Here is a 461,373-nt window from a genome sequence, read left to right as displayed (position 1 = left end):
GTGGACTGCACGCCGAGCACCGGGTTGGCCAGGACCGAATGAACCTGGTCCAGTACGGATTTGGCCGGAACCTGCGCGGGCTGCGGTGGGGCGGCGCCGAATCCGGCGGCGGTGAACAGCGGCTGCTGTGCCGGGGCGCGCAGATAGTCGGCGAACATTCCGGCGACCACCTGCTGAGTCTGATCCACCCACGAACCGGTCAGGAGTGCGGCCGGAAAGTCGGCGACCGGTGCGGCCCCGGCGGGACGGTATTCGGCAAGGCCCCCATTGGCTTTGAGTTGCTGCTCGGTAACCGCAACGGCGTGGATGGGCGCGGCGGAGACGTTGCCGGCGGAGGTCGCGATGGTGTTCATCGCGCTGGCCGCATCGGCGGACTGCGGTGCGTCCTGGGCCAGGCGGGAGATCGCCGAGATCACCTGCCCGGAATGCGCGGAATCGTCGGTGAGCGGATCCGAGCCCGATACCGCGGCGCCGACGGAGGTGGCCGCGGCGAGAGCGCCGTCTCCGCTCGGCAGGGCCATCCGCAGCCCGCCCCAGCTGCCGAGCCCGAGTTTGCTCATCGGGCCCTGCTGCAGTGTGGGCAGATCGGACCACGCGGTCTTGGCGGTGGTGAGCGCCTGGCGCAGCTGCTCCGGTACGGCCAGCACGATCGGGCTGACCGCGACGGGTTCGGGAGTGCCCTCGATCACACCCGGAATGCGCATGGATTGCACCGAGCGCGAGGAGTCCGGAATCCACAGGGCGGGGGGTGCGCCGAGTTTGGTGTCCCAGGACTTGGCGGTGAAGCCCGTGACCATGGCCGCGGAGGATTGGGTGTTCACCGCGATGGTGACGCAGTGGTCGCGCACGTGGGGTTTGGTGGCGTTGAATCGGTCCGCAGCGGCCCGGACCGGCCCGGATACGGCCGGATCGACGGTGACTGCCAGGGTTGCGGGGCCTTCGACGCATTCGGCGGCGGCGTTGCGATTCTGGTCGGCGGAGTGCCGGCCGAGCCAGAACCAGCCGATGACGGCCACTACGAGTAACAACACGGCTACCACGGAAATAACCAAACCTTTGCTGATGCCACGCGATCCGCCGATGCTGCGATGTGTACCCACGACGCTCAGTGTATGGTCACGCGATATCCGCCGCTCCGCGCGCCCGAGCATGCTCCGACGGGCAGTGGCGCAGGCCACAACCCCGGCATCGGGTGATGCCGGGGCGGGGCCCTCACTCCCGGATCATGCGGCCGCGGTCGTACTCGTGACCACCCCAGACACCGGACTGGCCGGTACGGGTGGCGAAGTCGCCGCAGGTGCGCCGGATCGGGCATCCGGCGCAGATTCCGCGTGCGTATGCGAAGTCCTGCGACGGGTACGGGAACCAGGCGTCGTGGTTCGGATCACCTCGGCAGGCGGCGGCCCGCCAGTCCTTGGCATCCGAGAGCGGGAACAGGTCGATCAGGGTCGGCTCCTGCACTGCGTTGGTCATGGCGTAACTCCTCGTGTCGCTATGTGGTGGTGGTCGTCAGGTGGGTCGTGGTGAGGTTCTTCCAGACCCGGCGCTGTGCGCGGGCCAGGTCGCTGGGCGCCTTGGGCTCCCACAGCAGTCGCATGCCCGCTTCGGCGGGCGTGCGATCGGCCTTGCGGGTGTTGCAGTCCGAGCACGCGGCGATCAGGTTGGACCAGGTGTTCGGGCCGCCCCGGCTGCGCGGGAGGACGTGGTCGACGGTCCGGGCCCATCCGGCGCAGTACCCGCACCGGTGCTCGTCGCGCCGCAGCACGCCCGCGAGCGTGGCACGGCTCTCGTCGTGCACCAGCACCCGATGCTCGAGGTAGACGTAGCGCCGCAGCCGAATCGTTTCCGGCAGTGCGATTTCCATGCGCTGCGAGCGGATCGGGAACCGGGGTGCACGTTCGACGACGATCTCCGCGGCGTCGCTGATCAGCAGCACCACGGCGCGGTCGGCGCCGATCTCGGTGAGCGCCTCGTAGGAGGCGTTGAGCACCAGCACTTCGGTGTGTATCCAGTTGTCCGAGTCGAGGGCCGCGGCAGCGGCACGGCGGGATGGCATGGGCGTCACCATGTTTCGTGAAAATGCGGATTTCGGATCGGGATCGGGGAGTGGGGCGGTCAGGCCGCGATGGGGAGGCGGCCGAGCGCGATCCCCTTGTGCGCATCACGCGACGGGGTATTCGACAACCGCGCCGGGTACACGCAGAACATCTGCGGGACAACGGTATTCATCGAAGACATCGGCCACCTCCTTTCCGTATTCGCCGAAAGTCGCGCCCCGGTCGTGGACGGCCGAGGCGGTTGTTACATCGTCCTCATGGTGACACAGCGTTACCGCCGCTGTCGGGTCATTTTTTCGCGTGCGACGGGCATGTGCCGCCGTCTTCAACGAGTTCCGCGGCGGAACTATTCCCGCATACGTTTCCGGATCCGATCCGGTCACGGTGTCGAAAACCCCCCGGCTTCTCCGGTATGGGGAGCGATACGATCAACTGCATAATTCGCGGCGGTGGCACGGGGTTGGAGCTGGTGCCACCGCCGTCGTTTCGGTACGCGTCGTGGATTGCGGGGTGGCTCGTGTGGGCTCGGTGTGTCGTCGTTCTGGCTGTCGTCGTCTCCTGCGGCGGTATCGCCGCTGTCGCGCGGGCGCAGCCGCCCGCGCCGAATCCTCCTGCGTTACCGTCGATTCCGGTGCCGCACGGGCTGAGCATTCCTGATCTGCAGCAGTGGATCGACGCGGTGGTGCCCCGTCCGGACATCGCGCAGCCCGCGACGACGGTTCCGAAAGCGTCTGCGCAAACCCGGTCTCCGGCCCCTGCAACGGATCCGGCGAGTCTGCGGGCCGCGGTACTGCCGTCGGACATCGGCGACCCGATGTTCGATGCGCGTCCGGCGGGACTGGCGAGTCTGGCGCCCGGCGACGTCGTGGAGACGCGCGATGTCACCGCGACGGCCGCACCGCTGCTGACGGCGCCGGTGCGCCAGGTGCTGCAGCTGAAATTCCGCACCACCGGTGCGCACGGTGAGCCCTCCTTCGCGACGGCCTCGCTGGTGCTGCCCGCCCGAGCGTGGACCGGACCCGGGGATCGCCCGATGCTGGTGAACAATCTGGCGATCGACGGTCTCGGTCGGCAGTGCACGCCGAGTTACACGCTGGCGCACGGGTATTCGGCCAACACCAACAGTGCGGACTTCTTCCCGCCGCTGACCCAGCTGGCCGTACTGCGCGGCTACGCGGTGCTGATCCCCGACCACGAGGGCCCGGATATGGCCTACGCGGAGCCGTATGTGGCCGGTCATGCGGTACTGGACGCCATTCGCGGTGCGCGCAAACTGCTTCCGGCCGAATTCGGCTCGAGCCGGTTCGCGATGACGGGGTACTCCGGCGGCGCGATCGCGACGCGGGCCGCGGCGGTGCTGTTGTCCGAGTACGCACCGGAATTGGCGTCCTCGGCGGTCGGTGCGGCGGTCGGCGGCGTGCCCGCGGACTATCGCATGCTCTCGACCACGATGAACGCCAATCTCGCGACCGGCGTCTTCATGGCTGCGGTATTCGGTATCGGGCGCGAACATCCCGAGGTGCTCACCTCGATGAACAACCTGGCACAGCAGGTGACCACCTCACCGCTGAAGAACGTGTGCATGAACCTGATCGAGGTGCCGGGGGTGATCACGCCACCGATCGATATCGCCGCCAACATCGCCGATCCGCTGCACAGTGCGGTGGCGCAGAAGGTGTTCGAGGCCACCGACATCTCCGCGCGCAGATCGACCATGCCGCTGCTGGTGTACAACGGCGCCCAGGATTTCTGGATCCCCGCCGCGGGAGCCCGGGAGCTGTACCGCCAGCAGTGCGCCCTGGGCGTGACCGCGATCTATCGCGACGTCCCCGGCGAGCACTTCCTGGCGGGGGACACCGGCTGGCCCGGACTGATCACCTGGCTGGATCAACGTCTGCAAGGAGTGCCCGCACCGGACGAATGCTGAACGCGGCGTGCGATTCCCGGGACTCGAGCAACGGACCGGCGTCGTGATCGCGGCGCGAATGGAGTATCGAAGATGTCTCCGGGGATGACGCGAATCGCCTGTAGATGAACGACGTAAGTCACCTTGACGCGTCACGTGACCGATGGGACTCCGCCGTATCACCAGTAGTGAATGTTCAGCTGAACGTCAGATGAACAGCTTCCCGTGTGGTGGTGGGTGGGACTAGCCAGGATGAAACTGTTCAAGTGAGCGCAGAACTCATTGTCCTTCTGATAGTTATAGTTACGGCGTTGGCGTTCGATTTCACGAACGGCTTCCACGACACCGCGAATGCGATGGCGACGTCCATCGCCACGGGTGCGTTGGGTCCACGTACGGCCGTAGCGATGTCCGGTGCGCTGAATTTGGTCGGCGCGTTCCTCTCGGTGGAGGTGGCCAAGACAGTCTCGTCCGGATTGCTACGGATCGACCATGTCCATGGCATGGCGTTGTTACAGATCGTGTTCGCCGGCCTGGTCGGTGGCATCCTGTGGAATCTGATCACGTGGCTGTTCGGTATCCCGTCCAGTTCCACGCACGCGCTGTTCGGCGGGTTGATCGGTTCCGCGATGGCCGCTCTCGGCGTGTCCGGGGTGATCTGGACCGGCAACGAGAAGACCGGCCTGATCAACAAGGTCGTCGTCCCGGCCTTGCTGGCCCCCGTCGTCGCGGCGATCGTCGCCGGTATCGGCACCTACATCGTCTACCGGCTGACCAAGAGCTCGGACGAGGTCAAGGTGCGCAAGAGCTTCCGGATCGGCCAGATCGGCTCGGCCGCACTGGTTTCGCTGGCACACGGCACCAACGACGCGCAGAAGACCATGGGCGTGATCTTCATGGCTCTGGTCGCGTACGGCTCCGCCAACAACAGCCAGGAGATCCCGCTGTGGGTCAAGATCTGCTGTGCGCTGGCCATCGCGCTGGGTACCTACCTGGGCGGCTGGCGAATCATCCGCACCCTGGGCAAGGGCTTGGTGGAGATCGACGCACCGCAGGGATTCGCGGCCGAGGCGTCCTCGGCGGCGATCATCCTGACCTCGGCACAGTTCGGTCTGCCGCTGTCCACCACGCACGCCGCGACCGGTTCCATCCTGGGCACCGGCCTGGGTAAGCCGGGTGCGGAAGTGCGCTGGGGCGTGCTCGGCCGGATGGCCGTGGCCTGGGTGATCACCCTGCCGCTGGCCGCCATCGTCGGCGCGGTGTGCTGGGGTATCACCGACCTGGTCCCCGGACTGGGTGGTGTGGTGATCGACGCGGTGATCCTGGTCGCCGCATCGGGTTACATCTACCTGCGTTCGCGGAAGAACAAGGTCGACACCAGCAATGTCAACGAGGACTGGGAGGGCGGGCTCACCCCGCCGTCCGACGTCGCCACCGCCGACAAGGCCACCACGGCCGCCTGAGGAGGGTTCTGATGCATACGGTAAGTGCCATTGCCACCTCGCTCGGCGAGGTGATGTTGATCGCGCTGATCCTCGGTGTGGGAATTCCGCTGATCTTCGCGGTCGGGGTGCGGTTCTGGTCGGTGGAGACCGCCACCGCGAACGGTGCGCCCAGCGGCCGCAACACCGTCTTCCAGGCGGTCGCGTACCTGTGCTTCGCGGTCGTCACGATCGCGGTGCTCCTCGGAATCCTCTACGTCGCAAAGGATTTCATCAGTCACACCTTCGACGTCCAACTGTTCGGCGCGAAGCCCCCGAAGAAGGGATGAGCGCTCGCCGAGCGGGTTCGACCTCGCTCGGCGTTCGATGAGTCTGTCGTTCCGGACGGCCGGGGCACATCATTTGCGGTGTGCCCCGGCCCAACTCGTCTGTTCGGGCGGCGCACGACATGGAGCACGGCAACCGCCCGGCTTGCGCTCACGTGGCCGGGGCACGACGATGACAGCGGAGTTGCCCGTCCCTGCCGTGCCGCGGGCGGCCGGGCGCGGACAAGGTGAAGCGATATCCGCCCCCGGCCCCACAGAACTGGTAGAACATGGCCTTGTCCGAGGTACTGAGCAAAATCGTCGAGTGGTTGCGGGAGGGTTACCCGCACGGCGTTCCCGAACACGACTACATTCCGTTGCTGGGCTCTGCTGGCCCGGCGTCTGACGAAGGAAGAGATCCGTCAGGTGACCGACGCCCTCATCGAGGCCGGAGCCCTGCCCGCCGATCGGGTCGACGCGGGAGTCGCGATCAGCGAGATCACCGACGAACTGCCCCGCGAGTCGGACCTGGACCGCGTCCGTTCGCACCTGGTCGCCAACGGCTGGCCGGTCGACGACGACTGGTCCGAGAAGTAACGCTCACTGTCGGCGGCCGGCTCCGGTGAGCGCGGCCCACGCTTTCCCCCGGAAACCAATGATCCCCCGGCCGAACGAGATTCGGCCGGGGGATCGGCGGGGTCCTGCCCCTGCTGTGGCTGGATCGATGCCCGTTTCGAGACTCAGCCCTTGGCGGCCAGCGCCTTGGCCTCGCGACGACGACGGTGCAGGATCGGCTCGGTGTACCCGTTGGGCTGGTCACAGCCCTCGAGGATGAGCTCCTTCGCGGCCTGGAAGGCGACGCTGCCGGCGAAGTCCGGAGCCATCGGCCGGTAGCTCGCGTCTCCGGCGTTCTGCCGGTCCACCACCGGAGCCATCCGCTCCAGGCTGGCCACGACCTGCTCGGCGGTGACGATGCCGTGCCGCAGCCAGTTCGCCATCAGCTGGCTCGAAATACGCAGGGTCGCACGGTCTTCCATCAGCGCGACATCGTTGATGTCAGGCACCTTGGAGCAGCCGACGCCCTGATCGATCCAGCGGACCACGTAACCGAGGATGGACTGCGAGTTGTTGTCCAGCTCGTTGGCGATCTCGTCGGCGGACCACGTCGGGTCCGCGGACAGCGGGATCTCCAGGATCTGATCGACGGTGGCACGCGCTCCGCCGCGGGCGATCTCGGCCTGGCGCGCGAACACGTCCACCTGGTGGTAGTGCGTGGCGTGCAGGGTGGCCGCGGTCGGCGAGGGCACCCACGCGGTGGTCGCGCCCGAACGCGGGTGGCCGATCTTCTGCTCGAGCATGTCGTGCATCAGATCCGGCATGGCCCACATGCCCTTGCCGATCTGCGCCTTGTGCGGCAGTGCGGCGCTCAGGCCGGTGTCGACGTTCCAGTCCTCGTAGGAGGCGATCCACTGCTGCTTCTTCATATCGGCCTTGCGGACCATCGGCCCGGCCACCATGGAGGTGTGGATCTCGTCGCCCGTGCGGTCCAGGAAGCCGGTGTTGATGAACACCACCCGATCGCGCGCGGCATCGATACACGCCTTCAGGTTGACCGTGGTGCGGCGCTCCTCGTCCATGATGCCGACCTTGAGGGTGTTGGCGGGCAGGCCCAGCACACCCTCGACGCGGCCGAACAGCTCGTTGGCGAAGGCCACCTCGTCCGGGCCGTGCATCTTCGGCTTGACGATGTAGACCGAACCGGTGCGCGAGTTGGAGACCTTGGCCTCGCCGCGCAGGCTGTGCATCGCGGTCAGGGAGGTGAACAGCGCGTCCAGGATGCCCTCGGGCACCTCGTCGCCGTTCGCGTCCAGGATCGCGTCGCTGGTCATCAGGTGTCCGACGTTGCGCACGAACAGCAGCGAACGGCCGTGCAGCACAACGTCCTTGCCGTCCAGGCCGGTGTAGACGCGGTCCGGGTTCATGGTGCGGGTGAAGGTCTTGCCGCCCTTGCTGACCTCTTCGGCCAGATCGCCCTTCATCAGGCCCAGCCAGTTGGTGTAGCCGAGCACCTTGTCCTCGGCGTCGACCGCGGCGACCGAATCCTCGAAGTCCATGATCGTGGTGACCGCGGACTCGAGCACCACGTCCTTGACCCCCGCGGTGTCGGTGCTGCCGATCGGGGAGGACGGGTCGATCTGGATGTCGATGTGCAAGCCGTTGTGGCGCAACAGGATCGAGGTCGGCGATTCGGGGGTGCCCAGGTAGCCGACCAGGGCCGAGGCGTCGGCCAGCCCGATGTCGGTGCCGTCCTCGAGGGTCACCTCGAGTTCGCCGTCGACGATCTTGTACGCCTGCGAGCCGATGTGCGAGCCGGTGATCAGCGGCACCGCGTCGTCGAGGAAGTTGCGCGCCCACTCGATGACCTTGTCGCCGCGGACCTTGTTGTAGCCGGAGCCCTTCTCCGCGCCGCCGGTCTCGGGGATGGCGTCGGTGCCGTACAGCGCGTCGTAGAGCGAACCCCAGCGCGCGTTGGCGGCGTTGATCGCGAAACGCGCGTTCATCACCGGCACCACCAGCTGCGGGCCCGCGGTGGTGGCGATCTCGTCGTCCACGTTCTGCGTGCCGATGGCGAAATCGGCGGGCTCGGGACGCAGATATCCGATCTCGGTCAGGAACTGCTTGTAGGCCGTCTTGTCGTACCCGGCGCCGGGGTTCTCGGCGTGCCAGGCGTCGAGCTTGCCCTGGATCTCGTCGCGTTCGGCCAGCAGGGCACGGTTGCGCGGGGCGAGGTCGTTGATGACCTGCTCGGCACCGGTCCAGAACGCGGCGGAATCCACACCGGTGCCGGGGAGCGCCTCGTTCTGCACGAAGTCGTGCAGAACACTTGCCACCTGAAGCCCGCCGACCTGAATCCGCTCTGTCATCTACTGCCTCATTTCGAGAAAGCCGGATGGAAAAAGTACGACCGTCATGTTACTCGGCGGTAATGGCTCGTCGGTACCTACCCCATTCGGGTCCGCTCCGCAGCTGTCGTCCTTGCCGCTGCTGAGAGGGGCGGTTGTGACCTTTCCGTTACCATGGGCATCGCAAACCGACGACCCGATGTTAGGAAGTTTGATGGGCAGTACCGCCATCGATATGGCGAGTGTGCTTCTGGCACATGCGTCCGCGTTCTGGAATTGGTTCTCCACGGGGTCTTCCGGCTTTCCGCCGGTTTAACCCGTCACGACTCTGCCCGCCGGAAATCCGGCGGGCAGAGTCGTTTTCGGGGTCGGACGTACTCCGGTCAGGGCAGTGGTTCGGCGCCGAGTTGTTGCAGCATGAGCGCGATGATTCCGGCCTCCTGGCTCTGGGCGGTGATCATCGCTCGGGCCTGCTCCTTGACCGCGCCGGAGTTCAGGGCCCGGTCGGCCGCCCGCGCCATGGTGATGCCGCCCAGATGATGGCGATACATCAACTGCAGGAACAGGACCGCGGCGTCGTGGCCGCGGGCGGCGGCCAGGGCGTCGAGTTGGGCCTGGGAGGCCATACCGGGCATGGTGGTCGCGGCGGGAGTGCTCGCGGTGGTCATCGACATACCGGAATGCCCTGGTGCGGCAGTGGTTTCGGTATGCATCCAGGCCATCGGGCGGTCGGACATGGGGGAGGCGCCGGCCAGCCGCAGCCAGCCCAGCATGGTGCCGATCTCCACGCGCTGGGACTGGTCGATCTGCTGCGCGAGCCGCAACACCGTCGGGTCCACACCGGGATCCAGGCGCTGCACCAGGAACAGCGCCTGCTCGTGGTGCGCGGTCATATCCTGGGCGAAGCCGATCTCCGCAGCATTGAGAATCGGTGTGGGACGGGGATGTTCGGGCAGGATCACCGGCCGCAGCGCGGCGCCGATGACCAGCAGGATCAGCGCCGTCGCGGCATAGGCGGCGATACGGTAGGCCCGACCGCCCATCAGGACCCCACGATCGAATGCTGGTTCGCGGGCGGCGAATACACGCTGTTGTCCAGTTGCAGGACCATGAAACCGTTGTCGTTACACGTGGTCCACAGCTGACTGCCGTGCCATTCCGGCGGGGCGAAACACCAGTCCGTGGACAGATCGCCGAAGGCCAGCATCCCCGATCGCGGCGAAAGTGCCTTGGCCGGATCGAATTTCCCGTCCAGCACCGCGCGGGCCATCGAGAAGCCTTCCAGCGCAGGCGGCCCGATGAGCGAGGCGAGCGCATGCGGGGAGTTCCACAGATCCAGGTTCTGGCCGGTGCGCGCGGGCGGGTTGTAGTAGGCGATCTCGCGGGCGTGGAACGGATCCCGCACGTCGAACACCCGGATCCCCGAGGACTCCCAGCCGCAGGCCAGCGCGGTCGGATTGTCCGGCCGGTCGGCCGCGCAGTAGTGCGGATCATAGGAGAACACCGAACCGCCCATCGAGGAGGCCAGCTGGCTGTCCAGATGGTCGGGCAGGTTGATCTCCAGCTTGATCTTGTCGACCACGCGCGGATTCCGCTCGTCGGAGATGTCCACGAGTTTCACCCCGCCTGCACCCGCCTCGTCGACGGTGAACAGATACGGTTTGCCGCCGTAGGTGACCGGAATGCTGTGCTGGGTGGCCCAGCCGTCCGTCCAGAACACCCGGCCGATGTGGTTCACCTGCGGGTTCGGATCGCGTCGCTGGACCGCGCTGATATCGAGCACGGTGAATCCGGCCAGTGCCGACAGATACATCCGGTTGCCGTCCGGGCTGATGCCGAACCCGTGCGCCTCGATACCGGCCATGCCCTGCCAGATCACATGCGGATCGGCCGGGTCGGTGAGATCGACGGCGCTGATGAAGCCGGGCGCGATACCCGAGGCCCAGTAGGTGCGGCCGTCGGGGGAGAAACCGCCCTCGTGCGTCGTGATGGGGAGCGGCATGGCGAGATTGCTGCCCGGACCGGGATTGAGCAGGCGCGGATGCGCGCAGTCGGAGATGTCGTACACCGACAGCAGCCCCGCGCCCTCCAGGAACGGAACGCCGGTGCCCACCAGCAGCTTTCGCGCGACGTTGACCTTCAGGCTCTCCCAGGTGCCCGCCAGCATCGCCGGTTCGGTGAGCGTCGCGGTCAGCACCGGATGCGCCGGATCCGCCACGTCCAGCACCTGCACGCCCTGCGCCGGGCCCAGGATGTTGCCGGGGAAGAACGAGCCGGTGTAGGAGCAGTGCTCGAAGGTGGTGGAGGTGATCCCCGCGCCGCGTCCGGTGTAGCCGCCGACCATCGAGATGTTGCAGCGATAGCCCTGTTTGCTGCGGCCGCTGTTGCGGTCCGCGGCCGAAACGTCGCCCTGCATACCGGTTTCCGGCAGCGAGCCCGGTCCGCAGTTCGCGCGCGGGACCGATGTCGTGCCGACGTCGAGGAATTGTTGAACCTGCGAGGCGATATCGGATTGCAGATCGGCCGACGCCCCGCCCAGCGGCAATGTCGCCGCCGCGAGCAGTGCCGCCAGCACCACCAGAACCGGTTTGGACCGCCGAATTCCCGTGAACCGCCTCATCGCGGAACCCCCAACCTCTCAACCGGTGTCACACCGTTGTGCGGGCGCAGAATCGGCACTCACATCGGTAATCCGGAACGGTAACTCACATAACTGGCCAGTAGGTTCGTTTTCCGGAATGCGACGTCACGTTCCAGCTCCGCGGGGTGCTGCCGGGTCGGGGCGGGTTCGGTCGGTAGGCTCGGCTGTGACCTGCGAAAGGAGCGTTCATGAGCACCACTGATGCCGTCGATCGGTCCACGGAGATCGCATTTCCACTGCCGCCTTGTGCGGATGAGAGCCGGGCATTTCACACGGAGTGGCCGGTACGGCTGGGGGACACCGATGGCGAGGCGCGATTGCGGCTCGATGCGGTGGCGCGGTACCTGCAGGATGTCGGATACGACCATCTGCAAGCAGTGGACGAGGGGAATCTGCATCAGGGGTGGATCGTGCGACGCACCGTGATCGATATGCTCGCGCCGATCGGATTCGGTGATCGGGTGTATCTGCGGCGGTGGCCGTCCGCACTGTCGAACCGGTGGTGCAATATGCGCATCCAGGTGCGCAGCCAGAACGGCGGGCTGATCGAGGCCGAGATGTTCCTCATCCACGTCGACCTCGAGGGCGGGCGTCCCGCCCGGATGAGCGACCGTTTCATGGCGCCGATGCTCGCGGCGACCACGGAACATCGACTGCGCTGGCGGGCCGCGCTCACCGAACGCACCGGCGGCGACGGTCAACGCTGGCAGTTCCCGCTGCGGGTGACCGATGTGGACCGCTACGGACATGTCAACAATGCGGTGCACTGGGAGGCGATCGAGGAGGCGTTGGCGCGGTTCCCGCGGACCTCGCCGTTTCGAGTCGTCCTCGAACACGCCGGTCCCGTCATGGCGGATGACGACGTGCTGATCCGTACCTGGCAGGGCAACGGCGCCCTGCACGTGCAACTCGAGGTCGACGGCAGTGCGCGGACGTTGGCGCGGATCGAATCCGTTCGATCGTCCTGAGCGCTGCGGCGCGTCGATCCGGCGGGTCCGACCGTATCGGTGAAATCAGTTGGTGCGGAACATCTTCGGCGCGTCGCAGTTCGTCGGGGTCCGTCGGGGCCTCGGCATCGGACAGCACCTGCGCACGGGCCTGGACGGCGACGTTCACCATCGGGCCGAATCGCCGGAAGATCTGGATCTCGCCGTCGTATCCGGCGAGGTAGGCGTGATCGGTGCCGTAGGCGTTCGCGGTATCCAGGCGCGCGGCCTGTAGCGCCCAGGCGCGGGCCTGGTCGGGTGTGTCGGGGGTCAGGACGAGCAGTCCGGCGCGGCGGGTGACGTCGCCGCTGTCCGGCCGGTGCCGGTGCCGATCCCACCAGGTGTCCCACCAGAGATCCAGTGCCGGGGGTTCGAGCGTCCGGTCCAGGCCGAAGGACCGCCAGCGCACGGTTCCCTCCGGATTCGCCAGGGGCAGGCGGCTTTTCAGGGTTCGGGCCGACTGCTCGTCGAACGTGGTGCACCAACCGGGAACCAGCACGATCGGATCGGCGGGATCGGCGTCGAACGGGGTCGGCTGCAGGAACGGGCGATCGATCAGCACGACCGTGCCCTGCCTGGCCTGATAGGACAGACCCCACAGCAGCCGGGCCAGCAGGCGTGCGCCGCGATCGTCCGAGAGCACATGCCAGGTGTCGTGAAAACGATTGGTGCTGAACCGGACCCGCGTCCCGGGACGCAACGTGATCACGGTGCGGACGCGATCGTGCGCCCGCATCGGATGCCGATGCAGTTTGAGCCCGTCGGCGACGGATCGCGCGGTATCAGGTCGTTGCTGCTTCATCGCCATCCATAACGCCACAGCGAACTCTCGAGGACAAGCGATTTTCCGGATCGTGGCGAATCGCCGATCCGGTCACCTCGCGGCGAGCACGGGTGTAGAACCAGGGTATGGGAAGGCAGGCGACCATCGTGGTCTACGTGCTGGCGATGATCGTGGTCATCGTCGGAGTGGACATCCTGTTGTTCCGGAACCACTTCTGGGCGCGCCTCATGGTCAACATCGGGATCGTTCTCATCTTCGGCGCGTTCTATCTGCGGTTCGTGAAGGGCGCCTGAGCACGGTCGCCGCAGTCCGCTCGCGGAACGAACCGACGGCTGCGCTGCGAGCGGCCCTATCATCGCCGGGTGGGAAATACGGACGCCGGCGTCGGCGGAATCGATTGGCAGGCAGCGGCGAACGCCGATCGGCCGGTACCCGACGGGATTGTGCTGGACGACGCGTTCGCCGGGGCGGAGCCGGGCCCGTGCCCGGCTTGGGCGTCCAATACCTTCGCTACTCTGCAATCCCTGCATCTGACCCGCGGATTGCGGGACGGCGGCGTTCCGCCCCACGCCGAAGTCGTCGCCGACCGGACCGCCGAAATTCTCCGGATGCCGTATCCCTGGTTGAACTGATCGGGCCTCAGCCGAGTTCGAGACTGTCGGCGGCCTGCGCCGGGGGCGGTGCGGGCGGGGAGATCTCGTCGGCGGGAGCGGGCAGTTCCGGGTCGACGGCCAGGCCCTTCGCGGCGGCGGCGGTGCGGATCGCGTCCACGACCAGCAGCAGGGCGGCTCGGCGCGCGGTGTTGGTGCGGTAGGCCAGCGAGACGGTTCGGCTGGGCGCGTCGCCGAGGGGGAGGATGTCCACTCCCGGCGGGCGCAACGCCAGACCGAGGTCGGACACCAGAGTCACGCCGAGTCCGGACGCGACCATCGCCATCGCGGTCGCCTGCTCCTCCACCTCGTGGTCGATCCGGGGCGCGAGTCCGGCGGACTGGAACGCCAGCCGGACCGCGTGCCCGAAGTGCGAGCGTGCGGGCGCGAGAATCCACGGATGTTCGGCCAGATCGGCCAGCGTCACCCCGGCCATCGCCACCGCATCGGCCGGAACCGCGGCGTGCAGCCGCTCGACCGCGATGACCGTGCGCTTGAGATCCCGGTCCCAGGTCATCGGGTAATTCGAGTACTCGAGTACGAAGGACAGATCCAGCGCGCCGTCGCGGACCGCCGCGGCCGTCGCTTCCGGAGCCAGTTCCTTGGTCCGCACCAGAATGCCCGGATGGGTGCGCGCGAGGGTGTTGAGCGCGTCGGGCAGCAGGCCGGAGGCCACCGACGCCCACACCCCGGCGGTGAGTTTGGCCGTCACCGACTCACCGGCCTCCTCCAGCGCCTGCGTCGCGCGCTCGACCGCGGCCAGGATCTCCTCGGCGTGCTCGGCGAGCAGAACCCCGAGGTCGGTGAACTGCAATCGGCGGCCGCGGCGCTCGAACAGGCGGGTGCCGACATCACGTTCGAGCTGCGCGAGCTGCTGGGACACCGCCGAAACCGTGTAGTGCAGTGCGTTCGCGGTCGCCGTGATCGTCCCGCGCCGGTGCAACTCACGCAACATCCGCAGACGGGCCAGCGACAGTTCCATGACATCGAGCCTAGAGGCGGGCGTCCTCGTGCGGGCGTGACCGGGAGCTCTGAAGCAACGCTGAACACCGCCGTCAATAAACCGTAAATAGACGCGCAAACTGGTTTAGCCGCAGGCTGGAGGCGCTGAACACGACAGTTCGGCAGGGGACGACGACGTCCGAAACGGGAGATTACGCGACCCGCCGCCGCCCTCCGGGTGGCAGTGCGGGGCACGAGGACGAAGGAGGCGATTCGCTGTGACGACGCTACAGGAACCCATCGAGGGAACCCCGCACGTGACTGCGCAGACCGTTCCGGCCCTACCGAACGAAACGGTCGTCACTCCTGTCATTCGCCGCCCCGAGCCGTATATGCGTCTGCAGTGGACGGATCCGGTCACCGGCGCGGTCGGCTACCTCGTGGTGCACACCCTGCGATCGAGCCTGGCCACCGGCGGCACCCGGATGCGGGCGGGTTGCACGTTGACCGAGGTGGAGGATCTGGCGCGCGGGATGGCGAACAAGACCGCCACCTTCGATCTGCCCGTCGGCGGCGCCAAGGGCGGAATCGACTTCGACCCCAAGGACCCGCGCGCGATCGAGGTGCTGGAGCGGTTCTGCGAGGCCATGCGCCCGTGGATCGACGCGCACTGGGTGACCGCCGAGGACCTGGGCGTCCCGCAGCACCTGATCGATGAGGTCTTCGAGAAGCTCGGGCTGGGCCAGAGCTACCACGCCGCGATTCGTCGCGCCGACGACCCGGCCGCCACGCTGGAACGGGTCCGCAACGGGCTGAACGCCGCGGTCGAGGGCGGATTTCTGCTCGGCGACGTGATCGGCGGATACGGCGTCGCGCACGCCTGCCTCGCCGCCGCGGTCTCCTGGGGGCAGTCGCCCGCGGCGACGACCGTCGCGATCCAGGGCATCGGCACCATGGGCGGGGCAGCGGCCTACTACCTGCACGAGGCCGGGATGACGGTCACCGCGCTGGCCGACGCCGCGGGCACCCTGTACTGCGCCGACGGACTGGACGTTCCGGCACTGCTGGATCTGCGCGACGGTTTCGGCGAGATCGATCGTGCGCGCCTACCGGAGGGCATCGAGCAGCGGCCGCGCGCCGCGATCCTGTCGGTGGACGCCGATATCCTTGTCCCGGCGGCGATCTCGTACGCGATCACGCCGGACAACTCGTACGACATCACCGCGCGCATCATCGTCGAGGCCGCGAACGCCGCCACCACACCGGAGGCGGAGGCCATGCTCGCCGCGCGCGGCGTCCCCGTGCTGCCCGATTTCGTCGCCAACGCCGGCGCGGTCGCCTGGGCCTGGTGGCTGCTGCTCGGCGAGGTCGACGACAACCCGGAGAATTCCTTCGACCGGTTGCGCACGATCATGCACAGCAAGGTCGCGGAACTGCTGTCCGAGTGGACCGAGCACGGCCGCACCCCGCGCGAGACCGGCCACCGCTGGGCCGACGAGCCGGCGCCGCTCGCCGGTCCGGTCGTCATCCCCTGAGCGACAGCGGGATTCGGCTCGGTGTTCAGGCGGCGCTCGCCGGTTTGGTCGCCATCCTCTGAGTGACAGCGGGATTCGGCTCGGTGTTCAGGTGCCGCTCGCCGGTTTGGTCGCCATCCTCTGAGTGGCAGTGAGATTCGGCCCGCTGCTCAGGCGGCGCTGCGCTCGCTCAGCGGGCGACGGCGCAGGTGCGGTCGCTGCAGGGCCGGTGGCAGGTAGGCCTGGTCGAGGGTGCCGACGTCGGTGCCGGGCGGGACGATCTCGTCGATGCGGTCGAGGATGTCGTCGCTCAGGGTGACCTCGATTCCGGCCAGCAGGCCCTCGAACTGTTCCATGGTGCGCGCGCCGAGCAGGGCGCTGGTCACGCCGGGGTGGGCGATGGTGAACGCCATGGCCAGATGGGTCAGCGGCAGGCCCGCCTCGGCGGCGAGCGGGATGAGCTGCTCGACCACCTCGATGCGGTGTTCGTCGTTGAGCGCCCCCAGCATTCGGGCGCGGCGCACATCGGTCTCCTGCCCCTTGCGGATGCGGCCGGTGAGCAGTCCCTGCCCGAGCGGGCCCCAGGTCACCACGCCCATTCCGTAGCGTTGCGCGATCGGCAGGACCTCGCTCTCGATGGCGCGGTTCAGGATCGAATAGGGCGGCTGTTCGGTGCGGAACCGTTCGTATCCGCGCCGTTCGGCGACCCACTGGGCCTCGACGATGTCCGAGGGCGGAGTGTTGGAGGATCCGATCGCGCGGACCTTCCCGCTGCGGATCAGATCGGACAGCGCGGAGAGGGTCTCCTCGATATCGGTCTCCGGATCCAGCCGGTGGATCTGGTAGAGGTCGATGTGATCGGTCTGCAAGCGGCGCAACGAGTTCTCGACCTCGGTCATGATCCAGCGCCGCGAGGTGCCCTGGCCCATCGGACGGCTCACCTTGGTCGCCAGGAGGACATCGTCCCGGCGTCCCCGAAGTGCTTTGCCCACAACCTCTTCCGAGTCGCCGTAGGCATCGGCGGTGTCGATGAAGTTGATTCCGGCGTCCAGTGCCCGGTGGATGATCCGCGCCGAGTCGTCGGGGTCGGGATTGCCGACGGAGGTGGCGAACATCAGGGCGCCGAGCGCGTACGGGCTCACCCTGATGCCGGTGCGGCCGAGCGTGCGGTACTGCATGGATTGCTCCTGGGGTAGTGGACGGGGTGTGGTCGTCGAAGGCGGGATGTCGTACCCTCGAGATAAGTGGAAAGCTATTCCGGAACTATACGGAAAAATTTTCCGGTTACGCAACCGAAGGATCGAATTGACCGATACAACGCCGTCCACCAGTGCAGATCCCGGCGCCACCGAGGGTGTGCCCGCGCCCCGCCGACGGCGGGCCGACGCCCAGCGCAACGTCGATGCGCTCCTCGAAGCAGCCAAGGGCGTCTTCGCGCTCTCGGGCGTGGACGCGCCCGCGAAGGAGATCACCGATCGCGCGGGCCTGGGTGTCGGCACGCTGTACCGGCACTTTCCGCAACGGTCCGACCTGGTCGCGGCCGTGCTGGAACGCGAGATCGACGTCTGCGTGGCGGCCGGTCCGACCTTGTCCGCGGCCCACGAACCGGTCGAGGCGTTGACGAAGTGGTTGTACCGCCTCACCGAATTCGTCGGAACCAAACGAGGACTCGCCACGGCCATCCATTCGGGCGACCCGAAATTCGACGACCTGGCCGGACATCTGCTGAAACGACTCGAACCGGTACTCGGCGAGCTCATCGATGCGGCGGTCGCGACCGGCGAGATCCGCGACGACATCGGCCCGCGCGAGTTGGTGCACGCGGTGGCCCTGCTCTGCCAGCCCGTCCCCGGCGAGGATCTGGCCTACAACCAGCACATGGTGAGCGTCCTGCTGGACGGGTTGCGTCGCGGATGAGACCGAGGAATCCGGCCGCGCCGCCGAATACTGTGCCGCCCATCGAACGCAAAACCGGTCCGGTCGTCTGACCGGACCGGCAATCGCTTGTGGGCCAACCGGATTCGCGTGAGCGAATTCGCTCGTTACTTCGGGTCGAGCACGAAGACCGGAATCAGACGGTCGGTCTTGGTCTGGTATTCGGCGTAGGGCGGGTAGGCGGCGACGGCGCGCTCCCACCACTCGGCGCGCTCGGCGCCTTCGACCTCGCGGGCGACGTAGTCCTTGGTCACGGTGCCGTCCTGCAGCGGGAACTCCGGATGCGCCTTGATGTTGTAGTACCAGACGGGATGCTCGGGTGCGCCGCCCTTGGACGCGACGACCGCGTAGCTCCCCTCGTGCTCCACCCGCATCACCGGGGTGTACCGCAGCTTGCCGGACTTCGCGCCACGCAACGTCAGCAGCACGATCGGCGACCCGACGATCTCGATGCCCGCGGTGGTTCCCGTCTCGAGGATCGTCTTCGTCTGATCCTGTACCCAGTCCGTGGGGCTCAGCTCTACCTTCTCATTCGTCATATCCAGGCCCAACGGTGTGCGGATCGTTCGCATTCCCGGCGGGCGAGCGGCCGCAGCAAACCCCCGGTCATCCGGTCGGCCGCCGGGCGCGTGCGGTTCGGTGTCGTGGCGACTCGGCTCATCCTGCGTGCCGCATCGACCGTCGCCGACATGCGGTGAGCGCCGCGATGCCGGATCATCGCGGATATGCCCGCACCCTACTTCTCCCCGGACCAACTGGACGAAACCGGTTGTCCCACTTGGCTCAGCGCGCTCGCCGGCCAGGAACACGATCCGAACCACCTGGTGCACCTCGTGCGTGATCTGGAACCCGCCGATGCGCTGGCAGTGCTGGGCGTCGATCGCGAGGACATCCGGCCGTGTGTGCTGCCCACCCGCAGTCCCGATGATCAGGCATCACTGGCCAGGGCCGCGATCGATCCGCTGAATCCCACCGTGGTGCTCATCGCCGGACGCGTCGGCGATTGGACGTTCATCTACGACGACCTGGGCGAGACCGGTTATCTGTGGCAGCTCGAGCAGCGTCCGCCGGTCGAGACGGTTTCGGCCCTGTCCACCGCGGGCGCCGTGGCCGCCACCAGCAGTGTCGCGATGACCGGGCACATCAACTTCAGCTATGCGGTCGACGGAGAGACCCTGTTCTATCACTCCGGGGACGAATCCGACCTCGACGATCCCGACGAGGTGCCCGCGGAGATGCGTGCGGTTGCCGAGGCGGCCGGTACCGTCGACGCCGAGTTCGACGACGGGATCACCATGCGGATGATCTGCGCGCTCGGCGGACTGCCGCGCACACTGGACGAACTGCGGGAAATCCCGCTGGTGATCGCGCCGTACGACTCGCGGCCGGAGCTGTTCCGGAAACCCTCGCTGACGCTCACGCCGCAGCCGTATCCGTTCCGATGACATCACGAGGTGTGCGGCCGATCCCACGATTGTGAGCGTGCAGCGGTCGGGAAGCTCGTCTAGAACGCTCGAGGCCGAGTGTCCTCGGGCAGGCAGGTGAGCAGTTCCCGGCACGCCGTGAGCAGCCGGGTGCGCAGGCCGTCGGCCTGGTCTGCGACATCGGACTGCTGCCGGACGTAATCGGCTCGCCCGGACGGGGTTTCGATGGCGATCGGCTCGTACCCGTACTCGGACAGGTCGTACGGGCTCGCGCGCATATCGAGTTCGCGTGCGGTACAAGCGAGTTCGAAGCAGTCCAGCAGGAGGGCCGAGTCGACCAGGGGGACGAGTTTGAACGCCCACTTGTACAGGTCCATGTTGGCGTGCAGGCAGCCGGGTTGTTCGCGCAGGACCTGGGTGTCGCGGGTCAGAGGGTCGGTGTTGCGGGGGACCGCGTCGGGGGTGAAGAAGCGGAACGCGTCGAAGTGGGTGCAGCGCAACGACATCGACTCCACCACCGCATCGGTGCCCGCGCTGCCCAGGCGCAGCGGCACCTGCTGGTGACGCACCTCCTGTGAGCGGTACACCATCGCCCACTCGTGCAGGCCGAAACAGGACAGCCGGGCGGGGCGGGAGGCGGTGGCGTGCAACAGGTTCGCCACGAATTCGATGGTGTCGCGGCGGCGCAGGAGGTACGCGGGATCCGCGGTCCAGGCGGGCGGGCCCGAGTCGTCCTCCCGGCCCCGGTAACCCCGCGCGCCGTCGTACTCTCGCGCATTCTCCAGTGCCACACCGTAACCCGGATGCCAGCGGCGCAACTGTGCCGGTTTGTGCCCGTAGTAGGTGAACAGGAAATCGATGACCGGATGTTTCGACCCGGCGGCCCGGCGTTGCAGATACGGGCCGACCAGAGTCTCCACCCGGTCGCGATGCTCCTGTGCGCGGGCACGCCACTGCGGCTCGGGCACGAGCTGGGTTTCCACTGTGCCGCAATACTTCTCGGCGCGGGCAGCGGGCTGCGCGGTGGTGTCGCGGACCGGATCGTGTATCGCGGTCCTCATTCCGCGATCCGGTGGGTGCCGTCGCGGACCGTGCCCACGAACTCCTCCACCAGATCCTCGAGCGCGACGATGCCCACGGTGTTGCCGCGGCTGTCGACCGCGCGCCCGAGATGACTGCTGGTCCGTCGCAGCCGCGCGAGCGCCTCGTACAGGGTGGTGCCCATACTCACCGTCGGCAGCGGGCGGATATCGGTGCGGGGGATCGGCGTGGCCGGGCCCGCATCGTCGTCGGCCACCTTGTCCAGCACGTCCTTGACATGCAGATAGCCGACCAGCGAACCATCGTCCGTGCGCACCGGATACCGCGAGAAACCCGTCTCGGCGACCGCGGATTCGATATCGCCGAGTGTGGTTCCGTCCCCGCGCAGCGGTACGCACCGCGTCTTGGCCAGCGGCACCATCACATCGGCGACGATGCGGTCGGTGGTACCGAGCGCCTGGGTGAGACGGCGATGCTCGTCCTCGTCGATCAAACCCTCCGAACGGGATTCACCGAGCATCTCCGCCAGCTCCACCGACGAGACGGTGGTGTCCAGCTCGTCCTTGGGCTCGATCCGCAGCGCCCGCAGCGACAGATTCGCGGCCAGGTTGTAGAGCATGATCACCGGACGGGCCAGCCGCAGCCAGATCAACATCACCGGAACCAGCAGCAGCGCAACACGTTCCGGCCCGGCCAGGGCGATGTTCTTCGGGATCATCTCGCCCAGCAGCATATGCAGCATCACCACCAGGCACAGCGACAGCGCGAACGAGATCGGATGCAGCAACTGCTCGGGCACGTGCGCCAGATCGAAGGGGTATGTCAGCAGATGCGCGATGGCGGGTTCGCCGATCCGGCCCAGCAGCAGGGAGGCGATGGTGATGCCCAGCTGCGCGGCGGCCAGCATCATCGACAGGTGCTCACCGGCCCGGATGACCGTCACCGCACCGCGCTTGCCCTGTGCCTCCAGCGCCTCGAGCCGGTCGCGGCGCGCGGAGATGAGCGCGAACTCCGCGCCGACGAAGAAGGCGTTGCACCCCAGCAGCACCAGGGTCAGCAGCACACCGAACAGATCACCCATGGCTGAGCTCCCATTCCGCCACCGTATCGGCGTCCACCGGCTGCAACAGCACCCGATCGATGCGACGGCCGTCCATGCGCTCCACGCGGGCCAGCCAGCCGCTGCCGCCATGCGATCCGGTCGAATTCTGTTGTCCGGTACCGGGATCGGGCAGCAGCACCTCGTCACCGGTCTCGGGGATCCGGCCCAGCCGGGTCAGCACCAGACCGCCGAGGGTTTCGTATTCACCCTCGGGCGCGTCGTATCCGGTGGTGCGGGCGACCTCATCGATCCGCAGCAGACCCGAGCAGTTCCAGCCCGAGGAGGTGCGACGCACGTCGAGTTCCTCCTCGTCGTGCTCGTCGCGCACATCGCCGAGGATCTCCTCGATGATGTCCTCCATCGTCACCAGACCCGCGGTGCCGCCGTACTCGTCCACCACCAGGGCCACCTGCATACCGTCCGCGCGCACCCGTTCGAGCACCGCGTCACCGTCCAGGCTGGCCGGAACGATCGGCACCGGATGCGCGATCGCGCGCAGCACGATGTGGCGGCGATCCCGGACCGGATGCAGGAATGCCTGTTTGACGTGCACCACGCCGAGGGTGTTGTCCAGATCGCCGTCGATCACCGGGAACCGGGAGAATCCGGTGCGGCTCGCGGCGGCGAGCAGATCGGCGATGGTCCCGTCCTGATCCAGGGACTCGATCTTCACCCGGGGCGTCATCAACTCCTCGGCGCTGCGCTCGCCGAATTCCAGCGACCGGCCCACCACCTGCGCGGTGCGCAGATCCAGCGCGCCACGCAGGGCGGAGGTGCGCACCAGCGAGCCCAGTTCCTCGGGGGAACGCGCCGAACGCAGTTCTTCGGCGGGCTCGATGCCCAGCTGCCGGACCACCCAGTTGGCGGTGCCGTTGAGCAGTTTGATCAGCCAGGCGAAGAACGTGGAGAAGGTGATCATCGGGATGGCGGTCAGGCGCGCGGTGGCCAGCGGTGCGGTGATCGCGATGTTCTTGGGCACCAGCTCGCCGTAGACCATGGACAGCGAGGTGGCCAGCACAAGCGAAACGACCAGCGAGATGCCTTGTGCGGCACCGGCACTCGCGCCGAGTGCGGTGCACAGCGGTTCGATCAGCCGGGCCAGGACGGGTTCGGCGATATAACCGGTCACCAGGGTGGTGAGGGTGATGCCCAGCTGTGCGCCGGACAGCTGGAACGACAGGCTCCGATGCGCGTGGCGCACCTGGCGGGCGCGGCGATCACCGTCGCGGGCATGCGCCTCGACAGTGCTGCGTTCCAGCGCGGTGAGCGAGAATTCGGCGGCGACGAACAGGGCGGTGCCGGCGGTGAGCGCGACGAAGCCCAGCAGACTCAGAACTGTGAGCAGGACGGACACGTCTCAACACCGTCCCCGATGTTTCGAATGTCCGGGAATTGCTGCGATGACGGGGGCGCCGGGTATGTCACCCGGCTCGGTAGAGGAGCCCTCCTGAGTGGCGCCCTCGGACGCGGGTGACAACTGGTTCCTTTCGCAAGCGGAAGCTGTTCATGGATACGGATCCGGTCGCGGGCCTTCCTCGTGCCCGGACCGGCAACCTTCATGTTACCGGCAGCCGCCGCCGAGGTCGCCACCGCGGCACGCGGTGGCGACCGAACCCATCGTGCGGTCGGGGACTCTCACCACCCCGACGGGAGCGGACGGCCCTCGGCGAATCCGGCCGCGGACTGCACGCCGAGCACCGCCTTGTCGTGCAGTTCGCCCAGCGTGCGGGCCCCGGCATAGGTGCAGGCGCTACGCACGCCCGAGCAGATGTGGTCGATCAGATCCTCCACGCCGGGCCGTTCGGGATCCAGTCGCATCCGCGAGGAGGAGATGCCCTCCTCGAACAGCGCCTTGCGAGCCCGGTCGAAGGCGTTGTCGGTGACGGTGCGCGCGGCGACCGCACGCTTGGACGCCATGCCGAAACTCTCCTTGTAGGCGTTGCCGTCGCGGTCGACGCGCAGGTCGCCGGGGGATTCGTAGGTACCCGCGAACCAGGAGCCGATCATCACGTTCGACGCGCCCGCGGCGATGGCCAGAGCGACGTCGCGCGGATGCCGCACACCGCCGTCGGCCCAGATGTGCACGCCGAGATCCTTTGCCGCCGAAGCGCACTCGGCCACGGCGGAGAACTGCGGGCGGCCCACGCCGGTCATCATGCGGGTGGTGCACATGGCGCCGGGTCCGACGCCGACCTTGATGATGTCGGCCCCGGCCGCGGCCAGATCGCGGGTGCCCTCGGCGGAGACCACATTGCCCGCCACCAGCGGGACGCCCAGACGCAGATCGGCGACCGAACGCAGCGCCTCGAGCATCTTGATCTGGTGGCCGTGCGCGGTATCCATCACCAGCACGTCGGCGCCGGCGTCGACCAGCGCCTTCGCCTTGGCCGGGACGTCCCCGTTGATGCCGACCGCCGCCGCGATGCGCAGCTTGCCGGACGCGTCGATCGCCGGGTCGTAGATGCCGGTGCGGACCGCGCCGGTGCGGGTGAGCACGCCGGCGAGTGTGCCGTCCGCGGCCACCAGCACCGCGAGGTGCGCGTGCTGGGATTCGAGGGTTTCGAAGATCTCGCGGGGTGAGGTGTCGGCCGCGACGGTGACGAATCCGGTCTCGGCGACGGCGCCCAGGCGCGCGAAGCGGTCGACGTCGGCGCAGGAGGCTTCGGTGACCACACCGATCGGGCGGTCGTTCTCCACGACCACCACCGCGCCGTGCGCGCGCTTGTGGATCAGCGCCAGCGCCTCGGACACCGAATGATCCGGGCCCAGCACCACCGGGGTGTCGGCGACCAGGGAGCGGGCCTTGACGAAGGAGATCGTGTCCGCGGCCGCGCCGAGCGGAAGATCCTGCGGCAGTACCACGATGCCGCCGCGGCGGGCGACCGTCTCGGCCATCCGGCGTCCGGCGACCGCGGTCATGTTGGCCACCACGATCGGGATCGTCGTGCCCGTCCCGTCGCTGGTCGACAGGTCGACGTCGAATCGGGACGTGACTTCCGTCCGATTCGGGACGAGGAAGATGTCGTCGTAGGTCAGGTCGTAGGGCGGCTGATGGCCCGGTAGAAACTGCACTCCGGCAATTGTAGGGGAATTCCCGGGTTGCGCGGACGACCTCGGCGAACGTGGCGCGGGCCGGTCACCGGACGGTTGTGCGATCGGTCATCGTTGCCCCTCCGCGATCGACTGGTGCCGGCCTGATCGATCCAGCTGTCCGAATTGTCGGATTACTCGGCTGTGCGGTCAGCGTGTGTGGCGGTTTCGGCGGGTGGAATACGAACGGCCGGTTCGGGATCGGCGGTGGTGATCGCCGGGGTCGGTGCGGGGACTCGGCGGGGGAGCCGGTGCGGTCGGGTCCGGGACGGGGGTGCCCGACGGGCGGCGGGCTCCGGTGAGGTCGGTGAGGTGGCGGTCGCCGGGGCGGATCTTCGTGTGGGTGGGGCGGATTCCGGCTTCGCGGACCAGTTGTTCGGCCGTCTCGCGCTCGTCCTCGGTGATGAGGGTGACCACGGTGCCGGTCGCGCCCGCGCGGGCGGTGCGGCCCGCGCGATGCAGGTAGTCCTTGGGATCGGCGGGCGGGTCGACGTGCACGACCAGGGAGATGTCGTCGACGTGGATGCCGCGGGCGGCGACGTCGGTCGCGACCAGGACCGGCGCCGAGCCGCCGGCGAAGGCGGCCAGGGTACGGGTGCGCTGGTTCTGCGCCTTGCCGCCGTGCAGGACCGCCGCGGCGATTCCGGATTCGCGCAGGCGGCGAGCCAGTTTGTCCGCGCCGTACTGGGTGCGCACGAACAGCAGGGTGCGGCCCTCGCGGGCAGCGATCTCGGCGACCACCGCGCGTTTGTCGGCCTTGCGCAGATACAGCAGATGATGGGTGATGGCCGGGGTCGAACCGACCTCGCCCGGCGGGGCGGATGCGTTCGTCCCGGTACCGGCACGTTCGGATGATTCCGTATTGTCGTGGTGCGCAACGAGATCCGAGAACTCACCCGTGGCATCCGAAGGCGTCGCGTCGACCGCGTGCAGTACCGGCTCACGCAGGTACCGCCGCACCAGAACGTCCACCGCATCGTCGAGAGTGGCCGAGAACAGCAGATGCTGGCTGTCCGCCGGCAGCAGATCCAACAGGGCGGTGATCTGGTCGAGGAAACCGAGCTGGGCCATGTGATCGGCCTCGTCCACCGCGACCACCCGGATCGCGTCGAGTCCGGCCGCGCCCTGCGCGATCAGATCGGCGAGCCGTCCGGGAGTGGCGATCAGCAGGTCCACGCCGCGATCCAGCCGCTGCGCCTGGCGGGCGATCGGCACGCCGCCGACCGCGGTACCCAGTCGCAGCCCGAGCGCGAGGGCGGACTCGTCCAATGCCGTCTCGATCTGCAGTGCGAGTTCCCGGGTCGGTGCGAGGACCAGGCCCCGGGGTCGACGGGGAGCCGAGGCAGCGCGGATGAGTCGCACCAACATGGGCAGGCCGAAGGCCAGGGTCTTCCCCGATCCCGTTGCGGCCCGGCCCAATACGTCGCGTCCGGCGAGAATGTCGGGGACGGCCGCGGCCTGGATCGGGAAGGCGGTCTCCAGTCCGGCCCGGCGCAGCGCCTGAACCAGCGGGACCGGCAGGCCCAGATCGGCGAACCGCGGCGCGCGAACCACGCCCGGTTCAGGCACGGAACAGGCGCTTCAGCTCGACGAGCCAGGGAATCGCCACCGCGAGGGTCGGCACCACCAGGATGGCCGCGGCCGCGAGATAGGCCGCGACAGCGATACGCAGATCGCCGAGCGGACCGGCCAGGCGCTGGATGCGGATGAGGGTGGTCGGCCCACCCACGGCCATCGCGCCCTGCGGCGCGGTCGAATTCGAGCAGGCCACCAGCGCGCGGGCCAGCGGCGTCGCGCCGGTGACCTTGACCGCGGAATCGTCGGCGAGCAGTTCGATCAGCAGTTTCACCGAGTCGAGCGCGGATTTGCTGCGTACGAACCGGGGGAACGCCTCGTGTGCGGCGGTGAACGCCTCGAGCACCAGATCGTGCCGGGCGCGCAGATGCGAACGCTCGTGGCTGACGATCGCGGTCAGCTCCGATTCGGTCAGGCTGGTGAAGGTGCCTTGGCTCAGCACGACGCGGCGGCGCAGACCGGGCAGGCAGTAGGCGATCGGTTCGGCCGCGGCCAGCACGCGGATGTCCGCGGCGCGGTGACCGCTGATGTCGCCGCCCTGATCGAGCAGGTCGACCAGGATGCGATGGCGGGTCCGGCGGCGTCGGGTGTGAATGCCGACGCGGATCACCATGTAGATCAGGCGTGCGCCGACCAGCAGAGTCAGCGCGAGGACGATCACATAGGCCGACCACAGCGGCAGGCCGAGTGCGTGGATCTCCCGGGTGGGTGAGGTGGTCGGCCGCCCGTCGGGGCCCGGGACCAGCAGCAGGCTGGCGATGGCCAGGCCGGAGCCGAAGGCGCTGAGCACCGCGGCGAGGGCGACGGCCTGCCACAGCACCAGGGCTGCCCGTGGCGTCCGGTACGGCCACGAGGCTCGGCTGAGCAGGGCTGGGACCGGTCCCGCCAGAAGCAAAGCGAGACCGGCGAATACCGGCGCGGTTGCGTTCATGCTCAGCTCACTGCGTTGTGGGGCCAGGGCCCGAGATCGCGGCGTCGGGAGCGCCGCAGTTCTCTACTGCGGCGGGGCGACTCCCTTGTCGTCGGACGCGTTGCGCGTGGTGTCGGACTTGGTGCGTGCGGCCTCGGTGGCTTCGAGCTTAGCGAGTGCCTCGCGCAGAGCGGCAGCCCCGTCGTTTCCGACCTGCTCGACGAAGTGCACCAGGGCCGCGCGACGGCTGCCGACCTCGTCCGCCTGCTGGAGTGCATCGACCATGAGGCTGGCGACCAGCTCGTCACGGGTGTGCACGGGGGCGTACCGGTGGGCGCGGTCGTCGCGCTGCTGAACGACGAGATCCTTCTTCGCCAGCCGCTGCAGAACCGTCATCACCGTGGTGTACGCGAGTTCGCGATGCGCTGCGAGGGCCTCGTGAACCTGCCTGACCGTCTGCGGTTGATCGGCCGACCACAACTGGTCCATGACCGCTTTCTCGAGTTCACCAAGACCTGCCATCCCACAAGCTTACGGAGACAACGACGCAAATGCGTACTACATATCGTCGTAACCAGCCGGTAACTCTGTGGGATTTTTCATACGGCCGGTCGGTGCGACGAATAACTCCTGATTGATTCCATCCATTGCCCAAGGAAGCCTGGTAAGCCTAACCTATCTTTTGTTCAGGTCCGCACTGTTACCCGAAGGAGGTTCGAATGTTCGAGCCGATCACCGCCTGTCCGCCGCGCCACTGCGAGCCGGTATTCGGGCATGCCTGTCAGCGGTTGCGGGCCCTGCAGCCGGAACATCCGCGTGTCTACGCCGTCGCCGCGATGGTCGACCACGGCCGACGCCGCTGGTGGCGGCTGTCCGACGGTCTCGACGAGGGGCGCATCGCCCTGATGTACCGCCGCCACGCGGCCGAGATGAGCAATGCCGACATCGCCGCTGAAGTGGTGGCGACGGCGCTGATCCACGCGGTGGTCGGCCGCGTGGTCGCACTGCTGGTGGTCGAGGGGCGTGCCTGGGATCCGGGCCTCGAGAACCTGTGGATGCATTCGGACAACGACGGCGGCATCGACTGGGCGGGCTTGTCCGACACCACGATTCGCGTCGTCGAGGGTGATCGGCTGGCGGGGGAGCCGGGCGTGGTGGTGCTGCCGTGCGAGCGGGCGCTGCAGGTGTGGCTCGCGCATCGCTGTTCGACCGCGCTGACGCTCGTGCAGGTCGCCCTGTGGCGCTGCTCGGGGCTGACCCCGCGCCGGTTCTGGTCGCTGGTGGCCGAGAGCGTGGTCGGTGCGGCGACGTATGTGCCGGATCTGGCGGGTACCTCCTCGACGCTGGGCGCCGAACGCGGCCAGGGTCTGCTGGCGGCGATGCAGGAACGCGGCCTTCCGGTGCGGCGGGCTTGCCTAGTTAGGTAAGCCTGTCCTACACTGAAACCGGCGTCAGGATCGAGCGAGAGTCCCGAGGGCTGCGGTTGACTCCCCGATCTGTTGCCGCGGCGGGTCCGGCCATCGTGCCGGGCCCGCCGCTCTCGTCTCCGGCATGGGAATACCGCCGATTCCCGTTCGTCCGACCCGCGAGCCGGGCGTTAGCTGGGGTATGCAACTGTTTTTCGCATGACAGAGAACGACCGGTCCGAGATCCGCTCGCTGGCGGATCTGACTCCCGAGCAGATGACCCGTTTCAGTGAAGGGAGCTTCTCCGACCTGATCGGTCTGAAGTACACCGAGGTCTCGGCCGAGCGAGTGGTCGGGGAGTGGGTCGTGTCCCCACAGCTGCATCAGCCCGCGGGCATCGTCAACGGCGGCGTGTACTGCACCGTCATCGAGACGCTCGCGAGCGTGGGCGGCGGAGTCTGGTACGGCGATCGCGGATCTGTCGTCGGAGTGAACAACAACACCGATTTCCTGCGCGCGGTCCGCGAGGGTGTGCTGCGCGGCACCGCGACGCCGATCCACCGCGGTCGCCTGCAGCAGCTGTGGCAGGTGGCGATCACCGATGAACAGGATCGGGTGATCGCTCGGGGGCAGGTCCGGCTGCAGAATCTGCCCGTCGCGGACTGACCTGCGCGTACGGGGCGCGCTGCTCCGGCGCGCGATTGTGGGGCCGCCGTGCCAGAATGTCCGACACCGACAGATCCGCCGAGGAGTCCGCATGCGATTGTCGCCGCACGAGCAGGAACGACTGATGCTCAGCTATGCGGCCGAGTTGGCCCGGCGTCGTCGGGCGCGGGGGCTGCGGCTCAATCACCCCGAGGCGATCGCGGTCATCAGCGACCACGTGCTCGAGGGCGCGCGTGACGGGCGCACCGTCGCCGAGCTGATGGCCTCGGGACGCACGGTGCTCACCCGCGAGGACGTCATGGAGGGCATTCCCGAGATGATCGCCGACGTACAGGTGGAGGCCACGTTCCCGGACGGCACCAAACTCGTCACCGTCCACCACCCGATCGGCTGAGCCCATGACGCACGACGAATCCGCGCGGGAGAGCGCCACCACGGGCCTGGTACCCGGCGAATTCCTGTACGGCACAACGCCCGTCGAGATCAACGCCGGTGCGGACCGGGTCGAACTCGAGGTGGTCAACACCGGCGATCGGCCGGTGCAGGTCGGCTCGCACGTGCACTTCCCGCAGGCCAACTCCGCGCTGCGGTTCGATCGGACGGCCGCGCACGGTCGTCGCCTGGATATTCCCGCGGGCACCGCGGTGCGCTTCGAACCCGGTTTGGGACAGCAGGTTTCGCTGGTTCCCCTCGGCGGTTCGCGCGAGGTGCACGGTATCGGTCTCGACGCACCCGGAAAGCTGGACGCCTGATGGTCGAATTGTCCCGTGCCCGTTATGCGGAGCTGTTCGGGCCCACCGTGGGCGACCGGATTCGCCTGGCCGACACCGATCTGCTGATCGAGATCACCGAGGACCGTTGCGGCGGACCGGGTCTCGCCGGTGACGAGGCCGTCTTCGGCGGCGGCAAGGTGCTGCGCGAATCCATGGGCCAGGCCCGCGCCACCCGCGCCGAGGGGACCCCGGACACCGTGATCACCGGTGCGGTGATCGTCGACCACTGGGGAATCATCAAGGCCGACGTCGGTATTCGGGACGGACGCATCTGCGCCATCGGCAAGGCGGGCAATCCCGACACCATGGACGGCGTCCACCCGGATCTGGTGGTCGGCGCCGGTACCGAGATCATTGCCGGTAACGGGCGCATCCTCACCGCGGGTGCGATCGACTGCCACGTGCACTTCATCTGCCCGCAGCTGCTCGAGGAGGCGCTCGGCGGCGGCATCACCACGATGGTCGGCGGCGGCACCGGCCCGGCCGAGGGCAGCAAGGCGACCACGGTCAGTCCAGGCGCGTGGCATCTGGGCCGGATGCTCGAGGCCACCGACGGGTGGCCGGTGAACATCCTGCTGCTCGGCAAGGGCAATACCGTGCGCCACGAGGCGATGTGGGAGCAATTGCGCGGCGGCGCAGGCGGATTCAAGCTGCACGAGGACTGGGGCACCACGCCCGCGGCGATCGATGCCTGTCTCACCGTCGCCGATGCGGCCGGCGTCCAGGTCGCCCTGCACTCGGATACGTTGAACGAGGCCGGATTCGTCGAGGACACGCTGGCCGCGATCGCGGGCCGGGCCATCCACTCGTATCACACCGAGGGCGCGGGCGGCGGGCACGCGCCCGACATCATCACCGTCGCAGCGCATCCCAACGTGATGCCCAGTTCGACCAACCCGACCCGGCCGCATACGGTCAACACCCTGGACGAGCATCTGGACATGCTCATGGTGTGCCATCACCTGAATCCGTCCGTGCCGGAGGATCTGGCCTTCGCCGAGAGCCGGATCCGGCCCTCCACCATCGCCGCGGAGGATCTGCTGCACGATCTGGGCGCGATCTCCATGATCGGCAGCGATTCCCAGGCCATGGGCCGCATCGGTGAGGTCGTCATGCGCACCTGGCAGACCGCGCACATGATGAAGCGCCGGCGCGGCGCGCTGCCCGGCGACGGCGCCGCGGACAACAACCGGGTGCGCCGGTATATCGCGAAATACACCATCTGCCCGGCGATCACGCATGGCCTGGATCACGAGATCGGTTCGGTCGAGGTCGGCAAACTGGCCGATCTGGTGCTGTGGGAACCGGCCTTCTTCGGAGTCCGGCCGCATGCGGTGCTCAAGGGCGGCGCGATCGCGTGGGCGGCCATGGGCGATGCGAACGCCTCCATCCCGACCCCGCAGCCGGTGCTGCCGCGGCCCATGTTCGGCGCGGCTCCCGCGGTAACCGCCGGTACCGCACTGCATTTCGTCTCCGAACAGGCGATCGAGGCGGGCCTGGCCGACCGGTTGCGGGTGAACCGCAAACTGGTCCCGGTGGCGAACGTCCGGCGGCGCACCAAGGCGGATCTGCCGCACAACGATGCCATGCCCCGCATCGAGGTCGATCCGGACACCTTCACCGTGCGCGTCGACGGCGAGGTCTGGGCCGAACAGCCCGCCACCGAATTGCCCATGGCACAGCGGTACTTCCTGTTCTGACCGCCCAGGTCCGGCGTTCCGGGGCCTGGTGGTGGCAGACTGCGATCATGACGAATGCCGAATGGGACGACGTGGATCGCTATCTGGTGCAGACCCTGGTCGGAGACGGGGATGCCGGTGTGCTGCAGGCGAATTCGGCGGCCGGACTGCCGCCGATCGACGTATCGCCCGCGCAGGGCAAGTTCCTGCATCTGATCGCGCGTTCGATCGGGGCGCGGCGGGTGCTCGAGATCGGCACGCTCGGCGGATACAGCACGATCTGGCTGGCTCGGGCCGTCGGCGAGGACGGGCAGGTGCTGAGTCTGGAATTCGAACCGCGTCATGCCGAGGTCGCTCGCGAGAATCTGGACCGGGCCGGGGTCGGCAAGCGGGTGGAGATCCGGGTCGGTGCGGCCCTGGACAGCCTGCCGGTGCTGGCGAAGCAGGATCCCGCGCCATTCGATCTGGTCTTCATCGATGCCGACAAGGTCAACAACTCCAACTACGTGCGGTGGGCGTTGCGCCTGACGCGTCCCGGCTCGGTGATCATCGTCGACAACGTCGTGCGCAACGGCGGTATCGCCGACGCGGATTCGACCGATGCCGCGGTGCGCGCCAGCCGCGAGGTGATCGAGCTGCTCGGCGCCGAACCGCGGCTCGAGGCGTCGGTCCTGCAGACCGTCGGCAGCAAGGGGTGGGACGGATTCGCCTACGCCGTCGTTACCGAGTAGGCCGCCCGGCTCACCGGTCCGCGGCGAATCCGTCGCACAGTGCGGTCAGGCCGGTGCGCAGCAGTTGCACCGGATCCAGCAGATCGCCGCGGCCGGTTCCCTCGAGCGGGGCCAGGCCGGGCGGGGTCGGCCAGCGCGGTGTGCCCTCCAGCAGCGCGTCCAGGGCCGAGGTGTCCTCGTGGTCGTTCTCGCGTTTGGCCAGCATCGCGGCGCTGACCTGCTGTAGGGCGATGCCGGAGATATAACTCCACACTGCCAGGGACATCCGGGTGGCCTCGTGCGGATCGTCGGTCAGCTCCGCGAAACCCTCCACCAGCCAGGCCAGGCAGACCAGACTGTGCGGGCCGAAGTTGTAGCGCGGCACCGCGAAGGTGAACAGCACCCAGGGATGTTGCTGGTAGAGCCGCCAATCGATATCGGCGGCGATGCGTACCCGGTCGCGCCAGGTCCAGTCCGGCTCCGGCGCGGGATAGGGGTTGCGGCGGGCCACCTCGTCGGTCATCTCGGCCAGTAGGGCGTCCTTGTTCGGGACGTGCCGGTACAGCGACATCGCGCCCACGCCCATCCGGTCGGCGATGCGCCGCATCGATAACGCGTCCACCCCGGCCTCGTCGGCCAGTGCGATCGCCGCGTCGACTATGGCCGCGCGGGTGAGTTTCGGATCGGGACCGCCCGCCGCTCGGTTCACTGACGTCACTCGCTTTCGTTTACCCAGCCGGGTGCGTACGCTGTACCCAGACTATCGCGTACGTCGTACGCGCGATTCGAAGGATAGGTGATGAGCGAGACAGGCACCGGTGTGCCCGCGACGGCGCGGCGTGCCTGGTTGGGATTGGCTGTTCTGATCCTGCCGGTGTTGCTGGTGTCGATGGATATGTCGGTGCTGTACCTGGCCATGCCGACGGTGACCGCGCACCTGGATCCGGATGCCACCCAGCAGCTGTGGATCCTGGACATCTACGGATTCCTGATCGCCGGACTGCTCATCACCATGGGCAATCTGGGCGACCGGATCGGGCGGCGGAACATCCTGCTCGCCGGGGCGTGCGTCTTCGGACTCGCCTCGATACTCGCGGCCTTCGCGCCGAGTGCGGGTGTGCTGATCGCGGCGCGCGCGTTGATGGGCGTCGGCGGGGCCACGCTGCTGCCGTCGAGTCTGTCGCTGATCTCGAGCCTGTTCCCCGATCCGCGTCGGCGGGCCGCCGCGATCGGCGTGTGGACGGCCTTCTTCGCGGGCGGGTCGGCGGTCGGGCCGCTGATCGGCGGTATGCTGCTGCACCAATTCTGGTGGGGCGCGGTCTTTTTGATCAACATCCCGGTGCTGCTGGTGCTGCTGGTGCTGGGACCGTTCGTCCTGCCCGAACATCGGGCGGCGGGTCGCGGGCCGCTGGATCTGTTGAGTGTGGCGACGTCGATCGGCGGCATTCTGCCGGTCGTCTACGCGGTCAAACAGGCTGCGGCAGAAGGGGGCGACCCGATCACGGTGCTGATCGGGCTGGTGGGTGTGGTCGTGCTGGTGGCCTTCGTGCGGCGGCAGCGTCATCTGGCCGAGCCGCTGCTGGACCTGAGTCTGTTCCGGCGGGGGCTGTTCTCCGTCGCGATCGGGTCGTCCACGGCCGGGATGATGTCGCTGGCCGCGATGAGCTATCTGACCAGCACCTACCTGCAATCGGTCGCCGGACGCGACGTGTTGTCCGCCGCGCTGCTGGGCATTCCGGCGGCCGCGGTGGTGTTCGTCTGCTCGATGGGCGGCGCCCGGGTGGCCCGCCGACTCGGCACGCGCACGGCCTTCGCTTGCGCGCTGGGTCTGGCGGCGTTGGGCAACCTGATGTTGTCCGGTCTGGGTGTGGACGGCGGGATCGCCTGGTACATAGCGGGTTCCACGGTGGCGGGCCTGGGCTACGGCACGATGTTCACGCTGGTGTCCGAGGTGTCGGTGTCCTCCGTGCCGCCCGAACGCGCCGGTTCCGCGGTCGGCATCTCCGAGACCAGTTTCGAATTGGGTAACGGCCTGGGGCTGTCGCTGCTGGGATCGCTTGCGGCACTGGTGTTCCGGTCCGGCGGTGACTACGCGCCGACGCTGGGGGAGACGATCGCTCGGGCGGGTGCGGATGCCGGACTCGTGCGGGCCGCGCGGGGTTCGTTCGTCGACGGAATGCATGTCGCGACGACGGTCGGCGCCGCGCTGCTCGCAATGATGGCGGTGATCGCGATATTCGCCGGTCGGGGACGTGCGGCGCGTGCGCAGCGAGAGCCGGCGGTCGAGGCGGCCGCGGGTTGACCGCGTGCGTGTTTCACACGCGAGGATCAGGACCGCGTTTTAGAGTCGAGTCGTGAACGACACCTCGTCCGCGAACGGCCGCCCGCTCGCCGAACGGCTGGCGACGCGTCTGCTGTATCCGACCTCTCGTCCGCGAAACGACGCGCTGCGTCAGGCGGTATCCGGCCGAGTCGTCCTGGTGACCGGCGCCTCGCACGGCATCGGCAAGGAGGCCGCGCTCAAACTCGCCGCCGCGGGCGCGACGGTGCTGCTGGTGGCGCGGTCGCTCGAGGAGATGGAGGCGGTGGCCGCGGAGATCACCGCGAGCGGCGGCATCGCGCACGTCCACCGCGTCGACCTGACCGATATGGACGCCACCGACCGGCTCGGTCGCGAACTGCTCGACGAATACGGGCACGTGGATGTGGTGATCAACAATGCGGGCCGGTCGATTCGACGTTCGATCGACCAGTCCTACGACCGCTTCCACGATTTCACCCGGACCATCGATATCAACTATCTGGGCCCGGTCCGGCTGCTGCTGGCCCTGCTGCCGAGTATGCGCGAGCGTCGTGAGGGGCATATCGTCAACATCTCCACCTGGGGGCTGCGGATGCCACCGGCCCCGCGCTGGGCGGCGTACGGCGCCTCGAAGGCGGCCTTCGACACGTGGTTGCGCACGGTGGCCACCGAGATCGCGGCCGACAACGTCACCACGACCTCGGTGTACATGCCGCTCGTGCACACCAGAATGAGCGCGCCCACCGATTTCGGCAGTATGCCCGGCCTGACCGCGGAGGAAGCCGCCGACGTCGTCTGCCACGCCGTCGTCGCCAGACCCGTCGAGATCTCGCCGTGGTGGTCCGGACCGCTGCAGGCCTGGTCCGACCTCACCCGCGGCCCGGCCCAGCGCCTGATGTCCCGCACGTTCCGTCGCTGAACGGCTTTGCGCGGTTGATGAGTGCCGCGATCGTGCGGGCGCTCGGCCGTCGCGAGCGGTGCGACCGACCGCTTTCGGGGACGCCCCGTCGTGTGCGCCTCCGGCGTCGAGCGGATCGGGGGCGCGTTCGTGGAGGCGGCGTGGTCGGTGTCACTCGGCTGTCCGCGCAGGTGTGGGGGTGGTGCGCATAGGATCGGGGGATGTTCGCCCCGGGGTCGCGCCGATGAGTCTGGCGACGTTGTTCACACTGGCCGACTCGCGGTTGCCGGTGGGTGGGCATGTGCATTCGGGCGGGGTGGAAGAAGCGGTGGCCTCGGGGCTGGTCCGCGATGTCGTGACGCTGGAGTTGTATCTGCGACGGCGTATTCGCACGTCCGGGCTGGTGGCCGCATCGCTGGCCGCCGCGGTGTGTGCGGGGGAGTGGGATGCGCGGCGTGCCGAGGGCGAAGCCGATGCGCGCACGCCCGCACCGGCGGCTCGGGCAGCCTCGCGGGCTCAGGGGCGGGGTTTGCTGCGTTTGGCGAAACAGGTCTGGCCGCAACAGGATTGGCGGGAATTGGGGACGCGGCCGCATCTGTCGACGGTCTTCGGCGTGGTCGGCATCGCGGCGCAGGTGAGTGCGCGGGAGATCGCCGAGGTGGTCGTCTACACCACCATGACCGGCGCCGCGACGGCCGCGCAGCGGCTGCTGGCGTTGGATCCGGCCGCAGTGGCCGCCGGAACGATCCGGCTCGCCGAGCTGTGTGATCGCACGGCGGCCGAGGCGGCGCGGGGTCCGGCCGCGGTGTCCGATCCGCTGCAGGATGTGCTCGCGCAGCGGCATCCGGACCGTCCGATGCCGCTGTTCGCCTCCTGAGGACGTATTGATACGACCGGTTCGGTCGCGAAAGGAGTCAACCTCATGCCCCCACATCTGATCGACGGTGAACCGCACGATCACGCGCACGACCGCCCCAAGCGGGTGCGTTCGTCGGGTGAGCCGGTGCGGATCGGCATCGGCGGTCCGGTCGGGTCCGGGAAGACCGCGCTCACCGCGGCGTTGTGCCGCCAGCTGCGCGAGGAGCTGTCGCTGGCGGTGCTGACCAACGACATCTACACCACCGAGGACGCCGATTTCCTGCGGCGGCACGCCGTCCTGCCCGACGAACGGATCACCGCCGTGCAGACCGGTGGCTGCCCGCACACCGCGATCCGCGACGACATCACCGCCAACCTCGACGCCATCGACGATCTGATCGAGGCCAATCCACCGCTGGATCTGATCCTGGTCGAATCCGGCGGGGACAATCTGACCGCCACGTTCTCCTCCGGTCTGATCGACGTGCAGATCTTCGTGGTGGACGTGGCCGGTGGTGACAAGGTGCCCCGTAAGGGCGGCCCCGGCGTGACCTATTCGGATCTTCTGGTCATCAACAAGACCGATCTGGCCCCGCTGGTCGGCGCGGATCTGGCTGTGATGGATCGTGATTCGGCCGCGGTGCGCGAGGGACGCCCCTTCGTGTTCACCTCCCTGACCCAGGATCCGGCCGCCACCCCCGTCCTGAACTGGGTGCGCGAACAACTGCGCACGATCGCGGAACGCGATGCCGCCGAGGGTGCCGCTATTGCGCACTGAGGTACGGATCGTGGCGAGTCCCGGTGTGCTGCCCCGAATTCACGCCACCGGGGGACTTGCTGCGCGGCACACCGGTCCGGACGTCGTCCATCTGATCGGCACTGCCGCAACACCATTGGGCGGTGATGAACTCGACATCGCCGTCGTGGTCGAGCCGGGCGCCCGGCTGCGGGTGCGCTCGGTGGCCGCGACCATCGCCCTCCCGGGCCGTGCGACGCCGCTGTCGCACGCGCACTGGTCGTTGGAGGTCGGTGCGGGCGGTGAACTGGAATTCGACCCCGAACCGACCATCATCGCGGGCGGGGCCGTACACGAAACCGTCAGCACCGTCCACCTCGCCGACGACGCCCGCCTGCACCTGCGCGAACGCATCCAGATCGGCCGCACGGGCGAGTCGAGCGGCCACTGGCGCGCCGACCTCATCGCCGATCTGGACCGCATTCCGCTGTTACGCCACCGCCTCGAACTCGGCGAGAACTCACCCACGGACGACGCGCTCTCCGCCCCTCGCGCGATCACCAGCGTGCTCCGCTATCCGGATGAAAGCCCCTCCCGCACAACGGGTCTGGACGCCGCACTCCTCCCGCTCGCGGCGGGCGGCTCACTGTACACGTGGACGGGTCCACGGTTGTCCGCCGAACCCGCCACGTCCGACGTCGCGGCCCTGCGGGTCTGATCCCATCTGCCGCGACGGTTTCGTTCGTCTCTATTTGCATAGTATTACTAAGCAGATGCTAAGGTGTACTACGCATTGGAGGTGTGGAGTGAGCGAGGACATCGACGAGGTCAGCGCGGAGCTACGGCGCGCGGTCGTACGCCTGTACAGCCGATTCCGTTCCGAACGCGTCGATGGCGAGGTCCCCGATGCGGCGCTGCTCGTGCTCATCGTGCTCGACAAGCAGGACCGGATGAGCCTGAGCGATCTCGCCGATGCCGCGCACGTCACGCTCGGCTCGATGAGTCAGACGGTTCGGCGGCTGGAGCAACTCGCCTACGTGACGAAAGTCCGTGGGACGCAGGACCGCCGCAAGGTCCTGTTCTCCCTCACCGATGCGGGCACAGCGGCGGTTACCGCGTCGCGTCGCCACCGCCGGGACTGGCTGAAGGGCCGGCTCGACGAACTCACCGCCGCCGAACGCGACGACATCGCCCGAGTCGCCCCACTCCTCCTTCGCATCGCAGACTCGTGAACAGGAGCACCATGCACCCAGTAGAAGCTCTCTTGTTTCCCATCGGCCGGTTGCTGCGCAACCGGCGCCCGGACGAAGCCGTCAGCATCGCCAACGCTCCCGAACTCGCGACCGAGAACCACATCGCCCTCACCTCGCCGAATTTCGGTGACGGACAGGTGATTCCGGCCAAGCACTGCGGGCAGTTCATCGGCGAGGAGATCTCACCCGCGCTCACCTGGGACGCTCTCCCCGCGGAGACGAAGGATCTGGTCCTGGTCATCGAGGACCTCGACGTCCCGACCACCACGCCCGGCATCCACACCATCGCCGCCTTCGAGCCGCCCGACGCCGGTCTGCCGGCAGGCGCTGTGACCCCGGCGGATCCGAACATCCGATTCATCCCCAACCGCCGCCGCCAAGCCAGGTACGTCGGCCCTCGACCGCTGCCCGGCCACGGGCCACATCGCTATCGCTTCCACCTCTACGCCCTCGACACCGTCGTCGACTTCACGAAGCTCGATATCGACCATCTGCCATCGGCTCTCGCCGGACACGTCCTGGCATCAGGAACACTCACCGGCACGCGGACGACCTGACGGGCGAGGGATCAGATCGCTCGTCGGTAGGGGAGGGTCGGCTGGCCCGTGACGCCGGGGGAGGCGCGGAACACGGCTCCCGCGGCGGGCTGGGTGGCGGGATCGATGCCCTGGCGGGAGGTGGTGATGTACAGGTCGGTGTGGGTGGGGCCGCCGAATGTGCATGCGGTGACCTGGGATACGGGCAGGTGCACGATGTCCAGGAGGTTGCCGTCGGGGGAGTAGCGGTGGACCGCGCTGCCGCCCCACAGCGCTACCCAGACGGTGCCTTCGGCATCGACGGTGAGGCCGTCGGGGGAGCCGTGTTCAGCGGGGATGCGGATCGCGGTTCTGCGATGGGACAGGCCGGATTCCGGGCTGTAGTCGAAGGCGTCCACGCGGTGGGTGGGGGTGTCGGCGTAGTAGGCGGTAGTGCCGTCGGGGCTCCAGGCCAAGCCGTTGGAGATGGTGACGTCGGTGAGTTCGACATCCACGCTTGCGTCGAGGTTCAGGCGGTACAGCGCGCCCGCGCCGGGAGTCTCGGCGTACGCCATCGAGCCACAGTGGAAGCGGCCCTGGGGATCACAGCCGCCGTCGTTCATCCGGATGCCGGGATCGGACCACAGCTCGGGCAGGGGAGTGATCTGCTCGAACTCGTCGTCGGCCAGCGCGAATCTACGTTCCAGGGCCAGGACCACGCCGGTCTCGGCGTGCGGGCGCAGGGCCGCAGCGACCGTACCGACCGGGAAACGGCGGACTTCGCCTGTACCGGAATCGAGTTCGAGGACATCTCCGGCGAGCATGTCGACCCAGCGCAGACCGGGCCAGCGGTCGCACCAGACCGGCCCTTCGCCGTGCTCGGCGACGGATGCGGTGAGCTGTTCGACGGAAATCACGGCCGCAGCAGCACTTTCACCGCGCTGCCCTCGCGCAGCACCCGCAGTGCGGAATCGACCTGCTCGAGCGGGAATTCGTGCGACACCAGCGGCGCGGGATCCAGGGCACCCGCGGCGAATGCGCGCACCGCGTGGGTCCAGGCCCGTCCCGGCGCGCCGAAGACGGTGTGCAGGGTGATCTGGTCGAGCACCAGAGCGGCCGGGGAGATCGGATCCGGTTCCGCGGCAGGGATTCCGGTGAGCACCACACGCCCACCGCGACGTACCAGGGAGGTGGCCAGGCGCGCGGTCCCGACCCCGCCCGCGGCCTCCAGCGCGACATCGTAACGCTGAGATCCTTCGACCTCGGTGCTGAAATGCGTTGCCCCGCAACGCCTCGCCAGCGGTTCACCTTCGGCCCGTCGATCGATGACGGTCAATTCACCCGGCCGGACCGCTGCCACCAGTTGGGTGATGAGCAGTCCGAGCGTCCCCGCGCCGACCACCGCGACACGTTCACCGGTCCGCACCTCCGCGCGCAGACATGCCGCGGCGGCACAGGCGCCCGGTTCGAGCGCCGCCGCGGCGCGCAGATCGGCGTCGGCGGGCAGCGTGTGCAGCAGCCGCGCGGGCAGCGTCAGGTAGTCCGCCCAGGCTCCGGGATGGGTGAATCCGGTCTCCGCGTATCCGTTCGCACACAGATTGGTATCGCCACGTCGGCACGCATCGCAGTGCAGACAGGATCGAAAGCCCTCTCCCACAACGGGTTTGCCGATCAACTCCGGATCGACATCGGCACCGACCTCGGCCACGGTCCCCGACCATTCGTGCCCGGGAACGACCGGATACCGCACATAGGGCGCCGGTCGCGTCCCGGCGACGACCTCGAGGTCGGACCCGCAGATACCCGTCCACGCCACCCGCACCATCGCCTCACCGGGCCCCGGTGTGTGCGGCGACATCGGCACGACCTGTACCTGCCCCGGTGCCTCCACGCGAACTGCACGCGGCGACATCAGTGTGCTCCTGTCGTGAGGTACGCCCGCCTCCGGAGGTCCGCGGTCGAGTCGGATCGTCCTGCGCGCATGATCATTTCGCGACCGCGCCGACGGGCGACGGCACGGCCAGCCCGGCCGCGCCGAGTTCGGAGGTGATCGCATCGGGAGCGAATCTGCGCAGCAGATCCAGCCCGATGCGCGCCCGGCGCACGCGTTCGCGCCCCAACGCCACGGCCGTCCCCTCGAGATGTGTCCCGCTGGGGTAGATGTTCGGTGCGTTGCGCAGACCGAATTTCAGGTACACCGGTGCGGCGACCCGGACGAGTTCGGCTATCTCGTAGTGCCGGACGAAGCCGCCCTGATCGTCGGGAGCCTCCACGTAGATGTCCAATGGGATGTCGACCGCGCGCCGGATCTCGGCGAGCTGGGCCAGGCTCAGATCGGTCGGGACGTTGTAGGTGTTCGCACCCAGATCCTGCGCGATCCGGATCGCGGCCGGGTTGGCCAGACCCATCTGCACACTGATCTTGAACTGCATATCCGCAGGCAGATAGTCCTGTTCGCGCATCCGTGCGGCAGATGCGAGCACTCCGATATCGGTGATCAGCACGCTGCGCAGGCCGAAGTTCGCGGCCCGCTCGATATCCAGCAGACACTGCGCGAGCTGCTCGGCCCCGCGCGCCTGCGCACCGACCGCACCCGCGCCCGAAGCCGCTGCGGCAGCGCCGGTGCCCCATCCAGCCAGCGGGCGGGCGAACAGACTCACCTCGACCGGTTCCGCGGCGCCCCGCGCGGCCATGTCCGACAGTTCGTCATCGGTGAGCAACAGTACGCCGCTGCCCTGCGAAATGCGGTGCACCCGCACGTCCCGGGCGCGAGCCTCGTCCAGTACGGCGGCCAGCACAGCGGGCCCCTCCACGCTGGGGATCTCGACCCGGTACTGCGCACCGTCGGGAAACCGCTTCTCGCTCGTGGCCGGTGCGGGGCCGTCGGTCTCCGACATACCGCTCGCCCGGAGGAATTCTCGTACGGACATCAGGACTCCGTTCGGGCCGCCATCGCATCGGCCGTTGTTTCGATGAGCTTTCGACACGCGCGCGCGGCCGCGTCGGGACGACCGCGCCGGACCGCGTCGAGCACCGCGCGATGCATGGGCAGGGTGCGCTCCACTCCGCCCGGCAGTTCACTGGTCGCCTCGAGGCCGTGTTGCAGCCCGGATTCCAGCAGCCGCCCCAGTTGCTCGACGAGCTGATTTCCACTGGCCCGCAACAACGTCAGGTGGAAGGCGAGGTCGGCGGCGACGAACTCTTCGCTGTCCTGCGGCAGCCGCGCGGCATGCTCGGCCATCGCCTCGTAGGCGGCGTTCATCGCCTCGACCTGTTCGGAATCCACCCGCTCGGCGGCCAGCCGGGCCGCGCCGGGCTCCACGATGAGGCGCAGTTCGAGCAGATCGCGCACGAACGCCGGATCGGTGTTGTGCCAGCCGATCACCTGCCGGTCCATCAGATTCCACGACGAGCGGGGCAGCACCCGCGTGCCGATCCGCGGGCGCGGATCGACCAATCCCTTGGCGGCCAATGCCTTCACCGCCTCGCGCACCCCGCCGCGGCTGACGCCCAGCTGGGCGGCGAGATCGGACTCGTTGGGCAGCTGGGAATTCTCGGCGTAGACACCTGAGACCACCCGCTCGCCCAGCCAGTCCACCACCCGGCCGTGCATCGTGCGATGCCTGCCCAGCGGACCGGCGGAGAAAGTGTTCATGACTAAATCATCGAATGATTGGATGGTAAAAGTCAAAGCGTTGTATCTTCGAACCGACTGCACGACAGGACATCTGATGAAGATCACCAAGCTCAGCACGCACGTTCTCGGTACGGCGTGGCGAAATCTCACCATCGTCGAGGTCCATACGGACGAGGGCGTGACCGGACTCGGCGAGGTCCGCATGCTCAATCACACCGACGCCCTGCTGGGCTTTCTGGCCGAGGCGACCGACAACCACATCCGCGGCAGCGACCCGTTCGAGGTGGAATCGCTGGTGCACCGGATGATGCGCCTGGACTACGCGCGGGCCGGGGAGATCGCGATGTCGGCGCTGGCGGCGGTAGAGATCGCCTGCTGGGACATCCAGGGCAAGGCCCTGGGCGTGCCGGTGTACCGGCTGCTCGGCGGTGCTGTGCGCGATCGGATCAAGGCGTACGCCAACGGCTGGTACCAGGTCGAGCGGACCCCGGAGCAGTTCGCCGCGGCCGCGCGACGCGTCACCGCGCGGGGATACCGGGCGATGAAGGTGGATCCGTTCGGGGCCGGGATGTTCGAACTGGATCACACCGAGACCACGCGCTCCCTCGAGCTCGTGGCGGCCGTGCGCGAGGCGGTCGGGCCCGAGGCCGAGATCATGATCGAGATGCACGGCCGGTTCAATCCGGCCACCGCGATCCGCCTGGCCGGACTGCTCGAACCGTACGATCCGGCCTGGCTCGAGGAGCCGGTGCCGCCGGAGAATCTCGCCGCACTGGCGAAAGTGGCCGCGCACACCTCGATTCCGATCGCGACCGGTGAGCGCATGCACACCCGATACGACTACCGCGAACTGTTCGCACTACAGGCCGCGGACATCCTGCAGACCGACATCACGCACTCCGGCGGGCTGTGGGAGGCCAAGAAGCTCGCCGCCACCGCCGAATCGCACTATCTGCTGATGGCCCCGCACAACGTCGGCGGGCCCATCTCCACCGCCGCGAATCTGCACCTGGCCGCCACGACGGTGAATTTCAAGGTGCAGGAACATTTCAACGACTTCGCCGACGTCTTCGTCAAGGACTGCGCACCTGGGTTGCCCGAGGTGGTCGACGGATATTTCCCGCTGCCGCAGGGCCCGGGGCTGGGCATCTCGCTGGACTACGAGGCGCTCGCCCGGCATCCGCGAAAGTCGGTGAACTTCAACCTGTTCAGCTCGGGCTGGGAACGTCGCCAGGCGGCCGAGGGCTGATCACAAGACGCCCCGGCCGCGGGCCGGGCGACCCGCAACAGAGTTGGTAGATGAGGAACCCGCAATGTCAGAACATCTTTCCGATGCCGTAGAGATCTCCCGTACCGCGAGCCGGCGCGGTGCGCTGAAACTACTCGGGGGCGCGGGCGGCGCGGCGGCGTTGGGCACGCTGCTGTCGGCCTGCGCCAGTGCCACGCGCTCCGGATCCGGTGGGGTGGGGAACTTTCCGTCGACCCCGGCGTGGAAATTCGTGTTCGTCAATCACGTCACGACGAACTCGTTCTTCATTCCCACGCGCACGGCCCTGGAAGACGCCGCCAAACTGCTCAATCTGCCCACGCCGCAGTGGACCGGCTCGGAGAACGGCACCGTCTCGGAGATGGTCAGCGCCTTCGAGAACGCGATCAACTCCGGCGCGGCGGGCATCGCCATCCCGCTGACCGACAACAACGCCTTCGTCGAGCCCACGAAACAGGCGCTGGCCAAAGGGATTCCGGTCGTTGCCTACAACGCCACCGCACCGGGCAACTATCCGCTGACCTATGTCGGCCAGGATCTGTACAAGTCGGGCACGCTGATGGGGCAGCGGATCGCGCAGACCGTCACCTCGGGCACCATCCTGGTGGGCATCGCTCAGCCGGGCGCCAACAATCTGCAGCCGCGTCTGGACGGGCTGACCGCGGCACTGGCCAAGGCCGCGCCCGGTGTGGTGGTCAAATCGATCAATACCGGTGCGGCACAGGCCGGTGAGCTCAATGCGATGACCGCCGCCTACGCGGGCCAGCCCGACGCGGTGGGGCTGTACGCGGTGGATGCGGGCAGCACCGCCTCGATCGCGCAGCTGATCTCGAGCAAGAACATCGTCGGCAAGGTGCACGCGGGCGGATTCGACACGCTCGCGGACACCATCAAGGGAGTCTCCTCGGGCGCACTGGAATTCACCATCGACCAGTCGGCGTACATGCAGGGATTCCTGTCGGTGCTGTATTTGTACCTGTACCGCGTCTCGGGCACGTTGCTCGCGCCGCCGGAGACCGACACCGGGCTGACCTTCGTGACGAAAGAAAATGTCGCGGCGTACAACTCGGGCAGTGCGTACGAGGGGCAGCAGGGCCACAACCTGGGCACCATGCCCGCCTCGATCCCGCTGCCGCAGCCCTCGACGGTGACGCTGTGACAGAACGGTCCTTCGGCCGCACCGTCGCGCAAGCGCTGGTGCGGCAGAAGGAACTGAGCATTCTGGCCGCCACCGTCGCGGTGGCGATCTATTTCAGTATCACCACAACGGGTTTCAACATCTCGGACAACTACATCACGATCATCCACTATCTCGCGCCGTGGGCCATCGTCGGCGCGGGCGAGGTGATGTTGCTGATCTGCGGTGAGATCGATCTGTCCGCGGGATTCATGTTCACGCTGTCGCCGTTCGTGCTGATGTCGTTCTACAACGGCGGAACGCCACTGATCCTGGCGCTGATTCTGGCGCTGGTCGTGTGCGCGGCCATCGGCGCGGCCAACGGGTTCATCTCGACCCGGTTCGGCATCGCCTCGTTCATCGTCACCCTGGGCAGTTCCTTTCTGCTGGAAGGTATCTCGCTGCTCATGTCGAACGGCGCACCGGTCGCCGCACCGGCCTCGGGCTGGGTGGTCTCCGCGTTCGGCAAGGCGCACTGGTCCGAGTTGCTGTGGGTGCTGGGCGTCGTGGCGGTGATGCAGATCCTGTTGTCCGCCACCCGATTCGGCATCAGTACGCAGGCCACCGGCGGGAATCCGGTGGGTGCGGCCGAGGCGGGCATCCGGGTGAATCTCGTGAAGGTGGTGAACTTCTCGCTCGTCAGCACGCTGGCGGGCCTGGGCGGCATCATCGACGGGCTGCGGCTGGGCTCGTTCGATCCGACCAACGGCGGCCCGAACACGATGTTCCTCGCGGTGGCCTCCGCGGTGATCGGCGGCACCGCCCTGCTCGGCGGTCGCGGCACGGTGGTCGGGGCGCTGCTGGGCGCATTGCTGCTGGGCATCGTGTTCGACGGATTCTCCCTGGCCGGAGTCAGCGCGAACACCTTCGACGTCGTGCTGGGCGTCGCGATCGTGATCGCGATGCTGCTGAACGTGTATCTCGGACATCTACGCAAACGAGTGAGCAGCGCATGACGCAGACAACCGAAAATCCGAATGATGTGATCCGTGCCGAGCACATCAGCAAGCGGTTCGGGCCGGTGCAGGCGCTCCGGGACATCAACCTGCGGGTCGCCCGCGGGGAGATCCTGGGCCTGATCGGCGACAATGGCGCGGGCAAATCGACGCTGATCAAGATCCTGACCGGATACCATCAGCCCGACGGCGGAAGACTGTTGTTCGGGGGCAACGAGACTCGGCTGAAATCGGTGGTGCACGCCCGGTCGCTGGGGATCGAGACGGTCTTCCAGGATCTGGCGCTGATCCCCGATCTGCCGGTGTATCTGAACCTGCACCTGAACAAGGAGCTCGTGCACCGCCCGCTGCCGTTCCTGCGACGGGCGGAGATGAAGCGCCGAGCGCGAGAGTCGTTGGACCGCATCGGAATCAACATCCCATCGGTCACCGCGGAGGTGGGATCGCTGTCCGGCGGACAACGTCAGGCCATCGCGGTGGCGCGCTCGGTGCACTCCGACGCCAAACTCCTGCTGCTCGACGAGCCGCTCGCGGCCATGGGAGCCAAGGAGGGCGGTCAGATCCTGCGCCTGCTCGATCGCCTCAAGCAACAGGGCGACCTGGCGATCATCCTCATCGCGCACAACTACAGCCAGGTCGTGGACGTCTGCGACCGCGTCAACCTGCTCCAACACGGCGAAATCACTTTCGACCGTCCTTCCAAGGACACCTCCGTCGAGGAACTCCTGTCCCTGGTACACGCCGAGTACCGCCTACCACCGGCATCGGGTGACTGACGTCGCCATCGAATGAGGGGGTGCGGGCCGTCGTTTCGCGACGGCCCGCACCGATGTCGGAACAGGACAACCGATTTCGTGCTTTGACGGGAGTTGCGAACAACACCGCATGACCGCCGAGGGCCGGGCGGCACGGGATCGCGCGCTCGCCGCGCTGGCGACCGAGTTCGATCGCAGGCTTGCCAGGATCGCCCCGCGTGACCGCACCGAACTGCAGCGCATCCTGCTGGAGATGCTCGACTCCGACAGGCCATAGTCCGACGTCGTGGTCCGCCGCAACTGTCCGATCGGGGCTTCGAGGGTGAATCCTGCCCCTTCGGAAACGGCGACGGGCGGGAAGCGGACCCGATGGTCGCTTCCCGCCCGTGCTGATACCGGGAATTCAGCGGGCGACGGTGTGCGGAGGTGCGGTGAATCCCTCGGCCGCGCCGACTGCCGCACCGGCCACCGCACCCATGGTGGCCGCGGAAACCGTGGTGACGCCCGCACCGATGGCGGCGCCCAGGGCAGGTCCGGCGACCAGCCCGATCGGCAGGAACGGAACTCCCGCCACCAGACCTGTCACGCCGCCGACGAGACCGGAGGTGACCGCGAGCGGTGCGGCGGCCGTCGCCCCCGCGACAGCGCCGATGGCGGCGGTACCGATGGTCGCCCCGGCTATCCGGTCCGACCGGCTGCGTTCCATACCGACCGAGTCCAGGAAGGTGGCCAGGCCCGCCTCGGCTTGCGCGGACCGGTCGTTGACCGCGACCTCCTGGTCACGATTGATCCAGGTCGGCGCGTCCAATTGGACGTCACCGAAACGGAATTTGCCAGGTGGCGGCGCGATCGGCGCCACCGGTGCGACCGCCTTCGGCGCGTGCAATTGACCGACCGGAGCGAGATAACGTTGATCGGGCAGCGGCCGCGCGGACGGCAGTGAGGTGAGCACATCACCGGAAATGCGCGGCTGTGCCTTCGGGATATTGCTCGCAGGCGAATGCGGGTGTGCCACGTGGTGCTGTGTCGCCGTATTCGATTGCGCGGGCGCCGCAGTGGCCGTACCGCTTCCGACGACGGCCAGGACCAGCGGAACCGCGCTCGCCGCAACGACACCGCCGACGCGGGTGCGATTCGGATTGGACGCTCTGTGTTTGCCTCCGGCCATTGCGACCTTTCTTCGTTACATGGATATCGACATCCGGCATTCGGATCAGTCCAGGCCCTGGATGGGTCGAGACCCGGTTATGCGCGGAAAGCCGTATTCAACGAAGAGGTCGATGTTCATCGAGCGCCGAATACCGGGAAATTCGGCGGCTCAGCCTGCCTTGGGGTCCGCCGCCGCTTTCGCCGTGGGGACGGCGGCGCCGTTCCCGGTTTCGGTGCGCACTTCCTTCGCGTCGTCCTCGTTGCCGTTGAGCGCCTCGAGTGCCAACCGCGCGAACACCCACTGCTCGGTGGCGGCCATCTGCCCGCGGTGGCGACCGAGGAAGGCGACGAACCACTGGAAGACCGTGACGAACCGGCTGCGGAATCCGATCAGGTAGTACAGGTGCAGCACCAGCCACATCAGCCAGGCGAAGAAACCACTGAACTCCAGCTTGCCGACCTGGCACACCGCGTCGAACCGCGAGATGGTGGCCATACTGCCCTTGTCGAAATATTTGAACGGCGCCCGGTCCGCGGGCTTCTGCTTCCCTGCCACCTCGGCGGTGATCTGCTTGGCCGCGTAGGTCGCGCCCTGAATCGCGCCCTGGGCCTGACCGGGCACTCCGGGCACCGACATCAGGTCGCCGACCACGAAGACGTTCGGATGACCCTTGATGGTCAGATCAGGCTCGACGATGACGCGCCCGGCGCGATCGGTCTGCGTCCCGTCGGAGCGTTCGGCGAGCTGTTTGCCCAGGCCGCTGGCCTGCACACCGGCCGACCAGACCTTGCAGGCGGCCTCGATGCGACGCTCGCCCTCTTTGTCCTTGATCGTCACCCCGCGCGCGTCGACATCGGTGACCATGGCGTTGAGCTGGATCTCCACGCCCATCTTCTCCAGCCGCTGCTGGGCCTTCGGGCCGAGCTTGGGGCCCATCGGCTTGAGCACCGCGTCCGCGCCCTCCACCAGGATGACGCGGGCGTCGCGCGGATCGATGTTGCGGAACGTGCCGACCAGGGTGCGATCGGCGAGTTCGGCGATCTGACCGGCCAACTCGACACCGGTCGGGCCCGCGCCGACCACGACGAAGGTCAGGAACCGGTCACGCATCTCCTGTGTGGTGGCCAGCTCGGCCTCCTCGAACGAGCCGAGGATGCGGGCGCGCAGTTCGAGGGCGTCGTCGATGGTCTTCATACCGGGGGCGTAGGTGGCGAAGTGGTCGTTGCCGAAGTACGACTGCTGTGCGCCGGTGGCGACGATCAGGCTGTCGAACGGGGTGACGGTGTCCTGGTTCAGCAGTTCCGAGGTGACGGTGCGGTTGACCAGGTCGATGTCGTGCACATCGCCCATGATCACCTGCACGTTCTGCTGTTTGCGCAGCACGATGCGGGTCGCGGGGGCGATCTCGCCGGTGGACAGGATGCCGGTGGCGACTTGGTACAGCAGCGGCTGGAACAGGTGCGTGGAGGTCTTGGAGATCAGGACGATGTCGACGTCCGCCTTCTTCAGATGCCTGCAGGCGAACAGACCGCCGAATCCGGAACCGATCACCACCACCCGATGGCGCTGCTTACCGCCGGTCTGGATGCTCATGTCCCGCTCCTCGCGCGATTGCGTTGGGTCTTCCGACACGCCATACCGTAGTCGGCGACCAGCGGACAGTCACGGCGAGTGTGGGAACTCGGCGCGTCCGGGTCACGCCTTCGGACGGCGTGTCGGGTGGTCGGGGACCGGCCCGGAACCGTGCTCCTCGGGCAGGTCGAGCGGCCCGACGAAGCGGTCGCCGCCGATACTCTCCACCGACGGCCACAGGAACGCGGTGAGCCGGTCGACGAATTCGGCGCGGTCGCGCACCGGATCGCGACCCCAGTCCTCGGCCGACATCAGAATCGCGCCGATGGTCGCGCTGGCCCAGATGCGAGCCAGCGCCGGATCCGCATCGACGGTGCGCAGGATGGATTCGAAGACCTCGGTGGCCCATTCGGACAGCCGGGCGAACAGCGGCCGGTGGTGGCCGACGATGCTCGCGCCGGATTCGTCGGACTGCAAGCGCTGCATGAGCAGGTGGTGCAGGTTGGGATCCGCGTCGACGAAATCACAGACCAGCGCCACGATGGCGCGCAACATCTCGCGAACGGGCATAGGCTTCGCCAGAATCGCGTCGGCGGCGGCGAGCAGACCTTCCATGTGCCGTTCGGCGAGCGCGTCGACCAGGGCAGGCATATCCGGGAAGACCGCGTAGACCGCGGTGCGGGCGTATCCGGCTTCGGCGGCGACCTGGGCGATGGTGATCGGGGTGCCGGACGCTGCGACGACACGTTCGGCGGCGTCCAGGATTTCGCCGCGGCGGACGGCGGGATCACGCGACGGACCGGGCGGCCGCCCCCGAGGGCGGCGCGGTTCGCGCGGTGTATCCCTTGTCACACTGCCATCGTACCGGTAATGTACGGGGTGTACTTTTAATTGAAAGGTTCGTTCATGGTCAGCGTCGACAGTGCGGAACGGGAAAACCTCGGACTTCTGCAGATACCCGACCAGCATCCGATCGACCGGATGCTACGTCTGCTCCCATCCCGCGAACTGTCACTTGCCACCCCACCCGAGGGAAGTGGACAGCTCCCCGTCCGGGGTGATGTCGGGCTGCCGTATCTGGGTCGCGCGTTGCAGTACCTGCGCTGGGGTACCGCGGAGATGATGGATCGATACCACCGCTACGGCCCGGTGAGCTACAACAAGGCGCTGGGCGTGGAGCGGGTGCTGGTCGCCGGGCCCGAGGCCGTGGACGAGGTGATCGGCAAGCGCCGCAACGATTTCGGACAGGGTTGGGACTATTTCATCGGTCCGTTCTTCCATCGCGGACTGCTGCTCCTCGAGTTCGACGAGCACATGTACCACCGCCGGATCATGCAGCAGGCGTTCACCCGCGACCGGCTGGTCGCCTATCTGGCGCAGCTGGGTCCGGCCGTCGAGAAGGCCATCGCCGGGTGGGTGCCCGCAGGTGCGGACAGTGCGCGGGTGCAGCTGTATCCGACGGTGAAGGATCTGGCGCTGGAGACCGCCAGCGAGGTCTTCATGGACGCGGATCCCGGGCCCGAACGCCAGCGGTTGGGCGCGGCGTTCATCGATTGCACCCATGCCGCGCTGTCGGTCGTGCGGCAGCCGCTGCCGGGTACGGCCTGGCGAGCCGGGGTGCAGGGACGCAAGGTGCTCGAGTCGTATTTCCAGCGGATGCTGCCGGAGAAGCGTCGTTCGGACACCCCGGACTTCTTCTCGGCGCTGTGCCACGCCCGCACCGAGGACGGCGAGCAGTTCAGCGATGCCGACGTGGTCAATCACATGATCTTCCTGATCATGGCCGCACACGACACCACGACCACGACGGCCACCGCGGTCGCCTACTACCTGGGACACCACCCGGAGTGGCAGGAGCGAGTGCGGTCCGAAGCGCTGGCGTTGCACGCGAAGACCAACGGTGCCCCGCCGACCATCGCCGACCTGGACGAACTGCACGATCTGGAGCTGGTGATCAAGGAGAGCCTGCGTCTGGTGCCGCCGGTGCCGGGCCTGGTGCGTCGCTCGGTGCGCCACACCGAGATCGCGGGCCACTACATTCCGGCGGGCACGCATATCGACCTGGCCTACGGAATCAACCACCTGCTGCCCGAATACTGGTCCAACCCAGCGGTTTTCGATCCGGAACGGTTTGCCGAACACCGCCGCGAGGACAAATCCCACCGCCTGGCCTGGATGCCGTTCGGCGCGGGTGCGCACAAGTGCATCGGCATGCACTTCGGCATGTTGGAGGTCAAGGTCGCCATCGCCGCCATGGTCCGCGAATACGAGTGGCTGATCCCCGAAAGCTACCTGATGCCTTGGGGATTCAACACCATCCCGTTCCCCCGCGACGGCGCGCCCATGCACCTGCGCAGGCGCTGAGCGTCAAGCCCGGCAATCACGAGAAGGCCGACCGTCACCTGAGTTCCGCCCACCCCCGACAACGCCAACTCCGAAGGCCGTGGCTCGGCCCCTCGGGGCCACGGCCCCGCCGGAGCGCAGCGGAGGCCGAAGATTCAGCTTCTTCCGCTCAGCAGGATTTTTGCTACCTGGGTGGTGGTCTGCTCGCCGTCGTCGTAGCCGCCCTTGTTGCCCAGGTCGTTCATGACGGCCAGGGTGTAGCGCTCGTTGGGACCGGCGAAGCCGACCGAGTTGACCACCCAGCCGCTGCGCTCCTGGGACCAGCCGTTCTTCAGGCCCGGGTTCATCGACGCGCCCGCGCCCCAGACGCCCCAGTGCTGGTTGGTGTCGACCTTGCGCATGCGGTCGACCAGGTAGTTGCGGTCGGCGGGGTTCATGTGGTCCAGGACGTTGGACATCAGCCGGTCCAGGTCCGCGGCGGTGCACTTCTGGAAACCCCAGTCCGGGAACACCTTCCCGGCGGGAGTGGGCTGCGGGGCCAGACCGGTCATGCCGTTGGCGCGGAACGCGTTGTTGAAGGCCCGGTGGTCGGGTCCGGCGAATTTGGTCCAGAGGATGTCGGCGGCGTTGTCGTTGGAGGTGGCCAGCATCGACTCGAGCAGTGTGCGATCCTGCGGCGTGATCACGATCGCGCCGACGCGCTGCCGGTTGATCAGATCCTCGGCGATGGCGAGTTTGATCGTGGAGGCCGTCCAGATCGGCGTGTTGGCATTGCCGTTGCTGTAGACCGCGCCGGTTTTCCGGTCGCGCACAACGTAACCCGTGACGCCGGGCCGTCCGGACAGGTAGGAGTTGACCTGCGCGATGCGCTGGCTCATATCGCAGTCGAAGCCGTTGACACAGCCCTGGACGCGAATCGGGAACGCCGTGGCAGGGGCCGGGTGTACGGCCGGTGCGGTGGCCATCAGGCCGGCGGCGAGGACGCAGGCGCCGAGGGCCATACGTGAGGGGCGACTGGCGCGCGAGGCGGAACGGGGATAACGCACGGTGCAACACCTTAGACAGACATCTGCATCGGACGCACGTCTTGAGGTCTGCCGCACATTATGCTAGTTCGCTGTAAATATTGTTGCGCAGTGCATTTCGGCGGTGCTGCGGTCCCATATGGGACAGCGGTGCGCCTCACCGGAATGCGGCGAGCAGGTCCTCGACGCTGCGGCCGTTGAGCCGGTAGCAGTGCGAGAAGGCTTCGGTGTGGCGGTCGCGTGGCCAGGAGTTCAGCACGATCGCGCGGCCGTAGTGGCGTGAATTGACCAGTTCCCAGCGGTCACCCATGCGGCGAACCGTGAACCCTGATCTGGGTACGAGGGGAATCACCGACGCAGACATCTACCGAACCAGCCTTTCGAAACCGCTTCTCCCGTTGCCTCCCCGCAGAGCACTGTGGCACATCACGCACCGTCCGCCGGGGTGACACGCGGTGGTGAGTCCCGGTCGATGCGGGGATTCGCGGTTGCGCGTGGATCCGCTTGTGTTGCTACGAATTTGGTATATATCGAGAATTACGGACAATGTGGTGTTCAGCACTATTCGCTGTAGAGTAGCCATGGGTCGGGGGTTGTCTCGGGGTCGGATTCGAGGTCGATGTGATCGTCGGCGTGTCCGGATCGTCACGGTGTGTCGGGCGTGGGGTCGGCCTGGCGCGGGTGCACGATTGTCGGGCCCGGTTAGCGGTTCGAGTCGTCACGTGCGGTTCGCCGGGGCGGGGACGAACGGTCTCGGGTGCGGGGCCGCGTGGGCGGCACGATCGCAGGCGGTAATGTCGCGTGGTCGATCGGCAGGCGACCGGGTCGGGGGCGCAGTTCACCGGTCGCGGTGTCGCAAGCCGCGCGGAAGAGACGGAGAGGCGGTCCATGGCGCTGCACATCCACCGGGCCGAACGGGCGGACACCCTCGCCGGTGAGCTCGCGTCGGTGCTGGCCCGGCCGCTCGAGGACCCGTTCGCGGCCGAGGTCGTCGCGGTCGGAGCCAAGGGGGTGGAGCGCTGGCTCACACAGCGGCTGGCCGGGGTGCTGGGCGGTGACGCCGGTGACGGGGTCTGTGCGAATGTGCGTTTCACGTCCGTGGCCGGGCTGATCGCCGATGTGCTGGGCGCGGCGAGCGGTATCGCCGCCGACGCGGATCCGTGGGCGCCCGAGCGCATGGTGTGGTCGCTGCTGCGGGTGCTCGACGCCTCGGTCGGTGAGACGTGGTGTGCGGTTCCGGCGCGGCATCTCGGTGCGGACGATCCGTCCGGACGGTCGTATCGCGCGGGTCGGCGGTTCGCCACGGCCGCGGGCGTCGCGGCGCTGTTCGACGGTTATGCCACCCAGCGGCCGAGTGTGATCGCCGACTGGGCCGCAGGGGCGGATACCGACGGATTCGGTGCGGAGCTTCCGGCGGATCTGCGGTGGCAGCCCCAGCTGTGGCGGCGGCTGCGCGCGGGGATCGGCACGCCGAGTCCCGCGGAACGACTGTCGGAGGCGTGTGCGCGATTGCGCGCGGAACCCGAGATCATCGAACTGCCGCAACGGATTTCGCTGTTCGGCCCGTCCCGGTTGAGCGTCGATCAGGTGAACGTGCTGTCCGTGCTGGCCGAACATCGCGACGTGCACGTGTGGCTGGTGCATCCGAGTCCGGCGATGTGGGCCACCCTGAACGCGGTCGATCCGGCGCCCGATGCCGCGCGCCGGTCGGCCGATTCGAGTGCGCTGGCTGTTGCGCATCCGCTGCTGGCCGCCCTGGGACGTGATGTGCGCGAGTTGCAGCAGCGGGTGCGCAGGATGGGCCCGGCGATCGATGTTCATCATCCGGGCGGTGATGAAACAATTTCGAGCACAGTGCTTTCCAGGTTGCAGGCGGGGATCCGGTCGGACGTGTGGCCGCCGCTGCCGGATCCGATGCCCGGTGACGACACCGTGCGGCTGCACTCGTGTCACGGGCCCGCCCGGCAGGTGGAGGTGCTGCGGGACGTCCTGCTGGGCCTGTTCGCCGAGGATCCGACCCTCGAGGCGCGCGATGTGATCGTGCTGTGCCCGGACGTGGAAAGTTTCGCGCCGCTGGTGCGAGCGGCGTTCGGGCAACCGCATGCCGATCCTCGGTCGGGCGAGACTGCCACGGCCGCAAGCAATCCCGCGCACGACCTGCGCGTGCGGCTCGCCGACCGGACGGCCGGCACCGCCAATCCCGTGCTCGCGGTGCTGCTGGCGCTGTTCGACCTGGCCGATGGCCGGGTGACCGTCACCCAGGTACTGGATCTGGCTGCGGCAGAACCGGTCCGGATGCGGTGCGGATTCGACGACGACGATATCGAGCGGCTGCGGGAGTGGGCGGCCGAGACCGGTGCGCGATGGGGGATCGGGCAGCGCCAGCGGCAGGCGTTCGGGCTCGGCGACTTCGCGCAGAACACGCTCAACGCCGCGGTGGACCGGATCCTGTTGGGCGTCGCGGCGGGCGAATCATCCGAGGACTGGCTCGATCTCGCACTGCCACTCGAGGACGTGGACTCCGGCGATGTGGATCTTGCCGGGCGGTTCGCCGAGTTCACCGACCGTCTCGCGGTCTGTGTGCGTGATCTGCGCGGGCCGACGCCGGTCGATCCGGCCGGAGGCGTGCGCCCGGCGCACGAGTGGGCGCAGGTGCTCGGCCGGGCATTGGATCTGCTGACCGAGGTGTCGTATGCGAACACCTGGCAGGCCGTGCAGGCGCGGCGTGAATTGAGCGCGGCCCTCGAACACGGCGGCGATCTCGCATTGCGGCTGCCCGATATTGCCGCGCTGCTGCATTCGCGGCTGGCCGGGCGGTCCGTGCGGACCAATTTCCGCACCGGTGAGCTGACCGTGTGCACGCTGGCGCCGATGCGCTCGGTGCCGCATCGCGTGGTGGTTCTGCTGGGCCTGGACGACGAGGTCTTTCCCCGGGCGGGCGGTATCGACGGAGACGACGTGCTGGCACGCGATCCACATGTGGGAGAACGCGATTCGCGCAGCGAGGATCGTCAGTTGCTGCTGGAAGCGATCATGGCGGCCGGGGAGCGGCTGGTGGTACTGCACACCGGGGCCGATCCGGTCACCGGCGCGCATCGCCCGCCCGCGATCCCGCTGGCCGAGCTGCTCGACGTGCTGGCCGCGCAACCGGGGGCTGGTCTCGATTCGGTGGTGACACGACATCCCTTGCAGGCCTTCGACAGTCGAAATTTCGATCCGGTGCGCCCGTTCAGCTTCGATGCGATCGCCCTGGCCGGTGCGCAGGCCGCGGCCGGTGCGGTAAATCCGCCGACGAGCTTCCTGCCCGCACCGCTGCCCGCCGCCGCACGGTCGGATGTGGAACTCGCGGAACTGATCTCGTTCGTCGAACATCCGGTCCGGGCATTTCTGTGGCAGCGCCTGGGGATCCGGGTGCCCGAGGAGGAAGAGGAGATCGACGAGCGGCTGCCGATCGAATTGGACGGCCTCACCAAATGGAATATGGGCGAGCGCATGTTGACCGCGCGTCTGCACGGCGCCGAGCCCGAGACGTTGCGCGCGGCCGAATGGCGGCGCGGGACGCTGCCGCCGTTCGGGCTCGGCGGGGCGGTGCTGGACGAGATCGAGAGCACCGTCGACCGGTTGGTTCGGGTGGCCCGGCCGATCCATGAAATACCTTCTCGCAGTATCGATATCGCGGTCGATCTGGGCGAGGGGAGACTGCTGCGCGGCACGGTCGCCGATGTGCACGACGATGCGGTGGTGCGGACCACGTTCTCCCGCCTGGCCCCCAAACACCGGATCGCGGCCTGGGTGCGGGTACTGGCTCTGGCCGCTACCGAACGGCATCAGAGTTGGCAGGCGCTGACCATCGGCCGCGGCCGATTCGGCCGTCCCGCATGGCGTTCGGTGCTGGCCGCCCCCAATGGCGCTGTGGCACAGGATATTCTGCGCGAGCTGGTGGGGTTGCGTGATCTGGGCCTGAGTGAACCGCTGCCGATCGCCACGGCCGCCTCGTCGGTCTACGCGGAGCGCCGCTGTCAGGGTGCGAGTGTGGACGAGGCCCGGACGGCCGCCGATCAGGAATTCCTCGGCGGCCCACACGGTCCCAAGCCCTTCGGTGAGCACACCGACCGCTATCTGCGCTACATCTGGGGCCCGGCCCCGCGCCTGGAACTACTGGAAACCGAACTGGCCGAACCGGATCCGGCGGGTGAATCCACCCGTTTCGGATCCCTCGCCCGCAGCCTGTGGGCCCCGCTGCTCGCCGCCGAAACCCAGGGACAGCCATGAGTGAGGAACTTTTCCCCGTCGAGGCCCCGGCCCATCGTCCCCGGCGCCGCCCATCGAAGTCCCCGGCGTCCCGCCGCCCGGCCACCCCGGCCACCGCCGACCTGTTCGACATGCCCGAGGCGGCCGAGTCCGCCGACCTCGTACTGCCTGACGCCGAGCCTTCGACCGGCGAACGCGAATCATCAACGGCGGAAACCGAACCGACATCGAGTAGCGTCGCCGAGTCGCGCGCCACGGATCCGGCCCCGGCTGGGAGTCCGCTCACCACGACACCGGCATCGACGGGGAACTCCGGGCGCGGGTTCGAATTGTGCGGGGAGTTGCCGACGGGGACGACCGTGCTCGAGGCCAGCGCGGGGACCGGTAAGACGTATGCGATCGTCGGGCTGGCGGTGCGGTACGTGGCCGAGTGCGGGGTGGATATCTCCGAACTGCTGCTGGTGACGTTCAGCCGGGCGGCGACGCAGGAATTGCGGGAGCGCACGCGGGACCGGTTCGTCGCGGCAGCGGCGGCGCTGGCCGATCCGGAGGCCGCGGTGCACAGTGACGATGAGCTGATTCGTCATCTGGCACAGGCCGATTCGGCCGAGGTTCGGTTGCGGCGGTCCCGGTTGCTGGCCGCGTTGTCCGAGTTCGACGCGGGGACCATCGCGACCACGCACAGTTTCTGCCAGCGGATGCTGGACGAGTTGGGGTTGGCCGGTGAGCACGATCCGGAGGTGCGGCTGGTCGAGAACGTCGACGATCTGGTCGCCACTGTCACCGAGGATCTGTTCCTGGCGCGGTATGCGCGGGCGGTGCCGCCCTTCTCGTTGAAGGATGCGCACGCGCTGGCCGTCGCTGCGGTCCGGGATCGGCAGGCTCGGCTGGTACCCGAGGAGGAATGCGGCGATGCGACGGCCACGGAGCGGGTCGCATTCGGTGCAGCGGTGCGCGCGGAAACCGAACGGCGCAAACGACTCTCCGGTATTCGCGACTTCGACGATCTGCTGGTGCTGTTGCACGACGTCCTCGCCGATCCGGTGCACGGCGCGCGGGCGCGTGACCGCATCCGCGAACGGTTCCGCGTCGCGCTGGTGGACGAGTTCCAGGACACCGACCCGCTGCAGTGGGAGATTCTGCGCCGGTGTTTCCACGAGCACGGCACCCTTGTGCTGGTCGGTGATCCGAAACAGGCCATCTACGCGTTCCGCGGTGCGGAGGTGCTCAGCTATCTGGACGCGGTCGCGGTGGCGGATCGGCGTCGCGAATTGAGCGTCAACCGACGCAGTGATGCCGGTCTGCTGGCCGCGCTGGATCATCTGATGGGCGGTGCGGCGCTGGGGCACAAGGAGATCGGGGTGCATCCGGTGGCCGCGGTGCGGCCGCACACCCGCCTGTCCGGCGACGGCGACCGGACTCCCTTGCGGCTGAGGTGGTTTCGGCGCACCGGCGCGGGACCGCTGAACAAGTCCGGATTTCCCGCGGTCGGCCGTCAGCGCTCGCGGGTCGCCGAGGATCTGGCCGCCGATATCGTGCAGCAGCTGGACTCCGGCCTGCGGATCGGCGAGCGCCCCTTGGGCCCAGGCGATATCGCGGTCCTGGTACGGACCCGCTCACAGATCGATGTCGTGCGGGCCGCGCTGGACGAGGTGGGCGTGGCCTCGGTGCTGGCCGGTGGCGCGAGCGTATTCGCCACCCGCAGCGCCACCGAATGGCTGTGGCTGCTGCGCGCGCTCGAACAACCGCACCGCGCGGACCGGGTGCGCTTGGCCGCGGGGACGCCGCTGCTGGGGTATTCGGCCGCGGAGATCGATTCGGGCGGTGCGGATCTCGTCGGCCGCGTCGGTCAGCAACTGCGGGAGTGCGCGCGACTGTTCGGCCGGGCCGGATTCGCGGCCGTCTTCGAGCGCTTGGCTGCCGAGACCCGTTTGGCCCCGCGGCTTCTCGCCGTCGCCGGTGGTGAACGCGAGCTGACCGATCTGCGTCATATCGCGCAGTTGATCGACCATGTGGCGCTGCGCGAATCGCTGGGCCTGAGCGCATTGACCCGCTGGCTGGGCGATCGGGTGCGCGATCCGGCCTCCGGTGCGGTCGCCGATCGCAGCCGCCGACTGGACCGCGACGCCGCGGCCGTGCAGATCGCCACCGTGCACGCCAGCAAGGGGCTGGAGTTTCCGCTGGTATATCTGCCGTTCGCCTGGGACAACGCGCGCAATCCGTATCCGGCGACGCTGATGTTCCACGACGAGCGGGGCAATCGGGTGCTCGATGTGGGCGGCCAGGAGGCCGTGGGTTACAACGACCGCAAGCGCCGCAGCGAAACCGAGGAGGCAGGCGAGGAACTGCGCCTGCTGTACGTGGCGCTGACTCGCGCCCAGTGTCAGGTGGTGGCCTGGTGGGCGCCGACCTACGGCACTGCCGCCGCGCCGCTGCACCGGATGATGCTGGGGCGGATGCCGGGCAGTGCGGATGTTCCGGGCCGTGGCGAGGTTCCCGCGGACAACGTTGTGGGGGAACATCTTTCGCACTGGGCACAGGGAGCGCCGGGCGGTGTCATCGCGGTGCGGCCGGTCGAGCACGCCGCAGCGGTGCGGCCACGCTGGGAACGTGACGAATCGACCACCGCGGAGCTGGTCGCGGCGCGGTTCGATCGCGTCGTCGACCAGGACTGGCGGCGTACGTCCTATTCCGCGCTCACCGCAGGTGCGCACGATATGCATGCCGCGGAGTCCGAGGCTGATACGAGCGTCTCGGACGAGCCGTCGGAACCCTCCGCCGAACTGTCGGAGGAAGACGAATTCGACTCCGCCGCACCGTCACTCATGAACGATCTGCCCTACGGCGCCGATTTCGGCACGCTGGTCCACGGTGTGCTCGAATACGTCGACACCGACGCCCCCGACCTGGCCGCGGAGGTCCGCACCCGTTGCGCGGACGCCATCGGCGAGCTGCTCGCCGACATCGATCCGGATGCCCTGGCCACGGCTCTGCTCGCGGTGCTGCACACGCCGATGGAAACCGGCAGCCTGGCCGAGGTCTCCGGTCGGGATCGGCTCAGCGAGCTGGATTTCGAACTGCCGTTGGCGGGCGGGGACACCCCGTGCCCGGAGCGGGTGACGCTGCGCCGAATCGCCGATCTGCTGCGCGCTCACCTCCCCGCCGACGACCCGTTCGCCGGATACGCCGACCAGCTCGACACGCTCCCGGACACCCCGTTGCGCGGTTTCCTGACCGGCAGTATCGACGCCGTCCTGCGCACGCCCGGACCACGTTTCGTGGTGGTGGACTACAAGACCAACCGGCTGGGCACGGGCGATCTGACCGTCGCGCACTACACCCGCGAGCGGATGATCGCGGAGATGATGCGTTCGCACTATCCGCTGCAGGCGATCCTGTATTCGGCTGCCCTGCACCGTTATCTGCGCTGGCGTCTGCCGGATTACGATCCGGCGCGGCATCTCGGCGGTATCCGATATCTGTTCGTACGCGGCATGATCGGTCCCGAAACACCGCCCGGCTGTGGGGTTTTCGACTGGGATCCGCCGCCCGCACTGGCCGGGGAACTGTCCGATCTGCTGGCAGGACAGTGGCGATGACCGCGATCCAGCTCGCGCAGCGGGCCACCGGATTGTTGCGCACCTTCAACGCCGCCGGTGTCCTCGCGGCCGCGGATGTGCACGTGGCGCTTCGGCTCGGGCGGCTCGGCGGCGAGGACGACGAGTCGGTCCTGCTGGCGACGGCGCTGGCAGTGCGCGCGGTGCGATCGGGCTCGGTCTGCCTCGAACTGGCCAGGATGCACGAAATCGGCGTGGACGGTGAGGGTTTCGACACCGACATGGACTCCGCCGCCGAACCGATCGATCCGGCGACACTGCCCTGGCCCGAGCAGACGCGGGTGCTCGCGGCCCTGCGGAACAGTCCGCTGGTCCAAGGCAGCGCGGCCGGGCCGCTGCGTCCGCTGCGCCTGGTGGAGTCCGCCGGTGCGGGCCCGCTGCTGTATCTGGACCGGTACTACCGGCAGGAACAGACCATCCGCGAGGTGCTCACCGAACGCGCCGAGACCCATCCCATGATCGATCCGGAAACCATCCGACGGCAGCTGGACCGCCTGTTTCCCGACAGCAGCGCCCCCGGGGATCCGCCGGACCGCCAGCGGGTGGCCGCCGCGCTGGCCGCGACCCAGTGGACGACCGTCGTGGCGGGCGGCCCGGGAACCGGCAAGACGCACACCATCGCCCGGATCCTGGCCCTGCTGGTGGCCCATCAGCGATCGATGCCGGATGCACCCGAACTGCGCATCGCCTTGGCCGCGCCGACCGGGAAAGCGGCTGCGCGCCTGCAGGAATCGGTGCGCGAGCAGGCGAGTGAACTGGATCTGCCCGAGCTCACCGCCGCGACCCTGCACCGTCTGCTCGGCTGGCAGCGCGGCGGCGCGACCCGCTTCCGGCACAACGAATTCAACCGGCTCCCGTACGACGTCATCGTGGTCGACGAAACCTCGATGGTGTCACTGACCATGACCAGCCGCCTGTTGCCCGCAGTGCGCCGGGACGCTCGCCTGGTGCTGGTGGGCGATCCGGATCAGCTGGCCTCGGTGGACGCGGGCGCGGTACTCGCGGACCTGGTGGCCGGACCCGTTGCGGGCCCGCCGAATCCGGTGCTGGAACAGGTGCTGGACGACCTCGGAGAGTCGGGTGCGGCGGACCGCCCTGAGGCGTTGAGTCCCCGGGAGCGGGATCGACTGCGCGGCGGCATCATTCGCCTTACTCGTGGTCGTCGGTTCGGCGGCCGGATCGCCGAACTCGCCGTCGCGGTGCGCGCGGGCGATGCCGATACCGCCCTGGACCTACTCGCCGACGGCGGCACGGAGCTTTCACTGTGCGAACCCGAGGAGTTCGCCGCCGTCCGCGACGACGTGATCCTGGCCGCCCGCGAGTGCACCGCCGCAGCCGAGAACGGCGATGCCGCAGCCGAGAACGGCGATGCCGCAGCCGCACTGGCCGCCATGGAATCGCATCGCCTGCTGTGCGCGCACCGACAGGGCCGATACGGCGTGGAGCGCTGGGACCGCATGGCCGCGGGCTGGGTCGCCGCGTCCGGAATCGGCGCGGAACCCGGTGCCGGACACTGGTATCCGGGCCAGCCGCTACTGGTCACCGCCAATGATCACGAGGCCCGCATCTACAACGGCGACACCGGCGTGATCGTGCGCGGCCCCGACGGCGGACTGCGTGCGGCGCTACAGCGCGGCAGCGAACCCTATCTGGTGCACCCGACCCAATTCCCCGGCGTCACAACAGTTTACGCGATGACCATCCATCGCAGCCAGGGCAGCCAGTACGGCACGGTGTCCATCGTGCTCCCCGGCCCCGAATCCACGCTGCTCACCCGCGAACTGCTCTACACCGCGATCACCCGCGCCCGCCACCACGTCCGCATCATCGGCACCGAGGACGCCATCCGCGCCGGAATCGGCCGACGTGTATTGCGCGCCAGCGGATTACGCGGCTGAATCTGCTTCGCGGCCGCCACTTCGACATCTCGGTCTCAACTCGCCCGCCACAGTTTCAAGCGCCTGCTCGCCTGTGTGCGTCTGCGCTGTTCGATCGTCGGCGGAGCTCGGATCGCGCGGTGTGCGGCTCGTTGTTCGCGATCGAGCTGCGCTGACTCAGACGGGCTCGTCGAAGATTCCTGGAATCGCAAGTGCCCGTTCGACATCGGCGCGGCTACCCAGGGCGACCAGCACACTGCGGATCATGGTCAGCCGAGCGGCGGTGACCTGCGCGGGATCGGGTTCACTGCCCGGGTTCGCGGCCGAGGACACGCGGTAGACCACGTATTCGCAGGTCTGTAGCGCGGTGTCCAGGTCGAGCGGGCTGGGCAGGGGGCGGCCGAGTTCGGTGAATTTGGTGCGGACCAGGGCGCGGATATCGTCGAATGCCTCTTCTCGGTAGGCCGAAACCGGTGAGGCCGGGTCGTGCAGTTCGGCGAAGACCGGGCGCAGCATCGGGCCGTGCCCGCGCGCCCATTCCAGATAGGCGTCGATGATCGCGATGCCCAACTGCACCGGTTCGGACGAACGCTCCAGGGCCGTCCGGATCCCGCCGACCAGGCCCTCGTTGGACAGCGTCAGCAGCGAGTGCAGCGGCTGCTCGGCATTGCCGAAGTAGCGGTAGAACGTCGGCCGGGAGATGCCGGCCTGCTCGATGATGCGGGCGACGTTGAGTCCGCGCGAGCCGTGCTCGGTGAAGACCGCGGCGGTGGCCAGCTCGATCCGGGCGCGCACCTCGTCGGCCTGCTCGGGGGTCTGCGGCGGCCGACCGCGCCTGGCGCCGTTGTGAGGCGGGACCACCACACCGCTGGACATCTGGTGAAACCTCCTCGATCGATGGCGTTCGCTTGACAGCATACGGTCCGCTCCTATTAATCTAACACAAGTGTTCATGTAACATGAGTGTTCAATTAATAGTCCTACCTGGTGACCGAGAGGGCCGACGATGACGACCGCCCCGCAGACCGCGCCCGCGGATGCGCTCCCGTCCGAGCTGGTGCAGCGCCTGCTGGCGCTGGCCACGGCCGGTGCGGCCCCCTCGGTCGAGGTGTTCGCGCCCGCGACCGGCGCCAAGATCGCCGACCTGCCGCAGTCCGACACCGCCGATATCGAGCACGCCTTCGTCACCGCCCGCCGCGCCCAGCGCGAATGGGCGAAGGTGCCGGTGCGGGAGCGGGTCGCGGTGCTGCGGCGATTCCACGATCTGGTGCTCGCCGAACAGGACGTCATCCTCGACATCGTGCAGACCGAGACCGGTAAATCGCGCGTGCACGCATTCGACGAGGTGGGCGACGTCGCGGTCAACGCCCGCTACTACGCGGCGCAGGCGCAGCGACTGCTGGCCCCGCGCAGCCCGCGCGGTGTGCTGCCGGTGCTCACCCGGGTCGAGGTGCGGCATCGACCCAAGGGCGTGGTCGCGGTGATCTCGCCGTGGAATTATCCACTGGCCCTTGCGGTTTCCGATGCGTTGCCCGCACTGGCGGCCGGTAATGCGGTCCTCGCGCGCCCGGACAATCAGACCGCGCTCACCGCACTGTGGGCGATCGACGCCGCCGAACGCGCGGGCCTGCCCAAGGGCCTGTGGCAGGCGGTGCTGGGCCGCGGCTCGGTGATCGGCGGCGAGATCATCGCCCGCGCAGACTATGTCGACTACACCGGATCCAGCCGGACCGGCCGCACCATCGCGCGGCAGGCCGGCGAGCGGCTGATCGGGTGCTCACTCGAATTGGGCGGTAAGAACCCGATGCTGGTGCTGGCGGACGCCGACGTGTCCGCGGCGGCGAAGATCGCCGTGCGGGCCTGCTTCGCCTCGGCCGGGCAGCTGTGTGAATCGATCGAGCGAATCTACGTGCACGACAGCGTGTATGAGCGCTTCGTCACCGAATTCGCCCAGCACACCCGGGAACTGGCGCTCGGCTCGGCGCGCGACTACTCGTACGAGATCGGATCGCTCACCTTCCAGCGTCAGATCGACACCGTCACAGCGCATGTCGAGGACGCCGTGGCCAAGGGCGCGACGGTGCTCGCGGGCGGGCGCGCGCGCCCGGATCTGGGCCCCTATTTCTACGAGCCGACGATCCTGGCCGACGTGCGCGACGGGATGACCGTGTACCGGGAAGAGACCTTCGGTCCGGTGGTCTCGGTCTACCGGGTCGCCAGTGACGAGGAAGCCGTCGAGCAGGCCAACGACTCCGCCTACGGCCTCAATGCCAGTGTGTGGAGCCGTGATACGGGCCGGGCGCGGCAGATCGCGGCCCGGGTCGAGGCCGGATCGGTCAACGTCAACGAGGGATTCATCGCCGCGTGGGGGAGTGTCGCCGCGCCCTCGGGCGGACTGGGCATTTCCGGCGGCGGTCGCCGGCACGGACCCGAGGGCCTGCGCAAATACATCGACACCCAGACCATCGCGGTGCAGCGCGCACTGCCGATCGCGCCCCTGCCCGGGATGTCCGAGGCGATGTGGGCCAAGACCATGACGCTGTACTTCGGCGTCATGAAGGCCTTGCGGCAGCAGTGATCTCGCATTCGACCGCAGACGTGCGGACTACAGGAGTGGATATGGATTCGGTAGCGGGTAAGAAGGTGCTGATCACCGGCGCGGCCATGGGGCTTGGCAAATCCTTCGCCGAGCAGGCGATGCGCGAGAAGGCCGCGGACGTGATGCTCTGGGACGTCGACGAGGCCGCGCTGAAGGAGACGGCCGTCGAACTGGCGACGCTGGGTCCGGGCACGGTCCATCATCGGGTCGTCGACGTCTCGGACCGCGAGGCCATCGCCGAGGCGGGCGCGGCGGTCCGCGACGAGGTCGGCGATATCGACGTGCTGATCAACAACGCGGGCATCGTGCGCGGCAACGGGTACTTCTGGGAGACCTCGAACCGCGCGGACATCGCGCAGACCGTGGCGATCAATTCCCTTGCGCCGATGTACATCACGCTGGAATTCCTGCCCGCCATGGTGTCCCGCCGCACCCCGGCGCGGGTGCTGAACATCGCGTCCTCCGCGGCGCTGGTGGCCAATCCCCGCATGAGCGTGTACGCCGGTTCCAAATGGGCGGCGCTGGGCTGGTCGGATTCGGTGCGGCTCGAGCTCGAACAGTCCGGGAACGACCACGTCAAGGTCACCACCTTCTGTCCGACCTACATCAACACCGGAATGTTCGCGGGCGCGAAGGGCTTCATGTTCACCCCGATCATCGAGCAGGACCATGCGGTGCACACCGCATGGACGCAGATGAAGAAGGGCGCCGCGCTGGTCGTCATGCCGTGGACCTCGCGGTTCAACCGGGCAATCTCCGGTCTGCTGCCGTTGAAGGTGCGGGATCAGTATCTGGACTTCGTCGGCGTCTATCACTCGATGGAGGAATTCACCGGCCGCAAGAGCTGAATCGCGAAGCGGAACCGGCGACCATCCGAACAGTAGCCGAAGCGTTGCGGCGGACCGAGATATGGGGAGGCCCGGTCCGTCCCACCTGTGACATACTCGGGCCGGGCGGGTGCTGAGCTGCCCGAGGGAGGACGGAGGCGACGCATGGGCCTGATGGACAAGATCCGCAACGAGTTCATCGACATCATCGAGTGGCTCGATGATACGAATACGACGCTGGCGTGGCGTTTTCCGCGCTACGACAACGAGATCAAGAACGGCGCGCAGCTGATCGTTCGCGAGGGACAGCACGCGCTGTTCGTGTACCGCGGTCAGCTCGCCGATCAGTATCAGCCCGGTCACTACCAGCTGACCAGCGAGAACATGCCGATCATGTCCACGCTGCAGGGCTGGAAGTACGGGTTCAACAGCCCGTTCCGCTCCGAGGTGTACTACATCAACACCCGGCCGGTGACCGATCTTCGTTGGGGCACACCGCAACCGGTGACCGTGCGCGACCCGGACTTCAAGATGGTGCAGGTGCGGGCCAACGGCGCCACCATCGTCCGGGTCACCGATCCCGCGGCGTTCCTGCGCCAGGTGATCGGCACCGAGAGCGTCGTGGACATGGAGCAGATCACCGAGATGATCCGGCGCAATATCGCGCTGGCGTTCTCGGACATGGTGATGGCCAGTGGCCTGGGCGCCATCGATCTGCAGGGCCGTCAGGTCGAATTGTCCGACAAGTTGCGCGAATTCGTCGCCCAGCGGGTGCAGTCCTTCGGCCTCGGCGTGGACCAGGTCACCCTGTCGATCTCGCTGCCGGAGGAGATCCAGCAGGCCATGACGCGCGGTGTCGCGCGCGGTGTGGAGGCGAGCGGATTCCTCAGCAACGTCGGCGATCTGAACCGCTATCAGCAGGCCCAGACCGCCGATGCGATGTTGGCCGCGGCGCAGAACGAGGGCGGCGGTCCGATGGGTGCGGCGATCCAGGCCGGACTCGGCGTCGCGCTCGGTGGCCAGATCGCCGGGAACCAAGGCGGTTACCCGCAGCAGGGCTATCAGCAGCAGGGCGGTTACCCGCAGCAGGGTGGCTACTCGCAGCCCGGTTATCCGCCGCAGCCCGGTGGGGGTCAGCCCACCCCGCCGCCTCCGCCGCTGCCCTCGCAGCAGCAGTTCCACATCGATCTCAACGGCCAGGCCGCCGGTCCCTATCCGGCCGAGCAGCTGCGTCAGTTCGTCGCCAGCGGCCAGCTCACGCCGAAGACGAACGTGTGGTCCAACGGCATGTCGGGTTGGGCCGCGGCCGAGACGGTGCCCGCATTGCAGGGCCTGTTCAACACTCCGCCGCCGCTGCCGAGCACCCCGCCGCCTCCGCCGCCCGCGCAGTAGTCCGGACCGGTCGTTGCCTGTCAGTACGGTCCCGGGGGAACCATGAACAACCCACAGCAACCAGATCGTGCCCCGCAGACCCCGCCGCAGCAGGGTCCGTCGGGTGCGCCCGGCGAGGTGTACCCGGCGTCCGCGCCGACGCGCAATTACGGTGGCGGACAACCGGTTCGACCGGGGGATAACCCGCCTCCGCCGCCGGGCCTCCAGCCCTCCGGCGGTCCGCGACCGGGTGGCCCGCAGCCGCCGGGAACCGAGCCGCCGCCGTTGCCCGGTTCGGCCGGGTCGGTGCCGCCGTTGCCGGGACGACCGAATGCTCCTGTGCCGCCACGTGACGCCGGCGGTGCTACGCCGTGGGGTTCGCAGCCTCCGGCGAATTTCGGATCGAATCCTGGTGTGCGGCAGTCGCCTGATGGGCCACGTTCGCAACCCGGCGCTTCGAACTCTGGTGGTTCGCAGTCGCCGGGCGGTCCGCCGCCGTTGCCAGGTGGCGTGAATTCTGGTGTGCCGCAGTCGCCGAGCGGGCCGCCGCCGTTGCCGGGCGGTCCGAATCCTGGTGTGCCGCAATTCCCCGGTGGTCCACAGCCCGGTGGAGGGTATGGTGGGCCTCCGCCGATGGGGCCGCCGCCGCAACGGCGGATGGGGCCGCCGCCGGTGGCCGCGGCCGTGGCGGTCGATTTCGTTCCGGCGGGCGGCGTCGAAGGGCAGCAGTCCGGTGCGCCTGCGAAACAGCCTCCACCGCAACCGGATCGGGCGATGCTGCACGTCACAGAGCACACCCGGACCTATCCCTGTTCGGCCTGTGGCGGTCAGCTGCAGTTCGATATCGCCAGCCAGAAGTTGCGGTGCCCGAACTGTGGCAACTACTCCGAGATCGAGGCGCCGCGGGCGCCCGTCGCGGCGCGCGACCTGCGTGAGGCGATGGGGGAGCTGCGGGCGTTGCAGGCCACTACCGCGGGGCCGGAGGTCACCGGGAATCACGAGATCAAATGCCAGAACTGCGGCGGCACAACGTCGTTCGTCGGCAGCCTGACCGCGACCAGATGCCCCTACTGTGCCACGCCGATCCAGCGCGACGATGTGCACAATGCGCCCGCGCGGCTTCCGGTCGACGGCGTGGTGCCCTTCCGCATCGATGAGAAGAACGCGCGCGTCCTGGTCGAGAAGTGGGTCTCCGGACGGTGGTTCGCGCCCAGTGAGTTCAAGAAATACAAGCGGATGGGCTCGTTCGCGAGCGTCTATCACGCGTACTTCACCTACAACGCCGACACCTACACCTGGTATCAGGGCGAGCAGGGCATCGAGTACACCGAGACCTACCGGGACGGCGACGGCGATCTGCAGACGGTGACCCGGGTGCGGTGGTATCCGGTGCAGGGCGAGGTCGCCAACCAGTTCGTGGATGTTCCGGTGCTGGCCAACGAGCACGCCGACCGCGGCCGGATCAAGACGCTCGAACCGTGGCCGATCGAGGACGCGACCACCTACTCGCCCGAATACGTGGCCGGTCATCTCGCCCGCACCTACGACCGCGACGCCGAGGAGTCCCTGCCCGAGGCGCGTTCGGAGATGGAAAGCGAGATCGAGCACACGGTTCGCCGCGATATCGGCGGCGACCAGCAGCGCATCCATTCGTTGAACTCGACCTGGAACTCACTGGCGTACAAGCACGTCCTGCTGCCGATCTGGTTGTTGACGGTGATCTACATGGATCGGCCGTTCAATGTCTACATCAACGGACTGACCGGTGAGGTGTCCGGGGAGCGGCCGTGGAGCAAGATCAAGATCGCGATAGCGGCCACGCTGGCGATAATCGTGGTCATCGCGATCGTCGTGCTGTACATGAAGTTCGGGCACCATTCGACCGGGCACGGGCACACGACCACCGTGCACCATTCGATCCATCGGAGGTGAGCGGTGGTACTTCTGCTGATCCTGCTGGCGCTGTTGGTGCTGGTGGGCGGTGTGGTCGCGATCGTGACGGTGATCGCCCGCCACCAGAAGCAGTCGATCGCGTACGACAACCAGATCGTGCCGGGCATGCCCTCGAACGCGCCGTCGTCGTGGGCGGGCTCGCACGATCCCGAGGCACGCCTGCACCGCCGACTGCGGGACGCGATCCGCGCCCTGCACGGCGTCAACGCCTACGACACTGCCTCGAGCGTGAATCTGCGTGCGGGACTGGAACAGTCGGCCTTGGCGGTGGACAACCACCTGATCGCCATCGCCACACTGCCGCAGACCCATCGTGACCAGGCGCTGCCGGACGCCACCGCAGCGGTGGAGGCCGTCGAAGCCGGTGTGGCCCAATATGTCTCGGCCACGACCAAACCCGACCCGGTGGCCTTCGAAGCCGGTCTGCAGGGCGTGCAGACCAGTATCGACGCGATCACGCAGAATCTCGCTGCGTTGGGGCCGGGCGGATCCACCGGTGGATACCCGGTCCAATTCGGCATCCAGTCACCCCAGCCGATGCCCCAGCAGCAGCCGGGCGGGACATCCCCCACACCTCCCACGAGCGGCCCATACCCGCAACCGCAGACCGGCGGCGGATACCCTCACGGCACCCCGTCGCCGGGCGGATACCCACCTCAGCCGGGCACGCAGCCACCGGCCGGATATGCACCTCAGCCGGGTGCCGAGCCGCCGAGTGGATACTCGCCCCAGGCGGGCACCGAGTTGCCGGGCGGATACCCGCAGCCGCCGGGCGGAACGCATCCGCAAGCCTCGTCGCCCCAGCAACAGCCGGGCGGAGCAACCCCGCAAGCCCCGTCGCCTCAACAACAATCGGGCACATCGAACCCGCCTGACACGGGGACGGGCCCCGCGTATCCCACGGTCATCCGACCTCAACCCTGAACCGTCCGCTCCGGTTGCCACCCCGATGACGTGGTTTCGTCGGAGAGTTCGGGCTATTCGGTGATCGGGCGGGTCCCGATGACGACGGTCGCGTAGAGCTCCTCGGATTCGGCGATCGCCGGTGTGAGGCCGTGGTACGCAAGGATTTCCGTCGCCAGGGCGGATTGTTCGCTGCTCGTCTCGATCAGGAGACGCCCGCCGGGTGCGAGCCAGTGCGGTGCCGCGGCGGCGACACGGCGGAAGACGGTGAGTCCGTCCGGACCGCCGTCGAGTGCGGTGCGCGGTTCGTGATCGCGCGCCTCGGGCGGCATGTCGGCGATAGCGGCGGTCGGGACGTACGGGGTGTTGGCGAGCAGCAGGTGTACGCGTCCGGCCAGGTCCGGGGGCAGGGGTGTGAACAGGTCGCCCTGGTACACCGATGCGTTCAGCGGCGCGAGGTTGCGTCGGGCGCAGGTCACGGCGGCGGGTTCCAGATCGCTCGCGGTGAGTTCGACACGGACTCCGGTGGCGGACAACTCGGTCGCCACCGCGAGACCGAGCGCACCGCAACCGCAGCACATGTCCAGGATGACGCACGGGTCGTGCGGATCGGCGGCGGCGAGCTCGACCAGGAATCCGGTGCGCTGCCGCGGTACGAACACTCCGGGCGCCACCGCGACCCGCAGTCCGCGAAATTCCGTCCAGCCCAACAGATGTTCCAGCGGTACACCGGAAACTCGTTGTACAACAAGATCTTTCAGATCCGACTCGGAGGCCGCCGCCTCGGCCAGCAGTGCGGCCTCCTCCTCGGCGAACACACACCCCGCCGTGCGCAGCGTGGTGATCAGCGAATCGATGTCGGACACGATCATCGATTCATTGTGGCCGAGAACCGTGGGTTAACCCGAATTCGGTAGGAAGGTGTGGGTGGCGTCGAGGTAGATGCCCCGCTGGGCGGTCTTGGACGGGGGCACCAGCTGGGAGATGATCTCGTTGGGTGAGGTCATCGCGCCCACCACCCGGGTTCCGGCGACGATGAAATCCGTCACCGCGCGGCGGATGTGATTCGGCGAGGTGATCACGACCGCGCTGCCGATGCCGCGATCCCGCATGATCCGCGTGCTGAACAGCGCGTTCTGCACCGTGGAACCCGATCGGTCCTCGACCAGGACGCGGGAGGCCGGAATGCCGTGCCCGATCAGCCAGCCCGCCATGGCGGCGGCCTCGGGCACCCCGTTCTGCGGTGCGCCGCCGGTGACGACGATCGGCGAATTGGGTGCGGCGACCGCCTGCAGCCAGGCCGCTTGCAGCCGGTTGACGAGTTCCGGGCGCATCGCGCCGTTCGGCAGCAGACCGTAGCCGAGCACGACCAGCGCGGTCTGCGGACCGATCAGGGAGGGGAGCGGATTGGGCAGGGTGCCCACGCCCGCGCCGATCGCCCCGAGCACACCGCGTGCGCCCGCGGCCATGCCGGGATCGACCGTGTCGAGCTTGTTGAAGGCCGTCTCCCGGGTGATCAGATCACCCGCGTAATCGGCCCAGATGGCCTGTAAGGCGAGTGTTTGCGGGTTGGCGGGCGCGGCGGCGACCATCCGCTCGAGGTCCCGCATTCCGGCCGCGTTGTGGCCGCTGACGAAGGCGGCCTGTGCCGAACGGTAGAGGGGAGTGGGTGGGGTGTCGGCGGCCGCGACGCCGGAGAGGGATCCGGTCGTGACGAAGAAGGCCGAGGCGGCTGCGAGGAGGTAGGTGACACGGCGTGCGATCTTCACTGCTATCGATACCTTTCCGACCGAACGGATCTGCTGTGTTGCTGGCAATTGGCTCGGGGACAGCGGCCACCACGATACGGATCGAAAAGGGGTCGGACGAGGATTTGGATGTTGTGAATTTACCAGAATCTGTTCGGTAGCGAAGGAGTAGCGGATAGTGCGCGCCGCGCGTCGGGGCCGGTGGCGGGCCGATTAAGGTGTCAGGGGTGGACACCATTTCGCTGATCGGCAAGGAACTCGCCGCCGCCCTCAACTCCGATACCGCCGAGCGCGCGGCCGCACTCACCGAACGGGGCGCCGCGCCGCGGCTGGTGCTGGTGGTGGCCAATGACGATCCGGCCAGCGGCTGGTATGTGAAGTCGCTCCAGCGCGCCGCCGGACGTCTCGGAATCGATTGTGACACAGTCGATCTGGGAGCCACCGCGACCGCCGATGCGATCCGCTCGCAATTGCGGGGCCTGTGCGCGGACATCGCGGTCGACGCGGTCATGCTGCAGACGCCGCTACCCGACGGGGTCGCCTTGCAGGACGTCAGCTCGGCGATTGCCGCGGCGAAGGATGTCGACGGGGTCAGCCCGCATTCACTGGGCCTGCTGGCGACCGGCCTGCCGGGCTTCCCGCCCGCCACCTCCGAGGCCGTCGTCGAATTGGCCAAGCATCACGACATTCCGCTGGCCGGAAAGCATGTCGCGGTCGTGGGTCGCTCGAACGTGGTCGGCAAGCCGCTCGCACAGTTGCTGCTCGCCGAGGACGCCACCGTGACGGTGTGCCACTCCCGCACCACCGATCTGCCCGCGGTCACCGCGGCCGCCGACATCGTGGTCGCCGCCGCCGGCCGCGCGGGCCTGATCACCGGTGACCATGTGCGCGAGGGCGCGGTGGTCATCGACGTCGGCACCAACGAGGGACCGGACGGCAAGATCGTCGGCGATGTGGACGCGGCGTCGGTGCAGGGTAAGGCGGGTGCGTTGAGCCCGGTTCCGGGCGGTGTCGGCCCGGTCACCACCGCTCTGCTGATGCGTCACGTCGTGCGGGCGGCCGAAGCGAGCCGGGCCTAGGGTGTGGCGGCGAGCCGCGCCCGAAACGCGCGGCTCGCCACCGGCTCGTCACGACTCACCAGTGCGTGGTCACCGGATCGCCGACGCTGACCTGGTTGTAATACCATTGTGCATCCGCGGGCGCGAGATTGATGCATCCGTGACTGACATTCGAATTACCCTGCTGCCCGACCGACCACGGCGCGGAATGGACGAAAACTCCGCCCGAAGTGAGCCTTTCGGCGAATTCACCTTTCAGGTAGTACCCCTCGGGCGAGTTGAGCGGAATGCCGATGGTGCGCGAATCGAAGATGATGGTGCGGTCCTTCTCCATCACCGGGAAGGTGCCGACCGGCGTCGGTCGGGTCGGTTTACCCATCGATGCGGGCATCACCCGCGGCGCCTGGCCGGGGATGAATACGGTGAAAGTGTGCGTGGACATATTGGCATCGGCGCGCGTGCCGCCATTGCTGGCGAATCGCGACTGCGCATGTCCGGCCTGCACTGTGAATCGGGCGTTGACCGGCAGCAACTGGTCCGGCGTCCAGACCAGTTCCCGGTCGCCGTTCCAGGCGAATGTGCCCGGTAACCGCTGATCGGTGCTGATCGTGACGGATCGTTCGGCCAGTACACGATCGGTGACCGGCTGCGCGAAATCGACCGTGACCGGATGTGCGATACCCACCAGTGCACCGTTGGCAGGTGAAATCGACGTGACGGCAGGAATCTGTTGTGGTGTGAGCAATGCCGCGGCGGCGGTACCGGAGGTAATCGCCGCGAGGGCTGCGATGACGATCGCGAAGAACAAATGACGAATCATGTTCCGCATGACCCCACCCCTTCGCTGGTGTGGTTATGAGACGTTCATTTTAGAACTTCATGATCACGCCGACCCGTCGAAAGCGCGCGCTTCGTAACCAGATTGTCGCATGTCGTAACATCGCTCATCGCCGCTCATGTGCTGTTCGGCGGGATTTTCACTCAGCGGTGGACGGCGGCCATCACATCGGTGTAGACCGCGTCGGCGCGCGCGGTGAGCTCCTCGATGCGGGTGAGCACCGGGGCGAACTCCGCACCCTCGCCCTTGCCCAGGGAGGCCACGTTGATGGCGATGTTGAGCCGGGAACTGGTGGCCGCGGCGCGGGCCGCGTCGGCCGCGGCGCCGATATCGGTGACCACGTTCGGATTGCCGATCGGCAGCAGATCGGCTGCGAGCGAAAGGATCTCGTCGGCCTCCGCGACCACGGCGGCGGGCACCCGGGCGGCCGTGAGCAACGCGGCGGTGATCGCCTCGCCGCGGGCGGCGCGCTCGGCGTCGGATTCCTTGGGCAGCTTGTAGGCCGCGCCGACCGCGGTGAAGGCCTCGGCGTCGGCGTCGGCCAGCGCCAGCGAGCGCTCGCGCGCCGCGTCGGCCGCGGCGATGATGCGGTCGATGGCGGGCCGGTTGTCGGCATCCTTGGCGCGGGTGGTGTAGCGGGCCACCATGGCCACCAGCGCGGCGGCCTGGGCCGTGTGCAGCGCCGCGACCGCCCCGCCGCCGGGAGCGGGGATCTTGGCGGCCAGATCGTCCAGGTACCGCCCGATGGCCGAGGCACCGAAGGTCGTGGTGCCGGTGGACGATGCGGTGTCCTGAGACATGTTGCGGGGCCTCCCGTTTCGGTGCGCGACTGTTCGAATGATCGGCGCGGGCCGATCGGTGCGAGGGATGCGCAATACCGTACCGGGTCCGCCGCCGGGTGCGTGGTCCGGTCCCCGGGTCGGCACGGTGGCCGGATCTTCGAGTGTGGGGGGTCACGCGGTCCGATAGCCGATGCGCAGTAGGTTGAGCTTCATGCGTATCGGATTGGGCATCAACTATGCGGGCGGATTCAAGGAGGTCGCGGCCGAGGTCGCGGATCTCGAGCGTGCGGGCCTGGACATCGTGTTCGTACCGGAGGCTTACTCTTTCGACGCGGTGAGCGCACTGGGCTATCTGGCCGCCAAGACCGAGCGCGTGCAGCTGGCCTCGGGCATCCTGCAGCTGTACACCCGCACTCCCACCCTGACCGCGATGACCGCGGCCGGGCTGGACTACGTCTCGGACGGCCGCTACATCCTGGGCCTGGGCGCGTCGGGCCCGCAGGTGATCGAGGGCTTCCACGGTGTGCCCTACGACGCCCCGATCGGCCGCACCCGCGAGGTCGTGGAGATCTGCCGCCGGGTGTGGCGGCGCGAGCGACTGTCGTTCGAGGGCAAGCACTACACGATCCCGCTGCCCGCCGAGCAGGGCACCGGCCTGGGCAAATCGCTCAAGCTGATCAATCATCCGGTGCGCGAACGCATTCCGGTGCTGCTGGCCGCGCTGGGGCCGAAGAACGTGCAGCTGGCCGCGGAGATCGCCGAGGGCTGGCAGCCGATCTTCTTCCTGCCCGAGAAGGCCGACGACATCTGGGGTGAGAGCCTGGCCGCGGGTAAGGCGAAGCGGGATCCGGCCCTGGGCGAGCTCGAGGTGTTCGCCGGGCCCGCGCTGGCGATCGGCGACAACGTCGAGGGGCTGCGCGAATTCATCAAACCGCACCTGGCGCTGTACATCGGCGGGATGGGCGCCAAGGGCAAGAACTTCTACCACACCCTGGCCACCAAATACGGCTACGGCGAGGCCGCGGACCGCATCCAGGAGCTGTACCTCGCCGGTGAGAAGGACGCGGCCGCCAAGGCCGTGCCCGACGAGCTGGTGCGCGACGTCTCGCTCATCGGGTCGGCCGGGTTCGTGAAGGATCGGGTCGCCGCATTCGCCGAGGCCGGGGTGACCGTGCTGAACGTGGTGCCGATGGCCGAGACCGCCGCGGACCGGGTCAAGCTCATCGAGCAGTTGCGCGGCCTGGTCTGAAGCGACCGAAATCCCGTCGTCCCAGCGCACATGCCGGGACGACGGGCACTTCGAGGTACTAGTTCTGGCGCAGCGCGGCCAGCGCGCCGTCCAGGGTCGTATGCATCGAGAAGACCTTGTCCAGGCCCGTCACCTTGAGCTGGCGGCCGGTGGCCGGGCCGTCGGCGACGACCATGATGCGGGTGGTTTCCCCGGCCCGCTTGTGCGCGCCGACGAGGGCCGCCATACCGGCCGATGCCAGGAAGCTCACCTGGGTCAGATCGATGATGACGACCCCGGGCTTACCACCCAGTGTTGCTTCGATCGCATTCTCCAGCGCCGGGGCGGTCGCCAGATCGACCTCACCCGCGACCGTGAGCACGGTCGCTTCGTCGTGCACCGAGACCGATGTGGTCATCGCGTCGGCGAGGGGATGCGCGTCTCCGGAAGTGTTGGTCACCTAGACAATCTGCCACGAACCCGCGCCGGATGCCGCATCGTCCCGTGGATTGTCGGTGTTTCGTAGTATTCCTGAACGCGAAAAGCCCAGGTACGCCGAGTATTCCGAATTTTCGGGACATTTGCCGACGAGGTGTGCTCCCCGGGGGCGCGCGGGCGCTGTGTGTGCGAGCAGGGCTCGGTGGCTAGACCCGGCTGGCCGCCGAGAACGACACCGCCGGAAGTTTGGCGATCATCCGCACATGGGTGCCCACCCCGACGTGATCGATCGTCAGCTCGTCGGTCAGCGCGTGCATCATGGCGATCCCGCGGCCGCGGTAACCCGGATCCTCCGGGAGCGGTCGCCAGCTGCCGTCGTCGGAGACCTCGATGGTGACCCGGTCCAGCGCGCAGTCCGCGGACAGCACCACCCGGCCGGGCGAGCCGCCGAGATACGCGTGCTCGATGCAGTTGCTGCACGCCTCGTTGGCGGCGGCGACCAGATCGGTGGCCAGATCGGCGGGCACCGCCGCCGCGCCCAGCCACGCGGTCAGACGGCGGCGCATCCCGGACAGGCGGCTCGCCTCGGCGGCCTCGTCCAGGTGCAACGCGCGCGGTGGCTGCCGGTAGACGACCATGGCGACGTCGTCGTCGTATCCGCCCGCCGGTCGCAGCCGGGACAGCACGGCGTCCGCGACCTCCCGCGGCGGCATGTCGGCCGCATCCGATAACTCGTCGGCCAGTTCGTCGAAGCGGATGTCGATATCGACGCCGCGTTGTTCGACGAGCCCGTCGGTGAACAACACCAGCGTCGAACCCGGTTCGAGCGTCGTGGTCGCCTCGGGACGCTGCGGAGTGTCGAAGGTCGCCAGCGGTACCGCCCGCCCACCTTCGAGCAGATGGCCCTTCGTTCCGGGGGCGGCCAGCACCGGCGGCATGTGCCCGGCGTTGGAGTACCGGAACGTCCCGCGCTCGGGATCCAGGATCGCCGCGCAGACGGTCGTGCACATCGCACCCGGGATGCGCGCGGCGACGGTGTCCAGCTCGGCCAGCAGCTGTGCCGGTCCGGCCCCGCGCAGCAGCAGCGCGCGTGCCGCGGTGCGCAGCTGGCCCATCACCACCGCCGCGGACAGACCACGACCGACGCAGTCGCCGACCACCAGGCCGATCGTGCCGTCGGCGAGCTGCACCACGTCGTACCAGTCGCCGCCGATCTCGAGCGGAGGCAGCGCGGGTTCGTAGTGCACCGAGAACCGCGGCGGCAGTTCGATCGGCCCGAGCATCGCGCGCTGCAGCGTCAGCGAGGTGGAGCGGGCCGCGTCGAAGTTGCGTGCGCGCTGTACGGCCAGGCTGAGCTGACCGACCAGCAGCGAGAACAGCGCCCAGTCGCCCGGACTGATCGCGCGGGGTGCGGCGAAACGCAGCCACAGCGCGGCGTCGCCGGTCTCGCCCAGCGGCGCCACGATGCCCTCGGAACTGGCCGCGCCCTCGGGAATCGCGAACATCGTCCGGCCCGGCCGGACCCAGGCGCGATCCAGCAGCGCGCGCGCTCGCGCGTCGAGCACCTGCCGCGACTGCACCGCGTCCTCACCGGAGACGTACATTTCCGGCCCGGTCTGGCGGTTCGGCCACATCGACACCACGGCGGTCTCCGCGCCGATCGCCAGACGCAGCTCGTCCAGGCCGACGGTGAGCACCTCCACGACGCTGGTGCAGGCCGCGACCGCGGTCGCCAACCGGGAGACGGCCTGATCGCGAGCCTGCGCGTCGTGTTCGGCGGTGACATCGCGGATCGTGCCGACGAAGATCCGCTCGTCGTCTTCGGGGCGGATCAGCGAGGACGTACTGACCGCGAGCCACAGCCGCCGCCCGTCCCGATGCCGCACCGGCATGACGAACCGCGCCGCCTCGGTGCCCAGATCCGGGTAGTGCGTCTCCTCGGTGATCGCCCACGGATGCGGCAGCGCGTAGGGCACGGTCTCCGGCCCGTATCCGGTCAGTGCGCCGAAGGCGGAGTTGACCTCGGTGAGGGTGCCGTGCGAATCGGCGACGAAGAATCCGTCCTGCAGCGATTCGACCAGCGCGGTGCGGAAGGTGTCGCGTCCCTCCAGATCCTCGGCGCGCAGCCGCTGCAATTCGTAGGACCGGGTACTGTCCAGGAATCCGCGCGTGGCCACATCGAGGGCGGCCAGGGTCTGCAACAGGAATTCCAGTGCGGTGTCCCCGGCGTCGGGACCGCCGGGATGTTCCCCGCCCGCCTGCTCCGGGGCCGCGGCCGCGGGCGGCGGGGCGAGCAGATTCCACCGGCCCAGCAGCCGGAAGTGGTGTTCGGTCAGGTCCAGGATGCTCACGCCCTCGACGAGCGCGCGGCGGCCGAGTTCGTACCCTTCGGCGAGGGTGTACTGGGTCGGCGAATCCAGGTGCAGGCGTAACGCATTCGTGTACGCCTCGCGGAACGCTGCCAGCACCGTGGTCATGTCGCGGCCTCGCTGCCTCGCCCGGAGATCGCATCCGGTACGACGTGCAGGCGGGGGGTGCGCCGGTTCATTGCACCGGACCCGTATGCCCACGATTACGCGCGGCCAGCACCAGCGCGTCGTCGGTGTCCTTGGAATGGCCGGCGAGGATGTCGGCGGTGATCTCGGAGGTCGGCCGGGACAGGTCCACGGTGTCGGCGAAATCGCTGACGATGCCGTCGGTGGCCATCAGCAGCAGATCCCCGGCGCGCACCGGAACCGTCTGCGTCTGCAGATTCGGCGGCAGCCGGTAGCCGACGATGCCCGCGGCGAGCAGCGCGGTCGCGCGGACCGCGAGGGTGCCGGGGGCTGCGGCGACGATCCGGGATTCGACATTGCCGACGCCGAGCCAGTGCACCCGGTCACCGGAGTCGAACAACGCGAGAGTCAGTGCGGCGCCGCGGGTTTCGGCCAAGGCGCGATGGCACAGCAGGGCCAGTACGTCGAGCGGTTCGGCCCGGTTGTCCGAAAGCACCTGGGCCGCGCGATCGGCGGCGTCGGCGGCGGCGGCCCCGTGGCCGAGTCCGTCGAGCACCGCGAAGAGCACCGAATCCCCGCCCGCGTCCAGGACCACCGCACGGTCCCCGGACACGCGTTGACCAGGAAGCGCACGCCCGGCCGCGGCCCATTCGATGGTGCCGATCAACCCGTCGTCACGCACGGGGAGGCACCCACTTCCACATCTCGACCAGCGTTCCCTGGCCGGGGCCCGAGTCGATGATCAGCTGATCCATCAGCCGGCGCGCACCCGGAAGCCCCAGGCCCAGGCCACGTCCGGTGGAGTAGCCGTCCTCGAGCGCGCGCGGGATGTCCAGGATGCCCGGACCCTGGTCCTGTGCCTGGACAACCAGGGCCGCACGTCCGTCTCGATCCTCCACAGCCACGCGGACCTCACCGGTACCGGCGTAGCTGGTGATATTGCGTGCGATCTCCGAGATTGCCGTGGAGATCATGGTGATGTCGGTCAGGGAGAAGCCCAGCTTCGCTGCCAGTTCCCGCCCGGCCTGACGTGCGGTGACGATGTCGCTCGACATCTTGACCGCGATCACCACACTGTCACCGACCACGATCACGACCATCTCGTTGGTTGCGGGTGTGCAGCTGTCTGTTCAACCAGGACAAGCCCTCTTCGAGGTCCAGCGCGGTGTGCATGTCCTCGAAGGTGAGACCCAGCTGGACCATCGCGAACGCGACCTCGGGCTGCAATCCGACGATGACCGTCTCCGCACCCCGCAGCTTGGTCATATGGGCGATCGTACGCAGCGAGCGCGCTGCGAAGGAATCCATCACATCGATCGCGGTGACGTCGACGATGATGCCCTGGGCACGATATCTGCTGACGTAGGTCATCAGATCGTCCTGCAGGCGCTCCGTGTCGGCGTCCGTGAGGGCAGATTGCACGGACGCGATCAAGTAGGTGCCCTGTTTCAGAATGGGTACCGGCATCTTCCCGCCTCGGGTTACCGTCCGTCGCGATCGGTCAGGCGGGAGATCTCGTATCCGAGCAACCGCTCGGCCGTCTCGATCCCACCCTGCAGATCGCCGACCGCGTTCATCTTGGTCAGGTCCAGGCCGATGGTGACCAGGGCCAGCGCGATCTCCGAGGACAAACCGGTGAGGATGACGTTCGCGCCCATCAGCCCGGAGGCGTCGACCGTCTGCACCAGGTGGTTGGCGACCGTGGAATCGATCATCGGCACACCGGTGATGTCGATGACGACCACCTTGGCGCGGTTGGCGCGGATGGCGCGTAGCAGCTGCTCGGTGAGCTGGCGGGCACGCTGGCTGTCCAGCACGCCGATGATCGGCAGAATCAGCAGTTGTTCGCGGACCTGCAGAACCGGCGTGGACAGCTCGCGGATGGCCTCCTGCTGCTGGCGGATGACGCGCTCGCGCTCCTGCACGAAGGAGATGGCCACGGTGCTGGCGATGCGGTTGGCGGCCGGTTCGTAGGCGTCCAGTACCCGCTTGAGCAGATCGAAGTCCGATTGGTACTTCTCGAACAAGCTGCGCGAGAGCACATCTCGCAGCAGCAGCACGATGCCGATGACCTCTTCGGTGTCGACGCCCCGGGGGATGATGCGTTCGGACAGGTCCCGCGCGTATGCCTGCAGCGCTTCGACGCTACCGGTCTGCAGCGCTTCGACGTAGTTGTCGTAGATCGAGGTGGCCTCGGAGAAGACCTCCTCGGGCGTCATGGCTGTGAGCAGTGCGGCGACGCCGATGCGACGGGCCCATTCCTCTCGCAGGTCGGTGCGATTCTGCCGCAGGTGCTCGACCAGTTGGGGGAGCAGATCGTTGGCCGGACCAGTCGGCAGCGAATCCGGCGACAGGCCGATGGACACGTCGGACATGAATACTCCTGCCCCTTTCGTTAAGGGTAGGTCGGTTGCTTCGTCTGGCTCGCGCACACGGCTGCTCTCGCATGCCCTGTCGAGCCTAGTCTTACCCGATACCCGCTGCTTGCCAAAACAAACATCGAGGACGTGCGAGAACCTCATCCGGCGCGGTCGTCGCGGTCGAGCAGACGCGACTCATCCCGGCGCTCGGACAGCTGGTCGGAGTGCTTGTCGAGGGTGGCTGTCGCGGTCTGGGCGGGGCGGCGGTGATGGGTCAGCAGTGTGTCGTAGATATCGGCGAGCGCGGTGAGCTGATCACGGTCCAATACGTCGATCATGTGCCGGCGGACGCTGTCGACGTAGGCGGGTTCGGCGGTGGTGAGCACATCCGAACCTTTGCCGGTCAGCACGGCGGCGGTGCGCCGAGCATCGTCCGGAATCGATTCGCGCGCAACGAGTCCACGCTTCTCCATTCGCGTGATCTGGTGCGAGAGGCGACTCTGCGACCATTCCAGGACCGCGGCGAGTTCGGCGAAACTGCGCCGATGGTCGGGGGCGTCGGCCAGTCGGGCCAGCACCGTGTACTCCACGTAGGTCAGGTTCGAGGCCCGCAGCGAATCGCGACCGACGGCCGCTGCGATGAGGTCGCGGGTGAACACGAAGCCGAGCCAGGCCCGGGACTCGAGATCGTCGAGCCAACGGCGTTCGGTCACGATTTCGTGCCGCGTCCGTGACGGGTCGAGCTTGGACTGGTCATGTGTTGCCTTCCACCTTGGTCGTCCCCACTTCAATGACAGGTACACCGAGCGTGTTGAAGGTGCAACCTGTGTTCCGTACCGGGCAAGATTAGGCTTGCCTGACATCGAATGGGCGGGCGGTGTCTGGATACAGTGCCAAGTGCTCGATTCCAGCCACAAGGAGTGCGATTCGTGACCACGCCTGACTTCCTCTACTCGGACCTGTTGCCGACCGGCGCCGACGAGACCCCCTACCGGCTGCTCACCACTGAGGGAGTCAGCACATTCGAGGCGGGTGGACGGACGTTCCTGCAGGTCGAGCCGGATGTCCTACGGATGCTGACCGCCGAGGCGATGCACGACATCAGCCACTACCTGCGCCCGGCGCACCTGTCTCAGCTGCGCAAGATCATCGATGACCCGGAGTCCTCCGGCAACGACCGGTTCGTCGCGCTGGACCTGCTCAAGAACGTCAACATCTCCGCGGGCGGCATTCTGCCGATGTGCCAGGACACCGGCACCGCGATCGTGATGGGCAAGAAGTCCGAGGGCGTGCTGACCGGTGCGGACGACGCGGAGTGGATCTCGCGCGGCGTATTCGACGCGTACACCAAGCTGAACCTGCGGTACTCGCAGCTCGCCCCGATCACCATGTGGGACGAGAAGAACACCGGTTCCAACCTGCCCGCGCAGGTCGAGTTGTATTCCACCGCAGCCGATCCCGCTCATCCGGCGTACAAGTTCCTGTTCATGGCCAAGGGCGGCGGCTCGGCGAACAAGTCGTTCCTGTTCCAGGAGACCAAGGCCATCCTGAATCCGACCCGGATGCTGGAATTCCTGGACGAGAAGATCCGCTCGCTGGGCACCGCGGCCTGCCCGCCGTATCACCTGGCGGTCGTGATCGGCGGCACCAGTGCGGAATTCGCGCTCAAGACCGCGAAATACGCCTCGGCACACTATCTGGACGCCCTGCCCACCACGGGATCCATGGCCGCGCACGGCTTCCGGGACGTGGAGCTCGAGCAGGAGGTGTTCAAACTCACGCAGTCCTTCGGCATCGGCGCGCAGTTCGGCGGTAAGTACTTCTGCCACGACGTGCGCGTCATCCGGCTGCCGCGGCACGGCGCGAGCTGCCCGGTGGCGATCGCGGTGTCATGTTCGGCGGACCGCCAGGCGCTGGCCAAGATCACCCCCGAGGGCGTCTTCCTCGAACAGCTCGAACGGGAACCGGCGCAGTACCTTCCGGAGCAGACCGACGCCATCCTCGGCGGCGATGTGGTGCAGGTCGATCTGAACCGGCCGATGTCGGAGATCCGCGAGGAACTGTCGAAATACCCGGTGAAGACCCGCCTGTCGCTGACCGGTCCGCTGGTGGTCGCGCGGGACATCGCGCACGCCAAGATCAAGGAGCGGTTGGACGCGGGCGAGGAGATGCCGCAGTACCTGCGCGAAATGGCCGTCTACTACGCGGGTCCGGCCAAGACGCCCGACGGGTACGCCTCGGGTTCGTTCGGCCCGACCACGGCCGGCCGGATGGACTCGTATGTCGATCAGTTCCAGGCCGCGGGCGGCTCGTTCGTCATGCTGGCCAAGGGAAATCGTTCGGCGCAGGTCACCAAGGCGTGCAAGGAGCACGGCGGGTTCTACCTCGGTTCCATCGGCGGTCCGGCCGCGCGGCTGGCCCTGGACTGCATCAAGTCCGTCGAGGTGCTGGAGTATCCGGAACTCGGCATGGAAGCGGTCTGGAAGATCGAGGTGGAGAACTTCCCGGCCTTCATCGTCGTGGACGACAAGGGCAACGACTTCTTCGCCGAGACCCAGAAGCCCATCGCCCTGCGCGTGCGCACCCGCTCGGCCGAGCGGGTCTGATTCGGCTCCCGGCGCGGCGGATTCCGCGCCGGGCACTCGTCTCAGAGCGTGATTCCGGTGCGCAGCAGGCGATTCGGGTCGACGGATCGGGCCAGGGTGCGCAGGCGGGACAGGTTGCCCGCGTAGTAGCGATCCGCCGTGACACCGGGTTCGGCGTAGTTGGCGTACGCGCCGACCGAGGCGGAGCCCAACGCGCGGTGCGCGGCGGTGATCCACGCGCGTGCGTCGTCGGGTGAGTCGGGTTCGTCCACGATCCACTGCAGCGTCGCGGCGTGTGCGCGCCAGGGGAATGCGGTGGCATCCGCCCGGGTGTCGCGCACCGCGCCATCGAGTGGGTCGACGAGTACGTAACCGGCTGCGCCGCTGCGAGATCGGGCGGTGACGATATCGACGATGGTGCCCGCCACCGCCGCGTTCAGCTCGCGCAGCACGTCCGATCCGGCGACCTTGGTCGAGCGCGGGATGGTCGATCCGCCCGCGATGGAGTCGGCGGCCGCCAGATGGTCGAGAGTTCGGCGGGTCGTGGACGTCGGCGTCCTGGCGACCGCGGCGGTCACTCCCGCGGCCGCGGCCGCGCCCTGTCCGGCGGGCGTGACCATCATCATGGAACATTCGACAGTGCCTGCGGTAGCGCCGATCTCGACGTTCGACCACACCGAGCGGTCGGCGGTGGGCAGCCAGCGGGCCCAGCCGGTCAGGGCCTGCACCGCCGCGTCGGCGGGGAAGCCGATCCGCACGATGTCGCGGGCTTGCGACGGGACGGTGCGGAAGGTGAGCGAGGTGAGGATTCCGGCGCTGCCGACGCCGCCGCGCAACGCCCAGAACAGTCCGGGCCAGCTCTCCGCCGAGGTGTGCGCGGTGCCTCCGCCGGGCAGCACGACATCGGCGGATTCCAGTGCATCGCAGGTCAATCCGTAACGTCGGGAGTCGACGCCGAGTCCGCCGCCGAGGGTGAGTCCGGCCAGTCCGACGGTGGGGCAGGAGCCGATCGGCAGCGACCTGCCGGACTTGTTCAGCTCGGCCAGTACCGTGCGGATGCGCACGCCCGCGCCGACCGTCACCAGGTCGCCGGTCAGTGTGATGTCGTCGAGCCCGCGCACATCCACCACCAGCGCGCCCGTGGTGGCCGAGGCGCCCACGTACGAGTGCCCGCCCGCGCGGGCCGCCAGCGGCACGCGGTGCTCGCGCGCGAAGGCCACGGCCGCGGTCACATCGCTCGACGCCGTGGCCTCCACGACGGCGACCGGTGCGCCGGAGTCGAACTTCGGGTCGAAAAGCTGTTTGGCGGATCGGTATTCGCCGTCGCTGGGAAGTAACAGCTTTCCTCGCAAGGGTTTTCGCAGGCCCGCCCATTCGAGGGTGTCGGCGGTGGCCGTAGCCGGATGTGTGAGTGCGGCGGCGGCGGTGAGGGCGCCGACGCCGCGCAGCAGGGTGCGGCGTGGCAGCGGGCCGCGGTCAGTGGAAGTCACCCGATGTTCTCCCGGCGAGGTAGGGATCGCGACCTGTGGGTACCGAACTCGATCGGGCCCGGTACGCCCGACCATACCCGGCGTCGGCGCGGGCGGGGGACAGCGCGGTGAGGGTGACCAGGGCTGCCGCGCCGAATGCGGCGGCGGCGACGAAGATCATTTCAGGGGTGGATGACATGGCGGCTCTCGATTTTCTGCGCAAGGTTCTCCGTCGTTCGGACTCGGCCGCGGGCGAATGCGAGTACTCGCACGCCCGTGTTCAGCGCGGTGGGCGCGGCCGTGCCGAGGGCGGGAACCAGGAGGGAATCGAGCCGCAGGGTCGGAGTGTGACGCCGGCCGCGGCCACAGCTGGTGTGAGAACCAGTGCGGCGCAGGGTATCCGGGGGGCATGCAGCATCGAACCGTACCTCCTGAGCATGAGTTCGTGAAGCCGATCACCGGGAGCGGTGGCGCACCGGTGAATCGGTCTTGCCGCCGCGACGTGATCACAGCGTAGCGAGTGATCAGTTACCGGAAGGAACGACGGTGCGCCGCACCGGACGGTCTGGGGGTTGGTGCACCGAGCCGGAAAATCCGACATCGGAGCGAAATAAGGGCAAAATATATAGGCACGCCGAATTCCCAGACCATTACTGGTGTGGCGGTGTGTGTGAGCGGGCACTCTGAGTATTCGGCGACGTTCGGGCATCATTCCCGGACCGGTCGACATGATGGAGGTTTCGGAGCGTGCAACGGCGAGTTGCGGGTGAGTGGTCGGTGCCGATGGGTGAGCCGCAGATGCGGCAGGCTCGCGGTGTGACGGGGCGTGCTGCGGCGCGGACCCTGCCGTGGTGTCCGCAGGGATGGCTGCTGCTGGAATTACCGACCGCAGTGTTGCTGGCCGTCTTCGTCGGCACCGGTTGGCTGGGCTACGCCCAGAACGGACGTCCCACCACCGGCCCCATCCCCGCGGTCGTCGTTCCGGCCCCCGATCCCGCCGTGCCGGGCCCGCGCTGAGCAACGGCGACACGGGAGTTCACGCGTCCAGGATCTTGCCCGGATTCAGCAGTCCGTGCGGGTCCAGGGCGTGTTTGAGCCCGGTCATGACCTCCACGGCGGCGCCGTGCTCGTCGCGGAGGTATTTCTTCTTGGCCAGGCCGATGCCGTGCTCGCCCGATGCGGTGCCGCCGACGGCGAGTGCATGGCGCACCACGGCGTCCGAGAACCGCAGGGCGGCAGGGAGGTTCGCTTCGGTGTAGGGCACAACGACGTGCACGTTGCCGTCGCCGATGTGCCCGGCCACGCTGATGTCCAGACCCAGCTCGTCGCCGAGCCGGGTCGCGGTGCCCACCGCATCGGCGATGCGGGAACAGGGCACGGCGGTATCGGTCACCAGGAACCGGTGCCCGGGGCTGCGGGCCTTGAGTGCGAAGAACAGTGTGTGCCGGTCCTCCCAGAGTGCGTGTCGTTCGGTGTGCGTCCGGGCCACGGTGACCGCAGTTGCGCCGTGCGCCCGGACGATGCGATGGATCTCGCGTTCGTTCGCGTTCGCCGCTGCGGCCGAGGCCGTTTCGAGATCGACGAACAGTGCCGGCATCTCGGTATAGCGGGTGCCGCGGAAGTCGTTGACAGCGGCCATACTCGCGGCATCGACGAATTCGAGTCTGCTGACGGGCAGCGCGAGTCCCAGCATCTCGACCGCGGCGTCCACCGCGGCGGCCACGTTCGGAAACGAGATCCGCACCGATGCAAGACATTCGGGAATCGGGTGCAGTCGCACGGTCAGTTCGGTGATGATCGCCAGCGTCCCCGCCGATCCGATCAGCAGACTCTTCAGGTCGTAACCACTGGAGGACTTCCGCACCGCCCGACCCAGCCGCATGACCCGGCCGTCGGCGAAAACCGCCTGCAGTGCAACGACATTGGCCCGCATGCCACCGTACCGCACACTGGTGGTGCCGCTGGCATTGGTGGCGGCCATCCCGCCGAGGGTGGCATCCGCGCCCGGGTCCACAGTGAACTGCAGGCCGAATTCGGCTGCCGCCGCGTTGAGCCGGGTGCGGGTCACCCCCGGCTGCACGGTGGCGGTGAAGTCCGCGGGCGAGATGTCCAGGATCGAATCCGCTCGAGACAGATCCAGGACCAGCTCGTCCCCGCGGGCGAGCAGATGCCCTTCCAGGCTGGTGCCCGCGCCGCGGGCGATGAGCGGGGTGCGCGAGTCGCGCGCCCAGGCCACCACGGCGAGCACGTCGTCGAGACCGGTCGCGTAGGCGACCCCGCGCGGGCGGCTGCCGCTGCGGCCGGTCTCGTCGGCGACGAACTGATCGAGCACCGCCGCGCGGGTGTCGATCGGAATCGGCGGCCCGTCGAACGAGGTTGTCATCCGCGTTCGAGGACGGTGGTGACCAGCATGGTGTGGTCCTCCATGCGCCGGGTCACCGACCAGCCGAGTTCGGCGAACGCGGCCTCGTACTCCTGTTGCGTCCACAGTCGCACCCCGGTGATCGTGTGGTAGATCTCGTAGGTGGGCGAGAACCAGGGTTGCTGGGTCCACTGTTCGGCCTCGAGGAGATAACCGTCGCCGATGACCAAGCGGCGCACGTTCGGGAACCATTCCATCCAACCGCGCAGCACCGCCGCGATGCCCTCGCCGTCGCTGGCGAGCTGATGCAGCAGGAAGAACGACATGGCGGTGGTGACGCTGTCGCGGTCGACGTGTGCGAGCCAGGCCGGAGGTTCGGCCTCGGGCTGTACCGAACCGGCCAGCAGGGTGACTCGATCGGTGAGATCGAGTCCGGCCAGGACCGCGGTGGCCTCGTCGATCACCTCGGCCTCGATGTCCACGCCCAGGAATCGCTCGCGCGGTGCGATCGCGGCCAGGGCTTGTACGCGTCCGGCGTCGGCGCAGCCGAGATCGATGGTGCAGCCCGGGGTTTCGTCGGCGGCGATGGCCGCGCCGATGCCGGCGAAGATCTCCGGGCGTCGGCGGGCGATATCGGTGCAGGCGCGCGCGACCTCGCCGGGTTCGGTTGCGGCGGGGATGAATTCGTCGAGCGCGGCATCGGACAGTCTGCGGAACGTGGGTTCCCAACCGCGTACCGCGCACCGGACGAAACCGCGATTCTTGCCGACGTCGTGACCGGTGTGGGTGAGGTGGTAGCGGTGGTTGCGCCGCATCAGGAATCCGGCGCGCACCAGCCCGACGGCCACCGCCTGCTGGATGCCGGTGGTGGGTGCGATGGTGTTGCCGCCCAGGAGCGTTACCCACCAGCCCCAGTCGTCGGCGGCCACGATGAGCTGCCCGGCCGTCTGGCCCTCGATGACGTCGCGGATGGTGAAATCGCCTACGGCGGAACGGGTATGCACGAGTGGAGTTGCGGCGGTCATGATGGATCTCCCTCAGGATTCGGCGACCGCGATCGCCTGGATTTCGATGAACAGCCCCTCGATGGGCAGGGTGGTGACGGTAGTGGTCCGCGCCGGTGCGGCTGACTCGAAATACTTGGCGAAGGCCGCGTTCCAGGACGCGAACCATCGCCGGTCGGACAGATAGCAGTCCAGTTTCAGGACCTGCGCGCGGCTGCTGCCCGCCGCGTCGAGTGCGGCGTCGAGCTGGTCGAGCACGTTGGTCGCCTGCCCGTCGAAGGTGTCGGCGGACGGCGTCATCGTGGCGGTGTCGATCGCGGCCAGACCCGAGGTGAAGATCAGGCCACCGCCGATGCGGGCCGCGGGAAAGGGGGCGTTCACGAGACTGTTCTCCTTCCACGGACCGGTGGTGTGCGCAGGTCGGTGCGGCCCCGGCCCCTCATGCCGGGGCCCGCACGATCCGGGTGCGATCGATATCGCCGAGAGTGGCTGCGCCGGACAGGATCATGAGCGTGCGCAGTTCCTCGTTCAGCAGCGCGAGCACTCGATCGACCCCGGCCTCCCCGGCGGCGGCCAGCCCGTAGATGGCGGCCCGGCCGATGATGACGGCGTCGGCCCCGAGCGCGAGGGCCAGATAGATGTCGCTGCCGGTGCGCACGCCGCTGTCCAGCAGAATCGGCAGATCCGGCCCGACCGCCGCACGGATGCCCGGCAGCATCTCGAGACTGGCCGGAGCCGGATCGAGTTGGCGGCCACCGTGATTGGAGACCACCAGCGCCGAGGCACCGACGGTGAGGGCACGTTCGGCCGCGGCCGGCGTCAGAATGCCCTTCGCGATCCACGGCAGCCCGAAACCCGCCGCCGCCTCCGCGAGCTGATCCCAATTCCACACCGCGCCGCCCTGTTTGAGCAGCTGCCCGAACACCTCCGCGACGCCGGGCGCGCCGTTCTCCCCGGTGAGGTTGCCCGCGAACAGGCGCTGATCCGGATCGAAGCGATTGCCCATGTTCCGGGTGCGGAATCCGCCGACCGGGCAGTCCACGGTGATGCACAGGGCCTCGAATCCGGCGTGCGCCAGGCGATCCGCCTCGGCGGGGGCGTGACCGAACGGGTGCAGCTGGGCGATGCGCGCGGCACGCGGTGCGGCCGCATGTACCTGCTGGTAGGAGAAGCTGCCCGCCTCGGGCACGATCGACAGTGCGCCGTGCTGCTGTGCGGCTCGGGCGACCGCTAGGTGGCCGTCGGGATGGAAGAGGGCGTCGCCGCCGAACGGCGCGGTCAGGATCGGTGTGTCGAGTTCGATGCCGAGCAGTTCGGTGCGGGTCGAGGGTGTGCCGACGCCGCTCATCGGTTCGGGCAGGATGCGCCAGCGGTCGAAGGCGGCCACGTTGGCGCGCAACGTGATCTCCTTGCCCGCACCGCCTTCGACGAAATCGAACACGTCCGGGGGCAGGGCCGCGGCTGCGGCGCGGTGGATCTCCGCCAGGGTGCCGAAGTCGACGCGGGTGGGGTAGAAGCTGTCGAGTTGGGCGGTCATGCGGCACCTCCGGTCACGGTGGCTTCGTCGGTGGCGGACTCGGGTGCGCGGCCACCGCCGACGACCGAATGTCTGCGCCCGTAGGTCAGGTAGAGCACAACGCCGACGGCGCTCCAGATCACGAATCGCAGCCAGGTCAGCGGTGCGAACGTGGTTGCCAGCCAGGCACATCCGGCGATGGCGAGCAGCGGCACGATCGGCATCAGCGGCGTCCGGAAGGGGCGGGCGCGGCCAGGATCGGTGCGGCGCAGGATCAGCACGCCCAGGGCCACGATGACGAACGCGAACAGGGCGCCGATATTGACCAGTTCGGCCACGGTGTCGATCGGCAGCAGCCCGGCCACCACCGCGATCACCGCACCCAGCACCAGGCTCAACCGCACCGGCACGCCGCGAGAACCGGTGCGGCACAGTGCCTTGGGCACCAGACCGTCGCGGGCCATGGCGAATACCAGCCGGGTCTGACCGTAGAACACCATCAGCAGGCCCTTGGTGAGCGCTATCACCGACGCCACCAGAATGACCTTGCCGATCCATCCCGCGCCGATCGCGGCCAGCGCCGTCGCCACCGGGGCGGCGTTGTTCAGGGTGGAATACGGTGCGACACCGGTCAATATGGCACTCACCGCGACGTACAGGATGGTGGCGATCACGACCGACCCGATGATTCCCCAGGGCAGATCCCGGCGCGGATTGCGGGTTTCCTCCGCCGAGGTGGCCACGACATCGAATCCCAGATAGGCGAAGAATGCCAGCGCGGCCCCGGCGGCGATACCGTTCACGCCGAACGGCACGAACGGTTCCCAATTACCCGGATGCACATGCGGCGCACCGATCGCGACGACGAGTGCGAGCACGGCGATGGTGAGTGCGACGAGGGCTTTCACCACGGCCGCCGCGATTTTCACCTCGAATACGAGTACGGCGACGATGACGCCGACGATTATCACGGCCGGAAGATTGACCACGCCGCCGTCGCTGGGCCCGCTCGATATCGCCTTGGGAAGCGTTATGCCGAACAATGATTGGAGCGTCGCGCTGAAAAGCCCCGACCATCCGATCGCGACCGCGGCTGCGGCCACGGCGTATTCGAGCAGTAGATTCCAGCCCACCAGGAATGCCGGGACCTCACCCATCGTCGAATAGGTGTAGGTGTACGCGCTGCCGGACACCGGCGTCATCGAGGCAAGTTCGCTGTAGCACAGCGCGACCAGTACGCAGATCGCTCCGGCCAGCACGAACGACAGGATGATCGAGGGGCCCGCCTTGGTGGCCGCCGCGATGCCCGTGGTGACGAAGATGCCCGCGCCGATGATGGTGCCGACCCCCATCGCGATCAGATCCGTGCGGCCGAGGCTGCGTTTGAGTGTGCCGCCGGTGTTTTCGGTGGTGGCGATCGATGCCTCTGTGGTGCGGACGCGGAATGCGTTCGTCCGGCGGGCGATCGACGGGGTCCGGGTGGGTGCTGCCATGATCGGAATCCATTCGCTGGGAATGTATTTGGCTTTCGTGTATTCCAGTGAAGCAATCGAATTTTGTGTCCCGGTGAACGCAGGTAACGAACCCGTTTCGGGTGTTTCGGCAAATGTGTTGCAGTGCAAGGTATCAGGGCATGCAGAATGCGCACGGTGGCAATTCCGTGCGTCGTGCCGCAGTGATATTTCCGGTAAATTTCGCGAGAGCAGTCGGTGCTCGGGGAAGAAGACGGAGAATGCGGTGCGGGTTGGTTATGCGGTTGTCGAGGTCTGTGTAACGGGAGTGGGCCGCACGGTGCGCAGCACTGCGCGGCGGCGGATCATGTAGGTGGCCAAGGCAATTGCGGCGAGTACGACCGCCGCGGCCAGAACCGCGTCGCCCATCGACCAGACGGTGGCCACGACGCCCAGGGCGACGGTGCCGACCGCCGCGCACAGGTAGGCCACGGCGGCGAAGCGTGAGGCGATCCGGGCGTGCCGATCCGGCGTCGCGGCGGCGCTGACGATGCGCAGCCCGGTGCGATAGGCGATGCCCTGACCGCATCCGGCGATCGCGCCTCCGCACAGCAGCAGGGGCAGGCTCGGAGCCCAGGAGACCGCCGCGGCGATCGCGACCCCGGCGATGATGATCAGTTGCGCGGCAACGGGTTCGGCGGGCAGAACGCGAGGCGGCAGCGCGCGCTGGGCGAGCCAGGCACAGATCAGATACAGCGTGACCGGGAGTGCGAGCAGGGTCAGGTTCCGGGTGCCCAGCAGCTCCGCGCCGTAGCTGGGCAGCAGGGCGACGACCAGACCGGCGGAGACCCACGCGGCGATTCCGGTGAGGTATCCGGCGATCGGCGGTTCATCCGCGCCGGGCACGGGTGCGGCGCCACGTGCGGCGGCCGTGACGCGCACGCCGCGGTCCGACAGCACGATCAGCGCCACCAACCCGAGCGTGACCGCGTGCACCAGATAGACGGTGACTCCCGGTGCGGGCAGATACTGCGCCAGCGCGGCGGCGGCGAATGTGCCCAGCGCGGAACCGAATACGGTGGCGGTAGCCATGGCCGTGCGCCCGCGCTCGCCCCGGCGTTCGAGGATCAGTCCGGCCAGCGAGCCGGTCACCAGGCCCACCGACAGGCCCGCGCAGATCCGCGCCAGACAGGCGGGCCAGGCCGAATGTGCCAGCGCCATGGCCACATCCGCGCCGATGCCGAAGGCGCTGCCGAGCCCGATCCGCCACCACCACCCCGTGCGTGCGGGCGGCGTTCCGAGCACTGCCAGCGTCGGGGTGAGCGCGAACAGATACGCGGCGAAGATCACCGTGATGAGCAGCGGGGCCAGTGCCCAGGCGTGCCGGTAGTACGGCATCATGCCGGTCGCCATGTTCGGCTGCGCCATGATCAGCACCAACAGCGCGCCCGGTGCCGCTACCCGCATCTCGCCCCCTAAATGAGCAGATCTTCTCGATTGAGATGATAGATAACTGAGAAGAACTTCTCTACTCGAACGAGGAATCGAGCAGCGCCCCGATGTCGCACCCACCGTTTTCGACCCACCCGGCACGCCGGCAGACGCGCTTGTGCAGGATGGAATCGTGCCCGTGAACACCCGCAGCGATGCCCAGCGCAGCCGAGTGCTGCTGGTCGACGGCGTCCACACTTTGCTGCGGGCCGGTCGAGTCGGGTTCTCGATCCCCGAACTCGCCGCCGTGGCGGGAGTCGGTGTGGCCACGGCGTACCGGCACTTCCCCACGCCACAGGACGCCATGGCCGCGTTCCACCGCCGAGCGATCACGCAACTGCTGGAGGCGTTCTCGCTGATCGACGCCGCGGTTTCGGAGCCCCGGACACAGCACGATTCGCTCGACCGGTTCCACCGATTCTGCGGTACCTGGGTGGAGCAGTCGATGCAGTGGGGTTCGGCGGTGCGTTACATTCGCAGCAGCAGCGGATTCATCGAGCGGCTCGCCGGCGGCGACGAGGCGATCACCGGCCTGCACGACATTCTCGCCGAAGTGCTCGAGGCGCTGGTCCGCGACGGCCTGGCGCCCGATCTCGACATCACCTACGCGGTCCTGCTGTGGATCACCATCTTCGACGAACGCGTCGTCTACGACCTGGCCGAGCACCGGCGCTGGAGCGGCGCCGAGATCGTCGACCACCTCACCCGAGCCGTCGCGGGCGCACTCGGCGTCGACGAGGGAGCCGCGCCGCAGTCACCCGCTGCGATGCGGTCGCAGCAGTGCGGACCGTGATCCGGCGCGCAGTCCGTGGGAGTGGTTGCGTCCGGACCGGCTTGTGGGGCTCGAGCCGATGACGCATGCTTGATCGGTAGATCTGCACACTGGGGGATGAACACCATTGTCCAGCACGGAATTTCGTGACACAGCAGCATCCGAGGACAGGGCAGGCCCGACGGTGCCGGTCCGCATCGGGCGATTCGCGGTGGTCGGCGCTGTGGTCGCCGCGAACATCGCGCTCGGGTTCGCACTCCATCTCGGCACGGACGCATACCTGCTGCTGGGCATTCCGTTCACGCTGCTGTTTCCACTGGTGCTGCAGCGCAGACCGATTCGCGAGCTGTGGGTCCGCGACGAGCACCCGCCGCGGATCGACGCGAGGGTCCTGGCGATCTTCGTGGTGCTGCTGATCTATCCGACGGTCGAACTGGTGCGGGCCGTTGCGGACCTGATCACCCACATCGAACACGGCGGCCCACTCGACTGGGCGGTCTGCGGATACTTCCTGGTGACGATTCCCGGCGCTCTGGCCGCGGCGTGGTCGCTACGCGCCCTGGGACGGGACGGCTGGCGTCGCGCGCTGTACGGCGGTCGCCGGTGGCACCGGTGTGCTGCTCACGCTCTACAACACAGTGGGTTTCGGCATGCCGTTCCCGTCGCTGTGGCCCGGACTACTCACGTTCGCGGAGTCGATGCTGCTGTACGTGCCCGTGGTTTTCGTCATGGAGGAGGTGTTCTTCCGCGGCGCACTCGATTCCTATCTGCACCGGCCCGGCGAGCCGGTGGACGGGTGCTCCGCGGTCGGCCTGTCGATCCTGTGGGCCCTGTGGCACCTTCCGGTAATGAGCACGCACACGGGCATCGTCCGCACGATCATCCTGGCACTGCCGCTGCAGGTCCTGATCGGTGTCCCGCTGTCGCTGTGGTGGCGGCGCAGTGGCAACCTGGCGGTGCCGGGCCTCGCGCACGCCTTCAACGACGCGGTCCGGCAGACGTTGCTGTACGGGCACTGACCCGTCAGGAGGTGAGTTCCATTGCCTCGTCGAGGGTTATCGCTCCCTCGACGGTGTGCGGCACTCGACGGCGGCCCGGCGAACCCAGCGCCGCGGTGAGGTCGGAGCCGTCGTGTTCGGCCAGCAGATCGCGCGAGTCCCACACCAGAAGGGTTGCGCTGACGGTGTTCTCCGCGGCCGAGTGAGCCAGATCGTAGTGTGCGCAGGCCGGGACGTGGTCGTAGGTGATCCACAGGTCGTAGCCCGTCATGAACAGGTCCAGGTCGAAATCGACGGACAGGCCCAGCAATTCGCTGCGGCCGTTGTCGTCCACACCGGCGAACGCCTCGTCCAGGGCGAGCAGGCGCGGGGCCTGGGGATCGGCCGAATCGAGCATGACGTGCGCGGCGGCGAACAGTGGAAGATGCAGGGACACCGACTGTTCGCCACCGGAGAGGGCGCTGTGCCGGGCCACGGTGAGCCGGTCCTCACTGCCGTCGGCGGTGATCAGGGTGAACGAGAACACTCGCCAGGTCCGGTAATCCAGTGTGGTGGCCAGGATTTCAGGGTACGAGCGTTCCGGGTGCGCGGCGCGGGCGGTCCGGATCTCCGCGGCGAAGTGCGCGCGTACGGCGGCCAGATCCTCCGGGCTCAGCTCCGAGGCGTCGCGGTCCAGCAGTTTGCACACCGCGCGGGCGGATTCGGACAGATTGTCCGCCAGCACCCAGTGCACGCCGATGGTGTTGCCCGAGGACATCCGGCGCTGCTTCATCTCGCTGCCCATGCGGGTGATGAGATCTCGTGCGTCACTGGTGCGTTCGTGGATCTGCTGGGCCAGACCGGTCAGCAGCGCGTCCTCGAGGATGCGGCGCTCGGCGTCGGTGAGCAGCAATTCCTGATCCGAGCGGGCCCCGGCGATGCGGTCGGCGAAATCGGCCAGCGCGGCCGCACCCTGATCGTCGTGCACCTGTACGACGGTGAGCCCGTCGGCGGCGTCCCACTGCAGCCGGTAGTCCTGTCGGGCAGCGGCCAGGGCGGCGTCGAATTCCTGCAGCGCCGCGGTCACCGCGCTGCGGGTGGACTTGCGGGCGGCCTCACCGGCGCGCACCGACGCCGTGGCCGCGCACAGACCGTCGAACAGCTCCTGCACCTCTTCGGGAAGGACCCGCGGGGTGGCCTCCGGTCCGCCGGTCTCGATCCGGTACAGCAGTTGCTCCGGGGTCGACCAGGCCGCCTCGGTACTGGGCCAGCGGCAGTGCTCGGGCGCGCCGAGCAGGCTCAGCAGATCCGGACGGGCATAGGGCGCAAGGTGTTTCACGTCGGCGAGCAGTTCGGTCAGGGCGGTGCCGAGCGAGTCGTGCGCGGCCCGGTAGGCGCCCTCGGCCGAGCCGACCGCCTCGATCGCATCCGAGGCCGCCTTGCGGGCGGCCTTCTGCTCGGCTCGCGCGGCCTCGATCCGCATCCGCGCCTGTTCGAGTTCGTGATCGATATCGGCCGCACCCGCACCCAACGCCTCGCGCAGCGTCTCGAGTTTGCGCAACTGCTCCTCGTACCCGGCGCGCGCCGACTCGGCCTCCTCGGCGAAAGCCTCGGCCAGATCCCGGGATTCGGCCAGGCGGTCGTCGCTCTCGCGGGCCCGTTCGTGATCGCGCTGATGGTCCCCGCGCAGGCGCAACAGGGCCGTACCGGTGTTCTCGAAATGCCGGATCGCCGCGGCCAGGGCATCGAGCTCGGCCGGACCGCGCGGCGCGCGATGGGCGGCCGCGACGCCGCGAACCTTCTTGTCGGCGGTGGTGAATTCGGCGACCGCCTGATCCAGATCGCCCTCGGACTGTGCCGCGGCCTCGGCTCGCGAACGCAGCATGCCCGCGGCCTCGGAAACCGCCCGCAGTGCGGCGGTGACCGCGTGGGTCCGGGGTAATGCCTTGGCGGCAGCGGTGATTCGGGAAAGCTGCGCGGTCGCCTCCTGCTGCTGGTCGGTGGCTTCCTGCTCGGCGGCCTGCGCGGTCTCGACGGCGGTCGCGAGTTCGGCCAGACGCAGTTCCCGGCGGGCGGCACGCGCGGTCGCGCCGATGAATTCGGCATGCGGTTTGGTGTGGCGGCCCAGCTGTACGCCTTGGCGGTATCGGCCGTCGGCGTCGATCGTCACCGGAGGAGTCGGGCCGTCGGACTCCTGCCCGAAACTCGCGGCGTCATCGTGGATGACCTTCTCGGACAAGGCGATCGAGGACAGCACGCCCGAGACGACATCGCGGGGCACGGTCAGGGCATCCGAATCATCCTCCACGACCAGTACATCGGCCAGCGTGCGACCGGTCGGGCGGTGCTGCGGCGGCAGCGGAATGAGGAACTGGTCCGAATCATGCAGCGGCAGCGCATCTTCCGGACACACCCAGCCGTCGAGCAGATCGGCGGCCTGCAATGCTGCCTCGATGCCCGCGGCCTGTTCGGGCGAGACGTCGTCGGCGAAGCGCGCCAGGCGCCATAGTGGCGCACCCGGGTGACTCCCACGCGCGTCGGTGCGGGCGGCGAAAGACGGTGGAGCGTCCTCCTTCTCGGCCGCGACCCGGTCCCGTTCGGTCAGCAGTTCGGCGATCCGGGCCCCGGCCTGTTCGGCGGCGGTGCGACACTGCTGCCGCTGGGTGCGGATCTGCTCGGTGAGCGGTTCGGTGTGCTCGGCGAGTATTTCGGTGAGGGTGGCCGCGTCATCGGAACCGGCGGCGGCCAGGGCGGCATCGAGCGCCTCGAACAGTCCCGCGCGCACCGGCTCATGTACCTCGCGATGTTCCTCCCACCAGTCACGCAGTGCCGCAGCGGTATTCGACCGCGCGAGGGTCACGGTGGCCTCGGCCTCCGCGAGTGCGGCCGCGGCGGCGTCGCGCTGCTCGATCGCGCGCTGCGCGGCACGTTCGGCGCGTGATCGTCCCGCGGCGGCGGTGTCGACCAACGTCAGTGCCTGGCGTACCGCGCGCACGTCGGCGTCGCGCTCCTCGGCGTGACTGCGCACGGTCGTGGTGAGCTGTTCGGCGCGGGCCTGCTCGGGCAGTGCGGACCAGGCGATACCGGCCTCCTCCGCGGCCGTGCGCAATTCGTCCTCGCCCCGGGACAACGCCGCGGTCGCGGATTCGACTGCGGCACGGGAACGTTCGGCCTCCTCGGCGCGCTGATCGACTGCCTGCTGCGCCTTGGTCGCCTTGTCTCGGTGCACCGCAGCGGAGGTCTCCAGCCTGCGCACCGCATCGGCCAGATCGTCGAGTTGCTGTTTGCCCTCGTACGCGCTGGAACGCTGTAGCGTCTCCCGATCGGTCAGCGCCTGCTCGTAGGCGCGATCGGCGGCCTCGGCGCGCTCCTCGGCGGCGGTGCGCTCACCCTCGCGACGCTCCCGCAGCGCCGTCGCGGCGAACAGTGCCGTACTGCCGTGCGTCACCGTGTCGATGCGTCCGCGAACCTGATCGGCATCGCTCTTGGCCTGCACCGCAAGATATTTCCGATAGACCCCGACGAAGGCGCGGGTGGCGGTGTCGGCCTGGACCAGGCCCTCGAGTGTCCGGCCGACCTCCTCCATATCGCTGAACGAGCGGGCCGCGTCCAGGATTAGCTGCTCGTCCAGGGGGCGCAGGCCGTCGGTGAGCGCCTGCGACAGTCCGCGCGGGTCGAGGTTCTTGGCCAACTGTGGGCGGCGCAGGGTCAGGATGAGGTTGATCAGCTGGTCGTAGCGCTGCACCCCGAGCCCGAACATGCGCGCGTCGATGGCGGCGCGATAGTCCACCGGACGATCGGTGAGGGCGTCGGTGCCGATCTGCTCGGCCAGCTGTTTGCGGGTCAGCGGCCGGTCGTCCGGTCCGATCAGGGAGAAGTCGACCCCCACCCGGCCGTCGGCGACGAAATACCAGCGCGTCACCTTGTCCGAGGAACGCGTCGCGCGCATCCCGATGCCGACGGTGACGACCTCCGGATCCGCCCGCCGCCCGCGGGCGAACTCCATCCACACGTACGAGTACGCCGATTCCTGCTTGCGGTACAGCAGATTCGACTTCATCGTGCGTTCCTCGCCCGCGAACGGATTGAGCCGGCGCGGCTCGATCCGACCGTCGAGCACGAAGGGGAACAGCACCTCGAGGCCCTTGGTCTTACCGGACCCGTTGGGCCCGCGCAGCACCAGACGCCCGTCGGCGAAACAGAATTCCTGATCGCGATAGTCCCAGAGGTTGATGATGCCCGCCCGTGTGGGTACGAATCGGACGCCGCCGTGGATGAGCTCCATCAACTCCCCTTCTGTGCCGGATAGGCGTGGTCGCCGAGAGCGGTCGCGGAGGCGAACAGTTCGCTCTTGGCGCGCGTGCGGACCGTGACCACCGCGCCGCGGTAGCGGGCCAGTGCGGGCAGGATCAACAGGCCGGGATCGGAAACCGTTCCGCCGGAACCCGTCTCGTCCTCGGCGGCGAGTGGCTCGACCAGGTGTAGCCGCTCGAGCAGCGCGAGGACTTCCCGGGTCAGCCCGGGGACGTCGGCCTGCCACTGCGCGGCGAAGGTGGATCCGTAGCGATCGGTGAGCGCCTGCACGGTTTCGCGGATCCAGGATATCGGCACGACCGGATACCCCGGCTCCTGCTCGACCTCGCCGGACTCCTCCGAGGCTGCCTGGTCCGAATCATCCTGTGCAGCAGTAGGATCGGCGGAAATGACCAGCGGCGTGAACACGGTCGACTCCGGAATCGCCTCGTCCAGCGCGCCGATCAGGGTGCTCGCCGGTGCGGGCCGGTGGCGGCGCTCGACCGGGTTGTCGATGTCCAGCACCAGATCCGCGATCTCGCCGACCAGCAGCAGCGCGACCTGGGCGAGAGTGCCCGTACTGGGAAAGCGGACATCGGAGAGACGCCCCGAGGTGTCGATCAGCGCGACTCCCTCCGCACGGCGCTCGGCCCGCAGCCCGGTGAGCAGCTCCACCTCGGCGACGACCTTCTCCGTCCCTAGTTGCACCCGCTCGGACTCGGACAGCTCCTGGGCGTACACCACCGGCCGCTCGACCAGTGCACGCCGCACCCGGCGGGCATCCGCGGCCCGCGCCTGCGGTGTGGAAACACCGGGGCCGCTGTCGGATTCGTCCTCGAACAGCCCGCGCACACTCCGCAGATGCTGCAGTACGCGCGGCGGCCGGAAGATCGCGAAGACCACGGCCCGATCGATGTCGTACAGCGCTTCACCGGCCTCCGGATCCGCCGCCCAACCTCCGGCGTCACCATCGGCGAGGGTGAGCGCTCCGCGCGCGCCCAGCCAGGCCACGGCGTCGACGAACGCATCGCGATCGGCGGCACGGTCGGTGGACAATTCGAGCCCGTCGACCCGCGTCGCGTACGAAGCAACCTGATCGGCGAGTTCGGACAGGGTGATCTGATCGCCCGCCCGGCCCAGTGCGGCCAGCGCCAGCGACAGATACGCATAGCGCCGCCGGTCGAAGAGCCGATCACCCGGCGTGCGCGCCGGACGGCCGGAATCGAGCCGATCCAGCACCGGGAACAACCGGGCGGTGGTCTCGGTGACCTCGAGCCGGTAACCGAACAGTTCGGCCAGATCCTCGCGCAGTTCGGTGGCCCAGCGACGCAGTAGCGGCAGGGCGATCCGATCCGGATAACTGCGCGTCACGAGATGATTGGCCAGAATCACCCGGGCAGCGCGCTGATAGTTGTCCAGGGTGAGCGAATCTATTGTGCGGGCGTGGATCACGAGCGCGCCCCCGGGGAAGGCGTTCGGGCACGGCCGTTCTCACGGATCTCCAGTCGCCGGTTGTTCAGGTGCAGCAGCCCGCGCGAGGTGCGCACGACGGTGGAGCCGGGATGTTCGGAGACCGTCAGGGTGACCCCGCTGTCGGATCCGGAGGTGCCGGTCCGGCCGCTCACCGGAACCCATGCGGTCGAGGCCGCGTCGAGCAGGCGCAGCAGCACCTCGGTCTCGCCGTCGTCCAGTACGCGTTCGTGCAGATCGGCGGCGGCCAGCGATTGCGCGGCGGCCGCGCGGGCGCGCTGGGCGTCCAACTGGGCCTGACGCAGCCGCCGGATACCCGCGTCGTTGCGCGCGATGCGCGACGGCGCGCCCGGCGACGGTGGCCGCCCGGTCTCGGCGAGGGTGCGCGCAATCTCCAAGGGTGGTGCGTCCCACCAGGATCGGATCGCGGGGATGATATCGGCGTCGGGATGTTCCATCGACAGATGCCGCGGCCGGCCCAGACCGAAGACCGCGTCGAACAGTGCGTGCGCGCTCTCGGCGGTCGGTGTCGCGGTGAACCACCCGGCCAGATGACGCAGCGCGGATTCCCGGCTGACCCCGCCCTTGCGGGTCTCGGTGACCCGGCGCAACAGCGACAGCACCGCGGCGATGGCGCTCATCGTCGCATCGCGCAGCCGCTCGGCCTCGGTCTGGCTCGCACCGGACCTGGTCTGTGTCTCCGAATTGCCTTCGCCCGCAGCGATATCGGCGGCGGTGGCGACGAACCAGCCGCGCAGCCCACGCCAGCGATCGCGCCAATCCTCCTCGCGATCGGCCACACTGAGCAGCACCCGCTCGTCACAGGCCCCGGCTCGCGCGATCATCTCCTCGACGGCGGTCTCCTCGACCTCGGTGATCGCCGCCGCCAGCCGCGGGGCGAAGCGCGCCAGGTCCATACTGAATTCGCGCATATGCGCCAACAGCGCATCCTTGTGTGCCAGAAAGGATTCCGGCGTCGCCTCGGTGGTGCGCACCAGATCCCCGAGGGTCAGATAGAAGTGCGCGGCGCGTTCGGCCAGTTCGGACAGGGTGGTATCGAGACGATTCAGGATCCGGTAGACGCGTTCGGCGTCACCGGCGCGGTTGGCCTGGGCCAGGGCCTGCAGATCGGTCAGCAACTCCGGCAGGACCAGCCGCGACAGAGCAGCCTCGTCCAGGCGTGCGCCGAGAACCTCCGACACCGCGCGATAAGCGTGATATCCGCTCTGCGAGAACTGATAGACGAAGTGCCGGTTGCGATATTCGGCCAGGGTCGCCGCGCGGGTGCCGTCGTAGCTGCGCTCGAGTACACCCCACTGATGCAGCTGTTCCAGCAGCGGACCCACCTCGGCCGCGGACAGTCGCGGCGCGTCCGGGAATCGGGTCAGCGTATCGGCGACATCGTTGGCGTGCAGCAGCACCACGTAGGCGGCGCGGGCCTGATCGAACGCCCGCAACACCCACAGATACTCACCGCGCTTCTCGGCCGTGGCGAAGGTGAACAGCCGCAACCGATCCTCGGCCGCCGCGGCGTCGATCCCGGCCGGGGCGAACACCACGCGACCGCGCGGAAGCGCCGCACCGTCGAACAGTGCCTCCGCAGTCGCGGCCGGGCCCGAATCCTGCGCTGATCGGTCCGTGCCCGAGGCCGGCGCGACCGTCCCGGAGGTGCGCGTCACCGCGGACTCACCCCGGGACGTCGCGGGCGCGGCGTCGGGCAGCAATCCTTCAGCGGACTCGGTCACCGGGTCGAGGGTAATACCGATGCCCGCGGGCGCCGACGCGTCCCCGGCATCGGCGCGCCGAGCCCGCGACGCGTCGGGCGTCATCGATCAGTACGCGGGCAGCGCGACGGCCGACCGCTCCACCGTGAGCAGGCTCGCCTCGTTGTGTTCGGCGTGGTACGCGCGCCCGCCGCCGTTGATTCCGAACAGTCGCTTGGACCACAGCAGCCACAGCACCGCAGCGATATTGATCAGCAGCGCACCCGCGCGCAACACGGTGACTTTCTCGGTCAGCTCGTAGATCTCCAGCGGCAGGAAGATCGCGGTCGCGATGACCGCGAAGTATTCGCCCCAGCGCTGAGCCAGCCACAGCCCGACCGCCTCGATGAATTCGATGGCCGCGTAGGCCAGCAGTCCGACCGCGATCAGGGTGAGCACCGTCGGCGAGAGCTTCCATCCCTGTTCGATGAAGTGCACGATCTTCGAATTGTCCGGATTCCAGCCGATCTGATCGGCCAGCGGCTGGATCAGCGGCATCTCCTTGTCGAATGCCGCGCGCAGCTGATGCTGCGAATTGCGCACCTTGAACACCCCCGCGCCGAGCGCGACGAAGACCAGACCGCGCAGAATGCGCTCGATCGCCAGGAACCGCATGATGAACCGGTCCCGCAGCAGCCGCCCGCGCGGCACCTCCGGCGCCTCGTCGGCCGGACCGCTGCCCACGGGATCGCCGACGACGAAGTCGCCGCAGCGCAGACACCGCCACGCGATTCCGGCCGGTGTCGAAACATGCAGGCGTGCAGCGAGTTCGGTCTCGTCGGGCGCGTAGGTGGCATGCCCCCGCCACGAGCAGGACCGCAGACTGAAATCCATTGGGGGAGCGTAACAAGGCCCGGCTACGGTGTTGCCACCTCACGCAACTGATCGAGGTAGGCGTGGGTGCGAGCGTCCTCGGGATAGTGCGCGATCATCTCCCGTGCGGTTTCGCCCGCGATCCACATCAGCGACGGCAGCGAGCGCCGGGTTCCGGTGAACGCGCGCAGGCCCTCGTCCACGGCCCGGTCGAGTTCGCCCTCGCGCACGGCCACCACGGCCAGGGTCAGCCGGGCCTCGGAGACCCGCATGGGTTTGAGGATGGTGTCGCCGGGGCCCGTGGAGGCCCGGAGCACCTGGTGCGCATAGTTTCGCGCCAACTGGTCCTCACCGATGACGCGGCAGCAGTCCATGGCGTAGAAGTCGAGCTTCTGCGGATCCACGACGAAGTGGTTGTCCAAGTTGACCGGATGGTCGAGGCGCTCCAGGATCGCGCGCCCCCGCCGCAGCGCCGCCTCCATCGCCGTGCGGTCACCCAGCCGTGCCCAGCCCTTGGCCTGCTGCGCGGCGAGCTGGACACCGACGGCGAGTTGCTGAGTGCTTGCCAAAGCGGCGCCCGCGGCGTCGATCGCGCCGCGGTAGTTGCCCTGGGTGAGGGCGAACCAGGCGGCCATCTCCGCACCCCAGCCGACGATCTCGACGTGGTCGGCCTCCTGGCCCAGGGACAGCGCCGCACGGCGGGTGGCCTCGGCCTCGGTGCGTCGGCCCAGGTCGTAGTCCAGACAACCCACCAGCAGTGCGACCCATCCGGCCAGGACCAGCACCTCGCGATGCTGCGCCAAGGTCAACCGGCCGTCCAGCAGGGAGGTGATGCGCCGCAGCCACGCGGTGCCTTCGCCATGCAGGGTGCGCGGATCGCTGCACGGATATTCGCAGCACAGCCGTTCGGCGGTGATCCGGATGGCGTCCAGGGTGGCCGCCGAGACGTCGGACATGCGCAGCCGGCCGAGGAACTCGAGCGTGTCCATCCCGGTGGAGGACAGCAACTCGTCGTCCCGGCTCGGGCGGGCCTTGGGGAAGAACGCCGCTGTGACGGTGTCGAAGGCGGCGGCGATGATCGGCGCGTAGAACTCGTCCGGACGCGATTCGCCCGACTCCCAGCGCCGCCAGTTGCGTAGCAACGTGCTGTCGGTCGGCAGATTGTGCGAGGACTTGGCGCGCATCGCGCGAACCGCTTCGGTTTGTGACCACCCCCTGGCATCTCGTTCCGAACGCATCCTGACTGCCCAGACGGGTCGATCGTCACCAGCGGCCACGCGGTCAGTATCCCACCAGTTAACTCCAGATGGCCCGGATAGGGCATCCGAATGTCAGCGCATTGACATCTGCAATTACATTTGTCGATGGCGCATGCTCGAAGCGGGTCGATTTCCGGCCCGCGCGGTACCGCCGAAGCAGTGGTATCGGATCGAACGAGCAGCGATATCTCGTCGAGCAGTGCCCCGCCGCGTGCGGGGGTCCGACAACAGAACAGCGAATCCCTATCCAGATCCCAACGGAGGTTCGGGTGGAAGCGTTGATCTACGGGTATGTGCGTGACGAACTGGCCGGAGGCGACTCCGAGGAGCTCGAGGACGCCATGTGCAGCCTCGCCAGTTCTGCGGGGATGTGCTTCGCCGCGACGTTCCATGAATCGACAACCGGTGACGGCACCGCCTTCGCGGAGCTGACCGCCGAGCTCAAGCGCGCAGACGCACACCACGTCATGGTCCCGTCCCTGGAGCACCTGGCAGGACAGACCATCCCGCGCGAGATCCTGCTGGCCAAGTTGGCCGACGAGGCAGAAGCGAGAGTCTGGACCGTGTCCAACTTGCCTCCGCTTCGCTCCGGCGAGTTTTCGGCGCCCTAGGGCTCGCCGTTCCGGGGGCGCCGCTTGCTCCTTCGTCGCCTACGCGGCACCCCCGGAACGGCGAGCCGCGCCGAAAACCTTGGAGCGCTGTTGTTTTGCCTATCGCTTCGCGGGCGAGTTCCGGCGCACGGAGACGCTTCGCCGTTGGGTGCGTCGCCCCGCCGGAGCGAAGCGGAGGCAAAAATTACAGCCCGAATCCCCCTGGGCCGCCGCGGCGGCGTAGGTACTTCTCGAACTCGGCGGCTATCGCGTCGCCGTCGATCTTGGCCATGGCCTCGTTCAGGTCGACCGCCGCGTCACCGCGTTCCTCGAGCGAGCGCACGTACTCGCTGACCTCGTCGTCACCCTCGGTCATCTCGTCCACCGCGGACTCCCAGTCCTCGGACTGGGCGGGTAGCTCACCCAGCGGGACCTCGATGTCCAGGACCTCCTCGACCCGGTGCAGCAGTGCGATCGTGGCCTTGGGGTTGGGCGGCTGCGAGACGTAGTGCGGCACGGCCGCCCAGAACGACACCGCCGGGACGCCCGCGCGAACGCAGGCGTCCTGTAGGACGCCGGTGATCCCGGTCGGCCCCTCGTAGCGGGTCTGCTCGAGGCTGAACTGCTCGGCCGCCTCCTTGTTGTAGGCGGTTCCGGTGACCGGGACGGGGCGGGTGTGCGGGGTATCGGCGAGCAGCGCGCCGAGGATGACCACGGTGGTCACCCGCAGTTGCTCCACGAGTTCGAGAATGTCGTCACAGAAACTGCGCCATCGCATATTCGGTTCGATCCCGTGTAACAGCACCACATCGCGCTCACTGCCCGGCGGCGAGCACACCGACAGCGTCGTGGCGGGCCACTGGATCTCACGGGTCACGCCGTCGACCTGGCGGACCGTCGGCCGGTTCACCTGGTAGTCGTAGTAGTCCTCGGAGTCGAGTTCGGCGAGAGGTTCGGCGTCCCAGATCAGTTCCAGATGCTCGATGGCGCCGCTGGCGGCGTCGGCGGCGTCGTTCCAGCCCTCGAAGGCGGCGACGAGCACCGGATCGCGCAACGTCGGCAGGTCCGGATCGGGTGATGCACTGGCGTTCACCCGGTCAGCCTACGGTGTACAGGCCCTGCTGTTCATGGCATATTGCCGACAGCGTGTCCGTGTTGGGCGGGGCGGGTTGCGAATTTCGGGCATACCGTGTGGCGGGCCGACCGGGTGCCCGGATCGAGTGTGGCGCGGACCACTTCCGGCGCCTGAGGCCCGGCGCTGTCGTCGGACTTGTCCGTGCTTCCCATTACCCTCTAGTACATGCCTGTGTCCCCTCGCGCCGAGTTCGATACCACCTTGCTCGACACGCTCGCCCGGCGTGTCGTGATCGGAGACGGTGCGATGGGCACCATGCTGCAGGCTGCGGATCTGTCGCTGGACGACTTCCGCGGCCTCGAGGGCTGCAACGAGATCCTGAACGACACCCGTCCGGACGTGCTGCGGCACATCCATCGCGCCTACTTCGAGGCCGGTGCGGATGCGGTGGAGACCAACACATTCGGCTGCAATCTGCCCAATCTGGCCGATTACGACATCGCGGACCGAATCCGGGATCTGTCCGAGCGCGGCACCCGGCTGGCCCGCGAGGTCGCCGACGAGATGGGTCCGGGCGCTGACGGCACTCCGCGATACGTGCTGGGCTCCATGGGACCGGGCACCAAACTGCCGACGCTGGGTCATGCGCCGTTCGCCGCCCTGCGCGATGCGTACGCCGAGGCCGCGCTGGGCATGCTCGACGGCGGAGCCGATGCGATCCTGATCGAGACCTGCCAGGACCTGTTGCAGGTCAAGGCCGCGGTGACCGGTTCGCGGCGGGCGATGGTCCAGGCGGGCCGCCGGATTCCGATCATCACCCACGTCACCGTGGAGACCACCGGAACGATGCTGGTGGGCAGTGAGATCGGCGCGGCGCTGACCGCGATCGAGCCGCTCGGGGTCGACATGATCGGCCTGAACTGTGCCACCGGCCCGACCGAGATGAGCGAACATCTGCGGCACCTGTCCAAGCACGCGAAGCTGCCGGTGTCGGTGATGCCGAACGCGGGCCTGCCGGTGCTGGGTCCCAATGGCGCCGAATACCCATTGACGCCAGAGGAATTGGCGGCCGCGCTGAGCGGTTTCGTGACCGAGTTCGGCTTGGCGCTGGTCGGCGGTTGCTGCGGCACCACACCCGAGCACATCCGTCAGGTCGCCGAGGCGGTGCGCGGCGCGACCCGGGGCGATCGTCAGCCGGTGCACGAGCCGAGTGTGTCGAGTATGTACACCGCGGTCCCGTTCGAGCAGGACGCGTCGGTGCTGATGATCGGCGAGCGTACGAATGCCAACGGCTCCAAGGCATTCCGCGAGGCGATGCTGGCCGAGGACTGGCAGAGATGCCTGGACATCGCCAAGGACCAGACCCGCGACGGCGCGCACATGCTGGACCTGTGCGTCGACTACGTCGGCCGCGACGGCACCAAGGATATGGAGGCCCTGGCGAGCCGTCTGGCCACCGCCTCGACCCTGCCGATCATGCTCGACTCCACCGAAACCCCGGTGCTGCGAGCGGGTTTGGAACATCTGGGCGGCCGCTGCGCGGTCAACTCGGTGAACTACGAGGACGGCGCGGGTCCGGAGTCGCGCTTCCAGAAGACCATGGCGCTGGTCGCCGAGCACGGCGCGGCGGTGGTCGCGCTGACCATCGACGAGCAGGGGCAGGCGCGCACGGCGCAGCACAAGGTCGAGATCGCCGAGCGCCTGATCGCCGACATCACCGGCAACTGGGGCATGGCCGAGAGCGACATCATCATCGATACGCTGACCTTCACCCTGGGCACCGGCCAGGAGGAGTCCCGGCGCGACGGTCTGGAGACCATCGAGGCGATCCGCGAACTCAAGCGCAGGCATCCGGATGTGCAGACCACCCTGGGTCTGTCGAACATCTCCTTCGGCCTGAATCCGGCCGCGCGCCAGGTGCTCAACTCGGTCTTCATGCACGAATGCGTCGAAGCCGGACTGGATTCGGCCATCGTGCACGCCTCGAAGATCCTGCCGATCAGCCGGATTCCCGAGGAGCAGCGCGAGACGGCATTGGATCTGGTGTACGACCGGCGCAGCGACGGCTACGACCCGCTGCAGAAGCTGATGACGATGTTCGAGGGCGTCTCCACGGCTTCCTCCAGGGCCTCGCGCGCGGAGGAACTCGCCGCACTGCCGCTGTTCGACCGGCTCGAGCGGCGCATCGTCGACGGTGAGCGCAACGATATCGAGGCCGATCTGGATACGGCCATGACCGAGGTGCCGCCGCTGCGGATCATCAACGAGACGTTGCTGTCCGGGATGAAGACCGTCGGCGAGCTGTTCGGCTCGGGCCAGATGCAGCTGCCGTTCGTGCTGCAGTCCGCGGAGGTGATGAAGGCCGCGGTCGCCTACCTGGAACCGCACATGGAGGCCACCGACGATTCGGGCAAGGGCCGCATCGTGCTGGCCACGGTCAAGGGCGACGTGCACGACATCGGCAAGAACCTGGTCGACATCATCCTGTCCAACAACGGCTACGAGGTCGTCAACCTGGGCATCAAGCAGCCGATCGCGACGATCCTGGACGCCGCGGTGGACAAGAAGGCCGACGTGATCGGCATGTCCGGCCTGCTGGTCAAGTCGACCGTGGTGATGAAGGAGAACCTCGAGGAGCTCAACACCCGCGGGATGGCCGATCAGTTCCCGGTGCTGCTGGGCGGAGCCGCACTGACCCGCTCGTACGTCGAGAACGATCTGACCGACGTCTACCAGGGCGATGTGCACTACGCGCGCGATGCGTTCGAGGGCCTGCGCCTGATGGACGAGATCATGACGATCAAACGCGGCGGCGGTCTCGATGTCGACAGTCCGGAGGTGATCGCCGCACGGGAGAAGGCCGCCGAGCGCAAGGCCCGGCACGAACGCTCCAAGCGCATTGCGGCCGAACGCAAGTCGGTCGAGGTGCCGGTGGAGGTGCCCGCCCGCTCCGATGTGGCCGCCGATCTGCCCGTCCCGGTGCCGCCGTTCTGGGGCAGCCGGGTGGTGAAGGGTCTTTCGCTGCAGGAATATTCGGGTCTGCTCGACGAGCGTGCGCTGTTCCTGGGACAGTGGGGTCTGCGTGGGCAACGCGGCGGCGAGGGCCCCAGCTACGAGGAATTGGTCGAATCCGAGGGGCGTCCGCGACTGCGGTACTGGCTCGATCGGCTCACCGCCGAGGGCGTGCTCGCCCATGCCGCGGTCGTGTACGGATATTTCCCCGCGGTCTCCGAGGGCGATGAGGTGATCGTGCTCACCGAAGCGGATCCCGGTGCGCCGGAGCGTTATCGGTTCACATTCCCGCGCCAGCAACGCGACCGTTTCCTGTGTATCGCCGATTTCATCCGTTCGCGCGAACTCGCGGCACAGACCGGACAGGTGGACGTGCTGCCGTTCCAGCTGGTCACGATGGGCCAGCCGATCGCCGATTTCGCCAACGAGTTGTTCGCACAGGACAATTACCGCGATTACCTCGAGGTGCACGGCATCGGCGTGCAGCTGACCGAGGCGCTGGCCGAATACTGGCATCGCCGGATTCGCGAGGAACTCGTGCTGGACGGGCATGCGGTGTCCGACGACGATCCCGCTGATGTGCAGGAGTACTTCAAGCTCGGATATCGTGGTGCGCGTTACTCATTCGGCTACGGCGCCTGTCCGGAACTCGAGGATCGGGCGAAACTGGTGTCGATTCTCGAATCCGAGCGGATCGGTGTCACACTGTCCGAGGAGTTGCAACTGCATCCGGAGCAGTCGACGGATGCGTTCGTCCTACTGCATCCGGAAGCGAAATACTTTAACGCGTAAGATATTCGAGTTTCCGGGCTTCACGCAGAGTGGCAGGGTGGCTCGGCGTGCAAGCGTAGGAGGGGCACGAGAACATGACATCGGACCGGCTGATCGCGGGACGTTACCGGCTGGGCGATCCCATCGGCTCGGGGGCAATGGGGGTCGTCTGGCGGGCAAGTGATGTCCGGTTGCGGCGAACGGTCGCGGTGAAGCAACTTCTGCTAGCACCCGGCCTGACGCGGTCGCAGGCGCTGGAGGCGAAGATGCGCGCGATGCGGGAGGGGCGCATCGCGGCGCGACTGCATCATCAGAACGCGGTCACGGTATTCGATGTCGCGGAGGAGGACGGCCAGCCGTGGTTGGTCATGGAATTCGTCGACGCACCGAGCCTGGCGACACTGATGCGGGAGAAGGGACATCTCGATCCCCAGGAGGTGGCCCGGATCGGTGCGCGCGTGGCCGCCGCGCTGGCTGCCGCGCACGATGCCGGAATCGTGCACCGCGATGTGAAACCGGCCAACATTCTGGTCGCGGACAACGGCGCGGTGAAGATCACCGATTTCGGCATTTCCCGCGCGGTCGGCGATGTCACGGTCACCTCCACCGGATTTCTCGCGGGCACGCCCGCCTATCTGGCGCCCGAGGTGGCGCGCGGGGAGAATCCGGAATCCCCGTCGGACGTGTTCGCGCTGGGCTCGACGTTGTACGCGGCGGTGGAGGGGCAGCCGCCGTTCGGTGAGGGCGACAATCCGCTGGCCGTCCTGCACTCGGTGGTGCGCGCGGAGGTACCCGCGCCGCAGCGCGCCGGCACACTGGCTCCGGTGCTGATGCGATTGCTGGCCGCGGAGCCGGGCGACCGGCCGACCATGACCGAGGCGCAGAAGGAACTCGAGGCGGTCGCCGAGGGACGAGCGCCCGTGCTGCCGCCTTCGGCCACCAAGATCCTGCCGAAATCATCCGCGGTCGATGGTGCGGCCGCGACGACGGTCATGGCGGGCGGTGCGGCGGCGGGTAATGCGGCCGATTCGACCTTGCACATCGGTGCCGGAGGTCCGGGCGGGACGAGTCCGGTCGCTGCACCGGTCGACAAGCCGAAGCCGACCGCTCTGACGGCCAACCGTCGCGTGCTCGTTCTCGCGGCGGCCGGTGTCGTCGTGGTGTTGGTGATCGTCGGGCTGGTCGCGATGGTGCGGAGCGGTGGAGACGACCACACCGTCGCCGCGGCATCGTCGACCCAGGCCGCGTCCGCCGCGGCCGTGCCGCCTGCCGCCCATGCGCAGAGCACCGGCAGCGCCGAACCGACCACCGCGAACAGCACCACGACGTCCTCGGCGGCGTCGAGTACCACCACCACGGCGTCCGCGACCACCACAGCGGCCGCGCCCGCCGACCCCGCCGGATTCATGAGCAGCTACTACGGCATGCTGCCGGGCAATGCGGCAGCCGCGTGGCCGCTGCTGTCCTCCGGATATCAGTCCTCGTCCGGCGGATACGACAACTACCTGCAATTCTGGGGTGAATTCAGTTCGGTGGCGGTGAGCGGGGTATCCGAGAACGGCGATACGGCTACCGGCACGGTCACGTACCACTACAAGAACGGACAGGTCACCTCGGAGCAGCGGTGGTGCCGGGTCGGTTCGGTCAACGGTCAGACGGTGATCCTCGACTCCCAGGTGGGATGAGCGCTGATCCGGCCGAGTTACCCGTGCTGGGCCGGATCCAGGTCACAGGTGCCGGGCCGATAGTGTGGCGACAGCGTGATCACCTCGGAAGGCAGCCATTTCGGGGGGCGGTGCACGCACCCGGAAGCCGATCACCGGCTCCGGAAGGACAGATCCGAGGAAAAGGAGTCGCCGGGTGTCCGTACCCGCCGCGAAGGCCGTGCTGTGGGATATGGACGGCACTCTGCTGGATTCGGAGAAACTCTGGGATATCGCGGTGCGCGAACTGTCGGTGGAACTCGGCGGTGAGATGACCGATGCGACCAGACACGCGCTGATCGGCTCCGCTGCGGCGAATGCGCTGCGGATCATCTTCACCGGTCTGGGACTCGAGCCGGATCCGGTGCGGATGGCCGAGGCGGGGGAGTGGCTGCAGCGGCGGGTCACCGAGTTGATGGCCGGTCCGATTCCCTGGCGGCCCGGCGCGCAGGAGGCACTGCGGATGGTCCGTGCGGCGGGATTGCGGAGCGCGCTGGTGACCAACACGCAGCGGGAGGTCGCCGAGGTGTGCCTGAACACGCTCGGCCGCGAGCACTTCGACATCTCGGTGTGCGGTGACGAGGTGGCGCACGGCAAACCCGCGCCCGACCCGTATCGCCGTGCCACCGAACTGCTCGGCATCGCTCCCGAACACTGTGTGGCGGTGGAGGATTCGCCGACCGGTTCGGCGTCCGCGGCGGCTGCGGGCTGCGCGGTGCTGGTGATCCCGTGTGAGATTCCGGTGCCGCCCGCACCCGGCTACACCTTCCGCGATTCCCTGATCGGTCTGACGATCGCCGATCTGGACGCGCTCGTCTGAGCCTGCCGCACGGCCACGCGCATCTGTTCCGTCGTCGCTGCCGACTGCCGATATCAATACATACGGGACGGTCGGTCCGATCGGTTGTGATCATGAATGGCGCTGTTGCGCACGGCTACTCGCCGGTTTGTGATTTATGCCAACGATCTGTCCGAATTGCCGTGGGCGCGCCGTCCCCGGGTCACAATGGTCGCCATGACGGCGACAGGGGGCGCAGGTGCATGAATCGGAAAACGGTTCGGGACAGGACGACTCGGGCACCCTGGAAGCGATCATCGATACCGTCCGGTATCCGTTGCGGGAGCCGCGATCCGCGGCATGGGACGAGGTAGTCGGCACGGCACGCGCCGACCTGGGTGCGGACGGCTGTTGTGTGCTCCGGGGTTTCATTCGTCCGGAGCTGCTCGAGGCGCTGCGCACCGAAGGCGTCGCGCTCGCCCCGCAGGCCTACTATCGCGTCGAACGGGTGAACGCGTACAACATCCCGCTGGATGCGGATCTGCCGCCGGATCATCCTGGCCGGATCGTGCTCGAGCGCGGAAACGCCTTCGTGGCACGCGATCTCATCCCGCCCGAGGCGCTGATCCAGATCCTGTACAGCAGTCCGCTGTTCCGGCGATTCCTCGCCGACTGCTTCGAACTGCCCGCTCTGCACGAGTTCGCCGACCCGCTGGCCGGGCTGTGCCTGAACGTCGTGTCGCCGGGCATGTCGCATCCGTGGCATTTCGACACCAACGAGTTCACCGTGTCGATGCTGACCCAGTTGCCGGACGAGGGCGGAACCTTCGAGTACTGCCCGGGGATTCGGTCGCCGGAGGCGGAGAATCTCGACGATGTGCGCTCGGTGCTGACCGGCGTGGGGGACGAACTCGTACGACGGCTCGAGCTGAGGCCAGGAGATCTGCAGCTGTTCCAGGGCCGGTTCTCGCTGCACCGGGTGTCGCCGGTCGCGGGAGATCGACAGCGGCACACCGCAATTTTCGCCTACAACGAGCGTCCCGGGGTGATCGGCACAGCCGAGCGCACCAGGCAGCTGTTCGGGCGGGTCCTGCCGGACCATCTGGCCGCGGCGGGCCGCTCCGTGCGCGGTGACCGATTACTCGATTGAGAGGAGTGCCCGTGCCGGTTTCCTTGCACAGCACTGGAAAAGCCTCGTTCGACGACATCTACGACCGTACCGATCCTCGTGACTACTACCTCCGCATGTCCGAATTGGACTATCGGATACCGGAATTGGCCAAACCGCACTTCGAGAGTTTCATCGCCGACTACCGAGCGGCCGTCGGCACCGCGCCGACCGTCCTGGACATCGGGTGCTCCTACGGGGTGAGCGCCGCGCTCATGCGGTTCGACACCACCGTCGCCCAGCTGGCCGAGCACTACCGCGGCGGCGACACCACCGCACGGATCGAGCGGGACCGCGCCCGTCTGGCGGCCCGCGACCGGCATCCGGAGGTACGCTTCGTGGGTATGGACGCCTCCGAGCCGGCGCTGGCCTACGCCACCGCGGCCGGACTGCTGCACGACGTGGTCCACGCCGACCTGGAATCGGGTCCGCCGACCGCGGCGCAGCGCACGGTGCTCGCGTCCACGGACGTGGTGATCTCCACCGGATGCATCGGCTACGTCACCGATCGCACGCTGCTGCAAGTGGTGCACGCGCACGGCGAGCGTCTGCCCTGGATGGCGCATTTCGTGTTGCGGATGTACGACTACGAGCCGATCGCCCGGCGGCTGTCCCGGCTGGGTTACCACACCCGCAAGATGCCCGGCACCTTCCACCAACGCCGTTTCGCCTCCGAGGCCGAGCGCACGCAGGTGCTGAACACCTTGTCCGCCAAGGGAATCGATCCTTCGGGGGTGGAGGAGGACGGCTGGATGCACGCCGAGTTGTACTATTCGACACCCGAACCGTACGAACCTGATTCGCCCGCTCGCGGGCGATCCGAGTCCGTCTGATCGGCCCGCGTCCGGTCGCTCGGCGACCGGGCGCGATGATCGATACGCACATGTCTCACCAACCGGCCCCGTACCCATCGACCCCGAGGACCGCCAGTGACCGACCGCACCTTCGCCTTCGACGACCAGCTGCCGCGTGTGCCGCTGCCGACACTCGAAGACAGTTGCGCCCGCTTTCTGCAGTGGAGCGCTCCGCTGCTCACCGACGAGGAATCCGAGCAGACCCGCCTCGCGGTGCAGGATCTGCTGCGCGAGGACGGCCCGGCCCGCGCCCTGCATGCGGATCTGGTCCGGTTCGATGCGGAGCCGGGGGTGAGCAGCTGGCTGGACGAGTTCTGGCCGTCGCGGTATCTGGGACGACGCGATCGAATCGCGTTGAACGCCAACTTCTTCTTCCTCTTCCGCGACGACACCCCGCTGGCCCGCTCGGCCGCGTCGGTGTCCCAGGCGACCTCGGATGACGCCGCCGGCGCACGGCAGGTCGATCGGGCCGCGGCGATCATCACCGCGGCGGTGGACTACAAACTGCTGCTCGATCAGGAGCTGATTCCGCCGATCCTGCAACGCGGACAGCATCTTTCGATGGCGCAGAACAAGTCGCTGTTCTCCGAGACCAGGATTCCCGGCGATCCGCAGGACACCGTGCGCGTGCCGTACAGCGCACAGTGGCCGGGCCCCTCGCAGGCCCGGCACATCCTGGTGTTGTTCCGCGGCAACATGTTCCGGATGGACGTGCTCGATTCGTCCGGAACGCCCTACGCCCCCGAGGATCTCGCGGGCGGCCTGCGTGCGGTGATGAAGTCCGGCGCGGGCCGGGCGGCGGACGGCACGGCGGTCGGACATCTCACCACGCTGTCCCGGGTGGAATGGGCGGGTGTGTATCCGACGCTGCGCGCCGAACCGGTGAACGCCGCGGCGCTGGAGGTCATCGAGACCGCGCTGTTCTGCGTCTGTCTGGAGGATTTCGCCCCGCACGACACCCAGCACGCCTGTGACCAGCTCTTGCACGGCGACAGCGGGAACCGGTGGTTCGACAAGGCGGTGTCGTTCCTGGTATTCGCCGACGGCACCGCCGGAATCAACGTCGAGCACTGCGGGCTGGACGGCACCACGATCCTGTCCTTCGTGGACGCGTTGCTGGAGAAAACCGTCGCCGAACACGCCGAGCGTTCCGGAGCTCGGGCGCAGGGCGTCCCGCCGATCGAGGCCGTCGAGTTCTCGCTGGACGAGGCGTTGCGTGGTGAAATTCACCGGGCCGCAGCATCGTTCGCGGCCTTCGCCGCCGACAACGCGACCCTCACGGTCTCCTTCCCCGATTTCGGCACCCAGCAGGCCAAATCGCTGGGCATCTCGCCGGATGCCTTCGCGCAGTTGAGTTATCAGCTCGCGCACCGGCGCAGCAAGGGGCTCACCGGGGCCACCTACGAATCGATCGCCACTCGCCAGTACCGCAACGGGCGGACCGAGGCGATGCGCGTGGTGACTCCGGAGATCCTGGAATTCGTTGCGGCCATGGATGATCCGGCATTGTCGGCGCAGCAGCGACAGGAGATCGCGCGCACCGCCGCGCAGGCGCACGTGGCTCGGGCGAAGGAGTGCCAGAGCGGCAAGGCGCCCGAACAGCATCTGTGGGAGCTGCAGATGATCCAGCGGCGTCGCGGCGCCGAACTCGGCATCACCGAGCCGATGCCGTTCTACGACAGCCCCGGCTGGCTGATCACCCGTGACGACTATCTGAGCACCAGCTCGGCGCCGTCGGCGAATATCGAGTACTTCGGTTTCGGCTGCACCAGCGCCAAGTGCATCGGCGTCGCGTACGTCCTGCTGCCGGACCGCTGGAACCTGTACCTGGCCACGCCGACCTCGGTGGCGAACGAGATGCACGCGTTCGCCGAACAGCTGCGCATCGCCGTGGCCGAACTTCAGGTACTGCTCGCCGGATAGCCACTCCCCCGCGGATTCCGGTGACCTGTCGCCGGAATCCGCGGGGGGTTGTGCCGCCGCGAAAAATCGGGTGAAAACGGACCACCTGCACTGTTAGCGTCGGCTTCATGACCGGCGCATCCCTGCCCGAGTTCACCTGGCGGCGGCTGAGCGCCGCGGACTTCCCGCTGCTGTGCGGGTGGCTGGCACAGCCTCATGTGCATCGCTGGTGGAACCACGAATTCACCCCGGAGGCGGTCGAACGCGACTTCGGCCCGTGCATGCGCGGCGAGGAACCGGGGGAGGATCTGCTGATCTTCGCCGACGCCGAACCGATCGGACTGATGCAGCGGTGCCGGCTGACCGACTTTCCGGAGTACCTCGAGGATCTGGTGAAGTTGATCACGGTGCCGACCGAGGCGGCCTCGCTCGACTACTTCATCGGCGATCCGCAACGGGTCGGGCGCGGTCTCGGACCGGCGATGATTCGCGCGATGATCGCGGCGACCTGGTTCGAGTACCCGCTCGCGGACTGCGTCATCATCCCGGTCGCCGCGAAGAATCGGCCGTCGTGGCGCGCGCTGGAGAAGGCCGGGATGCACCGGATCGCCGAGGGCCCGATGACGCCGGACAGTCCCGCCGACGACGGCCATCACTACGTCTACGCCATCGATCGGCCCGGCCGAGTGAACGCTTGACTCCGAGAGTTGCTCACTGGAGGCCGAAAAAACACCCTGTCCCCGGATCTGAAAGAATCACGACCCGTGAAGAACTTCGAAACCCTGTTCGCCGAGCTCCAGGATCGTGCGGTCAACCGCCCCGAGGGGTCCGGAACCGTGGCGGCATTGGACGCCGGTGTGCATTCGCAGGGCAAGAAGGTGCTGGAGGAGGCCGGTGAGGTCTGGCTGGCGGCCGAGCACGAGAGCGACGACGCGCTGTCCGAGGAGATCTCGCAGCTGCTGTATTGGGTGCAGGTGCTGATGGTGGGCCGGGGACTGCGTCTGGAGGACGTGTACCGACATCTGTGACGGATAGCTCGCGCGATGCCCGCGCGGCCGTCCACACACAATTCCCTCCGTCACGAGTCCGGAAAGGACAACATCCCCATGCTCCGCGTCGCAGTACCCAACAAGGGCGCCCTGTCCGAGGCCGCCGTCGCCATCCTCACCGAAGCCGGTTACCGCAAGCGCACCGATGGGCGCGATCTGTCGGTGATCGACAACGCCAATCAGGTCGAATTCTTCTTCCTGCGTCCCAAGGACATCGCGATCTACGTCGGGTCGGGTGAACTCGATCTGGGCATCACCGGCCGCGACCTCGCGCTGGATTCCGGTGCCCCGGTCCAGGAGCGGCTGAGCCTGGGGTTCGGCGGCTCCCGATTCCGCTATGCCGCGCCCGCCGGTCGCGAATGGAAGGTCGAGGACCTCTACGACAAGCGCATCGCCACCTCGTATCCGAATCTGGTGCTGGCCGACCTGCAGCGTCGCGGCATCCAGGCCGAGGTGATCCGCCTCGACGGCGCGGTGGAGATCTCCATCCAGCTCGGCGTCGCCGATGCCATCGCCGATGTGGTGGGCTCGGGTCGCACGCTGCGTCAGCACAATCTGGTGGCGTTCGGCGAGTCGCTGTGCGATTCGGAAGCGGTGCTGATCGAGGGCGCCGGATCCGAACGCAGCGACAAGGGCCGCAACCAGCTCGTCGCGCGCATCCAGGGCGTGGTGTTCGCCCAGCAGTACCTGATGCTCGACTACGACTGCCCCAAGGATCTGCTCGACGCCGTCGTGAAGATCACCCCGGGCCTGGAATCGCCCACCGTCTCCCCGCTCGCCGATCCGGGCTGGGTCGCCGTGCGCGCGATGGTCCCCCGCAAGCAGAGCAACGAGGTCATGGACCAGCTCGCCGATCTGGGCGCCAAGGCCGTCCTCGCGACGGATATCCGCTCCTGCCGGTTCTAGGACGTGCCTAGCGCGGGTCCGCCACGGTGTGGGGCGGGCCCGGGTAGGGCGGCGGGGTGCCGCCGAAGGCCGGGCACAGCGCCTGGTAATCGCAGTATCGGCAGAGCCGGCTGCGGTTGGGTGGGAAATCACCGGTGCGCAGAGCTGTGCTGATGGCCGTCCAGAGGGCAGAAAGGATGCGCTCGAAGCGTAGTAGCTCCTCCTCGTCGGGGTGGTAGGTGAGGATCTGGCCGTCGGACAGGTAGATCAGGCGCAGCCGGGTGGGTGCGACACCGCGGGTGCGCAGCATGATCAGGGCGTAGAACTTGAGCTGGAACAGGGCGCGGTTCTCGCTGCCGGGTGCGGGGGAGCGGCCGGTCTTGTAGTCCACCACCGTCAGGCGGCCACCGGGTGCGACGTCGATGCGGTCGACGAAACCGCGCAGCGGGGAGCCGTCCGGCAGGCTCACCTCGATGAGTGATTCGCAGGACTCCGGGTCGAAGGCGGTGGGATCCTCCAGGCGGTAATAGGTCTGGACAAGCCGGTGCACCTCGTCCAGGAAACCGTCCAGACCACCCTCTTCGACCACCTCGGCGAGCTCCGGGCGTTCGGCCAGCAAACGTTGCCAGGCGGGGGCGACGAGGGTGGCTGCACGGTCGGGAATTCGTTCGCCGCTGGGTAACCCGTACAGTGACTCCAGGACCGCGTGCACCACCGTGCCGCGCACCGCGGGCCGCGCCGGAGGCTCGGGTATCCGATCCACCGCGCGCAGGCGGTATTTCAGCGGACATTGTTTGAAATCCATTGCCCGTGAAGGAGACAGCGCCGGAGTGTACGCATGCGCAGGCTCCGGCGGCGGGCTGATCGTCGGCGGCGCTGACATACCTGGCAGGCTAGCCGGGGGCACCGACAAGATAGAGAACGGAGATCCATGACGGCCAGACGGACCGGTCCATTCACCGAGGGTGACCGGGTGCAGCTGACCGACGCCAAGGGCCGCCAGCACACGGTCGTGCTGGAGCCGGGCAAGGAATTCCACACCCACAAGGGCCAGATCCGCCACGACGACCTGATCGGCGCCGACGAGGGCACCGTGGTCCAATCCGCCAACGGCACACCGTATCTCGCGCTGCGCCCGCTGCTGGTCGACTACGTGCTGTCGATGCCGCGCGGTGCGGCGGTGATCTATCCGAAGGATGCCGCGCAGATCGTGCACGAGGGTGATGTCTTCCCCGGCGCGCGCGTACTCGAGGCGGGTGCGGGGTCCGGCGCGCTGACGTGCTCACTGCTGCGCGCGGTGGGCCCGGAGGGCCAGGTGCTCTCGTACGAGATCCGCGACGATCACGCCGAACATGCGGTCCGCAACGTCGAACGGTTCTTCGGCGAACGTCCAGCTAACTGGTCGCTGACGCTCGGTGACGTCGCCGACTACGACGGCGAGAAGGTCGATCGTGCCGTGCTGGACATGCTCAAACCCTGGGACGCGCTGCCCGCGGTGGCCAAGGCGCTGATCCCTGGCGGCGTGCTCATCGTCTACGTGGCGACCGTGACGCAGCTCTCGGAGACGGTGGAGGCGCTTCGGCAGCAACAATGCTGGACCGAACCGCGGGCCTGGGAGTCGCTGGTGCGGCCCTGGCATGTGGTGGGCCTGGCGGTTCGCCCGGAACATCGCATGCAGGGCCACACCGCCTTCCTGATCAGCGCGCGGCGGCTGGCCGACGGCGTGGTAGCGCCCAAGCCGCAACGCCGCCCCTCCAAGGGCTGAGCGGAACCGGCGAGCAGCTCAGCAGGGCGCCTTGCCCATGGCCAGGATCACGCACGCGGTGCTGTCGGAGATCTGCCAGCCCGCGGCGGTGTGCTGCCAGGTCATCGGCACGCCGGGCACGGTTCCGTGCGGCGAGATGACCGCGACCTGGGCGTTGGCGGTATCGCCCTTGGTCTGCACGTTGCTCACGCCGAATCCGACCTTGCCGTAGTTGGCCAGGCCCTTGTTCATGGTCTCGATATTGGCCTGGCGCCGCTCGCCGCCGACGACCAGCTTGGTCTTGGCCGCGGCCGGAATGCCCGGATCGACGAACTGATCCAGGCTGCTCTGCAGTTCCTGAGGTGCGGGCGCGGGGGCGTCGGCGGCGGCGAGCGCGGTGCCTCCGGCGATTGCAGCAACGGCGAAGACGCTGGTCACAGCGGTGCGAAGGGTTCTGGTGGCGATCCGGCCGCGGGTGTTGGCAAGCATATGAAGCGAATGCCTTTCAATCTGTTTCCGAACAAGGAAACTAAGGGTAGCCTAATTGCGAGCAGCGGTGATCGATGGGTGCTGATTCGGATCTGCCGGAGCGATTCTGCGGAATCTGTCGGTGGTCGGTGCTGTGATGGTCGGTAACGCTCCGGGCCGCGAATGCGGTAGCCACGGAAACAGATACGGTCCGCGCGGCGTTACTGCTACAACAGTACGACCGGTGAAAGGAGCATCGGTCCGCATCACTCGGCTCGGATCCGGCGAACAACGCGCCGGAGGCGGAGGGTCAAGGACGGCGCAAGCGCTGGACCAGCCGCAGTACGCAGCCCAGATGTGATCACGACGAAACAATGTCGGAAAGCGAGAACGGTTCGGGCCCGGTAGCGTTGATAGACCGGGACTGGGAGGAGCGGCATCATGAGCCCCATCGAGAATTCGGATTCGGCGGCCTGGAGAGAGCTCGAGGCGGTACGCGCCGAGGCGGCTGCACTCCGGAGGCAACTCGCCGACTCGCCGGATCGCACAAGAGAATTGGAAGCGCGCGTCGATTCGCTGACGATTCGCAACACCAAGCTGATGGACACGCTCAAAGAGGCGCGTCAGCAGTTGGTGGCCTTGCGCGAGGAAGTCGATCGGCTGGGTCAGCCACCGAGTGGCTACGGCATCCTGATCAGCGTCTACGAGGATCAGACGGTCGACGTCTACACCTCCGGGCGCAAGATGCGGCTGACCTGTTCGCCCAATATCGACACCTCCGAGTTGCACTACGGGCAGAGCGTGCGGTTGAACGAGGCGCTGACCGTCGTGGAGGCGGGCAACTTCGACCAGATCGGTGAACTGGGCACCCTGCGCGAGATCCTCGACGACGGTCGCCGGGCGCTGGTGGTCGGACATGCCGACGAGGAGCGCGTGGTGTGGCTGTCGGGCCCGCTCACCGCCCTCGTGGACGTCGACGACGTGGAGGATCCCGATCGTCCGGTGCGCCGCCTGCGCGCGGGCGATTCCCTGCTGGTCGACACCAAGGCCGGTTTCGCCTTCGAGCGTATCCCCAAGGCCGAGGTCGAGGATCTCGTGCTCGAGGAGGTGCCCGACGTCGGCTACGAGGACATCGGTGGTCTGGGCCGTCAGATCGAGCAGATCCGCGATGCGGTGGAGCTGCCCTTCCTGCACAAGGATCTGTTCCGCGAGTACGCGCTGCGTCCGCCCAAGGGTGTGCTGCTGTACGGCCCGCCCGGATGCGGTAAGACGCTGATCGCCAAGGCGGTCGCCAACTCGCTGGCGAAGAAGATCGCCGAGGCTCGCGGTGAGGACGCCAAGGAGGCCAAGTCCTTCTTCCTCAACATCAAGGGCCCGGAACTGCTGAACAAGTTCGTCGGCGAGACCGAGCGGCACATTCGGATCATCTTCCAGCGCGCGCGGGAGAAGGCCTCCGAGGGCACCCCGGTGATCGTGTTCTTCGACGAGATGGACTCGATCTTCCGCACCCGCGGTTCGGGTGTCTCCTCGGACGTGGAGACCACCGTCGTGCCCCAGCTGCTGTCGGAGATCGACGGTGTGGAGGGGTTGGAGAACGTCATCGTGATCGGCGCGTCCAACCGCGAGGACATGATCGACCCGGCCATCCTGCGGCCCGGACGCCTGGATGTGAAGATCAAGATCGAGCGGCCGGACGCCGAGGCGGCGCAGGACATCTTCTCGAAGTACCTCACCGATACGCTGCCGCTGCACGCCGACGACATCGCCGAGTTCGGCGGCGATCGGGTCAAGTGCGTGCAGACGATGATCGAACGGGTCGTCGACCGCATGTACGCCGAGAGCGAGGACAACCGGTTCCTGGAGGTCACCTACGCCAACGGTGACAAGGAGGTCCTGTACTTCAAGGACTTCAACTCCGGCGCCATGATCCAGAACATCGTGGACCGCTCGAAGAAGTACGCGATCAAGTCCGTGCTCGACACCGGCAACCCGGGTCTGCGCATCCAGCACCTGTTCGATTCGATCGTGGACGAGTTCTCCGAGAACGAGGACCTGCCCAACACCACGAATCCCGATGACTGGGCACGCATCTCGGGTAAGAAGGGCGAGCGGATCGTCTACATCCGCACGCTGGTCACCGGCAAGAACGCCTCCGCCAGCCGCGCCATCGACACCGAGTCGAATACGGGTCAGTACCTGTAGATCCGCCACACCGAGGGCCGCAATCCGATCGGATTGCGGCCCTCGGTCGTGTCAGGGGCCCGGGCCCGCAATATTCGGGGCAGCGCGGTTCTGGCCGTATGGGATAAAATTTGGCCATGCGGACAGAAAATGGTTCGGACGGCCAGAAGCGGTCGTTCATCGAGGAGGCGCGACGTCGTCAGATCATCGCGGCCGCGGTCGAGGTGATCTCCGAGGTCGGGTACGGGAATGCCTCGTTGGCGCGGATCGCCGAGCGGGCGGGGATCTCGAAGGGGGTCATCTCGTACCACTTCGACGGTAAGGACGACCTGATGACGCAGTTGGTGATCCAGCTGTACGTCTCGGGTGCGGAGTTCATGACTCCAGCGATCCAGGCCGCCGACGGCCCGCGTGCCCGGGTGCTGGCCTATCTCGACTCGAATCTGCGGTTCATCGATGCGAATCGGGCCTATGTGGCGGCCTTGACCGAGGTCGTGCTGAACCTGCGCGGTCCGGACGGGACTCCGAAATTCGCCTCGGCGGCGGACGGTGAGGACGAGATCATCCGGCCGCTGATCGATATGTTGCGGGACGGGCAGCGGGTGGGCGATTTCGGCGAGTTCGATCCGGTGGTGATGGCCAAGGTCATGCGCGACACGATCGACGGCGCGGCGGGGCGTGCCATCCGCGAAGCGGAATGGGATGTGGAGCAGTATTCGGCGGACGTGTGCCGGTTGTTCGATCTGGCCACGCGGAAGGGGAGGAATTGATGTCTGCAGTACTGAATATCGATGTGGTGCAAGGGGATTCGGCTTCGGACCGGCCGCGGTTCGCGGTCGCGGGGGTCGCGGCGGTGGTCGTGCTCGCGGCGATCGCGCTCGGGCTGTCGATCGGGCGTTACGGCTTCTTCGGGGACGAACTGTATTTCATCTCCGCGGGCCGTCGGCTCGCGGAGAGTTATGCGGACCAGGGGCCGGCGGTGCCCGCGATCGCGCGGTCGATGGACCTGATCGCCCCGGGATCGCTGGTGGCAGTGCGCATTCCGGCGGTGCTCGTCACCCTCGCGGCGATCGTGGTGACCGCGCAGATCGCCCGTGAGTTCGGCGGGTCGCGATCGGCGCAGGTGCTGGCCGCGACGGCCTACGCGGTCTCGCCGTTCCTGCTGCCGCAGGGCGGTCAGCTGTCCACCAATGTCGTCGACACGGCACTGTGGGTGGTGATCTGCTGGCTGGTGGTCCGATGGGTGCGCACCCGCCGAGACTCGCTGCTGCTGTGGGCGGGACTGGTGACGGCGCTGGATATGCAGGTCAAGTGGCTGGTCCCGTTCCTGTGGCTGGCGCTGGTCCTCGGCGTGCTGGCCTTCGGGCCCCGGGAGATGTTGCGCCGCCCGGCCTTGTGGTGCGGTGCGGCCGTCGTCGCGGTGACGATGGCGCCGAGCCTGATCTGGCAGGCCCGTCACGGCTGGCCGCAGCTCGGGATGGGCGCTGAGGTTGCCGCGGAACAGGATTCGATCGGCGGCCGGTTCACCTTCGTCCCGTTGGCGGTGGGGTCGGCCGGTGTACTGGGCGTGCTGTTACTGATCTGCGGGCTCTGGGCGTTGTTTCGCGCGGAGGTGTTGCGCCCCTACCGGTTTCTCGGGGTGGTCCCGCCGGTTCTGATCGTGGCGTTCGTCCTGACCGACGGTCGGCCCTACTATATCGTCGGCTGTTATGCCGCAGTGCTGGCCGCCGGTGCGGTCTGGTGGACGCAGCGGTCGAAGTCGTTGTTGCGCAATGGTATTGCCGTGGTGCTCGCGGCGGTTTCCGCAGTCATGGTGATCCTCGTTCTGCCGCTGCAACCGGAGCGGGAGCTACCCCCGGCGCCCGCGGATGACGGGATATCCTCCTTGCTCTACGCGAAATTCGGCTGGCCGGAACTCGCCGCCGCAACCGCTGCGACGTATCGCTCACTCCCGGCGGGCGAGCGCGAGGAGACCGTGGTGATCACCGATTCGTATTGGCAGGCAAGCGCTCTGGATGTCTACCGGCACACCTACGGCCTGCCCGCGGTGTACAGCCCGAGTCGCGGTTTCGGATATTTCGGCGTTCCACCGGATTCCGCGCGCACGGTGCTGTGGGTCGGCGGTGACGAGGCCGATCTGCGATCGCGATTCGGCGCCGTCACCGCGGCCGGACGGGCGGAAACCCGACTGGGCCTGCCGGGCGTGACCCGCGACGTCACCATCTGGCGCTGTGCCGATCCGCGGGAGCCGTGGTCGCGGGCGTGGCCGGGAATGCTGAAACTGTGAAGTACGAAGGTGCTGCCGGACCCGATCACGCCGGGTCCGGCAGCAGCCGGATCAGGAGTGCGTGGTGACGGACTGCAGGATGATATCGGTGGCAGGCGCGCCGTCGCCGGACCCGTCCTTGGTCCCGCCCGACGCGATGTTCTGCAGGACATCCGTACCGCCGGTGATGTGGCCGAACGGGGTGTAATTGGGCGGGAGCTGGGAGTTCTTGTAGACCAGGAAGAACTGGCTGCCGTTGGTGTTCGGCCCGGCGTTGGCCATCGCGAGGGTGCCCGCGGGGTAGGTCGCGCCGGCGAGATTCTCATCGGGGAACTTGTAGCCGGGGCCGCCGCGCCCGGTGCCGGTCGGATCGCCGCACTGGAGCACGAAGATGCCCTCGGTGGTCAGGCGGTGGCAGCGGGTGTGGTCGAAGAACTGCTGTCCGGCCAGGAAGACGAAGGAGTTGACCGTCCGGGGAGCCTTGGCGGCGTCGAGCTTGGCGGTGATGGTGCCGCAGTTGGTTTCCAGGCTCGCGGTGTACGACGCCTTCTGGTTGATCGTCATGCCCGGTGCGGCGGGCCACTGCTTGCCGTTGGGTTTGGCCGGTCCCGCGTTCATGCACCCGGGCGCTCCGGTGTGCACGGGCGTGGGCGCAGCGAGCGCCTGACCGGTGCCGAACAGCGCCAGCGACAGACCCGCGGCGACGAGGCCGATCCGCCGTATCATGGTGCGCCGTAGGTGAATTCGGCGCGACGGCCGATCGTCGTCGAGCTGCTGGTGCTGTGGAACGCTGTTCACCGGGGGGTGACTCCTTCGTAACATCGGATGCGGCAGGTTGCCGCGCATCTTGCCACGGCGGCCGACGAATGTCCGTGTGAGTCGACAGACCGTCCGTTGCGCTAGCTGGTACCCGTTGTCCCGGTGATCAAACCGAAAACGACCGGATTACGGGTGATCGCGACGAACCCGGGACGGGGCGCCCGATGATCTGGTTTGATCGCGAACAGGAGTGTGCCGTGCGTGCGGTGGACGCGGCTCGCGCGGTGGCCCGAGTGAGGGAGGTTGCCGGTGGATCACGTCTTCTATCCGTGGAGTGCGCAGGCGAAAGTGAATCCCGTTCCGATCACGGGCGCTTCGGGGTCCTGGTTCTGGGATGCCGACGGCAGACGCTATCTGGACTTCTCCTCTCAGTTGGTGAACGTCAACATCGGCCATCAGCATCCGGATGTGGTGGCTGCGATCGTGGCGCAGGCGCAGAAGTTGACGACCATCTCGCCGACTGTCGGTAACGAGGTGCGCAGCGAACTGGCCCGATTGATCGTCGAACGCGCGCCGGGGCAGCTGAACCGGGTGCTGTTCACCACCGGCGGCGCCGAGGCGGTCGAACATGCGGTGCGGTTGGCTCGCAGCTACACCGGGCGCACGAAGATGCTCTCGGCCTACCGCTCCTATCACGGCGGTACGGGCGTGGCGATCGGCCTGACCGGTGAGCCGCGCCGCTGGGGCGCCGAGCCGACCAATGTGGACGTGGTCCGGTTCTTCGGTCCGTACCCGTACCGCTCGGCCTGGCAGACCTCGACCCCGGAGCAGGAGTCCGCCGCGGCGCTGCGACATCTGCGTCAGGTGATCGAACTCGAAGGGCCGCAACATATTGCGGGACTGATCCTGGAGTCGGTGGTCGGTACGAACGGCGTGCTGGTGCCGCCGCCGGGATATCTGGCCGGTGTGCGCGAACTGTGTGACGAGTTCGGGATCGTGTACATCGCCGATGAGGTGATGGCCGGTTTCGGTCGCGTGGGTGAGTGGTTCGCGGTGCAGGCATTCGACGTCGCGCCGGATCTGATCACCTTCGCCAAGGGGGTGAACTCCGGTTATGTGCCGCTCGGCGGGGTCCTGATCGCCGAGTCGATCGCCGCACGGTACGACGACGCCGTCTATCCCGGCGGGCTCACCTATGCGGGGCATCCGCTGGCGTGCGCGGCCGGGGTGGCCTCCATCGAGGTCTTCGAACGGGAGGGCATTCTGGACCACGTTCGGTCGGCCGGGTCGGATGTGCTCGGAAAGGGGTTGCACGAGCTGGCTTCTCGGCACCCATCGGTGGGTGAGGCGCGTGGCATGGGATTCTTCTGGGCCCTCGAGCTGGTGCGGGATCCGGGGACTCGGGAGCCGCTGGTGTCCTTCGCCGCGAGTGGTGCTGCGCAGGAACCGATGAATCGGGTCACCGCCGCGGCCAAGGAGCGCGGGTTGTGGCCCTTCGTCGCCGCGAATCGGCTGCAGATCGCGCCGCCACTGACCACCTCGGTCGACGAATTGCGTACGGGGATGGAGATTCTCGACGAGGTTCTGGCGGTGGCCGACTCGTACGTCGGGTGATCTACCGCGCTGCCGGGCGCAGCAGGTCCTCGACCAGCAGCCGAGTGTCGGGGACGAACGGCCAGGCCGGATCGTCCAGGTGGGCGCGCAGCTGTGCGTCGGTCCACCACCAGCCGTCGGCGATCTCCTCGGGCTGATGCCGGATCGTGCCGTCGTACCGGATCTCGTAGGCGAACAGGTGGCAGCGCATCGGCGTGCCGAGCCATTCGCCGTCCCAGCTGACGCGGGCCCGGGAGACCGGACGAGAATCGTTGTCACCCAGGATGATTCCGAGTTCCTCGCCGAGCTCGCGAACCGCCGCGTCGGCCGGATCCTCGTTCGGGCCCAGGACGCCCCCGGCCAGGCAGTCGTGCATCCCGGCGAAGACGGCCTTGGTCTCGGTGCGGCGGTGCACATAGATGCGTTCGCCATCGCCGGACCGGACCAGAACGCCCGCGCTGGCATGCCACAGCCCGCGCGCGTAGACCGTGGAACGGTCGGCGCTGCCGATCTGCCGTCCGTCGCGGTCGTAGACCGCGATCACCTCACCCATCGGTTCGTCCTCGTCGGAAAGTCGTATCGATCCCGGCCGATCCGCCGAGATCCGCGCCTGCGTCTCGTTCAGGTGCCCGACCAGCATATCGGCGGCCACTGCGGGCTCGCCGTCCGTGAGTACGTCATACCGTCATGATCGCCCCGCAGAAAGGGGCATACTGGGCAGAGCTGTTCGCGAGTGCAGTTCCCGGCGCAGGACAGGGTGGTCACCGACGGGGCCGGTCAGGTGTCGGCGGGGTGTTCCGCTGCTGTGGATGCCGGGTCGTCGCGATGGTGGAGCCGCCGGGTGCGGTGCGCTCGGTCCGCGGTGTCGGCGTTGTTCGGTCCGACCGAGATCCATTGCCGGGAGCTGTTGGGCGGCAGTGGTATTCGACGAAGGAGGCGACGATGACGATCGATCTGAACAGTGATCTGGGGGAGGGGTTCGGCGCCTGGGCGATGGGGGACGACGACGCTCTGCTGGACATCGTGACCAGTGCCAACATCGCCTGCGGATTCCATGCCGGGGATCCGTCGATCATGCGTCGCACCTGCGCGATGGCCGTCGAACGCGGCGTGCGGATCGGTGCGCACATCTCCTACCGCGATCTGGCCGGATTCGGGCGGCGGGCGATATCGATGCCGGCCGGGCAGTTGACCGATGAATGCCTGTATCAGATCGGCGCGCTGGACGGCATCGCGCGCGCCGCCGGTGATCGCGTTCGATATGTGAAACCACATGGTGCGCTGTACAACTCGGCGGCGGAGGATGCCGACATCGCGCAGGCGATCGCGGCGGCAGTGGCCACGTACGGCGGGCTGAGCCTGCTGGGGCTGCCCGGATCTCAGCACGAGGCCGCGGCCGTCGCGGCCGGAATCGACTTCCACGCCGAGGGATTCGCCGATCGGGCCTACACGCCGGCGGGCACCCTGGTGTCGCGAAGTCGGCCCGGTAGCGTCCTGGATTCGGAATCTGCTGTGGCACAGGCTGTTTCAATCGCATCAGACGGCAAGGCCCGGGATGTGGACGGCGCCGCCGTCGCGGTACCGGCGCGGAGTCTGTGCGTGCACGGTGATTCACCGGGCGCGGTCGCGATGGCGCGGGCGATCCGCAGCGCGCTGACCGAGCGGGGCGTCGAGTTACGGGCATTCGCATGAGCAGCGGTGTGATGAGCGAGGCCGGGCTGATGATCCGGCAGGCCGGGGATCGAGCGTTGCTGGTCGAACCGTCGGATCGGGCCGAGTTGATGGGCTTCATCGATCGTCTGCGGGACGATCCCGTCGGGGGCGTGTGCGACGTCCTACCGGCGGCGCGCACGGTACTGATCACGCTTCAGCCCGGTGTCGATGTGGCGGTGATGATCCGGCGGCTGCGCGCGGCATTCGACACGGTATCGGAACGCGCTGCTCACGATGTGAAAGATAGTGCGGGCGTGGAGATTCCGGTGCGCTACGACGGTGTCGACCTGACGGAGACCGCGGCCCTGCTCGGTATCTCCGAGGCCGAGCTGATCGCCAGGCACACCGGCGCGCGGTGGCGGTGCGCATTCATCGGCTTCGCGCCCGGATTCGGATATCTCGAAGCGCCCGGCGCACAGCTGTCGGTGCCGCGCCACGAGCAGCCGCGAACGGCGGTGCCGGCCGGTTCCGTCGCCTTGGCGGCCGGGTACAGCGCCGTCTATCCGCGCAGCTCACCCGGCGGCTGGCGGATCATCGGCCGGACGACCACGGCGTTGTGGGATCTCGACCGGCCCGAGCCCGCGCTGTTGCGTCCCGGGACTCGGGTGCGCTTCACCGCGGTGGAGATCGCCGCATGACCCGGCGGAGCTCACTGCTGTATCCCACCGATCCGGACGGTTCGGCGACGGCCGTACTGCAAGTGGTCGCGCCCGGAATGCTCAGCACCATTCAGGATTCGGGTCGTCCGGGATGGTTCCATGCCGGTGTCGGTGTTTCCGGAGCGGCCGATCGGCGCTCGTTCACCCTGGCCAACCGGTTGGTTGGCAATGACGAATCCGCCGCGGCGATCGAATGTCTGCTGGGCGGGCTGATCGTGGAGTTCGGTGCGCCCGCCGTCGTCGCGGTCACCGGCGCACCCGCACCGATCACGCTGGACGGTCGTCCGGCCGCGCATTCCTCTGTGCTGCGTCCGGGGGTCGGTCAGCGTCTGGCGCTGGGCATATCCTCGACCGGATTGCGCAGTTACGTCGCCGTGCGCGGTGGTATCGCGGTGCCGTCGGTACTGGGCTCCCGCTGCCGTGACACTCTCGCGGGCATCGGACCCGAACCGCTGCGGGCAACGGACGTGCTGCCGGTGGGCCCGCCGCCGCGGCGTTGGCCGGAGGTCGACCTCGCCCCGGTCGCGCCCCTGACCGCCGATACGCTCACCGTGCGGGCGATACTGGGCCCGCGCGAGGACTGGTACGACCGTCCCGAGAATCTCTTCGCCGGATCCTGGCGGGTGAGTGCCGACACCGATCGAGTGGGCATCCGGCTCGAGGGCGATCCGGACCGCCCGCCGCTGACCCGAATCGACGACGCCGAACTCCCCACCGAGGGCATGCCCCTGGGCGCGATCCAGGTGCCGCCCTCCGGCCAGCCGGTGGTATTCCTCGCCGACCATCCGATTACCGGTGGCTACCCGGTGATCGCCACGGTCCTGGACGCCGATGTCGACGCCCTGGCTCAGGCTCGCCCCGGCCGCACGATCAGATTCGTGCGCGGATGATCCCAGGCGCAGAGCGCAATTCGCCGCGACCGCCGACGATCGTGCGTGCGGCGATCGGTGTCAGGGGGCGTTTTCGATCATGGCGCGCGGTTGTGCGGGTTCGCGCGTAGCCTGTGGGCGCAGGAATTTCGGGAAGGGGACGAACAATGCCGTTGCCGCGGGCTTTGGCCAGGTTCAACCGGCGGGTTACCAATCCGGTCGCGGGCCTGGTTGCCGGGCGGATGCCCGGACTCGGGGTGCTCGTGCATCGGGGTCGCAAATCGGGCCGCGAATATCACACGCCGGTGACGGTGTTCAGCCGTGACGGCGGATATCGCATCGCCCTGAGCTACGGCCGGGATGTCGACTGGCTCAAGAACATTCTCGCCGCCGGTGAATTCGAACTCGAGCTCGACGGACGCACCATCGCGCTCACCGATCCGGTCGTGCGGCACGACGCGGAGGTCGGCTGGGCACCGATCGGCGTGCGGCAGATGCTGCACACGCTGTCCGCGGACTGTTACGTCGAGGCGCATCCCGCGCCGTAGCGAACGGCGTGGTGGCCGCCCGGACTCGTGCAGGAGTGTTCGCGATGACCGATGTGGTGGAGCGCGTGATCGAGGACGGTGTCGCGACTCCGCCGCGGGCGAAGGGCTCGATCGCCGTCATCGCGGTGTTGGCCGCGGCGGTGCTGCTCTTCGCTGCCTCGCGGTACGGGTATTTCGGGGACGAGCTGTACTTCCTGGCCGCCGGACGACGGCCGGGGTGGGGTTATGCGGACCAGGGGCCGGTACTTCCGCTGATCGCGCGGACGATGGACACCCTCGCCCCCGGGTCCTATCTGGTGTTACGTCTGCCCGCGGTGGCGCTGACGGTGCTTGCGACCGTGCTGTGCGCGGAACTCGCGCGGATGTTCGGGGGCGGGCGCAGCGCCCAGGTGCTGGCCGCAGCGGGATACGCGAGTTCGCCCTTCCTGCTGCTGCAGGGTGCGATGCTGACCACGAATACGGTGGACACCGCGCTGTGGGTGATCATCACCTGGTTGCTGGTGTGCTGGGTGCGCAGCCGCCGCGATGCGTTGCTGTTGATCGCGGCGCTGATCACCGCGATCGATCTGCAGGTGAAATGGCTGATCCCGTTCTTCTGGGCCGCGGTCGCTGTCGGTGCGCTGATCGCCGGTCCGCGCGAGGTGGTGCGGCGGCCGCTGCTGTGGGTCGGTGCGCTGATCGTCGTGATTTCCGCTGTGCCGGAACTGCTCTGGCAGTCCGGACACGGCTGGCCGCAATTGGCCATGGGCGGTGAGATCGCCGGTGAGCAGGCGATTCTGGGCGGACGACTGCTGTTCATCCCGATGTCGGTGATCCTGTGCGGATTCCTGGGGACGCCGCTGCTGCTGATCGGGATCTGGGTTCTGCTGCGGCGCAACATATTCCGTTCATACCGCTTTCTCGGCGTAGCGCTGCTTCTGCTGTACCTGGCGTTCATGATCACCGGCGGTCGGGTCTACTACCCGGCTGGCATGTACGCGGTGGTGATCGCGGCCGGTGCGGTGGGTGCGGTGACCGTTCTCGGGCGGATTCCTTCGGTGTGGCGGTGGTCGCTGGCCACTGTCCTTGTGGCGCTGGGGATTGCGGCCACGATGCTGATTCTGGAGGCGACGCCGTGGCGGTCGGCGGATCGGATCACGCCGCCGCACAACGATGCCCAGGCCGCGGTCCAGATCGGGGTCTACGGCCAATTCGGCTGGCCCGAACTCGATGACGCCGTCACCCGCGCCTACGACGGCCTGACCCCGGCCGGGCGATCCCACCCGATCCTCATCAGCGATACCCACTGGCAGGCAAGCGCATTGGATCAACTCGGCCGGGCCCACCTGCCGCCGATCTACAGCCCGAGTCGTGGTTTCGGCTACTTCGCCACACCACCCGACGGTGCTACCGCGGTCCTCGCGGTCGGCGGCTCCGAGGCGGCATTGCAGAGTCAGTTCGAGCATGTCGAGCCGATCGGCAGAGTCGATACCCGGCTCGGATTCCCGGGTAATACACAGAACGTGACCATCTGGAGATGCACCGGTCAGCGCAAGCCGTGGTCACAGGTATGGCCGCGCTGGATGCATCTGTGAACGCATCGGATTATCGGTCCTGGAGCGCCTACCCGGTGCTCCACACCGGTAATCCGGTTGGTGCAGAGACGTTCAGACGTCGGCGACCAAGTGCCGGGAGGCATCGCCGGTGACGATACCTCCCGGGTAGCTCAGTCCGTCACCTCGGCCAGCGCGCGGGCGGGCCCGAACCAGCGGGTCAGCGCCCGGTGCAGGCCGTCGATATCGGAATCGTCTGTGGCCCAAGCGACATACCCGTCCGGCCGGATCAACAGCGCGGCGGCGGGCGCATCGTCCGCGGTGGCGGTCACGATATCGACCCGATCGGCCCATTCGCGTGCGTGCGCTGCCGCACCACCGGACAGGTCGAGCAGAATCGGCCGCGCCGTGCGCAGCAGTTCGGCGACCCGCAGCGGACCGGCATCGGTCGTCACGGTGAGATCGGGCACCAGACGGCCGGACAGCGGATGGTCGTCGCCGATCGCGTACCGAACATCGGATCCAGCAAGCAGATTCGCGAGATGGTTCGCGACCTCGGGCAGCTGCATGAGTTCGCTGAAGAGTTCGCGCAGTGCGGTCACCTCGGGGCCGGGTGCGATCAGGGCGGTCTGCGACAGGCTGTGCATCATGACCCGCTCGGCGACCGGATGACGTTCGCTCTCATAGGTATCCAGCAGATCCTCCGGCGCGTCACCGCGCACCACGGCGGCGAGCTTCCAGCCCAGATTGATCGCATCCTGCAGACCCAGGTTCAGACCGGGCCCGCCCATCGCCGAATGGACGTGTGCCGAATCGCCCAACAGCAGGACACCGTCTCGCCGATAGTGTTCGGCGAGCAGGGTGTTCTGACCGACCGTGCGGCGCAACGCATGTGGGCCCGGACCCTCGGGCGGTGTGATCGGCACCGGAACGCCCAGGACCCGTTCGACCGCCTGATGCACCTCGTCGAACGTCACCGGCTCGTCGTCCGGGACGGGATCGCAGCCGTGCTCGGCCGCGCCGATCATCGGACGTCCCGGAAGTATCTCGGCGTAAACGAACATGCCGCGCTCGACTCGGTTGTGGCCGAAGCTGAATCGGCCCGCCCCCGGGATCTCGATCCCGCCGTCCCCGGTCCGCAACTCCTCCGGAACGTGGGCATGCGCGAATCGAGTGATTCGATCGTCGGAGCTGGTGCCCTGGAAGGCGATCCCGAGTTGCTTGCGCACCAGGCTCTTTCCGCCGTCCGCGCCGACCAGGTATCGGGCGGCGATGCGGTACGGGCCCTCAGGGCCCGCTACCGCAGCGACGATCTGCTCCCCGTCGGTCCGGAAGTCGGTGAGCTTGTTTCCCCATCGGATCCGTACGCCGAGTTCCTCGGCGCGCGCGGCCAGCAACGCGATCAGGCGCGGTTGCGGGATCGACCAGCCGTACATCGGATTGTTCTGCAGCGCAGACAATTCCAGCGGAAGACCACTGAACATGTAGTGCGGAATGGGTTCGGGATGTTCGGCTCGGGAGGCGTCGAAGATCTCGAATTCGTTGGGGGAGAACAACCCCCGGATATCCATCATCCGGACCACCTGGCCGATCAGGCCGTTCGCCTTGGGCTCGGGACTCGGCCCCTCCAGCGGGTCCAGCACGATCGGCTGGACGCCCGCCAGGGCGAGTTCGCAGGCGAGCATGAGGCCGTTCGGCCCGGCGCCGGAAATGATGACGTCGGTTGTTGTTTCGGACATGACTGATCAACCCCTGTCGATAGGTGCGCTTTCTCAGTGGAGAAGGGTGCGGCGAATCACGGAAGCACCGAATGCGCTACCGCTGTGTGGTTTTCGGTGACCGGTGGGTCAGACGCTCGGGTCCGGCAGCCCCCGGGCCAGTTCGGTCAGGGCCCGGCGCAGGATCGTGGTGATGACCTCGGGCGGGTCGGCATGGACGTAGACGTCGACCGCGGCGGTGCAGGCGGCGTTGACCGCCGCCGCGACGAGTTTCGGATACAGGTCGGCAGGTGTGGTGCCGGTGCGTGCGGCCACCGCGGTGGCCAGTTCGTCGCCCGTGCCGTGCACGAAGGCGGCGAACATCTCCGGTGAGGCGAGCAATTTGCGGTTCTCGGCCAGGATCGCGGGTGTCGGCGGGCCCCACCCGGCGCCATCGGCCTCGAGTGGAGCGATCACCGACTCGGTGATCGCGGTCCAGAGCGGCTCGTCGGCGGGGCGGTTGCTCAGGAGCTCCGCGGCGCGCCGCCCGCGTTCGATCTGGCGATACGCCAGAGCCTCGAACTTACTGGAGAAATAGTTGTTGAAGGTGCGGACCGAAACTCCGGCCCGCGCGGCGATGTCCTCTCGGACAACGTTTTCCAGGCCGCGTTCGAACATCAGCTCGAGTGCCGCATCGCTCAATGCCTTGCGGGTGTCGAGCTTCTTGCGTTCCCGAAGTCCGAGGGGTTGTTCGTCGGCCATGCATCCAGTCTGACCGAAAAGTGCCCACCGGGCAAGAGTGCTCGACGGGAAAAATTGCCCGTCGGGCAGAAATATTCGTGACGGTCGCAACACCGAATCGTTCGGGCGCTACGGATGGGCTACGATGATCATCGGATGCGGTTCGCCCGTATCCGGCGTCGTAGATTGCTCTCACCGCGTATCAGCGCTGTGGCACCGGCTCTCCTTGCGGCGATCGATATGGCCCATCGGCCATCTCGCCACCGTGTGCCCCGCGCGAACAGATTTCGTCGTGTCGGCGGCACCCTGCTCGAAAGACATCAGAATCTCCGTGAATTCCACCGAACCCGCGTCCGGCGCTGCCGCGACCGCGTCCTTCGCCGTGCTCGGCGTACCGGCACCGCTGGTGCGCGCTCTGCGAGACGCCGGTATCGCCACGCCGTTCCCCATTCAGGCGGACACCCTGCCGGACACTCTCGCCGGTCGTGACGTGCTGGGCCGAGGCAGAACCGGCAGCGGCAAAACACTGGCATTCGCCATTCCCGTCGTGGCGCGCCTCTCGAACGATCTGGCCGGGACCGCCCGTCCGCACCGTCCCGCCGGACTGATCCTCGCTCCCACCAGGGAACTCGCCACCCAGATCGCGACCGCGCTCGAGCCGCTGGTTGCGGCGCACTCGATGACGGTCACCACCGTATTCGGCGGCGTCTCGCAGCACCGCCAGGTCAAGGCGCTGGCAGCGGGCGCGGACATCGTCGTGGCCTGCCCGGGGCGGCTCGAGGATCTGATGCGGCAGGGGCTGGTCGACCTGCGCAGCGTCGGGATCACCGTGATCGATGAGGCGGATCACATGGCCGATCTGGGCTTCCTGCCCGGGGTCACCCGGATTCTCGCCGCGACGCCGGCCGACGGACAGCGGCTGCTGTTCTCGGCGACCCTGGACAACGGCGTGGACAAGCTGGTCAAGCGCTTCCTGCCCGATGCGGTGCTGCACTCGGTGGACGAGGCGCATTCGCCGGTGGCCGCGATGACGCACCACGTCTTCGAGGTCGCGAGTGCGGCGGTGAAGAAGGACGTCGTCCGCGCGCTGGCCTCGGGCAGCGGGCGGCGGATCCTGTTCATGCGCACCAAGCATCAGGCCCGCAAGCTCGCGAAAACGCTTACCGCGGAAGGGATTCCGGCGGTCGATCTGCACGGCAACCTGGCGCAGAACGCCCGCGATCGTAACCTGGCGGCCTTCGCCGAGGGATCCGCGCGGGTGCTGGTGGCCACCGACGTCGCCGCACGCGGTGTGCACGTGGACGGGGTCGAACTCGTGGTGCATGTGGATCCGCCCGCCGAACACAAGGCGTACCTGCACCGGTCCGGCCGCACTGCTCGCGCGGGAAGTGCGGGCGATGTGGTCACCCTGGTCCTGCCCGATCAGCGCAAGGACACCGCGATGTTGCTGCGTAAGGCCGCGATCACCGTGCGCCCGCAGTCCGTCACCGCGGACTCGCGCGCGGTCGGCGACCTGATCGGCGTCATCGCTCCGATCGTCATGCCGTCCGCTCCTGTCCAGAAGTCGCCGAGTAGCGCCGGAACCTCTGCTCGGACAAGGCGTTCCGGTGCGCGATCGGACTCGCCGGTTCGAAATGGTCGCAATGTGGAAGAGATCGGCACACCTACCCGGAACGGCCGCGGTGCGAAGTCCGGTGCTCGGTCGGCCGAGGCGCGCCCCGTCGGCGAGCGTCGGCGCGGCCCGAAGGGGGAGTCCGTTACGCTGCAGGATCGTCGTGAGTCGAGCCGCGATGTGTCGCAGGGAAGTTCGGCCGGTGGCGCGTTCGAGTCGCGTGGCTCCGGTAGCGGCTCGCGTGGCGCGAAGTCCGATCCGGTTGCCCGGCGGAAACGTCGTGAAACATCGAATAGTGATGGGCCGCAGTCGGTCAGCGGTACCGAGCGCCGGTCGCGCGCCTCGGGTGACGGTGCGGGCGGCGAGAAGGCTCGATTCGACCGGGGTTCCTGGCGTGGTCGCGACAATGTCGTGGATTCGGGTGCCAGGGGAGATGCGCCGCGCGGCGGACGACCCGATCGGGGTGCGACGGCAGGGAAGCGGTCCTCGAATCGTGATGCCATGGAATCCGGTGCGCGGCGGGACGTTTCGGATGGTAAGCGGGTCGAGTCGGGGCGAGGCTCGCGGGATGCGGGTGCTCGTGGAGCGGGAGATAGGTCCGGGCATGCCGTGAAATCCGGTGTGCGGCACACGCATTCGACCTCGTCCGAGGGCAGGCGGAACGGGCACGAGCGGTCGGATTCGCAGCATGGGCCCTCGGGCGGGGCGGATCGTTCCGGTGCGGGTGCGCCGGGGCGACGGCATCGTCAGGGTGCGCGAAACGGTGGTCGTGACGCGTCGGGCGGATTCCTGCCCAGCGGCGGCGGTCGTCGCGGCTGAGGCGCGGGCAGCCGGGGCCGGTATGCGGGACTGCCGGACCGGCGCCGGGCCGGGCTAGGGTGCGCATATGACATCCGAGCAGATGGAGATCTGGCACAACCCGCGTTGCTCGAAGAGCCGTGCGGCCAAGCAGGCGCTGGACGAGGCCGGGGTCTCCTATACCGAGCGGCGTTATCTCGAGGATGCGCCCGGTGCGGCGGAGATCCGGGCGATGCTGGACCGGCTCGGTCTCGAACCGTGGGATATCACGCGCACCGGCGAGGATGTGGCGAAGGAACTCGGTATCGCGGGGTGGTCGCGTACGCCCGAGGATCGCGAGCACTGGATCGAGACCCTCGCCCATCACCCGAAGCTGATCCAGCGCCCGATCGTGGCGAGCAGTCGCGGCGCGGTGGTCGCCCGGGACGACGAGTCGCTGCGGTCGCTGCTCTGAGTCGCCTGCGTGGCGTATCGGCCATGTCGCGGGCCGGTATCGTGGCCGTGTGAGCGAGACCGGTGGCAGGTCCGCGTCCCGGCGGACCGCATCGGGGGCGCGGTCCGGGGTAGACGGACGCAGTACGCGCTGGAACGGGCACAAGGAACGTCGGCGCGCTGCGGTGCTCGATGCCGCGGTCGAGGTGATCGAGGAGTGCGGCGCCGATGTCTCCGTGCAGCAGATCGCGGATCGGCTGCGCCTGCCCCGCCCGGTGGTGTACCGGCATTTCGACGGCCGCGCCGATCTGGACGAGCAGATACGTCGGCGGATCCTGGAAGCACTGCTGGACGAGCTGCTGCCCGCGCTGCGTGCCGACGGCACGGTGCGGGATGCGGTGCGCGGTGCGGTCGGCACCTACGTCGAATGGGTCGACCGGCATCCCGGCCTGCACAGATTCCTGGACGGCATTGCGCCGCAGGGAGATTCGTCACAGGCGATCGCGGGAGCCCGGGACCGGATCGGCGGGCGCCTGGCCGATCTGTTCACCTCCTCGCTGGCACGGTTCGGTATCGATCCGGCGAGTGCGCGGCCGATGGCCTTCGGGGTGGTCGGTTTCGTGGACGGCGTCGTCAACAGCTGGCGCGCGGATTCGGCGACGGCACTGACCTGCGAGCAGATCGAAGCCATCCTCACCGAATCGGTCCTGGCGCTGTTCGAGGGCAATGCGCGCAGTCTCGGGGTTCCGCTGGCTCGGGACACGCCCGTCGCGGTACTGCTGGCCAGTCCCGAGAGTTCGGCATCCTGAGCCTGGTTCGCAGGCTCAGCCGTAGACCCGGGCGGGCGTGGGAATCGTCCGCATCTGCGTCACGGTCACCGTCGGTGTCATGTTGTCCTGCGGGGTCGCGCTGTTCGGCACGACCCGCCCCTGCACCGAGACCCAGGTGTCGTCCGGTAGCGGGGTGACCGCGCCGTCGAGATGGATGCGCAGGGTCTGTGCATCGGCGGCGCAGCAGGTGATCACGACGCGAGCCAGATCGAATCCGGTACGGGTGCCGTCGGTGCGCGCACTACCGTCCTCCTCGGTGCGGATGACGAATCCCTGGACGGTGATCTGCCGTCGGTCGAGTTCGCCACTGGAGTCGTACGCGGCGCGGTCGATCAGGTCGTACATCCGGATGGTCGGCGCCGGGCCTGCGGGCAGCGGTGCGAACCGGACCTTCCCGCCGCCGGATGCGGGTGGGGTGATCCCGGCCGCCGCGGTCGCGCCGGACTGGACCGAGGACGCGCCCAGTGCGGGCGGAACGACGATCAGCAGCGTCGCGATCGGCGCGAGTAGCAGCCACTGCGGTCGCCCGGGATGGTGATCCGCATGGTCTCGCGGCTCGTCGTGGCCGCGGATGTCGCGCACGATCGCCACCGCGGCGAGCAGCAGCAGAGCGATTCCGCTGGGCACCAGATACGGCTGCAGGCCCGGCCGCACGTACCGCAGGAAGGTGCCGTCCAGGGAGATCTTCAGTACCGCCGCGCCGATCAGCAGCAGGGCGAAATTCTGTGCGGCCCGGCTCATCGCGTACCCAGGAACAGATATCCGGCCGCCGATCCGCACAGCGTCGCGACCACGAATGTGGCCGGTGCGAACCGGAGTGCGAAACGCCGCCCGAAGGTGCCCGCCTGCATGGCGAACAATTTCACGTCCACGGCGGGGCCGACCACCAGGAACACCAGTCGGGGCAGAAGCGGGAGTCCGGACATGCTGGAGGCCACGAAGGCATCGGCCTCCGAGCACAATGCCAGCACCACCGCCAGTAGCGCGAGCACCCCGATCGAGATCAGCATCTGCCCGGACAGTTGGCGGTACCACGTCGGCGGAACCAGGACGTGCAGTGCCGCCGCGGCCATCGCGCCGATCACCAGAAAGGCCGCGGCCTGCAGGAAATCGTGCCGCGCCGCCTCGGCGAACACGGCCCACCGCGACCGCCCGGCCGCACAGTGACCGCGTCCGCGCGGGCGGACGGTGAGCCATTCCGGGCGGCCGAACCGGGCCCACAGATACCCCATGACGAAGGCCGTGGCGAGCGATCCGGTGAACCGCGCGGCCACCATTGCAGGATGGCCCGGAAAGGCCACGGCGGTGGCGATCAGCACCACCGGGTTCACCGCGGGCGCCGAGAGCAGGAATGCGAAGGCCGCCGCGCCGGGTGCGCCCTGATCCATCAGCCGCCGGGCGACCGGCACCACACCGCATTCGCAGCCGGGCAGCGCGATACCCGCCAGCCCGGCCGTGCCGATGGCGGCGGTGCTGTTGCGCGGCAGCAACTTTCGCAGCAACTCGGGTGAGACGAACGCCGCGATCGAACCGCTGATCAGCACGCCGAGCACCAGGAAGGGCACAGCCTGCACGAAGACGCCGGTGAAAACCGTTGTGGCGGTTTGCAGTTTCGGGCTCGAACCGATCCAGCCGGCGAGCCGCCCCTGGAAGATCAGTCCGAGTACCAGCAACCCGGCCAGCACATAGGTCGACGACCCGCGCAATCGGCCGCGCCGCGGCGCCTGCCCGGCATCGTCGGCGACGCGGGCGGTCCGCGGTATCGACATTCATCTACCCCCGTTGCTGACGACATCGAGATCCGGGCGAACAACCGAGCACAATGTCCGTCGCACGCCGCGGCGGTGATATTCGCTGTCGCGGTGTGGACATGGGCATGATGGCACAGACCACCGACACCGGGGAATCCTCCCGGGCCTGCACGGACGTGTCGTTCACCGGGCCGGGAACACGCCAGGTGCACACCGTTCACCGGCCGGTCGCGGCCCGTTCCGTGCACCGCCCGCCCGGGTGACGCCGCGCGACGCGGTTACGATTCAACTCATGCAGCGCATCATCGGAATCGAGGTCGAGTACGGGATCTCCACGCCCACCGAGCCCTCGGCCAACCCGATTCTCACCTCCACCCAGGCGGTGCTCGCCTACGCCGCGGCCGAAGGCGTGCCACGGGCCAAGCGCACCCGATGGGACTACGAGGTGGAATCGCCGCTGCGCGACGCTCGTGGTTTCGATCTGGGCCGCCTCAACGGGCCCGCCCCCGTGATCGACGCCGACGAAGTCGGCGCGGCGAACATGATCCTCACCAACGGGGCCCGGCTCTACGTCGACCACGCGCACCCGGAATACTCCGCGCCCGAGGTCACCGACCCGCTGGACGCGGTGATCTGGGACAAGGCCGGTGAACGGGTGATGGAGGCCGCGGCGCGCTACGCCTCGAGCGTGCCGGGCGCGGCCCCGATGCAGCTGTACAAGAACAACGTGGACGGCAAGGGCGCGTCCTACGGCACCCACGAGAACTACCTGATGAGCCGGGACACGCCCTTCAACCAGATCATCGTCGGACTCACTCCGTTCTTCGCCTCGCGTCAGGTGATCTGCGGGTCGGGCCGCGTCGGCATCGGCCAGTCCGGTGACACGGCCGGATTCCAGCTGTCCCAGCGCGCGGACTACATCGAGGTCGAGGTCGGTCTCGAGACGACGCTCAAGCGCGGCATCATCAACACCCGTGACGAGCCGCACGCGGACGCGGACAAGTACCGCCGCCTGCACGTCATCATCGGCGACGCCAATCTCGCCGAATGGTCCACCTACCTCAAGGTCGGCACCACGGCCCTGGTGCTGGACCTGGTCGAGGCGGGAGAGGATCTGAGCGATCTGCAACTGGCGCGTCCGGTGACCGCGGTGCACGCCATCAGCCATGACCCGACCCTGCGCGCGACGGTCGCGCTGTCGGACGGTCGCGAGCTGACCGGCCTTGCGCTGCAACGGATCTACCTCGATCGCGTGGGCAAGTACCACAGCCGCGAGGGCACCGACGACGCCCGCGTCACCGATCTGCTGGAGAAGTGGGCGCACGTGCTGGACCTGCTCGAGCGCGATCCGATGGAATGCGCCGACCTGCTCGACTGGCCCGCCAAACTGCGCCTGCTCGAGGGTATGCGCAACCGCGAGGGCCTGGGCTGGGCCGCACCGAAACTGCATCTGGTCGATCTGCAGTACTCCGATGTCCGCCTGGACAAGGGGCTGTACAACCGTCTGGTGGCGCGTGGCTCGATGCAGCGGTTGGTCACCGAGCAGCAGGTGCTCGATGCGATGACCAACCCGCCGACCGACACGCGCGCCTACTTCCGCGGCGAATGTCTGCGGCGGTTCGGTGGCGATATCGCGGCCGCCAGCTGGGATTCGGTCATCTTCGATCTGGGCGGGGACTCGCTGGTGCGCATCCCCACGCTCGAGCCCCGGCGCGGCACCAAATCGCATGTAGGCAAGCTGCTGGACGGTGTGCACACCGCGGCGGAGCTGGTGGAACAGCTGACCACCTAGCCGTCGCCGCAGCAGTCGAATCGGCATCGCACCGGGTGCGATGTCCGGCCGCTGTCACGTTGCGGCGGGGGCACATTGCGAGGTAATCCGGCATGTTGTCCGCGCTGCTGGGTAGTGTTGAGGGACGAGTATCGGAGGTATCCGGTACTCGCCGATGATCAGTACAGAGGAGGTCGGCTGCTATGGCACAAGAGCAGACCAGGCGCGCCGGTGGCGGCGACGAGGACGACGACGCTGCCGGCGTCGATGCCGCGGGGCAGGAGCGCCGCGAGAAACTGGCGGAGGACACCGACGACCTGCTCGACGAGATCGATGACGTGCTCGAGGAGAACGCGGAAGACTTCGTGCGCGCATACGTTCAGAAGGGCGGCCAGTGACATCAGGTGACCCCATGCGGCTCCACACGGGGCACGCGCTGTCGTCGTTCACCGAACATCTGCGTCAGTCAGCACCGGAACTGTTGCCCGCCAACAGATTCGGTAACACCGGCGACGCCGCCCCCAGCGGGGCGGCGTCGCAGGATCTGGCCCCGCACGGCACGACCGTGGTCGCGATCACCTACCGCGGTGGTGCGCTGATCGCGGGCGATCGCCGCGCGACCCAGGGTAATCTGCTGGCCAGCCGCGACATGGAGAAGGTGTACATCACCGACACCTATTCCGCGGCCGGGATCGCGGGCACGGTGGGCGTGGCAGTCGAGATGATCCGGCTGTTCGCGGTGGAGTTGGAGCATTACGAGAAGATCGAGGGCGTCTCGCTGACCTTCGACGGTAAGGCCAACAAGTTGTCCAGGATGGTGCGCGACAATCTGCCCGCCGCCCTGCAGGGGATGGCCGCGGTGCCGATCCTGGCCGGATACGACCAGGAGGCCAGCGATCCGGACCACGCCGGTCGCATCGTGTCCTACGACGTGGTCGGTGGCCGGACCGAGGAGCGGTTCGGCTACGCGGCGACCGGTTCGGGCTCGATGTTCGCGAAATCCTCGCTGAAGAAGACCTACAGCCGTGGTATCGACGCCGATCAGGCCCTGCGGATCGCGGTGCAGTCGCTGGTCGACGCCTCCGACGACGACACCGCCACCGGCGGTCCGGACCTGATGCGCGGTATCTACCCCACGGCGGTCCTGATCGACGCCGAGGGCGCGGTGGAGGTCTCCGAGGAGCGGCTGGCGGAGATCGCGCGTTCGCTCGCGGATGAGCGCGAGGCGGAAGAAGGGAGCGCCTCCGCATGAACGGTCAGTGGCCGGAGGCGGCAGCGGAGCATAACCACGTAGGCCGCCCGGGCATGCGGAAAGGAATTGCAGCATGACACTGCCGTACTACGCGTCGGCCGAACAGATCATGCGCGACAAGACCGAACTTGCGCGCAAGGGGATCGCACGGGGACGCAGTGTCGTGGCGTTGGTGTACGACAAGGGTGTGTTGTTCGTCGCGGAGAATCCGTCGGCGACGTTGAACAAGATCAGTGAGCTGTACGACCGCCTCGGTTTCGCGGCGGTCGGCAAGTACAACGAGTTCGAGAGCCTGCGGCGGGGCGGCATCCTGCAGGCCGACCTGCGCGGTTACCAGTACGACCGCCGGGACGTCACCGGCCGGGCCCTGGCCAATGTGTACGCCTCGGCGCTGGGCACCATCTTCACCGATCAGCTCAAGCCGTACGAGGTGGAGATCTGCATCGGCGAGGTCGGCTATCCCGAGCAGACACCGGACTCGGTGCTCTACCGGATCAACTTCGACGGCTCCATCGTCGACGAGCGGGAATACGTGGTGATGGGTGGCAACACCGATCCCATCGCGACCGCGCTGAAGGAGACCTACCAGCCCGGACTGGATCTGACCAGCGCTCTGGAGACCGCCGTGCAGGCCCTGCAGAAGGCCGTTCCCGAGGGCGCGGACAAGGAGAAGCGGACGTTGGGCGTCGGTTCGCTCGAGGTCGCCACGCTCGAGCAGTCGCGGCCGCGTCGGGCGTTCCGGCGCATCGCGCCCACCGCGCTGCGCACCTTGCTGGGTACGACCGACTCCGATTCGGCCGGGAAGTCCGAAGGTTCGGACGAGCCGCAGACACCGTCGGCAGGAGATCCGTCGAACTCGTAGCAGCCGCGTAATCGCCTGCAGGCCGGGCCCCTTACACTCGTGGTCCACGAGTGTAAGGGGCCTTGTCCCGGTGCGGGCCGGGATCGTGAATCCGGCCCCTCACGGGGGAAATCGTTGCGAAGACGTATGCAACCACTTGCTCGCACAGCCACTTTCGGGGATGGGTTGGTTGTAATGTCGATAGTGTGCAGCGACGAATCATGGGGATCGAGACCGAGTTCGGGGTGACGTGTACGTTCCACGGTCACCGTCGGTTGAGCCCTGACGAGGTGGCCCGGTATCTGTTCCGCCGGGTGGTTTCCTGGGGCCGTAGCTCGAACGTATTCCTCCGCAACGGTGCCCGGCTCTACCTCGATGTCGGATCCCACCCGGAGTATGCGACGGCCGAATGCGACAGCCTGGTGCAGTTGGTCACCCACGATCGTGCGGGTGAGCGGGTGCTCGAGGAGTTGCTGATCGATGCCGAGCAGCGCTTGGCGGAGGAGGGTATCGGCGGCGATATCTACCTGTTCAAGAACAACACCGATTCCGCGGGCAACTCCTACGGCTGCCACGAGAACTTCCTGGTCGTGCGCGCCGGCGAGTTCTCCCGGATCTCCGACGTGCTGCTGCCGTTCCTGGTGACGCGCCAGCTCATCTGCGGCGCGGGCAAGATTCTGCAGACGCCCAAGGCGGCGACGTTCTGCCTGTCCCAGCGTGCCGAGCACATCTGGGAGGGCGTGTCCTCGGCGACCACGCGCTCGCGGCCGATCATCAACACCCGCGACGAGCCGCACGCCGACGCCGAGAAGTACCGGCGTCTGCACGTCATCGTCGGCGACTCGAACATGTCCGAGACCACCACGATGCTCAAGGTGGGCACCGCCTCGCTCGTGCTGGAGATGATCGAGGCGGGCGTCTCGTTCCGGGACTTCGCACTCGACAACCCGATCCGGGCGATCCGCGAGGTGTCGCACGATCTGACCGGTCGGCGTCAGGTGCGCCTGGCGGGCGGACGGCAGGCCAGCGCCCTGGACATCCAGCGCGAGTACTACGCCCGCGCGGTGGAGCATCTGCGCAACCGCGAGCGGGATCCGCAGGTCGACGCGGTGGTGGATCTGTGGGGCCGCACCCTCGACGCGGTCGAGGCGCAGGATTTCGCGAAGGTCGACACCGAGATCGACTGGGTGATCAAGCGCAAGTTGTTCCAGCGCTATCAGGACCGGTACAACATGGACCTGTCCGATCCCAAGATCGCCCAGCTGGACCTGGCGTATCACGACATCAAGCGTGGTCGCGGCGTCTTCGATCTGCTGCAGCGCAAGGGTCTGGCCAAGCGGGTCACCGAGGACGACGCGGTCGACGCGGCCGTCACGACCCCGCCGCAGACCACTCGCGCCAAACTGCGTGGTGATTTCATCACCGCCGCGCAGGAGGCAGGCCGCGACTTCACCGTCGACTGGGTGCACCTGAAGCTCAACGACCAGGCCCAGCGCACCGTGCTGTGCAAGGACCCGTTCCGTTCGGTCGACGAGCGAGTGGATCGCCTGATCGCCTCGATGTGACGCCCGGCCGTGCGCGGTAGTGCGCACGGCCGCGGGTGTGAGGTCACCGGGAGTTCGCTGCCGGCGAAAGGGTGCGTGTCGCGAAAATTGCGATACCAGCGCACAACAACGCGGTCGATCGCATTACTCTTGTCCGAGTGGCGATATCCAAGGTCGAGCGGTTGATGAATCTGGTTATCGCGCTGCTCTCGACCCGGCAGTTTCTGAGTGCCGAACGTATTCGTGACAGCGTCGCCGGATATGAGGACTCGGCCAGCGACGAGGCGTTCAGCCGGATGTTCGAGCGCGACAAGAACGAGTTGCGCGATCTGGGCATTCCGCTGGAGGTCGGCCCGGTCGGCCGGTACACCAGTCAGGAGGGGTATCGGATCAACCGGGACGCCTACGAGCTCCCCGATATCGATCTGACCAGCCAGGAGGCCGCGGCCGTCGCGGTGGCCGTGCAGCTGTGGGAATCTCCAGAACTGGCCGCCGCCGCGGAAGGGGCCGTGCTGAAACTGCGGGCCGCGGGGGTCCATGTCGAGCCCGAGGCGGCGCTGGCCTCGGTTCCGGCCGTACCCGCGCGCACGCGCGGGTCGGAGGCGGCACTGGGCAAGTTGCTGGCCGCCATCGACGCCGGACGCGCGGTCCGGTTCGAGCACCGCAATTCGCACAGTGCGCCGTATCTGATGCGCGATGTGGAGCCGTGGGGTGTGGTCACCCATCACGGACGGTGGTATCTGGTCGGGCACGATCGCGTTCGCGACGCGGTGCGCACGTTCCGGTTGTCCCGGATCGGTGAGGATGTCACCGCGTACGGTCCGGAGAACGCGGTCCGTAAACCCGAGGGTGCGGATCTGCGTGCGATGGTCGCCCGGGTGACCGGAGCCGCGCCCGTGACGGGAACCGCGACGGTGTGGGTGGCGGACGGACGCGGCCAGGAGATCCGCCGTCTCGGCGCGGTCGTGGAGGATCGCGAGGTCGCCGGGCGGACGGGAGCGGTTGTGGAGGTGCCGGTACGTTCGCGCGATTGGCTGGCTCGGCTGATCACCGGACTCGGTCCGGACGCGTTGGTGCTGGCTCCGGCGCAGCTGCGCGCGGATGTCGTGGCGCGGTTGCGATCGGTGCTCGAACGCACAGAGGTTCCGGCATGACGCCCAGGAGCCCCCGCATGAGCAGCAGCCGGCTGTCGACGCGGTTGTCCCGCCTGCTGAACATGGTCCCGTACTTCCTGGCCAATCCGGGGATCAGCGCCGCCGAGGCCGCCGAGGATCTCGGCGTGACGACCAAGCAGCTGATGAACGACCTCAACCAGCTGTGGATGTGCGGCCTGCCCGGCTACGGGCCGGGCGATCTGATCGACCTGTCCTTCTCCGAGGAGAGCGTCGAGGTCACCTTCTCCGCGGGAATCGACCGGCCGTTGCGGTTGACCTCGACCGAGGCGACCGCGCTGCTGGTGGCGTTGCGGTCGATCGCGGATCTGCCGGGCATGGTGGATCCGACGGCCGCGCACGCGGCGCTGGCGAAGATCGAGGCGGCCATCGCGGGGACCGGCACGTCGGCGGGGACGGAATCGGTTGCGCCACTGGAGGCTCCGGCGGTGACGACGGTGCGGTCGGCGCTGGCGGCGAATCGTGCGCTGCGGCTGGTGTACTACTCCGCGAGCCGCGATGTGGTTTCCGAGCGCGTGGTCGATCCGATCCGAATCGTCTTGGTGGACAACAACTCCTATCTGCAGGCCTGGTCCCGCCGGGCCGAGGGCGTGCGGCTGTTCCGATTCGACCGGATCGAGGAGGCCGCCGAACTCGACGAACCCGCGCGCCCGCCCAGCCACGCCACCGACGAGGCCGCCGCACTGGACCTGTTCTCCGACGATCCGGCGGTCCCGTTGGCGCACTTGCGGATTCGCGCCGACTACGGCTGGGTACTCGATCAGTATTCGATGCAGCGCACAGCGCTGCTGCCCGACGGCGATGTCGAGGCCACCATGCGGTTCGCGACGATGGACTGGATGGCGCGATTGTTGCTGGGCTTCGGTTCCGGCGTGACGGTACTGGGTCCGGCCGAGCTGGTCACGGCGGTGCGAGAGCGGTCGAGCGCCGCCCTGGACGCCTATGCGGCACTGGCCGAGGACCCGGGCTACGGAGACACAGTGATCGAGGAGGTAGGGCCCACGTGACATTTCGAGTGACGGTGCTCGGCGCCGGCAGCATCGGAATATTCGTGGGAGGGAAGTTGGCGGCGGCCGGTGCCGATGTCACCTTCGTGGGGCGTCCGCGTCTGCTGGACGAGATCTCCGGGAACGGCCTGCGGCTCACCGACCTGGACGGCGGGTCCGACCGGGTGGCGCCGGGCGCGTTCGCCGTGGCGACCGAGCCCACCTCGGCCGCGACCGCGGATCTGATTCTGATCACGGTGAAGTCGGCGCAGACGGCGGTGTCGGCCGAACAGCTCGTGGGCCGGGTGCGTCCGGACACAGTGGTGCTGAGTCTGCAGAACGGTATCGGCAACGACACCGTGATCAAGGAGATCCTGCCGGCGTGCGTGGTGCTGGCCGGGATGGTGATGTTCAACGTCGTGCACCGCGACGGCGGGATCTTCCATCGCGGCACGGCCGGTGGCCTGGCGGTCGCCGACGATCCGGCGCTGGATCGTTTCGCGCCGTTGTTCGCTCGTGCGGGGCTGCCGCTGGAACGGCATGCGGATCTGTTGCCGGTGCAGTGGGCCAAACTGCTGTTGAACCTGAACAACCCGATCAACGCCCTGTCCGGTCTGCCGTTGCGCACCGAACTCGGCGAGCGCGACTATCGGCGTTGCCTGGCGCTCGCGCAGGCCGAGGCACTGGCGGTGATGCATCGGGCGCAGATCCGCCCGGCCCGGCTGACGCTGTTGTCACCGGAGTTGATGGTGCGCTTGCTCACGGTGCCCGACCTGCTGTTCAGCAGGTTCGCCGGACGGGTGGTCGCGGTGGATCCCCAGGCCCGCTCCTCGATGGCGGACGATCTGGCGCTGGGACGCAAGACCGAGATCGCCTGGCTGTCGGGGGAGATCGTGAGCCTGGGGCGGATGGTCGGCATGCCGACGCCGGTCAACGCCGCTCTGGTGGAGTTGATCGGTGTGGCCGAACGGGGTGACTCGCGCCGGTGGACCGGTCCCGATCTGCTGGCGCGGTTGCGTTCGGCGAAATGCGATGGGGCCGAGGACCCCGCCCATCCATCGCACCGCGCCTGACGGGCGTTATCGTTCTTCCCGGTCCGGTAACATCGGACTTACCACAGTTTTGGAGGTTATCGATGGGTACATTCGGCCCGACGCACTGGATCATCATCGCGGTCCTGGTGCTGGTGCTGTTCGGCGCCAGGCGGCTGCCGGACGCGGCTCGTGGCCTCGGACGTTCACTGCGCATCTTCAAGAGCGAGATGAGCGAGATGCAGTCCGAGGGTGGGCAGCCCGCACAGCAACAGCAGCCCGCCCCCGCGCCGGCTCCGCAGGAGTTGCCCACCTCGCAACCGGCCCAGCCCGCCCCGCAGGTCCAGCCGAACCCGGAAGTGCACAAGGCCTAGCCGACACGTCGGCTCAGCCCGCGCCGAACCGGCGACGTACCGGTCACGGCGACGGGTGAGTCGTTCAGGTCCGGCGTCCGGCGAGCAGCGAGGCATTGAGATCCCATGCGCATTCCGTTCGACCCCCGGCGCAGCCGACGTAGAACGAATCCCGACGGCACCATGTCGTTGGTCGAACATCTCGAGGAGTTGCGCTCGCGGCTGCTCAAGGCGCTGCTGGCCGTCGGCCTCACCACCGTGCTGGGATTTCTGTGGTACCAGTACGGATTCCTCGGCGTGCACAGCCTGGGCGACATTCTGCGCGGACCCTACTGTTCGCTGCCCGCCTCCTCGCGGGCGAATCTGAGCGCCGACGGCGCCTGCCGACTGCTGGCGACCGCACCGTTCGAGCAGTTCATGCTCCGGTTCAAGGTCGGCCTGACCGCGGGAATCGTGCTGGCCAGCCCGGTCTGGCTGTATCAGATTTGGGGTTTCGTCACACCGGGCCTGTACGCCAAGGAACGCAAGTACGCCGTCGGGTTCGTGACCTCCGGAGCGCTGCTGTTCCTGGTCGGCGCGCTGCTGGCGTACTGGGTGGTCGCCCACGCGCTGCGATTCCTGATGTCGATCGGCAACAACGTCCAGATCACCGCGTTGAGCGGTACCCAGTACTTCGGGTTCATCATCAAGTTGCTGATCATCTTCGGCGTCAGTTTCGAGACGCCGCTGCTGATCATCGGGCTCAACGCCATCGGCGTGCTCACCTACGAGCGGCTCAAGAAGTGGCGGCGCGGAATGATCTTCGGATTGTTCGTCTTCGCCGCGATCGTCACCCCGCAGGATCCGTTCTCGATGCTGGCCTTGGCGTGCGCGCTGACCTTGCTGTTCGAGGTGGCGGTGCAGGTGTCCCGGATCAACGACAGGCGGCGTGCGCGGCTGCGCGAGGACTGGGACGGGCTGTCCGACGACCAGGCGTCCCCGCTGACCGGAACCGATGGGGTCGGGCAGGTGGAGCCGGTGGCTGCGGCCCAGCCGATCGATCCGGCGGCGGCGATTCTGTCCGACGGCCCGGAGAAAACACCGCGACCGGTGTCGGACTACTCCGATACGCTCTGACGAGTGGGACAACGGTCGCCGATCGGCGAACTCGCGGTATTCGCCGCAGAACTGACATTCACGCTCGACCCGTTCCAGCAGCAGTCGTGCGAGGCGCTGCAGAACGGGCACAGCGTGCTCGTGTGCGCGCCCACCGGGGCCGGTAAGACTGTCGTCGGTGAGTTCGCGGTCCACCTGGCTCGCGCCGCGGGCGGCAAGTGTTTCTACACCACCCCGATCAAGGCGCTGTCGAATCAGAAGTACGCGGATCTGGTCGAGCGTTACGGCCGCGGTCAGGTGGGTCTGCTGACCGGGGACCAGTCGCTGCATCCGGATGCGCCGGTGGTGGTGATGACCACCGAGGTGCTGCGGAACATGCTGTACGCGAGTTCGGATGCGCTGCAAGGGTTGTCGTACGTCGTCATGGACGAGGTGCACTATCTGGCGGACCGCTTCCGCGGCGCGGTGTGGGAGGAGGTGATCCTGCATCTGCCGCCGGACGTGCGGCTGGTGAGCCTGTCTGCGACGGTCAGCAATGCCGAGGAGTTCGGCTCCTGGATGGAGACCGTGCGCGGGGATACCGCCGTCATCGTGGACGAGACGCGTCCGGTGCCGTTGTGGCAGCACGTGCTGGTGGGGCGGCGGATGTTCGATCTGTTCGACCAGAAGTCCAGTGATCAGAAGATCCTCGTCGACGAGGATCTGGTGCGGTACATCAAGCACCGCGAGGAAGCCGACCGGATGAACAGCTGGAACGGTCCGCGCCATCGCGGCGGCCCGCGCCGCGACTTCCGTCCGGTACACCGTCCGGAGATGCTGGCGCGGCTGGACGAGGAGGGCCTGCTCCCGGCGATCACGTTCATCTTCTCCCGCGCGGGCTGCGACGGGGCGCTGGCGCAGTGCCTGCGGTCCCGGCTGGATCTGAGCCGCGAGGACGACCACGAGCGCGTCGCGGAGATCATCGATGCGCATACGGGCGATCTGCCGCGCGCCGACCTCGACGTGCTCGGGTACTGGGAGTGGCGCGAGGGGCTGTTCCGCGGCCTGGCCGCGCATCACGCCGGTATGCTGCCCGCCTTCCGGCACACCGTGGAGGAGTTGTTCGTGAACGGTCTGGTTCGGGCCGTATTCGCCACGGAGACACTGGCTCTGGGTATCAACATGCCCGCGCGCACGGTGGTGCTGGAGCGGCTGGTCAAATTCAACGGCGAATCGCACGCCGAACTGACGCCGGGGGAGTACACCCAGCTCACGGGCCGGGCGGGGCGGCGCGGGATCGACGTCGAGGGACATGCCGTGGTGGTGTGGAATCCCGACGTGGACACCAGCTCCGTCGCCGGTCTGGCCTCGACCCGCACCTATCCGCTGCGCAGCTCGTTCCGTCCCGGGTACAACATGTCGATCAACCTGATCGACCGGATGGGTTCGAAGGAGTCGCGGGCGCTGCTGGAACGTTCGTTCGCGCAGTTCCAGGCGGACCGATCGGTCGTCGGGCTGGTCCGGGGCATCGAGCGCAACGAGGGCCAACTGCGCAAACTGCGTTCGCAGATCGATCACGACGGATTCCTCGAGTACATGTCGCTGCGGGAGCGAATCTCCCAGCGCGAGCGCGATATCGAACGGCAGGGGCGCGCCGATCGTCGCGGCGCGGCGGTGGCGGCGCTGACCTCGCTGCGGCGCGGTGACGTGGTGGCCATCCCGAGTGGGCGGCGCCAGGGATTGGCGGTGATCCTGGAACCCGATCAGTCGCCGGGTGATCCGCGTCCGCTGGTCCTCACCGAGGACAAGTGGGCCGGGCGCATCTCCGCCGCCGACTTTCCGACGCCCGCGCAACCGCTGGGGCGGATGCGGCTGCCTCGGCACGTCGACCACCGGACCGCCCGCACCCGTCGCGACCTCGCCTCGGCCCTGCGCAGCACCGGAATCACCCCGCCCGGACGGCAGCGTCGCGGTACCAAGGCCAAAGGCGGCGAGGACCGTGAGCTGGCCACCCTGCGGCGCGCGTTGCGTTCGCATCCGGCGCATTCGCGACCGGACCGGGAACAGCTGGCGCGGGTCGGCGAGCGTTACAACCGCGTGCAGCGCGAGACCGAGGCCATGCGCCAGAAGGTGTCCGCCGCGACGAATTCCCTGGCCCGCACCTTCGATCGCATCGTGGAATTGCTCACCGAGCGCGGCTATGTGGACGATGCCGGCGAGGTGACCGCCGACGGCCGTCGGCTCGCGCGCATCTATACCGAGGCCGATCTGGTCGTCGCCGAATGTCTGCGCCAAGGCGTCTGGCGCGGGCTCGGCCCGGCCGAACTGGCCGCGGTGGTGTCGATGCTGGTCTACGAATCACGCCAGGAGACAGGGTATCTGGGCCCCGCGGGGCCGACCGCCCCGATCCGGCGCGCGGTCGCGGCGACCATGACCGTCTGGAGTGAGCTGCGCACCGACGAGGCCCAGCACAAACTCACCCCGACCCGGGAACCGGACCTGGGCTTCGTGACGGGACTGCACAAGTGGGCCCGCGGCGACGGCCTGGCCGAATCTCTGCTGGCCAGCGGTGATCAGGGCAATGCGCTCTCGGCCGGTGATTTCGTGCGCTGGTGCCGTCAGGTGATCGATCTGCTCGACCAGATCCACAACACCGCCGACGATGTCGAGGTGGCGGGAACGGCCTCCAAGGCGGTCCGCGCGATCCGCCGCGGCGTGGTCGCGGTCGACTCGGCGTGAGCGCATGTCACAGCTCGTGTTCACACGCGGATCGGTGCGCTGTCAGGGCGCCGCGAACCCGCCGGAGCACAGCGTAGGCCAATGGGCACAGACAGTGCCGAACTGTGATTTGATGCTTGCGAGTACCGACCGTGGTGAGCGACTGACGACCTCACGCGGGGGGCAAGCGTGTGTACGACGACGAGTGGAGGCAGGCAGATGAGCGGCCCGTACGGACCGAACGATACCCCTGGTCCAGGGGAGGGACACAGTAGCGATCCGACTCAGCAGTGGACCGGTCAGCAGCCCGCCGACCCGACGCAGCAGTGGGGTGGTCAGCAACCGGCCGGTCAGCAGCAGTGGAGTCAGCCGGGACAGACGTCCTGGCCGCCGCAGGCCACCGGCAATGCCGATCCGACGCAGCAGTGGAGCGGTCAGCAGCCCGCCGGTCAGCAGCAGTGGGGGCAGGGCAGCGGGACGTCGTGGCCGCAGCAGCAGCCCGCGCAATCGCAGCCGTGGGAGGCAACCCAGCAGCAATGGGGTCAGCCGCCGCAGCAACAACAGCAGTGGAACCAGTCCGGCCAGTGGAATCAGGAACAGCCGCAGCAGCCCTCCCTGCAGCCCACCGGCAAGAAGTCGCGTCGCGGTCTGCTCATCGGCGGCGGCATCGGCGCGGTCGTCGTCATCGTCGTTGTCGTCGTGCTGGCCGTGGTCTTTCTGGGCAGCGACAAGCTGGACAACAGCGCCGTGCAATCCGGTGTGCAGAAAGTGCTCAAGGACTCGTACGGCATCGATGACGTACAGAACGTCAACTGCCCGTCCGGGCAGAAGGTGGAGGTCGGCAAGACGTTCACCTGCTCACTCAAGGTCGGCGGCGAGCAGAAGAACGTCACGATCAAGGTCACCAAGTCCGACGGCACCTACGAGGTCGGCCGCCCCAACTAGCTGTATTTTCGGCCTCCGCTTCGCTGCTGTATTTTCGGCCTCCGCTTCGCTGCTGTATTTCGGCCTCCGCTTCGCTCCGGCGGGTTTTCGGCGCCCGGAGGCTCGTCGTTGCGCGCTCGAGACTCGGCCTTCGGCCATGCGCTTCGAGCGCGCAACGACGAGCCGCGCCGAAAACCTTTGGGGTTGGCGGTTTTTGCCTGACTGTTCCGGCGGACGGAGACGCTTCGCCGGTGGGCGTTGGAGCTCGGAGACTGCTTGGAATCGGCTGGCTTGCTGCGTGATTCGGCCGGGACGGGCGAAGTGTCGGGCGTCGGGATGTGGCTAGCGTGCGGCGTTGGCTTCGAGGGCGGTGATGAGGCGCTTGATGGGGCTTTCCGCGTTGTAGGTGGTCGCGAGGGTGTGTAGGCGGTCGGGGGCGACGGGGGTGTCGGGGAGGGGGTCGGGGCGCGAGAGGGATACCTCGGCGTCGCGGACTACGCGGACGACGGGGGCGGCGGCTTTCAGGTAGTCCTGGGCCGCGGTGAGTTTGTTGCGGATGCCTTGGGCCAGTTCGGCATTCGGGTCGGAGACGGCGGCGACGAGGGCTTCCAGGGTGCCGAAGCGGGTGATCAGGGTGGCGGCGGATTTGTCGCCGATGCCTGCCACGCCGGGCAGGCCGTCGGAGGCGTCGCCGCGGAGGGTGGCCATATCGGCGTAGGCGGGGCCGGCATTGGATTGCGGCACACCGTATTTCGCGGATACTTCGGCGGGGCCGAACAACTCGGCCTTGGCCAGGCCGCGACCCACGTAGAAGACCCGCACGGGGGGTTGCGGGTCGTCGCGAACCAGTTGGAGTAGATCACGGTCGCCGCTGACGACGATCACCTCGTCGGTGGACTCCCGGGTGGCCAGGGTGCCGATCACATCGTCCGCCTCGAGGCCCTGCGCGCCCGCGGTGGCGATACCGGCCGCCTCCAGCACCTCGAGGATCATGTCGACCTGGGGGGTGAGATTGTCCGGCACCTCTTCCGCGCCGGGATCCGCGCCCGCGGAATCATCGAGGCGGTGGGCCTTGTACGACGGGACCAGCTCGACCCGGAACTGCGGGCGCCAGTTCAGATCCAGGCAGACCACCAACCGGGAGGGGGAGTGCCGGGTGATGAGCGCCGCCACCATATCGGTGAATCCGCGCAGCGCGTTGACCGGCTGTCCGCTGGGCGCGGTGATCTTCTCCGGGATCGCGTAGAAGGCGCGGAACCACAGGCTGGCGCCGTCGAGCAGCAGCAGCGGACCGGGGGCGGGTGAACTCATGGCTGCAGACGCTACCCGGTCGGTCCGACAACGCGGTGTGAGTCGGCTCGTCCGGTACCCCGCGTCGCGACGCGCCCGAACGCGTACCGTTGACGATCATGAGCGCGCAAACGGAATCACGGTTCGAGGCCGAGGTGTACGGAGGCCGGTTGGAGCGGGCGGCGGAACTTCTGCGCGCCGCACATCTGGACGCGCTGCTGATCACGCCGGGCCCGGATCTGGAGTATCTGATCGGGTCCCGGGCGCAGTCGTTCGAGCGGCTGACCTGCCTGTTGGTGCCCGCCAGCGGTGCGACGCCGTCGGTGGTCGTGCCGAAGCTGGAACTGGCCGGTCTGACGGATTCCGCGGCCGCCGATCTCGGCCTGGAGATCGTCGACTGGGTCGACGGGGTGAATCCGTACCAGACCGTCAAGTCGACGCTCAACGTCGGCGCGCGCGTCGCGGTCGCCGACGCCATGCCCGCGCTGCATCTGCTGCCGATCGCGGATGTGCTCAACGCGCTGCCGGTCTCGGCGACGCCCGTCCTGCGGCAGTTGCGAATGCGTAAGGACGCCAGCGAGATCGAGGCGTTGCGGCGCGCGGGCGCGGCGATCGATCGGGTGCATGGGCGCGTCGGTGAATGGCTGCGCGCGGGACGTACCGAAGCCGAGGTGGCCGCCGATATCGCGGCTGCGATCGTCGAGGAGGGGCACACCGCGGCTGCCTTCGTCATCGTCGGCAGCGGGCCCAACGGCGCGAGCCCGCACCACGAGCATTCCGAGCGCCCGATCGAATCCGGTGACGTGGTGGTCGTGGACATCGGCGGACCGGTCGAGCCCGGCTACTACTCCGACTCCACCCGCACCTACGTCGTCGGTGAGCCGGATCCGGAGATCGCCGAACGCATCGCGATCCTCGAACAGGCCCAGGCGGCGGCCATGGCGGCCGTGCGCCCCGGTGCCAGCGCCGAATCGGTCGATGCCGCCGCGCGAAATGTGTTGGCGCAGGCCGGATTGGGCGAAGCCTTCATCCACCGCACCGGACACGGCATCGGCCTGTCGGTGCACGAGGAGCCCTACATCGTCAGCGGCAACGACATCGTGCTCGAGCCCGGTATGGCCTTCAGCATCGAACCCGGCATCTACTTCCCGGGCGAATGGGGCGCTCGCATCGAGGACATCGTCATCGTCACCGGGGACGGCTGCGAATCGGTGAACCACCGTCCGCACGGGCTCACCGCGGTCTGAGCGACAGAGGGTGCGCGTTCGTCAGTCGCGCAGGGCCGCCCCGGTGAGCAGGCGGGTGGGGCGGATGGCGATGACGACACGGGCGGGGTTGATCCGCGGCGGGCGATAACGCTCGGTGTAGCGACGTTCGCCCTCGGTGACCGCGTCGGGGTCGGTGAGGATTTCCGCGGGGCCCTCGAGGGTGAGCCAGCGGGCGCCGTCGACCTGGCTGACCGCGGCGTAGCCGGTGCGTCGGACGTTGCGGGCCTTCACCGTGTCGCCGGAGGTGATGATCCGGGCGATGCCGCTGTCCTGATCCCAGGTGAAGCCGATCGGGACCATGTGCGGGGTGCCGTTCGCGCGGAGCGTGGTCAGGGTGGCCACATGCCGCTCGGCGACGAATTCGAGGGCAGCTGCGGACAGTGCGATACGTGCGCCGGTGCTGGTCATGAATGTGACGCTAACAATCCCCGCCGCCGCGCCCGCACCCGAGTGACCCGAGCGTACCCACATGTCCGGTTCGGTGCGGTCACGGTGGCAGACTGTCCGCCATGGGTATGCGGGCACATGATGTCGACGAGGGGGCGATCGTCCTGCTGGGCGGCCGCAGCGAGATCGGTCTCGAGATCGTGCAGCGGATGGCGCGCGGCCGAGTGGTGATTCTGGCCGCGCGGCGCAGCGCTGATCTGGCCGACGAACGGGCCGCACTCGACCGCGCGGGCGCGACGGCGGTGCACAGCGTGGAATTCGACGCCGACGATCTGCCCTCGCATCAGCCGCTGCTGGACAAGATCGCCGCCGAGCACGGCCGGATCGGCGTGGCTGTGCTGGCTTTCGGCGTCCTCGGCGATCAGGAACTCGCCGAACGGGACCCCGCCGCCGCGGTCGCGGTGCTGCAGACCGATTTCATCGCCCAGGTCAGCATTCTGACGACTCTCGCGGCCATCCTGCGCGCACAGGGCAGCGGACAGTTGGTGGTCTTCAGCTCGGTGGCCGGATTCCGGGTCCGGCGCGCCAACTACGTGTACGGATCGGGTAAGGCGGGCCTGGACGGTTTCGCCACCGGATTGGCGGATGCGTTGCACGGCAGTGGAGTTCACCTGTTGCTGGTGCGCTCCGGGTTCGTCATCGGGCGGATGACCGAGGGGATGGATCCGGCGCCCTTCTCGGTGCGGCCCGGTCAGGTCGCCGATGTGGTCGTCGCGAGTCTGCGGTCCCGGCGCGCGATCGCCTGGGCCCCGGCCATGATGCGCCCGCTCTACTTCGCCGTGCGATTCCTGCCGCGATCGGTCTGGCGACGGTTGCCGCGATGAACGACACGCCGGGTACGGGCATGGAGCCGTGGCCCGTTAGGACCCCGATCGCGGTGGTGGGGATCGGCGCGGACGGCTGGGACGGGCTCGGCGCGGCGGCGCGCGAGGCCGTGGAGCGCTCCGAGGTGGTGTTCGGTTCGAGCCGGCAGCTGGCGATGCTCCCCTCGGGTGGGCCCGAGCGGCTGCCCTGGCCCTCCCCACTGCTGCCCGCGCTCGCGGATCTACTTGCCGCACACCGCAACAGACGTGTCTGCGTGCTCGCGAGCGGTGATCCGATGTTCTACGGAATCGGGGTGTCGCTGGCGAAACTCCTGGGGCCGCAGGCGCTTCGGGTGTTGCCGCAGCCCTCCTCGGCCAGCCTGGCGTGCGCCAGGCTCGGGTGGGGTCTCGCGGAGATCGCGGTGGCCACCGCCGTCGGGCGCCCGATCGAGACGGTACTGCCCGAATTGGCCCATCGCCGCCGGATCCTGGTGCTGAGCGAACATGAGCGCACCCCGTCCGAACTCGCGAAACTGCTGTCGGGCAACGGTTTCGGGCAATCTCGGATGACGGTGCTCGAACAGCTCGGCGGAGTGGCCGAGCGCATGGTCCAGGGTGTCGCGGCCGACTGGGCCGAACCGCCGGGCGACCGGCTCAATATCGTCGCCGTGGACTGCCTCGCCGATCGGGCCGCCCCGCGACTGACCCGGCTGCCGGGACTACCGGACGAGATCTACCGTGGCGACGGCCAGCTCACCAAGCGTGAGGTCCGCACCCTGTCGCTCGCGGCGCTCGCGCCGTCCCCGGGCGAGCTGTTGTGGGATGTCGGCGGCGGATCGGGCACGATCGCCATCGAATGGTGCCGCACCCATCCGACCTGCCGCGCCATCACTTTCGAGCGGTCCGGTGCGCGACGGGGCCAGATCGCCGCCAACGCGCTGGCCCTCGGGGTGCCGGGGATCACGGTGCTCGGTGAGGTGCTCGAGGAGTTGGCGGACGACGAATTCCCCACGCCGGACGCGATATTCCTCGGCGGCGGACTGACCCAGCGGGGCCTGTTCGAGAACTGCTGGGTCAAACTGCGATCTGGTGGACGCCTGGTCGTCAACGCGGTCACCGCGGAGGCGGAGACGCTGCTGGGCGCGTGGTCGGCCGAATTCGGCGGTGCGTTGACCCGATTCCAGGTCTACCGCGCCGAACCACTCGGCGGATTCACCACCTGGCGGCCGCATCTGCCGATCACCCAGTGGGCAGTGGTGAAGGATGGGTGACCGGTCCCGCCGGGTCCTGATCCTCGGCGGCACCCGGGAGGCGCGGAACCTCGCCGAAATGATGAGCAGCGACAGTGGATTCACTGCAGTGTCCTCGCTGGCCGGTCGGGTTAGCGAGCCCGTTCTGCCGGTGGGAGAGGTCCGGATCGGTGGATTCGGTGGCGTGGACGGCCTGCGGAACTGGCTGGGCGACAACGATATCGACGTGGTGATCGACGCCACCCATCCGTTCGCGGGCGTCATCTCCGCTCATGCGGCCGCCGCGGCCGCGGCGCTGGATCTGCCTGTGCTGCACGTACGTCGGCCGGGATGGCGGAAACATCGGGAAGATCGGTGGATCCGGGTGCCCGATATCGCGGCGGCGGTCGATACCGCCGCCGGGCTGGGATCCCGGATATTCCTGACGATCGGCCGTCAGGAGGTCGGCGCGTTCGCGGACCTGACCGGCAGCTGGTTTCTGATCCGCGCGATCGATCCGCCGAGCGCGAAACTGCCACCGAATCATGAATTGTTGCTGGCGCGTGGACCTTTCGCCATCGAGGACGAGATCCGCCTGCTGACCGAACGTCGGATCGATGTCCTGGTCACCAAGGACAGCGGGGGAGAGCTGACCGTGGCCAAACTGTTCGCGGCGCGCGCCTGTGGTATTCCCGTCGTCATGATCGATCGCCCATCCCTGCCCGCTGGCGCGCGGACTGCGGAATCGGTTGCCGCCGCGTGGGATTGGCTGCGCAGACTGCCGTGACCACGAACGCCTCGGGCCGTTGCGGCCGGAATGCGCTGTAGCCGTGAAAGAGTGACTATCCGGCAGGGCTGTCGTCTGCGGACCGTGCGAGCAACCTGGGCAGCCGATCGAACCAGTCCAGCACCGCGCGTTCGTAACCGATCCCGAAATCCAGTGTGGCCCTTTCGCACCGGGATCGCGTGTCGTCGATCCCCGCGAGATAACGCTCGAGTCGTTCCTCGTGGATCGTGCGATTGGCGGCGATGATCCGATTCAGCCGCTCGGGTTCGACGAATTCGCCGAACGCCAGCGTCAGCAGCAGCGGCACCCGGATGGTTTCCGCGCCCGGATCGCGGGCGATCCACTGCGCGAAGGCTTCCCGCCCGGCCTCGGTGATCCGGTACGGCGTGCGCTCGCGCACCCCCGTCTGTCCCTTCTCCACCAGGCCGATCCGGTCCATTGCGGCCAATTCGCGGTACACCTGGCTCTGCGTGATCGTCCAGAAGTCCCCGATCCGCTCCTGAGCCAGATTCACCAGATCCCACCCGGCCATCGACCCCTCGTGCAGAAAACCCAGCAGCGAGGCCGCGGTCGAGTTCAGACCCCGCTTCGATTCACCCTCGGCCATATCCACCCTTCCACATCAACGTTCCACATTGGAATATTAACGCTCGGATCGGAAGCCGTGCTCAGGGGGTCGCGTACCGCCGGGAGGTGAACACCCGGCGACCGGCCGGAGTGTCGAATGCGGTTGTGGTGGAGGCTCCGATGATCAGCAGTGTGCGCATGTCCACCTCGGCGGGATCGAGTTCGGACAGGGTGAGCACGCGAACCGATTCGGCCGGACCGCCGACGTCGCGGCCCAGAACCACCGGCGTATCCGGCTTGCGGTGTTCCAGGATCAGGTCGCGCAGTGCCGCCACCTGCCAGGTGCGCTGCGAGGACGCCGGATTGTACACCGCGATGGCCATATCGGCGGACGCCACCGCCGATATGCGCTGTGCCACCGTCTCCCACGGCTTGAGCCGGTCCGACAGCGAGATCATCGCGAAATCGTGTCCCAGCGGCGCTCCCACCCGGCTCGCGACCGCACTCGCGGCGGTCATTCCGGGCAGCACCCGGACCGGGACCTCGCGCCACTGCGGATCGGCCGATTCCTCGACCACCGCCGCGGCCATGGCGAATACGCCCGGATCTCCGGAGGAGACAACCGCGACCCGCGCGCCGTGTCTGGCCAGATCCAGTGCCATGGCGGCGCGTTCGGATTCGACCCGATTGTCGCTGGCGTGGCGGCGTTGACCCGGCCGGACCGGCACCCGGTCGATATAGGTGGTGTAGCCGACCAGATCCGTCGCCTCGGACAGTGCGCGGGCGACCTCGGGGCTGGTCCAGTCCGGTGATCCCGGACCGAGACCGACCACTACGACCTCCCCGATTGCCGGGCGATCATCCTGCGGCGCTACGGTTTCCGAGATTCGGGTGCGGTGCGTGGCATCCGCCGCGGTGAGCGGAATCTCGGTCGTCGGAGTCGGTCCCGGTACGACGGTGATCGCGAAGTACGGCACCTCGGCCGCATCCACCTCGCCCGCGCGCAGCACTCGCTGACGTCCGGTGCTGGCCCGCTCGACGTAGTACGCGTCGTCCAGTCGCCCCGCATCCGAAAGTGCTTGCCGCACACTCGGATATGTGCGCCCCAACTTCATCACCACGGCCGCGTCGGCTTCGGTCAGGCGGCGGGTCAGCTCCTCGGCGGGCAGGGTGCCGGGCAGGACGGTCAGCACCTGATCGCCTTCCACCAGGGGTGTGCCCAGTGCGGCCGAGGCGGCGCTGACCGAGGTGATGCCCGGGATGATCTCGGCCTCGAACCGATCGGCCAAGCGGCGGTGCATATGCATGTACGAGCTGTAGAACAGCGGATCTCCGGCAGCCAGCAGCGCCACCGAGCGCCCGGCCGCGAGATGGGCGGCGAGGGTGGCCGCGGCCTGTTCGTAGAACTCGTCGATGGCGCCCTGATAGCCGCCCGGATGGTCGGTGGTCTCGGTCGTCACCGGGTAGACGAGGTGTTCCTCGAGTTGTCCCGGGCGCATGTAGGCCGCGGCGATGCCGCGGGAGATGCTGCGGCCGTGCCGAGCGCTGTGAAAGGCGATGACATCGGCCTCGCCGATGATCCGGGCGGCCTTGACCGTCACCAGTTCCGGATCGCCGGGGCCCAGACCGATACCCCACAGTTTGCCCGCGCGCGGCTGCGCGGAACGAGGGGGCGGTGTCGACGCGGCGGGCTGTTGCGTGCGGTCCTGTTCGCTCATTCCTGTTCGCTCGCAATCGCATTCAGTGCCGCCGCGGTGATCGCGCTGCCGCCGCGCCGCCCTCGGACGGTCAGATACTCCACGTCGCCGAATTCGGTCAGCGCCTGCTTGGATTCCGCGGCGCCGATGAAGCCGACCGGGATGCCCAGCACCGCGGCGGGCCGGGGCGCACCCGCGTCGAGCATGTCCAGCAGGTGGAACAGCGCGGTCGGCGCATTGCCCACCGCGACCACCGCGCCGTCCAGGCGGTCACGCAGAAGTTCCAGTGCCGCAACCGATCTGGTATTGCCCATGGTCTGTGCCAGTGCCGGAACCCGGGGATCGCCGAGCAGGCACATCACCTCGTTGTCCGCGGGCAGGCGTTTGCGCGTCACCCCGGCGGCGACCATGTTGGCATCACACAGGATCGGCGCACCCGCTCGCAGCGCGGTCCGCGCACTCGCGACGACGTGCTCGCTGTGGTCCACGTCGGCGGCCAGATCGACCTGCCCGCAGGCGTGGATCATGCGGACCACCACCTGCGCGACGTCGGCCGGGAACCGGGCCAGATCCGCCTCGGCCCGGATGGTCGCGAACGAGCGCCGATAGATCTCGGCCCCGTCGGTGAGGTAGCTGGTACGCACGTCGGACATGGCGTACACCATAGTTCCCGGTCCCGGGGCTTCCCGGACCGAGTGTGTCAGCGGGGGACGGGCGGGCTGATGCGGTAGCCGTCCGATTCGGCCACCACGTCGGTGACCACGCCGCGTGGGCGGCCGCAGCGGCGCTCGCATCCGGACCAGTGCTGACGTCCCGGAACCGCGATTTCCTCGACGGTCAGGCCCACCCCGGCAGGCGGTGTGCCGCTCGGCGACACCCGCCCTTCGGTGACCGCGTCGGCGGCGTCCGCGCGCACATCGGTGCGGGATTTGGCACAGCCGGGTTGTCCGGCGCACGCCGTCACCAGCAGCCACGGCGAGGCGGCGTCGAAGATCAGGCCCATCGGGGCCAGGACGCGCACCACCTGTTCGGCGGTCCACTCGTCCAGGTCGGACAGGATCAGGCTGCGCCACGGCGTGAGAACGACCGGACGGTCCACCGCGGCGAGGAATTCGGCCGTCCGGGCGGGCAGCGCACCCAGTCGCACACCCGCACCGAGGCTCACCAGACCGTCGTCCTGGGCGAACCAGCCGATCGGAATATCCTGTGGCGCTGGTGGTTCCAGTGGATCGGCGGTCGGTTCCAGGCCGAGTGCCGCGACGATTCGCGCGGGTCCGTCGGCGATCTCGCGCAGCCGCCACTGTTCGCCGCGCAGCGCCTGGAACTCATGTGCGGCAGCGAGTAGCACCTCGACCGCCTGTGTGCCCGGTACCCGGATGCCGCTGTCCCGCTCGCCCAGCAGTAGCGCGTAGTCGTCCGCGCCCACGGCGTGGATGCCGAAATCGCCGCCGAGGCCGCTGACGTCGCCGCGCCCGTCGTCGAGGGTGAACAGCACGCGGCCGGGGAGATCGGCCAGGGCCGGTGCCGCGCGCAGGGCGTCGTCCAGCCGGGGGATCAGATCTCGGATGTCGGCCAGGCCGCCGAGCCGTCCGGACAGCGGTGAGGCCACGATGTTGCGCACGCGCTCGTGGGTGCGGCTGGGCAACAGGTCCGCGCTCCCGAGCCGGGCGGCCAGTGCCTCGGCATCGCCGATTCGGCGGAGCTGGACGTTGCCGCGCGAAGTCAACTCGATGCCGCCGTCGCCGAGATCGCGGGCGGCCTCGGCCAGGGCCAGCAGCTGATCCGGGCGCAACCGGCCGCCGGGCAGGCGGATACGCGCCAGCGATCCGTCGGCGGCCTCGTGCAGGCGCAGCACGCCGGGGCAGGAGTCAGGGGCGGAGCGAGTCATGATCCACCCAGCGTACGGCTCGTCCGGGCATAGTCCGCCGCGGGTGAGTTTCGGCTCCGCACCATGGTCGGGGCGGTTCGATCACGCGATCAGGGCCGAGGTTGCACCTGGTGTGAGCGAACCGGTGTCAGCATGGCGCGGCGGCGCAGTGCGCGCGGGGTCTGATCCCACTTGTCCGCCAGCAGATTCGGTGTCGCGTGATGGTCGGCGTGATCGCGGCGCACCGTGGTGGTGATCAGGGTCAGTGCGTAGACCAGCGTCAGCGCGAACAGAACGCCTGCGATCATCGCGTACCCGGTGTGTCCGGTACCCGCCGCGGTCAGCGTCATGGCCAGCGTCGCGAAGCCGAGCAGCGCGCAGAAATAGCCGGACCAGGCGGTGAAATGATTGCGTCGAACCCAGTTCGGAGTCATGGACATACGCTCAGGGTCCTCTCCTGCCGGTGCGCCTCAGCGCACGGGCGCGACGCGCCCACGGCGGATCAGGAACATAGCTGTCGGACAACAGATGTGGCGTTTCGTGATGGCGAATCCGATCGGAATGTGCCGTGGATTCGAAGATGAGCAGACCCGCTATCGCGATCACCGCGCACGCTCCGGCCGCGACGATCGTCAGCGAGTTGTTCTGGGCGGCAGACGCCAGTGTCATCGCCAGCAAGGCGACAGCAACCATCATGCAAACAATTCCTGACCAGGCGGCGAACCGATTTCGCCTGGCCCACCCTGGTGAGTTCGGCATAGATCGAGCGTACGCCGCCGACATCTGTTCCGGGAGGGTGTGTGCCAGGTCGTTATGGGCGCTCGGCGGAGGTGTCGGTGCGGCGCGGTAGCATCCCGGTGCCTGCCTGTCCCGAGGAAACCGGTGCAATTCCGGTGCGGTCGCGCCACTGTGACAGTCAGACCCTCCCGGCAGGCACGAATCCCTGATGGGCGCGAAACCCGAGGAAAGGCCGATCGTGATCCTGCTGCTGTCCACCTCCGACACCGACCTGCTGTCCGCGCGGGCCAGCGGTGCCGACTACCGCCTCGGCAATCCGGCGCGACTGTTGCCGGACGATCTGCCCGCCCTGCTCGACGGCGCGGATCTGGTCGTGGTGCGCATCCTGGGCGGTCGCCGGGCCTGGGAGCAGGGGCTCGACACGGTGCGCGCGAGCGGCGTCCCGGTGGTCGCGCTGGGCGGGGAGATGGCCCCCGATGCCGAGCTGATGGAGTGCTCGACCGTGCCGGGCGGCGTCGCCGCGGACGCGCACAATTATCTGGCCGCGGGTGGTGCGGAGAATCTGCGGCAGCTGCACAATTTCCTGTCCGACACCGTGCTGCTCACCGGATACGGCTTCGAGCCGCCGGTCCACCTGCCGAACTGGGGCGAACTCGAGCGGGCCTCGCGTGCGGACGTCACGGGTCCCACGGTCGCGGTGCTGTACTACCGCGCCCAACATCTGGCCGGGAACACCGCCTATATCGAGGCGCTGTGCGCGGCGATCGAAGAGGCCGGGGCGCGCCCGCTGCCGCTGTACTGCGCGTCGCTGCGCACCGCGGAACCGGAGCTGATCGCCACGTTGCGCGGTGCCGATGCCCTGGTGGTGACGGTGCTGGCCGCGGGCGGCACCAAACCCGCCACCGCATCCGCCGGAGGCGACGACGAGGCATGGGACATCGGCGCGCTCGCCGATCTGGACGTGCCGATTCTGCAGGGTCTGTGCCTGACCACCGGCCGCGAGCAGTGGGCCGACAGCGACGAAGGACTGTCCCCGCTGGACGTGGCCACCCAGGTGGCCGTGCCCGAATTCGACGGCCGCATCATCACGGTTCCGTTCTCGTTCAAGGAGTTCGACGAGGAGGGGCTGTCCGCCTACGTGCCCGATCCCGAGCGTGCGGCGCGGGTGGCCGGGATCGCGGTGCGGTACGCGCGACTGCGGCATATTCCGGCCTCGGACAAGCGGATCGCGATCGTGTTGTCGGCCTATCCGACCAAGCACGCCCGGATCGGCAACGCCGTCGGCCTGGACACGCCGGCCAGCGCCATCGCGCTGCTGAGTGAGATGCGTTCGGCCGGTTACGATCTGGGTGAGCAGGGGGAGATCCCAGGGCTCGAGCAGGCCGATGGTGACGCTCTGATCCACGCCCTCATCGCGGCAGGTGGTCAGGATCCGGACTGGCTGACCGCCGAACAGTTGGAGGGCAACCCGATTCGCATCGGCGCGGCTGCCTACACCGCCTGGTTCGACACCTTGCCCGCGGAGTTGCGTGCCGCGGTCGTGCAGGCGTGGGGTGAGCCGCCGGGACAGATGTACGTCGACCGGTCGGCCGATCCGCGCGGTGAGATCGTCATCGCCGCACTGCGATTCGGCAACGTGGTGCTGATCGTGCAGCCGCCGCGCGGCTTCGGGGAGAATCCGGTCGCGATCTACCACGATCCGGATCTGCCGCCGAGTCACCACTATCTGGCCGCCTACCGCTGGCTGGCCGCGCCGGACGGTTTCGCCGCCGACGCCATGGTCCACCTGGGCAAGCACGGCAACCTGGAATGGTTGCCCGGCAAGACGCTCGGCATGTCCTCGACCTGCGGAACCGATGCCGCACTGGGCGATCTGCCGCTGATCTATCCGTTCCTGGTGAACGATCCCGGCGAGGGCACCCAGGCCAAGCGTCGCGCCCACGCCACCCTGGTCGATCACCTGATTCCGCCGATGGCGCGGGCGGAGACCTACGGCGACATCTCCCGGCTCGAGCAGTTGCTGGACGAGCACGCCAACATCTCCGCGCTGGATCCGGCCAAACTGCCCGCCATCCGTCAGCAGATCTGGACGCTCATGCGCGCGGCCGAGATGGACCACGATCTGGGGCTGACCGAGCGCCCGGACGAGGAGTCCTTCGACGACATGCTGCTGCACGTCGACGGCTGGCTGTGCGAGATCAAGGATGTGCAGATCCGCGACGGCCTGCACATCCTCGGTCAGGCGCCCAGCGGTGCGGCCGAGGTGGATCTGGTGCTGGCCATGCTGCGCGCCCGGCAGCTCTGGAGCGGTGAGGATCACGTGCCGGGTCTGCGAGAGGCGTTGGGGCTCAGCGAATCCGGGGACGAATCGCGCGAACGTGTCGACGCCTTCGAGAAGCGGGCACGCGAGCTCGTCTCGGCAATGCAGGAGACGGGCTGGGCGGCCTCGGAGATCGATGCGCTCACCGAGCGCCTGGTCGCGGATTCCGATGTGGATCCCGAACGTCTGGATGCGGTGCGCCGGGTACTCGGCTTCGCCGCGACCGAGGTGGTGCCGCGGCTGCGGCAGACCGGCGTGGAGATCACGCGCATCCTGCACGCGCTCGACGGCGGGTTCATCCCGGCCGGACCCAGCGGATCGCCGTTGCGCGGGTTGATCAACGTGCTGCCCACGGGCCGCAACTTCTACTCGGTGGACCCCAAGGCGGTGCCCTCGCGACTGGCCTGGGAGACCGGTCAGGCGATGGCCGATTCGCTGCTCGAGCGGTACCGGGCCGATCACGGCGACTACCCGCGTTCGGTCGGGCTGTCGGTGTGGGGCACCTCCGCCATGCGCACCTCCGGCGACGATATCGCCGAGGTCCTGGCGCTGCTGGGGGTGCGGCCGATCTGGGACGAGGCGAGCCGGCGCGTCACCACGCTGGAGGTGATTCCGCAGGCCGAGCTGGGCCGCCCGCGTATCGACGTGACGGTCCGCATCAGCGGGTTCTTCCGCGATGCCTTCCCGCACGTGCTGGCCATGCTCGACGACGCCGTCCAGCTGGTCGCGAACCTCGACGAGCCGGACCGGTTGAACTACGTGCGAGCACACAGCCGGGCCGATCTGGCCGAGCACGGTGACGAACGTCGTTCCACCACACGCATTTTCGGCTCCAAGCCGGGGACCTACGGCGCGGGTCTGCTGCAGCTGATCGATTCGGGCAGCTGGCGCACCGACGACGATCTGGCGCAGGTCTACACCGCGTGGGGTGGTTTCGCGTACGGGCGCGATCTGGACGGCGCACCCGCGTCCGACGACATGCGCGCCGCATATCGCCGGATCGCGGTCGCCGCCAAGAACACCGACACCCGCGAGCACGATATCGCCGACTCGGACGACTACTTCCAGTACCACGGCGGCATGGTGGCCGCCGTGCGCGCGCTCACCGGCACGAATCCCGAGGCGTACATCGGTGACAGCACTCGTCCCGACGCGGTGCGCACCCGCACCCTGTCCGAGGAGACCGCCCGCGTGTTCCGGGCGCGCGTGGTGAATCCGCGCTGGCTCGAGGCCATGCGGCGGCACGGGTACAAGGGGGCGTTCGAGATGGCCGCCACCGTGGACTATCTGTTCGGCTACGACGCGACGACCAATGTGGTGGCCGACTGGATGTACGAGAAGCTCTCGGAGAGTTACGTATTCGACGAGACCAACCGCAAGTTCATGGAGCAGTCGAATCCGTGGGCGCTGCACGGTATCGCCGAGCGGCTGCTCGAGGCGGCCGAGCGCAAACTGTGGGAGCAGCCCGAACAGGAGACTCTGGACAAGCTGCGGCAGGTGTACCTGGAGACCGAGGGCGAGCTCGAGTAGCGCGGTACGCCCGGGGGCGTATGGCGGGGTCCGACCGCGGACGGATGCACGCGCTCCGGGCACGGCCTAGCGTTGTGGCATGACCTGGGACGAACTGGCGAACAGTAAGTACGCGCTGCTCACGAGCTACAAGAAGGACGGCACCGCGGTCGGTGCGCCCGTGTGGGTGGCGCCGGACGGGGATCGAATCGTGGTGTGGACCTACGCCTCGTCGTGGAAGGTGAAGCGGATTCGGCGCAATCCGCAGGTGCGGCTGCAATCGTGCGACAACCGGGGCCGCACCACCTCGGCGGAAGTGCTGAACGGAACGGCCGAGGTGCTCGACTCGTCGGGGACCGAGCGGGTTCGCGGGATCGTCGGCCACAAGTACGGTGTGATCGGCACGATCCTGATCCGCGCGCACAAACTGGTGAAGGGGAGCGACGGCTCGGTTGGGCTGTCGGTCACCCCGCGGGACGGGGCTCAGTAGCGGCGGCCCCGTCGCGAGGCGGGCGGCTCAGGCGTCGGCGGTGATCTCGATGCCGATGGTGCCCTTCCGCCCGCGTCGCAACTGGCTGCCGACCACGACCAGCCAGCCCTGAATCGAGTACTTGCGCTTGATCAGTCGCCGCACTCGATCGCTGCCGGTGTCGTCGAGGATCCGCGCGGTGCCGTTGACGACCGTTCCGCGCGGGGTGCCGCTGACAGTGCAGGGCTGCATGGTCACCGCGGGATTGCGGCGGATCCGCTTGACCTTCCAGCTGTCGGTGACGGTCCAGACGTACAGTTTGCCGTCGTCCAGCGCCGCCCACAGCGGCGTACCGACCGGGGTGCCGTTCTTGCGAAAGCTGGTCAGCAGCACATAATTCGCGGTGCCGACCGCGCCGAAGGGATTGTCCACGCACGCAGCCTAGCGCCGAGCCGTGCTGTGCACACTTCCGGCGCATGTGTTTCGCGGTGCAGACGAACGATGGGGCAGCCGGAGGTGCCGATGGCCGTCGCACGGTCGTCCGCACTGCTGCCGTGCCGGGGAGATAATGGTGAAATATCTACCCGGACAACCAGATCCGGAACCTCAGGCGGCGAGGGTGAGGATGCGCGGCCCCTCGTCGGTGACGGCGATGGTGTGCTCGCTGTGCGCGGTGCGCGAACCGTCGGCCGAGCGCAACGTCCAGCCGTCGGGGTCGACGAAGATGCGATCGGTGGTCGCGGCGAACCACGGTTCGATGGCGATGGTGAGCCCGCGGCGCAGCTTGAATCCGCGCCCCGCGCGGCCGTCGTTGGGGATGTGCAGATCCTCGTGCATGGTGCGGCCGATGCCGTGACCGCCGAATTCGGTGTTGATCGGATACCCGTGCGCGCGGGCGACGGCGGCGATCGCGGCCGAGATGTCACCGACCCGATTGCCCGGCACGGCCACCTCGATGGCTGCCGCGAGCGCCTCCTCGGTGGCGGCGACGAGCCGTTGATCGGCCTCGGCGGGGGTGCCGACGATCACCGTGACGGCCGAGTCGGCCGCCCAACCGTCGACCTCGACGGCCAGGTCCATGGTCAGCACGTCGCCGTCGCGCAGTACATAGTCGAACGGAAGTCCGTGCAGCACAGCGTCGTTCACCGACAGGCAGACGGTGTTGCGGAACGGGCCGCGACCGAAGGACGGCGAATAGTCCCAGTAGCACGACTTCGCGCCACGCTCCTGGATGCGTCGCCGCACATGCAGCTCGAGGTCGAGCAGGTTCACGCCCACCTGGGCGCGCTCGCGCAGTTCGGCCAGGATCTGGCCGACGAACTGCCCGGTCACGCGCATTTTGTCGATCTCGTCGGGCGTCTTCAGCTCGACCACGGGTACCTCCTTGATGGTATTTAAATACCAACGTAGCGCATCCGGTATTTGTATACCAAGCCGCTTGCGGTATTTGAATACCACTCGTAGTCTGTCGGCATGGTCCGTCTCCCGCTCACTCCCGCGCAGGTGGAAGCGGGTCGTCGCCTGGGCGCCTTCCTGCGCTCGGCCCGCGCGGGCCGGGATCTCGGCGATATCGCACAGTCCGCCGGCATTTCACCGGAAACCCTCCGCAAGATCGAGTCCGGCCGGCTCCCCAGTCCCGCCTTCGGCACCGTCGTCGGCCTGAGTCGGGCCCTGGACATTCCGCTGCAGGACCTCGCCGACGTCTGGCAATCCGCCGCCCTCGCCGAATCGGCCTGAGTGACATCGGGTCGAGTTCTGTCCGTGGCCGCCTGGTCGCACCGTGTTCGAATCTATTGGCGCACAGGGGTTCCCGTGCTCGATTCGGTGTCGTGACGGCGGGCGCGGAGTGCGGCGGCCACGAACGCCATGACCGACGGGCGCTGGTCGTGTTCGTTCCGGGCCAGGACGAGGTGGCTCGGCGGGGCGTCGGAGACGGGGATGCAGACCAGGTCCGGTGGGGTGTTCTCGACCAGTGAGCGGGGGAGTATCGCGATCATGCGGCCCACCGAGATCATGTGCATCATCTGGACCACATCGGAGACCTCGGGGCCGGTGCCCTCGTCGCCGGGCAGGCCCTTCCAGCACGGAAGCGTCTCGCCTTCGAGGTCGGACATCCGTACCGATGCGCGGTCGGCGAGGCGGTGCCGATGCGGGACGATGACCACGCGGTCCTCGGTGTGCAATATCTCGTGGGCGAGGCCGTCGAGGTCGTCGAAGGGTGCGTAGAGCAAACCGACGTCGGCGCGGTCCTCGCGCAGGAAGTCGGTGCGGTCGACGGGGCCGCTGAACAGGATATCCACCCGACGGGCGTCCGGCTGGTGGGAGTATTCGGCCAGAATTCCGGACAGCAGCCCGGCATCGCCGCCGGGTTTGAGCACGAGCCGCAGGTGGGTCTGGGCGTCACCGGCGTGCCGGGCGTTGCGGACCGCGGCGCTGACCGCATTGAGCGCGTGCCGTCCGTGTTCACGCAGGGATTCCCCGGCCGGGGTGAGTTCGACATGTCGGCTCGAGCGCACGAACAGCGGAACGCCGAGCCTGCTCTCGATTCGCCGGATCGCCTTGGACAGCGCCGGTTGCGCGATCGACAGCTGGACCGCAGCCCGGCCGAAATGCAGTTCGTCGGCGACCGCGATGAAGTACTCGAGCTCCCGGGTTTCCAGTTCGACCATGCCTCCAGGTTATCGCCGGATAACGAACAGGTCTTGGACGGATGCGATGTGATCGACCGAGAATTACCTCATGATCAACCACACGATGATTGTTTCCTTCGATCGGCCACTGCCCGACGACGAGCTCGACCGATACCTCGCGGATATCGAACAAGCCATGCTCGCCACCGGGCTCACACAGTCGATCGTGACGCGGCGGCATATCCCGATTCCCGGTGAGGAAGCCATTCCGGCGCTGATCGCGACCGCGATCGTGCAGATCGGCCTGCCCGATGTCGAGACGCTGGGGAAGGCATTCGCCGCGCCCGGCGTGCACGAGGTCATCGATCGCTGGCAGTCGCGGCACCCGTACAAGGTGGCCTGGGCGAACCACGAGTCACTGGTATGAGCGCCGAAGGTAGGAAGATCGGCCTGGTCACCGGCGCGGGCAGTGGGATCGGCCGGGCGGCGGCGGTGGCCTTCGCCCGCGAGGGCGCCGCGGTCGCCGTGCTCGACATCGACCCGAGTGCGGCGGCCGAGACCGTCGACGCGATTCGGGCGGACGGCGGTGAGGCGCTGGCTGTCACCGTCGACATCGCGGCGGAATCCTCGGTGCGAGCTGCGGTCGAGCGCGTGGTCCAGGCATACGGCGGCCTGAATTTCGCCGTGAACAACGCGGGGCTGGCCTCGCATCATCGGCGGCTCGACGAGATGACTCTGGACGAATTCGACCGGGTGATCCGCGTCAACCTGGCCGGGACCTTTCTGTGCATGAAATACGAGCTGCCGCTGCTCGCGGGTGGCGGCGCGATCGTGAACGTCGCCTCGAACGGCGGTCTGTACGCGATCCCGACCGCTCCGGCGTATGTGGCCGCCAAACACGGCATCGTCGGGCTCACCAAGGTCGCCGCGGTCGACTACGCCGACCGGAACATCCGGGTCAACGCCGTCTGTCCGGGGCCGACCCTGACTCCCGGATTCGAGCAGGTGGCCGCGGGTACCGACATGGTCGCGCGGCAGTCCGCGAACACTCCGCTCGGCCGGTTGGCGACACCGGGGGAGGCGGCTGCGGCGGCGGTCTGGCTGTGCTCGGACGCGGCGTCCTACGTCACCGGAATCGCACTGTCGGTCGACGGCGGTCGGCGGGCATGAGCGGGCGGCTGGGCTCCGGACAGGAGGAGTCGATGGGTAGGTCGAGCGAAGAGTTTGTGGCACAAGGTGATCGGGCAGCCGCACCCGTCGGGCACGACCTGCGCGTCATCGCGGTGGAGGAGCATATGTCCACCGAGGAATTCCTCGGTGTCGCACACGGTGTGGATGTCGCGCCGGGTGACGAGGTCGAAGTGGATCTGCTCCGGGCAATAGAGCGTGATCCGGATCTTCGGACTAGGCTCACCGATATCGACGCCCGGCTGCGCGAGATGGACGCACTCGGCCAGGACATGGCGGTACTGAGTCTGAATCCTCCTGGCGTGCAGGCATTTCCGGCGGCCGATGCGGTGCCGCTGGCGAGGCTGTTCAACGATGCGCTGGCCGAGATCGTGCGGCGTCGTCCGGACCGGTTCGGTGGACTGGGCACGGTGACGCCGCAGGATCCGGTGGCCGCGGCCGAGGAGATCGAACGAGGAATGGGTCCGCTCGGGCTCAACGGCGTCATGATCAATTCGCACACCGGCGGGCGGTACCTGGACGAACCGGAATTCGGTCCGCTGCTGGCGGCGGCCGAGGCCAACCGCGCGCCGATCTACCTGCATCCGCGCGCGCCGAGCATGCCGGTCTACCGCGACTACGGGATGCCGGGGGCGATCTGGGGTTATCAGGCCGAGGCCGGGCTGCACGCCATGCGGCTCATCCTCAGCGGAACGCTGGATCGCTACCCGGATCTGACCATCGTCCTCGGGCATCTCGGCGAGGGAATTCCCTACTGGCTCAGGCGAATCGACAATCGGCACGGATTCGCGACGCGGACGATCGGGGCAGCAACACCGATGCCGAAACTGTCGTTGACTCCCAGTGAGTACTTCCGCCGCAATATGGTGATCACCACCAGCGGAATCGACGATCCGGACGTGCTCGAACTGGCTCTGCGCGCGGTCGGGCAGGACGCGATCATGTTCGCGATCGACTACCCGTACGAGGATCCCGCAGCTGCGGTGACCTTCCTGCGCGACGCCCCGTTGAGCGACGATCAGCGAACCGCGATCGCCCACCGCACGGCCGAGCGGGTGTTCGGCATCACCGGGACCCGGTCGGGATAGTTCGCTGTATTCGCTCGAATAGGTGGCATCGGCCGCAGACGTCGCGCGATCGACTACGAACCGCGTAGCGCTGAATCGAACACGGGCAGTAGGGTATCCGCGATGTCCGCACGGGTCGGCAGCGAGGCCAGGGCGTCGGGTGGGCTCAGATGGCGTTGCAGGGCGCGCTGATGCGCCGCGCCCGCCAGCAGGAGAGCCGCGGGACGCAGGTCGGCGGTCGCGGCGCGGGGGGACAGGTGGGCGAGAATCGCATCGACCGCGCGGTGCGGGCCCAGATCCATGTCGCGACTGCGCTTTTCGTAGGATTCGCGCAGTTCGGCATCGGACTGGACGGCGGCGATGGCCGGAATGGCGGCGAGGTAGAACTCCTCGAGCGCGCCGAGCAGATCGAGCACGTCCTCGCGCAGGCTGTGCTCGGTTCCGGGCCGGTCCGCCAGGAGTTCCTTCAACGGCCGCAACTGATGCTGGATCACCGCGTGCAGCAGGCCCATCCGGTCGCCGAAGTGGTAGAAGATGCTCGATTCGGCGACGCCCGCCCGACGCGCGATCTCCTTGGTGGACGTGCGGGCCAGGCCGGATTCCGCGAGCGTCTGCTGTGCGCTGGCGATCACAGCCTCGCGCACGCCGGTGCGGGGACGGCCGCGGGCCGCGCGCTCGGGTGCCACATCGCCTCCTGAAAACTCGATTCGCTCTTGCAGTATGCCGCATCTCGTCGTATTTTCTGAGTATACACTCAGTAAATGCGCGATCCGGAGGTACTCGCCATGTCCAGTCCCGCCCCCACGACGCCGGCGCCCACACAGTCCCGGCTGCAGCGTTCCTGGGACGCCACCGTCCGCTACCTGCTGCGCTCCCGATTGCATCGCATCTTCAGCGGCAAACTGCTGATCATCACCGTCGTCGGTCGCAAGACCGGCCGCGAATACGCCAACCCGGTCGGGTATGCCTCCTACGAGGGGGATCTGCTGGTCGGCACCGCGGCCCGCTGGCGGCGTAATCTGCGCGACGGCGAATCCGTGCGGGTTACGTTGCGCGGGAGAGAGATCCGCGCCGACTGGGAGGTGATCACCGAAGAGGAACCGATCGTCGAGCTGTACCGGATCATCCTGGAACAGAATCCGGTCCACGGTCGCTTCGCCGGAATCAGCCTCGATGCCGACGTCAGCGTGAACCGTGCCCAGCTACGCGCCGCGTTGGCGGGCGGTACCGCTGTGGTCCGCTTGCGTCCGCGCGACGCATCCCGCTAGATCCATCGAATTTCCTTGTAGGCGAACGAAATTTGGATCTATCGGTGGGCGTACTCGCCGATGTCGTCCACGTAGTCGCGATATTCGGACAGCGCGTTGTCGAGTAACCGGGCGACCGCGGCCTGGATCGCGGAGGTGTCCGCGGGCTGGACGGTGACGGTGCGATTGCCGGTTTCCATGTAGCGGCCGTCCTCATGGATGTCGTACCAGCGCACCGCGCCCACCTTGTGGGGCTGCTCACCGCCTCGATTGCGCGGCCCCCGGAACACTGTCACCACTCCGGCCCCGCCCGCCGGACGCCGGACCAAGTGTCGATACCGTTGCAGCGGAGTCGATTCCCCGGTGTAATGCAACGCCGACTGACGTTCGGGATACAGATCGGCCGCCGCGAAGGCCTGCGCGGGCCGCATCCCGGGCGAACACTGCGGCAGCACACCGGCGAGTACCGCAGAGAGCCGGTCGGAACTCACGATACTCAGCTCGATACGCGGGCGACGGGTGAATTGTATTGCGAGAGCGGCATGCCGGTCGTGGCGGGCCGCGGCGACCCGGATCGGCCCGGCCTGATCCGAGACGCCATGGATCTCGGCCCACACCTCCGGATCGGTCAATACGGTGAACGCCCGCCGCAGCAGGTCGGCCTGATTCCAACTCAGCCGACCCTGTTCGGAGTACTTGTGCTGGACCTGCTCCCAGAAGGTGTCGCGCTCGTTGACATGGCCGAATCGGGACAGATAATGCAGCGGATAGAGCATTCGGTCGTTCGCGGGCCCGAACCACAATGCCGCGAATTCCTCGTCCTCGAACGACCAAGTGGCCATTATTCACCTATCGTCGGCTGGACGTGCTCATCTCTTCCGGTCATTTCCGCGGTGTGCGACTCGTGCCGTAGGTCGACCTTCTTGCCCGTCCGATCCCGATCGCCTTCGTATCTGACCCGTAGTCGAGGTGGCCGATGGTCCGCGCCGGAGTGGTGGTGGCCCGGATCCGACATCACCTCCGCGGTGGCCGCCCCGGTGACCGCGGCCGCCGCGGGCTCGGCCAGGACATCGGGCGGTAGCGGATCCAACGTCGGGCGGGCGGGTGCGGCTTGCGCCGCCGGTGCCTGTGCGCCGGGCACGGGTGTGCTCGGCACCGGCTTGGGCACCGCAGGCGCCGGGGTCGAGGTGCCGGGCGCCGGGGCCTGTACGGTCGGCGCCGGAACCGGTGTGCTGGATCCCGGTGCGGGCTGGTTCGGCGCGTGTGCCGCGAAACTCGGTGCGGGCGTGGGGGTTACCGGTGCCGGTGTCGGTGCGCTGGGCGCCGGTGTGCTCGGTGTCGGCGCGCTGGGTACCGGTGCGGGCGTACTGGGTACCGGCGATGGAATCGCCGGGATGGACCCCGCCGAACCTGCCGAACCGAGTGCGGGTCCGGCGAGATTCGGCGTCGAGTTGCCCGGGACCGGCCCGGACGAACCGGTGGACGGCGCACTGGGCGCAGGCGTCGAGTTCGGAGCGGGAGCGGAGTTGGGCGAGGACCCGCCGGCGGGCGGATTCGCCATACTGTCGTGTCCGGGCCGAACCGCATCGGTGGAGGTGCCGGTGGACTGCGTCTGGGTCTGCTCCGGAGCCGCCGGGTGATCCGAGCCGGGTTGCTGATGGTCCGAGTTCGGTTGCTGCGGAGTGGAATTCGGCCGCTGTGCTGTCGAGTCTCGTTGGTCGCCATCCGGGGTGATTCCCGGTGAGTCGGTGTGCACCGAGGAGGGCGTGGTCGGGGCGGACTCGGCGGGAGTTGCGGTCGTCGGCCGCGTGGCCTTGGGGGCCGAGGTGTTCTCGTCCCGATCGGCTCGGGACGGTCGACTCGTCGTCGGCTGCTGGAACAGTACATCGCTCGTGCTGGGCGTCGCCGACGACGGATCGTGCAGGAACCGCCCGATGGTCGCGTCGACCGACGCCGGGAACGGCAGGTCGCGCAGCAGCGAGGTGACACTCGCCGGGGAGGTGGCATCCGGATCGGTGCCGTTGCGCCAAGCGGTCGGTTTCGTCGACGCCGCCGGGGCGTCGGAGTCGCTCGTGCTCGCCGGGTCGGTGCCGTCACCGTTCGCGAGGGGCGCCGCGGCGGGGAAGGTGGGAATCCGCTTGTCCTGATCGGTGAACGGCAGGACGTACCGCTGCTGCATCACCTGCCGCGCGTCGTCCTGGGCCTTGCTCGCATCGCGGGTCTGCCGGTCGAACCCGGACGGATCCTTGGTCTGATCGGCGCTCACCGGAACAGGTTCGGGAATGTACGCCTTGGTCGTGAGCGCGGCCTGAGCGGTACTGGAGACGGCCTGTCCGGCCGCGTCGAACAGATCCGCCAGCTCCCCGGCCTGTTTGCCGTAATCGACCAGGGCGGACACCGCGGCCTGCGCGGATGCGCCGCTCCACTGTCCGTCCACCGCCGAGCGCACGGCCTTGACCAGACCGGTGGTGGAGGTGCGCCACTGACTTCCGGCCTGCTGCCAGGCCGTGACGACGTCACCGGCGCTCTGCGCGACGGTCTGGAACGCGTCGTAGATCTGCTGATGCGTGAGCGCGTCGACGTTCTCCGGATCGGTGATGCCGGGCGGATCGTAGGTCGTCACAGCATCCCCTCACCCGGTGCCGCCGCAGAGCGCACGCTCATACCGCCTCCTCCGTAGCCGCCTGTGCCGCACGGAGTTTCGCGGCGAACTCGCTGTCCGTCTGTTGTAGTCGATCACAGATCGTGCGGAACAGGGTCTGCATCTCGTCGGCGGTCTTCCAGTGGTCCTGCAGGGTGTCGTAGGCGTTGTTGGCCCCGCCGCCGCCCTTGTCCCGGAAACGCTGCGCGATCGTGCGGGCCGAGGTGAGGATGTCGGTCTTCTCGCCCAGGCCCCACGCCTCGTGCGTCTGCACCTGCTGGACGAGTTTCTGGATCGCCTGGATCTCGGTCTTGCGTTGTTGCAGAGCCCGATCCAGCGCCAGGAACGCCTGCGGCTCCACATCGAGTGACACCGAGCCGGACTTGGCCTGTTCGATCAACGGACCGAATACCCGGCCCCCGCTGTCGTCTGTCATGCTGCCCCCGCTTCGACTGTGTGGCGGCGATTCTGCCATACGGGTCGACCGGTTGTGCGGCCATCGTGATTGTCCGTGGACCGGTCACGTCCGGTCCGGACGCGCCGTGCGTCAGGTCGCCCGGCTCACCGAGGACATGTGGAAGTCGGGAATTCGCAAGGTGGGCATGGCCGTTCGGGTGAACCAGTCCTTCCATTCGCGCGGCAGCGTGATCTCCGTAGCCCCGGCCTCGGTGGTGCGGCGCAGCAGGTCCAGCGGACTCTCGTTGAAACGGAAGTTGTTCACCGCGCCGGTGATCTCGCCGTCCTCGATCAGGTACACCCCGTCCCGGGTCAGGCCGGTCAGCAGCAGAGTGGCGGGATCGACCTCGCGGATGTACCACAGGCAGGTCAGCAGCAGGCCGCGGCCGGTGGCGGCGATCATCTCCGGCAGGGTGGCAGCAGAACCGCCGGTCATCAGCAGATTGTCGCCCGGAACCGTCACCGGCGCATCGAATTCCGCGGCGATCGCCCGGGGATACACCAGATTGTCGATGACGCCCTCGCGCACCCAGTCCACGCGTTGCGCCGGGAGGCCGTTGTCGAATACCGACACCGAGTCCGAGGAGGACGCGGTCGCCACGAAGGGCAGATATTCGAGTCCCGTCGCGCTGGGGTCGGAGTAGAGGGTGAGCGGAATGTCGGTGAGCCGCTCGCCGATTCGGGTGCCGCCGGCGCGCGAGAAGGCGGTGTGTCCCTCGTTCGCGCCGCGGCCCTGCATCTCCCAGGCCATGTTGATCAGCAGATCCGCGACCGCCGAGGGCGGCAGCAGCGTTTCGTAACGTCCGGCGGGCAGCTCCACCCGGCGCGCGTTCCAGTCCAGCCGCCGCGCGAGTTCGGCGAGCAGGCCCGGGGTGTCGACATCGGTGAAATCCAGGGTGCCCGCACCGACCCACGCGCTCGCGACATCCGATGCCGGGCCGCGCTTTCCGTTGATCTCCACCGATCCGGTCGGCTGGGTCCAGCGGCGGCGGATACCGGTGGAGGTGCCCAGCCACGTGGTGTGCAGCTGATGGTGCGCGAAGCCGTACAGCCGGTCCGCGCCGTCGAATCCGGTGGCCAGATCGCGGGCCAGGCCGGTGAACACCTCGATACCGGTGGCCGCGGGGTCCGCGGCCCAGTCCGGATCCAGATGCAGCCCGACCGCGTCGGGCTCGAGCAGCGGCACCGCGTCGCGGGCCGGTGCGGCCGAGCGCGCGGCCTCTTCGCTCGCGCGCACCACCGCCTCGATATCGGCCGCGTCGACGCTGGTGGAACTCACGCTGCCGACCCGGGCCGAGGTGGGCCCCTCGCGCAGGATCGACACCACCGACCACTCCCGCGAGATCGTGGATCCGTTGGTGGTCATGGAATTTCCGGCCCAGCGCAGCGACGCCTCGGCGGCGTCGGTGACCAGCACGATCGCCTCGTCCGCTCGCGACGCGGCCAGCGCCCGCTCGACGACCTCCCCACCGTGAAGCACGCTCACCGCCCGGCCTCCGATCGGGTGTTGAGAATATTGACCCCGCGCACCAGCACCGACGGACAGCCGTGGCCGACCGCCGCGACCTGGCCGGGCTGGGCCTTACCGCAGTTGAACGCGCCGCCGAGCACCCAGGTCGACGGGCCGCCCACCGCCTCCATCGAACCCCAGAAATCGGTGGTGGTGGCCTGGTAGGCGACATCGCGCAGCTGACCGGCCAAGCGCCCGTTGCGGATCCGGAAGAATCGCTGTCCGGTGAACTGGAAGTTGTAGCGCTGCATATCGATCGACCACGACTTGTCGCCGACGACGTAGATGCCGTTCTCCACTCGGGAGATGAGTTCGTCGGTGCTGGTGTCGTGTTCGGGATCCGGTTGCAGTGAGACGTTGGCCATCCGCTGGATCGGGACGTGGTGCGCGGAGTCGGCGTACGAGCAACCGTTCGAGCGGTCCAGGCCCAGGCGCGGCGCGAACGCTCGATCCAGTTGATAGCCGACCAGAACGCCGTCGCGGATCAGATCCCAGCGCTGCCCGGCCACGCCCTCGTCGTCGTAGCCGACCGTGGCCAGGCCGTACGGTTCGGTGCGGTCGCCGGTGACGTGCATGATCGGCGTGCCGTAGCGCAGCGTGCCCAGCTTGTCCGGGGTGGCGAAGGAGGTTCCGGCGTAGGCGGATTCGTAGCCGATGGCGCGATCGTATTCGGTGGCGTGGCCGATGGATTCGTGGATGGTGAGCCACAGATTCGTCGGATCGATGACCAGATCGGCCGGGCCCGGGTCCACGGTGGGCGCTTTGACCTTCTCGGCCAGCCACTCCGGAATCCGCGCCAGCTCGCCGGTCCAGTCCCACACGCCGTCCTCGCCGGTCAGGTACTCCCAGCCGCGTGCGGCGGGTGCGGCCAGGGTGCGCATCGTCTCGAACGCGCCGGCCGTCGGATCGACCGTGATGGCCTCCAGCAGCGGATACACCCGCACCCGCTGCTGCGTGATCGAGGAGCCCGCGGTGTCCGCGAAATAGGTCTGCTCCTTGACCTGCAGCACATGCGCGGTGACGTGGTCGACGCCATCGGCGGCGGAGAGGCGTTCCGAATAGTCCAGCAGCAGTGCCGTTTTCTCCGGAGTCGGCACCTCGAACGGATCGATTCCGTAGTCCGAGACCCAGTGCACGTCGCGGTGCACGGGCTCATCGGCCAGGAGCACCTCTTCGCGATTGAGCGCCCGCAGCGTCGTCGCGACGGTCACCGCACGCCGGGCGACCTCGGCGGCGGCGTCGGCGGACAGGTCGGCGTGCGAGGCGAAACCCCAGGTGCCGTCGACGATCACGCGGACCGCGAAGCCCAGATCGGTCGAATCGGTGATCGCCTCGACGCGGCCGTCGCGCAACCGGATGGTCTGCTGGACGAGCCGGTGCACGCGCAGGTCGGCATAGTCGGCGCCGGCGGCACGCGCGGCCGCGAGCGCCGCATCGGCCAGGGCGGCCAGCGGCAGTGCGCGGAACTGTTCGTCCACGGCGCGAGGTGTGATGCTCACCTCGCACACGCTAATTGCTCGCGAAGCGGTCGTTCAACCGTATGCTCGGGAACGTTCCGGAATCCGGTGCGGCACAATACGACACGCCGCGCCATGCTGCATCGAGTGCAAGATTGCATGTTGTGCGATGTGGCGCGAGACGCAACGCGCGGACACGCTGCCTGCCCGGAATTCGCTGGCATATGCCGTACTGTCTGCCCGCGTGCCGCCATCAGCCCTCCGTGACCGCAAGCGGGAACGCACCCGCCGCGCCCTCCTCGAGGCCGCCGTCGACATGTTCGAGGCCCGTGGCTACGAGGCGACGACCGTCGCCGACATCGCCGCGGCAGCCGAGGTGGGCACCCGCACCTTCTTCAATTATTTCGAGAGCAAAGAGGAACTGCTGTTCCCGCAGCCGGACGACCGGGTGCACGCGGCCGTGCACGCGATCGCCACCCGCCGCCCGGACGAACGTCCCGTCGAAGTGCTGCTGCGCGCGCTACGGGCCGCCGGTGACAATCCCGGCGACCATCTCGGGGACACCCTGCCCGCCCGCATCGCGGTACTGCGAGCGCAGGTCTCGCGCACGGTTCCCGCGGTGAGCGGTCGCGGCGCGCACGCGCAACTGCTCGCCCAACAGGAGATCGCCCGTCATCTGCGCGTCGCGTTTCCCGAAGAACTCGACGAGGTCGGCGCGGCCGCGCTGGTCGGCGCCGTGGTCGGCGCCGTCTCGGGTGCGCTGACCGTGCTGTTCTCCGGGCGTCACGCCATCGAGGACGGGGAACGTCTGCAACGCAAGATTCGTGAGACGACCTCGCGGGTCCTCGCGCCGTGGCTGGCAGGGCCCCCGACCCGCGAAACCCGCCCGCTCCCCGTGGAGGCTCGAAATTGAATTGTGGCCTCGCGTAGGTAGCGGCGCGGCGGCCTGCACAGGTTCCGGCGGGAGTGGCTCTGTATTCGTGGCAGCCGCGCCGAAGAACTTCGGAGAGGTGACGCCCACATAGGCTGGGGTGGTGCGTCGATTCAGCTTGTGGCTTCGGGGGAAACCGCTCGTCGCCGATTCCATGTTGGCGGTCGCGCTGGTGCTGGTCGATCTGGCGACCATCGGGCACAAGCGGAATCTGTTGGTGTATCTCGTCTTCGCGGTGATCGTGCCGGTGCCGGTGATCTTCCGGCGCAAATATCCGCGTACGAGTGCGGCGGTGCTGCTCGCGCTGGCGATCGTGTCGACTGTGGTCAGTCGGTTGATCGGGGAGGATTTGCAGGTCACGGCGTTGGTGGCGGTCGGTATCGCGCTGTACACGCTGGTTGCGTACGTGGGTCGGCGGGAGGGGCTGATCTATCTGGTCGGTCTGGTGGTGGACGCCGCGCTCACGGATCTGCTGCTGCGCGAGTCGGTCCTGATGACGGTGGCGTTCCTGACGCTGTTCTACGCGCTGTGCTGGACGCTCGCCGAATTCCTCGGCGCCCGGCACGCGTACGACACGGAGGTGGCCGCGCGGCTGGCGGTGGCCGACTACGACCGCGAACGCGGTGCGCACGAGGCGGTTTCCGCCGAACGCACCCGGATCGCGCGGGAGTTGCACGATATCGTCGCGCATGCGGTGAGCGTCATCGTCGTGCAGGCCGACGGTGCGAAGTTCGCGCTGCGCAGCGACCCCGACGCCGCCGAACAGGCCCTGGGCACGATCGCGGCCACCGGGCGCGACGCCCTGCGTGAACTGCGTCGCACGGTCGTGCTGCTGCGCACCGAGCATGCACCCGAACAACTGCCCCAGCACGGCACCGCCGGATTGGCGAAGGTGGTGCAGATGATGCGCAGCGCCGGGCTCGCGGTCGAGTTGGAGATGACCGGTGAGCTCGACGACGTGGCTCCCGAGGTCAGCCTCGGGGTCCACCGCATCGTGCAGGAGTCGCTGACCAACACCTTCCGGCATGCGGGACCGGCCCCGAAGGCGTGGGTACGGGTGCACCGCCGGGACGCCGACATCCTGGTCGAGGTCAGCGACCTCGGTCACGGTGCGGGTCCGCTGGTCGACGCGGCGCCCGAACCGGACCTCGCGGTGCGCAACGGCATCGCGGGCAGCGGCCTCGGTCTGGTCGGTATGCGCGAGCGGGTGGCGGTGCTGGGGGGTGCGCTCGAGGCCGGGCGGCGTCCCGAAGGCGGCTGGCGGGTGCGGGCGGCGATACCGCTCGTGCGTGAGGTCGCCGAGTGACCTCGGCGATCGGATGTGCCGGGGCCCGACGGCGACCGGATCGGTTGGGGCGAGGTGGGAACGCGGTCCCAGTATGTTGGTCACGTGCCGATCACCGTGCTAGTCGTCGACGACCAGGAACTGATGCGAGCCGGGCTGCGGATGGTGCTGGGGGCGCATCCCGATCTGACGGTCGTCGGGGAGGCCGACAACGGTGCCGCGGCAGTGCAGCGGACCCGCGAACTCGTCCCGGACGTGGTGCTGATGGATGTGCGGATGCCGGTCGTGGACGGTGTCACCGCCACCGGGCAGATCCTCGAATCCGGTTGTGGCAGCAAGGTTCTCGTCATGACCACCTTCGACCTGGACGAACACGCCCTGGGCGCGTTGCGCGCGGGCGCGAGCGGCTTCCTGCTCAAGGACACCCCGCCCGAGGATCTGATCTCGGCGATCCGCAGCGTCGCCGCCGGTGACGCGGTGGTCTCCCCGAAGGTGACCAAACGTCTGCTGGATCGGCTCATCGCGGACGATCCGGGCAGCACCCGCGACGCGGCCGTACTCGATGTGCTCACCGCCCGCGAGCGCGAGGTGCTCGAGCAGATCGCCGCCGGACGCTCCAACGCCGAGATCGCCGCGGAACTGTTCCTGTCCGAGGCCACGGTGAAAACCCATGTCGGCCGGGTGCTCACCAAACTCGGTCTGCGCGATCGGGTGCAGGCGGTGGTGCTGGCCTACGAGACCGGGCTGGTGCGGCCGGGCGCCTGAGATTCTCAGCGACTGCTCAGGCGGGATCGGGAGAAAAACGGACGATCCGGTCGTTGCATGGGGTAGATGGTTTTCGAAAGGATCGCCATGCCCGCGCTGCTGTTCGCTCTCTACCTCGTCGTCGAGATCGCCGCCCTCGTCGTGGTCGGCCACTTCATCGGTGTCGTCGCAACCATTCTGCTGCTCATCGCCTGTTCAGGGCTGGGGCTGATCCTGGTGCGCTCGCAGGGCCGCCGGGTGTTCGACCAGTTCCGGCGCGCGAGTCGCGGGGAGATCGCTCCCGGCACCGCGGTCGCCGACGGTGCGCTGGTCACCCTGGGTGCGGTCGCCATGTTCGTCCCCGGCCTGGTCACCTCGGTGCTCGGCCTGCTTCTGCTGCTGCCCACCCGTCGCCTGCTGCGCCCGGTCGTCTCGGCCTTCGCCACCCGCCGGATCGACCGGCTGAGCATGGCCGCCGGTTACCGCGGCGTGGTCGTCGACCCGTCCGGTGACGTGGTCGACGGCGTCGTCGTGCAGGAGTACTACGACGACGGTCAGGGCCCTGCCCGCCCGATGCTCGACGGCCGGTAACCGACCTCGTGCACACCGGATCCGGATGGTGGTGACACCATCCGGATCTCGCTGTCGTGCAGGACGCCGTGACGCCGGGGCCGGTGCGCAAAACGCCGTGCGGCAGACTGATGAGCCGTGAGTACCCAGTTGCTGGTCGGCGGTCGCATCCACAGCCCGAGTTCGCCCGATGCCACATCGATGGCGGTCGAGGACGGCATGGTGGTGTGGTTGGGCGCCGAGCGGCCGGGGCGGGCGCTGTATCCCGGTGCGGAGGTCATCGATCTGGACGGTGCGTTCGTCGCGCCCGGCTTCGTCGATCCGCACGTGCACGTGACCGCGCTGGGTTTGCAGATCACCGGACTGGATCTGTCCGGGGCGACGTCGCTGGAGCAGTGCCTGGCCCTGGTGGGCGAGTACGCGCGCACGCATCCCGACGCGGTGATCATCGGCGAGGGCTGGGACGAGACCGCGTGGCCGCAGGCCCGCCCGCCCGCGTCGGCGGAGATCGATGCCGCGGCCGGACCCGGCCGGATCGTGTATCTCGTTCGCGTGGACGCACATTCGGCGGTCGTCTCGACCGCCCTGCTGGAATCGGTGCCGCAGATCGCCACCGCGGCGGGATACACCCGCGGTGAGCCGCTGTGCGCGCAGGCGCATCATCTCGCCCGCAGCGCCGTACTCGATCGGCTCGATCGCTCTCAGCGTGACCGCGCCCGTCGCGCGGCGCTCGACCATGCCGCCGCCAACGGCGTTGTGGCCGTGCACGAATGCGCCGGACCGCAGATCTCCGGCCCGGACGATGTGACCGAATTGCTGGCGTTCGAGCACGGCGTCGAGGTCCGTGCCTACTGGGGTGCGGCGGTGCGCACCGCCGACGAGGCCCGCACCCTGGTCAAGGAACTCGGCGTACACGGGCTGGCCGGAGACCTGTTCGTCGACGGCTCACTCGGCTCGCACACCGCCTGGCTGCACGCGCCCTATGCCGATCGGGACACCCTCGGTCTCGGATATCTCGACGTCGATGCCATCGCCGCCCATCTGAGCGCGTGCACCGAGGCCGGGATCCAGGCCGGATTCCACGCCATCGGCGATGCGGCCGTCACGGCCGTGGCCGATGCGGTGGCCCGAGTCGCCGCCGAGATGGGCGGTCCCGCGCTCGCCGCTCGCGGCCACCGGGTGGAGCATGCCGAGGCGATCGGTCTCGAGCAGATCTCGATCTTCGCCGAATTCGGCGTACTCGCCAGTGTGCAACCGGGATTCGACGCGGCCTGGGGTGGGCCGGACGGTATGTACGCCGCGCGTCTGGGCGCCGAGCGCGCCGCCGAGCTGAATCCCTTCGCGGCCATGGCGGCCGCGGGGATCGGCCTGGCGATCGGCTCGGATGCCCCGGTCACCGAGTTGAATCCGTGGGCCGCGGTGCGTGCGGCCGCCCATCACCGCACTCCCGGACAGCAGATCTCCCCGCGCGCCGCGTTCGCCGCGGCCACCCGCGGTGCGTGGCGGGCCGGTGGCGTGCGGGACGGCGTGGCCGGCACCCTGACGCCCGGTGCGCCCGCCTCCTACGCGATCTGGGACGCGGCCGATCTGGTGGTGGCCGCGGCCTCGGATACGGTGCAGCGCTGGTCCACCGATCCGCGGTCCCGGGTTCCGGGTCTGCCCCCGCTCGACCCGGGCGCGCCGCTGCCGCGCTGCCTGCGTACCGTGCACCGGGGAAACACCATTTATGCGGCGTGAGAGGGACGAGCTCGTGGACGTGCGACAGGACCACGAGAACCCCCGCGCCGCAACGGGTCCGCTCCCGCGACTGACCGCCGCCGCAACGCGGCATCCGGCGCTCGTGCGCCTGATCGGCGCGATCGTGGCGGGCCTGCTGATCTACGCGAGTTTCCCGCCGCGCACCTGCTGGTATCTGGCCCCGCTCGGCATCGCGCTGCTGACCCTGGTGGTGCGGTCGACCCGCACGCTGCGCGGCGGATTCGGTTACGGGCTGCTCGCGGGCCTGGCCTTCTTCGTGCCGCTGCTACCCTGGACGGGCATCTACGTCGGTCCGATGCCGTGGCTGGGCCTGTCGCTGGCGTGCGCGATCTACGTCGGGCTGTTCGGCCTGCTGGCTCGGCTGGTGAGCGTGTTGCCGGGCTGGCCGCTGTGGGTGGCGACGACGTGGACCCTCACCGAATGGGGTCGCTCGAATTTCCCGTTCGGCGGATTCCCCTGGGGCCGACTGGCATTCGGTCAGGGCGACGGTTGGTACCTGCCACTGGCCTGGCTCGGCGGCGCGCCCGGGGTGAGTTTCGCGGTGGCGCTGACCGGAACGGCGTTGGCGGCCTTCATCATCGGCCTGCGCGAGCGGCGCGGGGTCCGGTGGCGAATCGGAATCGCCACCGCCGCAGCGGTTGTGGTTCTCGTTCCGGTCGCCGGGCTGATCTTCCGCACCGCCCTGCCCGCGCCGACCGACGGCGACCGGACGATCACGGTCGCCGCCATCCAGGGCAGCGTGCCGCGCCTGGGCCTGGACTTCAATGCGCAGCGACGCGCGGTGCTGGACAACCACGTCCGGGAGACCGCGGCGCTGGCCGACGCCGTCGCCGCGGGCCGTGCGGCGCAGCCTGATGTGGTGATCTGGCCGGAGAACTCATCCGATATCGATCCGTTACGCAACAGTGACGCGTACGCGGAGATCACCGCCGTATCCGAGCGGATCCACGCGCCGATCCTGGTCGGCGCGGTGCTGGTGAACGACGACGAGACGACCACCAATTCGGTCATCGTCTGGAACGGGGCCGACGGTCCGGGCGAGCGGCACGACAAGAAGATCATCCAGCCGTTCGGCGAATACCTGCCGTACCGGGACTTCTTCCGGCACTTCTCGAAATACGCCGATCGAGCCGGATATTTCGTGCCCGGCCACGGTGACGGCGTGGTGCACGCCCAGCTCCTGCGTGGCGGTGCGCCGGTAGCAATCGGTGTGGCAACTTGTTACGAGGTCGCCTTCGACCGCGCGTTCGAGGATTCGATGCACGCGGGCGCGCAGCTGCTGACCGTGCCCACCAACAACGCCACCTTCGGCGACAGCGAGATGACCTACCAGCAACTGGCCATGTCCCGGGTGCGCGCGGTGGAACACGGTCGCGCGCTGGTCGTGGCGGCTACTTCCGGGGTCAGCGCGATCATCACCGCCGACGGTACGGTGCAGCAGGAGACGTCGAAATTCGTGCCCGCACGGCTCGAGGCGGCGCTGCCGCTGCGGCACAACACGACACCCGCGACCGCGCTGGCTTCGTGGCCCGAGTGGGTGTTGTGTATCGTGGCCGGGATTGCTGTTGTGGCTTCGGCTATTCGGCGGCGAACCATGCCGTCCCCGGAACCGGCGGATGATGAGGCTGTCGGCGACCGGGTCGGTCGCCAGCCGCGGATGTAAGCGTTTCCGGATCAGGCTCCCGGTGTCACCCGTTCTCTCTGCGTGATCGAATGTAATCGCGAGGTTTGCGAAGAGGTAGCTGACTAAAGGTCCTATCCGCCAACGCTGTTCGAATCAGAACATTACGAAATCGCTACCGATCCGCACGTCCCGACGCTCCGAATAGTAGGGCGTGGATCAGGTCCCACGGTCGGCGCATGCATGCCCACCGTGGCGATGCTCGGGGAGTTGCGTCAACAGCGGCAGAACGGAGTGATTGATGAGGTCATTGGCCACCGATCGTGTAGACCAATGCTCTTCTGGCGAACTATCAGCACAACCCTTCGCACTCTCGCCCGCGCAGACCGCCCTCTGGTACGCCCAACGGATCCGCCCCGACGTTCCCCTGACCATCGCCCAGTACGTCGAGATCCACGGCGAACTGGACGTGGGCCGTCTGCTGTACGCGATCGAGCGGTTCGGCGCCGAGGCCCAGGTCGGTCAGGTCCGGCTGGTCGAGATCGATGGCATCCCGCATCAGGTGATCGATCCCGCGCAGCGGCCCGAATGCGCCCGGGTGGATCTGCGGCACGAGGCCGACCCCCGCGCGGCGGCCCTGCGCTGGATGAACGATCACGCCAGCAGACAGATCGATCTGGTGCGCGACCCGCTGATGACCAATGTCGTACTGCGCACCGGCGAGCTCGACTACATCTGGTACTCCCGGGGGCACCACATCGTTACCGACGGCTACGGTGCGATGAACGGGGTCACCCGGATCGCCGAGATCTACACGGCCCTGGAGAACCGCACCGAACCGGTGGCCTCCCGCGCGACACCGCTGGCCGATATCTATGCGAGTGAGTCGAGTTATCGCGACACCTCACGGTTCCGCTCGGACCGTGAGTACTGGCTCGAACAGCTCGCCGGTGTGGGGGCACCCATGAGCCTGTCCGCGTCGGCGGCTGTGGCACCGGGCTCCGATTCCGGTCGGCATCGCGCGACACATAAGCTCGGTCCCGAGGTTCAGGCGGAATTGGCAACCGCCACCAGGGTTCTCGATGCCCAGAACTCCACGATGTTCGTTGCCGCACTGGCCTGCTACGTGCGCGCGGTGACCGGTAATCAGGATGTGGTGCTGAGTCTGCCGGTGTCCGCGCGCACCACCGTGGCGCTGCGCCGCTCGGCGGGCGTGGTGTCCAATGTGGTGCCGATTCGGGTGCGTTTCGACGCCACCACGACCCTGCGCGATGTGGTCAAGGCCGCCGAACTGCAGATCACCGGCGCATTGCGGCATCAGCGCTACCGCTCCGACGATATTCGCCGCGACTGCGGATATTCGCCGGATTCGCGCGGATTCTTCGGGCCGATGGTCAACATCATGCTGTTCCACAGCGAGTTGCGCTTCGGCAGCCTGGTCGGCTCGCTGAACGTGCTGTCCACCGGTCCGGTCGAGGATCTATCGATCAACCTCTACAACGGTACCGGCGACCGCATTCATGTGGATTTCGAGGCCAATCCGCACCTGTACGACGTCGAGGAGCTGGCGGTCCACCACGGCCGCTTCGTGGATTTCCTGGCCAGGCTGTTGACCGCCGATCCGGGCGACCTCGTGGCCGAGGTGCCGGTGGTCACCGATGGGGAGCGCGATCTGGTTCTGCGCCAATGGAATGCCACCGAGGCGCCGCAGTGGCCGAGCACGCTGTCCGAGTTGTTCGGCGAGCGGGCCGCGACCTGCCCGGACGCGGTGGCGCTGGAATTCGGCGACGAGACGATGACCTACGCGCAGTTGCGTCAGCAGGCCGACCGGCTGGCCCGGGTGCTGATCTCGCGCGGTGCGGGCCCGGATACGGTGATCGGCCTGGCCGTGCGGCGCAGCCTGGATCTGGTGATCGGCATGTACGCGATCGTGCGGGCCGGTGCGGCGTATCTGCCGATCGATCCGGACCACCCCGCCGAGCGCAACGCGGACATCCTCGAGCAGGCGCGCCCGCTGTGCGTGTTGACCGCCGGCGCCGAGAGCGTCGAGCTGCCGGAAGACCTTGCCCGGTTCGACATTCGTGCGATCGACCTGTCCCGGATCTCCAGCGCGCCGATCACCGACATCGACCGCCACACCCGGCTCCGCCCGGACCACCTGGCCTACGTGATCTTCACCTCCGGATCCACCGGCCGCCCGAAGGGTGTGGGCATCTCGCACGCCGCGATCGTCAACCGGTTGCGCTGGATGCAGCACCAATACCGGCTCGACCGCACCGATGTGGTGCTGCAGAAGACACCCGCCACGTTCGACGTGTCGGTGTGGGAGTTCTTCTGGCCCTTGCAGATCGGTGCGCGCCTGGTGGTCGCGGCCCCCGACGGGCATCGCGATCCGGTGTACTTGGCCCGGGTGATCAGCGAGAAGTCGGTCACCACAGCGCATTTCGTGCCGTCGATGCTGTCGGTGTTCGTCACCGACACCGAGGTCGGCGGATGCACGGCGCTGCGGCGGGTGTTCTGCAGCGGCGAGGCGCTGCCCGCGGCGACCGTGCACGATTTCCATGCGGCACTGGGACATTCGGCTCCGGGCACACCGACCGGGGACCCGTGGCTGCACAATCTGTACGGCCCCACCGAGGCGGCGGTCGACGTCACGGCCTGGAGCTGCGAGGTGGGACAGGACAGCGTGCCGATCGGCGCGCCGATCTGGAACACCCAGGTCTACGTGCTGGACGAACGGTTGCGGCCGGTCCCGCCCGGCGTGGTGGGCGAGCTGTATCTGGCCGGGACGCAGCTGGCGCGCGGCTATCTGGGGCGCGCCGGGCTGAGTGCGGGCCGGTTCGTGGCCAACCCGTTCACCCCGGGCGTGCGGATGTACCGCACAGGCGATCTGGTCCGGTGGCGAGCGACCGGCGGCGTGCTGGAATACCTGGGCCGCAGCGACTTCCAGGTGAAGATCCGCGGATTGCGCATCGAACTCGGTGAGATCGAAGCGGCGCTGCTGGCCGCATCGGGCGTGGCGCGGGCGATCTGCGTGGCGCACCACACCCACGGTGGTGACGAACTCGTCGGATATGTGGTTGCCGCACCGGATTCCGACCTGGATGTCGCCGAGCTGACTCGTGCGCTACAGCGCACGCTGCCCAGCTACATGGTGCCCGCCCATCTGATCGTGCTGGACGAAATGCCGTTGAGCGCCAACGGCAAGGTGGATCGCCGCGCCCTGCCCGAACCGGAGTCCGGTGCGCAGCGCTCGAACTCGGCCATCGTGCCGCGCACGGAGGTCGAGCGACGGCTCGCCGCGATCTTCGAGGAGATCCTGGGCGTCGAAGAGATCGGCGTGGAGGACAGCTTCTTCGAATTGGGCGGTAACTCGCTCTCGGCGGCCCGTGCGATCGCCCGGATCAACACCGCATTGGGCGCGGAGCTGACCATCCGGGATCTTTTCGAATCCGCCAGGGTGGCCACACTCGCCACTGCGCTGGATGATCGTTACCCGCTGTCCGCGCAACCCAAACTCGTCACCGCCGAACGGCCGGAACATATTCCGCTGTCGCTGGCTCAGCAGCGGCTGTGGATTCTGAACCGGTTCGCCGAGCACGCCTCGGCGTACAACATGCCACTGGCCGTGGAATTGACCGGCAGGGTGGATCCCGACGCGTTGCGCGCGGGTGTCCTGGACGTCCTGGAACGGCACGAGAGCCTGCGCACCACCTTCCCGGATTCGCCGCAGGGGCCGCGTCAGCTCGTCCACTCGGCCGCGCAGATCCCGCTGGCTCTGGACGCGATCGACGCAGAAGGCGCGGACGTGCTGGCCCTGGCCGCCGAATACGCCGGGTACGGCTTCGATCTGCGCACCCAGGCGCCGTTCCGCATCGCGCTGTACCGCACCGGGCCCGATCGGTACGTCTTCCTGGTGATACTGCATCACATCTGCGGTGACGGCTGGTCGGTCGCGCCGCTGGCCCGTGACCTGATGACGGCCATTGCGGCGCGCACCGCCGGGCACGCACCGCAATGGACTCCGCTGCCGGTGCAGTACGCCGATTTCGCGCTGTGGCAGCGCGAACTGCTCGGCGACGAGGAGGATCCGGCCAGTGCGCTGGGGCGGCAGCTGAGCTATTGGCGTACCGCCCTGGCCGATCTGCCCGATCAGCTGGATCTGCCACTGGACCGGCCGCGTCCGCAGCAGCGCACCACCGAGGGCGCCCGGGTGGGCGTCACGATTCCGGCCGAGGTGCGCACCGCGGTGGCGGCTCTGGCCGCGGACCGCGGGGTGAGCACGTTCATGGTGTTGCACGCCTGCCTGGCCGTGCTGCTCTCGCGACTGTGCAACACCCGCGATATCGCGATCGGAACCCCGATCGCCGGACGTTCGGATCCGGCGCTGGACGATCTGGTCGGCATGTTCGTCAACACGCTGGTGTTGCGCACCGAGGTCGATCCGGCCGCGGGTTTCGACCGCATGCTCGATCGCGTGCGGGAAACCGATCTGGATGCCTTCGCCAACGCCGATGTGCCCTTCGAACGGCTGGTGGAGGTGGTCAACCCGGCGCGTGATGCCGGACGTCACCCGCTGTTCCAGGTGATGCTCTCCTACGAGAACGATCCGGATCTGCGAATCAGCCTGCCGGGCATGGACGCTCGCGTGCTGCCGATGGAATCCGGCGTCGCCAAATTCGATCTGCAACTGACCGTCCAGGAGAGCAGCGATACGCCGGACGGTCCGTTGCATGCCGAATTCGGTTATGCCACCGACGTATTCGACGAGGCGACGGTGCGCACCATCGCACAGCGGTTCGTCCGCCTGGTCACCGCGACGGTGACCGCGCCCAGCGTGCCCGTCGGGGATCTGGACATCCTCGACGCACGTGAGACGGCCCGGCTGGTGCCGATCACGGGTGCACCGGCCGAACCGCCGATCACCCTGGCCCGCCTGCTCACCGAGACCGCCCAGCACGTTCCCGACGCTGTCGCGGTGCGCTATCTGGGCCGCGACACCAGCTATCGGGAACTGGACGAGGCCTCGAACCGGTTGGCGCGCGTGCTGATCGGATGCGGCGCCGGACCCGAGGTGGTGGTGGCGGTCGCGCTGCCGCGCGGGCTGGACGCGATCACCGCGATCTGGGCGGTCGCCAAGACCGGTGCGGCGTACGTGCCGATCGATCCGGGGTATCCGGCCGAGCGGATCGCGCACATGCTCGTCGATTCCGGCACGATGCTGGGTCTGACCGATGCGAAATCGCATGCGGCCATGCCGGAGTTGCCGGCGCGCCGGGGGCGGCATCGCAAGCGCGACATGGATTGGCTGCTGGCCGGATCACCGGAGCTGGCCGCGGAGATGATGCGCCAGTCCGGCGCCCCGGTCACCGACGCGGATCGGCCGCATCCGCTGCGGGTGTCGCATCCGGCGTACCTGATCTACACCTCCGGATCCACCGGAATGCCCAAGGCCGTCGTGGTCACCCACGCCGGGCTGGCCTGCCTCGCGCACGAGCAGCGACATCTGTTCGGCGTCACGGATTCGGCACGCACACTGCACTTCTCGTCGCCGTCCTTCGACGCGTCGGTGCTGGAACTGTTGCTCGGATTCGCCGCGGGCGCGGCCATCGTGGTCGCCCCGGCCGGGCTCTACGGCGGATCCGAACTCGCCGAGCTGCTGCGCGCCGAGCGGGTGACCCACGCCTTCATCACCCCGGCCGCGCTGGCGACCGTGTCCAGCGAGGGACTCGACGATCTCGAGGCGGTGATCGTCGGCGGAGACGCCTGCTCCGAGGAATTGGTGAGCACCTGGTCCGCCGGGCATCGCATCCACAACATGTACGGCCCGTCCGAGGCGACCGTCGCCGCGACCGCCACCGGGCCGATGGTCGCGGGGCGTCCGGTGCCGATCGGTCTGCCCGTGCGCGGTATGCGGTTGTTCGTCCTGGACAACCGGTTGCACCCGGTGCCGCCGGGCGTCCCGGGTGAGCTGTATCTGTCCGGCCCCGGTCTGGCTCGCGGGTATCTGGGTCGTCATGCCATGACCGCGCAGCGGTTCCCGGCCAATCCGCACGGCCGACGCGGCGAACGCATGTACCGCACAGGCGATCTCGTGGTCGCCGACGCGAACGGTCAGTTGCGGTTCCTGGGCCGGGCGGACGATCAGGTCAAGATCCGCGGCTTCCGCATCGAACTGCGCGAGATCGACCACGCGCTGCGCACGTACCCCGGAGTGCAGTTCGCGCACACCATCGTGCACACCGGTGAGCACGGCACGATGCGGCTGGCCTCCTACATCACCGCCGAGGTGCCGATCGACACCGCGGCCGTCCTCGACTCGGCCCGTCGCCAGCTGCCCGCCTACATGGTTCCGGCCGCGATCGTCGTCATCGACGAGGTGCCGGTTACGCCGTCGGGCAAACTGGACCGAAAGGCGTTGCCGGAACCGGTTTTCGCGTCGGCGAGCGGCTCCCGTACGGCCGAGCCCGGACTCGAGGAACGGGTCGCGGAGGTCTTCGGCGCGGTGCTCGGGCACCCCATGCCGGGTGCGGAGGACAGTTTCTTCGAGGTCGGCGGCAACTCGCTGCTGGCGACCCGGCTGTCCTCGGCGCTGTACGACGAATTCGGCGTCGATCTGCCCGTGCGGGCGGTTTTCGAGGCGCCGACGGTCGCCGATATGGCCGTGCGGCTGATCGAAACGCCCCGGACGCAGCGAACTGCGCTGGCTGTGCGAGACCCGCGTCCGGGACGTCTCCCCTTGTCGCTGCCGCAGCAGCGGGTCTGGTTCCTCAACCGCTATTCTCCCGAATCCAGCGCCTACAACATTGCTTTCGTGATACGAATCGACGGCGATCCGGACATCGCCGCGTTGCGGGCGGCGCTCACGGACCTGGTGGGCCGGCACGAGGTGCTGCGCACGGTGTTCCCGGAGGATCGCTCCGGCGCGTATCAGCTGATCCTGGACACCCACCGGTGCATGCCGGTGCTCGAGCCGGTCGAGACCGACGAGGCGGATGCGGCCCTGGCGCTGCGGACCCTGGCGCAGCGCGGATTCGACCTGACCCGCGAGATCCCGGTGCGAATGGCGTTGCTGCGCACGGGGTCTCAGCAGTTCCGCCTGGGCATCGTGCTGCATCACATCGCTGCGGACGGCTGGTCGCTGATCCCGCTGACCCGTGATCTGGCGATAGCCTATGCCTCGCGCTGCGGCGGGTCGGCCCCGACGTGGCAGCCGCTGCCGGTGCAGTACGCGGATTTCAGTCTGTGGCAACGTGATTGCCTCGGCGACGAGGACAACCCGGTCAGCCTGGCGGCCACCCAGCTGCGGTTCTGGCGCGAGACGCTGGACGGGCTGCCCGAGGAGATGCCGCTGCCCTACGACCGGCCGCGGCCCGAACATCCCACCCAGCGTGCGGGCGCGGTGCGGTTCACCCTGCCCGAGCATGTTCGCGCCGGCATCGACGAGCTCGCCCGCGAACGCGGCGTCAGCCTGTTCATGGTGCTGCGGTCGGCGCTGGCGGTGCTGCTGCGCTCGGTCACCGGCGGTCGCGACATCGTCATCGGCACACCGGTGGCAGGCCGCGCGGACACCCGGCTCGACGATCTGGTCGGCATGTTCGTCAACACCCTGGTGCTGCGTTCGCAGATCGATCCGGATCGCCGGTTCGTCGAGCAGCTGGCCGCGGATCGTGACGGTGAACTCGCGGCCATGGCGCATGCGGATCTGCCGTTCGAGCGGATCGTGGCCGAGGTGCAGTCGCTCGGCGGTCGCGAGGCGCATCTGCGTCCGCTGCTGCAGGTGGCGCTGACCGTGCAGGACGGTCCGATTCCCGCACTGCGATTGCCAGGGCTGGCGCTGCGCGCGGAGGAGCTCGACATCGCGCTGGCCAAGTTCGATCTGGAGTTGCGGGTACTGCCGGGCATCTCCGCCGAGGCCCCCGACAGGCGCTTCGAATTCGTCTACGCCGCTGAGCTTTTCGACGAGGAGACGGTGCGCACGCTGGCCGATCGCCTGGGGCTGGTACTGGCCGCGATCTCCGCCGATCCGCGAATCCCCGTGCGCGACATCGACGCCCGGACCGAGTACGAACGTGCCCGGCTGGCCCCGGCCTACGGCTCGATCGCCACCCCGCAGTGTAGCCTGGCGAGCTATTTCGCCGTCACCGCGCACCTGCATCCCGAACGCGTCGCGGTGCGTTCGGGGGAGACCGAGCTGACTTACGCCGAACTGGATGCCTACTCGAATCGTCTTGCGCGCGAACTCATCCGGCGTGGCATCGGCGCGGGTGACCGGGTCGCCCTGGGACTGAGCCGGTCCCTGGAATCGGTGGCGGCGGTGCTGGCGGTCACCAAGGCCGGTGCGGCCTTCGTGCCGGTGGATCCGAACTATCCCACCGACCGCGTGCGGCATATGCTCACCGACTCCGGCTGCCGGTCGGGTGTGACGGTCGGCGCCCACATCGGGCGATTGCGCGAGGCCGGGGTCGGCGGCTGCGATACCGAATGGCTGCTGCTGGACGACCCGGATCAGCGGGCCGAGATCGAGGATCAGGATCCGTCCGCGGTCGGCGACGCCGACCGGCTGCGCACCGTGTGGACCTCGGAACTGGCCTATCTGATCTACACCTCGGGATCGACCGGCACCCCGAAGGGCGTTGCCGTCACTCACGCCGGGCTGTCCAATTTCGCGGACGAACTGCGTGATCGGATGAAGGTCGACCGCGATTCGCGCACACTGCATTTCGCGTCGCCGAGCTTCGACGCGGCGGTGCTGGATCTGCTGCTGGCCATCGGGTCGGGCGCGACGATGGTCATCACCCCGCCCGACGTGTACGGCGGCGACGAGCTGGCCGCGCTGATGGACCGCGAGCGCATCACCCACACCTTCATGACCCCGGCGGCGCTGGCCACCATCGATCGCGAGCGCTGGCCGCTGCCGGATCTGGTCGGGATCATGCTGGGCGGCGAGGCGCTGGGACCGGAACTGGTGGACCGCTGGGGTCCGGATCATATGGTCTTCAACGGTTACGGCCCCACCGAGACGACCATCGTCGCCACCATCGCCGGTCCGCTGTGTCCCGGCCTGCCGGTGCCGATCGGCACCCTGGTGCGCGGGGCTCGCGCGGTCATCCTGGACGAGCGGCTGCGGCCGGTGCCGGTCGGGGTGCCCGGTGATCTGTACCTCGGCGGTCAGGGAGTGTCGCGCGGGTACTTCGACCGCCCGGGGCTCACTTCGGCGCGGTTCGTGGCCGACCCGTTCGGTCCCGTGGGTACGCGGCTGTATCGCACCGGTGATGTGGTGCGCTGGAATACCGAGGGCGAGATCGTGTACCTGGGCCGCGGCGACGATCAGGTCAAGGTGCGCGGATTCCGGATCGAGCTGGGCGAGATCAGCGCGGCGCTGACCAGCCATTCCTCGATTCGCTTCGCGCACACCGAAGTTCGCGCCATCGCCGGGACCAAGCGGATCGTGTCGTACGTGCTTCCGGCGGACGACGGAGCGAGCGTGGACGCCACCGCGGTGCGCGCCCACGTGGCCGAACGGCTTCCGGCGCACATGGTTCCGGCGAGTCTGACCGTGCTCGACCGCATTCCGCTCACACCGGTGGGCAAACTGGATCGGGCGGCCCTGCCCGAGCCCGAACCGGTGGCGACCCAGGAGCGCGAGCCGAGCACCGATGCCGAACGCCTGGTCGCACAGGTGATTTCGGAACTGGTCGGCGCGGAGACGATCGGCGCGGGTGACAACTTCTTCGATGTCGGCGGAAATTCGCTGCTGGCAACACAATTGGTGGCGCGGTTGGCCGCGGCGACCGGTACCCGGCTCGAGGTGCGATCGGTGTTCGCCACCCCGACGGTGGCCGAACTGGCCGCGCGCCTCGACGGCCGCGGCCGGACGGCCGACGAGGCGCCCGCGCTCAGTCGGCGCACACGTCCGCAGCGGGTGCCGTTGTCGGCGGCGCAGCGGCGGCTGTGGTTCCTCAACCGGTTCAGCGAGTCCGGGGGATCGGGTGATCGGTCCGGGGTGTACAACGTCCCGGCCGCACTGCGCCTGCGCGGCATCGTGGACGTCGTCGCGATGCAGTCCGCGCTGAACGCGGTGCTGGCACGCCACGAGACGCTCCGGACGGTGTTCGGCGAACTCGAGGGCGAGCCCTTCCAGCGAGTGCTGGACCCGGCGGCGGCGCAGGTCGCGATCGGGATGAGCGAGGTCGCCGAGGGCGAGATCGAGGAGGCGGTGCGGCGGCTGGCCGGGCCGGGATTCGATCTGGCGCACTCGGTTCCGCTGCGCGCGCATCTGCTGCGCGTCGCGGCCGAGGATCACGTGCTGGTGCTGGTGGTTCATCACATCGCGATGGACGGCTGGTCGCTCGTGCCGCTGGCCATGGACGTGGCCACCGCCTACCGTGCGCACCACACCGGACAGTCCCCGGACTGGACCGAATTGCCGGTCCAGTACGCGGATTACACGCTGTGGCAGCGGGAAACGCTCGGCAGCGAGGACGATCCGGATTCCGCGGTGAGCCGTCAGCTGGACTACTGGCGCACCGCGCTGGACGGGCTGCCCGAGCTGTTGCCCTTGCCGACCGATCGCCCGCGCCCGCCGGTGCCGAGCTATCGCGGCGGGACGGTGGAATGCGCGATCGATGCGCGGACGCACCGTGAACTGCAGGCGATGGCCAGTGAGCACGGCGTCACCATCTTCATGGTGCTGCACGCCGCACTCGCGACGCTGCTGCACCGGATCACCGATGGTGACGACATCGCGATCGGCACCCCGATCGCCGGTCGCGGCGATCCGGCCCTGGACGGGCTGATCGGCATGTTCGTCGGAACTCTGGTGTTGCGCACCGGAATCGACGGCGATGCCTCGTTCGCCGAACTGCTGCGTGCGGTCCGGGAAACCGATCTGGAGGCGTTCGCCCAGGCCGACGTGCCGTTCGAGCGGCTGGTCGAGGTGCTCAATCCGGCCCGCTCGCAATCGCATCATCCGCTGTTCCAGATCATGTTGTCGGTGCGCAACGAGCCGGTGCGCATGCTGGAACTGCCCGGTCTGCAGATCGAGGCGTGCGATGCGGATCCGGGCATCGCGAAGTTCGATCTGCAGTTCACCCTCACCGAATCGCGGACCGCGGACCGGGAGCCGGACGGCATCACCGTCGCGGTGAACTACGCCCGCGACCTGTTCGACGAGGCGACCGCGGCCCGGCTCGGCAACCGGCTGGTCCGATTGGTGAGTGCGGCGGCGGCGAATCCGGCCACGCCCGTGGGCGATCTGGACTGGCTCGAACCCACCGAATGGTCGGGTCTGGTGCCGGTGCGCGGGGCGAACCCGGGCCGTCCGCTGACCCTGCCGGAGGTGTTCGCCGAGGCGGTGCGGGTCGCGCCGCAGGCGGTCGCGCTGCGCGGTAACGGCACGCAGATCACCTACGACGCCCTGGACCGCTGGACCAACCGGCTCGCGCGGGTGCTCATCGAACAGGGTGTGGGTCCGGAGATGCTGGTCGCTCTGGGTGTCGCGCGATCGGCCGAGTCGGTGGCGGTCACGCTCGCGGTGGCCAAAGCGGGCGCGGCGTTCGTGCCTATCGATCCGGGCTACCCGGATTACCGCATCGCGCATATGCTCACCGATTCCGGTGCGGCACTGGGGATCACGCTCTCCGTATATCGGGAGAACCTGCCCGGCGGGGTGAGTTGGACGGTGCTGGACGCGCCCTCGTTCCGGCGTCGGGTGCTGGCCACCTCGGACGCACCCATCACCGCTGCCGAACGCCGGGGCGAGCTGCGGATGGATCATCCGGCGTACGTGATCTACACCTCCGGATCCACCGGCGCACCGAAGGGTGTGGTCGTCACGCACGGCGGCCTGTCGAATTTCGCGGCCGAGACCGCGCAACGTTTCGAGGTCCGGCCCGGCGACCGCGTATTGCACTTCGCCACACCGAGTTTCGACGCGGCCATGCTGGATCTGCTGCTGGCGCTGGGCGGTGCGGCGACGCTGGTGATCACGCCCCCGGGTGTGTACGGCGGAGCCGAGCTGGGCCGGTTGTTGATGGACGAGCGGATCACGCACGCGTTCATCACCACCGCGGCGCTGGGTACGGTGGATCCGTCCGGGATCACCGAGATGCGCCACGTCCTGGTCGGCGGTGAGGCGCTGCCGCCGGAGCTGGTGACGCGCTGGAGTCGCGGCCGGAACCTGTACAACGTGTACGGCCCGACCGAGACCACCATCGTCACGCTCATCTCGCCGCCGACCGCCCCGGATATGCCGATCACCATCGGCGGTCCGATCCGCGGCGTGAACGCGGTGGTGCTCGATCGCCGCCTGCACCCCGCGCCCGGCGGCGTCACCGGCGAGCTGTACCTGAGCGGTCCGGCGCTGGCCCGCGGCTATCTGGACCGGCCGGGCCTGACCGCGCAGCGTTTCGTGGCGAACCCGTACGGCAAGCCGGGGGAGCGGATGTACCGCACGGGCGATCTGACGCGCTGGTGCGTCCACGGTCGTCGCCGGGAGTTGGAGTACGTCGGCCGTACCGACCATCAGGTCAAGATCCGCGGCTTCCGCATCGAACTCGGCGAGATCGACTCGGCGATGTCGCGGCACGCCGGGGTGGAGTTCTCGTTGACCGTCGGGCATCGGACCCCGGCCGGGGCCACCGCACTGGTGTCCTACGTGAAGCCGCTGGCCGGAACCGCGCCGACGGTGGCCGAACTGACCGCGCATCTGCGTGATCTGGTGCCCAATTACATGGTGCCGCAGTCGATCATGCTGCTGGACCGGGTGCCGCTGACGCCGGTCGGCAAGTTGGATCGCCGGTTGCTGCCCGAACCCGTCTTCGGGTCGGGCACCAGCTACCGGCCGCCGACCACCCCGGCCGAGCGCGCGCTGTGTTCGGCCTTCGCCGAGGTGCTCGGCGTGGATGCGGTGGGTGTGGACGACGGGTTCTTCGACCTGGGCGGTAATTCGCTGCTGGCCACGAAGGTCGTCGCGCATCTGCGGTCCGCGGGGATCGAGATGCCGGTGCAGCTGATGTTCGGTGATTCCACGCCCGCGGCCATCGCGCGGCGGCTGGACGCCGATGCCGGTGAGGTCCTGGCCGCGGCTCTGCAGCCGCTGCTGCCGATCCGATCGGTGGAGGCGGCCGCGCGCAGCGGTGCGCGCGAGCAGACGCTGTCGGGCGCCGCGATCCCGGTCGCAGCCGGTGCCGAACCGCTGTTCTGCGTGCATCCGGCGATCGGGCTGGCGTGGTGCTACTCCGGGCTGCTCGCCCATCTGCCCGCCGATCGGCCGGTGTACGGGTTGCAGGCGCCGCACGTCACCGGCGCCGAATCCCGGGCCACCCTGGCGCAGACCGCGAAAGACTATGTGGCACAGATCAGGTCGGTGCAGCCCGAGGGGCCCTATCAGCTGCTGGGCTGGTCGCTGGGTGGGCTCATCGCGCACGAGATGGCGGTGCAGTTGCAGGAGTCGGGTCAGCAGGTCGAGCTGCTGGCGATGATGGACAGCTACCGGCTGACCGACGAATGGCTCGATCAGGCCGTGCCCGGGGTCGCCGACATCATCGGCGAATTCGGCAGCGACCTGCTCGGCGGCGACCATGCGGTCGATCCGCGCCTGACCCTGGAGGACGCCGCGGAACTGCTGCGCAACCGCCCCGGCCCGTTCGCGGCGCTGACGGTGGACCACCTGCAGCGGCTCTACACCGGTTACGCCGCGGGCGCCGATCTGGCACACGGATTCCGGCCGCGGGTCTTCGAGGGCGATCTGATCTTCTTCACCGCCGCCGAGGACGAGATCAACCGGGCCGACCCGACCCGCTGCGCACAGGCGTGGGAGCCGTATGTGACCGGTTCGGTCCACGACCAGAAGGTGCGCTGCCGCCATTCGGGGATGACCAATCCGGAGGCCCTGGCCGTGATCGGTCCGGTATTGCGAGAACGCTTGGCCGACAAGGCTTTGCGTGAGGACGAGGTACGAGCCGACGACGCGAAGGAGATGCTGTGACCCTGGCGGTGGAGGTCGCCGGATTGGTGAAGAAGTACGGCCGGGTTCGCGTCCTGGACGGAATCGACCTGGAAATCCCCAGCGGCACCGTGATGGGGCTGCTGGGCCCCAATGGGGCCGGGAAGACCACGACGGTGCGCATCGTCACCACGCTGCTCAAGCCCACCGCCGGGTCGGTGCGGGTGGCGGGCGTCGACGTGCTGGGCGAGCCCGCGCGGGCCCGCACCCGCATCGGCCTGTCCGGGCAGTACGCGGCGGTGGATGCGAATCTGTCCGGATTCGAGAATCTGCGCATGGTGGCGCGGCTGTACGGGATGTCGCACAAACAGGCCGCCGCCCGCGCCACCGAGCTGCTCTCGGCGCTGGGCCTGGATCATGCTGCGGGCCGGCGGGCCGGTACGTACTCCGGCGGTATGGCGCGCCGCCTCGATCTGGCGGGTGCGCTGCTGGCCCGGCCGACGGTCGTCGTCCTGGACGAGCCGACCACGGGCCTGGATCCGCGCGGTCGCCTGGACATGTGGCGCGTCATCGGCGACCTGGTCGACGACGGCACCACCGTGCTGCTGACCACGCAGTACCTGGAGGAGGCCGATCTGCTGGCCGATCGGATCACCGTGATCGACCGCGGCCGGGTGATCGCCCGCGGCTCGGCCGACGAGCTGAAGACCTCCATCGGCGGCGACCGGCTCACCGTCACCCTGGCCGCCGGACAGGATCCGCAGGCGGCGAAATCGGTCCTGGCCGAGGTGGGGATCGGTGAGCCGTCGCACGAGGCCGGGACGGACGAGGTCGCGATCGTGGTGGGCGAGGGCTCGCGCACCATGGTCGAGGCGCTGCGCCGCCTGGACGACGCGGGCGTCTGCGTGGTCGACGCCGTCGTGAACCGGCCCAGTCTCGACGATGTGTTCCTGTCTCTGACCGGTGCGCCCGCCGCGCCCGAGGAGACGTCCGAAACCGATGAAGACGTAGCAGAGGAGATCATGTCGTGAGTACCGTCGAACTCGCGCAGGCGCCGTCGGAAACGGCTGCGGCGCACGAGGATCCGGCGACGGGAGTACGTCCGATCCCGGCCCCGGTGCGGGTCTTCCGGGACAGCGCCATCGTCGCGTACCGGAATCTGCTCACGATCCTGCGGGTGCCGACGCTGCTGGTGACCGCCACGGTGCAGCCGCTGATGTTCGTATTCCTGTTCGCCTACATCTTCGGTGCGTCACTGGGCGGCGGTCAGTACCGGGAATTCCTGCTGGCCGGAATCTTCACCCAGACGGTGGCGTTCAACGCGGCATTCACCACGGTCGGCCTGGCCAACGATCTGCAGAAGGGCATCATCGACCGGATGCGCACGCTGCCGATGTCGCGGCTGGCGGTGCTGATGGGCCGCACGCTGTCCGACCTGGTGGTGAACATCCTGTCGCTGGCGGTGATGGTCGCCTGCGGATATCTGGTCGGCTGGCGCATCAACGGCGGATTCCTCAGTGCGGTAGCGGCTTTCGCGGTGATCCTGCTGTTCGCCTTCGCGATGTCGTGGGTGGGCGCGCTGACCGGCCTGCTCTCCCCGAACGTCGAGGTGGCGCAGAGCGCGGGGCTGATCTGGATGTTCCCGCTGACGTTCATCTCCTCGGCCTTCATCTCCGCGGAGACCCTGCCCGGCCCGCTGCGCACGATCGCGCAGTGGAATCCGATCACGGCGGTTTCGGCCGCGGGCCGCAAACTGTTCGACAACGGCTCACCCCCGTCGTTCAAGGTCCCGCACGGCTGGCCCGCGGACCACTGCGTCGAGTACTCGATCATCTGCTCGCTGGTGATCCTGGTGATCGCGATGCCGCTGGCACTGATCCAGTACCGCAAAGTCTCGAGCTAGGCCGGCCCGCTGCTCGGACGCGAAGAGCCGCATTCACCGGATGGTGAATGCGGCTCTTCGCGGTTCGGGCTACCGGCCGCGGCGGGTCTTCAGCAGCTCCAGGCGCTCCTGCAGGAGTTCCTCGAGCTCGTCCTTGGAGCGGCGCTCGAGCAGCATGTCCCAGTGGGTGCGCGGGGGCTTGACCTTCTTGGGCTCCTGGGTGGTGCCCTCGATCAGGATGCCTTCCTGACCGTTGCGGCACAGCCAGGTGGGCGGGATCTCGGCGTCGTCGGCGAAGGGCACATCGAACTCTTCGCCGTTGTCGGTCCGGTACCGCGCCACCCGACGGGGTGCCAGGTCGTGGTCCCGGTCGGTCTCGTAGCTCACCGCTCCGAGTCGGCTGCCTCGGAGTACGCGATCTGCCATGGTGTGCGGTCCTCTCTTAGCCTGTCGGCAACGTTCTACTCTGATATAACGCGCCATGCCCAGGTTCAGTTCCCGGCGACGGTCAACCCCTGCATTTTACGGGTTGCCACCGGTGGGGAGAAATAACCGTCCCAACCGGGGGAAAACGGTGTGCCCCGCGTGGCGACCGCACATTCGCCCGTTAGGGTGTCGGGTCATGTCGCGCCGTGTCCTGTCGTCCTGTTCCTGGTGTGGACGGCAGATCGCTGAATCCGAAGTCGGGCGTCGCCGCCGGTACTGTCGGCAGTCCTGTCGCCAACGGGCCTACGAGCACCGGAAAGGCTTGGAGGGCACCGGAATTCCGGAGGACTCGGTGGTGCTGAGCGCACAGGAGGCGGCCGATCTGGCCGATCGCTGGTTCGCTGCGCGCTGCGCTGCGGAGGATGTCGCGACCGCGGTCGCCGAGGGTGCGGATCACGGTGAGTTGCTGGAGTTGACCGGCGCGCTGATCACCCTGGCGAAGGAGGCCGAGCGGCTGCGCTGAGCGGCGCGGGTGTGATCTCATCCCGCGCGACCGGCCACCGGCAGCGCGCGCTCGGGGTCCTGTGATGTCGCGGGTGCGGTCGTGGTTCGCCGTGCGGTCAGTATGAGCGCCGTCACGGCTGCGCCGGTGACCACGACCAGGGCCGTGAACGTCAGCAGGGTCGTCGTGTCGGGGTGGATCAGGGGCTGCGCGCGCAGCGCCTGCCACAGCAGCAGGGCGACCAGGCCGGTGTAGCCGAGCGCCAGTACTCCGATCAGCCGCGCTCGCACCCGTTCGGTCAGCCACGGTCGGCGGTGCGCGAGCCGGGCCAGGACGAGTGCGGTCAGAATCAGCACCTGGATGCCGTGCAGACCGGCGAAGTGGGGTATGCGCAGATCCCCGCCGATCGTGCTCCAGTGGACCAGCGGCATGTCACCGACGCCGTCCCGCGTCTGCGCGGGGGAGTGCAGCACGGTGTGCCCGGCCGCGAGTTCCACCGGGTGTCCCGCGGCGTCGTGCACGATCTGCTCGCCGGTGAACCCCATCAGGTAGCCCAGCGCCATGCCGAACACCGCGATCGCCAGACCGGCGTGCACCGCGCGGGCGATCGGCCGGTCCGCGATCCGCTGCCATGAAAGAATCAGCGCGATAACCAGATTCGCGGCGAACAGGCCCGGAACGCCCGAGGCGAACACGATCTGGCCGATCGAGTTGACCGCATCGGATTCGGTGTTGAAATGGCTGAACGTGCCGCGCGCGGCCTGCAACACGATGAACCCGACGTCCACGAAGGCCGTCACGGCGAACAGGCTCCCGAACCACCGGGTGACGCGGGATCCCTTGTGCGGGAACGACAGCAGCCAGGCGAGCGTCAGCGTGTAGAGAGTGAAGGCCAGCCCGAACTTCATCGGTTTGAGCCAGACCGATTCGCCCAGGAGCATCCGGTGGTCGAATGCCATGGCGCACAGACTGAATACGACGAGCCCGGCCATCGCGCACGACGTCACGAGTAGCGGCCGGTGCAGGCGCCGGGCAGGAGGGGCGGCAACAGCGGTAGTGGTCATAGTGCGACGCTATGGCCGCGCCATCACCCGACACGTCCCCCGACGGTGCTGTCCGAACGTAATACCGTGGTGCTAGGGGTGTTTCGGGGTTGCGCCGATGCAGTGGCAGATCGACACAGCCGAGAACCGCCGAACTCGAGGACGGGTTCGGTCAGCCGACGCGACGGTAGGGGCTGGGCCGCCCGTTCAGCCCCGTGCCCGACCACGACCGACTGCGCAATTGCTTGTCGACCGCGTCGATCACCTCGGGCGCCGTGATCTCCAGCAGTCCGGGATCGGGGGTCTTGCCGTCGTGGTCACCGGTGTGCCCGGCCCACAGCACCACGTGCCGGCCGAGCAGATGCGGCGGCGGACCACTCTGGTCGGGCGGGGTGGGACCGAACAGCAGCACGGTGCGGGTGCCGAACGCGGTCGCCAGATGAGCGACGCCGGTATCGCCGCACACCACCAACTCGGCCTCGGCCACGGTGGCGGACAGTTCGATGAGATTCTGCTGCCCGGCCAGGACGTGATGCTGCGGCAGTCCGGCCCGTGCGGCGATGCCCAGGGCGATCTCGCGTTCGAATTCGTCGCCGGTGAGCACGACGTCGCGGTCCTGGACGAGCAGGTGCCGGATCACCGCGGCGAAACGTTCGGCCGGCCAGCGCCGGGCCTCGGAGCCCGCGCCGATGTGGATGACGACGCAGTCGCGATGGTTCGTGGTGGCGACCGGCGGAACCAGACCGAGATTGCGGCGGTCGGCGCTGATGCCGGCGGATTCGAGCAGATAGCACCAGCGGTCGACATCGTGCATATCGGCCTGCCACTCCGGGCCGTCCAGATCCGGGAACGCCGGGTTGCGGTAGGTGAGGATCCGGGTGGGGTTGGTCTTGGCCAGTTCCACGATGCCCTCGGCGCCCGGACCCTGGAGATTGACCGCCAGCACCGGCGGCTCGCCGTCCCAGCGCAAGCTTTCGGGATCCGCGGTGGGCACCATCTCGTCGACCGAGGTGATCAGATCGACGATCGGCTTGAGCCGGTGCGGTGCGGCCAACACGATGCGGTCGTGCGGCCGGGCCCGCCGCAGCGCGCGGAGAGCTGGGACCGCGGTGAGTAGATCACCTAGCCCACGTGCGCGCAGCACGAGTACAACCGCCACCCTCTTCTCCTAGCCATTCACCAGTCATCCGCTCCACCCCGCCTCCGCGCGCGAACTCGGCAGCGCATGGGCGAAGAGAGCCACTGGGCGATGGTTACCCGGGGTGCAATACCTCGAAACGCGTATTCGGTGCGATGTACGTCCCACCGAGTTCGACCTGGACCTGCCTGGTCATCCGAATGTGATCCGATTGGGGCAGTGTTCCCCGGGGCGTCGCGGCTCAATCCTGCTCCGGCTCCGCGGACACCGCCTCGGGTGACTGGCGAGTCCGCTGCGGAGTCCGTTCAGCGCGTGGGCGCGGGGCTGGGTGTGGGTGTGGCCGACAGCGCGGTCGGAGTCAGGTGCCGGTGGTGCGGCGTCATATCCGTGTCCGCGTCGCTGTAGCGGTGGAACCAGCCCATGTGGTCCTGCCAGAACGGGTGATCGGCGGTGACCCGGTGCGGGTGGTGCGGGGAATCGTCGTCGCCGCCGAACGCGGTTCCGGCGGCGAATCCGATGCCGCTGATGAGTAAGGCCACCACCACCGCTGTCGCGATACGCAGCGGCATCGAGGTGCGCCAGCGCGCGCCGAGCCGGGCCAGGCGGGCGGGCTGCGGTGGCGGACCGGCGATCACGGGGTCGGGGTGCGTCCGCGGCGCTGTTTTCGCGTGGTGTTCGGTCGGGGTGCTCGCACCCGGATCCGCCGGTGGGGCGTCCGGTATCGGGCCGGTCGGTTCGGAGCTCGCCGCACGGGAAGGGGTGTGCTCCCCGTCGCTCTCCTGGTGTGTCATCTGTGTGCCGTTCGGTCGTCTGGACAGCTGCCGACTGCCTCGCAGGCTACGGGCCGAGCATGGGATCGATCTGCGTGTCCGATGTGGATCTGCTGTGCATTCGGGAAAAGGTTCGCGAATTTCTACTACCGGGCGTCGTTGACGGTGTCCTCGATGAACTACGCTCTCGTTCCATGACATTCGTCTTCAATCTGGTGCTCGTGACCCACCTGCTGGGTCTGGCGGCCATCATCGGCGGTTACGCGGCCTCGCCGAGGCGGGTATCCGAGGTTCTGGTGTGGGGCGCGCGGGCGCAGATCATCACCGGACTGGTGCTGTTCGGCATGGCGGATTCGATCCACTCGCTGGACAAGCACGTGATCATGGCGAAGATGATCGTCAAGCTCGTGATCGCGGTCGCGGTGGCGGCGTTCGCCGAGATCGCGCGGGCCGATGCCAAGCGCGACAAGATGATCGGCTGGATGCCGCACGCCGCGGGCTGGCTGGCGATCGTGAACGTCTGCGTCGCGGTGCTCTGGACCTGAGCCGTTCTGAGACATTCGCGGACAGTCGGTTCGCCGAATGCTCGCATCCGCCGGTGGATCCGGCACGCCGTGGGATGCCGCTCGGTCCGCAGCAGCTGTGCACGACGCGCCGGAACCCGGCCGTTTCTCAGCTCTCCAACAACGACTGCCCGATATATCCGCCCGGGTCGGTGATCCCGGGCGGCAGGACGAACACCGCGGACCCGACGGGCGTGGTCCAGGTGTTGAGGGCGTCGAATTCGGCCAGCCGCCGCTGCACGGGGAGATACTGCGACTCGATATCGGCCTGGTACGCGGCGAACAACAGCCCCGAATTCGAGACCGCACCGGGTGCGGGGGATTCGTCGTAGTTGTAGCCGCGGCGCAGGAACCGATCGGTGTCGCCGGTGTGGTGCGCCCGAGCGATATGCGATGACGGCGGGATCACCGGGATGCCGAACTGATCGACGGCCGTGAAGTCCGGATCGTCGGACTCACGGGCTCCGGTCAGCGGAGCACCGGTGGCCACGCGGCGGCCCACGGACAACTCGCGCCCGCCGGTGTCCAGATCGTCCCAGGCGTCGAGGTTCATCGCGATGCGACGCAGCACCAGCGAGGTCCCGCCCGCGAGCCACGGCAGCCCGCCGCCGTCGTGCCAGATCAGACGATCGAAGTCGGTCGTGCCCGCGGCCGGATTCACCGTTCCGTCGACCTGACCGAACAGATTGCGCATGCTCTGCCCCGGCGCCGCATCGCGAAATCCGCGCTGCACCCACCGCACCGACACCAGTGAGGTGACGGTGCGGCTCAATGCCCGCACCGCATGCGCGACCGTCGTCGCCTCGTCCGCGCAGATCTGCAACAGCAGATCGCCGTCGCAGTACGCGGGATCGAGACGATCGATCGTGAAGGCGGGCAGCGGACGCAGCCACCCCGGCCGCGCCGCCTCGACCCCGGCGACGGTGAACAGTCGCGGCCCGAATCCGATCGTCACCGTCAGCCGCGCGGGCCGCACGGTGAGTTCGGGCTCGGAATCGGCCAGACCGGGCTCGCCCTGAGTGAGCCGGGCCGCGTCACCGCTCCAGATCTGCAGCAGCCCGATGATGTCCGCGCGGGCGACACCGGGTTTCAGATCGAATCCGAGGTAGGTCACATGCCGCTGCGGTGCCGTCGCGACGCCGCTCTGGTGACGCCCGTGGAACGGCTCGGTCGCCGCGGCGGGATCGGGCTCCCGACCGGAACGAGCGAAATGCTCCGTCCCCCAGGTCAATCCGGCGGCTCCGGCCGCGACCGCACCGCCACCGAGCAGTCGCCGCCGGGTCAGTCCCGGCTCAGCCACCGTGCGCCGGGGTGGTGGTGGGCGCGTAGTTCTCCTGATTCCCCGAGAAGTCGCGGGTCTGCGCGGTGAACGTGGCGCTCGAACCGTCGGCGAATTTCACCGTGATCGGCGTCCGTGATCCCGTGCGCAGCGGGGTCTTCAGGTCCATGAACATCAGATGGTTGCCGCCCGGGGTGAGCGATACGGTGCCGTGCGCGGGCACGACCAGCCCACCGGCCATCGGGCGCATCATCGTGGTTCCGCCGGTATCCACGGTCTCGTGGATCTCCATCCGCGCCGACGCGGGACTGGTCGCGTCGACCATGCGAATCTCCCGGTCGGAGGAATTGCTGAAATCGGCGAAGGCCGAGGACATTCCGGAATCCGCGGCCTTGATCCACTGATTGCTGATTCGGACCGACGCCGCGTCGTTACTGGATTCTGTTGTCCCGGAGGAACATCCGGTCAGCAGGATCGGCACTGTCAGCGCCGCGGCGGCTGCGGCCGTGCGGGCGCGGGTGAGGGTGGACATACGAAGGCTCCGTTTCATGGGGATGGTTTTCAGAGCCACCGTCCGGCGTCGTCGGACCCGCGGGCATCGGCATGCGCCGAGGTGACCCGTGCGAATGCGAGGCGTACATCGACGTGTGCCCAGGGGCCGCTGGTACGTGCACCGGACGCGCGTACCGGCGAACACTCGGGCCGAACACCTACTCGGGGCGCACGTCGGCGTATGCACGAGATGTCGACCGGTATGCACCCCGGCGAGTGTCGAGATGCGCCGAGCGCAGGTTGCAGCCCAGGCGTACACCCGTGCGTATCCGGGTGCGCCGAGCCGTGCCCGAGAGGTACCGGCGTGCATCGCGGCGCATACGACAGTGCCGAGATGCGGATCGATGGACGCCGAGCATCGGGGTCCGGCGATGCTCACGGCCGCTGGAATGAGGATCCGCTTGCGGCCGTGCGTCATCGGTGCCGGGACGACAGTGCTGTCGCGACGGGCACAGACGATCGCGGTGTCGCGATGGTTGTCCGGGCCCGCCCCTGGTTCAGCAGACGGCGAAATCCGCCGGACGGTGGAAAGTTTCGACGAACGAATCCCTCGGCGGCCCGCGCCGTCCGATGCCCGAACTGATCAGCAGCCGCCGCAACGGGATCGACGGCACGGCGGGGGACGCGGGCGAATGCGACGGCGGCGCAACCACGGTCGCGATGAGCGCGACGAGTACGCGCAGCACGCTCGCATACACCCGGCGCAGCGCGGCTTCCGCGCCCCGGATCAGCAGTGCGCCCACGGGAACGGCGAGTGCGTGCGCGGCCAGCATGGGCAGGGTGAGTAGCTGCCCGTGGCAGTGCTCCGGCGCAATCGCCAGCGCCACATGCCCGATCGCCTGTCCCACCGCGAGCATCGGCAACAGCCGGGCCGGTCCCGGGCGCATCGTGGCCACCACGGTCCCGGTGAGCGTGCAGACCGCGACGAGCAGAACCACCGACGCCGAGGTCAGCGATACCGGCCCACCGCCGAGCGCGTGCGCGCCGATACTCACCGCACCCGATGCCGCACCGACACACGCGCCGCGCAGCCGCGCGGTGGGGTCGGTGGATGATCGCACCGGGTCATCGTAACGACCGTCGTGAGTCGGCGGATCGCCTGGTCGGGTGGGTCAGCCCAGCCGCCGCAGAAGGCGTTGGGCCGTATCGAGTACCTGGTCCACCGACTCGACCAGGTACATCAGATCGATGAAGTAGTCCTCGAACCCGGTGTCCGCGGCGGTCGACTCGATGGTCTCGGCGATCTGCGCCTCGGTGGCGCCGTGCTCGACATTGACCCGGATGATCGTCTCGATATCCGACGGGTCACGTCCGGCCGACTCGGCGGCCGCGTCGACGTCCTGGCGCATCCGCCGCAGGAAGCGCGCCTGGTCGGCGTTGCCGGGCACACGCAGTGCCGGAAGCCACCCGTCGGCGTATCGCCCGACCCGCGCGATACCGGCCGGAGCGAAGGCGGCCAGATGGATCGGCGGATGCGGCCGCTGTACCGGATCGAGCGAACTGCGATGTTCGGGCACCGTGACGTACCGGCCGCGATATTCGGCCGGATCGCTGGTCCAGATCGTCCGCAGCGCCTCGATGGTCTCCTGGAGGCGCGCACCGCGATGGTCGAACGGGACGCCCGCCGCCTCGTACTCCTCGGGTGACCAGCCGATGCCCAGACCGGCCACGAGCCGTCCGCCGCTGATCACATCGATCGTGGTGAGCGCGCGGGCCAGCGGTACCGGTCGATACAGCGGGGCCACCAGCACATTGGTGCCCAGCCGCACCCGCTCGGTCACCGCCGCGGCGGCGGTGAGCACCGCGAACGGGTCCAGCACCGCATCGAATTCCGCGGGAATCGTCGTACCGCCGCGGTAGCCGACCTTCGGCCGGGTCGCGGCCAGCAGCCGATCGCCGACCCAGAGGCTGTGCGCGCCCGCGCGCTCCACCTCGCGAGCGAACCGCGGCACCTCGCGTCCCTCGCGTGCCTGCGGCCCGAGCTGCGGAATGGCGAATCCGATCGGCATTCTCTCATCCTGTCAGAGCGATTCCGGGCACACTCAGGACTCCGCGGCGGTCTGCGGTTCGATCGGCGGCAAGGTCGCCAGACGATCGAGGATGAGATCCGCCACGCCCGCCATTCCCGCGGCGGTGGGGTGGAAGGGTGCGCCCGGATTTTGCCGCCCCGGCAGCGGAATGTAGCCGCCGGAGGTCCACGCGCCGGCGCTGCCGGGCGGATGGTCCAGGCTGGGGGTGCGCGCGTCGATCAATTCGGCCCCGGCGCGGGCCGCGGCCGAAGCAGTATGCGCGGCAAGGGATTCGGCGAACTGATGATAGTTGCGATCGACCGGGCGGTCCTCCTCGGAGACCGGGCCGAGCAGGGACAGATAGTTCACGACCAGAACCCGGGCCCGCGGTGCGCGCCGGGAGATCGTATTGAGCACCTCGGTCAGACTCTGCTCGATCGTGTGCAGCCGATGGTTGACGGCGGTTTCGTCGCCGAGGCGCGCGATCGGGGGGATCAGCCGTAACGGCAGGGGTAATCGGTGCGCGACGCGGTACTGGGTCAGCCCGACATCGTTACCGCCGATGGTCAGCGTGACCAGGTCGGTGTCGGCGTCGACCGCGCGGATCTGCGGCGGCTGGCCGTACTGCTGCTCGTGCAGGATGTGCTCGCAGGTGGCGCCGCTGCTGGTGACGTCGGTGAGCTGCAGCCGGGCCGCGTCGGCGACCAGGTGCGCGTAGTTGTTGCGTGAGCGGCCCGCCAGTCGCGGCGCCCCGGGCTCGCGGGGTGCGATCGCGGGCCCTGAGGCGAACGAACTGCCCAGTGCCACATACCTCTTGCCGTGCCATCGAGTCGACTCCGGATCCGTGCCGGGTCGGCTGTGGTGGAGAATGCCGCTCACCTCCCTGGACGTGCCTCCCTTCGGGAGGCATCTTGACGCAGTGCGCGGTATGTCTCGGGCCGACGGGAGACCCGTCGGCCCGGCCGCTACGTCACAGTGTTTCCAGCGCGGCCTGAGTCAAATCATCCGGAAATACGAACCTGCGCAACGCCCAGTAGCGGAACGCCATGGCCAGCAGCACGCCCAGGATCTGCCCGGTGATGAAATTGGACAGCGCCTGCGTGGTCGGGCTGACGTGCGGTACGTGGATGTCGAAGATGTACAGCGCGATCGCCTGCGGAATCAGGGTGACGACCACCGCCAGTGCGCTGACGCCGAAGAACAGCGCTGCCTCGTGCGCGCGCTGCCGACCGCCGCGGGTGCTGAACGACCATTCCCGGTTGAGGATGTAGGAGGCGATGGTCGCGATGAGGACGCCGATCGCTCGCGCGGTGAGGGGTTTGTCCTGCAGGACGGTCAGTTTCAGCGTGTAGACGATTCCGGTATCGATGAACCAGGTCATCGCGCCGACCACGGCGAACTTCATCAGCTCCTGATGCTGGTGAAGACGGGCGAGGTAGCGGTCCGGCACTCGATCCAGCGCGGTCTGCATCAACGACACGTCGCCACAATAGCCGGACCGCCGCCATCCGGCACGTGCTGTCGCGTCGGGTGCGGCGCGTGCCGGATGGCGGCGGCGGGACGGTCAGCTTCCGACGTAGGCCGCCAGATGTTCGCCGGTGAGGGTGGATCGGGCCGCGACCAGATCCGCGGGCGTGCCTTCGAAGACGACGGTGCCGCCGTCGTGTCCCGCGCCCGGTCCCAGGTCGACGATCCAGTCCGCATGCGCCATCACGGCCTGGTGGTGTTCGACCACGATGACCGATTTCCCGGCCTCGACCAGCCGATCCAGTAGCGCGAGCAGCTGTTCCACATCGGCCAGGTGCAGTCCGGTGGTCGGCTCGTCCAGGACGTAGATTCCGCCCTTGTCGCTCATGTGGGTGGCCAGTTTGAGCCGCTGCCGCTCACCGCCGGACAGGGTGGTCAACGGCTGACCCAGGCGCAGATATCCGAGCCCGACGTCGGCCAGGTGCCGCAGAATCTTCTGTGCCGCGGGAAGGCGCGCCTCGCCGTCGCCGAAGAACTCCTCGGCCTGCGCGACCGACATGGCGAGCACCTCGCTGATATCGCGGCCACCGAGGTGATAGTCCAGCACCGCGGCCTGATACCGCTTGCCTTCGCATTCCTCGCAGGTGGTCGCGACTCCGGCCATCATCGCCAGATCGGTGTAGATGACGCCCGCGCCGTTGCAGGTCGGGCACGCGCCTTCCGAATTCGCACTGAACAGCGCCGGTTTCACGCCGTTGACCTTGGCGAAGGCCTTGCGGATCGGTTCGAGCAGTCCGGTGTACGTCGCGGGATTGCTGCGCCGCGACCCGCGGATCGCGCCCTGATCGACCGAGATCACCCCCGCGCCCGCCGGAATCGACCTGTGCACCAGCGAACTCTTGCCCGATCCGGCGACGCCGGTCACCACGACGAGCACGCCGAGCGGGATGTCCACGTCCACTTTGCGCAGGTTGTTCGCCGTCGCACCGCGGATCTCGAGGCTGCCGGTGGGCTTGCGCACGGATTTCTTGACCGTGGCGCGGTCGTCCAGGTGGCGGCCGGTGATGGTGTCGCTGGCCCGCAGCTCGTCCAGGGTGCCTTCGAAGCAGATCGTGCCGCCCTCCGAACCCGCACCGGGGCCCAGGTCGACGATGTGATCGGCGATCGCGATGGCTTCGGGTTTGTGCTCGACCACCAGCACGGTATTGCCCTTGTCCCGCAACCGCAGCAGCAGCGAGTTCATCCGCTGGATATCGTGCGGGTGCAGGCCGATGGTGGGCTCGTCGAAGACGTAGGTGATATCGGTGAGCGCGGAGCCCAGATAGCGAATCATCTTGGTGCGCTGCGCTTCTCCGCCGGACAGGGTGCCCGACGGGCGGTTCAGGCTCAGATATCCCAGGCCGATCTCGACGAAGGAGTCCAGGGTCTCCCGCAGCGATTCCAGCAGCGGGCCGACCGACGGTTCGTCCAGGCCGCGCACCCATTCGGCGAGGTCGCTGATCTGCATCGCGCACGCGTCGGCGATGTTGATTCCGGCGATCTTCGCCGAGCGGGCCGTCTCGCTGAGCCGGGTGCCGTCGCATTCGGGGCAGATCGTGAAGGTGACCGCGCGCTCGACGAACGCGCGCACATGTGGTTGCAGTGCGTCGACGTCCTTGGACAGCATGGACTTCTGGATCTTCGGGATCAGTCCCTCGTAGGTGAGGTTGATGCCCTCGACCTTGATCTTGGTCGGTTCCCGGTAGAGCAGATCGTTCAGCTCGCGTTTGTTGTACTTCCGGATCGGCTTGTCCGGATCGAAGTAGCCGGAGCCGATGAAGATGCGCCCGAACCAGCCGTCCATGCTGTAGCCGGGGATGGTGAACGGGCCCTCACGCAGGGATTTGGTGTCGTCGTACAGCTGGGTCAGATCGATGTCGTTGACCGAGCCGCGGCCCTCACAACGGGGGCACATCCCACCGGTGATGTTGAAACTGCGCCGCTCCTTGATCGTCCGGCCGGAGCGTTCCACGGTGACCGCGCCCGCGCCGCTGATCGAGGCGACATTGAACGAAAACGCTTGCGGCGAGCCGATATGCGGGGTGCCCAGGCGGCTGAACAGGATCCGCAACATGGCATCGGCGTCGGTGGCCGTGCCGACCGTCGAGCGCGGATTCGAGCCCATGCGCTGCTGGTCGACGCTGATCGCGGTCGTCAGACCTTCGAGGACGTCGACCTCGGGCCGGGCCAGCGTCGGCATGAATCCCTGGACGAAGGCGCTGTAGGTCTCGTTGATCAGGCGCTGCGATTCGGCCGCGATCGTGCCGAAGACCAGCGAGCTCTTACCCGAACCGGAGACGCCGGTGAACACCGTGAGCCGGCGTTTGGGCAAATCGACGCTGACGTCGCGCAGATTGTTCACCCGCGCCCCGAGCACGCGGATCACCTCGTGGCTGTCGGCGACGGGCTGTGCGGGCGGCTGCTGTCGGCGCGCAGGGGTGCTCGCGGCCTTGGTCATCGTGTCTCCATGTTTCGGCGCGGCCGCCCGTGCGGCCCGAATTCGGTATGAGGGTGGTGCGGATCAGGTCAGCGCAGTTCCTGGATTCGGACCATATTGCCCGCCGGGTCGCGGAATGCGCAGTCGCGCACGCCGTACGGCTGTTCGGTCGGCTCCTGGACGACCTCCGCGCCGGTGGCCTGCACGCGTTCGAAGCTGCCGTCGAGATCCTTCGTTGCCATCAGGATGCTGCCGTAGGTGCCCTTGGACATCATCTCGGCGATGGTGCGACGCTCGTCGTCGGTGATCCCCGGGCTGGCCTGCGGCGGGTACAGCACGACATTGATGCCCGGCTGATCTGCGGGGCCGACGGTCAGCCAGCGCATGCCGTTGTAGCCGACGTCGTTGCGGAGTTCGAAGCCGAGCGCGTCACGGTAGAAGGCCAGCGCGGCGTCCGGGTCGTTCTGCGGCAGGAAACTCGAGTGAATGGTGATATCCATGGTGATCAGGCTAGTTGCGGGTCGGTTACCGAAGCTTCTCGATTCCTGATCGGTCTGGTCACCTGTTTCGCTACACACGAGGGCATGCCCGCCGTGGCGTCGGCCTGTTCGCGCCGGTAGACGCTGGGTGAGACGCCGACCAGTTCGCTGAACCGGGTGCTGAACGTGCCCAGCGACGAGCAGCCGACGGCGAAGCAGACCTCGGTGACGCTCAGATCGCCCTGGCGCAGCAGCGCCATGGCGCGTTCGATCCGCCTCGTCATCAGGTAGGAGTACGGCGATTCGCCGTAGGCGAGCCGGAACTGGCGGCTCAGATGCCCCGCCGACATGTGCGCGTCGCGGGCGAGCGCCTCGACGTCGAGCGGTTGTGCGTACTCGCGGTCGATCCGGTCGCGCACCCGGCGCAGTCGGGCGAGGTCCTGCAGACGCTGTTCCTCGGTCGGGGCACTGGTCATATGCCGAATCGTACGTGTCGGGCGCGGCCTGGGAAGTGGCGAATGGGATCGGACGGGGGACTCGATTAGCGTCGGCGGGATGGAACTGCGACGAATCCACCACGCCGCGATCATCACCTCGGACTACGGCGTGTCGAAGACTTTCTATACGCAGGTGCTGGGCCTGCGGGTGGTTGCGGAGAATTATCGGGCCGAAAGGGCTTCCTACAAACTGGATTTGGCGCTGCCGGACGGATCGCAGATCGAACTGTTCTCCTTCCCGGATCCGCCCGCCCGGCTCTCGCGCCCGGAGGCGTGCGGGCTGCGGCATCTGGCCTTCGCGGTCCCCGATGTGGCGGCCGCGGTGCGGGAGTTGCAGGACAGGGGAGTGCCCACCGAGGAGATACGGGCGGACGAATACACCGGAAAGCGTTTCGTCTTCTTCGCCGATCCCGACGGTTTGCCGCTGGAGTTGTACCAGGAGTGAGCTTTTCGGATTGCTCCGTGCCGGCTGCCTCGGTCACCTGAGAACAGGATCGTCGCTGGTAGCGGTCGGTCGGGGCAGAGGGTGAGCGCTGCCATACGATGTTGCGATGACCACAGTTTTGTTGAAAACCTCAGCAGGGGACATCGCTCTGGAACTCGATGAGACCAAGGCTCCCAAGACGGTCACGAACTTTGTGGACTACGTCAAGTCGGGCCACTACGACGGCACCATCTTCCACCGGGTGATCCCCGGTTTCATGGTGCAAGGCGGCGGACTGACTGCCGATATGAGTCAGAAGCCCGCACCGAACAAGGTGGAGAACGAAGCGAACAACGGGTTGCGCAACGACAAATACACCGTCGCCATGGCGCGCACCTCGGACCCGCATTCGGCCAGCGCACAGTTCTTCATCAACACCGCAGGCAACGACTTCCTGAACTACCCGGGCCAGGACGGCTTCGGCTACGCCGTATTCGGCAAGGTGGCCAACGGGTCGCAGGTGGTCGACGCGATCGAGGGCGTGGCCACCACGTCGAAGTCCGGGCATCGCGACGTCCCGGTCGAGCCGATCACCATCGTCTCCGCCCAGGTGGTCTAGGTCCGGAAACGTGTCCTGGGGCCGCGTCGCCGCGGCCCCAGGATTCTCACGCGTCGAGCACGCGCGGTTCGCGCGACACCACCGGCGGCAGCACCGACCAGGGGAAATTGATCCAGCGGTCGGTGTGCCGCCAGACGTATTCGCAGGAGACCTCCGACCGCGGCTTCTGATAGATGACCGCGCAGCGCACCTCGGCCACTTTGTCGGCGCAGAAATCGCGCACGAGCCGAAGGGTTGCTCCGGTATCGGCGACGTCGTCGGCCACCAGCACCCGCGCACCCGCCAGATCCACCGCCGAGGGCACCGGCGGCAACATCACCGGCAAATCCAGCCGCTGATCCACCCCCGTATAGAACTCCACGTTCATGACGTGCAGGTTCTTCACATCGAGCGCATATCCCAGCGCCCCCGCCACGAACAGCCCACCGCGCGCGATGGACAGGATCAGATCGGGTTCGAAACCGTCCCCGGCAACCATCTCGGCGAGCTCCCGGCTCGCGGTGCCGAAGAGTTGCCAGTCGAGTTCCTCGCGATCGCTCACGAGAGGAGACTAGCCCAGCTGGTCGGTCGGACCGACGGGTATGTGTGCGTCGATCGCAGGTGCCGGTGACCTTTTTGCGACATGTGCTGTCGGCGCACTCGGATCTGTGATTGATGTCCGCGGGCGCGGGTGATGGCGGCTCGTCGGACCGGGCGTCATCGTCTACAGCAACTTGACCGCCGTGCAGTCGGTGCAGGCCGCCTTCCGCCGCAAGAACGATCCCGAACTGGCCCGCATCGACGTGCCGACCTTGCTTGAGGTCGCCGAATCCGGGTTCCCGGCCTGGACCTGGACCTTGCAGAAGGTCCGTAACACGGTTGTTTTCGCCGGTGCGGCGCTCGGTCTGACCCTGCTGGCCATCGCCTGATGGTCGCGCGAGCCCGCTTTCCGGTCGGCCGCAGGAGGAGTCGGAATCTCAGAACAATGGCGAATCCGCCACGCGTTCTGAGATTCCGTCACGAGCTCTGCGAACCTACAGTCGCTGCTCGTACTTCTCTGCTCAGCGGTCGAATTCACCATTCTTTACGCCCGCGGTGAAGGCAACCCACTCGCCGGGGTTGAACACGAGCGCAGGGCCGTGGGGGTTCTTGGAATCGCGTACCCCCACATGACCCGCTGCGAGCCAAGCAACTTCCACGCATTCTTTTCCGGAATGACTGCGTGAGGACTTGAACCACTGCGCGCCGGTGGTGTCGATGATCACTGGTCGAATCTCCTTGCTAGTTTCCTGAGATAGTCTCTCGAAGTCGACTCATCCAGCGCGGCATGCTGGAGGTTTTCGTGAACATTGCGGAACTCTGCGACGTCGTCCGCGTCTTCGAAAGTCATGGTCCCTGTCGTTGTTTCGGTGAAAACCACTGACGGCTCACGGCTTTCGGTCGGGAAGTCGATAATGATGTAAGGGGTCGCGACGGTGTGTCCGGGATGGCCTGCGGTGAAGGGCAGGAGCCGCACACTGACATTGTCCCGTGTGCTCATATCGGCGAGGTGCATCGATTGGCCCCTCATGATCGCGCGCGATCCGATGATCGTGTGCAACGCGGCCTCGTGCAGGATGAACTCTGCCTGGGCGGGACTGTATTTGCGAGTCAGTACGGCGGAGCGCTGCATACGGAGCGAAACACGCTTTTCGACATCGGCGGGCGTATCGGTTGGAAGATACGGTCGCTCAACGGCTCTGGCGTAGTCTGCGGTCTGGAGGATGCCCGGCATGATCAACGGCTGGTAGAAGTACAGCTGTGATGCACCCGACTCGAGTCCGAGGTAGGTGCTGTATCCGGGATAGATGAGGTGCCTGTATGCCTGCCACCACGACTTCGTAGCTGTCTGTGCCGCAAGTACTTTCAGCTCGGAGATCCTGTCGGCGGGCAGTCCGTAGATATTGCCCATCGCATCTACGTCGCGCTGCTTGACGCGGTCGTTCTCCCCTTTCTCGAGACGCCCGATGGTGGCCTTCCCCATCTCGAGTAATTGACCGGCTTGTTCCTGGGTGAGGCCCGCCCCCTCGCGGGCCTCCTTCAGCATCCTGCCAAGCTGGCGACGGACCAGCGTTGTGCTGGTCTGCTCGTCCTTTGCCATCGCTCCCCTTCGTGCTCGGCCCGCTTCGGTCCGCAACTGCGGTCCGCGTCGAGGCTCATCGTAAGTGCTATCCGGTCCGCGCCTTCGGGGTTCGAGCCGGTTATTCCGGGCCGCCCACTTCGGGGCCTCGGACTGGGCTTGCCGGAGCAAGATTAGCCGCATGCCAGAGCAACGCGACGCCTTTCGGTGAGCCAGGCCCGTGCACTTCGGACACTGAGCTGCGGAGGGTTACTCACTACGGATCAGATTCGGCACGCGGCGAACCTCGACCGCTTCGAGGTTCGCCGCGTGGTGTCGAATCTGCGCGGCCGGGGGCTGATCGTATGTCGGGGTTACGACAGGCGTTGGAGCATAACCGATTTGGGGCGTGCGGCGGTCGCCGCACATCCGCCGATCTACGGGAGGCTGGATGCAGATGTCTGAGCGCATGTCGCACCCAGTGCCGCAACGTCTTTCGAGTAGCGGATATTTGGCCGCAGATCGGGGCGATGACGTGGAACGCTGCCTCCGGGGATGGTCTTCGGCAGCTCCGAAATCGACTGACGGCTCGTCAGATCAAGCGGTGGCCGCCCTCGACGTGTAGGACGGTTCCGGTCATGAATCGGTTGGTCATGACGGCGCGGAAGGCTTGCGCGATGTCGTCGGGCTGGCCGATGCGGCCCACGGGGAGTCGTGCGGCCATGGCGGAGAGGCGTTCATCCTTGGTGTCGGCGGCGAAGCTGTTCCAGATCGGGGTGTCCACCCAGCCGGGGGAGACGGCGTTGACGCGGATCGGTGCTAGTTCAAGAGCCAGAGCGCGGACGAGCCCCTCCAGTGCGGCGTTCACGGTCGCTACCACGGTGCCGCCGACGGCCGGGCGGTAGGCGGCGATTCCCGAAGTGACGGTGAGGGATTCGGTAAGCCTGGGCGCGGCGTACTTGGCCACGAGCCACGGTCCGAGCACCTTGGCCTCCACGACGGTCCGGGCATCGGCGAGCGGCAGTTGCGCCAGCGGTCCGTATCCGGCGGACATGTCGGCGGCGGTGACGACGACATGATCCAGCCGCCCGGTGTGCTCGAACAGCCACGGGCCGAACAGATCTCGGACCGAGTCCTCGCGGGTGATGTCCGCCTGCACGGTCCGCAGGCGGTCGGTGGTGAGTTCGGCGGAGACGGCATCGAGCCGATCCCGGGACCGCCCGGCAATGGTCACTGCCTGCCCCTCGGACAGCAGTTCGCGGGCCAGTGCCAACCCCATACCGGAACTGCCTCCGATGACGAGTGTGTGCGAAATATCGGTCATGACGACGACTTTGCGATTCGCGGCGGCGGCAGGGGAGACCGGGCGGGGACTGGTCCTGGTGGGGCCACCCGGAGGGGGTGGGGAGCGGGCAGACTGGTGAGGTGAGTGAACGGCGGGTGCTGGGGGAGTTTCTGCGGGTGCGGCGGGGCCGGTTGCGGCCTGAGCAGGTGGGGTTGTCGGCGGGGGTGGGGCGGCGGCAGACTCCGGGGTTGCGGCGGGAAGAGGTTGCGACGCTTGCCGGGTTGAGCGTGGATTACTACACGAGGTTGGAGCAGGGGCGGGATACGAATCCGAGTCCGGCCGTCTTGGATGCGTTGGCTGGGGCGTTGCGGCTCGACGAGGACGAGCGGATGCATCTGGACGATCTGGCTCGGGCGGTGGCGGTGCGGCGCGCGGCTCCGGAGTTGGTGCGGCAGGCGCCGCGGCCGGGGTTGGTGCAGCTGCTCGAGTCGGTGCGACCGACGCCGGGGTTGATTCTGGATCAGCCGAGCAACGTGCTCGCGGCGAATCCGGAGGCGTTGCGATTGCTCGACGGGCTGACGGATTGCGCTGCGGCGGAACGGAATCTGGTGCGGTACGTGTTCACCCATCCCGCGGCGCGGTGGGTCTTCGAGGACTGGGACGCGATGACGCGCGACTGCGTGGCACATCTGCGCACAGTGCAAGGGCGCGAACCGGATTCCCCGGCACTGCATACGGTGGTGCACGGATTGTGTTCCGAGAGTGCGGAATTCGCGGATCTATGGGCGCACTACGACGTGCGCACCAAACGTGGTGCGACGCGGATGTTCCGGCATCGCGGGGTGGGGCTATTCGCCTTGACCTCGGAGATCGTCACCGCGCCGGACGGGCAGCGCTTCGTGGTGTTCCAGGCCGCGCCGGGCAGCCCGGACCACGATGCGATGACGCTGCTAGGGATGATGGACGATGGTGTACCACAGCAGCGCGCAGGTGCCGACGACGAAAAGTGGTGACAGAATCCAGGTTTCGACCTTGTTGCCGGTGCGTTCGACGAGGGGGACGCGGGTGCGGAGTTTGAACGGCCAGAACAGGCGGCAGCCTCGGTCGGTCAGGCAGTCTCCGGCGAGATGGGCCAGGGAGCCCAGGCCGACCGCGAACGGGAGCCAGGTCGGTTTGTCCGAGATCCACTGGTCCATCGCGAACGTCCCGGCCGCGGCCAGGATGACGATCGTGCCGTAGGAGCGGACTCCGTCGCCGGGCGGGCACAGGTTCAGGGCCCGGACCGCGAGGGCGAGCAGGAAGAACACCAGGGCGAGGGTGAACCAGCGGTGCAGCCAGTGCTCGCCGGCCCAGGTTCCGGCGGTGACGGCGATGACGAAGGCGAACGAGTGGGTGGCGTGCCGGTGTCCGCCGGAGACCTCGGAGATCACCTTGCACGCCGCATGCGAGACCGGGCCGAGCACATGGGAAATGGTGCCGCTGGGATGATCGGCGTCGGGCAGCAGTGCCGCGCCCGCGGTGAGGAACGTGCCCATCACCAGATCGACGGTGCCGATATGCCCGGCCTGGACAGCCGGGAAGGTCAGAATCGAAAGCGGCAGCGCGGCAGCGGCTCCGGCCCACGCGAGAGCGCCGCTGGTCGCATGTGAATGTCCTAGCACCGCCTCGAGAGTAGCCGATCTTGATCAGCGGGTTGCCAACGACCGTGGGCGAGCACGGTTTCGAGGCCGGGTGCTACCGAATCGGCAGCGGCCCAGGCCAGGTCAGCTGCGCTGATGGAGGTGCGGATCCACGATGCGGTTCAGTGCGCTGAGATCGGCGTCGAGTGCGTAGAACGTGCGCAGGGCGATGGCGAAGGCGAAAAGCCCACCGACGCACAATCCTACGATCGGCCCGATCACGGACTGCTGCTGATCGGGGTTCAGGAAGACCAGTCCGGCGGGCACGCCGATCAGCGGCACCGAGGCCGCGACGCCGAGATAGATGCGGCTGCGTCGCACCAGGCGGTGCAGCCGCTCGGCCTCGGCGGAGCTGGTGTGCCCGGCGGCCACGAGTCCCGGGTAGTACCAGCGCAATACGAAGAAGGTGACCGGGAAGTAGGTGTACACCACCGCAACCGCGGCCGCCACGGCGTGCGAGGCGATCAGGTCGGTGAGCAGGCCGAGCGGTATCGGCCTGAAGCTGTACAGCCTGATCAGCAGCACCACTCCGGCGGCGAGCCACCCGGTGAAGGCCACCACCGCGATCCGGTCGCCGCAGGCCAGCGTGTCCGCGCGTGCCTTGGCGAGGGTGGCCTCGTCGAACCGGCGGCCGCGGCGCAAACCGTCGGGCACCAGGAACACCTGACGACACCAGTACAGCAGCCCGGCGATACCCAGCGGATAGGCGATGACCGCGACGATCAATCCGAGCCGGGTCATGGTGTCGGCGGCAGCGGCGCCGAATTGTCCCTCGACGAGGCGAATGTTGTGCGCGCCCATATACAGTCCGGCGAGCAGCTGGCCGAAGATGCTGGAGAGGGTGACCACCGGCATCGGCCGCATGCGCAACCGCGCGCGCAGGCTGTTGGTGGGCGGGTCGACCAGATCGCGGGCGGTGCGGTCCTGGCTGAGTTCGAGCTGATGAGCCAGTTCCGCACCGGTGGCGTAGCGGTCGGCGGGATCGGGCGCCAGGCAGGTCAGCAGCGCGTGTCGCAGGACCGCGGGGGTGTCCGGCGGCAGCTGATCCCGGTATCGCGGATCGATCCGGGTGTTGCGTCGGTCGATCATCGCCTGCAGCGACCGCGCGGATTCCCCGCAACCGAGTTCGTCGTCGAAAGGGATTGTGCCGGTGAGCAATTCCCACAGCACGACGCCGAGCGCATACAGATCGCTGCGGGTGTCCAAGTCCGCGGCCGAGGCGGCCAGACCCGGATGGATCGCCGAGAGCTGCTCGGGGGACATATAGGGAAGGGAACCGCCGAAGTAGGCGACCGGGCTCGCGCCGGGCAGGTGGCGGCTGAAGCTGATGTTGAAGTCCGCGAGTTTGGGCTGACCGTCGGCGGTGAGCAGGACGTTGGCGGGTTTGATGTCGCGGTGCAGAACACCCCGTCGATTGGCGTAGTCCAGGGCGGTGGCCAGGCGCGAGCCGATCCGCGCGACGGTCTCGGGCCAGCTGAGCTGTTCGAGTTCCGCACGGGCGGGGGAGTTCTGCGGTTCGAGGATGCCGCCGGTGGTGGTCGCGGCGTCGACGGCCTCGAGCAGCAGAGCGCCGCCGCGCCGATCGGGCGGGGTGCGGCGCAGCATACGCAGCACACCCAGCAAGGTGCCGCCGGGCACGTACTGCATGTACATCAGTTTGAGGTGCTGGTCGGTGATCTGGCGCTGGTCGAATACGCGCACGATGTGATCGTGGTCGAGTTGGGCGAGGGTCTGCGGTTCGGCGCCGCGATCGTGTGAGATCTTCACCGCGACCATGCGACCCAAAGAGCGTTGGCGGGCAAGGAAAACGCGGGCGAACGCACCCTGGCCCAAGGGAAGCAGCAGATCGAAATCATCGACGGTGGCGCCCGGGTTGATGGTGTCCAGCGCGTCCAGTGCGGTGGGGTCGGCCAGGACCGTACTGCGCGGATCGCCTCGGTCGGGTGCGTACCCGGGCAGGGTCCCGACGCCGGAATCGGCTGTGATGCGGGCCATTTGGGTGGGGTAGTCCTGCTCGTACTCGGCCAGATCGACCTCGTGTCGGCGGCTGCGCGCGGTGATCTCCTCGTAGATCAGGTCGGGAGGCAGTGGCGCGGTGGACAATTCGGGGAAACGCTTGCGGTAGTCGGCCAGGCGCAGGGCGTCGTCGGTGCGCCGCCAACGTTCGTGCAGATCCACCTTGATAAGTTCGATGAGCGCCGAGCGGCGCAGTCCGGGATCCGCGGGGAGGTGGGCGGACAGATCGGGCGGGGAGTCCGCGCCGCGCCACTGGGCCGAGAAATGCGCCACGAGGGTCGTCAACGCGGTCTGCGTCGCGGCTGCGCGGTCGGCACCGGGGTCGGGTGCGGTCGCGCCGAGGTGATATTCCAACGTCGCTCGCTTCGAATGGTGTTTTACCCGGGCCCGGCCCCGAGGATATTCGATCCCTCGCGTTGCTCATCGGAGGTTGGGTGACACCGTTACCGGTAATCGTGATTTCCGGCCACCGGTCTGGCCTTAGTTAACAATAGTGAGATACGCTCCAGGACAAGATGTTCGACGACAGAAGGGGACGAGCTGTGTCGACAGCCGCCGCGGTCAAGGTGCAGATTCAGGCGATCGGAGCGGGATTCATGTTCTCCCGCGAGGCCAAGGCGTTCGGCGCCGCGGTCGGGGCCACGACATTTCTCGGGCCCTACACCCGCGGGCGCGGCGGGGTGCTCGGCGATGTCGACGCCGACGTGGTGATCTCCGCATTCGGCTTCTTCCCGGCCGAGACCATCCGCCCGGCCTGGGAGTCACTGGATCTGCCCGCGGACAAGGCCGCGGCCGGTTATCTGGGGGTGTGTCAGGACTTCGGGCGGCGCAAGCTCGGCGGATTCGACGGCGCCGCGCGGCTGGCAGAACTGCTGGCTCCGGTGGCCGCGGCCGCCGATCCGGCCGGTGTGGCACTGTTCGCGGGCTGGCGGGCGCTGCCGCTGGCGGCCGACGATCCGGCGCGGGCGATGCAGCTGATCCAGGTGCTGCGCGAGTTGCGTGGCGGGCTGCACCTGCTGGCCGTGCGCGCCCATGGCCTGACTCCGGAGCAGGCGGTGCTGATCGGCGGGTCGCCGGCCAAGAGCGGCGTCGATCAGGCGCGCTCGTTCGGCTGGCGCGAGCCGTACGAGGAGATCACCCCCGAGTTGCGGCAGCGGTGGGAGGCGGCCGAGGCGTCGACCGACGAGTTGATCGCCCCGGCGTTCGCGGTCCTGGACGAAACCCAGGGCGCGGAACTGGCCGAACTGCTCACGACCGCATACGGTTTGGTCTACAACCGCTGAATCCGGTTGTCGGCGCGGCTTTTCCGTGAATCGGAAGGTGATCGCCCGCGGCGGGCGATCACCTTCCGACGCAGGATATTCCGGCCGGATCAGCGCAGCGCCGGGATGACCTCACGCTCGAACAGTTCGATGCCGGAGGTGTCGTACGCGGCCTCGGGGAAGTTCAGGATCGCGTAACCCAGGCCCAGATCGCGCAGGGCGCTGAGCTTCTCGGTGATCTCGTCGGGCGTGCCGTGGGTGACGACGTTGTCGATCCACTTGGTGGCCGCCTCCTGGCCCAGGACCGGCGCCAGGCGCGTGCGCAGCGCGGTGAGACGATCTTCGATCTCGGCTTCGGTCGCGCCGGTCACCACGGTGGTGTTGGCGCTGCGCACGATCGCGTCGAAATCGGTGCCGACCTCGGCGCAATGGCCGCGCAGCAGTTCGGATTTGCGGGCGAAATCCTCGCCGCTGAAATTGGTGTACTGCGCGTACTTCGCGGCGATCCGCAACGTCACCTTCTCGCCGCCACCAGCGATCCAGAGCGGAATTCCGCCCTCCTGCAACGGCTGCGGCTGCACGATCGCACCGTCGACCTGATAGTGCTTGCCGTCCAGCGTGGCCTCGCCGGTGCTCCACGCCTGCCGGAAGATCTGTACCCCCTCGTCCAGGCGGGCCAGCCGCTCACCGGCGGTGGGGAAGCCGTATCCGTATGCGCGCCATTCCTGTTCGTACCATCCCGCGCCGATGCCCATCTCGACCCGGCCGCCGGAGATGATGTCCACCGTCGCCGCGACCTTCGCCAGATACGCCGGATTGCGGTAGCTCATCGCGGTACACATCTGACCGAGGCGGATGCGCTCGGTGCTCGCCGCGAACGCGGACATCAGCGTCCACGCCTCGTGGGTCGCCTCGCTGGTCGGCACCGGCACGGTGTGGAAGTGGTCGAACACCCACAGCGACTCCCAGTCGTCGTTGGCATCGGCCCGGCGGGCCAGATCACGCATCACCGTCCACTGTGCCGCGGGATCGATGCCTACCAGATCGAGCCGCCAGCCCTGGGGGATGAAGATGCCGAAGCGCACGGTCTACTCCTTCGCGTCCGTGGGGCCCGGGATGGGCCCCGGCCGCGGCGGGTCGCGCCGCGGCACCGCAGTCCACTGTCGTGGGTCGATGCCGGGTCGGCAACTTCTGGGCCGGTCCCCGGTCCGGTGCAGGCGATGCGGCCGGACCGGGACACCCGGTCAGTCGTCGCTCGGTGCGGCCCGCGGCCAGGACCGGCCGCTGCTGGGCAGGGCGGCCGGATCCGTGGTCAGCACACGGGGATTGGCCGAGGATGACATCGAGGCGACGGCCGCCTCGGCCTCGGCGGTGCCGCGCTCGTCCAGCTCGGCGACGCCGACCAGCACGATCAGCATCATGGTCACCAGGGTGACGGTCATGATCAGCGGAGTGAGCAGCTGCACGGGGTCCACGCCGCTGCCGTTCATCACCATGTCGTGACCGGTGGGGTGGTCCGCGGACATCGATGCCATTCCGGTGTAATGCATTCCGCACACCGCCAGACCCATGATCATGGCCGCGCCGAACGTGGCCGCCAGGCCCTGCACGTGCAGCATGAACCACAGTGCCGCGGTCGCCGCGACGACGGCGATGACCACGGACAACGCCACCACCGAGAGGCTGTAGTGCATCTCGACGTCCGACTGCATCGCGAACATGCCCATGTAGTGCATGCCCGCCACACCGAGACCGGTGACGGCCCCGCCGATCGGCAGCGCGAACACCTCACGCCGCCAACGCACGACCAGCGACAGCCCGACCCACACCACCACGATCGCGACGACCGCGCTGAGCAGCGTCAGCGGCAGGTTGTAGCGGATGCTCGCGCCGTGGATGGCGAAGCCCAGCATGGCGGTGAAATGCATGACCCAGATCCCGGCGCCGCCGAGCGAGATCGCGGCGGCCACCAGCCAGCCGCCGGGGCGTTTCGATTCACGGGCGTGGAAAGCGCACCGCAGTCCGAGCACCGAGCCGATGACGGACATGACGTACGCCAAGACCGGGGTCACCCAGCCGTAGCTGAAGTAGTCGAGTTCTAGCACGTGACACTTCCAAACTTCCTGAACAAGCGATCTCGAGGACCCTAGTTCAACTGGTCGGGTATGTGAAGCTGATCGTTTACCCGAGTAGGTACGCCGGTGTGACCATCGGGCGGACGTTGTACACGAAGTTCTGCCGCAACTCGTGGTAGGACTCGTCGGGGGCGAAGAAATTGCGGTGCATTTGTGTCAACTCCTCTTCCCGGTATGCGGCAAGGGGTTTGACGGCCTCGTCGGACGCGCGGCGCTGCTTCTTGGCCAGCAGGCGCTCGGCCAGTTCCGGCGCGGCGGCCAGGGCGGCGGCCTCCTGCCGGGCCCAGGTCCAGAAGTCGTCCGTGCTGCCGGGGACCGCGTAGTCGGCCAGGCCCAGGGTCACCGCCTCGCGCGCACCGACCGGCAGGGGAGTGCTGGTGAGCCGGGCGGCCTCGGCCGCACCGACCCGCCGCGGCAGCGAATAGGTCCAGTACTCCGAGCCGTACAGCCCCATCAGCCGGTAGTGCGGGTTCAGCACCACCGCTTCGCGGCACCACACCTCGTCGGCGGCCAGGGCCAGCATCACCCCACCGGCCGCGGCGTTGCCGGTCAGCGCGGAGATGACCAGTTTGTCGGTCGTGGTCAGGATGGCCTCGACCAGATCGTCCATGGCGGTGATGTTGCGCCAGGACTCCTGCGCCGGATCGGCGGCGGCCTCGATGACGTTGAGGTGGATGCCGTTGGAGAAGAAGTCCCGGGCCGCGCCGAGCACCAGCACCTCCACCGGGCGGCGGCAGGCCTGCCGGTAGGCATCGAGCAACCGGCGGCACTGCCGGGTGTCCATCGCGCCACCGGCGTAAGCGAATTCGAGGTAGCCGACACCGGCCTCCTCGCGGTAGCGCAGTTCGGACCAGGTGTCGCGTTCGGCGGCCTCGGCCGGGGTGACGGGCGCCTCGGGGACGTCGGTCAATTCGGCGGCCAGCACATCGGCGGCGGGGCGTTTGAAGGTGGCCGGGCCGCCGGGGACGCGGCGCGGGCGCAGTTGCGGAATCCAGATCGCGCCGTCCACGGTCGCGCGGCAGATCGCCCCGTCGCGGGTGGCGATGATCGTGCCGGGCACGCCGCGCAACCGGTCCTCGTTGTGGCCGCCGTGGATGAAGTACTCGCGGCCGAACAGCACGTCCACCACTCCGGGCTGGGAGTCGGCGGCGCGCAGCTTGCGCAGGATCGCCGCGGTGCTCTCGGTGGACCAGTCGATCCGGCGGAATTCCTGGGTGTGGTAAGGGCGCAACTGTCCTCGCACGTCGGGGCGCGAATAGTCCAGCGGCTCGGGTTCGTGGTCACCGGCGAAACGCTCCACCGCCAGCAGCACCGCGCGCACCGCGGCATCGGCGGCCTCGTTCCGGTACAGCTCGCTCTTGCCGCAGTCCGCGACGGGGAACGAGACACTCGCCCAGATCGGGCCCGCGTCCATTTCGGCGACGGCCTGCAGCACGGTCACGCCCCATTCGGCGGCGCCCTCGGAAATCGCCCAGTCCAGCGAGGACGGGCCGCGGTCGCCCATCGGTCCGGGATGCACGATCAACACCGGGTACCGAGTCCAGACGTCCTTCGGGATCGCGGTGGTGAGCATCGGGGCCAGGATCAGGTCGGGCCGGAAGGACTCCACGCGCGCTCGCAGCAGATCGTCGCCGAGGGCCAGTTCGACCCCGATGTGATGTCTTTCCCGCAGCTCGGTGTGAACGCGCTGGGTAAGACTGTTGAATGCGCTGGCGACCAGCAGGATGCGCACGGTGCTCCTCCATCGGGAATATCTCGGGAACCGCACCAGGACCGGGTGTTGGTTCAGTCCGAAACTAGCCAAGTGAGGGCCCGGACGCATCTTTGCGAATGCCATGCGGCATCCGATACGACTGTAGGCCGCCGAGTTGAGTTGTGTTGGCCGACAAGCTATCCGAAGGCGAGCCTTACCGCATTCCGGGCATTGGCTATCGGGAGGCTATCGGTAGCGGCGGAGCGGGCTCGTTCGAATCGCATAGTGGAGCGTCCGTGTCGCGAACGGTCTGCAGGGCCGGTCGAGGGACTGGCATCCTGCCAGCAAGCCCATTCTAGTGTCGGTGCGCCGCAATGCGTATCCGATGTCCAGAGGTGTGGACATTCGCCGGTGAACGGTCGCCCGAGCGTGCAAGCTACTCGCGTGTAAACCCCTGTGAACAGGGTCTTTGGTCATCGAATCGACTGTGCCTCAAGATAATCGAGCCGCCATCACGCTGCGGGCCGTAGATACTACGCTGGCGATCGCCTCTTCGGAAGACATTCCGTATAGATCGGTGAGTGTGAAGAATGCCTCTGCACTCATCACCACGACGAGGTCCTGACGCATTTGTGTCAGCGTCTCAGGAGTGAGGTCCGTCAGGGGTTCCAGGGCGGCCTCGATGAGTCCGAGACGGTAGGCGGGCCGCAGGATTTCGGCCGGACGCACGATGGCCGCGGCCATGGTCGCGCGCACCGCCGGGGCATGGGTGTGCACGTGCCGCAGGAGGTAATCCGTCGCGTGGGCGACCCGCTCGATCGGATCGGTGAGGTGTGCGACCGGGGCCATGATCTGCGCTGCGCCCGGCCATGATTCGTGCATCGCCTCGCGCAGCAGGGTGGGCAGGTCGGGGAAGTAGCGGTAGGCGGTGGCCTCGGAGACGCGCGCGGTCCGGGCGACCTCGGGCATGGTCACCTCGTCGCCCGCGTCGATGAGGGTGCGCGCCGAGTCCAGGATCGCGCGCCGGGTGCGCTCCTTCTGGTTCGTGCGTCCGCCGCGTGTCGCGGTCGATGTGGATTCGGCCTGTCGGGCCACGTCGCTCACCTCCGTAGTCGATCGATATCAAGAGTTTACTCTCTTCGTGAGAGTGGGCTTGCATGAAGACCGGGGTGGGTCTACTTTGATGAGAGTTCACTCTCACGAACAAGGAGTCATCATGGCCGCGTACGACATTCGGGTTCCCGGTATCGGATCGGTACCTGTCACTGTGACCGAAACCGGTTCGGGCCCAGTTCATCTGCTGCTGCACGGCGGGGCGGGTCCGCAGTCGGTGCAGGAGTTCGCCGAGCGCTACGCACAGGCGCAGTCGGTGCGGGTGCTGACCCCGGTGCACCCCGGCTTCGGCGGTACGCCCCGGCCCGAGGCGGTGGCGACGATCGCCGACCTGGCCAGGGTCTACCGCGCGCTGCTCGACGAACTCGAGCTGGACCAGGTGACCGTGATCGGCAATTCGATCGGCGGCTGGATCACCGCGGAGATGGCCGCGCAGGGCAGCGACCGGATCGCCGCCGCGGTCCTGGTCTGCGCGGTCGGGGTCGAAGTGCCCGGGGTGACGCCTGTCGACTTCTTCGGCCTGCAGCTGGACGAGATCGCCGATTACAGCTACTACCGCCCCGACGCCTTCCGGATCGATCCCTCCACCTTCAGCCCGCGGCAGCTCGAGGCGATGGCGGCGAACCGCGTCACGCTGCGGGTCTACGGCGGCGAGCGGATGACCGATCCGTCGCTGACCGAGCGGCTGGCCGGGGTGAAGGCGCCGGTCCTGGTGATCAGCGGCGAGAGCGACCGGATCGCGCCGCCGGAGGTCGGCAGGGCCTTCGCCGCCGCCATCCCCGGCGCGCGATACGAACTGCTGCGCGAGACCGGGCACCTGCCGCAGCTGGAAACCCCCGATCAGCTGGTGGCGGCCATCGCGGCCTTCGTCGCCGGAAAGTAGGCAGAGAACATGACAGAAGTACTGATCACCGGACAGGACAACGCCGAGGTCGCACTGACCGGCCCGGTCGTACTGCGAATCCTGGAGGACGGCAGCGCCACCGACCATCGGCTCGGCGTCGCCGAGATCGAGGTCGCCCCGCACACCCAGGGACCGCCGCAGCATCGGCACGCCCGGCACGACGAAGGGTTCTACGTCGTCTCGGGCACCGTGCGCTTCACCGTCGGGACCACCGACCACGACGTCCCCGCACGCACCCTGGTCATGGTCCCGCCGGGCGCGCCGCACACGTTCGCCAATCCCTTCGACGAACCCGCGGTCATGTTGAACACCTTCACCCCCGACCTGTACGTGCAGTACTTCCGCGATCTGCGCGCCATGATCGAAGCGGGCGAGCCGATGACCCCGGAGAACGTCGTCGAGGTGATGGCGCGTTATGCGACCACACCGGCCGAGGATCACCAGCACTGAGTCCGGGTCCGCCACCGCCGCAAGGCATTCGATCGGGACACCGAAAGATCCGGTCCATGATGTGGCGAATCCGTTGCACTGCAATATATTCGGAGCCCGAGCCGGGGTTCGGCGGGCCCGATGGTGGCCGGGTTCGGGTGGGTGACCGGTGCGTCGGTGGGCACCGATGGGCGATGATAGTGGCGTGGGCTGGAATCCGAGGCAGTGGGTCGCTGCCCGAGGACTTCTGGTTCGGGGGACGACTCGTGGGGGGCGCGCCGAGGCGCGGGCTCGGCGGGCGCTCGGGTTCGCCGCGGGCGTGGGCGCGGTGTTGTGGGTGCTCAGCCATGTGCAGGTGATCCTGTCGCAGGCTCGGATGGTGCAGGCGTGGTGGACGCCGACGGTGGTGGCCGGGCTGGTGATCACCGGGGCCGGGCTGGTCGTGGCCGCGTTGACGGTCGGCGGGCGGACGGTCGGCGTGCTGGCGACGTGGTTGGCGCTGGTGATGCTGGCCGCGCTGATCACGTTGCCGATCGCGGGGCACTACAACTGTTTCGGTCCGGCCGGCACCTGGATTCCACCGCTGGTGGCGGCGACCGCGGTGGCGGGCGTGCTGGCGTGGCGGCGATGGTGGCCGGTGTATCTGCTGGTCTCGGGCGTGGTCGCCGCGGTGATCGACGCGTACGTCTCCGGCGGCACCGGAATCCACACCGTCGCCGAGGATCTCGTGCGGACCTGGGGCGTGCAGGGGTTCCTGACCTGGACCGCGGCTCGGCTGCTGGCCGCGGCGATCGAACTGGACACGGTGACCGCGATCGTGGTGCGCCAGGCGACCGTGGCCGCGGGCGCGGAGGCCACCGATCGGGAACGCACCCGCTTCGCCGGACTGATCCACGACAACGTCCTGGCCACCCTGCTCGACGCCGCACGCGGCGGCGCGGCCGACCGGCTGCGGCGTTCGGCCGGGCGCACCCTGCGCCAGCTCGACACCAGTCCGCACGAATACCGCGTCGAGGACACCGGCGAGGTGCGCGAGACGATCGAGGTACTGCGCGCGGAGGCCGCCGAGCACGGCCTCGCCGTCACCGTCGAACTCGCGAACCGGGCTCGCGAACTGCGCATACCACGTGAGGTGACGACCTCGCTGGCCGGAGCGCTGGGCGAGGCGGCGCGCAACAGCCTGCGGCACGCCGCGGCCGACGGCCGCGCAGTCGCCCGGGTGGTGCGGATCGAGGTGGACGAGGGCGGGGTCGTCGTGCGCATCGTCGACGACGGGGCCGGATTCGATGTCGACCGCGTGGGCGTGGAACGGCTGGGCGTGCGGCAGAGCATCCTGTGGCGGATGCGGTGTCTGCGCGGCGGCCACGCGGAGGTCGACTCCGCGCCCGGCCGGGGAACCACGGTGACGTTGCGGTGGACCCATACCGACCCGCAGGAACTGCGCCCGCCCGCGCTGATCAGCGTGCGGGGATGGTCCGGAATCGTGATGATGGCGCTGCTGTGCTGGGCGGTGGGCATGCTGCTGCTGGGATACGTGCGCAGCGGCGATCCCGTCGTGGCCTACACCGGGTTCGGCCTGGTCGCCGCGGCCGGTGCGGTGGTGCTGATACCGCGTGACGATCCGCTGCCCGCGGCGGCGACCTGGGCGGTGGTCGTGATGGGTTCGCTCGCCGCGGTTATCGTCGATCTGGGCCCGCCCGAGGCGCACCACGCGGTCTGGGTGCTCGTCGCCTACTCGTATGTGCTTGCGCTGCTGGCGATTCGGGGGCGGGTCGCGGCGACCTGCGTAGCTCTGTTCGCGGCCGGCGCCGCGTACTACCTCGCGGGCGGATCGCCGGGGGCCGCACTGAACGGCACCGCCGTCGCCGGGGCGACCGTCCTGGCCGCGGTCGCGTTCACCCTGTACATGCGCCCGCTGCTGCGCTCGTATCACGGTGCCCGCGCGGATATCGCCCGGCACGCGGGAGCCGAGGCTCGCGCCGCGGCGCAGAGCCGGGAACGTCGCGATCAGATGGCCTATCTGTCGCGCACCGCGCGCCCGATGCTCGAATTCCTCGCCGCGGGCCGAACGCTGAGCCCGCAGCAGGTGGGCGAATGCCGGTTGCTCGAGGCCGAACTGCGCGATCGGCTGCGTGCGCCGGGCCTGGCCGATCCGGCGCTGGTCCGCGCCGCCCGAGCGGCCCGGATCAGAGGGGTGCGACTGACGCTGCTCGACGACGCCGGACCGGGTCACCAGGACGGCGAATTGCGTGCGACGATCGTGGAAATCGCTGTCGCATACCTGGATTCGGTGATGCGCGGACGGGTGACCGTCCGGGTCCTGCCGCCGGGGCGCGGCTGCGCGGCCACGATCGTGATCGTCGAACCCGATGCCTACCGTCGCGTGGAGATCGACTCCGGGGGAGTGCCCTCGGCGACCACGGAACCGGCCGCAGCGGGCTGAGCGACCGGATCGCGCGAACTCACTTGCGGGCGTAACTGCGGAACTGGAAACTGTCCTTGCCGTTGGTCGAACGGGTGATCCCGGTGGTGAACGCCAGCACGAACTCCGGCGGGATCCGGGGTGCGTAGGCATCGCCGGAGACCTTGGCGTCGACCTCGGTGACCACGATGACGGTCGCGAATTCGACTGCCGCGGCGAAGATCTCGGCGCCGCCGAGCACCCACACCTCGTCCGGGTCGGTCAGCGCGAGGGCCTCGGACATCGAGTCCGCGCTCTCGGCCCCCGGGGCGAACCATTCGGGATTGCGGGTGATGACGATCGTGCGGCGATCGGGCGCGACGCGGGCCTGGTCGGGCAGCGCATCCCAGGTCCGGCGGCCCATGATGATGGTGCGACCGCTCGTGACGTCCTGGAAGTGCTGCACGTCCTCGGGGATCTGCCACGGGATGCCGCCGTTCGCGCCGATGACGCGGTCGCGGGTCTGGGACCAGATCAGGCCGATCGTCCGCTTGCTGTTCTCGGTCATACGCGGTCACCACCTTCTCCGAATAGTTGCGTTCACCACCACTTCAGAATCGGCCGCATCGCCCGGCCCAGCGCGGGCGCCAGGGATCGCGAGTAGTTCGCGGTCAGGTGATGTTCGTCGTGATAGATGAGGATATTGCCTGCCGACACCGGGCAGACGTCCGCCGCGCAGACCGCATCGGTCATATCGAGCGGAAAGACGTTGGGGAACCGCGAGGCGGGCTCGGCTTCGGGGTTCACCGGATTCAGCGCGTAGTCGCGGGGCAGGCCGCAACTCGTGCTGTCGCCGCCCTCGGCCAGGCAGTCCGACGCGCGATAGCGGATCCCGTCGTGCCGCAGCCACGGCGTGTCGCGGATGGCCACCACGTTCAGACCGCGATCGGCCAGCTGGGACCACACGTCCAGGTAGTCCTGCGGAGTTTCGTCCCCGGGGCCGTCGAGCGGGCGGGTGCCGGTGGTGAACACCCACTCGGGACGTTCCTGGCCAAGCCGGTCGATGACCTGGCGGGACCAGTCGTGGCAGTCCGGAATCGTCTCGCCCTTGTAGGAGATGTCGTCCGAGACGGTCAGCGGGCAACCCATCTTCAGCATGACCCGCACCCGGAAACCGTACTGCTGCCCGAGGATGTGCAGGGCCGGAATCCAGTGCTCGGCGTGCGAACTGCCGACCACCGCGAGGGTGCGCTGCGCGGTGCGGTCACCGTAGTCGCAGGTGATCAGATCGGTGGTGGACCAGTCCGCGATACAGCCGTCGGTGGTCGGATAGGGCAGGTCAGCGGGAGCTTCCAGCACCGTGGGCCGCATCCGCGCCTGCGGGACCGGCACGCCCGCGGCCAGCGCCTCCGCGCCGGGGTACTGGACCGGATCCAGCGACGCCGGTGGCCGGGGCCCGTTCGTGCCCATCGCCACGTGCCAGGACACGCTCGCCCCGATTCCCACGACCCCGACGATCGTGACGAGTGCGCCGATCGGCCGCCGGAAACGCAGCAGGACCGGAGCGATGGAGAACGTCCGGGATCGTTCGGCCTGCCGGCTCTGCTCGGACGCGATCGCGCGGGCCGAACGCATCCGCAACGGCTCCTCCACCAGATGCCGCGTCGCGTAGGCGAGCACCAGCGACGCCGCGATCACACCGAGCCCGCCGACTGGTCCGGCCATCGGCCTGCCGCGTTCGGAGAGATAGAAGATCAGGAACGGCCAGTGCCACAGGTACAGCGAATAGGCCATCCCGCCCAGTTCCACGGCCGGGCGCGTGGCCAGCCAGCGCAGCACCAGCGGCCGGGCCGCGGGTTCGAGATTGTTGCCCGCGAGGATGAGCGCGACGGCCGCGCCGACCGGGATCAGCGCCGCGGGTCCGGGGAAGACGGCGGCGCCGAAGACCAGTTCGCCGCAGATCGCCACGATGACCATCCCGGCGATCGCCAGGACGATGCGCACGATCCGGGGCATGGTCAGCCACGGCGCGGCGATCGCCAGCAGCCCACCGGCCAGCAGTTCCCAGGCCCGGGCGAACGAGTCGTAGTAGTTCCAGCTCTGATGGGCGCTCTCGCCGACCATCGCGTAGAGGAACGACGCCACCGTGAGCGCGCCCAGCAGCACCAGCAGCGTGGGGCGCAGATGTTCCGCGCGCCGGAGTTTGCGCAGCGACCAGGCCACCGCCGCCAGCAGCAGAGTGATGGCCAGATAGAACTGCCCCTGCACCGACATCGACCACAGATGCTGCAACGGGCTCACCGACGGATCGGCCGCCAGATAATCCGACGACGCGAGCGCCAGATGCCAGTTCTGGTAGTAGAACGCCGAGGCCAGCGTCTGATCGGCCAGATCCGCCCACTGGGTGACCGGTCGCAGCGTCACCACCGCGAGCACCACGGCCGCGAGCACCACCACCAGCGCCGGGAGCAGGCGGCGCAGCGTGCGGCGCACGGTGAACAGCACCCGCACCGCACCGCCGGATTCGATCTGTCGCAGCAACAGGCCGGTGAAGAAGAAACCGGACAGGACCAGGAAGACGTCCACGCCGCCGGACACCCGCCCGAACCAGATGTGGAACATCACCACCAGGACGATGGCCACACCGCGCAAACCGTCAAGGTCCAGGCGATACGCGCTCGCGGCCGAGGGGCGGGCGGTGGCGGGGATCCGCTGTGCGCCGGCTTCCACCGGCTGTTTCGTCCTCCCCATCATCGCGCGCAACACTGTTGTGCCAGTGCGCAATTCGCGTCGGACGGCGGGCGGGGCGGTGAAACGGGCTGCGTCAACGAGGAAACCGGCACATGAATTCTCTTATCATGTCCGCGAATTGGGGTCCAATCAGGACATACCGAACAGACCCCGCCGACGCGGCCGCTGCCTGCGGTCGCGTCGGCGGGGTCGGCCCTGCTAACTGTTGGCGTTACCGGCCTGCCAGGTCTGCCACGGGACCTCCCAGTCGCCGTAGGTGTCCCACACCGGCAGGGTGGCACCACCCGAATGAGTGATCTCCACGACATCGCCGATGCCGAAGCGGTCGTAGAACCACTGGGCGTTGTCGGGCGAGAGGTTCACACAGCCGTGCGAGACGTTGCTGCTGCCCTGCTGCCCGACCGACCACGGCGCGGAGTGCACGAACTCACCGTCGTTGGATATGCGCTCGTCCAGCGCCACGGTCTCCTTGTAATACCCGGGCTGTCCGGCGCAGGTGCCGTAGGTGCACGAGTCCATCACGATCGAGGGCTGCTTGTCGGAGATGACGTGCGGGCCCTCGTGCGAGGGGAAGCCGGGCGAGCCCAGGCTCATCGGCATCTGGTTGACCTGCTTGCCGTTCTGGAAGATGGTGAGCTGGTCGGTGCTGCCATCGGCCTTGGCGACCCAGGAGTCGTGCACGGTGTAGTCCGCGCTGTTGTTCTCCGCGCCCAGTACGCCGTTGCCGAGGTCCAGGCCCACCACATCGGCCTCGATGTGGATCTTGGTGCCCGGCAGCCAGTAGTTCGGGCCGCGGTAGTGCACGTCCTTGTCGTCGACCCAGTACCACGCGCCGGGCTGCGCCGGGGTGACGCTGATGTGCAGATGCTTCTGCACCTCGGCCTTGTTGGTCACCGGCTTGGTGAACTGGAACACCATCGGCTGCCCGACGCCGATTCCGGTGTCGGCGACCACGTCGGGCGCGGGCACGACGTTCGCGTAGGCCGTGCTGACGTTGTCGGTGGAGATCGTGTTGACGGTGAAGTTCTGCTTGGTGTGCGCACCAGCGGAGTTCACCGCGTCGGCGGTGATGGCGTAGGCGCTCGAGAAGGCCAGCGAATCGGTGTTGGTCCAGGTCAGCCCGTCGGGGGACAGGGTGCCGGCGAGCGGTTTGCCGTCCGGGGTGGTGGCGGTGACCGAGGTCAGGCGCCCACCGGACGCCGAGACGGTGATCGGGACGCTCGGATTGATCGGATTCGCGGTGTCCGGAACGCTGATCGCCGCGGCCGGGATCGCGGGCGTGGTCTTCTCGCTGCCGCTGCCACCGCTTCCGCCGTGGTCGGTGGCGGACCGGCCGAGGAACACCGCGCCGACGGCGATCACGACGATCGCCACGGCCGCGCCGATCAGGAGCCACGTCGCGCGTCCGGGGCCGGGTACCGAGGTGCCGGGCGCCGCCGCGCCGACCTTGGTGGGCGGCGGGATGGGCGTGGACGACGGCAGGACCGTGGTCGGCGCATCGGTGGCGGGGCCGGGTGTGGCGGCCGGGATCGCGGTCGTGGCGGCCTCGGCGGTGTTCGGGATCGCGGCTGTGGCGGCCTGCGAACCGTCGGAGATGGCGGCTGTGGGGGCCTGCGAGTCGGCGTCGGCAGCGGGGCGACCCGTGCCGGTATCGGACGTTTTGTCCGTATCGTCTTGTGTGGCAGCGTCTTCGGTCGCAGCGCCGGATGCGGCGGAAGTGTTCTCGGATGCGTCGGATGCGGCCGGTGGTGTTCCGGGGCGGCTGTCCTTACCGGTGGGCGGGGTGGCGTCGGTGGGTTCGCCGGGGGTGGATTCGGTCACGGTGTTCTGTTCGTCCTCACCGATCCCCGTGTTAGCGGCGACCGGTATGTCGCTGGTGTTCGGTTCCTGGGCGGGGTGCGACCCGCCGGTGTGGTCGGGATCGCCGGTCTGGCTCATCGTGCCCCCGCCCGGGCCAGTATTCCACGTCCACCTCCGCGCCCCTGCGCCCGCACGTCCCCGGTCGGCGGGTACGGGGCACGATCGTTACGACATTCCTCCATGATTCGATCTTGCCGCACGATCGCGAAAAGCACGCTCCCTCACAGGATTCGCACAGCGGGGCGAGACTTCGCCGGTGTGCGCCGGGTCACCCGAGCGCTCGGGCGGGCGACCCGGCGGCGGCTCACTGTTCGGGTGCGAGGATCTCCCCGGAATCGGCCGCGCGCACCAGAATCGCCTCGACCGGACAGGATTCCGCGGCGTCGATGATGCTCTCGTCCGGATCGGTCAATTCGGCCACCGGACTGGAATATCCGTCCACGAGGGTGAAATGCGCCGCGGCCGTACCGGTGCACATGCCCGACCCGATGCAGGTCTCGCGTTCGACGGAGATCCGCCACTGCTCACTCATCGGCGCGCTCCTACCAGATCACCGGCAGTGCGACGGGTCCGCGCACCAGCAGACCGGTCTTCCACGGGACTTCCTCGGCCGGGACGGCCAGCCGCAGCCGCGGGAACCGGTTCAGCAGCGAGCCGAGCGCGACCTGCAATTCGACCCGCGCCAGCTGGGCGCCGAGGCAGTGGTGCACGCCGTGGCCGAAGGCGATGTGCGGATTGTGCTGACGGGTCAGATCGAGTTCGGCCGGGTCGTGGAAGACCGACTCGTCGCGATTGGCGGACTGGGTGTTGACGAAGACTGCCTCACCGGCACGCACGGTGGTGCCGCCCACCTCGACGTCCTCGGTGGCCACCCGGGCGAACGCGCCGCCGGAACCGAGCTGCACATAACGCAGCAGTTCCTCGACCGCGTCGGGCACCAGATCCGGATCCGCGCGCAGCGCGTCCCACTGGCCGGGCGTGGACAGCAGCAGATAGGCGAAGTTGGCGATCTGGTTGGCGGTGGTCTCGTGACCGGCGATCAGCAGGGTGATGCCGAGTTGGACCAGCTCCGCCTCGGTGAGCCGGTCGTCGTTGTCGCGGGCGGCGACCAGCGCGCCCAGCAGATCGTCGCCGGTGTCCGGTGCGGCGCGGCGCGCGGCGACCACCTCGGCCAGGTATCCCTCGAGTTCGGCGCGGGCCGCGGTGATCTGGTCGGCGGTGTAGGCGGTGGTGGACAGGATGGCGTCGGAGAAGTCGCGGAACCGGTGCTGATCTTCCGGCGGCACGCCGAGCATCTCGCAGATGACCGTAACCGGAAGCGGCAGAGCGAGATTCGCCACCAGATCCGCGGGTGCACCGAGCCGTTCGATCTCGTCCAGGCGCTGATCGACGATCTGCTGGGCGCGCGGGCGCAGCAGATCCACCCGGCGGCTGGTGAACGCCTTGGCGACGAGTTTGCGCAGGCGGCTGTGCTGGGGCGGGTCCATGCTCAACAGCGAATTGCCGCGGGTCGGTTGGGGAACCGCGCGCGGGACGTCCTCGCGGTCCACGGTCACCGCGCGGCTGAACCGCGGGTCGGCCAGCACGAATTTGACGTCCTCGTATCGGGTGACCAGCCAGCCGTCGCCGCCGTACGGCAGGTGGACACGGCTGATCGGCTCGTCACGGCGCAACTGCTCGAAGAGTGGATGGATCTCGAGTCGGACCGGATCACCGAAGGGGTAGTCGCGAACCGGCGAGTCGACGCTCATGTGAACTCCCTTCCCCCACGCCGCTCACGGCGTGCAAGCGATGTAAGCGGTTGCTTACAAAAGCATCGTAGGGTGGTCCCCGGAGCACGTCAACGGATGAATGTCGTTAGCGCGGTGGGAAATTCACATCCATGCGCTCGAGCAGCACCCGCGCGGCCCGCAGCACATGACCGGCAACCGCGTCCGGATCGGCCCCGGCCAGCGGATCACGCTGGTGCACCGACCGCATCAACCCGATGCCCAGCAACCATGCCAGCAGCAGATCCGCGCGCAGGTCCGCATCGGGTTCGTCGGTGAGAGTGGACAACGCGCGCACGTACTCCTGGCCCAGCTGCGCACGGATCGCCGCGGTACCCTCGTCGTGCCCGCTCGAACGCAGCGCGGCTTCCAGCCAATACCCTTGTGTGGCAGTGTCGTCCGGTTGCAGCATGCGCTCGAGCATGCGGCCCAGCAGCGCGTCGTCGGGTCCTTCGGCGAGCACCCGGCGGCCGCGATCGGTGATCGAGGCGCGGAACAGTTCCTCCTTGGTGCCGAAGTAGCGGAACAGCAGCGCCTGGTTCACCCCGGCGCGCGCGGCGATATCGCGCACCGTGGCACGCTCGAATCCGCGCTCGGCGAACAACTCCTGCGCGGCGCTCAGCAGTGCCGCGCGCGTCGCGGCCGAATCGCGCCGGCGTCCGGCCGGTGCGCTCTCCTCGGACATCCCATCCTCCCGGTGATCGTCCCAGCAGAGTACGGGCATCGCGCGCCCTGCTGGTGATCTCCGGGGGCGGGTCGCGACCGATCAGGGCGCGGCGGAGTGCACGACCTCGGGGGCGGTCTCGGTGTCCGGTTCGGCCGGTGCGGGTTCGGCGGCGGATCGGCGGTGCTGGCGGGCCCGCAGACGCGGGGACCACCAGGAGATCTCGCCGAACAGCCGCATCGTCGCCGGGACCAGCAACATGCGCAGGATGGTCGCGTCGATGAACAGTGCCGCCACCATGCCGTACGCGATGTACTGCATCATGACCAGGTCCGAGAGTGCGAACGCGCCGGTGACCACCAGCAGGATCAGCGCCGCGGCGGTGATGATCCGGCCGGTGTGCGCGATGCCCGAGCGGACCGCGTCGGTGGTGGACGCACCCGCCCGGCGCGCCTCGACGATGCGGGCGAGCAGGAATATCTCGTAATCGGTGGACAGCCCGTAGATCACCGAGACGATCAGCACCAGGACCAGCGCCATGATCGGCTGCGGCGTGAAATTCATTGCGCGCGAGCCGTGTCCGTCGGCGAAGATCCAGGTCAGGATGCCGAGGGTGGATCCGAGGCCGAGCAGATTGAGCGCCCCGGCCTGCAACGGCAGCACGATCGAGCCGAAGGCGGCGAACATCAGCGCGGTCGTCAGGAGGAAGACCAGGGCGATCATCCAGGGGAGTCGATGCAGTAGCGCGTCGACGCTGTCGCGTTGTTCGGCGGGTGTGCCGCCCACCAGAATCGTTGTGCCCCTGGGCAACGGCATCGAGCGCAGGTAGTCGATGGCCGGGTCCGGGTTGTGCCAATCCACCAGGACGGTGTCGGTGGTGAAGACGCTCGGATTCGACGGGCCCTGCACCGGATTCGGGAACGACGCGGCCAGACCCGGTGCACGATTGGCGGTTTCGAGTACGCCCGGGACGGCCGAGGTGTCGTTGGTGATCAGGATCAGCGAGATCGGCCCGGTCTGCCGCAGCGGGAATATCCGGTCGAAATGCTGCTGGGCCAGGCGGGTCTGGTTGTCCGGCGGCAGGAATCGTTCGGTGATGCCGCCGAACGCGATGTCGCGTACCGGGGCGATCAGCAGCACCAGGATGGCGACGATCGGAATCCCCACCGCCAGCGGCCGTTTCATCACCCAGCCGGCCAGTCGTCCCCAGCGGTTGTCCGGATCCTCTGCGGTGCCGCGGGTGCGCTGGAACCGGCGGAACCCGAACCGATCGATGCGGCGTCCCAATACCGCGAGCATCGCGGGCAGCAGGGTGACCGCGGTGAGCGCGGCCAGTGCGACGGTGATCATCGCGCCGTAGGCGAACGAGCGCAGGAACCCTTGCGGGAACAGCAGAATCGCCGCCGACGCGGCCACCACGATCATCGCCGAGGACACCACCGTGCGCCCGGCGCTGGCCACCGTGCGCCTGACCGCCGCCGCAACCTCGTGGCCGTCGGCGAGTTCCTCGCGGAACCGGCTCACGACGAACAGTCCGTAATCGATCGCCAACCCCAGCCCGATCATCGAAACCACCGGGGAGACGAAGGAATTCACGTCCGTGACGGTGGTGATCGCCCGGATCACCCCCCATGCCCCGAGCACCGTGAGCCCGCCCGCGATCAGCGGCAGGGCGGCTGCGACGATGCCGCCGAAGACGAAGACCAGCAGCACCGCGACCGCGGGGATGGCGAACAGTTCCATCCGCATCTGATCGTGCGCCATGGTGTCGTTCAGCGCTCCGGCGACCGGTTGCCCGCCCGCGATCTCCATATCGATGCCCGGAATGGTGAACGCCCCCGCGACGCGCCGATAATTGCGCATCACCTCGGTGTTGTCGCTGCCACGGATCGCGATGGAGGCGAAGGCATTCCGGCGATCTGCGGAGCCGAAGACATCCGGCAGCGACAGCCCGGTCGCGGTGCGCCAGTAGGTTCCGTTGACCTTGGCGATCTGCTCCGGAAAGCGTTGCGGCAGAGTGTTCAGGCTGTTCACCACGATTCGTGAGAACGCCGGATCGTCGATCGTGCGTCCGGGCGGCGCGTGGTAGAGCACGAGCACATCGGCAACGTGGTTGCGCCCGAACGTCTCATTCTTGATGCGAGCCTCGCGGATCGACTGCGAACCGGGATCGTCCCAGCCGTCGGCGCTGAGCCGATCGTGCAGATCCATTCCGTAGACGCCCAGTGCCATCAGTCCGGCCAGCAGTACCACGATCACCGTGAACCGCCGCCGAACGATCATGTCCGCCCAGTGTGTGAAATCGGCGAACAATGGCCGCCTCCCTGCCGCGTCGAATATCGGAATATGCTTGGCGACCGGTATGCACGCCGAACGCCGATGGGATCCTATCCACGCACGTGTGAATTCATCGGCGATAGGTCGGGTATTCTGAGACGACACAATGACACGCGGTCGATATTGTGAACGATACCGAGTCTCGTATTGTGGCCCGCTCCAGTCGCGCGATACGCCTTTGGTTGGATCGCCATGCCGGTCACCAGCGAGTCCTGGGCGATGTCACAGTCGCGGGCAGGGCGCGTCCGAGGACGGCACAAAATGTGCGCACGGGACTGTTCGTCTCGTTATGCGTCGATACACTGAGCCGGGCCTGTCAACTGTGCGGGGTGCTGAATTACACGGATCGCCGAATTGGACGGCGATGACATATCCCGAGCTCGGGAGGAAAACTGCGTGTCTGATATTGCAATTGTCGGTATCGGTTGTCGATTCGCGGGCGGCATCGACTCGCCCGACACGTTCTGGGATTTCGTGGTCGACAAACGGGACGGAGTGGTGGAGATTCCGGCCGACCGCTGGGATTACCGACGATACTACGATCCCGAACCGCGCACGCCGGGTCGCGCCTACACCAAACGCGGCGCGTTCATGACGATCGATCCCTGGGAATTCGATCCGGATTTCTTCGGCATCTCCCCGCGTGAGGCTACGGTGCTCGACCCGCAGCAGCGGTTGCTGCTCGAGGTGACCTGGGAGGCCCTGGACGACGCGGGCGTGGCCGGGCGCGCGACCGGTGCGCCGGTCGGGGTGTACGTCGGTGGATTCGTGGTGGACCAGTCGGTCATCGGCGTGGTCGGCCCGGCGCTGTTCCACACCGATATGCACACCCCGGCCAGCGCCTCCTACACGATGCTGTCCAACCGAATCGCCTACGCGCTCAACCTGACCGGGCCCGCGCTGACGGTCGACACCGCGTGTTCCTCCTCCCTGGTGGCCTTCCATCTGGCCTGCCAGGCGCTGGACAACGGCGACTGCGAGGTCGCGCTGGCCGGTGGCGTCAACGTCATGCTGCAGCCCGAGACGTTCGTGCTGATGTGCAAGGGCGGCTTCCTGGCCACCGACGGCCGCTGCAAATCCTTCGATGCCTCCGCCGACGGGTACGGCCGCGGCGAGGGCGCCGGCATGGTGGTGCTCAAACGGCTCGAGGACGCGGTCCGCGACGGCGACCGGATCTATTCGGTGGTCAAGGCCACCGGTGCGAACCAGGACGGGCGCACCACCGCGATCACCGTGCCCAGCGCCGAATCCCAGGAGTCCCTGGCGCGTCAGGTGTGCACGCGTGCGGGCCTGAAGCCGGACGAGATCACTTACGTCGAGGCGCACGGCACCGGAACCCTGGTCGGCGATCCGGTCGAATTACGGGCGCTGGGAAGGGTTTTCGGCGCACCGGCCGGACGCACCGGCACGCTCGGCGTGGGATCGGTGAAATCGACGATCGGGCATACCGAGGCCGCGGCCGGTGTGGCGAGTGTGATCAAGGCGGCGCTGGCGATCGCGCACCGCACGATTCCGCCGCAGGGCTGGCTGGACAAGCCCAATCCGGACATCCCGTTCGAGGAGTTGGGCCTGAGCGTCCAGCTCGAGCCGCAGCCGCTCGCACCCGGCGGTGCGCCGATGACCATCGCGGTCAACGGATTCGGCTACGGCGGCACCAACGCGCACGCGATCCTGCAGGAATACCGCGGGCCGGTCGCGAGCACGGCCCGCGAGCGCGAGCACTTCGGCATTCTGCCCATCTCCGCGCGCGGCACCGCCGCGGCCCGCGCGCAGGCGGGCCGATTCGCGGATCTGCTTGCCGCGGGCGCGGATCCGGCTCATCTGGCCGAGGCGGCCTGGACCCGGCTGGCCCATCACCCGTATCGCACCGGCGTGCTGGTCGACGGCGACACCACCGAGCTGATCTCCCAGCTGCGCCAGTTCGCCGGGGGAGAGGGCCGCGACGCGGCCCGCACGATCCTGTCGCGGGTGGCCGAACCGGTCTTCGTGTTCTCCGGCATGGGCCCGCAGCATTGGCGGATGGGCCGCGAACTGCTCGCCGCCGGTGGAGTTTTCGCCGAGACAGCGCAGCGGATCGACGAGGAGTTCCGGGCGTTGTCCGGCTGGTCGATCGTCGAGGAGTTGCAGCGGCCCGAAGAGGAGTCGCGGCTCACCCGGACGGAGGTGGCGCAGCCCGCGAACTTCCTGATCCAGGTGGCGCTGGTGCGGGAGCTCGCGGAATACGGCATCACGCCCGCCGCGGTGGTGGGCCACAGCGTCGGCGAGGTGTCCGCGGCGTACCTCACCGGGATGCTGACCCTGCCCGAGGCCGTCCGGGTGGCGTATCACCGCGCCCGGTTGCAGGCGACCACCGCGGGAACCGGCGGCATGCTCGCGGTCGGGCTGAACCCCGAGCAGGCTCGCGAACTGGTCGGCGACGACGCGCGAGTGGACATCGCGGCGATCAACAGCGCGAGTTCGCTGACTCTGTCCGGCGATGTGGATCGGCTCGACGAGATCGCCGAGAAGCTCACCGAGGACGGTGTTTTCGCGCGTCGCCTGCGGGTGGAGGTGCCGTACCACAGCCAGCTGATGGATCCGATCCTGGACGAGTTGCGCACCGAACTGGCCGATCTGAAACCACGGTCGCCGATCGTGCCGCTGTACTCCACCGTTACCGGCGCGCGGGTCACCGAGGGTGACTGGGATGCGGAGTACTGGTGCGCCAACGTGCGCCGACCGGTGCTGTTCCGGGATGCGATCGCGGCGCTGATCGCCGCGGACAGCCGGGTGTTCCTCGAGGTCGGCCCGCATCCGGTGCTCTCGGGCAACATTCGCGAGACGCTGCTGGGCGCGGACGTCAACGGCACCACCGTGCCGACACTCGATCGCACCCAACCGGATTCGGAGAGTATCCGGCGCACCCTGATCGGCCTGTACGCCGCCGGAGTGCTCGCGGTGGACACGTTGTTCCCGTCGGACCGACCGGCCACACCCCATCTGCGGTTGCCGCGCTACCCCTGGCAGCGCACCCGATTGCATTCGGCGCTACCGCTTTTCGAACAGGCGCGCCTGGGCACCCGCGACGGGTACGCGATGCTGGGCGACCCGGATCTGGAGGGCCGCCCGGATTGGTTGTTGCAGGTCGGCGGCGAACTGCTGCCGTGGCTGGCCGATCACGTCGTCAACGGGGTGAAGATCATGCCCGGCGCGGCCTACCTGGACGCCGCGCTCAGTGCCGCGGCCAGCAGGCTGGGCGTCAAACGCGTTGGCCTGGAACAGGTCCGGTTCGTCGCACCGCTGATCATGGGCGCACCGGACGTTCCGCTGGTGGCGTTGAGCGTGGAGGAGACCAGCGGCCGGTTCCTGATCCGCTCGCGCGGCGCGACCGGACAGGCGTGGACCGTGCACGCGCACGGCCGCCTGCTGACCGGCAGCCACGAACAGACCTTCACCCGCGTGCCCGGCATCGAGGTCGGGGTCGACATCGATCCGGAGATGTTCTACTCCGCCCTGGATGCCGCGGGTCTGCAGTACGGCCCGGCCTTCCGGCGCGTGGTCGACGTGCGGGTCGGCGAGGACGTCGTGGTGGCGACCGTGGACGGCTCGATCGCCGAGGGCTCGGGGCATCTGGCTCATCCCGCGGTGGTGGACGCGGGCATGCAGAGCGCGGCGCTGCTGTTCGCCGACGAGCGGATCAACGAGGGCACGATGGTCCCGGTCGGGGTGAACGCGGTGCGGTCGCTCGCGCCGCTGCCCGAGCGGATCACCGTGGTGGCCCGCCGCGACCCGAAGGCGCGGCTGCGCGCCGACGTGGATCTGCTGGACGCCGACCAGAATCTGGTGATGCGCCTGACCGGTCTGCAGATCGGCGCACTGCGTCCCGGGGACGACCCGCTGCACCGGATGGTCGATTTCTACTATGCCGACACCATGGAACAGCGTGATCCGATCGATCCGGCCGCACTGGCCGACGCCGGATCGGCCACCACCCTGATCATCGCGCTCGGAAAGAGTGCCCGGGCAACCGAACTGGCCGAGGCGATCCCGGGATCGCGGCTGTACCAGGTGGATTCGCCCGGCTCCGAACTGGAGCCGGAACTCACCGAACTCCTGCAGGCCGGTCGGGACGAGGGCACCCGGCGGCTGCACGTGGTCCTGGTCGCCGGACCCGACCAGCAGGACGATCTCGCACAGCTGTGGACCCTCAAGCGAATCGCCGTGGCCGTACACGAATTCGCGAATCCGGAGTCCGCGGACGGCACACCACAATCGGTCTTCGGCGACGGCGCCTGCCACGTCACCCTGGTGACCGAACGGGCCTTCGCCCTGCCGCACACCCCGGCTACACCGGACTCCGCGCAGGCCGCGCTCGCCGGTGCGCGACGGGTGCTGCTGAACGAGCAGACCGCGCTGCGCTGGCGGCTGATCGACACCGAACCCGGCGGCCCGATCGCCGATCTGGTCGCGGAACTGGCTGTGCCCGGGGCGTTCTCGCTGGACAACACCGACGAGGTGCTGTTGCGCGAGGGGGTGCGCTGGGCTCCGGTGGTGACCAAACCGCTGCCCGAGCGACTCGAGCAGCTGGACACCGATCGCGCGCTGACCGATCCGGAGGCCAACTTCACCCTGGAGCTGCCGCGCACCCGGGTGCTGTCCGCACTGGCCTGGCGCGAATGTCCGCGCCCGGCGCCGGGTCCGGATCAGGCCGAGGTCCGCATGCAGGTGATCGGCCTGAACTACAAGGATCCGCTGAAGGTCATCGGACTGCTCGGCGAACGCGAGCTCGCGCCGACCTACTTCGGCACCGTGCCGGGGATGGAGGGCGTCGGGGAGATCACCCGGCTCGGCGAGGGCGTCACCGATCTGGCCGTCGGTGATCTGGTCGCGATCGCGGCCAAGGGCATGATGCGCCGCTTCGCCCTCGCGGACCGGTCGCTGACCATCCCGTTGCCAGCGGACACCGATCCCGGATATTGCACCAGCACAATCGCTTTCGGCACCGCCGAATACGCGTTGCACGATCTCGCGCGGCTCGAGCCGGGGGAGACGGTGCTGATCCACGGTGCGGCCGGCGGCGTCGGCACTGCTGCCATCCAGGTCGCCAAGGCGCGCGGGGCCCGCATCATCGGCACCGCAAGTACCGACGAGCGGCGCGCGCACATCCTGACCCTGGGCGCGGACTACGCGGTGAATTCGCGCTCGCTGAACTTCGTCGACGACGTGCTCGCCATCACCGGCGGCGCCGGTGCGGACGTGGTACTCAGCAGCGCTCCCGGGGAGATCCTGCGGCAGAACTTCAACGCCGTGGCCGAATTCGGGCGGATCGTGGAGGTCGGCAAGGCCGACATCTACACCGGCGGACTGCTCGAGATGAGCAACTTCGACAAGAACGTCGCCTACTTCTCGATGGATCTGGACCGGCTGGTCGCGGTGCGCCCCGAACGCCTGACCGCCCTGCTGCAACGGGTCTACCAGCGGGTGTTGGAAGGGGTGTACCAGCCGCTGGAATACACCATGTTCGACACCCGCGATGTGGCCAAGGCATTCGAGGAGACCATCCGCTCGACCCGCACCACCCGGATCGCCCTGCGCATCGACGATCCGGAACCGCCGGTCCGGTCGTATCTTCCCGAACTCGACATCGACAGTGACGCAACCTATCTGGTCACCGGAGGCTTCGGCGGCTTCGGCATGGCCATCGGCCGCTGGCTGGTCATGCGGGGTGCCCGGCGGCTGGTGTTGGCCGGACGCCGTGGTGCGAGCACCGAGGACGCCCGTGCGCAGCTCGAGGCTTGGCGCACCATCGGGGTCGAGGTGCTGGAGGAGAGGCTCGACGTCACCGACGGTGAGGCCGTCGCGGCGATGGTGACCCGCGCGCATACCGCCGAACATCCGCTGTGCGGGGTGTTCCACGCGGCGGGCGCGGTGGCCGACAACCGCATCGCGCTGATGGAACACGATCAGCTCGACCGGGTGTACCGGCCCAAGGTGCACGGTGCCCGGGTGTTGCACCAGGCGATCGCGGACGCCGACATCACGCTGGACATGTTCGTGCTGTGCTCCTCCGGCGGTTCGATGTACGGGATCTACGGTCAGTACAACTACTGCGCGGCCAATGTCGCGGTGGAATCGCTGGCCGAGCAGTGGTCCCGCGCCGGCGAGCGGGCGCTGTGCGTCGGCTGGGGCCACCTGTCCGGCGCGACCGGCGGTATGGCCGCCGACGAGACCGCGGTGAAATATCTCGATCTGGTCGGCTTCGGCGCGATCGATATGGCCGACGCCACCGCCTATCTGGAGCAGACCCTGCGCCTGGGCGCGACCCGGGCGGCCATCATCCCGACCGACTGGGCCAAGCTCACCGGCACATTCCCGCAGCTGGCCCGGACCGGGCGCACCACCGCGCTGGCGCAGGCCTCGGCCGAGGACACCTCGGAGCTGGCCCAGCTGCGCGATGAGCTGGCGGAGATGGAGGAGGTCAAGCGCGGCCCGTTCATCGCCCGCAAGATGGCCGAGGAACTCGCGGTGGTGATGGGCGTTCCGGTGGAGTCGATCGATATGACCGTCCCGGTGCCGGAACTGGGCCTGGATTCGCTGATGGCGGTGGAACTGGGCGCGCGGGTGACCAAGACGCTCGGCATCGATCTGATGTCCCTGCAGATGGGCCGCTCGTTCAGCCTGGAACAGGCCGGACCCAAGGTGGCCGAGCTGATTCTGGCCTCGGCGACCTCGACATCGGAAACCGAAGCGCCGCAACCCGTTCCGGTCGGCGCGGCCGCCGAGCAGGTCGCGGTGGCCAACGGCGCCGCGAACGGCGCCGCAGCCGTGGATTCGCCGCTGGTCCTGGCGAATTCCGAGGCCGGGGCGTAACCGCTGCGGCGAGTGGATCAACCCAACGAGACCGCGTGCCGCGCACGGCCCGACCGAGCATCCGCGGGGTGGGCCGTGCGTCGGCGCGCACCGGGAAGTGAGGACATGTCGTGGTCGGTTTCGGTCTGATCGATGAGTGGGAACCAGCGCCCGGCCGCCTCACCAGCTGGGTGGCCTCGCCGCAGGCACTCGAGCGGGCCGCCCGCGCCCCGGCGCATCCCGTCCCGCCCGCACATCAGCAGGAGGAGTATCTGCGCCTGGCGGATCGGCACCGCGAGGCGGGTTTCCGGTATTCGGGCCTGTGTGTGGTGACCGCCGAGATCCCCGCCGGGGACCTCGATCGCGAGGCGATGACCCGGGTGGTGAACGCATTCCTGTTACGGCACGACAGCTTTCGCACCTGGTTCGCCCTCGGCCCCGGCGGGACGGTCCGGCGGCATCTGGTGCCCGCCGAGGCGGTCGAATTCGTCCCGGTCGACCACGGTGAGATGTACGACGCGGAAAGTATCCGCGACCACGTCGAGAAGACCACCCCGGGACCGTTCAACTGGGACTGCTTCACCTTCGGCGCCATCGAGCGCGCCGAATCCACCACCGTGTACTTGGCCGCGGACCATTTGCACACCGACGGATTCGGCCAGTACATCGCCGGATTCGAACTGGCGATGCTGTACGTCGCGCAGGTGTGGCAGGACACCGGCATGCTCACCGAACCGGCCAGCCATCTGGACTACTGCGCCCGCGAGCGCGCCTACAGCGAACAGCTGAGCCTGACTTCGCCCGGCGTGCGGCGGTGGGGACAGCTGTTGCGCGGCAACGACGGCCGATTGCCTTCCTTCCCACTGGATCTGGGCAAACGCCTGGACGGTTACAACCGCAGCGCGCACCGCACCGTCACGCTGCTGGACGCGGCCGCGGCCGAACGGTTCGACCGCCTCTGCGGCGATCAGGGGGCCGAATTCGCCGGTGGCATCTTCGCCGCGGCGGCGCTGGCCGAACGCGAATTGACCGGCAGCGACTACTACTTCGGCATGACGCCGATCAGCACTCGCGTCTCGGCGGCCGAGCGCGCGTCGGTGGGCTGGTACGTGAACCTGGTGCCGGTGGCCTTCCCGATCGGTGCGAAGACCCCGTTCACCCGCATGGTGCCGATGGCGCAGCGCGCCTACGACGACGGGCTGCTGCTCGCGCCCACCGCGCTGCACCGGGTGCTGCACCTGTTGCAGTCCGATCCGGAGATCAAGGCCGGACCCGGCTCGGGACATCCGATGATCTCCTACGTGGACACCCGCGAGTTGTCCGGTAGCGAGTACTTCGACATGGCCGACTGCGGGGTGTACGCGAACCGGGCGGCCTCGGAGGAGGTGCTGATGTGGATCAACCGTTTTCCCGAGCACACCACGTTGAGTGTCATCTATCCGGACACGCCCGTCGCGCACGAGTCGGTGGACCGCTACATCACCGCGATGGCCGCGGTATTCGCCGAGGTCGCCGGAGATGCCGCCCGAGTGTGACTCTTCGACCGTTGATCCGACAGGAGTTCAAGGTGCACACGGTCTTTCGTGACCCCGGCATCCCCGACGGCGAGCGGACCGTCTACCCGGTCCTGGTCGAGGGCCGGCCCGGCCGACTCGATCTGACCGGGGTGATCACCCGCGAACCGGACGGTTACGCCTCGCTGGTCGAGGCCCGGGCGAGCGTCGGCGACTTCGAGATGACGGTGCATCAGCGATTCCGCCGGGTGCAGGAGGGTCTGCACGCCGAAAGTTACTGTGCCGAATCGCGATCCGGCGGAGTCGTGGTCTCCCGTGAGGAGGGCCGGTTCCTGGGGGTGGAGCATCTGCAGTTCGGCGGGATGATCACACCGTTCCCGGCGAATGTGATGCCGCTGCTGGGCGGGCTGGTCCTGTTGCGCGGCCTGGACTTCACCGAGGGAGTGGAGGAATCGGTGGATCTGTGGCTGGCCTACTCGGTCCACCTGCCGTTGTCCGTGCGGGTCGAACAGTGCGCGAGTATCGACGTTCCGGCCGGGCGCATCCGTTGTCGTCAGGTGCGGCTGCGTCCGCGCCTGCCGCACCTGAACATGCTGGCGGACAGGGTGATCGGCGGATTCTTGCCCCCGGCGGTGGCGCATTTCGAGGCGGCCGAGCCGCACCGGTTGGTGCGGCTCGGCTTCCCGGTGGGGCCGATGCCGTGGGATCCGCAGGCCGTGCTGGAGTTGGCTACCTAGCCGGTATCGTCGGCGCGGCGTGGGTCGTGGGCTCGGCGGCCTCTGCCGGGCAGTCGCTCGGGGCCGGGCGGCCCTGCAGCCGCTCGTCGAGCCACTGGGTCGCCCCGATGAATCCGGCGAACATGCCGATCGCATGTTCACCTGGCACCGTGCGGGTCACCGTCCGCACACCGCGCGCGCACTGGTTCGCGAACAGATTCTTCGAATCCTGCTCCGGAATCCAGATGTCCCATATCGCGTGATAGATGTACAGCGGTGCGCCGGAGGTGCGTTCGCGCAGATCCCATGTGTCGAAGATCTGTTGCGCCAGTGGACTGTTCAGCGGATCGGCGATGGTGGTGGCGATCTGGATCGGGACGCCGGTCACCCCGAGCGGCCCGTTGCTGTCCCCGCAGGTGTCCTTCACCGGCGAGGTCGCGACCCACTGGCCCAGCTTGTTGAGATATTGCAGCAGTTCGGGATGTTCCCGCGCGGCGGCCAACGCCACCACCATGAGGATTCCGGAGGCCATATTGCCGTTGAACTTGTGCGCGATGTTCCGGTAGTCGGTGACCAGGCCGCCGGTCGTTGCGCCCGCCAGCATCCCGTCCAGATCCGGCGCGTACTCGTGCTGCAGCATCGCCGCGGAATACGAGGCGATCGCCCCGCCGGAGTAACCGCCGATCGCGAATCGACTGCGGGAGAACTGATTCGGTTCCTTCGCGCGCACGGCGCGAATGGCGTCCAGCACGATGTGCCCGGCCACGTTCGGATCCGCGTACGCCATCCGCGGTCCCTCGTGATCGGGGATCAGCACCGCGTAACCGTGTGACAGACCCCACCACGTCGTCGGCGGAATCAGGTCTCCGACACTGAATTTCGAGTGCAGGCCGTGCGCCATCGCATAACTCGGCGTGCAGCGCAGCCCGAGGGAGTTGATCGGCAGCGCGTTCACCACCACCGGGCGGCCGCCGGATCCGGTCCAAGCCGCGGCCGGGACCACCAGGGTGGCGGTGCCGAAGGAGGGCTTGCCGTTGCCGTCGGTGGTGCGGAACTTCAGCAGCAGCGCACGCTGGATGGGCACCGCCGCGAGCAGGGCCGAGGTCGCGGTCACATCGCGCGCGGAGATGATGTCGCCCGGACGTAGCCCGTTCAGGTCGGCGGGCCAGGAATCGAAGATCGGATCACCGGCCGGCGGGGACTGGATGGCCCGCCACAGCGCCGCCTGCTGCGGCGAAAGCCGGGCCTCGTGCGGCGACGGCGCAGCCGGAAGGTTCGGTGCGGGAACAGTGTTGTCGATCCACTGCTGCGGACCGCTGGGGCCCGCGTCGGCGGGTGCGGCCGAAGCGACACCGAGATTCGGTGTCGTCAGCAGACATCCGGCCAACGCGATGATCACAATTGTGCGCAGGGGTTTCACAATGCTCGTCATTCGTCCGAAACGGGGAACCACTCGACCAGGAACACACTAGCGAGAACGACCGCGTATCGCGGCCGGTGGACGGGCGGATTCGATGCGGGTTCACAGTAGCGGGCCCGCTCTTTTGTGGGGTGCCAAGGTCTTGCCCGGTGTGGGCTCGACGGTGGCGGCGACGTCGATACGCTCCAGCGGATTCGTCGGGGCAATCAGTGATCGAGGTGCGCAGAAGTGGCCGGAATCGGTGTTCGCAATCCCACAGCAGCCGTGCGCGGGGAACTGGCCGCCTGGCTGACCTTCGGCGCCTGCCTGATCTCGGTGTTCATGCAGATGATCGATGTGACCATCGTGAATACCGCGCTGCCGGACATCACCCGGGATCTGGCCGCCTCGTCCTCGGCTCAGCTGCTGGTGATCTCGGGATATTCGCTCGCATTCGCCTGCACATTGCTGACCGCGGCGCGCCTGGGCGCGCTGTGGGGGCGTCGCAGGTTGTTCCTGGTGGCCGCGGTGGCGTTCACGGCGGCCTCGGTCTGGTGCGGAATGTCAACCGGAGCAACCGAATTGGTGATCGCGCGGATCGTGCAGGGTATCGCCGGAGGCGCGATGGCCGCGCAGACCCTGGCGATCCTGGCGGCGAGTTTTCCGCGCAGCCGCCATCCGCAGGTGTTCGCGCTGTACGGGCTGGCCGCGGGCGGGGCGGGCATGGTCGGTCCCATTCTGGGCGGGATCCTGCTGACGCTGAATCTGTGGGGCCTGGGCTGGCACTGGGTGTTCCTGATCAATCTGCCGCTGGGCATCGTGGCCTTCGCGCTCGCGGCCCGTTTTCTGCACGTCGGAGCCGAATCCGACGGCGCGCGTTTGGATCTGGGCGGTGTGGTGTTGTCGGCCGCGAGCCTGCTCGCGCTGCTGTACGCGCTGGCCGACGTCCAGCAGCACGGGTGGCGGGCGCTGTCCGTGGTTATCGTGCTGGCCGCGATCGCGCTGGGCGCGGGATTCCTCGTGTACCAACGTGTTCTGATCCGCCGCGGGCGCGGCCCGCTGATGCGCCCGGACCTGTTCGCCAACCGCGGATTCGCCGTCGGCTCGATTCTGGTGACCGGATTCTTCGGCATGTTCACCGCATTCGTCTTCGCCGCCTCCATCACGCTGCAGGACGAACTGCACTTCTCGGCGCTGCGCACCGGGATCGCGATGACCGTGTTCGCGCTGGGGGCGGGGGCGGGTGCGCTCGCGGCGCCACTGTTGGTGCGACGCTGGGGTGTTCGCTCACTGGCCGGCGGCATCGCCCTCTACGCCGGATGTATGGCGGTGGCCGCGGTGTACCTGGTGCTGACCGACGGTGCGATCAGCGTGGCGCTGACGGTGGTTCCGGTCTTCGTCTCGGGCCTGGGCGTGGGGGTGTTCGGGCTGCAGTTGCAGCCGGTGATGCTCGCGGGGCTGGATCAGGGGCAGATGGGGGAGACCTCGGGTCTGCTGCCCACTCTCGAACAGATCGGCAACGCGGTCGGTCTGGCGGTGCTGAGCACGGTGTTCTTCCGTGCGCACACGCTCGGCGGGAGTATCGCGATGTTCGCTGCGATCGCCGTGGCCGCCGCCGGACTGGCCGGAGTGACGCTGCTGCTGCCCGAACCGCCGCGGCACGACGGGACCGAGGCCGGTCTCACCGATCCAGCGCCGCGCTGAGCGTCGGCCACGCGTTGTGCAGATCCTGCTGCCAGTAGCCCCACGAGTGGGTGCCGTCCGGGCGGAGCACGACCTTCGCGGGAATGTTCAACTGCCGTAACCGATCTCGCAACTCCTGCGTGCATCGCCCGGCCAGTGCGTCCAGGATGCCGCCGACCAGGAGTTGATCGCCCAGCTTCATCGGATTGTGCCCGATCCCCGGACCGTCGAGGGTGTCCAGCGGTCCAGGTAAGCCGTTCCCGGACGCGACGTACAGTGCCAGCCCGCGCAGCCGTTCGGCGTGCAGATACGGATCGTTGGCCCGCCATGCCGGATCGGTGGGCGGGCCCCACATGTTCCGGCTGTCGCCCCCGGTCGCGGTGACGATCGCGTCGACCATCAGCTGCCCGAGTGGATCGCTGGTGCGCACGCAGCCGCTGAACGACCCCACCCCGCGATACAGTTCCGGATCGGCCAGGGCCAGCTCGAACACCGACACGCCCGCCATCGACAGGCCCGCGATCGCATTCCCCCCCGCCCCGCCGAACGCCGAATCGATGATCGGGGGCAGTTCGCGGGTGAGGAAGGTGGTCCAGCGCTGACGACCGTGCACCGGATCGTCGGCGCGCCAATCAGCGAAGAAACTGCCCGCCCCGCCGACCGGCATCACGACCGTGACCTGCTTGTCCGCGAAGAACCGCGCCGCATCGGTGCGGGTGAGCCAGTTGCCGCCCCCGCTCCAGCCGCTCGGACCGCCGCCCCCGTCGATGCCGTTGAGCAGGTACAGCACCGGCGCGCGACGGGAGATATCCGGTGGGGGAAGCACTTCCACGGAGATCGGGCGGCGCATGGCGGCGGAGTGGACGGTCAGCTCTACCACGCGTCCGCGTCCGGCCACGGCGGTGAGCAGATGTGATCCGTCGGGACCGGGCCGGGCATGCGCCGAGGCGGCCGTCACGGGGTCGGCGGGCGCGGCGTCGGCGGGGGCCACCGCCATCCCGTGGCCACCCGCCAACATCGCCGCCGCGCACACCGCAACGAGGCGAACTCGGTGCGAGCGGCGAAGCCCGGTCGGATGATGCACGCGACGCCTCCCCATTGCCGGACACGATGGCAGCGACGCTAGGAGCCCGTCCGCCGCGGAACAAGGTTTCCGCGCACCCCTTGGGTTTTCCGCCAATCCGAGGCCGAACCGATTGGCCCGGACCACAATCGGCCGCGCGCGGTGGAGATGTCCGCATCTTCGCCACTGTGAAGGACTCGGACAGTGCCCGGCGGGTGCTGTGAATTCTCCGAAGGCGGCGGCGATACCTCGATGCCGAGGTGAATATTCGGCAACATGGGTCTGCACGCCTGGAACGAGGAGTACGACCTTGGTCACCGATATCGTGGAGGTGACCGCGGATATGCCGGTCGCCAGGGACACAGTCTGGCAGCTGCTCACCGAACCCGCCACCTATGCACGACTGTTCGCCGGAATCGGCGCCTGCGATCCCGTGGAGGCGATCGGAGGTCTGCCGCAGTGGCGCGTGCGGGTCGGCGGCCCGCACACCGAGGTGCGCACCCTGACGATCGGACTGCTCGACGGCGGCCGCGGGCGGCGGTTCGAGCTGCGCTGCGCGGCCGTGGGCAGCTTCGTCGCGGTGCGGCTGCGCCAGCGCGAGGACGACGTGCGGGTGACGGTGACCTATTTCGCGCCGGGCCGCATTCATCCCGCGGTCGCCGCGCTGGGCAACGAACAGCTCGAAGCCTGGACCCACGACGGACTGGGTCGGCTGGTGCAGCTGGCGCACGGGTCCTCGACCTCGATCGTGGTCAACGGCCAGGATTCGGCGCTGTCGTTCCGTGCGGCGGTGATCCGGCAGATGGTCTCCTCCGGTGTGGTGCGCACGTATCGGCTCGATCACGGTGCGCGGCAGATCGGCTCGCTGGCGACCTGGGGTTTCACCCTGGGCGGCGGGTACGCCGCCGCGGCGGCCCGGGAACCGGACGGTGCGGCGATCGTGGACCGCGACGGTGTGCGCAGCTTCACCGAGATCCACGAACGAACCCAGGCGCTGGCGGGCGCGATGTCCGCGAAGCTCGGGCTGACCTCCCGCGACGCGGTGGGACTGCTGGCCCGCAATCACGCCGGCGCGGTCGAAACCATGGTCGCCGCAGGGAAACTCGGCGTCGACGTGGTGCTGCTCAATGCGGGCCTGTCGCCCCGGCAGCTGGAGGAGACCGTGCAGCGACACCGGCTGACCACGCTGTTCGTGGACGACTGCCTGGACCCGCTGATCCGCTACCTGAACTCCGACGTGCACCGTTATCGCACCGATTACGGTGTGGCCGAACCGGATCGCGTCCCGGCGGATCCGTCGCGCACCACGATCGAGGAGCTGATCGCTCTCGGGCACAACGAATTCCGTCGTCCGCAGAGTCCCGGGCGGTTGATCGTGCTGACCTCCGGCACGAGCGGTTCGCCCAAGGGCGCGCGGCGGCCGCATCCGAAGGGCTTCGGCACCGTGGCCGCACTGCTGTCCCGGATTCCGTGGCAGATGAACGAATCCATGGTGATCCCCGCGCCGCTGTTCCACACCTGGGGCCTGGCCGCACTGCAGTTGAGTACCGCACTGCGTGCGACCGTGGTGCTGCAGGAGGAGTTCGACGCCCGCGAATGTCTGCGGCTGGTCGCCGAGAACCGTGCCAGCACACTGATTCTCGTGCCGACCATGGTGCAGCGGATCCTGGATCTGCCGCTGGCCGAACGGGCCCGGTACGACACGTCGAGCCTGCGGGTGGTCGCCAGTTGCGGTGCGCCGCTGACCGCGGCGGCGGTGCTGCGGTTCGCCGAGGTGTTCGGCGAGATCCTCTACAACGTCTACGGATCCACCGAGGTCTCCTGGGCGACGATCGCCACTCCCGAGGATCTGCGAATCTCGCCGACCAGTGCGGGCCGCCCGCCGTTGGGCACGAGAATCGCTGTGCTGGACGGTGAACGGCGTCCGGTGCCGATCGGCGCGACCGGCCGCATCTTCGTCGGCAACCGCATGCTGTTCGACGGATACGTGAACTACGCGCCGCCCGAGGAGGCCGACGGACTCCTGGACACCGGCGATCTGGGCTACCTCGATGCCGCGGGCCGGTTGTTCATCGCCGGGCGCGGTGACGAGATGATCATCTCCGGCGGCGAGAACGTCTTCCCGCGCCCGGTGGAGGAGGCGCTGTCCTATCTGCCGCAGATCACCGACGTAGCCGTGGTCGGGGTGCCCGATCGCGAATTCGGCCAGCGCCTGGCCGCCTACGTGGTCAAACGCGAAGATTCGGGCCTGGATTCGGAGATGATCCGCACCTACATCCGCAACCGCCTCAGCAGATTCTCGGTCCCCCGCGACGTCACCTTCCTCGAATCCCTCCCGCGTGGCGAGACCGGCAAGATCATCAAACGTCTACTCTCGGGTGAATACCTGCCCGGCGCACCCGCTTTCGCCGACGGCCTTCCGGACGGCGGTTCGTAACCGGCACACCGGTAGTCGCTGCACTGCCCGAAACTGGCGCATCATGCGATACCGTTCCAGTAGCCGACCTATCGAATGAGCAAGTCCAATCTGGTCAAATCCGTTGTAGTAGAATAACTTTCGTCTCGACTGAGACACTCGACTTCTGGATGTCGATCCAGATCACCCACGTCGACGACTCCGCCATCGGTGCCATAATGGAGCCGCTGGCCGCCGCATTGCGGACCCTCGACGAAGAAGACCGCCGGATCTTCGCCGAAGTCACCGAACTCGGTCTGGGCGACAGCCCGGCCGCAAACATCTGGAGGCAGCTGATGGCCGTGGACCTGTCGTTCTTCCGCTCGGAGACCTCGCAACGACTGCGCGCCGAAGGCGCAGCCCAGGGCAAGGCAGAGGGCAAGGCCCAGGGGAAGGCAGAGGGCAAGGCTGAAGCAATTCTCGACGTTCTGGCCCAGCGCCGTATCGCTGTGCCCGCCGCAGCCCACGACCGGATCACTGCTTGCACGGACCACGGCCAACTCACCTCCTGGCTCACGCGAGCGATCACCATCGAGACGATCACCGACCTGTTCGACTGAGAACCTGCGGCGATGACGGACCGAATCCACCGCATCTCGGGATCACCGGATGCGGTGTCCGCCATCGTGAGTCGCAGCTCTCGGGACTCAGCGTTCGATGATGCGCAGTGCGCGCAGGCGCGCGTACAGGGTGGTGCGGCTGATGCCGAGTTCGCTTGCGGCCCTGAGCTTGTTGCCGTTGTGGCGGCGCAATGCCTCCACGATGACGTCTCGTTCGGCGCGTTCGCGGGCGGACAGGCGGCGGGCGCGGGAGGCGACCCGATAGCGCTCGGGCAGGTCGTTGACGGTGACGTCGCCGCGGCGGCGGTGTTGCAACACGTGCGCGAGTACGGCCCTGAGTTCGTGCAGATTTCCCGGCCACGGCTGTGCGCCCAGGAGTTCGAGCACGGTGGGCAGCAGGCGGATGTCCGCGGCCGGATCCAGTTCGCGGACCATGCGAGCGGTGATGGTGGTCAGGTCGGCGGTCCGATTGCGCAGTGGTTTCAATTCCACGCGGTCGGGGCACATCGCGGCGAGGGTGGCGGGGCCGCCGGTGAGGGTGTCGGGCGGCAGCGAGGTCAGGATCAGGCGCGGCCGGTCCCGGGAATCCAGGGCCTCGGCGAGGATGTCGGCGATCGGATCCGGCAGCAGGTTGACGTTCTCCACGCAGACGGTCCCGCCGGGAGAGTCGAGCCGAGACAACAGCCGCCGCACCCACGGTTGGGTACCGGTGTAGGCGATTTCGGCGCAATTGTGGAACTCGACCTCGTCCGCGCGGGCCAGTCGCCTGGCCTCGGTGCTGCGCCCGGTGCCGCGATCCCCGGTGACCAGAACCAGATCGGCGCGCACGGCGGGGTGCGCGACCGGAATCCTCGGCGCGGCCCCGGACACTGCGGGCCGCTCGTCGATCGGATCGAGATGGAACAGTGTGCCGGTGCCCGCACCGGGAACCCGGGCGAGACCGACCCGCATCCGCGCGCCGGAGGATACGGCGATGTCCAGGGTGCGCGGCCGGGAGGAGGCATCCTCGGCCAGCATCCGCAGCACCGCGTAATCGGGCGGTCCGAGTAGATCCAGTGCGGCACGGTTGGTCAGCACCATGTCGTCGCCGATGGCCGCGATCGCGCGCCGCTGCCGCGAGACCGCCTGGAATGCGGTGAGCAGCACTCGTTCGGATGCTTTGGCCTTGTCGAGCAGTCGCTGTTCGATATCGTTCGCCGCGCGGGTCAGGAACGGGGCCAGCAGCGGGTCGGCGCGAGAACCTGCGCTGGTGATGTCCAGGACGCCCTCGAGCCGCTTGGTGACCGGATGCCAGATCGGGTGGCCGTAACAGGTGAAGTTCTTGAATCGCTCGACGTAATGTTCGGCGCCGTTCACCACGATGCCCTGCCGGGTCTCCAGCGCCGTGCCCAGCGCATTGGTGCCGACCGCCTCCTCGGCCATACTCACCCCGCCGCGGATGCCGAGAGTGTCCAGGGTCGATTCGACGCGCGGATTGTCGAACCAGCGATAGATGAGCCGGCAGTCGCGGTCGGCCAGCAGCAGGCTGTACGCGGTGCCGGCGAGTGCGTTGGACATCTGGTCGAGCACCGGCGAGGCCGCATCGAGCAGATGACCGCGCGGATCGAATTCCACGGCGGGCAGATCGTCGAATCCGTCGAATTCCGGTGCGACTCCGCAGAGCCGGGATCGCTTCCAGGACAGTTCGATTTCCGACCGCGGCACGAGCGTGCGTAGCTGTCCGGATTGCCGCGCCCTCATGCCTACTCCTTGCGTTCGGCGCAGCGCACCGCGCCGAACGCCCGATCGTGGTCACAGATCGGGCCAGAATATCAACGCTGATGTGTGCTACGTCACTTTCCGTGGTTCCGGGGAATTATCCGTGACGCGACATCCCGCGCGGTGTCCAGGATCTGAACACCGCACCGGCCCCGAGCGCGCCGGATCTCACCGCGGACGACGGCGATCCGAGGTCCGCGGTGAGATCCGTTGTGCGGTGCGCGGGTTCAGGAGTGCACGATGATCCCGCGAATGTTCTTGCCGTCGCGCAGATCCTGATAACCCTTGTTGACATCCTCGAGCCCGTACCGGGTGGTGATGAGCTCGTCGAGCTTCAGCTGGCCCGCGTCGTAGAGGCGCAGCAGTTTGACGATGTCGTACTGCGGGTTGCAGGAGCCGAACAGGCTGCCGGTGATGGTCTTCCCGTTCAGCGTCAGCATGGCGCCGGAGACGTGCACCGTGGCCTTGGCCGGATCGGCCAGACCGGTGATCACCACGGTGCCGCCCTTGCCGACGATGTCGAACGCCGCGGAGACGACCTCCTCGGTGACCGTGCCGACGGTGATGATCGCCTGATCCGCGCCCTGGCCCCAGGACAGCTCGGTGACCTTCACCGCCGCCTCCTCCGCACTCGCGAAGGCATGGCTCGCACCCATTTTCAGTGCGGTGTCGCGCTTGAACGCGATCGGGTCGACCACGACGACGTACTTGGCCCCGGCGTGCACCGCACCCTGCACCGCGTTGATACCCAGGCCGCCGATCCCGTACACGACGGTGACGTCACCGACGCGGACATGACCGGCATTGGTGGCGCTGCCCCAGCCGGAGGGCACACCGCAGCCGACGACGACCGCGGTGTCCAGCGGCAGCCACGGATCGATCTTGACCACCGAATGCTGCGAGATGGTGGCCCGCTCGGCGAAGGTGCCGAGCATGCACATCGCACCGAAATCCGTTCCACCGGAATGGAATCGGAACGTACCGTCGGGCATGCAGCCGTCCAGGATGGTGGCGCCCATATCGCAGAGGTTCTGCCGGCCGGTGGAGCAGTAGCGGCAGGTGCCGCAGTTCGGGATGAAGCTGCACACCACGTGATCGCCGGGAGCGACCTTCGTGACGCCCGCCCCGACCTCCTCGATGACGCCCGAGCCCTCGTGGCCGCCGACGATCGGATAGCGCGGCGGCAGATCACCGTCGGTCAGATGCAGATCCGAATGGCACAGGCCCGCGGCGGTATAGCGGATGAGCACCTCACCGGGACCGGGACCGTCCAGGTCCAGTTCCATCAGCTCGAACGGCTTTCCGGCTTCCAGGAGTACTGCTGCTGTGGTTTTCATGGTTCTTCTCCAGCAATGAGTTTCGGTCAGAGCGCGACGTTGACGGCCTTGGTCTGCAGATACAGATCCATCGCGGCCGCGCCCAGCTCGCGCCCCCAGCCGGATTGCTTGTAGCCGCCGAACGGCAGTGCGGTGTCGAAGCCGTTGTACTGGTTGATCCACACCGATCCGGCCTTCAGTTGCCGGGCGACTCGATGCGCCCGGGACAGGTCCCGGGTCCAGATCCCCGCGGCCAGGCCGTATTCGGAGTCGTTGGCCGCGAGCACCGCGGGGGCGATGCCCTCCTCGGCGTCGAACGGCAGCGCCGCGACCACCGGGCCGAAGATCTCCTCCCGCACGATGCTGAATTCCGGTCGCACATCGACGAATACGGTCGGCTCGACGAAATATCCCTTGTCGCCGAACCGCTTTCCGCCGGTCAGCGCTCGTGCTCCGGCGGCGGTCCCGGCCTCGAGGTAGCCGGTGACCCGGTCGAACTGTTCCTGGGATACCAGCGGTCCGAGCTGAGAGGTCGGATCCAGCCCCGGCCCGATCTTCACCGCCGCCGCGGCCTCGGCGACCGCCTCGGTGAACTCGCCGAAGATCTTGTCCTCCACGAACAGTCGCGTTCCGGCGACACAGCACTGGCCGTGATTGAACAGCCACGCGTTGAGCGATCCGGCGACCGCGGACTCGAAATCCGCGTCCGCGAACACGATGTTGGGGCTCTTGCCGCCCAGTTCCAGCGATACCTTCTTCAGATTGCCCCGGGCCGCGTCGACGACCAGCTTGCCGACCTCGGTGGATCCGGTGAACGCGACCTTGTCCACCGCGTCGTGCGCGGACAGTGCCGCACCGGCGTCCCCGAATCCGGTCACGATATTGACCACACCGGGGGGAAATCCGGCCTCCTGGAACACTTCTCCGAGCAGGAGCGCGGTGAGCGGGGTCTGTTCGGCGGGCTTGAGCACGACGGTGTTCCCGGCAGCCAGCGCGGGCGCGAGCTTCCAGGACGCCATCAGCAGCGGGAAGTTCCACGGAATGATCAGCCCGCACACCCCGACCGGCTCGCGCAGGGTGTACGCGTGGAACTGGCTGCCCGGCGGGGCGAACGGCATCGAGACGTTCACCGTCGAGCCCTCGATCTTGGTGGCCCAGCCCGCGAAGTACCGGAACACATCCGCGGCCCACGCGACGTCGACCGCCGTCGCGATCCCGGCGGATTTGCCGTTGTCCAGCGATTCCAGTTCGCCGAATTCCTGTGCGCGCTCGGTCAGGATGTCACCGACGCGCCACAGCAGCCGCTCGCGCTCGTTGGGTTTCATCCACTGCCACGGGCCCTCGTCGAAGGCGGTGCGGGCCGCGCGCACCGCGCGATCCACGTCGGCGGCCTCCCCGTGCGCCACCTCGGCCAGCACCTCGCCGTCGGCGGGATTGTGGGTCGGGAACGTTCTGCCCGACACCGCGTCGACCCACTCGCCGTCGATCAGCAACTGCTTTCGACCGGACAGGTACGAGCGGATATCGGCGCGGATCGGGTAATCGGAGACCACCGTCATCGAAACCTCCTGAGTACATCGTGATGTGACACAGGCCATACTGCGTCCGACGGCGACGGCCGAGATGTACAGAAACTGAACAGGGTTTCGTGGTGGTCGCGGACCGGAATTCAGGAGCGGTGCGTGATCCCGGTCTGGGCGTTCGGGCCGGGGGTGACCTTGGTGACCGGGACGTCGCCGAGCGCTTCGTCGGCGGCGGCGAGCAGCTCGTCCGAGAGTTCCACGCCGGAAGCGATGCTGTTGGCGTGGACCTGTTCGGGGCGGGATGCGCCGATGATCGCCGAGGCGACCTCGCTGCGGCGCAGGACCCAGGCCAGGGCGAGGGTCGGCATGCTGATGCCCGCGCCCTCCGCGAGCGGGACCAGGCGCTGCACCGCTTCGGCCGCGGCCTCGCTGTTGACCAGGCCCTGTGCGAATCCCATTGTCTCACTGGCGAATCGGGTTCCGGCCGGAGCGGGCTGTCCGGGGAGATACTTGCCGGTGAGCAGGCCCTGAGCCAGGGGTGACCAGACGATGTTGGAGATGCCGCTCTTCGAGGTCAGGTCGAACAGTTCGACCTCGGGAGCCTGCCAGAGCATCGAGTACTGCGGCTGGGAGGACACGAACAGATCGGGTCCGCCGATCTCGATCGCGGCGCTGATCTGCTCGTTGGTCCATTCGCTGAAGCCGAGGTAGCGCGCCTTGCCCTGTTCGACCACCCGTTGCAGCGCTTCGACGGTGTCCTCGATCGGCACCACGGGATCGAAGCGGTGCGCCTGGTACAGATCGACGTAGTCGGTCCGCAGCCGGGTCAGCGAGGCGTCGATCTGCTTGGCGATCTGGGCGGGGGACAGGCCCGCGTCGGCGGGATCGTCGGACATCTGCCCCCACACCTTGGTGGCGAGGATGTAGGAGTCGCGGGGATGCTCGGAAAGGATTTCGCCCCAAGCGGTTTCGGCCGCACCGCGGCCGTAGACGTTGGCGGTGTCGAAGAAGTTGATGCCCGCGTCGAAGGCCGCCTCGGTGCAGGCGCGGGTGGCATCGGCGGCGACGCCGCCGGAATAGGTGAGCCAGGACCCGAGCGAGATCTCCGAGACCTGGAGATCGGAACTGCCGAGCTTGCGATACCGCATCGGTGCACCTTTCAGTGGTGGTGGTGCTGATCAGGAGTGATGCCGAGGCGGAACGCCCGCCCCGGCACGCGCTCTCCATGTAACCAGCGATCGCGCACGCCCGCTCGACCGGATCAGGCGCCACTCACTGCTTGAAGCGCCCCGCGAATCCGCGCAACGGCAGATCGGCGCTGGTCAGGATGCCCGGCGGCGCGGCGACCACCGAGCGGATGGCGTTGAGCGCGGGCAGTCCGGTGACGGTCATGCCGATGGAGGCGAACGCGGCCGGATCGGACAGATCGACGCCCGCCTTCGGGAAGATCATGTGTTTGCTGTAGATGCTGGGATCGCCGGTGATGTGAGTGATGTAGCAGCCCTTCACATCCCACTTCGGATCGGTGTGCGGGGTCATCTGCCATTCGAGGTGCGATTCGATCCGGGGCTGCCCGTCCACGATGCCCTGATATTTGATGTAGTTCCCGCCCAGTGAGCCCTTCGGCAGCTGGTACCAGCCCAGATCCACGTCCCGGGTGCACGCGCCGAGTTCGTAGTCGAAGGTGACCTCGTCCAGCTCGAGTCCGAAGCAGTCGGCCATCAGGTAGACCGAATCGGCGAACACCCGGGTGAACTTCTCCAGCGAGGCCGGGAGCGAGGGGTCCTCGACCGGCTTGCCGTAACCCACCTCGATCCAGGTCGCCGCCGAATGATGGCAGGACACGTCCACCGACTCGATGACGGTGACGTTCTCGATATCCGCGACGTCGCAGGAGTGCGTCACCCCGAGGATCTGGCACAGACCCGGATTCATACCCGTCCCGTAGAACGTGGAACCGCCACGCTCACAAGCCGATTGCAGGACCTCGCTGACCTTGCGCCCCGAGGGATGCGGGTGGTTCTGATCGCGGTGGTGCCCGGTGATCCAGTCGGCCGTGGTCACGATGTCGATGCCCGCCTCGAGGACCTGCTCGTAGAGGGCCTCGTCCGGAAACACGCCGTGGAAGGTCATCACATCGGGCCGGGCGGCGATGATCTCCTCGACGGTGCCGGTGGCCGTCACACCGATCGGCTCCAGTCCGGCGATCTCACCGGCGTCGCGGCCGATCTTCTCCGGTGTGTAACAGTGCAATCCGATCAATTCCAGGTCGGGGCGGTCGGTGATGCGCTTGATCATCTCCGTGCCGACATTGCCCGTGGCAACCTGGAATACGCGGATCTTCTCGTCAGTGCTCAAGGGGGACACGACCTTCCGTGCTCGTCGGGTAGAACTGTTCGGCCCAGTGCCGCAGCGCGCGGAATCCGTCGAATTCCTTCTGCGACAGGGCGGGTGGATCGGAATAACGCTGATGCGACCAGATGTGGATATCGGCCTCGAACTGGTCGATGACGCCCTGCGCGAGGCGTTGGGCGCGCTCGGCGGCCTTGGGGTGCTCCTGGCCTTGGCGGCGGCCGATCCACACCGAGAACCGCACGTCGCAGGTGTTCTCGTCGACCGGGGTGACCGCCGAGAGGGTGCGGTTGTCGATCATGCCCCAGCTCTTGGTCACCGCGGCCCCGAGTCCGGCGTTGATCGCCTGCACACCGCTGCGGATGTCCTCGGCGGCGGTGTCGTCGAAGGCGATGGTGAAGTCCACGTAGGAGACCGGCAGGTCGAAGTCCTGGCGGGTGAAGGTCGGGGTGATCGGCACCTTGTGCACGTATTTGAAGTGGGCGAAGTCGACGCCGTTCTCCATGATGTACTGCGGGTGCAGTTCCAGGCTCTGCCGGAACAGCGTGGACTGCGGGTACGCCGGATAGTAGTCCGCGGCGGTGCTGCCGTCGTCGAAGCCGGTGAATACGTCCGGAACCTCGAAATACGGTGCGCGACCGTGGGTATCGTGCCAGATCCAGATCGATTCGTTGCGCTCGACGACGGGGTGGCTGCGTATCCGGCGGCCCTTGTTCGGATGATTCTCGTAGGGGACGCAGACGTTGCGGCCCTCGTGATTCCACTCCCAGCCGTGGAACGGGCACACGATCCGGTCGCCTTCGACGTGCCCGCCGAAACCCAGGTGCGCGCCGAGATGTTCGCAGTAGGCGTCCATCACCGCGACCCGGCCGTCGGCCGAGCGCCACGCGATCATCTCGGTGTCGAAGTACTTCATCCGGTGCACCTCGCCGACGTCCACCTCCGCGGACCACGCAACCTGGAACCATCCCGTCGGCTGCATCGATAGGGGTGGTCTGGCCATGACGAAAATCCTCTCGTCCGGGGCTGTACGGAGGTTTATAGTAGAACCCTCTGTGAAACTGTGCAAGAGGGGTCTGTCAAACATGAATGATCGTTCGGCTCAACAGTTTCGGCAGGCCGCGCGGGATGCCGCGGCCGGTGTGCGCGGGCGATGGCTAGGATTCGTGTAATGACCGAGGCGGGCGCGACGGGCAGGCGCAGCAACAAACGGGGGCTGGCGACGCGCGAGAGCATGCTCGAGGCCGCGCTGCGGGCACTGGCCTCCGGTGATCCGGCCGCGGCCTCGGGGAATCGGATCGCCAAGGAGATCGGCGCGACCTGGGGTGTGGTCAAGTACCAGTTCGGTGATATCGATGGGCTGTGGGCCGCGGTGCTGCATCGCACGGCCGAGCGCCGGGGAGATCTGCCGGTGCGGATCGGGACCGGGGCCGGTCTGCGCGAGCGGGTCACCGAGATCGTGGAGGGGATGTACGCGGGTCTGAGTACGACCGATGCCCGCGCGATCGAGACGTTGCGTGCGGCGCTGCCCAGGAATCACGCCGAACTGGAGCGTCTGTACCCGCGCACGGCGGCCGAGCTCGCATCCTGGCAACCGTTGTGGCAGAACGCTTGTCAGCACGCCTTCGCCGATCTGAACATCGAACCCGCGCGCATCCGCGAGATCGCGACGCTCATTCCCGGCGCCGTGCGCGGAATCGTCTCGGAGCAGCAGCTGGGCAGCTATTCCGATCTGGACGAGGCTCGTCGCGGCCTGGTGAACGCCATCGTGGCCTATCTGGAGAGCTGATCGGCTCGGGTGCGGAAGGTGCGGCGGTAGGTCAGTGGTGCGACGCCGATCGCCTCGTGCAGGTGTTGGCGCAGTGAGGTTCCCGTGGCGAAGCCGACCTCCGCGGCGATCCGGTCGACGGGCAGGTCGGTGCTCTCCAACAGTTCCCGAGCGCGGAAGACGCGCTGCTGGATGAGCCAGCGGCCGGGACTCGTGCCGACCTCGTCGCGGAACCTGCGGGCGAAGGTGCGCCCGCTCATGCGCGACCGTTCGGCCAGATCCGACATGGTCAGGGGCAGATGCAGATTCTCCAGGGCCCAGTGCCGGGCCGCGGCCGTGCCCGCGGAGGTCTGCGTGGGCACCGGCTGTTCGATGTACTGCGCCTGACCGCCCTCCCGCCACGGCGGCACCACACAGCGGCGCGCGACCGTATTCGCCGCCTCGCTGCCGTGGTCCTTGCGAATCAGGTGCAGGCACAGGTCGATTCCCGCGCTGGCGCCCGCCGAGGTGAGGATGTCGCCGTCGTCGACGTAGAGCACGTCCGGGTCCAGGCGGACCCGGGGGAACGCGCGGCGGAAGATGTCGGCCAGATTCCAGTGCGTCGTGGCGGGGCGGTCGTCGAGGCGTCCCGCGGCGGCCAGGACGAAGGCCGCCGTGCAGATGGACACGGTCCGGGCGATCGGGCGGATCAGCTCGAGGGCATCCGAGACCTGTTGCGGCAGTGCGAGTATCGAGACCTCGCCGGGCTCGTCCGGGCAGCCTGCCAGGCCGATGTGACAGGGCGGGATCACCACGGTGTCGGCGGTGCGCAGGATGTCGGCGTCGTATGTTACGGCGATCGAGAAATCGCCCTCGGTGCGGACCGGATGTCCGTCCACCGAACAGGTCAGCACCTCGTAGCGGCCGTCGGCAGAGCCGAAAACCCGGTTCGCGATGCCCAGCTCGAACGGGTACACGCCGTCCAGCGCCAGAACGACCACGCGGTGTGGTGCCGAACTCGTCATGGCTCGATCATATCGAATATTGGCAATCGTGCCATTTTCTCCCGGGTCGAGCAGCGGCAGGCTGAACGTCATGACGACAACGGATATCCCCGCCACCATGCGAGCGATCGGCCAGGACACCCTGGGCGGCCCCGAGGTGCTGCACGAGATCGAACGTCCCGTACCGCAGCCGGGACCGAGCGAGATCCTGGTGCGGGTCCACGCGACGGCCCTGAATCCGACCGACTGGAAGCATCGGGCTCTGGCCGGGCTCTACCTGCCCGAGCCGCCGTTCGTCCTGGGCTGGGACGTCTCGGGTGTGGTGGTGGCGGTCGCGCGCGGCGTCACGCTGTTCGAGCCCGGTGACGAGGTCTTCGGCATGCTGCCCTATCCGCACGGGCACGGTGCCGCGGCCGAATACGTCACCGGCCCGGCCCGCGCCTTCGCCCGCAAGCCGCGCGCACTGGACCACGTACCGGCCGCCGCGGTTCCACTCGCCGCGCTGACCGCCTGGCAGGCTCTGGTGGATACCGCGAATGTGCAAGCGGGACAGCGTGTTCTGGTGCACGCCGCCGCCGGTGGCGTGGGCCACTTCGCGGTGCAGATCGCCAAGGCACGCGGGGCGCACGTCATCGGGACCGCGAGTGCGGCCAATCACGAATTCCTGCGCGGACTCGGCGTGGACGAGGTGATCGATTACCGCACAACCGATGTCGCCGAAGCGGTGCGGGACGTCGACGTCGCGATCGACCCGCTCGGCACCGAGAACGCGCTCACCTCGATCCGCACTCTGCGGCGGGGAGGCATCGTGGTCTCGCTGGTGGGCGTGGACGCCGAACGCGTGCGGGCGGCGGCAGCGGCGGCCGGTGTGCGAGCGGTGGGCATGCTGGTCGAAGCCGATCACGCCGGGATGTCCGAACTGGCCCGGATGGTGGACGAGGGGACACTGTGGCCCACGATCGCGGGAACCTTCCCGCTCGCCGAGGCAGCGGCCGCGCACGCGCTCGGCGACACCGGTCGTACCGTCGGCAAGCTCGTGCTCACCGTGCCCTGACGTAGGCGGCGAACTCGACAGCAATACCGCAGTGGCACAGCATGTTTCGCGAGAGCGCGCGGAGCATCCAGTGCAGGTCCGGCTCCCATCGCCTGAGGGGGCCGGACTCGGGCCGTAATGCTCGGTTCGCTGTCAGTCGGCGACGAGGACGACTTTTCCTGTGACGGAACCGGATTCGGCGGCGGCCAGAGCGCGGGCGGCCTCCCGCAGCCGGCGATGTGGCAATGTCAGTCGGTGAGGCCGAGGAGTTCGGCGGTTTACAAACCAGGCTCGGGAACGAGCTGAGTCCGCCTCGGTCATTGTTCGCACACGCATCACCTTGCGACTCGACACTGCGCGACCCGAGTTCTCAATGCCGAAGATGTCGGGACGCCAGGATGAGCGAATGGACAAACTGCTGGTCATGGTGAACGGGCTTCCGGGCGCGGTACCGATGGGTTGCGGGTGCCGAACCGCTCGGACTCACTGCCACGCTGGTGGTCGAGACCACCGGTCCGGTCGACTGTGTGCGTCTTGCCGCGAGAATCCGATCGGTGGCCGAGCTGCTGGGCGACGCTGCTCGGCGGTAGGTCACGTGTCTGTGTTGATGAATCGTTCTGCTGCGTCGTGGTGCGAAGATAGGGGGTATGTGCCGTCTGTTCGGCTTGCATGCGGGGCGTCGTGTCGTGCACGCGACGTTCTGGTTGCTGGACGCACCCGACAACCTGTCCGCGCAGAGCACGCGCAACCCGGACGGCACCGGCCTGGGGGTGTTCGGCAGCGCCGGTGAGGCGGTGGTGGACAAGCAACCGATCGCGGCGTGGCAGGACACGGCGTTCGCTCACGAAGCGCACGACATGGTGGGGACGACATTCATCGCTCACGTCCGGTATGCGTCGACCGGTGCGCTCGATGTGCTCAACACGCACCCGTTCCTGCAGGACGATCGGATCTTCGCGCACAACGGCGTGGTGGGTGGGCTGGACGTGCTGGACGCCCGGTTGTCGGAGCTCGGGGCCGCGGGCCTCGTACTGGGGCAAACGGACAGCGAGCGAGTTTTCGCTCTGATCACCGCGTCGATCCGGGCGACCGGGGGAGATGTCGAGGCGGGCCTGCTCGAGGCGCTGGCGTGGCTGGCGGCGAACGTGCCGATCTACTCCGTCAACCTGTTGTTGAGCACGGCGACGGACATGTGGGCGCTGCGGTATCCCGAGGCCCACGAGCTGTACATCCTCGACCACGCGCAGCCGGGCTTCGATCTGCGAACCCCGCGCATCCACGCGCGATCGAAAACCCTTGGGACACAACGTGCTGTCGTATTCGCCAGTGAGCCGATGAACGCCGACCCCGCATGGCGACTCCTGGATCCTGGAACATTGGTGCACGTCGATGCCGACCTCACGGTCACCGAACGGGTAGTGCTGCCGGATCCTCCGCAGCACCGGCTCACGCGCGCCGACCTCAGCCCGGCCGCCGCGGCCTCACAGCATCCGGCGGCGGGTCGCTGATCGTATTTCGGTCAGGACTGTTCTGCCTGCAGGGCCCGGCCGAACAGGGGCCAGGACTTGTGCAGGTCTTCTTGCCAGTAGCCCCAGGAGTGCGTGCCTACCTGGCGGAAGTTGAAGGTCGCCGGGATGTGGAGTTGGGCGAGGCGGTCGTGCATGCGATGGGTGCACTGGTTGGTGGCGGCCTCGAGAATGGCGCCGCTGGTGAGCTGGGCGGCGAGTTTGGCCGGTTTCCCGTCGATGCCGGGCCCGTCGAGAGTGTCCAGCGGGCCCGGAAGCCCCGTCCCCGAAGAAACGTAGATTGCCGTGCCGCGCAGGCGATCCGCGTGAATGTAGGGGTCGTTGGCGGCCCAGGCGGGATCGCCCGGCGGGCCCCACATATTCGCCGCATTACCGGCCCAGCGGCCGACGACAGCGGTGACATACGCCTCGCCGAGCGGATTGCTGGTCTGCGCGCAGCCGCTGTACGCGCCGATGGCCTGATACAGACCCGGTCGATCCAGGGCGAGCTGGAATACCGACGTTCCGGCCATCGAGATGCCGGCCAGCGCGTTCTTGCCGGTGCCGTGGAATGTGGAATCCATGATCGGCGGCAACTCCCGGGTGAGGAAGGTGCTCCAACGCTGCTTCCCCAGGACCGGATCGTCGGTGCGCCAATCGGTGAAGTAGCTCCCGCGCCCGCCCAGCGGAATCGCGACGGTGACCTGTTTGTCGGCGAAGAAATCGGCGATATCGGTCTGTTCGGTCCAGCTCGAATCGTCGACGCCCCCGTTTGCGCCGTTGAGCAGATACAGCACCGGTGCGGGTTTCGAATGATCCGGGGCGCGAGCCACTTTCACGTCGATCACGGAATTCATCGCCGCCGAGTACACCCGCATGTTCACCATCCGGCCCGCATCCGGGGTGACGTTCACCAGATGCGAGCCGTCCACGGCGGGCCGGGCGGCGGCGCTCAGCGCCGGGATCGAGGCCGGTGCGACCGGATCGGCGCCGGCCGTGCCCGCCCAGCCCGCGGCCAGAGCCACCACCGGTGCGAGCACCGTCGCCTGTCGGCGGCGCAACCGTGACCTGCGCGGTGCGGAGTGTTTGCCCACCTGCTCCTCCCCGGAGATTCCGTTGGCCTTGTCGACGGCAACGGTAAGGACGAATCATGAACAGCGGCAAGCGCTGTCGGCGAAGATTGGAATCGGATGCCGCATCCGGCGCGGGTTGCTGTCAATGATCACAACATTGCTCCGAACCTATGGTCGGGGTTCATACGGCTGTCGTTGACTGGCCTGGCGCTGCCGTGAGATCGGGCGGCGGCACCTCTCCCGACGCTGTGAATCGAGGGCACTCGTGGTCAATTTCGGTTTCTTCGACGACTGGCACCCGCAACCGGGCCGGGTCACCAGCTGGAGTGTCTCGGCCACGGCGCAGGCCGTCATGCGCGACGCACCGGAGCATCCGATCCCACCCACGTATCAGCAACGCGAGTACCTGCGCACGACTCAGCGCACCGCCGCCGCGGGCCACCGCGCCTCGCGGCTGTGCATGATCTCCTACGACATTCCGGGCAATCCCGACATCGACGCGATGACCCGCGCGGTCACCGCCTTCGTGCGGCGGCACGAATCGTTCTCCAGCTGGTTCACCGTGGAATCCGACGAACGAGTGGTGCGGCACGTCGTCGACGCGCAGGTGCTCGAGCTGGTGCCCACCGAGCACGGCGAGTTCACCGACAGCGATGCGATCCGTCGGCACGTCCAGGACACCACACCCGATGCGCTGCACTGGAATTGCTTCAGCTTCGGGATCATCGAGCAGGAGCAGGCGTTCACCGTGTACGCGGCGGTCGACCACCTGCACACCGACGGCGTCGCGCAGGCGTTGACCTGCGTGGATCTGTTGATGCTGTACGGCGCGGAACTGTCCGGCACCGAACCCGCGCTCGCGCCGGTGGACGGTCATCTGGCCTACTGCGCCCGCGAACGCGCCTACAACACCGAACTCACCGAGCAGTCCCCGCCGGTCACCACCTGGCTGAAGTTGTTGCAGCGCAACGGCGGCGAGATGCCGACCTTCCCGCTGTATCTGGGCACCGAGAACGCCCCGGGCTACGTGCGCGGCGCGGTGCTGACGCTGCCGTTGTTCACCGAGTCCGACGCACTGCGTTTCGAGCAGGCGTGCGAGGACGGCGGCGGCCGGTTCCTCGGCGGACTGTTCGCCGCACTCGCGCTCACCGAGGCCGAATTGACCGGCAACGACTGGCATTTCATCCTCAGCCCGGCCAATACCCGCAGCGCTCCGGGTGAGGCCGGTGCGGTGGGTTACTACACGAATCTGCTGCCGATCGCCTTCGATGTGCCGCCCGAGGCACGGTTCAGCTCCCTGGTCGCCGCCGCGCAGGAGGCCGCGGATCGCGCCAAGGAACTCACCGACGTCTCCGCGCACCGAGTGCTGGAGCTGGCCGCGCCGGAGCCGGGCATCCGGGTGCGGCCGGGTTGGTCCGCGATGATGCTGTCCTACGTCGACGTGCGCAAGATCGCCGGAGTGGAGATGTTCGACCGGATCAACGGCGGGCTGTTCGCCAACCGCGCCGCGGCCAGCGAGGTCTACGTCTGGATCAACCGGTTTCCGGATGTGACCACGTTGAGCCTGGTCTTCCCCGATACCGAGGATGCGAACGAATCGGTCGGGCGATATGTGAAGACGCTGACCGAGATCACCGCCGCGGTGGCCGGCGCCGGCGACTACGCCCTGCGGGTCGACGCCTGACCATGGCGATTCGGGGCATACCGGTTCGCGCGGGCCAGGACACCGCGGACCCGCCCGTCGCGGGGCGGTACGCGTGGGCGGCCCTGGCGGCCTGCCTGCTCGCGGTGTTCATGCAGATGCTGGACCTGACCATCGTCAACACCGCACTTCCGGTCCTGGCGCGTGACCTGTCCGCCACCGGCTCGGTGCAGCTGCTGGTCGTGACCGGGTACGGGGTGGCGTTCGCGTGCACACTGCTGACCGCGTCCCGGCTGGGCGACCGGTTCGGTCGGCGACGGTTGTTCCTGATCGGCATGACGATCTTCACCGCGGCGTCGCTGGGCTGCGGTCTGGCCCGGCTCCCGATCGAGCTGATCGCCGGGCGAGTGGCTCAGGGACTGGGTGCGGCGGCGGTCTCGGCTCAGACGATCGCCATTGTGGCCGCGGTGTTTCCGGCTCATCGGCGGCCGCTGGTCTTCGGTGTGTACGGTGCGGTCGCGGGTCTGGCGGGTCTGTCCGGGCCGCTGCTGGGCGGGCTGATCGTCGGGCTGAATCCGGGCGGACTGGGCTGGCGGTCGATCTTCCTGCTGAATCTGCCGCTGGGCCTGATCGCCCTGGTGCTGGCCGCGCGCTATCTGGACGTCGGGCGGGCGCAGCGGCCGGTGCGGGTGGACGCGCTGGGTGCGGTGCTGTCGACGGTGGGTGTTGCCGCGGTGCTGTATCCGCTGTCCACCGGCCGTGATTCGGGCTGGCCGCCCGGTGCGGTGGGCCTGCTGGTGGCGGGTGTGCTGGTGCTGATCGGATTCGGCTGGCGGCAACGGTGGGTGACGATGCGCGGCGGGACGCCGCTGATCTCCGCGGAGGTGTTCCGCGATCGAGGCTTCGGCGTGGGATCGGTTCTGCTGCTGGTGTTCTACGGGTTGTTCGCCGCATTGCTGTTCACGGTGTCGATGACCGCGCAGACCGGGATGGGCTGGTCGGCCTGGCAGACCGCACGGCTGCTGTTGCCGTTCGCGCTGGGCGCGCTGCTGGCGGCACTGACCTCACCGATTCTCATGGCGCGCTTGGGTTCTCGGGCATTGACCGCGGGCATCGGCCTGTTTGCGCTGGGAGTGGCGCAGATGGCGTTGACCGTGCATCCCGCGTCCGGCGGCGTGGACACTCGCGCGCTGAGCGAACCAGTGCTGCTGGCCGGTGCCGGGATGGGCTGGTTCGCCGCGCCGCTCCCGGCGGTGATGGTGGCCGGGCTGGGGGAGGGGCCGACCGGGAGTGTCTCGGGGCTCGCGCCGACTGTTCAGCAGCTCGGCAGCGCGATCGGCGCGGCCGTGCTCGGGAGTGTGTTCTTCGCTCGCATCGCCGTGGGCTCCGGTGTCGAGGATGCGAAATTGCTTCTCGCACAGCATCTGTCCGCGCGGGGCGTGATGCCCGACGACCGGGCCGAGACGCTTCGGCGCTTCGGCGACTGTGCGCATGGCGCCCTCGCCTCCCCGTCACATGTGCTGCCGGCGGACGGCTGTGCGGGCGGCGGTCTCGACGCGACCGTGGTGACGGCGGCCACCGCGCCGACGTACTTGCAGGCGTGTGTGACGGTGCTGTGGCTCGTCGCGGCGGTCGCGGGCGTGCTCACGGTCCTCACGCTGGCGCTGCCGCGGCGTCCGGGAGCCCAGCCGTGACCGCGATCTCCGACCGCGCTGATCGAGGGGATCAGCTTGCTGCGGAACAGGATCCGGACACTGCCGAAGTGCGGTTCGCGGCGTTGGCGGTCACTGCCGTCGCAGTCGTGACCGGGGTGATCCTGCTCGTTCGGTCGGGACGCTACGGCTATTTCGGCGACGAACTGTACTTCGTCGCGGCCGGGAATCATCTCGCCCCGGGCTACGTTGATCAGGGGCCGTTGATTCCGCTGCTGGCCCGGACCGCCTGGACGTTGATACCGGGATCTGCTGTGACACTGCGTATCCCGTCGATTCTGGCTGCCGTGGCCGGAGTACTGCTGGCCGGGGCGTTCGCCCGGGAGATGGGCGGCCGCCGCCGCGCGCAAGTGCTGGCCGCAGTGGCCTATGCGACGTGCCCGTACCTGATCACCCAGGCCGCGACCCTGTCGACCTTCGCACTCGACAGCGCCCTGAGTGCGGCGGCACTGTGGCTGCTGGCTCGCTGGATCCGCTTGCGCCAGGACCGGCTGCTGCTGGCCGCCGCAGCGGTGATCGCGGTGGATCTCCAGGTGAAACTGCTGGTCGTGGTCTTACTGGCCGGAATCGTCGCGGGTGTGGCGGTGGCCGAGCCACGGGAATTGCTGCGCCGCCCGGCGCTGTGGTGGTGCGTACCGGTGGTGACGCTCACCGCGCTGCCCGGGATGCTGTGGCAACAGCGGCACGGCTGGCCACAACTGGCGATGGGCGCGGTGATCCGCACCGAACAGCATGCCGCGACCGGCGGTGTGCTGGGGCTGCCGGTGCAGTGGGCCGTGCTGACCGGGCTACTGGGTGGCCTACTGGCTCTGCTCGGCTGGTTGGTCCTGCTGCGCCACAATACTTTCCGTGCCTATCGATGGATCGGTGTCGCCGCGATCGTAGAGGTCGTGTTCGCGATCGTCAGCGGCGGACGGCCCTACTACGTCGCGGGGTTGTTCCCCGCACTGTTCGCCGCCGGTGCCGTGGCGATTCTGGACGTTCCGCATCGCGCCGCGCGGCTCACCGGCGGCATGGTGTCCCCGGACGTTCGGCATCGCGCGGTGCGAATCGTCGGAACAGCGGTCGTCGCGGTGTCTGTCGCGATCTCCCTGACGGTGGTGTCGGTCCTGCCGCTGCCACTCGCCCGAGTCGATCGACTGGTCCACTCGCAGGCCGAATTATCCACCCGCATGCGTACATTCGGCACAACAGGTTGGGAACAGCTCGTCGCGGGCGTGGATGCGGCCTACCGAGCCCTGCCGTCGGGTGACCGCACCGGTGTCGTGATCCTCACCCGAACCTATTGGCAGGCAGCGGCTCTGGATGAACTCGGCCCACCCGATCATCCGCCGGTGTACAGCGCGGACCGCGGATACGCCTACTTCGGCAGGCCACCGGAGACCACACGCACCGTGTTGTACGTCGGCACCGGCTCCTCGGAACCCCTGCCGCACAACGCCTTCGAAGTCGCCGAGCCGGTCGCGCGGATCGATGATCCGCTCGGCTTTGCGGGGATCGATCGCGGGATCACGGTGTGGCGTTGTCAGCGGCCCCGCCAGCCCTGGCCCGCGCTGTGGCCGCGCCTGACCACCCTCGTCCTGGATCCCGGACTCTGACCGCCGCCCGTGCGCCACCAGAAAGAAGCTGCCTCATGCCTGTCTCCCACACCGGTCCCACCTGGTTCGATCGCCGCTGGTCCATTCCGCGACTGGTCGAGCGCAAACAGGGCCGCCGGGTATCGGTGGTCCTGCCCGCACTCGACGAGGAGGCCACCGTCGCCGGGGTGATCGCATCGATCCGTCCGTTCGTGGGTGGGCTGGTGGACGAATTGCTCGTGGTGGACTCCGGTTCCACCGACGGCACCATTTCGGCCGCCCGCCGGGCCGGTGCGGACGTGTACACCCGCGAGCAGGCGTTCCCGCAGTTGCCGCCGCGCCCCGGCAAGGGCGAGGTGCTGTGGCGTTCGCTGGCGGTGGCGAAGGGTGATCTGATCGTGTTCGTCGACTCCGATCTCATCTCGCCCAGCCCGATGTTCGTGCCGTCCCTGCTCGCACCACTGCTGTTCGATGACGCGCTGCACCTGGTGAAGGGGTTCTACCGGCGGCCGCTGCGCACCGAGGGCCGCTCCGACGCCGACGGCGGCGGCCGGGTCACCCAACTGGTCGCCCGGCCGCTGCTGGCGGCGCTGGCGCCCGAACTCGCGGAGGTCGTACAACCGCTCGGCGGGGAGTACGCCGCCACCCGGGAACTGCTCACCGGCATCCCGTTCGCACCCGGTTACGGCGTCGAGATCGGCATCCTGCTGGACTGTTTCGCGCGGTACGGCATCGGGACGATCGGACAGGTGGATCTGGGCACCCGCCTGCATCGCAACCGCCCGAACGACGAATTGGCCGCGATGAGCCGCCAGGTCATCGCGACATTGCTGGACCGTCTCGGCCTGGAGGACTCCGGTAGTGGTCTGCCGCAGTTCATCCCGCACGGCACCGGCTGGCGGCGCACGGTAACCGAGCCCAGTTTCGCCGACCGTCCGCCGATGAATCCGGCCATCGATCCACCGGCCACCGGTGCGCCCGAATGGGCCTCGTTGGATTCCCGGTTGGGAATCGCGTGATTCTTTCCGCTCGCCGAAATCGCCGAGCGGGAGAATTCGGGACGATTCTGTTGGGAAATATCACCTGATTCTTCTGTCGAAACAGGGTGATGTTCACAATCCGCTCAGCGGCGGGCGGCCGGGGTCGTCGGCGTGAACAGGCGTGGACGATCACCCGATTCGCCGGAAATTGCGGTTCCCGGCATCTACCAGCAGATTTACCGCTTCTGAAGCGGCTTGCCACACTTCGGTGGAAGTACACAACGGGCGCGGCTCGCATTGTGTACTTCGAACATTCGTGATGTCCGGTGTTCTCGGTAGAGTCGGCAATCGGCACTGGAAATGGATTCTGCCGCCCTTTTCGCTCCCTAGCCGATGAGGAATTGTCATGACCCGCATGAGGACGAGCGCGATGTATTCGGGCCGAGCGCCCGTGCGGACCGCGACGCAGCCGGTGCACCCGACCACGCTGGTGCGGTCCGTGGTGGACGGCCTGGACCTGACGGCCGTCGCGGGCCGGATGGATGGGCGGCTCCGGGCGGATCTGGTCGAACTCGTGCGATGCAGCGTGCACGAACTGACCGAGACGTCCTCGGGCACCGACCCGGCGCCGGTCACCGATCGGATCGAATCGATCGCTCGCGGGTGGGCCCAGCGGGACCTGCCGGTCGAGATCCTGCATCGAGCCGTCCACGCGGCGGTGTCGTCGTGCCTGCAGTGGTGGGCTCGCGGCGTCGTCTGGTCGGACGGGCGGATCGTGCGCACCGAGGGGGCCGGTCTGATCGATGTGCTGCGTACCCTCTCGGCTGCGGTCGCCCGTGGTTACGCCGCCGAGGTCCGCGCGATGACCGCCGAAGGCCGCGTCGCGGCGGCGACGCTGGCTTCGGGTCTGCTGGCCGGATGCGTCGACGGCACGCGAACCGCCGGATATGCTGCGGGACTGTCGAATTCGTATCTGGTCGTCGCCGTCGCGATCGGCGCGCACCCGCAGGAGAGCGATCCGCGGCTGGACGCTCGCGTGGTCGCCCGCCGCAAACTGCGCCGCATCCAGGCCGAACTCGCGACCGGCTGCCGCCCGCGCCCGCTGTCCCTGCTGAGCGTCGACGGCGGCACCATCCTGATTCCCGCCGAGGCTCCGGGCAGCGCCGCCGACCCTGCCGCGGTCGAAGAGTGGGTGAGCGAGTGGATCGATCGGCTCGCACACGTCGCCGGGGCGCCGGTGCGCGCCACGTTCATCGAGGCCGAACAGTCCGCGATCCCGAAGGCCGCGGATCTGGCGCACGAATTACTGGATCTCGCGGTACATCTGGGCCGCGGTCCGGGTTTGCACCGATTTCGGGATCTGGCCTGCGAATACCAGTTGTCGAGACCGGGCCGGGCCAACCGGCGGATCCGGTCGGTGCTGGATCCGCTGCGCGGTGAGCCGACCCTGCTCGATACGCTGCGCGCCTTCCTGGGCTCGCCCGGAACCCAGGAAGCGGTCGCCCGGCGGCTCGGGATATCGGTCGGCACGCTGCGGCGGCGGCTCGTGCGCATCGAGGCGCTGACCGGCCTGGATCCGGAGACCGCGACGGATTCGTGGCAGCTGCGCTCGAGTCTGGTCGCGCGCATCGTGAATGGCGAAAAGACCGGGACCTCACTGGACAAAGCAGGATGAACACAGCGGATTGACACCGAGTCGTTGTCATTCCCCCCTGGAATCGCGCGCCATAGTGATCTTATGGGCAACAGTGACCAGATGGCCAATCAGGAATCCGTCGCCGACACACTTCGCCCGCTGCTTCGCGCCGCCTTCGGGCCGGATCCGGGGGTGGCGTTCGAATTCTGGGACGGCAGTGCGATCGGCGCGGCCGGCGCCTCGTACGGCACGCTGCGGGTGCGTTCCAAGGAGGCGATCAGCCATCTGGTCTGGGCACCCGGCCAATTGGGCTTGGGACGCGCGTTCGTCTCCGGCACAGCGGATCTCGACGGTGACATCTTCGAGATGATGCGCGCGCTGCGGTCCTCGTCCCCGCACACCCCGGGCGCGGGCATCGGCCTGGGGCCCGCGGCGATCTACCAGGCGATCGGCGCGGCGCGTCGGCTCGGCGCACTGGGGCGTCCGCCCGAGCCGCCCCCGGAGGAGATGCGTTCCCGCAGCGGCGGATTGCACACCCGCCGGCGTGATGCGGCCGCGATCAGCCATCACTACGACGTGGGCAACGACTTCTACCGCCTGGTGCTCGGCCCGAGTATGACCTACTCCTGCGCGCGATTCGCCGGTGCGGGGGAGCAGCCCGACGACACGATGTCCCTGGCCGACGCGCAGCGCGCCAAACACGATCTGATCTGCCGCAAGCTGGGTCTGGACGCGAGGTCCGGGATGCGCCTGCTGGACGTGGGATGCGGCTGGGGCTCGATGGCCATCCACGCGGCCGCGACCTACGACGCGCACGTGGTCGGGGTGACGCTGAGCCGCGAACAGGCCGAGCTCGCACGCAAACGCGTTGCCGCCGAGGGACTTTCCGATCTGGTCGAGATCAGGCTGGCCGACTACCGGGATCTGCGCGGCGAACGGTTCGACGCGATCTCCTCGATCGGCATGTTCGAACATGTCGGCTCCAAGCGCGCCGCGGAGTACTTCACCACGATGCACACGCTGCTGCGGCCGCAGGGCCGTCTGCTCAACCACGCCATCTCCTCGATCGGCGGTTCGGTGATGACCAGCCGCTCCTTCGTCGGGCGGTACGTGTTCCCGGACGGTGAACTGATCGATGTCGGCCAGGTCGTACTGGCCATGGAACGCGCCGGATTCGAGGTCCGCGACGTGGAAGGGCTGCGGGAGCACTACGCGCTGACCCTGCGCGGCTGGGTCGCCAATCTGGAACAGGAATGGGACCGGGCGGTCGAACTCGCCGGTGCGGGTCGTGCCCGGATCTGGCGGTTGTACATGGCGGCTTCGGCATTGGGCTTCGAGGACGGCAGCCTGGGTCTGCATCAGGTTCTGGGCGTCGTTCCCGGTAGTGCGGGCGATTCGGGGATGCCCGCCACCCGGCGCGCGTGGGGCTGAGCGGACCGCGGCGACAGGCTGCGCCGAACAGGGTCTGGATCGGCCCCGGGATGGCTACACTGCTGGGCGAGTCGGCGGCAGATCACCTCGGAATCCGGTGAACGGCCGGCGGCTCGATCGATGTACTGCCCCCGTCACAGTGAGGTGATGTCTTGTCCGTTCGAGGAACAGTGCTGCTCGCGGCGCTCACATGCGCCGTACCGATAGTTGGTGCGGCACAGGCCCACAGCGCACCCGCGGCCGGGGCGAACGGCGGTTGCTCGCGGGGCGGCGTGATGACCGGCCGGATGATTCCCGGCGCCGGCAGTGCCGGACAGAACATTCAGCGCGAGGTCACTCTGAGCGACTGCGCCAGCCCGCTGCTGCCCGGAATCCACGCCGGAGTGTTCGGGGTGAGCATTCCGTGGAATGTCACCACGGCGCCCACCACGGCCCGGTTGAGCTGGTCGGACGGCAGCGTGAGCACCGCGACCGGATACGGCAACGGGACGTGGCGTATCACCGCGGGCCCCGCGAGCGGACATGCCATCCAGCTCGAGGTCGCCGACACCTGGAACGGGTGGTACCTCAGCCCCGCCGACGTGACGGTCACCGGCGCGCAGTTCGTGTCCTGAATTCGCTACGCCCGCAAGGGCTTTCCGATCCGATCAGGCGGTCCCGAGCGCGCGCCGGGCACCGGTCTGCGGCACCGCGCCGTGATAGAAGTACCTGCCCAGGCCGATGGTGAAGATCAGGATTCCGTACAGCGAATGTTCCACCGAGGCGGTGAACAGCGACCGGCTCCGCAGGTAGCGCGAGGCGAACAGCCAGCCGCCCACACCGCTGGCGGCGACGGAGAACCAGTTGCCGAAGATGATGTGCACGTATCCGAACGCCGCGGCACTCGCGGCGACCATCCCCGGACCCTCACCGAAGACCGGTGCGTACCGGTGGAACAGGAACGACCGGAATACCAGTTCCTGCGGATACACGCTCAGCGCCGGATACAGCACCATCACCGCGAGCCACAGCCAGGGATTGCGGCGCGGCAGATCGAACAGATCCTCCCGTCGGAGCACGGTGGTCGCCGCGGTGAGCGCCAATGCGTTCGCGCCCGCCGACACCGCCATCGAACGCGCCTGTTCGCCGAACGCGTCGCTGCGCCACAGTGAGGTCCGGTCGAAACCGGGAGAGCGCCGCAGGTAGATCGTCGCCCCGGCGGCCAGCGCGAGCAGTGCCGGAATCGGCGGCTTACCGCGCAACACCGCGTTGTAGGCGGTGGTGCCGCCGAAGAACAACGCCGCGTACTCGGCGGCCAGATACACCCGCCGCCATCGTCGAATTCTCATGCGCACACCGCCGTTTCGCGAAAGTCGTGGCTCGTGTCTAGGTGATCGGAAGCAAATCGGGGCGTTTGGCGCCGAGCCGGTTTCCCGAGGAGACCCCGCGGATGCGGCGGCCCACCCAGGGAATGAGATGGCGTGTGGCCCAGCGCAGTTCGTCGCTGAGCACAGCGGGGCGCGGGTGATTCGGATCGGGCGGCAGCGCGGTGCGCCAGGTGGCGTCCGCACCCGGGAGCCCCAGGCCGTCGGCGACCGCCCGGCTGACCAGTTCGTGGCCCAGCGGATTCAGGTGCAGCCGGTCGTCGGTCCACACCCGTCGATCGGTGGTGGCGGGCACGGGCTCGAAGTCGATCACGGTCACCCGATGCCGCGCGGCGACGGTACGCAAGGCGATGTTCATCTCCCGGACGCGTCCGGACAACGGCCGAACCAGCGGAGCGACCGCTCCGATATCGGGAAATGTGAAGGTGACCACCTGCGCGCCGATGGCGGCGAACGCCGCGAACATGCTCTCGATATCGGCCAGTACGGCGTCGCGGTCGTATCGCGGCCGCAGCAGGTCGTTCATCCCGGCAACCACGGACACCAGATCGGGCTTCATCGCCAACGCCGGAGCCAGCTGTTCCGCGCGGATCTGGTTCGCGCACCGGCCGCGAACAGCCAGATTGGCGTAGTTCAGGCCCGAATGCAGCCGGTCGAGCACCTGCGCGAGGCGGTCCGCCCAGCCGAGTAGTCCGCCGCTGCCGTCGGGGTCGCCGACCCCCTCGGTCTGCGAATCGCCGAGCGCGACGTAGCGGGTGAACTGCGGTGTTCGAGAGGGACTCGACCTGGTCATGCTCGGCCTCCGGGATCGGTTCGACGCGCGGGGCTCGGCGTCGAGCGATCCGGGTGTTCAGGGACGGGAACATTCAATAGATACACCAAGCAGCACTGGCTGTCCCGCCGGTTCGTCGGCTGTTCACTCAGCCCAGGACGAAGGGCAGCTTCCCGGCCAGATCGCCCAGCTCGACGCGTTCGCTGTCGCTGGGCGCGCGGCGGCCGGTGCCGATCAACAGGGCGTCCCGGTCCGAGAGCGCGGGCGGGAACGTGGCGCCGGTGACCTGCTCGAGCATGTGGCGCGCGTGGGCCAGGCTCTCGGCCGGCGGCTCGGGTTCGCCGGGCAGCTGTGCGATCAGGTCGAGGTGGTGCAGGGTCCACTCCAGCACATAGGCGTCGAGATAGTCGGCGGCGGTGAGCACCTCGCCGCGGGTGGCGATGCGCCGGTCCGGATCGGCGAGTTCGGCCGCGCGACCGGCAGCCGATCCGACATCGTCGAAGTGCAGTTTGAGCAGTTGCGGTTCCTGATAGGCCGCGGCCAGCCGGACGATCAGCGCATCGAGCGGATCGTCGCCGGTGGGCGTCGTGGTATCGATTTCCCAGTAGGACAGCGCGGTGCGCGTCGGTTCGGCATCGGCGGGGGTGACCAGGGTGATCAGGATGTCCTGGGCGCCGATCAGCAAGTGACACACCAGATCTCGCACCAGCCATCCGGTACATCCGGAGGGCAGTGCGAAATCCTCGTCGTGCAGTTCGGCGATCGTGGCGCGCAGCGCCGACCACGAGCGTGAGAAGAGGTCCACGGCCGCAAGCTAGCAGCGCGGGACGCGGGTCGCGACCGTTTCCGGATCCGGCGAACCGGAGATTCCGGGCCGGGCCGAGGTGATCGGGTTCAAGGGCTACGCCGACCCGGTCGAGCTGATCACGATGGCGGTCAGGATCACGGTCGTCAGGACGATCGGGATCAGGAATCCGAGTGCCGCGGGCCGCTGGAACAGCGGTTTGCCCGGGTCCATCGGGCGGCCCGGCATCCCCGGAACCGGCGGTGCGAGCTTGGCGATGCTGTTGTAGGCGAACAGATTGAACAGCATCGTCAGCGGATTGATGAACATCGACATCGGGCCCCACCAGCCCAGCCAGACGCTCTCCACGGTCATCCGCCGATAGGTGGCCAGACCGCAGTCGCGGCAGAACGGTCCCGGCATCCGGAGGAACTGCATGAAGACCAGGAGGCCGCGATGCCCGCGCACGTCGACCGCCGCGGCCGGAGTGGCGCCGCAGTGCGCGCAGTACAGCATGGGCTGCTGCTGCGCCATCATCGGCTGCTGGATCTGCTGTGGAAAGCCTTGCAGCGCACCAGGATTGGTCATTCGTATACCCCTACCCCCGATCACGGCGAGGCCGCCGTGATCGATCCGAAAGAAATTGATCCGAAAGAAGCTGGGCGCGAATGTTACCCGGACGATCCGCAGGTCGCCAGCTCTATTTCCCCAGCGTGATCGCGCGGCCGTGCTTTCGATGAAACTGCTTGGAGTGCAGTGGATTCGGAGTGCACGGCAGTCGGCCGTCACGCACGATCGGCTGGTGCGGATGCCGATCGGCAGGGTGCTCACCTCTCGACCGTGCACGCGATCCGATTACGTATGGTCGAGTGAGTACGTTCGACAGCACGAAGGAACGCCCATGACCGCCGCCCCGCCGCGCCCGAAACAACTCGACTCCCCGATCCTGCCGAAGGTCTTCAAGATCATGGGACGCGCCCAGGTCTGGGTCTACCGGCGCACCGGCGGGCGGATCGGCGGAAAGTGGCGCGTGGGAGCCGGTTTCCGCAAACCGGTGCCGACCCTGCTGCTCGAACATCGCGGCCGCAAGTCCGGCGCCACCTACACCACGCCGCTGCTCTACACCGCCGACGGCGCGCACACGATCGTCGTCGCCTCGCAGGGCGGTCGCGCGACCAATCCGCAGTGGTACCACAATCTGCGCGCGAATCCGGACACGCACATCCAGATCGGCCGTGAGCGGCGCGCCGTGCACGCCGTCGTCGCCGACGCCGACCAGCGCGCCCGCCTGTGGCCGCTGCTGGTGGCCGCCTACGCCGACTTCGACACCTATCAGGCATGGACCGAACGCGAGATCCCGGTCCTGATCCTGCAACCCCGGTGAGCTGTGTGAGAGCCGGACTCAGCGCGGCCCGATGAGCGCGATCGCGGTTTCCACTGCGACGTCGACGATTTCGGAGATGTCGCCGCCCGCCTCGACGGTGGATGCGATGAGTTCGCGGTAGCCGCCGTAGAGGATCGTGGCCATCGCGCGTGAGGGCGGGTGCAGTTCGGCCGACTGGAATTGCGGTGTGGCGGTGAGGTTTCGGATCAGCGCCACGAACGCCTCACCGGTCGTCCGGTGCAGTTCGCGGGCGTTGTCGCCGAGGGCGGGGATGTCGCGAATCCAGGCCAGGGTGATGGACGGGTCGTGCTGCGAGGCGGCGATCCACGCCTCGATCGCCTGCCGGACCTGCGTGCGCCAGGGCGCTGACGGGTCGACCGCCTGATAGATCTGCCGGATCGTATCGCTGTTGCGTTCGGCCAGCAGCTCGATGAAACAGTCCTGTTTACCGCTGAAGTGTTCGTAGAAGGTCCGGCGCGAGGTGCGGGCCTCCCGGACGACGTCGGCGACGGTGGTTTCCCGGTAGCCCTGCCTGCGCACCGCCTCGGCCATACCGTCGAGCAGACGGCGCCTGAATCCCGACTCGGCCGCGGCGGGGTGGGAAGCGGGCTCGGCGCGGGTCACCGTACCGAGGGTAGTGTCCGCGCCCGCGGGCGACCACATGCGCCGCCCGCATCCCGTTCCCACCGGCCCGCTGCTCAGGCGCGCGCCTCGGCCTGTGCGACCGTGCCGGCCGCGGGCCGGGCGGCGCGGCGGTGGACCACCGCGCGGCCTCTGCGGGCCGGAGCCAGTGCCACACCGCGGAAGTGCGCACGCTCGTCCGGTGCGTCGGTGGGCTCGAGCGTGAAATCCCGCAGCAGCGTGCGCAATACGACGTTCATCTCCAACGTGGCGAACGCCGCTCCGATGCAGCGGCGCGCGCCGCCGCCGAACGGGATCCAGCTGAACGTGCCCGGCCGCACGTCGAGAAACCGATCCGGATCGAAGGTGCGAGCCCGCGGGAACAACTCCTCGTTGTCGTGCATCAGCCGGATGCTGATCAGCACGTTCTGCCCCTTCGGCAGGGTCCACCGGCCCAGTTGCAGCTCCTCGACGCGGATCTGCCGCGGGGTCACATCGATCACCGGCCGCACCCGCTGTACCTCGAGCAGGGTCGCCTCGCGCAGTTCCGAACCGCCCGCGTCCACCTCGGATACCAAGCGGCGCAGCACATCCGGGTGGCGGCGCAATCGCTCGACGGTCCAGGCGAGAGTGGTCGCGGTGGTTTCGTGACCGGCGGTGAGCAGGGTCAGCAACTCGTCGGCGATCTCGCTGCGGGTCATGGCCGTGCCGTCGTCGTAACGGGACTGGAGCATCATCGCCAGCACGTCGTCGCGGCCGTCGAGTCCGGCGGCCACGGCCCGATCGATCAGGCGGTCCACGATCCGGTCGTAGCGGCGGCGATGGGCGGCGAATCGTGCCCAGGGACCGAAGCGGCCCAGGAAGTTTCGCGGTATCGGGAGTGCGACCAGTGCCGAGCCGAGCAGGACGATCTTGGGCAGTACCGCGCGCAGTTGGTCGAATTCCGCGCCGTCCGCTCCGAAGACCGCGCGCAGGATCGCGTTGAGGGTGATCCGCATCATCGAGTCCATCGTGGCGAATTCTCGGCCCGAGGGCCACGAGGCCATCTCCCGGACCGTCTCCTGCTCGATCATCTCCTCGTACGCTTTCAACCGGCGGCCGTGGAACGGTGGGGTGAGCAGTTTGCGCTGCTTGCGGTGTTCGTCGCCGGTGATCGAGAACAGTGAGCCCGGCCCGAGGACCTGGCCGAGATTCACATCGATGTTGTCGGCCACCTCCGGGCCCGCGGTGAACAGCGCCTTCACCTCGGCCGGATCGGACAGTACGACCGTCCGTCCCAGACGCGGGGTGGCGACGGTGAACGCCGGGCCGTAACGATCGTGCAGGCGACGCCAGGCGCGGGTGCGCCCGGCCAGAATCTCCAGGTTCTGCACGAAGCCCGGCGAGGTCGGGCCGTCGGGCAGTCTGACTGTGGTCATGCGTGACCCCTCCCACCGTGGTACGTCTCTGTACCAGGGGTACGGTACGCGAACGTACCGCAGTGCGGCAAGGGTTGTGGCCGATCAGCGCCAGAGACGGCGGCAGGGCAGCGGACGTAGTTCGGGCCGGATCTTGCGATCCACCGTTATGGCCAGGCCGCTGCGCACCGCTGCGGAGGCGAATTCGCATGCCTCGGTGTATGTTGCCGCGTATTCGAGAACGAGATCGCCGGTAGCGCCGGGGTTTTCGAAATACACGATGACCCGGCGGGTCGGTCGGTCACTGCACGTGCAGTTGCCGTAGGCGGGATGCGTCGTGCCCGTCATCAGCATGCTCCTTTGCATCGCGCTCCGGAACGACCCGGTCGACGGATCCTCGAAGCGACGGCGACGCACTCCACGGTAACTTCGCCGATCCGTGGTGAACAGGTTTCAGGACTCTGTTTTGGCAGGTCACAGCGTCCCCTACGCCGACTTGGTGCACGAGGACATCACAAGTGGCGCATCGGGCCCTGGAATGCCGGGCCTCGGATGGGAACCGCGCCGCTTCGCCGCGCGTGACGGCGCACCGGGTTCCTGCCGCATGTGCATCGGTCACCGGGCCACGCATCGGTCGGGCTCGACTATCACCCTGTGCGGCAAGGGGATTGCATCTTGCCGACCGGTAGGGTGGGGCATCCGGACCGGGACGGGCTCATTCGGGCGCACTGTCGCTGAGCAACGTGAGTGAGGTCGGGACGGTGCATGTTTTCCGGATGTGCGACTCGCTGTGCGGGCGAGCCGGTGGGTGGTTCAGCCCGAAGGCGTGGTCCGCTCGCCGTAGACGGTGAGCCAGATCGTGCGGCCCAGGGTGCGGGCCAGCTGGTCGTCGTCGGGTGCGGGATCGGCGAGGAATGCGTACTGGATGGAGCGTTCGACCATGGCGGTCAACACGATCGCGGTCGTGACGGGGTCGATCGAGGTATCGATGCGGCCGTGCTCCTGTTCCCGGATCAGCCGCTCGCACACCACGGTGACGAAGCGGGCGATCCGGCCCTGCCAGTACGCTCCGACCTCGCGGTCGTAGGCGGCGACCTCGATGAGCGCCTGCAGCAGATGTCCGTGGGCGCGGGCGCCGGCGATCATCGCGCGCATGGCCGCGCGCACGCCTGGCTCGCCCTCGGAATGGTCCTGGGACCACCAGCGTTCGGCGGTGCCGAACAGATCGGCGGTGGCGAGTTCGGCCATCCGGATCAGCAGACGGCTCTTGTCCGGGAAGTACCGGTAGAAGGTGGACCGCGCCATATCGGCCTCGGCGGCGATGCGCTGGACGGCGATCTCGGTGAAGGCTGTCCCGTCGGCCAGCAGTCGATCGACCGCGGCCAGCACCCGGCGTTCGATGGCCTCCCGATGTCCGTCGCGCTGCCCGCGCGCCCGGGAGGTCCGGGTCAGCGAGGGCATGAGCGGTGTGTTCGCAGTGGTGCGGGCATGCGGCCATTGTGCCGTAGAGATCGGCGGCGGTGTCGATTCCGGGGCGCTTGACATCATTGCGCCGACCTCTCATCCTCCTTTATAGGACATAGTGTCCGAACATAGTGTCCCGCCATCCTGGGAGGCGTCGTGGGCGCAGAACAAACCGATGTCGTGATCGTCGGAACCCGTTGTGCCGGAACGGCTACCGCGATCGCGTTCGCGCGGGCCGGTCGCCGGGTGATCGGCCTGGACAGTTCCTCGTTTCCCTCCGAGACGTTGTCGACGCATCTGCTGTGGTCCTCCGGGGTGTTCGAACTGCGGCAGCTCGGCGCGCTCGAGCGGGTCCGCGCCCTGGGCGCGCCGCGGTTGACCACGGGCATGGCGGTCGGCGCCGGACATACCGTGGCCGCACCGTTCACCCCGTACGGCGGCATCGACTACTCGATGTGCGTGCGCCGGGTGGGATTGGATGCGGCACTGGTGGATACGGCCCGCGCGGCCGGCGCCGAACTGCGCGAGCAGGTCCGGGTCGATGAACTCCTCTGGGAGAACGGGCGCGCGTGCGGTGTGCGGTACCACGATCGCGACGGAACCTCGCACGAGATCCGCGCCCGCCTCGTCGTGGGGGCGGACGGACGGCGCAGCACCGTCGCGAAACAGGTCGGCGCGGCCGCGCCGTACCGGCGATCGCCCAGTGGGCGGGCCTGCTGCTACGGCTACTGGGAGGACACCGCCGATCAGGACCGCTCGATCGCCGCGCAGTGGCGAGCCGGGCAGTTGCTGGGCACCGCGTTCCCGTGCGACGACGGGCTGGTGCTGTGCCTGATCCAGCCGCCGGTGCAGATGGCGCCGCGCGGCGTCGGCCGCGCCGAGCAGTCCTACCGCGACATGATCGCCGAAATCCCCGGGCTGGCAACGAGATTGACCGGAGCCACCCTGCGCGGGCGGATCCGCTCGGCGGTGGATATCGCTTCCTATTTCCGCCGCTCCACCGGGCCCGGCTGGGCGCTGCCCGGCGACGCCGGGCACTTCAAGGATCCGGTGACCGCGCAGGGAATTCGCGACGCCCTGCGCTATGGCAGACTGCTCGGCGAATCCACCGCCGCCGTCCTCGACGATCCGATCGCCCTGGACCGGCGCCTGGCCGAGTGGGAGCTGCGCCGCGAAGCCGACTGCCTGGAGATCTACCAGTACACCAACCGCCTCGCCCGTGGCACCGAGATGAACCCGCTGGAGATCGAGCTGTATCGCGAGGCCGCAGCCGATCCGGCACTGGCCGTCGCGGTGATGGAAACGATCTCGCGCGTGCGCGCACCACGTCACATGATCGACCCGCCCCGCAAACTCCTGCTCGCAGCACGGGCCCTGCGCCACGCCGACGATCCCCGAACAGCACTCGAGGCGATCGCCCTCGAAGCCCGCGACACCTTCACCGAGCGCTGCGAACGCATCCGCGCCTACCGCTCCGGCCTGGTGCCACTACCCGCGGTGTCCGCGGAATCCCTTCCAGCCGTGACGCATTCATAGCCGGAGTCCGCGGCTACGCTGTCATCGCCGGTGACGTATCGCGGCACCTGCGCGGCCTCGGTGCGCAGTATGTGTCGCGATGCGTGCGCTATCAGCCAGTGGACGTCCCAACGCTGCGCCACGCACTCGGCTCGGGGATCGAGGCCGGATCCAGCGGGGCCGGATCGCCCGCCGCTGGGATGGGCGGTGGTGTCCCGTTCGAATTTCTGATCCGGCCCCGGTGTGCGATGGGTGATCCGGGCGACGTAGTGACGGTGCACGACAGTGTGTGACGCGGTACTGGTGAGCTCTCCAGTAAGGCTGTGGACAGCGGAAATACGCTGGTGGCGGCGTTATGTTCGGATCATCGCCGGGCAGTGGCGCCGGGCCGATGGGAGTGCGCGCAGATGGTTACCGAAGTTGTCGAAACCACCGTGGATATGCCGGTTCCGCTCGATCGCATCTGGGAAGCTCTGATCGATCCGGCCACCTATGCGCGGATGTTCCGGGGGATCGGGGACTGTCGACCGGTCGTCAGCGCGAATGAGCTGCGGGAGTTGGAATTCCGCGTCGGCACACTGGACGTCGGTGTGCGCCGGGTGGACGTGCGATTGATCCTCGGCCGACCCTACCGGGATTTCGAGCTGTACTGCCCCGCGCTGGGCAGTCTGGCCTCGGTGCGCCTGGGCGCGCGGCCGGATCACACCCATGTGGTGGTGACCGTCTTCGCCCCCGGACGTGTGCATCCCGCGGTGCCGGACCTGCCGAATTCGGCTGTGTCGGAATGGATTCTGGCCGGGCTGCGCCGGGTGGGCGAGGGCTGCGCGGGCGCGCGGACCGCCGTGGTGCAGGACGGAACCGGTGCGCCGGTGCGTCGGCAGGTGGTCGTGGCACGGCAGCTGCTGGCCTCCGGGGTCTCACACCGGTTGTTCGTGGCCGGGCGGTGCGACGAGATGGTCATCTCGGGCGGGGAGAAGTTCTTCCCGCGCCCGGTCGAGGAGGCGCTGGAATATCTGCCGCAGGTGCGGGAGGCGGCGGTGGTCGGCGTGCCGGACGCCGATTTCGGTCAGCGGATGGCGGCATTCGTGGTCAAGACCGAGGGCAGCGGACTGGATGCGCAGATGGTGCGCGATTACATCCGCAACCGGCTGGGCCGTTTCGCGGTGCCGCGCGATGTGTCGTTCATTCCGGCATTGCCGCGCGGTGAGACCGGAAAGATACTCAAGCGTCTGTTGATCATGCCGAATTCCGGCGCTTCGCAGATTATCTGACGGGGCGATCCGACCGGGTCGACGGTATCGCCCTCACCGGAACCGAAGCGCTCGCGCGCACGAACAATCGGCGGCCCGCGGATACGGCATTCACCGCGACCTCCGCCATTCCGGCCGAAACATCGATATCGGTGATTCGGCCCCGGAATTCGATATCGGCGACGCCCGCCGGGCCGCGCACACAATAATGGCTGAATTCCGCTCGGTAGGAGGTGACCGCCGCGGGATGTCCGAACCGGGAGCCGAGGTATCGCGCCATCCAGCCGAATCGGAGCAGACCCGGGGCCGCCCCGGCCGACGAGGTCCGATACGGGAGCCCGTCGTGCACGAGCCGGCGGAATCCGGCGACATCGCTGTGCCGTGGCCGAATGATGCTGTGCGGCAACTCGTCTCCGGGTGCGAGCCGATGGAGTTCGAGAGGTCCTTGTCGGTCGTGCGGCGTGCGGGTCACCGGGTGCAGCCGGGCCCGCGCGGTCTCCAGCGCCGGGGAGGTGGCGATGCGGTGCCCGAAGCGGTGCCCGCAGGACGGCAGGGTGCTCGTGCCGAGCTGCACCACGACTCCCGACCTGTCGGTGAGAACCGTTGTGACGCAGAACTTCTCGTAATCACTGAATTGTTCTGCCGATTCGGCGTACACATCCGTGGCGATCACGTCCCCGGCGACGAGCAACCGGCCGATCTGCAGCGTCTGATCGGTGTGCAGCAGCCGCACCGGCCCCGCGCCGTCCAGCAGCGTGGGCAGGATCCGGCGCTCGGCCCGCAGTAACAGCATCGAGGCGAAGGTCGGCGGTGCGGCCAGTCCCGCGAATCCCAGTGCCGCGACGGCCGCCGGATCGGTATGCGCCGGATGGTCGCCGCCGATCAGCTGTGCGAAGCGGCGGATGTGCTCGGGCCGCACCAGGCAGTGCTCCGCGGACGGTGCTCGACGGTCGTCGGGAAGATCAAGCCGGACAACGGGATTCGTCGTGCCAGAATGCATGGGATCTCCTCGGTGCACCGTACGGTGCGCGGCGGTGTTGGTTCGTCCGCCGGGCCCAGTGCCCGGCGGTGGGCCACCGCCGGGCACGGACCGGACTCCGCGGATGAGGTAGCGCGGAGTCATCGATCCGCGCGGACGATATCGGCGAACCGCAGCGGTCCGGGGGAGTCACCGCTGTGTGCGACGCATCGACCGCGCGGAAGATCGCGAACGGTCGTGGTGCTCGGCCGTGCCCACCGGACGGGGTTGGTCCGTCCGGTGGGCCGGGCGCCACATAGTAGCCGCGCTCATCGCCGACCCGACATCGGTGAGCGCTGCAAACGCCGGATAGGTGGCATTTCGCGACGCCGTCCGGGTTTCGGGAATGGTGGGGCAACCCGGCGGCGTCGCGTATCCGGATGGTCGAGCACATTCCCGACATCAACGGCTGGAAGTCGAAATGACATCACCATTGTGGCAATGTCCAGGGAAATCCGGTGATCGCCTCGGCATCGGTACGAACGACATCCGTCCGGATAACGACGGGAAACGGCGTCCGATGGAATTCATGCCGGAGATTCCGGCATCGGAAATTTTGATTTGAGAAGGACATCCAGATGATCAGTGTGCTCCTGGACATCGTGCACGTGATATTGGGAACCGGCAGTGCGGCCGTCACCGGTAGCGCGAATACCGGCAGCGCGTTCCTGTTCGGCTGACCGGCCGTTCGGGCGGTGTCGCGCCTGCCGGGTCGTCCCTGGGGCGGCCCGGCAGGGTGCGGACACCGTGTGGCGCCGAATCAGTAGGCGATGAAGAGGATCTCGTCGCGGCTGTAGTTGTGGTCCGGGTGCTTCTCGGCGAGATGAGATTGGGTCTTCTCGATCAGGTCGTCCTCGTCCGTGCCGCGGATGTACTCCCCGCACGGGCAGTTGAGTCGTGTCTTCATGGAATCGCTTCCTTTCGCGATGCGGTGTCGCCTGCGAGAGACGGCGCCGTCGATCTCAGTGCCGATTCAGTATGCGATGTGCCACATGGTCGATCGACCGGGCCCCATCGGTGAGGGTCGCGTATCCCCGTGCGGCACTGAGCACTGCGCCCGTGTAGAGGGCTTCGAGGTGTTCGGCGGCAGCCGGATCCGCCTCGGGCCCGAGCGCTGCCCGGATGCGCAGGCGGATCTGCGTTTCGGTGTGTGAGGTGAGCCCCGGGGCGTCGGTTCGCTCGGCCCAGCGCTGCTGCAACGATGCCAGCTGCGTCGCCGAATGCCCGGTCGACTGCATTCGCCCGCGGCCCGACGAGCCAGGTTTCGCCTCGGCAGAGCTGCTGCACATCGACCCCGACACCTGTATCGACTGCGGCGCCTGCGTCGAGGCCTGTCCGGTCGAGGCGATCCACGCCGAGGAGGATCTGCCGTCCGATCTCGCGCGATACGCGGACATCAATGCCGCGTACTTCCGGCAGCACCCGCTGGATCTGGGGATCAAGCCGGTGACGAGTCCGGTGCGGGTGTCGCGGGAGCAGGGTCCGCTGCGGGTTGCCATCGTCGGAACCGGTCCCGCCGCGTGCTACGCCGCCGAACATCTACTCGGGCGCGGCGAGGTGGAGATCGAGATGTTCGACCGGCTGCCCGCGCCCTGGGGGCTGGCGCGGTACGGCGTGGCTCCCGACCACTCCGAGACTCGCGGCGTGACGACGATGTTCGCCTCGGCCTTCAAACGCGATGCCGTGCGATTCCATCTGAATGTCGAAGTCGGACGCGATATCTCGCACCAGGAGCTGCTCGGGCACGCGCATGCGGTGATCTACGCGGTCGGCGCGTCGGGGGACCGGCGGCTGAACGTCCCGGGTGAGGATCTGCCCGGAAGTCACTGGGCGACCGAATTCGTCGCCTGGTACAACGGCCATCCCGACTACGCGGACCGGCGATTCGATCTGTCCGGGGAGCGGGCGGTGATCGTCGGCAACGGGAATGTCGCATTGGACATCGCCCGCGTGCTCACCGCGGACCCGGATGCCCTGGCGGGCACCGACATAGCCGATCACGCCCTGGATGCGCTGCGCGAGAGCGCGATTCGCGAGGTCGTACTCGTGGGGCGTCGCGGCCTGACCCATGCGGCCTACACCGGTCCGGAGTTCCTGGCCCTGGGCCGGCTCCCGGACGCCGATGTGGTCATCGATCCCGCAGATCTGGACGGCATCGACGCGATACTCGCCGACCCGGCCACCGATCCGGCGGTGCGGCTGAAACTAACTCTGGCGCAGGAATATTCGCAACGGCCCAGTACGGGAGCGAACAAGCGGATCGTTTTCCGGTTCCGCAGCTCGCCCCAGGAGGTCCTGGGTGAGGATCGCACGGAGGCGATCCGGCTGTGCCGCAACGAGATCCGCGACACGCCCGACGGCTCGGTCGCCGTGCCGACCTCGGAGACCGCGGATCTGGACAGCGGTCTGGTACTGCGCGCGGTCGGCTACCGGGGCGCAGCGATGCCGGACGTCCCGTTCGATCCCGCAGCCGGAGTCATCCCGAATGATGCTGGGCGAGTATTGGATTCGTCCGGAGCCGAGCAGCCGGGCGTCTACGTGACAGGCTGGATCAAGCGCGGTCCGCGCGGTGTCATCGGCGCCAACCGCGGCGATGCGGGTGAGACCGTCTCGGCCCTGGTGGACGATTTCCGCGCCGGACGGCTGGCGGCCCCGGCGGGTGACCGCGAGGAACTGCTCACCCTGCTCGAACAGCGTTGTCCGGACCTGGTCGACCGGGACGGCTGGAATCTGATCGACTCCGCCGAGCGGGCCAACGGCGCGCAATCGGGCCGCCCGCGAGTGAAATTCACCCACCCCGCGCAGATGCTGGCCGTGGCCCGCCGGACCTGGTGGCAGCGGTGACGGGCCGCGAGGCCCGTCACCGCTTCTCGAACAGCGAAGCCAGTTCCGCGACGGACCAGGGCGGTTGCTGGGCGTGATCGCGGTAACCGATCGCGGTCATAGCCGGGCGCGCGAAGGTGCCGACGAATCCGCCTGCGGCGATGAAGATCTCGCCGGTGACCGCGCGGGCGGCGTCCGAGGCGAGGAACAGGTACAGCGCCGCGGCGTACTCCGGCGGCGGCGCGTCGAGCGAGCCCTGCATGGTGACCTCGTCGAACAGACCCCGCCGGTGCAGATCGCGGATGTGCTCCTCGTAGTCCGGTCCCGTCGACAGCCGAGTCTTCGCCCCGGGGCATACGACGTTGACCCGGACGCCGGACTGTTTCAGCTCCGCGGCCATGGCCAGGCTGAGACTGGTGACCGCACCCTTGCCCGCCGGATACCCGGTGCCGCCGTAATCTCCGAGGTACGCGAACGATCCGGTGTTGACGATCGCCCCCGCGCCGCGCTCGGCCATCAGCGGTGCCGCGGCGCGGCAGGTGTGGAACACCGTAGAAAGGTGCGAATCGAGCAGGGCGCGCCAATCCTCGCCGCTCACATCGAGAATCGAGGATCGGCGCGGTTCGGCGATTCCGGCGCAGTTGATCAGGATGTCGATGCCGCCGTACGTCTCGGCGCAGGCGGTGATCAGACTTCCGGCGATCTGCTCGTCGGCCGCCGAACCGGCGACGCCCACCGCTCGCCCGCCCGCACCGACGATGGTCTCGGTGACCTCGCGCACCGACTCCTCGGTGCGCGAGTTGACCACGACACCCGCGCCGTGCGCGGCGAGCAGTTCGGCGACGGCCCGGCCGACGCCGCTGCCGCCGCCCACGACGACCGCGCCGCGGCCCGCTAGAAGGGGTGCTTCGGTCATGTCCGGCTCCTCACCGTCCCGGCCGCGCCTGGGCGTCCGGGCGAATCTCGGTGCGGGACAGCAAGGTATGAGCCACCGCCGGGGCCTCCCGCGCGGCCCACGAGCGACGGATGCCGGAATCGGCGCACCGATTCCGGCATCGAACGGAAATTTTTCAGGCGGGAGTGGCGACGAGTTTGGTCTCGAGATACTCCTCGAAACCGGCCACGCCCATCTCCCGGCCGATACCGGACTGCTTGTAGCCGCCGAACGGAGCGTCGGCGTTGTACCACTGGCCGCCGTTGATGCCGAGGGTGCCGGTCCGCACACCCGCGACCGCTCGCTCGATGCGCTCGGGGTCGGTGCCCCAGATCGCCCCCGACAGGCCGTACGGGGATTCGTTCGCGATGCGCACCGCGTCCTGGTCGCCGTCGTGCGCGATCACCACCAGCACCGGCCCGAAGATCTCCTCCTGCGCGACGGTCGCGGTGTTGTCCAGTCCGGCGATGACGGTCGGCTCGATGAAGAAACCGCGGTCGCGATCCGCCGGCCGGCCACCACCGGTCGCGAAGCGCCCGCCCTCGCGCAGCGCACTGTCCAGATAGCCCTGAACCCGCTCGCGCTGACGTGCGGAAATCAGTGGGCCGCAAATGGTTCCGGGGTTGGTCGGATCACCCGCGCCGAGCCCGGCCATGGCCTTGGCCGCGGCGGCGACCGCATCGTCGTAGGACGCCCGCGGCACCACCAGCCGCGTGGTCAGGGCGCAGCCCTGGCCCGCGTGCACCGCGACCGAGAAGGCGGTGAAGCTCGCCGCGCCCGCGATATCGGCATCGTCCAGGACGATCGAGGCGGATTTGCCGCCGAGTTCGAGGAAGGTGCGCTTGAGCGTCGCCGCTGCCCCGGACATCACCGCGCGCCCGGTACCGGTGGATCCGGTGAAGGTGATCATATCCACCCGCGGATCCTCCACCAGACGCGCGCCGAGCGAATGATCCTGCGAAGTAACGATATTGAGCACACCGGCCGGAATGTCGGTGTGCTCGACGACCAGCCTGCCGAGCACCGCGGCGCACCACGGGGTATCGGGTGCGGGCTTGAGCACGACGGTGTTGCCCGCGGCCAGGGCCGGGCCGATCTTGGCGAGGTTGATCTGGTGCGGGAAGTTCCACGGCGTGATCGCCCCGACGACGCCCACCGCCTCGCGGCGGATGACGCGGCGGCTCGAGATGCCCATGGTCTCGCCGAGACCGAGATCGGTCTGCCAGCTGTAACTTTCGGCCAGATCGGCCGCGAAGGACAGATCGGCGACCGGCCCCTCGAGCTGGGGTCCGCTGGTGAGCATGACCGGGGCGCCGACCTCGGCGATGGTGATCTCGCGCAGTTCTTCGATATGGGCCTGCATGGCGTCGCGCAGCTGGCGGACGCAGTGGGCGCGGAACGCGTGATCGCGGGACCAGTCGGTGTCGTCGAAAGCTGCCCGAGCCGCGGCGATGGCCGCATCCATATCCTCGGGCGAGGCGTCGGCGGCGTGGCCGAGCACCTCTTCGGTGGCGGGGTTGATCGTCGCGAAGACGCCCGAGCCGCCGGGGACCAGTTTGCCGCCGATCAGCAGGGGAGTGTCGTCCGCGGGGACGAGACCGTTCATCTGTCATCTCCGATGCGTGTCTGGACAGGTGTTCGGAATATAATTCGGTTTACCGGCCGGATGCAAGGAGCGCCCGGAAAACCCCACGTGCTCGGGCATTTCGAATTCGGCCGTCGCGGTCGCGCGCAAGCCGCGGTGCGGGGTGCCCGTTGTGGCGAGCTGGTGTCGGTGATACCGTCCAGACACATGTCCAGCTATGTGTCTCTCGGTATCCGGGCCTCGGTCCGGTTCCGAAGGTACGCGTTCACGAATTCGAGGTATGCGTGATGACGTCGGCATCGTTGGAGCCGTTCACGTTCGATCCGTACGACTACCGGCTCCACGACGACCCGTACCCGACCTACGAGCGCCTGCGCGCCGATGCGCCGTTGTATCACAATCCGGATCTGGGATTCTGGGCGCTGTCCCGGCATGCGGACGTCATCACCGGATTCCGGGACAATGTGCGGCTGTCGAGCGCTATGGGAGTGTCGCTGGATCCGGCCGCGTGGGGGCCGCACGCGCACAAGACCATGTCGTTCCTGGCCATGGACGATCCGCGGCACGTGCGCATGCGCCGTCTGGTCTACAAGGGGTTCACGCCGCGGCGCGTCACCGAGATGGACGCCCGCATCCACGAGTTGACCCTGGAGCATCTGGAACCGGCGCTCGAGCGCGGAAACTTCGACTGGATCGAGGATTTCGCCGGGAAGCTGCCGATGGACGTGATCTCCGAACTCATGGGCGTGCCCGAATCCGATCGCGCCGAGGTTCGCCGGCTCGCGGATCTGGTGGTGCATCGCGACGAGGGCGTGCTCGATGTCCCCGTGCCCGCGATCGAGGCGGCGCTGTCGCTGATCACCTACTACAGCGAGATGGTCGAGGCGCGGCGGTCGAATCCGTCCGAGGATCTGACCTCCGCACTGCTCGATGCCGAGATCGATGGTGACCGACTGTCGGCCGAGGAGATCATCGGGTTCATGTTCCTGATGGTCGTCGCCGGGAACGAGACCACGACCAAACTGCTCGGCAACGCGCTGTACTGGGCCGGGCGCAATCCGGCCGAATACGCGAAGGTCCGGGCCGAGCCCGATCTGGTGCCCGACTGGGTCGAGGAGACGTTGCGTTACGACACCTCGAGTCAGCTCGTCGCGCGCAGCGCCGCGACCGATATCGAGATGCACGGGCAAACCATTCCCGAGGGTGCGAAGGTGCTGTTGCTGATCGGCTCGGCCAACCGCGACTCCGAGGTGTTCGACGACGGCGACACCTTCCGCATCGATCGCGCGGACAAGGGCAATCTCGCGAGTTTCGGTGCGGGCGTGCACTTCTGCCTCGGCGCGCATCTGGCCCGGCTGGAGGCGACCATCGCACTGCGCGAATTCAGCGCGCGGGTGCGCCGGTACGGTCTGGCCGAGACCGGGATCGAGCGGGTGCACTCCACCAATGTGCGTGGTTTCGCGCATCTGCCGATCCAGGTGGAGGTTTCCTGAGATGCCGCGTTTCGGCAGCCATCTGATCCTGGTCGAGGTGCAACCCGAAGCGCCGCAGCGCACCGCCGAATCAGCAAGCAGCGCTGGATGATCCGCGCATTCTCGCGTGCCACGCCGACACGTTCCTATACACATTCATGTTCTCCCCGACGAAAGGTCCACTGCCGTGCCGAAATTCGATCGCGCCGAACTCGACGAGATGGTCACCCGCTGGGAACAGGCCAACAAGGACTGCGAAGCCGCCGGCGACTGGCGTCCGCTGGCCGACTACTACACCGAGGACGCCACCTACGGCTGGAACTACGGCCCCAAACAGGAATTCATGGCGGTGGGCCGCAAGGAGATCCGCGATATCGCCATCGGTCTCGAGATGGACGGTCTGGAGGGGTGGAGCTACCCGTATCAGGAATTCGTCGTCGACGATCGCAGCGGCACCGTGATCGGCCTGTGGAAGCAGGTCAGCGATGCCACCCGGCCCGACGGCCGGAACTACTCGCCGGAGGGCATCGGCGGCAGCTGGTTCCGTTACGGCGGCAACTTCCAGTGGTCCTGGCAGCGCGACTTCTTCGACTTCGGCAACGTCAGCTCGCTGTTCATGGAGATGATCACCAACGACGCGCTGTCCGACGGCATGCGGCGGCGCATCGAGCGCACCGGCGCGGGTCCGCTGCCGGGCTGGTACAAGATCGGCGAAGCGCCCGTTCCGCTGTGGTGAGCGGGTATAGTCAAGACGCGTGTCCGAACAAGTGTCCACCAATAGGGAAGCCACACGTCGGCGTCTGACCGAGAAACAAGCCGACACCGTCGATCGCCTGACCGCGGCCGCTGTCGAGGTGTTGTCCCGGGAGGGATATCCGGGGACGACCATCCGGCTGGTCGCCGCGGCGGCCGGGGTCGGTACGGCGACCGCCTACACCTACTTCTCCTCCAAGGAGCATCTGATCTCGGAGGTGTTCTGGCGGCGTCTGGTCGCCGCGCCGCCGGTGCGGGTGGAGGGGGCGGATCGGGTGGCGCACGTGGTCGCGGTGTTGCGGCAGGTCTCGATGCTGGTCGCGGACGAGCCCGCGCTGGCCGGTGCGGTCAGCAGCGCGCTGCTGGGTGCGGATCCCGATGTGAAGCATCTGCGGGTGTGCATCGGAGTCGAGATCCGCAGGCGGCTGGGCGAGGCGCTCGGTTCGGGCGAACACGAGACCATCGCCATTCTCGAGGTGCTGTATTCGGGTGCGTTGCTGCACGGCGGTATGGGGTACCTGTCCTACGAGGAAGTGGCCGACTTGCTCGAGGCGTGTGCGCGTCGGCTGCTCGGCTGATTCGGCGACGAGTTCGTCTGCGCGGCGCCCGCCCGGTCGGTGGGTGCCGCGTTTCGTTTGTGCGCACGAAATCCGTCCGGATCCAACCTTGTCGTGTAAAGGTTTCCGTAGTAGCGTCCAGACACATGTCCACCATGTGTCCGGACATGCATAACTACCGCTTCGGGCGGTGTAGATCAGTGCCGCGGTGGCCAGCCCCGACGCGGCCGATATCCGGTCCACGACGACGTCGACCTTCCAGGAGGCAGCAGTGTCCGCGCCCTCGCTACCCGCAGGATTCGATTTCACCGACCCCGCGCTGTGGGAGACCAGAAATCCGGTCCAGGAGTTCGCCCAGCTCCGCCGCACCGCGCCGGTCTGGTGGAACGCCCAGGCCGACGCGCAGTCCGGCGGCTTCCGCGACGGCGGCTACTGGGTGGTGAGCAAGCACGAGGACATCAAGGAGATCTCGCGCAAATCCGAGCTGTTCTCCTCGCAGCGCAAGGGCGCGATCATCCGGCTGCCCGGTGAGGTCACCGTCGACCAGATCGAGCTGACCGGTGCGCTGCTGGTGAACATGGATCCGCCCAAGCACACCAAGATCCGCCGGATCATCTCCAAGGGATTCACCCCGCGCGCGGTGGAGAGCCTGCGCGAGGCGCTGACCGAGCGGGCCGCGGCGATCGTGCACGCCGCCAAGAAGGAAGGCCGCGGCGATTTCGTCGAGCAGGTCGCCTGTGAGCTGCCGTTGCAGGCCATCGCCGAATTGCTCGGTGTGCCACAGGAAGACCGCCGCAAGGTGTTCGAGTGGTCCAATCAGATGCTCAACTACGACGATCCGGAATACGGCGACACCAGCAACACCGATTCCGCGGCGAACGCCTCGATGGAAATCCTCGGCTACGCCTGGAACATGGCCGAGCAGCGCCGGGCGAACGCCCTGGACGACATCGTGAGCCAGCTCGTACACGCCGACCTCGACGGTGAAGCGCTGGGATCGGACGAGTTCGGCTTCTTCGTCATCCTGCTCGCCGTGGCGGGCAATGAGACCACCCGCAACGCCATCACGCACGGAATGAAGGCGTTCGTGGACAATCCGGAGCAGTGGGAGCTGTACAAGCGGGAGCGTCCGCGCACCGCGCCGGACGAGATCGTCCGCTGGGCCACGCCGGTGACGGTGTTCCAGCGCACCGCCACCGAGGACACCGAACTCGGCGGTCGGCAGATCCGCGCGGGACAGCGCGTCGGATTATTCTACAGCTCAGCGAATTTCGACGAGGACGCGTTCGAGGAACCGTTCCGCTTCGACATCATGCGCGACCCCAACCCGCACCTGGCCTTCGGCGGCACCGGCGCGCACTACTGCGTCGGGGCGAACCTCGCCCGGCTCGAGATCGATCTGATGTTCAATGCCCTCGCCGATGCCATGCCGGATCTGAGTCAGATCGCCGAGCCCGAGCGCCTGCGTTCGGGCTGGATCAACGGCATCAAGCACTGGGAGGTCAAGTACGCCTGAGCGGCGAAACGGCCGGGGCCCGAGCGAGATTCTCGCTCGGGCCCCGGTCTCGTCTTCGAGATAGGTTGTGCTGCTGGGGAAATCAGTGCCCGCGGGCGATCCACTCCTCCAGATGCGGGCTCTCGGCGCCCAATTCGGTCGTGTCGCCGTGGCCGGTGCGGACGGTCGTGGACGCGGGCAGCGCGAACAGTTTGTCGCGGATGGAGCCGATGATGGTCGGGAAGTCCGAGAAGGAGCGTCCGGTGGCGCCGGGGCCACCGGAGAACAGGGTGTCACCGCTGAACAACGTCTCGAGTTCGGGCGCCCACAGGCAGATCGAACCGGGGGAGTGCCCGGGGGTGTGCACGACCTGGATGTCGGTGCCTGCCACCGGAATTCGCATGTCGTCCGCCAGCGGGCCGAAGTCCAGTTCGGGATACACCACCCGCCACAGCATCTCGTCGCCGGGATGCAGGAGGATCTGCGCCCCGGTTTCGGCCGAGAGCTGCTGGGCTGCGCCGATGTGGTCGTTGTGCCCGTGCGTGCACACGATCGCGCGTACCGTGCGATCGCCGACCGCCTCGAGGATCGGGGCCGGATCGTGTGCGGCGTCCACGATGACGACCTCGCTGTCGTCCCCGGCGATCCAGATGTTGTTCTCGACCGCCCAGCTGCCGCCGTCGAGCTCGAAAGTGCCTGCGGTGACGACCTTCTCGATACGAGCGCCGGAACTCACAGCGTGACCACCGAGCGCAGCACCTTACCGGACTTCATGGTGGTGAAGGCCGCCTCCACCGCGTCCAGACCGACCCGCTCGGAGACGAACGCCTCCAGTGGCAGGCGGCCCTGCCGGTACAGCTCGATCAGCATCGGGAAATCGCGTTCGGGCAGGCAGTCGCCGTACCAGGAGGATTTCAGCGATCCGCCGTGCGAGAAGAAGTCCAGCAGCGGCATCTCGAGTCGCATATCGGGGGTCGGCACGCCCACCAGCACGACGGTTCCGGCCAGGTCGCGGGCGTAGAACGCCTGCTTCCAGGTCTCCGGCCGCCCGACCGCGTCGATCACCACGTCGGCGCCGAAACCGTTGGTGAGCTCCTGAATTCGCTCCACCGCGTCCTCGGAGGCCGCGGCGACGGTGTGCGTCGCGCCGAGCTGGACCGCGGTGGTCAGCTTGGCCTCGTCGCGGTCGACGGCGATGATCGTCGTCGCGCCCGCCAGGCGTGCGCCCGCTATGGCCGCCGCGCCGACGCCGCCGCAGCCGATGACGGCCACGCTGTCGCCGCGCCCGACGTTGCCGGTGTTCATCGCCGCGCCCAGACCCGCCATCACACCGCAGCCGAGCAGACCCGCGACGGCCGGATCGGTCGCGGAATCCACGACGGTGCACTGGCCTTCGTGCACCAGGGTCTTGTCGGCGAACGCGCCGATGCCCAGGGCCGGGGTGAGTTCGGTGCCGTCGGTGAGGGTCATCTTCTGCTCGGCATTGAACGTGTCGAAGCAGTACCAGGGACGGCCGCGGCGGCACGCGCGGCAGCGCCCGCACACCGCGCGCCAGTTCAGGACGACGAAATCGCCGATCTCGACGTGCGTGACCGAATTGCCGACGCGCTCGACGATTCCCGCGGCCTCGTGGCCGAGCAGGAACGGGAACTCGTCGTTGATGCCGCCCTCCCGATAGGTCAGATCGGTGTGGCACACGCCGCACGCCTGAACCCGCACGACGACCTCGTGCGGTCCGGGATCGGGTATGACGATGTCGACCAGTTCGACCGGCGCTCCGGTTGCACGAGCGATGACACCGCGCACGGTTTCGGTCATCGTCACCACCTTTCCCATGACGTGAGATGAGGATTCGGGTACCGCGGAGTCATCGTAGCCTCCGGGACGACGCGCTCAGGACTTGTGCGGAACCGCGGTGACCAGGCCGCCGTCCACGATGAATTCCGAACCGGTGGCGTAGGAGGATTCGTCGCTGGCCAGGAACAGCACGAAGGTGGCGACCTCCTCGGGCTGCGCGGGGCGGCCCAGCGGGATGGTCACCAGATCGTCGGGGATGTTCTCGGTCATCGGCGTCCGGATCAGGCCCGGGTGCAGGGAGTTCACCCGGATCTTGTGCGGCGCCAGCTCCAGCGCCGCGGATTTGGCCAGACCGCGCACACCCCATTTCGAGGCGACGTAGCCGTGCGCCCAGGGCGCGCCGCGCAGACCCTCGATGGAGGAGACGTTGACGATGGATCCGCCGCCCGCGGCGATCATCGGCTCGACCACGGCGCGCATACCGAGGAACGTGCCGGTCAGGTTCACGTCCAGGATGCGCCGCCACTTATCGATGTCGAACTTCTGCAGCGGACCGCCGTTGACGATGCCGGCATTGTTCACCAGGACGTTCAGCAGGCCGAACTCCTGCTGCGCGAGCGCGACCGCGGCATCCCACGCCTCGGGCTCGGACACGTCCAGGTGGACGAAACGTGCTGCCGCGCCGAGTGATTCGGCCAGCGCCTTGCCTTCGTCGTCGAGGACGTCGCCGATGACGACGCGCGCTCCCTCGGCCACCAACAACTGTGCGTGTGCCGCGCCCATTCCGCGAGCGCCGCCACTGATGAGTGCAACTTTGCCGTCTACACGTCCCATGGCGGAAACGCTAACATACAAATTGGAACCTGTTCCAGACTACTGTCCGGAAAACTGATCGGACTCTGGCCTGCGGTGTATGCGACCCGCGGCCACCTGCCCCTGAGGAGATATTCATGCCCATCCGCGTCGCTCACATCGGTACCGGCAATGTCGGCCGGCTCGCCCTGGCCGGACTGATCGAGAGTCCGCACTACGAGCTGACCGGAGTGTGGGTGTCCACCCCGGAGAAGGTGGGCAAGGATGCCGGAACCCTTGCCGGACTGGATGTTTCGACCGGAGTCAACGCGGTCGACTCGATCGGCGCCCTGCTGGCCACCGAGCCCGAATGCGTCGTGTACTGCGCGATGGGCGACACCCGCATCCAGGAGGCGATCGCGGACTGCCGCGAGATCCTGTCCGCGGGCGTCAACATCGTCGGTTCCTCGCCCGGATTGCTGATGTATCCGTGGCAGGTGCTGCCGCACAAGTACATCGACCCGGTGCACGAGGCCGCCAAGGAGGGCAACGCCAGTCTGTTCGTCACCGGTGTCGACCCGGGATTCGCCAACGATCTGCTGCCGCTGGCGCTGGCGGGCACCTGCCAGAGGATCGAGCAGGTGCGCTGTTCGGAGATCGCCGACTACGCCACCTACGACGGCGCGATCGTCATGTTCGACGTGATGGGCTTCGGCAAGCCGCTGGCGGAGGTGCCGATGCTGTTGCAGCCGGGTGTGCTGAGCATCGCGTGGGGTCCGGCGATCCGCCAGCTGGCCGTCGGCCTGGGCGTCGAAATAGATTCGATCACCGAGGAATACGAGCGGATTCCCGCGCCCGAGGCGTTCGACGTCGCGGCCGGGCGGATCCCGGAGGGCGGCCTGGCGGCGCTGCGTTTCCAGGTGCGCGGCATGGTCGGTGACGCACCGGTGATCGTCGTCGAGCACATCACCCGGTTGCGCGAGGATCTGTGCCCGGACTGGCCGCAGCCCGCCCAGGCAGGCGGGTCCTACCGCGTCGAAATCACCGGTGAGCCCAACTATCTCGTGGACATCTGCCCGACGAGCCGCAAGGGCGACCACAACCACGCCGCGATCGTCGCGGCCGCGGGCCGGATCGTGAACGCGATTCCCGCGGTGGTGGCGGCCGAGCCGGGTATTCGCACGACGCTGGACCTGCCGTTGATCGGCCGGCCCGGCGTCATCGCGCCGAGCTGAGCCGTACGGCCGTACGGCGGTGGCGCGCCCGCCAGCCCTGGGCGCACCACCGCGGTACGGCCGTCACTTGGTGGGCAACGCGTTCTCCAGGCCGCCCACATCGGTGATCTTCCAGCCGGAATCCCGATCGATCGTCAGCGAGTAGGTCACCGTGGTCTGTGCGCCGTCGGGGGTCTGCGCACTGGTCGAATTGACGTTCAGGTAGGCGTTCACCTTGTAGATTCCGCCGGATTCCGACGTCACCGCCGCCGAGAGCGGCGTGGCCTTGGAGGTCCACTGCAGCGGCAGCAGGATCTGCTCCAATTGCGGTGCGGTGGCGTCGAATTTGGCCGACAGCTGCGGGCTCGTGCTGGCCTTCAGCCGTGCGATCCACCCCTTGACGTCGTGGTAGTCGATGGTGGACGCGCCGACCGCGTACTTCGAGGCGATGTCCTGCGCATGTTTGTCGTCGGCCGCGCGGGCGTTGGTGTCCGCGATGGTCGACCGCGCGGAGAAGTACAGCCAGCCGAACACGATCGCCACGACCAACAGGGCGACGATCACCAGCGTGGTCAGCACCGTCGACAATCGGATGGCCAGGGTGCGGGGTCCCCGAGGTTCGGCGGCCGGGGCCGCGGACTCCTTTTCGGTATCGGCTGCAATCTTCTGGTCGGTCTTGTCGTCTGTCGCGGTGCCCATGGTGATCTCCTTCTGCCGGGCCGGCGTTGGTGACATCCGGACGGCTATTTGAGCTTTATCCGGAAATGCAATGTCCCGTCAGGGTCGGTGCTCTGCAGCGCCTGGCTGATCAGCGCGCTGATATCGATCCGGGGCGCATGGGCGACCGCGCCGTTCACCACGGGTTGCAGCACGGGCGCCAGCGGCGCGACGCCCGGACCGATCTTCTGCATCAGTGCATTCAGATCCTTCAGGAACGGCGCGAGCCCGGTTCCGGTGAAATAGTCCGGCACGGGACGTCTCCCGGCGAGAATCGAGCCGGACTCGACGATCTTGGTCAGCGATGTGCCGAAATCGCCCAATTGCGGTCCGGCCCCGGCCAGCGACGGCCCCACCCAGGCCATGTTGCCGCCCATGGCCTGCATATCGCTGAACAGGCGGCGGACCGCGTCGGTGCGGCTCAGCAGCGTGGCAGCGAGCAGATCGGTGGACCGCTGCAAGGTCTGCATCGCCGCGTCGGTCCCCGACAACGCGGTGTCGAAGGTACCCACCAGATGCGAAACCGCCTCGGGGTGAAGCTGATCCATCAGTTGCACCAGTCGCGCCGAGAGCGCGGTGATGGTCATCGGCATCTGGATCCGGTCGGCCGCGATCACCTGGCCGTCGCGCAGGTACGGGCCGTCACCGGTCGTCGGCGCGAACTCGATGTACGGCTCGCCGAGCGCGGAGAGCTGCTCGATGCGCACGGCGCTGGAGGCCGGGATGTGATAGCGGTCGTCGATCCGCAGGCGTACGAGTACTCCGGTGGCTTGTGTGCTCACCGCCTGGGTGCGCCCGACCTGGACCCCGTCGTACAGCACCGGGGAACTCGCGCCGAGCCCACCGGAATTGTCCAGCCGCATATCGGTGGTGAAGTAGCCGCGTCGCGGATCCAGATGCAGCACGCCGACGGTCATATAGGCGATGCCCAGCACCAGCACCACGGCGATCGCGGAAAGCGACACTGTCGCACGGAGATTCACCGGACCACTCCGATCATGCGCAGGGTGTCGACGATGCGGCCGGTCTGCTCGTCCGGTGACATCGCCGCGGCGGGAGCCGGACCGAGGCTCACCCCGACCATGTTGAGCTTGGGACCCCGATCGACGAAGGGGATGAGCTTGTTCTGAATCAGATCGACCAGTTTCGCGTAATTGGACGGCGATCCGGCATCGAGCGGATGAGCGCCGAACAGCATCGGCACCAGCGCGTGCACGGAGTTGTCGAGCGAACCGACCACCGGCCCGAGCCATTTCGTGGTGGAGGCCATCGGCCCGAGGGCGGTGAGCACGAAGATGACGCCGATCTCGGCGTTCATCACGTCGGTGGTGTGCTGCACCCCCTCCGGGGTGAGCAGGGGATCCAGTGTCGGGGTGTTCTTCAGCAGGCCGTCCTCGACGGTGGAGCTGATGCCGTTGACGACCTCGTGGATCGAGTTGGTGTGGTCGGCCAGATCACCCAGATCGAAGCCGAGGGTCGCGGCGATCCGCGCGGTTTCCTTCGGATCGCGGGGCAGGATGCCGTTCATCTTGTGCACGATGGCCTGGATGTCGGTGATCGCGCCGCTGCCGACGAAGGTGGACAGCCGGGCCAGGATGTCCTCGATCGGCGGTGACTGTTTGGTGTCGGTCAGCGGGATCGTCGCATCCGGCGCGATGGCGGCATCGGAGGTCGTGGACCCGGTGCGGGATGCGGCCGGTTCGGTGAGCTCGATGTGCACGTCACCCAGCGGGGTCTCCTGCTGCATCTCCGCGGTGGTGCCGACCGGCAGTCGCACCGCGGAGCTGATGTCGACATCGGCGATCACATATCCCTTGTGCGCGGGCCGATTCGGCGCGGCCGCAACGGGATCGACGAGGGTGACACGGGTCAGCCGGCCCACCCGCACGCCGTCGACGATGACCTTCGCGCCCTGCGGGAGATTGAGCACATCGGCGAATTCGATGCGCAGATGATAGGTCGGGCCGCCGACGCCCGTTCCGGGGACGGGGATGTCGGCCGGTTGGAAATCGCATCCGCCGCAGGCGACCGCGAGGGTGGCCGCGAGCAGCGCACTCGCGGCGACCCGCCGCGCGGGCAGGGTGGGTCGTTTCATTTCGCGCTCACCGCCGCCAGGAGTGCCGGTAGCGAGGGAACGGTCACCGACCCGTTGGCCGCCGTCTGACACCGCTGCCCGGTGATCGTCTGCGTCGCCGCGCACAGCTGCGCGGTGTTCGCTTGTGGCAGAACCAGTTTCGGCGGTGCGTAGCCGATGGTGAACTGACCGCTGACCGGGTCGATCGCACTGGCGAAACCGCTCGCGATACCCGGGGCCATGCGGATGATCTCCGCCAGCGACCCGACTCCGGCGCTGATCAGTTGCGCGAGGTTCGGAATCGAATCCAGCGCCCGCAGCGCGGGGGTGCCGAACATCATGATGACATCGTTGAGCTGGGGCAGCACATCGGTGAGCCCGGCGACCATCTGGATCACCGGCGGGAAGGCCAGGGTGTTGATATCGCTGAAGGTCTGGGCCAGCGGTATCAGGGTGGCCTGCACATTCGTCCAACCGTTGCGGGCCCGGTGCGCGAGGTCGGTCAGATCGTCCAGGAGCTTGCCGATGTGGCCGATCGCGGCGTCCGGTGAGTTCAGCGCCCGGCTCAACTGCAGCACAAGGGAGTTGATCTGCTCGCCGGAACCGGAGGTGGCGCGATCGAGCGCGTCGAGACCGGAGCCCACCGCGTTTCGTTGCGCGGGATCCTTCGCCGCGTCGAGCTGATCGGACAGTGCGGCCAGTGCGTCGAAGGTTTGCGAAAGGCTCTTGGGCGTCAGGGTTTTGGTGATGCACCGGCCGGAATCCCAGCCCGGACCCGAGGCGGGCTCGTCACCGATCAGCGCCAGGTTCCGATCGGCGATCAGGGTGTTGCTCACCGTCACCGCGCCCACGTCCGGGGGCAGCGTGCGATCGGACCGGACCGTGAAACGCACCCGGGCCGCGGGCCCGTCGGGTTCGATGCTGGTCACCTTGCCGACCTGCACGCCCATGATGGTGACCGCGCTGTCCTTGTACAGGCCGATGCTGTCCGGCATGTCGGCGCAGTAACTGCGTTCGCCCGGACCGGATCTGGTGAGTTCCAGCCCGACGCCCGCCACGAGCACCAGCACGACGATCACCGCGGCGGACATCAGCCCGCGCGAGCCCAGAATCTTTGCCAGCATCAGCATCCCCCTCCGAGAACCGGAACGCAGATGTCGGTGGTCGTGGCCGCGGACTGGTCCACCGTCACACCGTTACCGGACTGGGTGAACGGAACCAGATGTTGCTCGAGGGTGTGCAGCGAATCCAGCAGGGCGTTCATCTTGCCGCCGAGTTCCTGGAGTTTGGGTATGGCGTCGGCGAGTGGCTGCGCGCGTTCCTTCAACGACCTGTCCCAGGCCCGCCCGAACGGACTGAAATCCTGGACGACCTCCGCGAGCCAGTGCAGCGCCTGAGTGAGCTGATCGCGGTTGTTCGCCACGAGTATCTCGAGGGTGCGGAAGCTGGTGAGCAGCCGCACCAGGACATCGGAATTCTTGTTCAGGGCAGTGAGGTACTCGTCGGCCAGCGACAGGGTGCGCGAGATGTCCGCATTCTGCCTGTCCATGATCCCGGTCAGATCGCCCGCCGCGCGGATGGCGACGCGCAGCGCGTCCGGGCTCGCGTTCACCGAGGAGCTCAGCGCGGCGAGATCGCGGCGGATGACATCACCGTCGGCGTTCTGGATCGGGGTGATCGCGTCCTGGAACGCCTGAGTCAGGTTGTAGGGCAGGATGACTCGCTGCGCGGGAATCACCTTCGACCCGAGCGGCTGGGTCCCCGCCGGTTCCACCGCGAGGTAATATCCGCCGACGATCGTGAGCATGCGGATCCCGAGTGTGGTCTGATCCCCGAGGAATACACCGTTCTGGACGGTGAACTTCATCCGGACCCGATCGCGCAGCAGGTCCACCGCGGTCACCTTCCCGACGGGGATCCCGGCGATGCGCACGTCGTCGCCGGTGCGCACGGATTGGGCGTCGGTCACCTCCGCGGTGTAGGTGCGGGTCGGGGTGGTGCCGACGATATCGATCACGCCGATGGCCACGACCAGGACGATCACCGCGCAGAGTCCGGCGATACCCCACCGCAGGTCGCGTCCGGTGCCGCGCAATGCGGTGCGAACAGTGTCGAGGCGCAACGTCATTCGAGCTTTCGTGATCATCGGTGGCACAGTGTGATCCGCTGTCCGGCGATGAGCGCCGAGATCGGCGCCGGGGCGACCGCCACACCGTGCGAGCAGGTCGTCTTCGCCCCGGGACCGGTCGGGGGAATGGTTGCGGCCATGGTCTGGACGAGTCCGGGCAGTCGCCCGAGCACCGCGGTGGCCTGGTGCGGATCGGGCAGGGCCCGGCGCAGCAGCGCGTCGAGGTCCTGATTGCTCTGACCGGTGACGCCCAGCACCCTGAGCATGTCGACCAACGGGCGCAGCACCGGCGGGATGTCGATGGCGAACTGGATCAGGCCGGGGAGCTTATCGGTGATGGTGACGAACAGATCCGTCAGATTGGTCATCAGTTTCATCGCATTGCCGGACTTACCGGCCAGATGCTGGGAGACCTGGGCGAAATTGTTCACCAGTGTCGACAGCACCGCCTGACGATCGGACGCGTATCGGCTCAACTTGTCGATCGCGCCGAGGGCGGGGCCCAGACCGGTGCCGTCGCCCTGGATGACCGCGAGCATGCTGCTCGCGAATTGATTGAGATCACCGGCCGTCATCTTCGCCAGCACCGGCTGCAGTCCGTTGAACAGTGTGGTGATGTCGAAGGCCGGAATCGTGTCCGCGGTGCCGAATACGGTCTTCGTATTGCGGTGTGCGCCAGGCTGATCGGGCTGCTCGATGTCCAGGTAGCGGAATCCGGTGAGGTTCTGATAGCGCACGGCGATCTTGGTATTCGTGAACAGCGGGTGGCCGCGTTTGAGGGTGAAGCGCACCCGCGCGAGGGTCCGGTCCAGCGTGACGTCGCCGACCTTGCCGACCTGGACTCCGTACAGGCGGACGTCGTCGCCCAGGCGCAATCCGTTGGCGTCGGTGAACATCGCTGTGTACGAGTCGGTTTCACCGCTGACCGGTCGCTGGACCAACCGGAACACCCCGATCAGCGCGACGACCATCACGAGCACCACGACGGCCACTCGGATGAACAGGGAACGGGTCGGCATCAGCGCGCTCCTGCGGTGGGACGGTGGCTGAGCGCGGCAGCCAGCGGTGCGGCGAGTCCGGGCACGGTGTCCAGTTCGACACGCGTGTTCAGCACCGGGCCCGAGGGGGAGTCGTGGAACGCGGCGTCGAGCCGGGCGAGCAACTCGCGCAACTGTTCTCCCGAGCGAGCGGGCGTGCCGACCGAGCCGGAAACCTGATCGAGAATCAGGCTCCCGAGGGGAATGAATCCGCCGAAGTAGTGATCGGAGATCCCGAAGGTCTGCGTGACGACCGGCAGCAACTGGTTCTGCACGCCGCCGAACATCTGCGTGAACCGGGTCAGCTCCGCCGATGTCCGGAGCTGCGTATTGGTCAGGTCCGAATGCAGCAATACCGCAGCCCCCGACAACATCGGCGGAACGCCATCCAGCGCCGATCCGAACTGGGTGAGCAGGAAAGACGGTGGGAGCCGCTGAGTTTCGGTGAACGAGCGGGCCGTGGTGCCGATCGCCTGCATGAGCGGAGTGAACGCACTGATGTCACGTGACATTGTGTTGAGCAACTGTGCGAGCTTGGGGGTGAGTACATCGCTGGTGAGCGTTCCGGTGGAATCCAGCAGGGCGGCGAGGGTCGCGTCGCTGACCCGATCGGCTTTGCGACCGGTGAGATCGACGGTCGTCCCGTTGGCCAGCGTCGTGCCGCCGCGCGCGGAATTCAGTTGTAGCGCAGTGATTCCGAAGAGGTTGCCGGGGGCGTAGTCGACGGTGAGAGCATCGGTCAGCCCGAACAGTTGCGAGCGCAGCAGGTTCAGCTCGATACGCTGGCGGCCTTGTCCGGCGATGGCGACGGAGTTGACCGAGCCGACCCGGACTCCATCCAAGCGCACGTCGGTTCCGTCCGCGATGCCTTCGCCGACACGGTCGGTGATGAGGGCGACATGGATTTCGTCTGCGGGCGGTGAGTCGGGCACGACACGCCAGACGATGAGAACCAGCAGCACCAGGACAACCGCGCTGATGCCGAGTGTTCGCGCGCGACGTGGTCCGACTTCGGTGCCGGGCAGAGCATAGGCAGGCATGAGGTCACCCGGTGAATGTGATGGGGGATTGGAATCCCCACAGAACGATGGTGGCGAGCATGTCCAGGGCGATGATCGACACGAGGCTGGCGCGGATGGCGCGGCCCGACCCGATGCCGACGCCTTCGGGTCCACCGGTGGCGAAAAAGCCTTGGTAGCAATGGATCAGGACGACCGCGATGGCGAACACCATCACCTTGATAGTTGCCGCGATGATGTCCCAGCCCAGGACGAACTGGTCGAAGTAGTGGTCGTAGGTGCCCGCAGGGGTGCCGTGGATGGTGGTCACGATCAGCTCGCACGAGAAGTAGCTGAGGATGAGTGCGACGACGAATGAGGGTGCGACAGCGATGATTCCGGCGATGACGCGGGTGGTGACGACGAAGGGAACCGAACGCACGCCGAGGGATTCGAGAGCGTCGATTTCCTCGGAGATGCGCATGGAGCCGATTTCGGCGGTCATACGGCATCCGGCTTGGGCGGCGAAACCCACCCCGGCTGCGATGGGGGCGAGTTCGCGGGTGACGCCGAACGCGGAGATCAGGCCGCTGAGCTGACCCAGGGACAGCAGATTCAGGGCGCTGTAGGCTTCGATGCCGATGGAGGCTCCCATGGCCGCGCCCATCAGCAGCATCAACGGGACTACGCCGCCGCCGATGATGACCGATCCGCGTCCCCAGGTCATATCGGTGATGACGGTGATGGTCTGCCGTCGATAGTGAATCAGCGTGTAGGGAATGGAAGAGAACACCTGCCAGATGAATCCCAGGACGAACCCGATGGATTCGATGGGAGCCAGGGGATGGATGCGTCGCCGGAGCCGGTTGAGGTTTCGAAATCCGGCCGGTGTGTAGGGGGTAGCGGTCATCAGGCCATCCTGACCGGGAAGAACATCGTAACCACCTGTGTGACAGCGGTATTGAGGACGGTGACCGCGGCGATGGACATGACCACGGCCGCGTTCACGCCGTCGGCGACGCCGCGGGGTCCGCCCTTGGCTTCCAGTCCGCGCTGGCAGGCGATGATCACGACCAGGAACCCGAAGATGAGTGCTTTGATCAGCGAGACCCAGATGTCGACCGGTGCGGTGAACGAGCCGAACGATTCCCAGTAACTGCCCGGAGTGACGTTCAAGGCGGTGACCGCGACCGCGAATCCCGATGCGATACCGACCACGACGATCAGGATGTTCAGGATGGGCGCGACGAGCATCATGGCGGCCATACGGGGGACGACGAGGCGTTGGATCGGGTCGATGCCCATGACACGCATGGCGTCGACCTCCTCGCGGACGGTCCGTGCGCCCAGGTCCGAGGCGATCGCGGCCGATCCCGCGCCGCCGAGCATGATGGCTGCTGCCATGGGTGCGCCCTGTTTGATGACGCCCAGGCCGCCCGCGGCGCCGATCATGGAGTCCGCGCCGAGTTGGGAGACGATGTTGCCGACCTGGGTGGAGACGATGACGCCGAAGGGGATGGCCATCAGGATGGCCGGGATGGCGGTGACCTTGATGAGAAACCATGCCTGGGTGAGGGTTTCGTGTATCTGGAACCGCATCCGAATCGCGTCGGTGACCCCGATGCCGATCGCGTCCACGCCCATGCGCAGGGCCCGGCCCAGCGTCGCCAGACTCGACAGGACCGTGTCCGAGAAGTTACGGCGCAGGGCCGCAACGGCTTTCGGAACCGGCGTGACGGACGGTGTATCCGAAACCTCGGGCCGTTCGTCCAGATCAGTGGTCGACATCGAACCTCCCTGTCCGACCGCATTGCCGTACCCGAGCCATGCGGCCGAACCTACCATATGATCTGGACCACATTCCAGACATCAGTCCGGAAACGTGCTCTGTTTTCTGGGATCGAGTCGGTTGCCGAATCGCCGATACCGGACAAACGACGCGAACAGCCCTGCGAGCAGCGATGATCGCGATTCATGACGTGACGGAACCACCCCCGACGGTGCGGAGTGTATGCACTCGCGTCGATGATGGGACGATGATTCGGTGAGCGCACCCAAACTGTGGCGAGGGCAGACGTTGCAGGATCGATCCGTCGACCGGCGCGAGCAGATTCTGGCGGTCGCATTCGATCTGCTCGGCACGGCCGGCTCCGCGGCGGTCACCATGCGCGCGGTGACGCGGGAGGCGAATCTGAGCCCGCGCTACTTCTACGAGAGTTTTCCGAACCGCGAGGATCTGCTGGTCGCGGTGTACGACCGGGTCGAGGACGGGCTGCGCGATCGGATGAAAGACGTTCCGCGCGAACTGGATCCGTCGGCCACGGTGCGCGCCGCCCTGGAGATCTGCGCCGCCTACTTCGAAGAGGATCCGCGCCGGGCGCACGTACTGCTGCGCGAGCCGCTCGCGAACGACGTCCTGCGTCCGCACAGTGCCGGTCGCGCACCGGTTTTCGTGCAGACTCTGGCAGCGGTCCTGGGATCCGATATCGACGCACTGGTTCCCGGCGACGCGGAGACTCTCGCCGTGGCCAGTACCGCGTTGAGCGGTTCGCTGGTGGCGCTGTATCTGGACTGGGTCGACGGGCGGCTGAAGATCTCCCGCGAGCGGCTGGCCGAATCCGCGACGAGGATCGCCCTGGCCGTGGTGGTCGCCGCCCAGGTCTGAGGAAGCGTCAGGGGGACAACGCAATTCGTTGCGAGCGCTGCGGCCGCCCGGGCCCGCGACGGTGACGACTCAGACCTGCTCGTCGACCAATCCCCAGGCGAGTGCGGTGTCGACGCCGATGTCGCGGCCGGTGAGCGCGAGAAATGCGGTGCGCCAGCGGCCGATTCGGTGAGTGATGCCGACCGTGCCGCCGGCTCCGGGCACCAGGCCCATGGACAGTTCGGGCAGTCGGATCCGAGTGTCTCCGGCGGCCTGGACGCGGCCCGCGAACGACGGCACCTCGATGCCCGCGCCGATGCACGCGCCGTGCAGGACCGCCCGCACCCGCGGCGCGAGGCGGTGCGTCGCGAGCGCGGCGCTCTGCTGGAGACGGACCAGGTGGGCCGCGGAAACGTCCGTCGCGGTGCCGAATTCGTCGAGATCGCCACCGCTGCAGAAGGATCGGCCGTTGCCGCGCAGGACGATCTCGCGGACCGAATCGTCGTGCTCGGCGATCGCCAGCCCGGTCAGTACGCCGTCGCGCACCGCCCGCCCGAACGCATTGTGCCGATCCGGGCGGTTCAACGTCACCGTCAGCACATCGCTGGTGCGGTCGAACAGTACCGGATCGGCCGCCCCGGGGACCTCACGTCGGGGTCGATCCGCCCGCCAGGCCGCGAATTCCGGACCGGCCAGCAACATCGAATAGGCCAGCGATTCGGCCACCAGCCCGTCCGCGACGCAGCTGCGGGAGGTCAGCTCGAGCAGCCCGGTCAGGGTCAGCGCCGCGCGGGGGGCGGCGCTGACGGTGGCGGCGATCTGCGCCAGGTCGTCGGTGGTTCCGGGCGTCCAGGTGCGGCCGGGACCGTTCGGGGCGAGTGTGCAGGTCAACGCCTCGAGTACCGGTGCGGCAGCCGGAGGTAAGTCTGTCCGGGCGAAGCCGACCACGATGACGGTGCGTCGTTCGAGTGCCGCCACCGCCGCATCAGCGTATTCCCACTGATCCAGGTTCAGATCGACAGCGATCATCGGGTTCGGGGGCAGGCTCGTCTCGTCGACGGCGAGATCGGCTGCGCCCCTGGCGATATCGGCGAGTCCGACCGTAGGTGCGACACCGCCGCGATCCGTCCCGCGAGCATTACCCGAAACCAGCATGCCGTCGACTTTTCCACAGCGCCGCCATGCCGTGCCGGACGGTCCGGTGATATCTGTCCGGAAGGCTGTTCCGCGTATCGGCGAAGCCCCGAAAGAACAGTTGATTCGACCTCGGCGCACTCGGCCGCCCAACGCATGCGAGGCGAACCGCAGGGTAGTTGGCAAATTTGTAGCTACACTCGCTGGCGAGTTCAGGGCGTTTCGGAAATCCATCAGTCGAACGCACCGGCGTTCGGCTCGGAGAGGAGTCGGACATGGCTGTCTACGATGTGGCGGACCGCTCGGCGATCGTGAGCGGCGGTGGTTCCGGTATCGGCCGGGCGGTGGCGCTGGAACTGGCCCGCAGCGGCGCGTCGGTACTGGTCTTCGATCTGAACGCGGGCAACGCCGCCGACGTGGTCGAGGAGATCCGCGCCGCGGGCGGCAGCGCGGCTCCGTTCGACGGCGACGCCTCCGATCCCGACACCGTGCGCCGCAGCGTCGAGGCGGCAGGCGAACTCGGGCCCCTGCGGATCGCGGTCAACAATGCCGGAATCGGCGGCGAGGCCGTACCGGTCGGCGAATACTCGACCGAGAGCTGGCGCAAGGTGCTGTCGGTCAATCTCGACGGTGTGTTCTACGGTGTGCGCGAACAACTTCCGGTCATCGCGGCGGCCGGGGGCGGGGCGATCGTCAATATGGCCTCGGTCCTGGGCAGTGTGGGCTTCCCGAATTCCTCGGCGTACGTCACGGCCAAGCACGGCCTGCTGGGTCTGACCCAGAACGCCGCGCTGGAGTACGCGCCGCAGAAGGTCCGGGTCACCGCCGTGGGCCCCGGTTTCATCGAGACCCCGCTGCTGTCCGCCACCATGGACGAGGAGGCGCACGCCTTGCTGGCGAGCAAACACGCCCTCGGCCGCCTGGGCACGCCCGAGGAGGTCGCGGGGTTGGTCGCATTCCTGGCCAGTGACGCGGCCACTTTCATCACCGGCAGCTATCACCTGGTCGACGGCGGCTACACCGCGCAGTAGCCGAATCGTGCGCGGCCCCTGGCGGATCGGCATCCGATTCGCCGGGGAATTTGTCCCGGTCGCGGCGTGTGGCGGGGCCCATGGTGGTTAACTCCTCAACGACGACAAGGCGAATCGTTCGATGAGAGGAGGGCCGTGCCCCACGCCGACGGACCGGTTGATCTGCAACAGGATCAACCCCACAGTGCTCGGATCTACGACTATTTTCTGGGCGGCCAGGACAATTACGCGGCCGATCGCGCCGCAGCCGAGAAGATCGAGCAGGCGATTCCCTCGGTGCGCGCGGTCGCCCGGGGCAATCGTCAGTTCATGGTGCGGGCGGTGCGGCATTTGTCCGCCGAACTCGGTGTGCGGCAGTTCCTCGACATCGGGACCGGTATTCCGACCGTGCCGAATCTGCATCAGGCCGCGCAGGAGAGCACACCCGACGCGCGGGTGGTCTACGTGGACAACGATCCGCTGGTGTTGGCGCACGCGCGTGCGCTGCTGGTCGGGCGGCCCCAGGGCCGCACGCGCTATGTGGCGGCCGATGTGACCGAGCCGGAGCGGATCCTGGCCGCACCGGAGGTCCGGCAGACGCTGAATTTCGACGAACCCGTCGCGCTGAGCCTGATCGCACTGTGCCACTTCGTTCCGGGCGACCGGATCTACGAGATCGTCGATACGCTGCTCGCGCCGTTGGCGTCGGGCTCCTATCTCGTGATGACCCATCTGACAACGGATTTCGATCCGCAGATGGTGGAGGGCACGGTGCAGGCGTACCGGGCGAGCGGGATCGAGATGGAAGCGCGCGACCGCGACGGCGTGGGTCGCTTCTTCCAGGATATGGACCTGCTGGATCCCGGTATCGTCGCCATCGAACGCTGGTTCCCCGGTGGCGTCGAGCCGGAGGTGACCCGCCTGGCATCCGCGGGCCAGGAGCCCGCGGCGGCCGGATACGCTGCGGTCGGCCGCAAGCGCTGACCCGAAACTCCTTGGGGCACAGCGTCGGAATCGGTTGAGGCGCCGAACCGAACCATGCCGCTGATGACCGACCCCTGGGCCGGGTGCAGGTGGCGAGACGGGCCACCGTGCGGTGTCGCCGGGAGGGTGGAGGCGGAGCCCGCTGGGCGGCAATGCCGAAGGCCCGGCGCGCAGCAAGATCGATTGCGTGCCGGGCCCTTCCGTGCGAGCGATCAGCCCAGATAACCGCTCAGGTTGTAGACCGTCGCGTTGCCGACCTGCTGCGGGGTGAACGTTGCGGTCACCCAGTTGGTGATATCGGTGTGCTGGTTGCGGCCGAAACCACCTGAGCCACCGGGCATCCGGGCGGGATCAGCGGTCTGCGACCGTTGCGTCCGGGCGCCGCCGGTCGCGGACCGGTCGGCTGTACCGGTGGTGTCCGTGCGGGAATCGAAGCTGCCGTTGCCCTGACCGCGACCGTTGGACTGCACCACGTAATAGCCGATCTTGCCCGCCTTCACGTCGGCCTGAAACTCGGCCAGCGTCGGTGTCGGATCGCTACCGGAGAATCCGCCGATGGCCATCACGGCCTTACCGCTCTGCAGTTCCAGACCGGCCGCACTGGACGAGCCGTTGACTGCCGCGGCCCAGGTCGAATTCGTCTTCTGCAACAGTGCGGTCAGCTGCGGGTTCGCCTGGGCCTGCCCCCAGTCACCGTGCCCGTCGGCCTGGGCCGGGCCCACGGTCGGCCCGCCGCCGGAGTGCGCGGTGGCGACCGTGGCCACCGAGTAGGCCGCCGCACCCGAGAGTCCGCCCAGGAGCCCGACCGTCAGTACCGCCGCGGCGAACCTGCGGTGGGCGCGATGCGTCCACGGGATCGCCACCAGCACCGCGGCGAGCAGCGTCACGATCAGGATCGCCCAGCGAAGTTCCGGATACCAGCCGCTGTTGCGTTGCAGCAGAACGAAACTCCACACTCCGGTCACCGCGAGCAGCGCGGCCGCGCCCAGTCGTCCGAAGAGCGTCTCGCGCCGGGTCCACATCTCCCGGATGCCGAGCGCGAACATTCCGGCCACGGCGGGCGCGATCGACAGGCAGTAGTAGGGATGGACCATCCCGTTCATGTAGCTGAGCACAGCGCCGTCGATGATCATCCAGCCGCCGAACACGATCGCGGCCGCACGCATCAGGTCGGTGCGCGGTGCGCGACCCCGCGAGATGAGCACCAGGACGAAGGCCAGCAGCGCGGCGGGCAGCAGCCAGCCGATCTCGACGCCGAACTCACCGCTGAACAGGCGTTCCACCCCGCGAACCTGGCCGCCGAAACCGCCGAATCCGGGATGGCCCGCGGGCAGCTGCGCGGCAGCGTGCGCCGGGGGAGTCTGCGCATGCCCACCACCGCCACCGCCGTGGTTGCGGCCCAGGACGCGGGCGAAGCCGTTGTAGCCCAGCACCAGATTCATGAAGTTGTTGTCGGTCGATCCGGCCAGATACGGTCGGCTCGACGCGGGCCACCACAACGTCACCAGCACATACCAGCCGCTGGCGACCAGCAACGCGACCAGCGCGCCGAACAACTGCACGATGCGGGTGCGGATCGGGTTGGGTGCGGCGATCAGATAGGCCAGACCCAGCGCGGGCAGCACCATCAGACCCTCGAGCATCTTCGCCAGGAATGCGAAACCCAGTGCCGCACCGGCCAGTACGATCCACAGCGTCGAGGCGTGCTGCAATGCGCGCACGGTCGCGTAAGCAGCGGCCATCATGAGCAGCACCATGACCGCGTCGGGATTGTTGAAGCGGAACATCAGCGCGGCGACCGGCGTCAGCGCCAGTGCCGCACCTGCCAGCAGCCCGGCGTGGTGGCTGTTGCTCACCCGCCGGACCGCGCCGTAGAGCAGCGCGACCGCCGCCACGGCCATCAGCGCCTGCGGGATCAGCATGCTCGCGCTGGAGAAGCCGAAGATGCGGCCGGACAGGCCCATAACCCACTGCGAGACGGGCGGTTTGTCCACGGTGATGAAGTTGGCCGGGTCCAGCGACCCGAACAGCAGGGCCTCCCAGCTCTTGGAACCGGCCCAGGCGGCCCCGGCGTAGAACTGGTTCCCCATCCCGTTGATGGTGATGTTCCACAGGTACAGCACCGCCGTCGCGATCAGGAGCGCAGTCAGACCGGCGCGTTCGACGGCTCTGCCGCCGAATCCGCCGGCCGATGCGGGGGCCGCGGGACGCGGCGGGACCACCGATGAGGTGTCCAGGACTGATGTCGTCACGGTGACCATTGAGCCCTGCGCAGTCGGTAGCTTCCTGTGAGCAGCCCGTGAGCTTGCCGTGTACGACTTCAGCAGGCGCGCGACCAGGCGTGTGGTGGCGGTGCTGTGCCCTCGATTACAGGTCGTCCTGGTCCGGCTGACCGTCGAACGCGGCCGAGAGCGCGGCGACCTGGGCTCGGAAGAACGCCTTGGCCACCTCGGCCCCGGCCTCGACGTGGTCGAAGCCGTGATACGCGCCCGGGACGACCTCGAGCGCACAGGGCACCCCGGCAGCACGCAGCCGCTCCGCGTAGGCGATGTCCTCGTCGTGGAACAGGTCGTGGGTGCCCACGCCGATCCACGCGGGTGGAAGTCCGGTGAGATCCTCGTGCCTGGCCGGGACCGCCAGCGGGGGAACGGCGCCGACCGACGCCGGACCGAGATAGGAGTTCCACCCCAGCCGGTTGCTGTCCTGATCCCACATCCGCAGGCGGCTGCGATCGATGTCGGTGCGGGCGCTGCTGCGATCGTCGAGCATCGGATAGACCAGCAGTTGCATGATCGGATGGATGCGTCCGCGATCGCGGGCCAGAATCGCCAGGGCTGCGGTCAGGCCGCCGCCCGCACTGTCCCCGCCGATCGCGATGCGGTCCGCGTCGACATCGGGATGCGTTGCGAGCCAACGCAATCCGGTGTAGCAATCCTCCAGCGGAATCGGAAACGGATATTCCGGGGCGAGGCGGTACTCGACCGAGACCACGATCGCGCCCAGCCGATCGGCGAAGGTTCGGCAACGGGCGTCGTCCATGGCCGCGGACCCCATGATCAGACCGCCGCCGTGCACCCACAGCACTCCGGGCCGTGGGCCGTGGCCGGTGGTGGGCCGGAACACCCGGATCGAGACCCCGGGCCCGGCCTGTTCGATCACCGCGTTCGCGGTGCGGCCCGGTGGTTGCAGACGGACGAGCCGACGGATCAACCACAACCGGCGCGGCCCCACCACCGAATGTGGCAGGAACCGCGCCAGGCGCAGATCGGGATGGAAATTTGTTGTTGTCATCGCCTATTCAGATGTATCAGGACAGCAGGCGACGCAGCAGCCGATTGCCGAAACCGTACCGGATCAGTCCGTCCAGACTCTGAATCGTCTTCTCCGAGTACGGATACCAGATGCTCTCCCGCTTCGGCTGCCACCGGTCGATGAGCACCGGCTGGGCGTGGGTGAAACTCCGCAGCGCGTCGGTGCCGTTGACGTGCCCGAGACCGCTGTCCTTGCGCCCGCCGAAGGGCGCCTCGGGCACGCCGTAGATGACCGCGGCGTCGTTGTGAACCACCGAACCCGTGGTCAGCTGGGTGGCGATGCGGCGCGCCTTGGCGGCGTCCTTGGTGAAGACCGACCCGCTCAACCCGTACTTGCACTCGTTGGCCAGGCGGATGGCCTCGTCCTCGTCGCGCACCCGCATGACGGCCGCGATCGGGCCGAAGGTCTCCTCGGTCATCAACTGCATGTCGTGGTGCGCGCCGACGACCAGGGTCGGCTGGAAGTAGAGCCCGTCCCCGTCTGCGGGCGCACCGCCCACGACGATCTCCGCACCCTTTTCCTTGGCGTCCTCGATATGCCGGGTGACGATGTCCATCTGGCGATCCCAGAACAGCGGGCCCATATCGGTATCGCCCGGCCCGTAGGTGATCTCGGCGGCCTTCTGCGTGACCAGGCGGATGAATTCGTCCGCGACGCTGTCGACCACGTAGATCCGCTCGACGCTCATGCAGACCTGACCGGTGTTGAACATCGACAGGTACACCGCACCCGCCGCGGCGCGCTCGAGATCGGCGTCGGCGCACACGATCATGGCATCCTTGCCGCCGAGTTCGAGGGTGCAGGGCAGCAGGCGGTCGGCGCAGGCCGCGGCGATCTTGCGGCCGGTGCCGACGCTGCCGGTGAAGCAGACCTTGTCGATCTCCGCGGAGACCAGAGCGGCGCCGGTTTCGCCGTCGCCGCGCAGGACCTGCACGACGTCCTCGGGAACGCCCGCCTCGTGCAGCACCTTCGCCACCCACTCGCCCGAGCGCGGGGTCACCTCGGAGGGTTTGAACACGACGGTGTTGCCCGCCAGCAGCGCCTGTACGACCGGATTGAGCGACAGTACGAACGGCGCGTTCCAGGGCGTGATGACACCGACGACGCCGAGCGGCTGATAGTGGATGAACAGTTTCTTGAAGGGGCGCAGATAGCCGTGCAGCGTCTGCTTGTGCGCCCGCAGATCCTTGCGGGCGCGCCCGCTCCAATAGTTGAGGAAATCGCAGGCCGGGACAATTTCCACGCCGAGCGCCTCGGCCTCGGGCTTACCGGTTTCCTCGCGGACCGTCGCGGCGATCTCCGCGCGCCGCTGCACGATGACGCCCACCGCGGCGCGCAGGATGTCGGCGCGCTCGGCGATGCTGCGCGCGGCCCAGGCCGGTTGCGCGGCGCGGGCGCGGGCGACCGCGGCGCTCACCTCGGCACTGTTCTCGACCTCGAGTTCCCCGATGGACCGGCGGTCCACCGGGCTGTCCAGGGCCAACCGGCGGCGGTCACCGTCGGCCGACGGCAGGGTGCGGACGATCGCCATGGTCTTCTCCTCGATGAGCTGATGGACACCTGTCTGGAAGGTACTACGCTCATCTGTGCACAACAAGACTCGGGTCACTGTGCGGGAAAAGCCGTGGGGGACCGGCCCCCCACGGCACGTCCGGATCGAGATGCTACTGCGCGGCAGCCTGGCGCTTGGGCAGTTTCCAACCGGGGCGCGGGAAGTGGCAGGTGTAGCCCTGCGGGTAACGCACCAGATAGTCCTGGTGTTCGGGCTCGGCCTCCCAGAACGGAGCCGCCGGGGTCACCTGGGTGACGACCTTGCCCGGCCACAGACCCGAGGCGTCGACGTCGGCGATGGTGTCCAGGGCGACGCGCTGCTGATCCTCGTCGAGGTAGAAGATCGCCGACCGGTAACTCGAGCCGACGTCGTTGCCCTGCCGGTCCTTCGTGCTCGGATCGTGGATCTGGAAGAAGAACTCGAGCAGCGCCCGGTAATCGGTCTGCGCCGGGTCGTAGACGATTTCCACCGCCTCGGCGTGGCCCGGGTGGTTGCGGTAGGTGGCGTTGTCGTTGAGCCCGCCGGTGTACCCGACCCGCGTGGAAATCACTCCTGGCTGCTTGCGGATCAGATCCTGCATGCCCCAGAAGCATCCACCGGCCAGGATCGCGGTCTTCGTGTCGGTCACACTTGCTCCTTCGTGAACAGGGTCTTGTACGGACCGTAACCCTCCGCCTCGAGGTCGTCGAGGTGGATGAATCGCAGTGCCGCGGAATTGATGCAGTACCGCAGGCCGCCCGCCTCGCGGGGACCATCGGTGAACACGTGCCCCAGATGACTGTTGCCGAAGACCGAGCGGATCTCGGTCCGGATCATCCGATGGCTCAGATCCCGGCTGTCGACCACGGCATCCGCGCTGACGGGCTTGGTGAAACTCGGCCAACCGCAGCCGCTGTCGAACTTGTCCAGCGAGGTGAACAACGGCTCACCGGAGACGACGTCCACGTAGATGCCCGGTTCGTGGTGATCCCAGTACTCGCCGGTGAAGGCTCGCTCGGTGCCGTTCTCCTGGGTGACGTGGTACTGCTCGGGCGTCAGCGCCGCGACCGCAGCCGGGTTCCGGTTGTATTCCTGTGCCACATGACCTCCTCTTGTCGACTACCCGTTCAACGTGTGCGCCGTGCCGGAAAATCCCGGGGTAGGGGACGTCATACTTCGGTCACCATTGGCTGGCAGGGGAGTTGTCGATCGACCGTGAGCGCGGGATGCCTTCGGGGAGTTCGAGTGACGGAGGAGCTGTGGTGTCGGGGTAGGGGATACTGCGCCGAAGCCGAATCTGAACGGGCAGTGGAGGATTCGTGCATTTCGACGTTCGTTCCCGTCAGGTTCGCTGGAATGCTCCAATCGGCAGTTGCTGTATATTAAACGACGAAATTGGCATATGCGCATTGAACTATGTCAGACCGGGCGTGTTCGCGGCGGTGCTGCGGGCCTCGGCGCTCGAGGTGAGCAGTGCCGAGCGCCGCGAGGCGATCGCGATGACCGCGGAGATGATCGCCGCGTGGGCCGAGGCCGAACGTAACGGCGTGGTGGCCTGACGCCGTGCGCGCGCGGATGTGAGATGCGCGTTTGGCATCCGACTCAGGGGATGCGGCGGATCATTGGTCACGGTCACAGAGTTCTCGGCGACGCCTGGATAGCGAGTCGATTGCTGTCGTACTTTGACGGAGTAGGCACGGGCAACGGGGCCCGTGGTTGTCCGCGAGATGAGGTACCGGTGGTCGATCTCGGATGGTTCGACGCGTGGCGCCCGCGGTCCGGGCGCCTGATCACCTGGGCCGTACTGTCCTCGGCGCGTGCGGCGATGCTCGAGACGCCGGCCTGCTCGGCTCAGGTTCCCGGCTGGCAGCAACGTTATATGCGCGCGTCCTACCGGCTGGCCGGGACCGACTGCCGGTTGGCCCGGTTGTACGTGCTCGAGTTCGATGTCGCCGGTCGCCCGCAGGTTGCGGCGATGACCCGGGCGGTCACCGAATTTGTCCGGCGTCACGACGTGTTCCGCAGCTGGCTCAGCGTCGAGCCCGACGAGCGCGTCGTGTGCCACATGCTCGATCCCGACGAGGTCGAGTTGGTCGCCCGGGTGCGCGAGGACATCGCGGAGGGCGCGGCCATCGGCGAGATCGTGCGGTCCGGGGTGCCGGACGCATTGCATTGGGATTGTTTCGGTTTCGGTGTGATCGAGCACGAATCCTCGTTCACGATGTACATGGCCGTGGACCGCCTGCACACCGGCAGCGTGGCCGCGCTGTCGGCCGATGCGAATCTCCTGGCTCTGTACCGGCACGAGGTGTGCGGCGGGGGAGAAATCCGCTCGGCGCCGATGAGCCGAGCGTCGGCGCCGCGAAAATTCGTGGTCCATGCCGACGCTCGGCCGCGTGCCTGCTGACGTGACCGCGCGGTCACGGCGCTCAATGCACCACACACCCCCGGGTCTGTGGGACGCCGGCGAAGCGGTCAGCGAGGAAGTTCATGGCGCCGAAGGCTTCGCCCGCCGCGGCACCGAGGTGCATCGGGAACAGCGAGTGGATCGCGGTGAGGGTGGCGCCCTGAGCGCAGTAGCTGCCGAGAAGGGCGTTGTAGCCGGCGACGGGGATCTTGTCGTCGGTGAGGCTGTGGTACAGGTACATCGGGGTGTCGGGGGCCGTCCGGCCTAGTTCATTGGGGGCGGCGGCGATGCGGAATGCGTTCTGTGCCAGCAGGTTCGGGACCTTGGCGAGGTCCTCGATGTGGACGTCGGCGTATCTCTTGGCCTGATCCGCACCGCAGGCGGAGGTGTCCGCGGTGAGCAGCGCACGCTGGCCGCGGTTGTTCAGCAGGTCGGCCAACCGGGAGCCGGGTTCGTCGCGGGCCAGCCCGAGCAGGATCAAGATCGCGCCCGCCTCACCGTCGGCGCGTTGTGCCATGGCCGGTATATCGGTGGGGATTCCGCCGGCGCTGGTGCCGGCGAACCGCACATCCGGTGCGTATTCGTGACGCAACTGCGTGGCCCACAGCGTGGCGAAGGCTCCGGCCGAGTATCCCCAGGCGCCGATCGGGCTCGCGGCATTGATGCCGGTCGCCGGGTAGGACCGCGCGGCCCGGATTCCGTCCAGGACTCCACGCCCGGATGTCACGCCGTCGAAGAGCCGGGAATTCGGTCCTTCGTAGTCGCTGACCACGACGGCCCATCCGCGACGCAGTGCGTCCGCGATGAACGGCGCATCCTGCATGGTGCTCGCCATATCGCCCCCGCCGCGCAGCGTGGCCGACGGTGCGCACCGGGTGTCGAGGCTGTTCTCGGGGACCTGGTACGCCAGCACCGGCCGAGGCCCGTTCGAGGGCATCGGCGGCACCAGCACCGTGGTCACGTCCAGCTGCGGATGCTGTTCGGAATCGGTTGTGCGATAACGCAATTGCCATGCCGACACCGGTACCGGCAAGCCGAGCAGCGAGATCGGCCGCGCTCCGAGCACCGCGCCGTTCGGGTGTGCCGCGAGATCGGCGGGTGCGGAATAGAAGGGATCCTCGGCCGGGGGCAGCACTGCGGCCTGCGCGGCCGGTATCGCCAATGCTGCCGGCAGCGTGATCATGGTGAACGTGAGGGCCGCGAGCCACAGCCTGCCGATCCGCCGCCACTTCGCTGGTTGCGGGGTCGCGCCGTCGGCCGCGAGCCCGAGCGCATCGGTAGTCGAACATGCTGTGTGGGAAGGATTTTCCTGATATGTCGGCGACCTGTGCCCGGATTTCATCATTTCTCCCGCGTCCGCCTGTCCGACGGGCAGGCTCTGTGTACCTGCACCGATCCTGGGACGCGAAATCACGGTAGCATAACAATTCGAATTCTGATCGGAAAAATTTCAGCGGCGATCGAGACAGTCCGGCGACGAGGGAGGAGTTTCGTCTCGTCAAGCTTAGGGTGGCGCAGATGCCTTTCTCGAACGTGGCGGGCAATTGTCCAGCGCACGTTGCTATTACAGACCTTCTGTGATCCATGCACGCACGCGGTCCTTATGGAACCATATGGTCAGAGCCGTAACCATCGCGTGATGGGGCAGGAGTGGATGATGTGACTGTAAATCTCAACTTGATGGAGCCGGTATCAGCAAACGTCAGTAGTGTGCTGATTCGAGACCTCGGAAATGGCTTGTACGGAATCAGGGATGTGCACCGGAGGTTGCGAGCAGGAGATGCGATGCGGATGCGATGGGTTCGATGGCTGGTACTGGGCGTCATATCGGCCGCCGCATTCACCACCGTGCCGGTCGGACCGGCGAGCGCCGATCCGGTAGAGGATATTCCGAGCGGGCTGGCCTCGTTCTATCACCAACAGCTGCACTGGAAATCGTGTAACGACGCGACGCTCGACCGTGCGGGGGCGCAGTGCGCGGGAGTCGTCGTACCGCTCGACTACAACCGGCCGGACGCGCGCACGCTGACCGTGGCGATCTCGCGTATTCCGGCCACCGACCCGGCCCGCCGACGCGGGATCATGCTGTCCAACCCGGGCGGTCCCGGCGGTCCGGGCCTGGGCATGATGGCCGACCTCCGGGATCGGTTCACACCCGATGTCCGCGCCCGCTACGACCTGATCGGCATGGACCCGCGCGGTATCGGCCGATCGGACCGGATGAACTGTGTGCTGCCGCTGCCCACCATGCTGTTCTCTGCCGGTTTCGACGCCTTCGGCTACGCGCGCGACGCGAGCCTGGCCGCCGCGTTCGCGGCTTCCTGTCTCGCGCCCGATCCCGAGAAGGCGCGGTTCATCACCACCCGCAACACCGCCCGGGACATGGATGTCATCCGCGGTGCGTTGGGTGAGCCCAAGATCAACTATTTCGGCGACTCCTACGGCACCTACCTGGGCGCGGTGTACACGCAGATGTTCCCTCGGCACAGTGACCGGATCGTGCTGGACAGCGCCCTGGACCCGGACCGCTACTGGCTCGGCGCGTACCAGGACATGGGCCCGATCAACGAGGCCGCGCTCGACGACTGGGCGATCTGGGCGGCCAAGCGCGACGCCGACTACCACTTCGGTCGCACCGCACCGCAGGTTCGAGCCTTCGTCGAGGACATGATCCGACGTGCCGCCGCGCATCCGGTCGTCGGCAGCGGTTATCTCATCGACGAACACACCGTGCCGATGATGCTGCTGTCGCTGCTGTCGAATCCGCGGAAGAACCCCGACCTCGCCGCGGTCGTGCGGACCATATCCGATGGAGTGTCCGGGCTGCCGATCGATATGGAGCAGCTGAAGGCGAAGATCAGCGGACCCGTTCCGCTGGAGGCCGCGGGCATGGCCGCAGTCCAGTGCGGTGACAAGGCCGCCCCCCGAGATCTGGGCTGGTATCAGCGCAACATCGACAGTGTGCGGGCGACACAGCCGGTATTCGGCGCGTTCGCCAACAACATCACCGCCTGCGCGTTCTGGCCGGATCCGATCGAGCCGCCCACAGTGGTGCGCAACTCGACACCGGCGTTGATCCTGCAGGCGACCCGCGACACTCGCACCGCCTACCAGGAAGGCGTCGCACTGCACCACGATCTGACCGCGTCACGAATGGTCACCCTCGCCGACACCCGCGTGCACGGCGTCCTGCACTCCGACCTGAGCCGGTGCGTGAACGACATCGTCGATGCCTATCTGCGTGACGGCACCCTCCCCGGTGCCGACCGGACCTGCGAACGCGACCCCCAGTATCGCTTCGACTACTGATCGACCGAAGGTTGTTCGCACCCGGTGCTCCGGTCCGATGTGTTCGCGGCTCCGGGTTCCTAAGATCGGATCATGGGTATGCGAGCCCTGGCACTCTCGATCTGCGCACTCGCAGCGCTCCTGCCGGCCTGCACGATGCACTCGGCCGGGCCGGTCGCTGTCCCGTCGGATGCCCTCGCCCGCCTCGAGCGGGTGCACGGCGACCTCGACGCGATCGTCCGCTCGGGTGCTGTCGGGGCCATTGCCACGCTCAGCGAAAACGGCGCGTCCACCGTCGTGACCGCTGGCCGCGCCGATATCGCCACGGGGGCCGCGATCCCTACCGATCGTCCCGAGCATGTCCGGATCGGCAGCATCACCAAGACCTTCACCGCCGCGATCGTGCTTCAACTGGCGGCCGAGCACCGACTCGACCTCGACCAGCCGATCGAGACGTATCTCCCCGGTCTGCTCACCGGTGACGGCGTGGACGGACACGTCATCACCGTCCGCGAGATCCTGGGGCATCGGAGCGGACTGCCCCAACCGGCCGACTCGCCGGAGACCAACGACTACGAGGCGGCGCGCCTCGGCCGCACCTTCACGCCGGCACAGTTGATCGCATTCGCCCTGCGGTATCCCGCGCAGTTCGCCCCGGGCGCCCGATTCGAATACGCGAACACCAACTACATCGTCGCCGGCATGCTGATCGAGGCGGTGACCGGACACCGCTACACCGATGAGCTCCGTGACCGCATCCTCACTCGGCTGGACCTGCCCGGTACCTACCTTCCGGCCACCGGTGAAACCGGTCTGCGCAACCCGCATCCGACCGGCTACGGCACCGTCGACGGCATCGTCACCGACCAGACGCGCATCGAGCCGTCGCTGTCGTGGTCCGCTGGCGCGCTGGTCAGCACAGGCGCCGACCTGAACCGGTTCTTCACCGCCGTGCTGGCCGGACGGGTGGTGCCAAGGCCCCAACTCCGGCAGATGCTCGACGGGACCGATATGGGCCACGGCGACGGCATGTCCTACGGGCTCGGCATCGCGTACACCCAATTACCCTGCGGCGCAAAGTATGTCGGTCACCTCGGCGATATTCGCGGCTTCTCCGCCATCTCCGGCGCCACCGCAGCCGGTCGCGCGGTCACCGTCTCCTACACCGGCACACCCGCGGCCGTGGACGTCCGCAGCGTGCTCACCCACGCACTGTGCGGGTGAGCGCTCGGACGCCTCGCCGCCTCCCGACCTCATCGGACTCATCCGCGGTCAACGGTCGGTGCTGCCCGGGAGAACAGTGGCCCCGCGTCCGGCGCAACGGGACGCAGGTCCAGGAGTTGGCCCGCGGCCCACAGTGTGACCTGGGTGGCGGTCAGGACCGGGCATCCGGCGGTTCGCTCGAGATCTGCGGTGAGCCGCTCGGCATGAAGTGCTGTCTCGGGCAACAGGATCGCCTGCGCCCGGGGATCCGCGGCCCGCGTCACGAGATCCGTGATCTGCTCCGGTGACCAGGTCGCCAGGTCGCGGTCCGAGCGGGCCGAAGCGTCCACGCGCCGCACCACCTGTGCACCGGCCTCCTGAACTCGCTCGATGAAGTGGCCGGACAGCTCGGCGTGGTAGACCGAGGCCAAGGCGACGGTGTCGAGCGACAGGCGGCGAATCGCGCGCTGGTAGGCGGCGGTCGTGCTGGTGGCCGGGCATCGCGCGATGCGCTCGATGGTCCGGATCTGCTGATCGACGGCCCCGGCCCCGTCCAGGAAGCTGGAACTGGTGACCGCGAACGCCACGGCGTCGAGGGCACGACCGTGCAGGGCCCCGGGCAGGACGCGTTCGAGGTGCGCCGCCGATCCGAGCCGCCGCAGCGCAGCGATGACCTGCTGGACGTCGAGTGTGGCCAGATCGTCGACGTCGTGCGGCCACGGGATGTAGACGATCTCGAGGCGGAGTACCGGATCGAGCCGGGCGGCGAGGTCGGCGAAATCGTCCTCGCCCGCGCCGGGGGTGGGATACAGCAGGCCCACCACCGGTTTCCTGCCCATGGGTTCGCATGCTAACCCGGAGCGCCCGCCCGACGGCGGGAGTGTTCGGATCCCGGTGACCGTAATGCTGGTCCGGGCGAGTCGTGGGTGGTTTCCTCTGATCCGATCCCGAGGTTCGAGCGAAAGGCCACACCATGCCCGTCGACGACACAGCCGGCAGCCGGACCGGCGTGCAGGTGGTCAAGCTCGGTGCGCACATCGGCGCTCGCATCGAGGGGGTGCGGCTGGGCGGCGAGCTCGCCCCGGTGACCGTGGCGCGCATCCGCGCGGCACTGCACGAGCACAAGGTGATCTTCTTCCGCGGCCAGCAGCATCTGAGCGAGGACGGCGAGTACGAGTTCGCGCAGTTGCTGGGTGAGCCGACCACCCCGCATCCGACCGTCACCTCCGCGGGCGCCAAGAGCTTGGCCATCGATTCGCGTTTCGGCCGCTCCAACAGCTGGCACACCGACGTCACGTTCGTCGACCGGGTGCCGAAGGCTTCTGTGCTGCGGGCGGTTTCGCTGCCCTCCTATGGTGGCTCGACCACCTGGGCCTCGACGGTGGCGGCGTACGAGTCGCTGCCCGCACCGCTGCAGCGGCTGGCCGAGAGCCTGCGCGCGCGCCACGACAACCTGTACGACTACGCGGCCACCGCCGAGGATCACCCGGACGAGACCGTGCGCGAATATCGCCGCGAATTCGAGTCCACCTACTTCGAGACCGAACATCCGGTGGTGGAGGTGCACCCGGAAACCGGTGAACGCGCTCTGCTGCTGGGCGGTTTCGCGCGGCGCATCGTCGGGGTCTCCGGCGCGGAATCCGCTGCGCTGCTTCGCCTTTTCCAGGATCGGGTGACCCGGCTGGAGCACACCGTGCGCTGGGACTGGTCGCTGGGCGATGTCGCGATCTGGGACAACCGCGCCACTCAGCACTACGCCGTGGACGATTACGACGGCAGCGAGCAGCGCAGGCTGACGCGCATCACGCTCGCCGGTGCGGTTCCCGTCGGCGTGGACGGCGTGCCGAGTGCGGTGATCGCGGGCGATGCCGGGCATTACTCCTCGGTCGCTCCGCTGGCGCGCGCGGCTTGAGTGGTTACCGTGAGTACGGCCAAGCCATCTCGGGATCGATTGTGCCACAGCAGATTCAGATAGTAGTGAGCCGCGGTTGCGAGGCGGCGGCCGATTCGCCGATGGCTGCTGCTCGCGTCGGCGACGGGCGTATCGGAAGCGCCGATGTCGGCAAGCGCGGCGAATCGCCCGAAATGCGTGGTACACCCATGCACGGGCGTGATCGAGTAGTCTTCGACGACCTGCGGGTCGGGTGACAGGCGCAGGCAACGACCGGCCGATGCCCGGCCGATGAGGGGAATTCCGTTGAATTTGTGGAACTATGTGCGAGGGCGGGGCGAGTTTCTGGCATTCCTGACGTATCAGCACGCCTCCCTGGCATTTCAGACCGTTCTGGTCGGGACCGTGGTCGCGGTGCTGATCGCGGTGGCGGTCTATCGGCTGCCGTTGGTGGCGGCGCTGTCGCTGACCTCGAGCCGGGTCGCGCTGACGATTCCGTCCCTGGCGCTGCTGGCCCTGCTGCTGGTGCCGTTCGGGCTCGGGGTGACGCCCTCGTTCCTGATGCTGGCCTTCTTCGCCGCGCTGCCGGTGATCGGCAACGCGATCGTGGGCCTGCGCTCGGTACCGGCCTCGGTGGTGGAATCCGCACGGGGAATCGGCTTTTCGCGATGGCGGATCCTGCTGACCGTCGAGTTGCCGATCGCCTGGCCGGTGATCCTGACCGGGATCCGGGTCTCGACGCAGATGATCGTGGGCGTGGCCGCCATCGTCGCCTACGTGCTGGGCCCGGGTCTGGGCTCGCTGATCTTCAACGGCCTGTCCCGGCTCGGCGGCGCGAACGCCCTCGAAATGGCTTTGACCGGAACCATTCTCATCGTCCTGATCGCGTTGGTCTTCGACGCGTTGCTCGTCCTGCTCGGACGGCTCACGATCGCAAAGGGATTGTCCTCATGACCGACGAGGTGACCACACCGCCCGCTCCGAATGGCCAGGAGCGCACCGTGACCGGCGTGTCCATCACGCTGGACTCGGTCCTCAAGCGGTACAAGGGCCAGGCCACGCCGGCGGTCGAACGCCTGGACCTCGAGATCGAAGCGGGCGATATCGTCGCGTTCGTCGGCCCTTCGGGATGCGGCAAGACGACCACGCTGAAGATGATCAACCGGCTGATCGAGCCGACCGAGGGCCGCATCCTGATCGGCGGGCGCGATGTGACCAAGGAACCTCCGGACAAGCTGCGCCAATCCATCGGCTACGTCATCCAGTCCGGCGGCCTGTTCCCGCACTGGACGGTCGCGAAGAACGTCGGGGCGATCCCGCGCGTGCTCGGGTGGGATCGCAAGCGCATCGCCGAGCGCACCGAATATCTGCTCGATCTGGTCGGGCTGGACCCGAAGACGTTCGCCGATCGGCTGCCCAAGGACATGTCCGGCGGGCAGCAGCAGCGCGTGGGCGTCGCGCGGGCGCTGGCCGCGGACCCGCCGGTGCTGCTGATGGACGAGCCGTTCGGCGCGGTGGACCCGATCACGCGAGTTCGCTTGCAGGACAGCCTGATCGCGATTCAGCACGAACTCGGCAAGACCATCGTGATCGTCACCCACGATTTCGAGGAGGCCACCAAACTCGGTGACAAGGTGCTCATCCTGTCCGAGGGCGGGCATATCGAGCAGTACGCGCGCCCGGAGGAGATTCTCACCAGTCCCGCCACGCCGTTCGTGCAGGAATTCGTCGGATCCGGTGCCAAGCTGGCCTATCTGACCGTGCAGCGGGTGCGGGACGTCGAGTGCGATGAGGTGGTCACCGCGCGGATCGGCGAACCCGCGCAGACGGTGATCGATCGCGCGAAGGCGGCCGGGCACAGCTGGGTGGTCGTGGTCGACGAGGCCGGGCGGCCGCGTTCGTGGCCCACGCTCGAGGAGGTGGCCAGCAAGCCTGAGGTGTCGGACTACCTGGATCGGCGGCTGCCCGTGATCGCGCGGTCCTCGACCCTCAACGACGCGCTCGATGCCATGCTCGCCGCCAGTCAGGGCGCCGCGCTGGTGACCGACGGTCGCGGGGCGGTGGTCGGCTCGCTGAGCATCGGGTCGGTCACCGAGACCATTCAGGCCAAGCTCGCCGACGTGCGGTCCGACGAGGAGGAGCCCTCCTACGAAACGTACGTCGACGGCACCGATCCCGCGCCGACGCCGGTCGTTGCCGCCGAGGACGAACTCGGAACGGCAGCGCAGGACGAGCCCGGAACGGCCGCCGAAGACGAGCCCGGGACGGCGGCGGAGGTGTCATGAACCGGCTGCGCCGCGTCCCGCTCGACGTGTGGTTCGAGCCGGTCGTGATTCTCGTCATCGGGATCGGATATTTCCTCTGGTACCGGTCCACGACCCTGACCGCCACGGAGCAGGCGTCGCTGGGCTGGGGCAATCTGCAGACCACGATCCTGTCGCACATCAAACTGACCGTGGTCGCCACGCTGATCGTGGTGGTCGTGGCGATTCCCCTCGGTATCGCGCTGACCCGGCCCGCCGCCAAACGATTCGAGCCGATCGCGGTGAATATCGCCAACATCGGCCAGGCCGCGCCCGCGGTCGGCCTGCTGGTGCTGTTCACGTTCTGGCTGGGCACCGGATTCCGCACGGCGATCGTGGGTTTGGTCGTCTACGCGATCCTGCCGATCCTGCAGAACACGATCGTCGGGCTCCGGCAGGTGGATCAGCGCACGATCGAGGCGTCGCGCGGCATCGGATTCTCCGCCGCGCGAACGCTTTTCCAGGTGGAGCTGCCGCTGGCGGTGCCGGTGATCCTCAACGGCGTGCGCACCGCGCTGGTGATCCTGGTGGGCACCGCGACATTGAGCACGTTCATCGGCGCGACGAGCCTGGGCACCTTGATCACGACCGGGGTGACGTTGTTCCTGCCGAAACTGCTCGTCTCCGGCGCGATTCTGGTCGGCTTGCTGGCACTGATCATCGACTGGCTCGGACGCCTGGTCGAGCTGGCCGCGACCCCGCGGGGTGTGTCGTGAGGCCGCCGTGGGGTCGCGTGGCGACAGTGGTGTCCGCGCTGGTCATGACGATGTCGATGCTGACCGGATGCGGTCTGGTCAGCTCCTCGGGGACGTTCCACCACACCACGCTGCCCGGCGGGGCGCAGCCGCTGGCGGGTGCGAAGGTCGTGGTGACCTCCAAGAGCTTCACCGAGGGCGTGCTGCTGGGCAAGATCACCGCGACCTACCTGGCCGCGGCGGGCGCACACGTGACGGACCTGACCGGTGCACCCGGTTCGGCGTCCTCGCGCCAAGCGCAGCTCAACGGCGACGCCGACATCCTGTGGGAGTACACCGGCACCGGATGGGTGAACTACCACAACGAAACCGAGACGATCTCCGACCCGCACGAGCTGTGGCAGCGCGTGCACGACATCGAGAAGCGCGACCACAACCTCGAGTGGCTGGCACCGGCGAACTTCAACGACACCTACGCATTCGGCGTCTCCACCCCGACCGCCGAACGCCTGAAGGTCACATCGCTGTCGGATGTGGCCGCGCTGCCGGTCCGGGATCGGACCTTCTGCGTCGACGACGAATTCTTCAGCCGCTCCGACGGTTTCATCCCGATGCTGCAGAAGTACGGCATCCCGTACAACACCCCCGACGGCGTGCCCTCCGGAAACGTGACCCGCATGGACGCCGGTGTCGTCTATACCGCGACCGCCAAGAGCGCTCCCTGCAACTTCGGCATGATCTACACCACCGACGGCCGCGTGAAGAATCTGAAACTCGTTGTGCTGGACGACGACAAGAAGTTCTTCCTGCCCTACAGCGGCACCGCGGTGGTACGCGGAGTCATCCTGGACCGCTATCCGCAGTTGCGGCAACTGCTGGCCACGATCTCCGGACGCCTGACCAACGACCTGATGCAGGAACTCAACGGACGCGTCGATATCGAGGGGCAGGATCCCGCCGATGTGGCGTACGACTGGCTGAAGAGTCAGAAGCTGGTCGAGTAGTTGGCGATTACAATGCAGGGCAACGGTTTTCGATACATGGTTCCCCTGCGCTCGCGCCTGGAATGGAAATACGCAGGCGCGCAGCCAAACCCGAGTCTGCTGCTACCTGGCAATCCTGGATCAGGCTGTGCGGCAAACGCAATTCGCGTGCCTGGACGGACGTACGCGCCTGACCCACGGCGAGCTCATCTGTGGGCGAGGGCGCGGTCGATGAGAGCGCCGATCGCGGGTTCGAGTGTCTGGGCGTAGCTGACCGTGAGGTGATTGTCGTCGCGGAAGACCAGGGTGTTGCCGACGATGACGGGGCAGCGCACGGGGGTGCAGAACATCGGGGTGAGGTCGGCGTACTGGCCGCCACCGCCCCTGGCCGCTGCCTGTTCGGCCGAGACTCCCGGGTCGTTCACCCCTAGAGGGCGCGCGGGTGCGCACGCGGTGGCGTCGTCGATGTGTTCGGACAGGCACGTCGGCACAGTGCCGTGAGGGTCGGGGATGGGGCCGAGCACGAGGACGGCCGAGCCGATCGCGCGCAGCTGGGCGACCATGCGGTTCAGGGCATCGACCCAGGCGCGGTCGTAGGAGACGAAGCCGAAGTCGCCGCCGTAGCGTCGGGACATGCCCACCACGATCAACCGCGGGTGTTCGATGCGCAGCCGGTTCAGCACCTCGCCGCGCCACTGCTCGCATTCGGTGTACTCCCGGCCGAGATAGGGGCTGGTGATGGGCAGGTCCAGCAGTGGGCAGGTGACCTTGGACATCGTTTCCAGCCGCCAGTGCCGCGCCGCGGCGATCGGCTCGAGCGCCGGATTCCACATGGCCGCATGTGAATCGCCCACCAAGGCCACCGTGGTGGGCGAGGCCGGATCGCCCGAGGCACACTCGCCCTGGCCCACCTCACGCCACGAACGCACACAACCATTGCCGAACACGTCCGCCTTGTCGCCGGGCGCGTTGCCGAGTGAAGGGGTGAGATTTCTTGGCACAGCATGTATTTCGGTCGAGGCGGCGACCGCGGACTGCGCTTGTGCCATCAGCTGCCGGACCGCCTCGTCACGTGGGTCGACGACGGGAGTGGCCGACACCCGGGGCGCGGCCAGGACGAGGGACGGCGCCGCCGTACCGTGCCCGACCGGGGCGGGGACGAGCACGAACGCGGCGAGTGCCACACAGGTGGCGGCCGCGGTGCACGCCCCGCCGCAGGCGAGGCTGCGCACGGCCGAGTTTCGCAGCGGAGCGGCGAAGCGGACCGGATTCTCCACGGCCCACTGGGTGAGCATGGCGAGCCCAGCGGCCATCACGATCGCGCCGATCGCACCGACTCGACCGAGCGAGTGGCCGAGCACATGCGGCGCCAGCAGCAGCACCGGCCAGTGCCACAGGTACCAGGTGTAGGACAATCCGCCGATCGCCCGTACCCCGCCTCGAGTCAGCACCCAGCCGACCCCGAAACGTGTTTCGGTGCAACCGGATACGATCATCAGGGCCGTTCCGATGACGGGCACCAGGGCCGCGCTGCCGGGATACGGTGTCCGGCCGTCGAAATGGGTGCAGGCCATGACGACCATGACCAGACCGAGCCATCCGGCGAGCGCGGCCACCGATTTCGGCAACCGGGACCACACGACGACCGAGAGCGCCACCAGGCCGCCGACGGCCAGCTCCCACGCTCGGGCGGGCAGCGAGAAGAACGCCCACGGCGGCAGCGTGCGAGTCCAGATCAGTGAGGTCGCGAACGAGAGTGCGGCGACCACCGTCAGGACGATCAGATACGGACGCGGCGTGGCCGATCCGCTGCGGCGGCGTCGCACGAGCCACGCTGTCGCGATGACGAGCACCGGCCACACCAGATAGAACTGTTCTTCCACGCCGAGTGACCAGAAGTGTTCGAAGGGCGATGGGGGCGCGTCCGCGGCGAGGTAATCGGTGCCGCGCAGGGCGAGTCGATTGTTCCCGACGTACAACGCGCTGGCGATCGCGTCGCCGAGGACCTGGCGAGCCTGCAGCGGCGGCAGCAGCACCGCCGCGCCGACCGCGGTGCTGACCACCACGAGCCCCGCAGCGGGCAGCAGCCGGCGAGCGCGTGCACCGTAGAACCGGGCCAGCTCGACGGTGCCGGTGGCGGTGGCCTCCCGGCACAGAATTCCGGTGATCAGAAAGCCGGATATCACGAAAAAGGCATCCACACCGACAAATCCGCCGCTGCACCCCGGCATTCCCGCATGGAATAGCACCACGGCAACAACGGCCACCGCTCGCAAACCTTCGATATCGGGCCGAAATCCCGCCCGGGGTTGCGATTCGTCGTGTACCCGGTCTGCCTGCGGAGTTGGCAAGTCGCCTACGGCCGTGTCCGTCATGAGCAGCATTGTGATTGATCGATTCTGCCCTGGCGCGACGACGTGCCGGGTCGGCCGATGACGATTTCGCGACGCCTCGTACGCCATTTATGGTCGAATTCGGCAATTCATGCCATGAGCGGCGCTGAAATAGAGCAATAAGCCTCTGTCGCCAGGCTTTCCGCGAAACTACATCCCGGCGCGAAGCGCAACTGCCGCAGGTAGATCTGCCCGTGGCGCGCCGGCTACCGGTGTGCGAGTTCGCCGAGCAGCTTCCAGGTCCGGCGTTGGTCCTCCGGGCCTGCCAGATCGGTCGAGGTGAGCACCACCTCGGTGGCGCCCGCGTCGAAGTAACGCTGGATTTCGGCGGCGACAGTTTCTTCGCTGCCGATGACGGCCAGGTCGGCGGCTCGTGTCGCGCCCTCGAGCTCGATGACCCTGCGGTAGGACGGCACCTGCTCGTAGAACGCCAGCTGTTCGACCGCCTTGGCGCGCGTGCCCTCGATGTCCGAGGTCACCACGCCCGGCACGAAGGCGACGATGCGCGGTGCGGCCCCGGCGGACTTGCTGACCGCGGGAACGATGTGCTCGCCGAGCGTCTTCGGCCCTGCCAGGTACGGCAGGATGCCGTCGGCGAGTTCGCCGCTGACGCGCAGAGCCTGCGGACCCATGGCGGCCACCAGCACCGGAACCCGTGGCTGCGCCCCGGCGAGGGCGGTCGGCAAGGGCGGTGTGACGGTCAACAGTTCGCCGTGGAAATCAGCGGTCCCGGTGTCGAGAAGTTCCCGTAGCCCGGTGAGGAATTCGCGCAGCCGGGCAATCGGCCGGTCGAACGGCAGGCCGAAAGCGCTTGCGGCGAGCGTCGATCCGAGGGCGAGGCCGAGGTGGTACCGGCCGTTCGTGGCGGCCTGCGCGGTCTGGGCCTGCGCGGAGATCAGCAGCGGATGGCGTCCGATCACCGGAATCGCCGAGGTGCCGACCTCTAATTCGGGCACCTCCCGGCCCACTATCGCGGCCAGCGCCGGTGAGTCGTAGTCCATTCGCTGCCCGAACCACACCGAACCCACGCCGCTGTCCGCGACAGCTCGCGCCTGCTGCACGACCTCCTCGACATAATTGGTGACAGGCGTATGGGCGAGGGCTACTCCGAGTGTCATATCCGGATCAACATTGTCCGATGCGTGACATATTCCGCTGCGGCGGGACAGTTTTCACGACCGAGCCCGATCGACGGCCGCCTCGAAGCAATATATTCATATCGAGTAGAACTCTGGATAATTCAGGCGAATCGGTCCGAATTTCGTCCGCAGCTATTTCGCCTCGGCGGCGCGGCGCGGCGTCGACTTCTTCGCAGCGCGCGTCTTGGGTGCGGTGGTCTTGCGGGCAGTGGCCTTCTTCACGGTGCGCGGCGATCCGGATCCGATCAGGCGGTCGGCGTGGTCGAGGATGCAGTCGAGACCGTATTCGAAATTGCGGTCGTCGGGTGCGCCGCTGTGCAGGCCCCGCTCGGCGGCCTCGGCCAGCAACGGGGTGGTGGCCGCAGAGATGGCCAGGTTGTCGTAGTAGGCGCTCGAGCCGGATCCGGATTCCGCGTTCTTGTCCGAGAGACGTTGCAGGACAACGCATCCGCGGACGTGCAGTTGGATCGCCGAATAGGTGTCCACCGCGTCCTCGAGGGCGAATCCGGCTTCCACGAGCGTCGCGATGACCTGCTCGGTCTGCTGCGCGCCCAGTTGTGCGGCCTGCGGACTCAGCTGGGACCGGATCAGGATCAGATCGCACAGGATGGGGTTGGCCAGGAAGGTCGTGCGCATGGTGCGGGCGTGCTCGCGCAGCGAACCGCGCCAGTCCTCGGCGTCCACGAAGCGGGTGACGAAGCTCGCGTACCGGCGCAGGGCGCGGTCGGTCATGGCGTTGAGCAGGTCGTCCTTCTTGCGGAAATACCAGTAGATGCTGGTCACGCCGACGTCGAGGTGTTTGCCGAGCATCGGCATGCTCATATTGTCCAGCGACACTTCCTCGGCAAGCTCGAACGCAGCATCGAGAATGTCCTCGGGGTTGAGGGATCCGCGCTCGCGCCGCGGGCGTTTGTCCGCGGTTGCCTGCTTGGCCATCTGTGCGACCACCTCCGTGATCCTCGCTTCGACGCAGGCGGCTCCGGCGAGGCGGAATCGACGGTGCGTCACGGTAGTACCTGTCACCGTAGACCATACCGGGAGGCATTCGAATTGTGTGCTGCCACGCTATCGGAGATTGCCGCCGTCGATGAGCGTGTTCAGCACGCCGAAGCTGTCGTGCGCGGTGACCGCGGCGACGGCGCGCTGGACCCCGACCCGGGAGATCTCGAAGGGCTGCATCCGTTCTCCGGCCTCGGCGGTGCACACGATCGCCAGGAACAGTTCGGTGATCGCGGCCCGGTAGAGGGTCCAGAGCCGGTCGGGATCCACGCGGACACCGGCGGCGTCGAAACGGGCGGCATAGCGTTCGACCAGGTCACGTTCGATGCCGCGCAGCAGATCCGGTTCGATCGAGGCGGTGGCGAAATAGGCGAGATCGCGGATGCCCGCACCGATCGTGGCGATCTGCCAGTCCAGGAATCCGGGGCCGTCGTCGGTGAAGTACAGATTGCCCAGATGCGGGTCGGCGTGAATCAGGGTCTGCGGCTGGGCGGCCCAGAAGGCGTCGATATCGGCGCTGCGCCGATAGAAGATCCGGCACTGGAGTTTGATCGGTTCGGGGATGAGATCCGCGGTGTGCCCGGTGATCTCGTGCAGGAACCGGCGTCGGATCAGGTCGCCCAGGCGCACATCGGCGGCGGTCCGCAAGGCGAGCGGACGCAGGTCGCCGGTGAAACGGTCGCTGTCCTGGAACGCGAGGTGCAGATCGGCCATGGCGTCGATGACGGCCTCGGCCTCGGGGCGGGTGACGCTGTCGGTCACGGTGCGAAATCGGGCGGTCCCGGTGAGATCCTCCAGGACCAGCGCGGAACGCCGATATCGCGGATCGGATTGCGCAACATGGCATCTCGGCACCCGGACTGGCGGATCGTCGCCGAGCGCACGATAGGCCACGATCTCGCGCTCGCCCAACCGGAAGACGTTCATCAGCACGTGCTGGAGGTAGTTGCGCGGCGGGAGTTTGACGAACAGATGTGCGGGGATCTCGGGCCGATCGGATTCGACGGCGATGCGAGCGCGGGCCGCGGTGCCCGAATTCGCGTCCAGCACACGGACATCGGTGATCGCGCCCGCAGGCATGCTCAGCGCCGCGGCGAGCCACGACGTACTCACCTGCTCGATCCGCAGTGGAACCGGACAGGAGGCGGGAGCGAGGCGATCGAGCGCGGCGCGGATCGCCTCCCCGGCGGCCATGCCGACCGCGCTCGCCGTTGCCGACGGTCTCACCGGGTGGCCTGGAACATATTGCGACACAACCGGATTCTATGACCGACCGGTTCGCGACGGATCACCGATGCGCCGCCTTCTCCCGGGCGATCCGATCGTTGTGGATCTTGACCAGCTCGCGGAATCCGATGTGCTGCCATTCGGGTTTGGGCTGGACGCCCCACTGATCCCGCGCGGTCGTCTGGCCCGCGGCCTCGGGCCGCCCGCCCAGCGGCGGTGCGTCGACCGCGCCCTGGCGACAGGTGAGGCTGTCGTCGGAGTAGCGGACCTTCATCATCTCGTCGCAGATCTGAGTCAGCGAGAGCGTGGGCCAGCCGTACCACAGCGCCAGCGCCGGAACGGTCAGCGAGCCCTCGATGACCAGCGCGACCAGGCAGACCAGGATGCCGCGCTGCAACCAGCGGTGCATCCGGGCGAACGGCGCGGTGGTGCCGGGCGGCAATGGGCGATCGGGAGGTGTTGCGGCAGTAGAATTTTCGGTACTCATGAATTCTCCTGGTAACCGGATTCACGGGGTGAGGTCAGTCGGAGAAGATCTCGCGGTTGACCGTGTGCAGATAGGGGATCGCCAGGAACGGGGTGATGTAGAAGATGTCGTACAACCACCAACCGGTCACCGGCAGCACGATGCCGTGGAATCGGACGTCGGCGTACATCGTCATGTTGACCACGTAACCGACCCAGATCACCACGCCGAACCAGCAGGTGACGATCAGCCACTGATGACCCCACCGCTTCATCTGCAGGAAGGCGATGGCCGCGGCCACGCGCATCGGGAAGACGGTGAAGATCAGCGCGACCTCCCAGCCCTTCTCGCCTGGAGCCGCCGAACCGCCGATCCACATCTCGTTGTAGTGCCAGAAGTATCCGGCGTCGACGAAATTGCCCCACGCGGTGAAGAACACCCGCGTCACGATGGTGTGGCTGGCGCCCAGGTCCAGCACCCAGCCGATGCTGTTGAGGAACGCGTCGAGGATGACCAGATATCCGATCAGCGTGACGATCAGCGGCCGCACCGACAGTCCGTCGCGTTGTGCCTTGCGCTGCAACCACATTCCGCGCAGGAACAGCGGCAGCCCGACGAAGCCGAAGATGAACGTGCCCATCAGGGCGGTGCCGCCGGTGAGCCAGCGATCCGCTCTGCGCTGGGCGCGGCGGCTCGCGTCGTGGTGTTCGTCGTATCCGGACGGGTCGTGCGCGCGGGCTCTCGTGGTGCCGCGGCGCAGGGCGAATGCGGGCATATTCATCGGTCCACCTACCAGTCCCGGGTCAGATACATGTGGATTTGAATGAGGAACATCGCCAGCAGGAAGCCGTAGATGGCGATCTGGAAGACGATCAGCGCGCGGCGGCGCTGGCGGTCCTGGTCGTTCATTCGAGGGTTCCTCCCGGCGTGAGCAGACTGGCCACCGCGATTTCGCGCAGGCCCTGGACGATGGCGCCGTCGCTGCTGAGCGGCGCGAGAATGCATGCCTGCGCTGCCTCGAGTTCGCCGGCGCCCGCGGCGATCAGGCGCGCGGCGGCGACCAGGACCCGGGTGGAGGGCGGCTCGAATCCGAACACCTCGTCGGCTGTGCGAATCGTGCCGGCGCAGTGCACGAGTCGGGTCGCGACCGCCGCGTTCACCGCGGTCTCCGCGACGATCACCTCGGCCTCGCGATCGGGCGGCAGATAATCCATCGAGAGGGTGACGAAACGTTGCCGGAAGGAGGGTTTGAGCTCCTTGAGCGAGCTGCGGTAGGCCGGATTGTAGGAGCAGACCAGCATGAACGGCCCCGGCGCGGGCACCACCTCACCCGCGCGGTCCAGGAACAGGGTGCGCCGGTGGTCGGTGAGCGAATGCAGGATGGCCAGCGAATCGTGCCGGGCCTCGACGACCTCGTCGAGATAACAGATCGCCCCGGATTTCACCGCCCGGGTCAGCGGGCCGTCGGTCCACACGACATCACCCCCCGAAACCAGGAACCGGCCCACCAGATCCGCGCTGGTCAGGTCGTCGTGACAGCTGATGGTGACCACCGGACGGTCCAGCAGACGGCCCATGTGCTCGACGAATCGGGTCTTTCCGCAGCCGGTCGGCCCGGTGAGCATGACCGGCATGCGCTGCTGATACGCCCATTCGAACAGCCGCACCTCACCGGCGGTGGCGATGTAGAGATCGGTGGTCATAAGCATTCCTCGAGTTCAGTGGGCGACCAGTTCGCGGTGGATGCGGGCCAGCGCGCGAGGCAGTTCCTCGACCCGGCGGATCCGCTGGGATCGGTTGGGGCCGAACACTTCCGGGAGCGGATCGACCCGGACCGGTCCCACGGCCAGGTAGTAGATGGAGATCCCCGCCTCTTCGGCCTCGGTGACCGCGTGCGCCACATCGGCCCACGCGTAGCGGCCCTCGTACCCCTCGTCGGACATCAGGCCGTCCCCGATGACGATCAGCAGTCGCCGTCCGGCGGGCCGGTCCAGCAGCCGCCGGGTCAGATGCCGCACGGGCGCGCCCAGGCGGGTGTAGCCGGCGGTGGTCAGATGCAGCTCACCGGGATCCACGAAGTGGCGCTCGTGGAAATCCTTCAGGCAGCGCACTTCGACCCGATGGCGGGTGTTGCCGGTGAACACGAACAGCCCGTGCGGTTCTCGCGCGAGGGTCATCGCCCGCGCGAGGGCGTCGGCGCAGGCCAGTTCCAGGCGGAAGGTGCGACCGCCGTGGATGCCGAGCGAGGAACTGCCGTCCAGCAGGACCGCGGTGGTCACATCGCGCGAGTGCGGCAGCAGGTCGCGGAAGACCCGGGGTTCGGGCGCCGGACCGCAGCGGGTGTCGAGGTAGTGGCCCACATACCGGTCCACGTCCAGGTCCGAGCCGTCTTCGAGGCCGCTGCGCAGGGCGCGGTGGGTGTGCTCGGTGAACCAGCGACGGATCTCGGGAGAGACCGGCGTGACCGGATGCGACCGGGACGGGTGAGTGCGCTCGAGGACCGAAACATGATCGTGCAGAAAGCTTTCGGTCCACAGGTTCCACTCCGGGTACGGCAGGCCGGGACGTTGGTCCGCGCGTATCTCGAGGTCCTCGTCCCCGGGACGGCTGGGCGGGGGCAGGTTGACGTTGCGGCTGCCGCCCTCACCGCCGACCGGTATCGACATCACGCGCTGGGCGTCGCTGCGGTGCGAGGTCCACGGCATCCGGGCGTAGGCCCGGCGCGCGGCCGCCGCGAGTGCGCCGCGGGCAGGCGCGGCCAGCGGAAGCGCGCCCAGCAGGGGATGGGCGGGCAGCGTGGCGCGGGTGCGAGCCAGTGCCAGGGCGTGCGCGAGGATGTCCGGGCCCGCCAGGTCGTGGTCGGCGAGTTCGAGACGGGGGAGTCGGCGACGCAGTTCGACCATCAGGCCCGGCAGGCGCTCGGCGATCCAGCCTGCGGCCACCCCGCCCTCCACGAGGGAGAGCGCTGCGCGTTCCCGGGGGGAGAGCTCGTGCAGCGGATACCGCGCGATACGATCCTTGGAGGGTGAACATTGTAGTGCCACACCGCAACTGAACGTTGTAAGCGTCCAGTCCGGTGCGACGGACGGATAGGGAACGTGGACCAGTCGGCGGGTGGAGTTCAGGCCGAAGCCGCGGCGTTCGCCGGTGACCAGCCGCACGCCGTCGCGGCGGCGGCCGGAGAAGGCGACGGCCGTGAGCGTGCAGGTGCGTTCGATACCGAGTCCACGGTTGATGTCGGAGGCGGTCATGGTGAGCTCCCCGGGGTGGATCCGCTCGCGCGGGCCGGGAAGCTCAGAAGGTGTTGATGTTCTTCATGATCCAGTACCAGAAGGCGATGACCAGCAGGACGACCACCCAGACGAGGGCGATGCGAGCGAGATCCAGCAGCATGGGGGTGGCTCCGTATCGGTGCGGTGGGGTGCGGGGATTGCGGCGCGGCCGGTGCGGTGCGGTTCATCGCGGCTCCAGACTGCGCAGGACGGTGATCAGATAGTTGTCCAAGGCGGTGGCGCGCAACGCCTTCGAGGTCGAGGTGGTGGTGAGCATCGCGTACAGGCCCAGCAGGAAGAACACCGCGCTGTGATAGGGATCCACGGCGATCTGGGCCTCGCCGTGGTCGCGGGCGCGTTCGATCTCCTCCACGACCAGCACGATCATCCGGTGATCGCGCCACTCGTCGTCCAGTGGGCGCGCGGGGGAGAAGTGGATGGCCAGCAGTTCCTTGAACAGCACGCTGCCCAGGCGTCGCTCGAGTCCCAGGATCAGCGTAATCGCCTTCTGCAGTGCGGATTTCAGATCGTGTGGGGTGGCCAGGAACCGCGCGAGTTCCTTGGCGATACGGGCCTCCTCGCGGGCTTCGAGTTCGAGCAGTACGTGTTCCTTGGCCGGGAAGTGGAAGTAGAAGGTGCCCCGGGCCACGCCCGCCGCCTCGGCGATCGCGCCGATATCGGCATCGGCCATGCCGACGCTCTTGAACTCCCTGATCGCCGCATCCAATACGCGCTGACGTGTGCGCAGCCGCTGGGCCTCGCGTCCGGTGGGCTTGTCCTGAACTTCGCTCATAGCCCGATTTCTAACCTCTGTTACTGATACGCGTCAACGAACGAATGCGCGGAATGACTCGAGTGAGCCGGGAAATCCTCTCCCGCTTACGGTTTCGCCAGTGCGAGCGGAGTACTCGTCGGCGTCGTCATCGATACTGACAGACGTCACTGAATCACGTCAACGGAATCGACGGATTGGCCGAAATCGATTACCGCCGTTGAGATATCGCGTGAACAGCAAGAAGCCCGACGGTCGCGCATATGCGCGCGAGCGCCGGGCGGTGGGCCGGAACGGAGTCCGGTGGGGGTGAGGGTGCGGTCAGGCGACCATGTCGTCCGGTTCGAACGGGGCGAAGAACGCGCTGATGCCGGTGGCGCTCAGGGCGTCACCGAGGGCGACGAAATCGAACGCCGTCCCGCCGGGCCCGCGACCGGCTCGCAGGAGCGCCTCGTGGCCGCCGTCGGCGATCAGCGCGCGATGCAGCCGGATCAGATCGGGATCCACCACTCGGCCGTTCGTCTGCGCACGGCTGATCATCAGGTGCAGGCACAACTGCTGTGCGGGCGTGTCGGGATTCGGATCGCCCCCCTCGTCGAGTCTGCGCAGCAGACCGGTGAACGTCTGCTCGATGTAGTACAGGAAGACCGGCCGCGGGCTGTGCAGAATTCTGGTGCGCACATCGTGGGCCAGCGTCTCACCGGCATCGATCAGGGCTTGTGCGGATCGGGGTGTGAGACCGGGGATTTCGCAGTCACTCATCAGCTCTCCTTGCGCGACGGCGCCGTCTCCGGCGCGGTCCCGAGTGGACGGTGACCGCCCTCACCTCCGTTGGCTGGTTAACTGTAACCAATACAGTTACTTGCGGCAAGAGCTGGGGGAGAACCTGGCAGGTCAGGCAGGTTTTTTGCCGTGAGGAAATGCTGTTCGGAAGGGCCAGTGTGCCAAGAGTGTGCCAACGCGCGGGGCGCTGCTTCGGATCACCCGAAAAGTGTTGTCGCGGCTGTCTTCAGGTCCTCGGGCTGTGCGTCGGAGTAGATCCTCAGCGAGACTGCTGGGTCGTGGCCGTGCCAGGCGGCGACGATGTGCACCGGGATCCGCATCGCGAGCATGAGTGAGACCGATGTGTTCCGTAGTCCCTCGAGCAGGATACGACGGAGCCCGGCTTTCTTGCGGATCCGCTGGAATTCGGCGGAGTACCAATTCGGGGCAACCGGCGTCCCGTCCGCGTGCGTCGCGATCAGGCGATCGTCGGACCACGGGATGCCCAGGGCCAGGCATTCGGCCTTCTGTGCGGTAAGGCACCGGATCCGGTATCGGCAGCACGGTTGTCACTCAAGCAGATCAGCGCCGCACTCACTCGCGCCTCTGGAAAGAAGAAGATCGTCGCGGCCCGGTTCGTCCACAACGACCGGCTTATCGACGCTCTCCTCCGCCAGGCGTTCAGTTCCCTGACCGTCTCACCAGGCGCACGTGCCTACTACGACAAACATCGCTCCCGCGGCCTCGAACACCGAGCCGCGCTACGCCAGCTCGCCAACCGCCTCGTCGGCATCCTGCATGGCTGCCTCAAGACCCGAACCGTCTACGACGAGACCGCCGCGTGGTCCTCACACGCCGAAGAAGCCACTGCTGCTTGACATTCAAGCCCCTGGGATGTCTTTTTTCGCTCGCACCGACGCCGCGTCGATCACCGCACGCGACCAGTCGATCAAGCCCTTGCTACCCAGCGCATCCAGCACAGCCCGGTGTAATCGCCGCCAGAGATCATAACGGCCCGCGTTGCATGTCGGCAGCGGTGGTTGCCAACAGTCACGGGAATACTACTGGCGCCGATCGCAGGTGTCGCGACCGGCGCCAGGAAACGGACGTGTCTCTATTTATTGGGCAGGCCGGGCGGGCATCGGCGAATTGATCGTGGTGAGATACTGAATCGCGGCCGCGATGGCGATCGGCGCTGTCACAAACAACTGGCCCGCGACAGTCCCGAGAGCAGCAGCGGCGATCATGCCGCCGATGCACCCGACGGCAGCGGCCGGAATGAACGCGCCGAACAGCCCGATGATCGCGGCCGTGGCCACCGTCGCACCCGCGATACCGCCGAGCAGGCAGCCTATGGCCGCGCCGCCGACGGTGCCGACCGCGCCACCGATCACCGCACCGGTGGTGATGGTGCTCGCCAATCGGGACCAGGCGGACTGCTCCCGGTCATACTGGTTCTTCCAGGGCGCCTGATCTTCGTAGGGCAGCGCCACGGGTCGATAGGTGGCATGTGCGAGATCGAATTCCGGGGTCAGGGTGGCGGTGTGATCTTTAATGGCCGCCGCGATCGGAAATACGAAATCGTCCACTCGGAAGGACAAATCGGTACCGGCGAGCACCTTGCCGCTGGTAGATTTTATCTTGAATGCTCCGTCCTCTATGGCCATCGAGCCTCCGTCGGTCCGGATGACCGTAGAACCGTTGGACGGCTTCGCTGTGTAATACACCGGCGCGTCCACGGCGTTCGGACTGGCGCCGGCGGTGGCGGTGGGGGCGCCGATGGCACTCACCACCAATGCGGATACAACAAATTTCCTCATCGTGTTTTCCTTCTCGAGGTGCCCTCGAACTGTGATGGTCGAGAGTCGATTACGATCCCGGCGCGCGGGACGAGCGACGTTGATGAATCGGTCCGGCACAGCGGGCCGAGAATCAGCTACTCAGGGGTGGCCGGTGACAAGCCGAGTCGGGGTCGCGAGAGCATTTCGCTTGTGTCGCAGAGCGTGGAGAATCGCGATGATCGTGATCGCCAGTCCCACGGCCGCGGAGACCGACCAGGTCATCTCGTAGCCCCTCTCACTGACGACCCCTGCCGATCGTGCGGAGGTGAGGAGGGCCGAGATCGCCGCACTGCCGACGGCGCCGCCGACCACGGAGGCCAACTCGTACATGCCCTGCGCGACGCCGGCTTCGCTGGGGGGCGCGAGTTCGGCGACCACGGTCCTGGTGGAGGCGATGATCAAGCCGGCGCCGGCGGAACTGAGGACATGGCAGGCGATGAACGCGGCGGCATCGCGGTGGACCACGATCATCCCGGTATAGCCGGCGGTGACCATCAGCGCGCCGCACGCCATCATCCACCGAAACCCGACGATCCTCCCGAACCGTGCGGTGCAGGCAGCGAGTACGGTCGTGCCCAGGATGCCCCCGCCGATGACGAGGCCGACGATCGACGCGTTCAGTCCGAGCCCGTAGCCGACCTTGTGGGGCGACAACGACAGATAGGTGGAGAGCGCGACTTGGCCCCCGATGCCGCCGAAGTAGAAGCCGACGCCGATCGCGTAGGGCGGCAGCAGCTGGGGGCGGAACAGTACTCGCAGGTCGACCAGCGGTTCGCGCATGCGCAGTTCGGCCACGATCCATCCGGCGATGACCGTCACGCCCCCAGTGATCGCGCCGATGGTGGCGGCCGAGTGCCAGCCCCAGGTGGCGCCCTGGTTCACCCCGAGCAGCAGGCTGGCCAGCCCGATTCCGAACAGAACGGCTCCCGGCCAGTCGACTCGGCCGGCGTGCACGGGGGTGGGCTCTGCTCGCCGGCCGGTCCACAGCAGTCCGAACCCGACGACGGTGCCCACCGCGGGAAACCACAGTGCCCAGGACGGCCCATGCCCGGGCCGCGCTAGCATTCCGGTGGCGAGCAGGCCGACCGAGGCCCCGAAGCTCAGGACCGCGTTGACGTAGGCGTATCCGCGTCGGCGAATGTCCGCGTCGGCGAACCGTGTCTGCACGACGCCGAACGTCAAGGGCAGGAGCGCCGGGTACGTGCCCTGCAGAACCCGGCCCACCAGGAGGACCGGGAACGTGGGGGCAACCGCGATCAGCACCGATCCCAGAGCGACCAGGCCGACGACGAGACGCAGGATCCGCCGATGACCGTAGAGATCGCCGAGCCTGGCGAACAGCAGCGTGGAGGATGCGCCGGAGACCGTGAACATGATCAACGCCAAGGACAGCGTGCCGACCTGGAGGTGATACCTGTGGGCCAGGCTCGGGTACAGCGGGATGAAGTACATCTGGACGATGCCGCTGAACAATTGGATGAATAACAGACTCGTGAGCGCGGGCCAGAAGGTGCTCCGCACGGCCGTCGATGGGGTAGCTGTTGTCATTGCTGCTCAATCTCGTACGGGTTTAGCGGGGTTCAGCTCATGGGAGGGTGCTCGCGACGTGGAAACGCCTGCTGGAAGGCGGACGCCAGACGAAAGATCTGGGCTTCTGCGCGGGGTGGGCCGATGATCTGCAGTCCAACCGGCATGTCGTCGATGAAGCCACAGGGCACGGAGACCGCCGGAAGACCCAGAAGGTTGCACAACACGGTATGACTCGTGTAGGTGACGGCGTACTCGGCTGGCCGGCCGGTCCAGTTCTCATCCCACGTACTGACCGTCGGCGCGATATGTTGACTCGTCACCGATAGGAGCAGGTCGTACTCGCGGAACAAGGTCCGGAACCCGTCCAGGTTCCGGGCGCGCCATTCGGCGGCCTGCTTGTATTCGGCCGGGTCGACGGGGGTCGCGGGCGCCTTGCCCGATCCGACGTCGATCGAGTACACCTCCGGTTCTCCCGGGGCCGGGCCGCCACCGCGATTCGCAGGTTCCCACGTCTGATCGGTCGATTCCACGGTCGCGCCGAGGTCGCGCAATCGAAAAGCGCTCTGCCGAACTAATTCGATCACCCTCGCGCTTTCCGCCGAGGCTTCCCGCGAGGCATACCCGAAGTCGTCGGTCCATGCCAGCCGCATTCCCGCAATCCCGTCGGTGAGGGCCGCAAGATAGTCGCCGGGCTCATCGGTGATGCAGATATAGTCACGACCGTCCGGGCCGGCGAGAACCTGGGTCACCAGCGCGGCGTCCCGCGCGGATCGCGTCAGCGGGCCGTTGGTCGCGCTGAACCGCAACGAGGGCCGGGCGTAGTTCACGTGCGGAATCAGCCCACGAGTGGGGTGGACGCCGAAGATCCCACTGTATGCGGCGGGCAGCCGCGTCGACCCGCCACCGTCGCTGCCGATTGCGACCGGGAGAAGCCCCGCTGCGACGGAGGCGGCGCCGCCGGAACTGGACCAGCCGGGAACGCGGCCGGTATCCCACGGGTTACGTGCCTCGCGATCCCAGTTGTAACTGGACATCAGCGCGGCCTCGGGGTTGGTCTGCGCCGTGGGCGCACCTCCGGTGCCTTGCATGGTGTTGGTACCGACGACGATCGCGCCCGCGGCACGAAGGCGTTCCACGGCGATGGCGTCGTACTGCGAAATACCGGATTCGCCCTTCCTCGGAAAGCTGTAGGGAAGGCCGGCCACCGCCAGATTTTCCTTCACCGAAACCGGAACCCCGTGGAGCGGACCCAATGTCTCGCCGCGCTGGCGAGCTGCGTCGGCGACCTCGGCCTGGCGACGGACGGTGTCCGGATCCAGGTGTGCGAACGCCCGCAACTGCGGATTCAGCTTCTCGATACGGTTCAGGAAGTGGTCGACCACCTCCACCGACGAGACGTCACCGCGCCCGATGAGCGCGCGGAGTTCCCCTGCGGATAGCCAGGTCAGTTCTTCACTCATACGACTGTCCTGCACCTTTCGACGATGCGATAGATTGACCTACTCGGTCAAAGTATTCAAACTTTGACTTGGTCGGTCATACTTGTCAAGTGGTGGCAGGTGCGAACAAAGAAAATGGACGGATGATCGAAGCCGACGCGGTCGATCGGATCGACACCTCTGCGGCGTTGAGCCCAGGCTGGCGGGAACGGCGCCTGCGGGTGGCTTACACCATCCAGCAGGCTGCCTTGAAGTTATTCGCCGAGCGCGGGTACCCCCAGGTGACGGTGCAGGACGTCGCCGCGGCGGCCGGGTGTTCCCTGCGGACCGTCAGCAGGCACTTTCCGGCCAAGGAGGATCTGCTGCTGGACTATGAGCGCCAGAAGAACCGGATTATGCTCGACGCGTTCACCGCGATCGCTCCCGCTCGAGACCCGGTCGCCGCGATCTGGTCCGCGTGGACCGCCCTTGCTCGTCAGCGCCGGGCTTCCTGGCCTGAATATCTCCTGTGGCAGCAAGCTGTAGCAACCGCGCCGGAGGTGATGGACCGGGCAAGCGGCGAACGGCGCAGGATGTTGGAACAAGCACTCGCAGGCATCATCGAAAGGTCGTTCGGTGCGTCGCCCGCGTTCGATATCCGCCCGCAGACGATGGCGGCCGCGCTGGCCGCGGCCAACTCGGCCGTTGTCGAATTCTGGGTGCGAAGAGGCGGCAAAGATGACCTTGATGCGCTCTATCGTGCTGCGACCGAGCAACTTGCCGAGTTGGCCTTCACGATCACCTCCCAGGGTGGCTCACCGATGGGGGCTGCCGCGGGATCGCCGGTCCAGATGCACGGCGGCCGGTAATCGCCGCCGTGCGACGACGCTGGCTCAGCCGATGGAGAATCCCGCGTCCACAGGGAGGGAGACCCCGGTGATCCGCTTCGCCTGATCCGAGACGAGGAACGCGACGGCGTCGGAGATATCGCTGGGCTTCAGGATCGCGATCGGCGGCGCGTTCTGTATCTGTGCGATGGAGTTGTCGCCGCCCGCGACCGCCTCCTGGGCGAGCCGGGCCATCGCCTCGTTCATCGTCATTGGTGCGGCGGCGAAGCCGAAGAAGAAGGGGACGGATTCGGCGCGGCCGAAGCGGTGGTCGTTCACGCCGGAGTACAAGCTGGCGATCGTGGCCGAGTACGACATGCTGACCGAGCCAGGCGCACGGGGTGCGCTGCTGCGGCGGGAAGGCCTCTATCACTCGCACATGATCGAGTGGCGGCGGGCGCGGGATCCGGGCGCGTTGAATGCTTTGGCTGCCAGGACAACCGGTCCGAAGCCTGCGAAGACCGGGGCCGAGAAGGGGAACGAGCGGCTGGCCGCGAAGCTGGCGCGAGCGGAAGCTGAGCTGGCCAAGACACGGAAGGCTTTGCAGATTATGGGGAAAGCGCACGAGCTCTTGGCTCGAGATTCAACCCTTCTTCTGCTCTCCCCGCGGTTTCTGCATGTCTGTTTTGCGAAGTTCTGAGCCGAGTTGGTAGCGGGGTGCTGGAGTGTTCCCCCTTCCTGGTGGCCGCCCGGGACCAGGATGAGTGGTTTTCGGCAGACGGGCCGGGGTGCCGATCCGGACATGCAGATGACGAAATGAGCGTCGGACACGGTTGGGGGTCAAGGGTTTTCCGGGGCGGGTTCGTCGTTCCCAGGGGCGCCGTAGGTCGGCGGTCAAGGTGCGAGCGAGGCGGAGCTGGGCGTATACGGCGATCAGCAGCCAGGTCCAGCGCATTGCCTGCTCGGGGTGCCGGACACGAGCCGCAGTCCATCCGAGCTGCGATTTCAGCAGTCTGAACGTGTGTTCCGTGTCGAAGCGGCGAAGATAGGCCCGCCAGTACACGTCCAGGTCAGGTGCGTGCGGTCCGGAATGCCACAGCCATAGGGCGCGATGCGGGTTGCGGCCGTCGGGCAGCCGTTCGGGCCGGACCTCGATCACGGTGCCCTCGATGATCGGAAGGCGGGTGAACAGCTCGGCGTCGAGGCTGGCGAAATATCCTGTGCGCTGGACTTTCTGGTGCATTCGCTGCCAGGCGCGGACCTCGATGCGACCGTATTTCGTGGTGCCGGGCACGATCAGCAGCTGATCGGGTTCGCGTTCGTGCTTCGGAGCGGCGAGTTCGAAGCGCTGCCCGTGAACACCGTTGCGGCCGAGACCGGGTTTGCGAGGTCCGGGCCGCCCGTCGTAGAACACCCTGTCACCTGAAATACGTACCAGCAGTTGCACTTCCGTGCCTTCCAGAGCGTGGGTGAGTGCGGCAGCCGCACAGCCTTGGTCGAGGACGAACAGTGGTGCGGGCCGCTCGCCGGCTCCCTGCCGGTCCTTGACCCGGTCGGCTACTGCGCGGATCTGGTCCGCCGTGGTGCGTACCGGGCACGAGCCCTCCGGGACGCGGTGTGCGTCGACCGCCAGGGTCCATGAGGAGCTGCCCCACTCCAACCCCATTACCCACGGGTAAATGGCGTCGGCGCTTTGTCGAGTCGCGGCTGGATGGATTGACCGATAGCCCGAGGTCGGGGCGGTCGAAAGCCAACACTTCCGCCGAGCTGGATCTCCATCTCATCTGCGACAACTACGGCACCCACAAAACACCCGCCATCAACCGATGGCTGGCAGCTCACCCACGATTCCACCTGCATTTCACCCCCACCAGCAGTTCCTGGCTGAACCTCGTCGAACGCTGGTTCGCCGAGCTGACCAACCGCAAACTCCGCCGATCGGCCCACCACAGCATCGCCGAACTCGATGCCGACGTCATTGCCTGGATCCACGCATGGAACGACAATTCGAAACCGAGCGTTTGGACCAAAACCGCCGACCAAATCCTCGACAGCCTCGCCCACTACTGCCACAAACTTACGGCGCTGAACAGCGACTCAGCACACTAGCGGGCCGCGTTGATGGGTGTTAGCGGTAATGACCATGGGCACCCTGGAAGACGATCCTTGAGGGCACCATGCACGGCGCTTCGGCACTGTCAGACCACCTGGACGCTCGAATGGTCGTCGCTGACGCGTCGGCGACCCCTACGAGTTGGAAGTCAGGACAAGGATGGGATCAGCGATGGGTGAGACTCAACAGGTAGCGCGGTCGGATCCGTGGTTTCGCACGCGATCACCAGAGGAGGCGATTCATGTCTGTAATACTGCCTTCTACCGACATCGGCTGGAACTCCTGGGACCGTCGAGCAGCTTCGGCCTCGCCCAACGAGTTACCCGTGTGGGGCCGATCACCATGGGCGATACCACCTACGAGACAGACGTCGCACTCGGTTTCGACGAAACTCGCGCCAGCTACCACATCTGTGTTCCCCTCAACGGTTGGCTCGAGGCGCGCCATCGGGGCCAGCAGTTGACCTCGAGCCCCACACTGGCCTCGATATACCGGCCCGACGCTGAGATGACGGTGACCCGCTGGCCGGGCGGCAGTCGCCATCTCGCAGTGAAGATCGACCAAATCGCCGTCGACAGAGCACTCGAGACACTGGTCGACAGCCCGGTACATTCCCCCATTCCCTTCACCGCAATACTGCCGCTGAAAGCAGGTGCTGCCCACGATTGGGTGCGGCTACTGCTGATGGCGCATCGTCAGATCGATGGCCTGGACAGCTTGATGCGGCAATCTGTAGTCCGGGAGCCGTTGGTGGAAAGCCTCATACACGGCTTGCTGCTGGTAGCCGACCATCCTTATCGCCAAGCACTCGACGCACGTGCTGAGCCAGCCCGGCCGGCAGCGATCCGCGACGCGATGGCCATCATCGAGGCCGGACCGCACCTGTCGCTCACCATCTCGATACTGGCGAGGCAATGCCACGTCAGTGTTCGCACGATGCAGGAGGGATTCCATCGTCACCTGGGCATGTCGCCGATGGCATATCTCCGTGTTGTCCGACTCCGGCATGCCCACCGCGATCTACGATCCGCGGATCCCTCCCACACCACGGTCGCCTCCATCGCGCGCAGATGGGGGTTCACCCACCTCGGCCGCTTCGCCGCCGCGTACAAAACGATGTACGGCCAAACACCACTGCAAACCCTGCGCGCCGCACACTGATCAACATCGAATGGATGCAGACCAGCTCCCGGAATGCCCGCGCGGATGATCGCACCAGGCTCCTGACCCTCGCGAGGGTTCAACGCAGTCGCGATACACCCGCTCGTATGCACCGCCGACCAGTTGTTCGACGGTGCGTGGTCCGCCCGGCTTACCGCATCGCCCCTGGCATTGCAGTGCGGGTCTACCGGTCGGGCTGCAGCGGAAGCTCGACGACGATCGCTGTCCCTTCCGAGGGGCGGCTGTTGACCTCGATCGAGCCGCCCAGGGCCTGTACCCGGTCACGTAGCCCGATCAGACCCGAACCTCGCGCGGGGTCAGCGCCGCCGGTGCCGTCGTCGCGGATCGTGAGGTGTAGCAGGGCGTCGTGCTGTTCGACGGTGACGTGCGCGTGTGAGGCGCGGGCGTGTCTGGTGGTGTTGGTGAGCGCTTCGGACACGACGTAGTAGGCCGCAACCTCGATCGGGTCCGCCCAGCGGGTTCCGGTCCGGATATCGAGTTCGACGGGGATCGCGGCGCGGCGGGCGAGGGTGCGCAGGGCCGGGCCGAGCCCGCCGGTGGACAGGATCGCGGGGTGGATGCCGCGCGCCATCTCGCGGAGCTCCTCGGTCGCCTCGGTGAGCTCGTGGGTGATCCGGCCGATCTGGGTCTGCAGCTTGGGCAGCTCCGCGGGCACCATAGCTTGGGTCAGGCGCAGCTCGAGGCCGAGCGCTATCAGTCGCTGCTGGGTGCCGTCGTGCAGGTCGCGTTCGATCCGGCGCCGGGCGTCATCGGCGGCCGCGACGATCCGGGCCCGGGAGGCGGTGAGCTGGGCGCGGCTGTCGGCGTTGGCGATCGCGGTCCCGATGAGTTCGGTGAAACCGGCCATGCGCTGTTCGGTGTCGGCCGGGAAACGTTCGCCCTTGGCCCCGATGGCGATCGCGCCCCACAGACGGCCCTCGACGACGATCGGAACCGCGACCCCCGACCGGATTCTCAGCCCGCGGATGGCGTCGCCGTACGCGCCGGGGGCTTGGCCGATGTCGTCGAGGCGAGCCGGGCGGCCCGTGCGCAAGGCGCCTGCCAAGGCCAGCGGCGGCTCGAGGTTCCAGCGGCTGCCCACGGGCATCACGTCGGCGTATGCGCCGGTGCCGGCGACGAGAGTCGCCGCGCCGTCGGGATCGAGGCGGACGATGACCGTGCCGTCGGTGGCCAGGACGTGACCGATCTCTTCTGCGACGGCGGCGAAGACCTCGGCCGGTGGCATCCCGCGGGCGACCAGCGTCGCGACGCGGCGCAGGGCCGCCTGTTCCTCGGCGAGCATGGAAAGTTCCTCGCGGCTGGCGGCGTTCGCGGTCGCGTGGGTTTCGGCTTCGCGGGTGCGGCGTGCGGCCAGGCCGACGGCCGAGCTGACCACGCCGGCGACGAGGACGAACACGACCAGGGCCACCACGTCGTTGAGGCCGCCGACGGCGAAGCTGTCCGGCGCGATGAAGTAGTAGGCCAGCAGCGCCGCGGCCGCGGCCGCGGCGGCCAGCGCCGGAACCAGCCCACCGACCAGCGCCACCACCACGACGGCGAGCAGGTAGAGCAGCATCTGGCTCGGCAGGTCCAGGACCTCGCGGAGCTGGGCCAAAACCATTGTCAGCAGGAGCAGAACGACCAGCCCGGTCAGCATCCCGGCGAGACGGCGCTGCGGGGACAGCCCCGCGCGCAATGCAGGCAGCCGTCGTCGAGTCACGGCAGGCTCGGGAGGGATATGCACGTTGAGGTCGCCCTTCCGGTTGGTAGGAGGCGGCAGCGCCGATTCCCGGCCCCATCAGCAACTGGGCCCCTGGGGGCTACTAGACATCGCAATGACTACGGTAGGCGCGCCTGTACATCTACTGCCGCTCCGGCAGCCACCACCGCTCAACGGGTACGTGCCGAACCTGAAGGTCGGGCAGGTGGCGTTGCACCTGGCGGCGCGGGAATTACGATGACTCGGTCTCGAGGCTCCATAGTGGGCGAGGTTAGGCAAGCCATCGGCGGGGTTCCACCAACCGCTCGTCGATCCACGCTATTCGGCTAACGATTCGCGTTTGGCGGACGATGTCGCAGCCTGCCGCAGGGTGATCAGAGGTGTTTGTCGAATACGGATGCGCCCACGCACCTTCTGGCGCCTCAGATCCCGCACGACGGCTTCCTTGGCGGACTCCTGATGCGCAGTAAAGGATTCATCCGAGATAAGCGCAGGGGCCAGATCACCGATAACAACCATCAGAACCGAAGAGACGCTTCAAATCTCCACTCAGCCGAACGGTGCGAGTCCTATCCCGAGCGTGGCTCGGTCGTGTGCGCGACCTCAGCCGCCGATCGACCAGATGTGCGGATCCCTGTCGCCGTGCACCGTCGCCGACCGGAATGGTCTCCTCATGGGTCGGGCCATTCTCGTTCCGGTCGGACTCGTCCTTCGCTCCGGACAGTGGTACTGCGGTCATTGCCCGGACCCTGAACCTCGCATCCTCGTGCGGTTTCGACGTCGTCTGTGTACTCGATGCGGACCCGCGGCACGCCGGCCTGTGCTATCGCCAACTCGATCGCGGCGCCCGAGCGGACCGGATCCGCCCGGGGCAACGAATGACCGGCCTCGGCGACGAGTTCGAAATCCGCCTCGATCTTGTCGGCCAGGCGCTGGCACTGCGTCGCGGGCACGACGCCATCCCGTTCGGCGCCCAGGACCACCGTCGGAACCGAGCGCAACGTACCCACGATCTGGGGCGCCAGATAAAAGTAGTCCAATGCGGCGAGAAGGTCGGACAAGACCCGCGGATCACCCTTTTGGCGGCCGGTGGCGAACTGGGCGCGTGATCCGTAGCGTCGACTCATCGCCCGGAAACGCGATTCGAGAACCCGATGGACAACCGCATCGAGCGCATCGAATTGTCCGGTGCGGGTGCTGCGCAGCGCGGACGTTACCGGTCAGCGCTGCGGTGTGAATCCCCGAAGTGCAGCAGCGCATGTCGCTGCCCACCAGAGTTTGTCGCGGTCCGCTGGTTTGTCGCGATCCGCTCGGCGAAGCGCCACTGTCCGTTACAGCGCTCGAAGCGGTCGAGGTAGCGGCCGATGAGGACGGGTTGGCGTGGTGTGCCCGACGCCGCCTGATACACGGTCCAGTACGCATGGCCGACAGCCGTGCCAGCTACCTCATCGACCTCGAGCCTGAGGTTGGTGATTTCGTAAGTGGTCGTGGATCGGCAGTCCTCCTCGGCGTTGATGACGGTACGGGCGAGCGCCTCGCCCCATTGCCCGTGCCCATCGCGGGCGGTCGTGTCGTCGAAGGGGCACAAAGCGTCAGCGACCAGTTCGCCGAGCCCGGCGATGTCGACGTCGTCGTGGAGAAGCGCATACGACGAGATCAGGTTCTCGATGGCTCGCTCGCTTGACACCGAGATGTGGTTTGAGGTGGTCATGATGGTCCTTTCTGGTGCTGTCACAACGCTGCCCGAGAGCTGAGAAACATCTCGTTGACACCGAGGAGGCCGCCGCTGGTGGCGTCGAGGGTCTGAAAATCCGGAAGGCGCACTAGATGTTGCACAACGACGAGGCTAGGTAGTCCGTCGGCGCGATTCCTCCGACCGCCCGTCGGTCCGCGTTATGTGGCCGATGATTCGCGTTTGGCGGGCATTGTCGCCAATTTGCGCTATCGGTGATGCCAGCGCGTGCCGACATCGAATCGTCTGTAGGTGTTTGGGGTGGCCGGCCTGGGGCTGGCTGGCAGGGTGGTGCTGGTTCTTCGGGCTGAGTGTGACTCGTGAATCGTCTGACCCCGTTGTGGGTGTCATTCCCGGGAGTTGTCCAATCAGCTCGAAGGGCCGGCGCCGCCCCGGCCCACCACGATGGCCCGATCAGAAGCTTGCCCAACCGAATCGGTTGTGGCTCATTGGCTTCGGCGCCGTAGGCCTGCGGTCGGAAGTCTGCCTGATCGACGGCGCCGAATCCAGTGGGATCTGGACCTCGCTGTCATCTCCGAGGTTCGGCTGGCGTATTTCCCCCGCCCGTTACGGTGCGGTCGGGTTGTCGTGGTTGGGAGGTTGCGCGGTGGATTGGCGCACGATCAGCTCGACGGGTTCGGTGACGATTTCGGCAATGGGTTCGGTGGGTTCGCGTTGTGCGAGTAGTTCGAGGGCTCGGTGTCCGAGTTGTTCGAGCGGCATTCGTACGGTTGTGAGGGCCGGGACGAGGTGGCTGGCGAGTGCCATGTCGTGGACGGCGATGACCGAGATGTCGTGGGGGACGGATAGCCCTCGCTCATGGATGGCGTGTAGGACGCCGACAGCGGAGGCGACGTTGGCGACGAATACTGCGGTGGGGGGGTGCGGGATCGACAGCAGTTCCTGCATGGCCGCGGCGCCGCCCGCGGGTGTGTAGTCGGCGTGGGCGATAAGGCCGGGGGTGGTGGGCAGTTGCGCGGCGGCCATGGCGGACAGATATCCGGCGCGCCGGCGCTGGGCGGTATCGGCCCCGGCTGGGCCCGCGAGGTGGGCGATGCGCCGGTGTCCGAGGGTAACGAGGTGGTCGACTGCGAGGTGGCCGGCGCGTTCGTCGTCGAGGATGACATATCGGGGTGAGCCTTCGGTGTGTCTGTTGACCAGTACCCAGGGGATTTTCGAGGCTCGGAGCTGTTCGAGTTCGTGTCCGGTTTCCTCGCCGGCGAACAGAAGCCCGTCCACGCGGCCTTGCCCGATGAGTTCGAGGTAGTGGGGCAGGGCGAACCGGACTCCGGCCGAGCTCGCGGTCATCAGCGCATAGCCGAGTTCGCCGGCGGCACGTTCGGCGCCGGCGATGATCTCCGCGTAGACGGGGTTCGCGAAGTCGGGAATCAGCAGGCCGAACATGTAGGCACGCGCGGTGCGCAGACTGCGTGCGGCCGCGTTGGGTCGGTAACCGAGTTTGTCGATGGTCTGCTGCACGCGTTGGCGCGTCTGGGGCCGGATGTTGAGGTTGGGGTCGTTGTTGACGATGCGGGAGACCACCGATCGATCCACCCCGGCCAGGCTTGCGACGTCTTTGAGCGTGACTTTGGGGGGCCGTGCCGGTTTCGATCTCTCGGGCATACCCCACCTTTCGTCCCACTGACCGGGTGCTGCTCACTGTAGATCAGTAATTCGGTATCGCCGGTACGCACGTTGCCCGATCCCGAGCGTCCCGGAAATCACCACCCGCTCCACCCTGGGTTTCGGCGATTTCGGCCGTGCGCCCGCGGGAGTATCGGTCCGTGGGCTGGACGTCGAGATCAGAACAGGCAGAGCGGGTTGACCGGGCACCCGGTGGCGCCGGGGATGCGCAGCGGTGCGACGGTCAGCAGGAATTGGGCGGTGCTCAGTTCGGTGGAGATCTCGACGAGGTCGGTGAGGCGGGGGCAGTCCAGCAGTACCAATCCCATTGCCACCAAGCCTATCTGGTGCAGCGGGAGGGGGACCGTGGCGCTGGGGTAGGGGATCTGTTCGACGCAGTCGCCGCTGTAGACGGCCACTTCGCGGTCGTGCAGCCAGGGCAGGCAGTCGGCGTGCAGACCGGCGCGAACAGCGGGGTTCTCGGTGCCGTGCTCGGCCTCGCGGCGTTCGAGGCCGACGTGGACGAATACCGCGTCACCCCGGGTGATGGTGGTACCGGCCAGGTGTTCGGCGGCCGTGAGGTCGGCGGCGGTGACAACGTCGCCGGGGTCCAGATAGGTGACGCCGCGAACGGCGGTGATATCCAGTAGTACGCCGCGGGTGAAGATTCCGTGGCGCTGGGCGTATATCGAGCCGGCGCGCAGCCCGTCGGGGCGCATGAGGTGTTCGGCGCGGCGGCCGTTGTAGGCGTTGCCGTCCCAGAACACGTGGGTGACGGCGTCGAGGTGGGTGACGGCGAAGCCGTGTGTCGCCAGTTCGATACTGTCCAGTGCCGAGGTGGGCGGGGTGGCGTCGAACAGCATCCGGTGTCGCAGGGGGTCGGTGTTGAGCTGATCGGCGACGGTGGACAGATCGCGCCCGATGGACACGCTGCGGCCGTGGGTGACGAGTGCGGCCGCGGCGGCGCGGGTGTCGTCGGTGATGTAGTTCAAGGTACCGAGTTCGTCGTCGGGACCCCACCTGCCGGTGTTGGAGCAGCGGTCGAACAGGGCTATGAGTTCGTCGTCTGTCATGGTTGGGCTGGTCATGGCCGGGTCCTCGATTCGGTAAGCCGGTGTGCGGGTGGTTGTACCATTTCGAGCACGATCCGGTCGGGATCTTCGAAGTAGCAGGTGTATCCGCCGGCGTTGATCCCGGCGGTGATGTCGTTGGGTGGGGAGTAGAAGGTGACGCCCGCTGCGGTCAGTGCGCGATAGCGGGCGTGGATATCGTCGACGGCCACCGCCAGGTGCGCGGCGCCGGGGTTGCAGATCTGCGCGTCGCCGCGGCTGCCGACGGGCTGCAGGTATTGCACCAGTTCCAGGTCGTGGCTGGACAGCCCGCGGGGCTGACCCGGCACGACCAGCTGGGCGATCCGCAGGTGCGCGTCGGGGTAGCCGACCAGGCGGCGGGTGTAGTCGTTGCTCTGTTCCTGGGTGTGAATCAGCTCGAAGCCGAGTTGATGGGTGTAGAAGTCGATCGAGGTGTCCAGATCGGCGACGGTGAAGCTGAAGTGCCAAACTCCGTGCAACATGGTCTCTCAGTTCATTTCCAGGCCGCCGCAGACGTTGAGTGCCTGCCCGGTGATGGTGGATGCCGTGGGTGAGAGCAGAAACGCTGCGGCCTCGGCGATTTCGGTGGGGGATACGATGCGGCCCAGCGGGATCTGCGCTGCTTGCTGGGCGAACGATTCCTCGGCGGTGATGTGGTTGATCCGGGCGCGGCGCTGGTGGATCGCGCGGGTCATCTCGGTATCGACGACGCCTGGGCAGACAGCGTTGACGGTGATCTGGGATGGTGCGAGGGCCAGGGCCGCAGAGCGCACGAGGCTGATGACACCAGCTTTGCTGGCCGCGTAGTCCGCTGCGGTGGGTCGGCCGCTGCGGCCGGCGACCGAGGCGATCGCGACCATGGCCCCACCGCCGTGGCGTTGCGCGTGTCGGGCAACGGTCTGGAAAAGCAGGAAAGTTCCTTTGAGGTTGACTGACATCGTTGTGTCCCACCCCTCTTCGCTCAGTTCGAGGAATGGCTGATCGCGAATGATGCCGGCCGCCGACACCGCCAGGGTGATCGGTCCGAGATCGTCCTGGGCCACGGCTACCGTGTCGTGCACCTGCTGGCTCGAGGTCACGTCCATCGTGTACGCGTGGGCAAGCCCGCCGGCGGCGGTGATCAGCTCCGCAGTCGCGCGGGCGGGTTCGTCGGCGATGTCGGCGACGGCGACGCGGGCGCCTTGGGTGGCGAGCAGGGTCGCGCAGGCGCGTCCTATTCCGCCGCCCGCGCCGGTGACGAGCACGGTCTTTCCGGTGAAACGGTCCACCGAACCTCCTTGTTCTGGGGCTGATTGAGGGTCAAGGGCAGGTATGCCACAGGGCCAGAGCTGCTTCCACGGCCTGGCGGGGCCGGCCGAGGTAGGACTCGGGGGTCAGTTCTTCGACCGTATCGGCGATGTCGGCGGGCAGTTCGGCACGTATCGCACTGTGCAGAGCCTCCCCGGTGCTGCGGCATCGAGCGGCCGCCAGGTAGACGATGTCGTGGGCTTGTTCGCGGCCGATCCGTTGCGCCAGGCTCATCATGTAGGCCTCGGCCATCACCAGCCCGCCGTCTGCGTTCAGGTTGGCGAGCATGGCTGCGGGAAATACCTGCAGGCCTGTAGTGATCGACGTGGCGGTCCGCAGTGCGGCGGCGCTGAGGCACACCAGTTGCGGCAGCACCTGCCATTCGGCCTGCCACTCGCCGGCGGCACGTTCGTGGCCCGCCTCCATGATGCGAAACAATGCCGAACTCAGTGCGCCGGCGGTGATAGAGGCGCCGATAACCGCTTCGGACTCGATCGGATTGGCCTTCTGCGGCATCGTGGACGAGGCCCCGCGATGATGACCCGACGCCTCGGCGACCTCGCCGATCTCGGTGCGGGACAAGTCGACTACTTCGCGGGCGAACCGAGCACAGGTGCCGGCGAGCAGCGAGCAGACCGCACCGAATTCGGCGAGCCCGTCGCGCGAGACATGCCAGGCAACCTCGGTGGTCGATAGTCCGAGCCGCTGCGCGACTGCGGCGCGTAATGGTGTCGCATGCTCGCCATAGGCTGCGGAGGTACCCGCCGCGCCGAACAGCGACACGACCGCCGCTCTCGTTCGTGCCGCGGCGAGGCGCTCCCGATGGCGCGAAAGTTCGGCAAGGTAGGTGGCCAATTTTGCGCCGAGCGTGGTTGGCACGGCCTGCATCGCGTGCGTGCGCCCGGCGATCACCGTGCCCGCATGGACTCGGGCCAGTGGTGCCAGCGCGTCACCGAACTCACCGAGCAACACACCCAGCCGTTGTGCGGCGGCGTCCAGTTGCACCGCGAGCCCGGAGTCCATGATGTCCTGGGTGGTGGCACCGTAATGCACACGGCCCCGATGAGCGTGCGGTAGCGCCGCATCGATCTGACGGACCAGCGACAGGATCGGATATCCGACAGTGCGGGTCTCGCTCCAGAGCCGATCACGGTCGATCGTGTCGACCTTCGCAGCGATGGCGATCGCCTGCGCGTCGGCGGGTTCGACCACGCCGAGATCGGCCTGGGCGGCGGCGAGCGCCACCTCGACCCGCAGCCACGACCGGATTGTTTCCTGCTCGGAAAAGATCCGGGTCATCGGCTCGTCGCCGTACAGGCCCAGCAGCATCTCGAACCGCTGCGTATTCATCACACTCCTTCGATCACCACACGAGTCAAACGATTGACTCAACGTACGTCGTGCATGCGTGGACTGCAAGGGTTATTGGGAGTTCACATCGGATATTGCGTTTCGCGAAGCCCTGTGTTTAGGTAGGTCAATCGTTTGACTTTCCAGGTGCGGTTACCGTCGTTCACCCAGTGGAGGTGCCTATGACCAACAATCAACTCTCGGCCGATCTGCACGCGATGTGGCGGATCAGAGCGTTCGAGGAGAAGATCCAAGCCCTGCACAAGACCGGTGATATCCCCGGTTCGGTGCACTTGTGCATCGGCCAGGAAGCCGGTCCCGTCGGAGCCTGTGACGCACTCGGCGCGGCCGACGCACTGTTCGCGACCTATCGAGGCCACGGCTGGGCGATCGCTCGCGGAACCCCGATACAGCCGTTGTTCGCCGAATTGTTGGGCCGCGCGACCGGAGTGAACGGCGGCCGCGGCGGTTCGGCGTACTTCAGCGCCCCCGAATACGGGTTCTACGGCGAGAACTCGATCGTGGGCGCAGGCGCCTCGCACGCGGTCGGCGCGGCACTGGCCGGCCGCTACGACGGCACCGGCCGCCTCGCGATGTCGGTATTCGGTGACGGGGCCATGAATCAGGGCGCGGTGTACGAGGCGATGAACTTCGCGGCCGCCTACGGTCTGCCGGTGCTGTTCATCTGCGAGAACAACCGATACTCGGAGCTGACGCCGATCCGGGAGATGGTCGCCAACGAGCAGTTGACCGACCGGGCGACCGCCCTGGGAATCCGTGCTCGCCGCATCGATGGCAACGATCCGGCAGCGATCCGGTCCACCGTCGCCGAGTTCGCCGCCACCGCGCGCGACGGCGGCGGGCCGGGGTTCATCGAAACCATCACCCAGCGGCTGGTCGGCCACTACATCGGCGACGTGCAGCAATACCGCCCGCCCCGGGAACTCGAGGCCGACGCCCTGATCGAGCCGATCGCCGTCGCGACCGCCGAACTCGTCCGCACCGGCGTCGACACCGCACGTATCGAGCGTGCCGCCCGCGAGGAGGTCGCCGCCGCCGCCGCACAGGCACTTACCGATCCGATCGCCGACCCTGCCACCGCGAAGGAGCACCTTTATGCCTGAGCTCAGCTATGCCGCGGCGGTGAACGCCGCGTTGCGCCGTTGCCTGCACGAGATCCCCGAGACCCTGCTCTACGGCGAGGACGTCGCCAAACCCGGTGGCGTGCACGGGGTGACCCGCAGGCTGTGGAAAGACTTCGGCGACCGCGTGTTCGACACCCCGATCAGCGAATCCGCGATCCTGGGCTCCGCCGTCGGCGCCGCCATGATGGGGCGTCGGCCGATCGTGGAGATCATGTGGGCCGATTTCTTTTTCGTCGCGTTCGATCAGATGATCAACCAGGCCGCCAACGTTCGCTACATCTCCCAGGGCCGCCTGACCGCACCCCTGGTGGTACGGACCCAGCAAGGCAATTCGCCGGGCGCGTGCGCGCAGCACTCGCAGAACATCGAAGCGCTGATCACCCACATCCCGGGCCTGCGAGTCGCGATCCCCTCCACCCCGCAGGACGCGTTCGACCTAATGATGTCGGCCGTGCACTGCGACGACCCGGTCGTTGTCATCGACAACCGCACCCTGTATTCGGGCGACAAACAGCAGGTCGTCACCGACGGGCCCGTGGCCTCGATCGGCGGAACCCGGTTGCGCCGCACCGGTCCGGCCGCCACCGTCGTGACCTGGGGCGCCATCACCCACCGGGTGATCGAGGCCGCCGACCGGCTCGCCCGCGACGGCATCGAGGTGACGGTGCTGGAGACACCATGGCTGAACCCGTTCGATCACGACGCACTGCACCACGCGCTGGCAGGCACCGGCGGCAGACTCGCCGTCGTCCACGAGGCCAACACCACCGGCGGATTCGGCGGCGAAGTGATCACCCGAGCCCTGGAAGCAGGCGCCCTGTCCGGCCGAGCGCTGCGGATCGGCACGGCCGACTCCCGCATCCCCGCCGCCGGCGCACTCGCCGCGGCACTGATCCCCGGCACGGACCGGATCTACACCGAACTCGCGCACTTCACCGCGGCCTGACGCCCCGGTCCTGCCTCAACGCGGCCCATGCCGCACGTTCTACCTGGAGTCGACGATGACGACCATCCGCTACCGCGTGTTCGCGATGAACTTCGCAGCCAGCCTGATCAACTACGGGGATCGAGTCGCCTTGTCGGTGGCCGCGCCGTTCATCCTGGCCGAATTCCACTTCGCGCCCGCATTGTGGGGCGTCATCCTGAGCGCCTTCTTCTGGACCTACTCACCCTTCGCGCTGCTGGGCGGGTTCATGGTGGATCGGATCGGCATCCGCAAGGCGTACACGATCTGCATGCTCGCATGGTCACTGACTATTCCCCTGACCGCCGCCGCATGGAACGCCTCCTCGCTGATCGTGGCCAGATTGCTGTTCGGCGCAGGCGAAGGCCCACAAGCTCCGATCAGCACCACCCTGACCGCGAACTGGTTCCCCAAACGGCAGACCTCGACCATGCTGAATCTGGCCCAGTCCGGAACCACGATCGGACCGATCATTGCCACCCCGTTGGTCGTGTGGGCCAGCACCACCATGGGGTGGCGTCCGACCTTCGTCATCCTCGGCGGATTCGGCGTCCTGTGGAGTGCGGCCTGGTGGTTCATCGCCCGCGACCGCCCCGCCGATCACCCGAGTGCCGATACCGCCGAACGCGCCTACATCAACGCCGACCACGACACCACAGACGCCTCGACAACCGGCCCGGACACCACGCCGCGATTCTGGTCACTACTGCGCCAGCCGCACGTGCTGGCGTTGTCGATCGCGTTCTTCGCCTACTCTTGGGTGCTGTTCATGTTCCTCACCTGGTATCCGACGTACCTGGTCAGCGCCCGCGGAGTACGCAAGACCGACCTCGGGGCGATCGCCACGATCCCCTGGATCGCCGCGAGCGCAGGGCTTATCCTCGGCGGTCTTGTCGCCGACCGGCTGGTCACCCGAACCGGCAGTCTTGTGCAGCCGCGCAAGTGGATGATCATCGTTTGCCTCATCGCGGTCGCGGTATGTTTCGGGCCCTCACCATTCGTGCGGTCGCCGACCGTCGCGCTCGTGCTGGTCTGTGTCGCCATCTTCTTCCTCCTGGCCAGCTACCAGTACCAGTCACTGATCGTGGCTCTGACTGCCCCTGCTTACACCGGCCGCCTCGCGGGGACCATCCAAATGTGCTCCACCCTGGCCGGCATCCTGGCACCCATCGTGACCGGCGCCGTGGTCCAGATCACCGGAAGCTACACACCAGCCTTCCTGATCGGCGGAGCCCTCGCGCTCGCCGGAGCCCTGGCAGTACTGATCCTGCTGCGCCGGCCACAACCAGATCCAGCGCCGGTCGCCCCTACTACGGCGGTGGCATAACCCCCCGCAAAACAGGAAGAAGCCATGACTGTACTGGAAATTGCTGTCATACCCGTGAGCACCGATGCGGGCGTACAAGCCGCGCATGCGATCGTCACGGGAGCCGAACTGGTCAACAGTGATCACCGCTGCCGCGGCGTGACGGTCGTCCAGGGCGTCGAAGAGCCCGACAAGATCATCCTGCTCATCGAATGGGCGAGTATCGAAGCCCATCACGCATTCCGTGACGGCAACACCTACCGGCAGTACCGGGCAACAATCCAAGACCACCTATCGGGAACTCCGGCCTTCAGCCATTTCGAAACCCTCGCCCAGCTGACCTGAAACGACGAACAGGATGTCAGCCACTGTCTCGTCGCGGATCTGGGCCGAAGCCGGAAGGCACGACCGTTCCAGTGGCAGATGAGAAACTCCGAAGTGACCGATCGGCCTCGGGTGGCAGAGCACCGGAGATCTCGTCGAACAACGGAGTGTCTTCTTTGGCTGTCGAACAGAGACAGATGGAGCGGACGCTGGCCTTGCCGTATGGAATCGCCTGTAAGTGTTGGTGGTGGCTGGCCTGGGGCTGGCCGGCAGGGTGGTGCCGGTTCTTCAGACCGGGTTTGACTCGTGAATCGCCTGGCCCCGTAAAGGTGTTCTTCCCGGGAGTTGTCCTCTCGGTCTGAAAGCCGGCGCCGCCCCGGCCCACCACGATGGCCTGATCAGAAGCTTGTCCAACCGCAGGAACGGTTGTGGCTCATTACAGGTCTGCCTCGTAGTAACTGTCACCCGGGCCGACGCCGGTCACCCCGGCTGGAGGAGAACACCGCATCGACCATCGTCGCGGACTACTACCGATTCGTCGTCGGCGTCGACAGGCACGCCGCAACACACAGGCACGCCGTCGTCGAATGCTCGCTGAATCCAGTGGCATTGTGGTCCGGTACCACGGCTGAATCTACCTGGCTTGGTCGAGGAAAGCCCTCGTCGACTCGGGTCCGTTGTCGCCCGGACCATCTACATTGACATCGCGCGTTGACTTCGCTGCCGGTCGGGTGTCGGCATCGTTCTTGAAATGTGCTGGGGTAGCGCATATTCCGCCCCAGGCGGCGGGGCCTGTCTGCGAGTCCCACGCGGTGAGCGCTTTGGCTGCCATGAGGTGGATACCTGCGTTGGCGGTGTAGGTCTGCGCGTGGGTGGTTCGGGCGGTGCCGCCGAACCGCTGCACATGCTGGGACCCGACACTACGGCTGTGGTGATATCTTTTGGCCTGCCACACTATCCGCGTCCGTCAGGGGAGCGGGCGAGCACGTCCGCTCCCAGGTCTCCGGCCCGGCCGACCACCTGCACGTCGCTGCATCCATCTCGCCGACACAGCGCCGCGAGAGCATATTCGAAGTCCCTGGGGCTCAACGCGTTCAGGGCCAGCGGGTTCCGCCGCGACTGGCCTACCGTTGCGACCGCGCGACGAAAGCCTGAGCCTACGCAGCAGCGACACGCTCACGCCTGCACCGTAAGACGGTGACGAACCCGAGGGACACCCAGCAAACACACCGCGCCCCACACCCAGACGAGGCCACCGGGCTCGACTGCCACTGCCCAGCCCAGGCGGCTGGCCGGTCCGTTCGACCTCCCGCCCGGCTACGGATATCGGAAACCCCCCACGGACCCGATCATCGGTCACACGCCGGCGGAGAGCATCCTCGAGTCAGCAGAGCGATCGTTCCAGAAGCGTTGGCGGTCGACCTGTTGCGGTCCACCGCGCCGTCAACCAATCGTGCACTCGTGCATCGACCGCACGGCGGCGCGCGGGCGGCCGCGTCCGGATCGTCCATGATTGTGTCGTGGACGAGCGGTGGCCGCTGCGACGAGCGGCCGAGCGGTTCCAGGTCTCGCCCACGACCGCGAAGCGGTGGGCCGACCGCCACCGCGAGCAGGGCGACTATGCCGAGGGTGCCAGACGTGGTGCGCCGCACGCCATTCAATTCGATTCCGCAGATGCAAACATCTGAGATCGGGATCGGTTCGGGCAGTTGCGGGCCCGCACGACCGAGCGTTACGAGGCGGGGCAACAGTGGCGAGGTCAGGGCATGGGCCTGCGCACGATCGCGAAAGAGCTTGGCATCGACCGGAAGACGGCGCGGCGGTTCGCGGCCGCGTCCGATCCGGAAGACGTGATCGCCGCTGCCATTTCCCGAGCGGCGCTGCTGGGACGACTTCGTTCAGGTCCGTGCCGTGCCAGCGCTGCAATCGTTCGTCACCGGGCTCGAACCCGACTTTGCCGCGGTCACCGCCGGGCTGACGCTTCCGTGGAGCAATGGCCCTGTTGAGGGCACCGTTCATAAAATCAAGCACCACAAGCGCCAGTGCTTCGGCCGCCAAACTGGATCTTCTGCGCAAACGCCTGCTACTCAGCCACGCAACCGTCGGCCAGCACCTCCCGGTGAAATGATCACGCGTCCCGCGCCAGAACCCTTCACGGTTCTGGCGCGGGACGCGTGACGGCGCTGAGCAGTCTCGCCGGGCGCGGTTCTGTCGGACACCTGTATCGATGACCCTCGGCTGCCTCAGTGCCCAGGGCCGTGCGAGGCCGCGGGGGCGCGCAACGCACCGTCGAACACGGCGTGAAAGTCCTCGGCGGTCAGATCCGCATCCGCGAGCGCGAATTCGTTGATCAGCACCGACGCGAGGTGGGCCAGTGCGGCAGGCTTACCGGCCCTGATTTCGCCGGTCTCCTGCCCTTCGCCGATCAGGTCGGCCATCAGGTTCATGGCCTGCGCGAATCGGCCATAGACATCGTCGGCGAAGGCAGCCAGCACCGGGCCGACGATGGCTGACCCGCCCTGCACCTGCCGCAGCACCGACCGGAAGTCGGGCCGCGCTCGGAAATACACGGCCGCAGTGTCGACGACCCGGTGCAACCGTTCCAGTGCCGTTCCCTCGGACTCGGCGGCGCGACGGAGCTCGGCGAGGTATTCGTCGGCTCGCCGACTGAGGGTCTGGGCTACCAGGTCGTGCTTGCTGTCGAAGAATTTGTACATCGCTGCCGTCGAGTAGCCGGACAGGTCGGCGATCCGGCGCAGCGATCCGTCGCGCAGCCCGTCCTCGCCGAACACCCTTTCGGCGGCGTCGAGGACGTCTGAAATTGCCTCTGCGCGGCGGGCGGCCCGGCGCTGACTGCGCATGTCTTCGCGCACCGTATCCGTCACGGATTCAACTGTAAACCACTGATGACCCTTGAATTGTGGACGCATGTCCACCATAGTGAATGAGTGTCCACAGTGAAGGTGGAGTGCAGTGAAGGGGAGTGCTCATGGTGAGCGGCTCAGAAGAAGACCTCATCCGTGGATGCATCGCCGCGTTGAATTCCGGAGACGTGGCCGGCTACCTGGCCGGGTTCTCCCCAGACGCGCTGCGCTGGGTGGATGGACTCGATACGCCGTTGACGCTGTCTGATGTTCGGGAAAGCCTGAGCCAGATGGTCATGGCGTTCGATCGGCTACACCTGCAGGAGGATTTGTTGTTCGGATGTAGTGGGCACGCTTGCGCCCGCTGGACGCTGCGGGGCGTACACACCGGTGTCTACGGGGGGATCGCACCGACCCATCGTGAGATCGACGTACAGACCTGCGAGGTCTATGCGGTGGTTGGCGACAGAATCACCGAATCTCGCGTATACGGCGACGCTTTGGGCGTCTTCACCCAGCTCTCGGGGGACAGATGACCGACCTGAGTGCCTGGATGCTGCTGGATCCGGCGGTCCTCGACGACCCCTACGACTTCTACCGGACGCTGCAGGCGCAGGCGCCCGTGTGGGCGGTGCCTGGCACCGACATCGTCGCGATCAGCAGCTTCGCGCTGCTGTCGGAGGCCGTGACACGGACAGCGGACTTCTCCTCCACGATGCGGTGCCTGCTGTACCGCGATTCGGACGGGCTACCCGCCCGCCTCGACCTCGGTGGGTCGGCCGTGCCGACGCTGGCAACCGCCGACCCACCAGCGCACACCAGGCAGCGGCGCGCAGTGTTCCCGGAGTTGGTGGCGAAGCGCATGCGCACCCTCGAAAGCGACATCTGCGCGCTGTCCGCAGCCACCGTCGAGCGGGCGCTGCGCGATCACACCTTCGAGTTCATGGCAGCGATCGGCAATGTGGTACCGATCACCGTGATCGCGAAACTGATTGGTTTCCGCGACACCGACCCTGCGCAACTGCTGGACGCTGCGTTCGACTCCACCACGATGGTCGGCGGCACGATGTCGCTGGATCAGCTCAACGGCCTCGTCACCCGTATCGGGGACATCCAGGGCTGGATCACCGAACAGGTCATCGCAGCGGGCGATGACGACGAGGAGGAGGGAATCCTGTCGGCCGTGCGGCGGGCGCTGGACGCCGGAACCCTGGAGATGGGTGAGGCCACCATCATGCTGCATACGCTGCTGAGCGCGGGCGGGGAGTCGACCACCAGCCTGATCGGCAATGCGGTCCGGCTGCTCGCCGAGGATCCGGCTCTGCAGCAGCGGCTGCGTGAGTACCCGCAGGACGTCGACGTTTTCGTGGAAGAGACGTTGCGTCTGGAGTCGCCGTTTCGGCAGATGATGCGCAGTGTCCCACACGACACCACGCTCGGCGGCGTCGACATCGCGGCCGGCTCCACGGCGTTGCTGCTCTTCGCCGCTGGGAACCGAGACCCCGCACAGTTCGACAATCCGGACCTTGTGGACCTCGAACGCGGCGCTCCTCGGCACCATTTGGCCTTCGGGCACGGAATCCACCACTGTGTAGGCGCCGCTCTTGCACGCATCGAGGCCTGCGCGGTGCTCAGGGCGCTGCTCGAGCAGACCCGCAACTTCGAACTCGACCCGGAGCGTGCCCCGAGATGGTTCGACAGCCTGCTGGTCCGTCGGCATCAGCGACTCTCTATCACTGCGACGGCGGTCGCCTCATAACCGGCGGCCGGGAATGTGTCGCCGTGATCACCAGCGCAGCCAGTGCTATGTATGGGACGTGCCTGTTCGCTGGCACTGTTGGACATTGCCGACGTCCTCGTCCTGGTCGATCGCGACGGTGAACTGCTCAACACGGCGGTTCGAGACCTCCCTGTGGAGAGGGCCATCGCCTGCGTCACCGACCGAACAGCTCGCGGCGCTCAGTGCCCAGGTGGGCGAAACCGGCTCCTTTCGGGCACTGGTCGCTGGTGTACTTTTCGATCAGCGCTGGGGTGAGGTGCGGTATGTCGTCTTCGGAGCCGAGGTTCGCGGCCTCCGCGGCGGCCTGAAACTTCGCGTCGGGTAATGCCACACCGCGGATCACCGCGAGCAGATAGGGGCGTTCGCTGCTGCCATAGACGTAGATCTGGCGGATCAGCGGGCTCACAGCATAGACAGCCTCCAGCTTGGATACCGCCACGAATTCGCCCTGCGACAGTTTGAGCACGTTGTTGCGGCGGTCGACATAGACCAGATGATCCGGCTCGAGCTCGGCCATCACGTCTCCGGTGTGATAGAAACCGTTGGCATCGAAGATCTCGTCGTTCAACTCGGGTCGCTTGAAATAGCCGGGAATCAGGAGTTCCGACTCGATCAGCAGCTCTCCACGCGGATACGGTTTATCGGTACCGCCGTCGCCCCGCCGATGCGAGAGTGACAGTGACCGTCGGTGACAACTGCGACCTGGCTCATGGGACTTCGCTGATGCTCGCGCAATTGTGCGTAGCTCCTGCGACACCTGTCGGCGTGGCCGCCATCGTCGGGCCGGTGGCTGCTGTGTCGATATGAGGATGGAACATTGCCTTGACTTTCGGTTTGTGGACCTTCTCGCTCGCATTGCGTGGAAGGGGATGAGGTGATTCGGTGAGGAATTTCGGCATCTTGTGCGGCGGGAGGTGTTTGGTGAGGAATTGTCTGATCTGGTCTGCTGTGGTGGTCCGGTTCGCCTGGAGGACGTAGACCATGGCGAGTTCTTCGCCCATTCGCCCGTCGTCGACGCCGAACACGGCGACTTCCCGCACTGCGGGATGGCGGTGGGCGACGCTTTCGATCTCGGCGGGGTGGATGTTTTCTCCGCCGCGTATCACGATCTCCTTTATTCTGCCGGTGACGTGGAGATAGTTGTCGCGGTCGAGGTAGCCGTCATCACCGGTTCGCAGCCATCCGTCGTCGGTGAGCAGGTCTGCCGAGGGCATGCCCCAATATGCGGGGCTACAGGTTATCCCGCGTAGTTGTATCTCACCGCCGGTCCCCGCAGGGTTCACCTTCCCTTCGGCGTCGACGAAACGGAACTCCATGATCGGTGAGGCGTATCCCGCGCTGAGGGGCTGGAGGTCGAAGACGGCTCCGCTCATGGTGGCTCCCACCCCCATTGTCTCGGTCATTCCGTATCCGGAGGACCGGCTTACCCGACCTAGCTTCTTCTCGATCAATTCGGGAAGCCCTGGAGGCGTCGCTGTGCCGGCGGACGCGACTCGGGAGAGGGTTGTGGTGTTGTAGTTGTCGAATTCGGGATGTCCGAGCAGATCGAGAAGGATGGTGGGAACGGTGGAGAGAATGGTTACCTGTTCGGTCTCTATCGCTCGAAGCGCCGCTTGCGCATTCCACTTGCGTAGGAGAACGACTTTTTGCCCGACGTATGCCGGCATCAACAGGCCGCTGATCAGCCCTGTGGCGTGGAATAGCGGCACGGTAAGTATGGGCGAGTCTGTCGTAGCGCCGCCGCGGTGTTCTCGGGGGCCTTCCAGTTCGAGGAGAAGCAGGCCGAGGTAGATCATCGCCATCAGGGACTGGCAGATCGCGGCATGACGGTGGACCGCGCCTTTGGGAAATCCGGTGCTTCCCGAGGTGTACAGAATTACTGCTGGATCCTCGGCCGACGCGGTGTGGTGGGTGTACGGCTGGTAGGTGAATTCCGCGACCACGGCGCCAAAGGAGCGGTATCCCGCTTCGGGTGAGGGATCGGCGACATCCGTGACGATCACGTGGTACCCGTGCGTTCGGTGCGGCGGGAGCAGTTGGTGGCGGTGTTGGTCGATGATGATGCACTGTGGTGTGCAGTCGGCGAGGGCGAACGTGAGATCTTCGGCGTTGCCCCAACTGTTTATCGGCACCACGATCGCGCCGACAAGGGTTGCGGCGGCGAACGCTATCATCCACTCGGGACTATTTCGCATCGCGATCGCCACACGGTCTCCTCGTACTATCCCGTAACTGGATTGCAGGGCGGCGGCCAGCGCGTCGGTCCCGTCGAAGAAACGCTTGTAGCTGTACCGTTGGTCCTCGTAGACCAGGAAATCCGCGTCCCCATGGGCGCGGGCGCCGTCCAGAATATCTATGACGGTTGCGGGAGCATGCTTGAACGCCCGGTATTCGTTGCCTGCAAGTAACAGGGTATCGACCTCGCAGAATTGGCCGGGCCCGGTGATTTTGTCCCTCGCTTGGTGGATTTGATTCGGAGTGAGGGGTTGTGTGGTCTCGGTCATTGGTATCTCGTCTCGTATCGGCAGCGCCCGTGCTCGTTGTCTAGGATGCGAATGTGATGACGGTTTTGCCGGTGGCACGCCGTTCCCACAGGGCTGCGCAGGCGTCGGGGAGGGCTTCGAGGGGGTAGATGGAGCCGATGAGCGGTCTGATTCGACCGTCGGTGTACCAGTCGAACAATTGATTGATATTTGTGATATTCGTGGCTGGATCCTTGATAGCCGACATCCCGTAGGCGACGCCGGTCACCGATATCGATTTCAAGATCGTGTAGTTGATTCCGAGCTGGGGGATGTCGCCTGCGGCGAATCCGACAACGAGGTAGCGGCCGTTCCATGCCGCGCATCGTTTGGCCTGATCGAATAGGCTGCCGCCGACGGGATCGAAGATTACATCCGCGCCTGCTCCGTCGGTGAGCCGCAACAGTTGTGTGCGTAGGTCCTCGGTGCCGTAGTTGATGGTGTCGGTGGCGCCCATTTCTCGGGCTGTCCGGCATTTCGCGTCGGTGCTCGCCGCGGCGATCACCCGGGCACCCATCGCGGCACCGATCTGGACCGCGGCGCTACCGCATCCGCCGGCCGAGCCCAGGACCAGCAGAGTCTCATCGCGTTTCAACCGCCCGCGTTGAGTCAACGCGTGGATGGCGGTGCCGTAGGTGAGGGTGAGACCGGCCGCATCGGTGAACGGCATGCCGTCAGGAATCCGGTGAAGCTGTTGCCCGGGGGGTGTGACCAGTACTTCCTCGGAGAAGGCGGCATAGCCGGTCAGCGCGAGGACTCGTTGGCCCACACGAAACTCGGCGACATTGTCGCCGACCTCGGTAATGGTTCCGGCGAACTCGCTGCCCGGTACGAACGGCGGCTCGAGTGCGAGTTGATAGAGCCCTCTCGTGATCAGTGTGTCGGGAAAGTTCAACGCGGCGGCGTGATTGCGGACTCGGACCTGGTCCGCGCCGCATGCGGGCCGCGCTCTGGTTTCCAGGGACAGTCCCGATTCTCCGGTCAGTGTGTTGCACACCCAGGATTTCACGGCGCGACACCGCCGTCGATGGTGATGAACGATCCTGTGGTGTAGGAGGATGCCGCCGACGCCAGATAGAGCGCGGCGCCCACCACTTCGTCCGGCCGGCCGATGCGGTGCAGGGCGATCGGTTCCACCACGGTTGGCGCGATGTCGGGGTTGCGCACGAAACCTGTGGTGATGTCGGTGTCGAAGGTGCCGCAAATGATCGCGTTGATCCGCACGCCGACTGCCGCGTATTCCTGTGCGGACGCCTGTGTCAGCGCGTTCAGCCCAGCCTTGGCGGCGCTGTATGCGGTGGTGATCGGGGTCGGGCGCCGCGAGGCCAACGAGCTGATGTTGATGATCGACCCACCGCCGGTCGCCGTCATCGCGGTGGCGGCCAGGGCGGTGAGGCGAAGGGGCCCTTTGAAATTGATGTCGATGATTTTGTCGACGAGTCCTTCCGGCGTCTCGAGCAGTGAGGGCGCGATCGGTGACATGCCGGCATTGTTGATCAGCACATCCAGCCGTCCATAACGCTCGATGACATCGTCGATCAGCCCATCCAACTGCCGCCAGTCGCCGACATGGCAGGCTCGCGCGAACGATTCGCCACCGCGGGAATCGATCTCCTTCGCGAGAGCCTCGCAGGCGTCGGATTTACGGCTGCACACGACCACGCGCGCGCCACGATCGGCGAAACCCAGACACATTGCGCGCCCGAGTCCTCTGCTGCCACCGGTGATGAGGACAACCTTGTCGGCGAGATCGAACAGCGGGTCGGGTGCCGGTATTGGGCTCATTCGGCGAACCTCCGGGCATTCGAGCATCTCAGGCGAATGAACTGTCCACCGGTCGGACCTATCCATTGCTGCTCCCATCTGTGCGACGGTCGAATCCACCTGAGATACGTTGCGCGGCAGATATGTTCGGTCGAACGCGGGACCGCCCCCTGCGCTGGGCACGTGGTTCGGCTACCGATCATCGAGCGCCCTCCGAGCGTCGGCCGCGATCGCCGGGACCAGGGCGCCCAAGGCGGCCAGGCGATCGTCCGAGCTGTCGCCGCGTACATGGCGGTTGTACAGCTGCTGGACGACTACTGCGGAGCGCCACCGGGCGAACGCCTCATACCACGCCAGGCCACTGAGGTCGGCGCCGGACTGCTCGGCATACCGTGCGATGACCTCTTCCGGGGATGCTGTCTGCACTGCGCTGCCTTGGGTGGCAACCAGCAGATTTGCCAGGTCGAACAGCGGATCGCCGAGAGTGGCCATGTCCCAGTCGAAGACCGAGGAGACGGTGTCGGGGTCGTCGGCCTGAAACTGGCAGTTGTCGAGCTTGAGGTCATTGTGGACGATCGAAACCCGCTGCGGCGCAGGCAAACTCTCGGCGAGCTCGATCGCGACCACCTCCATGGCGGCCGGTCCGTCGTCGGGGGCGGCTCTGCGCCATCGGTCCAGCCATCCTGACACCTGGCGTTCGGCATATCCCTGCGGCCGGCCCAGATCGTTCAGTCCGGCGTCGTCCACATCGACCGCGTGCAACGTGGTCATGGTGTCGATCAGCGCGAGGGACAGCCGCCGGCCGACCTCGGGATGGTGAGTCATCGACGGCGGTATGTGATCTCTGACGATCTCGCCCGCTCGGTGCTCGATGACGATGAAGGGTGCGCCGATCACCGATGCATCGGCGCAGAAGTGCAGAGCACGGGGCGCCGGCGGATAGACCGCCCACAGGCGGGACAGCACCTTGTACTCACGCGCGATGTCGTGCGCACCGGGCGCCAGAGCGCCGCGCGGTGGACGACGTACCACGATGCGAAAGCCGTCGACGTCCACCAGGTACGTGAGGTTGGCGCGGCCGGCGGTGAACTGGCGGACTTCCGGCCGACCTGCCGGAAGGTCCAGATGTGCGCGCAGATGCGATTCGAGTGCGTCCCAGTCCAGTTCGTCGCCGGAGCGTACCGGCTCGGTGGCGCCGCTCATCGGCCGTGTGCGGCCAGCACGTCGGCATACCGGGCGAGGGCCGCTTCTCGCTGGGCAACGATGTGCTGACTCGGGAAGAGCCCGTCGGCGGGTTTCACGTCGCGGAACAGGGAACGTGCCAATGTCGTCTTGTGGACCTCCGTGGGGCCGTCGGCCAAGCCGACGAGATATGCGTTCAACAACATGTCGACGAACGGCATCTCGTTGCTCAAGCCAAGCGAACCGTGCACCTGAAGCGCACGAGACGCGATCCGGTTGAGGACACCGGGCATCGCGGCCTTGACCGCCGAGATATCACCCCGGACCCGCTTGTAATCCTGGTACCGGTCGATCTTCCAGGCTGTCTGCAACACCAATAAGCGGAACTGCTGCAGGTCGAGCCATGATTCGGCGATCATCTCCTGAACGAGTTGCTTTTTCGAGAGCAACTCGCCCTGTGTTCGTCGAGAGACAGCGCGCTCCAACATCATCTCCAGCGCTTGGCGGGCCATCCCTACGGTCCGCATCGCATGGTGGATCCGACCCCCACCAAGCCTGGTCTGAGCGACGATGAATCCCTCGCCACGCCGACCGAGCACATTCTCCTTCGGCACGCGTACATCGTGGTAGCGGATGTAGGCGTGGGTTCCCTCGTCGGGCCTCTCGTCGCCGATACCGACATTGCGCACGATCTCGATACCGGGCGTATCGCTGGGCACGATGATCATCGACTGCCGCTGATAGGCCGGACTGTCGGGCTCTGTCACGCACATGACGATCAGGAACGAGGCATAGCGGGCGTTCGAGGAGAACCACTTCTCACCGTTGATCACCCATTCGTCGCCATCGAGCACCGCGGTGGTGGTGAACGCCGTCGGGTCCGAGCCGCCATGGGGCTCGGTCATCGAATAACAGGAGAAGATCTGGCCGTCGAGGAGGGGCTGCAGGTAGGTCTGCTTGTGCTGTTCGGTGCCGTAATGGGCCAGAATCTCGGCGTTGCCGGTGTCGGGTGCCTGGCAGCCGAACACGATCGGCGCGATCGGCTCTTCACCCAGCACCTCATTGAGCAACGCCAGCTCGAGCTGCCCGTGGCCCTGCCCGCCGAGTTCGGGACCGAGGTGCGTGGCCCACAGATTGTGCTCACGCACCGACTGCTGCAGGGGCGGAATCAGCGCCTGCCGGATCGGGTCACCGATGTCGAGAACATTGGAGATCACATACCGCAGCGGCGCGATCTCCTCCCGGACGAAGCTTGCGGCCCAGTCGAGCTCGGCCTGGTAGGCGGGGTCGGTTTCGAAGTCCCACATGGTGTTTCAGATCCTTTGGTCGGCCCAGAGCGTTGTCGAGCGGCCGCGGCGGCTCTGTGGTCGTCGACACCGGGTTGTTACCCCCCCGGCGGTGCGGCGTCCATTGATCCGGATCATTACGAATCATCCGGATCATTGCATGGCGATTGCGCGCCGCGCAAGGGTGGGCACTGCTCGAACGCAGCTGCCCCTTGCGACGGCCGACTATCGCAGCGGGGGACAACGATGCGGGCATGGATTTCGATGCTTACGCGGATGCGTGGTAACGGCGTGGAATGCTCGCGACCTCGACGCCATCATGACCTGTTGCTCGGACGATGTTGAGTTCGTCGCCGCGACTGTTGTGCGCCGGCGGGATCGTGCCGGTGGGTGCTTTCACGGCAAAGCCGAACTGCGCAGGCACTTCGAGCTCGGACTATCCCTCGCACTGTCGAGTTAGCTCGGTTCGGCCACGCAGCCCACGTTCAAACCTTCTGTCAGCGGGGTGTCGTGCCGCGCGGGATGGTTTTTCCGCCGGTGGTTGGAGCAACCGTGGTTTTGATGGAGAAGCGGCCGGCGGGGTGGGTGTGAATTCCGATGGCGATGAGGTGGCCCTCGGTGTCCCGGTGTCGGCGGATGATGACGAGGGCCGCCGAGCCCGGTTCGGCGTGTAGAGCGAGTGCCTGTTCGTCGGTCAGCAGATCGGCCCGGATCTCCTGTTCGATGGTTTGATCGGCGACATCGCCAGCGGTCAGCGACGGCGTGGCGATGACCTCGCGGGCGACCGGAGTGTCGGGCACGTGTTGCTCGCTGTAGCACACCGGGTCCGATTTGCGGTCGTCGCGCAGAACACGGGGGCCGGCGAAACGGAACCAGCGATCGCCGACTCGGCAGCCTAAACGTCGCGCCATCACCTCATCGGCGACGACCACCTCGCCACGAGGACGGACGATCCATGTGGCGTTGACGTTGCTGGCGATGTCTTCCGACGATGCGGGCAGCAACCGGTAGCCGGCGATCGGTTCGGCCGAGATCACGATGGTGCCGACACGAGGGCGGCGCTCCACCATGCCGGCATCGACGAGGCCGCGGACGGCCTCCCGGATCGTGTGGCGTCCCGCATTGTGCTGCAGGCAGAACTCCTGTTCGGTGGGAAGCCGCTCGCCGACCGCTATCCGGCCGGAGGAGATCTCGTCGGAGATAGCCTGCATGATCTGCTGATATCGGGGCGGACCGCTTCCGGTTGCTGGCCGCATCGGTCTCCTTGTCTGTGCTGCTGACGGGAACGGCGCCCGTCGTTCCCGTTGCAATTTTACGGATAATTGGGGTCGACCATCGTGCGCCGCCGATGGCATGAAAGCGCGACCCAGGTGGAGGCGGGCGCTCGGTTGGCTAGAGGCGCTGGTCGGCCCAGAAGGTGCGGGATTGGTTCCGGAGTGTCGCGAGGTCCTGGCTCTTTTCGGCGAAGGAGTCGATGCCGTGGACGTCCATGGGACCGGCGGCGGGGTCGATGGGCAGCTCGAACGCCGCGACCTGGCCCATGGGCCCGTCGGCGGCGCGGTTGAGAACGTGTTTGGACCGCCGGATGGCGTATTTGCTTTTCTGGAGCATGAGTTCGGCGAGACGGTTGACCTCGGTGTCGAGTTCTTCTCGTTCGACCACCCGGTTGGCGAGGTCCCACTCCAGGGCTTGGCGCCCGCTGAATTCGTATCCCAGCAGGTTGATCTCCTTGGTGCGGCGGCGCCCGGCGAACCGCTGCAGGCGGGTACATCCGCCCCAGCCGGGGGTGATCCCCATGTCGATCTCGGGCATGCCCCACCGCGCGTCGGGGGTGGTCAGCACGAAATCGCAACAGAGGGTCAGTTCGAGCCCGCCGCCCATGCACACGCCGTCGACGGCGGCGATAGTGACGACGTCGGTGAGATTTTCGAGCAGCGCGGCTGTTTCCTGGAACATGCTGACGATGAGGTAGGTGCTCCACTCGGGGTCGCTCGATGGTTCGGCAAGCGTGGTCGCCGAGTCGAACGAGAGCTTGCGGGTGTTCAAAATCGGCATCTCGGCGATGTCGTCGCCCGCGCAGAAGGTGTCGCCGGCGCCGCGGATGATCAGGACCCTGGCTTCCTCATCGAAGCGCACGGCACGGATGGCCTCGTGTAGCTGCTTCTGCATGGAGACGTTCAGGGCGTTGTGCTTGGTGGGTCGGTTCAGGATGACCCGCCGGATCGGGCCATCCTTCTCGTAGCGGAGCTCGTCGTCGAATTCCATGGGTTCTGCTCTCCTCGGGATCCTCGGCCGCCGTGGCCTCGGTTTCAATTATCCGGATCATTGCAGCCGCGCAGGATGAGCGCAACCCCCGACGGTCGCGTGTGTGGACAGGAGGGCGGACAGTGGTCTATGCGGATTGGCGGCGGCTGCTCGTGCCGAGGGTGGCTGATCGCGACGTCGGCAACGGAGTTGACCGCAGCGGGGGTGCAACGGATATTCCACCTCGCCGGTCGTGGCGGGACTCGCCGGTTCGGCCAGGACCAGCGGGCCCCCCAGATCTGCGAGTGCGGTGTATGTCGCGGCGTTCGCGGCGTGCCCGAACGCCTCACCCCAGCCGGTTCGGACGTAGGAATCCGTCACCTTCCCAACAAGGCTTCCATGACGGACGTGGGTGCGGCCGCGGCGTTCTTGTCCGCGCGCCCGGTGATCGGCGAGCGTCGACCCGCGTGATAGGGCATACCCACGCGCAGGATCTCGATCGTTTCGATCACCGCGGTGGCGGGGATGCGTTGGGCACTGGTGGGCGGCGCTGCCCGGGAACCGAACTCGTGTGGATGTGACTCTCGACGAGTCGGAGGTCGGACCTCTGCGTTGATACCGGTCGAACACTAATTCGGCATCGGGTGATACCCGGAAGACCGTCAGCCGGTGAAACTCCGGGTCTCGGTGGTCCAGGCGAGGGCCTGTTCGCTGAGGCTGAAGCCTAGGCCCGGGCGGTTCGGTACGAACATGCGGCCGTCGCGCACCTGGAGTCGTTCGTTGAACATCGGTTCGAGCCATTCGAAGTGCTCGAGCCATGGTTCCTGGGGGTAGGCGGCGGCGAGATGGAGGTGGATCTCCATGGCGAAGTGCGGCGCCAGGCTCAATCCGTGGTGGTCGGCGAGGGCGGCGATCCGCAGGAACGGAGTGATGCCGCCGACTCGTGGGGCATCGGGCTGGACGATGTCGGAGGCGTGCGCACTGATCAGGTTCCAGTGCTCGGCCACGCTGGTCAGCATCTCGCCGGTGGCGATCGGCGTGTCCAGCGATGCCGCCAGCGCGGCGTGGCCGGCCGCGTCGTAGCAATCGAGCGGCTCCTCGATCCAGGTCAGGTCGAACTGTTCGAGTACCCGGCCCATGCGGGCCGCGGTGGTGCGACTCCACTGCTGATTCGCGTCGACCATGAACGGGAATCCGTCGCCGAGGTGTCCGCGCACCCTGGCCACTCGTTTCAGGTCGGCGCGGGTGTCGGGCTGACCGACCTTGATTTTGATCCCGCCGATGCCGTTGCCCCGGGATTCGTCGATATTGTCCAGGACCTGGCCGAGTTCCATCGACAGGTATCCGCCGGAGGTGTTGTACACCTGGACCGAATCGCGATGTGCGCCGAGCAATTTCGCCAGCGGCAATTGTGCGCGTTTGGCTTTGAGGTCCCACAGGGCGATATCGAAGGCAGCGATGGTCTGGGTCGTGAGGCCACTGCGTCCCATGGACGCCCCGGCCCACACGAGTTTGTTCCACAGCCGGGCGATGTCGTTGGGATCCTCGCCGATCAACTTGTCAGCGATTTCGTTTGCGTGCGCGTACATTCCGGGTCCGCCGGCTCGTTTGGAGTAACCGAAGCCGATGCCCTCGTACCCGCCCTCGGTGGCGATTTCGGCGAAGAGGAACGCGATCTCGGTCAGCGGCTTCTGCCGGCCGGCGAAGACCTTCGCGTCACTGATCGGTGCGGCTAGCGGGAGGTAGGCGAGGGAGATCCGCACGCGTGAGATCCGGTCGGTGGTCGCCGCGCCGATGCGTTGGCTGGCCAGTTCGGGTGCTTCGACGGTGGTCGTCTGGGCGGTCATTGTTCTCCTCTTGTCGTGCCGGGATTTCGGCGAATCACTCAGTTTCAGTTGGTGGTTCGGGGGCGTGGGCCCGAGGATTCGGTGGTTGCCGGAGTCGGTGGGGGAGTGTCGGCGATGGCGCCGCGTGACGAGCGCTCCCTGATCAGCAGGCAGCACAGCGCGGCCAGCACCGATGCCAGCGCCAATCCGAACAAGCCCCACTGGGTGCTGCCGGTGTGCTGCTTGATCAGGCCGAAGCCATAGGGCGCCACGAATCCGCCGAGGTTGGCCAGTGCGTTGATGACCGCGATGGCGGTGCCGACCGCCATGGGATGGACCGACTTCTGCACGATCGGCCAGAAGATGGGGCTGATGGATTTGAATCCCGTGGCCGCGATGCACAGCGTCAGCAGGGCTACCCAGGGGGTGGTGATGCCGGCCAGGTAGGAGCCGACCGCGGAAACGAGCAACAGGCCGATGAGGATCTGGAGGCGTTTGCCGGTGCGGTCTCCCAGTCGCGCCACCGCGAACATGACGACGATGGCGCATATCCAGGGCAGCGAGGACAGCAGGCCAACGGTGATGTCATTGGTCCCCTCGATATTGCGGACGATGGACGGCAGCCAGAAGGTATTGGCGAAGATCGACATCTGGGTGGCGAAATAGATGATCACGAACAACGCGATCCGGGGGTCCTTCAGCACCGACAACAGGGACGGCCTGCCGGGTCCGTAGTGCGACTCGACCTCGGCGTTCTCCCGCGCGATCGTCGTGATGAGCGCGTTCTGTTCCTGGGGTGTCAACCAGGCCGCGTCGGTGATCTTCGAGTCCAGCCGGAAGTAGGCGAAGACTCCGATCGCCACCGAAGCGATTCCTTCGACCAGGAACATCCACTTCCACCCCGCGAGACCGAGAAACCCGTTGAGCGAGAGCAGCGGACCCGACAGCGGACCGGACAGGGTGAAGGCGATCAGTGCGCCGACGGCGTAGCGGGCGTTCGCGCGGCCGCGATGGGAGTTGGGCAGCCAGGTCGTCAGGAAGTACAGCACCGACGGCACGAATCCCGCTTCGGCGACCCCGAGCAGAAAACGCAGGATGTAGAAACTGATCGGTCCCTGGGTGAAGAGTGTCGCCGCCGAGACCAGGCCCCAGCTCACGCAGATCCGCGAGAGCCAGATCTTGGCGCCGATCCGCTGCATGAGCGCATTGCTGGGGAGTTCGAAGATCGTGTAGGCGACGAAGAACAGGCCGGCGCCCAGCCCGTAAGCCGCGGCGCCGATGCCGAGGTCAGTTTCCAGATGATGTTGCGCGTACCCGATGTTGCTGCGGTCGAGCTGATTACACATCATCATGATCGCGAACAGCGGCACGATGCGCCGGAAGATCTTGGCGACGGCGCTGTCGAGCGCGGACGCGACCAGCGAGGACTCACCGTCTCGTGACGTTTTTGCGGCCACCGGAGGCACCCCTTCACGGGTTTCGAAGAATCAACACGTCGATCTGCGTGATGGCGCATGCTCGGCGGCGCTCGGTAGGCGCCCGCGGCGTGGATTCCTATTTAATGGGTTGCAGTCCCACTCAGTAGGACTTCCTTACGGTACAGTGATGCCCGTCATAGAGCAAGGGGTTCTGCGTGGATCTCATCGGTCTGCGGGTTCGCTCGTCGGGTCGGCGCGCGGGTTCGGTGTAGTCTCAGCCAATGGGACAGAGTTCGGCTCTGTGGTGTTAGCAGTGGGAGGGTGAGGATGGCCGACGATATGACCGCGCCCGATAAGACCGCAGGCGCGCTCGATCGAGGGTTGGCGATGCTGGAGCATCTCGGTGCGGTGCGGACCTGCAGTGCCGTCGATCTTGCGAACGCGCTGGGTCTGAGCCGGAGCACGACGTACCGGCTCATCGATCGCTTGAAGGAAAAGGACTGGCTGGCAACGGATTCCGGTACCGGATTACTGCGCCTGGGGCCCGCTGCGGCGCGCTTGTCGGCGGCCGCGGTCGCCTCGGTCGACCTGCGTGACATCGCTATTCCCGCGCTGCGTGCGCTGCGCGATGTCACACAGGAGACCGTCAGCCTTGCGGTCCCGAACGGGCTGAACATGGTGTTCGTCCATCGGGAGCGAGGTCCCCGCCCGGTCGCCGTTTCCGACGAGCTGGGCACGTCACGGCCGTTGCACTGCACCTCGGTGGGCCGCGCGTATCTGTCGGCGCTGCCGCCGGATCGCGTCGATGCGGTGCTGGACGATCTGGTGGCCTCCGATGCGTCACCTGTCGACGCCTCGACCGTCGCTGGACTTCGTCGCGAGATCGAGGCGACGCGGGCCAGGGGCTGGTCGCAGGATCTGCGGGAGTTCGACGAGTCCAGTTGTTGCGCCGGGGCGCCCATCCGTGACCACACCGGCACGCCGATCGCGGCGATCAGCGTGGCGGGTGTGGCCGAACGGATGGAGCGCATCATCGGTGAGGTCGGCCCGCTGGTGGCCGAGACCGCCGCCAAGCTCTCCGCGGAGCTCGGATATTCGGCAGCGGCACAATAGGATTCGGCTCGAGCGGGGTGAGTCGCGCCGTCAGTATTTGGGCATGGTCGGACGTCGATAGTCCGGATGTACCGCGCGCATCGCGGCGATGTCGTCGCGGTTGCGCATGTGGGGCATCTTCACGTACCGCTCGTGCAGCCGTGCGACGGCATCGGTGTCCACTTCCACGCCGAGTCCGGGTTTGCCCGACAGCTCTACGCACCCATCGGCGAACGTGATCGGCTCGGTGAGGATGTCCTCGCGGGCCTGCCACGGGTAGTGAGTGTCACAGGCGTACCGGAGCTCGGGAACGGTGGCGGCGACGTGTGTCATCGTGGCCAGTGAGATACCGAGGTGGGTGTTCGAATGCATCGATATACCCTTGCCGTAGGCGGCGCAGATGGCGGCCAGGTCGCGGGTGGCGAGCAGGCCGCCCCAGAAGTGGTGATCGGACAGGACCACCTGCACCGCATCGGCGTCGAATGCGGGTTTGATCTCATGGGTCGCGGTCACGATCATGTTGGTGGCCAACGTCATTCCGGTCTGTCGGTGCACCTCGGCCATATCGTCGAGACGGAAGGTCGGATCCTCGAGGTATTCCACCACCCCTGTCAATTCCCGAGCGACCCGCAACGAGGTCTCCAGTGACCACGCCCCATTCGGGTCCAGGCGCAGCGGATGGTCCGGGAATGCGCCCCGCAGGGCCTTGATCGCCCCGACCTCCTCCTCGGCCGGGAATGCGCCGCCCTTGAGCTTGAAGGACCGGAAACCGCCGTAGTCGTGGAACTTCCGGGCGAGCGCGACCACTCCGTCGGGATCGATCGCCTCGCCCCAGCTGTCGTGCGGCGCGTTCGGGGAGCTTGCTGGGTGTTGGCCCCACTTGTAAAACAGGTAGCCGCTGTATTCCACGCGGTCGCGGACCTTACCGCCGAGCAGGTCGTATACCGGGACGCCGAGGTGCTTGCCGAACGCGTCCAGAGCCGCGCCCTCGAAGGCGGAAATCACGCTCAGCCGCTGCTTTTCGGTGGTCAGCAGGCCGCGATACCCGCTGGCATCGGGGTTGGGGTCGATGACCCGGAGCCCGCCGGGATCCTTGCCGACCCGGCAGATCGCGTTGACCGCATCGACCGGCATGCCGACGAGCCGTGGTGCGAGTTTCTCGGCGAGTTCGAGATATGCGGAGTCGCCGTAGGTTTCGCCGAACCCGGCCGTTCCGGTTTCGGTGATCAGTTCGACCACCAATCGAGGCGCGTACGGCTGGTGTACGCCCGCGACATTGAGCAGCGGGGCGTCGGATATCAGGATCGGTGTCAGGCGGACCTCGGTGATACGTGGTGCAGCCACGGTGGCCTCCTCAGGGAAGAATCAATGTGCCGTTGAGCCGGAGTGGAATTCGGTGCTCTCCGTCGCGGAGTTCCTCCGGGAGTACGGGTTGCGGGGCGTCCTGCCAGGTGACCGGCCGCAGGAACCGCCGGATCGATGTCGTGCCCACCGAGGTGTGCACGGTGTTGGTCGCGGGCCAGGGGCCGCCGTGGGTCTGCGCCCAGGAAACCCGGACACCGGTGGGGAATCCGTTGAAGATCAGCCGACCCGCCTTGGGGCGCAACAACTCCGACAAACCGGCGAGCAGACCGGACTCCTCCGCTTCGGCGTGGACGGTGCCGGTCAGTGAGGCAGGCAGCCTCTCGAGGCCGGTGCGCAACTCGGCCTCATCGCCGTAGCGGGCCACGACCGCGATCGGACCGAAGCATTCGGTGGTCGAAGCCTCCGACAGATCGCCCGCGCGAAGCGTGAGAACCATCGGTGTGACGCTGAATCCGTCCGGCCCGGCCGCCGTGCCGGTGAGGACGGAATCGACGGCAGGTAGTGAGGCCAGCGCTGTGGAGTCGGCGAGGTAGGAGCGGTGAATCCGCTCGTTCAGCAGCACCTGGTGATCGGATGCCGCCAGCGCACTGCGCAAGCTGTCGACCGTGACATCGCCGTCCGGACCATCGGGCACGAACACGATTCCGGGCTTCGTGCACAGCTGCCCACCGGACGCGGTGATCGAGGTGACGAACCCGCGCGCGATCTCGGCGCCCCGTGCCGCCGCCGCAGCCGGGGTGACGACGAGCGGGTTGATGCTCGACAGCTCGCCGTAGAAAGGTATCGGCTGCTCGCGGTCGCCGATGATGCGCAGCAATGCCTGTGCGCCGGACAGGGATCCGGTGAACCCGACCGCCGTGATGTGTGCATCCGCGACCAGCGCCGCGCCCGCGTCCTGGCCGAAGACGAGAGCGACGACGTCGGCCGGTATGTCCGTCTCCGCGGCCGCCTCGGCCATGGCCTGGTGGCACAGTGCAGAGGTCAGGGGATGGGAGCCGTGCGCCTTCACGATCACTGGGCACCCGGCGGCCAGGGCCGAGGCGGTGTCGCCGCCGGGCACCGAGAACGCCAGCGGGAAATTGCTGGCGCCGAACACGGCGACCGGGCCGATCGGAACGAGCAGCCGCCGCAGATCCGGGCCCGGGCCCATGGGGGTATCGGCCGCATGGTCGATCGCGGCCTCGAGATAGCCGCCCTCGTCGAGGACATCGGCGAACAGTCGCATCTGGTAGCAAGTGCGTGCGTGTTCGCTGGTCAATCTCGCAGTGGGCAAGCCCGTTTCGCGCTGTGCGGTCGAGACGATCTCGTCGCGATGCAGCTCGAGCCGGGCGGCGATCGCGCGCAGGAAGCGCGCCCGCCCGGCCCGTCCGGCGCGCTCGAACCGCGGGAATGCGGATGCGGCACGCCGGCAGATTGCGGTCACCTCGTCATCGGTCGTGGTGTGCAGCGATGTGCGGGTGGCGCGGCCTGAACGCGGGTCTACGGAAACGACGGTGTCCGGGGCGGGGGCGGGATGTTCGGTGTCGATCGGCACAGGGATCCTTTCGCGCGATTCAATCGGTGGTGGCATCGGGGTGGGGCCGGGCGATCGGGCATTCGAGGTGATAGCCCTGGCCGGCGTAGTCGTAGCCCTCCAGCTCGACGTGCTGGCGGCCGTCGGACCGCGCGGCGTAGAAGGCGCGGATCTCGGTGATAAGCCCGGACTTCGGATCGAACCGGTACCACTCGTCGCCGCGCAGGAATCCGCCGAGCGCGGTCTTGTAGTGAGTCCATTCGATTACGGCCTGCAGTGATTCGGGCTCGGCGATCAGCCGATCGATCGTCCACGCCGATCCGATGGTCAACACCAGTTTTCGCCAGTTCTCGGCGATGGTCCGATTGCCGACCCACGGTCCGTCCAGTCCCGGCGGAAAGTAGTGCACGGCATCCGGAGCGAATGTTGCGGCCATCTTCTCCACGTCGGCCTCGTTGCAGCCGTCGAAATAGGTTCGGATGGTGGATTCCATGCGTGTGCGCTGAATGTCCCGGTCGAGGTTGCGGAATTCGCCGGTGCTGGTTGTCATGCGATCGCTCCCTGCTCGGCCTTCCATGCGCGGAACTGCGCCTTCGTCGCGTCATTGGGCGGATACACCCCGCCGATGAGTGGTTCGCCGTTGTGGACCCGCAGGTGCAGGTACGCCTCCAACTCCTCCTGGTCGACGCAGTCGTCGATGATCTGCGGCGCCACGTGGCGAGGGATCACGATCACGCCGTCGCGGTCGCCGACGAGCACATCGCCGGGATAGACCGCGACGCCCGCGCAGCCGATGGGGACCTGCAGATCGGCGACGTGGAAGCTGCTCAACCGGGTGGTGGCGGTGATCGCCCGGCTGTAGGTCGGAAGCGGAATCCCTTCGAGCACATGGCCATCACGGAACGCGCCGTCGGTGACCACAGCCGCGGCGCCCTTGTGCAAGGCCCGCGTCACCAGCATGTCCCCGGCCGAGGCGGCACTGATGTCGCTGCGACTGTCGATCACCAGCACTTGCCCCGGTTGCAACGATTCCACGCCGATCCACTGCAGATTCTCCGGACCGTGCAGGCTGTCGAGGGTGTCGATGTCCTCGCGGGCCGGGATGAATCGCATCGTGTGCGCCTCGCCGACGAAGCCGTCGAGGGACGTATTCAGCGGACGGAGCCCGACCAGATATTGCTGGCGGAGCCCGATAGCGAACAGTCTCGTGGCCAAGGTCGCGGTGCTGATCCGCCGGAACTTCTCCAGGACTGCCTGATCGAGCGGTATCTGATGGGGCTGTTCGGGCATAGCGCGTGCCTTCCTCGGTAGAGCGGCTCTGGTGATGTCTCATTCAGTACGATAGCCTCCCAATGAATGGGACACAAGAATCGGAAGGTGTGGTGCATGCGTTACGGCACGCTGCGGCTCGAACGACGTCGCGTACTGGTCGCATCCGATGGAACGACATGGCGGAAGGCCGGTGACGGCACCTCCCTGCTCGACGTCATCGGTGGGGCGCGACCGTCGTGGACGCCATTGGGGCGCGACCCCGTGGAGACCGAGTTCGCCCTGCCTTACCGTCCGCCGACGATCTTCGGAATCGGATTGAACTACCGCGATACGGTGCGTGAGATGGGTTGGGACACACCGAAAGTGCCCTACCTGTTTCCGAAACTTTCGTCGAGTGCAATCGGCCCCGCCGACGACATCGTGGTCGATACCGCACTGACGACCAGGGTGGATTGGGAGGCGGAGCTGGGCGTGGTCATCGGCACACGGTGCCGCAACATCGACGTCTCCGATGCCATGGGTGTGGTGTTCGGATACATTGCGGCGAACGATATCTCGGCCCGAGACCTACAAGCCGAGGACGGGCAGTGGGTCCGGGGTAAGGGGCTCGACACCTTCTGCCCGCTGGGGCCGCTCGTGGTCACTGCCGATGAGGTCGTCGCCCCGCAGGCGATCGGAATTCGCACCCGCCGAAACGGGACCCTCGTTCAAGACGGAACCACTGCGGACATGATTTTCACTGTGCCGGAACTTATTTCGTACTGTTCACGGTTCTTCACACTGCATCCGGGAGACGTCATCCTGACCGGGACCCCTGCCGGGAGCGGTGACGCCCGCACGCCTCGCATTTCCCTGCGGCCGGGTGACACGATCGAGATCGAGGTCGAAGGCATTGGGCAGCAGCGAAATACAGTGGTAGGGCGATGACGTTTCCGCACCCACGCCGGTCGCCTGGTGCCCCTGCCGGAGATCTTGGCCGAGGTATCCGGCGCGGGTGACATCGGTTGCGGGAGTTAGCTCTGCCGGAGTGATACGCGCGTGCGCCGGCCGGATGGGGGTGTCGGTGAACTCGGCAGGCGCTCAATGCTTGTCGAGCATCCAGTCGGGCAGTGTCGCGAGGACGATGTCGAGAACGAAGTCGTTGGAGGCCATCGGATTGTCGAGTGCCCGCTCGATGACACCGGCGTAGGCGTGGGCGATGAAGGAGGCGTGTAGCTCTACTGACGCTGGGTAGCGTGCGGATCCTGCACGGACACCATCGATTTCGGGGATCCGACGCACGGAGGTCAGGATGGAGTGTCGGATCGCGTCGAAGAAGTGGTCGCTGAGCAGTACGTAGAGTTCTGGGTGTAGGCGGCCGGTGGCCGCGTCGCGGTAGATCGACCGATTACGGTGGGCGTGTTCGAGTATCGCCCCGAGACTGTGTCGTACCGCCACGGAGAGGTCGATGTCGGATCGGGTGCTCTCGGCGCGCATCTGTGCACCGACCTCGTCCAGCTCTGTGGTCAGGACTTGCTTCAACAGGTCCACAGGTGATCCGGCGTGGTTGTAGAAGGTCCGGCGTGTTACTCCGGCTCGCTCGCACAGCGCCGTGATTGTCACCCGGTCTATGGGCTGCTCCGCCGCCACCTCCAAGATCGCCCGCGACAGTGCGGCCCGGCTTCGTACCGATCGCGGGTCTGCCCGGCGGTCGCGCCCTGGCCTGCGTTCCATGGCTGCCAGCCTACGAGAGGCGCACCTCACACTCCCGAATTATTTCACACTTGTATATTAGTTGGGGCGAAGTGCCGATGAAACGAGGTTGTGCGTCATGACTCGCGTGAACGCGAATGTTCGGCAGGCGGTGCTGCTGCCCGCGCTGGTGTTGCTGGGGGTGGTCTCGACCGCGGTAGGCAGCCTGGGTGCACCCCTTTTGCCGACGATCGTCGCCGACCTGCACGTGTCGCTGGCGACATCGCAATGGGCACTGACCATTTCACTGCTCGCCGGGGCAGTGGCGGCGCCGCTGCTGGGACGACTCGGTGATGGGCGCCGGCGCCGCGAGACAATCCTCTGCGCGTTGGCGGTCGTCGCCTCGGGCTGCGTATTGTCCGCTCTGCCATTGGGTTTCGAGTGGCTGCTGGCCGGTCGTGCGCTGCAGGGTGTGGGGCTCGGGCTGGTTCCGCTCGCGATCACGGCCGCCCGCGACGGTTTGCCGGAACGAAAGCAGGCCTCGGGCATTGCGCTGATCGGCGTCACCACCGCCGCCGGGCTGGGGGTCGGATACCCGGTCGCGGGGCTGATCACCGCTTACGGCGGGCTGGCGGCGGCGTTCTGGTTCGGTGCCGCGCTGACCGTGGTCACCATCGGGATGGCCGCCTGGGCGCTGCCACCCAATCCGGACCGGCGGCCGCGTCGCCTGGATGCCGTCGGCCTCGCACTGCTCACGGTGGCCATCGTGGCCCTTTTGCTGGCGTGTTCGCAAGGCCCGCAGTGGGGTTGGACGTCACCGGCACTGGTGTCGGCGGTTGTGGTCGCCGTTGTGGTCATGTGCGCCTGGACGTGGTGGGAGCTTCGTCACCGAGCTCCTTTGGTCGATGTCAGGCTGCTCCGGCATCCTTCCGTACTCGCAGCCGACGTCATGGTCGTGCTCGTGGGAGCCGGAATCTATCCGCTGCTGTCGCTCGTGGTCCGCTACGCCCAAACCCCGGTCGCGGCCGGTTACGGCTATGGTTACTCGGCCGCTCTCGCCGGTGTGATGCTTGTGCCGTATTCGGTGGGGAGCTTCGTTGCGAGTCGGCTGGCGGTGCGAGCCATGCGTCGATTCTCGCTGGAAGCACTCACGGCCGCCAGTAGCGTGGTTCTCATCGCCGCCATGGTGCTGTTCCTCACCACTCGCGCGCATCTCGTGCCACTGCTGGTGTGTATGGGTTTGGCCGGTTTCGGCATCGGTGTCGTATTCGCCGTCAACCCGGCCCAGATTCACCGGGGAGTGCCGCCGCAGGAGACCGGCAGCGCCAACAGCTTCTACCAGGTCCTGCGATATGTCGGCTACTCTGTCGGCAGCGCTCTGAGCGCGACCCTGCTTGTCGTGCACACGCCCAGCGGCTCGAACACGCCGAGAGAAAACGGCTATGATGCTGCAGCTTGGACGGGAATCATCGCCCTCGTGATCGCCGTGGCGGCGGCGCTGCTCCTCAACCGCAGCGCCGGCAAGCGCAACAGTGAAGGCGCGCAACTTTTCCCGGGCGGCCCGGTGTTCGGCGGTGATGTCTCCGCGCGCGCCGGATCCGGCGACCCAGCAAGGTCACCGGCATCGATTCGCAGGCGCGACGTGTGAGCTTCGACAACGGCGGATGCCGGGACTACTCGACCTTGGTCATAATGGCCTGTACTGGCCCGGCACGAGCTGGCGGCGGTATGGCTGGGCATTTGGGTTGATCTCGGTCGGGCGCCGCGCCCGATCGATGCCTGTGGTCAGGGCCTGGCGGAGTACTTGCTGATGTTCGAGCCGGAGCGCGCTGATCCGGTGACGGCGAACCGCGCTCACATCGCAGTGTTCGTGCGGGAGTTGACTTCTCGGCCGCATCGCCGCGGCAAGAACGTGGTGTCGATCGAGTCCGGTGTGGGACTGGCCAAGGCCACCATCCAGCAGCGACTTGTTCCGGTTCGGCCGTTTTGCGACTACTTGATCGAAGACGAGTTCCTGGAGACGAAGTTCGTCGCGCTGCAGATGTGACACGACGTCTTCGGCCAGAGGCTATCGCCGGTGCTGCCGACACATGTCGGCGGCACCGGCGATGTCTTCGTACCGTATCTACTTCCCCTGCCAGATCGGTGCGCGCTTCTCGGCGAATGCGCGGGGTCCTTCCTGCGCATCCTGGGAGTGCGCGATCGCGGGGAGTTCGCCGTTCGTCATCGCCCATCCGGTGACTTCGGCCGGGCGACTTCCATCGGCGTTCTGCTGCAAGGCAATTCGCTTGTGCGCCTGAACGGCCAGCGGTGCATTGGCCGCGATCCTTTCGGCCAGTTCGAGCGCGGTGTCCAGCACGCTTTCAGCAGGTACGACACGATTGATCAGGTGGAACTCGAGCGCTTGCCGCGCGGTGATCGGGTCGCCGGTCAGCAAGAGTTCCATTGCCACGGTGCGTGGCAGCGCGTTGGCCAGTCGAAAGGCCCCACCCGCGCCTGCGATGAGCCCGCGCGTGACTTCGGGCAGTCCGAACGTCGCGGTGTCGGCTGCGACGGCCAGATCGCTGGCGAGTACCAGTTCGGTGCCGCCGCCGAGTGCGGGCCCGTTCACCGCGGCGATCGTCGGCTTGGAAATGGCATGGGAGACATAGCCTGCCAGTCCCCACTTCTCGCGACCTTCGGGGATGACGCTCTCGCCGCGGGCGAGGGCCTTCAGGTCAGCGCCCGCGCAGAATGCCTTGTCGCCGGCACCGGTCAGAACGACGACGCGAATATCTGCGTCGTTCTCGGCTTCCTCGAGTGCGTCACCGACGCGAACGCACATCTCGGCGTTGACGGCATTGCGGGCTCGAGGTCGGTTCAGCGTGATGACCATGACGTGCCCACGGCGTTCGATCAATGCGGGGGCCTCGGCCGTGGTCGTTGTTTCCGACATCGAATTCCTTTGCTGCTCGGTGGTCTGTCGCATTGCCATGTCGTGCCCGGGGAGCGGGCGCGCGTGGTGGTGTGGGAATCGGCCGACGGTATCGGCGGCCACGCGCTCAGTCGCTGGACGGCAGCGGCTTGGGCGCCTTGAGTGTCAATGCCGCGTCATCGAGCGCGAGCGAGCCTGCGCCGCCCTTGGTGGCGAGCACTTCGACGGTGCCGTCGGCATTGACGTATCGCTTGCCGATCGCCGTTCCTTCGGTGAATCCTGCTACGGCAGTGAGGCCTTCGGCGGGAGTCTCGGACAGCTCGAGCATGGGATACCCACCGCACTGAAGAGCGGCGGCGGCACTGCCCGCGCGGACGACGATCACCTGAGTGGCACACACCTGGCTCCGCAGTCGGACTCCGACCTTCAACATTTTCCTTCTCCTCGAACCTCTTGTACGACAATCCTGAATTTCGACCCGGCTCAGGCCGGTGTGGCTTCGGTCGATGCGAGAATGTCCGCGACGATGTTCCGCCGCAGAATTTTCCCGGTCGGGCTGCTCGGCAACTCACTGCGAAAGACGATGCGATCCGGCGTCCTCGAACTGCGGAGCTTGGCGCGAACGAAGTCGCGAAGCTGCTCCTGCCCGGAGACGGCGCCGGATTCGAGTACCACTGTCGCGACGATCGCCTGACCCCAGTGGTCGTCCGGAATACCAACGACGGCAACGGATCTGACCAGTGGATGCTCGACGAGTACGTCCTCGATCTCGGCCGGCGCGATGTTCTCGCCACCGCGAATGATGGTGTCGTCGTTGCGCCCGACGATGAAGAGGAATCCGCCGGCATCCTGGTAGGCGAGGTCCTTGGTAGGGAACCATCCTGCGGCGTCGAGCACCGATCCCGAACCCATGTATTCACCGGAGACCTGGGGCCCGCGAACCCAGAGTTCACCCTGCTCGCCGGCCGCGACGACGTTGCCGTCCGAGTCGCGGATCTCGATCTCGATGCCGGGCACCGGGCGCCCGATCGAGCCGAGGCGGGCGGCGACGACCGGATCGTCGCTGTCGAGCGCGTCGCGGTGATCCTCGGGCCCGAGCAATGCGATGGTCGAGCTCGTCTCGGTGAGGCCGTAGGCGTTGACGAACCCGACGCGGGGGAACGCGCGCAGCGCGGCTTCGAGGGTGGGCCTGGGCATGCGGGCGCCACCGTAGGACAGCGAGGTCAACGTCGGGATGTCGACGCGTGCGATGTCCAGATGATCGACGATGCGGTCGAGCATGGTCGGGACGACCATGGCCGAGGTCGCACCCTGCGCGCGGGCGAGCGAAACCCACCGCGCGGCATCGAAGTCGGGGAGGTAGATCATCCGTCGGCAGGCGTAGAAGTTGCTGACGATCGTTCCCATTCCGGCCACGTGGTACGGCGGGACACTGATCAGAGCGCCGTCGGCTTCGGCCGCCGAACCGAATTCGACCGTGCTCATCACGTAACTCAACAGGTGGCTGTGGCGCAGGACCACCCCCTTGGGTTCGGACGTCGTGCCGCTGGTGAACAGCACGATCGCCGGAGAGTCCGGATCGACGTCGACGGCGGGCAGTGGTGCCGACACCTGCTCGCGCCCCTGCGCGAACAGCTGGTCGGTGAGCACCACCGGCGCGTCGACGCCGGAGACGGACTCCGCGTACGAGCGGTCGACCACGACCACTGCTCCGTCGACCCGAGCGATCAGTGCCGCCAGCGCGCCGGCAGCGAGCCGGTAGTTGACCGGGGTGAACGGGATGCCGGCGTAGGCCGAGGCGAAAAGCAGGGCGGGAAGTTCGAGGCCCGAGCGGCCGAGGAACACCACACTCTTGGCTCCGGACTCGATGAGAATGCTGCCGACGCCCGCCACCAACTCGGTGAATTGCCGATACGTCAGTGAAGAATTCTCGACGGAGAGTGCGATGCGGTCCGGGTTGTCCGAGACCGCCATCTCCAGAATCAGGGAAATGCTCATGGCCAGCTGTCCGTCCTGGTGTGTCGTGCTTCACTCGATCAGAACGATAAGCCATCATCTGACATCTTGTCCACAATGGGGCGGAGATAGCGCGGTCCGCCGACCGTGCGTCGGAACACCGTGCATCCCCTGTAGGTAGTGCTTACGGTGCACGCTGGTGCCTGTGCCGGCCCCGAGTCGAGGATTCCCTGTTGCTTATCATCCAGACCGGGTAGCTTCAATCTGACAGGCGCGGTCACATATCTCGGTGACCGGTGTCCGCTCACCTCGATCGAAAGGTAGTACCGCCATGGCATTGGCGATCTCGGAGGAACACAAGGACCTTGCCGACGTGGCGGTATCTCATCTGGCGCGGCACAAGGCGCGTCAGGCGGCGCGGGGCACGCTGGAAAGCGTCACCGAGTCCGCGGCGCTGCCTCTGTGGGCCGCCACCGCAGAGCTCGGATGGCTCGGGTTGCACCTCCCCGAAGAGTACGGCGGGTCCGGATTCGGGCTGCCGGAACTCAGTATCGTCCTCGAAGCGCTCGGACACGAAGTGTCACCCGGGCCATTTCTGCCCACCGTGGCGGCCTCCGCCGTCATCGATCGCTGCGCGTCGGATGCGGTGCGGTCCGCGCTCCTTCCCGGACTTGCGGATGGAAGCGCCATCGGGGCTCTCGGGTTGTCGGGCGGACTCGCCTTCGAGGGGGAGGGAATCCTGCGCGGAGAGAGCCGAGCGGTACTCGGCGCACCGGACGCCGATGTCCTGGCGCTGCTCGTCGGCGGTGACATCGTGCTGCTCGAGCCTTCGGCGGCAGGGGTGTCGATCGAGGTTCAGCAAGGGCTCGATTCGACGCGTCGAATCGGCAAGGTGACGCTCACCGGAGTAACTGTCGAATCCGACCGAGTTCTGCGCGGGGCAGCACGAAGCGCCACAACGATTTTCCGCATCCTCGCCTCGGCGGAGGCGGTGGGTAGCTCGCTCGCATGTCTCGAGGAGGCGACCGCCTACGCCAGAACGCGGGAGCAGTTCGGCCGGGCCATCGGCACGTTCCAGGCGGTGAAGCATCATTGCGCGAACATGCTCGTCGAGGCCGAGAAGACAGTCGCCGCAACCTGGGACGCCGCGCGATCGAACGATGTGGAGGGCGCCTGGTTCGCCGCTGCGGTCGCGGCGTCGCACGCGGCACGGGCTCAGGTCATGACCGCCCGCACCAACATTCAGCTCCATGGCGGAATCGGATTCACCTGGGAGCACGACGCGCACCTGTATCTGCGGCGTGCTCAGACCGTTGCCGCGCTGCTGCGAGACCGAGAGCCGTTGGCGGACATCGTTTCCGCGTTCCGATCCGGCGAAGCGCACGGTGCGTCGTTCGAATTGCCGCAGGAGGCGGACGAGTACCGCAAGGATGCCCGCGACGCGGTCGAGCGCCTGGCCGCGCTTCCCGAGTCCGAGCAGCGAAACTTCCTGGTGGACCGCGGGTATCTCGTTCCGCATTGGCCTGCTCCGTGGGGCCGAGGCGCCGGTGCGATCGAGCAGCTGGTGATCGAAGAGGAATTCCAGGGAGTCGATCTTCCCGAACTCGGCATCGGCGGATGGGTGAACCTGACGATCTCGCAGGAAGGCACGGACGAGCAGAAGAAGCGGTGGGTCGACGACGTTCTTCGTGGCAACACCGATTGGTGCCAGCTGTTCAGCGAGCCGGGCGCGGGATCGGATGCCGCAGCAGTGCGCACCGCGGGCAAGCGCGTCGAGGGCGGCTGGCGGGTCACCGGGCAGAAGGTATGGACCAGCGCCGCGCTGCACTGCAAGTGGGGATTGGCTACGGTGCGAACCGATCCCACCGCAGCCAAGCACGCCGGCGTGACGATGATGGCGATCGACCTCGAGGCTCCCGGCGTCGAGATCAGACCGCTGCGTGAAATCACCGGCGACGAATTGTTCAACGAGGTCTTCTTCGACGATGTCTTCGTGCCCGACGCCGATGTGGTCGGTGGTGAAGGCCAGGGCTGGAAAGTTGCTCGCGCCACTCTCGGTAACGAGCGGGTGTCCATCGGCGGCGGCAGCGGTTCGATCGGATTCACCGGTGTCGACCTGGTCGAGCTGCTCGACCGAGCCACGTCGTCACGCATCGGCGACGAGCGTGCGGTGGGCGAGATACTCGCCGAAGAACATACCCTGCGGCTACTGAACCTCCGCCAGGCCGCGCGGGCGGTCATCGGTGCCGGGCCGGGGCCGGAGGCCAACGTGACCAAGTTGCTCAAAGCCGAGCATTCGCAGCGGATCACGAACCTCGGGATGGAACTGGCGGGGACCGCGGGGGTGACGTGCGAGACACCGGACCTGTCCTACGATTACCTGTTCACCCGGTGCCTGACGATCGCCGGCGGGACGTCGGAGATCATGCGAAACACCATCGCCGAGCGACTGCTCGGACTTCCACGAGATCCTCTCACCCGCTGATACCCATCGGCACCAGAGGGCGGAACCACGCACGGCTTCGCGATGCTTCAGTTGCTGGAGTGAGACGTCTGCATCTGACGTTCGGCTCCAGTAACGGCAACGGTCCGGTTCGATCGGAATCGTCCGATCGAACCGGACCGTTGTGCGTGCTGCGACTGTCGGATCGGCCTACTTGGGCGAGAACCGCAGCGCGCCGTCGATCCGGATCACCTCACCGTTCAGATAGTCGTTCTCGGCGATGTGCTGCACCAGCGCGGCGTACTCGGATGGGGTGCCCATGCGGTTGGGGAACGGAACATTCGACCCCCAGAACTTCTCGGCCTCATCGCGTTCCATCCGGAACGCGGGGGTGAAGAACGTCCCCGGGGCGATCGCCATGACGCGGATGCCGAGCTTGGTCAGATCGCGTGCGGCGGGCAGGGTGAGGCCGACGACCCCGCCTTTGGCGGCCGAGTACGCGGTCTGACCGATCTGGCCTTCGAAGGCTGCGATGCTGGCGGTGTTGACGATGACGCCGCGACCGCTCTCCCCGGCGGGCTCGTTCTTGGCCATGCTGGCGGCGCCGAGTCGCAGCACGTTGAACGTGCCGTTGAGGAACAGGTTGATGTACCACTGGAACTGCTCGAACGACGCCGGTTCGCCGTCCTTGCCGACCACCCGGGAGGCCCCGGCGCCGCCGCCGTGCGCATTGACGACGATCCGTAGCGGGGCGAGCTCGTTCGCGGCAGCCAAGGCGGCGTTGACGCTGGTCTCATCCATGACATCGGTGCTGACGTACCTGACCTGTCCGCCCAGTTCGGCCTCGAGGGCCTTGCCCTTCTCGTCATTGAGATCGGCGATGACGACCGCTGTGCCCCTGGCCGCGAGCTGACGCACGGTAGCCTCGCCGAGGCCACCTGCGCCCCCGGTGACGAGCGCGGACGCTGTGCTGATGTCCATGTGATGGATCCTCTCCTGGCGCGAGTGTCGTGAAGCGGTGAGTGCTCGTGGTCGTGACGACACCGTGGCGGCCCACCGCATTCAAAATGACACAATCGTCAGAAATCTTCAAGGACTCTCATCGTAGATGCAGCTGTATCAGCGCATCATGATCCGGTACGCACTGTCAGATTTGCCGAAATCAGCTCGCTCGAGTGAAGAATCCGCGCCTGATGCAGGCCACAAGGAGATCGATGACCTCGTCGTGCGTCAGAGGCGTCGAGAGCTCCTGAGTCGCCGGTGGCACGCGACTGATCACGGCACGGAAGATCAATGCCGCCATCACCGGGTCGAAGGGGTAGTCGCGCTTACGAGAACTGACGGCCCGGAGCAACGCGTCGTCCATCTTCCCTTGCCCATACGATCCCAGGCGCAGCACGATGTCGCTGTCGGTACTGTGCTCGGTCCAGGCGTCGATGGTGCCGGCGAAGCGCAGCGCGAAGTCGAGGTAATCGGCGAGCCATCCGCGGAATGCGGTGTCATCCGCCGCCATCGGGTCGATCTGCACGATTCGGTCGGCGAAATCGACTGTCGATGCGATGGCTTCGGTGCTCAGCGCGACCAGGAGGTCCTGCTTCTCGCTGAAGTACTTGTAGAACGTGCCGCGGGCAAGACCTGCCTGTTCGACGATGTCGTCGACGCTCGTGCGGTGGTAGCCCCGCTCGCGAAACTGGACAGCACCCGCTTCCGCCAGCGTCTGCACCGTGTTGACCGCGCGCTTGCTCAATCCGGCGATGCGATCTTGCATGGCGAGCCCCGCGACATCGGGCATCGGTGGGATATCGATGGAATCGTGCCCGACCGCACTGAGCCCCAAACCGCTCAGTACCGAGTCCGGCGTTTCGGGGAACAACATCAGCTGCAGGAAGACCGACACCGAGTCCACGACCGATTGTGTGTCACGGCCGTATGCGCGGTCGGTGTGAATGAACAGGTTCATCCGGTGCACAACCGCCGTCATGATCGCGGCGGCGGCTGTGGCGTCCATACCGGCCAATCCGGAGGATTTCAGGCGATCGGCGATTCGCTGGTTGTATCCGCCGACGAATCGGGTGATTTCCGGACGTACCTCGGTGTCCGAGGACGCCACGCTCATCCACTGGACGAACATGGTGGAGTACTTCTCGAAAACCCAGCTCCATTCGCCGAGCCACCAGTTCAGGTTGTCGAACCCCACATCCGTGGGACCCAGCGGCCCGATCCGGCGCGCGACCCGGAACAGGGCACGGCCGCACTCCTCCAACAGTTCGAGAAAGATCGCTTCCTTGCCGGGAAAGTACTGGTACAAGGTGGCGCGAGAGATTCCCGCACCCTTCGCGATGGTATCGACCGAGGTGTTGAAGAACCCGACCTCGCCGAAGAGCGCGAGTGACACATCCACGATTTTGCTGCGCGTGCTGGCACCCCGCGTCCCCACGTCGGGGCTCGATGGGCCATAACTCGCGCGACGAGTGATCGGATTATCTGACATCGATGAACAGCCTATGACGAGATGACGGCGCATAGCGAACCGACGCGATGGTGTGGCTGGATTACGAGCCGGGGCCGACTCGAAACTGGGCGGTTCCGGTGATCGCCGCGCCGCCGGTCTGACGCGTGCATGTCAGTGCGACGGTGACGAGCCGGTTTCCGTCGGAGGTCGGCTCGGTGTCGGTGACCTCGCCCGTGCAGGTCAGAATGTCGCCCGGCCATACCTGTTCCTTGAACCGCACCGCGAACCGGCGAAGGTTGGTCGCGCCCAGCCAGTCGGTGGCGAACGTGGCCAGAAGCGCGGCCTGATGCATTCCTTGCGAGAACACCGACGGATTTCCGGCTGCTCGGGCGATGGTGTCGTCATAGTGCATCGGGTTCAGATCGCCCGACGCACCGGAGTATCGAACGAACATCTGGGTGGTCAACGGCCCGAAAGTACGGGGCTGCGCCGTGGTTCCGACGGTGATGTCCGTAGCGGTCTCGGTCACTTCGACTCTCCTGCGGCGGCTGTCTGGATGAACGTGGCACGTGCTTCGGCGATCAGCACGCCCTCGGGGGAGCGGAACTCGGTGGCGACGACGGCGAACGTCATCTCGCCGCCACGCTTACCGGGCTTGGCGTAACGGTCCAGTACCCGTTCCTGCGCGATGAGTGTGTCACCGGCTCGGGGCAGTTCGCCGTGGAAGATGTACTCCTGCTCGCCGTGCAGGAGCCGTTTGCGCTCGAATCCCACATTCACACGGGCGCCCGGCGGGGCCCACTGCACGGCATTGACCAGAAAGGTCGGCGGCACAACGGCTTCGGGTCCCTGGTAGGCCTCGTTGTCCGATTGCATCGCGGCGGCGAACTCGCGGATCTTGCCGCGTTCGATGAGTACTTCCCAGCTCTGGCCCACCGCGCCTACCGGTGCGGGAGTAGGGGGTTCGGTCGTCATGACTGGCTTCTCCTCTGCTGAATGTGGTCGGTGCGGTAGCGCTCGACGAGGGCCACCGCTGTAGCGGGATAACTGCGAGCGGTGGTTTCGTCGAGTCCGTCGCGAACCAGCAGCAGGGCAAGACGATTGGTGATCAGAGCGAGCACCACGGCGGCCAGCAGTTGGAAGTAGGAGATGTCGCCGACGAGTCGACCGCCCAAGCTCAGGTAACGGCGCACCGTTTCCGCGTCGTCGGGCACTCCGGGCATTCTGGTGAAACCGAGTGCCTCGCACAGGTAGCGCTCGAACATCAGCCACCATCCGAGGTCGATGTCCGCGGGGCCGGTCGACGCTGTCTCCCAGTCGTAGAGTGCTGACACCGACAGATCCTCGGCGAACGACATGTTGCCTACCCGGGCGTCCCCCCAGACCACGGTTTCGGCATCGGTGTGCGGCGCGTGTTCGAGTAACTCCGTCATCGCCGATGCGAGTTCCTCGGCGCCCACGACTAGATCGTCGCGACGCTGTTCGTACCAGCGTCGCACGTTGTCGACATAGCGCTCGAGCGGTGTTCCGTGGGTGTCGGATCCACGCAGGAAGGCGAGGTCTTCGGCATCGTCGATCCGGTGTAGGGCGACCAGTGCGCGTAACGCGTTGTCGCACATCGTCTTCCGTTGGTCAGCGGTGAGCTCGGTGGTCCAGCCGCGCTTGTGCCAGCTCGGGACATCCGACGGGGTGCGGCCCTCGACTCGCTCCATCAGATAGAACGGAGCGCCGAGCACCGTCGAGTCTCGTTCGGTGAGAACGATGTTCGGCGTCGGTACACCGGGGTGGCGACCGAGTACCCGCATCACCTCGGCCTGGCGGACCGCATCGGGTTCGGTGAAGAGTTGATGATCGGCAGCCTGCAACCTCAGTACCAGGTCGCGGCCGACGCGCACGCCGGCGGTGTCGGTCCACGTCGCGGTGAAGAACACCGTTTTGCCGGAGTAGCCGGCATCCGGCGCGGAGAATTCGGATATCTCGAAGTCGGTGTGAGCGGTCGCTGCCAATCGGTCGGGCAACCACTGTTCGAGTATGGCGCGGACGTCTCCCGCGAGTTGCCCTCGTGTCGCCGTGTACCCCATCTGCTCCCTCGGCTCTGAACGTCAACCTGCATGTGGTGTGCGGCCGACACGTGATCCTGGTCGCCCGCAGGTTGTCGACTATTGCGGAACTATGTGACCAATACTGTCAGAATAGACGAATGAATTACGAAGAATCCACCCGCGCGGCCGCGCTGGCCGAAGAGTCGACCGCCGTTTCCGTGCCGTCCGCCTTGGCGTTGGGCGGCTACGCACTGCCCGGTCGCGTCCCCGATCCGCGACCGGCGATCGCGCAGGCGATCGCGGCGGAACGTCTGGGAATGAGCACCGTGTGGCTCAGTGAACGTTGGGGCACCAAGGATTTCGGGGTGCTGGCCGGCGCGTTCAGCCAGGTCACCAGCACCGTCAAGATCGCTGCGGGCATCACGCATTTTCAGTCCCGACACCCGGCCCTGCTCGCGTCGTTGGCGATGACGGCGCAAGGGCTGTCGGACGGTCGCGTCGTCCTGGGCATCGGTCGCTCGGTCGACCGGATGTGGCGTGCGGTGGGACTGCCGAAGTCCACCAACGCAGCCATCGTCGATTCCGCCGACATCTTTCGCCGGCTGTGTCGTGGCGAGCAGGTGAAGTACGACGGACCAGCGGGAACGTACCCATCGCTGCGCTTGACCGACGTGCCGGAGGTACCCGTTCCACCGTTGGTGTTCGCAGCCATCGGACCCAGGGGGCTCGAACTCGCCGGCCGCCACTTCGACGGGGTCCTGCTCCATCCTTTCCTGACGCCGGAGGCCGTTCGTCGCTCGGCGGATGTGGTGCGTGACGCCGCGGCCGCGGTGGGGCGGGACCCGAAGTCGGTGCGGATCTACGCCACCGTCATCGTCGCCTCCGGATTGCCCGCGGCGGAGGAAGCCGCCGTCGTCGGCGGTCGCGCGGTGTCCTACTACCAGATTCCGGCGTTCGGCGAGCAGTTGGCGACGGCGAACGGCTGGGATGTGCAGCGGCTGGCCGACATTCGTGACCACCCACTCCTGGCCGGTGTCCGCGGCGCAGCCGATTCGGTGCTCGAGCGCGATCAGCTGGTCGAGGTCGCCAGCGTGCTGCCCGAGCAGTGGATTCGTGGCGCGGCGGCGTTGGGGACCGCGAGCGAGTGCTGGGAGATGTTCGAGCGATATCGCGACGCGGGCGCGGACGAGCTCGTTCTGCACGGCAGCACCCCGGATCAACTCGGCGACGTTGTCGCCGCCCGTCCGTGAGCGACCCTTGCCGCAAAGTGACATTACTGCCAGAATCAAGGGTCAGTGGCTGCCGCATGTGCCGCCGTGGCCGATCGAGAGGTATCGAAAGTGCACGATTACGACGGCGCTTACATCAGCGGCAAATGGCGGTCGGGAACCGGTGAACGGATTGCCGTGTGTTCCCCCGCGGACGGCTCCATCCTGGGCCACGTCACCGCCGCGACCACAGGCGACGTCGATGCCGCGGTCGATGCCGCGCGTCAGGCGGGGACCAGTGGACCATGGGCATCGACGACCGCGGCCGAACGCGCCGCTGCGATCGGCCGGTTGGCCGACGAGGTCCAGGCACGATCGGGAGTCTTGGCCGATCTCGTGTCCGCGGAGGTGGGATCTCCACGAAAGTGGGCCTCGTTCGGTCAGATCGGCGTGACCACAGGTGTGTTGCGGACCTACCAGAAGATCACCGAAGACTTCGTGTTCGAGGACACGCGTCCCTCCGCTACGGGCGGTCAGGTGCTGGTGCAGCGGCTCCCGGTGGGCGTGGTCGGCGCGATTCTTCCGTGGAACGCACCGTTGTTCACCGCCGCACTCAAGCTCGCGCCCGCGCTCGCCGCCGGCTGCACGGTGGTGCTCAAGCCATCTCCCGAGGCCCCGCTCGCCGTGTCGATGTTCACCGAGGCCGTCGAGGCGGCCGGCCTGCCCGACGGCGTGATCAACATCGTCTCCGGGGATGTCGCGACGGGGGAGGCGCTGGTCTCGCACCCCGGTGTCGACAAGATCAGCTTCACCGGATCCACGGCGGCGGGAAAGAAGATCGGTGCGGCCTGCGCCGCGGACGTCCGTCGGTGTGTCCTGGAACTGGGTGGCAAGTCCGCTGCCATCGTGTTGGACGATGTCGTCCTCGATGAGGAGACGGTCGGCGGGCTCGTGACCGGTGTGATGGCCAACAACGGCCAGATCTGCGTTGCTCAGACCCGCATTCTGGTGCCCGGATCCCGGTACGGCGAAGTGGTCGGCGCGCTGGAAGCCGCCGTGGGCCGGATGAAGATCGGCGACCCCGCCGATCGGGGAACACAGATCGGTCCGGTCATCAATCGCGCTGCGCGCGATCGTATAGAGGCGGTTGTCGCTCGGGCACAATCCGGGGGCGCGCGCATCGTCACCGGTGGTGTCCGGCCTGACGGGCTGGATTCGGGATGGTTCATCGCGCCGACGATCGTCGCCGATGTCGACAATGGTGCCGAGATCGCCCGCACGGAACTGTTCGGTCCGGTGGCGGTGGTGATCGCCTATCGGGATGACGACGACGCCGTGGCGCAGGCCAACGATTCCGACTACGGACTCGCCGCCGCGGTGTGGTCGGCCGATCGTGCGCGTGCTGCGCGCATAGCGGCACGACTGCGCGTCGGATCGGTGTCCATCAACTCGCCGGGGCCCATCGATTTCGGCTCTCCCTTCGGTGGATTCAAGCAGTCGGGCATCGGCCGCGAGGGCGGCCCCGAAGGGATCGACGGATTCGTCGAGTCTCGATCGATCATTTTCTGATTTCCCTCACCTTTTCGCTGGAAGGACCATTCATGCAGACCCAGGCAGCCGTTCTGTGGCAACGCAATTCGCCCTGGTCGATCGAGACGATCGAACTCGATGCGCCGAAGGAGCAGGAAGTGCTCGTCGAGTTGCACGCATCGGGAATGTGCCACTCGGACGAACACATCGTGACCGGTGACATGCCGTTCGCGCTGCCCTGCATCGGTGGACACGAAGGTGCGGGCGTCGTGAAAGCGGTGGGATCACACGTGTCGTGGATCGAGCCGGGCGACCATGTCGTATTCAGTTTCATCCCGTCCTGCGGGCGGTGTCCCTCGTGCTCGACAGGACATCAGAACCTGTGCGATCTCGGTGCGAAGATCTACAGCGGCAAGCAGATTCAGGACGGGACCGCACGCCACCACATCCGTGAGCACGATCTCGCGCTGGCCTGTGGCATCGGCTCCTTCGCCAGGCACACCGTCGTGAACGAAGCCAGCTGCATCAAGATCGACCCGCACCACGCGCTGGACCGCGCATGCCTGCTGGGATGCGGCTTCATCACCGGGTGGGGATCGGCGGTGTACACCGCGGACGTACGGCCGGGTGAAACCGTGGTCGTGGCCGGTGTCGGCGGCATCGGTGCTGCAGCGATCCAGGGTGCGAGACTGGCCGGTGCACGCACGATCACCGCGATCGACCCCAACGAGTTCAAGCGGGAAATGGCACGGAAGTTGGGCGCCACTCATGTGGCGGCGTCCTGGGAGGAGGCCAAAGCGGTTGTCGCAGAGGCTACCTGGGATCGCGGTGCGGACAAGTTCATCACCGCCATGGGCGTCGGTGAGGGCAGCCTGGTGTCGAAGGCTCTCGCGATGATCGCCAAGCGGGGCCGACTGGTCGTCACCAATATCCACCCCATGCTCGAGCGCGAGGTGTCCGCCAATCTGATGGACCTGACCCTGCAGGAAAAGCAGATCGTGGGAAGCCTCTACGGCTCGGCGAATCCCCGTGGCGACGTTCCGAAGGTTCTCGAACTGTGGGATTCGGGTTCGGTCGACCTCGATGCGATGGTCACTCGGACCTACCCGCTCGAGAAGGTCAACGACGGTTACGACGATATGCGGGCAGGCCGCAATATTCGTGGCGTTCTCGACTACACCGGGACACAGACCCCCGCGGCGTAGTCGAATCCGGACCGCAGAGCCCCTGCGGCTTCCCTTCTTCGGAAAGCCGCAGGGGCTCTTAGGTTTCCGGGCCCTTGCGCCGGGCCGGCGTCAGAGAACGGCGCCGGCGATCTTGAGTTCGACGATCTCATCCATCGACAGTCCGATCTCTTCGAGTACCTGATCGGTGTGTTCGCCGTGTTCGGGTGCGCGCTTGACCTCACCGGGCGCCTCGTTGAACTGGACCGGTGCCGAGACGAGTTTGAAATCGGTTCCGTTGGCGTCGGTGACATCGGCGATGAAGTCGTTGGCTTGGACCTGATGGTCGCTGAGCACCTCGTGGGGGGTCTGTACAACCGCCCAGGAACCGTCGATGTCCTTCAGCGCGATTCGCCATTCCGCGAGGGTCTTCTTGGCGAAACCTGCGGCCAGCACTTCGACGAGAGCGAGATGGTTCTGCCCGCGCAGTGCATGGCTGGCGAACCGCGGATCATCGATCAGTTCCGGGCTTCCGAGCACACGCACGAGTTCCGGGAAGTATCGGTCGGACTCGAGCATGACGATCGCGATCGATCGATCGTCGGCGGTGCGATAGCTGTTGACGAGTGGGTTGGCCGCGGTCGCGGGAACCGTCTTCGGGTATCGGTCGAGACCGAACGCGTGCGAGCCGGCGATCGTCGCTCCCATCGCCCACACGCCGAGTGCGAGTAGTGAACCGTCGACGGTCAATGCCTCACCGGTGCGCTCACGATGAAACAGCGCCGAGGAAATCGCCCCCGCGAGGGTCAGGCCACCGAGAGTGTCGCCGAAGGCCGGCCCCGGCATGGTGACCGCGTATCCCAGTTCGTCGGGGCTGACATTGTCGGCGGCACCGCTGCGCGCCCAGAACGAGGTCATGTCGTATCCGCCACGCTCGGACTCCTCGCCGCGTTGCCCGGCCGCCGATCCACGGACATAGATGATCTTGTCGTTGTGTGCGCGTACGTCCTGCACTTCGATTCGAAGCTTCCTACGGGCACCCGGGCGGAGGTTGGTGAGGAAGACATCCGCCGTGGCGACGATCCGCATCAGCACCTCGCGGCCTTCCTCGGTCTTCAAATCCAGTGCGACGCTGCGCTTTCCGCGATTAGGCAGTTCGAACATGTGGTTGACACCACCGGCAGGGATGAGTCCGGAGCTGATCAGACCTCGTTGCGGATCCCCGGTCTCGGGATGCTCGATCTTCAGCACGTCGGCGCCCCACTCCGTCAGGATCGCGCCTGCCACCGGCACGTAGGTCCACGCCGCAACCTCGACGACCCGGATTCCGTTCATTACACCGACCACGAGAGAGCATCCTTTCGAAACGAGCGAGAGCAGCGGATCGGAACGCGTGCGCGAACGCGCTGGGACTATTCGGATCATCTGCTGCCGCGATACATCTGACTCAGTGTACATAAAAATCTCGTCCGCATGTGGTCGCAGTCACAGAGGGTCGGTGGATCTTTGCCGAGGGGTGGGCAATATCGAAACCTTGCCGACGATTCCGCCATGTGAGCTGGGCACTAACCGTTCCGTGGCGATGTGATCGGTGCAGTTCGGGGTCAACGCCGCAGTGACGAGTTCGGCATTTCAGGGTCAGATCCATGCGTGAGAACTAGTATCGCGAGACGTGCCGCTGCGCGGTCATCGGAGCTGATCTGACGTCACTATCTATGTTGCTGCAGCGATCGGTCCTGAGGCACGCTCCGAATGTGAGGCCGGAGCCGCTTTGCGGGAAACATGCACACACCTGTCAGAGTATGTGTCGGCAGTGATGGATCGATAGCTCATCGGCGGCCGTTCATATGTGGTTTCGTCTGAGTACTTACGTGACACAACCATCAGATGTTAGTCTTCCAGCACGGTGACCGGAATCACTCGGAGTCCTGAGAGCGGAGTGGATCACCAGCCGCGCCGGCGCCGAACAGAAGGCTTTGGAGGATGTCCATGTCAAACGAATCGGGTCGAGTGCTCCCCGACGTGACCGAAGAGTCCCGTGCGTTCTGGACCGGTGGATTCGACGGCGAACTTCGTATCACCCGGTGCCAAGCGTGCCGAGGGTGGATCCATCCACCTGTCGGAGCCTGCTGGCGTTGTCGCAGTCTCGATGTCGCGCCTGAGGTCGCGTCGGGTAAGGCCAAGGTTGCGGCGTTCACCGTCAATCGTCACCCGTGGCTGCCCGCATTTCCGCCGCCGTATGTGATCGCGGTCGTCGAACTGGACGACCAACCCGACGTTCGCCTCACCACCTGCTTGGTGGAGGTCGATATCGACTCGGTGGGCATCGGTATGGCGGTCGAAGTCGTTTTTGACGAACAGGATGATGTGGCGATTCCGTTCTTCCGGCCGGTGGCGGCATGACCTTCGTGGACAACCGTGCGGTGATCACTGGTATCGGGCAGTCTCAGATCGGCCGTCGAATCGGCCGCACCGGAATCGCTCTCGCGCTCGAGGCATCGGCACGCGCAGTCGAGCACGCCGGTTTGTCCTTCGACGATATCGACGGGGTGGCAAGCTATCCCGGCCCGGTCGCAGCGGAGGGCGGATTCGTGGGGGCGACGACCCACGACGTGCGGGACGCCTTCGGACTCAGAACACGGTGGCATGTCAGTGGTGTCGAGACCTCGGGCCAGATCGGCACCCTGCTGGATGCCGCTGCGGCAGTGGCGTCGGGGCGCGCCGAGCACGTGCTGTGCTTCCGCTCGGTGTGGGAGGCAACAGCGCAGGCGTCGGGACGTGCGGTGGCCCTGACCTCGAAAATGGCACGTGCGTCCGGTCATTCGGAGTTCCGGATGCCCTTCGGCGCGGCCTCACCCGTGAACTGGATCGGCATGTTCGCCCAACGCTACATGTGGGAGTTCGGACTGACCCGGGAGCAACTCGGCAAGCTGGTGATCAACAGCCGCCGCAACGCGGGGTTGAATCCCAACGCCATCTACCGCGCTCCGATGACGATGCAGGACTACCTCGGCGCACGCATGATCTCCACTCCGTTGGGTCTGTACGACTGCGATGTGCCGTGTGACGGTGCCACCGCCGTCATCGTCTCGCGCCGCGAGGCATCGAGGGGCCTGAAGAACCCACCGATCGCCATCGAGGCGGCCGGTGCCGGTCTCTACCAGCGCCACAACTGGGATCAGCGCGCCGACTTCACCACCACCGCACCGTTCGACGCCGCCGCCTCGATGTGGGAGACCACCGATCTGACCCCGAACGACGTCGATTTCGCCACGCTCTACGACGGTTTCAGTTTCCTGACCCTGCAGTGGCTCGAGGCCTTCGGGTTCGCCGAGCACGGCAAGGTCGGCCAGTTCCTCGACGACGAGGAGCGCTACCGACTGGACGGGGCCCTGCCGATCAACCCCCACGGCGGGCAGCTGTCGGCCGGTCGACTGCACGGCTACGGCTTCCTGCACGAGGCTTGCGTCCAATTGTGGGGCGAGGGCGGGGATCGCCAGATTCCCAAGGACGTCGAGATCGCCGCGGTCGGGGTCGGTGGCGGACCCGAGGCCGGTTGCATGTTGCTGCGAAAAGACAGCTGACCACTGCCAGAGGCGGTTCCGCGGCGGCCGCAAGTGGTCGGCGCCGAGGTTCGAACCGTGCGGTCCATCCCAACGGATCGTCGGCGACCGGACGCGCATACGCCGTCATTTTCAGATCGATAACCGCGTGCTGCGACGGCCGACAGGCTCGCGCAGGACGCGCGAACAAGGACGTTCACATGATTACACCGGCCGATACCGAAGTTCCCGATCCAGAGGTCGCAAGAGAGGTGCCGCAGGGGAGGTGGACGGCACGGCTGCTGGCATCGCTCATCTCGATGGTGCTGGTACTGGAGGTGCTGTCCGCAAGCCTGACGATGGTCGCCGTGGGATTGCCGCGCATCGTGGCGGAATACCACACAACGCAGGGCGCCTGGCTGTCGGCCGCGTACATGCTGGTGGGAGCAGTGATCTCCCCGCTGGTCGGGAAGCTCGCCGACATGCACGGCAAACGAAAACTGTTGCTCATCATGATGGTTCTGGCGACGGTGGGCGCAGTTGTCTCCGCCTCGGCGCCGACATACGGGCTCATGATCACCGGCCGCACCCTGCAGGGCTTCTTGACGCCGGCCATGTTCCTGGTCTACTCACTGATTCGCGACGTCTTCCCCCGCAACAAGGTCGCGCTGTCCGTCAGTATCTCGATGTCGGGTCTGGGTGTCTTCACAGCGGTATCTCCGTACGTGACGGCGTGGGTGCTCGACCACTGGGGCTTCCGTGGCATTTTCTGGATCATTGCCGTCTGCTTGCCGATTCTCGTCGTGATGATCTCACTGACGACCCCGGAGACCTCGGTGCGCGTGCGGTCCCGGGTCGATCTGCTCGGTGCGGTCCTGTTCGCAATCGGATTGTCCGGCATTCTGGTCGGCGTGAGCTTCGGCCCGACCTGGGGCTGGGGTTCGACGAGTACCGTCACCTACTTCGTCGTGGGCGCAGTGGTTCTGGCGGTCTGGGTCGTGTCGGCGCTCAGACTCCGTGATCCCCTCATCGACATCCGGTACTTCCGTCGCCGGCCGCTGTTCTTGACGGCAGTGACCGCGGGGCTGGCGTACGGCAGCACGCAATCGTTCACCACGGTGCTGCCCATCCTGTGCATGACCCCTGCGGCGCTGGGCCTGGGCTATGGCTTGGGCCTGGACGCCTTCGGTTTCGCGCCGATCCTGGCGGCGTTCGGTATTGCGCTGGCTGTGGGCGGTTTCATCGTCGGAAAGTTGGTGCGCTACATCGAAGCTCGCATGCTCCTGGGCCTGGGCCTGCTGCTGATCGGGCTGGGCGCGGTGCTGACCGCGGTCGAGCACGAGAATCGCGGGCTGCTGATCGTGTTCGCGACGCTGGTGGGCCTCGGTATGGGTTTCGGGGTTTCCTCGGTCCCCAACCTGGTGATCGCCGCGGTTCCCGCTCAGGTGCAGGCGTCGGTTGCGAGCGTGATCGTCGTGGTCACGAGCACCGGATCCGCGGTGCTGCCCGTCGCGGTCTTCGCGGTCCTCAACTCACACATCGCCACCGCCGCGCAGGGGCACGTGCTCTACAGCGGCAGTGGCATGAATCTGGCCTTCGTGATCCCCGCCGCGTGCGCGTTCTTCGGGATGATCGTCTCGTTCGCGGTCCGTTGGCGGATCCGCGGCTGAATCCCCGGTGCGGCCCACCCCCGGTGCGTTCGTCGATCCCGTTGCGGCAGAACGAGATCCGGGCGTGGCCGAACCGGATGCGGGTCGCTACGTGTCGGCTGATCCGTCGGGTCGCTACCGGCCAGCTATGTGTATTCAACGTCAGAAATAGGGAAGAAGTCGATGTTCAATCTGGATTGAGCAGATCGACCAGGTAGTCAACGGAAACATGATCAGCAGGTAGAGATCCATGTACGTTGACCTTCGTGATGACCGTCACTACGATGACATGATGTCAGATTTACCTGCGGCTCATGCCTCGGGTGCTGATACATCGGGTGGCGCAGCGCCCAAGAGCCGTCATCCAATTCACAGAGGGAGCCATAGTGCCGCTTCAGGACCATATGCACTTGATCTCGGTGGACGATCACCTCATCGAACCGCCGAACGTGTGGACGTCTCGTCTGCCGAAGAAGTTCCATGAGGAGGGGCCGCACATCATCGAGATGGACATGAGCAACAGCGGCGGCGACGAAGGTCTGTCCAAGGCGCTGCTCGCGTCCGCGCGCGGTGAAGGTGGTCGTAAAGCACAGGCCAAGATCGCCGAGGTGTGGTCGTACGAAGGCAAGATCTACCCCAACATCGGCCTCAATGCCGTCGCCGGCAAGAAACCGCAGGAATACGGCATGGATCCGACCCGGTATTCGGACATGCTCCCCGGCTGCTACGACCCCAAGGCGCGGGTCGCCGACATGGACATCGACGGCGTTCAGGCCGCACTGTGCTTCCCGTCCTTTCCGCGCTTCGCCGGCACCGTCTTCATCGACCACAAGGACAGCGAGCTGGCGCTGCTGTCGGTGCAGGCGTGGAACGACTTTCATCTCGACGAGTGGGCCGCCACCGCCCCCGATCGCTTCATCCCGCTGATCATTCTGCCGCTGTGGGATCCGCAGGAGGCAGCGAAAGAGATCTACCGCTGTCATGCCAAGGGCGCCAAGGCGATCACCTTCCCGGAGAACACCGTCGGGCTCGGTCTGCCGTCCTTCTACACCGATCACTGGGATCCGGTCTTCCATGCGGCCGAGGAGACGAAGATGCCGCTGTGCATGCACTTCGGATCTTCCGGCAAGGCTCCGATGACTTCACCCGAGGCGCCGATGGCCGTGATGATCGCGCTGTTCGGAACCAATTCGATGTACGCGACCGCCGATCTACTGTTCTCGCCGATGTTCTACAAGTTCCCGAACCTGAAGGTCGCCTTGTCCGAGGGCGGAATCGGCTGGATCCCTTATCTTCTCGAACGCATCGACCTCACGTGGGAGAAGCACCGCTGGTACCAGAATGTGAACAAGGAGGTTCGACCCTCGGAAATCTTCCGGAAGAACATCTACGGCTGCTTCATCGACGACCTCGAGGGAGTGTCGCGTCGGCACCAGATCGGCATCGACAACATCACCTGGGAATGCGACTACCCGCACTCGGACTCGAACTGGCCCAACAGCCGTCGATTCACCGAGAAGTTGCTGGCCGAGGTGCCGGATGACGAGGCGCACAAGATCGTCGAACTCAACGCACGGGAGCTGTATCACTTCCCGCGGGTGCGCTGACGCACTGATCGTCGCAGGACGGCCTCACGCCGCATTCGCGAGGCCGTCCTTCGCCGACCTACCGGTGCCCGAGACGGACGTCGATCATTGTCTGGCCGATCGAACGTCGCTGTGCGACCTCTTCGAGTGCCTCGCGGGCATTGCGCAATGGATTGCGCGCGTGGATCGTCGGCCGTTGCGTAGCCCAGGGTGACAGACGTTTCGCCCCAGCGTATTTCGCGCAGTGCGGGCTCGGCGTACCGGCCGCCGACCGGGTCGATGACGACATCGAGTGCGCCGGGTCCGAGGGCGCCGCGCAATTGGTCGCGCAGATCTCCCGCGCGGTGATCGATCCTGGCTCGGGCGCGCTTCGATCCGGCTACCTCGAGCTTGGCCGGAGGCGACGCCGCAGCGACCAGTGGGGTCGGCGCTCCTGGTGTGCCTGGCCGCGCGGGTTGGGCTCATCGTTTCCTCTCCTGTGCCGACTCTGTGGCTCCCACCTGCGAATATGTGACGGTTTCTCGTTAGAGTAATTGCATTCTGTAAAAACAGTCATTATGTTCTGATTATGACCGATCAAGCAGTGACCGCACCGTCGTTGGACACCGAATCGCTGAGTCGATGGATGGACGCGCAAGGTCTCCCCGGCGCCGGTGAGCGTGCCCAGGCACGCGCTCTGACGGGCGGGTCGCAGAACGAGCTCTTCGAGATCACCCGTGGCGGTGAGAAGATGGCACTTCGCCGGCCGCCGAGCTACGGCGTCGAAGGTCGCGCCAAGGTCCTCATGCGGGAGGCGCGTCTGCTGAAGGCTCTCGCCGGCACGGATGTTCCCCATGCGGCGCTGCGCGGGGTCACCGATGACGAGTCGGTCATCGGCAGCCCGTTCTACCTGATGGACCTCGTCGACGGCTGGAGCCCCATGGGCGCCGGGTGGATCGCGCCCTTCGATACCGATTTCGACGCCCGCGGCGGACTGGCGATCGAATTGGTGGACGGCGCGGCGAAGATGGCGCGTGTCGACTGGAAGGCCCGCGGTCTGGAGGGTTTCGGCAAGCCGGAAGGATTTCTCGAACGGCAGGTCGATCGCTGGCTCTCGCACCTGTCCACCTTCAAGTTTCGTGACCTGCCCGGTCTGGACGAGACGGCGAAGTGGCTCAGCGAGCACATCCCGTCCACGTTCGAACCGGGAATCATGCACGGCGACTACCAGTTCGCCAACGTGATGTACCGCCACGGCAAGCCCGCCGAACTCGCCGCGATCATCGACTGGGAGATGGCGACGATCGGTGATCCACTACTCGACCTCGGCTGGGTCCTCGTCGCTTGGTCGCCCGAAGGCGACGCGATGCAGCACGCCCGCTATCTCGACTACACCGGAATGCCGTCGCGTGCGGCGATGCTCGAGCACTACGCGAAGGTCAGCGGACGCGACGTATCCGCCGTGGACTACTACGTCGTTCTCGCTCGATTCAAGCTCGCCATAGTGCTCGAGGCCAGCGTCGCCCGGCACGCCAAGGGCGAGGCCGACGACCGGGTCGCGCGGTTCGGGCCCATCGCGCTCGAGCTGATGGAGTTCGCGGCGTCGTTGTCGCGGACCACGTCGTACCGCTGAGTCGAACATCATTCCGGCAGAACGCAATCGAGGAGTTTTCATGGCATGGGATTTCGAGACCGACCCCGATTTCCAGAAGAAGCTGGACTGGGCGGCTCGGTTCGTCCGCGACGAGATCGAGCCACTCGATCTGGTGTGGCCACACGACAATTACAAACCACTCGACGACGAACACCGCCGCGTCGTCGATCCGCTGAAACAACAGGTTCGCGACCAGCAGCTGTGGGCGTGCCATCTCGAACCGGCGCTGGGCGGCCAAGGCTACGGCCAGCTGAAACTCGCGTTGCTCAACGAAATTCTCGGTCGATCCATCTGGGCGCCGGTCATTTTCGGAACGCAGGCACCGGACACCGGTAACGCCGAAATCATCGCGCACTTCGGCACCGAGGAACAGAAGGCCGAGTACCTGGCTCCGCTGCTGGCCGGCGAGATATTCTCCTGCTATTCGATGACCGAGCCGCAGGGCGGCGCCGACGTCGGGCAGTTCGAGACCACCGCGGTTCGTGACGGTGACGACTGGATCATCAACGGCTACAAGTACTTCTCGTCCAACGCGCGGTACTCGACGTTCTGCATCGTCATGGCGTACACGAACAAGGACGCGGGCCCGCACAAGGGCATGTCGATGTTCCTGGTGCCCACCGATACCGAGGGCGTCGTCATCGAACGCAACGTTCCGCTGATGCACGAGCCCGCGGCGGAGGGGTCGCACGCGTACATGCATTACGACAACGTTCGGGTGCCCGCGACCGCGATGCTCGGCGCCGAAGGGCGGGCCTTCGAGGTGGCCCAGGTGCGACTCGGCGGCGGCCGCGTCCACCACGCCATGCGGACAGTGGGCATGGCGCAGCGCGCACTGGACATGATGTGCGAACGCGCCCTGAGCCGCACTACTCGCGGCAAGCCGCTGGCCGATCGCGAAACCGTGCAGACCTACATCGCCGAGTCCTACGCCCAGCTGGCACAGTTCCGGCTGTTCGTCCTGAAGACCGCCTGGCTCATCGACAAGACCCAGGACTACTCGAAGTGCCGCAAGGACATCAGTGCCATCAAGTTCCTGACGCCGAAGGTGCTGCACGACATCGTCTCTCGTTCTATTCAGGTGCACGGTGCGCTCGGAGTCAGCCAGGACACCCCGTTGGCGCACATGTGGGTCAGCGCACCGGTGATGGGTCTTGTCGACGGGCCCACCGAGGTGCACCTGCGCCAGGTCGCCAGGGGAGTGCTCTCCGGGTACACGGCGACCGGCACACTGTGGCCCAGCGAACACATTCCGTCCAAGCTCGGTGCGGCCGAGTCCAAGCTCGGCATCGGGGGACAACGATGACGGTGCAGGAGAATTCGATCGCACTGACCGGTCGCCGCGTGGTGGTCACCGGCGGTGCGAGCGGTATGGGCGCCGGCTTGGTGCGGGCATTCCCCAAACTGGGCGCGAACGTCGTGTCGATGGACGTCGTCGAGGACGCGGGCGCCGCCATCGCGAAGGACGCGGGTGCCCAGTTCGTGGCCTGTGACGTATCCGAACCCGAGTCGGTGAAAAGTGCTCTGGGGCAGTCGGTTTCACTCCTCGGTGGACTCGATGTCCTGATCCACGCGGCCGGAACGGCACCGGGAGGAGCCGCCGAGGACATCACCTTCGCTACCTGGTCCGAGGTGATGTCCATCAATGCGACGGGCACGTTCCTGACCAATCAGGCCGCCTTCGAACATCTGAAGGCCTCGGGCGGGCAGATTCTCAACTTCGCCTCTGCCGCCGGCGTGCAGGGACTGCCCAACAAGGCGGCCTACTCTGCCAGCAAAGGGGCGGTGGTGGCCTGGACGCGGACTGTCGCGCGCGAATGGGCGCGGTACGACATCACCGTCAACGCGATCGCTCCGGCGATCTGGACTCCGATGTACGACAAGACTCGAGCCTCGATGACGCCCGAGCAGTTGGCGGCGCACGACGCGTTCATGGCGTCCGCGGTTCCCTTGGGCGGCAAGCTCGGCGACGTCGACGAGCACTTCGTTCCCGTTCTCGCCTTCCTGTCCAGCATCGGTGCCCGCTTCATCACCGGTCAGGTATTTCCGATCGACGGTGGCACCCTGATGATGCGGTAGGAGCTCCGGACCTGTCGGCCTACTGCGCCGGCAGGTCGATCAGGGTGCGTGGACGTCGTGTGCGAGGAATTCGGAGACTGCGGCGAGCACTGCCTGTTCGTCCACGGTTGCGGCCGGACTCATACGGTTACTCCTTTGACGGCTGCGGCTACTTCCCGGCCGAAGAATTTCAGGGTGGCCTCGGAACCAAGGTCGTGGAAGCGCACGATGAACAATTCGACGCCCCGTGCGCGCTCGGCAGCGAACATCTCGACGAGCTGGTCCGGTGTGCCGATAAACGGTGCCCCCCAGGAGTTTTCGGGCATTCGCCGAGCTACCTTGGCGGTTACCTCGGCACGCTGCGTTTCGGACTCGAGCACACCGACGGCATACTGCGCCGATATTCTGGCCTTTCCCCGCAGCGGTGCCAGTTGACCGAGACGATGTCTAGCGCTGCCGACACAGTTCCACCAGTCCGCGTGCTTCGACACGAGCGGCATCGTCAGCGTCTTACCGCCGCCACCGATGTGGACAGGGATGCCACTCTGAACAGGAGTCGGCAGTCCATAGGCACCCTGTAGTCGAAAGTATCTGCCGTTGTAGTCGAATTCGTCTCCCGCGAACATCAGCTCGAGAATCTCCAACGTCTCCCCGAGCGCACTGGAGCGTTCGCGCCCGGTTCCGGGCGGGAATCCGAATCTGGTGAACTCGTCCTCCACCGAGCCCCACCCGAGTCCGAGATCGAGGCGGCCATCGCTGATCCGGTCCACCGTGGCTGCCATCTTCGCCAGCAACGCGGGATGACGAAATGGCCCACAGCCGACAAGGTGCCCGAGCCGAAGTCGAGTCGTGGCCCCGGCCAGCGCGGTCAGCAGAGTCCAACTCTCCAGACTGTCGCAAGGCGGGGCACCGGGGGCGTACAGATGGTCCATCAACCAGAACGAGTCGAATCCCGCCGCTTCGGCGGTGCGGGCGCGCGCGAGCATCGAGGCGACACCGATCTTGAATTGCGGTACGTACACGCCGAACTGCGGGGTCGCCGACGCTTGCGCTCTCGCATGATTCGCGGGCGAAGACATGTATCTGACAATAGGGTCACATTGATGCCTTCGGTGAGGTTTCGGAGAACTGACTGTCAGAACATGGTCACCGTGCATCGATGTTGACAGGTGGCCTGGGTCACATTACTGTCCATCAGTGTCAGATGTCAGACCGAGATGACGGATCGGTGGCTCTGCGCACGTATCCCCGGAGACGACATCTATGCGATTCGACGGCAACTTGTTCGGATTACCGAGTCAGACAGAGGAATCGGAACGGCACTCGGACGAAGCGTCGTTTCATCACCGGAAGTACCTACGAACTCGACGGCGGAACGGGCGCCGGCTCTGCCGAAGGCAGCGAGGGTTCGAGCGGAGGAACTCATCATGTACGGCGGTCCACGCATCAAGCATCTAGACGAAGTGCCTGCCGAGGAGATGCTGAGATTCCGATTCGAAGACGGCCGTACGGCATCGATCTGGGAGAAATGGATCGAGTTGTCGCCCGATTACGTCGCGTTCTGGAACAGATGGGACCCGGGTGCGATGACGCCGCAGCACGGGCATCACGGCAATCACATCAACTTCATCGTTCAGGGTGAGATCCGCAGCAAGGACGGGGTGTGTGGTGTGGGCAGCCACACGACGGCTGCTAGCCACGTCGCCGGCTGGACCCACGAGCCCGAGGAGTAGATCCCCATGTCTGTCACCGCCGCGGCGCCATCGTTGACGCCGGATCACTGGGCCGAGTGCGATCCCGACCGGATAGCAGTTCTCGTCCCAGGCACCACATCGCTGACCTACGCCGAGCTCGCGCGACAGTCCCGCGCTCTGGCCGGAAACTGGACCGATCGCGGGATAGTCGCGGGCGACCGCGTGGCGATACTCATGGAGAACCGGCCCGACTATCTCGTCGTGGCGATTGCGGCTCTGCGAACGAGCGTGCGGTTGGTGGCTGTCGGGATACACCTGACACTCGATGAAGTGGCGCACGTCATCGCCGATTCGGATGCTCGACTGGTGGTCACCACCGCTCGGTACGCCGACCTGGCCGGCGCCGCGGCGGCCTCGGCTCCGGCCGTCGAAGCCGTTCTGGTCGCCGACCGCGACTGTTCACCACTCGCTCCCGGGTTCGACCGGCTCTACCGCGATGCCGCAGAGCCGGGCACGCCCTCGACCACGGGAAATCGACAGGGCGCGTTCATGTTCTATTCCTCCGGCACCACCGGGAAGCCCAAGGGCATTCTCCGCGACATGCCCGATGTCTCCTTCGCGCAGGGCGATCCGTTGACTGCGGCGTTCGCCGCGACGTGGGGGTTCGACGAAGAATCGGTCTGGCTCAACTCGGCTCCGCTTTATCATGCTTACCCACTACAGAGTTGTACCTCCGTGATCCGATGGGGCGGAACACTGGTTCTGACAGAGCGATTCGAGGCCGAAGAGACTCTCCAGCTGATCGAGCGTCACTCCGTCACGCACATCAGCGTGGTGCCGACGATGTTCGTTCGATTGCTCAGGCTGACGCCCGACGTGAGGGCCCGCTACGACATGTCCAGTCTGCGGTGTGTGATTCACGCCGGAGCCGCCTGCGCGGTCACGGTAAAGCAGGCGATGATCGATTGGTGGGGGCCGATCCTCTACGAGTTCTACGGCGGTAGCGAGAACGTCGGAATGGTGCTCATCACACCACAGGAGTGGCTCGAGCATCCGGGGTCGGTCGGAAAGCCCGCTCCGGGAACGATTTCGGTACTGGGTGACGATCACGCTCCGGTGCCGCCGTACGTCCGGGGCGGTGTCTGGTTCGATCACGCGCCTCGCTTCAGCTACCACAAGTCTCCGGAGAAGACTGCGGAGGCGTTCGACTCGCAGGGCCGTGCCTCCCTCGGCGACCTGGGGTACCTCGACGAGGACGGCTACCTGTACCTGGACGGCCGCCGAGTGGATCTGATCGTCTCCGGCGGCGTCAACATCTACCCCGCCGAGATCGAGGATCGGCTCGCCGAGCACCCCGCCGTCTTCGACGTTGCCGTGGTCGGAGTACCGGATGACGAATTCGGTCAGCAGGTCAAGGCGGTAGTCGAGCTGGAGAGTGGGTTCGTCGGGGATGCCGAACTCGCGGCCGAACTGATCGCCTACACGCGCGCGACCCTGGCCGGGTTCAAGTGTCCCAGAACAGTTTCGTTCGAGCCGAGCCTGCCGCGGACCCCGACCGGGAAGTTACTCAAAAGGGTCTTGCTGGACCGGTATTGGACGAGCAACGAGCAGGATCGACGATGAATACAGCTGTCGTGTCGGTCCGCGGTAGACAAGATGCGGCGCATTGTCGGACCGGTGGTCGATCCCGCCGATAAGGCGCACACATCGACCGAAATGGCGGGCGCGATAGACAGCGAATTCCGCGAACGCGATATCTACGCGGACGAACACGCATTCTCGGCCGCGAGCGTCGACGCTTTCCTGTGTGAGCACGTCACACTGCACATCGTGAATTCGAGACGGCCGGGATAGCCGAGTGTGACCTGTGCCGAGCGTTCGGAGAACTCGGAATCGTAGGTCTACAGATCCCCAGGTATTCGGCGGCGATGGTCGATGACGGCGCCGGGCGGATTCGAGCTGCCCATTCAATCTTCTCGGCCGACGATGGTCGAGAGCTGCAAGAAATGAGTGAGGGAACAAGATGCGGAAGAAATACGCGGATGAAGGACGGTCGGCGGGGACGCACAGGTCGTGGCTGGCGAGTGGTGTCGTGATTACTGCGACGTCCACGGTGGCTGCGGCTTTGGGCGTGGTTGCTGGTCCCGCTCATGCTGATTCGGTGTCCGACGGGGTGGTGAATTACCAGGCGACCAGGACGGATCGGTCTTCGATCGTCACCACCGATGCCGGGTCGATGGCGGTCGAAGACGGGGTGTTCAAGATCAAGGCTGCCAATGGGTCGGTGCTTGCCGGTACTGAGTTGTCGTTCCGAGTCGATGATTTCGTGTTCCCGATCGCGGCAGCCGTTGGTGGCCGTACCGCGACGCTGACTCCGCTGTTCGACTTGGCGCACGCGGAATACCGGCCGGTGGCATTGCCGTATGAGGACAGTGCTCCGTGGAAGACTCCGTACGACCGCGAGCAGGCTGCTTGGTCGCGTATGGCGAGCACGATCACGACGGGCGCTTCTGTCGGCGCGGTTGTCGGTGGTCTCGGTGGTGGAGCGGTGGGTTGCCTGCTCGGTGGTATCGCGGGTGCGACGGTCGCGGCCGCAACGATTGTGGGTCTGTTCGGTCCCTTTATTCCCGCCGCTGCGATCGGCTGTCTCGGGGGGATCGTCGCGGTGGGTGCGCTGGGGACTCTTGCCGGTCAGTTGTTGGTGACCGCCCCGCTGACGATTCTGGCGGTGGCCCAGTACTTCACCACGATCAACCAGCCCATGCCCGCTCCGGCGAAGTGAGCGAGTTCGGGTAGACGTGCAACGCCTGACCCGATTCGCGGCATCCAGGCCACGTGGTGGCGCCGGGTTTGCTTCGTCTGGATTCTGTTGACGCCCAACCGAGATCGCCTGCGACAGGCCCGGTTCGCCCGATCCGCTCCGGATCTCCGGTTCTCGCTGGGCGGTTCGGTCGACCGGTGGATGACGTGAGGGCAACCAATGCCAGGCCCGCGAATCGCGGGCCTGGCATTCCCGCGTCATCAGCCGGGCGACGTTCGTCGCGTTGTTCGCCATTTGGTGACACAAACGCCAGATATGACTGCTCATGTGTGAACATGCTCTGTCCTGTTTCGGCGTATTCGGAGCAAAAGGCTGGCTCGAGATGTGATATTGACAAGTGGTTTGTGTCACATTACTGTTCACTAGTGTCAGATGGTGCACCTCGGACGGCCGATCGGTGGCTCTGCGCACACCCTCTTGGAGGCGACGTCTATGCGATTCGACGGCAGAGTTGCCCTGGTCACCGGGGCCGGCAATGGAATCGGTGAATCATGCGCCAAGACACTGGCGGCCCAGGGCGCAGCCGTCGTGGTCTCCGATATCGACGACGACGCGGGCAGGCGTGTGGTTTCGGAGGTGATCAGTTCGGGTGGGCAAGCGTCCTACATCCACGCGGAGGTCTCCGATCACGCTGACACCGAGGCGTTGGTGGCGCATGCCGTCGAGACGTTCGGTGGCCTGCATCTCGCGGTGAACAATGCCGGAATCGCGCACTCGCTGAAGCGAATTCACGAATTGGATCCGGCAGCTTTCGACCGGGCCGTCGCGGTCAATCTCCGTGGAACATTCCTCTGTATGCGCGCCGAACTCGCGCACTTCGTCGAGCACGGCGGTGGATCGATCGTGAATATCACCTCGTGTGCCGGGCTCAAGAATGCCGACTTGATGCCCGGATATGTCGCGTCGAAACATGGGGTCGTGGGACTGACGCGAAATGCCGCTGTCGACTACGCCCTCGACGACATCCGCGTCAACGCGGTCGCGCCGGGAACGATCGCGACCCCCGCGATCCTGTCGTATCCCGATGAGTTGCAGCAGAAATGGGCTTCACTCATCCCCATCGGACGGATGGGGCGTCCGCAGGAGGCCGCGGACCTGGTCGCATTCCTGCTCTCGGACGAGGCATCGTTCATCACCGGCAGCACCTACGAGCTCGACGGCGGCATGATGCAGGCCTTGCCGAAGTAATCATTATCTCGCGCGAAGGAACCTTCTGCGTCCGAAAGCGAATTCGTCGACTCCTGGGAGCTCGAAGCCGCACTGACCAGGTTCGCATAGGTGAACCGGCGGGATTCAACGCTCGAAATCGGTGACATTCGAGCCGGGTCTACTCAGAACACTGATTAGCAAGCCCCTCCAAGGATTCTGTTGGGGCACTGGATGAACGGTAAGGACGGAAGATCATGAGCAGAGCTATTGTGCTGGTCCACGGTGCGCAACATTCGTCGACGTGTTGGACTCCGACGGTCGCGGCCCTGGCTGCTCTGCGACCGGACATCGAGGTACTCGCTGTCGATCTGCCAGGGCGCCGAACGAATCCGGCGGATCTTCGGACGGTGGGGATTGCGGATTGCGTTGCCTCGGTGGTCGCCGATGTCGAACGAATCGGGGCGGACGAGGTGATTCTGGTCGCCCATTCCATGGCCGGTGTGACCGTGCCCGGTGTAGCGGAAGCCCTTGGTGCACAGCGGGTATCACGAATGGTGTTCATCGCGGCGGCAATGCCGCCCAACGGTGAGTCGGTCCTTCAGGATCTGGTCGGTGATCTCCAGCAGGATGTGACGGACAAAGTGGCGGACCCGGGCGAACCGGCGCCGTTCCCCAGAGAGTTCGCGGAGCGAATGTTCTGCAACGGGATGACGCCGGAACAGCTCGAGTTCAGTGTTGCCGGATTGTGCGCGGACAGTGACCTTCTGGCCACGACGCCTGTGGACCGCAGTGGTATGCCGACATCGATTCCGCGGTCCTGGATCCTCACCGGTCAGGACCGTGCCGTGACGCCGGACCAGCAACGGGCGCACATCGACAATCTCGGTGGCGTCGAAGACGTGGTCGAGATCGACACGTGTCACAACGTGATGATCAGTGAGCCGGAGATGCTGGCAAAGGTGTTCGCCGAATACTTCGATCGCGCCTGAACCGACGCCGCCACGGCAGCTGCTGCCGTCACGGAATCCCGCCGTCCGAACGGACGATCGTGCCGGACGTGTAACTGGATGCGTTGCTGGCGAGAAACAGTGCCGCACCGACGATCTCGGGAGGTTCCCCGATTCGTTCCAGGTGCAACCGCTTGGACGCCTCGATGGTCTGGTCCATGTCCCAGGCCGCGGCGATATCGGTCAGGTACTGGCCGGGCATCAGTGTGTTCACCCGCACCTCGGGGCCGAGGAGGTCGGCGAAACCTTCCGTCATCGCGTTGAGTCCGTTCTTGGCCGCGGCGTAGGGGATGATCGACCCCATCGGGCGCAGCGAACCCGTGCTGCTCACGTTGATGACGCTGCCGGAACCCTGTGCCTTCATGCGGGTTCCGACCAGTTGGGTGAGTCGAAACGGTCCCTTGAGGTTCAGCCCGAGAACGCTGTCGTACATCTTCTCCGTGACGTCGGTGACGCTGTCGTACGTCGGTGACATGCCCGCATTGTTGACCAGGACGTCAACGGTGCCGAAGGCGTCGTATGCCGCGTCCACGAGGCCTTCGATCTCGTCCCAATGCCCGAGATGGCAGCTGTAGGCAAGACCTCTGCGCCCGACCGCCTCGATCTCGGCCACGACCTTCCGGCAGTTCTCCAGTTTGCGGCTGGCGACGACGACGTCGGCGCCGGCTCTGGCGAATGCGAGGGCCATCTGTCTGCCCATGCCGCGACTACCGCCCGTCACCAGTGCGACCTTGCCGGCGAGGCTGAACAGGTTGAACGGCGAAACGGTGTCGGCGGCTGCGGAGTTGCTGTTGTCGTCCATACTGGTAGTCCTAAGTGTCCTAGAAACAGAATCGGATTACTCAAGATGCAGAACGATACATCAGATCCCCGGCCACCGGCAGTGGGCACCCGTGCCGCACAGGCCGCTGCCCGGCGTACCGAGCGGCGACGCAAGTCGGCCGAGGAGGAAATCGATCGACTGCTCGAGGTCACCCTGGGGCTGATCGAAAAGTCCGCTCCGGCAATGCCATCGGTGTCCGACATCGTCGCGGCGGCCGGGATCTCGAACCACACGCTGTACCGCTCGTTCCCGAGCAAGGACGACCTGGTGCTGGCAGTCCTGGAGAAAGGAGTGGCGCGGGTCGTGGAGGTCATCGACGCACGCATGAGCGGTCTGACCGACCCCGAGGAACAAATTTCCGCATGGACACGCGGAGTCCTGCGTCAGGTCAGCAACGTCGAGGCGGCGAAGACCAGTCGCACCGTGCTCGGTCACCTGAGTCAGTCCGGCTCTGTGTCCTCGACAGGTAGTCAGCACGAGTTGCTCAGGCCGATCTCCGATCTGCTCACCGCTCCGCTGGAGGCGCTCGGCGGTGATCCGGTGCGCGATGGAGCTTGCATCTCCGATCTCGTATTCGGCGCCATGCGCCGTCACCTGTGGGATTCCACGGCACCGAGCGACGAGGACATCGAGTGGATCAGCGAATTCGCTCTCGGCGGACTGCGCCGCGAACGGGCAAAAACCGGTCCTGGTAAGCGGACTCGGAACTGACGAAAGGACCGGCCATGGCTGTGGGTATACCGGATCTGAGCGGACGGACCGCGGTTGTCACCGGCGGTGCAGCCGGCATCGGCTATGCGATCGCCGCCTCCCTGATCGCCCGCGGAGCCGCGGTGACGATCGCGGACGTAGAGGTGGACGCGCTCGAAGCGGCTGCGGCAGAGCTCGGAGTTCCCGGAATCGTCGCCGATGTGAGCCAGGTCGAGGACGTGCGACGCCTCGCGGATGCCGTGCTCGCCCGACACGGTCGAATCGACATCGCGATCAACAACGCCGGCGTCGCGAAGGTCGCACCGTTCACCGAACTGACGCTCGCCGATTTTCGCTGGGTGATCGACGTGAACCTGTGGGGTGTCATCAACGGGATGAACATCTTCCTGCCGATCATCGAATCGACGTCGAGTCGAGGGTTCATCGTGAACACCGCATCCATCGCCGGGCTGCGAACGGGCCGGGGCCTGGCAGCCTACGGTGTATCGAAGTTCGGCGTGGTCGCGCTGACGGAGACGGTGAGTGATGAACTCGCTGAACGTGATTCGCATGTCGGGGTCGGAGTGCTCGTACCCGCAATGGTGCGATCCAACATCGCCGACAGCGAACGGAACCGGCCGGGTGCCCAACCTCTGACGACCACGCGTCGGCAACCGAGCGGAATCATGGCGGCGGAGGTGGTCGGGGAGATCGTTGCCGACGCGGTCGAGCGCGGCGACCTCTACATCGTGACGCATCCTGATTCGCTCGAATCACTGAGAACTCGGCACCGGCGAATCGAGGACGCATTCGTCGAGGCCGCGCAGCGACGTGTCGATGGCAACGGATCGCATTGACAGTTGTGACAGCTGTCATTAATGTACATGACTGTCAGATTTAGTCAGGTGGACAGGCTGTCATGCCCAGTCGGTGTCATGCGAGAGGTGCCTGGCGGTGCATTCCAGCCTCGATCGAAAGCAGTGGTGTCGACATGGCCGAACAGAAGGACATCGACGCAGCAGACTGGACCGATCAGGATCTGTTGACGCGCGACGAGGCCGCTGAACGGTTGGTGGCGGAAATCGAGTCGACGCGAAACCGCCTGAGCGACTTGGAATCCCGCGCCGAAGACGCGAACGTCGCTGCTTCGATCGAGATGAACCGACGTCGCCTGATCGCCATGCAGGCGCTGCAGGACTCACTGTGAGCGAGATAGAACCGGTTGGGAGCACATTGATGGGAACGAGACTGACCGGCAAGGTGGTGTTGATCTCCGGATCCACGCGCGGCATCGGCCGCTCGATGGCAGAGCACTTCGCCTCGGAGAGTGCGAAAGTGGCCGTGACGGGCCGCACTGCCGACCGCGGCAACAAGGTTGTCGCTCGGATTCGGGACGCGGGCGGCGACGCCGAGTTCTTCCCGCTGGACGTCACCTCGGAAGAGAGTATTCGTTCCGTGGTCGAATCGACCGTCGAACGCTTCGGCTCGCTCACCACTCTCGTGAACAACGCTGCCCCCACGGAGGCGGTCGCGACGACGATCAAGCCGATCTACGAGTATTCGAACGAGGAATGGCAGTCGATCATGACCGGAACCGTCACCGGCAACGTGTTCTGGGCGTCGAAATACGCCTGGCCGCACCTGGTTTCGGCGGTAGGCGCATCGATCCTGAACATCTCGTCGGGTCAGTCGGTCGCCGGATTCAAGGGCTTCGGCGCATACGGTGCAGCCAAGGCCGCGGTCAACTCGTTGACGCGTTCGCTGGCGGTCGAGGGCAGTGCCGACGGAATCCGCGCGAACTGCATTCTGGTCGGTCGAGTGGTCTCGGGTCGGGGTGACTCCGGACATCACACCGGTGGCGGCCGGCTGACTCGAATCGGCAACCCCATGGATATCGCTTATGCCGCAACGTATCTGGTCTCGGACGAGGCGGCGTTCACAACGGGCTCGCTGGTCACTGTGGACGGTGGTTTCTCGATCAACGGGGATGCTGTTCAGGACGCGGAGAATACGGCCGCGGCCGCCGTCGGCTGATCACTCCCGTTCGCCGGATCGCCCCGGTAGCCGGCCGATGATGTCGGCTGCGGGGGTTACCCGGGTGAGCATTGCCAGCATGTTAGCGACCATGAATTCGTGTGTCTCCGTTGAAGATCCGGCGGTGCAGTCCTCCGCGAGCACGACCGAGTAGCCGCGGTTCACGGCCTCGAGCGCCAACCCCGGCAGCGCGACGTTGGTGGAAATGCCGGCGAGAACCAGCGTCTCGACTCTCTGGAGCCGCAGCATGGCGTCGAGATCGGTGCCGTAGAACGCGGTCAGCCCGGTGGCGCGCGAGCTGACGATGTCGCCCGGCTCGGGACCCAGTTCGGCGGGGATCTCGACGTCGGTCGTGCCGGCCGTCATCGATTTGTGCCTGAGCGCCATCGCGCCCAGCCACGAGTTGGCCAGCAGGCCTTTCTGGTCGTCGCGGTGCTCGATGATGCAGTGCACGACGGGGAGTCCGCGGGATCGGAACTCGCCCGCCAGCTCGGCTGTGCGGGGGACTATCCGGCGGGCGGCGGCCAGCTGTGCGAGTCCGGCCGAGATCGAGCGGCCGGGTTCGAGGATTCCGCGTTGACACTCACTGATGATCAGGGCGGGGGAGGCGTAGGGCGCATTGCTCACGAGGGGTGCGGCCTTTCGGATCGAGGTGCGTCGCCGGTCGGTACGCAAGGTGACGATAGGGCCAGTTATTCGATCGCGCATCGTTATCAGTGTTCCATCATTCCCCTGCTCGGGGCACTTGCCAAATAGTGACACAACTGCCAGAATCGCGATGGTGGGTTACCGGGAGCACATCACTAGGCGGTTCCAATGATCGAAACCGAAGAGGTCGCAACGCCTCTCAACGACCTGAACTGGTGGCAGAACAACCCTGCCGAGCGTGACGAGGTGTTCGCAGACCTGCGACGCAATCACCCGCGGGTCTTCGTTCCCGTGGGAGCGCCCGGCGCCGAGCCCGTCAAGGGCTTCTACGCACTGACCCGCCACGCCGACATTCTCGAGGTCAGCCGTCGGTCGGAGGACTTCGTGTCGGGCGAGGGAACCCAGATCTTCGATCAACCGCAGCAGCTCCGAGACTATCGCGGGTCGATCATCGATATGGACAACCCGGAGCACGCGCGCATGCGCAAGATCGTCTCGCGCGGATTCACGCCACGGAGTCTCGAAGCTCTGCGCGACGAGGTGGAAGGCACCGTCCGGGAGATCCTCGACGAGATGCCGTCCTCGGGGGAGTGCGATTTCGTCAGCGATTTCGCCGCGTTGCTTCCGCTACGCATCATCGACAACCTGCTGGGCATCCCGCGGGAGCACGAGAAGTTCATCCTCGAAGCAACCAACACGATCCTCGGTGCATCCGACTCCGAATACATCCAGGATCAGACTGCCGTCGGCATCGGCAAGGCGGTCACCGCTGCCAGCGAGGGTTTGATCACCTTGCTGCGGACCCTCGCCGAAGAACGTATCGCCGACCCCCGCGACGACCTGATCACGAAACTGGTGGCCGCGACCGAGGGGGACAATCTCACCCCGCAGGAGATGGCGAAGTTCTTCATTCTGCTCGTCGGAGCCGGAAACGAGACCACTCGAAACGTCATCACCCACGGACTCTCGGTACTCACTCGAAATCCCGATCAGCGTGATATGTGGATGAGCGACTACGAGGACTACTCGGCCGGAGCGATCGAGGAGATGCTGCGCTGGGCGAGTCCGGTGGTGCATATGCGCCGAACGGTCGCCCGTGACGGAATTCGACTCGGCGACAAAGAGTTCTCGAAAGGCGACAAGCTCGTCCTGTGGTACACCTCGGCCAATCGGGACGAGTCGGTGTTCGACGATCCGTACACATTCGACATCGCCCGGGATCCCAACCCGCATCTGGCTTTCGGTGGGCCCGGCCCGCATTTCTGCCTCGGCGCCCATTTGGCGCGGCTCGAGTTGACTGTCGCCTTCCGTGAGCTGTACACGCGCTATCCGGACATTCGCGCGGTGGGGGAGCCGGCCATGCTGCGCTCGAACTTCCTCAACGGCGTCAAGCATCTCCGGGCGACGTACAGTGCGGGCTGAGCAACTAAAAATGACGATTATGTCAGATATGTGTATTCAACGAGTCCGTTCCATCGGCTCGGTAGGGAGACTGCGATGACCGGGACGGTTGCCGACCAGAGCCGGAGCACAGCGATCCTGTCGGCGTTGTCCGGCGGGATCTTGACGATCACCCTCAATCGGCCGGATGCCGCGAACGCGATCCGCCCGGACGACCGCAATGCCTTGATCCGGCTGTTCTCGGACGCGGACGGCGATCCCGACGTCCGGGTCGTCGTTCTTCGGGCCAATGGTCGTCACTTCTGTGCCGGCGCCGATGTAGCCGTACTCGCCGACGGTCACGCCAGGAACGTCAAGCGCGTCACCGGTCCGATGCGGACGATCATGACCGGGGCGCAGAGACTCGTTGCCTCCGTGCTCGACTGCGGCAAGCCGGTGATCACGGTGGTGCAGGGCGCCGCGGCCGGTATCGGGGCACATCTGGCCTACGCCTCGGATCTCGTGGTGGCCGGCGATGCTGCCTACTTCGCCGAGTCCTTCGTCAAGCGCGGCCTGGTCGTGGACGGTGGCGGTGCGTACCTGTTGCCACGTCGAATAGGTATGCAGAAGGCCAAGGAGATGGTGTTCTTCGGTGAGAAGCTCACGGCGAGCGAAGCGTTCGACCTCGGACTGGTCAATCGGGTCGTGCCGGCCGCTGAACTCGATGCGGCCGTCGCCGATTTCGCGGATCGGCTTGCTGCCGCTCCCACCAGTGCGATCGCGTTGACCAAGCGGCTGTTCAACGACTCGCCTGATTCCGATCGCAGTGCGTCGTTCGTTGCCGAGGCGATGGCGCAGGAGATCCAGTCGTACGCGCAGGACTCGAAGGAGGGCGTGCGCGCCTTCGTGGAGAAGCGCCGCGCCGATTACGTGGGATGGTGATCGGCCATGGCTGAGAACGCGACCGCCGGGCCCGCGGTGGATAAGCCCCGCGCCGATCTGCCGACGATCGAGGACGCGAGCCGGCCGTATTGGGACGCCGCGAAACAGGGCAGGCTGCTGATCGCGAGGTGCGAGGACTGCTCCGCGGTGCATCACTATCCGCGCCCGTTCTGCCCCTTCTGCTGGAGCGAGAATGTGGTGAGTACCGAGGCCAGTGGTCGCGGCACCCTGTACACGTACTCCACCGTGTTCGTGAACGACCTGCATCCCTTCGCATCGCGTTTGCCCTATGTCGCGGCGGTGGTCCAACTCGACGAGGGTCCTCGGTTGATGACCAACATCGAAGGTGTCGCGCCGGAGGATCTCGAAGTGGGGATGGCCGTCGAGGTCTTCTTCCGGCCGATCACCGACGACATCTCTGCCACGGTGTTCCGCCCCGTCGCGTCCTGATCACCGAAGGACGCACGGCTGTTGTTGGACAAAGCATTTCGTACGAAACAAGGAGACGGGAACACATGAGCGGACTGCTCGATGGCAAGGTTGCGCTGGTCACCGGTTCCGGGCACGGCATCGGACGTGGACACGCGCTCGAGCTCGCCAAGCACGGAGCCACCGTCATCGTCAACGATCTGGGTACTTCGCTCGCTGGTGAGGGTACCGGCAAGGTCGCCGATGACGTCGTCGCGATCATCGAATCGCGGGGCGGCAAAGCCATTTCGGACTTCTCGGATGTCGGCGACGAGGCGCAGGTCGACGCCCTGGTGGAGCGCGCATATGCCGAGCTGGGACGACTCGACATCGTGGTCAACAATGCCGGCATCGTCCGCGACCGTGCGATCTGGAACATGAGTGCCGACGACTTCGACCTTGTCATGCGCGTCCACGTTCGCGGCAGTTGGCTCACCACTCGGGCGGTGGCACGCAAGTGGCGCGAGGAGTCCAAGGCGTCCGGTTCGAAGGTGTACGGCCGAATCATCAACACCACCTCGGGCGCGGGATTGCTCGGCCACTTCGGTCAGACGAACTACAGCGCGGCCAAGGCCGCGATCGTCGGTCTGACACAGACGTCGAGCCTGGAACTGGCATCGATCGGTGCGACGGTGAACGCGATCAGCCCGGGTGGACGTACTCGTATGTCCGCGACCATGGCCGGTAGTGCGCCTGCCATCGAGCCGGACGAGCGCGGCGAGGACGAGTTCGACCCCAAGGATCCCTCACTCGGCTCACCTGTGGTCGCGTGGCTGGCGAGTCCGGAGGCGGGGCATGTCAGCGGACAGGTCATCAAAGCCCTCGGTGAGAACATTCAGCTGTTGAAGGCATGGTCGCCGGTAGCCGTGGTCTCCAACGGCGGAAAACGCTGGGATGCAAACAAACTCGGCGGGATCTTCGCCACCGACGTGTTCAACACCCGTGCAGCCGGATTGCGGATGGGCGGATAGGGCCGCCGTTTCCGCTCTTGCAGTCCGCACCCGCAACGTCGCCGTCGGCGGGCCGGTCGGTCGATGTCGCCGGGGTGCCGATTCGGTACCGCCTCACCGGGCAGGGCACCCGCGAGATCGTGTCCTCCGGGTGGCTCGATGATGTACGCGCTCAGGGTGCCGAGTCGTACTTCCCGCCCCCGAAACCCTGAGTCGCCACTTGCCCGGAATGCGGGTCTACGAGGTGGCGGATTCGCTGCGCCCATGTGTAACTACACTTTTCGCGCGGCCTGCCACCTCGTCCCCGGCAACACTCCATCCGCGGTTGACGACCGATTCGCGTTCGACTGCGGTGGCTGTGCCGTCGGCGGAGAGGGCGTCGTAGAGATTCCACACGGCTGTGAGCGTCCGCGCGTCCGCGGTGAGCATAGCCTCGGCAACGCTCCATCCACGGTCGTGCAGTTGCGCGGGCGGCACGATCTCGTTGACAACACCCCAGGCGAGTGCGGTGTCGGCATCGAGATACGCGCCGGTGGAACTCATCTGGCGGGCTCGGCGTACTCCGACCGCCTCAGTGAGTCGCGCCGTCAGCCCGCCGCCGGGGACGATGCCGACCCTGCTGTGGGTGTCGGCGAACCGGGCGTCGGGTGTCGCGATGAGAAAGTCACACGCCAGTGCCAGTTCGAATCCGCCCGTCACGGCCGGTCCCGACACGAGTCCCACGACGGGCGTTCGCACGTCCGCCAGGTGCGTGATGCAATTACCGTCGACGGATTCGGCTCCGTCGAATCCGTGCTCGGAAAGATCCTTCAGATCGACGCCGGAGCAGAAGGCGCCGCCTGCCCCCGTCAGCAGGATAACCCGGGTGTCCGCATCGTCGTCCGCCGAATGCAATTCGGCTACCAGTGCGTTGCTCAGGGCGACGCTCAACGCGTTGCGAACATGCGGCCGATTGAGCGTCAGCATCCGGGTGTGGCCCCGCTGCTCGATCAGTACCAGCGGCTCGTTCGGATCGGTCATGGCAGTATCTCTGCTTTCCTGGTCGGGTGTCTGGTCGCGGAGAGGGCAGCGCAGACGATGGACAGTCTCGAGAGTTGGCAGCCGATCCTGCGCGCGTAAGGAACGTGACTCCCGCTCCGTGCGGGTGGACGAAACTCACCGAACTGTACCGGGAAGCGTGCTGAGCGGTCCGCTGGATGGCAAATATCTGACATATGTGACGCTATATATCGCAATAAAGCAGATGTATGGGGCGTTTCGAAACGGCGTTCGGGTCAGTAATCTAACGTAGTGTCACCGTCTGCGAACGTGCTGCGACGGTGATGCACAACGGATCATGCTCGAGGAGCAGTACATGCTTGTCACAGACCAGAAGATTCTGATCGACGGCGAACTCGTCGGGGCCACCGACGGTCGGACGTACGAGGTCTTCAATCCTGCCACCGAAGAGGTAGCCGGAATTGCACCGGACGCACAGGTGGCAGATGTCGAACGGGCCATCGCGGCGGCGCGTCGAGCGTTCGACGAGACCGACTGGGCCACAGACGTCGAACTGCGGCGTCGATGTCTGACGCAGTTGCAGGACAATCTGCGCAAGATGGCCGATGAGGTGCGCCCGTTGCTGACCGCGGAGAGCGGTATGCCGCTCGCGTTGTCGTTCCCGATGGGATTGGACGGCCCGGTCGAATCGTTGGGATTCTGGCCGGATCTGTTGTCCACGTACGAGTTCGAGCGGACGCTGGCCCCGAAGCAGATCATGGGTGGTGAGTCCGTCCGCACCGTTCGTAAGGAAGCGGCCGGAGTCGTCGCCGCGATCACCCCGTGGAATTTCCCCTTCCAGCTGAACCTGACCAAGATCGGAGGAGCGCTCGCTGCCGGGTGCACCGTGGTGCTCAAGCCGGCGCCGGATACCCCTTGGTCGGGAACGGTACTTGCGGCAGCGGCTGTGGACACCGACATCCCGGCCGGGGTGTTGAACATCGTCACCACCTCGGACAACCGGGTAGCGGAGGTCCTGACGACGCACCGCGACGTCGACCAGATCACGTTCACCGGGTCCACCCGAACGGGGCGGTTGATCATGCGCAACGCCTCGGAGACCGTCAAACGGGTCTCGCTCGAGCTGGGTGGGAAGTCTGCCGCGATCATTCTCGACGACGCCGATCTGGCATCGAGTGTCGCGATGGCAGCCGCAGCGGTGTGCATGCATGCCGGTCAGGGCTGTGCGTTGGCCACCCGGCTGCTCGTTCCGAACCATCTGATGGACCAGGTCGCGGCCATCGCCGAACAGGTTCTGTCCGGATTGCCCTGGGGCGACCCGACCGATATGGCGAACATGATGGGGCCCTTGATCAATCGCGCACAGTTCGACAAGGTGCTCGACTACATCGAGGTCGGCAAGTCCGAGGCGCGACTGGTGGTCGGTGGCGGCCGGCCCGAGAAGTACACCAAGGGGTACTTCGTAGCGCCGACTCTTTTCTCGCACGTTCCGCCCGACAGCAGGATCGCTCGCGAGGAGATCTTCGGCCCTGTCGTGGTTCTGATCGGATTCGCCGACGACGAGGATGCGGTGCGCATCGCCAACGACTCGGAGTTCGGTCTGAGCGGATCGGTGTACAGCGCAGATGTGGAGCGCGCCAAGCGAATCGCACTGCGGTTGCGCACCGGAACGATCGCCCTCAACGGAGCGCAGTGGTTCGATGTGGAGTCACCCTTCGGTGGGTACAAGCAGAGCGGTCTCGGGCGTGAATGGGGCGTCGAAGGACTCGAGGACTTTCTCGAGACGAAGACCTTCAGCTATCCGGTGAGCTGACCGATGGCGTCGTGCGATCCTCGTCGCCCGGCTGCCTAGGCCGCCGGACGACGAAGAACGGGCTCGAAGCCGATCAGCTCGGTCCCTGGGGGAACTTCAGCAGTGAACCCGCGTCGACGCGGATCTGCTGGCCGGTGATGTAGCGCGCTTCGTCCGAGGCGAGGAACAGCATCAGGTTGGAGATGTCGACCGGTTCCACGTAGGGGATGGGCATCGCCTGGAATGTCGTGAACGCGGGTTCGGCGTCGTCGCGTGTCGGGTTCTCGAGGTCCGGCCGGAACATGCTGTACAGGCCATCGTTGTGCAGGAGATGAGTGTTGACGTTGGTGGGGTGCACGCAGTTGACGCGAATGAACTTCGGTGCCAGGTGCAACGCCATCTGTTCGACGTACCCCATCAGGGTTTTCTTCGCCCAGCCGTAACCGGCGCTGCCGGGTCCCATGGCCGGGTTGTCGGTAGTTCCCGGAAGCATCGCCGCCGTGGAACCGGTGATGACGATGGAACTGTGGTCGGGCAGATGCGGAAGGGCAACGGCGACCGTGTTCATCACGCCGACGAGGTCCACGTCGGTGGCGTCGACGAAATCCATCGGATCCGGATGACCCATCGCCATCGGCAGGATCCCGGCGTTGGCGATAACGATATCGAGCCGGCCGAGTTCGGTCACTGCTGCATCGATCACTTCGCGCAGTCGGGTGCGCTCGCGGACATCGGCTTTGGCCGCGACGATCCGGCGATCGAGCTTCTCGACCAGCCGCTCGGTCTCCTCGAGATCCTCCAGTGTCGCGAGTGGGTAGGGGTTGGAATCGATCTGCTCGCAGAGGTCGATGGCGATGATGTCGGCACCCTCTTGCGCGAGACGCACGGCGTGACTTCTGCCCTGCCCGCGTGCGGCTCCCGTGATGAACGCGACTTTTCCGTCGAGACGGCCGGTCATGTGTACTCCTTGTTGGCAACCGATGGATCGGAGAAATGTGTCCGTACAGTGCTTTCCGAGCTGGTGGGCGCTATTCGGTGACGAGACGAATGGCCCTCATCGGACACGCGGACACGCCGGATTCGGCTTCGCCGAGCATGCCTTCGGGAACGTCCAGATCGGCCTCGGCGGCGTATCCGTCGTCGTCGAGTTCGTACAGATCGGGCGCCGTGGCCGCGCAGAGTCCGTGGCCCTCGCACTGATCGAGTTCGATGTGTACTCGCATGGTTTTACTTCCGCCGTGTTTCATGTCAGTAGTCGGTTGCGCCACAGGTCCAGGTCCGATCGTGTCGCGCCGTGGTCGACGAGCCATCCGCCCGCTCCGCCCGGCCGATCGCCCAGTCGCCGGACGACCGAGACGATTGCGGCCTCGGGAGCTGTCAACCACGCCGCCGGTAGCGGGCGCCGATGAGAACTCTTGGTGGCCTTGGCTTTCCAACGTCGACCGAGCGCGGGCATGCGGCTTGCCGTCAGCAGATAGTCGCCGATCACCGCCGCCGGCTCGACGTCGGCGGCCAGCAGCAAGGTCGCGACCGCGACACCGGTGCGATCCTTACCGGCAGCGCAGTGCAGCAGAACCGGACCGTCGGCATGCGCGACGATACCGACCAGCGAGGCGACCCGATCCGGTGCGGAATCGAGAATCTGTCCGTACAGACCTGCCAGGTCCTGGGGGATTTCTTCGGTGGGAGCGGCACCGTCGTGCAGTGGCAGGTGATGACGTAGCGTCTGCGATGACCAATCGAACGGATTCCTGTCCACCTCGGCCAGGGACCGAAGGTCGACCACCACCGTCGGCGGCCACTGTTCTACGGTCAGCGGGTTCGTATCACCCATGTACGGAGCATCACTGCGATAGAGAACTCCGGTCTTCGTGGTGCGGCCGTCGATACATCGCAGTCCACCGACGTCGCGCAGATTGGCGAGCGTATCTGTATCGGTTTCGTGACTCATCGGGCCGCCGGAGGATGCGCGACGGCGAGTTCGCGCAACTTTGTTCGATCGATCTTGGACATGGCGGTCAACGGGATCGCATCGATGACGACCATATGATCGGGTGCCTTGTAGTCGCCCAGTCGCTCCTTGGCCCATGCGCGCAGCTCAGCCAGCGTCGGCGGCGGCCCGTCGTCGTTCGCGACGACGAACGCCACCCCGATCTCACCGATCACCGGCATCGGATGTCCCACCACCGCAACGGCATTCACCGCGGGATGCTCGGCGAGGACGTTCTCCACCTCGACGGGATGGACGTTGAACCCGCCGCGGATGTACATGTCTCCGGAACGTCCGGCGAGTGTCAGATTGCCCTCGGCGGTGAAGCTGCCCAGGTCGCCGCTGATGAAATACCCATCGTCGTCGAAGACGTCCCGGGTCATGGCCGGATTGTTCCAATACCCACGCATGACGCAGCCGCCCCGGACGCGCACCCGGCCGACTCGACCGACCGGCAGCGGCGTGCCGTCATCATCGGTGACGCGAACGTGCATGCCGGACTGAGGTTTTCCCACCGTGCGGAAGGCCACCTCGGGCGGATCGCCGATGTCGGTGCCACACACTGTCGGTGACTCGGTCATCGCGTAGCGCACCACCAGGGGTACCCCGATCAGCTGTGCGGTGCGTTCGATGAGTTCCGGTGCTGCCGGTGCGGTGGCGACCACACCGAGCCGCAGGTCGGGAAACGAGTTGCGCTCCAGATTCGGCAGGTCCAGCAGCTTGGCCCACTGTGTCGGCACGCCGCCGGCCATCGTGATGCGTTCACCGATCAGAATTTCGCGCATCTTCGCTGCCGACCACGGCACCGGCGAGATGACCACCGTACTTCCCCAGATGAGCTGGTCCCACAACTTGGCCATGTACCCGGCATGGGAGAACGGCGTCGAGGATAGTCGTCGGTCGTACGGCGCGCTCATCACGCCTGACGCCGCGGCGGATGCGGCCAGGTTGGCGGCATCGAACCAGGCGCCTTTGGGCATGCCGGTGGTGCCGCTGGTGAAGATGATGGTGACGGGATCGTGCGAATCCATCTCGGCGGCGACGAAATTGTCGTCGTTCGAGCTGTAGCAGGTGGCAAGTTCGGCGCGTGTGAGCACCGCGATACTCGGATCCACCTCCGGCAGACCGGCATCGGAGTCACGGATGACGAGCGCAGGTGCCGCCTGGGCGAGAATCGAATGTGTTTCTCGGGGGCCGAGTCGTGGGTTGATCCCGGTGGTGACGGCGCCGACCAGTGCCGCAGCGGCGTAGCAGACCGCGTAGTCGATGGTGGACGGCAGCATCAGCGCCACGACGTCACCCTGGGCGACACCGCGTGCACGCAGGTGCGCGGCCAGGCCCCGGGCGTGTCGGTACCACTGCGCGAAACTTATTCGGGTGCCGTCCTGCTCGACGTAGGCGTCACGGTCACCGTGCGCACGCGCTGCCGCCGCCAGGAGTTCACCGGTGTTGGCGAACCTGCCCGGTAGCGGCGGCTGCGTGAACGACCTCGACGTCGTCACGGTTGTTCCGATCCCAGAAGGACGGTGCCACTGGAGCAGAACCATCCACCGGTGCCGCTGACACAGGCGATTTTCGCGTTCTCGACCTGACGGACCCCGGACTCGCCACGCAACTGCCGCGCTGCTTCGACGATGAGGAACAGACCTCGTTGGCCCGGGTGGCACGCGGACAGTCCGCCGCCGTCGGTGTTGGTCGGGAGGTCGCCGCCCAGTCTGAGTGCTCCGGATTCGACGAACTTCCCGCCCTCGCCCTTCGCGCAGAATCCGAGGTCCTCCATCGTCAGCAGGAGCATGTAGGTGAAGGCGTCGTAGATCTCGGCGACGTCGACGTCGGCGGGTCGCAGTCCGGCCCGCTGGAACGCTAGCGGGCCCGTGACCGACGCGGGGCCGACGGTCATGTCGTCCCACTGGCTGGTGAGCATGTGCGAGGTGGCTTCGCCGGATCCGAGTACCCAGACCGGGTCGGACTTCAGATCCTTGACACGATCCTCGGCGACGAGCACCACTGCCGCGCCGCCGTCGGAGCGAATGCAGCAGTGCAGCTTGGTGAACGGGTCGGCGATCATCGGCCCGGAGAGCACGTCGTCGACGGTGATCGGAGCGCGGTACATCGCGTCCGGATTGTCCGCGGCATTGAACCTGGCCGAGACGGCCACCTCGGCCAGTTGCTCGATGGTGGTGCGGTACTGGTACATGTGCCGGCGAGCGGCCATGGCGTACTTGGAGATCAGCGTGTGCCCGTAGGGTGCGTCCCATTGCAGCGGGCCGCGCGATCCCCAGTTGATGTTGGCTCCCCGCAAGCCTTTTCGGATGTCTGCCCGTGCCGTGGAACCGTAGGTCAACAGCACCACATCGGCGTGCCCGGCCGCGATCGCATCAGCGGCGTGCGCGAGCATGACTTCCCAGGACGCACCGCCGACGGAGGTGGAGTCGATCCACCTCGGCCGCAGACCGAGGTACTCACCGACGTCGGTGGGCGGTAGGGTGCCCTGGCCGGTGGACCCGAGTCCGTCGACGTCCTCGGGTCGAAGTCCGGCTTCGGCGAGTGCTCGCCTGCTGGCTTGCGCCATGAGTTCATAGGCGTTCTTGTTGTCGACTTTGCCGACGTCGGACAAGGCCACGCCCGCGATGGCTACTTTCCGGTTCACTGGGCTGCGCCTTCCCCGAGGAGTTGGGCGAGCACTTCCGTCGGCTCACCGAAGAGGTGGGCATACACGTGTGCCCGTTTGAGAACGAGGTGTGCGTTGTGCTCGTACGTGTAGCCCATGCCCCCGTGCACCTGAATTCCGTGCGCCGCGTTGTCGATCGCGGCGCGGGTGGCGACCGATTTGGCGGACAGGATCTGGAACATGCTGTCGACGCGACCGGAGTGCAGGGCAATCGCGGCGAAGAGGGTTTGCGACATCGCCGCATCGGCGGCCACGGCCATATCGGCGCACACATGTTTGATCGCCTGGTTGACGCCGATGGGTTTGCCGAACTGGATTCGGGTGCTCGCGTGTGCGGTGGCCATATCCCTGGCCGCCTCGGCGAGCCCGGCCAGCGACGCCGCGGCGAGGACCTGCGCCCGGCTCCAGGTGGAATCGGCGTCGTCGGGAAGCCAATGCGCGACTCGCCCGGAAACCACCGTCGAGGTGGACAACCGGACTCCGGGGTCGATCGCCGCCACGGGTGTGACGTCGGGAAACTCACCGATCTCGACGAGGGCCGCGCCGTGCCGGGCCACCAGCAGGACATGGGAGGCGCCGACGCAATCGATCAGATCGAACGATCCCTTGAATCCGTCGGCATCGAAAGCGCCGTCGCCACGAAGTTCGCCCAGGCCGACCATCGCTGTGCCGCTACCGATTCGCTCGGTCAGGTCCGTGTCGCCGCACCGGGCCGCGATCCGCGCGGCGAGAGTCGATGCCAGGAATGGTCCGGTGGCCAACCGCTTCGTCAGCGCCGAGAAGAGCAGCACTTCGTCGTCGAGCGGCCGGCCGGAGCCGCCGTGCGCCTCGTCCAGTCCGAGGGTGAGCAGCCCGAGCTCGGCACCTTCACGCCAGGCCCCGGGATCCACCGCGCTGTCGAGTTCGGCACGATCTCGTATGTCGGACAACGGCATTCGCGCCTCGATGAACTCGACCGCGGCGGAGATGAGGGCGAGCTGTTCTGCAGAGGGCAGCAGGTTCATGGTCGTTTCTTTCTCTCACCGTGGGAGACCGAGGACGCGCTCCCCGATGATGTTGCGTTGAATCTCCGACGTTCCTCCACCGATCGACTGGGAGAACGAGTACAGGTAGTTGCCCACCCAGCCGTTGCGGTCCCACCGGGACGAATCCCGCAACGCGTCGACTCCGACGATGTCCATTGCCAAGGCGGCCACCTCTTTGCACAGGTCGGCGTAGTACAGCTTGAGCACCGAGCCCCGCGGGCCGGGGGTATCCGACTTCAGGTTCTCGCAGATGCCGACGTAGGTCATCGCGCGCAGCGAGGCCACCGATGCCCGCGCTCGGGCCAGGCGACGGGAAATCTCGTCGTCCTCGATGGCGGCGCGGTGCCCGTCCGGGCCGACGTGATCGCGGGCGAACTCGATCAGATCCTCGACGACATTCGCCAGGCGCACCTGATTGGCGGTGAATGCTGTTCCGCGTTCGAAGGACAGCGTGGACATCGCCACGCTCCAGCCGGATCCGATGTCGCCGACGATGTTGGTCAGGGGAATTCGGACGTCGTCGTAGAAGACTTCGCAGAATTCCTCGCCCCCCTCGATCGTCCGGATCGGGCGCACCTCGATGCCGGGGCTGTGCATGTCGCAGATCACCCAGGTGATGCCCGCGTGCTTGCTGTCGGTGTTGTCGGTCCGTACCAGCAACTCCTGGTAGTCGGCGCTCATCGCGAAGCTCGTCCAGATCTTCTGTCCGCTGACCACGAGCGAATCGCCGTCCACGATCGCCTTGGTCTTCAGCGCGGCCAGATCCGATCCGGCTTCCGGTTCGGAGAATCCCTGACACCAGACAACTTCACCCTGGAGGATCTTCGGCAGGTGGAAGGCCTTCTGGTCTTCGCTGGCGCGGGTGATCAGCGTCGGCCCGGCGTGACTGAGTCCGACGAAGTTCGCGTCGATGCCGGGTAGTCCGTGCGCGGCGTACTCCTCGTACCAGATCAACTGCTGCAACAGTGTCAGGCCGCGGCCGCCGTACTCGGTGGGCCAGGCGATGCCGGCCCAACCGCCCTGCCACTGCGTGCGTTGCCACGCCAGGTCGTATTCACGGATCCCCGCACTGTCGCGGGGGCGCGGCTCGCGCGGTTTGTTCTCCTCCAACCATGTACGTACCTGGTCGCGGAACTCCACTTGTTCTTCCGTGAAGTCCAAGTCCATCTTCGGGCCTTCCATAGCGGCGAATCGTGCGATCCGCAGTCCGTCTACACACGAGTATAAGTGACACTACCGTCAGATTGAAGTCTTGGACGATGCATCTTCCGAGTCGTGGTAGCGCTGTGCGAGCGCCTCGCTGCCGCGAGCGAGGATCGTGACATCGGCGCCGACGAGAACGAACCGAGCCCCCGCCGCCATGTACCTCCGGGCGATCGTCTCGTCGAACGCGTTGACGCCGGCCGCTGTGTCACAGGCTACGATATCTGAAATTGCCTGTTCAACGGCATTGACGACCATGGGAATCTGTGGTTTTCCGAGATGTCCCATCGACGCGGCGAGGTCGGCGGGTCCGATGAACACCGCATCGACTCCCGGCGTCGACGCGATGGCCTTCACTGCGTCGAGTCCGGCGACGGACTCGACCTGCACGGTCAGGGAGATGCTGTCGTCCGCTGTGTTCAGATAGTCAGAAATTCGATTCCAGTGGGAGGCGCGCGCGAGAGCGCTACCGACCCCTCGGATGCCGTTGGGCGGGTAGCGCGTCGCGGCCACCAGCGCAGCGGCCTCCTCGGCGGACTCGACCATCGGAACGATCAAGTTGGTGACGCCGATATCGAGCAGTTGTTTGATCACGACCGGGTCGCCGGATGCGGGCCGCACCAGCACCTCGACCGGGTAGGCGGCGACGGCCTGCAACTGCGCGAGTGTCGACCGCAGATCGTTGGGTACGTGCTCCTGGTCGAGCATCAACCAGTCCACCCCGGATCCCGCGCAGATCTCGGCGGTGTAGGCGTTGCCGGAGGCGATCCACATGCCGATTTGTGGCGCTGCGCCGTGCAGTGCCTCGCGCCACCGGTTCGCCGATGTCATCGGCCCTCGCGCTCGAAGTAGATCGATACCGTGCCGAGCGGGCCGTAGTCCGCCACGAACGTGTCCCCGGGTTCGGCGAACACCGGCTTGGTGAACGACCCCGCGAGGATGATCTCGCCCGCTTGCAGCGCGACGTCGTGCGGGGCCAGGCGGTTGGCCAGCCAGGCCACACCGTTCGCGGGGTGATTGAGCACGGCGGCCGCCAGTCCCGACTCCTCGATCGAGGCGTTGCGCAGCAGCAGTGCCCCCACCCACCGCAGGTCGACATCGAGCGGGCGAACGACGTTGCCGCCGAGCACGATTCCGGCATCCGCGGCATTGTCCGCGATGGTGTCGACAATCGTACGCAGATGCCCGGTGGCCGGATCGCTCATCTGGACCCGTGCATCGAGAATCTCGAGCGCAGGAGTGACGTATTCACTGGCGCGCAGCACGTCGTACAGCGTGACTCCCGGGCCTTTCAGCGCCTCACCGAGCACGAAGGCGAGCTCCACCTCGACGCGCGGACGGATGAAGCGTCCGGCCGGGACAACGCCACCGTCGTCGAAGAACATGTCGTCGAACAGGACTCCGTAATCCGGCTCCGAGATCGAGACGGCACGCTGCATGACCTTGGAGGTGAGTCCGATCTTGCGTCCCCGCACGCTGCGTCCGTCTGCGATCTTCAGGGCGACGAGCGCGCGTTGCACGGCGTAGGCGTCCTCGATCGTCATGGCCGGATATTGCAGCGAGAGTTGGCCGATGGGCGAACGGTTCTTCTCGGCGTCGTGGAGACGTGCCGCGGCGTCGGCGACGGCGGACTCGCCCAGCGTCTCACTCATCGGCTTGCCCGGATTTCGCGAGGAATGTGAGAGCCGCCGGGTTGAAACTGTCCGGATCCTCGAAGTGCGGCCAGTGGCGAACGTCGGCCATCTCGAAGATCTCGGAGTTCGGGATCAGCCGCGCGACCGTTCGAGCGGTGCTCTGATACTCGCCGTGGTCCTTGCCCGAGGCCACGATCATCGTCGGCGCGGTGATGCTCGCCCACTTCTCCTCCGGGATCAGATTGCGGTCGCGGGCAGTTGCGTCTTGCAGGATCAGCAGGTGCTCGATCGAGGTGCGCGTGTCCTCGCGGCGATAGATGGCCTGGCGCAGCGCGATCAGGTCCGGAAGGCGGCGCGACTCGTCCGCGATGAGATGTTCGAAGACCTTGTGGATGGATTCCCACGTCGGATTCGCTACGGCCGCAGTGCGTTCGGCGCGGATTCTGGCCATGTTCGAGGCGGTGGCGATCAGCCCCGCAGGGGACATGAGAATCAATTTGTCCACGCGACCGGGGTGCGCGACGGCGACGGCAGCGGACACCCATGCGCCCAGGGACATGCCGATGAAGTGCGCCTTGTCCATACCGAATCGATCCATCACCGCCGTGATGTGGCGAACGTATACGGCGATCTCGTAGTCGTGGTCGGGCTTGTCGGAAAAGCCGTTGCCCACGAGATCGACTGCGAGGCAGTGATAGTGCTCGCTGAGCGCGGCGAGGTTGGGTGCGAACGTCTCCCAGTGTCCACCGGTGCCGTGCAGCAGGATCGCGTGCGGCTTGTCCGGCGATCCGGCTTCGGCGTACCGGGTCCTGACGCCGTCGACGACGAGGAAGCCCTGACGGAACTCGAGCTCGCGGAGATAGCCCCAGATGCTCTGGTAGTCGGCGGTGTCCACAGCGGAGTCCGGGGTGGCCGGGGGGTCGATCGTGGTCTCTGTCATCGGAGCCTTCCGTGTTGCCGAGTGCGCAGTCAGCGGTCCAGGTGGTCTGACGCTGTGTCCTCGTTCGAGGTCAAACTAATCATAGTGTGCATCTTTGTCACACATCAGTCCAGTGCGTTGAACTGGGAGATCGTTGAGTCTGTTGGATGATCCTCATCGATCGACACCATTGTTTCTGACACTCGCATACGATATGCATATGGGGGTGGGTACGTCGATCGCCGCCGCGAGGTGAGTGGGTCGACCGCCTGCTGGTCATCGAAAGAGTTGAGGTCAATGTCTGACGAAGAAACGGTTCGCCGCCCGGCGAGGCGGCGCGAGCTGGCGCAGTTGTCCAACGAGTTCGCGGTGGTCCGTGTCTCGCTCGACGACACGGGCAACGGTCCGCGCCTGCTGGTCGAGGATGCCGAGACCGGCGACCACATCTTCCTGTCGCCGCTCGAGTTGGCGAGTCTGTGCCTTGCCACCCCCGAGGATCGCGAGGACTGGATCCGTGTGGGCAACTACCGCGACGAGCGTCGAGATCGGTCACTGGGCCCGATCCGGGGATCCGTGCGATGACCGCTCCCGCGATCGTGGGCTTCGGAATGACCGAGATGTCGTTGAAACCCGGCGCATCCCCACTGGAGCTTGCCTGTACCGCGACTCGCTCGGCGGTGAACGACGCCGGTCTCGAGCTGTGCGACATCGACGGCTTGCTGGTCGGCTCCTCCCAGGGCATTCGTCCGGACCGCCTCGGAGTGGCGTTTGCCTCTCAGGGCGGGTTCGCCGATCTGCGACTGCTCGAACACGTCGAAATCAAAGGCGCGACCAGCATCGCGATGATTCAGCACGCACGGATTGCCGTCGCATCCCGAGCGGCTCGGGCGGTGGTCTGCGTATTCGCCGATGCGCCCCTGGTAGCGGGCAGGGCCGCAGGCTCGACGTACGCACACAGCGGTGGTCACAGCGGTGCGCGCGGCCTCGAACGCGCATCCGGGGTGCTCGGCTCCGTACCGACCTATGCGCTGCTGACCAACCGCTGGATGCACACCAGCGGGGGAAGCGCCGACGATCTCTGCGCCGTCGCCACCACCACCCGCGACTGGGCGCAGCGCAACCCCGACGCCGTCGTGCGTTCCCCACTCGACCGCGACGGGTACTACGCCAGCCCGATGATCGCCGACCCCCTGCGCAGACTCGATTGCGCACGACCGGTCAACGGCGCCGTCGCGGTCGTCGTTGCGACAGACCCGGCCATCGGCGCCGGCTCACGGGTCACGATTCGGGGCGCCGGGCGCGATCACCCGGTTCGTCACCGCCGGTCCGGCGGCGAATCCTGGTTCGGCGGTGGCCGCCGTGCCGTGGACGACGCACTGGCAGAAGCCGGAATGACCCGCGCCGACCTCGATACCGCCCAGCTCTACGACCCCTTCTCGGCGGTGACGCTGATGTTGCTCGAGGAATATGATCTGGCCCGCGGTGCCAGGGCCGGTGACTTCGTCCGAGCCGGCGAAACCGGCCCGGGTGGCGTACTGCCGACCAATACCGGTGGCGGCCAGCTCTCCGGTTTCTACCTCCAGGGGATGACGCCGTTGTCCGAGGCTGTCGTGCAACTACGCGGTCACGGCGGCGAGCGTCAGGTGGACGGCGCGACGACGGCCCTGGTCGGTGGTATCGGTGGCCGCATCGACCACCACGCGGCACTCGTACTCGAGCGTGCCGCATGACCATGACCACCGACACCGACGCCTCGACAGACTGGCTTCTCGACGACGGGCTGGCGCCACAGTCCGACGGGGATCCGATGGCCCCGCTGTATGACGGAGCAGCTCGCGGCGAGCTGGTGCTGCCCTTCTGCATCGGCTGCGACTGCCCGCTCGACCTCGAACAACAGGTCTGCGATCGGTGCGGATCGTTCGAAAAAGCCTGGCGATCAACCGAACTCGTCGGAACGGTCCACTCGTCCACCCTGATGCACCGACTCGAAACCGGATTGGTCAGGACGACCACGCCGTACCCGATCGTCGATGTGGAACTGGCCGGTGGTCACCGGTTGATCATGACGACGATCGACCCCACCTCGACGGCGCCCCGAATCGGTGACGCCGTGATCGTCGGATTTCGCACTCTCGGCGGCGTCTCGATTCCCGCCGCACGCATCATTGCCGCTCCACTCGATACGGAGGCCCGCTCATGAGCACACTCGAACCGACGGTGGCTCACTCGGCGTCGCTGCACACCGCGACGAACCACACCACGAAGAACGCCGACACGTTCGACGTCGCAGATGTTGTGCAAGGGGACCGAGTGCACGGATCGGTGTACACCTCGCCGGAGATCTTCAAGCGGGAAATGGACACCATTTTCCGCACCGGTTGGGTGTATGTGGCCCACGAGAGCGAAGTGAGCGAGGAGGGGGATTACCTGACTCGCGTCATCGGTCACGATCCCGTCGTCGTGGTGCGCGGCAAGGACGGCGTCGTACGCGTTCTGCTGAACCGTTGTTCGCATCGTGCGAACAAGCTGTGCAACGCGGAATCGGGCAACGCCAGCAACTTCCGGTGCCCCTACCACGGTTGGACCTTCTCCAACGACGGCTCGCTGGCCGCGGTCCCCATTCGTAACGGTTACGGGGACGCATTCAAGAAGGTGCGCTCGGAACTGGGGATGGCCGAGGCGCCACGCGTCGACAGCTACGGCGGTTTCCTGTTCGCATCGCTGTCCGCTGACGGCGTGTCGCTGAAGGAACATCTCGGCGGGGCCACGAGAGCGATCGACCGTGTCCTGGACTTGTCTCCCACCGGCACGATCGACCTGCGGTCGAACTGGATGAAGCACCTGCACCACGCGAACTGGAAGATGGTGGTGGAGAACAACGTCGACGGCTATCACGCCCTGTTCACGCACGCGTCGGTCTACGACGCCATCAAGCCCGCCAAGGTCTCGCACATTCCCTCCAAGGTCGAGGTGGTCGTGCGCGATATCGGCGACGGGCACTCCGAGATCGACTACTCCGCCGAATACCGAAAGCTGGACGAGGAATTCGTCTGGTACGGGCGCACACCACGGGAGAAGCTGCCGGAATACGTTGCCGCGCTGGAGAAGGCGCACGGCGTGGAGAAGGCGCACGACGCGCTCGTGGTGGGCCCCGCGCACACCCTCATCTGGCCGAATCTCTTCCTGGCCGAGATGAACGTGATGTACGTCGAGCCCATCGATGTGGACCGGACGATCGCGTACACCACCGCGGTGATGATCCCCGGACAGGACAAGTTGAACGAGCGCACACTGCGTCGCTCCGAAGGCGCAATGGGGCCCGCCGGTTTCCTCATCGCGGACGACGGCGAGATCGGGATGCGCAACCAGGCCGGACTCGCTGCGCGGAAACCCGAATGGCTCCGCCTGTCGCGCGGCCTCGAGACCGACGAGACCGACGAGACCGGGATCGTCAACAGCGACAAGAGTGCGGAAACGCCCCAGCGCGGGTTCTACCGCCAGTGGGCCGCCGTTGTGGGACAGGAGATCTGACCGTGGTGACCACCGAAGACAGCACAGCAACCTCCGCGGCCGCCGATGTCGCGCGCACGTTCACACCGCTGCCCGCGCCGGACGCCGACGTGGCCGGCTTCCTGTATCTGGAGTCCCGCCTCGCCGACGAGGGACGGTACTCCGAGTGGGAATTGCTGTGGGCCGATGACGCGCTCTACTGGGTGCCGATGCATCCGGATACCGATCCGCGGACCCAGCTGTCCTACATCTACGACAACCGTCGGCGCATCAAATCTCGTGTCGCGCAGCTCAATACCGGAAACCGGCACTCGCAGACGCCACCGTCGGTCATGCGACGCACATTGAGCAACATGGAGGTGCTGGAGTCCACCTCCGACACGGTGACGGTGGGTTCGAACTTCGCGGTGTTCGAGTACCGCCACACCCAACGCATCTGGGCCGGGCGGGTGATCCACACCGTGCGTCGCATCGGCAGCGGGTTCGAACTCGTTTCCAAGACAGTGCATCTCGTCGGTGCGGGGGGACCGCTCGACACTCTCGCCTTCCTGATCTGACCCGACTACCCGATACACCGAAGGTGTGAACCTTCCCGAAAATACTTGCGAGGAACTGTGCTGGTAGGTGACATTCCGCGGAACAACGCGCGACGTTGTCCCGATAAGACCGCAGTCGTCGAGGGCGGACGCACGCACACCTGGTCGCAGGTGGACGAGCGGTCCGGCCGGTTGGCCCGATATCTCGTCGACCAGGGCTTGCGGAAGGGCGACCGCGTGCTCGTGCTCGCCCGGAACTGTCTGGAGTGGCCCGAAGCGACGTTCGCGTTGGCCAAGGCGGGATTGGTCGCGGTGCCGGTGAACATACGCCTGGCGCCCGACGAGTTGGCACACGTGCGCGACGATTCCGGGGCACGCGTGGCAATCGTGCACACCGACCAGATCGAGCGGTTCGGCGGTGAGCTCCGCGATCTCGACCTGATCGTCAGGATCGGCAGCGACGACGACCCGAATACCGCTGTCGGACAGGAATACGACGCCGCCCTCCGCCAGGGTCAGCATGCCGTGTTGCCGTCCGTCGACCCGGACGACATCTTGTTCCTGCTCTATACGAGTGGCACCACCGGCAGGTCCAAGGGTGTGGTGAACACGCACCGCGCACTGCTCGCGCAGGCGGTCGACACCAATCTCGTCACCGAGGGGAACCGGTCGGACGTCTTCCTGGCCACCACACCGTTCTTCACGGCGGGCGGGATGGTCCGTACCGTGTCGTGGACGTACCTCGGTCAGACCATGGTGATTCACAAGAAGTTCGACCCGCAGGCGGTCATCGACGAGATCGAGCGCAGCGGAATCACATTCACCACATTCATTCCGACGATGCTCCAGCGCACGCTGCGCATCCTCGAGGACGGCCCGGCTCGCGACATGTCGAGTCTGCGCCGGATCAGCTACGGCTCGTCACCGGTCCCTCCCGGGCTGGCGCGTAGGGCGATGGACCTGCTCGGTTGCGACCTGCAGCAACGGTACGGGCTCACCGAATGCGGTGGCCAGGCGACGATCCTCACGCCGCAGGACCACAGAGATATGGTCGCGGGCAAGACGTCGATCCTCACCTCGTGCGGTCAGGAGACGCCGATGGTCTCGATACGCATCGTCGATGCCGACGGCGCGGAGGTCCCGGCCGGTGAGATCGGTGAGATCGTCATCGAATCCGACGCCAACGCGCTCGGTTACTGGAACCGGGCCGAGCAGACCGCGCAGACCTTCCGGCCCACCGGTCTGTGGTCGGGCGATCTCGGATTCCTCGACGAGGAGCGGTACCTGCACATCACCGGTCGTAAGACGGACATGATCATCTCGGGCGGATTCAATGTCTATCCGGCGGAGATCGAACGCGTCATCGGACACCACGGTGCCGTGGAGATGGTGGCGGTCGTGGGTGTTCCGGATCCCGAATGGGGCGAAACTCCCGTCGCGGTCGTGGTTCCGCGCGGCGACATCGACACCGATGTGGTCACCGGCGAACTCACCACGCTCTGTCGAGCCGAACTCGCCGGCTACAAGCAGCCTCGGCGTTTCGTGTTCCGAACCGAATTGCCGCTGGGTCCGGCGGGCAAGATCCTCAAGCGCGTCATCGCCGACGAACTTCGCGCGATCGCAGCCGAATAGGGGCCCGCGATGAGTGATGTGGTGGACAGTGTCGGCCGTGCTGCACCCGACGAGATGCTGCGCGCGGCGACGGTGTGGGAGTTGGTCGCCGAACGAGCCGAGGTGAGTCCCGAGGCGGAATTCGCCGTGGACGAGCACCGTCGGCACTACACGTTCGGTGGCTTCCGGGAACTGGCCGACGGTATCGCGGCGACGCTGTACGCGCGCGGGGTTCGGCCCGGAGACGTGGTGTCGTGGCAGCTGCCCAACAGCGTCGAGACCATGGCGATGGCCGCCGCGCTCTCCCGTCTGGGTGCGATACAGAACCCGATCATTCCTGTTTTGCGCGATGCGGACGTCGAGTTCATCACCGACCAGGTGCGGGCGTCGTTGTTGATCGTTCCGCGCGAGTTCCGTGGATACGCGCACGGCGAGATGGCGCAACGGGTGCGGGCCTCGGTCGAGGGGCTCGAGGTACTGATCGTCGACGATGCCTGGGAACTGGGTGATCCGGCACAACTACCGCCACGCGAGTGGTCGGACCGAGGCGAGGACGAGATCGATTGGATCTTCTACACGTCCGGAACCACGGCCGCTCCGAAGGGGGTCAAACACACCGATCGCGGATTGATCGCTGCCGCAAGGACATTCGTATCCAACCTCGAGGTCGGACCGGAGGACCGCTGTGCGGCCTTCGTGCCCATTGCCCACGTCGGGGGCATCGCGCACATTCTGCACGCGTTCCTCATCGGGCATGCGCTGATCGTGAGCGCTGTATTCGATCCGGAACGCAATGCCGATCAACTCATCGAGGGTCGCGCGACGCTGGTGGGGTCGGGTCTGCCGTTCACCAACGAGTACCTGCGGATCGCCCAGGAGCGCGGAGCAGCGCCGCTGTTCCCGTATTCGCGAGCCACCCTCGGAGGTGGTTCCGGTAGGCCGGCATCGCTCAGCGACCGGGCGAGGGAGTTGCTCGGGGGTGTGGGAATCATCTCCGGCTACGGGATGACCGAGTGCCCCTACATCACGTGGGGCACCCCACACGATACTCCCGTCCAGCACGCGGAATGCGAGGGCATCCCCGGTGCAGGCGGCGAGGTGCGCATCGTCTGCGATGGCGAGCGGGTCGCGGACGTCGGTGAGATCGGCGAAATCCGTGTCCGCGGGCCACAACTCTTCCGTGGGTACGTCGACAGTGCGCTGGATGCGGATGCACTGGACGCACACGGTTTCTTTCGCACCGGCGACCTGGGCTGTCTCGACGGCGACGGCCGGCTGGCGGTGACGGGACGGATCAAGGACATCATCGTGCGGAAAATGGAGAACATCTCCGCCCGTGAGGTCGAGGAGACGTTGATCAATGATCCGATGATCGCGGATCTCACCGTGATCGGCCTTCCGGATGCGGTGTCGGGGGAGCGGGTGTGCGCGGTCGTGGTTGCGGCCGATCACAGCAACCCGCCGACACTGGAGTCGGTACAGAACTACCTGCGGACCACCCCGCTGAACATTCGCAAATTCCCCGAACAGGTCGAAGTGGTGGATGCCATTCCTCGCAATCCGCTGGGAAAGATATCCAAACCCGCGCTGCGACAGCGATACATCGCCCGGAACGCCGACGAGAAGGTGGCCGCCATGACCTCCGAGGGTGACCTCACCGAGTTCACCACCATCGAATTCGAGGTGGCCGACCACATCGCGACGATCACCTTGAACCGGCCCGATCGCATGAACTGCTTCAACGAGGTCATGGCCGGGGAGATGGTTCGGGTGTGGGCGCGAGTCCGGGACGACGACGACATCCACGTGGCAGTGCTGCGCGCCAACGGAGAGCGCGCCTTCTGCACCGGAGTCGATCTGAGCGCGGGTGCGTGGTGGGCGGATCGCAACCGGTGGATTCAGGAAGATCCGGGAGTGTCGCTCGGGCCGCGGCAGCAGCGTGTCTGGAAGCCGGTGATCTGCGCGGTGCAGGGCATGGCCGCGGGTGGGGCGATGTATTTCATCAACGAATCCGACATCGTGATCTGTTCCGACGACGCGACGTTCTTCGATCCGCACGCCAACGGTGGCATGGTCTCCTCGTTGGAGCCCATCGGAATGCTCGCTCGCGGCGTCGCGCTCGGCGAGGTGATGCGATGGGCGCTGCTCGGTAGCGACGAACGTATGACCGCGGACACCGCACTGCGGGCCGGGATCGTCACCGAGGTCACGCCGGCATCCGAACTGAGAACCCGCGCGCATCAGCTGGCGACCGAGATCGCCGCGCGTCGCCCCGAGGCAATCCAGGGAACTGTGCGCGCGATCTGGGAGTCCATCGATATGACGCCCTCGATGGCGCTGCGAAACGGCTTGTCGTACACGCAGATCGGCAATCGGGGTGAAGGTCGCACCGACTCGCGCAAGAACAAGCGCGCACCTCGTTTCCGGTGAGTTGCGACGAGCGTGAGGTCTATCAAGGAGATTCGAAGTGAGTAGCAGTAGAAGTGGATCCTCCGCAGCAGTCTCTACCGAGACCGAGCTCGCTCGATTCTCGTTGCTGATCGGCGGAGTGGACGTCGAGTCGGAATCCGGGCGCACCTACGACAGCACCGACCCGTATACGGCAGCGCCGTGGGCGAGAGTGTCCGACGGCTCGGCCGCGGACATCGACCGTGCGGTCGAGGCCGCCCGTGCCGCGCTCGACGGGCCGTGGGGTCGATCGACGGCAACGGCTCGCGGAAAACTGCTGTGGAAACTCGGCGACATCATCGCTCGCGAAGCCGAGAACCTGGCCGAGCTCGAGGTCCGCGACGGCGGAAAACTGTTGCGCGAGATGTCCGGTCAGATGAAGAGCCTGCCGGATTACTATTACTACTACGCCGGCATGGCCGACAAGCTCGAGGGCGCGGTCGTTCCGACCGATAAGCCGAATTACCTGGTCTACACCAAGCATGAACCGGTGGGGGTCGTCGGCGCGATTACGCCGTGGAACTCGCCGCTGCTGTTGCTGAGCTGGAAATTGGCAGCCGGCCTTGCCGCCGGGTGCACATTCGTGGTCAAGCCGAGCGACTACACACCGGCCTCGACGGTCGCATTCGCGAAGCTGTTCCAGGAGGCCGGTTTCCCGCCGGGCGTGATCAACGTCGTCACCGGCTGGGGGCCCGAGACCGGGGCCGCGTTGGCCGCGCACCCCGGCGTCGACAAGATCGCGTTCACCGGATCGACCGAAACCGGAATCAAGGTGGGCCGGGCCGCTCTGGGGAACATGACCCGGTTCACCCTCGAGCTCGGCGGAAAATCGGCCCAGGTGGTGTTTCCCGACGCAGATCTCGACGCGGCCGCCAATGGAGTGATCTCCGGAATCTTCGCGGCTACCGGCCAGACCTGCCTTGCCGGTAGTCGCTTGCTGGTGCACGAAAGCGTTGCCGAGGAACTGGTCGCCAAGATCGTCGATCGGGCCTCGACGATCGTGCTCGGCGACCCGAAGGATCCGAAGACCGAGATGGGCCCGGTATCGAACGAGCCACAATATCGAAAGGTGCTCTCGCACTTCGAATCCGCCAGGGAACAGGGCGCCACGATTGCCTACGGCGGTGAGGCATCGGATGAACTCGGCGGATACTTCGTCAAGCCCACGGTGCTGACGAACGTCACCTCGGACATGCGCGCGGTGGTCGAGGAGATCTTCGGTCCCGTGCTCGTGGTCTCGACGTTCACCGACGAGGACGAGGCCGTCGCCGCTGCGAACGGAACGGAATTCGGCCTGGCAGGGGCGGTCTGGACCAAGGACGTCCATCGTGCGCACCGGATCGCCGGTCGGCTGCGCGCGGGAACCGTCTGGGTCAACGCGTATCGCGCGGTCTCGCCCAGTGTGCCGTTCGGTGGCGTCGGATCCAGCGGTATCGGCCGCGAGAACGGCATCGGCGCAGTCCAGGACTTCACCGAAACCAAGGCCATCTGGGTGGAACTGACCGGCGCGACGCGCGATCCGTTCACGCTCGGCTGACATCACCACTGCGAAGGGTAGAACTATGGCGGACAAGATCGATGCGGTCATCGTCGCCGGTGCGCGCACCGCGATCGGCACGGCGTTCAAAGGCGCGCTGCGCGATACCAGCGCGATGGAACTCGCCGAAGTAGTGATCGGGGAGGTGTGTAAGCGCTCCGGTCTCGATGGCTCGCAGATCGACGACATCATTCTCGCCGAGTCCAATTACGGCGGCGGCGACATGGCCCGGCACGCGGCCGTGGTCCTCGGCATGCCGCAGGTGCCCGGCCAAGCCGTCAATCGGCACTGCGCCGGTGGCCTGACCGCGATCGGTAACGCCGCCGGCCAGATCATCTCCGGTGCCGAGCGGGCGATCATCGCCGGAGGTACGCAATCGACATCGACGAGCCCGATCCAGACGTGGCGTACGCCGGGGCGGGTCGACGAGTTCACCGAGAAGTGGATGCCGCCGACGCATCCCGATACGGTCGAAGCGCCGAACATGGACATGTCCATCACGGTCGGCTGGAACACTGCCAAGGAAGTCGGCCTCACGCGGGAAGAGTTGGACGCCTGGGCATTCCGGTCACATCAGCGCGCGGTCGCCGCCATCGATGCGGGCACCTTCGTCGACGAGATCGTGCCCGTCCGGGTACGCCAGGCCGACGGCACCCGCACGGAGTTCAGCGTCGACGAGCATCCTCGACGCGACTCCAGCCTGGCAAAGCTTGCGAGCTTGAAGGTGCTGCACCCTGAGATCGACGGCTTCTCGATCACCGCCGGCAATGCCAGCGGCGTGAACGACGCGGCCGCCGCTGTCCTGGTGGTCGGCAGTGACCTCGCCGCCGACCAGGGACTACCGGTGCTGGCGACGGTCGAGGCATGGGCCGCAACGGCGATCGACCCCGCGCTGACGGGACTGGCCGTCCTGGATGTCATTCCCAAGGTTCTCGATCGCGCGGGTATCGGTATCGCGGATGTGGCTCTGTGGGAGATCAACGAGGCGTTCGCCTCGGTGCCGGTCGCAGCGTGCAAGAAGCTCGGCATCGATGAATCGCTCGTCAACGTGAGCGGCAGCGGTTGCAGCCTCGGACATCCGGTGGCCGCGTCGGGCACTCGAATGGTCATCAGCCTGATGAACGAATTGGGACGCCGCGGTGGCGGATACGCCGTCGCTGCGATGTGCGCGGGTGGTGGCCAGGCCGGTGCCGTCGTACTGAAGGTTCCCGCGGTAACGAAGTGATCATCTCGGCCGCAAGGCTCCGGCGCGAAGGGCGACTCGATGAACGTTGAACCGGACACTGTCGACCTACCGGGAGCAGGTGTTCGCCTGTGCGCCGATAGGTGGGAACCGGTGCCGGGTGACGCGGCGCCCCGTGGCATCGTGCTGCTGCTGCACGGGGGCGGGCAGACCCGCCATTCATGGCGCACGACAGGTGAACGACTCGGGCGTCGAGGCTGGATCGCGTACGCGGTGGATCTGCGCGGACATGGCGACAGTGAGTGGGACACCGCCGGCGACTACGGAATGCCGGTAATGATCGAGGATGTTCGGCTCATGGTTTCCCATGTGCGGCAACGCAATCCGGGGCTCGGAATCGCACTGGTCGGCGCATCGCTCGGTGGCAAGGTGGCGCTCATCGCGATGGGGGAGGACCCGAAGCTGGCCCAGGCTCTGGTGCTGGTCGACATCGCGGTGCGGGTGGAACAGGCCGGCGGAAAGAGGGTGCGCGACTTCATGCGCAGTGCACCCAACGGATTCTCCTCCCTCGAGGAGGCGTCCGCGGCGATCTCGGCCTACAACCCGCGCCGGCCACGACCGAAGAACCTGGAGGGACTGAAGAAGAACCTGCGGCTGCGCGATGGGCGCTGGCACTGGCACTGGGACCCGCGCGTGATGTTCCCCGTGGACGCCGAGAACCATCCCGACACCCCGGTCAGCGCCGTCATCTATGAACGCTCGAAGCGTGCTGCTCGAAGGATTTCCGGTCCCGTCCTGCTGGTCCGGGGTAAGGAGTCGGATGTCGTTTCCGACGACGGGGTCGTCGAGATGCGCGAATTGATCCCGCACGCACAGGTTGTGGACGTCCGAGACGCGGGCCACATGGTTGCCGGAGACGACAACGACATCTTCACCGCGAACCTGCTCGACTATCTCGACTCCGCCCTCGAACCCTCCGAATCGTACTTGTAGAAAAGAGAATTCCCATGTCCTACGATCCCGCAGTCGCCAACCGTGTCCTCGCCGGCCTGCGCCCGTTTCCCGTGGCCATCACCACTGTCGACGGCGGATTCGCCAACGGCCTGATGTCCTTGTCGGCAGGCTCGGCGAGCATCATTCCCGAGGCGCCTCGCGCAACGATCAGCCTGACCAAGTACAACAAGACCCACGACATGGTCTCGAACTCGGGCATTTTCGTCATGCACATGCTCAGTGCCGAAGACGAGCAGGTGCACAAGTCACTCGAGATTCTGATGACGCTCGGCGGTAGCTCGGGCCGTGACGGCGACAAGATCGGCAAACTTCGTACCAAGACCGGCGTGACCGGCGCGCCGATCCTGCTCGACGCGCACAGCTACGTCGAGGCTCGCGTGATGGGCACGCTCGATGTCGAGGAGAGTTCGATCTTCGTCGGTGACGTCGTCGCGACGGAGATCCTCAACGAGGGCCAGCGTCTGCGGATAGGTGATGCGTGGAGCAAACTGCCTGCCGAGTGGATCGCCCAGTACGACGCGAACCATGAACCACAGCTCGCCAACGCTCGCGCCCGCCGGTTCGGCGCGAAAGCCTAGGTACGGCGTCGATGACGACCATCGAACAGAAGTCCGTCACGGGTGCCTGGGAGCTTCCGGAGGAGTTTCGGCTGCTCCGCGAGACGGTGCGCCGATTCATGGAGACCGAGGTACGTCCGCTCGAGGACTCCCTCGCGCACGATGTCGCCGGTCTGCCGCGCGCACAGCTTCTTCCGTTGCAGGCCAAGGCGCGTGCTCTCGGGCTGTGGGCGTTGCAGACTCCCGAGGAGTTCGGCGGCGCCGGACTCAGCGTGCTGGGTCAGGCGGTCGTTGCGGAAGAAGCGGCGAAATGCCGTATGGGAGCCTTCTTCCCAGCTCTCGGTGCTTTCGGCGGGAACCCTCCGAACGTCATGTTCAAGGCGAGCCGAGCGCAGTTCGAGAAGTTCGCGCGGCCGATCATCGATGGCACGATGACCAAGGCGTACACCGCGATCAGCGAGGCGTCCGGTGGCTCCGACCCGGCTCGCGCCATCAAGCTCAGAGCGGTTCGCGACGGTGATCACTACGTGCTCAACGGCAGCAAGATGTGGACTTCGCATGCGGAGAACGCGGACTGGGGCGTCGTCTACGCGCGTACCGGTGAAGGCCGCGGCGGCATCTCGTGCTTCATCGTCGAGAACGGTACTCCCGGACTGACGTTCAGCCGCATCGGTGTGGTCGCCTCGTTCTCGCCGTATGAACTGCATTTCGACGATGTCCGCATTCCGGTGAGCAATCTCGTCGGCGAAGAAGGCGGCGGATTCTCGCTGGCCAGCGACTTTCTCGTGCACAGTCGAATCATCTACCCGGCCGGGCCGATCGGAATCGCCCAGTCGGCACTGGACATGGCGTGCCGATGGGCCAGGGATCGCGACGTGTTCGGCGGAAAGCTGGCCGATAAGCAGGGAATTCAGTGGATGCTGGTCGAGTCGGAGGTGGAATTGCGTGCCGCACGCCTGCTCGTGTACCAGGCGGCCTGGAACGCCGATCTGGGCAAGGACGTCAAGGTCGACGCCTCGATCGCGAAGATGTACGGCACCGAGAAGGCATACGACGTGGTCGACCGCTGCATACAGATTCACGGAGCGCTCGGGCTGTCCGATGAGCTGCCGTTGGAGCGGTGGTTCCGGGATCTGCGGGTCAAACGGCTCGGGGAGGGGGCGACCGAGGTGCAGCGCGTCGTCGTAGCGCGAGAGCTGTTGAAGTGAGCGAACATAC

At 67.3% G+C, this 461,373-nt stretch carries 409 protein-coding genes and 7 pseudogenes (1 of these 416 only partly in view); 201 read left to right on the top strand and 215 right to left on the bottom strand.

From position 1 onward, the window contains the following. The 4 genes from ON40_RS16180 to ON40_RS55490 all read right to left on the bottom strand — a co-directional run. Positions 1-1,031, bottom strand: partial view of a VWA domain-containing protein gene (locus tag ON40_RS16180; protein WP_245567824.1) — the 5' portion only. The gene continues 568 nt to the left of window position 1, outside the view; only the first 1,031 of its 1,599 coding nucleotides appear in the window; its start codon is at positions 1,029-1,031; its stop codon lies beyond the left edge, outside the window. A gap of 181 nt (positions 1,032-1,212) precedes the next feature. Continuing rightward, complete coding sequence (locus tag ON40_RS16175) at positions 1,213-1,473, bottom strand: WhiB family transcriptional regulator (RefSeq protein WP_040823276.1); 261 nt, start codon at positions 1,471-1,473, stop codon at positions 1,213-1,215. Positions 1,474-1,492: 19 nt separating this feature from the next. Beyond that, complete coding sequence (locus tag ON40_RS16170; RefSeq protein WP_040823274.1) at positions 1,493-2,056, bottom strand: HNH endonuclease; 564 nt, start codon at positions 2,054-2,056, stop codon at positions 1,493-1,495. Positions 2,057-2,115: 59 nt separating this feature from the next. Next, complete coding sequence (locus ON40_RS55490) at positions 2,116-2,238, bottom strand: hypothetical protein (RefSeq protein WP_281033039.1); 123 nt, start codon at positions 2,236-2,238, stop codon at positions 2,116-2,118. Positions 2,239-2,688: 450 nt separating this feature from the next. Here ON40_RS55490 and ON40_RS16165 point away from each other — a divergent pair, with 450 nt between their 5' ends. The 4 genes and pseudogenes from ON40_RS16165 to ON40_RS16150 all read left to right on the top strand — a co-directional run bounded on the left by ON40_RS16165 (position 2,689) and on the right by ON40_RS16150 (position 6,307). Then, positions 2,689-3,984, top strand: coding sequence for a lipase family protein (locus ON40_RS16165; protein WP_245567823.1), 1,296 nt, complete (start codon positions 2,689-2,691; stop codon positions 3,982-3,984). Positions 3,985-4,229: 245 nt separating this feature from the next. Continuing rightward, entirely contained in the window at positions 4,230-5,426 is a 1,197-nt protein-coding gene (locus ON40_RS16160; protein ID WP_040823271.1) for an inorganic phosphate transporter, read from the top strand. An 11-nt stretch (positions 5,427-5,437) separates the two neighbouring features. After that, a complete protein-coding gene (locus ON40_RS16155) occupies positions 5,438-5,734 on the top strand; it encodes a hypothetical protein (protein ID WP_040823269.1) in 297 nt (98 codons plus the stop codon). 266 nt (positions 5,735-6,000) lie between these two features. Beyond that, positions 6,001-6,307 (top strand): annotated as a pseudogene (locus tag ON40_RS16150) (DUF3349 domain-containing protein). Between the two features lie 143 nt (positions 6,308-6,450). Here ON40_RS16150 and ON40_RS16145 read toward each other — a convergent pair. The 3 genes from ON40_RS16145 to ON40_RS16135 form a co-directional block, all read right to left on the bottom strand. Next, positions 6,451-8,634 carry a malate synthase G gene (locus tag ON40_RS16145; RefSeq protein ID WP_040823267.1) on the bottom strand — a complete coding sequence of 728 codons (2,184 nt, stop codon included), beginning with the start codon at positions 8,632-8,634 and terminating at the stop codon, positions 6,451-6,453. Positions 8,635-8,996: 362 nt separating this feature from the next. Then, the gene (locus tag ON40_RS16140) at positions 8,997-9,656 is read right to left on the bottom strand and encodes a DUF305 domain-containing protein (protein ID WP_040823259.1); all 660 of its coding nucleotides are present in this window, start codon (positions 9,654-9,656) and stop codon (positions 8,997-8,999) included. After that, positions 9,656-11,233, bottom strand: coding sequence for an LVIVD repeat-containing protein (locus ON40_RS16135; protein WP_040823257.1), 1,578 nt, complete (start codon positions 11,231-11,233; stop codon positions 9,656-9,658). The genes ON40_RS16140 and ON40_RS16135 overlap by 1 nt, the downstream gene beginning before the upstream one ends. A 209-nt stretch (positions 11,234-11,442) precedes the next feature. Here ON40_RS16135 and ON40_RS16130 point away from each other — a divergent pair, with 209 nt between their 5' ends. From ON40_RS16130 to ON40_RS16125, 3 genes are all read left to right on the top strand, one after another. After that, a complete protein-coding gene (locus ON40_RS16130) occupies positions 11,443-12,222 on the top strand; it encodes an acyl-[acyl-carrier-protein] thioesterase (protein WP_051193162.1) in 780 nt (259 codons plus the stop codon). A gap of 927 nt (positions 12,223-13,149) precedes the next feature. Further along, a complete protein-coding gene (locus tag ON40_RS53225) occupies positions 13,150-13,317 on the top strand; it encodes a hypothetical protein (protein WP_169541862.1) in 168 nt (55 codons plus the stop codon). Positions 13,318-13,386: 69 nt separating this feature from the next. After that, positions 13,387-13,656: a hypothetical protein gene (locus ON40_RS16125; RefSeq protein ID WP_040823255.1), complete on the top strand. Its 270-nt coding sequence runs from the start codon at positions 13,387-13,389 to the stop codon at positions 13,654-13,656. A 7-nt stretch (positions 13,657-13,663) separates the two neighbouring features. On the opposite strand, the gene ON40_RS16120 is transcribed toward ON40_RS16125, so the two are convergent. Next, complete coding sequence (locus ON40_RS16120; protein ID WP_040823253.1) at positions 13,664-14,656, bottom strand: LysR family transcriptional regulator; 993 nt, start codon at positions 14,654-14,656, stop codon at positions 13,664-13,666. 352 nt (positions 14,657-15,008) lie between these two features. On the opposite strand from ON40_RS16120, the gene ON40_RS16115 reads away from it, so the two are divergent. Further along, positions 15,009-16,151, top strand: coding sequence for a Glu/Leu/Phe/Val dehydrogenase dimerization domain-containing protein (locus ON40_RS16115; RefSeq protein ID WP_040824283.1), 1,143 nt, complete (start codon positions 15,009-15,011; stop codon positions 16,149-16,151). 149 nt (positions 16,152-16,300) lie between these two features. Here the strand turns inward: ON40_RS16115 and ON40_RS16110 are convergent, their stop codons facing one another. Further along, positions 16,301-17,308, bottom strand: a complete 1,008-nt coding sequence (locus tag ON40_RS16110) for an aldo/keto reductase (protein WP_040823251.1) — start codon at positions 17,306-17,308, stop codon at positions 16,301-16,303. Positions 17,309-17,435: 127 nt separating this feature from the next. On the opposite strand from ON40_RS16110, the gene ON40_RS16105 reads away from it, so the two are divergent. Next, complete coding sequence (locus ON40_RS16105) at positions 17,436-18,047, top strand: TetR/AcrR family transcriptional regulator (protein WP_040823250.1); 612 nt, start codon at positions 17,436-17,438, stop codon at positions 18,045-18,047. Between the two features lie 125 nt (positions 18,048-18,172). Here ON40_RS16105 and ON40_RS16100 read toward each other — a convergent pair whose 3' ends face one another. Next, on the bottom strand, positions 18,173-18,604 hold the full coding sequence (locus ON40_RS16100; RefSeq protein WP_040823248.1) for a nitroreductase family deazaflavin-dependent oxidoreductase: 432 nt from the start codon (positions 18,602-18,604) through the stop codon (positions 18,173-18,175). 186 nt (positions 18,605-18,790) lie between these two features. Here ON40_RS16100 and ON40_RS16095 point away from each other — a divergent pair, with 186 nt between their 5' ends. After that, positions 18,791-19,510: a DUF6461 domain-containing protein gene (locus tag ON40_RS16095; RefSeq protein WP_051193161.1), complete on the top strand. Its 720-nt coding sequence runs from the start codon at positions 18,791-18,793 to the stop codon at positions 19,508-19,510. A gap of 59 nt (positions 19,511-19,569) precedes the next feature. Here the strand turns inward: ON40_RS16095 and ON40_RS16090 are convergent, their stop codons facing one another. The 7 genes from ON40_RS16090 to ON40_RS16060 all read right to left on the bottom strand — a co-directional run bounded on the left by ON40_RS16090 (position 19,570) and on the right by ON40_RS16060 (position 27,729). Further along, complete coding sequence (locus tag ON40_RS16090; protein WP_051193252.1) at positions 19,570-20,472, bottom strand: hypothetical protein; 903 nt, start codon at positions 20,470-20,472, stop codon at positions 19,570-19,572. Positions 20,473-20,546: 74 nt separating this feature from the next. Next, complete coding sequence (locus tag ON40_RS16085) at positions 20,547-21,611, bottom strand: hemolysin family protein (RefSeq protein WP_040823246.1); 1,065 nt, start codon at positions 21,609-21,611, stop codon at positions 20,547-20,549. Then, positions 21,604-22,986: a hemolysin family protein gene (locus tag ON40_RS16080; RefSeq protein WP_040823245.1), complete on the bottom strand. Its 1,383-nt coding sequence runs from the start codon at positions 22,984-22,986 to the stop codon at positions 21,604-21,606. The genes ON40_RS16085 and ON40_RS16080 overlap by 8 nt, the downstream gene beginning before the upstream one ends. Positions 22,987-23,267: 281 nt before the next feature. Further along, positions 23,268-24,704 carry a GuaB1 family IMP dehydrogenase-related protein gene (locus tag ON40_RS16075; RefSeq protein ID WP_040823244.1) on the bottom strand — a complete coding sequence of 479 codons (1,437 nt, stop codon included), beginning with the start codon at positions 24,702-24,704 and terminating at the stop codon, positions 23,268-23,270. A gap of 168 nt (positions 24,705-24,872) precedes the next feature. Beyond that, complete coding sequence (locus ON40_RS48180; protein ID WP_169541861.1) at positions 24,873-26,291, bottom strand: DEAD/DEAH box helicase; 1,419 nt, start codon at positions 26,289-26,291, stop codon at positions 24,873-24,875. Then, a complete protein-coding gene (locus tag ON40_RS16065; RefSeq protein WP_040823243.1) occupies positions 26,284-27,228 on the bottom strand; it encodes a M56 family metallopeptidase in 945 nt (314 codons plus the stop codon). The genes ON40_RS48180 and ON40_RS16065 overlap by 8 nt, the downstream gene beginning before the upstream one ends. A 63-nt stretch (positions 27,229-27,291) precedes the next feature. Further along, complete coding sequence (locus ON40_RS16060; protein ID WP_051193160.1) at positions 27,292-27,729, bottom strand: BlaI/MecI/CopY family transcriptional regulator; 438 nt, start codon at positions 27,727-27,729, stop codon at positions 27,292-27,294. 197 nt (positions 27,730-27,926) lie between these two features. Here ON40_RS16060 and ON40_RS16055 point away from each other — a divergent pair, with 197 nt between their 5' ends. From ON40_RS16055 to ON40_RS16030, 6 genes are all read left to right on the top strand, one after another. Then, positions 27,927-28,634 carry a hypothetical protein gene (locus ON40_RS16055; RefSeq protein ID WP_040823240.1) on the top strand — a complete coding sequence of 236 codons (708 nt, stop codon included), beginning with the start codon at positions 27,927-27,929 and terminating at the stop codon, positions 28,632-28,634. A gap of 198 nt (positions 28,635-28,832) precedes the next feature. After that, on the top strand, positions 28,833-29,279 hold the full coding sequence (locus ON40_RS16050) for a PaaI family thioesterase (RefSeq protein ID WP_083895667.1): 447 nt from the start codon (positions 28,833-28,835) through the stop codon (positions 29,277-29,279). A gap of 91 nt (positions 29,280-29,370) precedes the next feature. Continuing rightward, positions 29,371-29,673, top strand: coding sequence for an urease subunit gamma (locus ON40_RS16045; RefSeq protein WP_040823239.1), 303 nt, complete (start codon positions 29,371-29,373; stop codon positions 29,671-29,673). A gap of 46 nt (positions 29,674-29,719) precedes the next feature. After that, the gene (locus tag ON40_RS16040; protein WP_040824270.1) at positions 29,720-30,031 is read left to right on the top strand and encodes an urease subunit beta; all 312 of its coding nucleotides are present in this window, start codon (positions 29,720-29,722) and stop codon (positions 30,029-30,031) included. After that, entirely contained in the window at positions 30,031-31,752 is a 1,722-nt protein-coding gene (locus tag ON40_RS16035; RefSeq protein ID WP_040823237.1) for an urease subunit alpha, read from the top strand. Before ON40_RS16040 ends, ON40_RS16035 begins: the two co-directional genes overlap by 1 nt. Positions 31,753-31,799: 47 nt before the next feature. Further along, positions 31,800-32,462 carry an O-methyltransferase gene (locus ON40_RS16030; RefSeq protein WP_040823235.1) on the top strand — a complete coding sequence of 221 codons (663 nt, stop codon included), beginning with the start codon at positions 31,800-31,802 and terminating at the stop codon, positions 32,460-32,462. Positions 32,463-32,472: 10 nt separating this feature from the next. Here the strand turns inward: ON40_RS16030 and ON40_RS16025 are convergent, their stop codons facing one another. Then, a complete protein-coding gene (locus ON40_RS16025; RefSeq protein ID WP_245567822.1) occupies positions 32,473-33,159 on the bottom strand; it encodes a TetR/AcrR family transcriptional regulator in 687 nt (228 codons plus the stop codon). 81 nt (positions 33,160-33,240) lie between these two features. Here ON40_RS16025 and ON40_RS16020 point away from each other — a divergent pair, with 81 nt between their 5' ends. The 7 genes from ON40_RS16020 (at position 33,241) to ON40_RS15990 (ending at position 39,045) form a co-directional block, all read left to right on the top strand. Then, entirely contained in the window at positions 33,241-34,743 is a 1,503-nt protein-coding gene (locus ON40_RS16020; protein ID WP_051193159.1) for an MFS transporter, read from the top strand. Between the two features lie 52 nt (positions 34,744-34,795). Beyond that, on the top strand, positions 34,796-35,662 hold the full coding sequence (locus ON40_RS16015; RefSeq protein ID WP_245567821.1) for an SDR family NAD(P)-dependent oxidoreductase: 867 nt from the start codon (positions 34,796-34,798) through the stop codon (positions 35,660-35,662). 223 nt (positions 35,663-35,885) lie between these two features. Next, complete coding sequence (locus ON40_RS16010; RefSeq protein ID WP_040823229.1) at positions 35,886-36,518, top strand: urease accessory protein UreF; 633 nt, start codon at positions 35,886-35,888, stop codon at positions 36,516-36,518. A gap of 45 nt (positions 36,519-36,563) precedes the next feature. Beyond that, positions 36,564-37,277, top strand: coding sequence for an urease accessory protein UreG (ureG, locus tag ON40_RS16005; RefSeq protein ID WP_040823227.1), 714 nt, complete (start codon positions 36,564-36,566; stop codon positions 37,275-37,277). Beyond that, positions 37,267-37,953 carry an urease accessory protein UreD gene (locus ON40_RS16000; RefSeq protein ID WP_040823224.1) on the top strand — a complete coding sequence of 229 codons (687 nt, stop codon included), beginning with the start codon at positions 37,267-37,269 and terminating at the stop codon, positions 37,951-37,953. The genes ureG and ON40_RS16000 overlap by 11 nt, the downstream gene beginning before the upstream one ends. An 88-nt stretch (positions 37,954-38,041) precedes the next feature. Then, the gene (locus tag ON40_RS15995) at positions 38,042-38,467 is read left to right on the top strand and encodes a MarR family winged helix-turn-helix transcriptional regulator (protein WP_051193158.1); all 426 of its coding nucleotides are present in this window, start codon (positions 38,042-38,044) and stop codon (positions 38,465-38,467) included. Between the two features lie 11 nt (positions 38,468-38,478). After that, positions 38,479-39,045, top strand: a complete 567-nt coding sequence (locus ON40_RS15990) for a YbhB/YbcL family Raf kinase inhibitor-like protein (RefSeq protein ID WP_040823221.1) — start codon at positions 38,479-38,481, stop codon at positions 39,043-39,045. Positions 39,046-39,056: 11 nt separating this feature from the next. On the opposite strand, the gene ON40_RS15985 is transcribed toward ON40_RS15990, so the two are convergent. From ON40_RS15985 to ON40_RS15970, 4 genes are all read right to left on the bottom strand, one after another. Then, positions 39,057-39,920, bottom strand: coding sequence for an SMP-30/gluconolactonase/LRE family protein (locus ON40_RS15985; RefSeq protein ID WP_040823218.1), 864 nt, complete (start codon positions 39,918-39,920; stop codon positions 39,057-39,059). Continuing rightward, the gene (locus ON40_RS15980) at positions 39,917-40,915 is read right to left on the bottom strand and encodes a zinc-dependent alcohol dehydrogenase (RefSeq protein WP_040823214.1); all 999 of its coding nucleotides are present in this window, start codon (positions 40,913-40,915) and stop codon (positions 39,917-39,919) included. The genes ON40_RS15985 and ON40_RS15980 overlap by 4 nt, the downstream gene beginning before the upstream one ends. 73 nt (positions 40,916-40,988) lie before the next feature. Continuing rightward, positions 40,989-41,933, bottom strand: coding sequence for a U32 family peptidase (locus ON40_RS15975; RefSeq protein ID WP_040823211.1), 945 nt, complete (start codon positions 41,931-41,933; stop codon positions 40,989-40,991). After that, positions 41,933-42,658 carry a FadR/GntR family transcriptional regulator gene (locus tag ON40_RS15970; RefSeq protein WP_040823207.1) on the bottom strand — a complete coding sequence of 242 codons (726 nt, stop codon included), beginning with the start codon at positions 42,656-42,658 and terminating at the stop codon, positions 41,933-41,935. Before ON40_RS15970 ends, ON40_RS15975 begins: the two co-directional genes overlap by 1 nt. Before the next feature lie 76 nt (positions 42,659-42,734). Here ON40_RS15970 and ON40_RS15965 point away from each other — a divergent pair, with 76 nt between their 5' ends. The 5 genes from ON40_RS15965 (at position 42,735) to ON40_RS15945 (ending at position 47,072) form a co-directional block, all read left to right on the top strand. After that, on the top strand, positions 42,735-43,889 hold the full coding sequence (locus ON40_RS15965; protein WP_040823204.1) for a mandelate racemase/muconate lactonizing enzyme family protein: 1,155 nt from the start codon (positions 42,735-42,737) through the stop codon (positions 43,887-43,889). A 64-nt stretch (positions 43,890-43,953) separates the two neighbouring features. After that, positions 43,954-45,066 (top strand): substrate-binding domain-containing protein, encoded by a 1,113-nt coding sequence (locus tag ON40_RS15960; RefSeq protein ID WP_051193156.1) that lies wholly within the window; start codon positions 43,954-43,956, stop codon positions 45,064-45,066. Next, positions 45,063-46,040: an ABC transporter permease gene (locus ON40_RS15955; protein WP_063713014.1), complete on the top strand. Its 978-nt coding sequence runs from the start codon at positions 45,063-45,065 to the stop codon at positions 46,038-46,040. Before ON40_RS15960 ends, ON40_RS15955 begins: the two co-directional genes overlap by 4 nt. Further along, complete coding sequence (locus tag ON40_RS15950; RefSeq protein WP_040823201.1) at positions 46,037-46,816, top strand: ATP-binding cassette domain-containing protein; 780 nt, start codon at positions 46,037-46,039, stop codon at positions 46,814-46,816. Before ON40_RS15955 ends, ON40_RS15950 begins: the two co-directional genes overlap by 4 nt. A 109-nt stretch (positions 46,817-46,925) precedes the next feature. After that, positions 46,926-47,072 (top strand): hypothetical protein, encoded by a 147-nt coding sequence (locus tag ON40_RS15945; protein WP_245567820.1) that lies wholly within the window; start codon positions 46,926-46,928, stop codon positions 47,070-47,072. A 126-nt stretch (positions 47,073-47,198) separates the two neighbouring features. On the opposite strand, the gene ON40_RS15940 is transcribed toward ON40_RS15945, so the two are convergent. The 3 genes from ON40_RS15940 to ON40_RS48175 all read right to left on the bottom strand — a co-directional run bounded on the left by ON40_RS15940 (position 47,199) and on the right by ON40_RS48175 (position 50,369). Further along, entirely contained in the window at positions 47,199-47,963 is a 765-nt protein-coding gene (locus ON40_RS15940) for a hypothetical protein (RefSeq protein WP_051193155.1), read from the bottom strand. A gap of 150 nt (positions 47,964-48,113) precedes the next feature. Beyond that, positions 48,114-49,538, bottom strand: coding sequence for an NAD(P)/FAD-dependent oxidoreductase (locus ON40_RS15935; RefSeq protein ID WP_051193154.1), 1,425 nt, complete (start codon positions 49,536-49,538; stop codon positions 48,114-48,116). 102 nt (positions 49,539-49,640) lie between these two features. Beyond that, on the bottom strand, positions 49,641-50,369 hold the full coding sequence (locus ON40_RS48175; RefSeq protein WP_051193153.1) for a TetR/AcrR family transcriptional regulator: 729 nt from the start codon (positions 50,367-50,369) through the stop codon (positions 49,641-49,643). Between the two features lie 54 nt (positions 50,370-50,423). On the opposite strand from ON40_RS48175, the gene ON40_RS15925 reads away from it, so the two are divergent. Continuing rightward, complete coding sequence (locus tag ON40_RS15925) at positions 50,424-51,881, top strand: cytochrome P450 (protein ID WP_040823199.1); 1,458 nt, start codon at positions 50,424-50,426, stop codon at positions 51,879-51,881. A 134-nt stretch (positions 51,882-52,015) separates the two neighbouring features. Here ON40_RS15925 and ON40_RS15920 read toward each other — a convergent pair whose 3' ends face one another. Then, positions 52,016-52,861 carry a serine hydrolase gene (locus ON40_RS15920; protein ID WP_051193152.1) on the bottom strand — a complete coding sequence of 282 codons (846 nt, stop codon included), beginning with the start codon at positions 52,859-52,861 and terminating at the stop codon, positions 52,016-52,018. Positions 52,862-53,042: 181 nt separating this feature from the next. Beyond that, complete coding sequence (locus ON40_RS15915) at positions 53,043-53,195, bottom strand: hypothetical protein (RefSeq protein ID WP_245567819.1); 153 nt, start codon at positions 53,193-53,195, stop codon at positions 53,043-53,045. Between the two features lie 578 nt (positions 53,196-53,773). Between ON40_RS15915 and recC the strand changes: the two genes are divergently transcribed. The 3 genes from recC to recD are packed head-to-tail and all read left to right on the top strand — an operon-like array spanning position 53,774 to position 62,651. Continuing rightward, on the top strand, positions 53,774-57,157 hold the full coding sequence (recC, locus tag ON40_RS15910; RefSeq protein WP_040824240.1) for an exodeoxyribonuclease V subunit gamma: 3,384 nt from the start codon (positions 53,774-53,776) through the stop codon (positions 57,155-57,157). After that, on the top strand, positions 57,154-60,735 hold the full coding sequence (locus ON40_RS15905) for a UvrD-helicase domain-containing protein (protein WP_083895666.1): 3,582 nt from the start codon (positions 57,154-57,156) through the stop codon (positions 60,733-60,735). Before recC ends, ON40_RS15905 begins: the two co-directional genes overlap by 4 nt. Then, on the top strand, positions 60,732-62,651 hold the full coding sequence (gene recD, locus ON40_RS15900) for an exodeoxyribonuclease V subunit alpha (RefSeq protein WP_040824235.1): 1,920 nt from the start codon (positions 60,732-60,734) through the stop codon (positions 62,649-62,651). Before ON40_RS15905 ends, recD begins: the two co-directional genes overlap by 4 nt. A gap of 156 nt (positions 62,652-62,807) precedes the next feature. Here the strand turns inward: recD and ON40_RS15895 are convergent, their stop codons facing one another. Then, positions 62,808-63,506, bottom strand: a complete 699-nt coding sequence (locus ON40_RS15895; RefSeq protein ID WP_051193151.1) for a TetR/AcrR family transcriptional regulator — start codon at positions 63,504-63,506, stop codon at positions 62,808-62,810. 130 nt (positions 63,507-63,636) lie between these two features. Here ON40_RS15895 and ON40_RS15890 point away from each other — a divergent pair, with 130 nt between their 5' ends. The 5 genes from ON40_RS15890 (at position 63,637) to ON40_RS15870 (ending at position 70,304) form a co-directional block, all read left to right on the top strand. After that, entirely contained in the window at positions 63,637-65,208 is a 1,572-nt protein-coding gene (locus ON40_RS15890) for a succinic semialdehyde dehydrogenase (protein WP_040823191.1), read from the top strand. Between the two features lie 41 nt (positions 65,209-65,249). Further along, on the top strand, positions 65,250-66,077 hold the full coding sequence (locus ON40_RS15885; protein WP_040823189.1) for an SDR family NAD(P)-dependent oxidoreductase: 828 nt from the start codon (positions 65,250-65,252) through the stop codon (positions 66,075-66,077). Positions 66,078-66,221: 144 nt separating this feature from the next. Then, positions 66,222-67,448, top strand: a complete 1,227-nt coding sequence (locus ON40_RS15880; protein ID WP_040823186.1) for an SPFH domain-containing protein — start codon at positions 66,222-66,224, stop codon at positions 67,446-67,448. A gap of 612 nt (positions 67,449-68,060) precedes the next feature. Next, positions 68,061-69,359: a TFIIB-type zinc ribbon-containing protein gene (locus ON40_RS15875; RefSeq protein WP_174435035.1), complete on the top strand. Its 1,299-nt coding sequence runs from the start codon at positions 68,061-68,063 to the stop codon at positions 69,357-69,359. A gap of 3 nt (positions 69,360-69,362) precedes the next feature. Beyond that, on the top strand, positions 69,363-70,304 hold the full coding sequence (locus ON40_RS15870; RefSeq protein WP_040823183.1) for a hypothetical protein: 942 nt from the start codon (positions 69,363-69,365) through the stop codon (positions 70,302-70,304). 53 nt (positions 70,305-70,357) lie between these two features. On the opposite strand, the gene ON40_RS15865 is transcribed toward ON40_RS15870, so the two are convergent. Both ON40_RS15865 and ON40_RS15860 read right to left on the bottom strand, forming a co-directional pair. Continuing rightward, entirely contained in the window at positions 70,358-71,155 is a 798-nt protein-coding gene (locus ON40_RS15865) for a putative protein N(5)-glutamine methyltransferase (RefSeq protein ID WP_040823181.1), read from the bottom strand. A 27-nt stretch (positions 71,156-71,182) separates the two neighbouring features. Beyond that, complete coding sequence (locus ON40_RS15860) at positions 71,183-72,052, bottom strand: YdcF family protein (RefSeq protein WP_040823178.1); 870 nt, start codon at positions 72,050-72,052, stop codon at positions 71,183-71,185. 206 nt (positions 72,053-72,258) lie between these two features. Between ON40_RS15860 and ON40_RS15855 the strand changes: the two genes are divergently transcribed. After that, positions 72,259-73,110: a bifunctional 5,10-methylenetetrahydrofolate dehydrogenase/5,10-methenyltetrahydrofolate cyclohydrolase gene (locus ON40_RS15855; RefSeq protein ID WP_040823175.1), complete on the top strand. Its 852-nt coding sequence runs from the start codon at positions 72,259-72,261 to the stop codon at positions 73,108-73,110. A gap of 55 nt (positions 73,111-73,165) precedes the next feature. Here the strand turns inward: ON40_RS15855 and ON40_RS15850 are convergent, their stop codons facing one another. Both ON40_RS15850 and ON40_RS15845 read right to left on the bottom strand, forming a co-directional pair. Further along, the gene (locus ON40_RS15850) at positions 73,166-73,918 is read right to left on the bottom strand and encodes a L,D-transpeptidase (protein WP_040823172.1); all 753 of its coding nucleotides are present in this window, start codon (positions 73,916-73,918) and stop codon (positions 73,166-73,168) included. Positions 73,919-74,070: 152 nt separating this feature from the next. Then, entirely contained in the window at positions 74,071-74,727 is a 657-nt protein-coding gene (locus ON40_RS15845) for a cyclodeaminase/cyclohydrolase family protein (protein ID WP_083895664.1), read from the bottom strand. Between the two features lie 193 nt (positions 74,728-74,920). On the opposite strand from ON40_RS15845, the gene ON40_RS15840 reads away from it, so the two are divergent. Next, on the top strand, positions 74,921-75,958 hold the full coding sequence (locus ON40_RS15840) for an LLM class F420-dependent oxidoreductase (RefSeq protein ID WP_040823169.1): 1,038 nt from the start codon (positions 74,921-74,923) through the stop codon (positions 75,956-75,958). A gap of 58 nt (positions 75,959-76,016) precedes the next feature. On the opposite strand, the gene ON40_RS15835 is transcribed toward ON40_RS15840, so the two are convergent. The 7 genes from ON40_RS15835 to ON40_RS15805 all read right to left on the bottom strand — a co-directional run bounded on the left by ON40_RS15835 (position 76,017) and on the right by ON40_RS15805 (position 81,943). Further along, entirely contained in the window at positions 76,017-76,397 is a 381-nt protein-coding gene (locus ON40_RS15835) for an STAS domain-containing protein (protein ID WP_245567818.1), read from the bottom strand. Between the two features lie 184 nt (positions 76,398-76,581). Continuing rightward, on the bottom strand, positions 76,582-78,852 hold the full coding sequence (locus ON40_RS15830; RefSeq protein WP_040823166.1) for a SpoIIE family protein phosphatase: 2,271 nt from the start codon (positions 78,850-78,852) through the stop codon (positions 76,582-76,584). Positions 78,853-78,919: 67 nt separating this feature from the next. Beyond that, positions 78,920-79,552 carry a SpoIIE family protein phosphatase gene (locus tag ON40_RS15825; RefSeq protein ID WP_040823162.1) on the bottom strand — a complete coding sequence of 211 codons (633 nt, stop codon included), beginning with the start codon at positions 79,550-79,552 and terminating at the stop codon, positions 78,920-78,922. Then, entirely contained in the window at positions 79,545-79,970 is a 426-nt protein-coding gene (locus tag ON40_RS15820) for an anti-sigma regulatory factor (protein ID WP_051193150.1), read from the bottom strand. Before ON40_RS15820 ends, ON40_RS15825 begins: the two co-directional genes overlap by 8 nt. Then, positions 79,948-80,337, bottom strand: coding sequence for an STAS domain-containing protein (locus ON40_RS15815; protein ID WP_040823159.1), 390 nt, complete (start codon positions 80,335-80,337; stop codon positions 79,948-79,950). The genes ON40_RS15820 and ON40_RS15815 overlap by 23 nt, the downstream gene beginning before the upstream one ends. A gap of 14 nt (positions 80,338-80,351) precedes the next feature. Then, positions 80,352-81,245 (bottom strand): STAS domain-containing protein, encoded by an 894-nt coding sequence (locus tag ON40_RS15810; RefSeq protein ID WP_040823156.1) that lies wholly within the window; start codon positions 81,243-81,245, stop codon positions 80,352-80,354. A gap of 143 nt (positions 81,246-81,388) precedes the next feature. Beyond that, positions 81,389-81,943, bottom strand: coding sequence for a MarR family winged helix-turn-helix transcriptional regulator (locus ON40_RS15805; RefSeq protein ID WP_083895663.1), 555 nt, complete (start codon positions 81,941-81,943; stop codon positions 81,389-81,391). A gap of 216 nt (positions 81,944-82,159) precedes the next feature. Here ON40_RS15805 and ON40_RS15800 point away from each other — a divergent pair, with 216 nt between their 5' ends. Then, positions 82,160-83,836 (top strand): fumarate hydratase, encoded by a 1,677-nt coding sequence (locus tag ON40_RS15800; protein ID WP_040824216.1) that lies wholly within the window; start codon positions 82,160-82,162, stop codon positions 83,834-83,836. Between the two features lie 41 nt (positions 83,837-83,877). On the opposite strand, the gene ON40_RS15795 is transcribed toward ON40_RS15800, so the two are convergent. Both ON40_RS15795 and ON40_RS51860 read right to left on the bottom strand, forming a co-directional pair. Beyond that, the gene (locus tag ON40_RS15795; RefSeq protein ID WP_051193149.1) at positions 83,878-85,305 is read right to left on the bottom strand and encodes an FAD-binding oxidoreductase; all 1,428 of its coding nucleotides are present in this window, start codon (positions 85,303-85,305) and stop codon (positions 83,878-83,880) included. Continuing rightward, positions 85,292-85,483: a hypothetical protein gene (locus ON40_RS51860; RefSeq protein ID WP_157186307.1), complete on the bottom strand. Its 192-nt coding sequence runs from the start codon at positions 85,481-85,483 to the stop codon at positions 85,292-85,294. Before ON40_RS51860 ends, ON40_RS15795 begins: the two co-directional genes overlap by 14 nt. 548 nt (positions 85,484-86,031) lie before the next feature. Between ON40_RS51860 and ON40_RS15785 the strand changes: the two genes are divergently transcribed. Then, a complete protein-coding gene (locus ON40_RS15785; protein ID WP_157186306.1) occupies positions 86,032-86,301 on the top strand; it encodes a hypothetical protein in 270 nt (89 codons plus the stop codon). A gap of 19 nt (positions 86,302-86,320) precedes the next feature. Here ON40_RS15785 and ON40_RS15780 read toward each other — a convergent pair whose 3' ends face one another. The 6 genes from ON40_RS15780 to ON40_RS15755 all read right to left on the bottom strand — a co-directional run bounded on the left by ON40_RS15780 (position 86,321) and on the right by ON40_RS15755 (position 93,084). After that, positions 86,321-87,667, bottom strand: coding sequence for an FAD-binding oxidoreductase (locus ON40_RS15780; RefSeq protein ID WP_040823147.1), 1,347 nt, complete (start codon positions 87,665-87,667; stop codon positions 86,321-86,323). Next, positions 87,664-88,671 carry a class I SAM-dependent methyltransferase gene (locus ON40_RS15775; protein ID WP_040823144.1) on the bottom strand — a complete coding sequence of 336 codons (1,008 nt, stop codon included), beginning with the start codon at positions 88,669-88,671 and terminating at the stop codon, positions 87,664-87,666. The genes ON40_RS15780 and ON40_RS15775 overlap by 4 nt, the downstream gene beginning before the upstream one ends. Positions 88,672-88,683: 12 nt before the next feature. Beyond that, positions 88,684-89,031, bottom strand: coding sequence for a RidA family protein (locus tag ON40_RS15770; protein WP_040823142.1), 348 nt, complete (start codon positions 89,029-89,031; stop codon positions 88,684-88,686). Positions 89,032-89,089: 58 nt separating this feature from the next. Next, the gene (locus tag ON40_RS15765) at positions 89,090-90,187 is read right to left on the bottom strand and encodes an alpha-hydroxy acid oxidase (RefSeq protein ID WP_040823138.1); all 1,098 of its coding nucleotides are present in this window, start codon (positions 90,185-90,187) and stop codon (positions 89,090-89,092) included. Continuing rightward, positions 90,184-91,659: an amino acid permease gene (locus tag ON40_RS15760; protein WP_051193148.1), complete on the bottom strand. Its 1,476-nt coding sequence runs from the start codon at positions 91,657-91,659 to the stop codon at positions 90,184-90,186. The genes ON40_RS15765 and ON40_RS15760 overlap by 4 nt, the downstream gene beginning before the upstream one ends. A 255-nt stretch (positions 91,660-91,914) precedes the next feature. After that, a complete protein-coding gene (locus tag ON40_RS15755) occupies positions 91,915-93,084 on the bottom strand; it encodes an MFS transporter (RefSeq protein ID WP_040823136.1) in 1,170 nt (389 codons plus the stop codon). Positions 93,085-93,241: 157 nt separating this feature from the next. Here ON40_RS15755 and ON40_RS15750 point away from each other — a divergent pair, with 157 nt between their 5' ends. Continuing rightward, the gene (locus ON40_RS15750; protein ID WP_157186305.1) at positions 93,242-93,901 is read left to right on the top strand and encodes a TetR/AcrR family transcriptional regulator; all 660 of its coding nucleotides are present in this window, start codon (positions 93,242-93,244) and stop codon (positions 93,899-93,901) included. A gap of 593 nt (positions 93,902-94,494) precedes the next feature. Further along, the gene (locus tag ON40_RS15745; protein ID WP_040823133.1) at positions 94,495-94,899 is read left to right on the top strand and encodes a CPBP family intramembrane glutamic endopeptidase; all 405 of its coding nucleotides are present in this window, start codon (positions 94,495-94,497) and stop codon (positions 94,897-94,899) included. A gap of 4 nt (positions 94,900-94,903) precedes the next feature. On the opposite strand, the gene ON40_RS15740 is transcribed toward ON40_RS15745, so the two are convergent. The 5 genes from ON40_RS15740 to ON40_RS15720 form a co-directional block, all read right to left on the bottom strand. Continuing rightward, a complete protein-coding gene (locus ON40_RS15740) occupies positions 94,904-99,142 on the bottom strand; it encodes a TIGR02680 family protein (RefSeq protein WP_040823131.1) in 4,239 nt (1,412 codons plus the stop codon). Further along, entirely contained in the window at positions 99,142-100,599 is a 1,458-nt protein-coding gene (locus tag ON40_RS15735) for a TIGR02678 family protein (protein WP_040824205.1), read from the bottom strand. Before ON40_RS15735 ends, ON40_RS15740 begins: the two co-directional genes overlap by 1 nt. Beyond that, positions 100,599-102,131, bottom strand: a complete 1,533-nt coding sequence (locus ON40_RS15730) for a TIGR02677 family protein (protein WP_051193250.1) — start codon at positions 102,129-102,131, stop codon at positions 100,599-100,601. The genes ON40_RS15735 and ON40_RS15730 overlap by 1 nt, the downstream gene beginning before the upstream one ends. 321 nt (positions 102,132-102,452) lie before the next feature. After that, on the bottom strand, positions 102,453-103,217 hold the full coding sequence (locus ON40_RS15725; RefSeq protein WP_040823129.1) for a DUF2127 domain-containing protein: 765 nt from the start codon (positions 103,215-103,217) through the stop codon (positions 102,453-102,455). Between the two features lie 23 nt (positions 103,218-103,240). Beyond that, on the bottom strand, positions 103,241-104,380 hold the full coding sequence (locus ON40_RS15720; RefSeq protein ID WP_040823126.1) for an NsdA family TPR-like regulatory protein: 1,140 nt from the start codon (positions 104,378-104,380) through the stop codon (positions 103,241-103,243). Between the two features lie 344 nt (positions 104,381-104,724). Between ON40_RS15720 and ON40_RS15715 the strand changes: the two genes are divergently transcribed. Further along, positions 104,725-105,066 (top strand): hypothetical protein, encoded by a 342-nt coding sequence (locus ON40_RS15715; RefSeq protein ID WP_051193146.1) that lies wholly within the window; start codon positions 104,725-104,727, stop codon positions 105,064-105,066. A gap of 184 nt (positions 105,067-105,250) precedes the next feature. Here ON40_RS15715 and ON40_RS15710 read toward each other — a convergent pair whose 3' ends face one another. Beyond that, a complete protein-coding gene (locus ON40_RS15710) occupies positions 105,251-106,138 on the bottom strand; it encodes a PAC2 family protein (RefSeq protein WP_040823123.1) in 888 nt (295 codons plus the stop codon). Positions 106,139-106,345: 207 nt separating this feature from the next. Here ON40_RS15710 and metH point away from each other — a divergent pair, with 207 nt between their 5' ends. From metH to hisG, 9 genes are all read left to right on the top strand, one after another. After that, positions 106,346-109,924, top strand: coding sequence for a methionine synthase (gene metH, locus ON40_RS15705; RefSeq protein WP_040823119.1), 3,579 nt, complete (start codon positions 106,346-106,348; stop codon positions 109,922-109,924). Between the two features lie 74 nt (positions 109,925-109,998). After that, the gene (locus ON40_RS15700; protein WP_040823117.1) at positions 109,999-111,588 is read left to right on the top strand and encodes a serine/threonine-protein kinase; all 1,590 of its coding nucleotides are present in this window, start codon (positions 109,999-110,001) and stop codon (positions 111,586-111,588) included. 175 nt (positions 111,589-111,763) lie between these two features. After that, on the top strand, positions 111,764-112,426 hold the full coding sequence (locus ON40_RS15695; RefSeq protein WP_040823114.1) for an HAD family hydrolase: 663 nt from the start codon (positions 111,764-111,766) through the stop codon (positions 112,424-112,426). 217 nt (positions 112,427-112,643) lie between these two features. Then, entirely contained in the window at positions 112,644-113,534 is an 891-nt protein-coding gene (locus ON40_RS15690) for a HalD/BesD family halogenase (RefSeq protein ID WP_051193145.1), read from the top strand. A gap of 11 nt (positions 113,535-113,545) precedes the next feature. After that, positions 113,546-114,385: a class I SAM-dependent methyltransferase gene (locus ON40_RS15685; protein WP_040824194.1), complete on the top strand. Its 840-nt coding sequence runs from the start codon at positions 113,546-113,548 to the stop codon at positions 114,383-114,385. Positions 114,386-114,481: 96 nt separating this feature from the next. Continuing rightward, positions 114,482-116,329: a choline/carnitine O-acyltransferase gene (locus tag ON40_RS15680; protein ID WP_040823113.1), complete on the top strand. Its 1,848-nt coding sequence runs from the start codon at positions 114,482-114,484 to the stop codon at positions 116,327-116,329. Positions 116,330-116,436: 107 nt separating this feature from the next. Next, positions 116,437-117,006: a GNAT family N-acetyltransferase gene (locus ON40_RS15675; protein WP_040823111.1), complete on the top strand. Its 570-nt coding sequence runs from the start codon at positions 116,437-116,439 to the stop codon at positions 117,004-117,006. Between the two features lie 66 nt (positions 117,007-117,072). Beyond that, on the top strand, positions 117,073-117,336 hold the full coding sequence (locus ON40_RS15670) for a phosphoribosyl-ATP diphosphatase (protein ID WP_040824192.1): 264 nt from the start codon (positions 117,073-117,075) through the stop codon (positions 117,334-117,336). 78 nt (positions 117,337-117,414) lie between these two features. Further along, positions 117,415-118,263 carry an ATP phosphoribosyltransferase gene (gene hisG, locus ON40_RS15665; RefSeq protein ID WP_040824189.1) on the top strand — a complete coding sequence of 283 codons (849 nt, stop codon included), beginning with the start codon at positions 117,415-117,417 and terminating at the stop codon, positions 118,261-118,263. Positions 118,264-118,270: 7 nt separating this feature from the next. On the opposite strand, the gene ON40_RS15660 is transcribed toward hisG, so the two are convergent. Continuing rightward, a complete protein-coding gene (locus ON40_RS15660) occupies positions 118,271-119,125 on the bottom strand; it encodes a RecB family exonuclease (protein WP_083895660.1) in 855 nt (284 codons plus the stop codon). Positions 119,126-119,173: 48 nt separating this feature from the next. Here ON40_RS15660 and ON40_RS15655 point away from each other — a divergent pair, with 48 nt between their 5' ends. Beyond that, entirely contained in the window at positions 119,174-120,007 is an 834-nt protein-coding gene (locus tag ON40_RS15655; protein ID WP_040823106.1) for a tRNA (adenine-N1)-methyltransferase, read from the top strand. 18 nt (positions 120,008-120,025) lie between these two features. On the opposite strand, the gene ON40_RS15650 is transcribed toward ON40_RS15655, so the two are convergent. After that, on the bottom strand, positions 120,026-120,475 hold the full coding sequence (locus ON40_RS15650) for an MTB12 C-terminal domain-containing protein (RefSeq protein ID WP_051193144.1): 450 nt from the start codon (positions 120,473-120,475) through the stop codon (positions 120,026-120,028). 420 nt (positions 120,476-120,895) lie between these two features. On the opposite strand from ON40_RS15650, the gene arc reads away from it, so the two are divergent. The 3 genes from arc (at position 120,896) to ON40_RS15635 (ending at position 124,922) form a co-directional block, all read left to right on the top strand. Further along, the gene (gene arc, locus ON40_RS15645; protein ID WP_040823104.1) at positions 120,896-122,656 is read left to right on the top strand and encodes a proteasome ATPase; all 1,761 of its coding nucleotides are present in this window, start codon (positions 120,896-120,898) and stop codon (positions 122,654-122,656) included. A 116-nt stretch (positions 122,657-122,772) separates the two neighbouring features. Then, complete coding sequence (locus tag ON40_RS15640) at positions 122,773-123,405, top strand: TetR/AcrR family transcriptional regulator (protein ID WP_040824183.1); 633 nt, start codon at positions 122,773-122,775, stop codon at positions 123,403-123,405. After that, complete coding sequence (locus ON40_RS15635) at positions 123,405-124,922, top strand: ArnT family glycosyltransferase (protein WP_040823103.1); 1,518 nt, start codon at positions 123,405-123,407, stop codon at positions 124,920-124,922. The genes ON40_RS15640 and ON40_RS15635 overlap by 1 nt, the downstream gene beginning before the upstream one ends. A gap of 51 nt (positions 124,923-124,973) precedes the next feature. Here the strand turns inward: ON40_RS15635 and ON40_RS15630 are convergent, their stop codons facing one another. Further along, entirely contained in the window at positions 124,974-125,699 is a 726-nt protein-coding gene (locus ON40_RS15630) for a peptidylprolyl isomerase (RefSeq protein WP_281033038.1), read from the bottom strand. 270 nt (positions 125,700-125,969) lie between these two features. On the opposite strand from ON40_RS15630, the gene ON40_RS15625 reads away from it, so the two are divergent. After that, the gene (locus ON40_RS15625) at positions 125,970-127,274 is read left to right on the top strand and encodes an aspartate aminotransferase family protein (protein ID WP_040823101.1); all 1,305 of its coding nucleotides are present in this window, start codon (positions 125,970-125,972) and stop codon (positions 127,272-127,274) included. Position 127,275: 1 nt separating this feature from the next. Here the strand turns inward: ON40_RS15625 and ON40_RS15620 are convergent, their stop codons facing one another. Then, entirely contained in the window at positions 127,276-127,806 is a 531-nt protein-coding gene (locus tag ON40_RS15620; RefSeq protein ID WP_040824178.1) for an NUDIX hydrolase, read from the bottom strand. 389 nt (positions 127,807-128,195) lie between these two features. Between ON40_RS15620 and ON40_RS15615 the strand changes: the two genes are divergently transcribed. The 5 genes from ON40_RS15615 (at position 128,196) to ON40_RS15595 (ending at position 132,616) form a co-directional block, all read left to right on the top strand. Then, on the top strand, positions 128,196-128,945 hold the full coding sequence (locus ON40_RS15615) for a LamB/YcsF family protein (RefSeq protein WP_040823099.1): 750 nt from the start codon (positions 128,196-128,198) through the stop codon (positions 128,943-128,945). After that, a complete protein-coding gene (locus ON40_RS15610; RefSeq protein ID WP_083895658.1) occupies positions 128,942-129,604 on the top strand; it encodes a 5-oxoprolinase subunit B family protein in 663 nt (220 codons plus the stop codon). The genes ON40_RS15615 and ON40_RS15610 overlap by 4 nt, the downstream gene beginning before the upstream one ends. Beyond that, on the top strand, positions 129,601-130,515 hold the full coding sequence (locus tag ON40_RS15605) for a 5-oxoprolinase subunit C family protein (RefSeq protein WP_083895657.1): 915 nt from the start codon (positions 129,601-129,603) through the stop codon (positions 130,513-130,515). Before ON40_RS15610 ends, ON40_RS15605 begins: the two co-directional genes overlap by 4 nt. Before the next feature lie 146 nt (positions 130,516-130,661). Continuing rightward, positions 130,662-131,042, top strand: a complete 381-nt coding sequence (locus ON40_RS15600) for a nitroreductase family deazaflavin-dependent oxidoreductase (protein WP_040823097.1) — start codon at positions 130,662-130,664, stop codon at positions 131,040-131,042. A 44-nt stretch (positions 131,043-131,086) separates the two neighbouring features. Next, positions 131,087-132,616 carry a glycosyltransferase family 39 protein gene (locus ON40_RS15595; RefSeq protein ID WP_040824171.1) on the top strand — a complete coding sequence of 510 codons (1,530 nt, stop codon included), beginning with the start codon at positions 131,087-131,089 and terminating at the stop codon, positions 132,614-132,616. A 131-nt stretch (positions 132,617-132,747) separates the two neighbouring features. Here ON40_RS15595 and ON40_RS15590 read toward each other — a convergent pair whose 3' ends face one another. Then, positions 132,748-134,313, bottom strand: coding sequence for an FAD-dependent monooxygenase (locus tag ON40_RS15590; RefSeq protein WP_040823095.1), 1,566 nt, complete (start codon positions 134,311-134,313; stop codon positions 132,748-132,750). Positions 134,314-134,421: 108 nt separating this feature from the next. Next, positions 134,422-135,033, bottom strand: coding sequence for a TetR/AcrR family transcriptional regulator (locus ON40_RS15585; protein ID WP_040823093.1), 612 nt, complete (start codon positions 135,031-135,033; stop codon positions 134,422-134,424). A 310-nt stretch (positions 135,034-135,343) separates the two neighbouring features. Between ON40_RS15585 and ON40_RS49860 the strand changes: the two genes are divergently transcribed. The 3 genes from ON40_RS49860 to ON40_RS15570 all read left to right on the top strand — a co-directional run bounded on the left by ON40_RS49860 (position 135,344) and on the right by ON40_RS15570 (position 138,663). Then, positions 135,344-137,443: a DEAD/DEAH box helicase gene (locus tag ON40_RS49860; RefSeq protein ID WP_245567817.1), complete on the top strand. Its 2,100-nt coding sequence runs from the start codon at positions 135,344-135,346 to the stop codon at positions 137,441-137,443. A 67-nt stretch (positions 137,444-137,510) separates the two neighbouring features. Beyond that, entirely contained in the window at positions 137,511-137,876 is a 366-nt protein-coding gene (locus tag ON40_RS15575) for an arsenate reductase family protein (protein WP_218008797.1), read from the top strand. A 49-nt stretch (positions 137,877-137,925) separates the two neighbouring features. Next, complete coding sequence (locus ON40_RS15570) at positions 137,926-138,663, top strand: TetR/AcrR family transcriptional regulator (protein ID WP_040823090.1); 738 nt, start codon at positions 137,926-137,928, stop codon at positions 138,661-138,663. Between the two features lie 15 nt (positions 138,664-138,678). Here the strand turns inward: ON40_RS15570 and ON40_RS15565 are convergent, their stop codons facing one another. Next, the gene (locus ON40_RS15565) at positions 138,679-139,425 is read right to left on the bottom strand and encodes a TIGR03943 family putative permease subunit (RefSeq protein WP_040823087.1); all 747 of its coding nucleotides are present in this window, start codon (positions 139,423-139,425) and stop codon (positions 138,679-138,681) included. After that, a complete protein-coding gene (locus tag ON40_RS15560; protein WP_040823085.1) occupies positions 139,422-140,453 on the bottom strand; it encodes a permease in 1,032 nt (343 codons plus the stop codon). Before ON40_RS15560 ends, ON40_RS15565 begins: the two co-directional genes overlap by 4 nt. 274 nt (positions 140,454-140,727) lie before the next feature. Between ON40_RS15560 and dop the strand changes: the two genes are divergently transcribed. From dop to ON40_RS15495, 12 genes are all read left to right on the top strand, one after another. Then, on the top strand, positions 140,728-142,227 hold the full coding sequence (gene dop / locus ON40_RS15550; RefSeq protein WP_040823081.1) for a depupylase/deamidase Dop: 1,500 nt from the start codon (positions 140,728-140,730) through the stop codon (positions 142,225-142,227). A 182-nt stretch (positions 142,228-142,409) separates the two neighbouring features. Next, a complete protein-coding gene (locus ON40_RS15545; RefSeq protein ID WP_040823079.1) occupies positions 142,410-142,604 on the top strand; it encodes a ubiquitin-like protein Pup in 195 nt (64 codons plus the stop codon). A gap of 14 nt (positions 142,605-142,618) precedes the next feature. Further along, positions 142,619-143,458 (top strand): proteasome subunit beta, encoded by an 840-nt coding sequence (gene prcB / locus ON40_RS15540; RefSeq protein ID WP_051193143.1) that lies wholly within the window; start codon positions 142,619-142,621, stop codon positions 143,456-143,458. Positions 143,459-143,531: 73 nt separating this feature from the next. Then, positions 143,532-144,320 (top strand): proteasome subunit alpha, encoded by a 789-nt coding sequence (gene prcA / locus ON40_RS15535; protein WP_040823075.1) that lies wholly within the window; start codon positions 143,532-143,534, stop codon positions 144,318-144,320. 185 nt (positions 144,321-144,505) lie between these two features. Beyond that, positions 144,506-145,864, top strand: a complete 1,359-nt coding sequence (gene pafA / locus ON40_RS15530; protein ID WP_218008796.1) for a Pup--protein ligase — start codon at positions 144,506-144,508, stop codon at positions 145,862-145,864. A gap of 137 nt (positions 145,865-146,001) precedes the next feature. Then, the gene (locus ON40_RS15525; protein WP_083895655.1) at positions 146,002-146,997 is read left to right on the top strand and encodes a helix-turn-helix transcriptional regulator; all 996 of its coding nucleotides are present in this window, start codon (positions 146,002-146,004) and stop codon (positions 146,995-146,997) included. A gap of 17 nt (positions 146,998-147,014) precedes the next feature. Next, positions 147,015-148,022, top strand: coding sequence for a helix-turn-helix transcriptional regulator (locus ON40_RS15520; RefSeq protein WP_040823072.1), 1,008 nt, complete (start codon positions 147,015-147,017; stop codon positions 148,020-148,022). After that, complete coding sequence (locus tag ON40_RS15515; RefSeq protein ID WP_051193142.1) at positions 148,019-149,074, top strand: 2-dehydropantoate 2-reductase; 1,056 nt, start codon at positions 148,019-148,021, stop codon at positions 149,072-149,074. The genes ON40_RS15520 and ON40_RS15515 overlap by 4 nt, the downstream gene beginning before the upstream one ends. 62 nt (positions 149,075-149,136) lie before the next feature. Beyond that, on the top strand, positions 149,137-149,406 hold the full coding sequence (gene tatA, locus ON40_RS15510) for a Sec-independent protein translocase subunit TatA (protein WP_040823069.1): 270 nt from the start codon (positions 149,137-149,139) through the stop codon (positions 149,404-149,406). Positions 149,407-149,511: 105 nt separating this feature from the next. Further along, the gene (gene tatC / locus ON40_RS15505; protein WP_040823067.1) at positions 149,512-150,501 is read left to right on the top strand and encodes a twin-arginine translocase subunit TatC; all 990 of its coding nucleotides are present in this window, start codon (positions 149,512-149,514) and stop codon (positions 150,499-150,501) included. Positions 150,502-150,504: 3 nt separating this feature from the next. Beyond that, a complete protein-coding gene (locus ON40_RS15500; RefSeq protein WP_040823065.1) occupies positions 150,505-153,198 on the top strand; it encodes a DEAD/DEAH box helicase in 2,694 nt (897 codons plus the stop codon). A gap of 198 nt (positions 153,199-153,396) precedes the next feature. Continuing rightward, positions 153,397-154,122: a DUF4333 domain-containing protein gene (locus ON40_RS15495; RefSeq protein WP_040823063.1), complete on the top strand. Its 726-nt coding sequence runs from the start codon at positions 153,397-153,399 to the stop codon at positions 154,120-154,122. A 321-nt stretch (positions 154,123-154,443) separates the two neighbouring features. On the opposite strand, the gene ON40_RS15490 is transcribed toward ON40_RS15495, so the two are convergent. Continuing rightward, a complete protein-coding gene (locus tag ON40_RS15490; RefSeq protein ID WP_040823062.1) occupies positions 154,444-155,412 on the bottom strand; it encodes a 5'-3' exonuclease in 969 nt (322 codons plus the stop codon). Positions 155,413-155,510: 98 nt separating this feature from the next. Here ON40_RS15490 and ON40_RS15485 point away from each other — a divergent pair, with 98 nt between their 5' ends. Continuing rightward, positions 155,511-156,638, top strand: a complete 1,128-nt coding sequence (locus ON40_RS15485) for a M24 family metallopeptidase (RefSeq protein ID WP_040823060.1) — start codon at positions 155,511-155,513, stop codon at positions 156,636-156,638. A 21-nt stretch (positions 156,639-156,659) separates the two neighbouring features. On the opposite strand, the gene ON40_RS15480 is transcribed toward ON40_RS15485, so the two are convergent. Continuing rightward, a complete protein-coding gene (locus tag ON40_RS15480; protein ID WP_040824160.1) occupies positions 156,660-157,067 on the bottom strand; it encodes a PPOX class F420-dependent oxidoreductase in 408 nt (135 codons plus the stop codon). Between the two features lie 107 nt (positions 157,068-157,174). Between ON40_RS15480 and dprE2 the strand changes: the two genes are divergently transcribed. Genes dprE2 through ON40_RS15465 form a run of 3 tightly spaced genes read left to right on the top strand, consistent with a single transcriptional unit; the run spans position 157,175 to position 159,925 of the window. Further along, on the top strand, positions 157,175-157,930 hold the full coding sequence (gene dprE2 / locus ON40_RS15475) for a decaprenylphospho-beta-D-erythro-pentofuranosid-2-ulose 2-reductase (protein ID WP_373281924.1): 756 nt from the start codon (positions 157,175-157,177) through the stop codon (positions 157,928-157,930). Continuing rightward, on the top strand, positions 157,927-159,180 hold the full coding sequence (gene cbiE / locus ON40_RS15470; RefSeq protein ID WP_245567816.1) for a precorrin-6y C5,15-methyltransferase (decarboxylating) subunit CbiE: 1,254 nt from the start codon (positions 157,927-157,929) through the stop codon (positions 159,178-159,180). The genes dprE2 and cbiE overlap by 4 nt, the downstream gene beginning before the upstream one ends. After that, positions 159,173-159,925 carry a cobalt-precorrin-6A reductase gene (locus tag ON40_RS15465; RefSeq protein ID WP_040823057.1) on the top strand — a complete coding sequence of 251 codons (753 nt, stop codon included), beginning with the start codon at positions 159,173-159,175 and terminating at the stop codon, positions 159,923-159,925. The genes cbiE and ON40_RS15465 overlap by 8 nt, the downstream gene beginning before the upstream one ends. A 55-nt stretch (positions 159,926-159,980) precedes the next feature. Here ON40_RS15465 and ON40_RS15460 read toward each other — a convergent pair whose 3' ends face one another. The 6 genes from ON40_RS15460 to ON40_RS15435 form a co-directional block, all read right to left on the bottom strand. Next, positions 159,981-160,532, bottom strand: a complete 552-nt coding sequence (locus ON40_RS15460; RefSeq protein WP_040823054.1) for a PadR family transcriptional regulator — start codon at positions 160,530-160,532, stop codon at positions 159,981-159,983. Positions 160,533-160,593: 61 nt separating this feature from the next. Next, the gene (locus ON40_RS15455; RefSeq protein ID WP_083895654.1) at positions 160,594-162,210 is read right to left on the bottom strand and encodes a precorrin-2 C(20)-methyltransferase; all 1,617 of its coding nucleotides are present in this window, start codon (positions 162,208-162,210) and stop codon (positions 160,594-160,596) included. Further along, a complete protein-coding gene (locus ON40_RS15450) occupies positions 162,207-162,842 on the bottom strand; it encodes a precorrin-8X methylmutase (protein WP_040824152.1) in 636 nt (211 codons plus the stop codon). The genes ON40_RS15455 and ON40_RS15450 overlap by 4 nt, the downstream gene beginning before the upstream one ends. 47 nt (positions 162,843-162,889) lie before the next feature. Beyond that, complete coding sequence (gene cobG, locus ON40_RS15445) at positions 162,890-164,077, bottom strand: precorrin-3B synthase (protein WP_040823052.1); 1,188 nt, start codon at positions 164,075-164,077, stop codon at positions 162,890-162,892. 89 nt (positions 164,078-164,166) lie between these two features. After that, complete coding sequence (locus ON40_RS15440) at positions 164,167-164,496, bottom strand: hypothetical protein (protein WP_051193141.1); 330 nt, start codon at positions 164,494-164,496, stop codon at positions 164,167-164,169. Positions 164,497-164,500: 4 nt separating this feature from the next. Further along, entirely contained in the window at positions 164,501-164,752 is a 252-nt protein-coding gene (locus ON40_RS15435) for a hypothetical protein (protein WP_040823051.1), read from the bottom strand. 280 nt (positions 164,753-165,032) lie between these two features. Here ON40_RS15435 and cobN point away from each other — a divergent pair, with 280 nt between their 5' ends. Beyond that, positions 165,033-168,644, top strand: coding sequence for a cobaltochelatase subunit CobN (gene cobN / locus ON40_RS15430; protein WP_040824147.1), 3,612 nt, complete (start codon positions 165,033-165,035; stop codon positions 168,642-168,644). Between the two features lie 79 nt (positions 168,645-168,723). After that, positions 168,724-169,113 (top strand): PPOX class F420-dependent oxidoreductase, encoded by a 390-nt coding sequence (locus ON40_RS15425; protein WP_040823050.1) that lies wholly within the window; start codon positions 168,724-168,726, stop codon positions 169,111-169,113. A 27-nt stretch (positions 169,114-169,140) separates the two neighbouring features. On the opposite strand, the gene ON40_RS15420 is transcribed toward ON40_RS15425, so the two are convergent. Next, a complete protein-coding gene (locus ON40_RS15420) occupies positions 169,141-169,524 on the bottom strand; it encodes a PPOX class F420-dependent oxidoreductase (protein WP_040823048.1) in 384 nt (127 codons plus the stop codon). Between the two features lie 174 nt (positions 169,525-169,698). After that, positions 169,699-170,466, bottom strand: a complete 768-nt coding sequence (gene map / locus ON40_RS15415) for a type I methionyl aminopeptidase (RefSeq protein WP_040823047.1) — start codon at positions 170,464-170,466, stop codon at positions 169,699-169,701. A gap of 99 nt (positions 170,467-170,565) precedes the next feature. Here map and ON40_RS15410 point away from each other — a divergent pair, with 99 nt between their 5' ends. Continuing rightward, entirely contained in the window at positions 170,566-170,829 is a 264-nt protein-coding gene (locus ON40_RS15410; RefSeq protein WP_040823044.1) for a helix-turn-helix transcriptional regulator, read from the top strand. A gap of 53 nt (positions 170,830-170,882) precedes the next feature. Here ON40_RS15410 and ON40_RS15405 read toward each other — a convergent pair whose 3' ends face one another. Further along, positions 170,883-171,761 carry a LysR family transcriptional regulator gene (locus tag ON40_RS15405; RefSeq protein WP_040823042.1) on the bottom strand — a complete coding sequence of 293 codons (879 nt, stop codon included), beginning with the start codon at positions 171,759-171,761 and terminating at the stop codon, positions 170,883-170,885. 70 nt (positions 171,762-171,831) lie between these two features. Here ON40_RS15405 and ON40_RS15400 point away from each other — a divergent pair, with 70 nt between their 5' ends. The 3 genes from ON40_RS15400 to ON40_RS15390 are packed head-to-tail and all read left to right on the top strand — an operon-like array spanning position 171,832 to position 173,998. Continuing rightward, positions 171,832-172,149 carry a hypothetical protein gene (locus ON40_RS15400; protein WP_040823039.1) on the top strand — a complete coding sequence of 106 codons (318 nt, stop codon included), beginning with the start codon at positions 171,832-171,834 and terminating at the stop codon, positions 172,147-172,149. Then, complete coding sequence (locus ON40_RS15395) at positions 172,146-172,892, top strand: SDR family NAD(P)-dependent oxidoreductase (RefSeq protein WP_040823036.1); 747 nt, start codon at positions 172,146-172,148, stop codon at positions 172,890-172,892. The genes ON40_RS15400 and ON40_RS15395 overlap by 4 nt, the downstream gene beginning before the upstream one ends. 32 nt (positions 172,893-172,924) lie before the next feature. Continuing rightward, the gene (locus ON40_RS15390) at positions 172,925-173,998 is read left to right on the top strand and encodes an amidohydrolase family protein (protein WP_218008795.1); all 1,074 of its coding nucleotides are present in this window, start codon (positions 172,925-172,927) and stop codon (positions 173,996-173,998) included. Positions 173,999-174,051: 53 nt separating this feature from the next. On the opposite strand, the gene ON40_RS15385 is transcribed toward ON40_RS15390, so the two are convergent. Continuing rightward, complete coding sequence (locus ON40_RS15385; RefSeq protein ID WP_051193140.1) at positions 174,052-174,663, bottom strand: TetR/AcrR family transcriptional regulator; 612 nt, start codon at positions 174,661-174,663, stop codon at positions 174,052-174,054. A 75-nt stretch (positions 174,664-174,738) separates the two neighbouring features. Between ON40_RS15385 and ON40_RS48170 the strand changes: the two genes are divergently transcribed. Then, positions 174,739-175,245, top strand: coding sequence for a nitroreductase/quinone reductase family protein (locus ON40_RS48170; RefSeq protein ID WP_051193139.1), 507 nt, complete (start codon positions 174,739-174,741; stop codon positions 175,243-175,245). A gap of 38 nt (positions 175,246-175,283) precedes the next feature. Here ON40_RS48170 and ON40_RS15375 read toward each other — a convergent pair whose 3' ends face one another. From ON40_RS15375 to ON40_RS15355, 5 genes are all read right to left on the bottom strand, one after another. Further along, entirely contained in the window at positions 175,284-176,066 is a 783-nt protein-coding gene (locus ON40_RS15375) for an ESX secretion-associated protein EspG (protein ID WP_040823035.1), read from the bottom strand. Then, positions 176,066-177,847, bottom strand: coding sequence for a WXG100 family type VII secretion target (locus tag ON40_RS15370; protein WP_040823034.1), 1,782 nt, complete (start codon positions 177,845-177,847; stop codon positions 176,066-176,068). Before ON40_RS15370 ends, ON40_RS15375 begins: the two co-directional genes overlap by 1 nt. A 37-nt stretch (positions 177,848-177,884) precedes the next feature. Next, positions 177,885-178,301: a hypothetical protein gene (locus ON40_RS15365; protein ID WP_040823032.1), complete on the bottom strand. Its 417-nt coding sequence runs from the start codon at positions 178,299-178,301 to the stop codon at positions 177,885-177,887. A 111-nt stretch (positions 178,302-178,412) separates the two neighbouring features. After that, positions 178,413-179,801 carry a metallopeptidase TldD-related protein gene (locus tag ON40_RS15360; protein ID WP_040823031.1) on the bottom strand — a complete coding sequence of 463 codons (1,389 nt, stop codon included), beginning with the start codon at positions 179,799-179,801 and terminating at the stop codon, positions 178,413-178,415. Between the two features lie 2 nt (positions 179,802-179,803). After that, positions 179,804-181,330: a TldD/PmbA family protein gene (locus tag ON40_RS15355; RefSeq protein WP_373281908.1), complete on the bottom strand. Its 1,527-nt coding sequence runs from the start codon at positions 181,328-181,330 to the stop codon at positions 179,804-179,806. A gap of 202 nt (positions 181,331-181,532) precedes the next feature. Here ON40_RS15355 and ON40_RS15350 point away from each other — a divergent pair, with 202 nt between their 5' ends. The 9 genes from ON40_RS15350 to ON40_RS15310 all read left to right on the top strand — a co-directional run bounded on the left by ON40_RS15350 (position 181,533) and on the right by ON40_RS15310 (position 204,048). Then, positions 181,533-182,201, top strand: coding sequence for a TetR/AcrR family transcriptional regulator (locus tag ON40_RS15350; RefSeq protein WP_245567815.1), 669 nt, complete (start codon positions 181,533-181,535; stop codon positions 182,199-182,201). Between the two features lie 121 nt (positions 182,202-182,322). Beyond that, the gene (locus ON40_RS15345; protein WP_040824136.1) at positions 182,323-183,525 is read left to right on the top strand and encodes a sensor histidine kinase; all 1,203 of its coding nucleotides are present in this window, start codon (positions 182,323-182,325) and stop codon (positions 183,523-183,525) included. A gap of 84 nt (positions 183,526-183,609) precedes the next feature. Beyond that, positions 183,610-184,269, top strand: a complete 660-nt coding sequence (locus ON40_RS15340; RefSeq protein ID WP_040824134.1) for a response regulator — start codon at positions 183,610-183,612, stop codon at positions 184,267-184,269. An 87-nt stretch (positions 184,270-184,356) separates the two neighbouring features. Then, positions 184,357-184,839, top strand: coding sequence for an FxsA family protein (locus ON40_RS15335; RefSeq protein ID WP_040823028.1), 483 nt, complete (start codon positions 184,357-184,359; stop codon positions 184,837-184,839). A gap of 117 nt (positions 184,840-184,956) precedes the next feature. Then, positions 184,957-186,555 (top strand): amidohydrolase, encoded by a 1,599-nt coding sequence (locus ON40_RS15330; protein ID WP_040823027.1) that lies wholly within the window; start codon positions 184,957-184,959, stop codon positions 186,553-186,555. 70 nt (positions 186,556-186,625) lie between these two features. After that, entirely contained in the window at positions 186,626-188,239 is a 1,614-nt protein-coding gene (gene lnt / locus ON40_RS15325) for an apolipoprotein N-acyltransferase (protein WP_051193246.1), read from the top strand. A gap of 259 nt (positions 188,240-188,498) precedes the next feature. Continuing rightward, positions 188,499-202,187, top strand: a complete 13,689-nt coding sequence (locus tag ON40_RS15320; protein WP_083895651.1) for a non-ribosomal peptide synthetase — start codon at positions 188,499-188,501, stop codon at positions 202,185-202,187. Continuing rightward, positions 202,184-203,176 (top strand): daunorubicin resistance protein DrrA family ABC transporter ATP-binding protein, encoded by a 993-nt coding sequence (locus ON40_RS15315; RefSeq protein WP_040823026.1) that lies wholly within the window; start codon positions 202,184-202,186, stop codon positions 203,174-203,176. Before ON40_RS15320 ends, ON40_RS15315 begins: the two co-directional genes overlap by 4 nt. A 74-nt stretch (positions 203,177-203,250) precedes the next feature. After that, the gene (locus ON40_RS15310) at positions 203,251-204,048 is read left to right on the top strand and encodes an ABC transporter permease (protein WP_174435044.1); all 798 of its coding nucleotides are present in this window, start codon (positions 203,251-203,253) and stop codon (positions 204,046-204,048) included. A 69-nt stretch (positions 204,049-204,117) separates the two neighbouring features. Here ON40_RS15310 and ON40_RS15305 read toward each other — a convergent pair whose 3' ends face one another. After that, positions 204,118-204,453 carry an RNA polymerase-binding protein RbpA gene (locus tag ON40_RS15305; protein ID WP_040823025.1) on the bottom strand — a complete coding sequence of 112 codons (336 nt, stop codon included), beginning with the start codon at positions 204,451-204,453 and terminating at the stop codon, positions 204,118-204,120. A gap of 196 nt (positions 204,454-204,649) precedes the next feature. Here ON40_RS15305 and ON40_RS15300 point away from each other — a divergent pair, with 196 nt between their 5' ends. Next, positions 204,650-204,976, top strand: coding sequence for a hypothetical protein (locus ON40_RS15300; RefSeq protein WP_051193138.1), 327 nt, complete (start codon positions 204,650-204,652; stop codon positions 204,974-204,976). A gap of 17 nt (positions 204,977-204,993) precedes the next feature. Here the strand turns inward: ON40_RS15300 and ON40_RS15295 are convergent, their stop codons facing one another. From ON40_RS15295 to ON40_RS15285, 3 genes are all read right to left on the bottom strand, one after another. Further along, on the bottom strand, positions 204,994-206,019 hold the full coding sequence (locus ON40_RS15295) for a hypothetical protein (RefSeq protein ID WP_157186303.1): 1,026 nt from the start codon (positions 206,017-206,019) through the stop codon (positions 204,994-204,996). A 151-nt stretch (positions 206,020-206,170) separates the two neighbouring features. After that, positions 206,171-207,157, bottom strand: coding sequence for a glycosyltransferase family 9 protein (locus ON40_RS15290; protein WP_040823024.1), 987 nt, complete (start codon positions 207,155-207,157; stop codon positions 206,171-206,173). A 284-nt stretch (positions 207,158-207,441) separates the two neighbouring features. Beyond that, positions 207,442-207,927: a hypothetical protein gene (locus ON40_RS15285; RefSeq protein ID WP_040823023.1), complete on the bottom strand. Its 486-nt coding sequence runs from the start codon at positions 207,925-207,927 to the stop codon at positions 207,442-207,444. A 173-nt stretch (positions 207,928-208,100) separates the two neighbouring features. Here ON40_RS15285 and ON40_RS15280 point away from each other — a divergent pair, with 173 nt between their 5' ends. Further along, entirely contained in the window at positions 208,101-208,451 is a 351-nt protein-coding gene (locus ON40_RS15280; protein WP_040824124.1) for a hypothetical protein, read from the top strand. Positions 208,452-208,578: 127 nt separating this feature from the next. On the opposite strand, the gene ON40_RS15275 is transcribed toward ON40_RS15280, so the two are convergent. The 9 genes from ON40_RS15275 to ON40_RS15235 form a co-directional block, all read right to left on the bottom strand. Then, entirely contained in the window at positions 208,579-209,769 is a 1,191-nt protein-coding gene (locus ON40_RS15275) for a Dyp-type peroxidase (protein ID WP_040823022.1), read from the bottom strand. Further along, a complete protein-coding gene (locus tag ON40_RS15270; protein WP_040823021.1) occupies positions 209,762-210,280 on the bottom strand; it encodes a copper chaperone PCu(A)C in 519 nt (172 codons plus the stop codon). Before ON40_RS15270 ends, ON40_RS15275 begins: the two co-directional genes overlap by 8 nt. 517 nt (positions 210,281-210,797) lie before the next feature. Further along, a complete protein-coding gene (locus tag ON40_RS15265) occupies positions 210,798-211,361 on the bottom strand; it encodes a hypothetical protein (RefSeq protein ID WP_051193137.1) in 564 nt (187 codons plus the stop codon). A 51-nt stretch (positions 211,362-211,412) separates the two neighbouring features. Beyond that, positions 211,413-212,309, bottom strand: coding sequence for a TIGR03619 family F420-dependent LLM class oxidoreductase (locus ON40_RS15260; protein WP_040823020.1), 897 nt, complete (start codon positions 212,307-212,309; stop codon positions 211,413-211,415). Between the two features lie 33 nt (positions 212,310-212,342). Further along, positions 212,343-213,188: an SGNH/GDSL hydrolase family protein gene (locus ON40_RS15255; RefSeq protein WP_245567814.1), complete on the bottom strand. Its 846-nt coding sequence runs from the start codon at positions 213,186-213,188 to the stop codon at positions 212,343-212,345. Between the two features lie 91 nt (positions 213,189-213,279). After that, the gene (locus ON40_RS15250) at positions 213,280-213,780 is read right to left on the bottom strand and encodes a GtrA family protein (RefSeq protein ID WP_083895727.1); all 501 of its coding nucleotides are present in this window, start codon (positions 213,778-213,780) and stop codon (positions 213,280-213,282) included. A gap of 93 nt (positions 213,781-213,873) precedes the next feature. Beyond that, on the bottom strand, positions 213,874-216,273 hold the full coding sequence (locus ON40_RS15245; RefSeq protein ID WP_040823018.1) for an ATP-binding cassette domain-containing protein: 2,400 nt from the start codon (positions 216,271-216,273) through the stop codon (positions 213,874-213,876). A 68-nt stretch (positions 216,274-216,341) separates the two neighbouring features. Beyond that, a complete protein-coding gene (locus ON40_RS15240) occupies positions 216,342-216,752 on the bottom strand; it encodes a VOC family protein (RefSeq protein WP_040823017.1) in 411 nt (136 codons plus the stop codon). A 5-nt stretch (positions 216,753-216,757) separates the two neighbouring features. Further along, entirely contained in the window at positions 216,758-217,207 is a 450-nt protein-coding gene (locus ON40_RS15235; RefSeq protein WP_040823016.1) for a helix-turn-helix transcriptional regulator, read from the bottom strand. A 79-nt stretch (positions 217,208-217,286) separates the two neighbouring features. On the opposite strand from ON40_RS15235, the gene gloA2 reads away from it, so the two are divergent. After that, entirely contained in the window at positions 217,287-217,673 is a 387-nt protein-coding gene (gene gloA2 / locus ON40_RS15230; RefSeq protein ID WP_040823015.1) for an SMU1112c/YaeR family gloxylase I-like metalloprotein, read from the top strand. A gap of 106 nt (positions 217,674-217,779) precedes the next feature. Continuing rightward, positions 217,780-218,271, top strand: coding sequence for a peptidylprolyl isomerase (locus ON40_RS15225; protein ID WP_040823014.1), 492 nt, complete (start codon positions 217,780-217,782; stop codon positions 218,269-218,271). A gap of 46 nt (positions 218,272-218,317) precedes the next feature. On the opposite strand, the gene ON40_RS15220 is transcribed toward ON40_RS15225, so the two are convergent. Beyond that, a complete protein-coding gene (locus ON40_RS15220; RefSeq protein ID WP_040823013.1) occupies positions 218,318-218,812 on the bottom strand; it encodes a phosphoribosyltransferase in 495 nt (164 codons plus the stop codon). Positions 218,813-218,984: 172 nt separating this feature from the next. On the opposite strand from ON40_RS15220, the gene ON40_RS15215 reads away from it, so the two are divergent. Continuing rightward, positions 218,985-219,179, top strand: coding sequence for a hypothetical protein (locus ON40_RS15215; protein ID WP_218008794.1), 195 nt, complete (start codon positions 218,985-218,987; stop codon positions 219,177-219,179). 132 nt (positions 219,180-219,311) lie between these two features. Here ON40_RS15215 and ON40_RS15210 read toward each other — a convergent pair whose 3' ends face one another. The 3 genes from ON40_RS15210 to ON40_RS15200 all read right to left on the bottom strand — a co-directional run bounded on the left by ON40_RS15210 (position 219,312) and on the right by ON40_RS15200 (position 221,672). Continuing rightward, on the bottom strand, positions 219,312-219,515 hold the full coding sequence (locus ON40_RS15210) for a DUF397 domain-containing protein (RefSeq protein WP_040823012.1): 204 nt from the start codon (positions 219,513-219,515) through the stop codon (positions 219,312-219,314). Then, positions 219,512-220,390 carry a helix-turn-helix domain-containing protein gene (locus ON40_RS15205; RefSeq protein ID WP_040823011.1) on the bottom strand — a complete coding sequence of 293 codons (879 nt, stop codon included), beginning with the start codon at positions 220,388-220,390 and terminating at the stop codon, positions 219,512-219,514. The genes ON40_RS15210 and ON40_RS15205 overlap by 4 nt, the downstream gene beginning before the upstream one ends. 550 nt (positions 220,391-220,940) lie before the next feature. Continuing rightward, positions 220,941-221,672 carry an SDR family oxidoreductase gene (locus ON40_RS15200; RefSeq protein ID WP_040823010.1) on the bottom strand — a complete coding sequence of 244 codons (732 nt, stop codon included), beginning with the start codon at positions 221,670-221,672 and terminating at the stop codon, positions 220,941-220,943. 101 nt (positions 221,673-221,773) lie between these two features. On the opposite strand from ON40_RS15200, the gene ON40_RS15195 reads away from it, so the two are divergent. After that, complete coding sequence (locus ON40_RS15195) at positions 221,774-222,646, top strand: helix-turn-helix transcriptional regulator (RefSeq protein ID WP_040823009.1); 873 nt, start codon at positions 221,774-221,776, stop codon at positions 222,644-222,646. On the opposite strand, the gene ON40_RS15190 is transcribed toward ON40_RS15195, so the two are convergent. Both ON40_RS15190 and ON40_RS15185 read right to left on the bottom strand, forming a co-directional pair. Further along, entirely contained in the window at positions 222,584-223,294 is a 711-nt protein-coding gene (locus tag ON40_RS15190; RefSeq protein ID WP_040823007.1) for a metal-dependent hydrolase, read from the bottom strand. The two genes, ON40_RS15195 and ON40_RS15190, sit on opposite strands and share 63 nt — an antisense overlap. A 102-nt stretch (positions 223,295-223,396) precedes the next feature. Beyond that, entirely contained in the window at positions 223,397-225,682 is a 2,286-nt protein-coding gene (locus ON40_RS15185; RefSeq protein ID WP_051193135.1) for a serine/threonine-protein kinase, read from the bottom strand. A gap of 188 nt (positions 225,683-225,870) precedes the next feature. Here ON40_RS15185 and ON40_RS15180 point away from each other — a divergent pair, with 188 nt between their 5' ends. Continuing rightward, a complete protein-coding gene (locus ON40_RS15180) occupies positions 225,871-226,611 on the top strand; it encodes an SCO6745 family protein (RefSeq protein WP_040823005.1) in 741 nt (246 codons plus the stop codon). Positions 226,612-226,700: 89 nt separating this feature from the next. Here the strand turns inward: ON40_RS15180 and ON40_RS15175 are convergent, their stop codons facing one another. The 4 genes from ON40_RS15175 to ON40_RS15160 form a co-directional block, all read right to left on the bottom strand. After that, entirely contained in the window at positions 226,701-227,675 is a 975-nt protein-coding gene (locus ON40_RS15175) for an LLM class F420-dependent oxidoreductase (protein WP_040823001.1), read from the bottom strand. Positions 227,676-227,834: 159 nt separating this feature from the next. Further along, positions 227,835-228,695 carry an MHYT domain-containing protein gene (locus ON40_RS15170; RefSeq protein ID WP_040822999.1) on the bottom strand — a complete coding sequence of 287 codons (861 nt, stop codon included), beginning with the start codon at positions 228,693-228,695 and terminating at the stop codon, positions 227,835-227,837. A 76-nt stretch (positions 228,696-228,771) separates the two neighbouring features. Then, positions 228,772-230,457 (bottom strand): hydrogenase maturation protein, encoded by a 1,686-nt coding sequence (locus ON40_RS15165; protein ID WP_040822996.1) that lies wholly within the window; start codon positions 230,455-230,457, stop codon positions 228,772-228,774. Between the two features lie 453 nt (positions 230,458-230,910). Beyond that, on the bottom strand, positions 230,911-231,522 hold the full coding sequence (locus tag ON40_RS15160) for a TetR/AcrR family transcriptional regulator (RefSeq protein ID WP_218008793.1): 612 nt from the start codon (positions 231,520-231,522) through the stop codon (positions 230,911-230,913). Positions 231,523-231,634: 112 nt separating this feature from the next. On the opposite strand from ON40_RS15160, the gene ON40_RS15155 reads away from it, so the two are divergent. The 3 genes from ON40_RS15155 to ON40_RS48165 all read left to right on the top strand — a co-directional run bounded on the left by ON40_RS15155 (position 231,635) and on the right by ON40_RS48165 (position 235,307). Beyond that, positions 231,635-232,414 (top strand): alpha/beta fold hydrolase, encoded by a 780-nt coding sequence (locus ON40_RS15155; protein ID WP_040822992.1) that lies wholly within the window; start codon positions 231,635-231,637, stop codon positions 232,412-232,414. A 9-nt stretch (positions 232,415-232,423) separates the two neighbouring features. Continuing rightward, positions 232,424-232,885 (top strand): cupin domain-containing protein, encoded by a 462-nt coding sequence (locus ON40_RS15150; RefSeq protein ID WP_040822989.1) that lies wholly within the window; start codon positions 232,424-232,426, stop codon positions 232,883-232,885. A gap of 166 nt (positions 232,886-233,051) precedes the next feature. Continuing rightward, the gene (locus ON40_RS48165) at positions 233,052-235,307 is read left to right on the top strand and encodes a DUF8320 family protein (protein ID WP_157186302.1); all 2,256 of its coding nucleotides are present in this window, start codon (positions 233,052-233,054) and stop codon (positions 235,305-235,307) included. A gap of 19 nt (positions 235,308-235,326) precedes the next feature. On the opposite strand, the gene ON40_RS15135 is transcribed toward ON40_RS48165, so the two are convergent. The 7 genes from ON40_RS15135 to ON40_RS15105 all read right to left on the bottom strand — a co-directional run bounded on the left by ON40_RS15135 (position 235,327) and on the right by ON40_RS15105 (position 244,592). Then, positions 235,327-235,833 (bottom strand): dihydrofolate reductase, encoded by a 507-nt coding sequence (locus ON40_RS15135; RefSeq protein ID WP_040822987.1) that lies wholly within the window; start codon positions 235,831-235,833, stop codon positions 235,327-235,329. A 32-nt stretch (positions 235,834-235,865) separates the two neighbouring features. Further along, on the bottom strand, positions 235,866-238,016 hold the full coding sequence (locus tag ON40_RS15130) for an acyltransferase family protein (RefSeq protein ID WP_040824106.1): 2,151 nt from the start codon (positions 238,014-238,016) through the stop codon (positions 235,866-235,868). Between the two features lie 198 nt (positions 238,017-238,214). After that, positions 238,215-239,405 carry a L,D-transpeptidase gene (locus tag ON40_RS54595; RefSeq protein WP_040824104.1) on the bottom strand — a complete coding sequence of 397 codons (1,191 nt, stop codon included), beginning with the start codon at positions 239,403-239,405 and terminating at the stop codon, positions 238,215-238,217. Between the two features lie 775 nt (positions 239,406-240,180). After that, positions 240,181-240,408 (bottom strand): ferredoxin, encoded by a 228-nt coding sequence (locus tag ON40_RS15120; protein ID WP_040822984.1) that lies wholly within the window; start codon positions 240,406-240,408, stop codon positions 240,181-240,183. Between the two features lie 10 nt (positions 240,409-240,418). Then, positions 240,419-241,627 carry a cytochrome P450 gene (locus ON40_RS15115; protein ID WP_040822981.1) on the bottom strand — a complete coding sequence of 403 codons (1,209 nt, stop codon included), beginning with the start codon at positions 241,625-241,627 and terminating at the stop codon, positions 240,419-240,421. 106 nt (positions 241,628-241,733) lie between these two features. Then, on the bottom strand, positions 241,734-242,330 hold the full coding sequence (locus tag ON40_RS15110) for a TetR/AcrR family transcriptional regulator (protein ID WP_040822980.1): 597 nt from the start codon (positions 242,328-242,330) through the stop codon (positions 241,734-241,736). Between the two features lie 81 nt (positions 242,331-242,411). After that, on the bottom strand, positions 242,412-244,592 hold the full coding sequence (locus tag ON40_RS15105; protein WP_245567813.1) for an MMPL family transporter: 2,181 nt from the start codon (positions 244,590-244,592) through the stop codon (positions 242,412-242,414). 450 nt (positions 244,593-245,042) lie between these two features. Here ON40_RS15105 and ON40_RS15100 point away from each other — a divergent pair, with 450 nt between their 5' ends. From ON40_RS15100 to ON40_RS15090, 3 genes are all read left to right on the top strand, one after another. Beyond that, entirely contained in the window at positions 245,043-251,495 is a 6,453-nt protein-coding gene (locus ON40_RS15100) for a type I polyketide synthase (protein ID WP_051193133.1), read from the top strand. Between the two features lie 110 nt (positions 251,496-251,605). Further along, complete coding sequence (locus ON40_RS15095) at positions 251,606-253,009, top strand: condensation domain-containing protein (protein WP_040822977.1); 1,404 nt, start codon at positions 251,606-251,608, stop codon at positions 253,007-253,009. Positions 253,010-253,041: 32 nt separating this feature from the next. Continuing rightward, positions 253,042-253,725: a hypothetical protein gene (locus ON40_RS15090; protein WP_040824099.1), complete on the top strand. Its 684-nt coding sequence runs from the start codon at positions 253,042-253,044 to the stop codon at positions 253,723-253,725. Here ON40_RS15090 and ON40_RS15085 read toward each other — a convergent pair. Beyond that, positions 253,718-255,136 (bottom strand): lipase family protein, encoded by a 1,419-nt coding sequence (locus ON40_RS15085; protein WP_063713010.1) that lies wholly within the window; start codon positions 255,134-255,136, stop codon positions 253,718-253,720. The genes ON40_RS15090 and ON40_RS15085 overlap by 8 nt on opposite strands. Positions 255,137-255,352: 216 nt before the next feature. Here ON40_RS15085 and ON40_RS15080 point away from each other — a divergent pair, with 216 nt between their 5' ends. Continuing rightward, positions 255,353-256,807: an MFS transporter gene (locus tag ON40_RS15080; protein ID WP_051193132.1), complete on the top strand. Its 1,455-nt coding sequence runs from the start codon at positions 255,353-255,355 to the stop codon at positions 256,805-256,807. Here ON40_RS15080 and ON40_RS15075 read toward each other — a convergent pair. Next, on the bottom strand, positions 256,785-257,804 hold the full coding sequence (locus ON40_RS15075) for an alpha/beta hydrolase (RefSeq protein ID WP_040824093.1): 1,020 nt from the start codon (positions 257,802-257,804) through the stop codon (positions 256,785-256,787). The two genes, ON40_RS15080 and ON40_RS15075, sit on opposite strands and share 23 nt — an antisense overlap. Before the next feature lie 355 nt (positions 257,805-258,159). On the opposite strand from ON40_RS15075, the gene ON40_RS15070 reads away from it, so the two are divergent. Together ON40_RS15070 and ON40_RS15065 are read left to right on the top strand one after the other, a co-directional pair. Beyond that, positions 258,160-260,286: an AMP-binding protein gene (locus tag ON40_RS15070; protein ID WP_051193131.1), complete on the top strand. Its 2,127-nt coding sequence runs from the start codon at positions 258,160-258,162 to the stop codon at positions 260,284-260,286. A 149-nt stretch (positions 260,287-260,435) separates the two neighbouring features. After that, positions 260,436-260,864: a hypothetical protein gene (locus tag ON40_RS15065; protein ID WP_051193130.1), complete on the top strand. Its 429-nt coding sequence runs from the start codon at positions 260,436-260,438 to the stop codon at positions 260,862-260,864. A gap of 87 nt (positions 260,865-260,951) precedes the next feature. Here ON40_RS15065 and ON40_RS15060 read toward each other — a convergent pair whose 3' ends face one another. The 6 genes from ON40_RS15060 to ON40_RS15035 all read right to left on the bottom strand — a co-directional run bounded on the left by ON40_RS15060 (position 260,952) and on the right by ON40_RS15035 (position 268,816). Further along, complete coding sequence (locus ON40_RS15060; RefSeq protein WP_063713009.1) at positions 260,952-262,604, bottom strand: sigma-54-dependent Fis family transcriptional regulator; 1,653 nt, start codon at positions 262,602-262,604, stop codon at positions 260,952-260,954. Between the two features lie 245 nt (positions 262,605-262,849). Continuing rightward, complete coding sequence (locus ON40_RS15055; protein ID WP_040822972.1) at positions 262,850-263,959, bottom strand: NDMA-dependent alcohol dehydrogenase; 1,110 nt, start codon at positions 263,957-263,959, stop codon at positions 262,850-262,852. 26 nt (positions 263,960-263,985) lie between these two features. Further along, positions 263,986-265,497, bottom strand: a complete 1,512-nt coding sequence (locus tag ON40_RS15050) for an aldehyde dehydrogenase family protein (protein WP_040822969.1) — start codon at positions 265,495-265,497, stop codon at positions 263,986-263,988. A gap of 110 nt (positions 265,498-265,607) precedes the next feature. Further along, positions 265,608-266,609: an aldo/keto reductase gene (locus ON40_RS15045; protein ID WP_040822966.1), complete on the bottom strand. Its 1,002-nt coding sequence runs from the start codon at positions 266,607-266,609 to the stop codon at positions 265,608-265,610. Positions 266,610-266,733: 124 nt separating this feature from the next. Then, positions 266,734-267,759: an NAD(P)H-dependent amine dehydrogenase family protein gene (locus ON40_RS15040; RefSeq protein ID WP_051193241.1), complete on the bottom strand. Its 1,026-nt coding sequence runs from the start codon at positions 267,757-267,759 to the stop codon at positions 266,734-266,736. A 49-nt stretch (positions 267,760-267,808) separates the two neighbouring features. Further along, complete coding sequence (locus ON40_RS15035) at positions 267,809-268,816, bottom strand: aromatic ring-hydroxylating dioxygenase subunit alpha (protein WP_040822964.1); 1,008 nt, start codon at positions 268,814-268,816, stop codon at positions 267,809-267,811. Between the two features lie 168 nt (positions 268,817-268,984). Between ON40_RS15035 and ON40_RS15030 the strand changes: the two genes are divergently transcribed. Then, a complete protein-coding gene (locus ON40_RS15030) occupies positions 268,985-269,602 on the top strand; it encodes a TetR/AcrR family transcriptional regulator (RefSeq protein WP_040822961.1) in 618 nt (205 codons plus the stop codon). Here ON40_RS15030 and ON40_RS15025 read toward each other — a convergent pair. Beyond that, the gene (locus ON40_RS15025; protein WP_040824086.1) at positions 269,587-270,585 is read right to left on the bottom strand and encodes a GlxA family transcriptional regulator; all 999 of its coding nucleotides are present in this window, start codon (positions 270,583-270,585) and stop codon (positions 269,587-269,589) included. The genes ON40_RS15030 and ON40_RS15025 overlap by 16 nt on opposite strands. A 70-nt stretch (positions 270,586-270,655) precedes the next feature. Between ON40_RS15025 and ON40_RS15020 the strand changes: the two genes are divergently transcribed. Continuing rightward, on the top strand, positions 270,656-271,618 hold the full coding sequence (locus ON40_RS15020) for an NADP-dependent oxidoreductase (protein WP_040822958.1): 963 nt from the start codon (positions 270,656-270,658) through the stop codon (positions 271,616-271,618). Positions 271,619-272,244: 626 nt separating this feature from the next. Continuing rightward, positions 272,245-273,105, top strand: coding sequence for a class II glutamine amidotransferase (locus tag ON40_RS15015; RefSeq protein WP_040822956.1), 861 nt, complete (start codon positions 272,245-272,247; stop codon positions 273,103-273,105). An 11-nt stretch (positions 273,106-273,116) separates the two neighbouring features. Here ON40_RS15015 and ON40_RS15010 read toward each other — a convergent pair whose 3' ends face one another. Continuing rightward, a complete protein-coding gene (locus ON40_RS15010; RefSeq protein ID WP_245567812.1) occupies positions 273,117-274,196 on the bottom strand; it encodes an alpha/beta hydrolase in 1,080 nt (359 codons plus the stop codon). 244 nt (positions 274,197-274,440) lie between these two features. Here ON40_RS15010 and ON40_RS15005 point away from each other — a divergent pair, with 244 nt between their 5' ends. The 7 genes from ON40_RS15005 to ON40_RS14975 all read left to right on the top strand — a co-directional run bounded on the left by ON40_RS15005 (position 274,441) and on the right by ON40_RS14975 (position 283,767). After that, positions 274,441-275,859, top strand: coding sequence for a condensation domain-containing protein (locus ON40_RS15005; protein ID WP_040822953.1), 1,419 nt, complete (start codon positions 274,441-274,443; stop codon positions 275,857-275,859). 2 nt (positions 275,860-275,861) lie between these two features. Then, positions 275,862-277,511, top strand: a complete 1,650-nt coding sequence (locus ON40_RS15000; protein ID WP_040822950.1) for an MFS transporter — start codon at positions 275,862-275,864, stop codon at positions 277,509-277,511. Continuing rightward, complete coding sequence (locus ON40_RS14995) at positions 277,508-279,127, top strand: ArnT family glycosyltransferase (RefSeq protein ID WP_051193129.1); 1,620 nt, start codon at positions 277,508-277,510, stop codon at positions 279,125-279,127. Before ON40_RS15000 ends, ON40_RS14995 begins: the two co-directional genes overlap by 4 nt. 35 nt (positions 279,128-279,162) lie before the next feature. After that, the gene (locus tag ON40_RS14990) at positions 279,163-280,125 is read left to right on the top strand and encodes a glucosyl-3-phosphoglycerate synthase (protein WP_051193128.1); all 963 of its coding nucleotides are present in this window, start codon (positions 279,163-279,165) and stop codon (positions 280,123-280,125) included. 367 nt (positions 280,126-280,492) lie between these two features. Continuing rightward, positions 280,493-281,761 carry a PucR family transcriptional regulator gene (locus ON40_RS14985; protein WP_051193127.1) on the top strand — a complete coding sequence of 423 codons (1,269 nt, stop codon included), beginning with the start codon at positions 280,493-280,495 and terminating at the stop codon, positions 281,759-281,761. Between the two features lie 63 nt (positions 281,762-281,824). Next, the gene (locus tag ON40_RS14980) at positions 281,825-283,153 is read left to right on the top strand and encodes a class I SAM-dependent methyltransferase (protein WP_245567811.1); all 1,329 of its coding nucleotides are present in this window, start codon (positions 281,825-281,827) and stop codon (positions 283,151-283,153) included. Positions 283,154-283,305: 152 nt separating this feature from the next. After that, positions 283,306-283,767 carry a hypothetical protein gene (locus ON40_RS14975; RefSeq protein WP_157186300.1) on the top strand — a complete coding sequence of 154 codons (462 nt, stop codon included), beginning with the start codon at positions 283,306-283,308 and terminating at the stop codon, positions 283,765-283,767. Positions 283,768-283,800: 33 nt separating this feature from the next. Here the strand turns inward: ON40_RS14975 and ON40_RS14970 are convergent, their stop codons facing one another. The 4 genes from ON40_RS14970 to ON40_RS14955 all read right to left on the bottom strand — a co-directional run bounded on the left by ON40_RS14970 (position 283,801) and on the right by ON40_RS14955 (position 286,661). After that, positions 283,801-284,481 (bottom strand): CPBP family intramembrane glutamic endopeptidase, encoded by a 681-nt coding sequence (locus tag ON40_RS14970; protein WP_040822945.1) that lies wholly within the window; start codon positions 284,479-284,481, stop codon positions 283,801-283,803. Positions 284,482-284,518: 37 nt separating this feature from the next. After that, positions 284,519-285,310 (bottom strand): SGNH/GDSL hydrolase family protein, encoded by a 792-nt coding sequence (locus tag ON40_RS14965; protein WP_040822942.1) that lies wholly within the window; start codon positions 285,308-285,310, stop codon positions 284,519-284,521. A 127-nt stretch (positions 285,311-285,437) separates the two neighbouring features. Next, the gene (locus ON40_RS14960) at positions 285,438-286,094 is read right to left on the bottom strand and encodes a maleylpyruvate isomerase N-terminal domain-containing protein (RefSeq protein ID WP_040822939.1); all 657 of its coding nucleotides are present in this window, start codon (positions 286,092-286,094) and stop codon (positions 285,438-285,440) included. A 96-nt stretch (positions 286,095-286,190) separates the two neighbouring features. Then, positions 286,191-286,661 carry a hypothetical protein gene (locus ON40_RS14955; RefSeq protein ID WP_051193126.1) on the bottom strand — a complete coding sequence of 157 codons (471 nt, stop codon included), beginning with the start codon at positions 286,659-286,661 and terminating at the stop codon, positions 286,191-286,193. Between the two features lie 313 nt (positions 286,662-286,974). Here ON40_RS14955 and ON40_RS14950 point away from each other — a divergent pair, with 313 nt between their 5' ends. Next, complete coding sequence (locus ON40_RS14950) at positions 286,975-287,457, top strand: nitroreductase family deazaflavin-dependent oxidoreductase (protein ID WP_040824063.1); 483 nt, start codon at positions 286,975-286,977, stop codon at positions 287,455-287,457. Positions 287,458-287,475: 18 nt separating this feature from the next. On the opposite strand, the gene ON40_RS14945 is transcribed toward ON40_RS14950, so the two are convergent. The 4 genes from ON40_RS14945 to ON40_RS14930 all read right to left on the bottom strand — a co-directional run bounded on the left by ON40_RS14945 (position 287,476) and on the right by ON40_RS14930 (position 290,936). After that, the gene (locus ON40_RS14945) at positions 287,476-288,081 is read right to left on the bottom strand and encodes a TetR/AcrR family transcriptional regulator (RefSeq protein ID WP_245567810.1); all 606 of its coding nucleotides are present in this window, start codon (positions 288,079-288,081) and stop codon (positions 287,476-287,478) included. Positions 288,082-288,155: 74 nt separating this feature from the next. After that, the gene (locus ON40_RS14940; RefSeq protein ID WP_040822937.1) at positions 288,156-289,496 is read right to left on the bottom strand and encodes a cytochrome P450; all 1,341 of its coding nucleotides are present in this window, start codon (positions 289,494-289,496) and stop codon (positions 288,156-288,158) included. Positions 289,497-289,580: 84 nt separating this feature from the next. Then, positions 289,581-289,823 (bottom strand): hypothetical protein, encoded by a 243-nt coding sequence (locus tag ON40_RS14935; protein ID WP_040824057.1) that lies wholly within the window; start codon positions 289,821-289,823, stop codon positions 289,581-289,583. 465 nt (positions 289,824-290,288) lie between these two features. Next, the gene (locus tag ON40_RS14930) at positions 290,289-290,936 is read right to left on the bottom strand and encodes a TetR/AcrR family transcriptional regulator (protein WP_040822935.1); all 648 of its coding nucleotides are present in this window, start codon (positions 290,934-290,936) and stop codon (positions 290,289-290,291) included. A gap of 159 nt (positions 290,937-291,095) precedes the next feature. Between ON40_RS14930 and ON40_RS14925 the strand changes: the two genes are divergently transcribed. Further along, positions 291,096-292,475 (top strand): NAD(P)/FAD-dependent oxidoreductase, encoded by a 1,380-nt coding sequence (locus ON40_RS14925; protein ID WP_245567809.1) that lies wholly within the window; start codon positions 291,096-291,098, stop codon positions 292,473-292,475. Between the two features lie 902 nt (positions 292,476-293,377). Further along, a pseudogene (locus ON40_RS56060) lies at positions 293,378-293,725 on the top strand (AMP-binding enzyme); the annotation flags it as partial. Here the strand turns inward: ON40_RS56060 and ON40_RS14915 are convergent. Beyond that, positions 293,718-294,704, bottom strand: coding sequence for an FAS1-like dehydratase domain-containing protein (locus ON40_RS14915; RefSeq protein ID WP_157186299.1), 987 nt, complete (start codon positions 294,702-294,704; stop codon positions 293,718-293,720). The pseudogene ON40_RS56060 and the gene ON40_RS14915 overlap by 8 nt on opposite strands. Before the next feature lie 331 nt (positions 294,705-295,035). On the opposite strand from ON40_RS14915, the gene ON40_RS51855 reads away from it, so the two are divergent. Further along, entirely contained in the window at positions 295,036-295,287 is a 252-nt protein-coding gene (locus tag ON40_RS51855) for a hypothetical protein (RefSeq protein WP_157186298.1), read from the top strand. Between the two features lie 195 nt (positions 295,288-295,482). On the opposite strand, the gene ON40_RS49235 is transcribed toward ON40_RS51855, so the two are convergent. Continuing rightward, the gene (locus tag ON40_RS49235) at positions 295,483-295,629 is read right to left on the bottom strand and encodes a hypothetical protein (RefSeq protein WP_063713008.1); all 147 of its coding nucleotides are present in this window, start codon (positions 295,627-295,629) and stop codon (positions 295,483-295,485) included. A gap of 248 nt (positions 295,630-295,877) precedes the next feature. Between ON40_RS49235 and ON40_RS14905 the strand changes: the two genes are divergently transcribed. Further along, positions 295,878-297,566: a 4Fe-4S binding protein gene (locus tag ON40_RS14905; RefSeq protein ID WP_040822922.1), complete on the top strand. Its 1,689-nt coding sequence runs from the start codon at positions 295,878-295,880 to the stop codon at positions 297,564-297,566. Positions 297,567-297,582: 16 nt separating this feature from the next. On the opposite strand, the gene ON40_RS14900 is transcribed toward ON40_RS14905, so the two are convergent. Beyond that, positions 297,583-298,461: an SDR family NAD(P)-dependent oxidoreductase gene (locus ON40_RS14900; RefSeq protein WP_040822919.1), complete on the bottom strand. Its 879-nt coding sequence runs from the start codon at positions 298,459-298,461 to the stop codon at positions 297,583-297,585. Positions 298,462-298,615: 154 nt separating this feature from the next. After that, entirely contained in the window at positions 298,616-300,085 is a 1,470-nt protein-coding gene (locus ON40_RS14895) for an aldehyde dehydrogenase (RefSeq protein WP_040822917.1), read from the bottom strand. A gap of 266 nt (positions 300,086-300,351) precedes the next feature. On the opposite strand from ON40_RS14895, the gene ON40_RS14890 reads away from it, so the two are divergent. The 4 genes from ON40_RS14890 to ON40_RS14875 all read left to right on the top strand — a co-directional run bounded on the left by ON40_RS14890 (position 300,352) and on the right by ON40_RS14875 (position 304,362). Then, positions 300,352-301,557, top strand: a complete 1,206-nt coding sequence (locus tag ON40_RS14890; RefSeq protein WP_040822914.1) for a cytochrome P450 — start codon at positions 300,352-300,354, stop codon at positions 301,555-301,557. A gap of 166 nt (positions 301,558-301,723) precedes the next feature. Continuing rightward, the gene (locus tag ON40_RS14885) at positions 301,724-302,272 is read left to right on the top strand and encodes a Cif family virulence factor (RefSeq protein WP_085997720.1); all 549 of its coding nucleotides are present in this window, start codon (positions 301,724-301,726) and stop codon (positions 302,270-302,272) included. A gap of 19 nt (positions 302,273-302,291) precedes the next feature. Then, positions 302,292-302,867, top strand: a complete 576-nt coding sequence (locus ON40_RS14880) for a TetR/AcrR family transcriptional regulator (protein ID WP_083895645.1) — start codon at positions 302,292-302,294, stop codon at positions 302,865-302,867. Positions 302,868-303,117: 250 nt separating this feature from the next. Then, the gene (locus ON40_RS14875; RefSeq protein WP_040824051.1) at positions 303,118-304,362 is read left to right on the top strand and encodes a cytochrome P450; all 1,245 of its coding nucleotides are present in this window, start codon (positions 303,118-303,120) and stop codon (positions 304,360-304,362) included. A gap of 82 nt (positions 304,363-304,444) precedes the next feature. Here the strand turns inward: ON40_RS14875 and ON40_RS14870 are convergent, their stop codons facing one another. The 3 genes from ON40_RS14870 to ON40_RS14860 all read right to left on the bottom strand — a co-directional run bounded on the left by ON40_RS14870 (position 304,445) and on the right by ON40_RS14860 (position 306,972). Continuing rightward, positions 304,445-305,077 (bottom strand): MBL fold metallo-hydrolase, encoded by a 633-nt coding sequence (locus ON40_RS14870; RefSeq protein ID WP_040822908.1) that lies wholly within the window; start codon positions 305,075-305,077, stop codon positions 304,445-304,447. Further along, positions 305,074-306,159, bottom strand: a complete 1,086-nt coding sequence (locus ON40_RS14865; RefSeq protein ID WP_040824048.1) for an S-(hydroxymethyl)mycothiol dehydrogenase — start codon at positions 306,157-306,159, stop codon at positions 305,074-305,076. The genes ON40_RS14870 and ON40_RS14865 overlap by 4 nt, the downstream gene beginning before the upstream one ends. A gap of 75 nt (positions 306,160-306,234) precedes the next feature. Next, positions 306,235-306,972: a glucose 1-dehydrogenase gene (locus ON40_RS14860; RefSeq protein ID WP_040822906.1), complete on the bottom strand. Its 738-nt coding sequence runs from the start codon at positions 306,970-306,972 to the stop codon at positions 306,235-306,237. A gap of 116 nt (positions 306,973-307,088) precedes the next feature. Here ON40_RS14860 and ON40_RS14855 point away from each other — a divergent pair, with 116 nt between their 5' ends. Then, positions 307,089-308,165 carry an NAD(P)H-dependent amine dehydrogenase family protein gene (locus tag ON40_RS14855; RefSeq protein ID WP_040822903.1) on the top strand — a complete coding sequence of 359 codons (1,077 nt, stop codon included), beginning with the start codon at positions 307,089-307,091 and terminating at the stop codon, positions 308,163-308,165. Positions 308,166-308,228: 63 nt separating this feature from the next. Here ON40_RS14855 and ON40_RS14850 read toward each other — a convergent pair whose 3' ends face one another. Genes ON40_RS14850 through ON40_RS14810 form a run of 9 tightly spaced genes read right to left on the bottom strand, consistent with a single transcriptional unit; the run spans position 308,229 to position 316,886 of the window. Next, a complete protein-coding gene (locus ON40_RS14850) occupies positions 308,229-308,843 on the bottom strand; it encodes a hypothetical protein (protein ID WP_051193238.1) in 615 nt (204 codons plus the stop codon). 44 nt (positions 308,844-308,887) lie between these two features. Beyond that, positions 308,888-309,826 carry an MlaD family protein gene (locus ON40_RS14845; protein ID WP_245567808.1) on the bottom strand — a complete coding sequence of 313 codons (939 nt, stop codon included), beginning with the start codon at positions 309,824-309,826 and terminating at the stop codon, positions 308,888-308,890. A 14-nt stretch (positions 309,827-309,840) separates the two neighbouring features. Further along, positions 309,841-310,956, bottom strand: a complete 1,116-nt coding sequence (locus tag ON40_RS14840) for an MlaD family protein (protein WP_063713007.1) — start codon at positions 310,954-310,956, stop codon at positions 309,841-309,843. Then, positions 310,953-312,059, bottom strand: coding sequence for an MlaD family protein (locus tag ON40_RS14835; protein WP_245567807.1), 1,107 nt, complete (start codon positions 312,057-312,059; stop codon positions 310,953-310,955). The genes ON40_RS14840 and ON40_RS14835 overlap by 4 nt, the downstream gene beginning before the upstream one ends. Continuing rightward, positions 312,059-313,081: an MlaD family protein gene (locus ON40_RS14830; RefSeq protein ID WP_245567806.1), complete on the bottom strand. Its 1,023-nt coding sequence runs from the start codon at positions 313,079-313,081 to the stop codon at positions 312,059-312,061. The genes ON40_RS14835 and ON40_RS14830 overlap by 1 nt, the downstream gene beginning before the upstream one ends. After that, positions 313,078-314,082: an MlaD family protein gene (locus ON40_RS14825; protein WP_040822894.1), complete on the bottom strand. Its 1,005-nt coding sequence runs from the start codon at positions 314,080-314,082 to the stop codon at positions 313,078-313,080. Before ON40_RS14825 ends, ON40_RS14830 begins: the two co-directional genes overlap by 4 nt. Further along, the gene (locus ON40_RS14820) at positions 314,082-315,140 is read right to left on the bottom strand and encodes an MlaD family protein (protein ID WP_040822891.1); all 1,059 of its coding nucleotides are present in this window, start codon (positions 315,138-315,140) and stop codon (positions 314,082-314,084) included. The genes ON40_RS14825 and ON40_RS14820 overlap by 1 nt, the downstream gene beginning before the upstream one ends. A gap of 4 nt (positions 315,141-315,144) precedes the next feature. Then, positions 315,145-316,008, bottom strand: coding sequence for an ABC transporter permease (locus tag ON40_RS14815; protein ID WP_040822888.1), 864 nt, complete (start codon positions 316,006-316,008; stop codon positions 315,145-315,147). Continuing rightward, positions 316,008-316,886, bottom strand: coding sequence for an MlaE family ABC transporter permease (locus tag ON40_RS14810; RefSeq protein ID WP_040824036.1), 879 nt, complete (start codon positions 316,884-316,886; stop codon positions 316,008-316,010). The genes ON40_RS14815 and ON40_RS14810 overlap by 1 nt, the downstream gene beginning before the upstream one ends. 256 nt (positions 316,887-317,142) lie before the next feature. Between ON40_RS14810 and ON40_RS14805 the strand changes: the two genes are divergently transcribed. Then, positions 317,143-317,763 carry a TetR/AcrR family transcriptional regulator gene (locus ON40_RS14805; protein WP_040822885.1) on the top strand — a complete coding sequence of 207 codons (621 nt, stop codon included), beginning with the start codon at positions 317,143-317,145 and terminating at the stop codon, positions 317,761-317,763. A 69-nt stretch (positions 317,764-317,832) separates the two neighbouring features. Here ON40_RS14805 and ON40_RS14800 read toward each other — a convergent pair whose 3' ends face one another. Continuing rightward, positions 317,833-318,897, bottom strand: coding sequence for an enoyl-CoA hydratase/isomerase family protein (locus tag ON40_RS14800; protein WP_051193124.1), 1,065 nt, complete (start codon positions 318,895-318,897; stop codon positions 317,833-317,835). A gap of 254 nt (positions 318,898-319,151) precedes the next feature. Here ON40_RS14800 and ON40_RS14795 point away from each other — a divergent pair, with 254 nt between their 5' ends. Beyond that, a complete protein-coding gene (locus ON40_RS14795) occupies positions 319,152-319,907 on the top strand; it encodes an SDR family NAD(P)-dependent oxidoreductase (protein ID WP_040822882.1) in 756 nt (251 codons plus the stop codon). A gap of 135 nt (positions 319,908-320,042) precedes the next feature. After that, positions 320,043-320,870 carry an SAM-dependent methyltransferase gene (locus tag ON40_RS14790; RefSeq protein ID WP_051193123.1) on the top strand — a complete coding sequence of 276 codons (828 nt, stop codon included), beginning with the start codon at positions 320,043-320,045 and terminating at the stop codon, positions 320,868-320,870. A gap of 212 nt (positions 320,871-321,082) precedes the next feature. Here the strand turns inward: ON40_RS14790 and ON40_RS14785 are convergent, their stop codons facing one another. The 5 genes from ON40_RS14785 to msrB all read right to left on the bottom strand — a co-directional run bounded on the left by ON40_RS14785 (position 321,083) and on the right by msrB (position 326,814). Then, complete coding sequence (locus ON40_RS14785; RefSeq protein WP_040822880.1) at positions 321,083-323,131, bottom strand: ArnT family glycosyltransferase; 2,049 nt, start codon at positions 323,129-323,131, stop codon at positions 321,083-321,085. A 106-nt stretch (positions 323,132-323,237) separates the two neighbouring features. Continuing rightward, a complete protein-coding gene (locus ON40_RS14780; protein WP_040822877.1) occupies positions 323,238-324,161 on the bottom strand; it encodes an alpha/beta hydrolase in 924 nt (307 codons plus the stop codon). A gap of 16 nt (positions 324,162-324,177) precedes the next feature. Next, on the bottom strand, positions 324,178-325,713 hold the full coding sequence (locus ON40_RS14775) for an aldehyde dehydrogenase family protein (RefSeq protein ID WP_040822874.1): 1,536 nt from the start codon (positions 325,711-325,713) through the stop codon (positions 324,178-324,180). A gap of 133 nt (positions 325,714-325,846) precedes the next feature. After that, positions 325,847-326,362, bottom strand: coding sequence for a peptide-methionine (S)-S-oxide reductase MsrA (gene msrA, locus ON40_RS14770; protein ID WP_040822871.1), 516 nt, complete (start codon positions 326,360-326,362; stop codon positions 325,847-325,849). Next, positions 326,359-326,814: a peptide-methionine (R)-S-oxide reductase MsrB gene (gene msrB / locus ON40_RS14765; protein WP_040822868.1), complete on the bottom strand. Its 456-nt coding sequence runs from the start codon at positions 326,812-326,814 to the stop codon at positions 326,359-326,361. The genes msrA and msrB overlap by 4 nt, the downstream gene beginning before the upstream one ends. Before the next feature lie 308 nt (positions 326,815-327,122). Between msrB and ON40_RS49855 the strand changes: the two genes are divergently transcribed. Together ON40_RS49855 and ON40_RS14760 are read left to right on the top strand one after the other, a co-directional pair. Beyond that, positions 327,123-327,272: a hypothetical protein gene (locus ON40_RS49855; RefSeq protein WP_245567805.1), complete on the top strand. Its 150-nt coding sequence runs from the start codon at positions 327,123-327,125 to the stop codon at positions 327,270-327,272. Between the two features lie 179 nt (positions 327,273-327,451). Further along, positions 327,452-328,120, top strand: coding sequence for a condensation domain-containing protein (locus tag ON40_RS14760; protein WP_040822865.1), 669 nt, complete (start codon positions 327,452-327,454; stop codon positions 328,118-328,120). A 22-nt stretch (positions 328,121-328,142) separates the two neighbouring features. Here ON40_RS14760 and ON40_RS14755 read toward each other — a convergent pair whose 3' ends face one another. Next, a complete protein-coding gene (locus ON40_RS14755; RefSeq protein WP_218008792.1) occupies positions 328,143-329,462 on the bottom strand; it encodes a lipase family protein in 1,320 nt (439 codons plus the stop codon). Positions 329,463-329,905: 443 nt separating this feature from the next. Here ON40_RS14755 and ON40_RS14750 point away from each other — a divergent pair, with 443 nt between their 5' ends. Both ON40_RS14750 and ON40_RS14745 read left to right on the top strand, forming a co-directional pair. Continuing rightward, entirely contained in the window at positions 329,906-331,429 is a 1,524-nt protein-coding gene (locus tag ON40_RS14750; protein ID WP_040822863.1) for an alpha/beta fold hydrolase, read from the top strand. Positions 331,430-331,501: 72 nt separating this feature from the next. After that, positions 331,502-332,632: a serine hydrolase domain-containing protein gene (locus tag ON40_RS14745; protein ID WP_085997718.1), complete on the top strand. Its 1,131-nt coding sequence runs from the start codon at positions 331,502-331,504 to the stop codon at positions 332,630-332,632. A gap of 38 nt (positions 332,633-332,670) precedes the next feature. On the opposite strand, the gene ON40_RS14740 is transcribed toward ON40_RS14745, so the two are convergent. Beyond that, the gene (locus ON40_RS14740; protein WP_051193121.1) at positions 332,671-333,450 is read right to left on the bottom strand and encodes an aspartate racemase/maleate isomerase family protein; all 780 of its coding nucleotides are present in this window, start codon (positions 333,448-333,450) and stop codon (positions 332,671-332,673) included. A gap of 134 nt (positions 333,451-333,584) precedes the next feature. On the opposite strand from ON40_RS14740, the gene ON40_RS14735 reads away from it, so the two are divergent. From ON40_RS14735 to ON40_RS14715, 5 genes are all read left to right on the top strand, one after another. After that, a complete protein-coding gene (locus ON40_RS14735; protein WP_040822861.1) occupies positions 333,585-334,523 on the top strand; it encodes a TauD/TfdA dioxygenase family protein in 939 nt (312 codons plus the stop codon). Positions 334,524-334,808: 285 nt separating this feature from the next. Then, positions 334,809-335,456, top strand: a complete 648-nt coding sequence (locus ON40_RS14730) for an ABC transporter permease (protein ID WP_040822858.1) — start codon at positions 334,809-334,811, stop codon at positions 335,454-335,456. Then, positions 335,453-336,787 carry an ABC transporter ATP-binding protein gene (locus tag ON40_RS14725; protein ID WP_040822856.1) on the top strand — a complete coding sequence of 445 codons (1,335 nt, stop codon included), beginning with the start codon at positions 335,453-335,455 and terminating at the stop codon, positions 336,785-336,787. The genes ON40_RS14730 and ON40_RS14725 overlap by 4 nt, the downstream gene beginning before the upstream one ends. Next, positions 336,784-337,521: an ABC transporter permease gene (locus ON40_RS14720; RefSeq protein WP_040822853.1), complete on the top strand. Its 738-nt coding sequence runs from the start codon at positions 336,784-336,786 to the stop codon at positions 337,519-337,521. Before ON40_RS14725 ends, ON40_RS14720 begins: the two co-directional genes overlap by 4 nt. 44 nt (positions 337,522-337,565) lie before the next feature. Then, the gene (locus ON40_RS14715; RefSeq protein ID WP_051193235.1) at positions 337,566-338,504 is read left to right on the top strand and encodes a glycine betaine ABC transporter substrate-binding protein; all 939 of its coding nucleotides are present in this window, start codon (positions 337,566-337,568) and stop codon (positions 338,502-338,504) included. A 185-nt stretch (positions 338,505-338,689) separates the two neighbouring features. Here the strand turns inward: ON40_RS14715 and ON40_RS14710 are convergent, their stop codons facing one another. The 10 genes from ON40_RS14710 to ON40_RS14660 form a co-directional block, all read right to left on the bottom strand. Next, positions 338,690-340,858: an acyltransferase family protein gene (locus ON40_RS14710; protein WP_040824018.1), complete on the bottom strand. Its 2,169-nt coding sequence runs from the start codon at positions 340,856-340,858 to the stop codon at positions 338,690-338,692. Between the two features lie 224 nt (positions 340,859-341,082). Beyond that, positions 341,083-341,994 carry a TIGR03564 family F420-dependent LLM class oxidoreductase gene (locus ON40_RS14705; RefSeq protein ID WP_040822848.1) on the bottom strand — a complete coding sequence of 304 codons (912 nt, stop codon included), beginning with the start codon at positions 341,992-341,994 and terminating at the stop codon, positions 341,083-341,085. Between the two features lie 153 nt (positions 341,995-342,147). Further along, positions 342,148-342,951 (bottom strand): TetR/AcrR family transcriptional regulator, encoded by an 804-nt coding sequence (locus ON40_RS14700; RefSeq protein ID WP_040824014.1) that lies wholly within the window; start codon positions 342,949-342,951, stop codon positions 342,148-342,150. A 129-nt stretch (positions 342,952-343,080) separates the two neighbouring features. Further along, positions 343,081-344,241 carry a phosphotransferase family protein gene (locus ON40_RS14695; protein WP_245567804.1) on the bottom strand — a complete coding sequence of 387 codons (1,161 nt, stop codon included), beginning with the start codon at positions 344,239-344,241 and terminating at the stop codon, positions 343,081-343,083. A 61-nt stretch (positions 344,242-344,302) separates the two neighbouring features. Then, the gene (locus ON40_RS14690; protein WP_040822842.1) at positions 344,303-344,728 is read right to left on the bottom strand and encodes a hypothetical protein; all 426 of its coding nucleotides are present in this window, start codon (positions 344,726-344,728) and stop codon (positions 344,303-344,305) included. Positions 344,729-344,762: 34 nt separating this feature from the next. Continuing rightward, the gene (locus tag ON40_RS14685) at positions 344,763-345,488 is read right to left on the bottom strand and encodes a hypothetical protein (RefSeq protein ID WP_040822839.1); all 726 of its coding nucleotides are present in this window, start codon (positions 345,486-345,488) and stop codon (positions 344,763-344,765) included. 124 nt (positions 345,489-345,612) lie between these two features. Further along, positions 345,613-346,410 (bottom strand): AAA family ATPase, encoded by a 798-nt coding sequence (locus ON40_RS14675; protein WP_040822833.1) that lies wholly within the window; start codon positions 346,408-346,410, stop codon positions 345,613-345,615. 15 nt (positions 346,411-346,425) lie between these two features. Next, a complete protein-coding gene (locus ON40_RS14670; protein ID WP_040822829.1) occupies positions 346,426-347,958 on the bottom strand; it encodes a nitric oxide reductase activation protein NorD in 1,533 nt (510 codons plus the stop codon). 205 nt (positions 347,959-348,163) lie between these two features. Beyond that, positions 348,164-348,772 carry a TetR family transcriptional regulator gene (locus ON40_RS14665; protein ID WP_040822825.1) on the bottom strand — a complete coding sequence of 203 codons (609 nt, stop codon included), beginning with the start codon at positions 348,770-348,772 and terminating at the stop codon, positions 348,164-348,166. Between the two features lie 300 nt (positions 348,773-349,072). Continuing rightward, positions 349,073-349,513, bottom strand: coding sequence for a hypothetical protein (locus tag ON40_RS14660; RefSeq protein WP_040822822.1), 441 nt, complete (start codon positions 349,511-349,513; stop codon positions 349,073-349,075). A gap of 467 nt (positions 349,514-349,980) precedes the next feature. On the opposite strand from ON40_RS14660, the gene ON40_RS49230 reads away from it, so the two are divergent. After that, a complete protein-coding gene (locus ON40_RS49230) occupies positions 349,981-350,391 on the top strand; it encodes a hypothetical protein (RefSeq protein WP_063713006.1) in 411 nt (136 codons plus the stop codon). Positions 350,392-350,412: 21 nt separating this feature from the next. On the opposite strand, the pseudogene ON40_RS53725 reads toward ON40_RS49230, so the two are convergent. From ON40_RS53725 to ON40_RS14635, 4 genes and pseudogenes are all read right to left on the bottom strand, one after another. Beyond that, a pseudogene (locus ON40_RS53725) lies at positions 350,413-350,547 on the bottom strand (IS5/IS1182 family transposase); the annotation flags it as partial. Between the two features lie 84 nt (positions 350,548-350,631). Then, entirely contained in the window at positions 350,632-351,333 is a 702-nt protein-coding gene (locus ON40_RS56490) for a DUF8020 domain-containing protein (RefSeq protein WP_040824005.1), read from the bottom strand. Between the two features lie 120 nt (positions 351,334-351,453). Next, positions 351,454-352,902, bottom strand: a complete 1,449-nt coding sequence (locus tag ON40_RS14640; RefSeq protein ID WP_083895643.1) for an MFS transporter — start codon at positions 352,900-352,902, stop codon at positions 351,454-351,456. Between the two features lie 32 nt (positions 352,903-352,934). Next, positions 352,935-354,344: an amidase gene (locus tag ON40_RS14635; protein ID WP_040822816.1), complete on the bottom strand. Its 1,410-nt coding sequence runs from the start codon at positions 354,342-354,344 to the stop codon at positions 352,935-352,937. 122 nt (positions 354,345-354,466) lie between these two features. On the opposite strand from ON40_RS14635, the gene ON40_RS14630 reads away from it, so the two are divergent. Then, positions 354,467-355,171 (top strand): TetR/AcrR family transcriptional regulator, encoded by a 705-nt coding sequence (locus ON40_RS14630; RefSeq protein WP_063713005.1) that lies wholly within the window; start codon positions 354,467-354,469, stop codon positions 355,169-355,171. A gap of 24 nt (positions 355,172-355,195) precedes the next feature. On the opposite strand, the gene ON40_RS14625 is transcribed toward ON40_RS14630, so the two are convergent. Next, entirely contained in the window at positions 355,196-355,480 is a 285-nt protein-coding gene (locus ON40_RS14625; protein WP_245567803.1) for an SDR family oxidoreductase, read from the bottom strand. Positions 355,481-355,490: 10 nt separating this feature from the next. Between ON40_RS14625 and ON40_RS53220 the strand changes: the two genes are divergently transcribed. After that, positions 355,491-355,829 carry a hypothetical protein gene (locus tag ON40_RS53220; RefSeq protein WP_169541860.1) on the top strand — a complete coding sequence of 113 codons (339 nt, stop codon included), beginning with the start codon at positions 355,491-355,493 and terminating at the stop codon, positions 355,827-355,829. Here ON40_RS53220 and ON40_RS14620 read toward each other — a convergent pair. Continuing rightward, a complete protein-coding gene (locus ON40_RS14620; protein ID WP_373281923.1) occupies positions 355,773-356,810 on the bottom strand; it encodes a transposase in 1,038 nt (345 codons plus the stop codon). The genes ON40_RS53220 and ON40_RS14620 overlap by 57 nt on opposite strands. 83 nt (positions 356,811-356,893) lie before the next feature. Here ON40_RS14620 and ON40_RS14615 point away from each other — a divergent pair. Then, positions 356,894-357,238, top strand: a pseudogene (locus ON40_RS14615) (transposase); the annotation flags it as partial. Positions 357,239-357,401: 163 nt separating this feature from the next. Continuing rightward, entirely contained in the window at positions 357,402-358,403 is a 1,002-nt protein-coding gene (locus ON40_RS14610; RefSeq protein ID WP_083895642.1) for an AraC family transcriptional regulator, read from the top strand. A gap of 184 nt (positions 358,404-358,587) precedes the next feature. Here ON40_RS14610 and ON40_RS14605 read toward each other — a convergent pair whose 3' ends face one another. From ON40_RS14605 to ON40_RS14570, 8 genes are all read right to left on the bottom strand, one after another. Continuing rightward, the gene (locus tag ON40_RS14605) at positions 358,588-360,123 is read right to left on the bottom strand and encodes a GAF domain-containing sensor histidine kinase (protein ID WP_063713003.1); all 1,536 of its coding nucleotides are present in this window, start codon (positions 360,121-360,123) and stop codon (positions 358,588-358,590) included. A gap of 671 nt (positions 360,124-360,794) precedes the next feature. Further along, complete coding sequence (locus ON40_RS53215; protein WP_040822811.1) at positions 360,795-361,250, bottom strand: alpha/beta fold hydrolase; 456 nt, start codon at positions 361,248-361,250, stop codon at positions 360,795-360,797. 86 nt (positions 361,251-361,336) lie between these two features. Continuing rightward, entirely contained in the window at positions 361,337-361,834 is a 498-nt protein-coding gene (locus tag ON40_RS14595; RefSeq protein ID WP_051193117.1) for a nuclear transport factor 2 family protein, read from the bottom strand. 588 nt (positions 361,835-362,422) lie between these two features. Continuing rightward, positions 362,423-363,478 (bottom strand): LacI family DNA-binding transcriptional regulator, encoded by a 1,056-nt coding sequence (locus ON40_RS14590; protein ID WP_063713002.1) that lies wholly within the window; start codon positions 363,476-363,478, stop codon positions 362,423-362,425. 179 nt (positions 363,479-363,657) lie between these two features. Next, entirely contained in the window at positions 363,658-364,566 is a 909-nt protein-coding gene (locus ON40_RS14585; RefSeq protein ID WP_040822809.1) for a cyclase family protein, read from the bottom strand. Then, complete coding sequence (locus ON40_RS14580; protein WP_040822808.1) at positions 364,563-365,051, bottom strand: VOC family protein; 489 nt, start codon at positions 365,049-365,051, stop codon at positions 364,563-364,565. The genes ON40_RS14585 and ON40_RS14580 overlap by 4 nt, the downstream gene beginning before the upstream one ends. Before the next feature lie 6 nt (positions 365,052-365,057). Next, positions 365,058-365,837 (bottom strand): SDR family NAD(P)-dependent oxidoreductase, encoded by a 780-nt coding sequence (locus ON40_RS14575; RefSeq protein ID WP_040822806.1) that lies wholly within the window; start codon positions 365,835-365,837, stop codon positions 365,058-365,060. A gap of 31 nt (positions 365,838-365,868) precedes the next feature. Further along, positions 365,869-367,206: a class-II fumarase/aspartase family protein gene (locus ON40_RS14570; protein ID WP_245567802.1), complete on the bottom strand. Its 1,338-nt coding sequence runs from the start codon at positions 367,204-367,206 to the stop codon at positions 365,869-365,871. Positions 367,207-367,388: 182 nt separating this feature from the next. Between ON40_RS14570 and ON40_RS53210 the strand changes: the two genes are divergently transcribed. Genes ON40_RS53210 through ON40_RS14550 form a run of 4 tightly spaced genes read left to right on the top strand, consistent with a single transcriptional unit; the run spans position 367,389 to position 370,966 of the window. Continuing rightward, the gene (locus ON40_RS53210; RefSeq protein WP_040822804.1) at positions 367,389-368,330 is read left to right on the top strand and encodes a thiamine pyrophosphate-dependent dehydrogenase E1 component subunit alpha; all 942 of its coding nucleotides are present in this window, start codon (positions 367,389-367,391) and stop codon (positions 368,328-368,330) included. After that, complete coding sequence (locus tag ON40_RS53205; RefSeq protein WP_040822801.1) at positions 368,323-369,297, top strand: alpha-ketoacid dehydrogenase subunit beta; 975 nt, start codon at positions 368,323-368,325, stop codon at positions 369,295-369,297. The genes ON40_RS53210 and ON40_RS53205 overlap by 8 nt, the downstream gene beginning before the upstream one ends. Before the next feature lie 55 nt (positions 369,298-369,352). Next, entirely contained in the window at positions 369,353-370,642 is a 1,290-nt protein-coding gene (locus tag ON40_RS14555; RefSeq protein ID WP_040822798.1) for an MFS transporter, read from the top strand. 24 nt (positions 370,643-370,666) lie between these two features. Next, positions 370,667-370,966: an antibiotic biosynthesis monooxygenase family protein gene (locus tag ON40_RS14550; RefSeq protein ID WP_051193114.1), complete on the top strand. Its 300-nt coding sequence runs from the start codon at positions 370,667-370,669 to the stop codon at positions 370,964-370,966. Between the two features lie 933 nt (positions 370,967-371,899). Here ON40_RS14550 and ON40_RS56050 read toward each other — a convergent pair. Continuing rightward, positions 371,900-372,034: a restriction endonuclease gene (locus ON40_RS56050; RefSeq protein WP_218008791.1), complete on the bottom strand. Its 135-nt coding sequence runs from the start codon at positions 372,032-372,034 to the stop codon at positions 371,900-371,902. Between the two features lie 413 nt (positions 372,035-372,447). On the opposite strand from ON40_RS56050, the pseudogene ON40_RS56045 reads away from it, so the two are divergent. Next, positions 372,448-372,597, top strand: a pseudogene (locus ON40_RS56045) (helix-turn-helix domain-containing protein); the annotation flags it as partial. 591 nt (positions 372,598-373,188) lie between these two features. Here the strand turns inward: ON40_RS56045 and ON40_RS14545 are convergent. Then, positions 373,189-373,830, bottom strand: coding sequence for a TetR/AcrR family transcriptional regulator (locus tag ON40_RS14545; protein WP_157186295.1), 642 nt, complete (start codon positions 373,828-373,830; stop codon positions 373,189-373,191). 104 nt (positions 373,831-373,934) lie between these two features. Between ON40_RS14545 and ON40_RS14540 the strand changes: the two genes are divergently transcribed. Together ON40_RS14540 and ON40_RS14535 are read left to right on the top strand one after the other, a co-directional pair. After that, on the top strand, positions 373,935-374,345 hold the full coding sequence (locus ON40_RS14540) for an ester cyclase (protein ID WP_157186294.1): 411 nt from the start codon (positions 373,935-373,937) through the stop codon (positions 374,343-374,345). Next, entirely contained in the window at positions 374,342-375,568 is a 1,227-nt protein-coding gene (locus tag ON40_RS14535) for a cytochrome P450 (RefSeq protein WP_040822791.1), read from the top strand. The genes ON40_RS14540 and ON40_RS14535 overlap by 4 nt, the downstream gene beginning before the upstream one ends. 358 nt (positions 375,569-375,926) lie before the next feature. On the opposite strand, the pseudogene ON40_RS54580 reads toward ON40_RS14535, so the two are convergent. From ON40_RS54580 to ON40_RS14480, 11 genes and pseudogenes are all read right to left on the bottom strand, one after another. Beyond that, positions 375,927-376,235, bottom strand: a pseudogene (locus ON40_RS54580) (hypothetical protein); the annotation flags it as partial. A gap of 61 nt (positions 376,236-376,296) precedes the next feature. Further along, positions 376,297-378,093 (bottom strand): class I adenylate-forming enzyme family protein, encoded by a 1,797-nt coding sequence (locus ON40_RS14525; protein ID WP_063713001.1) that lies wholly within the window; start codon positions 378,091-378,093, stop codon positions 376,297-376,299. Positions 378,094-378,133: 40 nt separating this feature from the next. Then, positions 378,134-379,120 carry an NADPH:quinone oxidoreductase family protein gene (locus tag ON40_RS14520; protein WP_051193113.1) on the bottom strand — a complete coding sequence of 329 codons (987 nt, stop codon included), beginning with the start codon at positions 379,118-379,120 and terminating at the stop codon, positions 378,134-378,136. Then, positions 379,117-379,896, bottom strand: coding sequence for an SDR family NAD(P)-dependent oxidoreductase (locus ON40_RS14515; protein ID WP_051193112.1), 780 nt, complete (start codon positions 379,894-379,896; stop codon positions 379,117-379,119). The genes ON40_RS14520 and ON40_RS14515 overlap by 4 nt, the downstream gene beginning before the upstream one ends. 171 nt (positions 379,897-380,067) lie before the next feature. Then, positions 380,068-381,078, bottom strand: a complete 1,011-nt coding sequence (locus ON40_RS14510) for a phosphotransferase family protein (RefSeq protein WP_040822788.1) — start codon at positions 381,076-381,078, stop codon at positions 380,068-380,070. Continuing rightward, entirely contained in the window at positions 381,075-382,364 is a 1,290-nt protein-coding gene (locus ON40_RS14505; RefSeq protein WP_040822786.1) for an acyl-CoA dehydrogenase family protein, read from the bottom strand. The genes ON40_RS14510 and ON40_RS14505 overlap by 4 nt, the downstream gene beginning before the upstream one ends. A gap of 476 nt (positions 382,365-382,840) precedes the next feature. Beyond that, positions 382,841-383,599 carry a GntR family transcriptional regulator gene (locus ON40_RS14495; protein ID WP_063713000.1) on the bottom strand — a complete coding sequence of 253 codons (759 nt, stop codon included), beginning with the start codon at positions 383,597-383,599 and terminating at the stop codon, positions 382,841-382,843. Between the two features lie 136 nt (positions 383,600-383,735). Further along, positions 383,736-384,608 (bottom strand): enoyl-CoA hydratase/isomerase family protein, encoded by an 873-nt coding sequence (locus ON40_RS48160; protein WP_051193110.1) that lies wholly within the window; start codon positions 384,606-384,608, stop codon positions 383,736-383,738. A 356-nt stretch (positions 384,609-384,964) separates the two neighbouring features. Further along, positions 384,965-385,099 carry a hypothetical protein gene (locus ON40_RS55480; protein ID WP_281033033.1) on the bottom strand — a complete coding sequence of 45 codons (135 nt, stop codon included), beginning with the start codon at positions 385,097-385,099 and terminating at the stop codon, positions 384,965-384,967. 150 nt (positions 385,100-385,249) lie between these two features. Then, on the bottom strand, positions 385,250-386,434 hold the full coding sequence (locus tag ON40_RS14485) for an L-talarate/galactarate dehydratase (RefSeq protein ID WP_051193109.1): 1,185 nt from the start codon (positions 386,432-386,434) through the stop codon (positions 385,250-385,252). A 44-nt stretch (positions 386,435-386,478) separates the two neighbouring features. Then, positions 386,479-387,870, bottom strand: coding sequence for an MFS transporter (locus ON40_RS14480; protein WP_051193108.1), 1,392 nt, complete (start codon positions 387,868-387,870; stop codon positions 386,479-386,481). Positions 387,871-388,170: 300 nt separating this feature from the next. On the opposite strand from ON40_RS14480, the gene ON40_RS14475 reads away from it, so the two are divergent. Beyond that, positions 388,171-388,944 carry an IclR family transcriptional regulator gene (locus ON40_RS14475; RefSeq protein WP_040823969.1) on the top strand — a complete coding sequence of 258 codons (774 nt, stop codon included), beginning with the start codon at positions 388,171-388,173 and terminating at the stop codon, positions 388,942-388,944. A 30-nt stretch (positions 388,945-388,974) separates the two neighbouring features. On the opposite strand, the gene ON40_RS14470 is transcribed toward ON40_RS14475, so the two are convergent. Genes ON40_RS14470 through ON40_RS14455 form a run of 4 tightly spaced genes read right to left on the bottom strand, consistent with a single transcriptional unit; the run spans position 388,975 to position 393,091 of the window. After that, on the bottom strand, positions 388,975-390,267 hold the full coding sequence (locus ON40_RS14470; RefSeq protein ID WP_040822781.1) for an enolase C-terminal domain-like protein: 1,293 nt from the start codon (positions 390,265-390,267) through the stop codon (positions 388,975-388,977). 10 nt (positions 390,268-390,277) lie between these two features. After that, positions 390,278-391,822 carry an aldehyde dehydrogenase (NADP(+)) gene (locus ON40_RS14465; protein ID WP_218008790.1) on the bottom strand — a complete coding sequence of 515 codons (1,545 nt, stop codon included), beginning with the start codon at positions 391,820-391,822 and terminating at the stop codon, positions 390,278-390,280. Between the two features lie 19 nt (positions 391,823-391,841). Then, a complete protein-coding gene (locus ON40_RS14460) occupies positions 391,842-392,351 on the bottom strand; it encodes a nuclear transport factor 2 family protein (protein ID WP_083895636.1) in 510 nt (169 codons plus the stop codon). After that, positions 392,348-393,091: a ribonuclease activity regulator RraA gene (locus tag ON40_RS14455; RefSeq protein ID WP_040822780.1), complete on the bottom strand. Its 744-nt coding sequence runs from the start codon at positions 393,089-393,091 to the stop codon at positions 392,348-392,350. Before ON40_RS14455 ends, ON40_RS14460 begins: the two co-directional genes overlap by 4 nt. Positions 393,092-393,187: 96 nt before the next feature. Between ON40_RS14455 and ON40_RS14450 the strand changes: the two genes are divergently transcribed. Next, on the top strand, positions 393,188-394,000 hold the full coding sequence (locus ON40_RS14450) for a fumarylacetoacetate hydrolase family protein (RefSeq protein WP_083895720.1): 813 nt from the start codon (positions 393,188-393,190) through the stop codon (positions 393,998-394,000). Between the two features lie 153 nt (positions 394,001-394,153). Here ON40_RS14450 and ON40_RS14445 read toward each other — a convergent pair whose 3' ends face one another. Next, positions 394,154-394,786 (bottom strand): TetR/AcrR family transcriptional regulator, encoded by a 633-nt coding sequence (locus tag ON40_RS14445; RefSeq protein WP_083895635.1) that lies wholly within the window; start codon positions 394,784-394,786, stop codon positions 394,154-394,156. Between the two features lie 130 nt (positions 394,787-394,916). Between ON40_RS14445 and ON40_RS14440 the strand changes: the two genes are divergently transcribed. Both ON40_RS14440 and ON40_RS53930 read left to right on the top strand, forming a co-directional pair. Further along, positions 394,917-396,392: an MFS transporter gene (locus tag ON40_RS14440; protein ID WP_245567801.1), complete on the top strand. Its 1,476-nt coding sequence runs from the start codon at positions 394,917-394,919 to the stop codon at positions 396,390-396,392. Between the two features lie 162 nt (positions 396,393-396,554). Then, positions 396,555-396,791, top strand: a complete 237-nt coding sequence (locus tag ON40_RS53930; protein WP_051193106.1) for a hypothetical protein — start codon at positions 396,555-396,557, stop codon at positions 396,789-396,791. A gap of 78 nt (positions 396,792-396,869) precedes the next feature. On the opposite strand, the gene ON40_RS14430 is transcribed toward ON40_RS53930, so the two are convergent. The 3 genes from ON40_RS14430 to ON40_RS14420 all read right to left on the bottom strand — a co-directional run bounded on the left by ON40_RS14430 (position 396,870) and on the right by ON40_RS14420 (position 399,656). Further along, a complete protein-coding gene (locus ON40_RS14430) occupies positions 396,870-397,679 on the bottom strand; it encodes a crotonase/enoyl-CoA hydratase family protein (RefSeq protein ID WP_040822776.1) in 810 nt (269 codons plus the stop codon). A gap of 106 nt (positions 397,680-397,785) precedes the next feature. Then, positions 397,786-398,091 carry a hypothetical protein gene (locus ON40_RS14425; protein ID WP_040822774.1) on the bottom strand — a complete coding sequence of 102 codons (306 nt, stop codon included), beginning with the start codon at positions 398,089-398,091 and terminating at the stop codon, positions 397,786-397,788. Between the two features lie 50 nt (positions 398,092-398,141). Beyond that, positions 398,142-399,656: a class I adenylate-forming enzyme family protein gene (locus ON40_RS14420; protein ID WP_040822771.1), complete on the bottom strand. Its 1,515-nt coding sequence runs from the start codon at positions 399,654-399,656 to the stop codon at positions 398,142-398,144. Positions 399,657-399,945: 289 nt separating this feature from the next. Between ON40_RS14420 and ON40_RS14415 the strand changes: the two genes are divergently transcribed. After that, on the top strand, positions 399,946-402,099 hold the full coding sequence (locus tag ON40_RS14415; RefSeq protein ID WP_040822770.1) for an acyl-CoA dehydrogenase family protein: 2,154 nt from the start codon (positions 399,946-399,948) through the stop codon (positions 402,097-402,099). A 168-nt stretch (positions 402,100-402,267) separates the two neighbouring features. Here the strand turns inward: ON40_RS14415 and ON40_RS14410 are convergent, their stop codons facing one another. From ON40_RS14410 to ON40_RS14390, 5 genes are all read right to left on the bottom strand, one after another. Beyond that, a complete protein-coding gene (locus ON40_RS14410; protein ID WP_040822768.1) occupies positions 402,268-403,038 on the bottom strand; it encodes an SDR family NAD(P)-dependent oxidoreductase in 771 nt (256 codons plus the stop codon). Positions 403,039-403,219: 181 nt separating this feature from the next. After that, on the bottom strand, positions 403,220-404,548 hold the full coding sequence (locus tag ON40_RS14405; protein ID WP_040822766.1) for a TetR/AcrR family transcriptional regulator: 1,329 nt from the start codon (positions 404,546-404,548) through the stop codon (positions 403,220-403,222). 61 nt (positions 404,549-404,609) lie between these two features. Then, positions 404,610-405,038 carry a MaoC/PaaZ C-terminal domain-containing protein gene (locus ON40_RS14400; protein WP_040822764.1) on the bottom strand — a complete coding sequence of 143 codons (429 nt, stop codon included), beginning with the start codon at positions 405,036-405,038 and terminating at the stop codon, positions 404,610-404,612. After that, positions 405,035-405,484, bottom strand: coding sequence for an FAS1-like dehydratase domain-containing protein (locus ON40_RS14395; protein ID WP_051193105.1), 450 nt, complete (start codon positions 405,482-405,484; stop codon positions 405,035-405,037). The genes ON40_RS14400 and ON40_RS14395 overlap by 4 nt, the downstream gene beginning before the upstream one ends. Then, positions 405,481-406,590, bottom strand: coding sequence for a phosphotransferase family protein (locus ON40_RS14390; protein WP_040822759.1), 1,110 nt, complete (start codon positions 406,588-406,590; stop codon positions 405,481-405,483). The genes ON40_RS14395 and ON40_RS14390 overlap by 4 nt, the downstream gene beginning before the upstream one ends. A gap of 119 nt (positions 406,591-406,709) precedes the next feature. On the opposite strand from ON40_RS14390, the gene ON40_RS14385 reads away from it, so the two are divergent. The 3 genes from ON40_RS14385 (at position 406,710) to ON40_RS14375 (ending at position 410,494) form a co-directional block, all read left to right on the top strand. Next, positions 406,710-407,801, top strand: a complete 1,092-nt coding sequence (locus tag ON40_RS14385) for a TIGR03857 family LLM class F420-dependent oxidoreductase (RefSeq protein WP_083895634.1) — start codon at positions 406,710-406,712, stop codon at positions 407,799-407,801. A 90-nt stretch (positions 407,802-407,891) separates the two neighbouring features. Then, the gene (locus ON40_RS14380; protein ID WP_040822756.1) at positions 407,892-409,328 is read left to right on the top strand and encodes an aldehyde dehydrogenase; all 1,437 of its coding nucleotides are present in this window, start codon (positions 407,892-407,894) and stop codon (positions 409,326-409,328) included. A 32-nt stretch (positions 409,329-409,360) separates the two neighbouring features. After that, the gene (locus tag ON40_RS14375; protein WP_040822753.1) at positions 409,361-410,494 is read left to right on the top strand and encodes an NDMA-dependent alcohol dehydrogenase; all 1,134 of its coding nucleotides are present in this window, start codon (positions 409,361-409,363) and stop codon (positions 410,492-410,494) included. A gap of 90 nt (positions 410,495-410,584) precedes the next feature. On the opposite strand, the gene ON40_RS14370 is transcribed toward ON40_RS14375, so the two are convergent. Further along, a complete protein-coding gene (locus ON40_RS14370; RefSeq protein WP_040822750.1) occupies positions 410,585-411,787 on the bottom strand; it encodes a CaiB/BaiF CoA transferase family protein in 1,203 nt (400 codons plus the stop codon). Positions 411,788-412,441: 654 nt separating this feature from the next. Between ON40_RS14370 and ON40_RS14365 the strand changes: the two genes are divergently transcribed. The 7 genes from ON40_RS14365 (at position 412,442) to ON40_RS14335 (ending at position 420,941) form a co-directional block, all read left to right on the top strand. After that, positions 412,442-412,855 carry a Zn-ribbon domain-containing OB-fold protein gene (locus tag ON40_RS14365; RefSeq protein ID WP_040823952.1) on the top strand — a complete coding sequence of 138 codons (414 nt, stop codon included), beginning with the start codon at positions 412,442-412,444 and terminating at the stop codon, positions 412,853-412,855. Next, positions 412,852-414,036 carry a thiolase family protein gene (locus ON40_RS14360; protein ID WP_040822747.1) on the top strand — a complete coding sequence of 395 codons (1,185 nt, stop codon included), beginning with the start codon at positions 412,852-412,854 and terminating at the stop codon, positions 414,034-414,036. Before ON40_RS14365 ends, ON40_RS14360 begins: the two co-directional genes overlap by 4 nt. A 179-nt stretch (positions 414,037-414,215) precedes the next feature. Next, on the top strand, positions 414,216-415,664 hold the full coding sequence (locus ON40_RS14355) for an MFS transporter (protein WP_063712999.1): 1,449 nt from the start codon (positions 414,216-414,218) through the stop codon (positions 415,662-415,664). Positions 415,665-416,029: 365 nt separating this feature from the next. After that, positions 416,030-417,250, top strand: coding sequence for an amidohydrolase family protein (locus ON40_RS14350; RefSeq protein ID WP_063712998.1), 1,221 nt, complete (start codon positions 416,030-416,032; stop codon positions 417,248-417,250). Between the two features lie 547 nt (positions 417,251-417,797). Continuing rightward, a complete protein-coding gene (locus ON40_RS14345) occupies positions 417,798-418,841 on the top strand; it encodes a phosphotransferase family protein (RefSeq protein WP_040822742.1) in 1,044 nt (347 codons plus the stop codon). Positions 418,842-418,881: 40 nt separating this feature from the next. Then, entirely contained in the window at positions 418,882-420,168 is a 1,287-nt protein-coding gene (locus ON40_RS14340) for an acyl-CoA dehydrogenase family protein (protein ID WP_040822741.1), read from the top strand. Beyond that, positions 420,165-420,941, top strand: a complete 777-nt coding sequence (locus ON40_RS14335; RefSeq protein WP_040822739.1) for an SDR family NAD(P)-dependent oxidoreductase — start codon at positions 420,165-420,167, stop codon at positions 420,939-420,941. The genes ON40_RS14340 and ON40_RS14335 overlap by 4 nt, the downstream gene beginning before the upstream one ends. A gap of 119 nt (positions 420,942-421,060) precedes the next feature. Here ON40_RS14335 and ON40_RS14330 read toward each other — a convergent pair whose 3' ends face one another. Continuing rightward, positions 421,061-421,999 carry an LLM class flavin-dependent oxidoreductase gene (locus tag ON40_RS14330; protein WP_051193104.1) on the bottom strand — a complete coding sequence of 313 codons (939 nt, stop codon included), beginning with the start codon at positions 421,997-421,999 and terminating at the stop codon, positions 421,061-421,063. Between the two features lie 348 nt (positions 422,000-422,347). Here ON40_RS14330 and ON40_RS14325 point away from each other — a divergent pair, with 348 nt between their 5' ends. From ON40_RS14325 to ON40_RS14300, 6 genes are all read left to right on the top strand, one after another. Then, on the top strand, positions 422,348-422,653 hold the full coding sequence (locus ON40_RS14325; RefSeq protein ID WP_245567800.1) for a hypothetical protein: 306 nt from the start codon (positions 422,348-422,350) through the stop codon (positions 422,651-422,653). Between the two features lie 6 nt (positions 422,654-422,659). Continuing rightward, positions 422,660-424,237 (top strand): AMP-binding protein, encoded by a 1,578-nt coding sequence (locus ON40_RS14320; RefSeq protein WP_040822737.1) that lies wholly within the window; start codon positions 422,660-422,662, stop codon positions 424,235-424,237. A gap of 33 nt (positions 424,238-424,270) precedes the next feature. Next, on the top strand, positions 424,271-424,468 hold the full coding sequence (locus ON40_RS14315; protein ID WP_040822734.1) for a hypothetical protein: 198 nt from the start codon (positions 424,271-424,273) through the stop codon (positions 424,466-424,468). Between the two features lie 223 nt (positions 424,469-424,691). Further along, a complete protein-coding gene (locus ON40_RS14310) occupies positions 424,692-425,396 on the top strand; it encodes a DUF8020 domain-containing protein (RefSeq protein ID WP_040823943.1) in 705 nt (234 codons plus the stop codon). A 471-nt stretch (positions 425,397-425,867) separates the two neighbouring features. Then, entirely contained in the window at positions 425,868-426,623 is a 756-nt protein-coding gene (locus ON40_RS14305; RefSeq protein WP_040822732.1) for an SDR family NAD(P)-dependent oxidoreductase, read from the top strand. A 215-nt stretch (positions 426,624-426,838) separates the two neighbouring features. Then, positions 426,839-427,573 carry an alpha/beta fold hydrolase gene (locus tag ON40_RS14300; protein ID WP_040822730.1) on the top strand — a complete coding sequence of 245 codons (735 nt, stop codon included), beginning with the start codon at positions 426,839-426,841 and terminating at the stop codon, positions 427,571-427,573. Between the two features lie 28 nt (positions 427,574-427,601). Here the strand turns inward: ON40_RS14300 and ON40_RS14295 are convergent, their stop codons facing one another. Continuing rightward, entirely contained in the window at positions 427,602-428,393 is a 792-nt protein-coding gene (locus ON40_RS14295) for an SDR family NAD(P)-dependent oxidoreductase (RefSeq protein WP_051193103.1), read from the bottom strand. A gap of 45 nt (positions 428,394-428,438) precedes the next feature. Between ON40_RS14295 and ON40_RS14290 the strand changes: the two genes are divergently transcribed. The 4 genes from ON40_RS14290 to ON40_RS14275 all read left to right on the top strand — a co-directional run bounded on the left by ON40_RS14290 (position 428,439) and on the right by ON40_RS14275 (position 431,138). Then, the gene (locus ON40_RS14290) at positions 428,439-429,125 is read left to right on the top strand and encodes a TetR/AcrR family transcriptional regulator (RefSeq protein ID WP_051193102.1); all 687 of its coding nucleotides are present in this window, start codon (positions 428,439-428,441) and stop codon (positions 429,123-429,125) included. Between the two features lie 14 nt (positions 429,126-429,139). Beyond that, positions 429,140-429,961: an SDR family NAD(P)-dependent oxidoreductase gene (locus ON40_RS14285; RefSeq protein WP_040822728.1), complete on the top strand. Its 822-nt coding sequence runs from the start codon at positions 429,140-429,142 to the stop codon at positions 429,959-429,961. Between the two features lie 134 nt (positions 429,962-430,095). Further along, a complete protein-coding gene (locus tag ON40_RS14280; RefSeq protein WP_040822725.1) occupies positions 430,096-430,311 on the top strand; it encodes a hypothetical protein in 216 nt (71 codons plus the stop codon). 29 nt (positions 430,312-430,340) lie between these two features. After that, complete coding sequence (locus ON40_RS14275; RefSeq protein WP_040822723.1) at positions 430,341-431,138, top strand: SDR family NAD(P)-dependent oxidoreductase; 798 nt, start codon at positions 430,341-430,343, stop codon at positions 431,136-431,138. On the opposite strand, the gene ON40_RS14270 is transcribed toward ON40_RS14275, so the two are convergent. Continuing rightward, entirely contained in the window at positions 431,139-431,846 is a 708-nt protein-coding gene (locus ON40_RS14270; RefSeq protein ID WP_083895633.1) for a cysteine hydrolase family protein, read from the bottom strand. Positions 431,847-431,954: 108 nt separating this feature from the next. On the opposite strand from ON40_RS14270, the gene ON40_RS14265 reads away from it, so the two are divergent. The 4 genes from ON40_RS14265 to ON40_RS14250 all read left to right on the top strand — a co-directional run bounded on the left by ON40_RS14265 (position 431,955) and on the right by ON40_RS14250 (position 435,547). Then, on the top strand, positions 431,955-433,208 hold the full coding sequence (locus ON40_RS14265) for a cytochrome P450 (protein ID WP_040822721.1): 1,254 nt from the start codon (positions 431,955-431,957) through the stop codon (positions 433,206-433,208). A gap of 75 nt (positions 433,209-433,283) precedes the next feature. Further along, positions 433,284-434,108, top strand: a complete 825-nt coding sequence (locus ON40_RS14260; protein WP_051193101.1) for an enoyl-CoA hydratase/isomerase family protein — start codon at positions 433,284-433,286, stop codon at positions 434,106-434,108. 6 nt (positions 434,109-434,114) lie between these two features. Next, positions 434,115-434,558 carry a Zn-ribbon domain-containing OB-fold protein gene (locus ON40_RS14255; RefSeq protein WP_051193100.1) on the top strand — a complete coding sequence of 148 codons (444 nt, stop codon included), beginning with the start codon at positions 434,115-434,117 and terminating at the stop codon, positions 434,556-434,558. A gap of 65 nt (positions 434,559-434,623) precedes the next feature. Beyond that, a complete protein-coding gene (locus tag ON40_RS14250) occupies positions 434,624-435,547 on the top strand; it encodes an SDR family NAD(P)-dependent oxidoreductase (RefSeq protein ID WP_040822719.1) in 924 nt (307 codons plus the stop codon). A gap of 216 nt (positions 435,548-435,763) precedes the next feature. Here the strand turns inward: ON40_RS14250 and ON40_RS14245 are convergent, their stop codons facing one another. Then, positions 435,764-436,546, bottom strand: coding sequence for an enoyl-CoA hydratase (locus tag ON40_RS14245; RefSeq protein WP_051193099.1), 783 nt, complete (start codon positions 436,544-436,546; stop codon positions 435,764-435,766). A gap of 334 nt (positions 436,547-436,880) precedes the next feature. Here ON40_RS14245 and ON40_RS14240 point away from each other — a divergent pair, with 334 nt between their 5' ends. Continuing rightward, positions 436,881-438,338 carry an aldehyde dehydrogenase family protein gene (locus ON40_RS14240; protein ID WP_051193229.1) on the top strand — a complete coding sequence of 486 codons (1,458 nt, stop codon included), beginning with the start codon at positions 436,881-436,883 and terminating at the stop codon, positions 438,336-438,338. A 73-nt stretch (positions 438,339-438,411) separates the two neighbouring features. Here the strand turns inward: ON40_RS14240 and ON40_RS14235 are convergent, their stop codons facing one another. From ON40_RS14235 to ON40_RS14190, 10 genes are all read right to left on the bottom strand, one after another. After that, positions 438,412-439,275 (bottom strand): mycofactocin-coupled SDR family oxidoreductase, encoded by an 864-nt coding sequence (locus tag ON40_RS14235; protein ID WP_040822716.1) that lies wholly within the window; start codon positions 439,273-439,275, stop codon positions 438,412-438,414. A gap of 70 nt (positions 439,276-439,345) precedes the next feature. After that, complete coding sequence (locus ON40_RS14230; protein ID WP_040823934.1) at positions 439,346-439,540, bottom strand: ferredoxin; 195 nt, start codon at positions 439,538-439,540, stop codon at positions 439,346-439,348. A gap of 20 nt (positions 439,541-439,560) precedes the next feature. After that, positions 439,561-440,268: a tyrosine-protein phosphatase gene (locus ON40_RS14225; protein WP_040822713.1), complete on the bottom strand. Its 708-nt coding sequence runs from the start codon at positions 440,266-440,268 to the stop codon at positions 439,561-439,563. Then, on the bottom strand, positions 440,265-441,809 hold the full coding sequence (locus tag ON40_RS14220; RefSeq protein WP_040822710.1) for a class I adenylate-forming enzyme family protein: 1,545 nt from the start codon (positions 441,807-441,809) through the stop codon (positions 440,265-440,267). The genes ON40_RS14225 and ON40_RS14220 overlap by 4 nt, the downstream gene beginning before the upstream one ends. Continuing rightward, on the bottom strand, positions 441,806-442,957 hold the full coding sequence (locus tag ON40_RS14215) for an acetyl-CoA acetyltransferase (protein WP_040822707.1): 1,152 nt from the start codon (positions 442,955-442,957) through the stop codon (positions 441,806-441,808). Before ON40_RS14215 ends, ON40_RS14220 begins: the two co-directional genes overlap by 4 nt. Continuing rightward, complete coding sequence (locus ON40_RS14210) at positions 442,954-443,982, bottom strand: acyl-CoA dehydrogenase family protein (protein ID WP_040822705.1); 1,029 nt, start codon at positions 443,980-443,982, stop codon at positions 442,954-442,956. The genes ON40_RS14215 and ON40_RS14210 overlap by 4 nt, the downstream gene beginning before the upstream one ends. 15 nt (positions 443,983-443,997) lie before the next feature. Next, positions 443,998-445,170 carry an acyl-CoA dehydrogenase family protein gene (locus ON40_RS14205; protein ID WP_040823933.1) on the bottom strand — a complete coding sequence of 391 codons (1,173 nt, stop codon included), beginning with the start codon at positions 445,168-445,170 and terminating at the stop codon, positions 443,998-444,000. A gap of 72 nt (positions 445,171-445,242) precedes the next feature. Beyond that, the gene (locus tag ON40_RS14200; protein WP_040822703.1) at positions 445,243-446,037 is read right to left on the bottom strand and encodes an aldolase/citrate lyase family protein; all 795 of its coding nucleotides are present in this window, start codon (positions 446,035-446,037) and stop codon (positions 445,243-445,245) included. Further along, positions 446,034-446,858 (bottom strand): 2-oxo-hept-4-ene-1,7-dioate hydratase, encoded by an 825-nt coding sequence (gene hpaH, locus ON40_RS14195; protein ID WP_040822701.1) that lies wholly within the window; start codon positions 446,856-446,858, stop codon positions 446,034-446,036. Before hpaH ends, ON40_RS14200 begins: the two co-directional genes overlap by 4 nt. Further along, entirely contained in the window at positions 446,851-447,780 is a 930-nt protein-coding gene (locus ON40_RS14190; protein WP_040822699.1) for an alpha/beta fold hydrolase, read from the bottom strand. The genes hpaH and ON40_RS14190 overlap by 8 nt, the downstream gene beginning before the upstream one ends. Positions 447,781-448,056: 276 nt before the next feature. Between ON40_RS14190 and ON40_RS14185 the strand changes: the two genes are divergently transcribed. The 13 genes and pseudogenes from ON40_RS14185 (at position 448,057) to ON40_RS14130 (ending at position 461,363) form a co-directional block, all read left to right on the top strand. Beyond that, positions 448,057-448,341 carry a hypothetical protein gene (locus ON40_RS14185; RefSeq protein WP_040822697.1) on the top strand — a complete coding sequence of 95 codons (285 nt, stop codon included), beginning with the start codon at positions 448,057-448,059 and terminating at the stop codon, positions 448,339-448,341. After that, positions 448,338-449,489, top strand: a complete 1,152-nt coding sequence (locus ON40_RS14180; RefSeq protein ID WP_040822695.1) for a thiolase family protein — start codon at positions 448,338-448,340, stop codon at positions 449,487-449,489. The genes ON40_RS14185 and ON40_RS14180 overlap by 4 nt, the downstream gene beginning before the upstream one ends. Before the next feature lie 2 nt (positions 449,490-449,491). After that, positions 449,492-449,959 (top strand): Zn-ribbon domain-containing OB-fold protein, encoded by a 468-nt coding sequence (locus tag ON40_RS14175; RefSeq protein WP_174435040.1) that lies wholly within the window; start codon positions 449,492-449,494, stop codon positions 449,957-449,959. Next, positions 449,956-451,290, top strand: coding sequence for an aromatic ring-hydroxylating oxygenase subunit alpha (locus ON40_RS14170; RefSeq protein WP_174435034.1), 1,335 nt, complete (start codon positions 449,956-449,958; stop codon positions 451,288-451,290). The genes ON40_RS14175 and ON40_RS14170 overlap by 4 nt, the downstream gene beginning before the upstream one ends. Before the next feature lie 2 nt (positions 451,291-451,292). Then, positions 451,293-451,826 carry an aromatic-ring-hydroxylating dioxygenase subunit beta gene (locus tag ON40_RS14165; protein ID WP_373281903.1) on the top strand — a complete coding sequence of 178 codons (534 nt, stop codon included), beginning with the start codon at positions 451,293-451,295 and terminating at the stop codon, positions 451,824-451,826. Positions 451,827-451,883: 57 nt separating this feature from the next. Beyond that, positions 451,884-453,437, top strand: coding sequence for a class I adenylate-forming enzyme family protein (locus ON40_RS14160; RefSeq protein WP_040822691.1), 1,554 nt, complete (start codon positions 451,884-451,886; stop codon positions 453,435-453,437). 9 nt (positions 453,438-453,446) lie between these two features. Next, positions 453,447-454,976 (top strand): annotated as a pseudogene (locus ON40_RS54575) (AMP-binding protein); the annotation flags it as partial. A gap of 75 nt (positions 454,977-455,051) precedes the next feature. Next, positions 455,052-455,846 carry an enoyl-CoA hydratase/isomerase family protein gene (locus tag ON40_RS54570; protein WP_245567856.1) on the top strand — a complete coding sequence of 265 codons (795 nt, stop codon included), beginning with the start codon at positions 455,052-455,054 and terminating at the stop codon, positions 455,844-455,846. A 37-nt stretch (positions 455,847-455,883) separates the two neighbouring features. Beyond that, positions 455,884-457,401 carry an aldehyde dehydrogenase gene (locus ON40_RS14150; RefSeq protein ID WP_040822689.1) on the top strand — a complete coding sequence of 506 codons (1,518 nt, stop codon included), beginning with the start codon at positions 455,884-455,886 and terminating at the stop codon, positions 457,399-457,401. Positions 457,402-457,426: 25 nt separating this feature from the next. After that, a complete protein-coding gene (locus ON40_RS14145; RefSeq protein ID WP_040822688.1) occupies positions 457,427-458,626 on the top strand; it encodes a thiolase family protein in 1,200 nt (399 codons plus the stop codon). A gap of 39 nt (positions 458,627-458,665) precedes the next feature. After that, on the top strand, positions 458,666-459,577 hold the full coding sequence (locus ON40_RS14140; protein WP_040822686.1) for an alpha/beta fold hydrolase: 912 nt from the start codon (positions 458,666-458,668) through the stop codon (positions 459,575-459,577). 14 nt (positions 459,578-459,591) lie between these two features. Further along, positions 459,592-460,176 carry a flavin reductase family protein gene (locus tag ON40_RS14135; RefSeq protein WP_040822684.1) on the top strand — a complete coding sequence of 195 codons (585 nt, stop codon included), beginning with the start codon at positions 459,592-459,594 and terminating at the stop codon, positions 460,174-460,176. Positions 460,177-460,187: 11 nt separating this feature from the next. Beyond that, positions 460,188-461,363 carry an acyl-CoA dehydrogenase family protein gene (locus tag ON40_RS14130; RefSeq protein WP_040822682.1) on the top strand — a complete coding sequence of 392 codons (1,176 nt, stop codon included), beginning with the start codon at positions 460,188-460,190 and terminating at the stop codon, positions 461,361-461,363. Positions 461,364-461,373: the final 10 nt, after the last annotated feature.

This window comes from Nocardia jiangxiensis NBRC 101359 (assembly GCF_000308615.1).
GTDB lineage: Bacteria > Actinomycetota > Actinomycetes > Mycobacteriales > Mycobacteriaceae > Nocardia > Nocardia jiangxiensis.
This window is presented reverse-complemented; position numbering and strand designations above follow the sequence as displayed.

What these genes read in the sequence shown, in the direction of transcription:
- ON40_RS14250 (WP_040822719.1), top strand. Translation starts at nt 434,624, where the DNA reads ATGAGCGGACTGCTCGATGGCAAGGTTGCGCTGGTCACCGGTTCCGGG.
- ON40_RS15260 (WP_040823020.1), bottom strand. Translation starts at nt 212,309, where the DNA reads ATGCCGATCGGATTCGCCATTCCGCAGCTCGGGCCGCAGGCACGCGAG.
- ON40_RS15945 (WP_245567820.1), top strand. Translation starts at nt 46,926, where the DNA reads ATGACCGCCGAGGGCCGGGCGGCACGGGATCGCGCGCTCGCCGCGCTG.
- ON40_RS14450 (WP_083895720.1), top strand. Translation starts at nt 393,188, where the DNA reads ATGCGTTACGGCACGCTGCGGCTCGAACGACGTCGCGTACTGGTCGCA.
- ON40_RS14915 (WP_157186299.1), bottom strand. Translation starts at nt 294,704, where the DNA reads ATGCATTCTGGCACGACGAATCCCGTTGTCCGGCTTGATCTTCCCGAC.
- ON40_RS16120 (WP_040823253.1), bottom strand. Translation starts at nt 14,656, where the DNA reads ATGGAACTGTCGCTGGCCCGTCTGCGGATGTTGCGTGAGTTGCACCGG.
- ON40_RS14660 (WP_040822822.1), bottom strand. Translation starts at nt 349,513, where the DNA reads ATGAGTGACTGCGAAATCCCCGGTCTCACACCCCGATCCGCACAAGCC.
- ON40_RS15460 (WP_040823054.1), bottom strand. Translation starts at nt 160,532, where the DNA reads ATGGCCGAGGGTGAATCGAAGCGGGGTCTGAACTCGACCGCGGCCTCG.
- ON40_RS15040 (WP_051193241.1), bottom strand. Translation starts at nt 267,759, where the DNA reads ATGATCAAGCGCATCACCGACCGCCCCGACCTGGAATTGATCGGATTG.
- ON40_RS15485 (WP_040823060.1), top strand. Translation starts at nt 155,511, where the DNA reads ATGAGCGCGCAAACGGAATCACGGTTCGAGGCCGAGGTGTACGGAGGC.
- ON40_RS14795 (WP_040822882.1), top strand. Translation starts at nt 319,152, where the DNA reads ATGGCTGTCTACGATGTGGCGGACCGCTCGGCGATCGTGAGCGGCGGT.
- ON40_RS14415 (WP_040822770.1), top strand. Translation starts at nt 399,946, where the DNA reads ATGGCATTGGCGATCTCGGAGGAACACAAGGACCTTGCCGACGTGGCG.
- ON40_RS14145 (WP_040822688.1), top strand. Translation starts at nt 457,427, where the DNA reads ATGGCGGACAAGATCGATGCGGTCATCGTCGCCGGTGCGCGCACCGCG.
- ON40_RS14305 (WP_040822732.1), top strand. Translation starts at nt 425,868, where the DNA reads ATGCGATTCGACGGCAGAGTTGCCCTGGTCACCGGGGCCGGCAATGGA.
- ON40_RS15775 (WP_040823144.1), bottom strand. Translation starts at nt 88,671, where the DNA reads ATGACCGCCGCAACTCCACTCGTGCATACCCGTTCCGCCGTAGGCGAT.
- ON40_RS14555 (WP_040822798.1), top strand. Translation starts at nt 369,353, where the DNA reads ATGACGACCATCCGCTACCGCGTGTTCGCGATGAACTTCGCAGCCAGC.
- ON40_RS15060 (WP_063713009.1), bottom strand. Translation starts at nt 262,604, where the DNA reads ATGAGGGCGCGGCAATCCGGACAGCTACGCACGCTCGTGCCGCGGTCG.
- ON40_RS48160 (WP_051193110.1), bottom strand. Translation starts at nt 384,608, where the DNA reads ATGGAATTCGACGACGAGCTCCGCTACGAGAAGGATGGCCCGATCCGG.
- ON40_RS15815 (WP_040823159.1), bottom strand. Translation starts at nt 80,337, where the DNA reads ATGCCGGTACCCATTCTGAAACAGGGCACCTACTTGATCGCGTCCGTG.
- ON40_RS53210 (WP_040822804.1), top strand. Translation starts at nt 367,389, where the DNA reads ATGACCAACAATCAACTCTCGGCCGATCTGCACGCGATGTGGCGGATC.
- gloA2 (WP_040823015.1), top strand. Translation starts at nt 217,287, where the DNA reads ATGGAACTGCGACGAATCCACCACGCCGCGATCATCACCTCGGACTAC.
- ON40_RS15440 (WP_051193141.1), bottom strand. Translation starts at nt 164,496, where the DNA reads ATGTCCATGACTCCGAACTGGGTTCGACGCAATCATTTCACCGCCTGG.
- ON40_RS53215 (WP_040822811.1), bottom strand. Translation starts at nt 361,250, where the DNA reads ATGAGTCGACGCTACGGATCACGCGCCCAGTTCGCCACCGGCCGCCAA.
- ON40_RS14200 (WP_040822703.1), bottom strand. Translation starts at nt 446,037, where the DNA reads ATGACATCGGCGAACCGGTGGCGCGAGGCACTGCACGGCGCAGCGCCA.
- ON40_RS14325 (WP_245567800.1), top strand. Translation starts at nt 422,348, where the DNA reads ATGTACGGCGGTCCACGCATCAAGCATCTAGACGAAGTGCCTGCCGAG.
- ON40_RS15655 (WP_040823106.1), top strand. Translation starts at nt 119,174, where the DNA reads ATGACGGCCAGACGGACCGGTCCATTCACCGAGGGTGACCGGGTGCAG.
- ON40_RS15410 (WP_040823044.1), top strand. Translation starts at nt 170,566, where the DNA reads ATGGTCCGTCTCCCGCTCACTCCCGCGCAGGTGGAAGCGGGTCGTCGC.
- ON40_RS15300 (WP_051193138.1), top strand. Translation starts at nt 204,650, where the DNA reads ATGTCGCGCCGTGTCCTGTCGTCCTGTTCCTGGTGTGGACGGCAGATC.
- ON40_RS14265 (WP_040822721.1), top strand. Translation starts at nt 431,955, where the DNA reads ATGATCGAAACCGAAGAGGTCGCAACGCCTCTCAACGACCTGAACTGG.
- ON40_RS14735 (WP_040822861.1), top strand. Translation starts at nt 333,585, where the DNA reads ATGCCCGTCGACGACACAGCCGGCAGCCGGACCGGCGTGCAGGTGGTC.
- ON40_RS15205 (WP_040823011.1), bottom strand. Translation starts at nt 220,390, where the DNA reads ATGGCAAAGGACGAGCAGACCAGCACAACGCTGGTCCGTCGCCAGCTT.
- ON40_RS14335 (WP_040822739.1), top strand. Translation starts at nt 420,165, where the DNA reads ATGACGGTGCAGGAGAATTCGATCGCACTGACCGGTCGCCGCGTGGTG.
- ON40_RS15035 (WP_040822964.1), bottom strand. Translation starts at nt 268,816, where the DNA reads ATGGCCAGACCACCCCTATCGATGCAGCCGACGGGATGGTTCCAGGTT.
- ON40_RS15375 (WP_040823035.1), bottom strand. Translation starts at nt 176,066, where the DNA reads ATGGCCACTTGGTCGTTCGAGGACGAGGAATTCGCGGCATTGTGGTTC.
- ON40_RS16135 (WP_040823257.1), bottom strand. Translation starts at nt 11,233, where the DNA reads ATGAGGCGGTTCACGGGAATTCGGCGGTCCAAACCGGTTCTGGTGGTG.
- ON40_RS14285 (WP_040822728.1), top strand. Translation starts at nt 429,140, where the DNA reads ATGGCTGTGGGTATACCGGATCTGAGCGGACGGACCGCGGTTGTCACC.
- ON40_RS15085 (WP_063713010.1), bottom strand. Translation starts at nt 255,136, where the DNA reads ATGACGAGCATTGTGAAACCCCTGCGCACAATTGTGATCATCGCGTTG.
- dop (WP_040823081.1), top strand. Translation starts at nt 140,728, where the DNA reads ATGCAGCGCATCATCGGAATCGAGGTCGAGTACGGGATCTCCACGCCC.
- recD (WP_040824235.1), top strand. Translation starts at nt 60,732, where the DNA reads ATGACCGCGATCCAGCTCGCGCAGCGGGCCACCGGATTGTTGCGCACC.
- ON40_RS15850 (WP_040823172.1), bottom strand. Translation starts at nt 73,918, where the DNA reads ATGCGGAACATGATTCGTCATTTGTTCTTCGCGATCGTCATCGCAGCC.
- ON40_RS15865 (WP_040823181.1), bottom strand. Translation starts at nt 71,155, where the DNA reads ATGATCGTGTCCGACATCGATTCGCTGATCACCACGCTGCGCACGGCG.
- ON40_RS15235 (WP_040823016.1), bottom strand. Translation starts at nt 217,207, where the DNA reads ATGACCAGTGCCCCGACCGAGGAACAGCGTCTGCAGGACCTCGCCCGA.
- cbiE (WP_245567816.1), top strand. Translation starts at nt 157,927, where the DNA reads ATGAACGACACGCCGGGTACGGGCATGGAGCCGTGGCCCGTTAGGACC.
- ON40_RS14205 (WP_040823933.1), bottom strand. Translation starts at nt 445,170, where the DNA reads ATGGACTTGGACTTCACGGAAGAACAAGTGGAGTTCCGCGACCAGGTA.
- ON40_RS15920 (WP_051193152.1), bottom strand. Translation starts at nt 52,861, where the DNA reads ATGGCCCTCGGCGCCTGCGTCCTCGCCGCCGGCCTGATGGCCACCGCA.
- ON40_RS15975 (WP_040823211.1), bottom strand. Translation starts at nt 41,933, where the DNA reads ATGTCCGTACGAGAATTCCTCCGGGCGAGCGGTATGTCGGAGACCGAC.
- ON40_RS16110 (WP_040823251.1), bottom strand. Translation starts at nt 17,308, where the DNA reads ATGCAGTACCGCACGCTCGGCCGCACCGGCATCAGGGTGAGCCCGTAC.
- ON40_RS14740 (WP_051193121.1), bottom strand. Translation starts at nt 333,450, where the DNA reads ATGGGCAGGAAACCGGTGGTGGGCCTGCTGTATCCCACCCCCGGCGCG.
- ON40_RS14340 (WP_040822741.1), top strand. Translation starts at nt 418,882, where the DNA reads ATGGCATGGGATTTCGAGACCGACCCCGATTTCCAGAAGAAGCTGGAC.
- ON40_RS15305 (WP_040823025.1), bottom strand. Translation starts at nt 204,453, where the DNA reads ATGGCAGATCGCGTACTCCGAGGCAGCCGACTCGGAGCGGTGAGCTAC.
- ON40_RS15280 (WP_040824124.1), top strand. Translation starts at nt 208,101, where the DNA reads ATGACATTCGTCTTCAATCTGGTGCTCGTGACCCACCTGCTGGGTCTG.
- ON40_RS15245 (WP_040823018.1), bottom strand. Translation starts at nt 216,273, where the DNA reads ATGACCAAGGCCGCGAGCACCCCTGCGCGCCGACAGCAGCCGCCCGCA.
- ON40_RS16155 (WP_040823269.1), top strand. Translation starts at nt 5,438, where the DNA reads ATGCATACGGTAAGTGCCATTGCCACCTCGCTCGGCGAGGTGATGTTG.
- ON40_RS14800 (WP_051193124.1), bottom strand. Translation starts at nt 318,897, where the DNA reads ATGCTGGTTTCGGGTAATGCTCGCGGGACGGATCGCGGCGGTGTCGCA.
- ON40_RS14725 (WP_040822856.1), top strand. Translation starts at nt 335,453, where the DNA reads ATGACCGACGAGGTGACCACACCGCCCGCTCCGAATGGCCAGGAGCGC.
- ON40_RS16055 (WP_040823240.1), top strand. Translation starts at nt 27,927, where the DNA reads ATGTTCGAGCCGATCACCGCCTGTCCGCCGCGCCACTGCGAGCCGGTA.
- ON40_RS14810 (WP_040824036.1), bottom strand. Translation starts at nt 316,886, where the DNA reads ATGTCGACCACTGATCTGGACGAACGGCCCGAGGTTTCGGATACACCG.
- ON40_RS14410 (WP_040822768.1), bottom strand. Translation starts at nt 403,038, where the DNA reads ATGGACATCAGCACAGCGTCCGCGCTCGTCACCGGGGGCGCAGGTGGC.
- arc (WP_040823104.1), top strand. Translation starts at nt 120,896, where the DNA reads ATGAGCCCCATCGAGAATTCGGATTCGGCGGCCTGGAGAGAGCTCGAG.
- ON40_RS14180 (WP_040822695.1), top strand. Translation starts at nt 448,338, where the DNA reads ATGACCGCTCCCGCGATCGTGGGCTTCGGAATGACCGAGATGTCGTTG.
- ON40_RS14640 (WP_083895643.1), bottom strand. Translation starts at nt 352,902, where the DNA reads ATGACAACAGCTACCCCATCGACGGCCGTGCGGAGCACCTTCTGGCCC.
- ON40_RS14405 (WP_040822766.1), bottom strand. Translation starts at nt 404,548, where the DNA reads ATGTCAGATAATCCGATCACTCGTCGCGCGAGTTATGGCCCATCGAGC.
- ON40_RS14630 (WP_063713005.1), top strand. Translation starts at nt 354,467, where the DNA reads ATGATCGAAGCCGACGCGGTCGATCGGATCGACACCTCTGCGGCGTTG.
- ON40_RS15965 (WP_040823204.1), top strand. Translation starts at nt 42,735, where the DNA reads ATGAAGATCACCAAGCTCAGCACGCACGTTCTCGGTACGGCGTGGCGA.
- ON40_RS15565 (WP_040823087.1), bottom strand. Translation starts at nt 139,425, where the DNA reads ATGAGCCGGGCCGCACAGAATTTCGCCCTGCTGCTGATCGGCGCGGCG.
- ON40_RS14985 (WP_051193127.1), top strand. Translation starts at nt 280,493, where the DNA reads ATGACCCGCATGAGGACGAGCGCGATGTATTCGGGCCGAGCGCCCGTG.
- ON40_RS15915 (WP_245567819.1), bottom strand. Translation starts at nt 53,195, where the DNA reads ATGGGTGACCGCTGGGAACTGGTCAATTCACGCCACTACGGCCGCGCG.
- ON40_RS14345 (WP_040822742.1), top strand. Translation starts at nt 417,798, where the DNA reads ATGACCGATCAAGCAGTGACCGCACCGTCGTTGGACACCGAATCGCTG.
- ON40_RS55490 (WP_281033039.1), bottom strand. Translation starts at nt 2,238, where the DNA reads ATGTCTTCGATGAATACCGTTGTCCCGCAGATGTTCTGCGTGTACCCG.
- ON40_RS15830 (WP_040823166.1), bottom strand. Translation starts at nt 78,852, where the DNA reads ATGACCACGGTGCTGGCAGCGTTCCGCGAGGCGTACACGAATGCGTTA.
- ON40_RS14635 (WP_040822816.1), bottom strand. Translation starts at nt 354,344, where the DNA reads ATGAGTGAAGAACTGACCTGGCTATCCGCAGGGGAACTCCGCGCGCTC.
- ON40_RS15400 (WP_040823039.1), top strand. Translation starts at nt 171,832, where the DNA reads ATGATCAACCACACGATGATTGTTTCCTTCGATCGGCCACTGCCCGAC.
- ON40_RS15615 (WP_040823099.1), top strand. Translation starts at nt 128,196, where the DNA reads ATGACGATCGATCTGAACAGTGATCTGGGGGAGGGGTTCGGCGCCTGG.
- ON40_RS14420 (WP_040822771.1), bottom strand. Translation starts at nt 399,656, where the DNA reads ATGAGCATTTCCCTGATTCTGGAGATGGCGGTCTCGGACAACCCGGAC.
- ON40_RS14175 (WP_174435040.1), top strand. Translation starts at nt 449,492, where the DNA reads ATGACCACCGACACCGACGCCTCGACAGACTGGCTTCTCGACGACGGG.
- ON40_RS14255 (WP_051193100.1), top strand. Translation starts at nt 434,115, where the DNA reads ATGGCTGAGAACGCGACCGCCGGGCCCGCGGTGGATAAGCCCCGCGCC.
- ON40_RS15560 (WP_040823085.1), bottom strand. Translation starts at nt 140,453, where the DNA reads ATGTCGATACCGCGGACCGCCCGCGTCGCCGACGATGCCGGGCAGGCG.
- ON40_RS14425 (WP_040822774.1), bottom strand. Translation starts at nt 398,091, where the DNA reads ATGTTGAAGGTCGGAGTCCGACTGCGGAGCCAGGTGTGTGCCACTCAG.
- ON40_RS15960 (WP_051193156.1), top strand. Translation starts at nt 43,954, where the DNA reads ATGTCAGAACATCTTTCCGATGCCGTAGAGATCTCCCGTACCGCGAGC.
- ON40_RS15840 (WP_040823169.1), top strand. Translation starts at nt 74,921, where the DNA reads ATGCGTATCGGATTGGGCATCAACTATGCGGGCGGATTCAAGGAGGTC.
- ON40_RS15295 (WP_157186303.1), bottom strand. Translation starts at nt 206,019, where the DNA reads ATGACCACTACCGCTGTTGCCGCCCCTCCTGCCCGGCGCCTGCACCGG.
- ON40_RS15135 (WP_040822987.1), bottom strand. Translation starts at nt 235,833, where the DNA reads ATGACCGAGAACAGCAAGCGGACGATCGGCCTGATCTGGTCCCAGACC.
- ON40_RS15520 (WP_040823072.1), top strand. Translation starts at nt 147,015, where the DNA reads ATGAGCAGCAGCCGGCTGTCGACGCGGTTGTCCCGCCTGCTGAACATG.
- ON40_RS14815 (WP_040822888.1), bottom strand. Translation starts at nt 316,008, where the DNA reads ATGACCGCTACCCCCTACACACCGGCCGGATTTCGAAACCTCAACCGG.
- ON40_RS49235 (WP_063713008.1), bottom strand. Translation starts at nt 295,629, where the DNA reads ATGAAGACACGACTCAACTGCCCGTGCGGGGAGTACATCCGCGGCACG.
- ON40_RS15650 (WP_051193144.1), bottom strand. Translation starts at nt 120,475, where the DNA reads ATGCTTGCCAACACCCGCGGCCGGATCGCCACCAGAACCCTTCGCACC.
- ON40_RS15015 (WP_040822956.1), top strand. Translation starts at nt 272,245, where the DNA reads ATGTGCCGTCTGTTCGGCTTGCATGCGGGGCGTCGTGTCGTGCACGCG.
- ON40_RS54570 (WP_245567856.1), top strand. Translation starts at nt 455,052, where the DNA reads ATGACCTCCGAGGGTGACCTCACCGAGTTCACCACCATCGAATTCGAG.
- ON40_RS15765 (WP_040823138.1), bottom strand. Translation starts at nt 90,187, where the DNA reads ATGACCGCCCAACTCGACAGCTTCTACCCCACCCGCGTCGACTTCGGC.
- ON40_RS14970 (WP_040822945.1), bottom strand. Translation starts at nt 284,481, where the DNA reads ATGAGAATTCGACGATGGCGGCGGGTGTATCTGGCCGCCGAGTACGCG.
- ON40_RS16115 (WP_040824283.1), top strand. Translation starts at nt 15,009, where the DNA reads ATGCGTCTGCAGTGGACGGATCCGGTCACCGGCGCGGTCGGCTACCTC.
- ON40_RS15880 (WP_040823186.1), top strand. Translation starts at nt 66,222, where the DNA reads ATGGGCCTGATGGACAAGATCCGCAACGAGTTCATCGACATCATCGAG.
- ON40_RS14835 (WP_245567807.1), bottom strand. Translation starts at nt 312,059, where the DNA reads ATGCTGGCAAAGATTCTGGGCTCGCGCGGGCTGATGTCCGCCGCGGTG.
- ON40_RS15895 (WP_051193151.1), bottom strand. Translation starts at nt 63,506, where the DNA reads ATGTCCAGCGGTGTGGTGGTCCCGCCTCACAACGGCGCCAGGCGCGGT.
- ON40_RS14320 (WP_040822737.1), top strand. Translation starts at nt 422,660, where the DNA reads ATGTCTGTCACCGCCGCGGCGCCATCGTTGACGCCGGATCACTGGGCC.
- ON40_RS16020 (WP_051193159.1), top strand. Translation starts at nt 33,241, where the DNA reads ATGAGCGAGACAGGCACCGGTGTGCCCGCGACGGCGCGGCGTGCCTGG.
- ON40_RS14260 (WP_051193101.1), top strand. Translation starts at nt 433,284, where the DNA reads ATGACCGGGACGGTTGCCGACCAGAGCCGGAGCACAGCGATCCTGTCG.
- ON40_RS14940 (WP_040822937.1), bottom strand. Translation starts at nt 289,496, where the DNA reads ATGACCACAGTCAGACTGCCCGACGGCCCGACCTCGCCGGGCTTCGTG.
- ON40_RS15595 (WP_040824171.1), top strand. Translation starts at nt 131,087, where the DNA reads ATGACCGATGTGGTGGAGCGCGTGATCGAGGACGGTGTCGCGACTCCG.
- ON40_RS14315 (WP_040822734.1), top strand. Translation starts at nt 424,271, where the DNA reads ATGCGGCGCATTGTCGGACCGGTGGTCGATCCCGCCGATAAGGCGCAC.
- ON40_RS14245 (WP_051193099.1), bottom strand. Translation starts at nt 436,546, where the DNA reads ATGACCGATCCGAACGAGCCGCTGGTACTGATCGAGCAGCGGGGCCAC.
- ON40_RS15940 (WP_051193155.1), bottom strand. Translation starts at nt 47,963, where the DNA reads ATGGCCGGAGGCAAACACAGAGCGTCCAATCCGAATCGCACCCGCGTC.
- ON40_RS15270 (WP_040823021.1), bottom strand. Translation starts at nt 210,280, where the DNA reads ATGTCCACCCTCACCCGCGCCCGCACGGCCGCAGCCGCCGCGGCGCTG.
- ON40_RS51860 (WP_157186307.1), bottom strand. Translation starts at nt 85,483, where the DNA reads ATGTCATCCACCCCTGAAATGATCTTCGTCGCCGCCGCCGCATTCGGC.
- ON40_RS15605 (WP_083895657.1), top strand. Translation starts at nt 129,601, where the DNA reads ATGACCCGGCGGAGCTCACTGCTGTATCCCACCGATCCGGACGGTTCG.
- ON40_RS14690 (WP_040822842.1), bottom strand. Translation starts at nt 344,728, where the DNA reads ATGAGTACCGAAAATTCTACTGCCGCAACACCTCCCGATCGCCCATTG.
- ON40_RS14755 (WP_218008792.1), bottom strand. Translation starts at nt 329,462, where the DNA reads ATGAAATCCGGGCACAGGTCGCCGACATATCAGGAAAATCCTTCCCAC.
- ON40_RS15760 (WP_051193148.1), bottom strand. Translation starts at nt 91,659, where the DNA reads ATGGCAGCACCCACCCGGACCCCGTCGATCGCCCGCCGGACGAACGCA.
- ON40_RS15700 (WP_040823117.1), top strand. Translation starts at nt 109,999, where the DNA reads ATGACATCGGACCGGCTGATCGCGGGACGTTACCGGCTGGGCGATCCC.
- ON40_RS14775 (WP_040822874.1), bottom strand. Translation starts at nt 325,713, where the DNA reads ATGGCGATCGTCCGCACCCTGCCGTCGGCCGACGGTGACCGCCGCCGG.
- ON40_RS14445 (WP_083895635.1), bottom strand. Translation starts at nt 394,786, where the DNA reads ATGGAACGCAGGCCAGGGCGCGACCGCCGGGCAGACCCGCGATCGGTA.
- ON40_RS15045 (WP_040822966.1), bottom strand. Translation starts at nt 266,609, where the DNA reads ATGCGGTATCGCAAGCTCGGCAGTTCCGATCTCCAGGTCTCGGAGATC.
- ON40_RS15905 (WP_083895666.1), top strand. Translation starts at nt 57,154, where the DNA reads ATGAGTGAGGAACTTTTCCCCGTCGAGGCCCCGGCCCATCGTCCCCGG.
- ON40_RS15120 (WP_040822984.1), bottom strand. Translation starts at nt 240,408, where the DNA reads ATGAGTGAGCAGTGGCGGATCTCCGTCGAACGCGAGACCTGCATCGGG.
- ON40_RS14185 (WP_040822697.1), top strand. Translation starts at nt 448,057, where the DNA reads ATGTCTGACGAAGAAACGGTTCGCCGCCCGGCGAGGCGGCGCGAGCTG.
- ON40_RS16050 (WP_083895667.1), top strand. Translation starts at nt 28,833, where the DNA reads ATGACAGAGAACGACCGGTCCGAGATCCGCTCGCTGGCGGATCTGACT.
- ON40_RS15110 (WP_040822980.1), bottom strand. Translation starts at nt 242,330, where the DNA reads ATGTCCGAGGAGAGCGCACCGGCCGGACGCCGGCGCGATTCGGCCGCG.
- ON40_RS14190 (WP_040822699.1), bottom strand. Translation starts at nt 447,780, where the DNA reads ATGACAGAGACCACGATCGACCCCCCGGCCACCCCGGACTCCGCTGTG.
- ON40_RS14670 (WP_040822829.1), bottom strand. Translation starts at nt 347,958, where the DNA reads ATGACCGCCTCCGACATCAACCGTGGACTCGGTATCGAACGCACCTGC.
- ON40_RS14290 (WP_051193102.1), top strand. Translation starts at nt 428,439, where the DNA reads ATGCAGAACGATACATCAGATCCCCGGCCACCGGCAGTGGGCACCCGT.
- ON40_RS15000 (WP_040822950.1), top strand. Translation starts at nt 275,862, where the DNA reads ATGGCGATTCGGGGCATACCGGTTCGCGCGGGCCAGGACACCGCGGAC.
- ON40_RS14865 (WP_040824048.1), bottom strand. Translation starts at nt 306,159, where the DNA reads ATGACCGAAACCGTGCGCGGTGTCATCGCTCGTGCAACCGGAGCGCCG.
- prcB (WP_051193143.1), top strand. Translation starts at nt 142,619, where the DNA reads ATGCGGCTCCACACGGGGCACGCGCTGTCGTCGTTCACCGAACATCTG.
- ON40_RS14275 (WP_040822723.1), top strand. Translation starts at nt 430,341, where the DNA reads ATGGGAACGAGACTGACCGGCAAGGTGGTGTTGATCTCCGGATCCACG.
- ON40_RS14525 (WP_063713001.1), bottom strand. Translation starts at nt 378,093, where the DNA reads ATGACCGAGACCACACAACCCCTCACTCCGAATCAAATCCACCAAGCG.
- ON40_RS53205 (WP_040822801.1), top strand. Translation starts at nt 368,323, where the DNA reads ATGCCTGAGCTCAGCTATGCCGCGGCGGTGAACGCCGCGTTGCGCCGT.
- ON40_RS16095 (WP_051193161.1), top strand. Translation starts at nt 18,791, where the DNA reads ATGCCCGCACCCTACTTCTCCCCGGACCAACTGGACGAAACCGGTTGT.
- ON40_RS14390 (WP_040822759.1), bottom strand. Translation starts at nt 406,590, where the DNA reads ATGGGGTACACGGCGACACGAGGGCAACTCGCGGGAGACGTCCGCGCC.
- ON40_RS14830 (WP_245567806.1), bottom strand. Translation starts at nt 313,081, where the DNA reads ATGATCACGAAAGCTCGAATGACGTTGCGCCTCGACACTGTTCGCACC.
- ON40_RS14585 (WP_040822809.1), bottom strand. Translation starts at nt 364,566, where the DNA reads ATGACCAGCCCAACCATGACAGACGACGAACTCATAGCCCTGTTCGAC.
- ON40_RS15620 (WP_040824178.1), bottom strand. Translation starts at nt 127,806, where the DNA reads ATGGGTGAGGTGATCGCGGTCTACGACCGCGACGGACGGCAGATCGGC.
- ON40_RS14455 (WP_040822780.1), bottom strand. Translation starts at nt 393,091, where the DNA reads ATGCCCGAACAGCCCCATCAGATACCGCTCGATCAGGCAGTCCTGGAG.
- ON40_RS14140 (WP_040822686.1), top strand. Translation starts at nt 458,666, where the DNA reads ATGAACGTTGAACCGGACACTGTCGACCTACCGGGAGCAGGTGTTCGC.
- ON40_RS15225 (WP_040823014.1), top strand. Translation starts at nt 217,780, where the DNA reads ATGACCACAGTTTTGTTGAAAACCTCAGCAGGGGACATCGCTCTGGAA.
- ON40_RS14785 (WP_040822880.1), bottom strand. Translation starts at nt 323,131, where the DNA reads ATGGTCACCGTGACGACATCAGTCCTGGACACCTCATCGGTGGTCCCG.
- ON40_RS14935 (WP_040824057.1), bottom strand. Translation starts at nt 289,823, where the DNA reads ATGACGGGCACGACGCATCCCGCCTACGGCAACTGCACGTGCAGTGAC.
- cobG (WP_040823052.1), bottom strand. Translation starts at nt 164,077, where the DNA reads ATGACTCGCTCCGCCCCTGACTCCTGCCCCGGCGTGCTGCGCCTGCAC.
- ON40_RS16030 (WP_040823235.1), top strand. Translation starts at nt 31,800, where the DNA reads ATGACGAATGCCGAATGGGACGACGTGGATCGCTATCTGGTGCAGACC.
- ON40_RS16175 (WP_040823276.1), bottom strand. Translation starts at nt 1,473, where the DNA reads ATGACCAACGCAGTGCAGGAGCCGACCCTGATCGACCTGTTCCCGCTC.
- ON40_RS14665 (WP_040822825.1), bottom strand. Translation starts at nt 348,772, where the DNA reads ATGAGCGAAGTTCAGGACAAGCCCACCGGACGCGAGGCCCAGCGGCTG.
- ON40_RS14750 (WP_040822863.1), top strand. Translation starts at nt 329,906, where the DNA reads ATGCGGATGCGATGGGTTCGATGGCTGGTACTGGGCGTCATATCGGCC.
- ON40_RS16170 (WP_040823274.1), bottom strand. Translation starts at nt 2,056, where the DNA reads ATGCCATCCCGCCGTGCCGCTGCCGCGGCCCTCGACTCGGACAACTGG.
- ON40_RS15585 (WP_040823093.1), bottom strand. Translation starts at nt 135,033, where the DNA reads ATGGCCGACGAACAACCCCTCGGACTTCGGGAACGCAAGAAGCTCGAC.
- ON40_RS14595 (WP_051193117.1), bottom strand. Translation starts at nt 361,834, where the DNA reads ATGACCACCTCAAACCACATCTCGGTGTCAAGCGAGCGAGCCATCGAG.
- ON40_RS14700 (WP_040824014.1), bottom strand. Translation starts at nt 342,951, where the DNA reads ATGGCCAAGCAGGCAACCGCGGACAAACGCCCGCGGCGCGAGCGCGGA.
- ON40_RS14135 (WP_040822684.1), top strand. Translation starts at nt 459,592, where the DNA reads ATGTCCTACGATCCCGCAGTCGCCAACCGTGTCCTCGCCGGCCTGCGC.
- ON40_RS14270 (WP_083895633.1), bottom strand. Translation starts at nt 431,846, where the DNA reads ATGCGCGATCGAATAACTGGCCCTATCGTCACCTTGCGTACCGACCGG.
- ON40_RS15660 (WP_083895660.1), bottom strand. Translation starts at nt 119,125, where the DNA reads ATGTCAGCGCCGCCGACGATCAGCCCGCCGCCGGAGCCTGCGCATGCG.
- ON40_RS48170 (WP_051193139.1), top strand. Translation starts at nt 174,739, where the DNA reads ATGCGCGATCCGGAGGTACTCGCCATGTCCAGTCCCGCCCCCACGACG.
- ON40_RS14330 (WP_051193104.1), bottom strand. Translation starts at nt 421,999, where the DNA reads ATGTCTTCGCCCGCGAATCATGCGAGAGCGCAAGCGTCGGCGACCCCG.
- ON40_RS15435 (WP_040823051.1), bottom strand. Translation starts at nt 164,752, where the DNA reads ATGATGGTTGCTGTCGCCTTGCTGGCGATGACACTGGCGTCTGCCGCC.
- ON40_RS14360 (WP_040822747.1), top strand. Translation starts at nt 412,852, where the DNA reads ATGACCTTCGTGGACAACCGTGCGGTGATCACTGGTATCGGGCAGTCT.
- ON40_RS15200 (WP_040823010.1), bottom strand. Translation starts at nt 221,672, where the DNA reads ATGACCGATATTTCGCACACACTCGTCATCGGAGGCAGTTCCGGTATG.
- ON40_RS14235 (WP_040822716.1), bottom strand. Translation starts at nt 439,275, where the DNA reads ATGACCGGCCGTCTCGACGGAAAAGTCGCGTTCATCACGGGAGCCGCA.
- ON40_RS14535 (WP_040822791.1), top strand. Translation starts at nt 374,342, where the DNA reads ATGACCGACCTGAGTGCCTGGATGCTGCTGGATCCGGCGGTCCTCGAC.
- ON40_RS15720 (WP_040823126.1), bottom strand. Translation starts at nt 104,380, where the DNA reads ATGCGCGCCAAGTCCTCGCACAATCTGCCGACCGACAGCACGTTGCTA.
- ON40_RS15250 (WP_083895727.1), bottom strand. Translation starts at nt 213,780, where the DNA reads ATGCAGACCGCGCTGGATCGAGTGCCGGACCGCTACCTCGCCCGTCTT.
- ON40_RS15335 (WP_040823028.1), top strand. Translation starts at nt 184,357, where the DNA reads ATGCCCGCGCTGCTGTTCGCTCTCTACCTCGTCGTCGAGATCGCCGCC.
- ON40_RS14515 (WP_051193112.1), bottom strand. Translation starts at nt 379,896, where the DNA reads ATGAGCCCAATACCGGCACCCGACCCGCTGTTCGATCTCGCCGACAAG.
- ON40_RS14825 (WP_040822894.1), bottom strand. Translation starts at nt 314,082, where the DNA reads ATGCCGACCCGTTCCCTGTTCATCCGAGTGGCCGTCGTGGTGCTCGTG.
- tatC (WP_040823067.1), top strand. Translation starts at nt 149,512, where the DNA reads ATGCGCATTCCGTTCGACCCCCGGCGCAGCCGACGTAGAACGAATCCC.
- ON40_RS14540 (WP_157186294.1), top strand. Translation starts at nt 373,935, where the DNA reads ATGGTGAGCGGCTCAGAAGAAGACCTCATCCGTGGATGCATCGCCGCG.
- ON40_RS15495 (WP_040823063.1), top strand. Translation starts at nt 153,397, where the DNA reads ATGAGCGGCCCGTACGGACCGAACGATACCCCTGGTCCAGGGGAGGGA.
- ON40_RS15755 (WP_040823136.1), bottom strand. Translation starts at nt 93,084, where the DNA reads ATGCGGGTAGCGGCACCGGGCGCGCTGTTGGTGCTGATCATGGCGCAG.
- ON40_RS15020 (WP_040822958.1), top strand. Translation starts at nt 270,656, where the DNA reads ATGACGACAACGGATATCCCCGCCACCATGCGAGCGATCGGCCAGGAC.
- ON40_RS15155 (WP_040822992.1), top strand. Translation starts at nt 231,635, where the DNA reads ATGGCCGCGTACGACATTCGGGTTCCCGGTATCGGATCGGTACCTGTC.
- ON40_RS15980 (WP_040823214.1), bottom strand. Translation starts at nt 40,915, where the DNA reads ATGTCGCCGCGTGCAGTTCGCGTGGAGGCACCGGGGCAGGTACAGGTC.
- ON40_RS15450 (WP_040824152.1), bottom strand. Translation starts at nt 162,842, where the DNA reads ATGTCCGACGTGCGTACCAGCTACCTCACCGACGGGGCCGAGATCTAT.
- ON40_RS14895 (WP_040822917.1), bottom strand. Translation starts at nt 300,085, where the DNA reads ATGAACGGTCTCGTCCCCGCGGACGACACTCCCCTGCTGATCGGCGGC.
- ON40_RS15635 (WP_040823103.1), top strand. Translation starts at nt 123,405, where the DNA reads ATGTCTGCAGTACTGAATATCGATGTGGTGCAAGGGGATTCGGCTTCG.
- ON40_RS15030 (WP_040822961.1), top strand. Translation starts at nt 268,985, where the DNA reads ATGACCGAGGCGGGCGCGACGGGCAGGCGCAGCAACAAACGGGGGCTG.
- ON40_RS14745 (WP_085997718.1), top strand. Translation starts at nt 331,502, where the DNA reads ATGGGTATGCGAGCCCTGGCACTCTCGATCTGCGCACTCGCAGCGCTC.
- ON40_RS14685 (WP_040822839.1), bottom strand. Translation starts at nt 345,488, where the DNA reads ATGAATATGCCCGCATTCGCCCTGCGCCGCGGCACCACGAGAGCCCGC.
- ON40_RS15025 (WP_040824086.1), bottom strand. Translation starts at nt 270,585, where the DNA reads ATGACGAGTTCGGCACCACACCGCGTGGTCGTTCTGGCGCTGGACGGC.
- ON40_RS14460 (WP_083895636.1), bottom strand. Translation starts at nt 392,351, where the DNA reads ATGACAACCAGCACCGGCGAATTCCGCAACCTCGACCGGGACATTCAG.
- ON40_RS15115 (WP_040822981.1), bottom strand. Translation starts at nt 241,627, where the DNA reads ATGAGCGTCGACTCGCCGGTTCGCGACTACCCCTTCGGTGATCCGGTC.
- ON40_RS14570 (WP_245567802.1), bottom strand. Translation starts at nt 367,206, where the DNA reads ATGAATACGCAGCGGTTCGAGATGCTGCTGGGCCTGTACGGCGACGAG.
- ON40_RS53225 (WP_169541862.1), top strand. Translation starts at nt 13,150, where the DNA reads ATGGGAAGGCAGGCGACCATCGTGGTCTACGTGCTGGCGATGATCGTG.
- ON40_RS14955 (WP_051193126.1), bottom strand. Translation starts at nt 286,661, where the DNA reads ATGACCAATCCTGGTGCGCTGCAAGGCTTTCCACAGCAGATCCAGCAG.
- ON40_RS14860 (WP_040822906.1), bottom strand. Translation starts at nt 306,972, where the DNA reads ATGGGACGTGTAGACGGCAAAGTTGCACTCATCAGTGGCGGCGCTCGC.
- ON40_RS14840 (WP_063713007.1), bottom strand. Translation starts at nt 310,956, where the DNA reads ATGAAACGACCCACCCTGCCCGCGCGGCGGGTCGCCGCGAGTGCGCTG.
- ON40_RS14230 (WP_040823934.1), bottom strand. Translation starts at nt 439,540, where the DNA reads ATGCGAGTACACATCGAACTCGATCAGTGCGAGGGCCACGGACTCTGC.
- hisG (WP_040824189.1), top strand. Translation starts at nt 117,415, where the DNA reads ATGCTCCGCGTCGCAGTACCCAACAAGGGCGCCCTGTCCGAGGCCGCC.
- recC (WP_040824240.1), top strand. Translation starts at nt 53,774, where the DNA reads ATGGCGCTGCACATCCACCGGGCCGAACGGGCGGACACCCTCGCCGGT.
- ON40_RS14505 (WP_040822786.1), bottom strand. Translation starts at nt 382,364, where the DNA reads ATGTGGGACTTCGAAACCGACCCCGCCTACCAGGCCGAGCTCGACTGG.
- ON40_RS15240 (WP_040823017.1), bottom strand. Translation starts at nt 216,752, where the DNA reads ATGGATATCACCATTCACTCGAGTTTCCTGCCGCAGAACGACCCGGAC.
- ON40_RS14900 (WP_040822919.1), bottom strand. Translation starts at nt 298,461, where the DNA reads ATGACCGAAGCACCCCTTCTAGCGGGCCGCGGCGCGGTCGTCGTGGGC.
- ON40_RS16060 (WP_051193160.1), bottom strand. Translation starts at nt 27,729, where the DNA reads ATGGCAGGTCTTGGTGAACTCGAGAAAGCGGTCATGGACCAGTTGTGG.
- ON40_RS16085 (WP_040823246.1), bottom strand. Translation starts at nt 21,611, where the DNA reads ATGGGTGATCTGTTCGGTGTGCTGCTGACCCTGGTGCTGCTGGGGTGC.
- ON40_RS14130 (WP_040822682.1), top strand. Translation starts at nt 460,188, where the DNA reads ATGACGACCATCGAACAGAAGTCCGTCACGGGTGCCTGGGAGCTTCCG.
- ON40_RS14580 (WP_040822808.1), bottom strand. Translation starts at nt 365,051, where the DNA reads ATGTTGCACGGAGTTTGGCACTTCAGCTTCACCGTCGCCGATCTGGAC.
- ON40_RS14780 (WP_040822877.1), bottom strand. Translation starts at nt 324,161, where the DNA reads ATGACAACAACAAATTTCCATCCCGATCTGCGCCTGGCGCGGTTCCTG.
- ON40_RS15455 (WP_083895654.1), bottom strand. Translation starts at nt 162,210, where the DNA reads ATGAGCGAACAGGACCGCACGCAACAGCCCGCCGCGTCGACACCGCCC.
- ON40_RS15050 (WP_040822969.1), bottom strand. Translation starts at nt 265,497, where the DNA reads ATGACGGTGGTCTCCGATTACCCGATCCGCGCCGATATCCGCTCGTAC.
- ON40_RS14965 (WP_040822942.1), bottom strand. Translation starts at nt 285,310, where the DNA reads ATGACCAGGTCGAGTCCCTCTCGAACACCGCAGTTCACCCGCTACGTC.
- ON40_RS15465 (WP_040823057.1), top strand. Translation starts at nt 159,173, where the DNA reads ATGGGTGACCGGTCCCGCCGGGTCCTGATCCTCGGCGGCACCCGGGAG.
- ON40_RS15075 (WP_040824093.1), bottom strand. Translation starts at nt 257,804, where the DNA reads ATGTTGGCGGGTGGCCACGGGATGGCGGTGGCCCCCGCCGACGCCGCG.
- ON40_RS56490 (WP_040824005.1), bottom strand. Translation starts at nt 351,333, where the DNA reads ATGAGGAAATTTGTTGTATCCGCATTGGTGGTGAGTGCCATCGGCGCC.
- ON40_RS16145 (WP_040823267.1), bottom strand. Translation starts at nt 8,634, where the DNA reads ATGACAGAGCGGATTCAGGTCGGCGGGCTTCAGGTGGCAAGTGTTCTG.
- ON40_RS15590 (WP_040823095.1), bottom strand. Translation starts at nt 134,313, where the DNA reads ATGTCCGAAACAACAACCGACGTCATCATTTCCGGCGCCGGGCCGAAC.
- ON40_RS15150 (WP_040822989.1), top strand. Translation starts at nt 232,424, where the DNA reads ATGACAGAAGTACTGATCACCGGACAGGACAACGCCGAGGTCGCACTG.
- ON40_RS15065 (WP_051193130.1), top strand. Translation starts at nt 260,436, where the DNA reads ATGTCGATCCAGATCACCCACGTCGACGACTCCGCCATCGGTGCCATA.
- ON40_RS14990 (WP_051193128.1), top strand. Translation starts at nt 279,163, where the DNA reads ATGCCTGTCTCCCACACCGGTCCCACCTGGTTCGATCGCCGCTGGTCC.
- ON40_RS14890 (WP_040822914.1), top strand. Translation starts at nt 300,352, where the DNA reads ATGACGTCGGCATCGTTGGAGCCGTTCACGTTCGATCCGTACGACTAC.
- ON40_RS16035 (WP_040823237.1), top strand. Translation starts at nt 30,031, where the DNA reads ATGGTCGAATTGTCCCGTGCCCGTTATGCGGAGCTGTTCGGGCCCACC.
- ON40_RS14355 (WP_063712999.1), top strand. Translation starts at nt 414,216, where the DNA reads ATGATTACACCGGCCGATACCGAAGTTCCCGATCCAGAGGTCGCAAGA.
- ON40_RS15875 (WP_174435035.1), top strand. Translation starts at nt 68,061, where the DNA reads ATGGGGCCGCCGCCGCAACGGCGGATGGGGCCGCCGCCGGTGGCCGCG.
- ON40_RS14855 (WP_040822903.1), top strand. Translation starts at nt 307,089, where the DNA reads ATGCCCATCCGCGTCGCTCACATCGGTACCGGCAATGTCGGCCGGCTC.
- ON40_RS14475 (WP_040823969.1), top strand. Translation starts at nt 388,171, where the DNA reads ATGACCGCGCCCGATAAGACCGCAGGCGCGCTCGATCGAGGGTTGGCG.
- ON40_RS15405 (WP_040823042.1), bottom strand. Translation starts at nt 171,761, where the DNA reads ATGGTCGAACTGGAAACCCGGGAGCTCGAGTACTTCATCGCGGTCGCC.
- metH (WP_040823119.1), top strand. Translation starts at nt 106,346, where the DNA reads ATGCCTGTGTCCCCTCGCGCCGAGTTCGATACCACCTTGCTCGACACG.
- ON40_RS14720 (WP_040822853.1), top strand. Translation starts at nt 336,784, where the DNA reads ATGAACCGGCTGCGCCGCGTCCCGCTCGACGTGTGGTTCGAGCCGGTC.
- ON40_RS14210 (WP_040822705.1), bottom strand. Translation starts at nt 443,982, where the DNA reads ATGAACCTGCTGCCCTCTGCAGAACAGCTCGCCCTCATCTCCGCCGCG.
- ON40_RS14385 (WP_083895634.1), top strand. Translation starts at nt 406,710, where the DNA reads ATGAATTACGAAGAATCCACCCGCGCGGCCGCGCTGGCCGAAGAGTCG.
- ON40_RS15395 (WP_040823036.1), top strand. Translation starts at nt 172,146, where the DNA reads ATGAGCGCCGAAGGTAGGAAGATCGGCCTGGTCACCGGCGCGGGCAGT.
- ON40_RS15545 (WP_040823079.1), top strand. Translation starts at nt 142,410, where the DNA reads ATGGCACAAGAGCAGACCAGGCGCGCCGGTGGCGGCGACGAGGACGAC.
- ON40_RS14370 (WP_040822750.1), bottom strand. Translation starts at nt 411,787, where the DNA reads ATGAACGGAATCCGGGTCGTCGAGGTTGCGGCGTGGACCTACGTGCCG.
- hpaH (WP_040822701.1), bottom strand. Translation starts at nt 446,858, where the DNA reads ATGAGTGAGACGCTGGGCGAGTCCGCCGTCGCCGACGCCGCGGCACGT.
- dprE2 (WP_373281924.1), top strand. Translation starts at nt 157,175, where the DNA reads ATGCGGGCACATGATGTCGACGAGGGGGCGATCGTCCTGCTGGGCGGC.
- ON40_RS14280 (WP_040822725.1), top strand. Translation starts at nt 430,096, where the DNA reads ATGGCCGAACAGAAGGACATCGACGCAGCAGACTGGACCGATCAGGAT.
- ON40_RS14430 (WP_040822776.1), bottom strand. Translation starts at nt 397,679, where the DNA reads ATGTCGGAAACAACGACCACGGCCGAGGCCCCCGCATTGATCGAACGC.
- ON40_RS15950 (WP_040823201.1), top strand. Translation starts at nt 46,037, where the DNA reads ATGACGCAGACAACCGAAAATCCGAATGATGTGATCCGTGCCGAGCAC.
- ON40_RS14610 (WP_083895642.1), top strand. Translation starts at nt 357,402, where the DNA reads ATGGGATCAGCGATGGGTGAGACTCAACAGGTAGCGCGGTCGGATCCG.
- ON40_RS15105 (WP_245567813.1), bottom strand. Translation starts at nt 244,592, where the DNA reads ATGATCGTTCGGCGGCGGTTCACGGTGATCGTGGTACTGCTGGCCGGA.
- ON40_RS15810 (WP_040823156.1), bottom strand. Translation starts at nt 81,245, where the DNA reads ATGTCCGACGTGTCCATCGGCCTGTCGCCGGATTCGCTGCCGACTGGT.
- ON40_RS14710 (WP_040824018.1), bottom strand. Translation starts at nt 340,858, where the DNA reads ATGACGGACACGGCCGTAGGCGACTTGCCAACTCCGCAGGCAGACCGG.
- ON40_RS14930 (WP_040822935.1), bottom strand. Translation starts at nt 290,936, where the DNA reads ATGCCCTCGCTGACCCGGACCTCCCGGGCGCGCGGGCAGCGCGACGGA.
- ON40_RS15970 (WP_040823207.1), bottom strand. Translation starts at nt 42,658, where the DNA reads ATGAACACTTTCTCCGCCGGTCCGCTGGGCAGGCATCGCACGATGCAC.
- ON40_RS15890 (WP_040823191.1), top strand. Translation starts at nt 63,637, where the DNA reads ATGACGACCGCCCCGCAGACCGCGCCCGCGGATGCGCTCCCGTCCGAG.
- ON40_RS14550 (WP_051193114.1), top strand. Translation starts at nt 370,667, where the DNA reads ATGACTGTACTGGAAATTGCTGTCATACCCGTGAGCACCGATGCGGGC.
- ON40_RS14980 (WP_245567811.1), top strand. Translation starts at nt 281,825, where the DNA reads ATGGGCAACAGTGACCAGATGGCCAATCAGGAATCCGTCGCCGACACA.
- ON40_RS15640 (WP_040824183.1), top strand. Translation starts at nt 122,773, where the DNA reads ATGCGGACAGAAAATGGTTCGGACGGCCAGAAGCGGTCGTTCATCGAG.
- tatA (WP_040823069.1), top strand. Translation starts at nt 149,137, where the DNA reads ATGGGTACATTCGGCCCGACGCACTGGATCATCATCGCGGTCCTGGTG.
- ON40_RS15925 (WP_040823199.1), top strand. Translation starts at nt 50,424, where the DNA reads ATGGTCAGCGTCGACAGTGCGGAACGGGAAAACCTCGGACTTCTGCAG.
- ON40_RS15610 (WP_083895658.1), top strand. Translation starts at nt 128,942, where the DNA reads ATGAGCAGCGGTGTGATGAGCGAGGCCGGGCTGATGATCCGGCAGGCC.
- ON40_RS14395 (WP_051193105.1), bottom strand. Translation starts at nt 405,484, where the DNA reads ATGACGACCGAACCCCCTACTCCCGCACCGGTAGGCGCGGTGGGCCAG.
- ON40_RS15600 (WP_040823097.1), top strand. Translation starts at nt 130,662, where the DNA reads ATGCCGTTGCCGCGGGCTTTGGCCAGGTTCAACCGGCGGGTTACCAAT.
- ON40_RS15320 (WP_083895651.1), top strand. Translation starts at nt 188,499, where the DNA reads ATGAGGTCATTGGCCACCGATCGTGTAGACCAATGCTCTTCTGGCGAA.
- prcA (WP_040823075.1), top strand. Translation starts at nt 143,532, where the DNA reads ATGACACTGCCGTACTACGCGTCGGCCGAACAGATCATGCGCGACAAG.
- ON40_RS15780 (WP_040823147.1), bottom strand. Translation starts at nt 87,667, where the DNA reads ATGACAACCTCGTTCGACGGGCCGCCGATTCCGATCGACACCCGCGCG.
- ON40_RS14675 (WP_040822833.1), bottom strand. Translation starts at nt 346,410, where the DNA reads ATGACCACCGATCTCTACATCGCCACCGCCGGTGAGGTGCGGCTGTTC.
- ON40_RS15990 (WP_040823221.1), top strand. Translation starts at nt 38,479, where the DNA reads ATGCACCCAGTAGAAGCTCTCTTGTTTCCCATCGGCCGGTTGCTGCGC.
- ON40_RS15725 (WP_040823129.1), bottom strand. Translation starts at nt 103,217, where the DNA reads ATGGATTTCAGTCTGCGGTCCTGCTCGTGGCGGGGGCATGCCACCTAC.
- ON40_RS16130 (WP_051193162.1), top strand. Translation starts at nt 11,443, where the DNA reads ATGAGCACCACTGATGCCGTCGATCGGTCCACGGAGATCGCATTTCCA.
- ON40_RS15055 (WP_040822972.1), bottom strand. Translation starts at nt 263,959, where the DNA reads ATGAAAACCACAGCAGCAGTACTCCTGGAAGCCGGAAAGCCGTTCGAG.
- ON40_RS15675 (WP_040823111.1), top strand. Translation starts at nt 116,437, where the DNA reads ATGACCGGCGCATCCCTGCCCGAGTTCACCTGGCGGCGGCTGAGCGCC.
- ON40_RS15365 (WP_040823032.1), bottom strand. Translation starts at nt 178,301, where the DNA reads ATGACAGACGACAGCGGGGGCCGGGTATTCGGTCCGTTGATCGAACAG.
- ON40_RS53930 (WP_051193106.1), top strand. Translation starts at nt 396,555, where the DNA reads ATGTTCGAGCCGGAGCGCGCTGATCCGGTGACGGCGAACCGCGCTCAC.
- ureG (WP_040823227.1), top strand. Translation starts at nt 36,564, where the DNA reads ATGCCCCCACATCTGATCGACGGTGAACCGCACGATCACGCGCACGAC.
- ON40_RS15425 (WP_040823050.1), top strand. Translation starts at nt 168,724, where the DNA reads ATGACCTGGGACGAACTGGCGAACAGTAAGTACGCGCTGCTCACGAGC.
- ON40_RS14225 (WP_040822713.1), bottom strand. Translation starts at nt 440,268, where the DNA reads ATGAGTCACGAAACCGATACAGATACGCTCGCCAATCTGCGCGACGTC.
- ON40_RS15845 (WP_083895664.1), bottom strand. Translation starts at nt 74,727, where the DNA reads ATGTCTCAGGACACCGCATCGTCCACCGGCACCACGACCTTCGGTGCC.
- ON40_RS15285 (WP_040823023.1), bottom strand. Translation starts at nt 207,927, where the DNA reads ATGACACACCAGGAGAGCGACGGGGAGCACACCCCTTCCCGTGCGGCG.
- ON40_RS15575 (WP_218008797.1), top strand. Translation starts at nt 137,511, where the DNA reads ATGACATCCGAGCAGATGGAGATCTGGCACAACCCGCGTTGCTCGAAG.
- ON40_RS16140 (WP_040823259.1), bottom strand. Translation starts at nt 9,656, where the DNA reads ATGGGCGGTCGGGCCTACCGTATCGCCGCCTATGCCGCGACGGCGCTG.
- ON40_RS15820 (WP_051193150.1), bottom strand. Translation starts at nt 79,970, where the DNA reads ATGGTCGTGATCGTGGTCGGTGACAGTGTGGTGATCGCGGTCAAGATG.
- ON40_RS15935 (WP_051193154.1), bottom strand. Translation starts at nt 49,538, where the DNA reads ATGAGCATCCAGACCGGCGGTAAGCAGCGCCATCGGGTGGTGGTGATC.
- ON40_RS15740 (WP_040823131.1), bottom strand. Translation starts at nt 99,142, where the DNA reads ATGGAGCTCATCCACGGCGGCGTCCGATTCGTACCCACACGGGCGGGC.
- ON40_RS14170 (WP_174435034.1), top strand. Translation starts at nt 449,956, where the DNA reads ATGAGCACACTCGAACCGACGGTGGCTCACTCGGCGTCGCTGCACACC.
- ON40_RS15130 (WP_040824106.1), bottom strand. Translation starts at nt 238,016, where the DNA reads ATGGGGAGGACGAAACAGCCGGTGGAAGCCGGCGCACAGCGGATCCCC.
- ON40_RS15390 (WP_218008795.1), top strand. Translation starts at nt 172,925, where the DNA reads ATGGGTAGGTCGAGCGAAGAGTTTGTGGCACAAGGTGATCGGGCAGCC.
- ON40_RS14495 (WP_063713000.1), bottom strand. Translation starts at nt 383,599, where the DNA reads ATGCGGCCAGCAACCGGAAGCGGTCCGCCCCGATATCAGCAGATCATG.
- ON40_RS14375 (WP_040822753.1), top strand. Translation starts at nt 409,361, where the DNA reads ATGCAGACCCAGGCAGCCGTTCTGTGGCAACGCAATTCGCCCTGGTCG.
- ON40_RS14705 (WP_040822848.1), bottom strand. Translation starts at nt 341,994, where the DNA reads ATGACACTCGGAGTAGCCCTCGCCCATACGCCTGTCACCAATTATGTC.
- ON40_RS16100 (WP_040823248.1), bottom strand. Translation starts at nt 18,604, where the DNA reads ATGACGAATGAGAAGGTAGAGCTGAGCCCCACGGACTGGGTACAGGAT.
- ON40_RS14820 (WP_040822891.1), bottom strand. Translation starts at nt 315,140, where the DNA reads ATGCCTGCCTATGCTCTGCCCGGCACCGAAGTCGGACCACGTCGCGCG.
- ON40_RS14590 (WP_063713002.1), bottom strand. Translation starts at nt 363,478, where the DNA reads ATGCCCGAGAGATCGAAACCGGCACGGCCCCCCAAAGTCACGCTCAAA.
- ON40_RS15885 (WP_040823189.1), top strand. Translation starts at nt 65,250, where the DNA reads ATGGATTCGGTAGCGGGTAAGAAGGTGCTGATCACCGGCGCGGCCATG.
- ON40_RS16045 (WP_040823239.1), top strand. Translation starts at nt 29,371, where the DNA reads ATGCGATTGTCGCCGCACGAGCAGGAACGACTGATGCTCAGCTATGCG.
- ON40_RS14485 (WP_051193109.1), bottom strand. Translation starts at nt 386,434, where the DNA reads ATGACCGCCCAGACGACCACCGTCGAAGCACCCGAACTGGCCAGCCAA.
- ON40_RS14295 (WP_051193103.1), bottom strand. Translation starts at nt 428,393, where the DNA reads ATGGACGACAACAGCAACTCCGCAGCCGCCGACACCGTTTCGCCGTTC.
- ON40_RS48165 (WP_157186302.1), top strand. Translation starts at nt 233,052, where the DNA reads ATGGGCGATGATAGTGGCGTGGGCTGGAATCCGAGGCAGTGGGTCGCT.
- ON40_RS14510 (WP_040822788.1), bottom strand. Translation starts at nt 381,078, where the DNA reads ATGAGCGGCGCCACCGAGCCGGTACGCTCCGGCGACGAACTGGACTGG.
- ON40_RS15480 (WP_040824160.1), bottom strand. Translation starts at nt 157,067, where the DNA reads ATGACCAGCACCGGCGCACGTATCGCACTGTCCGCAGCTGCCCTCGAA.
- ON40_RS14365 (WP_040823952.1), top strand. Translation starts at nt 412,442, where the DNA reads ATGTCAAACGAATCGGGTCGAGTGCTCCCCGACGTGACCGAAGAGTCC.
- ON40_RS16010 (WP_040823229.1), top strand. Translation starts at nt 35,886, where the DNA reads ATGAGTCTGGCGACGTTGTTCACACTGGCCGACTCGCGGTTGCCGGTG.
- ON40_RS16065 (WP_040823243.1), bottom strand. Translation starts at nt 27,228, where the DNA reads ATGAACGCAACCGCGCCGGTATTCGCCGGTCTCGCTTTGCTTCTGGCG.
- ON40_RS14240 (WP_051193229.1), top strand. Translation starts at nt 436,881, where the DNA reads ATGCTTGTCACAGACCAGAAGATTCTGATCGACGGCGAACTCGTCGGG.
- ON40_RS14950 (WP_040824063.1), top strand. Translation starts at nt 286,975, where the DNA reads ATGACCGCCGCCCCGCCGCGCCCGAAACAACTCGACTCCCCGATCCTG.
- ON40_RS14300 (WP_040822730.1), top strand. Translation starts at nt 426,839, where the DNA reads ATGAGCAGAGCTATTGTGCTGGTCCACGGTGCGCAACATTCGTCGACG.
- ON40_RS15490 (WP_040823062.1), bottom strand. Translation starts at nt 155,412, where the DNA reads ATGAGTTCACCCGCCCCCGGTCCGCTGCTGCTGCTCGACGGCGCCAGC.
- ON40_RS14715 (WP_051193235.1), top strand. Translation starts at nt 337,566, where the DNA reads ATGACGATGTCGATGCTGACCGGATGCGGTCTGGTCAGCTCCTCGGGG.
- ON40_RS14850 (WP_051193238.1), bottom strand. Translation starts at nt 308,843, where the DNA reads ATGGGCACCGCGACAGACGACAAGACCGACCAGAAGATTGCAGCCGAT.